The 352,714-nt window shown below is 72.0% G+C and carries 336 protein-coding genes, 1 tRNA gene and 2 riboswitches (2 of these 339 running past the window's edge); of the genes, 231 read left to right on the plus strand and 106 right to left on the minus strand.

What is annotated here, in order from left to right; genetic code table 11:
• Nucleotides 1-817, minus strand: the 5' portion of a protein-coding gene (gene nadA, locus BJ993_RS19765) for a quinolinate synthase NadA (RefSeq protein ID WP_179650757.1). It extends 359 nt beyond the left edge of the window; 817 of the gene's 1,176 nt are visible here — the first part of the coding sequence; the start codon lies at nucleotides 815-817; the stop codon falls past the left edge of the window.
• Between the two features lie 70 nt (nucleotides 818-887).
• On the minus strand, nucleotides 888-1,751 hold the full coding sequence (locus BJ993_RS19770) for a GNAT family N-acetyltransferase (protein WP_308645643.1): 864 nt from the start codon (nucleotides 1,749-1,751) through the stop codon (nucleotides 888-890).
• A 121-nt stretch (nucleotides 1,752-1,872) separates the two neighbouring features.
• On the opposite strand from BJ993_RS19770, the gene BJ993_RS19775 reads away from it, so the two are divergent.
• The 5 genes from BJ993_RS19775 to erpA all read left to right on the plus strand — a co-directional run bounded on the left by BJ993_RS19775 (nucleotide 1,873) and on the right by erpA (nucleotide 7,228).
• The gene (locus BJ993_RS19775; RefSeq protein WP_179650759.1) at nucleotides 1,873-3,906 is read left to right on the plus strand and encodes a phosphocholine-specific phospholipase C; all 2,034 of its coding nucleotides are present in this window, start codon (nucleotides 1,873-1,875) and stop codon (nucleotides 3,904-3,906) included.
• A gap of 96 nt (nucleotides 3,907-4,002) precedes the next feature.
• The gene (locus tag BJ993_RS19780) at nucleotides 4,003-5,088 is read left to right on the plus strand and encodes a glycerate kinase family protein (RefSeq protein ID WP_179650761.1); all 1,086 of its coding nucleotides are present in this window, start codon (nucleotides 4,003-4,005) and stop codon (nucleotides 5,086-5,088) included.
• 67 nt (nucleotides 5,089-5,155) lie between these two features.
• Complete coding sequence (locus BJ993_RS19785) at nucleotides 5,156-5,626, plus strand: DUF4334 domain-containing protein (protein WP_218864759.1); 471 nt, start codon at nucleotides 5,156-5,158, stop codon at nucleotides 5,624-5,626.
• Nucleotides 5,623-6,741, plus strand: a complete 1,119-nt coding sequence (locus tag BJ993_RS19790) for an NAD(P)-dependent alcohol dehydrogenase (protein WP_179650763.1) — start codon at nucleotides 5,623-5,625, stop codon at nucleotides 6,739-6,741. The genes BJ993_RS19785 and BJ993_RS19790 overlap by 4 nt, the downstream gene beginning before the upstream one ends.
• 70 nt (nucleotides 6,742-6,811) lie before the next feature.
• Nucleotides 6,812-7,228, plus strand: a complete 417-nt coding sequence (erpA, locus tag BJ993_RS19795) for an iron-sulfur cluster insertion protein ErpA (RefSeq protein ID WP_242530602.1) — start codon at nucleotides 6,812-6,814, stop codon at nucleotides 7,226-7,228.
• A 76-nt stretch (nucleotides 7,229-7,304) separates the two neighbouring features.
• Here erpA and BJ993_RS19800 read toward each other — a convergent pair whose 3' ends face one another.
• Nucleotides 7,305-7,517: a hypothetical protein gene (locus tag BJ993_RS19800; RefSeq protein ID WP_036542221.1), complete on the minus strand. Its 213-nt coding sequence runs from the start codon at nucleotides 7,515-7,517 to the stop codon at nucleotides 7,305-7,307.
• 83 nt (nucleotides 7,518-7,600) lie between these two features.
• Here BJ993_RS19800 and BJ993_RS19805 point away from each other — a divergent pair, with 83 nt between their 5' ends.
• A complete protein-coding gene (locus BJ993_RS19805; protein WP_373366956.1) occupies nucleotides 7,601-8,590 on the plus strand; it encodes a carbohydrate kinase family protein in 990 nt (329 codons plus the stop codon).
• Between the two features lie 9 nt (nucleotides 8,591-8,599).
• On the opposite strand, the gene BJ993_RS19810 is transcribed toward BJ993_RS19805, so the two are convergent.
• The gene (locus BJ993_RS19810; RefSeq protein WP_179650767.1) at nucleotides 8,600-8,833 is read right to left on the minus strand and encodes a sulfurtransferase TusA family protein; all 234 of its coding nucleotides are present in this window, start codon (nucleotides 8,831-8,833) and stop codon (nucleotides 8,600-8,602) included.
• The gene (locus BJ993_RS19815) at nucleotides 8,830-9,948 is read right to left on the minus strand and encodes a cysteine desulfurase family protein (protein ID WP_179650769.1); all 1,119 of its coding nucleotides are present in this window, start codon (nucleotides 9,946-9,948) and stop codon (nucleotides 8,830-8,832) included. Before BJ993_RS19815 ends, BJ993_RS19810 begins: the two co-directional genes overlap by 4 nt.
• A gap of 138 nt (nucleotides 9,949-10,086) precedes the next feature.
• Here BJ993_RS19815 and ctaC point away from each other — a divergent pair, with 138 nt between their 5' ends.
• From ctaC to BJ993_RS19835, 4 genes are all read left to right on the plus strand, one after another.
• Nucleotides 10,087-10,959, plus strand: coding sequence for an aa3-type cytochrome oxidase subunit II (gene ctaC / locus BJ993_RS19820; RefSeq protein ID WP_051931736.1), 873 nt, complete (start codon nucleotides 10,087-10,089; stop codon nucleotides 10,957-10,959).
• A complete protein-coding gene (ctaD, locus tag BJ993_RS19825) occupies nucleotides 10,956-12,647 on the plus strand; it encodes an aa3-type cytochrome oxidase subunit I (protein WP_036542226.1) in 1,692 nt (563 codons plus the stop codon). Before ctaC ends, ctaD begins: the two co-directional genes overlap by 4 nt.
• Nucleotides 12,647-13,063, plus strand: coding sequence for a cytochrome c oxidase subunit 4 (locus BJ993_RS19830; RefSeq protein ID WP_036542229.1), 417 nt, complete (start codon nucleotides 12,647-12,649; stop codon nucleotides 13,061-13,063). Before ctaD ends, BJ993_RS19830 begins: the two co-directional genes overlap by 1 nt.
• A gap of 114 nt (nucleotides 13,064-13,177) precedes the next feature.
• A complete protein-coding gene (locus BJ993_RS19835) occupies nucleotides 13,178-14,383 on the plus strand; it encodes a L,D-transpeptidase (protein ID WP_308645644.1) in 1,206 nt (401 codons plus the stop codon).
• A 227-nt stretch (nucleotides 14,384-14,610) separates the two neighbouring features.
• Here the strand turns inward: BJ993_RS19835 and qcrB are convergent, their stop codons facing one another.
• From qcrB to ctaE, 4 genes are all read right to left on the minus strand, one after another.
• The gene (gene qcrB, locus BJ993_RS19840; RefSeq protein WP_242530604.1) at nucleotides 14,611-16,320 is read right to left on the minus strand and encodes a cytochrome bc1 complex cytochrome b subunit; all 1,710 of its coding nucleotides are present in this window, start codon (nucleotides 16,318-16,320) and stop codon (nucleotides 14,611-14,613) included.
• Nucleotide 16,321: 1 nt separating this feature from the next.
• Nucleotides 16,322-17,422, minus strand: coding sequence for a cytochrome bc1 complex Rieske iron-sulfur subunit (gene qcrA, locus BJ993_RS19845; protein ID WP_036542235.1), 1,101 nt, complete (start codon nucleotides 17,420-17,422; stop codon nucleotides 16,322-16,324).
• Nucleotides 17,419-18,321 carry a cytochrome bc1 complex diheme cytochrome c subunit gene (gene qcrC / locus BJ993_RS19850; RefSeq protein ID WP_242530605.1) on the minus strand — a complete coding sequence of 301 codons (903 nt, stop codon included), beginning with the start codon at nucleotides 18,319-18,321 and terminating at the stop codon, nucleotides 17,419-17,421. Before qcrC ends, qcrA begins: the two co-directional genes overlap by 4 nt.
• A 76-nt stretch (nucleotides 18,322-18,397) precedes the next feature.
• A complete protein-coding gene (ctaE, locus tag BJ993_RS19855) occupies nucleotides 18,398-19,051 on the minus strand; it encodes an aa3-type cytochrome oxidase subunit III (RefSeq protein WP_179650773.1) in 654 nt (217 codons plus the stop codon).
• A 126-nt stretch (nucleotides 19,052-19,177) separates the two neighbouring features.
• On the opposite strand from ctaE, the gene BJ993_RS19860 reads away from it, so the two are divergent.
• The 4 genes from BJ993_RS19860 to BJ993_RS19875 all read left to right on the plus strand — a co-directional run bounded on the left by BJ993_RS19860 (nucleotide 19,178) and on the right by BJ993_RS19875 (nucleotide 24,128).
• Nucleotides 19,178-20,134 (plus strand): cytochrome c oxidase assembly protein, encoded by a 957-nt coding sequence (locus BJ993_RS19860; protein WP_242530606.1) that lies wholly within the window; start codon nucleotides 19,178-19,180, stop codon nucleotides 20,132-20,134.
• A 10-nt stretch (nucleotides 20,135-20,144) separates the two neighbouring features.
• Nucleotides 20,145-20,546, plus strand: coding sequence for an Rv3143 family two-component system response regulator (locus tag BJ993_RS19865; RefSeq protein WP_051931745.1), 402 nt, complete (start codon nucleotides 20,145-20,147; stop codon nucleotides 20,544-20,546).
• 8 nt (nucleotides 20,547-20,554) lie between these two features.
• A complete protein-coding gene (trpD, locus tag BJ993_RS19870) occupies nucleotides 20,555-21,577 on the plus strand; it encodes an anthranilate phosphoribosyltransferase (RefSeq protein WP_036542241.1) in 1,023 nt (340 codons plus the stop codon).
• A gap of 166 nt (nucleotides 21,578-21,743) precedes the next feature.
• Nucleotides 21,744-24,128: a hypothetical protein gene (locus BJ993_RS19875; protein ID WP_179650775.1), complete on the plus strand. Its 2,385-nt coding sequence runs from the start codon at nucleotides 21,744-21,746 to the stop codon at nucleotides 24,126-24,128.
• 21 nt (nucleotides 24,129-24,149) lie between these two features.
• Here BJ993_RS19875 and BJ993_RS19880 read toward each other — a convergent pair whose 3' ends face one another.
• Together BJ993_RS19880 and BJ993_RS19885 are read right to left on the minus strand one after the other, a co-directional pair.
• Nucleotides 24,150-24,428, minus strand: a complete 279-nt coding sequence (locus BJ993_RS19880; RefSeq protein ID WP_036542247.1) for an Lrp/AsnC family transcriptional regulator — start codon at nucleotides 24,426-24,428, stop codon at nucleotides 24,150-24,152.
• The gene (locus BJ993_RS19885; RefSeq protein ID WP_179650777.1) at nucleotides 24,425-26,137 is read right to left on the minus strand and encodes a DEDD exonuclease domain-containing protein; all 1,713 of its coding nucleotides are present in this window, start codon (nucleotides 26,135-26,137) and stop codon (nucleotides 24,425-24,427) included. The genes BJ993_RS19880 and BJ993_RS19885 overlap by 4 nt, the downstream gene beginning before the upstream one ends.
• Before the next feature lie 99 nt (nucleotides 26,138-26,236).
• Here BJ993_RS19885 and BJ993_RS19890 point away from each other — a divergent pair, with 99 nt between their 5' ends.
• The 4 genes from BJ993_RS19890 (at nucleotide 26,237) to BJ993_RS19905 (ending at nucleotide 30,247) form a co-directional block, all read left to right on the plus strand.
• Nucleotides 26,237-26,443, plus strand: a complete 207-nt coding sequence (locus BJ993_RS19890; protein WP_036542250.1) for a hypothetical protein — start codon at nucleotides 26,237-26,239, stop codon at nucleotides 26,441-26,443.
• Nucleotides 26,444-26,612: 169 nt separating this feature from the next.
• Nucleotides 26,613-26,777, plus strand: a riboswitch (cyclic di-AMP (ydaO/yuaA leader).
• Between the two features lie 98 nt (nucleotides 26,778-26,875).
• Nucleotides 26,876-27,799: a C40 family peptidase gene (locus tag BJ993_RS26670; protein ID WP_036543117.1), complete on the plus strand. Its 924-nt coding sequence runs from the start codon at nucleotides 26,876-26,878 to the stop codon at nucleotides 27,797-27,799.
• A complete protein-coding gene (locus BJ993_RS19900; protein WP_179650779.1) occupies nucleotides 27,796-29,007 on the plus strand; it encodes a hypothetical protein in 1,212 nt (403 codons plus the stop codon). The genes BJ993_RS26670 and BJ993_RS19900 overlap by 4 nt, the downstream gene beginning before the upstream one ends.
• A 4-nt stretch (nucleotides 29,008-29,011) precedes the next feature.
• On the plus strand, nucleotides 29,012-30,247 hold the full coding sequence (locus BJ993_RS19905) for a M48 family metallopeptidase (protein WP_179650781.1): 1,236 nt from the start codon (nucleotides 29,012-29,014) through the stop codon (nucleotides 30,245-30,247).
• Here the strand turns inward: BJ993_RS19905 and BJ993_RS19910 are convergent.
• The 10 genes from BJ993_RS19910 to BJ993_RS19955 all read right to left on the minus strand — a co-directional run bounded on the left by BJ993_RS19910 (nucleotide 30,237) and on the right by BJ993_RS19955 (nucleotide 41,346).
• Nucleotides 30,237-30,374 carry a Flp family type IVb pilin gene (locus BJ993_RS19910; RefSeq protein WP_242530610.1) on the minus strand — a complete coding sequence of 46 codons (138 nt, stop codon included), beginning with the start codon at nucleotides 30,372-30,374 and terminating at the stop codon, nucleotides 30,237-30,239. The two genes, BJ993_RS19905 and BJ993_RS19910, sit on opposite strands and share 11 nt — an antisense overlap.
• Nucleotides 30,375-30,478: 104 nt before the next feature.
• Nucleotides 30,479-30,676, minus strand: a complete 198-nt coding sequence (locus BJ993_RS19915; protein WP_051931752.1) for a Flp family type IVb pilin — start codon at nucleotides 30,674-30,676, stop codon at nucleotides 30,479-30,481.
• A gap of 163 nt (nucleotides 30,677-30,839) precedes the next feature.
• A complete protein-coding gene (locus BJ993_RS19920) occupies nucleotides 30,840-31,490 on the minus strand; it encodes a response regulator (protein WP_036542258.1) in 651 nt (216 codons plus the stop codon).
• Nucleotides 31,491-31,498: 8 nt separating this feature from the next.
• Entirely contained in the window at nucleotides 31,499-33,058 is a 1,560-nt protein-coding gene (locus BJ993_RS19925) for a sensor histidine kinase (protein ID WP_179650785.1), read from the minus strand.
• Nucleotides 33,059-33,066: 8 nt separating this feature from the next.
• On the minus strand, nucleotides 33,067-33,963 hold the full coding sequence (locus BJ993_RS19930) for a type II secretion system F family protein (RefSeq protein WP_179650787.1): 897 nt from the start codon (nucleotides 33,961-33,963) through the stop codon (nucleotides 33,067-33,069).
• Between the two features lie 29 nt (nucleotides 33,964-33,992).
• On the minus strand, nucleotides 33,993-35,912 hold the full coding sequence (locus BJ993_RS19935; protein ID WP_179650789.1) for a type II secretion system F family protein: 1,920 nt from the start codon (nucleotides 35,910-35,912) through the stop codon (nucleotides 33,993-33,995).
• Complete coding sequence (locus BJ993_RS19940) at nucleotides 35,912-37,441, minus strand: TadA family conjugal transfer-associated ATPase (RefSeq protein WP_179650791.1); 1,530 nt, start codon at nucleotides 37,439-37,441, stop codon at nucleotides 35,912-35,914. Before BJ993_RS19940 ends, BJ993_RS19935 begins: the two co-directional genes overlap by 1 nt.
• Entirely contained in the window at nucleotides 37,438-38,631 is a 1,194-nt protein-coding gene (locus BJ993_RS19945; protein ID WP_179650793.1) for a CpaE/TadZ family protein, read from the minus strand. Before BJ993_RS19945 ends, BJ993_RS19940 begins: the two co-directional genes overlap by 4 nt.
• Before the next feature lie 10 nt (nucleotides 38,632-38,641).
• The gene (gene cpaB, locus BJ993_RS19950; RefSeq protein ID WP_179650795.1) at nucleotides 38,642-39,358 is read right to left on the minus strand and encodes a Flp pilus assembly protein CpaB; all 717 of its coding nucleotides are present in this window, start codon (nucleotides 39,356-39,358) and stop codon (nucleotides 38,642-38,644) included.
• 200 nt (nucleotides 39,359-39,558) lie between these two features.
• Nucleotides 39,559-41,346 (minus strand): AMP-dependent synthetase/ligase, encoded by a 1,788-nt coding sequence (locus BJ993_RS19955; RefSeq protein ID WP_179650797.1) that lies wholly within the window; start codon nucleotides 41,344-41,346, stop codon nucleotides 39,559-39,561.
• A gap of 89 nt (nucleotides 41,347-41,435) precedes the next feature.
• On the opposite strand from BJ993_RS19955, the gene BJ993_RS19960 reads away from it, so the two are divergent.
• From BJ993_RS19960 to BJ993_RS19980, 5 genes are read left to right on the plus strand one after another with little or no spacing between them, the layout of a single operon-like run.
• A complete protein-coding gene (locus tag BJ993_RS19960) occupies nucleotides 41,436-41,894 on the plus strand; it encodes an SRPBCC family protein (protein WP_036542273.1) in 459 nt (152 codons plus the stop codon).
• A gap of 20 nt (nucleotides 41,895-41,914) precedes the next feature.
• Nucleotides 41,915-43,114 (plus strand): ArsA family ATPase, encoded by a 1,200-nt coding sequence (locus BJ993_RS19965; RefSeq protein WP_179650799.1) that lies wholly within the window; start codon nucleotides 41,915-41,917, stop codon nucleotides 43,112-43,114.
• The gene (locus tag BJ993_RS19970; protein WP_036542279.1) at nucleotides 43,111-43,539 is read left to right on the plus strand and encodes a hypothetical protein; all 429 of its coding nucleotides are present in this window, start codon (nucleotides 43,111-43,113) and stop codon (nucleotides 43,537-43,539) included. Before BJ993_RS19965 ends, BJ993_RS19970 begins: the two co-directional genes overlap by 4 nt.
• A complete protein-coding gene (locus BJ993_RS19975) occupies nucleotides 43,536-44,483 on the plus strand; it encodes an ROK family glucokinase (protein WP_036542281.1) in 948 nt (315 codons plus the stop codon). Before BJ993_RS19970 ends, BJ993_RS19975 begins: the two co-directional genes overlap by 4 nt.
• Nucleotides 44,484-44,508: 25 nt before the next feature.
• Nucleotides 44,509-45,420 (plus strand): ROK family protein, encoded by a 912-nt coding sequence (locus tag BJ993_RS19980; RefSeq protein WP_179650801.1) that lies wholly within the window; start codon nucleotides 44,509-44,511, stop codon nucleotides 45,418-45,420.
• A gap of 166 nt (nucleotides 45,421-45,586) precedes the next feature.
• Here the strand turns inward: BJ993_RS19980 and BJ993_RS19985 are convergent, their stop codons facing one another.
• A complete protein-coding gene (locus BJ993_RS19985; protein ID WP_179650803.1) occupies nucleotides 45,587-45,997 on the minus strand; it encodes a hypothetical protein in 411 nt (136 codons plus the stop codon).
• Between the two features lie 29 nt (nucleotides 45,998-46,026).
• Nucleotides 46,027-46,803 (minus strand): alpha/beta hydrolase, encoded by a 777-nt coding sequence (locus tag BJ993_RS19990; RefSeq protein WP_179650805.1) that lies wholly within the window; start codon nucleotides 46,801-46,803, stop codon nucleotides 46,027-46,029.
• 137 nt (nucleotides 46,804-46,940) lie between these two features.
• Here BJ993_RS19990 and BJ993_RS19995 point away from each other — a divergent pair, with 137 nt between their 5' ends.
• Genes BJ993_RS19995 through BJ993_RS20010 form a run of 4 tightly spaced genes read left to right on the plus strand, consistent with a single transcriptional unit; the run spans nucleotide 46,941 to nucleotide 49,969 of the window.
• The gene (locus BJ993_RS19995; RefSeq protein ID WP_036543143.1) at nucleotides 46,941-47,654 is read left to right on the plus strand and encodes a lysophospholipid acyltransferase family protein; all 714 of its coding nucleotides are present in this window, start codon (nucleotides 46,941-46,943) and stop codon (nucleotides 47,652-47,654) included.
• Nucleotides 47,651-48,784: a MacS family sensor histidine kinase gene (gene macS, locus BJ993_RS20000; RefSeq protein WP_036543146.1), complete on the plus strand. Its 1,134-nt coding sequence runs from the start codon at nucleotides 47,651-47,653 to the stop codon at nucleotides 48,782-48,784. Before BJ993_RS19995 ends, macS begins: the two co-directional genes overlap by 4 nt.
• A complete protein-coding gene (locus BJ993_RS20005) occupies nucleotides 48,781-49,284 on the plus strand; it encodes a flavin reductase family protein (protein WP_179650809.1) in 504 nt (167 codons plus the stop codon). The genes macS and BJ993_RS20005 overlap by 4 nt, the downstream gene beginning before the upstream one ends.
• Nucleotides 49,285-49,312: 28 nt before the next feature.
• Nucleotides 49,313-49,969, plus strand: coding sequence for a response regulator (locus BJ993_RS20010; RefSeq protein WP_036542291.1), 657 nt, complete (start codon nucleotides 49,313-49,315; stop codon nucleotides 49,967-49,969).
• Nucleotides 49,970-49,984: 15 nt separating this feature from the next.
• Here BJ993_RS20010 and BJ993_RS20015 read toward each other — a convergent pair whose 3' ends face one another.
• Complete coding sequence (locus BJ993_RS20015; protein WP_051931764.1) at nucleotides 49,985-51,202, minus strand: oxygenase MpaB family protein; 1,218 nt, start codon at nucleotides 51,200-51,202, stop codon at nucleotides 49,985-49,987.
• 59 nt (nucleotides 51,203-51,261) lie between these two features.
• Between BJ993_RS20015 and BJ993_RS20020 the strand changes: the two genes are divergently transcribed.
• Together BJ993_RS20020 and BJ993_RS20025 are read left to right on the plus strand one after the other, a co-directional pair.
• Nucleotides 51,262-51,882, plus strand: a complete 621-nt coding sequence (locus BJ993_RS20020) for a TetR/AcrR family transcriptional regulator (protein WP_051931767.1) — start codon at nucleotides 51,262-51,264, stop codon at nucleotides 51,880-51,882.
• 13 nt (nucleotides 51,883-51,895) lie between these two features.
• Nucleotides 51,896-52,786 (plus strand): hypothetical protein, encoded by an 891-nt coding sequence (locus BJ993_RS20025; protein WP_179650811.1) that lies wholly within the window; start codon nucleotides 51,896-51,898, stop codon nucleotides 52,784-52,786.
• Nucleotides 52,787-52,796: 10 nt separating this feature from the next.
• Here BJ993_RS20025 and BJ993_RS20030 read toward each other — a convergent pair whose 3' ends face one another.
• The 7 genes from BJ993_RS20030 to BJ993_RS20060 are packed head-to-tail and all read right to left on the minus strand — an operon-like array spanning nucleotide 52,797 to nucleotide 59,960.
• Nucleotides 52,797-53,405, minus strand: coding sequence for a maleylpyruvate isomerase N-terminal domain-containing protein (locus BJ993_RS20030; protein WP_179650813.1), 609 nt, complete (start codon nucleotides 53,403-53,405; stop codon nucleotides 52,797-52,799).
• On the minus strand, nucleotides 53,402-54,220 hold the full coding sequence (locus BJ993_RS20035; RefSeq protein WP_179650815.1) for a DUF1028 domain-containing protein: 819 nt from the start codon (nucleotides 54,218-54,220) through the stop codon (nucleotides 53,402-53,404). Before BJ993_RS20035 ends, BJ993_RS20030 begins: the two co-directional genes overlap by 4 nt.
• Nucleotides 54,221-54,246: 26 nt before the next feature.
• Nucleotides 54,247-55,287, minus strand: a complete 1,041-nt coding sequence (locus tag BJ993_RS20040; RefSeq protein WP_036542301.1) for a LacI family DNA-binding transcriptional regulator — start codon at nucleotides 55,285-55,287, stop codon at nucleotides 54,247-54,249.
• Between the two features lie 10 nt (nucleotides 55,288-55,297).
• Nucleotides 55,298-56,764: a glycoside hydrolase family 1 protein gene (locus tag BJ993_RS20045; protein WP_051931769.1), complete on the minus strand. Its 1,467-nt coding sequence runs from the start codon at nucleotides 56,762-56,764 to the stop codon at nucleotides 55,298-55,300.
• Nucleotides 56,761-57,585, minus strand: coding sequence for a carbohydrate ABC transporter permease (locus tag BJ993_RS20050; RefSeq protein ID WP_036542304.1), 825 nt, complete (start codon nucleotides 57,583-57,585; stop codon nucleotides 56,761-56,763). Before BJ993_RS20050 ends, BJ993_RS20045 begins: the two co-directional genes overlap by 4 nt.
• Complete coding sequence (locus BJ993_RS20055) at nucleotides 57,582-58,607, minus strand: carbohydrate ABC transporter permease (RefSeq protein ID WP_036542307.1); 1,026 nt, start codon at nucleotides 58,605-58,607, stop codon at nucleotides 57,582-57,584. The genes BJ993_RS20050 and BJ993_RS20055 overlap by 4 nt, the downstream gene beginning before the upstream one ends.
• A gap of 45 nt (nucleotides 58,608-58,652) precedes the next feature.
• A complete protein-coding gene (locus tag BJ993_RS20060; RefSeq protein WP_308645645.1) occupies nucleotides 58,653-59,960 on the minus strand; it encodes an ABC transporter substrate-binding protein in 1,308 nt (435 codons plus the stop codon).
• Between the two features lie 252 nt (nucleotides 59,961-60,212).
• Between BJ993_RS20060 and BJ993_RS20065 the strand changes: the two genes are divergently transcribed.
• Both BJ993_RS20065 and BJ993_RS20070 read left to right on the plus strand, forming a co-directional pair.
• A complete protein-coding gene (locus BJ993_RS20065; protein ID WP_179650817.1) occupies nucleotides 60,213-61,322 on the plus strand; it encodes an ABC transporter ATP-binding protein in 1,110 nt (369 codons plus the stop codon).
• A 10-nt stretch (nucleotides 61,323-61,332) separates the two neighbouring features.
• Entirely contained in the window at nucleotides 61,333-62,361 is a 1,029-nt protein-coding gene (locus tag BJ993_RS20070) for a 6-phosphofructokinase (RefSeq protein ID WP_179650819.1), read from the plus strand.
• On the opposite strand, the gene BJ993_RS20075 is transcribed toward BJ993_RS20070, so the two are convergent.
• Complete coding sequence (locus BJ993_RS20075) at nucleotides 62,318-63,145, minus strand: endonuclease/exonuclease/phosphatase family protein (protein ID WP_179650821.1); 828 nt, start codon at nucleotides 63,143-63,145, stop codon at nucleotides 62,318-62,320. The two genes, BJ993_RS20070 and BJ993_RS20075, sit on opposite strands and share 44 nt — an antisense overlap.
• Nucleotides 63,146-63,232: 87 nt before the next feature.
• Here BJ993_RS20075 and BJ993_RS20080 point away from each other — a divergent pair, with 87 nt between their 5' ends.
• The 3 genes from BJ993_RS20080 (at nucleotide 63,233) to BJ993_RS20090 (ending at nucleotide 66,819) form a co-directional block, all read left to right on the plus strand.
• On the plus strand, nucleotides 63,233-63,868 hold the full coding sequence (locus tag BJ993_RS20080; RefSeq protein ID WP_051931771.1) for a nucleotidyltransferase family protein: 636 nt from the start codon (nucleotides 63,233-63,235) through the stop codon (nucleotides 63,866-63,868).
• Between the two features lie 42 nt (nucleotides 63,869-63,910).
• On the plus strand, nucleotides 63,911-65,416 hold the full coding sequence (locus BJ993_RS20085) for an APC family permease (RefSeq protein WP_036542321.1): 1,506 nt from the start codon (nucleotides 63,911-63,913) through the stop codon (nucleotides 65,414-65,416).
• A 65-nt stretch (nucleotides 65,417-65,481) separates the two neighbouring features.
• Nucleotides 65,482-66,819, plus strand: coding sequence for a class II 3-deoxy-7-phosphoheptulonate synthase (locus tag BJ993_RS20090; RefSeq protein ID WP_036543165.1), 1,338 nt, complete (start codon nucleotides 65,482-65,484; stop codon nucleotides 66,817-66,819).
• 14 nt (nucleotides 66,820-66,833) lie between these two features.
• On the opposite strand, the gene BJ993_RS20095 is transcribed toward BJ993_RS20090, so the two are convergent.
• From BJ993_RS20095 to pknB, 4 genes are all read right to left on the minus strand, one after another.
• Nucleotides 66,834-67,883: an NADase-type glycan-binding domain-containing protein gene (locus BJ993_RS20095; protein WP_179650823.1), complete on the minus strand. Its 1,050-nt coding sequence runs from the start codon at nucleotides 67,881-67,883 to the stop codon at nucleotides 66,834-66,836.
• Between the two features lie 65 nt (nucleotides 67,884-67,948).
• A complete protein-coding gene (locus tag BJ993_RS20100) occupies nucleotides 67,949-68,434 on the minus strand; it encodes an SRPBCC family protein (RefSeq protein WP_051931775.1) in 486 nt (161 codons plus the stop codon).
• A gap of 69 nt (nucleotides 68,435-68,503) precedes the next feature.
• Complete coding sequence (locus BJ993_RS20105; RefSeq protein WP_179650825.1) at nucleotides 68,504-69,412, minus strand: DMT family transporter; 909 nt, start codon at nucleotides 69,410-69,412, stop codon at nucleotides 68,504-68,506.
• Nucleotides 69,413-69,429: 17 nt separating this feature from the next.
• The gene (pknB, locus tag BJ993_RS20110; protein WP_308645646.1) at nucleotides 69,430-71,535 is read right to left on the minus strand and encodes a Stk1 family PASTA domain-containing Ser/Thr kinase; all 2,106 of its coding nucleotides are present in this window, start codon (nucleotides 71,533-71,535) and stop codon (nucleotides 69,430-69,432) included.
• Nucleotides 71,536-71,670: 135 nt separating this feature from the next.
• Between pknB and BJ993_RS20115 the strand changes: the two genes are divergently transcribed.
• Genes BJ993_RS20115 through BJ993_RS20130 form a run of 4 tightly spaced genes read left to right on the plus strand, consistent with a single transcriptional unit; the run spans nucleotide 71,671 to nucleotide 73,878 of the window.
• On the plus strand, nucleotides 71,671-72,051 hold the full coding sequence (locus BJ993_RS20115; RefSeq protein WP_051931777.1) for an Rv2175c family DNA-binding protein: 381 nt from the start codon (nucleotides 71,671-71,673) through the stop codon (nucleotides 72,049-72,051).
• A 7-nt stretch (nucleotides 72,052-72,058) separates the two neighbouring features.
• Nucleotides 72,059-72,583: a guanyl-specific ribonuclease gene (locus tag BJ993_RS25425; protein ID WP_308645647.1), complete on the plus strand. Its 525-nt coding sequence runs from the start codon at nucleotides 72,059-72,061 to the stop codon at nucleotides 72,581-72,583.
• Entirely contained in the window at nucleotides 72,580-72,993 is a 414-nt protein-coding gene (locus BJ993_RS20125; RefSeq protein ID WP_179650827.1) for a barstar family protein, read from the plus strand. The genes BJ993_RS25425 and BJ993_RS20125 overlap by 4 nt, the downstream gene beginning before the upstream one ends.
• Before the next feature lie 54 nt (nucleotides 72,994-73,047).
• Nucleotides 73,048-73,878 (plus strand): methyltransferase domain-containing protein, encoded by an 831-nt coding sequence (locus tag BJ993_RS20130; RefSeq protein WP_179650829.1) that lies wholly within the window; start codon nucleotides 73,048-73,050, stop codon nucleotides 73,876-73,878.
• A gap of 37 nt (nucleotides 73,879-73,915) precedes the next feature.
• Here BJ993_RS20130 and BJ993_RS20135 read toward each other — a convergent pair whose 3' ends face one another.
• A complete protein-coding gene (locus BJ993_RS20135) occupies nucleotides 73,916-75,004 on the minus strand; it encodes a polyprenyl synthetase family protein (protein ID WP_308645648.1) in 1,089 nt (362 codons plus the stop codon).
• A gap of 76 nt (nucleotides 75,005-75,080) precedes the next feature.
• On the opposite strand from BJ993_RS20135, the gene metF reads away from it, so the two are divergent.
• Complete coding sequence (metF, locus tag BJ993_RS20140; RefSeq protein ID WP_036542330.1) at nucleotides 75,081-75,971, plus strand: methylenetetrahydrofolate reductase [NAD(P)H]; 891 nt, start codon at nucleotides 75,081-75,083, stop codon at nucleotides 75,969-75,971.
• A 12-nt stretch (nucleotides 75,972-75,983) separates the two neighbouring features.
• On the opposite strand, the gene BJ993_RS20145 is transcribed toward metF, so the two are convergent.
• Nucleotides 75,984-77,300 (minus strand): phytoene desaturase family protein, encoded by a 1,317-nt coding sequence (locus BJ993_RS20145; protein ID WP_036542341.1) that lies wholly within the window; start codon nucleotides 77,298-77,300, stop codon nucleotides 75,984-75,986.
• A gap of 2 nt (nucleotides 77,301-77,302) precedes the next feature.
• A complete protein-coding gene (locus BJ993_RS20150; RefSeq protein ID WP_036542344.1) occupies nucleotides 77,303-77,776 on the minus strand; it encodes a YbaK/EbsC family protein in 474 nt (157 codons plus the stop codon).
• Nucleotides 77,777-77,828: 52 nt separating this feature from the next.
• Here BJ993_RS20150 and BJ993_RS20155 point away from each other — a divergent pair, with 52 nt between their 5' ends.
• The 5 genes from BJ993_RS20155 (at nucleotide 77,829) to BJ993_RS20175 (ending at nucleotide 81,357) form a co-directional block, all read left to right on the plus strand.
• On the plus strand, nucleotides 77,829-78,281 hold the full coding sequence (locus tag BJ993_RS20155; RefSeq protein ID WP_036542347.1) for a hypothetical protein: 453 nt from the start codon (nucleotides 77,829-77,831) through the stop codon (nucleotides 78,279-78,281).
• 43 nt (nucleotides 78,282-78,324) lie between these two features.
• Entirely contained in the window at nucleotides 78,325-78,804 is a 480-nt protein-coding gene (locus BJ993_RS20160) for an SAV_6107 family HEPN domain-containing protein (protein WP_179650833.1), read from the plus strand.
• Between the two features lie 30 nt (nucleotides 78,805-78,834).
• Nucleotides 78,835-79,548 carry a methyltransferase domain-containing protein gene (locus BJ993_RS20165; protein ID WP_179650835.1) on the plus strand — a complete coding sequence of 238 codons (714 nt, stop codon included), beginning with the start codon at nucleotides 78,835-78,837 and terminating at the stop codon, nucleotides 79,546-79,548.
• A gap of 21 nt (nucleotides 79,549-79,569) precedes the next feature.
• Nucleotides 79,570-80,835 carry a DNA polymerase IV gene (gene dinB, locus BJ993_RS20170; RefSeq protein ID WP_218864761.1) on the plus strand — a complete coding sequence of 422 codons (1,266 nt, stop codon included), beginning with the start codon at nucleotides 79,570-79,572 and terminating at the stop codon, nucleotides 80,833-80,835.
• Between the two features lie 93 nt (nucleotides 80,836-80,928).
• Complete coding sequence (locus BJ993_RS20175) at nucleotides 80,929-81,357, plus strand: SCO2097 family morphological protein (RefSeq protein ID WP_036542353.1); 429 nt, start codon at nucleotides 80,929-80,931, stop codon at nucleotides 81,355-81,357.
• Between the two features lie 163 nt (nucleotides 81,358-81,520).
• Here BJ993_RS20175 and BJ993_RS20180 read toward each other — a convergent pair whose 3' ends face one another.
• Genes BJ993_RS20180 through BJ993_RS20190 form a run of 3 tightly spaced genes read right to left on the minus strand, consistent with a single transcriptional unit; the run spans nucleotide 81,521 to nucleotide 86,179 of the window.
• Nucleotides 81,521-83,896, minus strand: a complete 2,376-nt coding sequence (locus tag BJ993_RS20180) for a transglutaminase TgpA family protein (RefSeq protein ID WP_179650837.1) — start codon at nucleotides 83,894-83,896, stop codon at nucleotides 81,521-81,523.
• Nucleotides 83,893-85,122 (minus strand): DUF58 domain-containing protein, encoded by a 1,230-nt coding sequence (locus BJ993_RS20185; RefSeq protein ID WP_257026937.1) that lies wholly within the window; start codon nucleotides 85,120-85,122, stop codon nucleotides 83,893-83,895. The genes BJ993_RS20180 and BJ993_RS20185 overlap by 4 nt, the downstream gene beginning before the upstream one ends.
• A gap of 13 nt (nucleotides 85,123-85,135) precedes the next feature.
• The gene (locus tag BJ993_RS20190) at nucleotides 85,136-86,179 is read right to left on the minus strand and encodes an AAA family ATPase (protein ID WP_179652520.1); all 1,044 of its coding nucleotides are present in this window, start codon (nucleotides 86,177-86,179) and stop codon (nucleotides 85,136-85,138) included.
• 352 nt (nucleotides 86,180-86,531) lie between these two features.
• Between BJ993_RS20190 and mraZ the strand changes: the two genes are divergently transcribed.
• The 25 genes from mraZ (at nucleotide 86,532) to BJ993_RS20315 (ending at nucleotide 113,197) form a co-directional block, all read left to right on the plus strand.
• Entirely contained in the window at nucleotides 86,532-86,954 is a 423-nt protein-coding gene (gene mraZ / locus BJ993_RS20195; RefSeq protein WP_036542364.1) for a division/cell wall cluster transcriptional repressor MraZ, read from the plus strand.
• 319 nt (nucleotides 86,955-87,273) lie between these two features.
• The gene (locus tag BJ993_RS20200; RefSeq protein WP_179650839.1) at nucleotides 87,274-87,447 is read left to right on the plus strand and encodes a hypothetical protein; all 174 of its coding nucleotides are present in this window, start codon (nucleotides 87,274-87,276) and stop codon (nucleotides 87,445-87,447) included.
• A gap of 7 nt (nucleotides 87,448-87,454) precedes the next feature.
• Nucleotides 87,455-88,459, plus strand: a complete 1,005-nt coding sequence (rsmH, locus tag BJ993_RS20205; RefSeq protein ID WP_179650840.1) for a 16S rRNA (cytosine(1402)-N(4))-methyltransferase RsmH — start codon at nucleotides 87,455-87,457, stop codon at nucleotides 88,457-88,459.
• On the plus strand, nucleotides 88,456-89,031 hold the full coding sequence (gene ftsL, locus BJ993_RS20210) for a cell division protein FtsL (protein WP_179650842.1): 576 nt from the start codon (nucleotides 88,456-88,458) through the stop codon (nucleotides 89,029-89,031). Before rsmH ends, ftsL begins: the two co-directional genes overlap by 4 nt.
• Nucleotides 89,032-89,095: 64 nt before the next feature.
• Entirely contained in the window at nucleotides 89,096-90,907 is a 1,812-nt protein-coding gene (locus BJ993_RS20215; protein WP_242530618.1) for a peptidoglycan D,D-transpeptidase FtsI family protein, read from the plus strand.
• Nucleotides 90,904-92,394, plus strand: a complete 1,491-nt coding sequence (locus tag BJ993_RS20220) for a UDP-N-acetylmuramoyl-L-alanyl-D-glutamate--2,6-diaminopimelate ligase (RefSeq protein ID WP_487353557.1) — start codon at nucleotides 90,904-90,906, stop codon at nucleotides 92,392-92,394. The genes BJ993_RS20215 and BJ993_RS20220 overlap by 4 nt, the downstream gene beginning before the upstream one ends.
• Nucleotides 92,391-93,755 (plus strand): UDP-N-acetylmuramoyl-tripeptide--D-alanyl-D-alanine ligase, encoded by a 1,365-nt coding sequence (locus BJ993_RS20225; RefSeq protein ID WP_179650846.1) that lies wholly within the window; start codon nucleotides 92,391-92,393, stop codon nucleotides 93,753-93,755. The genes BJ993_RS20220 and BJ993_RS20225 overlap by 4 nt, the downstream gene beginning before the upstream one ends.
• Nucleotides 93,752-94,822 carry a phospho-N-acetylmuramoyl-pentapeptide-transferase gene (gene mraY, locus BJ993_RS20230; RefSeq protein ID WP_036542376.1) on the plus strand — a complete coding sequence of 357 codons (1,071 nt, stop codon included), beginning with the start codon at nucleotides 93,752-93,754 and terminating at the stop codon, nucleotides 94,820-94,822. Before BJ993_RS20225 ends, mraY begins: the two co-directional genes overlap by 4 nt.
• Entirely contained in the window at nucleotides 94,804-96,297 is a 1,494-nt protein-coding gene (gene murD, locus BJ993_RS20235) for a UDP-N-acetylmuramoyl-L-alanine--D-glutamate ligase (protein ID WP_308645650.1), read from the plus strand. Before mraY ends, murD begins: the two co-directional genes overlap by 19 nt.
• Nucleotides 96,298-96,381: 84 nt before the next feature.
• Nucleotides 96,382-97,596 carry a putative lipid II flippase FtsW gene (gene ftsW / locus BJ993_RS20240; RefSeq protein WP_179652521.1) on the plus strand — a complete coding sequence of 405 codons (1,215 nt, stop codon included), beginning with the start codon at nucleotides 96,382-96,384 and terminating at the stop codon, nucleotides 97,594-97,596.
• A 10-nt stretch (nucleotides 97,597-97,606) separates the two neighbouring features.
• Nucleotides 97,607-98,692 (plus strand): undecaprenyldiphospho-muramoylpentapeptide beta-N-acetylglucosaminyltransferase, encoded by a 1,086-nt coding sequence (murG, locus tag BJ993_RS20245; RefSeq protein ID WP_036542383.1) that lies wholly within the window; start codon nucleotides 97,607-97,609, stop codon nucleotides 98,690-98,692.
• Entirely contained in the window at nucleotides 98,689-100,071 is a 1,383-nt protein-coding gene (murC, locus tag BJ993_RS20250; RefSeq protein WP_179650847.1) for a UDP-N-acetylmuramate--L-alanine ligase, read from the plus strand. The genes murG and murC overlap by 4 nt, the downstream gene beginning before the upstream one ends.
• Nucleotides 100,064-100,822: a cell division protein FtsQ/DivIB gene (locus BJ993_RS20255; RefSeq protein WP_179650849.1), complete on the plus strand. Its 759-nt coding sequence runs from the start codon at nucleotides 100,064-100,066 to the stop codon at nucleotides 100,820-100,822. The genes murC and BJ993_RS20255 overlap by 8 nt, the downstream gene beginning before the upstream one ends.
• 305 nt (nucleotides 100,823-101,127) lie before the next feature.
• Complete coding sequence (gene ftsZ / locus BJ993_RS20260) at nucleotides 101,128-102,315, plus strand: cell division protein FtsZ (RefSeq protein WP_036542392.1); 1,188 nt, start codon at nucleotides 101,128-101,130, stop codon at nucleotides 102,313-102,315.
• Between the two features lie 15 nt (nucleotides 102,316-102,330).
• Nucleotides 102,331-103,026, plus strand: coding sequence for a peptidoglycan editing factor PgeF (gene pgeF / locus BJ993_RS20265; RefSeq protein WP_179650851.1), 696 nt, complete (start codon nucleotides 102,331-102,333; stop codon nucleotides 103,024-103,026).
• Nucleotides 103,023-103,724 (plus strand): YggS family pyridoxal phosphate-dependent enzyme, encoded by a 702-nt coding sequence (locus tag BJ993_RS20270; protein ID WP_179650853.1) that lies wholly within the window; start codon nucleotides 103,023-103,025, stop codon nucleotides 103,722-103,724. The genes pgeF and BJ993_RS20270 overlap by 4 nt, the downstream gene beginning before the upstream one ends.
• Nucleotides 103,725-103,785: 61 nt before the next feature.
• Nucleotides 103,786-104,283, plus strand: coding sequence for a cell division protein SepF (locus BJ993_RS20275; protein WP_036542400.1), 498 nt, complete (start codon nucleotides 103,786-103,788; stop codon nucleotides 104,281-104,283).
• A 452-nt stretch (nucleotides 104,284-104,735) separates the two neighbouring features.
• Entirely contained in the window at nucleotides 104,736-105,029 is a 294-nt protein-coding gene (locus tag BJ993_RS20280; RefSeq protein WP_036542403.1) for a YggT family protein, read from the plus strand.
• A gap of 141 nt (nucleotides 105,030-105,170) precedes the next feature.
• Nucleotides 105,171-105,965 (plus strand): DivIVA domain-containing protein, encoded by a 795-nt coding sequence (locus BJ993_RS20285; protein WP_036542406.1) that lies wholly within the window; start codon nucleotides 105,171-105,173, stop codon nucleotides 105,963-105,965.
• A gap of 168 nt (nucleotides 105,966-106,133) precedes the next feature.
• Nucleotides 106,134-107,027, plus strand: coding sequence for a TraR/DksA family transcriptional regulator (locus BJ993_RS20290; protein WP_179650855.1), 894 nt, complete (start codon nucleotides 106,134-106,136; stop codon nucleotides 107,025-107,027).
• Nucleotides 107,000-107,569: a signal peptidase II gene (gene lspA / locus BJ993_RS20295; RefSeq protein ID WP_179650857.1), complete on the plus strand. Its 570-nt coding sequence runs from the start codon at nucleotides 107,000-107,002 to the stop codon at nucleotides 107,567-107,569. Before BJ993_RS20290 ends, lspA begins: the two co-directional genes overlap by 28 nt.
• Nucleotides 107,566-108,501, plus strand: a complete 936-nt coding sequence (locus BJ993_RS20300) for an RluA family pseudouridine synthase (protein ID WP_036542411.1) — start codon at nucleotides 107,566-107,568, stop codon at nucleotides 108,499-108,501. Before lspA ends, BJ993_RS20300 begins: the two co-directional genes overlap by 4 nt.
• Nucleotides 108,501-108,965 carry a GNAT family N-acetyltransferase gene (locus tag BJ993_RS20305; protein WP_179650859.1) on the plus strand — a complete coding sequence of 155 codons (465 nt, stop codon included), beginning with the start codon at nucleotides 108,501-108,503 and terminating at the stop codon, nucleotides 108,963-108,965. The genes BJ993_RS20300 and BJ993_RS20305 overlap by 1 nt, the downstream gene beginning before the upstream one ends.
• A gap of 102 nt (nucleotides 108,966-109,067) precedes the next feature.
• Entirely contained in the window at nucleotides 109,068-112,637 is a 3,570-nt protein-coding gene (dnaE, locus tag BJ993_RS20310) for a DNA polymerase III subunit alpha (RefSeq protein WP_179650861.1), read from the plus strand.
• Nucleotides 112,634-113,197: a hypothetical protein gene (locus BJ993_RS20315; RefSeq protein WP_179650863.1), complete on the plus strand. Its 564-nt coding sequence runs from the start codon at nucleotides 112,634-112,636 to the stop codon at nucleotides 113,195-113,197. Before dnaE ends, BJ993_RS20315 begins: the two co-directional genes overlap by 4 nt.
• On the opposite strand, the gene ybaK is transcribed toward BJ993_RS20315, so the two are convergent.
• Genes ybaK through BJ993_RS20330 form a run of 3 tightly spaced genes read right to left on the minus strand, consistent with a single transcriptional unit; the run spans nucleotide 113,139 to nucleotide 114,800 of the window.
• On the minus strand, nucleotides 113,139-113,627 hold the full coding sequence (gene ybaK, locus BJ993_RS20320) for a Cys-tRNA(Pro) deacylase (protein ID WP_179650865.1): 489 nt from the start codon (nucleotides 113,625-113,627) through the stop codon (nucleotides 113,139-113,141). The genes BJ993_RS20315 and ybaK overlap by 59 nt on opposite strands.
• Nucleotides 113,627-114,292 (minus strand): LON peptidase substrate-binding domain-containing protein, encoded by a 666-nt coding sequence (locus tag BJ993_RS20325; protein ID WP_179650866.1) that lies wholly within the window; start codon nucleotides 114,290-114,292, stop codon nucleotides 113,627-113,629. The genes ybaK and BJ993_RS20325 overlap by 1 nt, the downstream gene beginning before the upstream one ends.
• A 25-nt stretch (nucleotides 114,293-114,317) precedes the next feature.
• On the minus strand, nucleotides 114,318-114,800 hold the full coding sequence (locus BJ993_RS20330) for an SRPBCC family protein (protein WP_036542427.1): 483 nt from the start codon (nucleotides 114,798-114,800) through the stop codon (nucleotides 114,318-114,320).
• 98 nt (nucleotides 114,801-114,898) lie between these two features.
• Between BJ993_RS20330 and BJ993_RS20335 the strand changes: the two genes are divergently transcribed.
• The 13 genes from BJ993_RS20335 to BJ993_RS20395 all read left to right on the plus strand — a co-directional run bounded on the left by BJ993_RS20335 (nucleotide 114,899) and on the right by BJ993_RS20395 (nucleotide 126,396).
• Nucleotides 114,899-115,555, plus strand: a complete 657-nt coding sequence (locus BJ993_RS20335; protein ID WP_179650868.1) for a TetR/AcrR family transcriptional regulator — start codon at nucleotides 114,899-114,901, stop codon at nucleotides 115,553-115,555.
• Between the two features lie 10 nt (nucleotides 115,556-115,565).
• Nucleotides 115,566-116,870, plus strand: coding sequence for a histidinol dehydrogenase (hisD, locus tag BJ993_RS20340; protein WP_179650870.1), 1,305 nt, complete (start codon nucleotides 115,566-115,568; stop codon nucleotides 116,868-116,870).
• Nucleotides 116,867-117,970 (plus strand): histidinol-phosphate transaminase, encoded by a 1,104-nt coding sequence (locus tag BJ993_RS20345; protein ID WP_179650872.1) that lies wholly within the window; start codon nucleotides 116,867-116,869, stop codon nucleotides 117,968-117,970. The genes hisD and BJ993_RS20345 overlap by 4 nt, the downstream gene beginning before the upstream one ends.
• Entirely contained in the window at nucleotides 117,967-118,578 is a 612-nt protein-coding gene (hisB, locus tag BJ993_RS20350) for an imidazoleglycerol-phosphate dehydratase HisB (protein ID WP_036542437.1), read from the plus strand. The genes BJ993_RS20345 and hisB overlap by 4 nt, the downstream gene beginning before the upstream one ends.
• Nucleotides 118,579-118,582: 4 nt before the next feature.
• Nucleotides 118,583-119,248: an imidazole glycerol phosphate synthase subunit HisH gene (hisH, locus tag BJ993_RS20355; RefSeq protein WP_036542440.1), complete on the plus strand. Its 666-nt coding sequence runs from the start codon at nucleotides 118,583-118,585 to the stop codon at nucleotides 119,246-119,248.
• Nucleotides 119,245-119,982, plus strand: a complete 738-nt coding sequence (gene priA, locus BJ993_RS20360; RefSeq protein ID WP_036542443.1) for a bifunctional 1-(5-phosphoribosyl)-5-((5-phosphoribosylamino)methylideneamino)imidazole-4-carboxamide isomerase/phosphoribosylanthranilate isomerase PriA — start codon at nucleotides 119,245-119,247, stop codon at nucleotides 119,980-119,982. The genes hisH and priA overlap by 4 nt, the downstream gene beginning before the upstream one ends.
• On the plus strand, nucleotides 119,979-120,755 hold the full coding sequence (hisF, locus tag BJ993_RS20365) for an imidazole glycerol phosphate synthase subunit HisF (protein WP_036542446.1): 777 nt from the start codon (nucleotides 119,979-119,981) through the stop codon (nucleotides 120,753-120,755). Before priA ends, hisF begins: the two co-directional genes overlap by 4 nt.
• 385 nt (nucleotides 120,756-121,140) lie before the next feature.
• Nucleotides 121,141-122,925 carry an ABC transporter ATP-binding protein gene (locus tag BJ993_RS20370; RefSeq protein ID WP_308645651.1) on the plus strand — a complete coding sequence of 595 codons (1,785 nt, stop codon included), beginning with the start codon at nucleotides 121,141-121,143 and terminating at the stop codon, nucleotides 122,923-122,925.
• Nucleotides 122,922-124,742 carry an ABC transporter ATP-binding protein gene (locus BJ993_RS20375; RefSeq protein ID WP_179650876.1) on the plus strand — a complete coding sequence of 607 codons (1,821 nt, stop codon included), beginning with the start codon at nucleotides 122,922-122,924 and terminating at the stop codon, nucleotides 124,740-124,742. The genes BJ993_RS20370 and BJ993_RS20375 overlap by 4 nt, the downstream gene beginning before the upstream one ends.
• Nucleotides 124,739-125,080, plus strand: coding sequence for a phosphoribosyl-AMP cyclohydrolase (gene hisI, locus BJ993_RS20380; RefSeq protein WP_179650878.1), 342 nt, complete (start codon nucleotides 124,739-124,741; stop codon nucleotides 125,078-125,080). Before BJ993_RS20375 ends, hisI begins: the two co-directional genes overlap by 4 nt.
• On the plus strand, nucleotides 125,073-125,693 hold the full coding sequence (locus tag BJ993_RS20385; RefSeq protein ID WP_179650879.1) for a Trp biosynthesis-associated membrane protein: 621 nt from the start codon (nucleotides 125,073-125,075) through the stop codon (nucleotides 125,691-125,693). The genes hisI and BJ993_RS20385 overlap by 8 nt, the downstream gene beginning before the upstream one ends.
• Before the next feature lie 49 nt (nucleotides 125,694-125,742).
• Nucleotides 125,743-125,943: an HGxxPAAW family protein gene (locus BJ993_RS20390; RefSeq protein WP_036542456.1), complete on the plus strand. Its 201-nt coding sequence runs from the start codon at nucleotides 125,743-125,745 to the stop codon at nucleotides 125,941-125,943.
• Between the two features lie 15 nt (nucleotides 125,944-125,958).
• On the plus strand, nucleotides 125,959-126,396 hold the full coding sequence (locus BJ993_RS20395; protein ID WP_179650881.1) for a DUF2752 domain-containing protein: 438 nt from the start codon (nucleotides 125,959-125,961) through the stop codon (nucleotides 126,394-126,396).
• A gap of 81 nt (nucleotides 126,397-126,477) precedes the next feature.
• Here BJ993_RS20395 and BJ993_RS20400 read toward each other — a convergent pair whose 3' ends face one another.
• Entirely contained in the window at nucleotides 126,478-127,050 is a 573-nt protein-coding gene (locus tag BJ993_RS20400) for a DUF805 domain-containing protein (protein WP_207010451.1), read from the minus strand.
• Nucleotides 127,051-127,198: 148 nt separating this feature from the next.
• Between BJ993_RS20400 and trpC the strand changes: the two genes are divergently transcribed.
• From trpC to pyk, 17 genes are all read left to right on the plus strand, one after another.
• A complete protein-coding gene (trpC, locus tag BJ993_RS20405; RefSeq protein WP_179650883.1) occupies nucleotides 127,199-128,002 on the plus strand; it encodes an indole-3-glycerol phosphate synthase TrpC in 804 nt (267 codons plus the stop codon).
• Nucleotides 127,999-129,225, plus strand: a complete 1,227-nt coding sequence (gene trpB, locus BJ993_RS20410) for a tryptophan synthase subunit beta (protein ID WP_036542462.1) — start codon at nucleotides 127,999-128,001, stop codon at nucleotides 129,223-129,225. The genes trpC and trpB overlap by 4 nt, the downstream gene beginning before the upstream one ends.
• The gene (gene trpA, locus BJ993_RS20415) at nucleotides 129,222-130,034 is read left to right on the plus strand and encodes a tryptophan synthase subunit alpha (protein WP_179650885.1); all 813 of its coding nucleotides are present in this window, start codon (nucleotides 129,222-129,224) and stop codon (nucleotides 130,032-130,034) included. Before trpB ends, trpA begins: the two co-directional genes overlap by 4 nt.
• Nucleotides 130,027-130,626: an SCO family protein gene (locus tag BJ993_RS20420; protein WP_308645652.1), complete on the plus strand. Its 600-nt coding sequence runs from the start codon at nucleotides 130,027-130,029 to the stop codon at nucleotides 130,624-130,626. The genes trpA and BJ993_RS20420 overlap by 8 nt, the downstream gene beginning before the upstream one ends.
• Nucleotides 130,627-130,629: 3 nt before the next feature.
• Complete coding sequence (gene lgt / locus BJ993_RS20425; RefSeq protein ID WP_308645653.1) at nucleotides 130,630-131,583, plus strand: prolipoprotein diacylglyceryl transferase; 954 nt, start codon at nucleotides 130,630-130,632, stop codon at nucleotides 131,581-131,583.
• A gap of 89 nt (nucleotides 131,584-131,672) precedes the next feature.
• Complete coding sequence (gene pstC / locus BJ993_RS20430; RefSeq protein ID WP_179650887.1) at nucleotides 131,673-132,713, plus strand: phosphate ABC transporter permease subunit PstC; 1,041 nt, start codon at nucleotides 131,673-131,675, stop codon at nucleotides 132,711-132,713.
• Nucleotides 132,710-133,825 carry a phosphate ABC transporter permease PstA gene (gene pstA, locus BJ993_RS20435; RefSeq protein WP_308645654.1) on the plus strand — a complete coding sequence of 372 codons (1,116 nt, stop codon included), beginning with the start codon at nucleotides 132,710-132,712 and terminating at the stop codon, nucleotides 133,823-133,825. The genes pstC and pstA overlap by 4 nt, the downstream gene beginning before the upstream one ends.
• On the plus strand, nucleotides 133,822-135,480 hold the full coding sequence (locus BJ993_RS20440; RefSeq protein ID WP_179650889.1) for a substrate-binding domain-containing protein: 1,659 nt from the start codon (nucleotides 133,822-133,824) through the stop codon (nucleotides 135,478-135,480). Before pstA ends, BJ993_RS20440 begins: the two co-directional genes overlap by 4 nt.
• Nucleotides 135,480-138,311 carry a hypothetical protein gene (locus BJ993_RS20445; RefSeq protein ID WP_179650891.1) on the plus strand — a complete coding sequence of 944 codons (2,832 nt, stop codon included), beginning with the start codon at nucleotides 135,480-135,482 and terminating at the stop codon, nucleotides 138,309-138,311. The genes BJ993_RS20440 and BJ993_RS20445 overlap by 1 nt, the downstream gene beginning before the upstream one ends.
• Nucleotides 138,308-139,219 carry a sortase gene (locus tag BJ993_RS20450; RefSeq protein WP_179650893.1) on the plus strand — a complete coding sequence of 304 codons (912 nt, stop codon included), beginning with the start codon at nucleotides 138,308-138,310 and terminating at the stop codon, nucleotides 139,217-139,219. The genes BJ993_RS20445 and BJ993_RS20450 overlap by 4 nt, the downstream gene beginning before the upstream one ends.
• An 80-nt stretch (nucleotides 139,220-139,299) precedes the next feature.
• Nucleotides 139,300-140,595, plus strand: coding sequence for a substrate-binding domain-containing protein (locus BJ993_RS20455; protein WP_179650895.1), 1,296 nt, complete (start codon nucleotides 139,300-139,302; stop codon nucleotides 140,593-140,595).
• A 26-nt stretch (nucleotides 140,596-140,621) separates the two neighbouring features.
• Complete coding sequence (locus BJ993_RS20460) at nucleotides 140,622-141,236, plus strand: hypothetical protein (RefSeq protein ID WP_179650897.1); 615 nt, start codon at nucleotides 140,622-140,624, stop codon at nucleotides 141,234-141,236.
• A gap of 35 nt (nucleotides 141,237-141,271) precedes the next feature.
• Nucleotides 141,272-142,477 (plus strand): Ig-like domain-containing protein, encoded by a 1,206-nt coding sequence (locus tag BJ993_RS20465; RefSeq protein ID WP_179650899.1) that lies wholly within the window; start codon nucleotides 141,272-141,274, stop codon nucleotides 142,475-142,477.
• 77 nt (nucleotides 142,478-142,554) lie between these two features.
• Complete coding sequence (locus BJ993_RS20470) at nucleotides 142,555-143,412, plus strand: phosphate ABC transporter ATP-binding protein (protein WP_179650901.1); 858 nt, start codon at nucleotides 142,555-142,557, stop codon at nucleotides 143,410-143,412.
• Nucleotides 143,413-143,615: 203 nt separating this feature from the next.
• Entirely contained in the window at nucleotides 143,616-148,172 is a 4,557-nt protein-coding gene (gene gltB / locus BJ993_RS20475; RefSeq protein ID WP_179650903.1) for a glutamate synthase large subunit, read from the plus strand.
• Nucleotides 148,165-149,634: a glutamate synthase subunit beta gene (locus BJ993_RS20480; protein ID WP_036542472.1), complete on the plus strand. Its 1,470-nt coding sequence runs from the start codon at nucleotides 148,165-148,167 to the stop codon at nucleotides 149,632-149,634. Before gltB ends, BJ993_RS20480 begins: the two co-directional genes overlap by 8 nt.
• A 91-nt stretch (nucleotides 149,635-149,725) precedes the next feature.
• Complete coding sequence (pyk, locus tag BJ993_RS20485) at nucleotides 149,726-151,192, plus strand: pyruvate kinase (protein WP_036542475.1); 1,467 nt, start codon at nucleotides 149,726-149,728, stop codon at nucleotides 151,190-151,192.
• 5 nt (nucleotides 151,193-151,197) lie between these two features.
• Here pyk and BJ993_RS20490 read toward each other — a convergent pair whose 3' ends face one another.
• Nucleotides 151,198-151,977: a transcriptional regulator gene (locus tag BJ993_RS20490; protein WP_179650905.1), complete on the minus strand. Its 780-nt coding sequence runs from the start codon at nucleotides 151,975-151,977 to the stop codon at nucleotides 151,198-151,200.
• 44 nt (nucleotides 151,978-152,021) lie between these two features.
• Nucleotides 152,022-152,104: transfer RNA gene (locus tag BJ993_RS20495), tRNA-Leu, on the minus strand.
• A 70-nt stretch (nucleotides 152,105-152,174) separates the two neighbouring features.
• Between BJ993_RS20495 and BJ993_RS20500 the strand changes: the two genes are divergently transcribed.
• The 6 genes from BJ993_RS20500 to BJ993_RS20525 all read left to right on the plus strand — a co-directional run bounded on the left by BJ993_RS20500 (nucleotide 152,175) and on the right by BJ993_RS20525 (nucleotide 157,924).
• A complete protein-coding gene (locus BJ993_RS20500) occupies nucleotides 152,175-152,783 on the plus strand; it encodes an ANTAR domain-containing response regulator (RefSeq protein ID WP_036542478.1) in 609 nt (202 codons plus the stop codon).
• A 166-nt stretch (nucleotides 152,784-152,949) separates the two neighbouring features.
• Nucleotides 152,950-154,068: a branched-chain amino acid ABC transporter substrate-binding protein gene (locus tag BJ993_RS20505; protein ID WP_036542479.1), complete on the plus strand. Its 1,119-nt coding sequence runs from the start codon at nucleotides 152,950-152,952 to the stop codon at nucleotides 154,066-154,068.
• A 135-nt stretch (nucleotides 154,069-154,203) separates the two neighbouring features.
• Nucleotides 154,204-155,169, plus strand: coding sequence for a branched-chain amino acid ABC transporter permease (locus BJ993_RS20510; protein WP_051931798.1), 966 nt, complete (start codon nucleotides 154,204-154,206; stop codon nucleotides 155,167-155,169).
• The gene (locus BJ993_RS20515; RefSeq protein ID WP_179650907.1) at nucleotides 155,166-156,377 is read left to right on the plus strand and encodes a branched-chain amino acid ABC transporter permease; all 1,212 of its coding nucleotides are present in this window, start codon (nucleotides 155,166-155,168) and stop codon (nucleotides 156,375-156,377) included. Before BJ993_RS20510 ends, BJ993_RS20515 begins: the two co-directional genes overlap by 4 nt.
• Nucleotides 156,370-157,215, plus strand: coding sequence for an ABC transporter ATP-binding protein (locus BJ993_RS20520; RefSeq protein WP_242530626.1), 846 nt, complete (start codon nucleotides 156,370-156,372; stop codon nucleotides 157,213-157,215). Before BJ993_RS20515 ends, BJ993_RS20520 begins: the two co-directional genes overlap by 8 nt.
• Nucleotides 157,199-157,924 (plus strand): ABC transporter ATP-binding protein, encoded by a 726-nt coding sequence (locus tag BJ993_RS20525; RefSeq protein ID WP_207010472.1) that lies wholly within the window; start codon nucleotides 157,199-157,201, stop codon nucleotides 157,922-157,924. The genes BJ993_RS20520 and BJ993_RS20525 overlap by 17 nt, the downstream gene beginning before the upstream one ends.
• A 66-nt stretch (nucleotides 157,925-157,990) precedes the next feature.
• Here the strand turns inward: BJ993_RS20525 and BJ993_RS20530 are convergent, their stop codons facing one another.
• Genes BJ993_RS20530 through BJ993_RS20540 form a run of 3 tightly spaced genes read right to left on the minus strand, consistent with a single transcriptional unit; the run spans nucleotide 157,991 to nucleotide 160,346 of the window.
• Nucleotides 157,991-158,758 carry an amino acid ABC transporter ATP-binding protein gene (locus BJ993_RS20530; RefSeq protein WP_051931800.1) on the minus strand — a complete coding sequence of 256 codons (768 nt, stop codon included), beginning with the start codon at nucleotides 158,756-158,758 and terminating at the stop codon, nucleotides 157,991-157,993.
• Complete coding sequence (locus BJ993_RS20535) at nucleotides 158,755-159,561, minus strand: amino acid ABC transporter permease (protein ID WP_036542490.1); 807 nt, start codon at nucleotides 159,559-159,561, stop codon at nucleotides 158,755-158,757. The genes BJ993_RS20530 and BJ993_RS20535 overlap by 4 nt, the downstream gene beginning before the upstream one ends.
• Nucleotides 159,558-160,346: an ABC transporter substrate-binding protein gene (locus BJ993_RS20540; RefSeq protein WP_036542494.1), complete on the minus strand. Its 789-nt coding sequence runs from the start codon at nucleotides 160,344-160,346 to the stop codon at nucleotides 159,558-159,560. The genes BJ993_RS20535 and BJ993_RS20540 overlap by 4 nt, the downstream gene beginning before the upstream one ends.
• A gap of 202 nt (nucleotides 160,347-160,548) precedes the next feature.
• On the opposite strand from BJ993_RS20540, the gene BJ993_RS20545 reads away from it, so the two are divergent.
• Complete coding sequence (locus BJ993_RS20545) at nucleotides 160,549-161,133, plus strand: GNAT family N-acetyltransferase (RefSeq protein ID WP_179650909.1); 585 nt, start codon at nucleotides 160,549-160,551, stop codon at nucleotides 161,131-161,133.
• A 15-nt stretch (nucleotides 161,134-161,148) separates the two neighbouring features.
• On the opposite strand, the gene BJ993_RS20550 is transcribed toward BJ993_RS20545, so the two are convergent.
• Complete coding sequence (locus tag BJ993_RS20550) at nucleotides 161,149-161,574, minus strand: hotdog fold thioesterase (protein ID WP_036542496.1); 426 nt, start codon at nucleotides 161,572-161,574, stop codon at nucleotides 161,149-161,151.
• A 41-nt stretch (nucleotides 161,575-161,615) separates the two neighbouring features.
• Between BJ993_RS20550 and polA the strand changes: the two genes are divergently transcribed.
• Complete coding sequence (gene polA / locus BJ993_RS20555; protein ID WP_308645655.1) at nucleotides 161,616-164,321, plus strand: DNA polymerase I; 2,706 nt, start codon at nucleotides 161,616-161,618, stop codon at nucleotides 164,319-164,321.
• On the opposite strand, the gene BJ993_RS20560 is transcribed toward polA, so the two are convergent.
• Entirely contained in the window at nucleotides 164,318-165,568 is a 1,251-nt protein-coding gene (locus BJ993_RS20560) for a lipopolysaccharide biosynthesis protein (protein WP_242530628.1), read from the minus strand. The two genes, polA and BJ993_RS20560, sit on opposite strands and share 4 nt — an antisense overlap.
• 97 nt (nucleotides 165,569-165,665) lie before the next feature.
• On the opposite strand from BJ993_RS20560, the gene BJ993_RS20565 reads away from it, so the two are divergent.
• The 7 genes from BJ993_RS20565 (at nucleotide 165,666) to pgfA (ending at nucleotide 176,516) form a co-directional block, all read left to right on the plus strand.
• Nucleotides 165,666-169,685, plus strand: coding sequence for an alpha-(1->3)-arabinofuranosyltransferase domain-containing protein (locus tag BJ993_RS20565; RefSeq protein WP_179650911.1), 4,020 nt, complete (start codon nucleotides 165,666-165,668; stop codon nucleotides 169,683-169,685).
• Nucleotides 169,682-171,454, plus strand: coding sequence for a hypothetical protein (locus tag BJ993_RS20570; protein ID WP_179650913.1), 1,773 nt, complete (start codon nucleotides 169,682-169,684; stop codon nucleotides 171,452-171,454). Before BJ993_RS20565 ends, BJ993_RS20570 begins: the two co-directional genes overlap by 4 nt.
• A gap of 10 nt (nucleotides 171,455-171,464) precedes the next feature.
• Nucleotides 171,465-173,159: an MmpA family trehalose lipid delivery protein gene (locus tag BJ993_RS20575; protein ID WP_179650915.1), complete on the plus strand. Its 1,695-nt coding sequence runs from the start codon at nucleotides 171,465-171,467 to the stop codon at nucleotides 173,157-173,159.
• Between the two features lie 53 nt (nucleotides 173,160-173,212).
• Nucleotides 173,213-173,344, plus strand: a complete 132-nt coding sequence (locus BJ993_RS26120; protein WP_257026939.1) for a hypothetical protein — start codon at nucleotides 173,213-173,215, stop codon at nucleotides 173,342-173,344.
• 98 nt (nucleotides 173,345-173,442) lie between these two features.
• Nucleotides 173,443-174,282: a glycosyltransferase gene (locus BJ993_RS20580; protein ID WP_179650917.1), complete on the plus strand. Its 840-nt coding sequence runs from the start codon at nucleotides 173,443-173,445 to the stop codon at nucleotides 174,280-174,282.
• The gene (locus BJ993_RS20585; RefSeq protein WP_179650919.1) at nucleotides 174,279-175,511 is read left to right on the plus strand and encodes a glycosyltransferase family 4 protein; all 1,233 of its coding nucleotides are present in this window, start codon (nucleotides 174,279-174,281) and stop codon (nucleotides 175,509-175,511) included. The genes BJ993_RS20580 and BJ993_RS20585 overlap by 4 nt, the downstream gene beginning before the upstream one ends.
• Nucleotides 175,512-175,523: 12 nt before the next feature.
• Entirely contained in the window at nucleotides 175,524-176,516 is a 993-nt protein-coding gene (gene pgfA / locus BJ993_RS20590; protein ID WP_179650921.1) for a cell envelope lipid trafficking protein PgfA, read from the plus strand.
• Between the two features lie 24 nt (nucleotides 176,517-176,540).
• Here the strand turns inward: pgfA and BJ993_RS20595 are convergent, their stop codons facing one another.
• From BJ993_RS20595 to BJ993_RS20610, 4 genes are all read right to left on the minus strand, one after another.
• Nucleotides 176,541-177,542, minus strand: a complete 1,002-nt coding sequence (locus tag BJ993_RS20595) for a hypothetical protein (protein WP_179650923.1) — start codon at nucleotides 177,540-177,542, stop codon at nucleotides 176,541-176,543.
• Nucleotides 177,539-178,237, minus strand: a complete 699-nt coding sequence (locus tag BJ993_RS20600; RefSeq protein WP_036542512.1) for a class I SAM-dependent methyltransferase — start codon at nucleotides 178,235-178,237, stop codon at nucleotides 177,539-177,541. The genes BJ993_RS20595 and BJ993_RS20600 overlap by 4 nt, the downstream gene beginning before the upstream one ends.
• Before the next feature lie 30 nt (nucleotides 178,238-178,267).
• Nucleotides 178,268-181,153, minus strand: a complete 2,886-nt coding sequence (locus BJ993_RS20605; protein WP_179650925.1) for a thrombospondin type 3 repeat-containing protein — start codon at nucleotides 181,151-181,153, stop codon at nucleotides 178,268-178,270.
• A gap of 110 nt (nucleotides 181,154-181,263) precedes the next feature.
• Nucleotides 181,264-182,091: a class I SAM-dependent methyltransferase gene (locus BJ993_RS20610; RefSeq protein ID WP_308645656.1), complete on the minus strand. Its 828-nt coding sequence runs from the start codon at nucleotides 182,089-182,091 to the stop codon at nucleotides 181,264-181,266.
• Nucleotides 182,092-182,237: 146 nt separating this feature from the next.
• On the opposite strand from BJ993_RS20610, the gene rpsA reads away from it, so the two are divergent.
• Entirely contained in the window at nucleotides 182,238-183,716 is a 1,479-nt protein-coding gene (rpsA, locus tag BJ993_RS20615) for a 30S ribosomal protein S1 (protein WP_036542519.1), read from the plus strand.
• Nucleotides 183,717-184,041: 325 nt separating this feature from the next.
• A complete protein-coding gene (locus BJ993_RS20620; protein ID WP_036542521.1) occupies nucleotides 184,042-184,986 on the plus strand; it encodes a helix-turn-helix domain-containing protein in 945 nt (314 codons plus the stop codon).
• A 17-nt stretch (nucleotides 184,987-185,003) separates the two neighbouring features.
• On the opposite strand, the gene BJ993_RS20625 is transcribed toward BJ993_RS20620, so the two are convergent.
• Nucleotides 185,004-185,231, minus strand: a complete 228-nt coding sequence (locus BJ993_RS20625; RefSeq protein WP_179650929.1) for a hypothetical protein — start codon at nucleotides 185,229-185,231, stop codon at nucleotides 185,004-185,006.
• Nucleotides 185,232-185,393: 162 nt separating this feature from the next.
• Here BJ993_RS20625 and BJ993_RS20630 point away from each other — a divergent pair, with 162 nt between their 5' ends.
• Nucleotides 185,394-185,729 carry a hypothetical protein gene (locus tag BJ993_RS20630; protein WP_036542527.1) on the plus strand — a complete coding sequence of 112 codons (336 nt, stop codon included), beginning with the start codon at nucleotides 185,394-185,396 and terminating at the stop codon, nucleotides 185,727-185,729.
• Between the two features lie 80 nt (nucleotides 185,730-185,809).
• On the opposite strand, the gene BJ993_RS20635 is transcribed toward BJ993_RS20630, so the two are convergent.
• The 4 genes from BJ993_RS20635 to BJ993_RS20650 all read right to left on the minus strand — a co-directional run bounded on the left by BJ993_RS20635 (nucleotide 185,810) and on the right by BJ993_RS20650 (nucleotide 189,886).
• Nucleotides 185,810-186,217, minus strand: coding sequence for a hypothetical protein (locus tag BJ993_RS20635; protein WP_179650931.1), 408 nt, complete (start codon nucleotides 186,215-186,217; stop codon nucleotides 185,810-185,812).
• A 19-nt stretch (nucleotides 186,218-186,236) separates the two neighbouring features.
• Complete coding sequence (locus tag BJ993_RS20640) at nucleotides 186,237-187,781, minus strand: HEAT repeat domain-containing protein (RefSeq protein WP_257027629.1); 1,545 nt, start codon at nucleotides 187,779-187,781, stop codon at nucleotides 186,237-186,239.
• 368 nt (nucleotides 187,782-188,149) lie between these two features.
• Nucleotides 188,150-188,506 carry a hypothetical protein gene (locus BJ993_RS20645; RefSeq protein WP_179650935.1) on the minus strand — a complete coding sequence of 119 codons (357 nt, stop codon included), beginning with the start codon at nucleotides 188,504-188,506 and terminating at the stop codon, nucleotides 188,150-188,152.
• 69 nt (nucleotides 188,507-188,575) lie between these two features.
• Nucleotides 188,576-189,886, minus strand: a complete 1,311-nt coding sequence (locus BJ993_RS20650; protein WP_179650937.1) for an HNH endonuclease signature motif containing protein — start codon at nucleotides 189,884-189,886, stop codon at nucleotides 188,576-188,578.
• 153 nt (nucleotides 189,887-190,039) lie between these two features.
• Here BJ993_RS20650 and BJ993_RS20655 point away from each other — a divergent pair, with 153 nt between their 5' ends.
• Complete coding sequence (locus BJ993_RS20655) at nucleotides 190,040-190,360, plus strand: hypothetical protein (RefSeq protein ID WP_179650939.1); 321 nt, start codon at nucleotides 190,040-190,042, stop codon at nucleotides 190,358-190,360.
• Between the two features lies 1 nt (nucleotide 190,361).
• Here the strand turns inward: BJ993_RS20655 and BJ993_RS20660 are convergent, their stop codons facing one another.
• The 3 genes from BJ993_RS20660 to BJ993_RS20670 are packed head-to-tail and all read right to left on the minus strand — an operon-like array spanning nucleotide 190,362 to nucleotide 193,464.
• Nucleotides 190,362-191,867, minus strand: a complete 1,506-nt coding sequence (locus tag BJ993_RS20660) for a cryptochrome/photolyase family protein (RefSeq protein WP_179650941.1) — start codon at nucleotides 191,865-191,867, stop codon at nucleotides 190,362-190,364.
• A 20-nt stretch (nucleotides 191,868-191,887) separates the two neighbouring features.
• Nucleotides 191,888-192,592, minus strand: coding sequence for a GNAT family N-acetyltransferase (locus tag BJ993_RS20665; protein ID WP_179652537.1), 705 nt, complete (start codon nucleotides 192,590-192,592; stop codon nucleotides 191,888-191,890).
• Nucleotides 192,593-192,630: 38 nt separating this feature from the next.
• Nucleotides 192,631-193,464 (minus strand): hypothetical protein, encoded by an 834-nt coding sequence (locus BJ993_RS20670; protein WP_179650943.1) that lies wholly within the window; start codon nucleotides 193,462-193,464, stop codon nucleotides 192,631-192,633.
• A gap of 213 nt (nucleotides 193,465-193,677) precedes the next feature.
• On the opposite strand from BJ993_RS20670, the gene BJ993_RS26675 reads away from it, so the two are divergent.
• Entirely contained in the window at nucleotides 193,678-195,477 is a 1,800-nt protein-coding gene (locus BJ993_RS26675; RefSeq protein WP_179650945.1) for a M1 family metallopeptidase, read from the plus strand.
• A gap of 2 nt (nucleotides 195,478-195,479) precedes the next feature.
• Here the strand turns inward: BJ993_RS26675 and BJ993_RS20680 are convergent, their stop codons facing one another.
• On the minus strand, nucleotides 195,480-195,962 hold the full coding sequence (locus BJ993_RS20680) for a nuclear transport factor 2 family protein (RefSeq protein ID WP_036542555.1): 483 nt from the start codon (nucleotides 195,960-195,962) through the stop codon (nucleotides 195,480-195,482).
• Between the two features lie 68 nt (nucleotides 195,963-196,030).
• Between BJ993_RS20680 and BJ993_RS20685 the strand changes: the two genes are divergently transcribed.
• Together BJ993_RS20685 and BJ993_RS20690 are read left to right on the plus strand one after the other, a co-directional pair.
• On the plus strand, nucleotides 196,031-196,384 hold the full coding sequence (locus BJ993_RS20685) for a TraR/DksA family transcriptional regulator (RefSeq protein ID WP_179650947.1): 354 nt from the start codon (nucleotides 196,031-196,033) through the stop codon (nucleotides 196,382-196,384).
• A 49-nt stretch (nucleotides 196,385-196,433) separates the two neighbouring features.
• Entirely contained in the window at nucleotides 196,434-199,163 is a 2,730-nt protein-coding gene (locus BJ993_RS20690; protein WP_179650949.1) for an IPT/TIG domain-containing protein, read from the plus strand.
• Nucleotides 199,164-199,178: 15 nt separating this feature from the next.
• On the opposite strand, the gene BJ993_RS20695 is transcribed toward BJ993_RS20690, so the two are convergent.
• The 7 genes from BJ993_RS20695 to BJ993_RS20725 form a co-directional block, all read right to left on the minus strand.
• Entirely contained in the window at nucleotides 199,179-200,888 is a 1,710-nt protein-coding gene (locus BJ993_RS20695) for a DEAD/DEAH box helicase (protein WP_308645657.1), read from the minus strand.
• Between the two features lie 3 nt (nucleotides 200,889-200,891).
• Nucleotides 200,892-201,431 carry a GNAT family N-acetyltransferase gene (locus BJ993_RS20700; protein ID WP_179650951.1) on the minus strand — a complete coding sequence of 180 codons (540 nt, stop codon included), beginning with the start codon at nucleotides 201,429-201,431 and terminating at the stop codon, nucleotides 200,892-200,894.
• Nucleotides 201,432-201,440: 9 nt separating this feature from the next.
• Nucleotides 201,441-202,598: an FAD-dependent monooxygenase gene (locus BJ993_RS20705; protein ID WP_179650953.1), complete on the minus strand. Its 1,158-nt coding sequence runs from the start codon at nucleotides 202,596-202,598 to the stop codon at nucleotides 201,441-201,443.
• 30 nt (nucleotides 202,599-202,628) lie between these two features.
• Complete coding sequence (locus BJ993_RS20710; protein WP_179650954.1) at nucleotides 202,629-203,084, minus strand: VOC family protein; 456 nt, start codon at nucleotides 203,082-203,084, stop codon at nucleotides 202,629-202,631.
• Between the two features lie 96 nt (nucleotides 203,085-203,180).
• The gene (locus BJ993_RS20715) at nucleotides 203,181-203,813 is read right to left on the minus strand and encodes a hypothetical protein (protein WP_179650956.1); all 633 of its coding nucleotides are present in this window, start codon (nucleotides 203,811-203,813) and stop codon (nucleotides 203,181-203,183) included.
• Nucleotides 203,814-203,891: 78 nt separating this feature from the next.
• Entirely contained in the window at nucleotides 203,892-205,166 is a 1,275-nt protein-coding gene (locus BJ993_RS20720) for an HNH endonuclease signature motif containing protein (protein WP_179650958.1), read from the minus strand.
• A gap of 401 nt (nucleotides 205,167-205,567) precedes the next feature.
• Nucleotides 205,568-205,843, minus strand: coding sequence for a hypothetical protein (locus tag BJ993_RS20725; protein WP_179650960.1), 276 nt, complete (start codon nucleotides 205,841-205,843; stop codon nucleotides 205,568-205,570).
• 140 nt (nucleotides 205,844-205,983) lie between these two features.
• Between BJ993_RS20725 and BJ993_RS20730 the strand changes: the two genes are divergently transcribed.
• Nucleotides 205,984-208,992, plus strand: coding sequence for a PQQ-dependent sugar dehydrogenase (locus BJ993_RS20730; RefSeq protein ID WP_179650962.1), 3,009 nt, complete (start codon nucleotides 205,984-205,986; stop codon nucleotides 208,990-208,992).
• Here BJ993_RS20730 and BJ993_RS20735 read toward each other — a convergent pair.
• Entirely contained in the window at nucleotides 208,989-209,657 is a 669-nt protein-coding gene (locus BJ993_RS20735) for a suppressor of fused domain protein (RefSeq protein WP_207010524.1), read from the minus strand. The two genes, BJ993_RS20730 and BJ993_RS20735, sit on opposite strands and share 4 nt — an antisense overlap.
• Before the next feature lie 25 nt (nucleotides 209,658-209,682).
• Entirely contained in the window at nucleotides 209,683-210,939 is a 1,257-nt protein-coding gene (locus tag BJ993_RS20740; RefSeq protein ID WP_179650964.1) for a class I adenylate-forming enzyme family protein, read from the minus strand.
• 41 nt (nucleotides 210,940-210,980) lie between these two features.
• Between BJ993_RS20740 and BJ993_RS20745 the strand changes: the two genes are divergently transcribed.
• Both BJ993_RS20745 and coaE read left to right on the plus strand, forming a co-directional pair.
• Complete coding sequence (locus tag BJ993_RS20745) at nucleotides 210,981-211,532, plus strand: DUF937 domain-containing protein (RefSeq protein ID WP_179650966.1); 552 nt, start codon at nucleotides 210,981-210,983, stop codon at nucleotides 211,530-211,532.
• Nucleotides 211,529-212,122: a dephospho-CoA kinase gene (gene coaE / locus BJ993_RS20750; RefSeq protein WP_179650968.1), complete on the plus strand. Its 594-nt coding sequence runs from the start codon at nucleotides 211,529-211,531 to the stop codon at nucleotides 212,120-212,122. The genes BJ993_RS20745 and coaE overlap by 4 nt, the downstream gene beginning before the upstream one ends.
• Here coaE and BJ993_RS20755 read toward each other — a convergent pair whose 3' ends face one another.
• From BJ993_RS20755 to BJ993_RS20765, 3 genes are all read right to left on the minus strand, one after another.
• Nucleotides 212,123-213,100 (minus strand): sigma-70 family RNA polymerase sigma factor, encoded by a 978-nt coding sequence (locus BJ993_RS20755; RefSeq protein WP_036542599.1) that lies wholly within the window; start codon nucleotides 213,098-213,100, stop codon nucleotides 212,123-212,125.
• A 153-nt stretch (nucleotides 213,101-213,253) separates the two neighbouring features.
• Nucleotides 213,254-215,443: a S9 family peptidase gene (locus BJ993_RS20760; protein WP_179650970.1), complete on the minus strand. Its 2,190-nt coding sequence runs from the start codon at nucleotides 215,441-215,443 to the stop codon at nucleotides 213,254-213,256.
• 10 nt (nucleotides 215,444-215,453) lie between these two features.
• A complete protein-coding gene (locus BJ993_RS20765; RefSeq protein ID WP_179650972.1) occupies nucleotides 215,454-216,818 on the minus strand; it encodes a DNA polymerase IV in 1,365 nt (454 codons plus the stop codon).
• A gap of 132 nt (nucleotides 216,819-216,950) precedes the next feature.
• On the opposite strand from BJ993_RS20765, the gene BJ993_RS20770 reads away from it, so the two are divergent.
• Nucleotides 216,951-217,970 (plus strand): DUF4192 domain-containing protein, encoded by a 1,020-nt coding sequence (locus BJ993_RS20770; protein ID WP_179650974.1) that lies wholly within the window; start codon nucleotides 216,951-216,953, stop codon nucleotides 217,968-217,970.
• 9 nt (nucleotides 217,971-217,979) lie between these two features.
• Nucleotides 217,980-219,440, plus strand: coding sequence for a glutamate-cysteine ligase family protein (locus BJ993_RS20775; RefSeq protein ID WP_036542609.1), 1,461 nt, complete (start codon nucleotides 217,980-217,982; stop codon nucleotides 219,438-219,440).
• 19 nt (nucleotides 219,441-219,459) lie between these two features.
• Here BJ993_RS20775 and BJ993_RS20780 read toward each other — a convergent pair whose 3' ends face one another.
• Nucleotides 219,460-219,897, minus strand: coding sequence for a hypothetical protein (locus BJ993_RS20780; protein WP_179650976.1), 438 nt, complete (start codon nucleotides 219,895-219,897; stop codon nucleotides 219,460-219,462).
• 81 nt (nucleotides 219,898-219,978) lie between these two features.
• Between BJ993_RS20780 and BJ993_RS20785 the strand changes: the two genes are divergently transcribed.
• The gene (locus BJ993_RS20785) at nucleotides 219,979-220,794 is read left to right on the plus strand and encodes a sulfurtransferase (protein WP_179650978.1); all 816 of its coding nucleotides are present in this window, start codon (nucleotides 219,979-219,981) and stop codon (nucleotides 220,792-220,794) included.
• Nucleotides 220,795-220,822: 28 nt separating this feature from the next.
• Here the strand turns inward: BJ993_RS20785 and BJ993_RS20790 are convergent, their stop codons facing one another.
• The 5 genes from BJ993_RS20790 to BJ993_RS20810 all read right to left on the minus strand — a co-directional run bounded on the left by BJ993_RS20790 (nucleotide 220,823) and on the right by BJ993_RS20810 (nucleotide 227,007).
• On the minus strand, nucleotides 220,823-222,865 hold the full coding sequence (locus BJ993_RS20790; protein WP_179650980.1) for an SDR family oxidoreductase: 2,043 nt from the start codon (nucleotides 222,863-222,865) through the stop codon (nucleotides 220,823-220,825).
• A 105-nt stretch (nucleotides 222,866-222,970) separates the two neighbouring features.
• Nucleotides 222,971-223,993: a septation protein SepH gene (gene sepH / locus BJ993_RS20795; RefSeq protein WP_179650982.1), complete on the minus strand. Its 1,023-nt coding sequence runs from the start codon at nucleotides 223,991-223,993 to the stop codon at nucleotides 222,971-222,973.
• 134 nt (nucleotides 223,994-224,127) lie between these two features.
• On the minus strand, nucleotides 224,128-224,517 hold the full coding sequence (locus BJ993_RS20800) for a YchJ family protein (protein WP_179650984.1): 390 nt from the start codon (nucleotides 224,515-224,517) through the stop codon (nucleotides 224,128-224,130).
• Nucleotides 224,514-225,821 carry a D-arabinono-1,4-lactone oxidase gene (locus BJ993_RS20805; protein WP_179650986.1) on the minus strand — a complete coding sequence of 436 codons (1,308 nt, stop codon included), beginning with the start codon at nucleotides 225,819-225,821 and terminating at the stop codon, nucleotides 224,514-224,516. The genes BJ993_RS20800 and BJ993_RS20805 overlap by 4 nt, the downstream gene beginning before the upstream one ends.
• The gene (locus tag BJ993_RS20810; protein ID WP_179650987.1) at nucleotides 225,802-227,007 is read right to left on the minus strand and encodes an MFS transporter; all 1,206 of its coding nucleotides are present in this window, start codon (nucleotides 227,005-227,007) and stop codon (nucleotides 225,802-225,804) included. Before BJ993_RS20810 ends, BJ993_RS20805 begins: the two co-directional genes overlap by 20 nt.
• Before the next feature lie 32 nt (nucleotides 227,008-227,039).
• Between BJ993_RS20810 and BJ993_RS20815 the strand changes: the two genes are divergently transcribed.
• The 3 genes from BJ993_RS20815 to BJ993_RS20825 all read left to right on the plus strand — a co-directional run bounded on the left by BJ993_RS20815 (nucleotide 227,040) and on the right by BJ993_RS20825 (nucleotide 229,346).
• A complete protein-coding gene (locus BJ993_RS20815; protein WP_179650988.1) occupies nucleotides 227,040-228,125 on the plus strand; it encodes a ferrochelatase in 1,086 nt (361 codons plus the stop codon).
• Nucleotides 228,122-228,919, plus strand: coding sequence for an inositol monophosphatase family protein (locus BJ993_RS20820; RefSeq protein WP_036542627.1), 798 nt, complete (start codon nucleotides 228,122-228,124; stop codon nucleotides 228,917-228,919). The genes BJ993_RS20815 and BJ993_RS20820 overlap by 4 nt, the downstream gene beginning before the upstream one ends.
• Before the next feature lie 136 nt (nucleotides 228,920-229,055).
• On the plus strand, nucleotides 229,056-229,346 hold the full coding sequence (locus BJ993_RS20825) for a DUF4193 domain-containing protein (RefSeq protein WP_036542629.1): 291 nt from the start codon (nucleotides 229,056-229,058) through the stop codon (nucleotides 229,344-229,346).
• 36 nt (nucleotides 229,347-229,382) lie between these two features.
• On the opposite strand, the gene BJ993_RS20830 is transcribed toward BJ993_RS20825, so the two are convergent.
• Together BJ993_RS20830 and BJ993_RS20835 are read right to left on the minus strand one after the other, a co-directional pair.
• On the minus strand, nucleotides 229,383-229,670 hold the full coding sequence (locus tag BJ993_RS20830) for a DUF4235 domain-containing protein (protein WP_036542631.1): 288 nt from the start codon (nucleotides 229,668-229,670) through the stop codon (nucleotides 229,383-229,385).
• Between the two features lie 30 nt (nucleotides 229,671-229,700).
• Entirely contained in the window at nucleotides 229,701-230,177 is a 477-nt protein-coding gene (locus tag BJ993_RS20835; protein WP_179650989.1) for a DUF3093 domain-containing protein, read from the minus strand.
• A 51-nt stretch (nucleotides 230,178-230,228) separates the two neighbouring features.
• On the opposite strand from BJ993_RS20835, the gene dut reads away from it, so the two are divergent.
• From dut to BJ993_RS20855, 4 genes are read left to right on the plus strand one after another with little or no spacing between them, the layout of a single operon-like run.
• On the plus strand, nucleotides 230,229-230,684 hold the full coding sequence (gene dut, locus BJ993_RS20840; RefSeq protein WP_036542634.1) for a dUTP diphosphatase: 456 nt from the start codon (nucleotides 230,229-230,231) through the stop codon (nucleotides 230,682-230,684).
• A gap of 35 nt (nucleotides 230,685-230,719) precedes the next feature.
• Entirely contained in the window at nucleotides 230,720-231,367 is a 648-nt protein-coding gene (locus tag BJ993_RS20845; protein ID WP_036542635.1) for a DUF3710 domain-containing protein, read from the plus strand.
• A gap of 12 nt (nucleotides 231,368-231,379) precedes the next feature.
• Nucleotides 231,380-231,739, plus strand: a complete 360-nt coding sequence (locus BJ993_RS20850; RefSeq protein ID WP_036542636.1) for an OB-fold nucleic acid binding domain-containing protein — start codon at nucleotides 231,380-231,382, stop codon at nucleotides 231,737-231,739.
• Nucleotides 231,736-232,494, plus strand: coding sequence for a DUF3159 domain-containing protein (locus tag BJ993_RS20855; protein WP_242530633.1), 759 nt, complete (start codon nucleotides 231,736-231,738; stop codon nucleotides 232,492-232,494). Before BJ993_RS20850 ends, BJ993_RS20855 begins: the two co-directional genes overlap by 4 nt.
• 3 nt (nucleotides 232,495-232,497) lie before the next feature.
• Here BJ993_RS20855 and BJ993_RS20860 read toward each other — a convergent pair whose 3' ends face one another.
• Together BJ993_RS20860 and BJ993_RS20865 are read right to left on the minus strand one after the other, a co-directional pair.
• Nucleotides 232,498-233,172 (minus strand): potassium channel family protein, encoded by a 675-nt coding sequence (locus BJ993_RS20860; protein WP_036542638.1) that lies wholly within the window; start codon nucleotides 233,170-233,172, stop codon nucleotides 232,498-232,500.
• 27 nt (nucleotides 233,173-233,199) lie between these two features.
• Nucleotides 233,200-233,865 (minus strand): potassium channel family protein, encoded by a 666-nt coding sequence (locus BJ993_RS20865; protein WP_036542640.1) that lies wholly within the window; start codon nucleotides 233,863-233,865, stop codon nucleotides 233,200-233,202.
• Nucleotides 233,866-233,929: 64 nt separating this feature from the next.
• Here BJ993_RS20865 and BJ993_RS20870 point away from each other — a divergent pair, with 64 nt between their 5' ends.
• From BJ993_RS20870 to BJ993_RS20885, 4 genes are read left to right on the plus strand one after another with little or no spacing between them, the layout of a single operon-like run.
• A complete protein-coding gene (locus tag BJ993_RS20870) occupies nucleotides 233,930-235,975 on the plus strand; it encodes an APC family permease (protein ID WP_179650990.1) in 2,046 nt (681 codons plus the stop codon).
• Complete coding sequence (locus BJ993_RS20875) at nucleotides 235,972-237,108, plus strand: class I SAM-dependent RNA methyltransferase (protein ID WP_179650991.1); 1,137 nt, start codon at nucleotides 235,972-235,974, stop codon at nucleotides 237,106-237,108. The genes BJ993_RS20870 and BJ993_RS20875 overlap by 4 nt, the downstream gene beginning before the upstream one ends.
• Nucleotides 237,109-237,168: 60 nt before the next feature.
• A complete protein-coding gene (locus BJ993_RS20880; RefSeq protein WP_179650993.1) occupies nucleotides 237,169-237,885 on the plus strand; it encodes an excisionase family DNA-binding protein in 717 nt (238 codons plus the stop codon).
• Nucleotides 237,861-238,619: a hypothetical protein gene (locus BJ993_RS20885; RefSeq protein ID WP_179650995.1), complete on the plus strand. Its 759-nt coding sequence runs from the start codon at nucleotides 237,861-237,863 to the stop codon at nucleotides 238,617-238,619. Before BJ993_RS20880 ends, BJ993_RS20885 begins: the two co-directional genes overlap by 25 nt.
• A 14-nt stretch (nucleotides 238,620-238,633) precedes the next feature.
• Here BJ993_RS20885 and BJ993_RS20890 read toward each other — a convergent pair whose 3' ends face one another.
• On the minus strand, nucleotides 238,634-239,209 hold the full coding sequence (locus BJ993_RS20890) for a dihydrofolate reductase family protein (RefSeq protein WP_036542650.1): 576 nt from the start codon (nucleotides 239,207-239,209) through the stop codon (nucleotides 238,634-238,636).
• Between the two features lie 155 nt (nucleotides 239,210-239,364).
• Here BJ993_RS20890 and BJ993_RS20895 point away from each other — a divergent pair, with 155 nt between their 5' ends.
• The 18 genes from BJ993_RS20895 (at nucleotide 239,365) to BJ993_RS20980 (ending at nucleotide 263,415) form a co-directional block, all read left to right on the plus strand.
• Nucleotides 239,365-241,275, plus strand: coding sequence for an ABC transporter ATP-binding protein (locus BJ993_RS20895; RefSeq protein WP_373366970.1), 1,911 nt, complete (start codon nucleotides 239,365-239,367; stop codon nucleotides 241,273-241,275).
• Between the two features lie 133 nt (nucleotides 241,276-241,408).
• A complete protein-coding gene (locus BJ993_RS20900) occupies nucleotides 241,409-244,228 on the plus strand; it encodes an aconitate hydratase (RefSeq protein ID WP_179650999.1) in 2,820 nt (939 codons plus the stop codon).
• Between the two features lie 77 nt (nucleotides 244,229-244,305).
• Entirely contained in the window at nucleotides 244,306-245,106 is an 801-nt protein-coding gene (locus BJ993_RS20905) for a nucleotidyltransferase domain-containing protein (protein WP_179651001.1), read from the plus strand.
• 77 nt (nucleotides 245,107-245,183) lie between these two features.
• Nucleotides 245,184-246,467, plus strand: coding sequence for a beta-propeller domain-containing protein (locus BJ993_RS20910; RefSeq protein WP_179651003.1), 1,284 nt, complete (start codon nucleotides 245,184-245,186; stop codon nucleotides 246,465-246,467).
• Nucleotides 246,460-247,023: a SigE family RNA polymerase sigma factor gene (locus BJ993_RS20915; protein WP_179651005.1), complete on the plus strand. Its 564-nt coding sequence runs from the start codon at nucleotides 246,460-246,462 to the stop codon at nucleotides 247,021-247,023. Before BJ993_RS20910 ends, BJ993_RS20915 begins: the two co-directional genes overlap by 8 nt.
• Before the next feature lie 9 nt (nucleotides 247,024-247,032).
• The gene (locus BJ993_RS20920) at nucleotides 247,033-247,332 is read left to right on the plus strand and encodes a thiamine-binding protein (protein ID WP_036542661.1); all 300 of its coding nucleotides are present in this window, start codon (nucleotides 247,033-247,035) and stop codon (nucleotides 247,330-247,332) included.
• Nucleotides 247,329-248,057: a thioredoxin-like domain-containing protein gene (locus BJ993_RS26680; protein WP_179651007.1), complete on the plus strand. Its 729-nt coding sequence runs from the start codon at nucleotides 247,329-247,331 to the stop codon at nucleotides 248,055-248,057. The genes BJ993_RS20920 and BJ993_RS26680 overlap by 4 nt, the downstream gene beginning before the upstream one ends.
• Nucleotides 248,058-248,102: 45 nt before the next feature.
• On the plus strand, nucleotides 248,103-251,330 hold the full coding sequence (locus tag BJ993_RS20930; protein WP_179651009.1) for an ATP-binding protein: 3,228 nt from the start codon (nucleotides 248,103-248,105) through the stop codon (nucleotides 251,328-251,330).
• Nucleotides 251,331-251,385: 55 nt separating this feature from the next.
• Entirely contained in the window at nucleotides 251,386-252,060 is a 675-nt protein-coding gene (locus BJ993_RS20935) for a nuclear transport factor 2-like protein (RefSeq protein WP_179651011.1), read from the plus strand.
• Nucleotides 252,057-253,148 (plus strand): class I SAM-dependent methyltransferase, encoded by a 1,092-nt coding sequence (locus tag BJ993_RS20940; protein WP_179651013.1) that lies wholly within the window; start codon nucleotides 252,057-252,059, stop codon nucleotides 253,146-253,148. The genes BJ993_RS20935 and BJ993_RS20940 overlap by 4 nt, the downstream gene beginning before the upstream one ends.
• A 50-nt stretch (nucleotides 253,149-253,198) precedes the next feature.
• On the plus strand, nucleotides 253,199-253,627 hold the full coding sequence (locus tag BJ993_RS20945) for an NUDIX hydrolase (protein ID WP_179651015.1): 429 nt from the start codon (nucleotides 253,199-253,201) through the stop codon (nucleotides 253,625-253,627).
• Nucleotides 253,624-254,559 (plus strand): SMP-30/gluconolactonase/LRE family protein, encoded by a 936-nt coding sequence (locus BJ993_RS20950; protein ID WP_036542669.1) that lies wholly within the window; start codon nucleotides 253,624-253,626, stop codon nucleotides 254,557-254,559. Before BJ993_RS20945 ends, BJ993_RS20950 begins: the two co-directional genes overlap by 4 nt.
• An 18-nt stretch (nucleotides 254,560-254,577) precedes the next feature.
• Nucleotides 254,578-256,488: a 1-deoxy-D-xylulose-5-phosphate synthase gene (gene dxs / locus BJ993_RS20955; RefSeq protein ID WP_036542673.1), complete on the plus strand. Its 1,911-nt coding sequence runs from the start codon at nucleotides 254,578-254,580 to the stop codon at nucleotides 256,486-256,488.
• A gap of 16 nt (nucleotides 256,489-256,504) precedes the next feature.
• The gene (locus BJ993_RS20960) at nucleotides 256,505-257,791 is read left to right on the plus strand and encodes a gluzincin family metallopeptidase (RefSeq protein WP_179651017.1); all 1,287 of its coding nucleotides are present in this window, start codon (nucleotides 256,505-256,507) and stop codon (nucleotides 257,789-257,791) included.
• A gap of 53 nt (nucleotides 257,792-257,844) precedes the next feature.
• Complete coding sequence (locus BJ993_RS20965; RefSeq protein ID WP_179651019.1) at nucleotides 257,845-259,344, plus strand: amino acid permease; 1,500 nt, start codon at nucleotides 257,845-257,847, stop codon at nucleotides 259,342-259,344.
• Complete coding sequence (locus BJ993_RS20970; protein WP_051931829.1) at nucleotides 259,341-260,291, plus strand: PAC2 family protein; 951 nt, start codon at nucleotides 259,341-259,343, stop codon at nucleotides 260,289-260,291. The genes BJ993_RS20965 and BJ993_RS20970 overlap by 4 nt, the downstream gene beginning before the upstream one ends.
• Nucleotides 260,288-261,163 carry an acyl-CoA thioesterase gene (locus BJ993_RS20975; protein WP_308645658.1) on the plus strand — a complete coding sequence of 292 codons (876 nt, stop codon included), beginning with the start codon at nucleotides 260,288-260,290 and terminating at the stop codon, nucleotides 261,161-261,163. Before BJ993_RS20970 ends, BJ993_RS20975 begins: the two co-directional genes overlap by 4 nt.
• A 158-nt stretch (nucleotides 261,164-261,321) precedes the next feature.
• Complete coding sequence (locus BJ993_RS20980) at nucleotides 261,322-263,415, plus strand: elongation factor G-like protein EF-G2 (RefSeq protein ID WP_179651021.1); 2,094 nt, start codon at nucleotides 261,322-261,324, stop codon at nucleotides 263,413-263,415.
• Between the two features lie 16 nt (nucleotides 263,416-263,431).
• Here BJ993_RS20980 and BJ993_RS20985 read toward each other — a convergent pair whose 3' ends face one another.
• Nucleotides 263,432-264,277, minus strand: coding sequence for a MaoC family dehydratase (locus BJ993_RS20985; RefSeq protein ID WP_179651023.1), 846 nt, complete (start codon nucleotides 264,275-264,277; stop codon nucleotides 263,432-263,434).
• Nucleotide 264,278: 1 nt separating this feature from the next.
• Nucleotides 264,279-265,613, minus strand: coding sequence for a 3-oxoacyl-ACP reductase (locus BJ993_RS20990; protein ID WP_179651025.1), 1,335 nt, complete (start codon nucleotides 265,611-265,613; stop codon nucleotides 264,279-264,281).
• Nucleotides 265,614-265,710: 97 nt separating this feature from the next.
• On the opposite strand from BJ993_RS20990, the gene BJ993_RS20995 reads away from it, so the two are divergent.
• Complete coding sequence (locus tag BJ993_RS20995; RefSeq protein WP_179651027.1) at nucleotides 265,711-266,991, plus strand: acetyl-CoA C-acetyltransferase; 1,281 nt, start codon at nucleotides 265,711-265,713, stop codon at nucleotides 266,989-266,991.
• A gap of 97 nt (nucleotides 266,992-267,088) precedes the next feature.
• Here BJ993_RS20995 and BJ993_RS21000 read toward each other — a convergent pair whose 3' ends face one another.
• Genes BJ993_RS21000 through BJ993_RS21015 form a run of 4 tightly spaced genes read right to left on the minus strand, consistent with a single transcriptional unit; the run spans nucleotide 267,089 to nucleotide 270,902 of the window.
• Complete coding sequence (locus tag BJ993_RS21000; RefSeq protein WP_179651030.1) at nucleotides 267,089-267,961, minus strand: hypothetical protein; 873 nt, start codon at nucleotides 267,959-267,961, stop codon at nucleotides 267,089-267,091.
• A 37-nt stretch (nucleotides 267,962-267,998) separates the two neighbouring features.
• Nucleotides 267,999-268,697 carry a TetR/AcrR family transcriptional regulator gene (locus BJ993_RS21005; RefSeq protein ID WP_179651032.1) on the minus strand — a complete coding sequence of 233 codons (699 nt, stop codon included), beginning with the start codon at nucleotides 268,695-268,697 and terminating at the stop codon, nucleotides 267,999-268,001.
• A gap of 59 nt (nucleotides 268,698-268,756) precedes the next feature.
• Nucleotides 268,757-270,277, minus strand: coding sequence for an ATP-dependent DNA ligase (locus tag BJ993_RS21010; protein ID WP_179651034.1), 1,521 nt, complete (start codon nucleotides 270,275-270,277; stop codon nucleotides 268,757-268,759).
• Nucleotides 270,278-270,293: 16 nt separating this feature from the next.
• A complete protein-coding gene (locus tag BJ993_RS21015; protein WP_036542703.1) occupies nucleotides 270,294-270,902 on the minus strand; it encodes a TetR/AcrR family transcriptional regulator in 609 nt (202 codons plus the stop codon).
• Nucleotides 270,903-270,989: 87 nt separating this feature from the next.
• Between BJ993_RS21015 and BJ993_RS21020 the strand changes: the two genes are divergently transcribed.
• The 16 genes from BJ993_RS21020 to BJ993_RS21095 all read left to right on the plus strand — a co-directional run bounded on the left by BJ993_RS21020 (nucleotide 270,990) and on the right by BJ993_RS21095 (nucleotide 288,028).
• Nucleotides 270,990-271,928 carry a DNA-3-methyladenine glycosylase family protein gene (locus tag BJ993_RS21020; RefSeq protein ID WP_179651036.1) on the plus strand — a complete coding sequence of 313 codons (939 nt, stop codon included), beginning with the start codon at nucleotides 270,990-270,992 and terminating at the stop codon, nucleotides 271,926-271,928.
• 82 nt (nucleotides 271,929-272,010) lie between these two features.
• Nucleotides 272,011-272,970 carry an SCP2 sterol-binding domain-containing protein gene (locus BJ993_RS21025; RefSeq protein ID WP_179651038.1) on the plus strand — a complete coding sequence of 320 codons (960 nt, stop codon included), beginning with the start codon at nucleotides 272,011-272,013 and terminating at the stop codon, nucleotides 272,968-272,970.
• Complete coding sequence (locus tag BJ993_RS21030; RefSeq protein WP_036542710.1) at nucleotides 272,970-273,794, plus strand: MlaE family ABC transporter permease; 825 nt, start codon at nucleotides 272,970-272,972, stop codon at nucleotides 273,792-273,794. Before BJ993_RS21025 ends, BJ993_RS21030 begins: the two co-directional genes overlap by 1 nt.
• Nucleotides 273,794-274,663, plus strand: coding sequence for an MlaE family ABC transporter permease (locus BJ993_RS21035; protein WP_036542713.1), 870 nt, complete (start codon nucleotides 273,794-273,796; stop codon nucleotides 274,661-274,663). The genes BJ993_RS21030 and BJ993_RS21035 overlap by 1 nt, the downstream gene beginning before the upstream one ends.
• A 9-nt stretch (nucleotides 274,664-274,672) precedes the next feature.
• On the plus strand, nucleotides 274,673-275,716 hold the full coding sequence (locus BJ993_RS21040) for an MCE family protein (RefSeq protein WP_179651040.1): 1,044 nt from the start codon (nucleotides 274,673-274,675) through the stop codon (nucleotides 275,714-275,716).
• Nucleotides 275,713-276,729 (plus strand): MCE family protein, encoded by a 1,017-nt coding sequence (locus tag BJ993_RS21045; protein ID WP_179651042.1) that lies wholly within the window; start codon nucleotides 275,713-275,715, stop codon nucleotides 276,727-276,729. Before BJ993_RS21040 ends, BJ993_RS21045 begins: the two co-directional genes overlap by 4 nt.
• Nucleotides 276,726-277,703: an MCE family protein gene (locus tag BJ993_RS21050; protein ID WP_179651044.1), complete on the plus strand. Its 978-nt coding sequence runs from the start codon at nucleotides 276,726-276,728 to the stop codon at nucleotides 277,701-277,703. The genes BJ993_RS21045 and BJ993_RS21050 overlap by 4 nt, the downstream gene beginning before the upstream one ends.
• Nucleotides 277,703-278,731, plus strand: a complete 1,029-nt coding sequence (locus tag BJ993_RS21055) for an MCE family protein (RefSeq protein WP_179651046.1) — start codon at nucleotides 277,703-277,705, stop codon at nucleotides 278,729-278,731. The genes BJ993_RS21050 and BJ993_RS21055 overlap by 1 nt, the downstream gene beginning before the upstream one ends.
• 17 nt (nucleotides 278,732-278,748) lie before the next feature.
• Nucleotides 278,749-279,969 (plus strand): MCE family protein, encoded by a 1,221-nt coding sequence (locus tag BJ993_RS21060; protein ID WP_179651048.1) that lies wholly within the window; start codon nucleotides 278,749-278,751, stop codon nucleotides 279,967-279,969.
• 1 nt (nucleotide 279,970) lies between these two features.
• Entirely contained in the window at nucleotides 279,971-281,059 is a 1,089-nt protein-coding gene (locus BJ993_RS21065; RefSeq protein ID WP_179651049.1) for an MlaD family protein, read from the plus strand.
• Nucleotides 281,060-281,130: 71 nt separating this feature from the next.
• On the plus strand, nucleotides 281,131-281,691 hold the full coding sequence (locus BJ993_RS21070) for a hypothetical protein (protein WP_036542725.1): 561 nt from the start codon (nucleotides 281,131-281,133) through the stop codon (nucleotides 281,689-281,691).
• Between the two features lie 30 nt (nucleotides 281,692-281,721).
• A complete protein-coding gene (locus tag BJ993_RS21075) occupies nucleotides 281,722-282,984 on the plus strand; it encodes a phospholipase D-like domain-containing protein (protein ID WP_242530634.1) in 1,263 nt (420 codons plus the stop codon).
• 15 nt (nucleotides 282,985-282,999) lie between these two features.
• Nucleotides 283,000-283,887 (plus strand): SDR family oxidoreductase, encoded by an 888-nt coding sequence (locus BJ993_RS21080; protein ID WP_179651052.1) that lies wholly within the window; start codon nucleotides 283,000-283,002, stop codon nucleotides 283,885-283,887.
• Nucleotides 283,884-284,444, plus strand: a complete 561-nt coding sequence (locus BJ993_RS21085; RefSeq protein WP_179651054.1) for a carboxymuconolactone decarboxylase family protein — start codon at nucleotides 283,884-283,886, stop codon at nucleotides 284,442-284,444. Before BJ993_RS21080 ends, BJ993_RS21085 begins: the two co-directional genes overlap by 4 nt.
• Before the next feature lie 34 nt (nucleotides 284,445-284,478).
• Nucleotides 284,479-286,608, plus strand: a complete 2,130-nt coding sequence (gene uvrB, locus BJ993_RS21090; RefSeq protein ID WP_257026947.1) for an excinuclease ABC subunit UvrB — start codon at nucleotides 284,479-284,481, stop codon at nucleotides 286,606-286,608.
• Between the two features lie 106 nt (nucleotides 286,609-286,714).
• Complete coding sequence (locus BJ993_RS21095) at nucleotides 286,715-288,028, plus strand: MFS transporter (RefSeq protein WP_308645659.1); 1,314 nt, start codon at nucleotides 286,715-286,717, stop codon at nucleotides 288,026-288,028.
• On the opposite strand, the gene BJ993_RS21100 is transcribed toward BJ993_RS21095, so the two are convergent.
• On the minus strand, nucleotides 288,000-288,695 hold the full coding sequence (locus BJ993_RS21100; RefSeq protein WP_242530637.1) for a potassium channel family protein: 696 nt from the start codon (nucleotides 288,693-288,695) through the stop codon (nucleotides 288,000-288,002). The two genes, BJ993_RS21095 and BJ993_RS21100, sit on opposite strands and share 29 nt — an antisense overlap.
• A gap of 254 nt (nucleotides 288,696-288,949) precedes the next feature.
• Between BJ993_RS21100 and BJ993_RS21105 the strand changes: the two genes are divergently transcribed.
• The 15 genes from BJ993_RS21105 to BJ993_RS21175 are packed head-to-tail and all read left to right on the plus strand — an operon-like array spanning nucleotide 288,950 to nucleotide 302,537.
• A complete protein-coding gene (locus BJ993_RS21105; protein WP_051931936.1) occupies nucleotides 288,950-289,672 on the plus strand; it encodes an MlaE family ABC transporter permease in 723 nt (240 codons plus the stop codon).
• The gene (locus BJ993_RS21110; protein WP_179651056.1) at nucleotides 289,672-290,511 is read left to right on the plus strand and encodes an MlaE family ABC transporter permease; all 840 of its coding nucleotides are present in this window, start codon (nucleotides 289,672-289,674) and stop codon (nucleotides 290,509-290,511) included. The genes BJ993_RS21105 and BJ993_RS21110 overlap by 1 nt, the downstream gene beginning before the upstream one ends.
• Before the next feature lie 7 nt (nucleotides 290,512-290,518).
• Complete coding sequence (locus tag BJ993_RS21115; RefSeq protein WP_036542743.1) at nucleotides 290,519-291,838, plus strand: MCE family protein; 1,320 nt, start codon at nucleotides 290,519-290,521, stop codon at nucleotides 291,836-291,838.
• The gene (locus tag BJ993_RS21120; RefSeq protein ID WP_179651058.1) at nucleotides 291,835-292,941 is read left to right on the plus strand and encodes an MCE family protein; all 1,107 of its coding nucleotides are present in this window, start codon (nucleotides 291,835-291,837) and stop codon (nucleotides 292,939-292,941) included. The genes BJ993_RS21115 and BJ993_RS21120 overlap by 4 nt, the downstream gene beginning before the upstream one ends.
• The gene (locus BJ993_RS21125) at nucleotides 292,941-293,921 is read left to right on the plus strand and encodes an MCE family protein (RefSeq protein WP_036542750.1); all 981 of its coding nucleotides are present in this window, start codon (nucleotides 292,941-292,943) and stop codon (nucleotides 293,919-293,921) included. The genes BJ993_RS21120 and BJ993_RS21125 overlap by 1 nt, the downstream gene beginning before the upstream one ends.
• Before the next feature lie 5 nt (nucleotides 293,922-293,926).
• Nucleotides 293,927-295,171 carry an MCE family protein gene (locus BJ993_RS21130; RefSeq protein ID WP_179651060.1) on the plus strand — a complete coding sequence of 415 codons (1,245 nt, stop codon included), beginning with the start codon at nucleotides 293,927-293,929 and terminating at the stop codon, nucleotides 295,169-295,171.
• Nucleotides 295,168-296,514, plus strand: coding sequence for an MCE family protein (locus BJ993_RS21135; RefSeq protein ID WP_308645660.1), 1,347 nt, complete (start codon nucleotides 295,168-295,170; stop codon nucleotides 296,512-296,514). Before BJ993_RS21130 ends, BJ993_RS21135 begins: the two co-directional genes overlap by 4 nt.
• Nucleotides 296,511-297,782 (plus strand): MCE family protein, encoded by a 1,272-nt coding sequence (locus BJ993_RS21140; protein WP_036542756.1) that lies wholly within the window; start codon nucleotides 296,511-296,513, stop codon nucleotides 297,780-297,782. The genes BJ993_RS21135 and BJ993_RS21140 overlap by 4 nt, the downstream gene beginning before the upstream one ends.
• On the plus strand, nucleotides 297,779-298,360 hold the full coding sequence (locus tag BJ993_RS21145; protein ID WP_051931839.1) for an Rv1363c family protein: 582 nt from the start codon (nucleotides 297,779-297,781) through the stop codon (nucleotides 298,358-298,360). The genes BJ993_RS21140 and BJ993_RS21145 overlap by 4 nt, the downstream gene beginning before the upstream one ends.
• Before the next feature lie 17 nt (nucleotides 298,361-298,377).
• Nucleotides 298,378-299,193: a hypothetical protein gene (locus BJ993_RS21150; protein ID WP_179651062.1), complete on the plus strand. Its 816-nt coding sequence runs from the start codon at nucleotides 298,378-298,380 to the stop codon at nucleotides 299,191-299,193.
• Between the two features lie 19 nt (nucleotides 299,194-299,212).
• The gene (locus BJ993_RS21155) at nucleotides 299,213-300,205 is read left to right on the plus strand and encodes an NAD(P)/FAD-dependent oxidoreductase (RefSeq protein WP_179651064.1); all 993 of its coding nucleotides are present in this window, start codon (nucleotides 299,213-299,215) and stop codon (nucleotides 300,203-300,205) included.
• 1 nt (nucleotide 300,206) lies between these two features.
• On the plus strand, nucleotides 300,207-300,674 hold the full coding sequence (locus BJ993_RS21160; protein WP_179651066.1) for a pyridoxamine 5'-phosphate oxidase family protein: 468 nt from the start codon (nucleotides 300,207-300,209) through the stop codon (nucleotides 300,672-300,674).
• A gap of 11 nt (nucleotides 300,675-300,685) precedes the next feature.
• Complete coding sequence (locus tag BJ993_RS21165; RefSeq protein WP_036542766.1) at nucleotides 300,686-300,880, plus strand: ferredoxin; 195 nt, start codon at nucleotides 300,686-300,688, stop codon at nucleotides 300,878-300,880.
• 2 nt (nucleotides 300,881-300,882) lie between these two features.
• Complete coding sequence (locus tag BJ993_RS21170; RefSeq protein WP_179651068.1) at nucleotides 300,883-301,788, plus strand: 3-oxoacyl-ACP reductase; 906 nt, start codon at nucleotides 300,883-300,885, stop codon at nucleotides 301,786-301,788.
• A complete protein-coding gene (locus tag BJ993_RS21175) occupies nucleotides 301,785-302,537 on the plus strand; it encodes a glucose 1-dehydrogenase (protein WP_036542772.1) in 753 nt (250 codons plus the stop codon). Before BJ993_RS21170 ends, BJ993_RS21175 begins: the two co-directional genes overlap by 4 nt.
• A 77-nt stretch (nucleotides 302,538-302,614) precedes the next feature.
• On the opposite strand, the gene BJ993_RS21180 is transcribed toward BJ993_RS21175, so the two are convergent.
• Complete coding sequence (locus tag BJ993_RS21180; RefSeq protein WP_036542775.1) at nucleotides 302,615-303,226, minus strand: TetR family transcriptional regulator; 612 nt, start codon at nucleotides 303,224-303,226, stop codon at nucleotides 302,615-302,617.
• A 151-nt stretch (nucleotides 303,227-303,377) separates the two neighbouring features.
• Between BJ993_RS21180 and BJ993_RS21185 the strand changes: the two genes are divergently transcribed.
• The 3 genes from BJ993_RS21185 to BJ993_RS21195 are packed head-to-tail and all read left to right on the plus strand — an operon-like array spanning nucleotide 303,378 to nucleotide 306,555.
• Nucleotides 303,378-304,661 carry a glycosyltransferase family 4 protein gene (locus BJ993_RS21185; protein WP_036542777.1) on the plus strand — a complete coding sequence of 428 codons (1,284 nt, stop codon included), beginning with the start codon at nucleotides 303,378-303,380 and terminating at the stop codon, nucleotides 304,659-304,661.
• A gap of 2 nt (nucleotides 304,662-304,663) precedes the next feature.
• Entirely contained in the window at nucleotides 304,664-305,413 is a 750-nt protein-coding gene (locus BJ993_RS21190) for a class I SAM-dependent methyltransferase (protein WP_036542780.1), read from the plus strand.
• Nucleotides 305,410-306,555, plus strand: a complete 1,146-nt coding sequence (locus BJ993_RS21195; RefSeq protein WP_179651070.1) for a prenyltransferase — start codon at nucleotides 305,410-305,412, stop codon at nucleotides 306,553-306,555. The genes BJ993_RS21190 and BJ993_RS21195 overlap by 4 nt, the downstream gene beginning before the upstream one ends.
• Here BJ993_RS21195 and BJ993_RS21200 read toward each other — a convergent pair.
• Nucleotides 306,526-307,203, minus strand: a complete 678-nt coding sequence (locus BJ993_RS21200; RefSeq protein WP_308645661.1) for a class I SAM-dependent methyltransferase — start codon at nucleotides 307,201-307,203, stop codon at nucleotides 306,526-306,528. The genes BJ993_RS21195 and BJ993_RS21200 overlap by 30 nt on opposite strands.
• Nucleotides 307,204-307,295: 92 nt before the next feature.
• Between BJ993_RS21200 and BJ993_RS21205 the strand changes: the two genes are divergently transcribed.
• Nucleotides 307,296-309,335: an acyl-CoA dehydrogenase family protein gene (locus BJ993_RS21205; protein WP_179651072.1), complete on the plus strand. Its 2,040-nt coding sequence runs from the start codon at nucleotides 307,296-307,298 to the stop codon at nucleotides 309,333-309,335.
• Between the two features lie 36 nt (nucleotides 309,336-309,371).
• Here BJ993_RS21205 and BJ993_RS21210 read toward each other — a convergent pair whose 3' ends face one another.
• Entirely contained in the window at nucleotides 309,372-310,673 is a 1,302-nt protein-coding gene (locus BJ993_RS21210; protein ID WP_179651074.1) for an alpha/beta hydrolase, read from the minus strand.
• 66 nt (nucleotides 310,674-310,739) lie between these two features.
• On the opposite strand from BJ993_RS21210, the gene BJ993_RS21215 reads away from it, so the two are divergent.
• Together BJ993_RS21215 and BJ993_RS21220 are read left to right on the plus strand one after the other, a co-directional pair.
• Nucleotides 310,740-312,140, plus strand: a complete 1,401-nt coding sequence (locus BJ993_RS21215; protein ID WP_179651076.1) for a WS/DGAT/MGAT family O-acyltransferase — start codon at nucleotides 310,740-310,742, stop codon at nucleotides 312,138-312,140.
• A gap of 74 nt (nucleotides 312,141-312,214) precedes the next feature.
• Nucleotides 312,215-313,324, plus strand: a complete 1,110-nt coding sequence (locus tag BJ993_RS21220) for a DUF475 domain-containing protein (RefSeq protein ID WP_036542789.1) — start codon at nucleotides 312,215-312,217, stop codon at nucleotides 313,322-313,324.
• An 85-nt stretch (nucleotides 313,325-313,409) separates the two neighbouring features.
• Here the strand turns inward: BJ993_RS21220 and BJ993_RS21225 are convergent, their stop codons facing one another.
• The gene (locus BJ993_RS21225; protein WP_179651078.1) at nucleotides 313,410-314,336 is read right to left on the minus strand and encodes an alpha/beta fold hydrolase; all 927 of its coding nucleotides are present in this window, start codon (nucleotides 314,334-314,336) and stop codon (nucleotides 313,410-313,412) included.
• Between the two features lie 34 nt (nucleotides 314,337-314,370).
• Here BJ993_RS21225 and BJ993_RS21230 point away from each other — a divergent pair, with 34 nt between their 5' ends.
• Genes BJ993_RS21230 through BJ993_RS21250 form a run of 5 tightly spaced genes read left to right on the plus strand, consistent with a single transcriptional unit; the run spans nucleotide 314,371 to nucleotide 319,034 of the window.
• Nucleotides 314,371-316,539: an acyl-CoA dehydrogenase family protein gene (locus tag BJ993_RS21230; RefSeq protein WP_308645662.1), complete on the plus strand. Its 2,169-nt coding sequence runs from the start codon at nucleotides 314,371-314,373 to the stop codon at nucleotides 316,537-316,539.
• Entirely contained in the window at nucleotides 316,536-317,075 is a 540-nt protein-coding gene (locus BJ993_RS21235) for an FAS1-like dehydratase domain-containing protein (protein WP_179651082.1), read from the plus strand. The genes BJ993_RS21230 and BJ993_RS21235 overlap by 4 nt, the downstream gene beginning before the upstream one ends.
• Nucleotides 317,072-317,458, plus strand: coding sequence for a Zn-ribbon domain-containing OB-fold protein (locus BJ993_RS21240; protein ID WP_179651084.1), 387 nt, complete (start codon nucleotides 317,072-317,074; stop codon nucleotides 317,456-317,458). The genes BJ993_RS21235 and BJ993_RS21240 overlap by 4 nt, the downstream gene beginning before the upstream one ends.
• Nucleotides 317,458-317,865, plus strand: coding sequence for a MaoC family dehydratase (locus BJ993_RS21245; RefSeq protein WP_179651086.1), 408 nt, complete (start codon nucleotides 317,458-317,460; stop codon nucleotides 317,863-317,865). The genes BJ993_RS21240 and BJ993_RS21245 overlap by 1 nt, the downstream gene beginning before the upstream one ends.
• On the plus strand, nucleotides 317,862-319,034 hold the full coding sequence (locus BJ993_RS21250) for a lipid-transfer protein (RefSeq protein WP_036542805.1): 1,173 nt from the start codon (nucleotides 317,862-317,864) through the stop codon (nucleotides 319,032-319,034). Before BJ993_RS21245 ends, BJ993_RS21250 begins: the two co-directional genes overlap by 4 nt.
• Nucleotides 319,035-319,046: 12 nt before the next feature.
• Here BJ993_RS21250 and BJ993_RS21255 read toward each other — a convergent pair whose 3' ends face one another.
• Together BJ993_RS21255 and BJ993_RS21260 are read right to left on the minus strand one after the other, a co-directional pair.
• Nucleotides 319,047-319,541 carry a cupin domain-containing protein gene (locus tag BJ993_RS21255; RefSeq protein ID WP_179651088.1) on the minus strand — a complete coding sequence of 165 codons (495 nt, stop codon included), beginning with the start codon at nucleotides 319,539-319,541 and terminating at the stop codon, nucleotides 319,047-319,049.
• Between the two features lie 32 nt (nucleotides 319,542-319,573).
• Nucleotides 319,574-319,717: a hypothetical protein gene (locus tag BJ993_RS21260; RefSeq protein WP_179651089.1), complete on the minus strand. Its 144-nt coding sequence runs from the start codon at nucleotides 319,715-319,717 to the stop codon at nucleotides 319,574-319,576.
• An 83-nt stretch (nucleotides 319,718-319,800) separates the two neighbouring features.
• Nucleotides 319,801-319,957, plus strand: a riboswitch (FMN riboswitch).
• A gap of 138 nt (nucleotides 319,958-320,095) precedes the next feature.
• Between BJ993_RS21260 and ribD the strand changes: the two genes are divergently transcribed.
• The 13 genes from ribD (at nucleotide 320,096) to BJ993_RS21325 (ending at nucleotide 331,136) form a co-directional block, all read left to right on the plus strand.
• The gene (gene ribD, locus BJ993_RS21265; RefSeq protein ID WP_179652555.1) at nucleotides 320,096-321,109 is read left to right on the plus strand and encodes a bifunctional diaminohydroxyphosphoribosylaminopyrimidine deaminase/5-amino-6-(5-phosphoribosylamino)uracil reductase RibD; all 1,014 of its coding nucleotides are present in this window, start codon (nucleotides 320,096-320,098) and stop codon (nucleotides 321,107-321,109) included.
• Nucleotides 321,110-321,111: 2 nt separating this feature from the next.
• On the plus strand, nucleotides 321,112-321,732 hold the full coding sequence (locus BJ993_RS21270) for a riboflavin synthase (protein WP_036542813.1): 621 nt from the start codon (nucleotides 321,112-321,114) through the stop codon (nucleotides 321,730-321,732).
• A complete protein-coding gene (locus BJ993_RS21275; protein WP_036542816.1) occupies nucleotides 321,729-322,985 on the plus strand; it encodes a bifunctional 3,4-dihydroxy-2-butanone-4-phosphate synthase/GTP cyclohydrolase II in 1,257 nt (418 codons plus the stop codon). The genes BJ993_RS21270 and BJ993_RS21275 overlap by 4 nt, the downstream gene beginning before the upstream one ends.
• Nucleotide 322,986: 1 nt before the next feature.
• The gene (ribH, locus tag BJ993_RS21280) at nucleotides 322,987-323,475 is read left to right on the plus strand and encodes a 6,7-dimethyl-8-ribityllumazine synthase (RefSeq protein WP_036542819.1); all 489 of its coding nucleotides are present in this window, start codon (nucleotides 322,987-322,989) and stop codon (nucleotides 323,473-323,475) included.
• Between the two features lie 59 nt (nucleotides 323,476-323,534).
• On the plus strand, nucleotides 323,535-323,798 hold the full coding sequence (locus tag BJ993_RS21285) for a phosphoribosyl-ATP diphosphatase (RefSeq protein ID WP_036542821.1): 264 nt from the start codon (nucleotides 323,535-323,537) through the stop codon (nucleotides 323,796-323,798).
• 11 nt (nucleotides 323,799-323,809) lie between these two features.
• Complete coding sequence (gene hisG / locus BJ993_RS21290; protein ID WP_036542823.1) at nucleotides 323,810-324,652, plus strand: ATP phosphoribosyltransferase; 843 nt, start codon at nucleotides 323,810-323,812, stop codon at nucleotides 324,650-324,652.
• Nucleotides 324,653-324,657: 5 nt separating this feature from the next.
• Complete coding sequence (locus BJ993_RS21295) at nucleotides 324,658-325,116, plus strand: PH domain-containing protein (protein WP_179651090.1); 459 nt, start codon at nucleotides 324,658-324,660, stop codon at nucleotides 325,114-325,116.
• 165 nt (nucleotides 325,117-325,281) lie between these two features.
• Nucleotides 325,282-325,857, plus strand: coding sequence for a TerD family protein (locus BJ993_RS21300; RefSeq protein WP_036542827.1), 576 nt, complete (start codon nucleotides 325,282-325,284; stop codon nucleotides 325,855-325,857).
• 83 nt (nucleotides 325,858-325,940) lie between these two features.
• Nucleotides 325,941-326,693, plus strand: coding sequence for a TerD family protein (locus BJ993_RS21305; protein ID WP_218864767.1), 753 nt, complete (start codon nucleotides 325,941-325,943; stop codon nucleotides 326,691-326,693).
• 64 nt (nucleotides 326,694-326,757) lie between these two features.
• Nucleotides 326,758-327,915, plus strand: coding sequence for an HpcH/HpaI aldolase/citrate lyase family protein (locus tag BJ993_RS21310; protein WP_179651091.1), 1,158 nt, complete (start codon nucleotides 326,758-326,760; stop codon nucleotides 327,913-327,915).
• The gene (locus tag BJ993_RS21315) at nucleotides 327,912-329,192 is read left to right on the plus strand and encodes a phosphoribosyltransferase domain-containing protein (RefSeq protein ID WP_179651092.1); all 1,281 of its coding nucleotides are present in this window, start codon (nucleotides 327,912-327,914) and stop codon (nucleotides 329,190-329,192) included. The genes BJ993_RS21310 and BJ993_RS21315 overlap by 4 nt, the downstream gene beginning before the upstream one ends.
• Nucleotides 329,189-330,304 (plus strand): cysteine protease StiP family protein, encoded by a 1,116-nt coding sequence (locus BJ993_RS21320; protein WP_179651093.1) that lies wholly within the window; start codon nucleotides 329,189-329,191, stop codon nucleotides 330,302-330,304. The genes BJ993_RS21315 and BJ993_RS21320 overlap by 4 nt, the downstream gene beginning before the upstream one ends.
• A 1-nt stretch (nucleotide 330,305) precedes the next feature.
• Nucleotides 330,306-331,136, plus strand: coding sequence for a hypothetical protein (locus BJ993_RS21325; RefSeq protein WP_179651094.1), 831 nt, complete (start codon nucleotides 330,306-330,308; stop codon nucleotides 331,134-331,136).
• A 26-nt stretch (nucleotides 331,137-331,162) separates the two neighbouring features.
• Here the strand turns inward: BJ993_RS21325 and BJ993_RS21330 are convergent, their stop codons facing one another.
• The 4 genes from BJ993_RS21330 to BJ993_RS21345 are packed head-to-tail and all read right to left on the minus strand — an operon-like array spanning nucleotide 331,163 to nucleotide 335,188.
• Nucleotides 331,163-332,434, minus strand: coding sequence for a hypothetical protein (locus BJ993_RS21330; RefSeq protein ID WP_179651095.1), 1,272 nt, complete (start codon nucleotides 332,432-332,434; stop codon nucleotides 331,163-331,165).
• Between the two features lie 60 nt (nucleotides 332,435-332,494).
• Nucleotides 332,495-333,385 carry an aldose 1-epimerase family protein gene (locus BJ993_RS21335; protein WP_179651096.1) on the minus strand — a complete coding sequence of 297 codons (891 nt, stop codon included), beginning with the start codon at nucleotides 333,383-333,385 and terminating at the stop codon, nucleotides 332,495-332,497.
• A gap of 23 nt (nucleotides 333,386-333,408) precedes the next feature.
• Nucleotides 333,409-333,966 (minus strand): uridine kinase family protein, encoded by a 558-nt coding sequence (locus BJ993_RS21340; protein ID WP_242530641.1) that lies wholly within the window; start codon nucleotides 333,964-333,966, stop codon nucleotides 333,409-333,411.
• Nucleotides 333,944-335,188, minus strand: a complete 1,245-nt coding sequence (locus BJ993_RS21345; protein WP_179651097.1) for an alanine racemase — start codon at nucleotides 335,186-335,188, stop codon at nucleotides 333,944-333,946. Before BJ993_RS21345 ends, BJ993_RS21340 begins: the two co-directional genes overlap by 23 nt.
• Before the next feature lie 26 nt (nucleotides 335,189-335,214).
• Here BJ993_RS21345 and BJ993_RS21350 point away from each other — a divergent pair, with 26 nt between their 5' ends.
• From BJ993_RS21350 to argH, 19 genes are all read left to right on the plus strand, one after another.
• On the plus strand, nucleotides 335,215-335,805 hold the full coding sequence (locus BJ993_RS21350; protein ID WP_179651099.1) for an SseB family protein: 591 nt from the start codon (nucleotides 335,215-335,217) through the stop codon (nucleotides 335,803-335,805).
• 302 nt (nucleotides 335,806-336,107) lie between these two features.
• On the plus strand, nucleotides 336,108-336,728 hold the full coding sequence (gene infC, locus BJ993_RS21355; RefSeq protein ID WP_373366957.1) for a translation initiation factor IF-3: 621 nt from the start codon (nucleotides 336,108-336,110) through the stop codon (nucleotides 336,726-336,728).
• A 33-nt stretch (nucleotides 336,729-336,761) separates the two neighbouring features.
• Complete coding sequence (gene rpmI / locus BJ993_RS21360) at nucleotides 336,762-336,956, plus strand: 50S ribosomal protein L35 (RefSeq protein WP_028654205.1); 195 nt, start codon at nucleotides 336,762-336,764, stop codon at nucleotides 336,954-336,956.
• A 40-nt stretch (nucleotides 336,957-336,996) separates the two neighbouring features.
• Complete coding sequence (rplT, locus tag BJ993_RS21365) at nucleotides 336,997-337,383, plus strand: 50S ribosomal protein L20 (RefSeq protein ID WP_036542847.1); 387 nt, start codon at nucleotides 336,997-336,999, stop codon at nucleotides 337,381-337,383.
• 12 nt (nucleotides 337,384-337,395) lie between these two features.
• Nucleotides 337,396-338,178 carry a TrmH family RNA methyltransferase gene (locus tag BJ993_RS21370; RefSeq protein ID WP_179651101.1) on the plus strand — a complete coding sequence of 261 codons (783 nt, stop codon included), beginning with the start codon at nucleotides 337,396-337,398 and terminating at the stop codon, nucleotides 338,176-338,178.
• Nucleotides 338,175-339,218 carry a sensor histidine kinase gene (locus BJ993_RS21375; RefSeq protein ID WP_308645663.1) on the plus strand — a complete coding sequence of 348 codons (1,044 nt, stop codon included), beginning with the start codon at nucleotides 338,175-338,177 and terminating at the stop codon, nucleotides 339,216-339,218. The genes BJ993_RS21370 and BJ993_RS21375 overlap by 4 nt, the downstream gene beginning before the upstream one ends.
• 4 nt (nucleotides 339,219-339,222) lie before the next feature.
• Complete coding sequence (locus BJ993_RS21380; protein ID WP_179651103.1) at nucleotides 339,223-339,834, plus strand: DinB family protein; 612 nt, start codon at nucleotides 339,223-339,225, stop codon at nucleotides 339,832-339,834.
• A gap of 59 nt (nucleotides 339,835-339,893) precedes the next feature.
• Entirely contained in the window at nucleotides 339,894-341,018 is a 1,125-nt protein-coding gene (gene pheS, locus BJ993_RS21385; protein ID WP_036542855.1) for a phenylalanine--tRNA ligase subunit alpha, read from the plus strand.
• The gene (gene pheT / locus BJ993_RS21390; protein ID WP_179651105.1) at nucleotides 341,015-343,492 is read left to right on the plus strand and encodes a phenylalanine--tRNA ligase subunit beta; all 2,478 of its coding nucleotides are present in this window, start codon (nucleotides 341,015-341,017) and stop codon (nucleotides 343,490-343,492) included. Before pheS ends, pheT begins: the two co-directional genes overlap by 4 nt.
• Before the next feature lie 50 nt (nucleotides 343,493-343,542).
• The gene (argC, locus tag BJ993_RS21395; RefSeq protein WP_179651107.1) at nucleotides 343,543-344,598 is read left to right on the plus strand and encodes an N-acetyl-gamma-glutamyl-phosphate reductase; all 1,056 of its coding nucleotides are present in this window, start codon (nucleotides 343,543-343,545) and stop codon (nucleotides 344,596-344,598) included.
• Nucleotides 344,595-345,008 carry an ACT domain-containing protein gene (locus BJ993_RS21400; RefSeq protein ID WP_036542865.1) on the plus strand — a complete coding sequence of 138 codons (414 nt, stop codon included), beginning with the start codon at nucleotides 344,595-344,597 and terminating at the stop codon, nucleotides 345,006-345,008. The genes argC and BJ993_RS21400 overlap by 4 nt, the downstream gene beginning before the upstream one ends.
• A gap of 23 nt (nucleotides 345,009-345,031) precedes the next feature.
• Complete coding sequence (argJ, locus tag BJ993_RS21405; RefSeq protein ID WP_179651110.1) at nucleotides 345,032-346,189, plus strand: bifunctional glutamate N-acetyltransferase/amino-acid acetyltransferase ArgJ; 1,158 nt, start codon at nucleotides 345,032-345,034, stop codon at nucleotides 346,187-346,189.
• Nucleotides 346,186-347,121, plus strand: coding sequence for an acetylglutamate kinase (argB, locus tag BJ993_RS21410; protein ID WP_179651112.1), 936 nt, complete (start codon nucleotides 346,186-346,188; stop codon nucleotides 347,119-347,121). Before argJ ends, argB begins: the two co-directional genes overlap by 4 nt.
• Nucleotides 347,118-348,323: an acetylornithine transaminase gene (locus BJ993_RS21415; RefSeq protein WP_308645664.1), complete on the plus strand. Its 1,206-nt coding sequence runs from the start codon at nucleotides 347,118-347,120 to the stop codon at nucleotides 348,321-348,323. Before argB ends, BJ993_RS21415 begins: the two co-directional genes overlap by 4 nt.
• Nucleotides 348,320-349,246 carry an ornithine carbamoyltransferase gene (gene argF / locus BJ993_RS21420; protein ID WP_179651114.1) on the plus strand — a complete coding sequence of 309 codons (927 nt, stop codon included), beginning with the start codon at nucleotides 348,320-348,322 and terminating at the stop codon, nucleotides 349,244-349,246. The genes BJ993_RS21415 and argF overlap by 4 nt, the downstream gene beginning before the upstream one ends.
• A 2-nt stretch (nucleotides 349,247-349,248) precedes the next feature.
• The gene (locus BJ993_RS21425; protein WP_036542876.1) at nucleotides 349,249-349,764 is read left to right on the plus strand and encodes an arginine repressor; all 516 of its coding nucleotides are present in this window, start codon (nucleotides 349,249-349,251) and stop codon (nucleotides 349,762-349,764) included.
• Nucleotides 349,761-351,191, plus strand: coding sequence for an argininosuccinate synthase (gene argG, locus BJ993_RS21430; RefSeq protein ID WP_179651116.1), 1,431 nt, complete (start codon nucleotides 349,761-349,763; stop codon nucleotides 351,189-351,191). The genes BJ993_RS21425 and argG overlap by 4 nt, the downstream gene beginning before the upstream one ends.
• The gene (locus tag BJ993_RS21435) at nucleotides 351,191-351,676 is read left to right on the plus strand and encodes an NUDIX hydrolase (RefSeq protein ID WP_257026950.1); all 486 of its coding nucleotides are present in this window, start codon (nucleotides 351,191-351,193) and stop codon (nucleotides 351,674-351,676) included. Before argG ends, BJ993_RS21435 begins: the two co-directional genes overlap by 1 nt.
• Nucleotides 351,673-352,714 carry the 5' portion of an argininosuccinate lyase gene (argH, locus tag BJ993_RS21440; RefSeq protein WP_179651120.1) on the plus strand. It continues 383 nt past the right edge of the window, so the window shows 1,042 of its 1,425 coding nt (coding positions 1-1,042); the start codon lies at nucleotides 351,673-351,675; its stop codon lies beyond the right edge, outside the window. The genes BJ993_RS21435 and argH overlap by 4 nt, the downstream gene beginning before the upstream one ends.

The raw sequence follows: 352,714 nt of genomic DNA on the forward strand, positions 1-352,714 counted from the left end.
GGACGAGGACGTTGAGGTCCGACACCTTCGCGCGCAGCTCGTCGATGACGTCCGCGGAGAAGCGGCCGTGCACCGAGCAGTGGCCCTTCCACAGGATGATCCGGGCCTTGGCGAGCTCCTCGGGGCTGACCCCGCCGTCGGGCTTGTGGGGATTCCACACGACGCACTCGTCGAGGGAGTAGCCGAGCTTGAGCACGGCGGTGTTGCGGCCGAGGTGCTGGTCGGGCAGGAACAGGACCTTGGTGTCCTCGCCCTTCTGCTGGAACGCCCAGTCGAGGGCCACCTCGGCGTTGGACGACGTGCACACGACGCCGCCGTTGCGGCCACAGAACGCCTTGATCGCGGCGCTGGAGTTCATGTACGTCACGGGTACGACGACGTCCTGGACCCCGGCGGCCGCGAGCGCCTCCCACGCCTTCTCGACCTGCGCGATGCGGGCCATGTCGGCCATCGAGCAGCCGGCGGCCAGGTCGGGCAGGACGACCTTCTGGTCGGGCCCGGTCAGGATGTCCGCGGACTCGGCCATGAAGTGCACGCCGCAGAACACGATGAACTCCGCGTCCGGGCGGGCCGCGGCGTCGCGGGCCAGCTTGAAGGAGTCGCCGGTGACGTCGGCGAACTGGATGACCTCGTCGCGCTGGTAGTGGTGACCGAGCACGAACAGCCGGTCGCCGAGCTTCTCCCTGGCGGCCCAGGCTCGGGCGACCAGGTCCGGGTCGGAGGCCGGCGGCAGGTCGCCGGGGCACTCGACACCCCGCTCCGAGAGCGGGTCGGAGCCACGGCCGAGCGGCAGCAGCGGGAGGTCAACGGTGGTCATGGCCCCATCCTAGTTTGGGGCGGGGGAGTCCCCGTGATCGCCGTCCGTTCGCGGTCGGCCGCGCGAGCGGCTACAGCAGCGCCCCGTCGTGCAGGTACGGCGCCGGGGGCGCCATGCCGCGCACACCGAGGTAGCCGCGGGTGCCGAGCTCGAGCCGGGCGGCGAGGCCCACGTCGACCGCCCAGGCGTTGGCCGCCGTGACGTGGGCGGCCTGGAACGACTCCCCGGAGCGGGCCAGGCACTCCCACAGGAGCCGGCGCGCGGTCTGCTCGTCACGCGCGGCCAGCACCGCCAGGCGGCTCTCGCTGGCGTACGCGTAGCCGCTGTGGTCGTCGGCGACCAGCAGCGTGCCGTCCGCGGCGAGTGCGGTGTGGTCGGGGCCGTGCGGTCCGCCGCGCAGCGTGCGGTCCAGGTCGTCCATCCAGCCGAGGTCGTCCCCGCTGCCCTCGCGCAGCCCGGTGACGACGGGCAGGGCGCGCCGGTCGACGGTCCCGGTGAGGCGCAGCTGGGGGTGCAGCGCGAAGCCGGCCGCGTGGTAGCGACGCGCAGCCAGCGGGTCGGCCGACGCGGACAGCATCGCCCGCGGGCAGCCGTCGGCGTGCCGCTGGGCGGCATCGAGCAGGCGCGCCCCGATGCCTCCGCCCTGCAGGCCGGGTCGCACGGCGAAGGTCACCAGGCACCAGACCCGCTCGCGCCTGATGCTGGTGACGATGCCGACCACCGTCCCGGCGTCCTCGGCGACCCAGCAGCCGCGACCGTCCGTGGCCACGAGGCGCTCGGTGCGGGCGATCCAGGCCTCCGAGCGACTCGGCGGGCGGCGAACCGGCTCGGGCTCGGCGGCCGCGCGCAGCCGCACGTCGAGTGCGTGGAAGGCGTCGGCGCTGATCTCCTCGGCAGCGGGCACGTCGGCGGGCGTCATCGGTCGGACCAGCACGTTCCCGACCCTAGTGATTCATGCGCCGGACGCCTCGTCCTCCTCCGGGGTTCCGTCGGCGCTGCCAGCGTGGGCCGACGCCCCGGTCCCGGGAGCGGACCCTCCTCGGAAAGGTGCCGTCATGGCAGAGTTCGACCGCCGTCGCTTCCTCCAGATCACCGGAGCGTCCTCGCTCGCCGGCCTCACTGCGAGCCTGCTGGGCAGCGTCGAGCGGGCCGCGGCCGTGGCGCCCGCGCGTCGTACCGGCACGATCCGCGACATCGAGCACGTCGTCGTGCTCATGCAGGAGAACCGCTCGTTCGACCACTACCTCGGTGCCCTGCGCGGGGTGCGCGGGTTCGGCGACCCGCACCCCGTCCAGCTGCCGTCCGGCAAGTCCGTGTGGCACCAGCCGAAGGGCGGCGGCGCGGGCGACCTGCTGCCCTTCCACCCGGACGTCGACGACCTCGGCGGCGCCTACCTGCAGGGTCTGCCGCACTCGTGGCCCGACGGCCAGCGGGCGGTCAACTCCGGGCACTACGACCAGTGGGTGCCGGCCAAGGGCGCGGCGACGATGGCCTACCTCGAGCGCCAGGACGCGCTCTTCCACTACGCCCTGGCCGACGCGTTCACGGTCTGCGACGCCTACCACTGCTCGTTCATCGGCAACACCGACCCGAACCGCTACTACCTGTGGACCGGCTGGACCGGCAACGACGGCAGGGGTGGCGGCCCGGTCCTCTACAACGACGAGGTCGGCTACGACTGGACGACCTACCCCGAGCGCCTCGAGGAGGCGGGGGTGTCGTGGAAGGTCTACCAGGACGAGGGCACCGGCCTCGACGCCGCCGGCTCCTGGGGCTGGACCTCGGACCCGTTCATCGGCAACTACGGCGACACCTCGCTGCTGTACTTCAACAGCTTCCGCAACGCCCGGCCCGGCGACGCCCTCCACGAGAAGGCCCGGGTCGGCACCCGCAACCGTGACGGCGAGGACTACTTCGCCCGCCTCGCCGCCGACGTCGCCGCCGACCGGCTGCCGCAGGTGTCGTGGATCTCGGCGCCCGAGGCGTTCTCGGAGCACTCGAACTGGCCGACCAACTTCGGCGCCTGGTACATCTCGAGGGTCCTCGACACCCTCACCTCCAACCCCGAGGTGTGGGCGAGGACCGCCCTGTTCATCACGTACGACGAGAACGACGGCTTCTTCGACCACCTGGTCCCGCCGCTGGCGAGCGGACCGTCCGTCCCCGGCGCGTCGACGGTCTCGACGGAGAACGAGCACTACGCCGGCGGCGACCCGCGGGCGAACCCCGGCCCCTACGGCATGGGTCCCCGCGTCCCGATGTTCGTCGTCTCCCCGTGGAGCACCGGGGGCTGGGTGTGCTCGGAGACCTTCGACCACACGTCCGTGCTGCGCTTCCTCGAGGAGCGCTTCGGCGTCCGCGAGCCGCAGATCACGCCCTGGCGTCGTACCGTGGCCGGCGACCTGACGTCCGCCTTCGACTTCTCCCGCCGGCAGACGGCCGTGCCGTCGCTGCCGTCGACGGCCGCGATGGCACCGACGGACCGCAGGCGTCACGCGACCTACTTCCCGGCCACCCCGGCGACCGGCACGATGCCGACGCAGGAGCCGGGGACCCGGCCCGCCCGGCCGATCGGCTACTCGCTCGACGTCGTCGAGAAGGGGTCCGCGCCGCTGCGGCTGCAGGTCGTCAACGACGGGGCGCTCGGCGTCCACCTGCAGGCCCGGCTGCTCCAGCCCACCGGTGTGCCGCACAGCTACACGGTGGAGGCGGGCAAGCGGCTCGACGTCGACCTGCCGGTCACGGGCGGCTACGACGTCCACCTGCACGGCCCCAACGGCTTCTTCCGCCGCTACGCCGGTGACACCGCCGCCGAGCGCGTGCTGGTCGCCCTCGAGCCGCTGGCGCGCGGGGCGGGCGTCGGTCCGGGCAAGGTGCGCCTGGTCGTCGAGGGCGATGCCGACGTGGTCGCCACGGACGCCTACGCCGGCGAGCTCAGGCTCCGCGGCGGCCGCGCCGAGATCGACACCCGCGACTCGGGCGGCTGGTACGACGTCACGGTCACCATCCCCGGGACGTCCTTCGTGCGCACCCTCGCCGGCCACCTCGAGTCGGGACGTCCGAGCACCAGCGACCCGCAGCTCGGCTGAGCCGGGGCTCGGCTGAGCCGGGGCTCGGCCGGCCCGGAGCCGGCGCCCGCGTGGCGGTCCCGGCACCCGGGCCGGGTTCTCCGACATGATGGCGCCATGCGCGTGCTCGTGGCCCCCGACAAGTTCGCGGGCACCCTCACCGCGGTCGAGGCCGCGGAGGCGATCGCCGCGGGCTGGCGCCGTCAGGCGCCGGACGACGAGGTCGTGCTCGCGCCGATGTCCGACGGTGGACCGGGCTTCGTCGACGTCCTCCACGCGAGCCTGGGCGGCGAGCTGCTGGCCGTGGTCGCCGAGGCGCCGCAGGGCCACGAGGTGCCCGCGACCATCCTCATGGTCGGCGACACGGCGTACGTCGAGAGCGCCCAGGCCTGCGGCGTCCACCTGACCGGCGGCAAGCTGGGCGAGTTCGGTACGACGGTCGGCGTGGGCCGGCTGCTGCTGGAGGCCGTCAACGCCGGCGCGACCCGGGTGGTCGTCGGCCTCGGCGGCTCCGGCACCAACGACGGGGGAGCCGGCCTGCTCGCGGCGCTCGGCGCCGACGCCGACGTGTCCCTCGACGTCGGCGGCATCTTCCTCGACGGCGTCACCACGGCCGACCTGAGCATCGCGCGCGGCATGGTCGACGGGATCGAGATCATCGCCGCGACCGACGTCGACAACCCGCTCACCGGCCTGTTCGGTGCCAGCAAGACCTTCGGCGCGCAGAAGGGCCTCGACGAGGAGATGCAGGTCCTGATGGACGGCTTCCTCGAGCAGTGGGCCGCGGCGACCGACCGGCGCCTCGCCCTCGAGCCGGGCGCGGGGGCTGCCGGTGGCGTCGGCTTCGCGCTGCTGCTCCTCGGCGGGCACCGGGTCTCCGGGATCGGGCTCGTTGCGGACGCCGTCGGTCTCGCCGCGCGGGCCCGCGAGGCGGACCTGGTGATCACCGGCGAGGGGGCGTTCGACTTCAGCAGCCGGGCCGGCAAGGTGCCGGCCGGGGTCGCCGCGGTCGCCGCGGAGGCGCTGCGGCCCTGTGTCGCGCTCGCCGGACAGGTCCTCGTCGGGTCGCGGGAGATGCGAGCCCTGGGCATGGATGCGGCGTACTCGCTGGTCGATGCGGTGGGGGAGGAGCGGGCCTTCCGTGACCCCGAGGGGGCGCTGACCGAGCTCGCGGCGCGGGTCGCCCGGACCTGGTCCGGCTGAGCTCACTTCCGCCTCACTTCTGCCCGGACCCGTGTCCCGAGACTGGAACATGTTCTAGATTGGCGGCGTGAGCGACATCAGGCAGCGCTTCGACGCGCTGCGGCAGGCCGACCCCGCCGATCCCGCCGAGCTCGACGCCCTCTGGGCCGACCTGGCGACCGCGGAGGTCGAGGAGATCCTCGGGCCGTGGCGGGGTGGCGACTTCGCCACCGGCCACGTCGCGAGCGCCGTCCTCGAGAAGGTGCGCTGGCACGGGAAGCGGTTCGACAGCCCGCTGGCGGCCGTGCCGCTCGTGTGCCGCGCCGACGACGGCCGGCTGTACTCCAACAAGGAGGCCGGCGGTGGTGGTGAGGCCTCGCTGTGGCCGGTCGGCTTCCGGGGCGAGGTCACCGCGACCATGGTCTACGACCGGCTGCCCGTCCTCGACCACTTCAAGAAGGTCGACGACGACACCCTGATGGGGATCATGAACGGCAAGCTCGAGGCGGCCTTCGGCGTGAAGGACCTCTACTACTTCTGGCTGGAGCGTGACTCGTGAGGACCACTGCCTATCTCGTCGAGGAGCCCGGCGGCGACTTCGTGCTCGCCGAGGTCGAGCTCGAGGAGCCCCGTGACGACGAGGTCCTGGTGCGGGTCGTCGCGACCGGCCTGTGCCACACCGACCTCACCGTGCCGACCATGCTTCCCCAGGAGATGCTGCCGACGGTCGTCGGCCACGAGGGCACCGGTGTCGTCGAGAAGGTCGGCGCCGCGGTGAGCGGCATCGAGGTCGGGGACCACGTCGTGATGAGCTTCCGGTCCTGCCGGGCGTGCGGCCCGTGCACCGCCGGCGACGTCGGCTACTGCGAGCAGTCGCTGCTGCTCAACTACATGGGCATGCGGGCCGACGGCTCCACGACCATGAGGCGCGCGTCGGCCGACGGCGACGGCCAGACCGTCTTCGGCAACTTCTTCGGCCAGTCCAGCTTCGCCCGCCACGCGATCGCGTACGCCGACAACTGCGTCGTCGTCGACAAGCGGCTCGACCTGACCCGGCTGGCCCCGTTCGCCTGCGGCTTCCAGACCGGCGCCGGCACCGTCCTCAACGTGCTCGACCCGAAGCCGGACGAGCCGATCGTGGTCTTCGGCGCCGGGGCGGTCGGGCTCGCCGCCGTCGCGGTGGCCCGGGGGCTGGGCGTGGAGACGGTCGTCGTCGTCGACCCGGTCGCCTCCCGGCGTGCCGTCGCCGAGGAGTACGGCGCCACGGCCCTCGACCCGACCGAGGCGGACGCCGCCCCGGTGGAGGAGCGGGTCAAGGCGCTGACCGGCGGAGGTGCGGCGTACGCGATCGACACGACGGCCATCGCCTCGGTCGTCCTGCAGGCGCAGCGGGCCCTGCGCTCGCGCGGCCTGCTCGTCGCCCTGGGCCTCGGGGCGCCGGAGTACACCATCGACGCGATCGACCTGCTGCAGTCGGGCAAGGTGGTCCGCTCGTCCATCGAGGGGGAGGCGGACCCGCTGGTGACGATCCCGCAGCTGATCGGGCTGCGCGAGGCCGGCAGGTTCGACGTCGACCACCTCGTCACGACGTACCCCTTCGAGAAGATCGCCGACGCCGTCGCCGACTCGAGGTCCGGCAGCGTGGTCAAGCCCGTTCTCGTCTGGGGGGAATAACCACGTCTGTGCGACCATTGGGTAGTCGAACACCCAATCGACCCCAGAACTGACACACCCTGGAGTGAGCATGAGTGACAGCTGCTGCGGAGGCGGCCACAGCCACGAGGCCCCCGGCGCGACCACGACGGTCGCGGCGCCGGTCGACTTCGAGCGCCGTGAGGACCAGATCAACCTGAGCCCGGTGGCGGCCACCAAGGTCAAGAGCCTGCTCGAGCAGGAGGGTCGCGACGACCTCTCGCTGCGGATCTCGGTGCAGCCCGGCGGCTGCTCGGGTCTGCGCTACCAGCTCTTCTTCGACGAGCGCACCCTCGACGGTGACGTCGTCACCGACTTCGACGGCGTGGGCGTCGTCGTCGACCGGATGAGCGTCCCCTACCTCAACGGGGCCGTGATCGACTTCGTCGACACCATCGAGAAGCAGGGCTTCACGATCGACAACCCGAACGCCACGGGTTCGTGCGCCTGCGGCGACTCGTTCCACTGAGCCACGCCAACGCGAAAGCCCCCGCCCCGGTTCGTCCGGGGGCGGGGGCTTTCGCGTTGGCGTACTTGTTGGCGTACTAGTCGAGGTGCAGGTGCAGCGCGTTGGCCAGGCGCTGCGCGGCCTCGGAGATCTGGATCTCCCGCTTGCCGGTCTCGCGGGGCTGCTCGTCGAAGTGGAGGCTGGGGGCGGGGCGGGTGGCCTTCACCGCGGCGTGCTCGAGGCGACGGCTGACCGCCTCGCAGTCGGCGTGCAGGTCGCGGGGTGCGGCGATCTCCTCGTAGGGCGTCATGTCTCGACGCTAGGCGTTACCGAGGGGTAGACCCAGTGGTACCGGCCAGTACGACTGCAACGGCTCGGTTAATGTTCCGTGTCGTGACTGCACCCACGGGCTCCCTCCTCATCGCCGGCTCGATCGCGACCGACCACCTGATGACCTTCGGTGGCAAGTTCGCCGACTCCCTCGTCGTCGACCAGCTCGACAAGCTCTCGGTCTCCTTCCTGGTGAACGACCTCGAGATCCGCAGGGGAGGCGTGGCCCCGAACATGTGCTTCGGCCTGGCCCGGCTCGGCCTCCGGCCGGTGCTCGTGGGTGCCGCGGGCGAGGACTTCACCGACTACCGCTCCTGGCTCGAGCGCCACGGCGTCGACTGCGACTCGGTCCACATCTCCGAGAGCAAGCACACCGCCCGCTTCGTCTGCACCACCGACACCACGATGGCGCAGTTCGCGTCCTTCTACCCCGGCGCGATGAGCGAGGCGAGCCTGATCGAGCTCGCCCCGATCGTGGAGCGCGTCGGTGCGCCGACCTACGTCCTGATCGGCGCGGACGACCCGGCCGCGATGAAGCGGCACACCGAGGAGTGCCGCCAGCGCGGCTACCCGTTCATCGCCGACTGCTCCCAGCAGCTCGCCTTCGCCGAGGGCGACCTGATCCGCGACCTCATCGACGGCGCCGCGATCCTGTTCTCCAACGAGTACGAGTCGCACGTCATCGAGAAGAAGACCGGCTGGAGCGCCGAGGAGGTCCTCGCCAAGGTCGGGATCCAGGTCACCACCCTCGGCAAGGACGGCGTCCGGGTCACCTCCCAGGACGGCACCTCGTTCGAGATCCCGGCCGCGCAGGGCGTCGAGGCCGTCGAGCCGACCGGCGTCGGCGACGCCTTCCGGGCCGGCTTCCTCGCCGCGCTCTCCTGGGGCACCTCGCTCGAGCGGGCCGCGCAGGTCGGCTGCGTCCTGGCGGCGTACGTCGTCGAGACGGTGGGCACCCAGGAGTACGACTTCACGGTCGAGCAGTTCGTCGAGCGCGTGCGGGTGTCGTACGGCGACGAGGCCGCCGCCGAGGTCCAGAAGAACCTGGTCTGAGCGGCTCGCTCAGCCCAGGCGCCTGACCACGTAGCGCGGCGCACCGTCGTCGGTGAGCTCCTCGCCGACGTACTCCTGCCCGCGCAGGCGACACCACGCCGGCACGTCGTGGCGGGCGGCCGGGTCGCGGGCGACGACCGCGAGCAGGCCGCCCACCGGCACGTCCGGCAGGGCCTTCGCCAGCTCGATGATCGGCCGCGGGCAGGGCAGGTCGCGGCAGTCGATCTCGACGTCGGCGCTCACAGTCCGGCCCTCTCGCGGATCGTGGCCACCGCGTCCGCCAGCGCGGAGCAGAAGCCGTCGACCTGCTCGTCGGTCGTGTCGCGTGCCAGCGAGACCCGCACGTTGCCGTGGGTGAGCGCGCCCATCGCGGCGAGGACGTGGCTGGGCTCCAGCGTGGACGCCGTGCACGCCGACCCGCTGGCGACGCCGTAGCCGCGACGGGCCAGCTCGCCCACGATCTCGTCGCCGCCGGCGTAGAGCACCGAGAAGGTCACCAGGTGGGGGAGCCGGGCCGTCGGGTGGCCGACGACCTCCACGTCCGGCAGGGCAGCCGCCGCGGACCGGATCCGCTCGACCTGGGCGAACTGCCGCGCAGCCACCTCCGCGCGCTCGGCCAGCACGGCCTGGAGCGCGGCCGCGGCCGCCAGCGCGGCCGGGACGTCGGGGAAGCCGCCCATGTCGTCGAGCCCGTCGTCGCCGGGGAAGGGGTTCGTCCAGCGGGTGCCCCTGCGCACGGCCAGGACCCCGACGCCCGCCGGACCGCCCCACTTGTGCGCGGACGCCGTCAGTGCGTCCCACCGGGTGGGCAGGTCGACGTGCCCGAGGGCGGCCGCCGCGTCCACCAGCAGGGGTACGACGCCCGGCAGGTCGACCTCGTCGACGGGCTGCAGTGTCCCGACCTCCTGGTTGGCGGCCTGCAGCGCCACGGCGCCGACCCCGTGGGCCCCCGCGGCGGCGGCGAGGGCGGCCAGGTCCACGACGCCGTACGCGTCGACCGGGACCGACGCGTGGACGGGGGAGTCGCGCCACTGGGCGGCATGCAGCACGGCGGAGTGCTCGACCGCACTGTGGACGATCCCGTCCCGACCCGTGGCCGCCGTCAGGCCCAGCAGGCCGCGGTGGACGGCGTCGGTCCCGGAGGCGGTGAAGCCGACCTCGTCCGGGCGCACGCCGAGGCACTCGGCGACGACCGCCCGGGCGTTGTCGAGGAGCAGCCGTGCGTCGCGTCCGGCCCCATGGAGGCGGCGCGGGTCGGCGTACCCGCGATCGAGGGCGGCGAGCAGGGTGTCGCGCGCGGCGGGGTGCAGCCGGGTCGAGGACGCGCTGTCGAGGTAGACCTCGGGTGTGCTGCTCACAACCCGACCATAGAACCACGCCCGGGCAAGCGCGGGACGAGGCCGCGATGGTCCGAAACCACCCACCCGGCGCGGCGATCGGGGTCGCACTCCGCTAGTGTTCGCAATTGTTCTGACCCTCGAGAGGAAGGCTCGTTCGTGGGCTGGTGGCACCCCGAGCGTTCACGGGCGCAGCGACGATTCCGTCGTGCGATCCCGATCGCCGGATTCGTCGTACTCGCGACCGCGTTGTCTGGTTGCTCCACCGACTCCCAGTGGGAGCGGGTCGGCATGCCCGAGATCGTCACCGTGCAGGGTGAGCACATCCTGCAGCTGTGGCAGGGCGCGTGGATCGCGGCCCTGGTCACCGGTGTGATCACGTGGGCGCTGATCATCGGTGTCCCGATCTGGTTCCGTCGTCGCAGCGACGACGAGGTGCCGGTCCAGACGCGCTACAACCTGCCGATCGAGATCTTCTACACGATCTTCCCGGTCATCATGGTGATCGCGTTCTTCTCGCACACGGTGCGGGTCCAGAACGTCGCGTTGGAGATGGTGGACGACCCCGACGTCGTGGTGGAGGTCGTCGGCCAGAAGTGGTCGTGGACGTTCAACTACCCCGACACCGAGGCCGCCGGCGGCAAGAACGTCTTCGTCTCCGGCACCGGTGAGGACATCCCGCAGCTGGTGATCCCGGTCGACAAGACGATCGAGTTCGACCTCTACAGCCCCGACGTGATCCACAACTTCGGCATCCCGGCCTTCGCGATGCGCATGGACGTGGTCCCGGGCAACGACAACGCGTACCAGGTCACCCCGACCGAGACCGGCGTCTTCGACGGCAAGTGCTACGAGCTCTGTGGCGCCTACCACTCGCGGATGCTGTTCACGGTCAAGGTCGTGACCGAGGCCGAGTACGAGGCGTACCTCGAGAAGCTCGCCGCCGACCCCGACCACGTCTCCGACGAGCCGGTCAAGGGTGGCGTCTACTCCGAGAACCTCATCAACCACGACGAGGAGGGCCACGAGTGACGGCCACGCTCGCCCGCAACGCTGACCTGACCGAGCGCAAGCCGCTCGGCAAGCAGCTCGTGCGGATCATGACGACGACCGATCACAAGCTGATCGGCAACCTCTACTTCGGCACCGCCATGGCCTGGTTCATCGCCGGCGGCATCATGGCGCTGCTCATCCGGTCCGAGCTGGCCTACCCGGGCAGCCAGATCGTCAACGAGGAGCTGTACAACCAGCTCTTCACCATGCACGGCACGATCATGCTGCTGCTGTTCGCGACGCCGCTGTTCTTCGGCTTCGGCAACGCGATCATGCCGCTGCAGATCGGTGCGCCCGACGTCGCGTTCCCGCGCCTGAACATGTTCAGCTACTGGCTGTACCTGTTCGGTGGGCTCATCGCCGGCGCCGGCTTCCTCACCCCGCAGGGTGCGGCCTCGTTCGGCTGGTTCGCCTACACGCCGCTGTCCGACTCGGTCAACAGCCCCGGCGTGGGTGGCGACCTGTGGATCATGGGCTTGTGGATGGGTGGTCTCGGCACCATCCTCGGCGCGGTCAACTTCATCACCACGATCATCTGCATGCGTGCGCCCGGCATGACCATGTTCCGGATGCCGATCTTCGTCTGGACCGTGCTGATCACCGCGATCCTCGTGCTGATCGCGTTCCCGATCCTGGCCGGCGCGCTGCTCTCGCTCGAGGCGGACCGCCAGCTCGGCGCCCACGTGTTCGACACCTCGCACGGTGGCGCGATCCTGTGGCAGCACCTGTTCTGGTTCTTCGGGCACCCCGAGGTCTACATCATCGCGCTGCCGTTCTTCGGCATCATCTCCGAGATCCTGCCGGTCTTCAGCCGCAAGCCGATCTTCGGCTACATCGGCCTGGTCGGCGCGACCCTCGGCATCGCGATCCTGTCGGTCGCCGTGTGGGCCCACCACATGTTCGTCACCGGAGCGGTCAACCTCGCGTTCTTCTCCGGCATGACCTTCCTCATCGCCGTCCCGACCGGCGTGAAGTTCTTCAACTGGATCGGGACGATGTGGGGCGGGTCAGTACGCATGGACACCCCCATGCTCTGGTCGATCGGCTTCCTCACCACCTTCCTCTTCGGTGGCCTGACCGGCATCATCCTGGCCAGCCCGCCGCTCGACTTCCACGTCTCCGACTCCTACTTCGTGGTGGCGCACTTCCACTACACGGTGTTCGGCACGGTCGTGTTCGCGATGTTCGCCGGCTTCTACTTCTGGTGGCCCAAGCTCACCGGACGGATGCTCGACGAGCGCCTCGGCAAGATCCACTTCTGGCTGCTGTTCATCGGCTTCCACACCACCTTCCTCATCCAGCACTGGCTGGGCATCGAGGGCATGCCGCGTCGCTACGCCGACTACCTGCCGGGTGACAACTGGGAGTTCATGAACCAGGTCTCGACGATCGGCGCCTTCGTGCTGGCCTCGTCGCTCCTGCCGTTCTTCTACAACGTCTACGTCTCCCGCAAGGGCCCGCTGGTCAACACCGACGACCCGTGGGGCTGGGGTCGGTCGCTGGAGTGGGCGACGAGCTGCCCGCCGCCGCGCCACAACTTCCACTCGATCCCGCGGATCCGCTCGGAGTCCCCGGCGTTCGACCTCCACCACCCGGAGATCGCCGCGATCGAGATGTACGACGACGAGCCGGCCGTCGCGCTGGACAAGAAGGGAGCTGACGCCTGATGAAGATCGAGGCATGGATCTTCGGCGTGACCACGGTCTTCCTGGTCCTGGTCAGCCCCGCCTACTGGTTCATCACCGACGCCGGCGACTCCGGCGCCGACTGGACCGGCACCTCGGCGCTGGTCATGACCACGCTGCTGTGCGCGATGGTCACGCTCTACCTCGGCTTCCACGCCGGCCGGATGGACGCCCGTCCGGAGGACCGCAAGGACGGCGAGATCGCGGAGGGTGCCGGCGAGCTCGGCTTCTTCCCGCCGTACTCCTGGTGGCCGCTGTGGTGCGCCGCCACCCTGGGCATCATCGTCTTCGCGACGGCGGTGCTCGCCTGGTGGCTGATGATCATCGGCTTCGTGCTCGGCGCCCTCGCCGTCAGCGGCTGGATCTTCGAGTACTACCGCGGCGACTACGCCCACTGATCGACCGGGGCCCGGCCCCGACCTTGCACTGTTGGCGGTGTCACACATCAGGTGTGACACCGCCAACGTGCTTTTGAAACCGGTTTCCGAGGGAGCGCCAGTTACGATTTGGCGGTGTTCACGACCCTTCGCCGCTCCCGCCCCGTGCGCGGCCTCGCTGTGCTCTCGGTCCTGGCGGTGGCGGCGTCCGGCTGCGACGGCTCCGGCTTCACGCCCGGGGGCGGGGGAGACGACAGCCCCGAGACCACCGCTGCGGCCGTCGTCGAGGCCAAGCTCACGACCAACGTCAAGCCCGGCGCCACTGCCGTCCCGGTCAGCACCGTCCTGCGGGTCTCCGCGGTCGACGGCACGCTGAGCTCGGTCACCGTCTCGTCCAAGGCGGGCAAGATCACCGGCAGGATCGTCGACGGCACCCGCTGGGTGGCCAGTGAGCGGCTCGAGCCGGGCGCCCGCTACCGCATCCGCGCGGTGGCGGAGAACAGCGACGGCTCGACGGTCGAGAGCATCACCCCCTTCGCGACCCAGGCCCTCGGCCTCGACCAGCAGACCTACCCGTCCGTCGCGCCCCTGCAGGGCGAGACCGTGGGCGTCGGCATGCCGGTCATCGTCACCTTCGACCTGCCCGTCACCGACAAGGCGGCCTTCGAGAAGCACATGACCGTCACGGCGACGCCGAAGCAGGCCGGCTCCTGGCGGTGGGTGAGCTCGACGGAGGCGCACTGGCGCCCCAGGACGTACTGGAAGGCGGGCTCCAAGGTCAGCGTCGACGTCGACATCAACGGTGTCTCCGCCGGCGGAGGCATCTACGGCCAGGAGGACCGCGACGTCGACTTCGAGGTCGGCGACGCCCACATCTACAAGGTCAACGCCAGGACCCACCAGATGAAGGTCTTCGAGAACGGCAAGCTGCTGCGCACGCTGCCGATCACCACCGGCAAGCCCGGCTTCACCACCCGCTCGGGCGTGAAGGTGATCATGGAGAAGTTCGAGACCCGCCGGATGAACTCCGAGACGGTGGGCATCCCCGCCGGATCGTCCGAGGCCTACGACATCGACGACGTGCGCTGGGCGATGCGCCTGACCAACTCCGGCGAGTTCATCCACGCCGCCCCGTGGTCGGTCGGGTCCCAGGGCTACGCCAACGTCTCCCACGGGTGCACCGGCATGAGCACCGAGAACGCCGGCTGGCTCTACTCCATCTCGCGCCGCGGCGACGTCGTCGAGTACGTCGGCACGGACCGCCCGATGGAGCCCGACAACGGCTACGGCGACTGGAACATCTCCTGGGCCAGCTACCAGGCGGACTCCGCGCTTGGCTGATCCCCCTGCCGCTCAGGCCGCAGGAGGGCCCCACAGCGCCGCTGACGTCACGTCAGCGGCGCTGAGTGCTCTCCGGGGTCGCCGAGCGGCCCTCTGCAAGCCTCTCCGCCCTTCCCCGGCACGGGAACGCATCGAGGCCCTCCCGGGCCCGTCAGCGGCCGAACAGGTGCCGGAAATGCCCGAAGGGCGCCGCTCCCGGTGGGGGAGCGGCGCCCTTCGGCGGTGAATCAGTGGCCCTCGGTGGGACCGTGCCGGTTCGGGCCGGCGGCGATCTGCGACTCCAGCTCGTGCAGCTCGTGCTCGGCGTGGTGTTGGGCGTCGTGCAGCTCCTCGGCCGTGGGCTTCTGCACGTTGTCGGCGAAGAACGCCGCCTGCAGCCTGGCCCGCAGCTTGCGGAGGCGCACCTGGCGGCCCGCCAGGCCCGACGCCTCGATCTCCTCGACCGTCTCCGGCGTCGGGTCGTCGTCCCGGGCCGTGAGCGTGTACGCCTTGGCCGCGGGGAGCGGCAGGTGCTTCTCGGCGTACGCACCCTCGGGGGAGCGGACCAGCACGCCCGACTCGTAGCCGTGGAGCAGCTTCTCCTCATCGTGGCGCTGCAGCGAGATGCACCAGCGCTTGGTGATGATGAAGGCGATGACCGGGCCGATGAAGACCGCTCCGCGCATGAAGTACGTGATCTGGTTGATGCTCAGGTGCATCTTGATCGCGATGATGTCGTTGCCGCCCGCGGCCCAGGACAGGCCGTAGAAGGTCATCAGCGCGACCATGATCGCGGTCCGCGTCGGGGCGTTGCGCGGGCGCTGCAGCAGGTGGTGCTCCCGCTTGTCGCCGGTGATCCACGACTCCAGGAACGGCAGCGCGATCAGGACCATCAGCATCAGCGGCGGCATCACGAGGATCGGCAGCATGACGTTCCACGAGATCGTCACGCCGAAGATGTGCGTCTCCCACGCGGGGATGATGCGCAGCAGGCCGTCGGGCCAGCCCATGTACCAGTCGGGCTGCGAGCCCGCGGTCACCTTCGACGGGTCGTAGGGGCCGAACTTCCAGACCGGGTTCAGCGAGAACAGGCCACCCAGCAGGGTGATCACGCCGAACACGATGAAGAAGAAGCCGCCGGCCTTGGCGGCGTACACGGGGAGCATCGGGTAGCCGACGACGTTCTCCTCGGTGCGGCCGGGACCAGGCCACTGCGTGTGCTTGTGGTAGACGAGCAGCAGCATGTGGGCGGCGACCAGGCCGAGCAGGATGCCCGGGATCAGCAGGATGTGCATGACGTAGAACCGCGGGATGATCGAGTCACCCGGGAACTCGCCTCCGAAGAGGAAGAACGACATGTAGCTGCCGACGACGGGGGAGGCCTTCATGAAGCCGTCCGCCGCCCGGACGCCGGTGCCCGAGAGCAGGTCGTCGGGGAGCGAGTAGCCGGTGAAGCCCTCGATCGTGCCGAGGAGCAGCAGCAGGCAGCCGATCACCCAGTTGAGCTCGCGCGGCTTGCGGAACGCGCCCGTGAAGTAGACGCGGAGCATGTGGATCATCATCGAGGCGATGAAGATCATCGCCGCCCAGTGGTGCATCTGCCGCATGAGCAGACCGCCGCGGACGTCGAACGAGATGTGCAGCGCGGAGTTCATCGCCGACGACATGTGCACGCCGCGCAGCGGGTCGTAGGCGCCGTCGTACTGGACCTCGGTCATGCTCGGGTCGAACCAGAGCGTCAGGAAGACGCCGGTCAGCAGCAGGACGACGAAGCTCCACAGCGCGATCTCGCCGAGCATGAAGGACCAGTGGTCCGGGAAGACCTTGCGCAGGTTCTTCTTCATCGCGGTGCCGAGGCCGAGGCGCTCGTCCGCCCAGGTGGCGATCGCTCCCGCGGCCTTCGGGCCCTTGCCGGCGGGGGCCGGCGTGGTGCCGTTGGTCGTGGCGACCTTGCTCATGTCACCAACGGTCATAGTAGTCACGCTCCCAGAAGCTCGGGCCGACCGGCTCGTCGAAGTCACTCTGTGCGACCAGGTAGCCCTCGTCGTCGATCGCGATCGGCAGCTGCGGCAGCGGCCGGCCGGCGGGGCCGAACACCACCTTGCCGGAGTCGGCGAGGTCGAAGGTGGACTGGTGGCAGGGGCAGAGCAGGTGGTGCGTCGTCCGCTCGTTCAGCGAGATCGGGCAACCCACGTGGGTGCAGATCTTGGAGTAGGCCACGATGCCCTGGACGTCCCAGTTCTCGCGGCTGTTGCCCTTGGCGTCCTTGCCCGGCTTGATGTCGTTGGGATCCATCCGGAGGAGGACCAGCGACGCCTTGGACTTGTGGACCTGGAGGTTGACGCCCTCGACCTCGATCGGGTCGATGTCGTAGCGCTCTGGGTTGTGGAGGGCGTCGGGCTGGCAGTTGACCAGGTCGCCGATCTCCAGGTCGGAGGCGAGGATCGGCGTCCAGATGCCGTCGCGCACGATGCGCATCGGCTTGTCCGCGGTGCCCTCGCCCCAGATCGTGTGGTACAGCTTCTTGCCCGGCAGCGGACCGAGGTCGCGCAGCAGGACGACGGCCGGGAGGCCGAGGAGGCCGACCGCGCCGAGCAGCGAGTTGCGGATCAGGGGCCGGCGCGCGATGCCCGACTCCTCGATGCCGACGGTCAGCGCGTTGACGGTGGCCTCGCGGTCCTCGTCGCTCGAGCGGGCCGGGTGGCGCAGCTCGGAGATCTCGTGGTCGCCCATGAGCTTGCGTGCCCAGTGGATGACCCCGACGCCGATCAGCAGGAGGGCCAGGCCGAGGGTCGCGCCCAGCGCCATCGTCGAGGCGCCGAAACCGGCGACGACGTGCCAGTTGTCACCGATGTCGAGGGTGAAGTACGAGACAAGGAACAGGATGACGCAGACGGCCGAGAGGCCGAACAGCGCCGCGACCTGGCGCTCGGCGCGCTTCTCCTTGGCCGGGTCGACGTCGGTCGGTCGCCACTGGTGCTCGGGCAGGCCCGGGTCGGCGATCGGGCCGACGGTCGCCAGCTCTCCGCCGTGCTCGTCGTTGTTGTGTGCGTCGCTCACGCTGCCGCCTCGTCCTTCTTCTTGCTCGAGCGGGTGGTGTGGGCCGCGATCCAGACCGCGAAGCCGACGAGGACGCCGATGCCGCCGAGCCACGCGATGATGCCCTCGCTCACGGGGCCGAGGCCGCCGAGGGTGAAGCCGCTGTAGCTCGGGGCGTCGTCGAGGGTCTCGAGGTAGGCGATGACGGCCTTCTTGTCCTCGGGCGGGATGTTGCCGTCGGAGAAGGTGTCCATCGACTGCGGGCCGGTCAGCATCGCCTCGTAGATGTGCTTCGAGTCGACGCCGCGGATCTTGGGGGCGAAGCCGCCGCGCGGCATGGCGCCGCCGGAGCCCTCGAAGTTGTGGCACGCGGTGCAGTTGGCCAGGAAGATCTGGCCGCCGCGGACCACGAGGAGCTCGCGGTCGGCGTCGTCCTGCTTGCCGTCGCCGTTGAGGTCGCCGGGGTTCTCGGTGTCGTAGAGGTCACCGTCCGGGATGGCCGGACCGGTGCCGAGCGAGGCGACGTACGCCGCCAGCGCGGCGATCTCCTCGTCGTTGTAGACGACCTCCTTGCGGGGCGCCTGGGCGCCCGGCTGGGCCATCGGCATGCGTCCGGTGCCGACCTGGAAGTCGACGGCGGCGGCACCGACGTCGGTCAGGGCCGGACCGTACTGGGAGCCGCCCTGGGTCAGGACGCCCTCACCGTTCTGGCCGTGGCAGAAGGCGCAGCCGACGAGGAAGAGCTCGCGGCCCTCCTTGACCAGCTCCTCCTGGTCGGCGTTCGAGTCGGCCTGGGCCGGCGCGAAGGCGGCGTACAGGCCACCGGTCAGCAGCAGGCCGAGCACCAGCACCACCAGGCCGGCGAGCGGGCCGCGGCGGTGTCGTGACAGACGTCCGGCGGATCGGTTCAGGAGTCGCACAATCAGTCCTTGAGGTCCAGGCATGCGTGGTTCGGAGCGGCGGGGTGGATCGGATGGGTCATCGCGGTCGCGAACCTCACTTGATCAGGTAGATCGTCGCGAACAGGCCGATCCAGACCACGTCGACGAAGTGCCAGTAGTACGAGACGACGATCGCGCTGACCGCCTGCTCGTGGGTGAACCGGCGGGCGACGTAGGTGCGGCCGAGCACGAAGAGGAAGGCGATCAGACCGCCGGTCACGTGGATCCCGTGGAAGCCGGTCGTGAGGTAGAACATCGTGCCGTAGCCGTCGTGCGGGATCGTGACGCCCTCGTGGATCAGCTCGGCGTACTCCAGCGCCTGGCCGCCGACGAAGATGGCGCCCATGACGTAGGTCAGGATGAACCACTCGCGCAGGCCCCACTTGCCGACCTGCAGCAGCGTGCCGGTCCGTCCGACCTGCCCGCGCTCGGCCGCGAAGACGCCGAACTGGCAGGTGAAGGACGACAGCACGAGGATCGTGGTGTTGATGCTCGCGAACGGCACGTTGAGCAGGTCGGTGTTCTCCGCCCACATCTCCGGCGAGACCGACCGGATCGTGAAGTACGACGCGAAGAGCGCCGCGAAGAACATGAGCTCGCTGGACAGCCAGATGATGGTTCCGACCGCCACCATGCTGGGTCGGTCGTGCTGGCCGTGCAGGCGCGAGGCAGGAAGAGATGCCGAAGCTGAGATCGCCACGGGCGCCATTATGGCGGTAACCGTCGGTGACGGCATCCCGACCCCCCGTTATGGGCGGTCACCACCGCCCGCCTACGCTCGATCGGGTTGCAAAACGCGCCCGGAGCCGGGTGTGGCAGGTCGAGGAGGTGGCTGGTGGGACTGGTGATGACCGTCGCCGCGGCCGCCGAGGACCTGCCGCGGTTCGACGCGGGGGCGCTCGTGTCCCAGTGGGGGCTCGCGCCGCTGCCGCTCGTGGTGACGGTCTGGGCGACCGGTCTCTACGTCCTCGGGGTGGTCACGCTGCACCGCCGCGGCGACTCGTGGCCGGTCGGGCGGTCCATCGCCTGGGGCATCGGCATGCTGGCGTTCTACGTCGCGACCTCGTCGGGCCTCGCGGCCTACGACACGGTCCTGATCAGCGTCCACATGGTCCAGCACATGGTGCTGTCGATGGTCGTGCCGCTCTCGCTCGCGCTCGGCGCGCCGGTGACGCTGGCCCTGCGCACGCTGCCCCGTCGGCCGCGCGGCTGGCTGCTCGCCGTACTCCACTCGCGGCTGGCCAAGGTGCTGGGCTTCCCGCCGCTGGCCTTCGGCCTCTACGTGATCTCGCCCTGGGCGCTCTACTTCTCCGGCTGGTACGAGGCGTCGCTGCGCTCGACCTACGTGCACGAGATGATGCACGTGCACCTCGTGGTGGTCGGCGCGCTCTTCTTCTGGCCGATCGTCGGGGCGGACCCGCTGCCCGGCCGGGTGCCGCACCTGTTCCGGCTGCTCCTCACCGTGATGACGCTGCCGTTCCACGCGTTCCTCGGAATCACGATCATGGGCCAGAAGACGCTGCTCGGCGGCGACTGGTACCCCTCCCTGCACGACGGGCCGATGGCCGCCTGGCTCCCGGACCCCCTCGAGGACCAGCACCTCGCCGGCGGCATCCTGTGGGCGGCCGGCGACCTGGTCGGCCTGTCCTTCTTCTTCGTGCTGTTCGCGCAGTGGGTGCGCGCCTCGATGAAGGAGGCCGAGCGCGAGGACCGGCGCCTGGACCGGCTCGAACGCCAGGAACGGCTCGCCGCGGCGCAGACCCGGCCACCGGGCAGCGCCGAGGCCGAGTAGCATCGCGCGGGTGAGCTCTCCGAAGTCTCTGAAGGTGCTCGTCTACAGCGACGACGTGCACACCCGCGAGCAGGTCATCCTGGCGCTGGGCCGTCGCCCGCACCCGGACCTGCCGGAGCTGGAGTACGTCGAGGTGGCGACCGAGCCGGTGGTGATCCAGCACATGGACGCCGGGTACCTCGCCCTGGCGATCCTCGACGGCGAGGCCGTCCCCGCGGGTGGCATGGGGATCGCCAAGCAGCTCAAGGACGAGATCTACGACTGCCCGCCGCTGCTGGTGCTCACCGGCCGGCCGCAGGACGCGTGGCTGGCGACCTGGTCGCGCGCCGACGCCGCGGTGCCGCACCCGATCGACCCGATCCAGCTGGCCGAGGCGGTCGTGTCGCTGCTGCGCGCCCGCGTGCCTGCCTGAGCGCCGCGATGACGTGGCCCGACGTCCTCGGCACACTCGTCGCCGGGGAGGACCTGACGCCTGCCCAGGCGACCTGGGCGATGGGGGAGATCCTCGCCGGCGAGGCCACCCCCGCGCAGATCGCCGGCTTCGTCGTCGCGCTGCGGGCCAAGGGCGAGACGATCGACGAGCTCACCGGTCTCGTCGACGCGATGTACGGCGTGATGACGCCGATCTCGGTGCCGGGCCGGCTCCTCGACGTCGTCGGCACGGGCGGTGACCGGTCCTTCTCCGTCAACATCTCGACGATGTCCGCGATCGTCGCGGCGGGCGCCGGCGCCCGCGTGGTCAAGCACGGCAACCGGTCCGCGTCCTCGCAGGCCGGCACCGCCGACGTGCTCGAGGCGCTCGGTGTCCGGCTCGACCTGCCGGCCGACCGGGTGGCCGAGGTCGCGACCGAGGCCGGCATCACCTTCTGCTTCGCGGCGGCCTTCCACCCGGCCATGCGGCACGCCGCCGTCCCGCGCCGCGAGCTCGGCATCGGCACCGCCTTCAACGTGCTGGGCCCCCTGGCCAACCCGACGAAGCCGGCCGCACAGGCCATCGGCTGCGCCGACCCGAGGCTCGCCCCCGTCATGGCCGGTGTCTTCGCCGCCCGCGGCGTCGACGCCTGGGTCTTCCGCGGCGACGACGGCCTCGACGAGCTGACGACCACCACGACGTCCTCGCTGTGGGTCGTCCACGAGGGCACCGTGACCACCGCGAAGGTCGACCCCGCGGCCTACGGCCTCGCCCCGGCGACCGCCGAGGACCTGAGGGGCGGCGACGCACAGCACAACGCCGGCGTCGTACGACGGTTGCTGGAGGGGGCGCCGGGCCCGGTGCGCGAGGCGGTCCTGCTCAACGCCGGCGCCGCGCTGGCCGTGTACGACGCCCCGGGCGGCGCCGTCGACGAGGCGCTGGCCGCGGGCATCCACCGCGCGGCCGAGGCGATCGACTCGGGAGCCGCTCAGGCGACGCTCGAGCGCTGGATCGCCGCCGCCTCGGCCTGATCCAGGCCTCCGGTCCGCGGCAGCCGCCTAGTCCCAAGTGACCAGAGGGAAGCGACCAATTCCGGTCCCGCGCTCGCCCGCGCTCGGCTAGCGTGCGAGTGCCGGCCCCGGGAGGACGTCCGACTGACGGGCGCGTGGTCGGCGTTCCGGGACCTTGGAGGGGATCGTGTCGATGCGTCGTGCCTGCCTGTCTGCGCTCATCTCGGCGGTGGGAGCATCCGCACTGGTGGCGCTGCCGCCGGCCGCCCCGGCCCGTGCCGACGTCGACACCTCGGCGGCTGCCCTCGCGCTCGACCTGCCCGCCGGCGTGACCGTGACCTCGCTGGCCGGCGCTCCCGCCAGCCGTGCGATCGCGGACACCGGTGTCGACCAGACCGTCGACTTCAACGACTTCCCGTCGCGCGGCTCGAGCTACCTGATGTTGTCGACCGGTGACGCCTCGAAGGTGTTCGAGGGCGTTCCGACGTCCCAGCTGAGCACCGACTTCGGTGATGACGGCGCGCCTGATGCGTCGAGCATCACGATCAAGGTCGCCGCTGGCACGCCCGGCGCGGGATGCCTCTTCGTCGACTTCGCCCTCGGCACCGAGGAGCCGACCGGCTACACGGCATCGACCCCGGACGACGCGCTCTCGATCGTCAAGGACGGCACCAACTACGCGTTGAACGCGGGCGACGGCTACTTCAGCCAGGACGACCCGGACACCACGGCGTCGCCTGACTGGCCGGAGTCCGGCAAGCCGCCGTACGAGGTCAACCAGGTCGACTACTGGCACCGCCCGGGCGACCCCCTGGACCCGATCCCCGGGACCGCCGAGGACCCGCGGCTCCCTGCCGTCACCGGGCTGAACCACGTGACGAGCCTGGACACGGCGCGCGTGCCACTGGACGTCAGCAGCGACCAGGAGGTCGTGGTCACGGTGACGGACGCGCCGACCGGGGCGAACGGCGACCTCGACTCGGTCGCCTTCGTCGACGACGTGCGTCTGGCGTCGAGCTGCGGCAACGGGATCGGCGTGGAGCCGAAGCCCGAGAACCAGGAGTCGCCCACCGCCTGCTGCGGCGTGATCCGCGGTGTCCGCGGCGTCGGCAACGCCCTCGTCTACGACCCGATCCCCTCGACCCCCGCGGTCGAGATGTACGACGCCCCGGGCGTCGAGGCGAACGGGTGGAGGTCGCCGTCCAACAAGCCGGTCGAGCTCCGCTTCCGCTGGTACCGGACCGCCTCGGGCTATCGCAACAACGGAAGCATGCGCGCGTGGACCGCGATCCCGAACGCGGACCGGCAGAGCTACGTGCCGACCTCGGTCGACAAGGGCAAGGTCCTCATCGTGCTGGTCACCGGCCTGGTCGACGGACGTCGTGCGGAGACCTTCCCGTCCACCAACGACGCCGCGACCTGGTACGTGACCCTGCAGATCGACCTCGGCACCTTCGTCGAGGGCGAGGCGCCCGTCATCAGCGGACCTGCGGACGGCTCGGCCGCGGTCGGGGAGACGCTGACGGCGCAGATCGGGGACACCGTCCCGCGACAGGACACCTACGACTGGCAGTGGTACGCCAAGGCGCCGGGCGCGTCCGGTCTCGGGTCCTCGATCTCGGGGGCGAACGGCCAGTCCATCACGCTCGGCGAGGCCCAGGCGGGCAAGGTGCTCACGGTCAGGGCAACCGCGAAGCGCGACCAGTTCGCCGACAAGACCTGGACCAGCCCCGAGTACGGCCCCATCGAGGCCCTGACGTGGGGAGCGACCGGGACGCCGTCGATCGTGGACGACGGCAGCCCGCAGGTCAACGACGTCGTGACCGTCGACCCCGGCGCCTGGGAGCCCACGCCCACGTCGTACAGCTATCAGTGGCGCCGCAACGGGCTGCCGATCAGCGGGGCCGTGTCCGGCAACTACACGCTGAAGGCTGCCGACGCCGGTGCGTCGATCACGGTCGACGTCTCGGGCGTGCGCACCGGATATGCCCAGGTGCCGAAGACCTCGGCCCCCATCACGCCCCAGGGCGCGACCATGGCGGGAGCCGTGCCGACCATCACCGGTACCCCGAAGGTGGGCGTGCGCCTGACCGGGGCCGTGAGCGGCTGGTCGCCCGTCGGGTCCTCCCTCACCTACCAGTGGTACGTGGGTGAGACCCAGGTCCAGAGCGGGACGAGCCGCTACTTCACGCCGCCGGCGAGCGCCGTCGGGCTACCCGTCACGCTGCGCGTGACCGGCACCAGGACGGGCTACGAGCCGCTGACCGTGCCGAGCGCGCCGACCGCTCCCGTGGCCAAGGGCGCGCTGGCGGTGGGCACCGTCCGGATGTCCGGGATCCTGCGCGTCGGCAACACCCTGCGCGCGTCGACTCCCTACTGGGGTCCGTCGCCGGTGAGCTTCAAGTACCGCTGGAAGATCGGCAGCGCCTACGTCGCGGCCCCGGCCGGCACCCGGTCCTACCTGAAGTTGCCCGCACGGGCCCGAGGCAAGCGCATCACCCTGGTCGTGACCGCGAGCAAGGCCGGCTACGGCTCGGTGACCAAGTCGGTCGTCAGCGCCGCCGTGCGCTGAGCCGGGCGTCGTCGCGCCGGGTCAGTCGAGGCCCAGCGAGAACGTCGCCTCGAGGTCGTGGCGCGAGTAGGCCCGGTAGGCGATGTGGGTCTCGGTGTCGACGACGCCGTCGACCTTGTTGAGGCGGTCGGAGACCACCGCGGCGATGTCGTCGTGGTTGCGGACGCGCACGAGCGCGATCAGGTCGATCTGGCCCGTGACGGAATAGACCTCGCTCACGCCGTCCAGCGCGGCGATGGCGGCGGCCACCTCGGGGATCCGCGCGGTCTCGGCCTGGACGAACACGATGGCGGTGATCATGGGGCCAGCGTAGTGAGCGCCACGTGGCGCGCGGCACCCTGGACCGGGCAGGTCCACTCGCCGACGACGTCCACCAGGCGCACGCCCGGCGCCTCGAGCCAACGCAGGATCCGCTCGGTCTCCTCCGCCGTGGCGGCGGGCGTCGGTCCGAGGGCGGGGAGCACCGTCTCGGCGGTGAGCCGCAGCGAGTCGACCCAGGTGAGCGCGTCGGCGCCGGACGGGATGACGCCGGCCGCTGCCAGTCGGCCGTGCCGCACGACGTGCACCGCCCAGCGGCCGTCGTCCTCGCGTCGCGCTGCGACGACCTCCGGACAGCCGGTCAGCGCGGCGAGTCGCTGCGTCCGGGCCGAGCCGCGGATGAAGTCGGCGAGCCGGTCGCGGTGGTGGGCCGCCTCCTCGAAGCGCTCCTGCTCGGCCAGCGCCGACATCCGGGCCTGCACGAGGTCGACCACGTCGTCGGGGCGGCGCAGGAGGGTGTCCTGCAGCTGGCGGACCACGGCGCCGTACGACTTCTCGTCGACGCTGCCGTCGCAGGGCGCCAGGCAACGGTCCATCTCGGCGAGCGCGCAGGGGGAGCGCGAGGGCTTCCTGCCGAACCGCTCGTTGCACTGACGGATCGGGAAGACCTCGTGCAGCGCGGCGAGCGAGCTCTCGGCGCTCGCGCGGGAGGAGAACGGCCCCACGTAGTCGGCGTCGTCGTCGAGCACCCGCTTGACGAGCGACAGCCGGGGCCACGGCTCGCGGGTGAGCTTGAGCCAGGTGACCTTCTCCGGGTGCCGCGAGCGACGGTTGTACGGCGGCTTGTGCTCCGCGATCAGCCGCAGCTCGCGCACCTCAGCCTCGAGCGGGGTCGCGCACTCGATCCCGGTCACGGAGGCCGCAAGCTGGACCATCTGCCCGATGCGGGTGCGCTTCTCCGAGGCCGTGAAGTAGGAGCGGACCCGGCGGCGCAGGTCGCGCGAGGTGCCGACGTAGAGGACCCGCTCGCGCTCGTCCCGGAAGAGGTAGACGCCCGGGGCGTGGGGGAGGGTGTCGGCGAGGTGGCGCTTGCGTCGCGACGCCGAGGCGACGCGCGCGTTGTAGCCCTGCAGCTCCTCGAGGGTGTGCACCCCGAGCCCACCGAGCCGCTCCATCAGCCCGTGCAGCACGTCGACGGTGGCGCGGGCGTCCTCGAGCGCTCGGTGGTTGGGCGTCGTCGACGCACGGAACACGCGCGCGAGCGACGACAGCTTGTGGTTGGGCGCCTCGTCGCGGCTGACGACGTGGCGGGCGAGCTTGACCGTGTCGAGGACCTCGAAGTCCGGCCACACCAGGTCCTGCTCCTGCGCGAAGTGGCGCAGGAAGCCGACGTCGAAACGGGCGTTGTGCGCGACCAGCACGCTGCCCGCGGCGAACTCGAGGAACGCCGGCAGGGCCGAGCGGATCGACGGCGCGTCGGCGACCATGCGGTTGGTGATGCCCGTCAGCACGGCGATGAACGCCGGGATCGCGGTGTGCGGGTTGACGAGGGTCTGGAACTCGCCGAGCACCTCGCCGCCGCGGACCTTGACGGCGCCGATCTCGGTGATCCGGTCACCGTCGCCGACCGATCCGCCGGTCGTCTCCAGGTCGACGACGCAGAAGGTGACGTCGCGCAGCGCTCGCCCGAGCTCGTCGAACGAGCGCTGCTCCTCCCACCGCGGGGCGGGGAGTGCAGCCGTCGAGGTCATGCCGATGACGGTAGGCGGTGGCACCGACGCAATCGCGCAGGCATCCCGGTCGCGGGTCGATTCCGGGGTTGTGTCGGCCCCTCCTGCCACGCTCGCCCCATGACGACGAGGATCGACTGCGACACCTGCGTGGTGCGGGGTCTCGCGTGCCATGACTGCGTGGTGACCGTGCTGCTGGGGCCGCCACCGGAGCTGATGATCGACGACGACGAGCTGCGCGCGCTCGACGTCCTGGCCGAGGGCGGCCTGGTGCCGCCGCTGCGGCTGGTCCGGCCGGTGTCGGCGCCGGAGGTGGAGTCCGCGTGACTCCCCATGTGGCTCGTGGTGCTGGTGGGGCCGTTGGGGCTGGTGTGAGCCGTGTCTCCCGTCTTCCCTCCCCAACACGCTCGGCAGGGTTTGGCCTCGGTGCGGGCCACGATTAGGCTGCTCGCTCAGGTGTCCGTGGAAGTGGGTCGACCGATCCGCGCGGGCACCGCGCTGAGTCCGGGGTCGTTCGCGGCACCGGAGCCGGGGAACCAACCACATCTGGGGTGAATCCCGCACGAGGGGCGACCTCGCCAGCCCGACCGGGCTGCGGGGGAGCAGGGAGTGCGGGTAGGGCGAGTCGTGTCCGAATCCGTCAGCTCACCCGGTAGGCGTACGACACCAAGAGGGGACCGCCAGCACGTGCTGAACGGCCGCAAACGCACCACCGCTTCGCTTGCCGCACTGGCCCTGACGGGGACGATCGCCCTGTCGGTGAGTGCCCCGACCAACCCGGCGCAGGCCGAGCCCGACATCGAGACGGTGCGCGACCGCGTCGACCGGCTGCTCCACCAGGCCGAGCAGGCCTCGGAGCGCTACAACGACGCGCGCCTCGAGCTCGCCGAGCTCAACCGCGACCTCGACTCGCTCGAGGCCGACCAGTCGCGCCAGGGCGACGTCCTCGACGGCGTCCGCGCCGACGTACGGGACGCGACCATCCAGCGCTACCAGAACGGCGGCCTCGGTGCGACCGGCGAGCTGCTCGCCTCCGACTCCGCCGGCTTCCTCGACGAGCTCGCGACCCTCTCGACCGTCGACGGCATCCAGGACTCGCTCCTGTCGGACTACGACAACGAGCTCGAGGCCTACAGCATCCGGCGCGACCAGACCGAGGAGCGCCGTGCCGACGTCAAGGCCCTGAAGAAGGACCTGGCGAAGGAGAAGAAGAGCGCCGACGACAAGCTCGCCGAGGCCAAGTCCCTCCTCTCGAAGCTCGAGGAGGAGGAGCGCGCCGAGATCCTGTCCCGCGGTGGCTACCGTGCCCCCGCGGCCGGCTCGATCCCCGCGTCCGGCCGTGCGAAGGCCGCCATCGCCTACGCGCTGGCCCAGGTCGGCGACGCCTACGTCTACGGTGCGGCGGGCCCCAACGCGTTCGACTGCTCGGGCCTGACGATGATGGCCTGGGCCCAGGCCGGCGTCAGCCTGCCGCACTCCTCGCGGGCGCAGATGGGCTCCGGCACGCCGGTGTCGCGCAGCGACCTGCAGCCCGGTGACCTGGTCTTCTACTACAGCCCGGTCAGCCACGTCGCCCTCTACCTCGGCAACGGCATGATCGTGCACGCGGCCAACCCCGGCGCGGGCGTGAAGGTGTCGAGCGTCGACGAGATGCCGTACGCCGGAGCGGTCCGGCCTGGGTGACCCACCGGGTCCTCTCACCCGTCCTGGCGGGCGCGCTGCTGGTCGCAGCCCTGCTCGCCGGCGGGTGCTCGGGCGACGAGTACGTCGCCCCGCCTCCCGTGGAGCGCAGCGACGTCGCCGATCCGGCCGTCGCCGCAGCGACCGTGGCGGCCCTGCAGGACGACCTCGACGACCCGACCGCCGCGGGCGAACTCGGCACTGACGGCCCCGCCGCCGACCTGCTCACGGCGATCGCCCGCAATGTCGCGGCGATGCGGCTGACCGACGTCACGCTGGCCTATGTCACCGAGACCGGCACGACCGCAGGCGACGACGCCTGGGACGGCCTGGTCGCGGTCACCTGGCGTGTCGCCGGCTTCGACCGCGCCTCCGCCCGTGCCGAGGTCCCGGTGTCCTTCGCCGACGGCGGCCGCACGATCGCCGCCATCGGTGCCGACGCGAAGCGGCTCCCGTTGTGGCTGACCGGCCCCGTCGTCGTACGACGGGTCCCGGGGGCGCTCGTCGTGGTCGCCGGCGAGGCCACCGACATCGAGCTCCTGGCCCGCCGCACCCGTCGTGCCGTCGCGGCGACCCGGCCGTTGCTCGGGCGTGGTGACGGCCTCGTCGTCGAGGTGCCGGCCGACAGCCAGCAGCTGCGCCGGGCGCTCGGTGCCGACCGCGGTGCCTACGACGCGATCGCCGCGGTGACGGCCCCGGTCGACGGCTCGACGGCGCCGCGCAGCCCGGTGCACGTCTTCATCAACCGGTCCGTGTACGACGGCCTCGACCCGGTCGCCGCGCAGGTGGTCATGACCCACGAGGCCGTCCACGCCGTGACGGGCGCAGCGCTCGTGCGGGGCGCGCCGCTGTGGCTGGTCGAGGGATTCGCCGACTACGTCGCCCTGCGGGACGTCGCGCTGCCGGTGGCGCGGACGGCGGCCCAGGTCATCCGCCAGGTCCGGCGTGACGGCCTGCCCGACGCGCTGCCAGCCGACAGCGACTTCGACCCGGGGGCGAGCCACCTCGGCACGCTCTACGAGGCGGCGTGGCAGGTGGCGGTGACGCTGGCCGAGCACGGCGGTGAGGACGCCCTGGTGGCGTTCTACCGCGACGTCCTCGACGGGACGGCCCTCGACGCGGCGCTGCGCCGCCACTTCGCGTGGAGCGAGGCCGACCTCACGGCGGCATGGCGCTCCCGGCTGGCCGCCCTTGCGGGCGTGCCAGAGTAGGGGAGTGGACACGGCACCAGCGGCCCGGAGGATCGCGCTCGGCACCGTCGTCATCGGGCTCGCGGCCTTCGTGCTCATCGCCGCCTCGCGGGTGCCGTGGGAGCCCTTTCCCGGCGGCATGCCCAAGCCGGTGAGCGACACGTCGGTGTTCACCTTCTCCGAGATCGAGCGGGCCGAGCACTACGCCCGGTGGGCGCGGACGTGGAGCTGGTCGTCGCTCGCGGTGTCGCTCGCGGTCGCGTGCTGGCTGGGCTTCAGCCGCCGCGGTCGGGAGTGGGCCGAGCGGGTGCCGGGCTGGTGGTGGGTCCGGATCGTCCTCGTCGTGGCGGCGCTGACCGTCGTGGGCCGGGTGGTGACCCTGCCGTTCGGGATCGCCCAGCGCACGCTGGCCCTCGACGAGGGGCTTGCGGCCGGCTCCTGGGCGGACTGGACCATCGACGTCGTCAAGGGCGAGCTGGTCTCCGTCGTGACGACCTCGCTGGCGGTGGTGGCGCTCGTGGGCTGCGTGCGTCGCTGGCCGCGCGCCTGGCCGGCCGTCGCCGGGGGCGTCGCCGCGGTCCTGGTGGTGCTGGGCTCGTTCGTCTACCCGGTGCTGGTCGAGCCGGTGTTCAACCACTTCGAGTCGCTGCCGGACGGGCCGCTGCGCACGGAGGTGCTGGCGCTGGCGAACCGTGAGGGGGTCGCAGTCGACGACGTGCTGGTCGCCGACGCGTCACGCCGTACGACGACCCTGAACGCCTATGTGTCGGGCTTCGGCCACACCCGGCGCGTGGTGCTCTACGACAACCTCGTCGACGGCACTCCACGCGACGAGGTGCTCTCGGTGGTGGCGCACGAGCTGGCCCACGCGAAGCACGGCGACGTGGTGACCGGAACCGCACTCGGGGCTGCCGGCGCGCTGCTGGGCGTGGGCCTGCTGGGCCTCGTGATGGTCGGCGACGGCCGCCGTGACCTGCGCAGCGCCGGTGCGGTGCCCTGCCTGCTCGCCGTGGTCGCGCTCGCGACGCTGGCCACGGCGCCGATTCAGAACGGGATCAGCCGGAAGCTCGAGGCCCGGGCAGACGAGACGGCGCTGGAGCAGACGAACGACCCGCAGGCCTTCGTCGCACTCCAGCGCCGTCTGGCGCTGCGCTCCCACGCCGACCCCACACCCCCGGCATGGTCGCAGTTCTGGTTCGGCTCCCACCCGACCGTCCTGCAAAGGATCGGCATGGCCCGGGCGACCCCGGTCAGGGAGTGAAGTCCACGTCGAACAACGCGGCGACCTGGGGTCCGAAGGCGAGGAGGCCGGCGACGATCGCGAGCGCGATCATCGCCACGAGCAAGGCGTACTCGACGGCGGAGGCGCCGCGGTCAGCACCCGTCATCGTCGTCGCCCCCATGTCGTCGTCGGTTCGCAATGGTCTGGATGTGCAGGTGGCCGCGGACCTCGCGGTCCGCGGCCACCAGCAGTGGTTCGTTGCGCTCGTGCTCAGGCGCCGTCGGGGTTCGCGACCTCGTCGGCCGCGCCGTTGAACAGGTCGCTGAGGTTGCCGCCCAGCAGGAACACCGCGCCGATGATCAGCATGGCGATGAGGGCGACGAGCAGGCCGTACTCGACGGCCGTGGCGCCGCGCTCGTCCATCTTGGCGAGGCGGGCGTTGAGCAGGATCTGGAGGTACTTGACCATCGGGGTTCTCCTAGTGCACTGGTGTTCTGTGTCCCCGGGGAGTGCTCCCCGATGACGAGAACTCTGCCGGAACCCGAGGCCCGTCGAATCGGGAGTTCGTCTTCTCGCTCGTAGTCAGTTCTGACTACGGGACCCCCTGTGAACGGAGCGCCGCGACAGAGCCTCAGCGCGCCGCGGCCTGCACGGTGGACAGCAGCCCGATCCGCATGGCCGTGACCAGTGCCTGGGCGCGATTGGCGGCCCCCAGCTTCTGGTAGATCCGGGCGATGTGCGACTTGGTGGTCGACTCCGAGAGGTACAGCTTCTGCCCGATCGCCGCGGCGTTCAGGCCTTCCGCGAGGAGGAGCAGGACGTCGTGCTCGCGCTCGGTCAGGGCGGTCGACTCCGCCGACTGGCGGCGCATCATGGCCCCCACCAGGCCGGCGCACACGAAGGCCTTGGGGGAGACCGCTGCGTGCCGCGCCGCCTTGATGACCTCGGTGGACGGAGCGTCCTTGCCGACGAAGCCCGAGGCGCCGGCCTGCATGGCGGCGAAGATCTGCTCGTCGCCGGAGTGCATCGTCAGCACGATCAGGCCGACCTTGTCGTTCTCCTTGCGCAGGGTCCGTACGACGTCGAGGCCGGTCCCGTCCTGCATCTGGAGGTCGGTGACGACGACGTCCGGCTTGACCTCGTGGTAGCGCTGGATGCCCTCGGCCACCGAGCCGGCCGTGGCGATGACCTGGAGGTCGGGCTCGAGGTCGAGGACGGCCCCCAGACCGTTCCGGATCAGCTCGTGGTCGTCGATCAGCAGCACCGTGATCTTGTCGCTCATGGCATCTCCTAGGGAGCCGGGACGGCCGGATGTGACCCGACCGAGTGACGGGGGATCTTCAGGGACACCGACACCGTCAGGCCCCTGCTGGCATTGTCGCGAACCACGAGTTCCGCACCGACCAGTCTCGCACGTTCGCGCATGATCTTCAGGCCGTGCGAGTCGCTGCGCGCGCTCTGCAGGCCCACGCCGTCGTCGGTCACCGTGATGATCGCCTCGGGGGCGTACACCTGGCACCGGACGTCGATCGACGTCGCCCTCGCGTGCTTGACGGCGTTGTTCATGGCTTCCTGCGCGATCCGGAAGAGCTCGGCCTCCACCTCGGGGCGCAGGCGCTGCGGTTGCTCGTCGAGGCGCACCCGGATCGGTATCCCGGAGGACTCCGACAGGTGCCGGGCGACATTGCTGATCGCGGCCCCCAGGCTCTCGGCCTCGCCGATGGACGTACGAAGGTTCATCACCGACCGCCGTACCTCGGAGACGACGACCGATACCCGTTCGCGCAGCATGCCGAGGACCTTCGCCTGCTGCTCGTCCGCGGGGCGCGCGGCGAGCGCGTCGACCAGGTAGCCGAGCGAGGCGATGTCCTGGGCGACGCCGTCGTGCATCTCGCGGGCCAGGCGGTTGCGCTCGTCAGCCGTGGCAGCGTCGCGGAACTGGGCGAACAGCAGGGCGGCGTCGAGCTTGACCGCGTTGTCGCCCAGGCTGCTGGCGACCTCCGTGAGCGAGACCGCGCTCGGCTCGCTGTCGACCGGGCGCAGTCCGGCGACGATGGCCTGGTCGCTGACGCGGAAGGCGAAGCCGTGGCCGATCTCGACGGTCGCGCGCCGGTCCTTCGCCCCGTGGCGCACGTCGCCGGCCAGGGTCTCGCAGGCAGCGAGGTCCCCGGGGTCGAGGTCGCTGGTGGACGCGACGGGCGTCAGCGCCTCCCCGCGCGGCACGTAGAGGACAAGGCCCCGGTTGGGGATCCGGTCGCTGACCTCGCTGAGCAGCTCGCCACCGAGTGCACCCACGTCGAGGCCCGAGCTCAGGCTGCCGGCCAGCGCGAGCAGCTGCTTGAGGTGCTCCTGCGCGTCCCGGTACGGCGCCAGGGGGTCCGGTTGGCGGTCCGAGGAGAAGGTGACGCTGGCGATCAGGCTGAGGCCCAGGCCGGTCATCACCCAGGTGAAGATCGCGACCGCCTGCTCCGAGGTGACCCGCTCCCACCACATCAGGGCGAGGGCGACGACTGCGATCAGCTCGACGAGGACCGTGCGCATCATCGTGCGGGTGCCTGCGATCGCCGTCGCGTACAGCGGCGGTACGACGAGTGCAGCGAGGATCGCCGGCCCGTAGTTCATGCTGATCGCGCAGATGATGCCGATCGTCGCGGCCTCGGTCGTCGGGCTGAGGGACAGTTCGAGCTCGCGTCGGGTCGCGGTGATCCCCTGGTACACCCAGACGGCCGCGATGAGCAGCAACGCCACGACGCCCTCACTCTGGCGCAACCAGAGGATCGGGCCGCCGATGGCGAGCAGCGCGAACAGCCGGGCGGCAGCGACCACCGCGAAGGTCTGGCTACTCGGCATGGCCTGCGTTACCCCGTCTGGCTGAAGGCATCCATGGCGTTGAGCACCGCCGGCGCCATCACCACGATGAACAGGCACGGAAGGATGAAGAGGATCAGCGGCATCATGATCTTGACCGGGACCTTCTGCGCCTTCTCCTCGGCGTACTGCCGCCGCTTCAGCCGGATCTCCGCCGACTGGACGCGCAGCACCTGACCGATGGCGATGCCGAAGGCATCGGCCTGGACCATGGCCCCTGCGAATGTCTTGAGGTCGTCCACGTTGCTCCGCTCGCCGAGCGCTCGCAGGGCCTCCGAGCGCCCCATGCCGAGCTGCATCTCCCGCAGGACGCGGGAGAACTCCTCCGCCAGGGGTCCGTCGGTGTTGCGGGCCACCTGCTGGAGCGCCGCGTCGAAGCCGAGCCCGGCCTCGACGCTGATCGTCAGGAGGTCGACCGCGTCGGCGAGGGTGCGCTTGATCTTGTCCGCGCGGTGCTGGGCGAGGTTGTAGACGTAGAGGTCCGGCCCGAAGAAGCCGATGAGCACTCCGGCGATCACCACGATCAGGATCCAGGTCAGCGGGAGCCCGATCAGGACGGCGTACACGAGCAGGATCCCCGGCAGCGCGGCTGCGGCGATGACCTTCAGCGCGATGATCCGGTCGACGGTCCAGTCGCGGGGGTTGCCGGCGAGGTCGAGGCGGTGGCGCAGGCGCTCGGCCGCGTCCGCGCCACTGATGCGGCGACCGATGCCCACGGCACGGTGCTGCAGCGGTTCGATCACCCTCTCCCCGAACGACCGGTTGGCGTCCTCGGCGAGGTCGCGGGCGGAGTCGCCGTGCTGTTCGAGGGCACGCAGGGCGCGAGCGAGGCCGTCGGAGTTCTCGTCGCGGGCCAGCGCGGCGTTGATGGCCACCGCGGCAGCCACCAGGAGCAGAAAGGCTAGGAAGAGAAGCATCAGACGTCGACCTTCACGATCCGCGACATTGCGAACACCCCGATGGACAACCACACCACGCCGAACACCGAGACCGCAATGCCGCGCGCGTCGGCGTACAGCGGGCGGAGGAAGTCCGGGTTGGTCGTGATGAGGAACAGGGCGAACAGCGGCGGCAGGCCGCAGAGGATCACAGCGGACAGCCGCCCCTCGGCGGACAGCGTGCGGACCTGACGCCGAAGGTACGCGCGCTCACGCATGGTCGATGCCACGGTGGTGAGCAGCTCGGCGAGGTTGCCGCCGACCTGGCGCTGGATCCGGATGGCCATGACCGACCACGCGAAGTCCTTGCTCTGGAAGCGCTCGGCGACGCCGTCGAAGGCGTCCTCGAGTGGCATGCCGATCCGCGCCTCGACGAGCACTCGCTTGAACTCGGACGCGATCGGCTCCGGACCTTCACGGACCACCGTGTCGACGGCCTGTGCGAGCGAGAGCCCTGCGCTCAGCGCTCCGGAGATCAGCTGGAGCACCTCCGGAAGGGCGTCGTCGAACGCGCGTCGCCGTCGGGCGGCCTTCAGGCGGAGGTAGAACGGTGGAAGGGCGGCACCGATGGCCACGAAGATGAGGCCCACGACGATGCTGCCGCGACCGACGAGCAGCCCGAGGATCCCAGCCGCGATCACGACGCCGACGTGGAGGAGCAGCCACTCGGACGGCTTGAAGGCGCTGCCCGCGGCGGTCAGGCGCCGGGTCAGGTTGTCGTTGAGGCCCCGGTTGCGCTCCAGGACGCCGGCCGCGGCCGCCTTGGCCTGTTCGAGGACCGGCTCGGAGGGCGACTTCTCCGGCTTGTCCAGCCTGCTGACCTGGGTGCTGTAGGCCTCGACGCGCTCGGCGATGCTCATCGGTCCCGGCCGCCCGGGGACGAGGAGCATCGCGACGGCCACGAGACCGACGCCGAGGACGCCGACGCCGGCGTAGAGCAGCCACTCGGGGGCATCCCAGCCGCCGGGCCGCTCCAGCTGTGCCGTCGGATCGGACGGCGCTGGACCGTCGCTGCCCGACGCCGCCTGGATCGGTGCGAGTGCGCGCGCGATGACCGGCTCGTCGCTGGTGGGGAGGACGACCTCCACCGTCGCCTGGGTCGCATCGAAGCCACTCGGCAGGGGGGCGGTCACCAACACCTGGCTGGCCAGCACGTCCGCCTCGGCGCGGAAGTCCTCAGCGAGGGCAGCACCGCTGCTCTCGATGACGCGGCCGTTGCCCGCCTTCGCCATGGCCGACAGGGGCTCCAGGGCCTTGCCGGACTGGCCGAGGCTCACGACATCGACGAGCGTCCTCGTGACGGTGACGACATCGGTGACGTCGTCGATGGCCGCCGAGCTGCCGGTGTCCGCGCCGTCGGACAGCACCAGGATCGTGCGCTGGCCCTCGGTGCCGGCGGCGTCGATGGCCGCGACCACACCGTCGTACAGCAGCGTGTCCTTCGCCAGTCGCAGGCCGTCGACCACGGTGCGCGCGGCGTCGCGGTCGGTCGTCGGCTCGAGCGCGACGGCCACGTCGTTGTCGAAGGTCACGATGCCGACCTCGACGTCGGCCGGGACGGTGTCGAGGTACGTCGCAGCAGCCTCCTTGGCCGCGGCGAAGCGTCCCTGGCGGGCCATCGACTGACTGGTGTCGATCGCGAGGACCGTCGTGCGCTTGACGTCGGTGCCACTGCTCGCGGTGACCGCCGTCGCGGCGAGGTCCTCGCCGTCGAGTGTCGCCTCCACGCCGGACAGGTCGACCTGGGCGCCTTCGGGCAAGTTGACGAGGACTCGCAGTCCTTCGCCGGTCGACTCGACGTGCGCGATCGTGCCGTCCTCCGCCGAGGCCGCGCCCATCGGAAGCGTGAGCGCGGCAAAGGTGGCCGCGAGGAGGAGGAGGGGCCGTCGGGCGGCCATCAGATCCGCTCCGTCCGGAAGATCGTCGGGTCGACCGCGACGTTGGCGTAGGCGAGCTTCTCCAGGAACTTCGGACGGAGCCCGGTCGTGCGCAGCCGGCCGAGGATCCGGCCGTTCTCGTCGAACCCGGCGCTGTTGTCGAAGACGAAGACGTCCTGGAGGGTGATGATGTCGCCCTCCATCCGCTCCACCTCGGTGATGTGCGTGATGCGTCGTGACCCGTCCTTGAACCGGGTCTGGTGCACGATCAGGTCGACGGCAGAGGCGACCTGCTCCCGGATGGCGCGGATCGGCAGGTCCATGCCGGCCATCAGCACCATCGTCTCCATGCGGGCGAGCGTGTCGCGCGGGCCGTTGGAGTGCAGGGTGCAGATGGAGCCGTCGTGGCCGGTGTTCATCGCCTGCAGCATGTCGAGCGCGGAGGCGTCGCGGACCTCGCCGACGACGATGCGGTCGGGCCGCATGCGCAGGCTGTTGCGCACGAGGTCGCGGATCGTGACCGCGCCCTTGCCCTCGATGTTGGCCGGACGCGACTCGAGCCGGACGACGTGGTCCTGCTTGAGCTGCAGCTCGGCAGCGTCCTCGATCGTGACGATCCGCTCGTCGCTGGGGATGAACGACGACAGGACGTTCAGCGTCGTCGTCTTCCCCGCGCCGGTACCGCCGGACACGATCACGTTGAGGCGGCCACGGACGCAGGCGTCGAGGAAGTCCGCGGTCTGCGGGGTGAGGGACCCGAAGTTGATCAGGTCCTGCACGGTCAGCGGGTCGGTGGAGAACTTCCGGATCGTGAGCGCCGAGCCGTCGATCGCGAGCGGCGGCACGATGGCGTTGACGCGGCTGCCGTCGGGGAGGCGGGCGTCGACCATCGGCGACGACTCGTCGACCCGGCGTCCGATGCGCGACACGATCTTGTCGATGGTGCGTCGAAGGTGCGACTCGTCGGCGAAGTGCGCGTCCGCCTTCATCAGTCGGCCGTCACGCTCCAGCCAGACGTCGTCGTGCCCGTTGACCATGACCTCCGAGACCTCGGGATCGCGCAGGAACGGGTCGATCGGGCCGTAGCCGAGGATGTCGTCGGTGATCTCCTGGGTGACACGGGCGCGGTCGGCCGCGCTGAGCGGCCGGTCCTGTGCCCCGAGCACCTCGGAGAGCACGCTCCGCACGGTCTGGTCCAGCTCATCCTGGTCCATCTCCGCGTCGTACAGGTGGGGGCCGAGCTGCTTGAGCAGCTCGGCGTGGACACTCGCCTTGAGGTCCTCGATGCGGTCGATCTCCTGACCCGCGAGGGTACGACGGGAGGCCGGGCGACCTTCGGCGCCGGCTGCCGCGGCGCGGGCGGAGAGGGGCCCGGTGCTCGCCGCCGGGCCCGTGCCGGGCTGTGCCTTGTCGAGGCTCGGCGGCGCGGGGGCGTCCGGTGACGGCGAGGAGACGACCGTCGTCTCCTCCACCGCGTCGGCGGCGTGCTTGCCCTGTTGCGTCGCAGCCTCGGCGCGGGCTGCGGCGAGGCGCTCGGACAGGCTGCTCATGAGTTCCTCCCGCGCCGGAAGAGGCCGCGTGAGCGGGTGGGTTCGGGGGCCCCGGCGTGTGCGGCGGAGCCCGGAGCGACCACCGGCTCGCCGGTGACGGCCGACGCGAGGTGGAAGTAGGCCTGGCTCGCCGCGTGGTGCGGCTTGTGGGACACGATCGGCGTGCCCGAGTTGGTCGAGGCGGCGATGTCGACGGCCGTCGCGACCTGGGAGGAGACCGGCATGCCGAGGATGCTCTCCACCTTCTCCACGCTGATGCCGACCTCGTCGTCGGCGCGGTTGAGGAGGAGGTGGCGATGGCCGCGCGCGATGCTCAGCATGTCCATGGTCTCGAGCGCGACCTTGACGTTCTTCAGGGTCGGCACGTCGAGCGTCGCCACGATCACGCACTCGTCGGTCTCGTCGAGGGCGGTCAGCGTCGCGTCGTCGAAGGACGGCGAGGTGTCGACGACGATGTAGTCGAAGCCGTCGCGCAGTGCTCGGAGGATCCTCGAGATCAGCAGGGGAGTGATCCGCTCCCGGACGTCGGGGTGCGCCGGTGCTGCCAGCACGGTGAGCGAGTCCTCGTGCCGGGTGAGCAGGCCCTCGAGCATGGCCAGGTCGACCGAGTCCTCGGAGCCGACGGCCTGCTCGATCGAGTGGGTCGGGAAGAGCTGCATGGTGATCGCGACGTCGCCGAAGGCGAGGTCGAGGTCGACGAGGCAGACCTTCCGGGCACCGCGGTCGGTGAGCGCCAGGGCCAGGTTGACCGAGGACGTCGTCTTGCCGACACCGCCCTTGGGCGAGAACACCGTGACGACCCGTCCGAGCTGGCGCACACCGCCGGGGCCGCGCAGCGCCTGGTAGAGCTGGTGGGCGCGTTCGACCGCGCGGGTCAGCGCCTTGTCGTCGTTGCCGGCGACCACGACGTCGCGCACGCCGGCATGCATCGAACGCGCGAGGACGTCGGTGTCGAAGTGCTCGCGGACCAGGACGACGCTGACGGTGGGTCGCTTGATCCGGAGGTCCTCGGCACACTCCAGCGCGGTGGCCAGGCCGACGCCCGGGCCGAGCACGACGACGTACTCGTCAGCGTGCTGGTCGAGCCAGGCGTGCATCCGGTCGATCGAGGCGACCGAGTGGGACCCCGTCGGCATCTGGCCGAGCAGGGGAGCGATGGAGGCGGAATCCGCCTCGACGATGACGGGCATCTCGCTCAGCTCACTTGAAGAGGTTGTCGTTGTTGACGCCGTCGTCCCGCTTGACGTCGCTGCCGTCGTTCAGCAGTCCGATCGACAGGTCTCCGGCCTTCTCCGCGAAGCGGACCTTCTCGGCCTCGCGCTGGCTGACGGCGACCGTGATCAGGCGCCGGATCTCGTCGTCCGCGTTCTCGGTGGTGGTGTCCTCACCCTTGAGCGAGGTCTTCACGCCGTCCGCGAGGACCGTCACCCGCTCGAGCAGCACGCGGCTGTCGATCGGCGACGAGCTGCCCTTCGGGCGGGTGAGGATGATCGCCACCTGCGCACCGGCCCGGATGAACTCACCCACGCGGGCGTCGTCCTCGACCTCGATCGAGATGGCGAGCTTGCCCTCCGGGATCGGCAGCACCGCGGCGGCCTTCACGTCCTCGACGGCACCGAACTTGGCGGGGATCAGCTGCTCGCCGGCGTAGATGGTGGTGAGTGCGACCTTGTCGCGCAGCGGGTCCGAGTCCTCACTGGCTCCCTCGAGGAGCTGGGCCTTCGCGATGTGCGTCAGCTGGACCTTCCCGTTCTCGAGGGCGTCGTCCAGGCTCTCGCCCGGCTTGATCTCCTGCGAGGCGGTCAGCACCTCGACGGTGTCGTACTTGTCCGCGGCACGCGTGTCGGCGCCGCGCGCGTAGACGAACACCAAGGCAACGCCGAGCGCGGCGATCACCGCTGCGACGACGAGCAACAACCTGCGACGATCCACTTTCAGAGCCCTCCCGCTCCCCATGTGATGAGGCAACTGCTCCCCGGATGCAGCGCAGGCTGAGGCTAGCGAGACGAAGGCCACAGAGGGAGGGAAAAAGGCCGGAGCAGGCGATTGATGCCCGATCGAGATCTGGGACATGGCCCGTTGGGACTATGGACCCAGGACGGGAGGGACTTGCCCCGTCACTCGTACAGCGCGGCGATCTCCTCGCGGCTCTCCCGCATCACCACGTTGCGCTTCAGCTTGAGGCTCGGCGTCACCTGCCCGCCCTCCTCGGTCCAGTCGGTCGGGAGGATCGTGAACTTGCGGATCGACTCCGCCTTCGACACCGCCTTGTTGGCCTCGTCGATCGCCGCCTGGACCTCGGCCCGGAGGTCCTCGTCGTCGACGAGGTCGGCCACCTTGCCGGACTTGCCGTGCTGCTCGGCCCAGGCGGGGAAGGCCTCCTCGTCGATGGTGACGAGGGCGCCGATGAAGGGCTGGCCGTCACCGACCACCAGGCACTGGCTGACCAGCGCCGAGGCGCGCACCCGGTCCTCGAGGACCGCCGGGGCGACGTTCTTGCCGCCGGCCGTCACGAGGATCTCCTTCTTGCGCCCCGTGATCCGGACGAACCCCTCGTCGTCGACCTCGCCGACGTCGCCCGTGTGGAACCAGCCGTCCTGCAGCGCCTCGGCGGTCGCCTCCGGGTTGTTCCAGTAGCCCGTGAAGACCTGGCCGCCCTTGAAGAGGAGCTCGCCGTCGTCCGCGATCCGTACGGCGGTCCCGGGGATCGGGCGCCCGACGGTGCCGACCTTCTGGGCCTCGGGGAGGTTCACGGTGAGGGCGGCGGTGGTCTCCGTCAGGCCGTAGCCCTCCAGGACGGTGACCCCGATCCCGCGGTAGAAGTGGCCGAGCCGGTCGCCCAGCGGCGCGCCACCGGACACGGCGAACTCGCACCGGCCGCCCAGCGCGCCGCGGAGCCGGCCGTAGACCAGCCGCGAGAAGAGGGCGTGCTGCGCCCGCACGCGGACCGGCACCCGGCCGGCGTCCAGGGCGCGGGAGTACGCGATGGCTGCCTCGGCGGCGCGGTCGAAGATCTTGCCCTTGCCGTCGGCGGTCGCGCGCTGGGAGGCGGTGTTGAAGACCTTCTCGAAGACCCGGGGCACGGCGAGGATGAACGTGGGCCGGAAGGTCGCCAGCTGGGGGAGGAGGTTCTTGATGTCGGCGCTGTGCCCGAGGCGGGTGCGGGCCTTGATGCAGCCGACCTGGATGATCCGCGCGAACACGTGGGCGAGTGGCAGGAAGAGCAGCGTCGAGGCGCCGTCGGTGTCGAAGAGCCGCTCCAGCTCGGCCACCGCGACGCACAGCTCGTTCTGGAAGTTGTCATGGGAGAGCATGCAGCCCTTGGGCCGCCCGGTCGTGCCGGAGGTGTAGATCAGGGTCGCCAGGTCGGCGGGCCCGGCCGTCGTACGGCGGGCCTCGAGGTCGGCGTCGTCGACGCCCGTGCCGAGCCTGCGGATCTCCTCGACCGCCCCGCTGTCGATCGACCAGACGTGCGCCAGCTCCGGGAGGTCGCCGCGCACGGACCCGACGCGCGCGAGGTGCGTGGCGTCCTCGACGACGATCGCCCGGGCGCCCGAGTCGGACAGGATCCAGTGGATCTGCTCCTCCGATGACGACTCGTAGATCGGCACGGTTGCGGCTCCCGCAAACCAGATGGCGTAGTCGAGCAGGGTCCACTCGTAGCGGGTGCGCGAGATCAGGGCGACCCGGTCACCGGGCTCGATCCCCGCCGCCATCAGGCCCTTCGCGACCGCGGACACCTCGGCGAGGAAGGTCGCACAGGTGACGTCCGCCCAGCCGCCCTCGCCGTCCGGTCGGCTGAACTGGACCGCGTCCGGCGCCTCCGCGGCATTGCGGACGACGTCGTCGGTGAGGTTGCCGCTCGTGGGCACGGTCACGGTCTGCGGGGTCGAGTACTCGCGCACGATCGCAGGCTACCGCTCGTCGTACCGGCGAGTTCTGCGTCACGTCGGCCGCGCCCCCGGCCAGGCAGGCGGTCCGGTAGCCTTCCGGCATGGCCGAACAGACGTCTTCGTCGATCGTTGTCGACGCCCCCGCCGCGGACGTGATGGCCGTCATCGCGGACTTCCCGGCCTACCCCTCGTGGGCCAAGGGCGTCACGGTCGCCGACGTGCGCTCGTCGTACGACGCCGCCGACCCCAAGCAGGCCGGCCGCGCGCGCGAGGTGTTCTTCGCCCTCGACGTCTCGCCGATCAAGGACGAGTACACCCTCGCCTACGACTGGAGCGGTGACGACCAGGTCACCTGGACGCTCGTCGAGGGCAAGATGCTCAAGGCCCTCGAGGGCGCCTACGTCCTGCGTGCGACCGGTCCGACGACCACCGAGGTGACCTACCGCCTCGCCCTCGACGTCTCCATCCCGCTGATCGGCATGCTGAAGCGCAAGGGCGAGAAGATCCTGATCGACACCGCGCTCAAGGGGCTGAAGAAGCGCGTCGAGTCCGGCGCCTGAGCGCGGACACGGACCAGCCTGTGCGGATCGTTCTCTTCACCGGCAAGGGCGGCGTCGGCAAGTCGACCGTCGCCGCCGGCACGGCTGCGCTCGCGGCTGCGCGCGGCCTGCGCACGCTCGTCATCTCGACGGACGCGGCGCACTCCCTGGCCGATGCGTACGGCGCCGCCGCAACCGGGGCCCGGCACGGGGGAGCCGAGCCCACCGAGGTGGCGCCCGGCCTCTTCCTGCAGCAGGTCGACGCCCAGCTGCGCTTCGAGCAGTCGTGGGCCGACATCCAGCGCTACCTGCTCTCCGTCCTCGACGCGGCGGGGATGGACCCGGTCGCCGCGGAGGAGATGACCGTCATCCCCGGCGCGGAGGAGGTGCTGGCCCTCCTCGAGCTGCGCCAGCACGCCCGCTCCGGGAAGTGGGACGTGATCGTCGTCGACTGCGCGCCGACGGCCGAGACCCTGCGCCTGCTGGCCCTGCCGGAGGCACTCGGCTGGTACATCGAGCGGTTGCTCCCCATCCAGCGCCGGCTGGTCAAGGCGCTGCGTCCGGTGCTCAACCGCGCCGCCGGCGTACCGATGCCCGGCGACGCCGTCTTCGACGCGATCACCCGGCTGCACGCCGAGCTGGACGACGTCCACGAGCTGCTCTCGGGACCGGACGCCAGCGTCCGCCTGGTGCTGACCCCCGAGCGGGTCGTCCTCGCCGAGGCTCGCCGGGCGTTCACCAGCCTTTGCCTGTTCGGCTACCGCGTCGACGGTGTGGTCGCCAACCGGATCTTCCCCGCCGACGACGCCGACCGGTGGCGGGCGGCCTGGGTCGAGGCGCAGGCGGGCGTGCTCGCCGAGGTCGCCCAGTCGTTCAACGGGCTCCCGGTCTTCACCTCGGAGTACCAGCCGAGCGAGCCGGTCGGGGTCGCGGCCCTCGCCGACCTCGCCACCACCCTGTACGGCGACGCCGACCCGCTCGCCGCGCCCGTCGGCGACGGCCCCTTCCGGGTGACCCGGACCGACAGCGGCGGAGCGGTCGTGCACCTCGCACTCCCGTTCGTCACCCGCTCGGAGGTCGACCTCGCCCGCAACGGCGACGAGCTGGTGATGACCGTCGGCTCCTACCGCCGCCTGCTGACGCTCCCGCCGGGCCTGGCCCGGTTGCGGGTCGCGGGCGCGCGCGTCGACGACGGCGAGCTGCGGGTCCGGTTCGCCGAGCCCGTCCTGGAGGCACGATGAGCGACGACCAGCAGCCCGGACCCGAGCACCCGCACCACGACGTCGGCAGCGTGGGCGAGGAGGCGATGAAGCTCTTCGGCGCGCTCGCCGACCTGGCGAAGCAGCAGACCGGTGACGCCGCGGGCGGCCTGGGCGACCTCGCCGGCCAGGCGGCCGCGATGGCGCACGAGGTCAACGAGCACATCGCGACCGGCAGCGCCGAGTGCCGCTACTGCCCGGTGTGCCGGGTGGTGCACGCCGTCCGGCAGACCTCGCCCGAGGTGAAGGCCCACCTCGCCGTTGCTGCGTCGTCGCTGTTGCAGGCCGCGGCCGGTCTCATGGAGACGCTCCCGGCAGCGCAGGGGACCCCGGGTCAGGCTCGCGGACCGGAGGTCGAGAAGATCGACCTCGACGCCGACGAACCGGAAGCCGGAGACACACCGTGAGCAGTGCACTGACCTGTGGCATCGACATCGGCGGCACCAAGATCGCCGGTGCCGTCGTCGACGGCGAGGGCACCATCGTCGCCGAGGCGCGGGTCGAGTCGCCCGCGACCGATCCGTCCGCGATGGAGACCGCTGCCGCAGGGCTGGTGGCCGAGTTCGCCGCGGCGCACGGCATCGCCGCCGTCGGCGTCGGGGCCGCGGGCTATGTCGCCTCCGACCGGTCCACGGTGCTCTTCGCGCCCAACATCGCGTGGCGCAACGAGCCGCTGGGCGCCGACCTCGCCCGGCTCACCGGGCTGCCGGTCGTCGTCGAGAACGATGCCAACGCCGCTGCCTGGGGCGAGTTCCGGTACGGCGCCGGGCGCGACGTCGACGACCAGCTGATGGTCACGGTCGGCACCGGCGTGGGTGGCGGCATCGTCGTCGACGGCGCCCTGCTGCGCGGCGCGCACGGTGTCGGCGCCGAGATCGGCCACCTCAACGTCGTACCCGACGGGCGGCTGTGCGGCTGCGGCAACCGCGGCTGCCTCGAGCAGTACGGCAGCGGCACCGCGCTCGTGCGCTCGGCCCGTGAGGCGGTCGCCGCCAGCTCGCTGCTGGCCCGCGACCTGGTCGACCGCGCCGGCGGTGACCCCGCGGCCATCACCGGCCCGATGATCACGGCGGCCGCCCAGGAGGGCGACCGCTTCGCGATCGAGCAGTTCGAGCAGCTCGGCCACTGGCTCGGCCACGGCATCGCGTCGCTGGTCGCGGTGCTCGATCCGGCCGTGATCGTCATCGGCGGCGGCGTCAGCGAGGCGGGCGACCTGCTGGTGGCTCCGCTCCGGGCCACCTTCGAGCACGAGCTGAGCGGCCGCGGCTACCGCCCGACTCCGGAGATCCGCCTGGCCGAGCTCGGCAACCGCGCGGGCGTCATCGGCGCCGCCGACCTGGCCCGCATCTGACGGTCGCGACCGCGACGACCCCGCCATGGCCCCGGATCACTGGATCGGCGTCGACGTCGGCGGCACCAAGGTGCTCGCCGTGCGGATCGCGGCGTCCGGCGACGTCGAGCAGGTCGCGACCCGGCCGATGCCGGGGCGCGCCGCGCCGGAGTCGGCCGTCGAGCAGGCGATCGCCGACGCCGCGGCTGACGTCTCCCTGGCCCGGCCGCCCGTCGCCCTCGGGATCTCCGCCGCCGGGCTGGTCGACGCCGCGGGCGAGAACTACCTCTTCGGCGCCCACCTGCCGTGGCGGGACGCCCCCGTGCGCAAGCGACTCGAGGAGCTCACCGGCCTTCCCGTCGTGCTCGACAACGACGCCAACTGCGCGGCCTGGGCCGAGCTCACCGCCGGTGCCGCGCGCGGCTTCGACTCCGCGGTGATGGTCACCATCGGGACCGGCATCGGAGGCGCCCTCGTGCTCGGCGGACGACTGGTCCGCGGCGCCCACGGCCTCGCGGGCGAGTTCGGCCACATGCAGGCCGTCCCCGGCGGACTGGCCTGCGAGTGCGGCCTCCACGGCTGCTGGGAGCAGTACTGCAGCGGGCGCGCCCTCGAGCGGGTCACCCGGGTCGCGCTCGGGCGCCACCTCGACGGCCCCGAGGTCACCGCGATGGCGCTCGCCGGCAACGAGGTCGCCCGCCAGGCCTTCGCCTCGATCGGCCTCTGGCTCGGCGTCGGTACGGCGGCCCTGGTGTCGGCCTTCGACCCCCAGGTCGTCGTGGTCGGCGGTGGGGTCTCGGCGGTGGGCGACCTGCTGCTGGCCCCGGCCCGCGCGGGCCTGCGCGAGTCGTTGCAGGGCACGGACCACCGACCGGTGCCGGAGATCGTGCCGGCGTCGCTGGGCCCGGAGGCGGGCGCCATCGGGGCGGCGCTGCTGGCCCGCGACGGGCGCCCCTGAGCCACTCCTGTCACGCGGTCGGTCGGCGTGGCCGAGCGCGTGGTCGACCGGTCCTCGGCGCGGCCGCTTGGCCGTTCCCCTGGGTCGCCGGCGACGACCGTCATACGAAGCGAGCGTCATCGGGCGCGGTTCGTATGACGTCCCGCGCCTGAGGCGGCGCCCCGCTTCAGAGCACCGCGCCGTCGTCCCAGGGGTCGGGCGGGTCGCTCGGCATCCGCATCACGAGATAGCCGAAGCCGACCAGGAAGGCGCCGACGAGGGCCCAGCCGATCAGCTGCGGCATCCCCAACCCGGTGACCACGAAGAACAGCAGCACCGCGGGGGAGCCGAAGACGCCGACCCAGGCGAGCAGCCGGTCGGGGGCCGGGCGCGGCAGCGGCGGGGGAGCCGGCGGCACGAAGGACTCCTCGGCGTCGTACCGCAGCTCGTCGGGCTCCTCGTCGCGCAGGCGCGCGGGGAGCTCCGGCTCGGGGGTCGGCTCGGGGGTCGGCTCGGCCTCCGGTTCCAGCACCCGCTCGCCGTAGTTGTCGACGATGGCCTGCCAGGCGGCGTCCTCGTCAGGCTGCTCCCGCTGCACGTCGCCAGCCTACGCCGGGACCGGGCACCTCAGGAGGTGGTCACCCGGGCGATGAACGCGGCGGACTCCTCGAAGATCGTCGGGGCGTCGTTGTCGAGCGTCGCGACGTGGTAGCTCTCCGGCAGCTCGACCCGCGTGACGTCCGTCGAGGAGACGCCGTCGAGGATGATCGGCTCGGACTTCCCGTCGACGACGTGGTCCTCGGGGGAGCGGAGGTAGAGCAGCGGGGCCTTGATCCGCGGCAGGTCCGCGATCAGCGCCGGCCAGCTGCCGATGAAGGAGTGGATCGCCTTCAGCGGGGTGCGGCTGTAGCCCGACTCGTCGACGCCCGGCTTCTTGATGTCGTTGGCGATCGCCGGGAACGACGGCACGAGGTGCTTGAGGACCGGCAGCAGCTTCACGTCGAGCCGCTTCGTGGCGAGGGCCGGGTTGACGACCATGACGCCCGCGACCTGGTCGCCCCGGTCGGCGGCGAGGCGCAGCACGAGGGCCCCGCCCATCGACAGGCCGCCCACGACGACCTCGTCGTGCTCGGCGCGCAGAGCGTCGAAGGCCGTCGCGATCTCGCCGTACCAGTCGGCGAAGCGGTGGGTGTTGAGGTCCTGCCAGGTCGTGCCGTGCCCCGGGAGGCGGGGTACGACGACGCCGTACCCGAGCGCGCCGAGGTGCTCCCCCCACGGCCGCATCGACGCGGGCGAGCCGGTGAAGCCGTGGCTCAGCAGGACGCCGATCCGGCGGCCGCCGGTCAGCTCGGGGCGGGCGGCGACGGTCAGGGGCTCGGTCTGCGGCGCGGGGCTCGTGGACATGGCGCGATTGTGCCGCACGCCGGGTGTCCCTGCGGACACTGCCGGATACGTCCCGGACACGTGGAGGGACTACGCTGCGACGCAGGCGGTGCTCGATCGGGCGGGCGCCAGGTTGCAACGGGAAAGGTGCGGTCAGGGTGTTCTACTGGTTCCTGAAGTTCGTCGCACTCGGGCCGCTCCTGAAGGTCGTCTTCAGGCCGCGCGCCGAAGGTGTCGAGAACGTCCCGGCGACGGGTCCGGCGATCCTCGCCAGCAACCACCTCTCCTACGCCGACTGGCTGTTCATGCCGCTGGTGATCCCGCGGATGGTGCGCTTCGTCGCGAAGGCCGAGTACTTCACCTCGCCCGGCATCAAGGGCTGGCTGCAGAAGAACTTCTTCAGCGGCACGGGCAACATCCCGATCGACCGCACCAGCGGCGACGCCGCGTCCGGCGCGCTCGTGTCCGCGAAGCGGGTCCTGGCCGAGGGCGAGCTCTTCGGCATCTACCCCGAGGGCACCCGCTCCCACGACGGCCGCCTCTACCGCGGCAAGACCGGCATCGCGCGGCTGACCCTCGAGACCGGCGTCCCGGTCATCCCGGTCGCCGTCGTCGGCACCGACGTGGTGGCGCCCCCGGGCAAGAAGTTCGGCCGGATCACCCGCCCGACGGTGCGCTTCGGCAAGCCGATGGACTTCTCGCGCTACGCCGGCATGGAGAACGACCGCTTCATCCTGCGCTCGATCACCGACGAGATCATGTACGAGATCATGCGGCTCTCCCAGCAGGAGTACGTCGACATGTACGCCAGCCGCGCGAAGGCCGAGTCGAAGAAGGCCGACCACGGCGACGAGCGGAAGATCGCCTCCTGACCCCCACCCGTGCGGCCCTCGCGGTCGAGGACCGCATGTTCCGCGCACTCGCGGTCCTGCGGGTCGTGGTGCTCGCCTACGCGGTGGTCATCAACGCCTACCGCAACAACTACGACCGCCCGGTCCTCGGCTGGACCTGCGTCGCGGTGATGGTCGTGGCGACCATCGTCTCGATCCCCGTGTACGCCGCCCCCGAGCGCCGCGGCCCGGTGCTGCTGGGCGTCGACCTCGCCCTCGCGGTCGCGCTGCTGCTGGCGACGCCCGTCGCCAAGGGCCCGTGGTTCCACGCGACCATCCCGAGCTACTGGATCGTCGGCGCGCTCCTGGCGTGGGGGATCCGCTGGGGCTGGCGGGGCGGCACGGTCGCGGCGGTCGTCCTCGGCGCGGTCGACCTGCTCAGCCGGTCACAGGTCGCCCAGAAGGACTGGGGCAACGTCTTCCTGCTGCTGCTCGGTGGCTCGATGGTCGGCTTCGTCTGCGAGTCGCTCAAGGCGATGGCCGCCGAGCGGGACGAGGCGCAGCGCGAGGCCGCTGCCGCCGCCGAGCGGGCGCGCCTGGCGCGGGTCGTCCACGACGGCGTGCTCCAGGTCCTCGCCCTGGTCCAGCGCCGCGGCGGCGAGCTGGGCGGCGAGGCCGCCGAGCTCGGCCGGCTGGCCGGTCAGCAGGAGCAGGCGCTGCGCACGCTGATCCGTTCCCAGGACGCCGTCGCGGCGACCGGCCGGGCCTCCGAGCGGGCCGACCTGGCCGCCGCGCTGGGGCGGCTGGGCACACGTCCCGCGACGGAGGTCGCGTTGCCCGCGGGAGCGGTCGAGCTGCCCTCGCCCGTCGTCGACGAGCTCGTGGCCGTCGTACGGGCGTGCCTGGACAACGTCGACCGCCACGTCGGCGAGGGCGCCCCGGCCTGGGTGCTGGTCGAGGACCTGGGCGACCGGGTCGAGGTGTCGGTGCGCGACGACGGCCCGGGGATCCCTGCCGGTCGGCTGGAGGCGGCCTCGCGGGAGGGCAGGATGGGCGTGGCCGAGTCGATCCGCGGCCGGGTCCGCGACCTCGGCGGCACGGCCGAGCTCGAGTCCGGCGGCTACGGCACGGAGTGGACCTTCAGCATCCCCCGAGGACAGGCGGCACCGTGACCATCCACAGCACGCACCCGTTCGCCGACGACCGCCCCGACCCGGTACGACGCCTGCGTGGCCGGCTGGGCGGAGCGGTCACGCTCTGGACGGCCGGCGAGGGGTCCGGCCGCGCCGGGCTGACCGTCACGTCGCTCATGGTCGCGCTCGGCGAGGAGGCGCGGCTGCTCGCGCTGCTCGACCCGGACTCCGACCTGCTGGAGGCGCTCCGCGACACCGGGACCGCCGTCGTTCAGCTGCTGTCGTGGCCGGACCGCCAGCTGGCGGAGGCGTTCGCGGGCACCGCGCCCGCTCCCGGTGGCCCGTTCCGGCAGTCGGAGTTCCTCAGCACCCCGCACGGGCCCCGGCTCGCGTCGGCGGTGACCTGGGCCGACGTCCGCCTCGACGGCGAGCGCGAGGTCGGCTGGTCGGTGGAGGTGTCGGTGGTGGTGGAGCACGCGGAGGTCGGCGAGGACGAGGACCCGCTGCTCCACCGGCGCGGCCGGTTCCACCGGCTCTGAGGGGTGAGCGGGCGCTAGGGTCCTGACCATGACGGACCGGATCCGGGTGATGGTCGTCGACGACCACCCGATGTGGCGTGACGCCGTGGAGCGCGACCTGCAGGCCGACGGCTTCGAGGTCGTGGCGGTCGCCGCCACCGGCACCGAGGCGATCAACCGCTTCCGGGCGACCCGGCCGCAGGTCGTCGTCCTCGACCTGCAGATCCCGGAGCCCAGCGGTGTCGAGGTGACCGCGACGGTCCTGGCCGACGACCCGTCCTCGCGGGTGCTGATCCTGTCGGCGTCGGGGGAGCAGGACGACGTGCTGGCGGCGGTGAAGGCCGGCGCGACCGGCTACCTGGTGAAGTCGGCGTCGCGCGAGGAGCTGCTCGCCGCCGTACGCCGGGTCGCCGCGGGGGACAGCGTGTTCACGCCCGGGCTGGCGGCGCTGGTCCTCGGGGAGTTCCGGCGGATGAACGAGCCGGAGGTGCCGCCGGGGGAGAGGCTCACCGACCGCGAGACCGAGATCCTCAAGATGGTCGCGAAGGGCATGTCGTACAAGCAGATCGCCGAGCGGCTGGTGCTCTCGCACCGCACGGTGCAGAACCACGTGCAGAACACGCTGCGCAAGCTGCAGATGCACAACCGCGTCCAGCTGACCCGCTACGCCATCGAGCAGGGCCTCGACAGCGACGACGAGGACTGACGCCCTGACGCGGGCTCAGTCGCCCCGGGCGGGGTGCGGGCGCCCGCCGGACGGCGACGCGTCGACCAGGTCGTGCTGGACGTTCCAGTCCCGCCGCAGCCGCTGCTCCTGCTCCACCTCGTAGGCCTTGCCCCGGCGGGTGCGCCGCGGCAGCGACGTCGCGCGCAGGTCGCGGCGGTGGTTGACCGCCGACAGGAGCGGGCCGGTCCGGGCGATCACCCCGGTCAGGCGCGTGTGCGGGATGGCGAGGTCGTCGGCGATCTCGTCGCCGAGGAAGAGCCGCTCCAGGGCGTGCACGACCTGCGGCGCGCGCCTCGCGAGGCGACGCGGCAGCACGCCCTCGATCTCGGGCACGAGGAAGTCCCGGTTGATGCTCGCGACCAGCGCGCGGCAGTAGTCGTCGACGACCGGCCGGGTCAGCAGGTAGATCTCCTCGAGCCGCTCCTGCTCGGCCGCGTCGCGCGGGAGCAGCGCCTCGTCGATGCCGAGCAGGTGGCCGAGATAGCGCCAGCGGGCGTAGGCGGCGTCCTCCTCGTGCGGGAGGTACGGCGCCCCGATGCGCCGCATCGCGCGCAGCGGGATCAACGTGAACTCGACGAGGGTGTAGGCGAGATAGGCCTGGCAGATCGGTACGCCCCACGCGGCGCCGTCCCAGTCCGGACGGCGCGCCAGGTCGGCGCGGACCAGGGCGTGGATGACCCGGACCCGGAGCGTGAGCTCGAAGCCGTCGGAGAACCGGTCCAGCCCGCCCGGCTGGTTGACGGCGAGCAGCCAGGAGCCGACCTCGATCGTCCGGGCGCCGGCGTTCTCGACGTACCGGCCGGTCAGCTCCAACGGCCGGGAGGCCGCCGAGTTGGCGTAGCCACTGACCAGGGAGGCGGCGCCGAGCACGATGCCGGAGGCGCGGGAGTAGCGCGAGGTGTACTGGCTGTCGCGGTAGATCCGCTCCGCGTCCAGCCACGCCGGCACGTCGTCGAGCGCCGCGAAGAGCGCCCTGAGCGAGGCCGGAGCGTCGGCGACCGCGTCGATGCCCTCGCGGCAGGCCTGCCGCAGCATCCTCATCGCCCTGCCGTGCCCCACGTCCGGGAAGTCCGCCACGAAGGCGTCCGCGAGCGGGTCGCCCGCCCACATCGCCGCGAGGTAGGTGTCGGTGAAGGCGCCGAACCTGCGGTGCGCCTCGTCGACGCGGCGCAGGCTGGTCGGGACGGCCGTGGGCAGCTGCTCGGTCACCATGGACCGAGGCTAAAGTGAGGAAGTCTCATCTTCCATTCACTTCTTCCACGGGAGGCCGCGTGGTGCAGAAGCAGCGGGCCCGCCCGCGCCAGGACCGAGCGGTCCAGACCCGCCGGCTGCTGCTCGACACGGCCGTGCGGATCCTCGACCAGCGTGGCGCCGCCGGACTGACGACGACGGCCGTCGTCGAGCGGGCCCATGTCAGCAGCGGCACCTTCTACCGCTACTTCAACGACCGCAACGAGCTCGTCGAGGTGCTCCGTGACGAGGCGGTCCGCTCGATCAGCGACGACCTGATGGTGAGCGTGGTCGACGCGCTCGAGATGAGCCTCGACGACGCGCTCCGCCTGGTCGTCGTCACCCTGGTCGACGGGTTCGAGCGGCACCGCGGCGTGATCACCGCGATGGTCGACCAGCTGCCCGCCGGCAACAACGCCAACGTGCTGCCGGAGATCGAGGCCGACCTGCACCGGCTGGCCTCCCTGCTGCCACGCCGGCACCGGCCCGACCTGCCGCCCGAGCAGCTCGAGGGCGTCGTCTACATGCTGATGGGCGTGCTCGTCTCGACCTGCCTGCGGATCGCGCTGGGCCGCCCCGACGGCGTCGACCGCGAGCAGCTGGTCGACCTCACCGTGGCGATGATCGGGGCGGGCATCCGCGACCTTCCCGGCAGCTCCTGACAGGATCAGGGCTGTGGCCGACCTGCTGGAGATCGCCGACGAGCTCTACGCGCTGCCGCTCGCCGAGTTCACACCGGCGCGCGACGCGCGGGCCAAGGAGCTCAAGGGCACGCCGCTCGCCGCCCGGGTCAAGGCGCTGCGCAAGCCCAGCACCGCCGCATGGGTCGTCAACCTGCTGGTACGACGCGAGGCGGCCCAGGTCGACCAGGTGCTCAACGTCGGCGCGGCCCTGCGCGAGGCCCAGCAGGCGATGTCGGCGGGCGAGCTACGGGCCCTGACGAAGCAGCGTCGCCAGGTCACGGCCGCGGTGACCACCCAGGCCCGCCGCCTGGCGGCCGACGAGGGGCTCCGGGTGACCGAGGCCGTCGCCGAGCAGGTCGAGGCGACCCTGACGGCCGCCATGGTCGACGAGGGCTGTGGCCGGGCGGTGCGCAGCGGGCTGCTCGTCTCCGTGCTGTCCACGACCGGCGTGGAGGCGATGGACGAGGCCGACCTCGCCGCGGCCCTCGCCGTGCCGGAGGCGCTGGGGTTCAGTGCGACCCCGCGCGAGGCGCCGGTGCCGGGGCCGCCCGACCTGCACGTCGTACCGGACCCGGACAGGGCGGCGAAGGCGCGCGCCGCCGCCGAGGAGCGGTTGGCCGCGGCGGTCGAGGAGCACGAGGCCGCCCAGGCCACGCACGACGAGGCCGCGGAGGAGATCGCCCGGCTGGAGGCCCAGCAGCTGCAGGTGCAGGCGGGGATCGACGAGCTGCGCCGCAAGCTGGCCGACCTGGAGGACGAGGCCGAGGGGCTCGAGGAGGAGCTGGCCGAGGCCGAGGAGGTCCGCGACGGGGCGGCCGCGGAGCTGCGCACGGCCACGGCCGAGCGCGACGCCGCGCAGCGGGCGCTCGACCGGCTCGGCTGACGCCGGGACCTCAGAGGACCGTGAGCGGTCTCGCGGGAGGGCGGCCGGTGGCGGCCAGCAGCAGGGCGCCCGCGGTGCCACCCTCGATCGCGAGCTCGCCGGCGATGGCGAGCGCCTCCCGGGCCGCTCCCGCAGGGACGTCCAGCGGCGCGCCGATCGCCGCGGCGATGTCGGCCGTGTGCACCGCCAGCTCGAACGTCCGGGTCGGCAGGTAGTCGACCAGTCGCATGCCGCCGACGATCGTGGTCACCCGTTGCTCCGGGTCGAGCCCCCGGACCAGGGCCACGACCCGCGCCGCGGTCGCGGCCACCTCGGCGGCCGGGTCGGTGCCCAGCGCGCGGCCCGCGGCACGCCCGCGCTCCGCCACGTCCGGGCCGTTGGCGAAGACCCGCGCCGCCCGGAAGTACGACGCCGGGGAGTCCGCCACGACGTCGTCGGCCGGGCGGGCGGCGTACTCCTCGACCGTGAGCAGGGCCCGGCTGGTGTGGCCGACGAGCGCGCGGAGGTCCCAGTCGCCGAGTCCGGGCCCGTCCCAGCGGTCGCCGACCTCTGCACAGGTCGCGACGAACCAGTCGGCCGCCTCGGCGAAGGCGGCGCAGCGGTCGGCCCAGTCGGTCATGCGTCGCCCCGCACGACCGCCAGGATCCGCCGGTCGATCCACGCCAGGTCCGGCGCGACCCGCATCTCGTAGTTCTCCGTGCCGACCCAGGTGAGGAAGTCGCGGTGCCCGGCGGCCGCGGCGAACTGGTCCAGCTCGGTGCGCAGGGCGGCGTCGACGACCACCTTCTCGTCCTCGGTGGAGGCGGTCAGGTAGAGCTCGTGGAGGTCGAGCAGCCGCTGCAGCTCGCCGATCGGCGCCTCGTGGTCGTCGACGCGCAGGTCGACCGCGACGTCGTCGAGGCCGCCGTAGCCGGCCTCGTCGCGGACGACGAGGATCGCCGCCGACTGCCGCCCCCGGCGGTCCCCGCCCGCGTCGTCGCCGGCCGAGAGGGCCGCCATCAGGCGGTCCTGCAGGGGAGCGGTGGCGTCGCTCTCCAGCCAGGCGCGCTCCATCTCGTCGACGACCTCCTCGCCGGCGAGGCAGTTGCCCTGGATCGCGTAGCCCTCGCCGGTCCGGCCGCCGGCCCACGGGATGCACTCGGTCCCGGTGTGCGAGGCGGCGTTGCCGTCGAGGTCGACGATGCCCACCTGCCGGTGCGGGTAGCCGGGGTCCTCCTCGATCAGCCGCTGCAGCGCGACCGGCGCCGTGGCGCCCTCGTCGAGGTGGGACAGGGCCAGGCCCTTGTAGGCGACATTGGCGTCGGCCTGGGTCGCGAGCGCGCCGACGCCGGCGACCGCGGCGGGCACGGCCGAGCCGACCGCGAGGAACTTCGAGGCGACGGCGACACCCCACGACTCTCCGTCGGTGGAGCGGGCAACGATCGAGAAGGTCATGCGGGAAGCCTAGGAGCCCCCGGGGGTCAGGCGGAGTCGCGGCGCACCAGGGACGGCGGGAAGATCACGCGGATCGGGCGGGGACCGCGCTGGTCGTCGATCTGCTCGAGGAGCAGCCGGACCGCCTGCTCGGCCATCTCGCCGATCGGGTTGCGGACGGTGGTGAGTGTGGGGGTGGTGCGCTCCGGGACGCCCACGTCGTCGTACCCGACCACGGCGACGTCGTCGGGCACCCTGCGCCCCGCCTCGGCGAGGACCCGGAGCGCTCCGGCAGCCATCAGGTCGGAGGCGGCGACGATGCCGTCGAGGTCGGGCGCGCGCGCCAGGAGCAGCCGGGCCGCGGCCTCGCCGCCGACCTCGGTGAAGTCACCGTGCTCGACGAGGTCGTCGGGGAGCCCGGCGGCGCGCATCGTGGCCCGCCAGCCCTCCAGCCGGTCGATGCCGGCCGCCATGTCACCCGGACCGGCGATGGTCGCGATCCGGTGGCAGCCGCGCTCGACGAGCAGCTCGGTGGCGGCCCTCCCCCCGGCGAGGTTGTCGGTGTCGACGTAGGCGACCTTGTCGGCGCTGGTCCACGGCCGGCCCACGAAGGCGCAGGGCAGCGAGAGCGCCGCGAGGTGGTCGGCGAGCCGATCGTTGCGGTGGTGGGACACCACGATGGCGCCGTCGATGTGGCGGCTCCCGAGGTAGCGCAGCAGCCGACGCTCCTCCTCGCCCGGTCGGGCCAGGAGGAGGACCAGCTGCAGGTCCCGGGTGGCCAGCATCCGGTTGACGCCGCGCAGGGTGTGCACGAAGAAGGGGTCCGAGAACACCCGCTCGTCGGGCTCGGGTACGACGAGCGCGACCGAGTCCGTGCGCCGGGTGACCAAGCTGCGCGCCGCGGGGTTCGGCGTGTAGCCGAGCTCGCTGACCGCGGCCTCGACGGCGGCCAGGGCCGAGGGCGAGACGCGGTTGCCGCCGTTGATCGCCCGCGACGCGGTCGCGCGCGAGACGCCGGCCCGTGCGGCGACCTCGTCCAGCGTCGGCGCCGCGCCCTGGCCGGAGGAGTCGCTCGACGGTCGGTTCACCCGGGGCACGTTAACCGACTTCCGGCAGGCGCCCGGTGCGGGCGACCTCGGCGAGATGGAGCGCGCTCGCCTTGGGGGTCCGCCGCTGCGTCGGGAAGTCGCAGTGGACGATGCCGAAGCGCTGCTCGTAGCCGTAGGCCCACTCGAAGTTGTCGAGCAGCGACCACGCGAAGTAGCCGCGGACGTCGACGCCGGCGGACATCGCGGCGTGCAGCGCCCGCAGGTGGCTGTCGATGTACGCCAGCCGCTCGGGGTCGGTCACGCTGCCGTCGGCTGCGACCTCGTCCGGGTAGGCCGCGCCGTTCTCCGTGATGTAGACCGGCGGCAGGTCGTACTCGCGGTCCAGGCCGACGAGCAGCTCGGTGAGTCCCTCGGGCTGCACCTCCCAGTCGATCCCGGTGACCGGCAGCCCACGCCGGGGGAACACGATGCCCTCCCCGCCCGGGAAGGGGCTGCTGTTCGGCCGGGTCGGGTGGGGGATCAGGGAGCCGAGCAGCTCGGCAGCGGGGCGGGCCCGGCCGGAGGCCGCGTCGCCGTGGTAGTAGTTCACGCCCAGGAAGTCGAGCGGGGCGCTGATCGTGGCCAGGTCGCCGTCGCGGACGAAGTCCTGCCAGGCCTTCCCGCGCCAGGTCATGCCCTCGGTGTGCGCGGCGAGCCCGTCGTCGTACCTGCCGCGGAGGAGGGGGTCGAGGAAGACGCGGTTCCACAGCTGGTCGACCCGTTCGGCAGCCGCGACGTCGGCGGGCTCGCTGGCGTCGTACGGCTCGGCGACGGTGAGGTTGAGCGTGATGCCCAGCTGGTCCTCCGGCGCGCGCCGGCGCAGCTCGGCGACGGTCCGGCCGTGCGCGAGCAGCAGGTGGTGCGCGGCAACCACGCCGGCGACGCCCTCCTGCCGGCCCGGCGCGTGCTGGCCGCCGGTGTAGCCGAGGAAGGCGCTGCACCACGGCTCGTTGAGGGTCGTCCAGTGGTGCACACGGTCGCCGAGTGCCTCGTGGACGGTGAGGGCGTACTCGGTGAACCGGTCGACGGTGCCGCGGTCCAGCCAGCCGCCGGCGTCCTCCAGCGCCTGCGGCAGGTCCCAGTGGTAGAGGGTCGCCCACGGCAGCAGGCCGTGGCCGAGGAGCTCGTCGACGAGGCGGTCGTAGAAGGCGATGCCGGCCGGGTTGGCAGCGCCGCCGTCGGGACGCACCCGGGGCCAGGCGATCGAGAAGCGGTAGGAGCCCAGGCCGAGCTCGCGCATCAGGGCGACGTCCTCCGGCATCCGGTGGTAGTGGTCGCACGCCACGTCGCCGGTGTCGCCGTTGCGCACGGCGCCGGGCAGGCGGCTGAACGTGTCCCAGATCGACGGCGTGCGTCCGTCGGCGGCCACCGCGCCCTCGATCTGGTACGACGCCGTGGCTGCGCCCCACAGGAAGTCGGCCGGGAACCGACACTCGTCGGTGGGGACGGGGGCCGGGACAGCGAGGGGGGAGGTCATCCCTTGACAGCTCCTTGCATGATGCCGGTCACGAGCTGGCGACCGGCGAGGACGAAGAGCAGGAGCAGGGGGAGCGTGGCCATCCCGGCGCCTGCGAGGACGAGTGCGTAGTCGGTGGTCTGTCCCTGGCCGGTCAGTGCGAGCCGGTCGAGGGCGATCTGGAGGGTCTCGGTCTTCTGCAGCGCGACGAGCGGCCACATGTAGTCGGTCCAGACCTGCATGAAGGTGAAGAGGAACAGGATGGCCATCGCGGGCCGGGCTGCCGGGACCGCGACCGTCCAGAACGTCCGCAGCATGGTGCAGCCGTCCATTCGGGCAGCCTCGATCAGCTCGGTCGGAACGGCGTCGACGAGGTACTGCCTCATGAAGAAGACGCCGAACGCCGTGACCAGGGTGGGCAGTGCGACCGCCGCCAGGGTGTCGAGCAGCCGGTAGTCCCGCATCAGGATGAACAGCGGCACGATCGCGAGCTGGGTCGGCACCGCCATGGTCATCACGACGAAGCCCATCAAAGCGTTGCTGCCGCGGAAGGAGAGCTTGGCGAACGCATAGCCGGCCAGGGTCGAGAAGAACACCACGGCGACCCCGCAGGCGGTCGACACCAGCAGGCTGTTCAGCATCGCCTGCCAGAAGTCCACGGTGTCGAGCACACGGCGTGCGTTCTCGAGGAAGTGGCCGCCGGGCAGCAGGGGCGGCGGGAAGTCGTTGGCGTCGCCCTTGGTGTGCGAGCCGATGACGAAGGACCAGTAGAGGGGCAGCGCCGAGCCCAGCACGAAGGCGCCGAGGAGGCCGTAGACCACGAATCCGGGGCGGTTCCTCATGAGACGCTCCGGCGGGTCAGGAAGCGGGTGACGCCGAAGTTGAGCAGCGCGATCCCGACGATGATGAGGAAGAGGATCCACGCCGCGGCGGACGCCCGGCCGTAGAACTGGTCCTCGATGCCCTTGACGTAGATGTAGAGCGTCGAGGTCATGTACTGGTGGTCGGGCCCGCCCTCGCGGTTCGGCGTGTCGTCGAAGAGCCGGGGCTCGGTGAAGATCTGGAGGCCGCCGATCGTGCTGGTGATGATGACGAAGATCATGGTCGGCCTGATCATCGGCAGGGTGACCGCGAAGAACTGCCGGATCCGGCCCGCGCCGTCGAGGGACGCCGCCTCGTAGAGGTCGCGGGGAACCGCCTGCATCGCCGCGAGGAAGATCAGCGCGTTGTAGCCGGTCCACCGCCAGTTGACCATGCCCGCGATCGCGAAGTGGCTCCACCAGCGGTCGACGTGCCACCGGATGGGCTCGAGGCCGATCTCCCCGAGGAGCTGGTTGATCATCCCGTAGCGGTCGGCGAACAGGCTGCCGAAGATCAGCACCGCCGCGGTCGGTGCCACGACGAAGGGGAGCAGGACGCTCATCCGCCAGAAGGTGCGGCCGCGCAGACGGGTGTCCAGCAGTGCCGCGACGGCGACGGCGAGGACGACCTGCGGTACCGAGGACATCAGGAAGATCGAGAAGGTGTTGACCAGCGACTTGCGGAAGACGGGGTCGGTCAGCACGAAGGAGTAGTTGTCGAGCCCGACGAAGTCGCCCCGGACGTAGTAGGCGCGGTTCCAGTCGAACAGCGACAGGTAGCCGGTGTAGAGCAGCGGGTAGAGCCCCACGATCGCGAACAGCACGAAGAACGGCGAGACGTAGAGGTACGGGCTGAGCTTCACGTCCCAGCGCGACCGGCGCTGGCGGCGGACGAGCCGGCGGTTGCGAGGGGACCCCTCGCCAGCGGAGTCCTGCTCGGGTGGCCGGTCCGCCGGGGACGTCGCGGTGGCGACGTCCCCGGCGGGTGCGGTGGGGTTGGTCATCGGGTACCGATCACTCCGTCGATGGGGTGGGCGCTGCTGTCCGGGTCACTGCAGGGCGGCGACGTCCGACAGGAAGGTGTCCCACGACTCCTTCGGGTCGGTGCCCTGGTCGACGCGGTTGATGGCGTCCTGGAACTTGCCGAGGATGTCGGAGTAGAGCGGGCCGTGGTAGGGCTGGACGTCGATCGCCGCCGCACGGTTGGAGAAGATCTCGCCCGCCGGCGCGTCGTTGAAGTACGGGTCCTTCGCCTTGAGCAGCTCTGCGTCCTCGAGGGCGGCGACCTGCGACGGGAAGTTGCCGAGGCTGGCGAAGATCTTCAGCTGCTGCTCCGGGGCGGTGATCCAGGTGATGAACTCCTGGGCCTCGTCCTGGTGGGTCGAGGACTTCGGGACGGCCAGGTAGGAACCGCCCCAGTTGCCGCCGCCACCCGGGAAGACGTCGGCGATGTCCCACCGGACGCCCTTCGGCGCGGGGTCGCCCGTGTTGTCCTTGATGTTGCTGCGCATCCACCCGGGGCAGGGGATGGTGGCGAAGCCGTCGTTCTTGAAGCCGGCACTCCAGTCGTCACCCCACTGGGCCGCCTTGGTCGACAGCGTGGGGGTGTAGCCCGTCACGGTGTCGTAGACGCCCCGGAGCTCGTCGTTCTCGACGTCGACGGTGTTGTCGGACTGCTCGAACGGGAACGCGACCTGGTTGAGCATCGCCTGCGCGATCGAGCCGGAGGCGTCGTACCAGGCGGTGTCGGGGACGGCCTTCACGAACTTCTCGCCGAGCGCGAAGTAGTCGTCCCAGGTGGTCATCAGCGCGGCGACCTCGGCCCGGTCGGTGGGCAGGCCGGCCTTCGCGAACAGGTCGGCGCGGTAGCAGATGGCCTCCGGTCCGGCGTCGGTCGCGTAGCCGAGCAGGGCACCGTCGGCGGTCGTCGCCGCCTTCTCCTTGAAGTCGAGCCAGCGGCCCTCGACCTCGTCCGACGAGAGGTCGACCCAGCGGTCGGGCGCGGCGACGAGGGCGGGCATGAAGTCGCCCTCGATCGCGACGACGTCCGGCAGGCCGCTGCCGGCCTGCAGGTTGGTGTTGAGCTCGTTCTTCCAGTCGTCCCAGAGCGACACCTTGGTCTGCTGGACCTGGATGTCGGGGTGGTCCGCATTCCACTCCTCGATGAGGGCGTCGTAGCCGAACTCGCCGAAGGTGGTGATGGTGAGCGCCTCACCCTTGCCGAGCTTCTCCTGCTCGGCCGACTTGGTGGGGTCGTCACTCGAGCCGCAAGCGCTCATCGTGAGGACGAGGCTCGCGACGGCCGCCGACGCGATCAGGCGGGTGGACCGGCGGGGGCCGGCGGTGGTGTGGTGCACGGTCTTGCTCCTCGGGGGTGTGCGATGAGGCGGACGTCTGCCGCGAGGCGTCGAGGTTGTGAGAGCGCTTCCATTGCGGGCGGCGCAGACACCATGACATGGGTCACATGTGACGTCAAGGGGCGCCTCGAAATCGCCTGCCGCACGCTGGGTGAGACGTGAAAGCGCTTCCACTGGACGTGGTGCATGCACTGGCCTACTGTGAGCCCGGTCACCGGCGCGGCGCCGGTCGGGACCGCGAGAGGAGCGGACATGGCACAGGTTCGGTTCGACCAGGCGAGCTACGCCTATCCCGGGGCGGCCCGCCCGGCGGTCGACGCCCTCGACCTGACCATCGAGGACGGCGAGTTCATGGTGCTGGTCGGGCCGTCGGGATGCGGGAAGTCGACCTCCCTGCGGATGCTCGCCGGTCTCGAGCCGGTGACCGCCGGCGCGATCCACATCGGCGACCAGGACGTCACCCGGGTCGTTCCGAAGGACCGCGACATCGCGATGGTCTTCCAGACCTATGCGCTCTACCCGCACCTGTCGGTCGCCGACAACATGGCCTTCGCGCTGAAGATCGGCGGTGTCCCCAAGGCCGAGCGCCGCGCCCGCGTGCAGGAGGCCGCCCGCCTGCTCGACCTCGAGGCCGTGCTGGAGCGCAAGCCGCGCGCGCTGTCCGGTGGCCAGCGCCAGCGGGTCGCGATGGGCCGGGCCATCGTCCGGCAGCCGCAGGTGTTCTGCATGGACGAGCCGCTGTCCAACCTCGACGCCAAGCTGCGGGTCTCGACCCGCACGCAGATCGCCGCCCTGCAGCGGCGGCTCGGGGTGACCACGGTGTACGTCACCCACGACCAGGTCGAGGCGATGACGATGGGCGACCGCGTGGCCGTGATGAAGGACGGCGTGCTGCAACAGGTCGACACGCCGCTCGGCCTGTTCGACCGCCCGGCGAATGCGTTCGTCGCAGGCTTCATCGGATCGCCCGCCATGAACCTCCTGTCCGGCAGGACTGCTGGCGACGGCGTCGCCGTCGTCGACGGCGTGGACTTCCCGATCGCGCGATCCGCGGCGGCTCGCGCGACCGGCACGGTCACGCTGGGTGTGCGGCCCGAGGCCTGGCGCGTCGTCGGCCCCGAGGACCCCGGCTTCGCCGTCACCGTGCAGGTCGTCGAGGAGCTCGGCGCCGACTCCTACCTCTACGCCACGCCGCCGGGGGTGGACATCGCGGACCGGCCGGCAGGCGAGCTCGTGCCGCAGATCGTCGTACGCCTCGACCAGCGCACAGGCCTGCGCCGTGGCCAGGAGGTGCGCCTCGCGGTCGACCCCGAGGCCGTGCACGTCTTCGACGGGGAGACCGGCCTGCGGCTCGGGGCGTAGGTTGATGACCATGCGCGTCGGAGTGCTGACCGGTGGTGGCGACTGTCCCGGGCTCAACGCCGTGATCCGGGCCGTCGTCCGCAAGGGCGTCAAGGATCACGGCTTCGAGTTCGTCGGCTTCCGCGACGGGTGGAGGGGGCCGCTCGAGGGCGTCACCATGCCGCTCGGGATCGAGCAGTGCCGCGGCATCCTGCCACGCGGCGGCACGATCCTCGGCTCGTCGCGGACCAACCCGTTCGCGGTCGAGGGCGGTGTCGAGCGGATCCGCGAGAACCTCGCCTCCGCCGGCGTCGACGCCCTCGTCGCGATCGGTGGCGAGGACACGCTGGGGGTCGCGACGAAGCTCGCCGACCTCGGCGTCAAGGTCGTCGGTGTCCCGAAGACGATCGACAACGACCTCTCCGGCACCGACTTCACTTTCGGCTTCGACACCGCCGTCAACATCGCCACGGAGGCGATCGACCGGCTCCACACCACCGCTGAGTCGCACCACCGCGTGCTCGTCGTCGAGGTGATGGGCCGCCACGCCGGCTGGATCGCGCTCCACGCCGGCATCGCCGGGGGCGCCAGCGCCGTGCTGATCCCCGAGATCCCGTTCGACATCGAGGCCGTCTGCGCGCACGTCGAGACCCGCTTCCGCAGCGAGTACGCCCCGATCATCGTCGTCTCCGAGGGCGCGGTCCCCGCCGACGGCAGCGGGATGACGCTCGTCAGCGGCGAGAAGGACGCCTTCGGCCACGTCCGCCTCGGCGGCATCGGTGACCGGCTCGCCCACGAGATCGAGCAGCGCACCGGCAAGGAGGCGCGCGCCGTCGTCCTCGGGCACATCCAGCGCGGTGGCACGCCGACCGCGTTCGACCGCTGGCTGGCGACCCGGTTCGGGTTGCAGGCGATCGACGCCGTCGCCGAGGGGGAGTACGGCGTCATGGTGGCGCTGCGTGGCACCGACATCGTGCGGGTGCCGCTCATCGAGGGCACCGGCGAGCTGAAGGTCGTCAGCCCCCGCGAGTACGCCGAGGCGCAGGTCTTCTTCGGCTGACCTCCCGCTGCCCGGGGTCCTGGGGAGCGAGGTCGACGTCGACCACCAGCGCGCGGTGGTCCGACAGCGCCATCTGCCGAGCGGTCGACCGCGCCGGGAGCGCCGGGTCAGCGAGCACGTGGTCCAGCTGCTCGACCGGGGCGTCGGCGGGGAAGGTCGGGTGTGCCGCGAGCGCCCGCAGGCCGGAGACCCGCTCGGCCCGTCCGAGGTCCATGTTGAGGTCGCCGGTCAGCAGCAGCGGCCGCCGCGCGCCGGACAGCGCGCGGACCAGGTGGGCGAGCTGGCGGCCGTTCCACCAGCGCACGAAGGACAGGTGGGTCGTCGCCACCGTCACCTCGCCGTCGGGTGTGCGCATCGACCCGGCGACGGCGACGCGCGGCTCGTCCCGGACGAGGGTCGGGCGGACCTGCCCGGGGAAGCGCACCGGCACCCGCGTCGGCAGCACAGGCAGCCGGACGACCTCCCAGCCGGCCACCTCGTAGCGGCTCAGCAGCGCGATCCCGTACGCCGCGTCCTCCGGCTGCTCCCGGCCGGTGGCGGCCGTCCACGTCGCGCCGGGACTGCCCGCCAGGGCGGCGACGAACCGGTGGTCCACGGCTCCCATCGCCTCGGCGGCGACGGCGGTGAGGTCGGCGCGCCCGGAACGGTGCTGGTTGCGGTCGACCTCCTGCAGCGCCAGCACGTCCGGCTCGAGGGCACGGATCGCCTCGGCCAGCACCCGGGTGTCGACGGCGTGGTCGTGGAGCGTGCGGCCGTTGAGGATGTTGAACGAGACCAGCCTCATGCCCGGACCAGTACCCCGAACCGCCGGCTGCATCGGGCGGCATGGGGAGCCGGCGCCGGGGTACCTCCCGGCCCGAGGTGATGGCGGATGGTGCACGACGACGCCTCGTCCGGCGCAGCGCGTCCGGCCGGCGTGGCAGGCCAGGACGCGCTGCGCGCGGCCCTGAAGCTGGTGGCGGTGGCGCTCAAGGAGGGCGGGCTGCCGTTCGCCCTGGCCGGCAGCTACGGCATCTGGGCGCGCGGCGGCCCCGAGCCGGACCACGACGTCGACTTCATGGTCGCCGAGGAGGACGCGCTGCGGGCGCGTGACCTGCTCGCCGAGCGCGACCTGGTCGTCGTGCAGCCTCCGGAGGACTGGCTGTTCAAGGTCTTCGTCGACGACGCGATGGTGGACGTGATCCACCGGGTGGGCGGCGAGCCGCTCGACCGCTCCCGCTTCGACGAGGCCGAGGTGATGGAGGTCGAGTCGGTGCAGATGCCGGTGCTGCCCGCCACGGTGCTGATGGCCGACAAGCTCGGCGCCATGGAGGAGCACGCGTGCAACCTGACGCCCGTGATCCCGGCCGCCCGCGCGATCCGCGAGCAGGTCGACTGGGCGGAGGTGCAGCGTCGTACCGAGGGCAACCCGTTCGCCGAGGCCTGCCTCGTCCTGCTCCGGCGACTCGATGTCGCCGCGCCCCACCGGCCAAATGCTTCACATCCCGCCGGTGCTGCGCAAGGGTGAGTGCCTGGGGGACGACTTCCGACTCGGGGAGGGGACAGGCCCATGACCACTGACACCGCACCACCGGGACCGGCGGGCAAGCAGCACGACCAACCAGAGCTCAAGCGGGTCCTCGGCCCGGGGCTCCTGCTGCTGTTCATCGTCGGCGACATCCTCGGCGCCGGCGTGTACGCCGTCACCGGCCGCCTCGCGGGGCAGGTCGGCGGCATCGCGTGGCTGCCGTTCCTGGTCGCCTTCGCGGTCGCGACGCTGACCGCGTTCTCCTACCTGGAGCTGGTGACGAAGTATCCCCAGGCCGCGGGAGCGGCGCTCTACGCCCACAAGGCGTTCGGGGTCCACTTCATCACCTTCCTCGTGGCGTTCACCGTGATCTGCTCCGGCATCACCAGCGCCTCGACCTCGGCCAACCTGCTCGCCAACAACCTGCTGATCGGGCTCGACGAGATCTGGTCGGGCGTGCCGACGACGCCCGGCTGGGCGATGTTCGTCGCGCTGGCCTTCATGGGCCTGCTCGCACTGATCAACCTGCGCGGCGTCGGGGAGAGCGTGAAGTTCAACGTCGTGCTCACCCTGGTCGAGATGACGGCCCTGGCGATCGTCATCGCGATCGGCTTCTCGGTGATGGCGAAGGGCGACGGCGACTTCGACCGGATCACCGTCTTCGAGAACCCCTCCGACAAGGGGATCTTCATGGCGGTCACGATCGCCACCGCCATCGCGTTCTTCTCGATGGTCGGCTTCGAGGACTCGGTCAACATGGTCGAGGAGACGAAGGAGCCCGAGCGGATCTTCCCGCGGATGATGCTGACCGGCCTGGGGATCGCCGTCCTGATCTACATGCTCGTCGCGATCTCGGTCGTCATCGTGATCCCGCCCGGCGACATCGCCAACCCGACCAACAAGGAAGCCGGCATCCTGATCGACGTCGTGAAGCTCGGCGCGCCGGACCTGCCGATCGACAAGATCTTCCCGTTCCTGACGGTGTTCGCCGTCGCCAACACCGCGCTGATCAACATGCTCATGGCCAGCCGCCTGCTCTACGGCATGGCCCGCCAGGGCGTGCTCCCGCCGGCGCTCGGCAAGGTGCTGCACGGCCGCCGGACGCCGTACGCCGCCATCGCGTTCACGACCGTGCTGGCGATGGCGCTCATCGTCGCCGTCGTCCAGCTGCGCGACTCGACCCTCGGCGACGCCGAGGAGGGCACCGAGGTCTCGGTCGTCAGTGCGCTCTCCGGCACGACCGGACTGCTGCTGCTCGCGGTCTTCTCGATCGTCAACGTCGCATGCCTGATCCTGCGCCGCGAGCCCGACAGCGGCCACTTCAAGGCACCGACGGTGGTCCCGGTGCTCGGCGCCCTGCTCTGCCTCTACCTGCTCGGCCCGTGGGCGCGGCTCGCGCCCGACCGGATCCAGTACGCCATCGCCGGGATCATGCTGCTGCTCGGCGTCGTGCTCTGGGGCCTCACCCGGGCGTTCTACAAGCCCGAGGGCGGCCACTTCCTCGACATCGAGCACATGGACGTCGACCCCTCGGACGACCCCAGGTAGCGCAGCGGCGTCCACGGGTGCCCGCCGAGTCGGCGGGCACCCGTGCCGCGCCGTACCCTTGGGGGGTGAGCACCCTCCCGTCCCTCGAGCAGTTGCACGCCATCGGCGCGAAGCAGCAGCCGACGTACGACGACCCGGCGGCCCTGGCCGCTGTCGTCGACCGGCTGCGGACGCTTCCCCCGCTGGTCTTTGCGGGCGAGTGCGACGAGCTGAAGGCCAAGATCGCGGCGGCCAGCCGGGGCGAGGCCTTCCTGCTCCAGGGCGGCGACTGCGCCGAGACGTTCGTCGACGCGACGGCCGACAACACCCGCAACAAGCTGCGCGTGCTGCTGCAGATGGCGGTCGTGCTGACCTACGCCGCGTCCGTGCCGGTCATCAAGGTCGGCCGCCTCGCCGGCCAGTACGCCAAGCCGCGCTCCTCCGACAGCGAGACCCGCGACGGGGTGACCCTGCCGGCCTACCGCGGCGACGCGGTCAACGGCTTCGACTTCACCCCGGAGTCGCGCCGCCACGACCCGCAGCGCCTGCTCGACGTCTACCACGCGTCGGCGTCGACGCTGAACCTCGTGCGCGCCTTCACCACCGGTGGCTACGCCGACCTGCGCCAGGTGCACACCTGGAACTCGGAGTTCGTGCGCAACAGCCCCGTCGGCCAGCACTACGAGGCGATGGCCGCCGAGATCGACCGCGCGCTCACCTTCATGAAGGCCATCGGCGCCGACCCGGACGAGTTCCACCGCGTCGACTTCTACTCCTCGCACGAGGCGCTGCTGCTGGAGTACGAGCACGCGATGACGCGCATCGACTCGCGCACCGAGAAGCCGTACAACGTCTCGGGCCACATGGTCTGGATCGGCGAGCGCACCCGTCAGCTCGACGGCGCGCACGTCGAGTACTTCAGCCACATCAGCAACCCGATCGGCTGCAAGCTCGGCCCGACGGCCACCGCCGACGACGCGCTGGCGCTGGCGGCCAAGCTCAACCCGACCAACGAGCCGGGCCGGCTGACCTTCATCACCCGCTTCGGTGCGGGCAGGATCCGCGACGGCCTCCCGCCGCTGGTCGAGAAGGTCACCGCCGAGGGCGTCGACGTCGCGTGGGTCTCCGACGCGATGCACGGCAACACCTTCGAGGCGTCCAACGGCTACAAGACCCGCCGCTTCGAGGACGTCCTCGACGAGGTGATCGGCTTCTTCGAGGTGCACCGCGCGCTCGGCACCGTCCCCGCGGGCATCCTGGTCGAGAACACCGGCGACGACGTCACCGAGATCATCGGCGGCGGCGAGCAGCTCGACGAGCTGGGCCTGGCGCACCGCTACGAGTCGGTCGTCGACCCCCGCCTCAACCGCGTGCAGTCGCTCGAGCTGGCCTTCCAGGTCGCGGAGAACCTCCGGAAGAAGTGAGCGCCGCCTGAGCCCTAGGCAGGTGCTCCGAGGAACCGGATCTCGCTGATCGCGGTGTAGTCACGTCCGTTGGCGCCCCGGCCGGGCTGCGTGACGGTGAGCAGGTGCACCCGGATGGTGCGGGTCGCGACCGGGCCGATGTCGGCCATCTGGAGCGCCTGGCGGTCCGCGAGCTCCTGCGTGATGCGCGTGCCGTCGTCGAACTCCCACTGCACGGCCCGGATCCGGCGGTTGGCGCGGTACCAGTTGTCCGGCCCGTCGACCTTCGCGTAGCCGTTGATCATGCCGACCTCGGTGATGACGACGTCCTGGCCGAGGTCGAAGGTGAGCGTCTCGCCGGTGCCGTCACCGGGCATCCGCCACGACGTGCGGGGCTTGCCGTCCCACATGTTCTCGGGCACGAAGCGCACCGGTCGGTTGGACCGGTCGCGGCTCGGCGGCGCGACCGCGGGCACCTCGGCGGTGACGCCGGTCGTGAGGTCGACGACGTCGGCGGGGTCGGGCTGGGCCACCGGGCCGCCGGTCCCGGAGCTGTCCGGCTGGTCCGGCTCCGTCGCGTCGTCGCCGGCGGGGCCGTCGGTCGTCCGCTCACTGCCGGCGCGGTCGCCGGCCTTGTCGTCGTCGCCCGAGCTGACCAGCAGGTAGCCCCCGACGCCCGCGACCAGCGCGAGCAGCACGAACGCGACCAGCCACGGCAGCCATGCGGGGGCGGGACGCCGGCCGGGGTCGCCCTGCGGGCGGGTCGGCGGGCTGACCGGCGGGAGGGACGTGGTGGCGCCGCCGGGGGAGCGCGCGACCGTCGGGTACGGGTCGGCGGCCGGAGCGGCGGGCGGCGGCGCGTCCGCGAAGAGGGGGTAGCGCGGTGACGGCGGGAGCTGCCCGACGGGCGGCGGGACGACGGCCGTCGGCGGGGCCGGGGCACGCTCGGTCACCGGGGCCGTGGGCACGTCGGGAGCGGGCACCGCCTCGGGGTGTCGGCCGGGCACCGGCTTGCCGCAGTTGGTGCAGAACCGCCCGACCCCGAGCTCGTGCCCGCAGCTGGTGCAGTACGTCGGGGTGGTCATCGCGGGCTCACCGTACCCCGACCGCGCCGCGGCGTGCGGCACCCCGGCGCCCTCGGGGTCCGGGCTCACCCGGCGGCGGTCGCGCGGCGGCAGGCCTCCGCCTCGATGTCCTCCAGGTCGTGCTCCAGCACCTTGCGGCTGTGGTCGTAGCTGAACCCGCCGAAGACCGCCCACATCGCGCGCGACATCGCCGAGCGGTGGCTCATCTCCACGGTGGTGGTCATCGCGAGGCGGGTGCTGTGCCGGTCCGGGCCGGCCGGCGTGAGCCGGTAGGCCGTGCGGATGACGTCGTCACCGACCTCGGCCTCGACGACCGTGCGCACGGGCGCCTCGGCCTCGACGACGTGCAGCTGCTCGGGACCGTGGTGACCGAACAGCGTCCGCTTCTCGCGCCAGGCCGTGCCGACGCCGTACGCGCCCTCGGTCAGGACCTCGGTGTCGCTGACGCTGCGCAGCACCTGGTCGGCGTGCGCGACGTCGGTGATGACATCCCAGACCTGCTCCGGCGGCGCCGGGATCGTGGTGTGGACGTGGATGATGTGACCGGCCATGGCGACTCCTCAGGAACACCCCCAGACCTCCATGGTGCGCCCGTCGGGCGCAGAAGGCCAGAGGTGCCGTCACACGGCGAGGTGGGTGACCTCGGCCTCGATCCTGCGCCGCGGGAGCGCCTCGACCACGAGCATGGCGGCGAGCACCATCAGGCCGCCGACGACCATCCGCGCGGTGACCGACTCGCCGCCCAGGAGGACGGCGAAGGACGCGGCCCACACCGGCTCCATGCTCATGATGATCGCGCTGCGCGTCGGTGGCAGGTGGGCCTGCGCCCACGTCTGCGCCAGGATCGCCGCCGCGCCGGCGACGAGCGCCATGTAGACCAGCGAGGCCCAGTCCGCTCCGCGGTCCGGCAGGACGACGCCCGGCGCGCCGCCCACCAGCGCGGCGACCATGCAGATCACCGCGATGACGAGCACCTGCAGGATCGACATGCCGAGCGCGTCGGCCGGTGTGGACCAGGCGCCGAGCCCGACGATGTGGGCGGCGTACAGCAGGGCGCCGACCAGGGTGATCGCCTCGCCGTAGCCGATCGAGAGGCCGTCGAGGGTCAGCACGCCCAGCCCGGCGGTCGCCAGCAGCACCGCCGCCCAGGTGGCGCCGGTGATCCGGGTGCGCAGGATCGCGGCGGCGAACAGCGGTGTCGCGACGACGTACAGGCCCGTGATGAAGCCGGACACGCTGGCCGGGGTGTGCGCGAGCCCTGCGGTCTGCAGGATCTGCGCGACGCCGTACAGGCAGCCCAGGACGAGCGCGTGGCGCCGCACCTGCGGGGAGAGCCGGGCGATCGCGCGGGGTGCGACGGCCAGCATCGCCGCACCGGCGACCAGGAAGCGGACGCCGAGGAAGTCGACGGTGGGCACCCGCTCGAGCAGGTCCTTGATGAGGAAGAACGTCGATCCCCAGCAGGCGGTCATCGCGAGCAGGGTCAGCGTCGCGAGCAGGCTGGTACGGCGCTCGCCGTGGTCGGTCATGCGGGTCTCGGCTGCGGCTAGACGACGTACAGGGTGATCGTGCTGCCCTTGCGGGCGCGGGTCCCCGAGCCGGGGCTGGTGTCCCAGGCGACGTTGCCGGAGAGGTAGATCGTCGCCCGCTCCTTCTTCACCTTGAACCCAAGGTCCTCGAGCTTCTCGACGGCGTCGTCGGTCGACAGGTAGCGGACCGAGGGCACGGTGACCAGCTCGGGGCCCTTCGACACGACGAGCCCGATCTCGTCGCCCTTGTAGACGACGCCCGACTTCGGCGTGTGGCTGATGACCCGACCCTCGGGGATGTCGTCGCTGTACTCGGTGTCGGTGACCTTGACCTGCAGGCCCTTCGCCTCGAGGGACTTCTCGAGCTTCTCGGCGTCCTTGCCGACCCAGTCGCCGACCTTGATGGGCTGCTTGCCCTTGCTGACGACGACGGCGACGGCCGTGTCGACGGGCAGCGCCTTCGACTCCTTGGAGCCGAACGCGGGGCTGCTGCGGACGATCTGGCCCTTCGGCACCGTCTCGGAGTAGCGCGGGACCTGGCGTCCGAGGACCATCTTCACCTCGGCCAGCCTGTCCTCGGCCTCCTCGACGGTCAGGCCGGCGAGGTCGGGGACGTCGTAGACCTCGGGGCCCTTCGAGACGGTGAGGGTGACCTCGTCGCCGGGCAGGATCCGGTCGCCCGGCCCGGGGTCGGTCGACACGACGACGCCCGGCTCGACGCTGTCGGAGTAGACCTGCTCGACCTCGGCGCCGAGCCCGGCGTCGTCCAGCTTGGTCTCCGCCGCCGCCTGCTCGAGACCGACCACGCCGGGGGTCGAGGTGTAGCGGCCCCAGCCGAACCAGTAGCCGCCGGCGGCCAGGCCGCCCACGAGGAGCACCAGGACCAGCGCGAGTACGAGGCCGCGGCGGCTGCGCTCGCGCACCGGGCGACCGCCCTCCGCCGGCACCGGCCGCGAGGGCGCCGGGCGCGACGGCGGGGGAGGCGAGGCGGGCGCGGCGATGACCGAGGTCCGCTCGCCGCCGAAGTCGGGCTCCCGCGGCTGCCGCCGGGGCTCCGGCAGCAGGTCGGGCGTGCCCTCCCACAGCGAGCTCACCGGCTCGGGCGTGGTGTCCGACCCGACCTCGTCGGCGCCGGTCGGTCGTGCCGGCGGCAGCAGGTCGTCGACCAGCTCGGGGTCGGAGCGGACGCCGTCGTGCAACGCGTGGACGACCCGGCGCACGTGGTGCAGCAGCACGGTCGCGTCCGAGGGGCGCAGGCTCGGGTCGCGCGTCGTGGCACGCGCGACGAGCGCGTCCACGTAGTCGGGGATGCCCGGCACGACCGACGACGGCGCCGGGACGTCGTGGTGCACGTGGCGGTAGGCGACCGCGATCGGCGTCTCGCCGGTGTGCGGCTTGGTGCCGGTCAGCAGCTCGAAGAGGAGCACGCCGACGGCGTACACGTCGGCGCGGGCGTCGGCCCGCTGCTCGACGACCAGCTCGGGGGCGAGATAGGAGACGGTGCCGATGAGGACGCCGTTGGTGGCGGTGTGCTGGGTCTCCGCGCTGACCGCCTTGGCCAGTCCGAAGTCCGCGACCTTGATCCGCCCGTCGTCGGCGATCAGGACGTTCTCCGGCTTGACGTCGCGGTGGATCAGCCCGGCCCGGTGCGCGGCGCCGAGCGCGGAGAGCACGGGGTCGAGGATCGCCAGCGCCCGCTCGGGCGACATCGGCGCTTCCTTGGTGATCGTGTCGCGCAGGGTGTGGCCGGGGACGTACTCCATGACCAGGTACGTCGTGCCGTCGCCGCTCTCGTCACGTCCCTGGTCGTAGACCGCCACCACGTTGGGGTGCGACAGCCCGGCCGCCGACTTGGCCTCCCGGACGAAGCGGCGGGCGAACGAGTCGTCCTGGGTGGTCGCGTCGCCGAGCCCGGGGTGCATGACCTTGACCGCGACGGTCCGGTCGAGGCGGGTGTCGACGGCCTCGTAGACGCTGGCCATGCCGCCGCGCGCGATCCGCGAGCCGATCCGGTAGCGGCCGTCGAGCAGCCGCCCGAACTGGTGGTCCTCGGTGCGCGGGCTGCCCGAGGGGTCGCCGGGGCGCGCGGCGCTCTCGCCGCGGGCACGCTTGTCGTCGTGCACAGCGACCCTCCTGTGCAGGCTCCTCTGGTCCGGCCGGGGAAGTGGCCGGAGCCGCCATCGTACGGCGCACCACCACGCCGGCCCGGTGGCCACGCCGGTGTGATCTTGGTGCCCTTCGTCGTGGAAGATGGCCCCATGAACGACGTACCGCTGGCCGACCAGGACCTCTCCGCCCTCGTCGAGGAGTGGCTGGACTGGGACCAGGCAGCCGAGCTGATCGGGGTGACGCCGGCCAAGGTGCGCACCATGGTGCGCGACCACCAGCTCGCCGCCGCGGTGCCGGGGCAGCCCGGTCAGGGCGTCAAGCAGGGCATCCCGGCGCTGTTCCTCGTCGACGGCGAGCCGGTGAAGGGACTTCCCGGCCTGCTGACCCTGCTCCACGACCAGGGCTTCGACGACCGCGAGTGCATCGCGTGGATCTTCCTCGACGCCGACCTGCCCGGACGTCCGATCGACGCGCTCCACGAGAACCGCGGCGCCGAGGTCAAGCGCCGCGCGCAGGCCCTCGGGTTCTGAGGGTCCGGTGCCGCGCCTCGGGAAGCGGACCACGCAGGTCCTCTCGACCGTCGCCAGCGTGCTGCTGCTGGTCGCCGTGTGGTGGATCCAGTCGCAGGGCGACGACGACGGGGGCTCGCGGGCCCAGGACCGGGCGTCGTCGAGCTCGACGCCCTCGCGGACACCTTCCTCGACTCCTTCCTCCGCTCCTTCCCGGACGGCGGAGTCCACCCCGACCGACGACGGGGCCGAGGGCGGCGCCGACGAGGACGGCATCCCGTACGTCGACCTGGCCGACCTGCCTCCCGAGGCGGCCGACACGGTCGGGCTGATCGACGCGGGCGGCCCGTTCCCGTACCCCGGCAAGGACGGCTCCACCTTCGGCAACTTCGAGGGCGTGCTGCCGGACCGCGAGCGCGGCTACTACGCGGAGTACACCGTCGAGACCCCCGGCCTCGACCACCGTGGCGCCCGGCGGATCATCGCCGGCGACGGGGGAGAGCTCTACTGGACCGAGGACCACTACGAGTCCTTCGAGAGGATCAGGCGATGAGCGGGCTCGCTGCCGTCCTGGCCGGCCGGCACCCCCCGGGCGTGCACCGGTGGGACTCCGCGCTGGACGTGGCCGACGTGAGGCACGCCGTCGAGCACGCCGGCTGGGCGTTCGGGTACGTCGACGGCGCGGGCCTCGACACGGTCGCCGATGTGCTGCGGGGGATCGGCGAGGCGCTCGCCTTCCCCGACCACTACGGGCACAACCTCGACGCGCTCAACGACTGCCTGCGCGACCTCGCCGCGCCGACGGTCCTGCTCTGGGACGCGTGGGGCGGCGTCGCGCACGCCGAGCCGCGTCGGTTCGCCGTGCTCGTCGACCTGCTCGGGACCCGTGCGGACGGTGACCCGCCCGTGGAGGTCCTCCTGCGCGGACCGGGGCCGGAGGGCGTCGTACCCCTGCTGGGGTGAGGACCACCCGGTCGGGCCATGGCCAACCCCGCGGCGCGTGGCTAGTTTCGGCTCATGGCCGACACCGATGCGCTGGCCGGGCTGACGGCGACGTCGTTCCACCGCGGCAATGTCGCCGCGGACGCCGCCGCGGACACCGCGGGGCAGGTCTTCGTCCTCGACATGCAGGAGTCCCTGCCGGGCGTCATCCGGCTCCGTGACTGGGCGCTGGCGGCGCTTGCTCCCCAGCCGGGTGAGACGGCCGTCGACGTCGGCAGCGGCACCGGTGCCGAGGTGCGGCGACTGGCCGCCGCGGTGGGGGAGTCGGGGCGGGCGGTCGGCATCGAGCCGCACGCCGGCCTGCGGGCGGTCGCCGAGGAGCGGTCGGCCGGCACCGGCGCCACCTTCGTCGACGCGGAGGCGACGGCCCTGCCCTTCGAGGACGCCAGCGTCGACGTGATCCGCTGCGAGCGGGTCTTCCAGCACCTGACCGACCCAGCGGGCGCGGTGCGCGAGTTCGCCCGGGTGCTGCGGCCGGGCGGACGGGTGGTGGTGATCGACTCCGACTGGGGAACGGCGGTGCAGACGCCCGGCGACCCGGACGTCGTACGACGGCTCGCGGACTTCCGCGACGCGCGCTCGCCGAACCCGCACGCCGGCCGGCACCTGCCGGGGCAGTTCGCCCGGGCCGGCCTGACGGTCGACCCCGACATCGCCGCCACGGCGGTCATCCCGCCGACGGGCGCGCTGCTGGTGCTCGTGGGGAAGACGCTGGAGGAGGCGGTCGGCGCGGGCGCGGTCACGCAGGCCGAGGGCGACGCGCTGCTGGCGGACATCCGGACCGCCCAGGAGGCGGGTGAGGCGTTCATGGCCGTCACCATGTTCGCCGTGCTCGGCCGTCGCTGAGACCGGTCCGGGTCAGCAGGTCCAGCGGGCCGCAGGCTCAGCGGGTGCGTCGGGTCGCCGCGGTGGCGAGCTGCTCCAGCACCTGGCAGGCGCCGGGGTCCCAGCCCTCGTCGGCCTGGCCCGCCCGCAGCGCGCCGACCGCCTGCGTCGCCAGGTCGTCGATCATGGTCTCGACCCGGGCCCGCGCGCCGCTGCCGTCGATGATCGCGCGCAGCTCCTCGATCTCCGCCTCGGTGAGCGCGGTGCCGAGGGCCGCGTCGAGCCGGGCCGCGTCGGCCGGTGCGGCGGCGTCGAGCGCCAGCGCCACCAGGACCGTGCGCTTGCCCTCGACGAGGTCGTCGCCGGCCGGCTTCCCGGTCGTCGCCGGGTCGCCGAAGACGCCGAGCAGGTCGTCGCGCAGCTGGAAGGCCTCGCCGAGCGGGAGCCCGAAGGAGGTCAGCCGCTCGAGCGTCGCCGCGCCCGCGCCGGCGAGGGCCGCGCCGACGTGGAGCGGGCGCTCGATGGAGTACTTGGCCGACTTGTAGCGCAGCACCGTCGTGGCCTGGTCGACCGACGCGCGCCCGCGCGCCTGCACGGAGACGTCGAGGAACTGCCCGGCGATGACCTCCGAGCGGCACAGGTCGAAGACGTCGAGGGCGGGTCCGACCCGGTCCCAGCCCAGCCCGCAGCGGCGGACCAGCTCGTCGGCCCACGACAGCAGCAGGTCGCCGAGGAGGATGGCGGCCGCGGCGCCGTACTGCACCGGGTCGCCGCGCCAGCCGTCGGCGCGGTGCTCGGCCTCGAAGCCGCGGTGGGTGGCGGCGCGGCCGCGGCGGGTGTCGGAGGCGTCCATCAGGTCGTCGTGGACGAGGGCACTGGCGTGCAGCAGCTCCAGCGCGGCCGACGCCCGCAGCACCGCGGCGGCGTCGTCACCGGTGGGCACGCCCGCGACGGCGGCGTACCCCCACTGGCAGAAGGCCGCGCGGAAGCGCTTGCCGCCCGAGACCGTGGCGCGGGCCTCGGTCAGCAGGCGCGCGGCGTCGGCGCCGAGCGGTGCCAGCCGGACGGTCTGCTCGGCGAGGAAGGTGTCGAGCGCGGCCTGGACCTCCGCCCGGAACGAGGTCGGGTCCCACCGCTGCTCAGTCACCCGCACAGAGTAGTGAGGCGTCACACCTGACGAGATGCCCGGGTCCGGGCCGCTCCGCCCACCTAGACTCCGGCCCATGACGACTGGTGCAGGGCGTTCGCTCGGGGAGCTGATCCGCGAGGGTGGCCGCTCGTTCTCGTTCGAGTTCTTCCCCCCGAAGGACGAGGCGGGCGAGGCCCAGCTGTGGGACGCGATCCGGGCGCTCGAGCCCTACCAGCCGACCTTCGTCTCGGTCACCTACGGCGCCGGCGGCAGCACCCGCGACAAGACGGTCGCGATCACGGGCCGCATCGCCCGGGAGACCTCACTGATCCCGTTGGCCCACCTGACCTGCGTCGGCCACACCCGCGAGGAGCTCGAGGGCATCCTCGACGCCTACGACGCCGAGGGCGTCGCCCACGTGCTCGCCCTGCGCGGCGACCCGCACGAGGGCCCGCGCGCCGACTGGACGCCCACCGAGGGCGGCCTCAACTACGCGATCGAGCTGGTCGAGCTGGCCCGTGCCCGCGGCAGCTTCCGGGTCGGCGTCGCCGCCTTCCCCGAGGGCCACCCCTCGGCCGAGTCGCTCGACCACGACGCCGACGTGCTGGTCGCCAAGGCCAGGGCCGGCGCCGAGTTCGCCGTCACGCAGATGTTCTTCCGCGCGTCCGACTACTTCGGCCTCGTCGAGCGGGTCCGTGAGCGCGGCGTCGACATCCCGATCCTGCCGGGCATCATGCCGATCCTGAACCTCAGCGCCATCCGCCGCCAGGGCGAGCTGATCGGCACGAGCGTGCCCGACGAGATCGTCGAGCGGATCAGTGCGTACGACGGCGACCCGGCCGCCGTCCGGGCCGAGGGCATCCGGATCGCGGCCGAGCTGTGCGACGAGCTGCTCGCGGGCGGCGCGCCCGGGCTGCACTTCTACACGCTGAACCGGTCGAAGGCGACGCTCGAGATCTTCGAGGCGCTGCAGATCACCGTCTGACCGCGGGAGGGGTCAGGCCGGTCCGACGAGGCCCGCGACCAGCGCCGCCGACTGCGTCACGAACGGCACCCCCGCGCCGGGTGCGCCGTGGGCGCCGGCGAGGTAGACGCCGGCGACCGGCGTCTCCGGGCCGATCCGCGCGCGGACCGTGCCACGGCCCTGCCACAGCACGCCCATCGGCGAGCCCCGCCACCGCTGCACGAGGTCGCGCGGGCTCAGGTCGATGCGGGTGACGATGTTGTCGCGCACGTCAAGGCCGTGCCGGGCCAGTGCCGCGACCATGTCCTCGGCGATCTTGCCGCGGCCGTGCAGGGTCCACGCGGTGCCGCCGTCCGGGGCGGCGACACCGGGTCGGACGACGATCATCGGCTCGGCGTTGAAGACGATCTCGTGCGTCAGCGGGGGCACGTCGCCGGCGAGGCCCAGGTGCGAGACGACCGGCGGGATGGCCGGCATCGTCCGCTCGACGTACGACGCCAGGGCCGGCAGGCGTCGCGGGTCGACCGCGACCACGACGACATCGGCGTCGGCGTCGCCCTCGCTGGTGCGGACCGCCACCGCACGGCCGTCCTGCACGACGATGTCGGTGACCTCCACGCCGGTGCGCACGGCGACCTCGCGCAGTGCGAGCCGCGACTCCAGCAGCTCGACGATCCGGCCCATCCCGCCGGGGACCTGCCAACCGCCGAAGGTCTGCTCCAGGTAGGAGCCCACGCCGACCCACGAGGGGACGTTGCGCAGGTCGTGGCCCTCGGCGGTCGCGAGGTGGCCGGCGACCAGGGCGAGGCGCTCGTCGCGGAAGTCGTGCCGCAGCCGCTTGAACAGCGTCTCGCGGATGTTGAAGAGGTCGTCGAGCTCCTTCGGCAGGCTGCGCCGGTCGGCGGGCCGGGCGGGTGCCTCGACGTAGTTGCGCCGCAGCACGTCCCACACGGCGGCGTAGATGTCGACGTGGCGGGCCCAGACCTCGCCGAGGCCCGCGCCGAGCTCCTCGAACGCCGCGATCTGGTCGGCCCGCGAGCCGCCCGGCAGCCGCACCGACGTACGGTCGGCGAAGCGGTGCTCGCGCAGCACTGGCAGCGGCTCGAGCTCGAGGCCGAGGTCCTTCTCCAGCGGGCGCCCGGACTTGCGGAACAGGTCGCGCAGCGCGGCAGGGACGAGCGTGCTCGCCGGGCCGCCGTCCCACCGGTAGCCCTCCTGCTCGACGGGCGCCAGCGCGCCGCCGAGCTGGTGCGACGCCTCCAGCAGTGCGACCTCGTGGCCCTGCTTGCCCAGCCGGGCCGCGGCGGCCAGGCCGCCGAGGCCGCCGCCGACGACGACGATGCGTGCCACGGCTACTCCACCTCGATCGGCGTGGCGCCGGTCAGGGCGAGCAGCTCGTCGTACGACGTCGAGAAGACCGCCGCCGGGTGCCCGGCCGCGGCCCAGACGACGTCGTGACGGGCCAGCCAGCCGTCGAGGTAGGTCGGCAGGGGCGCCGGGTGGGCGATGGGGGACACGCCGCCGATGACCTGTCCGGTGTGCTGGCGGACGAAGTCGGGGCTGGCGCGGCGCAGCGGGCCGCGCCCGATCCGCTCGGCGGCCAGCGCCGTGTCGACCCGGTGGTCGCCCGACGTGAGGATGAGGACCGGGGATCCGTCGGCGTCGAAGAGCAGACTGTTGGCGATCGCCCCGACGGCGCAGCCGAGTGCCTCGGCGGCCAGTGCGGCGGTGTGGACCGAGTCGGGCAGAATGACGATCTCGCCCCGGCCGCCGCGGTGCTGGTGCTCCGCGCGGAAGTGGGCGATCGAGGGATGCTCGGCCGACATGGGGGAGACCCTATCGAGGTCGGGTCCGTGCACGTCGATGCAGGAGGAACCGATGACCAAGCGACCACCGGCGGTCGAAGTCGCGTGCTGGCTGCTGTGGTCCCTGGTGGCCGCAGGCCTCGCCGTGTGCGTGATGGTGGTGGTCAAGCGGGACGACCTCGGGGCGGTCTGGTCGCCCATGCAGGTCGGCGACAGCACCGTCCAGCCGGTCGAGTTCGTGCCGGTCATCCTCGTGCTGTACGCCGTCACGGCGCTCCTGGCAGCGACGCTGATCGCCCTCTTCCGCACCGGCCACAACTGGGCGCGCCACGCGCTGGCCGCGCTCGTGGTGGGTGTCTTCCTCGTGACGGTCGCGACGGTGCGCACCGACCCGCCCCGGCTCGTCGACTGGGCGGCGATCGCCGGCGCGGTGATCTGCTCGGTGACCCTGGTCTTCCTGTGGCACCCGCAGAGCCGTGCCTACGTGCGGGGCCTCGGGCCCCTGGACGGCTCGCCGGACGCTTGACGTTGCGTCGGAGGGCGGGTGTACCTTCGAATCGTTCGAACACATGTTCGAACGACACTCGAAGGAGATCACCGTGGCCCCGTCGTTCCCGATCGGTCCGGACACCCTGCCCGCGACCACGCACAACTACCTGCTCCGCTCCGCCGAGTCGCTGAGCGAGGCCGTCGCCGCCGGCGACGTCGCGACGCGCTACGCCTGTGCCCACGTGGCGGCCCTGCGGGCCGCGGCCGCGCTGCTCTCGGCCCGCGCGCGGCCGGCCGGCCCCCGGCGCCGGGCGCAGAAGAACGCCTGGGTCCTGCTGGCGGAGGTGGCTCCGGAGATGGGGGAGTGGGCGACCTTCTTCGCGGCAGGAGCGGCCAAGCGAGCCGCGGCCGAGGCCGGCTCGACCCGTGCGGTCTCCGAGCGCGAGGCCGACGACCTGGTCCGTGACGCCGACCGGTTCCTCGCGCTCGTCGAGCAGTCCCTCGGCCTGGCCCCGCACGCCGCGATCAGCGTGCAGGTCCTCGGCCGGGCGGCGGGCTGACCCTCGAGGGCGGCGACTAGTGTTCAGCGCATGGCCTCTCGCGAGCAGCGCGGTTCGGTGCGGACAGCCGTCGTCTGGGACGCCCTCGAGGCCGCCCTCGCCGGCGGCCCGCGGGACGTGGTGGACCTCGGCGGCGGGACCGGCGGGTTCGCCGTACGGCTGGCCGAGTCCGGGCACCGGGTGCGCGTCGTCGACCCGAGTCCCGACGCCCTCGCCGCGCTCGCCCGCCGCGCGCAGGAGGTCGACCTCGAGGTCACGGGCCTCCAGGGAGACGTCACGGACCTGGTCGACGTCGTCGGTGCGGGCTCGGCCGACGTGGTGCTCTGCCACGGGGTCCTCGAGGTCGTCGACCCGGCGCTCGCCCTCGCGCGGATCGGCGAGGTCCTGCGGCCCGGCGGCCTGCTCAGCCTCGTCGTCGGCCAGCGACACGCCGCGGTGCTGGCCCGGGCGATGGCCGGCCACTTCCAGCAGGCGCGCGGCCTGCTCGACGACCAGGAGCCGGTGGACGGCCGCACGGGCCGGCGGTTCACGGCCGGCGAGCTCGAGGCCCTGCTCACCACGGCCGGGTTCGTCCCCACCACGGTCCACGGGGTCCGGGTCTTCGCCGACCTCGTCCCGGCCGCCCTCGTCGACCTCGAGCCCGGCGCGGCCGCGGCCCTCGTCGACCTGGAGCGGGCGGTGGCGGCCCGCGAGGAGTACCTCCCGCTCGCGACCCAGCTGCACGTCCTCGCCACGCGTTCCTGACGCCGGGGCCGGGGCCGACCCATGACCGGCCCACCCCCCTGCCCGATCCTGCACGTCGACATGGACGCGTTCTACGCGTCGGTGATGATCCGCGACCGCCCCGAGCTGCACGACGTCCCGGTCGTGGTCGGCGGTGGGCACCGCGGCGTCGTGCTGTCGGCCAACTACCCGGCCCGGCGCTTCGGCGTACGCTCCGGGATGTCCGGCGTCGAGGCCCACCGGCTGTGCCCCGACGCGGTCACCCTGCCGCCCGACTTCACCCTCCTGACGCCCGTCTCGAAGGCGATCATGGAGACCTTCCGGACGGTCACCCCGGTGGTCGAGGTGACCTCGCTCGACGAGGCCTTCCTCGACGTGCGCGGCGCCGGCCGGCTGTTCGGCTCGCCCGAGGCGATCGCCGAGCGACTGCGCTCCCGCATCCGCGCCGAGCACGGCATCACCTGCTCGGTCGGCATCGCCGCCACGGTGTCCGTCGCCAAGCTCGGCAGCCGCCTCGCGAAGCCCGACGGCGTGCGTGTCATCCCGCCCGACCGCTTCGTCGCCGAGGTGCACCCCCTCGACGTCGGTGTCCTGTACGGCGTCGGCGAGGCCACCCGGCAGCGGCTGCACCGCCTCGGCCTGGTCACCGTGGGAGACGTCGCCGCGATCGAGCCCGACCAGCTGCGCCGGATGCTCGGCGGCCACCTCGGCGCACACCTGCACACGCTGGTCTGGGGCACCGACCGCTCCGAGCTGCGCCCGGGCGGTGCCGGCGTGTTCGGGTTCGGGGAGGGCGAGCCCGAGGGGAGCATGGGCTCGCAGCACACGCTGGCCGTCGACCTGACCGACCGCGCCCGCCTGCACCGCGAGCTGCTCCGCCTCGCCTCCCGCGTCACGGCCCGGGTCCGTGGTGCCGGCCGGGTCGGTCGCACCGTCGCCCTGACCGTGCGGTTCAGCGACTTCACGACCGTCAACCGCTCGCGCACCCTGGCCGAGCCGACCGACGTCACCCAGGAGGTCTACGACACGGCCGTGGCCCTGCTGGACGCGCTGCTCGACGCGTTGGCGCCCCGGCGGCCCTCCGTGCGACTCCTCGGCGTCCGGGTCGAGGGGCTGCGGCGCGTCCGCGACGGCGACTCCCGGCAGCTGGCGCTGGGCGAGCGCGACCCCGGCTGGCCCGACGCCGACCGCGCCGTCGACCAGGCCGCGGACCGGTTCGGCTCCTCGGCGGTGCGGCGAGCGAGCCTCCTCGCGGCCGCCGACTCAGCCCCGCGGCCACCCGGATGGCCTGTTCAGGCCATCCGCTGATCACCGGATGGCCACAATTTCGAGGGACGGCCTACCCCCTGCGGATTCGCCTGCCTACACTTGGAGAACAGTCCACGTTCGTCGGAGGAAACGGTGCCACTCTCAGAAGAGGAGCTTCGCCTGCTCGAGCAGATGGAGCGCGCCCTCAGCGAGGAGGACCCGAAGTTCGCCTCGACCCTTCGCGGGACGACCCAGCGCCTGGCGGCCCGCCGCCGCGCGATCCTCGCCGGCGTCGCCTTCGCCGCCGGTGTCGCGGTGATGATGGGCGGCGCGGTCAGCGGCTACTGGCCCGTCGGCGTCGCCGGGTTCGTCGTGATGCTGGGCTCCGCCACCGTGCTGCTGTCCGCGCTGCGCGGCCAGCGTGCCGGCGGCGCGGAGCCCCACGTCGCTGCCCACCCGTCCGGGTTCGGCGTCATCGACGGAGGCCGCGGGCGTCGTACCCGTGGCGGGCGGTCGTCCTCCGGGTTCATGGACACCCTCCAGGCGCGTTGGCGCCGCCGCCGCGAGCGCGGCGGCTTCTGAGCCGGTCGTCGAGGAGGTCGCGCAGCGACCGTCACGAGACGCCCGACGTGCACCGGCGCTCCTGTGTGCATGACGAGCTGCACCACGTCCGCGGGTTTCGAGACGCGTCCCTCAGTCCCTCGCTGTGCTCGGGTCTGAGCCGACGCTCCTCAACCTTCGGCCTTCACCTGCGCGTTCGCAGGCTCACGCGCAGAGGCCTCCACACCGAGCGCGGGAGCCACTGGGCGCGCCGGCGGGCGCGCGGGGTGACGCCGGCCGTGAGGGACGCGACGACCAGCGCGGCGTCGGCCTCGGTCGCGGACCGCTCGGCCACGGCCACCGCGGCGGGGGAGCCGGGCCGGGCGTAGCGGGTCCGTTCGACGGCGTCGACCAGTCGCTCGAGGGCGTCGGCCGCCTGCGGCGCGACGTCCGGTCCGGTGCGTGGGCGCTCGAGGGGCTCCGCGTCGGGATCGGCGAGGTGGTCGACCAGGACGGTGCCGATCTCCCGCGGCGATCGGCCGTCGGGCCACGGCAGGTCGAGGTCGAGGGACGTCGCGCGCAGCTCGGCCCAGAGCTCGTCGGGGCCGCCGCCGAGCCGGGACCGCCGTGCGGTCTTCCGGACCGAGCGCGGCCCGAGGACCAGCCCGGCCACCAGGAGCACCAGCACGAGCAGGCCGCCGCCGACGGCGAGGTTGCGGCCGGTGTGGCTCGCGCCGCCGGCGGAGTCGTCGGCGGTGGCGCCGGGGGGCTCGGTGGGCTTCGAGGCGGCGGTGTTCGGCGCGACCGTCGCGGTGCCGCCGCTGGACGCGGACTGGCTGGTGGCGGCGTCGGTGTTCTCGGGGCCGGAGCCCGGCGCGGAGACGTCGCTGTAGTCGGGCACCGACTCGACGCGGCCCGACGGCGTCGGCTCGAAGCGGACCCAGCCGGCGCCGGCGAAGTAGAGCTCGGGCCAAGCGTGCAGGTCGTGGCTGCTGTACTCGAAGACGCCGTCGCCGATCGGGTCGGGCTCGAGGAAGCCGACCGCGACCCGCGCCGGGATGCCGAGGATCCGCGCCATCACCGCCATGGCCGACGCGAACTGCTCGCAGTAGCCGACCCGTCCGCTGGGCGCGAGGAAGTCCTCCAGCGTGCCATTGCCCGTGCCGTTCGGCGCGGCGCGCAGGTCGTAGGTGAAGCCACCGGTCTCGCGGAAGAAGCGCTGCAGGATGACGGCGCGCTCGTAGTCGTTGGTCGCGGGGGCGGTCACGCTGCGCGCGAGGTCGCGCACCAGCGTGGGGACCCCGGAAGGGAGCTCGAGGAGCTCGTCGGGAACGGACCCGCCGGCAGGGTCGCGGAAGTAGCGTCCGTCCGTGCCGTAGTCGGGCTCGAGGGCCGTCATCGTGTAGTCCATGCCGCGGGTGTCGAGGTCGTCGTCGGCGGCCAGGAAGTCCATCGTGGTGGGATCGAAGCGCCAGTCGCCCTCGGCCTGGACCGCGGCGGCCGGGAACTGGGTCGGCAGCCAGGTCGAGTCGAGGTGGTCGTTGATCTGCACGCGGTAGTCGTACTGCGTCCGTGGCACCGACGAGGCCAGCCCGGCCGGCTCGGGCAGGGCACCGCTCGCGGTGTTCTCCTGGGCGACGTCGCGGTCGCCGCTGCTCCACTCCACGCCGGTGAAGCGGTTGAGCACCGAGATGCGGAGGTACGACGGGTCGGGGTCGTCGGTGTGGACCTGCACCATCGGCACGTCCTCACCGCGCTCGAGGTCGCGGCGCATGTCGGCGATCGGCTTGCGGATCCGGATGTCGCCGCTCCCGTCGCCTCCACCGAGGTCGAAGAAGTCGGTCCCGAGGACGGGGACGAAGGCCGGGATGACGAGGGCGAGCACGGTGGCGGTCACGCCGATCCGGCCGGCACCGGCGCGGGCGGCCTCCCGAACCGGGTTGCCGTGCCCCCACGGCGAGGCGTCGTCCGGGCCGAGGGAGCGCCCCCAGCGCTGGAGCGACTCGCGGGCGTCGAGGTGCAGCAGGAGGAGGAACCCGGTGGCGGCGAGCACGAAGCTGCCCCATCCGGGGCCCTGGTCGAGCAGGCCGCTGGGCACCGAGTAGATCGCCAGCAGGGCCAGGCCCGCGCCGGGCACGCGCCGGAACGTGCACGCGACGGCGTCGACGATGACGACGAAGGCCACGCCGCAGACGAGCAGCAGTGGCCACAGCGGGGGCACGCGGGGACTGATCGGCGCGCTGTAGGTGCGCGCCGAGTCGACGGCGGTCGACAGGGCGTTCCCGACCTCGGCGAGCGTGCCGCCGGACGGGACCGGTGATCCGGTGATCTGCCATGCCACGACGAGCGCGGCGGCGAGGACCTGGACGCCGATCGTCACCAGGCGCGGAGCCGCTCGCCACCGCAGCACGGCGCCGAGGAGGACGACGACGGCCCCGGCCGCCGCGACCCGGCCGAGATAGGAGCCCGGCTCGGTCACGAAGCCCTGCCACGCGGTCAGCGCGACCCACGTGGTCAGCAGGGCGACGGTGCCGAGCAGGAGCGTGGAGGGGAGGGAGGACGGGTTCCGCGGAGCGTTCACGGCCGCATCCCTCCCCGCGACGGGGCACGTCCGAGGTCCCGCCACGCGGCGTCGAGCCGGTCGCGCGGGCCGACCCCCGCCGCGCGCCAGCCGATCGCGAGCAGGGGTGCCGCTGCCGCTGCCGGACCGTTGCTCGTCCGCGCGGCCGACCACTGCTCCACGTCCAGCGCGACGGCGAGCGCGGCACCCGCGTCGTGGCGGATCCGGCGCAGGGCCTTGGTGTCGCCGGCGACGTGGGCGCCCAGGACCGCGACGACGACACCGCCACGGGCCTGGTCGCCCGACCAGCCGGTGTCGAGGGTGGGCGCCGCGGTCAGGTCCAGGACCGCGAGCGCCCGCAGCGCCTGCTCCGACCCGTCGGCGGCCGCCCCGGTCGCGGTGGCCAGCTGGACGGCGTACCCGTGCTTCTCGAGGTGGACGACGACCGACGCCGCCGCGACGACGGCCGACTCGAAGCTCGAGGCGGGTCCCTGGCCGCGGTGCGCGTACTGGCGGTTGTCGATCAGCACCGTGGCGTGGGCCTCCCAGGGCTGCTCCTCGCGGCGGACCATCAGGTCGCCGATGCGGGCCGAGCTGCGCCAGTGGACGCGCCGCAGGTCGTCGCCGCGGCGGTACTCGCGCACGCTCACGTCCTCCGCCGATCCCGACGCGAAGGCCTGCGGCCGGTGCTCACCGGCGCCCTGCCAGCCGCCGGACAGCGGGATCGCCGGGAGCGGCAGGACGCGGGGCGTCACGACGAGCTCGGCGGTACCGCCGATCTGGCGGCGCCGCTCGACGAGGCCGAAGGGATCGGTGATCCGCACCGTCAGGGGGCCGACCTCGAAGCGGCCGCGGATGTCGGAGCGGACCGGGTAGTGGACGGTGCGCTCCCACTGCTGGCCGAGGCCCTGGAGGACGAACCGGGGGCGGCTGCCGAGGGCGTAGGGGAGGGTGTCCTCGACGAGGAGAGGTCCGTCCGCGCGGCGCCGGTCGCTGGAGATCGCCAGGTCGATGCGCGCCGACTCGCCGGCACGGAGCAGGCGCGGCCACACCGTGCGGGACACCGTCGGGTCGTGGCGACGACGGCTGACCACCAGCGCGGCGACCAGCGGCAGGGCCACCACCAGGACGCCGACCCGGGTCAGCGACTCCTGCCCGAACACGACGGCACACGCGATCGCCGTGACGCCGGCGGCGACGAAGGCCCGGCCGCGGAGGGTCAGCGACGAGAGCGCGGAACGCAGCATGGGGGAGGGGTGGTCAGGCGGACGGTTCGGGCACGGGGACCTGGGCCGCGATGCCCTCGAGGATCGACGCCGCACCGCGGCCGCCGACGGCGGCCTCCGCGCTGGGCAGCAGGCGGTGGGCCAGGACCATCCCGAGCAGGGCGCGTACGTCGTCCGGCAGCACGAAGTCGCGACGGTGGAGCGCCGCGCGGGCCTTGGCCGCGCGCACCAGGTGGAGCGTCGCGCGGGGCGAGGCGCCCAGCAGCAGCTCGGGGTTGTTGCGCGTCGCGGCCGTGAGCGAGACGGCGTAGCGCTGCACGGCGTCGGACACGTGGACCTGCGAGACGATGGTGCACAGCTTGCGGACCTCGGCGCTGTTGGTGACCGGCTCGAGGTCGTCCAGCGGGTTGACGGTGCCGTGGTTGGACAGCATCGCGATCTCGGCCGCCGGCACCGGGTAGCCGATCGACACCCGGGCCATGAAGCGGTCGCGCTGCGCCTCGGGCAGGGGATAGGTGCCCTCCATCTCGACGGGGTTCTGGGTCGCGATCACCATGAAGGGCGACTCGAGCTGGTAGGTCACGTTGTCGACGGTGACCTGGCGCTCGCCCATGCACTCGAGGAGCGCCGACTGGGTCTTCGGCGAGGCGCGGTTGATCTCGTCGCCGATCACGACGTTCGCGAAGACACCGCCGGGGCGGAACTCGAACGCGCGGGTCGACTGGTTGAAGACCGAGACCCCGGTGATGTCGGACGGCAGCAGGTCCGGGGTGAACTGCACCCGGCGCACCGTCGAGTCGATGCTGCGGGCCAGCGCCTTCGCCAGCATCGTCTTGCCGACGCCGGGGACGTCCTCGATCAGCAGGTGCCCCTCGGCGAGCAGGACGACGATCGCGGCGCCCACCACCTCGCTCTTGCCCTCGATGACCTTCTCGACGTTCGCGCGGATCTGCGCGGCGACCCTGGCCACGGTGTCGACGTCGGCGACGGCCGGCGGGGTGGCCGGCGGGGTGGCCGGCGGGGTGGCCGGCGAGGTCGCCGGGGCGACGGGCGCGGGCTGGCCCTGCGGCGGGCTCATCGGTGGGCTGGTCGGCGTCTCCACGGCAACTCCTCGTCGTGCTCTCCCTCGGTGGACCAACCCTACGGCTCGGGTGGCTGCTGCGCGCCGGACCCAGCGGATCCACCCACGCGCTCCCTCTGACGTCCCCGGACGCTCCCCGGTTCTCCACTTCTCCCCACTTTTCCCTCCACTTCGCTCCACCCCGCTCCTCCACCCCACTCCACGGCGCTGACCTGCGGGTTTTCGGCGCGCAGGGGAGCAACACGCCCCGGAAAGGGGAGCGTCGGTGGTTGACGGTGGGGGAAAGTGGAGTACTGTGGGGGAAAGTGGAGGAACGGCGGAGTCCGGTGGGACGGCTGGGGGTGGCCCGATGCTCTTCATGGGCACCTACACCCCGAAGCTCGACGACAAGGGCCGTCTCTTCCTCCCGGCGAAGTTCAGGGATCGACTGGCGGAGGGCCTCGTGGTCACACAGGGACAGGACAAGTGCCTGGTCGTGTGGCCGACCGATGTCTTCGCCGAGGAGGCCGAGCGGCAGGCCGCGCGGCCGATGACCAACCGCGCCGCCCGGCGCTACGCACGGGTGCTGTTCGCCGGCGGCGACGAGAGCACGCCCGACAAGCAGGGCCGGATCGGCATCCCGGCCCACCTCCGGGAGTACGCGGGCCTCGAGCGCGACGTGGTCGTGATCGGTGTCCGGGACCGGCTGGAGATCTGGAACCCGACCGCATGGCGCGAGTTCCAGCTCGAGGCGCTGGAGGAGTTCGCCGACCTCGACGAGGACGACGACTGAGCCCGAGCACCACCCACCAGCAGCGCCACCCACCAGCAGCGCCAGCACCACCACTGACAACACAACAGCGGATCCGCAGGACGAGGTCTCAGCCCGCTCCCGCTCCCGACACCCCGAAGTCGGACCACCTGGGGCACCTTCCCCGGCACCAGGCGGTCACCACGACCACGGGGCCACCCGGCCTTCTGGGGCACCTTCCCCGGCACCAGACGGCACCCGAACACCACCGGGCACGGGAGCGGGCAGGGACCTGGCTCTGCGGATCCGCTCGATTTCCAGCAGCTCCAGAAGTGCCACACAGGGTCGAAGGGTCGAAGCCATGAGCGTGATGCGGACGCACGCACCGGAGGTCTCCGGTCAGCGGTCCCAGCCACGCGTGCGCGAGCAGGCACGCGAGGTGCTGCTCCTCATGTCCTTCTCCGCGGCCGTCTCCGTCGGCTGTGCGCTGCTGCTGGTCCTCGCCCACCTGCTCTCCGGGCCCACGGGGCGCTGAGGCCACCATGGGCAGCCCGCGCCACGTCCCCGTCCTGCTGGACCGGGTCGTCTCCCTCCTCGCGCCCGCGCTCGAGCGCGACGGCCTCGCCGACGGCGAGCGGACGGTGCTCGTCGACTGCACCCTCGGCCTCGGCGGCCACACCGAGGCCGTGCTCGAGCGGTGCCCGCACGCCCGGGTCATCGGCATCGACCGCGACCCGCAGGCGCTGGCCATGAGCCGCGAGCGGCTGGTGTCGTACGGCGACCGCTTCACCGGCGTGCTCGCGGTGTACGACGAGATCGCCGACGTCATCGAGGACCAGGGCCTCGACCACGTCGACGGTGTGCTCTTCGACCTCGGCGTCTCGTCGATGCAGCTCGACCTGCCGGAGCGCGGCTTCGCCTACGCGGTGGACGCCCCGCTCGACATGCGGATGGGCAGCACCGGCCCCACCGCGGCCGACGTCCTCAACACCTACAGCGCGGCCGAGCTGGCCCGGGTCCTCAAGGAGTACGGCGAGGAGAAGATGGCGCGCCGGATCGCCGACGCCGTCGTCCGGGAGCGGGCGGTCGAGCCGTTCACGACCTCCGGGCGCCTCGTCGCCCTCCTGTACGACGTCATCCCCGCCCCCGCCCGTCGCACCGGCGGCCATCCGGCCAAGCGCACCTTCCAGGCCCTGCGCATGGAGGTCAACGACGAGCTCGGCGTGCTGCGCCGCGCGATGCCGCCCGCGGTCGACGCGATCGGGGTCGGGGGCCGCGTGGTCGTCGAGTCCTACCACTCGCTCGAGGACCGTCTGGTGAAGCGCGTCTTCGCCGACGCGACCCGGCTCGACGTCCCCGACGACCTGCCCTTCGTGCCCGAGGGCGCCGAGCCGTCGTACCGGCTCGTGACGCGGGGGTCCGAGCAGGCCAACGCGGAGGAGATCGAGGAGAACCCCCGCGCCGCGTCCGTCCGCCTCCGCGCGATCGAGCGCATCCGTCCGTCCAGCAAGTCCAGCACCACTCGTGGCAAGGGAGCCCGCCGATGAGCAGCACCGCACCGCAGATCCGCCGCCTGCAGTCCGTTGCGCCGCGGATCGCGCAGGCCGCCCTGGAGCGGGCCCGGCTCACGGTCGTGCCGCGCACGCGACGCACGCGCGCCCCGCGGGTGCCCTTCGTCGCCTTCGTCAGCGTGATCCTGCTGGCGGGCGTGGTCGGGCTGCTGCTGTTCAACACCTCCATGCAGCAGGCCTCCTTCAAGGCGACTGCCCTGGAGAACCAGGCCACGGACCTCGGCGCGCAGCAGGAGGCGCTCGAGATGGACATCCAGGCGCTGCGCGAGCCGCAGCGCCTGGCCCGGCTGGCCCAGGACATGGGCATGGTGATCCCGTCGACGCCGGCCGGCGTCCTCGACCTGTCGACGGGCCGGATCACGGGCAAGCCGGTGCCGGCCTCCGGCGGCGACGCCATCCCGCTGCACATGCCGGGCCCGAAGAAGCCGGCGGAGTTGCAGCGGCCGGCCGACGTCGAGGTCAACCCGGCGAAGGTCGACGCGGCGAGGACGGACGCCGGCACCAAGCCGAAGAACACGACCGACGGCGCGCCCACCGGAGATCGGTGAGCGTTCGGCCTAGGGTCGGACCGACCGAGGGCGACGGGCCCTGCCACCGATCAGGACGAGAGCGTTGAGCCGACCCAGCACCCTCCGCACCCGCCGCGGGACCGGTCCCCGGCGAGGCTCCCCGAAGCTGCGCATGCAGGTCGGGTTCCTGCTCATCGCCATCGTGCTCTCGGTCTTCGCCGGGCGCCTGGTCCAGCTCCAGGGCCTCGACCCGGACTCCTACGCGCAGATGGCTGCCGCGGAGGGGTCGGACCACGTGGTGCTGCCGGCGTCGCGCGGCGAGATCCTCGACCGCAACGGCGAGCCCCTGGCCGAGACGGTCGACGGGCGGATGATCATCGCCGACCCGGCGGTCACCGCGAAGGTGGCGCCCCAGCTGGCGACCGTCCTGGCCAAGCGGCTCGGCATCGACTACTTCCAGACCCTGGAGCGCCTGCGCGTCGAGGACAGCCGGTTCCAGTACGTCGCCCGGCAGGTCCCGGCGAGCAAGGCCGAGAAGGTCGTCGCCGACATCCGCAAGGAGTTCGAGGACGAGGACGGCCGCCCGTTCGCCGGCCTCACCACCGAGCGCGACCCGCTGCGGATCTACCCCAACGACGACGTCGCGGCCAACCTGCTCGGCTTCCTCGGCACGCCGAAGGACGACGGCTCGGCGCAGGCGCTCGCCGGCCTCGAGGCATCGTTCAACAAGTACCTCTCGGGCAAGGACGGCGAGGCCACCTACGAGGTGGGCGCCGGCAACCAGATCCCGCTCGGCGACAACACCGTCACGCCCGCGGTCGACGGCCGCAACCTGCACCTGACGATCGACCGCGACCTGCAGTTCTACGCCCAGCGGGTCCTGCAGCAGACGGTCACCCGCGCGGCCGGCAAGTCCGGGATCGCCGTGATCATGGACAGCCGCACCGGTGACCTGCTGGCGCTGGCCGACTACCCGACGTACGACGCCTCGGACCCCTACCGCTACGACGACTCCCTCTACAAGTCGTCCGCGCTGACCGACGTCTACGAGCCCGGCTCCGTCGAGAAGGTGCTCACCGTCAGCTCGCTGGTCGACGCGGGGCTGGCCTTCAAGGAGCAGAAGTTCCGGGTGCCGGGCCAGCTCCACCGCCAAGACCGGCCGATCGGCGACTACTGGGAGCACGGCATGCTCCGGCTCACGCTCGCCGGCATCATCGCCAAGTCCTCCAACGTCGGCACCGTGCTCGCGGCCGACCAGTTCCACAACGGCCAGCTGCGCCGCTACCTCACCGCCTACGGCCTCGGCCAGCGCACCGACGTCGGCCTCGGCGGCGAGACGAAGGGCCTCCTGCCGCAGGGCGCCGCGTGGACCTCGCAGGTCGGCGACCGCATCGCCTTCGGGCAGTCGCTGTCGGTCAACGCCGTCCAGATGGCCGCGGCCGTCAACACGATCGCCAACGGCGGCGTGCGGATCGCCCCGTCGCTGGTGCAGGGCGAGGCGACGACCGACAAGGGCCAGAAGGTCGGCAGCGACGTCGCGTCGACCACGCGGGTGATCAGCGCCGACGCCGCCCACGAGACGATGCTCATGATGGAGCGGGTGCTCGACCCGGAGGAGGGCGTCGCGCCGGGCGCGGCCGTCCCCGGCTACCGCGTCGCCGGCAAGACCGGCACGGCCCAGCGGGTCGGCGAGAACGGCGGCTACGACGGCAGCACCACGGTCTCCTTCGCGGGATTCGCCCCGGCCGACGACCCGCGGTTCACGATCTACGTCGTCGTGCACAGCCCGCGACCGGGCAGTGGTGGTGGCAGCACCGCCGGTCCGGCATTCTCGAAGCTGATGAGCTACACATTGCGCCGCTACGGCGTCCCGCCGACGGGCGGCAAGCCGAACCAGACCCCGGTCGAGTGGTGAGCCAGCCGACCCGGCCCGCACACCCGAACCTGACGTCGCTCGACGACGTCGCCCGGGCGCTGGGCCTTGCCCCGGACTTCCCCGGCACCCAGGTGCAGGGAGTCACCCTCGACTCACGTCGCGTCCAGACCGGCGACCTGTACGCCGCCCTGCCCGGCTCCCGCGCCCACGGCGCGGGGTTCACCGGGCAGGCCGCCGCGGCGGGTGCGGCTGCCGTGCTGACCGACCCCACCGGACTCGCCGACGCCTCCGGCCACGGTCTGCCCGTGCTGGTCGTGGACGATCCCCGCGCGGTGCTCGGCGACGTCGCCGCTCTGGTCTACGGCCACCCCGCCGCTGCGCTGCGCACGATCGGCGTCACCGGCACCCAGGGCAAGACCACCGTCACCCGGCTCCTCGACGGTGGCCTGCTCGCGAGCGGGGTGCGCAGCGCCGTCGTGGGCACCGTCGGGACGCGGATCGCCGGCGAGGAGGTGAAGACCGCGCTGACCACGCCCGAGGCCCCGGACCTGCACGGGCTCTTCGCCCGGATGCGGGAGCTCGACGTGACCGCCTGCGCCATGGAGGTCTCGAGCCACGCGCTCGTCATGGGTCGCGTCGACGGCGTGCGCTTCGACGTCGCCGTGTTCACCAACCTCGGCCGCGACCACCTCGACTTCCACGCCGACGTCGAGGACTACTTCGCCGCCAAGGCGTCGCTCTTCACGCCCGAGCACGCCGCCCTCGGCCTGGTCTGCGTCGACGACGAGCACGGCCGGCGCCTCGTCGACGAGGCCACGATCCCGGTCCGGACCTACGGCCTGGCCGGTCCGGCCGACTGGACCGTGGCCGACGTCGAGCTCGGCGCCGACGGGTCGCGGTTCACCGTGCACGGGCCGGACGGTGTGCGGGTCGCGGGCGTCGTACCCCTGCCGGGGGACTTCAACGTCGCGAACGCCCTGGCCGCGATCGCGGCGGCGGCCGAGGCAGGCTTCGACCCGCAGGCGGTCGCGGACGGCATCGCGGCCTCGGGCGGCGTGCCCGGGCGCCTGGAGCGGGTGCCCACCGGGCGCGACCTGACCGTCGTCGTCGACTACGCCCACAAGCCCGACGCCGTCGAGGCGGTGCTGCGCACGCTGCGGCCGGTCACGAGGGGCCGGCTGGTCATCGTGATCGGCGCCGGGGGAGACCGCGACACCGGCAAGCGGCCGGTGATGGGCGAGATCGCCGCCCGGCTGGCCGACCTGGTGATCGTCACCGACGACAACCCGCGTTCCGAGGACCCCGCCGCGATCCGGGCCGAGGTGCTGGCCGGCACCAGCGGCGGACAGGCCGAGGTCGTCGAGGTCGGCGACCGTCGTACCGCCATCGAGCGGGCCATCGACGGCGCCGGCCCGGGCGACGTCGTCGTCGTGGCCGGCAAGGGGCACGAGACCGGCCAGGAGGTCGCCGGCGTGGTCCACCCGTTCGACGACCGCGAGGTCGTGCGCGAGGTGCTCGCCCGATGATCCCGCTGCGCCTCTCCGAGATCGCCGGCGTCGTCGGCGGTGAGCTGCACGGCGAGGACCTGCTCGTCGCCGGTCCCGCCTACGTCGACAGCCGCACCCCCGTCCCCGACGGGCTCTTCGTCGCGCTGGTCGGCGAGCGCTCCGACGGCCACGAGTACGCCGCCACCGCGCACGCGGTCCTCGGCAGCCGCCCCACCGGCCGCCCCACCGTCGTGGTCGAGGACCCGGTCGTGGCACTCGGCCTCCTGGCCCGCCACGTGGTCGACCGCCTCGACGTCACGGTCCACGCGATGACCGGCTCGCAGGGCAAGACCGGCACGAAGGACTACCTGGCGGCGGTGCTGCGCACCCTCGCGGGGGAGGACGCCGTCGTCTCGACCACCGGCAACAACAACAACGAGCTGGGCGTCCCGCTCACCGTGCTGCGCGCCGACACCTCGACCCGGCACCTGGTGGTCGAGATGGGCGCCCGCGGGATCGGCCACATCGCCTACCTGTGCGGCATCGCGCCTCCCTCGATCGCGGCCGTCCTCAACGTCGGCACCGCCCACGTGGGGGAGTTCGGCGGCCGCGAGCAGATCGCGCAGGCGAAGGGCGAGATCGTGGAGGCGCTCGGTGCGGACGGCACGGCCGTCCTCAACGCGGACGACCCGCTGGTCGCCGCGATGGCGCCGCGCACGCAGGCGCAGGTGCTCACCTTCGGCGAGACCGGTCGGCTGCGCTGGCGCGAGGCCAGCCTGGACGGGCTCGGCCGGCCGTCCTTCACCCTCGACCTCGACGGCGAGCTGTGCACCGTCCAGCTCCTCCAGACCGGGCTGCACCAGATCAAGAACGCCGCCGCCGCGGCGGCGATGGCGATCGCCGCCGGCTTCACGCTGCCCTCCGTGGCCCAGGCGCTCGGCCAGGCGCAGGCCGCGTCGCGCTGGCGGATGGAGGTCACCGAGCGCTCCGACGGCATGGTCGTCGTCAACGACGCCTACAACGCCAATCCCGACTCCATGACGGCCGCCCTGGAGGCGGTCCACGCGATCGCGGCCGCGACCCCCGGCCGTCGTACCGTCGCGGTGCTGGGGGAGATGAAGGAGCTCGGTGCCGAGCACGACGCGGGCCACCGCGCGGTCGGCACGGTCGCGGCCGGGCTCGGGATCGACGTGGTCGTCGTGGTCGGCGACGCCGCCCGCGGCATCGCCGAGACCGCGGCCGACGGGGTGGGTGAGGTGATCGTCACGGCGGGCCGTGAGGAAGCTGCGGCCTGGGTGCGGCAGAATGCCGGACCGGAGGACGTCGTCCTCGTCAAGGCGTCCCGCGGCGCCGCCTTGGAATGGGTAGCAGAGCAGGTCCTGGAGGAGACGACGCCATGAGAGCCATCCTGCTCGGGGGCGGCATCGCGTTGCTGATCTCCCTGCTCGGCACCCGCGTGGTGATCAACCTCTTCACCCAGTGGGGCTACGGCCAGGAGATCCGCGACGACGGCCCGACCAGCCACCACACCAAGCGGGGCACGCCCACGATGGGCGGCGTCGTCATCATCCTGGCCGCCGTCATCGGCTACTTCGCGGCGAAGCTGATCACGCTGACCTCGCCGAGCGCGTCCGCGCTCCTGCTGCTCTTCCTGTTCGTCGGCATGGGCCTGGTCGGCTTCCTCGACGACTTCATCAAGATCTCCAAGCAGCGCAGCCTCGGCCTGCGCAGCAAGGCCAAGATGGCGGGCCAGACCGTCATCGCGCTGGTCTTCGGCTGGCTGGCCCTCTCGCCGATGCTGGAGGACGAGAACGGCCGCACGCCCGCGAGCGAGAAGGTCTCCTTCCTGCGCGAGCTCGACTGGTTCGTGCTGCCGACGATCCTCGCGATCCTGCTGATCTGGCTCTTCGTCGCCGGGTTCAGCAACGCGGTCAACCTCACCGACGGGCTCGACGGCCTCGCGGCCGGCGCCTCGGTGATGGTGTTCGGCGCGTACACGCTCGTGAACATCTGGCAGAACAACCAGTTCTGCCAGGACGACCCGAGCGCCACCTGCTACAACGTCCGGGACCCGCTCGACCTGGCGATCATCGCGGCGGCGATCACCGGCGCCTGCTTCGGCTTCCTGTGGTGGAACGCGTCGCCGGCCAAGATCTTCATGGGCGACACCGGTTCGCTCGCGCTGGGCAGCGCGCTCGCCGGCTTCGCGATCCTCACCCGCACCGAGCTGCTGCTCGTGGTCCTCGGTGGCCTGTTCGTCCTCGAGACGGTGTCGGTGATGATGCAGGTCGGCTTCTTCAAGCTGACCAAGGGCAAGCGGATCTTCCGGATGGCGCCGATCCACCACCACTTCGAGATGCTCGGCTGGGAGCAGGTCACCGTCGTGATCCGGTTCTGGATCATCACCGGCCTGTTCGTCGCCACCGGCCTCGGCATCTTCTACGCCGAGTGGGTGTCGCGACTGTGAGCCGGCCCGACCCGACCACCCTGGGCCGCAAGGACTCGTGGGCCGGCGTCCGCGCGGTCGTCGCCGGCTTCGGCACGAGCGGCGCGGCCGCCGTCGACAACCTGCTCCACCTCGGCGCCGACGTGCACGCCGTCGCCGAGTCGGTCAGCCCGAAGATCCTCGAGCGGGTCGAGCTGCTCGAGGTCCTCGGCGCCCGGATTGACGTCCACGAGGGCGCCACCTCGATCCTGCCCGACGACGTCGACGTGCTGGTGGTCTCGCCCGGCTTCCGTCCGGACGCGCCGATCATCACCGCCGCCCGCGACCGCGGCGTCCCCGTCTGGGGCGAGGTCGAGCTGGCCTGGCGGCTGCGCGACCCCGACCACCCGGCACCCTGGCTGTGCATCACCGGCACCAACGGCAAGACCACCACCGTCCAGATGCTCGACAGCATCCTGCGCGCGGCCGGGCTGCGCAGCGTCGCCGCCGGCAATGTCGGCCTGCCGCTGACCGAGGCCGTGATGGACCCCGAGCCCTACGACGTGATCGCCGTCGAGCTCTCCAGCTTCCAGCTGCACTACACCGACACGATGGCCGCCGAGAGCGCCGTGGTCCTCAACGTCGCCGAGGACCACCTGGACTGGTACGACGGCCCGTCGGCCATGGACGACTACGCCCGTGACAAGGGGCGGATCTACCAGGGCGTCGAGCGGGCGTGCGTCTACAACGTCGCCGACCCCGCGACCGAGCAGCTGGTCCGGGACGCCGACGTGGTCGAGGGCGCCCGCGCGATCGGGTTCACCCTCGGCGTGCCCGCCCCCGGCATGGTGGGCGTCGTCGACGACATCCTGGTCGACCGTGCCTTCATCGAGGAGCGGTCCACGAGCGCGGCCGAGCTCTGCACCCTCGAGGACCTCGCCTCCCGCGCGCCGCACTTCGTCACCAACGCCCTCGCCGCGGCCGCGCTCGCGCGGGCCCACGGCGTCAGCCAGGCCGCCGTCCGCGACGGGCTGCGCGCCTTCCAGCCCGACGGCCACCGGATCGCCGTCGTCGCCGAGCACTCCGGCATCACCTGGGTCGACGACTCCAAGGCGACCAACCCCCACGCCGCCGCCTCGTCGCTGGCCGCGTTCGCGCCGGTCGTCTGGGTGGCCGGGGGACTGGCCAAGGGCGCGAGCTTCGACGACTTGGTCCGGTCGGTCGGCGACCGCCTGCGCGCCGTCGTACTCATCGGCCGCGACCGCGACGTGATCCGGCAGGCCCTTTCGCGACACGCTCCCGATGTGCCGGTGATCGACGTGGACAGCCCCGAGACTGGGGACGTAGTCGGTGACGACCGGATGAGGCGCGTCGTCGCGGCAGCGGCCGAGGTCGCCCGAACGGGTGACACCGTGCTGCTGGCCCCGGGATGCGCGTCGATGGACCAGTTCTCCGACTACGCCGCCCGCGGCGACGCGTTCGCCGAGGCGGTCCGGGACTACATCGGCGAGAGCTAGCAGGCTCCAGGGGCAGGAGGGGGACGGGCCATCACCACGGCGAACCCGGAGAACCTCCGCTCCCAGCTCCGCCAGCGGCTCTCGCTGCGTCCCTCCCTCCGCGCGTCCGTACGACGCCCCGGCTGGACGGCCGCGCTCAAGGACGCCCTCGACCGTCCGCTCACGACCTACTACCTGCTCCTGGGCGCGACCGCGCTGCTGCTCACCATCGGCCTGATCATGGTGCTGAGCGCGTCGAGCGTGTACTCCTACCGCGAGACCGGCGACTCGTACACCGTGGTGCGCCGCCAGGTGATGTGGGTGCTCATCGGCGTCCCGTGCGCCTTCCTCGCCTCGCGGGTCTCGGTGCGCTGGGTGCGCGGCCTGACCTACCCCGCCTTCTCCATCTCCCTGCTGCTGCTCGCGCTCACGGCGAAGGTCGGCGTCGAGGTCAACGGCAACAAGAACTGGCTCGACCTCGGCCCGGTCCAGATCCAGCCGTCCGAGATCGCCAAGCTCTCCCTCATCATCTGGGCCAGCCACATCTACGCCAACAAGGAGCGCCGCCTCGGCAACCTGCACCAGATGCTGGTGCCGGTGGTGCCGGGCATGGTGCTGGCGACGTCGATGGTCGTCATCGGCCGCGACCTCGGCACGGCGCTGGTCTTCTTCGCGCTGCTGGTCGCGATGCTCTGGGTCGTCGGCGCGCCGGGCAAGCTCTTCGCCCTCGCGTTCTCGGGCGTCAGCGTGCTGGCCCTCGGCCTGGCGGCGACCGACGGCGAGCGCCTCGCCCGCATCTACAACTTCGCCGACCCGTTCAAGGACTACCACGGCACCGGCTGGCAGCCGGCCCACGGCCTCTACGCCATGGCGAGCGGCGGCGTGTTCGGCGAGGGCATCGGCGCCAGCCAGCAGAAGTGGGGCCAGCTGCCCGAGGCCCACACCGACTTCATCTTCGCCGTGCTCGGCGAGGAGCTGGGCCTGGTCGGCACGCTGCTCGTGATCTCGCTCTTCCTCGTCCTCGCCTACGCCGGCATCCGCGTCGCGCGCGAGACCAAGGAGCCGTTCGTCCGCTACTGCACGTTCGGCATCGTGGTCTGGCTGCTGTGCCAGATGATCATCAACGTCGGCATGGTGCTCGCCCTGCTCCCCGTGATCGGCATCCCGCTGCCCCTCGTCTCCTACGGTGGGTCCAGCCTGCTGCCGACGCTGGCCGCGCTCGGCCTCGTGATCGGCTTCGCCCGCCGCGAGCCGGCCGCCGCGCGGGCGCTGGCCCAGCGCCGGCGGGCCCGTTCGGCCGGGCTCTCCGCCCGCAGGTAGGTTCTGCCGCGTGAGGATTCTTCTGGCCGGTGGGGGAACGGCGGGGCACACCTCGCCACTGCTCGCGACGGCGGACGCGCTGCGTCGCCTCGACCCGGAGGCGGAGATCACCTGTCTCGGGACCCCGCGCGGGCTGGAGAACAAGGTCGTCCCCGAGGCCGGCTACCCGCTGCGCCTCGTGCCCCCGGTGCCCTTGCCGCGCAAGCCCGGCAAGGACCTCGCCCTGGTGCCGAAGCGGCTGCGCGCCGCGGTGAAGGCCGCGCTCGACGTCATCGACGACGTCCGCCCCGACGTCGTGGTCGGCTACGGCGGCTACGTCTCCATGCCGGCGTACGTCGCCGCCCGGCGCCGCAAGCTGCCCCTGGTCGTGCACGAGCAGAACGCCCTGCCCGGCATCGCCAACAAGTTCGGCGCTCGCGTCGCCACCCGGGTCGCGGTCAGCTTCCCGGACACCCCGCTCAGGAAGGCCGAGTACGTCGGCCTGCCGATCCGGCGCATGATCGCGACCCTCGACCGGCCGGCCCTGCGGGCCGAGGCCCGCGCCTTCTTCGGCCTCGACCCCGAGCTGCCGACCCTCGTCGTCACCGGAGGCTCGCAGGGCGCGCGGCGGCTCAACCAGGCGATCAGCGGCGCCGCGGCAGCCCTCGGCTCGGGCGGGGTGCAGGTGCTGCACGTGATCGGTCCCAACGGCGCGAGCGACCCGAGCTGGTCCGAGCCCGCGCCGACCGGTGTGCCCTACGTGGTGCTGCCGTTCGTCGAGCGGATGGACCTCGCCCTCGCCGCCGCCGACCTGATGGTCTGCCGCGCCGGTGCGTCCAGCGTGGTCGAGGCCTCCGCCAGCGGCGTCCCCGCGATCTTCGTCCCGCTCCCGATCGGCAACGGCGAGCAGGCGCTCAACGCGAAGCCGGTCGTCGAGGCCGGGGGAGCCCTGCTGGTCGAGGACGCCGCGTTCAGTGCCGACTACGTCGCCGACACCGTGCCGGCGCTGGCCACCGACCGCGACCGGCTCGCCGCGATGGGTGCCGCGGCCGCGAACCTCGTGCCCCGCGACGCCGACGACAAGCTGGCCCGGATCATCCAGGACGTCGCCCGGTGAAGATCCCGGTCCCCGACGAGATCCTGCCCGCCGACCGGCTCGGCCGCGTCCACCTCGTCGGCATCGGCGGCGCCGGCCTGTCCGCGATCGCCCGGCTGATGCACCAGGCGGGCGTCGTTGTCAGCGGCAGCGACGCCAACGACTCCGCCGTCGTGCAAGCCCTGCGCGCCGAGGGCATCACCGTCCACGTCGGCCACGACGCGGCCCACCTCGAGGGCGTCGACACGGTCGTGGCCACCACCGCCGCCCGCGAGGACAACCCCGAGATCGTGGAGGCCACGGCGCGCGGCCTGCGCCTGTGGCCGCGCTCCGCGGGCCTGCAGTCGGTGCTGATCGGCAAGCGGGTTGTCGCCATCGCCGGGACCCACGGAAAGACCACCACGACCGCGATGCTCACCGTCGCGCTGCAGGAGGCGGGCCTCGACCCGACCTTCGCGATCGGCGCCGAGGTCGAGAGCCTCGGCACCAACGCCCGGCTGGGCGGGGGCGAGGTCGCGGTCGTCGAGGCCGACGAGTCCGACGGCGCCTTCCTCGTCTACACCCCCGAGGTCGCCGCGATCACCAACGTCGACGCCGACCACCTCGACCACTGGGGCACCGAGGAGGCCTACGAGGCTGCCTTCGCCGAGTTCGCCCGCCGTGCGCGGGTCACCGTGGCCGAGCGGGCCGACCTGGCCGACGTCACGGCGTCCTTCGCCGAGGGCGCCCAGGTCCGCGGCCACGACCTCGTCGTCGAGGGCGGGCGCACGCGCTTCCGCGTCGAGGCGCGCGGCGAGGACCTCGGCGAGGTCGAGCTCGCCGTCCCCGGCCGCCACTACGCCGTCGACGCCCTGCTCGCCCTCGCGGTCGGCCTCGAGCTCGGCGCCGAGCCCGCCGCGCTGATCCGCGGGCTCGCCCGCCACCGTGGCGCCAAGCGCCGGATGGAGCTGGTCGGATCGGCCGGCGAGGCCGACCGTGCCATCCGCGTCTACGACTCCTACGCCCACCACCCCAGCGAGATCCGCGGCGACCTCGAGGCGGCCCGCTCGATGGTCACCGGCGACCAGCGCCTCCTCGTCTGCTTCCAGCCGCACCTCGTCTCGCGCACCAGGATCTTCGGGGCCGCGATGGGCCGCGAGCTCGCCGCCGCCGACGAGGTCGTCGTGATGGACGTGTACGTCGCCCGCGAGGACCCCGACCCGGAGGTCACCGGAGCGCTGGTGGCCGCCGCCGTGCCGCTGCCCGCGGAGCGGGTCCGCTTCGTGGCGGACCGTGCCGACGTCGTACCCACGCTGGTGGGGCTGGCCCGGCCCGGCGACCTCGTGCTGACCCTCGGGGCGGGCGATGTCACGACGATCGCGCCCCAGGTCCTGGCAGCCCTCGGAGCGGCGGGTGGCTAGCCTCCGGCGCCGTCCCGCTCCGACCGGCCACGAGAAGGCCCAGGACCGGGCGCGCAAGGCGTTCGCGCGCCGGCAGCGGGCGCGGCGCTGGCTCACGCTGCGCAAGGTGCTCGCCGGTGCCCTGGCCGTGCTGCTGGTCGGGCTCGGCGTCTACGCCCTCTGGTTCTCCTCCTGGCTGCGCACCGAGGGTGTCGACCTGGTGGGCAACGACCTGCTGACCGACAAGCAGGTGCTGGCCGCGGCCGAGGTCCCGACCGGCGGGCCGCTCGTCAACGTCGACCTCGAGGCGATCGAGAAGCGCGTGAAGTCGCTCGCGGCCGTGAAGAAGGTCGACGTGTCACGCAAGTGGCCGCACGACATCCGCATCGAGATCACCGAGCGCTCGCCGATCGCGGTCCTCGACCTCGGCGACCGGGTCGTCGCGATCGACGCTGACGGCACCTCCTTCCCCACGCCCGCACGGGCGCGCGAGGGCCTGCCCCGCATCCGGGTCGGCAGCGGCGCGGACAGGAACGCCCTGCGCGAGGGCGCCGCCGTCGTCTCCTCCCTCGACGGCGACGTCGCCTCGATGGTGAGCTATGTCGAGGTCCGCACGGTCGACGAGATCCTCCTGCACCTGCGCGACGACCGGCTCGTGAAGTGGGGGAGCGCGGACCAGTCCGACGACAAGGCCGCCGTGCTGCTGCAGCTGCTCAAGCGCAAGGCGGGCACGTACGACGTCTCGGTGCCTGGGGCGCCGACGACGAAGTGAGGTCCGGCGCTGCATGAATCCCCGGTCGACCGGGGATTCCTGCACTTGTCGGGGGTTGCAACGGCCGACAAGCGCATGAACCGGCCGACAAGTCCGGCCGTTGGCTGCATCTGCGGCGTGTCTCCGCGATGGCGGAGCCCGGCGTCCCTACTGTCTTCATCACGACGAGGTTGACATAACTATAACCCTCAGGCTGAGGGTAAGGGTTGTCGACACGCCGGCTGGCCACGGGGAAGCGGTCCGGCCGCCGACGTCGGTGAACGGACACACATTCATTTCGGACACACCTGAGAGGTGGAGCCGCCGTGGCAGCTGCACAGAACTACCTGGCCATCATCAAGGTCGTCGGCATCGGTGGTGGCGGCGTCAACGCCGTCAACCGCATGATCGAGGTCGGCCTCAAGGGCGTCGAGTTCATCGCGATCAACACCGACGCCCAGGCGCTGCTGATGAGCGACGCCGACGTCAAGCTCGACATCGGCCGCGAGCTCACCCGCGGCCTCGGCGCGGGCGCCAACCCCGACGTGGGCGGCAAGGCCGCGGAGGACCACGCGGAGGAGATCGAGGAGGTGCTCAAGGGCGCCGACATGGTCTTCGTGACCGCGGGCGAGGGTGGCGGCACCGGAACGGGCGGCGCCCCCGTCGTCGCCCGGATCGCCCGTTCGCTCGGCGCGCTGACCATCGGTGTGGTGACCCGTCCGTTCACCTTCGAGGGCGCCCGCCGCAAGAAGTCCGCCGACGAGGGCATCGAGCGTCTCCGCGAGGAGGTCGACACCCTCATCGTCATCCCGAACGACCGGCTGCTGCAGATCTCCGACCGCAACGTGTCGATGCTCGACGCGTTCAAGCAGGCCGACCAGGTGCTGCTCCAGGGTGTCTCCGGCATCACCGACCTGATCACCACCCCCGGCCTCATCAACGTCGACTTCGCCGACGTCAAGGCCGTCATGAGCAACGCGGGCTCCGCGCTCATGGGCATCGGCTCGGCGCGCGGTGAGGACCGTGCCCTCCAGGCCGCCGAGATGGCGATCAGCAGCCCACTGCTCGAGGCCTCGATCGACGGCGCCCACGGCGTCCTGCTCTCGATCGCCGGCGGCTCGGACCTCGGCATCTTCGAGATCAACGAGGCCGCCGCGATGGTCGCCGACGCGGTCCACGCCGACGCCAACATCATCTTCGGCACGATCATCGACGACGCGCTCGGCGACGAGGTCCGGGTGACCGTCATCGCCGCCGGCTTCGACGGTGGCCTGCCGAAGCGTCGCGAGGAGACGGCCATCCGTCGTCCGCAGCAGTCCGCGACGCCGGCCGCCCGCCCCGCGTCCCCGTCCACGCCGTCCGGTCAGTCGGCTCCGGCGACGCCGGCGCGTCAGGCACCGGCCGAGCCCACGCCGGCCCCGGCCGAGCCGCAGCCGGTCGGCGCGCGCACCAACCCGGCGCCGATCCAGTTCGACGACGGCGACGACCTGGACGTGCCCGACTTCCTGAAGTGAGAGCCGAAGGGCACCGTGTTCGCCTTCCGTGAGAGCCACGACCTCGACCCGGATCCCGCCGACGGCGGGGCCCGGGTCGAGGTCGCGTTCACGGACGCCAGCCTCGACCTGCAGGAGGGCGACCGGATCGAGGACGTCCTCGACGAGCTCGGCGGCCTGCTCGACGTGGCGGTCGCCCGGGCCAGCCAGGTCCACGGCGACGACGTCGTGACCGTCGACGCGGACGACCACGGCCGGGTCCCGGTCGCCGACGGGCTCGTGACCGCCCGGCGTCGTACCGCTCTGATGGTGCGGGTCGCCGACTGCGTCCCGGTCCTCCTGGCCGATGCCGCGGCGGGCGTCGTCGGCGCCGCCCACGCCGGCCGGCGCGGGGTGGAGCTCGACGTGGTCACCCGCACCGTCGAGCGGATGCGGGCGCTCGGCGCCGCCGACATCCAGGCCTGGATCGGTCCGCACATCTGCGGTGGCTGCTACGAGGTGCCCGAGGAGATGCGTACCGAGGTCGCGGCCCTCGTGCCCGAGACGTACGCCGAGACCACGTGGGGCACCCCGTCGCTCGACCTCGGCGCCGGCGTCGCCGCCCAGCTCGCGGCCGCCGACGTGGCCGTCACCGTCGTCGGGGGCTGCACGCTCGAGGACGACCGCTTCCACTCCTACCGCCGCGACGGCCAGGAGTCCGGCCGGCTCGCGGGACTGGTGTGGCTGTCATGAGCGCACGCCTCGAGGAGCTCCGCACCAACCTCGCCGCCGTCCACGACCGGATCGCCCGGGCCGCCGAGTCCGCCGGGCGCGACCCGGCCGACGTGGACCTCGTCGTGGTCACCAAGTTCTTCCCGGCCTCCGACGTGCGGCTGCTCGCCGACCTCGGTGTCTCCGACGTCGGCGAGAACCGCCACCAGGAGGCCGAGGCCAAGGCCGCCGAGTGCGCCGACCTGCCCCTGCGGTGGCACTTCATCGGCGGCCTGCAGTCCAACAAGGCCGCCGCCGTCGCCCGGTACGCCGACGTCGTCGAGTCCGTCGACCGCGCGAGCCTGGTCGGCCGGCTCGACCGCGGTGCGGCCGAGACCGCGCGCGAGGTCGAGGTGCTGGTCCAGGTCAGCCTCGACCCGCCCGGGCGCGACAACCGCGCGGGCGTCGTACCGGAGGGCCTGGCGGCGCTCGCCGCCCAGGTCGACGCGTCCCCGCACCTCGCCCTGCGCGGCCTGATGGCCGTGGCACCGCTCGGGGACGACCCCGTCGAGGCCTTCGGCCGGCTCGCCGCGATCAGGGCCGAATTCCTCGAGCAGCACCCCTCGGCGACCCGCCTCTCGGCCGGCATGAGCGGCGATCTCGAGGCGGCCGTCTCGGCAGGCGCGACACACGTTCGCATTGGCTCCGCGGTCCTCGGTTCGAGGCCTGGAGTCCAGTAATGTCCACAACACCACCACAGGCTCCCGAGACCCGGGGCCAGGGAACACGGAGGCAACAGTCATGAGCGGTGCGATGCGCAGGATCGGTGAGTACCTCGGCCTGCTGGAGGACACCGGCTATGACGAGTACGACGACGAGGTCGCCGAGCGCGCCCCTGCCCGGGAGGCCCGCGAGCCTCGCCAGGCCCGTCCCGTGCGCGCCGTGCCGTCCAGCCCCGTCGCCGACCTCGACGAGCGTCGCCGCCCGGTCGCGGTCGCCCCGCAGCCCGAGGTGGCCGAGCTGTCCCGGATCACCACGCTGCACCCGACGACCTACAACGACGCGCGCGCCGTGGGGGAGCAGTACCGCGACGGCATCCCGGTGATCATGAACCTCACCGAGATGGACGACACCGACGCCAAGCGTCTCGTCGACTTCGCCGCCGGCCTGATCTTCGCCACCCGCGGCAGCATCGAGCGGGTCACCAACAAGGTGTTCCTGCTGTCCCCGCCCAATGTCACCGTGGCGGCCGAGGACAAGCAGCGCATCGCCGACCGCGACTTCTTCAACCAGAGCTGATTGGTCTGGCCGAGCGTGTCGCCGGTCGTGCTCGCCGCACGGTCCTCGCTCCGCTCGGACCGCGGGCTTCGCACGACGCGCCTTCGGCGCGGGGCGCCACGCTGCCGGCCGCGCAGTTGACCTGCGTAGCTGGCCGCGTCCGCCTGGCGGCAAGCCGACACGCGCCTGTTGGGCCGAGCGTGTCGCCGACGCTGGCGCACCGCACGGTTTTCGCTCCGCTCGGACCGCGGGCTTCGCACGACGCGCCTTCGGCGCGGGGCGCCACGCTGCCGGCCGCGCAGTTGACCTGCGTAGCTGGCCGCGTCCGTCTGGCGGCAAGCCGACACGCACCTGGGCTGGGTCCGCCTGGCGGCAAGCCGACACTGCAGGGTCGAGCAGGAGCTCCAGCGTGGCTGGGGCCGGAGCCGGGCTCCGCTCTCGCTCGATAGAACCCACCCGATAGATTTGAGGTCGTGAGCATCGCCGGCTGGATCATCGAGGGCATCCTCTTCGCCTTCATCGCGTTCCTGTGGGTGCGCTTCATCACCGACTGGGTGCAGGTCTTCGCCCGCGCCTGGGAGCCGCGGGGCGTGATCCTGGTGTTCCTGGAGCTCTGCTACTCCGCGACGGACCCGCCGATCATGGCGCTGCGCAAGGTCATCAAGCCGATCCGGATCGGCAACTTCGCGCTGGACCTCAGCTTCTTGCTGGTGCTGATCCTCGCGTACGTGCTGCTGACCGTGAACCGCAACACACTGCTTGCCTGAGCGCCCTGTTCGACGGCATTTTGCACCGGTGACACGCACTGTCCGCGTGTCGTGCAACGGCGGGTGATGCGGCCTTCTCGGCAGCAGGCGCTAAGGTTCGTTGAGACAGTTTGTCCTTGTACTTCGAAGATAGGTGAGGTCATGCCGCTGACGCCTGAGGACGTGAGCAACAAGCGCTTTACGCCGGTCCGGCTGCGCGAGGGCTACGACATGGGCGAGGTCGACCAGTTCCTGGATGAGGTGGAGGCCGAGCTCGCCCGCCTGACGCAGGAGAACGACGACCTCCGTGCGAAGCTGGCGGCCGCCCAGGCCGGTGGCTCCTCGACGGCGGCGTTCGACGTCCCGACGCAGCTGGCGCCCGTTCCCGAGCCGACCCCCGAGCCGCCGGCCCCCGTCGAGGTGCCCGCTCCGGTCGAGCCCGTGGCCGCCGCTCCCGTCGCTGCGGCTCCCGTCGCCGCTCCGGTCGCCGGTGGTGTCGAGACGATCCGCGTCGAGACGGTCCCCGAGGCGTCCAACGCCGCGGCCCGCCTCCTCGAGATCGCGACCCGCAACGCCGACGAGCTCGTCGAGGACGCCAAGAACGAGGCCGACAAGATCGTCGGCGAGGCGCGCACCAAGTCCGAGCGCCTCGAGTCCGAGGCGAAGGTCAAGGCCGACCGCCTCGAGTCCGACGCCCGCACCCGCGCGGAGATGCTCGACAGCGAGACCGCCGAGCGTCGTACCCAGCTCTTCGGTGACCTCGAGAAGGAGCGCGACAAGCTCTCGGCCGAGGTCGAGACGCTGCGCTCGTTCGAGCGTGAGTACCGCTCGCGCCTCAAGAGCTACTTCACCCAGCAGCTCGAGTCGCTGCAGACGCCGGGCGACACCCTGGCGCCGGTCGAGGAGGCCCCGGCCCCCAAGCGCCTGCGCTCCATCCTCGGCGAGGAAGAGGGCTGAGCCTGCGGCTCATCCCCAGCTGAACGACCGAGACCGGCCGGCCCGCACTGCGCGGGCCGGCCGGTCTCGCTTTCGGTGTGGCTCCTTGGACCCTCTGGCGTGAGCCGCTACCCTCCCCAGCACGCCTGCAGACCACCGTCACAGGCTGCCCTTCCTGAGGAGTCCGTCATGGCCCGCACCGCGAAGAAGAGTTTGGCCGGCCAGGCCGCATCGGCCGCCCGGAAGATCATCCGGCCACGCAAGGCCGCCGCCGCGGCGAAGACGGCTCCCGAACCGGTCAAGAAGGCCGCGCCCGCCCCGGCGAAGAAGGCGGCCCCCGCGAAGAAGGCCGCGCCGGCCAAGAAGGCCGCGCCCGCTCCGGCGAAGAAGGCGGCGCCCGCCAAGAAGGCCGCGCCCGCCAAGAAGGCCGCGCCCGCCAAGAAGGCCGCGCCCGCGGCGGCCAAGAAGGCCGCGCCCGCGAAGAAGGCCGCGCCCGCTCCGGCGAAGAAGGCGGCGCCGGCGAAGAAGGCCGCGCCCGCGAAGAAGGCCGCACCCGCTCCGGCCAAGAAGACCGCGCCGGCGAAGAAGGCCGCACCCGTCAGCAAGACGCCCGCACCAGCGAAGAAGGCAGCACCCGTGAAGAAGGCGGCACCCGCCAAGAAGGCAGCACCCGCGAAGAAGGCGGCTCCGTCCGCCCTCGTCGTCCTCGACCACGAGGAGGCTTGGTCGAAGGAGGAGATCGCCGAGGTCCTCGCCGAGCTCCACGAGCAGCGCGCCCGCGCCGCCGAGATCGTGGAGGAGCAGGAGGCCGACCTGACCGGCCTGCTTCGCGACTCCGGTGACGGCGCCGGCCAGGACCAGGCGGACCTCGGGGCGACCAGCTTCGAGCGCGACCACGAGCTGACGGTGCTCAACCACGAGCGCGAGAAGCTGGCCCAGATCGACCGTGCCCTGGCCCGCATCGACGACGGCACCTACGGCGTGTGCGAGTCGTGCGGCAACCCGATCGGCAAGATGCGGCTCATGGCGTTCCCGCGTGCCACACTGTGCATGACATGCAAGCAGCGCGAGGAACGCCGGTAGACGACCGCGACGACGGGACCGAACCGACACGGAGCCCCCTGCTGGCCGCTCCCCGGACCTGGCTGCTCTTCGCGGCCGTCGGTGGCGTCATGCTCGTCGTCGACCAGGTCACCAAGGCGCTCGCGGTCGACCGCCTCGCGGGCGAGCCGGATGTCGAGATCGTCGGTGAGCTGCTCCAGCTGCACCTGACCTACAACCCGGGTGCGGCGTTCAGCCTCGGTACCCGCTTCACCGTCGCGCTGTCGGTCCTGGCGAGCGTGGCCACGGTCGTCGTGCTGTGGCTGAGCCGTCGGGTGCAGAACAAGTGGTGGGCGGTCGCGCTCGGCCTGATGTTCGCCGGCATCGACGGCAACCTGATGGACCGGCTGTTCCGTGATCCCGCGCCCTTCCGTGGCCACGTGGTCGACTTCCTGATGCTGCCGAACTGGCCGGTCTTCAACGTCGCCGACATGTGCATCAACGTCGGCGTCGCGATGATCCTGGTCCAGGTGCTGCGCGGCGTCGCGATGGACGGCACCCGCGTCGCGAAGGAATCCGCATGAGCACGGTCGACCACCGCAGCCTGCCCGTCCCCGACAGCCTCGAGGGGGAGCGGGTCGACGTCGTGCTGGCCCAGCTCTTCGGCGTCTCGCGCACCCGGGCGGCCGAGCTGGTGGCCGACGGCCGGGTGCAGCTCGACGGATCGGCCGTGGGCGGCAAGAGCGAGCGGGTGCTGGCCGGCTCCGTGCTCGACGTCGAGATCCCCGCCGAGGCGGACCCGCTCGAGGTCGTCCCCGAGATCGTCGAGGGGATCAAGATCATCCACGACGACGACGCCATCGTGGTGATCGACAAGCCGGTCGGCGTCGCCGTCCACCCGTCGCCGGGCTGGCGCGGGCCGACCGTCGTGGGCCACCTCGCCGGCGCCGGCTTCCGCATCTCCACCTCCGGGGCCAAGGAGCGCGAGGGCATCGTCCAGCGCCTCGACGTCGGCACCTCGGGCGTCATGGTGATCGCCAAGTCCGAGCACGCCTACTCGGTGCTCAAGAACGCCTTCCGCCAGCGCACCGTCGACAAGACCTACCACGCGCTCGTCCAGGGCCACCCCGACCCGCTCGAGGGCACGATCGACGCCCCGATCGGGCGGCACCCGAAGTTCGACTACAAGTTCGCGGTCATGGACGACGGCCGCCACAGCGTCACGCACTACGAGACGCTCGAGGCGCACCGCTTCGCCAGCCTGCTGGAGGTCCACCTCGAGACCGGCCGGACCCACCAGATCCGGGTCCACATGAGCGCGCTCAAGCACCCCTGCGTCGGCGACATCACCTACGGCGCGGACCCGGTGCTCGCCCGCAGGGTGGGCCTCGAGCGCCAGTGGCTGCACGCCGTGAAGCTGGGCTTCGAGCACCCCGACGGCGGCTACGTCGAGTACGAGTCGTCGTACCCCGACGACCTCGCGCGGGCGCTCGAGATCATCCGCGACTCCCACTGATGGAGCCGGACCTGCTCCTGCGCCCGGCCATCCCGGCGGACGCCGGAGCGGTAGCCGGCGTGCACCTGCGGGCCCGCGCGGCCGCTCCCATGCCGGCCGCGGTCCACAGCGACGCCGAGGTCCGGGCGTGGCTCGCCGCCCGCCTGGACGGCAGCGGGGACGAGGTGTGGGTCGCGGAGGTGGCCGGCGAGGTGGTCGGGTACGCCCGGTTCACGCGCACCTGGCTCGACGACCTGTACGTCGACCCGGGGCACGCCGGAAGGGGCGTCGGCTCCGCGCTGCTGGACCTCGTCAAGGCCCGGCACCCGGCCGGCTTCGGGCTGTGGGTCTTCGAGTCCAACACGCCCGCACAGGCCTTCTACGCCGCCCACGGGCTCGTCGAGGAGGAGCGCACCGACGGCTCCGGCAACGAGGAGCGGGCGCCCGACGTACGGATGTCCTGGCACCCCCCGGACCCGCTGTGAGTGTCGGACCTCCCTGCCACCATTCCTCGGGTCGGGTCGCGTAGGCTGATCCCCTTCCCCGACGTCCCGTCCACCATCTCTCTCGAGGAGTCACCACACCCGATGGCAGCCGGTTCCGGGGAAGCGGACTTCGTCCACCTGCACGTCCACACCGAGTACTCCATGCTCGACGGGGCGTCGTTGCTCGACGGACTGTTCACGCGCGTCAACGACCTCGGCATGACGTCGATCGCCATGACCGACCACGGCAACCTGCACGGTGCCTACGACTTCTACTCCAAGGCCAAGAAGTACGGCGTCAAGCCGATCATCGGCATCGAGGCCTACCTGACCCCGGGCACTCCCCGCGGCGAGCGACGGCGGGTGCGCTGGGGCAAGGGCGATGCCGCCGAGGAGGGCGGCGACGACGTCGCCGGCGGCGGCGCGTACACCCACATGACGATGTGGGCGCAGAGCACCGAGGGCATGCACAACCTGTTCCGGCTCTCGTCCCGGTCCAGCCTCGAGGGCTACTACTTCAAGCCCCGGATGGACAAGGAGATCCTCGCCGAGCACAGCAAGGGCCTCATCGTCAGCACCGGCTGTCCCAGCGGCGCGATCCAGACCCGGCTCCGGCTCGGCCAGTGGGACGAGGCCGTGCGCGAGGCGGCCGAGCTGCAGGACATCTTCGGCAAGGAGAACGTCTTCCTCGAGCTGATGGACCACGGCATCTCGATCGAGAAGCGGGTCCGCGACGACCTGCTGCGCCTGGGCCGCGAGATGAACATCCCGCCGATCGCCACCAACGACTCGCACTACAACAACCCCGAGGACGCCGACGCCCACGACGCCCTCATCTGCGTGGCGTCCGGCAAGCGGCTCTCCGACACCAACCGGCTCAAGTTCGACGGCGGCGGCTACTACATCAAGTCCGCGGCCGAGATGCGCGAGCTGTGGGCCGACCGGTTCGGCATGCCCGAGGCCTGTGACAACACGGTCGCGATCGCAGAGCGCTGCTCGGTGGAGTTCAACGAGAACACCGGCGGCTACATGGCCAAGGCCGACATCCCCGCGGGCGAGACCGAGGAGTCCTGGTTCCGCAAGGAGGTCTGGCGCGGCATCGAGTCCCGCTACCCGGGCGACCGGTTGACCCAGGAGGTCAAGGACCGCGTCGAGATGGAGCTCGCGGTCGTCGCCCAGAAGGGCTACTGCGGCTACTTCCTCGTGGTCGCCGACTTCATCAACTGGTCCAAGGACAACGGCATCCGGGTCGGGCCGGGCCGTGGCTCCGGTGCGGGCTCGATCGCGGCGTACGCGCTGCGGATCACCGACCTGTGCCCGCTGGAGCACGGCCTCTACTTCGAGCGCTTCCTCAACCCCGAGCGGCCCTCGATGCCCGACTTCGACATCGACTTCGACGACGCCCGTCGCGGCGAGGTCATCCAGTACGTCTCCGACAAGTACGGCGCCGACCGGGTCTGCCAGATCGCCACCTTCGGCCGGCTGAAGTCCAAGGCCGCGATCAAGGACGCCGCCCGGGTGCTCGACCACGGGTTCGCGATCGGCGACAAGATCACCAAGGCGATGCCGCCCGACGTGATGGGCAAGGGCGTCCCGCTCAAGGAGATCTTCAACCCGGAGCACAAGCGCTACAACGACGGCGGCGAGTTCCGAGCGCTCTACGAGCAGGACGCCGACGTCCGCACGATCTACCAGACGGCGCTCGGCCTCGAGGGGCAGATCCGCAACTGGGGCGTGCACGCGGCCGGCGTGATCATGTCCAGCGAGCCCCTGCTGGACATCGTGCCGATCATGGCCCGCCCGCAGGACGGCGCCGTGATCACCCAGTTCGACTACCCGATGTGCGAGGCGCTCGGGCTGGTCAAGATGGACTTCCTCGGCCTGTCCAACCTGCGCATCCTCGAGGACGCGCTGGCCAACATCAAGGCCAACAAGGGTGAGGACGTCGTCCTCGAGGAGCTGCCGTTCGACGACCGGGCGACCTATGAGCTGATGGGCCGCGGTGACACCCTCGGCGTGTTCCAGCTCGATGGTGGGGGCATGCGTGCGCTGCTGCGCTCGATGCTGCCGGACAAGTTCGCCGACATCACGGCCGTCAGTGCGCTCTACCGGCCCGGCCCGATGGGCGCCGACTCGCACAACAAGTACGCCCACCGCAAGAACGGCCGGCAGCCGATCGAGCCGATCCACCCGGCGCTCGCCGATGCCCTGGAGCCGGTCCTGGGGGAGACCTACGGCCTGATCGTCTACCAGGAGCAGGTGATGGCGATCGCCCAGGTCCTGGCGGGCTACTCGCTGGGCGCTGCAGACAACATGCGCCGGGTCATGGGCAAGAAGAAGAAGGCCGAGCTCGATGCGCAGTTCGAGGGCTTCGAGGCCGGCATGCTCGAGCGCGGCTATCCCAAGGACGCGATCAAGACGCTGTGGGACATCCTCGTCCCGTTCGCCGACTACGCCTTCAACAAGTCGCACTCGGCGGCGTACGGCGTCATCACCTACTGGACCGCCTACCTCAAGGCCAACTACCCGACCGAGTACATGGCCGCCCTCCTGACGTCCGTCAAGGACGACAAGGACAAGATGGCGATCTACCTCAACGAGTGCCGACGGATGAAGATCCAGGTGCTGCCGCCCGACGTCAACGAGTCGGCGCACAACTTCACCGCCGTCGGTCCCGACATCCGCTTCGGCCTCACCGCCATCCGCAACGTCGGGTCCAATGTCGTCGACGGCATCGTGGCGGCCCGCACCGAGGAGGGCCGGTTCGCGGACTTCAACGACTTCCTCTCCAAGGTCCCGGCCCAGGTCTGCAACAAGCGGGTCATCGACTCGCTGATCAAGGCCGGCGCCTTCGACGACATGAAGCACAAGCGGCGTGCGCTGGTGGCGATCCACGAGACCGCCGTCGACCAGTACGTCGACATCAAGCGCAACGAGGCCATCGGCCAGGACTCGCTCTTCGCTGGGCTCGGCGACGACGACGGGGGCGATGGTGGCTTCGGCGTGAGCGTCGCGATCCCGGACATCGACGACTGGGACAAGATGACCCTGCTCGGCCACGAGCGGGAGATGCTGGGGCTCTACGTCTCCGACCACCCGCTGCTCGGTCTCGAGCACGTGCTGTCCAACGGCACGGACTGCACCATCGGCCAGCTGATGACCGACGAGGACCGTGCGCACAACTCGACGGTCACGGTGGCGGGCCTGATCACGTCGATCCAGCGCAAGATCACCAAGAACGGCGACCCCTGGGCCACGGTCACCCTCGAGGACCTCGAGGGCGCGATCGACGTCCTCCTGTTCCCGAGCAGCTACCGGCTCGCGGCGCCGTACCTCACCGAGGACGCGATCGTGCGGGTCCGCGGCCAGCTCGACACCGAGCGGGAGCCCTCGCAGCTGCGGGGCCAGGAGGTGACCGTCCCCGACCTGGAGAACACCGCCGACGGGCCCGTGGTGATCAGCCTTCCGTCGACGCGGTGCACCGGGCCGGTGGTGCAGCAGCTGAAGGACGTCCTGGTGACCCACGCCGGCCTGACCGAGGTCCGGCTGCAGCTGCTGAGCCGCGACTCCACCAAGGTCATGCGTCTGGGGGACAATCTCCGGGTGACTCCCTCCTCCGCGCTTTTCGCCGACCTCAAGCAGCTCCTCGGGCCGGGGTGCCTCGCCGGATGAGGCCGCAGGAGGCGCTCCGGGCGATCGTGGTCCCGGTGGTGCTGGGCGTCGCGCTCGGTGCTGCCGGCGGCTGGCTGTGGTGGACGTGGTGGGGCCCTGCCCCCGAAGGCAAGGTCTACGACACGGCCGCGGGCCCGACCTGGTACCCGGACCCGTTCGACCCCGGCATCACCCGTGACTTCAGCGGTACGGCGGACTTCGTGGTCATCGCCTTCGGCCTGGCCCTGCTGCTCGGCGTCGTCGCCGGCTGGTTCGCGCGCGACCGGGCGCTGGCCGGGCTCGCCGCGGTGGCCGTGGCGAGCGTGGTGGCGGGCGCGCTGATGACCGTCATTGGCTTGGTGCAGAGTCCGTCGGACCCGCAGGACAAGGTCGACGAGGTGAAGATCGGGACCGAGCTCCCCGGGCACCTCGAGGTCAGCGGCTGGACGCCCTATCTCGCCTGGCCGGTCGGCAGCCTGCTCGGCTACCTGGTCGTGATGCTCGCGCTGAACTCCCGCACGCCTAGCGGCGAATGGGAGCGACCCGGGCAGCCGTCATCCGAACCAGCTCTGCAGGACTGAGCTCGACCTCCATCCCGCGCCGTCCGGCCGAGACGAAGACCGTCTCGTGGTCGAGCGCGGTGTCGTCGACGACCGTCGGGTGCGTCCGGCGCTGGCCGATCGGCGAGATCCCGCCGACGACGTACCCGGTGGCGCGCTCAGCCGCCCTGGGGTCGGCCATCGCGGCCTTGCGGCCGTCGAGGGCCCGGGCGAGCGCCTTGAGGTCGAGCTGGCCGGCGACCGGCACGACGCCGACCACCAGTGCGCCGTCGAGGTCGGCGAAGAGCGTCTTGAACACGCGTCCCGGGTCGACCCCCATCGCCTCGGCGGCCTCGAGCCCGTAGGAGTCGGCGCGCGGGTCATGGGCGTACTCGTGGACGGTGAACGCCACGCCGGCAGCCGTGAGCGCCACCGTGGCCTGCGTGCCGCCGGCCGCCTTCCTGCGGGCCATCAGTTGGGACTCCACCGCGTCCGCGCCACCTCGGTGGCGGGCAGCGAGGTGATCACGTTCATCGCACGCAGCTCGGCGCGGAGCAGGTCGGTGACCAGCAGCAGCCGATCGGTGGGGTCGGCGGCCTCGAGCAGCTCCTGGCGCTCGCCGAGGGGGAGGGGGGTGCAGGCGGCGAGGGTCCAGGACAGGTAGGCGGGGTCGCGGGGGAGCTCGCCCTCGAGCGGGTCCCCGGCGATCTCGCGGACCATCGCGCGGTAGGCGGTGAAGGTCGCCCGGGCCCGCTCCACCACCTCGACGGGTACGACGACCTCGGGCTCGTTCAGCACCCGCACCTCACCCACCGGGAAGGTCTCGGTGGTGCGCAGCCGGTCGAGCTGGATCCGGTCGCGGCCGACCGCCACGATGTCGAAAGTGCCGTCGGGATTGCTCTCCACGTCGGTCAGCTGGAGGCGCACGCCGACCCGGAACAGCGACTGCGCGCCGTGGTCGCCGACCTCGTAGCCCTCACGGATCGCGACCGACCCGAACACCCGCTCGGCGGGATCATCGATCCGCAGCAGATGGTGGACCAGCGCCCGGTAGCGGTCCTCGAAGACGTGGAGCGGGAGGCTGACCCCGGGGTAGATCACCGCGTTGAGCGGGAACATGGGCAGCTCGTCGGACACGCCTCCGACCCTAGTGCCCGCCCGGCTACTGCTCGCGCTCCGCCGCGGCGCGGATGCTGGCGAGCGTCTCGCGCATCCCGGCGCGCAGGGTGTCGGTCAGCGTCTCCATGCCGCCGAGGTAGGCGTCGGTCAGCTGCCGGGACAGCTCGGAGATGCCGTCGGGCGCGTCCCGCCGCTGGTGCAGGACGGTGCCGCCGTCGGCGGTGGGCTCGAGCTCGAACGACCAGACCGCCCAGTTCTCCTCGATCCGGAAGGCCAGCGCCCGGCCGGGCTCGTGGCGCACCACCTCCCCGTGGGTGATCCAGGCCAGCTCACCCTGCACGTTGCGGTTGGTGAACCGGGTGCCCACGGCACAGGCCGTGGCGTCGCCGGCCAGCCGGGTCGAGTCGACCTGGGGGCTCCACTCGGCCATCCGGGTGGGGTCGCCAACGAGCGCCCAGACCGTCTCGGGGGAGGCGGCGATCGGCTCGTGGTCCTGCAGGGTCGGGACGTCGCTGCTGGTGGTCATGAGGGGCCTCCTGTCGGTAAGCGACCGATCGGTCGTCTATTGCCGCACCGTAGCCGCGCCGAGACAATGCGTCCAGTCGGTCGGGTATCTTGGTCGTCATGACTTCGACGGTCGACGGCCGGCGCGAGCGGGGCGATCGCACCCGCCGCCACGCCGCGCGCACGGCAGCCCGGCTCGCGACCGTGCAGGGCCTCGACTCGATCACCCTCGGCGCACTCGCCGAGGCGACCGGGGCCAGCAAGAGCGGGCTGCTGACCGTCTTCGGCAACCGTGAGGAGATCCTCGTCGCCGCGGTGGCCGAGGCCCGCACCCTGTACGTCGAGCACGTGATCGCGCCCGCGTGGACCGAGCCCTCGGGCACCCCCCGGTTGCGCGCGCTGCTCGACCACTGGGTGGGCTACCTGCGCGACGAGGTCTTCCCGGGCGGGTGCTTCGTGGCGACCACGTCGGCCGAGTTCGGCCACCGCGAGGGGCGCGTGGCGGACGCGGTCCGCGAGCTCAAGCGGGAGTGGATCGGCGTCCTGGAGCGCGAGCTGTCCGTGGCCGGCGTACCGGACCCCGCGGAGGCGGCGTTCCGCATCGACGCCTACCTCGTCGCCGCCAACACGCGCCGGGAGCTGTTCGGCGACGACGCCGCCCTCGACACCGGCCGCCGACTCGCCCTCGCCGTCCTCCCGCCAGTCCTCTCGCCGGTCGTCCCGCCAGTCGTCCCGGCAGGCGTCGCCGAGGCGGGGGAGGCACCGGCGGAACCGTAGAATCGGGGACATGTCCCTCATCCGCCGCATCGACCTGCGCGACGCCGACTCCTCGGTCGACTACCGCGCAGCAGTGCCCCGTGCCGACTTCGACATCGAAGCCGCGGTGCCGGCGGTGCATGCGATCTGCGAGGAGGTCCGCACCCGCGGGCTGGACGCGATCGTGGAGTTCGGCGAGAAGTTCGACGGCGTGCGCGTCGACGACATCCGGGTCGCCCCGGAGGTGATGCAGGCTGCCCTCGACAACCTCGACCCCGACATCCGCGCGGGCCTGGAGGAGTCGATCCGGCGCCTGCGGGCGACCTGCGCCAACGAGGTCGAGCAGGACGCGGTCACCGACCTCGGTCCCGGCGCCCGGGTGACCCACCGCAAGGTCCCGGTCGGGCGGGTCGGCCTCTACGTCCCCGGCGGCCTGGCGCCGCTGGTGTCCAGCGTGCTGATGAACGTCGTCCCGGCGCAGACCGCGGGCGTCGAGTCCATCGCCCTCGCGAGCCCGCCGCAGAAGGAGTTCGGGGGCTCGGTGCACCCGACGATCCTGGCGGCGTGCGCGCTGCTCGGCGTCGAGGAGGTGTACGCCGTCGGCGGCGCCCAGGCGATCGCGATGTTCGCCTACGGGGTCGGCCCCTGCCAGCGCGTCGACCTGGTCACCGGGCCCGGCAACATCTGGGTGGTCACCGCCAAGCGGATCCTCAAGGGCCAGATCGGCATCGACTCCGAGGCCGGTCCGACCGAGATCGCCATCCTCGCCGACGACACGGGCAACGCCGCCTACGTCGCGGCCGACCTGATCAGCCAGGCCGAGCACGACCCGCTGGCCGCCTCCGTCCTGGTGACGACGTCGGAGCGGCTCGCCGCGGACGTGGAGCACGAGCTCGAGCAGCAGGTCGCCGCCACCAAGCACACCGACCGGATCACGACCTCCCTCGGCGGGCGGCAGTCCGGCATCGTGCTCGTCCGCGACCTCGAGCAGGGCCTCGACGTGGTCAACGCCTACGCCGCCGAGCACCTCGAGATCCACACCGAGGACGCCGCCGACTGGGCCGCCCGCGTGCGCAACGCCGGCGCCATCTTCGTCGGCCCCTACGCCCCGGTCAGCCTCGGCGACTACTGCGCGGGGTCCAACCACGTGCTTCCGACCGCCGGTTGCGCGTGCCACTCCTCGGGCCTCTCGGTCCGCGCGTTCACCAAGTCGGTGCACGTCATCGACTACTCCGCCGCGGCGCTCGACGAGGTGGCCGGCCACGTCGTGACACTGGCCGAGGCCGAGGACCTGCCCGGACACGGCGCCGCCATCACCGTTCGGGTGGCTCGATGACCGAGCCGACCCCCTGGCCCCCGCTGCGCGAGGAGCTGCGCGGGATCGAGCCGTACGGCGCCCCGCAGCTCGACGTGCCGGTGCAGCTCAACGTCAACGAGAACCCCTACGGGCCCTCCCCGGCGTGCGTCGCCGACATCGCGACGGCCGCGGCCGAGGCGGCGGTGACGCTCAACCGCTACCCGGACCGCGAGTTCGTCGCGCTGCGCCAGTCGCTGGCCTGGTACCTCTCGCGCGACACCCTCGCCGGGATCCTCCCGGAGCAGGTCTGGGCGGCCAACGGCTCCAACGAGATCATGCTGCAGCTGCTGCAGGCCTTCGGCGGACCCGGCCGGACGGCGGTGAGCTTCGCGCCGACGTACTCGATGTACCCGGAGTACGCCCGCGACACGAACACCCGCTGGGTGGCCGGTCGTCGCGCCGACGACTTCTCGCTCGACCTCGACGCCGCGCGCGACCTGGTCAAGACCGAGCAGCCGAGCGTGATCCTGCTGCCGAGCCCCAACAACCCGACCGGCACGGCATTGCCGCCCGAGGCCGTCGGCGAGCTGTGCGAGGCCGCCGGTGACGGGCTGGTCGTCGTCGACGAGGCCTATGGCGAGTTCCGCCGTGAGGGGGTCCCGAGCGCGCTCGAGCTGCTGCCGTCGTACCGCAACCTCGTGGTGACCCGGACGATGAGCAAGGCGTTCGCCGGTGCCGGCCTGCGGCTGGGCTACCTCGCCGCGGCGCCGGAGATCTGCGACGCGATCCGCGTCGTGCGCCTGCCCTACCACCTCTCGGCGGTCACCCAGGCGGTCGCGCTGGCGGCGCTGCGCCACGCGCCCGAGCTCCTCGGCAAGGTCGACGAGCTGCGCGCGGAGCGCGATGCGCTCGTGACCTGGCTGCGCGCCGAGGGGTACGACGTCGCCGACTCGGACGCGAATTTCGTGTTGTTCGGGCGATTCGCCGACCGTCATGCTGTCTGGCAGGGTCTCCTCGACCGGGGAGTCCTGATCCGGGAGACCGGGCCCGAGGGGTGGCTGCGGGTCTCCGTCGGCACCCCCGACGAGATGGCGGCCTTCCGGGCCGCACTGACTGATGTGGATGGAGAGCGCGCATGAGTGCCAGGACTGCCCGCGTCGAGCGGCAGACGAGCGAGTCCAAGGTCCTCGTCGAGGTGGACATCGACGGCACCGGCCGTCACGACATCTCCACGGGCGTCGGCTTCTACGACCACATGCTCACCGCGTTCGCGCGCCACGCGCTGGTCGACCTGACCGTGCAGACCGAGGGCGACGTCCACATCGACGCGCACCACACGACCGAGGACACCGCCATCGCGCTCGGCCAGGCGCTGCGCGAGGCGCTCGGTGACAAGAAGGGGATCCGCCGCTTCGGCGACGCGACCGTCCCGCTCGACGAGGCGCTCGTGCACGCCGTCGTCGACGTGTCCGGCCGTCCCTACTGCGTGCACACCGGCGAGCCCGAGGGCCAGCAGTACGTCCAGCTCGGCGGCTCCGGCGTCTCCTACCTCGGCTCGCTGACCCAGCACGTCTTCGAGTCGATCGCCTTCCACGGCCACTTCGCGCTGCACGTGCGCGTGCTCGCGGGGCGCGAGCCGCACCACATCGTCGAGACGCAGTTCAAGGCGTTCGCGCGCGCCTTCCGCGACGCGGTCGCCCTCGACCCGCGCGAGACCGGCATCCCCTCCACGAAGGGCGCCCTGTAACCCGATGAGCGACCGCAAGCCGTCCGTCGTCGTCCTCGACTACGGCTCCGGCAACCTGCGCTCCGCCGTGCGCGCCGTCGAGCGCGCGGGTGCGGAGGTGACGCTGACCGGCGACCTCGAGGCCGCCATGGAGGCCGACGGCCTGCTGGTGCCCGGTGTCGGCGCCTACGAGGCGTGCATGCGCGGCCTGCGCGCGATCCGCGGCGAGCGGATCATCGCTCGGCGGCTGTCCGGCGGCCGCCCCGTCCTGGGCATCTGCGTGGGCATGCAGATCCTCTTCGAGCGCGGCATCGAGCACGGCGTCGAGACCGAGGGCTGCGACGAGTGGCCCGGCGTCGTCGAGCGCCTGCAGGCGCCGATCGTGCCGCACATGGGCTGGAACACCGTCGAGGTGCCCGAGGGCACCCGGCTGTTCGCGGGCATCGAGGACGAGCGCTTCTACTTCGTGCACTCCTACGGCGTGCGCGACTGGACGCTGGTCACCAACGACCGCACGCCCGACAGCCACCAGCCGCTCGTCACCTGGGCGGAGACGGGATCTGTCGAGGGGGCGGGCGACCGCTTCGTCGCCGCCGTCGAGAACGGACCACTCTGCGCCACGCAGTTCCACCCGGAGAAGTCGGGGGACGCGGGCGCGCAACTGCTGAGGAATTGGGTGAAGTCGCTGTGACCTCCTACCTGGAGCTGCTGCCCGCCGTCGACATCAAGGGCGGCCAGGCCGTCCAGCTGGTGCAGGGCGTGGACGGCTCGGAGAAGCGCTTCGGCGACCCGATCGAGGCCGCGCTGCGCTGGCAGGAGGCCGGCGCCGAGTGGCTGCACCTGGTCGACCTCGACGCGGCGTTCGGCCACGGCCAGAACCGCGAGCTGCAGGCCGAGATCGTCGGTCGGCTCGACATCAAGGTCGAGATGAGCGGCGGCATCCGTGACGACGAGTCGCTCGAGGCCGCGATGGCGACCGGCTGCCGCCGGGTCAACATCGGCACCGCCGCGCTCGAGCAGCCCGAGTGGTGCGCCAAGGCGATCGCGACGTACGGCGACCGCGTGGCCGTCGGCCTCGACGTCCGCGGCCGCACGCTGGCCGCCCGCGGGTGGACCCAGGAGGGCGGCGACCTCTACGAGACGCTGGCCCGCCTCGACGCCGAGGGCTGTGCGCGCTATGTCGTCACCGACGTCAACAAGGACGGCATGCTGCAGGGCCCGAACCTCCAGCTGCTGCAGGACGTCTGCGCCGCCACCGACCGCCCGGTCGTGGCCTCCGGCGGCGTCACCACGCTCGACGACATCCGTGCGCTGATGGAGCTCGTCCCCGTCGGGGTCGAGGGCGCCATCGCCGGGACCGCCCTCTACACCGGCCAGTTCACCCTCGAGGACGCGCTGGCGCTCACCAAGGGCGGCCTCGTATGACCTTGGCCGTCCGGGTGATCCCGTGCCTGGACGTCGACGCCGGCCGCGTGGTCAAGGGCGTCAACTTCCAGGACCTCCGTGACGCCGGCGACCCGGTCGAGCTCGCCAAGCTGTACGACGCCGAGGGCGCCGACGAGCTGACCTTCCTCGACATCTCCGCCTCCCACGAGGGCCGGGCCACCACGATGGAGATCGTCTCCGCGACGGCCGAGCAGGTCTTCATCCCGCTCACCGTCGGCGGGGGAGTCTCCTCGGTCGAGGACGTCGACCGCCTGCTCCGCGCCGGCGCCGACAAGGTGGCGGTCAACACGGCCGCCATCAAGCGGCCCGAGCTGATCGCCGAGATCGCCCAGCGCTTCGGCAACCAGGTGCTGGTGCTCTCGGTCGACGCCCGGCGGGTGCCGGCCGGCTCCGAGGTGCGCACCGACTCCGGGTTCGAGGTCACCACCCACGGCGGGCGCCAGTCCGCCGGCATCGACGCCATCGAGTGGGCCGTGCGCGCGGCCGAGCTGGGCGCGGGGGAGATCCTGCTCAACGCGATGGACGCCGACGGGACCACCGACGGCTTCGACCTCGAGCTGATCCGCAAGGTCCGTGCCGAGGTCTCGATCCCGGTGATCGCCTCCGGCGGCGCCGGTGCGGTCGAGCACTTCCCGCCAGCCGTGGAGGCCGGCGCCGACGCGGTCCTCGCCGCGACGGTCTTCCACTTCGGGACGCTGCGGATCGCGGACGTGAAGGAGTCGCTCGCCGGAGCAGGCGTGCCCGTCCGCTGAGGCGGTGACCGGGCCCGTCGGGTGGATGCGAGCCTCAGGGACCTGTTCCATCGGCACCGTGGCCGGCGAGCTCCCCGAGCGTGCCGGTCGGTGTCTCCCGGGCCGGCGGCGTACGAAGGTCAGGTGCTGCTGCCTCGGGACCTGCGCACGCGCTCATCGACAGTCCGAGCGCGACGCAGAGGATCCCGAGGCGGGTACCGATGGGGTCCACGGTGCCCTTCCTCTCGTCGTTGGTGACGTCGAGGGTCGCCGTTGCGAGAGGTGGCCGCAACCGCCGCCGGGGCCGCCTGTGGACAAGCTGCGGCGTCCGTCCTCGTCGGCGGTGCGGAATAGGCTCCACCGGGCCCGGGTTGGGCTGAGGTTCACGAGTGGAGAGCAGGGATCAGTGGCAACGGCAGGGAGCACCCCCAGCACCGGTACGACGTCCGCGGGGTTCGGTGTCCTCTGGGTGGCCATCAAGCGCGAGCCCTGGATCTTCACCCTCTCCACGGTCGGGAGCGTGCTCTTCGGGGCGCTGACCGTCGCCGACGCGTGGGTGCTGGGCTGGTCGACCGACCACGTCGTGCTGCCGGCCTTCAAGAACGGCGAGATCGGCGGTGGCCTGCTCTGGGCCGTGCTGGGACTCTTCGTCGGGGTGGCCATCCTGCGTGCGGTCGGCATCGTCGCGCGCCGCCTGGGCGCGGGTGTCATGCAGTACCGCATGCAGGCGCACAGCCGCCGCGCCGTCACCCGGCAGTACCTCCGACTCCCGATGGAGTGGCACCAGCGGCACCCGACCGGCGAGCTGCTGTCCAACGCCAACTCCGACGTCGAGGCCGCCTGGGGACCGATCGCGCCGCTCCCGATGGCAGTCGGCACGGTCGCGATGATGGTGATCGCGGTCGTGCAGATGCTGCTGACCGACCTGGCGCTCGCGACGGTCGGACTGCTGGTCTTCCCGGTGGTCATCGGCACCAATGTCGTCTACCAGCGCCTCGCCCAGGGCTGGGCCACCCGCGCCCAGCAGCTGCGCGCCGAGCTGTCCGAGATCGCGCACGAGTCCTTCGACGGCGCGCTCGTCGTGAAGACCCTCGGCCGTGAGCCCGAGGAGACCGAGAGGTTCCGGGCGAAGGCCGTCGAGCTGCGCGAGGCCAACATCAGGGTCGGCCGGATCCGCGCCGCCTTCGACCCCACGCTCGCCGCGCTGCCCAACCTCGCGGTCCTCGTGGTCCTCGTGCTCGGGGTGCACCGCGTCATGTCCGGTGCCACCGTGGCCGGCGACGTCGTGACGGTGACCTACCTGCTCACGGTCGTCGCGTTCCCGATCCGCTCGATCGGCTGGCTCCTCGGCGACTTCCCGCGCAGCGTCGTCGGCTACCGCCGCGTGGCCGCGGTGCTGCGCGCCTCCGGCGCCATGGAGTACGGCGACCAGGTGCTCGCCGCCCACGAGGGCGGCGCGCGGCTCGAGGTGGCCGGTGCGGAGTTCGGCTACACCCCGGACCGCCCGCTCCTGCGCGACCTGAGCTTCGACGTCGCGCCGGGCCGCACGGTCGCCCTCGTCGGCGCGACCGCGTCCGGCAAGAGCACCCTGACCACGCTGGTGGCACGGCTGGTCGACGTCGACGGCGGCGCGATCCGGGTCGACGGCACGGACGTGCGCGACCTTCGGCGCGGCGCGCTGGCGGAGGCGCTGGCCGTCGTACCGCAGACGGCGTTCCTGTTCGACGACACCGTCCGGGGCAACGTGACGCTGGGCCTCGACGTCCCCGACGCCGACGTGTGGGAGGCGCTGCGCACGGCACAGGCCGACGGGTTCGTCGCGGCCCTGCCCGACGGGCTCGACACGCGGCTGGGGGAGCGCGGCACCACCCTGTCGGGCGGCCAGCGGCAGCGGCTCTCGCTCGCCCGGGCCCTGGTCCGGCGACCCCGCCTGCTGGTCCTCGACGACGCCACCTCCGCCGTCGACCCCGAGGTGGAGGCGCGGATCCTCGGCGCGCTCGGCTCCACCGACACCACGCTCGTCGTCGTCGCCTACCGCAAGGCCACGATCGGCCTCGCCGACGAGGTGCTCTACCTCGTCGACGGTGCCATCGCCGACCGCGGCCCGCACGACGAGCTCGTCGCACGCAACGCCGACTACGCGCGCCTGGTCAACGCCTACGAGACCGACGAGCAGGAGGTGCCGGCATGAGCACCGCGCTGCACACCGGCGAGGACATCGGCGCCTGGGAGACCATCCGCCGCGGCGTGCGCCACTCGCCCGAGCTGGTCGAGGGCATCGGTCGCACGCTGCTGCTGGCCGTGCTCGCCTCCGTCGGCCAGGTCATCGTGCCGATCGCGATCCAGCAGACGGTCGACAAGGGCCTGCGCGGTCCGGACGGCCCCGACGTCACCTTCACCACCTGGCTCGCCCTCGCGGCCGGTGCGGCGATCGTGGTGACCAGCTGGGCGTCGTACGCCATGACGGCGCGCCTGTTCTCCACGGCCGAGCGCGGGCTGGCGACGCTGCGGGTGAAGGCTTTCCGCCACGTGCACGACCTCCCGCTGCTCACGCAGAACACCGAGCGCCGCGGCGCCCTCGTCTCGCGGGTCACGAGCGACGTCGACCAGGTGAGCCAGTTCCTCGTCTTCGGCGGCCTGCTCTTCGTGGTGAGCGTCGGCCAGATGCTCGTCGCCACCCTCGTGATGCTCTTCTACAGCTGGCAGCTCGCCCTCGTCGTGTGGCTCTGCTTCGCGCCGCTCTTCCTGAGCCTGCGCTACTTCCAGCGCAAGCTCGCCGCCGCCTACGGGACCGTACGACGCCAGGTCGGCGTGCTGCTCTCCGCGGTGTCCGAGCCCGTGGTCGGCGCGACGGTGGTGAAGTCCTACGCGATCGAGGACCGCACCCAGGAGCGCATCGACCTGGCGATCGACACGCACAAGGCGGCGAGCACGCGGGCCCAGGGGTTCACGGCGTTCTCGTTCAGCCTCGGCGGGATCTCGGCCGGCTTCGCCAACGCGGGTGTGCTCATCGTCGGCATCTGGCTGGGCCAGGGCTTCGCGTGGGGGGAGGGGATCACCGCGGGCGAGGTGCTCGCCTTCGCCTTCCTGGTCACCCTCTTCGTCGGCCCGGTGCAGATGGGCACCCAGATCCTCACCGACGCCCAGAACGCCATCGCCGGCTGGCGTCGGGTGATCGGCATCCTCGACACCCCCGCCGACCTCGTCGACCCCGGCCGGGACGGGCAGACGCTGCCGAAGGGCGCGATCGACGTCCGGTTCGAGGGCGTCGGGTTCGCCTACCCGGGCGGCTCGGAGGTCCTCAGCGACATCGACCTGGCGATTCCCGCCGGCCAGCGGGTCGCCGTCGTCGGTGAGACCGGCTCGGGCAAGTCGACGATCGCCAAGCTGCTGACCCGGCTGATGGACCCGAGCCGCGGACGCGTCCTGCTCGACGGCGTCGACCTCCGCGAGATCAGCGAGGCGGCGCTGCGCAGCAGCGTGGTCCTGGTGCCGCAGGAGGGCTTCCTCTTCGACGACACCCTGGCCGCCAACGTCCGCTACGGCCGCCTCGGCGCCACCGCCGAGGAGATCCAGCAGGCGGCCGACTCCATCGGCCTCGGTGACTGGCTCGCCGGGCTGCCCGACGGCGTGGAGACGCGGGTGGGCCAGCGCGGCGAGTCGCTGTCGGCGGGGGAGCGCCAGCTCGTCGCGCTGCTCCGGGCCCAGCTCGCCGACCCCGACCTGCTCGTGCTCGACGAGGCGACCAGCGCCGTCGACCCCGAGCTCGAGACCCGGATCGCGCGGGCCCTGGAGAGCCTGATGACCGGCCGCACCTCGGTCACCATCGCGCACCGCCTCTCGACCGCCGAGGCGGCGGACGTGGTGGTCGTGGTCGACCGCGGCCGGATCGTGCAGCACGGCCCGCACCGCGAGCTGGTGCAGCAGGCGGACACGCCGTACGCACGGCTCCACGCGTCGTGGGTCGCGCAGCGCGGCACCACCCCTGACCGGATAATGGAGCCGTGACCTCCCTCGACCCCGCCATCGCCGACCGGCTCAAGCTGACCGACGACGGGCTGCTGCCCGCCGTCGTGCAGCAGCACGACACCGGCGAGGTGCTGATGCTCGCGTGGATGGACACCGAGGCGCTGCACCGCACGCTGACGACCGGGCGGGCGACCTACTGGAGCCGCTCCCGCAACGAGTATTGGGTCAAGGGCGAGACGTCCGGCAATCCCCAGCACGTCCACGAGGTCCGGCTCGACTGCGACGGCGACACCCTCCTCGTCAAGGTCGACCAGGTCGGCGTCGCGTGCCACACCGGTGCCCGGACCTGCTTCGACGACGGGCTGCTCAGTGGCTGAGCGCCCGGCGCCGGCCGGCCGTCGTACCTTCGGGCCGACGGTGCTCCTCGGCATCGCGGGCAGCGGGTTCGCCGCCGTCGCCGGGCACAAGGAGATGCTGACCGTCCCGGAGTCGACGCTGACGGCTGCGGGCGGGCTCGCCCGGACGGTCCAGGACCGGTCCGTGGAGTTCCCGCTCGCCGGCGCGCTGGCCCTGGTGGCGCTGGCCGCCTGGGGAGTCCTGCTGGTCACCCGCGGCGTCGTGCGCCGGATCGTCGCCGTCCTCGCGCTCGTCGCGGCGGCCGGCATCGGGGTCGTCGTCGTGGTCGGCGGCTTCGTCCAGGACGACTCCGCCGCCGGCGACCTCGCGATCCGGCTGGGCCTCAACGCCTCCGCCGTCGAGGTCGAGCGCACCCCGTGGCTGTGGATCGCCCTGCTGACCTCGCTCGTGGCCTTCCTGGCCGCCGGTGCCGCCGTCCGGATAGTCCCGGAGTGGCCCGAGATGGGCACCCGGTACGACGCCCCGGGCGCCGCCGCCGACGCCTCGCCCCCGCCCGCCGGCGCCCCGGAGGACCGCTCCAACCTCGACCTGTGGAAGTCACTGGACGAGGGCAGCGACCCGACGGAGAGCTGACCCCCTAGAATCCTCCTGACCGACCCGCTTGAACGAGGAGTTCCCACCCATGGCCGACAACCACGGCAACACCCCCGCCGCCTGGACTGCAGTGCTGGTCTCGCTGGTCGGCTTCGTGGTCGGCGCCATCGGAATGTCCGTCTCGCCGCTGAACTGGCCGCTCTTCTGGATCGGCGCGGTCATCGCGGTCGCGGCCGGCCCGCTGTTCCTCGTCCTCGTGAAGATGGGCCTGCACGAGTCGAGCCACTGAGGCTCGGCCGAGGTCATGACCCTCACGGCACCCTCCACGCCCGCCACCGGGGTCTCCCGGTGGCGCCGGATGGTGCCACCCGCCGCGGTGGCCGGCGGCCTCGCGGCCGCCACGCTGGCGCTGCACCTGCGTGACCCCCACGACCAGAACAGCTGGGGGATCTGCCCGACGGCAGCGATGGGCTTCTCCTGCCCGGGCTGTGGCGGCCTGCGTGCCGTCAACGACCTCGGCAACCTGCAGATCGGCGCCGCGGCGTCGAGCAATTTGCTCTTCGTGCTGTCGCTGCCGTTCATCGCCTACGCCTTCTACCGCTGGGCGCACGGCCGCTGGACCGGGACCCCGTGGAGTCCGTCCGACCGCTCGCTCAACAGGTCGGCGATCATCCTGGGCGTGGCGATGCTCGTCTTCACGGTGCTGCGCAACCTGCCCGCCGGCGCCTGGCTCGCGCCCTGACGAGCGGCCGGCCCGCACCTGACATGCAACGACGCCCCGGACCAACGGTCCGGGGCGTCGTGACGTCCTGAGCGGCAGTGACTACTGGCCGTAGGGGTTGCCGTAGCCGCCCCCGCCGAAGTTCTGCCCACCGCCGACGCGGTCGTACTTCGCACCCTCGGGCTTCGAGGGCAGGCACATCATCACCAGCTGGATGATGCCGCCACAGCCCGGGATGAAGCCGAGCAGGTACATCCAGCCGCTGAAGCCGCCGTCGTGCAGGCGCCGCACGCCGATGGCGATGCTCGGCACGATGGTCGCGAGGAAGTACACCAGGAACAGCAGGCCGAAGATCAGCGTCAGCGCCGTGGACTCGGCCGCGAGCCCGATGAAGAGCAGGACGTAGAGCACCACGCCGATCAGACCGACGCCGAGCGCGTACCACCAGTACTCGCTGCGGCTGGCGCGACCGTCGAAGCGTGCGTACTTCTTGAACGCCCGCTGGACCGCGGCGCCGAACCCGATGCCGTAGTAGGGCAGGTCGAGGGTGCCGGGGTCACCGGAGGTGGGGCCACCGAAGGGCGCACCGCCGCCGTAGGGCGGCTGCTGGCCGTAGGGGTTGCCACCGTAGGGAGGCTGGTTGCCGGGCGGGGGCGGCGGAGATCCGTAGCTCACGCTGATCCTTCTGGGTCGGGCCCGGCCGAAATCCGGGCGGTCGCAGCAGCCTAACCGCGTCGGCGCCCCGGAAACCATCGGCTGGCCGGAGGTCCACAAGTCCAGCCACTGTGCGGTGCGTTCCCTGCCGCGTGGAACACTGACAGCGATGGGAACTGTGCTTGACGAGATCGTCGCCGGTGTTCGCGAGGACCTCGCGCTCCGGCAGGCGAGTGTGCCCGAGGCCGACCTGCGTGCCGCCCTCGCCGACGCTCCGGCGCCGCGCGACCCGATGCCGCACTTCCGCGGCGCGGGCTCGAGCGTGATCGCCGAGGTGAAGCGGAAGAGCCCGAGCAAGGGCGAGCTGGCCGACATCCCCGATCCCGCCGCGCTGGCGAAGGAGTACGCCGCCGGCGGCGCCGCCGCGATCAGCGTGCTCACCGAGCAGCGGCGCTTCGGCGGGAGCCTGGACGACCTGCGCGCCGTGCGGGCCGCGGTCGAGGTGCCCGTGCTGCGCAAGGACTTCATCGTCACCGAGTACCAGCTGCTCGAGGCCCGGGCGGCGGGTGCCGACCTGGCGCTGCTGATGGCCTCGTGCCTGCCGGACGACCGGCTGGACCGGTTGCACGACCTCGCCCGCGAGCTCGGGCTGACGGTGCTGCTGGAGGTGCACGACGAGGCCGAGACGGAGCGCGCGATCGAGATCGGCGCCGAGCTGATCGGTGTCAACGCGCGCAACCTGAAGACGCTCGAGGTCGACGCCGGGACCTTCGGCCGCCTCGCGCCGCTGGTGCCGGCCGACCGGGTCCTGGTCGCCGAGTCCGGCATCACCGGGCAGGCCGACGTGCAGCGCTTCGTCGACGAGGGCGCCCGTGCGGTGCTGGTCGGTGAGGCGCTGGTCAGGGACGGAGCACCGAGGGACGCCGTGGCCGCGATGACCGGCCTGCAACGGAGGAGTGGAGAGCAGCGATGACTGGCGCAGGGAGCACGTACGACGCCGACGCGCTCGGCTGGTTCGGAGGCGCGGGCGCCTTCGGCGGCCGATTCATGCCCGAGGCCCTCATGGCCGCGTTGGACGAGCTCGACATCGCCTGGCAGAAGGCGATGGTCGACCCGACGTTCACCGCGGAGTTCGAGGACCTGCTGCAGAACTACGCCGGCGTCCCGAGCATGCTCTACGACGCGAAGCGGCTCTCCGAGCACGCCGGCGCGCGCATCCTGCTCAAGCGTGAGGACCTCAACCACACCGGCGCGCACAAGATCCGCAACGTGCTCGGCCAGGCGCTGCTGACCAAGCGGATGGGCAAGACGCGCGTCATCGCCGAGACCGGCGCCGGCCAGCACGGCGTGGCCTCGGCGACGGCGGCGGCGTACCTCGGGCTCGACTGCACCGTCTACATGGGCGAGGTCGACACCGAGCGCCAGGCCCTCAACGTCGCGCGGATGCAGCTGCTCGGCGCCGAGGTGATCCCGGTCAGGAGCGGCTCGCGGACCCTGAAGGACGCGATCAACGAGGCCCTGCGCGACTGGGTCGCCAGCGTGGACCACACCGCCTACCTCTTCGGCACGGCCGCGGGCCCGCACCCGTTCCCGAGCCTCGTGCTCAGCTTCGTGCGCGGCATCGGCGACGAGGCGCGCCAGCAGTGCCTCGACCTCACCGGCGCCCTGCCCGACGCCATCGCGGCGTGTGTGGGCGGCGGCTCCAACGCCATCGGGCTGTTCGCGGGCTTCGTCGACGACCCGGAGGTCGCGATCTACGGCTTCGAGGCAGGCGGCGACGGCGTCGAGACCGGTCGCCACGCCGCGACGATCTTCGCCGGCTCGATCGGGGTGCTCCACGGGGCGCGCACCTTCGTGCTCCAGGACGACGACGGCCAGACGGTCGAGTCGCACTCGATCTCCGCCGGCCTGGACTATCCCGGCGTCGGCCCGCAGCACGCCGCGCTCGCGGCGGGCGGCCGGGCGTCGTACCTCCCGGTGACCGACGCCGAGGCGATGGACGCGATGGCCCTGCTGGCGCGCACCGAGGGCATCATCCCGGCGATCGAGAGCGCCCACGCGATCGCGGGCGCGCTGAAGGTCGCGAAGGACCGGCCGGGCCAGACCCTGCTGGTCAACCTCTCGGGCCGCGGCGACAAGGACATGGGCACCGCCATGGAGTGGTTCCACCTCGGTGAGGCGGGGGAGAAGAAGTGACCAGCACGAGCACCGCGTTCGCGAAGGCGCGGGCCGAGGGTCGCGCTGCCCTCGTCGGCTACCTGCCCGCGGGCTTCCCCGACGTCGACGGCAGCATCGCCGCGCTCAAGGCCATGGTCGACGCCGGCTGCGACGTCATCGAGATCGGCCTGCCCTACAGCGACCCGGTGATGGACGGCCCGACGATCCAGGCCGCCGCGCAGCAGGCGCTCGAGGCGGGGGTGCGCACCACCGACGTGCTGCGCACGGTCGAGGCGGTCGCGGCGACCGGTGTGCCGACGCTCGTGATGACCTACTGGAACCCCATCGAGAGGTACGGCGTCGAGCGGTTCGCCCAGGACCTGGCGGACGCCGGGGGAGCGGGCCTGATCACGCCCGACCTCACGCCCGACTTCGCTCCCGAGTGGATCGCGGCCGCCGACGCGCGCGACCTCGACAAGGTCTTCCTCGTCGCGCCGTCGTCGACCGACGAGCGGATCGCCCTGACCACGGCCGCCTCGCGCGGCTTCGTCTACGCGACCGGGATCATGGGCGTCACCGGCACGACGCAGGCCACGGCCGCCGGGGTGGCGCCGCTGATCGAGCGCACCAAGGCGCTGAGCCCGAACGGCGGGGCCGACCTTCCCGTGAGCGTCGGGGTCGGGGTGAGCACCGGTGCGCAGGCGGCCGCCCTGGCGGCGTACGCCGACGGCGTGATCGTCGGCTCGGCGTTCGTCCGGACCCTGCTGGACCACCCGGACGACCGGGCGGCGGGCCTCGCGGCGCTGAAGTCCCTGACCGAGGAGCTGGCGGGGGGCGTTCGTGCGTAGGCTCGCAGTGCTGTGCGCACTGCTCGGCCTGGTGATGGCCGCCTGCGGCACGGCCGACGAGAAGGCCGAGTTCACCGGCACCCGGCTGGAGCAGCCCTACCAGGCGCCGGACATCGCGCTGACCGACACCGACGGGAAGCCGTACTCGCTCGCGGCCAGCACCGACAAGCCGCTCACCCTGGTCTTCTTCGGCTACACCAACTGCCCGGACTTCTGCCCGCTGGTGCTCAACAACATCGCGGCCGGGCTCAACCAGCTCGACGCCGCCGACCGCAAGAAGGTCGACGTCGTGCTGGTCACGACGGACCCCGAGCGCGACGACGAGAAGACCATGCGCGCCTATCTCGACCGCTACGACAAGTCGTTCATCGGCCTGACCGGCGACCTCGACACGATCATCGAGCTCGGCGAGCCGATCCACGTCTACGTCAACGACGGCAAGAAGCTGCCGACCGGGGGCTACGACCTCGGCGGCCACTCGACCTTCACCCTGGCCATCGACAGCCACGACGAGGCCGTCGTCCTGTGGAACCAGGAGACCTCGGCCGCCGAGTTCGCGGCGGACATCCACACCCTGCTCACCGAGGACTGACCCGTGCTGCCCCAGCTGATCACCGCCACGATCCCGAGCCCGGCCAACGGCGTGTGGCACATCGGGCCGTTCCCGCTGCGCGGCTACGCGCTGTGCATCATCCTCGGCATCGTCGTCGCCATCTGGATCGGCGAGAAGCGCTGGCAGGCGCGCGGGGGCACGCTGGGCGAGGTCCAGGACGTCGCTCTCTGGGCCGTGCCCTTCGGCCTCGTCGGCGCACGGCTCTACCACGTCGCGACCGACTGGGAGAAGTACTTCGGCTCCGACGGCTCGCCCGTCGACGCGCTCTACGTCTGGCACGGCGGCCTCGGCATCTGGGGCGGCGTCGGCCTGGGGGCCGTGGGCGCCTGGATCGGCGCCCGCCGCAAGGGGATCCGGCTGCTGCCGATGCTGGACGCGCTCGCGCCCGGCGTCCTGGTGGCGCAGGCGATCGGCCGCTGGGGCAACTGGTTCAACCAGGAGCTCTACGGCCGCCCGACCGACCTGCCGTGGGGCCTGGAGATCGACCAGGACCACTGGCAGTGCCTGGTCGACGGCGTGCAGACCTCCGGCAAGTACTGCGGCACCGCCTTCGGCGGACCGTACGCGGACGGCACGGTCTTCCATCCGACCTACCTCTACGAGTGCCTCTGGAACCTCGCCGCCTTCGCGCTGATCATCTGGCTCGAGCGTCGCTACCGCCTCGGGCACGGCCGGGTGATGGCCGTCTACGTCATGGCCTACACGCTGGGCCGGGGCTGGATCGAGTACATCCGCGTGGACAACGTGCAGCTCGAGGACGTCCTCGGCCTGCGCTTCAACGTGTGGACCTCGATCGTGCTCTTCGTCCTCGCGGCGGCGTACTTCGTGTGGTCGCTGCGCAACCGGCCCGGCCGGGAGGAGGACGTGTACGTCGACGGGCGGGCCACCACGCCGGACGAGGTGGCGGAGGACACACGTCCAGCATCTGATCTGTAGTTTCCAAATTAATTCAGCCGAACCAGTAGACTTAATGCAGTTGCTGGTTCGGCCATCGGGGGCCGCCTACGGGTAGGGGTGCCCCCGGTATGTCGCGTGTTGCTGTCCCGACGCCACCTGCGTCGTCCTACGAGGACCCGGGTGAGGACGTCCCACGGCCGATCGCCGTGCGGTACTCCGTGCAGGACCGGGTGTTCCTGCAGGTCGTGCGGGTGCTCGCCTTCACCGTCCTGGTCATCACCTCGGGCATCGGCATCTTCCTGGGGATCCAGTCCGTGCCGACGCTGCAGCACTACGGCCTTTCGTTCTTCACCGAGTACCGCTGGCTGCCCAGCCAGGACATCGTCGGCATCGCCGCGGTCGTGCTCGGCACGATCCAGGTCGCGGTCATCGCGCTGCTCATCGCCTTCCCGCTCTCGCTGCTGACCGCGCTCTACATCACCGACTGGGCCCCGGGCTGGGCCCGGCCGCTGCTCGTGCGTGCGGTGGACCTGATGGCCGCCGTGCCCGGCATCGTGTTCGGCCTGTGGGTGCTGATCGTCGTCCAGCCGCACGCCACGCTGGTGACCCACTGGATCAGCAAGCACTTCGGCTGGATCCCGTTCTTCAAGGTCCGCACCGACGTCGACTACCCGATCTGGAACCAGGCGCCGGGCTACCCGTCGTACGCGGGGTCGGCGGCGATCGCCGCGCTCGCCGTGGCGATGATGATCTACCCGATGGCGACCTCCGTGATGCGCGAGGTCTTCTCGGAGGCGCCGGCAGGCGAGAAGGAGGCGGCGCTCGCGCTGGGTGCCACCCGGTGGGCGATGGTGCGCACGGTGGTCCTGCCGTTCGGCCGCGGTGGGGTCATCGGCGGGACGATGCTGGCACTGGGCCGCGCGCTCGGCGAGACGATCTCCGTGGTGATGGTCATCTCGCAGGCCTTCGAGATCAAGCCGAACGTGCTGGAGTCCGGTACGGCGACCATCTCGGCGCTGATCGCGTCCGGGTTCAAGGAGGCCACGCCGGCGCAGCTCTCGGCCCTGCTGACCGCGGGCTTCCTGCTGTTCGTGATGACGCTCGTGGTCAACAGCCTGGCCGCGGTCGTCGTGGCCCGCTCGCGCGGAGGCGGGGTGACCGAGCTGTGACCGCCGTCGAGACCCGGCCCGAGGCCCGTGCCGAGGACCGCCCGCAGCCGCAGCCCGAGGCGGTGCCCGCTCCCGAGACGCTCCGTCGCGCCGGGCACCGCACCCGGGAGGACACGCTGACCCTGGTCGGCGCGCTGGTCGGCGCGACCGCGACGACCTGGGTCGGCTACACGCAGGTGCTGCCGTTCTCGGGCGCCGTCGGCTTCGCCGTGATCTGGTACGCCGTCTTCGTCGCCTTCTACGCCGGCCTGACGGCGCTCACCCAGCCCCGCCGCATCGTCGTGGACCGCGTCGTCGCGTCGGTCGTGATGGCCGCTCCGGCGCTGGTCGGCCTCGCCCTGCTCAGCACGGTGGTCTCCACGGTGTGGAAGGGCCTGCCGGCCCTGACGCACTGGAACTTCTTCTTCGACGACATGGCCGGGGTGCACGCCGATGCGCCCTTCACGACGGGCGGTATCGCCCATGCGCTGGTCGGCACCGTCATCGAGGTCTGCATCGCCGTGTCCATCGCCATGCCGCTCGGCGTCGCGACGGCGGTCTACATCTCCGAGGTCGGCGGCCGGGGCGCGGTCCTCGTGCGCACCGTCGTGGAGGCGATGACCGCGCTGCCCTCGATCGTGGCGGGCCTGTTCATCTACACCGTCTGGATCGTCAACCTGGGCATGGAGACGAGCGGCCTCGCGGCTTCGCTCGCGCTCGCGGTGATGGCGCTGCCGATCATGGCCCGCGCGAGCGAGGTCGTCCTGCGCGTCGTGCCGAACGGCCTGCGCGAGGCGTCGTACGCCCTCGGCGCCGGGCGCTGGCAGACCGTGTGGAAGGTGGTCCTGCCGACCGCGCGCCCGGGCCTGGCGACCGCGCTCATCCTCGGCGTGGCCCGCGCGGTCGGCGAGACCTCGCCGCTGCTGCTGACCTCCGGCGCCTCGACCTTCTTCAACGCCAACCCGACCCACAACCCGATGAACTCGCTCCCGCTGTTCGTCTACGCCTCGGTGAGCACCGGAAGCCCGGAGATGGAGCAGCGCGCGTACGCCGGCGCGACCGTCCTGCTCGCCGTGGTGCTCTCGCTGTTCCTGCTCGCCCGCCTGGCGGCCAGGGGAAGGAAGAACCGATGATCGCCACGCGCACCCGGATGCGGGTCGTCCGCACCGTCGCGCTCCTGCTCGCCGGCTACCTCGCCGTCGCGGCCGGTCCCGGCGCGGCCAGCGCCGCCGCGCCGTCGTACGCGCTGATCCAGGGCTCCGGCTCCTCGTGGGCGGCCAACGCGGTCAACCAGTGGGTGGCCGACGTCGACGCCAAGGGACTCAAGGTCGTCTACACCGCCAACGGCGCGGCCCAGGGCCGCAAGGACTACGCCAACAAGTCCACGGACTTCGGCGTGACCGACTCGCCCTACCGGGGGAAGGACCCGACGACGGGCGCGACGGACTCCTCGCTCGGCCGTTCGTTCGCCTACCTGCCGGTCGTGGCCGGCGGTACGGCCTTCCCCTACAACATCGAGGTCGGCGGCAAGAAGATCCGCAACCTGCGCCTGTCGGGAGACACCCTGGCGAAGATCTTCACCAACAAGATCAGCAACTGGAACGACCCCGCGATCACCAGCGACAACAACGGCCGGGCGCTGCCGTCGATCCCGATCATCCCCGTGGTGCGCGCCGACGGCGCGGGTGTCACCAACCAGTTCAGCACGTGGATGACCAGCCAGCACGCGGGTCTCTGGAAGGACTGCAACGGCGGCAAGGCAGCCCCGACGGACTACTTCCCGCTCAACTGCGGCGAGGCCCGCGGTCCCCAGCGCGCGCAGACCGGCTCGGACGGCGTCATGAACTTCATCAAGGCCAAGGGCTCGGTCGGCGCCATCGCGATGGAGGAGTACTCCTACCCGCTGATGGCCGGCTACCCGGTCGCGAAACTGCTCAACAAGGCCGGCTACTTCACCCTGCCGACGCAGTACAACGTCGCGGTCGCGCTGACCAAGGCGGAGATCAACGACAACCCGAGCGACCCGAACTACCTGACCCAGAAGCTCGACAAGGTCTACGTCAACCCGGACAAGCGGACCTACCCGCTGTCGTCGTACGTGTACGCGATCATCCCGACCGCCGCCGACGACTCCCGGATGACGACGGCGAAGCGCCAGACGATCGTCGACTTCCTCAAGCACTCGATCTGCGAGGGCCAGTCGGAGATCGGCCCGATCGGCTACTCGCCGCTGCCGATCAACCTGGTCCAGGCGAGCTTCACCCAGGTCAACAAGCTGAAGAAGGCCGACCCCAAGGTGTCCTTCGACGCCTCGATCATCCAGAACGTCAAGAACTGCCACAACCCGACGTTCGTCGCCGGCCACCCCGAGCAGAACCTGCTCGCGAAGATCGCGCCCTTCCCGGCCGACTGTGACCGGCCCGGCAAGGGCCCGTGCGCCGACGGCGTGGGCTCCTACAACGACAACCCGAACGGGACCGGCGGCCCCAAGGGCGGTACGACGGACACCGGCTCCGACACGCCCGGTGCCGCGACGACCGACACCGACGGCGACGGCATCCCCGACGCCCCGGCGGGTGCCGGCGACGTCCCGGTGGCCGGCGGCGGCGCCGACGGCACCGGCGCCGGGACCACGAGCGACGACGTGCAGGTCGTCGCGACCACCCTCGACCCCGACGCGGGGTCCGGCCCGCCGTCGGTCCTGGCCGCGCTCGTGATCGGCCTGTTCGCCGGCGTGCTCATCGTGCCGCCCGTGGTGGCGCAGGTGGTCGGCCGGAGGCGGTCGTGATGGCCGGCCGGGCGACAGGCCGGGTGACAGGCGGGGGCACGGCACGACGCCGGGCCGAGCGGCTCCTCTTCGCGCTCGCGTTCGTGCTCGGCGGCCTGGCGGTCGTGCTCCCCGGCGGACAGGCGCCCGCCGGTGCTGCCGAGGGCGTGACGAAGTCGGTGACCGCCGTCCGGGCCTTCCTCGACGCCGACGGCAAGGAGACGGTCGCCTCCACCAACAAGGTGCGGCTCAACGTCTCGCAGACCACCAACCTGCGCGGACGCCAGGAGATCAAGGTCCGCTGGGAGGGGGCGCACCCGACCGGCGCCGTCGTGCCCGACCCGAACTCGTCCGACGGCCGCAACCAGGAGTACCCCTTCGTCCTCCTGCAGTGCCGCGGCGTCGACACCGACGGTGCCACCCCCAAGGGGCAGGTGAGGCTCTCGCCGGAGACCTGCTGGACCCAGACGGCGCCCGAGCGCTACCTCGCGGCCGCCTCGAGCACGCCGTCGTGGCGCTTCGACGCCTGGGCGAAGGCCGAGGACCGCGAGGCGATCGTCGGCCCGCCCGCCACCCTGCCGAAGGCGTGCTCGTCGGTGTCCCAGCTGACCACCGAGCACTGGCTGCCCTTCAAGGCCGCCGGCGGCACGACCTACTACGGCGGACCGGACCCGGGCGTCGGCTGCATGCCGCTGCCGCCGGAGTCCGACTCGGCCGAGGCCGGCGGCCTGCCGAGCAACACGACCTACGGCATCACCGGCTCCGACGGCAAGGGCTCCGCCGACTTCGCGGTGTGGACCAAGGCGGAGAACGCCTCGCTCGGGTGCTCGGCCAAGGTCGCCTGCGCCCTCGTCGCGGTGCCCGTCGTCGGCGTCAGCTGCGACGCGTTCGGCACCACGCTGCCGGAGGGCACCCAGCTGACGACCAAGGCCGGGGTGCCGCTGACCGACGCCCAGCTGGCGAGCGGCGATGCCACCTGCCGTCGTACCGGCTCGTACGCGGCGGGGGAGCCGGCGTCGAGCCGGACCTCCGACCAGGCCGTGCGCGGCAACCTGTGGTGGACGCCGTCGAACTGGCGCAACCGGATCACGGTCCCGCTCGAGTTCGCGCAGACCGCCGAGGTCTGCCCGGTGGAGTCGGTCGAGAAGCCGCTCGAGCTGATGGGCTCGGTGGTGCTCAACGAGCTGACCGCCTCGTGGCGCCCGAAGTTCTGCACCACCGACTCGCTGTACTCGTTCACCCACGTGCAGCAGGCCGAGTCGCTCGCGCGCAGCCTCGTCCAGTCCGGCGAGATCAAGGGCGCGTTCAGCACCGCTCCACAGCCGGGCGGCTACCAGCGCCCGGTGGCCCAGGCCCCCATCGCCTTCGGCGGGTTCGCCATCGCGTTCTCGATCGACAACGGGGACAAGCGGCGCCGTGAGCAGCTGAACCTCAACGCCCGGCTGGTCGCGAAGCTGCTCAGCGCGTCGTACCCGGCGGTGGCGTTCGTGCGCAACGGGCACGAGGGGCTGGGCGACAACCCGCTCAACATCACCCTCGACCCGGAGTTCCGCGCGCTCAACCCCGGCATCGACGAGCGATCGACGCTGCAGGCGGGCGCGGCGCTGCAGGTGTTCTCGTCGAACTCCGACCTCGTGTGGGCGCTGACCCGCTGGATCGACGCCGACCCCGAGGCGCGTGCCTGGCTCGACGGCACGCCCGACCCCTGGGGGATGAAGGTGAACCCGGCGTACAAGGGCCTCGACCTGCCGGTCGACAACTGGCCGCTGCTCGACGAGTTCGTGGCGCCGCAGTGGTACATCGACGACAACGCCTGCTACCGGAAGAGCCCGACGCCCTACCTGCAGCTGGTCGCGAACCCGCTGTCCGGCCTCGGTGCCGTCGGCCTCAACCTGCAGTTCGCCAGCTCGGCCGCAGCCACCGTCTGCCGCTACGACGGGTACGACGCCACGACGCTGCCGCTGCGCACGGAGGGCCGGCAGGCCGTCGGCTACCGCTTCGTCCTCGGGCTCGTCTCGCTCCCGGCGGCGCGTCGCTACAACCTCCGCACCGCGGCCCTGCAGTCGAGCTCCGAGGTGGCCGCCGGCAAGCGGTTCTCGGACGCCTCCGGGCGGACGTTCGTCGAGCCCGACACCAAGGGCCTCACGGCCGCGGCCGGCCTGCTGGAGGCCGACGACGAGGCGGGCACCTGGGTCGTCGCCGACGACGCGCTCGGCACGGCGAAGGGCAAGGCGGCCTATCCGGGGGCGATGCCGGTGTACGCCGTCTTCCCGACGAGCGGCGAGGACACCGCCACGGCGACCAAGCTGGCGAAGTTCCTCTGCTACGCCGGCGGCGCCGGCCAGACGCCCGGCCAGGCCAACGGTTCGCTGCCCGCGGGCTACCTGCCGCTCACGGCCGACAACGGCTTCGCCACGCAGCAGGCCTACCTGGCCAACGCGGTCAACGCCGTGCGCGCGCAGAAGGGCGCCGTCCCGGCGCTCGAGGTGACGGGGAAGGCGCCCACCCTCGCGAAGGCGTGCGACTTCTCCACCGCCGCTGCGCCGGTCCAGGAGTCACCGCCGAAGGCGGGGGCCGCAGGCGACGTGCCGGCCGCACCGGTCGTGGCCGATGACGCGCCGCCGGCTGAGAAGCCCGCCGCCGCCCCGGCTGCGCCGGTGGTCGAGGCCGAGACCGTGCTCACGGCCGGCGAGCAGTCCTCGCTCGGCCGGGTCGGCCTGCCCACGCTGGTGCTCATGGCGGCGCTGAGCGCGATCGCCGGGTCCGTGCTGCGCTGGCTCGACCTGCTGCAGGGACTGGTCTCCAGCGTCGTCGCCAGCGCCCGCCGGCCCGCACCCCGGAGGCGGGCATGAGCGACCCCACCCGCACCCTGGTCCACGACGGCGAGGTCGACGCCTCGCCGCCGCCCGGGCGCGCCGAGGAGCACATCCGGATCGCGGGAGGCCGCGCGATGCTCGCGCTGTCCCTGCTGCTCGGGTGGTTCCTCCTGTACCTGCTGGTTCTGAGCGACTTCGAGCAGAACCATGCACAGAACGTGCTCTACGGCGAGCTACGCACCCAGCTCGCCGAGGGCACGGCACCGACGGGCGCACCGGTGCGAGCCGGTGCGCCCGTCGCCCTGCTCGACATCCCCTCCCTCGACGTCGACTCGCTGGTCGTCGTGGAGGGCACGCGGTCCCGCCAGCTGCAGGACGGTCCGGGCCACCGCCCGGGCACCGTGCTGCCGGGACAGCAGGGCGTGAGTGTCGTGGCAGGCCGCTCGACGTCGTACGGCAGGCCGTTCGCGGACCTGCCCGACATCGAGCGTGGTGCCGAGGTCGTCGTGACGACCGCCCAGGGACGCTTCGAGTACGTCGTCTCCGGGATCCGGGTCGACGGCGACCCGATGCCCGCGCCCCCGGGGGACGGGGCGAGCCGGCTGATCCTGGTGACCTCCTCCGGCTCGGGCTCGCGCCTGGCGCGGCTCCAACCCTCCCACACCGTGTACGTCGACGCCGAGCTCCGCTCCGGCGCGGCCGCTGCCGGTCCGCGCTCGTCGGCGGACCCGGAGCCGACGCTGCTGGAGCCGCACGTCGACCGGCTCACCCTGGCCGAGCTCGCGCTCGCGCTGCAGGTGCTGCTGGGTGCCCTCGCCGCCTTCGTGTGGGCGTGGAGCCGCTGGTCGCGCAGGGCGGCGTGGATCGCGGGCGCGCCCGCGGTCGTGGCCGCGCTGTGGCTGGTCTCGTCGATCGGAGCCCGCCTCCTGCCTGCCCTCATCTGATCCCGGTCCGCGAGGCCCCGGGTCACCGGGGCCTCGCCCGCTCGTTAAATCGACTGAACCACTAGAGATAGGTAAGTTTCATGATCCGCAGGACGTCTGCTTCCGCAGCGGTGCTCGGCCTGGCGACCGTCGCCGGGCTCGCCTTCACCCTCACCCCCGCCCAGGCCGACCCGGCCCCCCAGCCCGACGACGTCGTGGCGACGGGCTCGGACATCATCCAGAACTCGTTCAACTTCCTCGCCGACGGCTACCACGAGCTGCCCGGCTACAACACGGCCGGCAACCGCTACCGGTTCATCAACTTCGACTCCTCGGGCGACGCCCAGGGCCGCAGCGCCTTCACCGACCCGCGCCTGCTGCCGACGATCACCGGCAACGGCACCGTCGGCGACGCCGACACCAAGTACGTCAAGCAGTCCGACATCAAGCTGCTCAACCCGACGATCGCGCTGCGCGCCGGCCAGGACCTCGTCGTCCGGCCCAGCGGCGGTGGCGGCGGCGGTCGCGACGCGATCATCAACGACGACCAGGGCTGGATCGACGTGGGCCGCAGCCCCGACGCGCTCAACGACACCCACCAGAACCTGATCCAGTCGAAGCAGGGCACCAAGCTCTACCGCGTCCAGATCGCCACCGACCGGCAGCTGATCGCGACGGCCACGACGACGAACGCGCCCGCGACCCTCTCGGCCGAGACGATCCTCAAGATCTACAAGGGCGACATCACCACGTGGGGCCAGGTGCCCGGTTACTCCGGCCCTGCTGCAGGCGAGACGATCATCCCGCTGATCCTGCCGACCGACGCGGGCATGTGGAACACCTTCGTCAAGAACGTCGGCCAGCAGAACCCCGGCGTCTCGGTCACCAGCGACGTGCTGCGCAGCAACCCGAACAAGATCCAGGTCCAGCAGAACGACCCGACCGCGATCACCAACCTGCCGGACGCGCAGCGCAAGAACGCGATCGTGCCGTTCCCGCGCGGGCGCTACCGCACGCTCAACACGGGCTACTACACGCAGACCTTCGACGGTCAGAAGACGAACAACTACAACACCGAGACCGGCCACCGCACCCCTGCGGACGCCAGCGGCATCAAGCTCCTCGACGGTGACAGCACCTCCGACGTGCTGGACAAGACGGCGCCGTACGGCGGCAACTTCGCCTACAACGCGCTGATCCGCGAGTCGGACCTGACGTCCAACGAGCCGTGGCAGCCGGGCAGCACGCTCAACTGGGTCCAGGCGCTGTTCTACAACCCGGACGGCCCGCTGCCCTTCGTGCGCACGCCTGCCGGCCAGGCCCTGCTCGAGGCGGCCGGCGTCACGCCGGACTACCACGTGTTCGGCACCAACAACGCAGAGATCCCGGTCGACTGAGCCCGCCGGGCCAGGAACCAACCGTCATGGGAACCAGGGTGCTCACCATCAGCGGCGCCGGCACGAGGACGCGCCTCGCGCTCGGCCTCGCGGTCGTCGCCGTCGTCGTCGCGAGCGTGCTCGTGTGGCGGCTCGGGTCGACCGAGGAGGCGCCGTACACGGACCCGGCGTCGACGGGCGGACTGACGCTCTGCTCGGCCGACGGCAAGGCCGTCACGGAGGGCCGGACGGGGGACAGGCCGTTCGCGGACCTGGTGCTGGGGGACACCCCGCTGCCCGACGACGCCGACCCGGCCGGTGCGGTGGCGACGCTGTACGCCTACCAGCCGCGGGAGGGCATCGCGCCCGGTGAGTTCAGCGGGTCGCCGATCACGGCCGCGGTCGCGTTCGCCGACCCGTCCCGTCCGGCCACCCGTGTCACGGCCGACGCCTGGTCCCTGGGGGACTTCGTCACGGCCTTCCCGGCGAGCCTCCAGGGCTACGTCCAGCTGCGGCTGGTGCTCGGGACGCCGCAGCTCGGGACGCTCGCCGACGGCTACGACACGGCGGACATCAAGGTCGACGGCGACCGGTGGGAGCTGGTGCGCGGCGGTTCCGCCTCGTGCCGCGACGCCGCGTCCGCCGTCGCCGACGGTTCCTGACCCGACCGGTCGACCACAGACTTCGAGGAGAAGAGATGAAGATCAGCAAGCAGAAGAGGTGGGGTGCCGCCGTCGGGCTCGCGCTCGTCGCCTCCACCGTCGGCGGCCTCGCCGTCGCGGCGCCGGAGTTCTCCGGTGATCCCACCTCGCTCGCCTGGTACACCGGCGACGAGGCGACGATCGACGACCCGGCGCGCACGGCCGTCGGCCTCCAGCTGTACGACGCCAGCGGCGTCGAGGTGACCTCGGGCTCCGTCACCGCGGCGCTCCCGGCGTTCGCTGCGGCGGGCGGCACGGTGCGGGCGAACGACACCCACGCCTCGCTCTTCGTGCACGCCGCCCAGTCGGGCACGGCGGCGGGCGCGTGGCCCGGCGTCCAGGCGACCGGGACCGACCGGTTCACGGGCGAGGGCGCGGTCACCGCACCTGCTCCGCTCGCGGGCCGGCCCTACGTCCACACCGCGGGGGGCTACACCCTCGCCGACGCCGTCGCCGCCTTCGACGGGGCCGGCCAGGGCTCGTTCAGCGGTGTCTACGAGCTCCGGCTGCGCACCAGCTCGGCGACCAAGGGCGTGACCGACAGCTACGCGTCGGCCTACGTCAAGGTGACCGGCGACCAGTGGGCCGTCGTCTCCGGGCCGGAGACGAACACGCCCGCCGTCACCCAGACCGCGGCCACGGCGCCGGGCTCGTCCTACTACGGCAAGGCGTTCACCGTCACGGCCACGGTGACGGGCGCCGGCTCCAGCGGCGGCACGGTCGCGGTCAAGTACGGCAGCACGGTGCTGGCGTCCAAGGCGCTCGACGCCGACGGCGTCATCGCCATCCCGGTGAGCGGCGTCAAGCTGGCTCCGGGCGTGCGCGCGCTGACCATCGCCTACGGCGGGGTGGCCGGCCAGACCGAGCCGAGCCAGGCGACGCGCTCGATCACGATCGTGAAGGCCAAGTCGGCGACGGTCGGCAAGCTGGCCGCGACGACGATCAGCCGGACGTCGTACCCGAAGATCACGGCGCGGGTCACCGCGACCGGGGTCCCGGCCGCGACCTTCACCGGCACGTTCACCGTGTACGACGGCTCGCGGGCCGTCAAGAAGGTCACCCTCACGGCCGCCAACCTCGGCAAGCTCACCATCACCTTGCCGAAGCTGGCCCGCGGGACGCACTACATCTCGGTCGTCTACAGCGGGAACAGCAAGGTCGCGAAGAGCACCAGCCCGAAGTACAAGCTGGTCGTCAGGTAGTCAGCAGGACCCCCGGTCGGGTGCCGGGGGAGCGCAGGCTCCCTCGGCACCCGGCCTCCCACGAAGGAGCAGCGCCGATGTCCGATTCCACCCTGGTGATCCCCGCCGTCCTCGACGAGGTCGCGCCACCCCCGCCCGCGCCGCCGTCGCCGCTGGTGCAGCCCGGCCGGCTGGAGGCCGACGCCGTGTCCGCCTGGTTCGGCCAGCGCAAGGTGCTCGACCGGGTGTCGATCGACATCCCGGCCGGCCAGGTCACCGCGCTGATCGGCCCGTCGGGCTGTGGCAAGTCGACCTTCCTGCGCATCCTCAACCGGATGCACGAGCTGGTGCCCGGCGCGGCGCTGGCGGGGGAGGTGCGCCTCGACGGCGTCGACATCTACGACCCCGAGCGCCGGCTCACCGACGCCCGGCGCGCGATCGGGATGGTCTTCCAGAAGCCCAACCCCTTCCCGGCGATGTCCATCCAGGACAACGTCCTGGCCGGGCTGAGCCTGGTCGGCTCGAAGCTGAGGAAGTCCGAGCGCCAGGACCTGGTCGAGGAGTCCCTCACGCGTGCCGGCCTGTGGGCCGAGGTCCGCGACCGGCTCCGGCAGCCCGGCTCCGCGCTGTCCGGGGGCCAGCAGCAGCGCCTCTGCATCGCCCGCTCGCTGGCCGTGCGGCCGCGGGTGCTGCTGATGGACGAGCCGTGCTCGGCCCTCGACCCGACGTCGACCCGGGTCGTCGAGGAGACGATCCGCGAGATCGGGTCCCAGGTCACGATCGTGATCGTGACCCACAACATGCAGCAGGCGGCCCGCGTCTCGGACCGTTGCGCCTTCTTCCTCGCCGCCCACGGCACGCCCGGGGTGATCGTCGAGCAGGGTCCGACGGACGTGATCTTCGACAACCCGCAGGACTCCCGCACGGCGGACTACGTCAACGGACGGTTCGGCTGAGGGTGGTCGGGGCGTCCGAGGCGTGAACGGAGGGTGCCTCCGCGCAGCGGTGCCATGTCACAAAGTGGTAACCTGAGCGCTCCGCCGCGTGGGCCAGTGCTGTCCCTTGCGCCCCACCTTCTGTGGACCCCCGTCGCGATGGCTTCGATCTTCGCTGCCGGACGGCCCCAGACGTAGCCGACGGGAGAACCTTGGTGCCCTCCATGCACTCGTTCCCACCGCCGCAGGGTCTCTACGACCCGCGCCACGAGAAGGACGCCTGTGGCGTTGCCTTCGTCGCGACGCTGACCGGAGAAGCCAGCCACGACATCGTGGCCAAGGCGCTCACGGCCCTTCGCAACCTTGACCACCGCGGCGCCGCCGGCGCCGAGGCCAACTCCGGCGACGGTGCCGGCATCCTGCTGCAGGTGCCGGACGCGTTCCTTCGCGCCGTCGCGGCCGACAACGGCATCACGCTGCCGGCCGCCGGCACGTACGCCGTCGGCACGGCCTTCGTGCCCGGCGACGACGGGCAGGTCGCCAAGACCCGCGCCCGGATCGAGGAGATCGCCGCCGAGGAGGGCCTCGTCGTCCTCGGCTGGCGCGACGTCCCGGTCAACCCCGGCATCCTCGGCACGATGGCGCTCAGCGTCATGCCGACCTTCACGCAGCTCTTCGTGCAGGCGCCCGGTGGGGCATTGAACGGCATGGACCTCGAGCGCCTCGCGTTCTGCCTGCGCAAGCGGGCCGAGCGGGAGACCGACGTCTACTTCCCGTCGCTCTCGTCGCGCACCCTGGCCTACAAGGGCATGCTGACGACCGACCAGCTCGACAACTTCTTCCCCGACCTGCGCGACGAGCGGATGGCCTCGGCGATCGGTGTCGTGCACTCGCGGTTCTCGACGAACACCTTCCCGAGCTGGCCGCTGTCGCACCCGTTCCGCTTCATCGCGCACAACGGCGAGATCAACACCGTCATGGGCAACCGCAACTGGATGCGGGCCCGTGAGGCGCTGCTCGACTCCGACACCATCCCCGGTGACCTCGAGCGGCTCTTCCCGATCTGCACCCCGGGCGCCTCGGACTCGGCGTCCTTCGACGAGGTCCTCGAGCTCCTCCACATGGGTGGTCGCAGCCTGCCGCACGCGGTGCTGATGATGATCCCGGAGGCGTGGGAGAACCACACCGAGATGGACGCGCAGCGGCGCGACTTCTACCGCTTCCACTCCACGATGATGGAGCCCTGGGACGGACCGGCGTGCGTCGTGTTCACCGACGGCACCCAGATCGGCGCGGTCCTCGACCGCAACGGCCTGCGTCCCTCGCGCTTCTGGGTCACCGACGACGGCCTCGTCGTCCTGGCCTCGGAGGTCGGCGTGCTCGACCTCGACCCCGCGAAGGTGGTCCGCAAGGGCCGCCTGCAGCCGGGCCGCATGTTCCTGGTCGACACCGAGGAGCACCGCATCGTCGAGGACGACGAGATCAAGTCGCAGCTCGCCGCGGAGCACCCCTACGGCGAGTGGCTGCACGCCGGGATGATCCAGCTCGACGACATCGAGGAGCGGGAGCACATCGTGCACACCCACGCCTCGGTCACCCGTCGCCAGCAGATCTTCGGCTACACCGAGGAGGAGCTGCGCGTCATCCTCACGCCGATGGCCAACACCGGTGGCGAGGCGCTCGGCTCGATGGGCACCGACACGCCGATCGCGGCGCTGAGCGACAAGCCGCGGCTGCTGTTCGACTACTTCAGCCAGCTGTTCGCGCAGGTCACCAACCCGCCGCTGGACGCCATCCGCGAGGAGCTCGTCACCTCGCTCTACGGCTCCATCGGCCCGGAGGCCAACCTGCTGCAGCCCACCGCGGCTTCGTGCCGGCAGATCTCGCTGCCGTTCCCGGTCATCTCCAACGACGACCTGGCCAAGATCCGCCACATCAACCGCGAGGGCGACCACCCGGGCTTCATCACCCACGTCTCCCGCGGCCTGTACGACGTCCACGGCGGCGGCGAGGCGATGGCGGCCCGGCTCGACGAGATCTGCCAGGAGGTGTCGGAGGCGATCGCCGGCGGCGCCCGGATCATCGTCCTGTCCGACCGGCACTCCACCGCGGACCTCGCGCCCATCCCGTCGCTGCTGCTGACGGGTGCGGTGCACCACCACCTGGTCCGCGAGAAGACCCGCACCCAGGTCGGCCTCCTCGTCGAGGCCGGTGACGTCCGCGAGGTCCACCACGTGGCGCTGCTGGTCGGCTACGGCGCGGCCGCGGTCAACCCGTACCTCGCCATGGAGACCGTCGAGGACCTCGCGCGCGAGGGCTACTACGTCAAGACCGAGCCCGAGCAGGCCGTCAAGAACCTGATCAAGGGTCTCGGCAAGGGCGTCGTGAAGGTCATGTCCAAGATCGGCGTGAGCACCGTGGCGTCGTACACGGGCGCGCAGATCTTCGAGTGCGTCGGCCTCTCGCAGGCGGTCGTGGACAAGTACTTCACGGGCACCACCTCCAAGCTGGGTGGCGTCGAGCTCGACGTCATCGCGACCGAGGTGGCGGCGCGGCACGCGAAGGCGTACCCGCCGGCCGGCATCGCGCCCGCGCACCGCGAGCTCGAGATCGGTGGCGAGTACCAGTGGCGTCGCGAGGGCGAGCCGCACCTCTTCAACCCGGAGACGGTGTTCCGCCTGCAGCACTCCACCCGGACCGGTCGCTACGACATCTTCAAGCAGTACACCGCTGCGGTCGACGACCAGTCCGAGAAGCTCATGACGCTGCGCGGGCTGTTCAAGTTCAAGGACGCCGGTGCGTTCGGCCGGACCCCGATCTCCATCGACGAGGTCGAGCCGGTCAGCGAGATCGTGAAGCGGTTCTCGACCGGCGCCATGTCCTACGGCTCCATCTCGCGCGAGGCGCACGAGACCCTGGCGATCGCCATGAACCGGCTGGGCGCGAAGTCCAACACCGGTGAGGGCGGCGAGGACGCCGACCGGCTCTACGACCCGGAGCGGCGCTCGTCGATCAAGCAGGTCGCCTCGGGCCGCTTCGGCGTCACGAGCGAGTACCTCACCAACGCCGACGACATCCAGATCAAGATGGCGCAGGGCGCGAAGCCCGGTGAGGGCGGCCAGCTGCCCGGCAACAAGGTGTACCCGTGGGTCGCGAAGACCCGGCACTCCACGCCGGGCGTGGGCCTGATCAGCCCGCCGCCGCACCACGACATCTACTCGATCGAGGACCTGGCGCAGCTGATCCACGACCTCAAGAACGCCAACCCGTCGGCCCGCGTCCACGTGAAGCTGGTCTCCGAGGTCGGCGTCGGCACGGTCGCCGCCGGTGTGTCGAAGGCGCACGCGGACGTCGTCCTCGTCTCCGGCCACGACGGCGGCACGGGCGCGTCCCCGCTCACCTCGCTCAAGCACGCGGGTGGTCCCTGGGAGCTCGGCCTCGCCGAGACCCAGCAGACGCTGCTGCTCAACGGCCTGCGCGACCGGATCGTCGTGCAGACCGACGGCCAGCTCAAGACCGGTCGTGACGTCGTCATCGCGGCGCTGCTCGGTGCCGAGGAGTTCGGCTTCGCGACCGCTCCGCTGGTGGTCTCGGGCTGCATCCTGATGCGGGTCTGCCACCTCGACACCTGCCCCGTGGGCGTCGCGACCCAGAACCCGACCCTGCGCTCGCGGTTCAGCGGCAAGGCCGAGTACGTCGTCAACTTCTTCGAGTTCATCGCCGAGGAGGTCCGCGAGCTGCTGGCGCAGCTGGGCTTCCGGTCGATCGAGGAGGCCGTCGGCCAGGTCGAGGCGCTCGACACGGTCGACGCCGAGCGGCACTGGAAGGCGCAGGGCCTGGATCTCGCGCCGATCCTGCACAAGGTCGAGGTCGCCGAGACGCACTTCCCCGACCAGGACGTCTACAACACCAAGGGCCAGGAGCACGGCCTGGAGAAGTCGCTGGACGTCACCGAGATCCTCCCGCTCGCGGCCGCGGCCATCGAGTCGGGCGAGCCGGTGTGCGCCCAGCTGCAGATCCGCAACGTCAACCGGACCGTCGGCACGATCCTGGGCCACGAGGTCACCAAGAAGTACGGCGGTGCGGGCCTGCCCGACGGCACGATCGACCTGACCTTCGTCGGGTCGGCCGGGCAGTCGCTCGGTGCGTTCGTGCCGAAGGGCATCACGCTGCGGCTCGAGGGCGACGCCAACGACTACGTCGGCAAGGGCCTCTCGGGTGGCCGGATCGCGATCCGTCCGGACCGCAGCGCGACCTTCCGCGCCGACGAGCACATCATCGCGGGCAACACGATCGCCTACGGCGCGACCTCGGGTGAGATCTTCATCCGCGGCGGCGTCGGCGAGCGCTGCTGCGTCCGCAACTCCGGTGCCACCGTCGTCACCGAGGGCGTGGGCGACCACGGCTGCGAGTACATGACCGGCGGCCGGGTCGTCGTCCTCGGCAAGACCGGGCGCAACTTCGCGGCCGGCATGTCGGGCGGCATCGCCTGGGTGCTCGACCTCAAGGACTTCCGGGTCAACGGCGAGCTCGTCGACCTGCGTCCGGTCAGCGAGCAGTACGCCGCGGAGCTGCAGGACATCGTGCGCAAGCACTTCGAGGAGACCGGCTCCGCGGTCGCCGAGGCGCTGCTGGCCGACTGGGAGGCCGCACTGCCGCGGTTCACCGAGGTCATGCCGCGCGACTACGCGAAGGTCCTGGCGGTCCAGGCCGAGGCACGCGCCGAGGGCCTGGACGAAGACCAGACCGCGAACAAGGTGATGGAGGTGCTCCATGGCTGACCCCAAGGGCTTCCTGAAGAACACGCGTGAGGTTGCCACCCGTCGTCCCGTCGAGGAGCGGGTCAACGACTGGAACGAGGTCTACCCGGGCGGGATCGGCCGCGCGCTGCTGCCGATCATCAACGTCCAGGCCAGCCGTTGCATGGACTGCGGCATCCCGTTCTGCCACTCGGGCTGCCCGCTGGGCAACATCATCCCGGAGTGGAACGACCTGGTCTGGCGCGACGACTGGGAGGGCGCGATCGAGCGCCTGCACGCGACGAACAACTTCCCGGAGTTCACCGGTCGCCTCTGTCCGGCGCCCTGCGAGACCGCGTGCGTGCTCGGCATCAACCAGCCGGCCGTGACGATCAAGAACATCGAGGTCTCGATCATCGACAAGGCCTTCGAGTCCGGCTTCGTGCGGCCGCAGCCGCCGGAGTGGCTCTCGGGCAAGACCGTCGCCGTCATCGGCTCCGGTCCGGCCGGCCTCGCCGTCGCCCAGCAGCTCACCCGCGCCGGCCACACCGTGGCCGTCTACGAGCGGGCCGACAAGCCCGGCGGGCTGCTGCGCTACGGCATCCCCGAGTTCAAGATGGAGAAGAAGCACCTCGACAAGCGCCTCGAGCAGATGATGCGCGAGGGCACGGTGTTCCGCTCCGGCGTCACCGTCGGCGAGGGCAAGCTCACCGGCCAGGCGCTCCGGGACCGGTACGACGCCGTGGTGATCGCCACCGGCTCGACCGTCCCGCGCGACCTGCCCGTCCCCGGTCGGGAGCTCAAGGGCATCCACCAGGCGATGGAGTTCCTCCCGCAGGCCAACCGCGTCGCGGTGGGCGAGGAGGTGGAGGGCCAGATCCGGGCCGACGGCAAGCACGTCGTCATCATCGGTGGCGGTGACACCGGCGCCGACTGCCTCGGCACCTCGATCCGCCAGGGTGCGGCCTCGATCACGCAGCTCGAGATCATGCCCCAGCCGACGGAGGACCGTCCGAACGGACAGCCGTGGCCGACGTACCCGATGATCTTCCGGGTCTCCTCGGCGCACGAGGAGGGTGGCGACCGGGTCTACTCGGTCTCGACCCAGGAGTTCCTCGGCGACGAGGACGGCAACGTCCGGGCGCTGCGCCTGGTCGAGGTCTCCTTCGAGGGCGGCAAGCTGGTCGAGCACGAGGGCACGGAGCGGGAGATCCCGGCCGACCTCGTCCTCTTCGCGATGGGCTTCGTGGGCCCGGAGCAGCCCGGCTTCATCGAGCAGCTCGGCGTCGAGCTCGACGAGCGCGGCAACGTCAAGCGCGACAACGACTACGCGACCAGCGTCGAGGGCGTCTTCGTCGCCGGCGACGCGGGTCGTGGCCAGTCGCTCATCGTGTGGGCGATCGCGGAGGGCCGTGCGGCCGCCGCCGGCGTGGACAAGTTCCTCACCGGCAGCACCCAGCTGCCCGCCCCGATCCCGCCGACGGCGCGCCCGCTGGTGGTCTGAGCGACAACTCGTTCGAGACGACGCAAACTTCGCCTGAAGTTTGCGTCGTTTCGACTTTTTCTACCCATGGGTCACCGTTAGGGTTTGGAACGTGCGAAGAGCCAAGATCGTGTGCACCCTCGGCCCTGCGACCAGCTCCGAGCGGAGGATCCGCGAGCTGGTGTACGCCGGCATGGACGTCGCGCGCCTGAACATGAGCCATGGCTCGCACGAGGACCACGCCGAGGTCTACCGGCTGGTGCGCGAGGCGTCCGACGCGAGCGGCCACGGCGTGGGAATCCTGGCCGACCTCCAGGGCCCGAAGATCCGCCTCGAGCGGTTCTCCGGCGGCCCGGTCACGCTCAAGCGGGGCCAGCGCTGGACGATCACCACCCGCGACGTCGACGGCAACGCCGAGATCAGCGGGACGACGTACAAGGGGCTGCCGGGCGACGTCTCGCCGGGCGACCCGCTGCTGATCGACGACGGCAAGGTGCGGCTCCGTGTGGTCGAGGTGGTCGACGGCACCGACGTCGTCACCGAGGTGCTCGTCGGGGGCAAGGTCAGCAACAACAAGGGCATCAACCTGCCCGGTGTGGCCGTCTCGGTGCCGGCCCTCTCCGAGAAGGACATCGCCGACCTCCGCTTCGCGCTGCGCCTCGGCGTCGATTTCATCGCGCTGAGCTTCGTGCGCAACGCCAAGGACGCCGAGGACGTGCGGGTGATCATGCGCGAGGAGGGGGTCGTGCTCCCCGTCATCGCGAAGATCGAGAAGCCGCAGGCCATCGAGAACCTCGACGAGGTCGTGGCTGCCTTCGACGCCTTCATGGTCGCCCGCGGCGACCTCGGCGTGGAGTGCCCGCTGGAGGAGGTGCCCTTCCTGCAGAAGAAGATCATCGTGGCCGCGCGGCGCAACGCGAAGCCGGTGATCGTGGCCACCCAGATGCTCGAGTCGATGATCACCAGCCCCGCACCGACCCGGGCCGAGGCCAGCGACGTCGCGAACGCGGTGCTCGACGGCGCCGACGCCGTGATGCTGTCGGGGGAGACCGGCGTGGGGGAGCACCCCATCCACACGGTCGAGACGATGGCGCGGATCATCACCGCCACCGAGGCGCACGCCCTCGTCGACGACACCTTCAGCCGGTTCGGCCGGATCGAGTGGGACCCCCACACCCGCTCCGGCGTGATCACCAAGGCGGCCGAGGAGGTCGCCCAGCGCGTGGGCGCCAAGTACGTCGTCGCCTTCACCCAGTCCGGTGACTCGGCCCGCCGGCTGGCCCGGCTGCGCAGCCCGATCCCGGTCCTCGCCTTCACCCCGGAGGCCCGTGCCCGGTCCCAGCTCGCCGTGACCTGGGGCGTCGAGGCGTTCAAGACCGGCACCGTCGAGCACACCGACGAGATGGTGCGCCAGGTCGACGAGGAGCTGCTGAAGATCGGCCGGGTCCAGGAGGGCGACCTCGTGGTCATCGTCGCCGGCAGCCCGCCCGGCATCCCCGGCTCGACCAACGCGCTGCGGATCCACCGGATGGGTGACGCGATCAACGAGGTGGCGCCGGCGTACCGACGGCGCAGCTGAGCCGCTCAGGACTTCCGGCCGATCAACGCATCGAGGCGTTCGACCGCCTCGCGCCGCGACACGCTGATGATCCGGACGTTCGACTGCCGCCACGGGATCTCAACGAGGTCGAGCGCCCAGCAGCAGAGCTCCCGGATGTCCCGTGAGGCGTTGCAGAACTGCCATCGCGGATAGCGGTAGACCTTCGGCGCACCGGCGACGATCCGCCGCGTCCAGTTGTCGACGCGACACCCGTCGGAGTGGAACAGGCCACGGAGGAACGGACCCGGGTGGTCTTCGACGATCGCGCGTTGCCAGTCGTCGAGGACGATGGGTCGGTCGTGCTTGCGACCCGGCCCGTGCTGGGGGAACAGGCAGGGCCAGTGCCGCCACCCGACGGTTGTGATGATGCACCCGGGAGCGCGACGTGTGTGTGGGCGGCCGCCCGGCTTGACGGCCGCCATCAGCGCGGCGATCCCGATGTTGTCCGCGGTGTACTTCTCGTCGTTGACGACGTGCAGGTTGTAGACATTCCGGCGGCCGCGGGTGATGTGCCCGTCGCCGAGGTACCAGCCCAACAGCTCGGCGTAGGCCGGGGTGTCGAGCGTTGCGCCGTCGCACTGGGGACAGGGGACCGAGGTGTGCGCCTGGCCACGCGCCTGACCGCGTCGTTGGTAGAGGCGCCGCCAACGACGGATCGTCTTGATGGCGACCCCGTGCTTCGCCGCGTTGTCCGCGTCCGGCATGCCGGCATCGGAGTCACGCAGCGCGCTGGCGACCAGCTCTGCTGATCTCACATGGGGCATGCGTCAGTCTCGGACGAAGACCCGACAGATCAGTCGTGCGTGGGTGCCGAGTGTGGGATTCGAACCCACATGCCCTTTCGGACAACGCTTTTTGAGAGCGCCGCGTATACCGTTCCGCCAACCCGGCCGGGTAGCGCAGCAACGGTAGCCGAGACGGCTCCCGCCCTCCGAACCGGGCGGGCCGATAACCTTCTCCCGTGACCGAGACCGCGCAGCCGACCCCCCGCACCGTGGTGATCGCGGAGGACGAGACCCTGATCCGGATGGACCTCGCCGAGATGCTCGTCGAGGAGGGGTACGACGTCGTGGGCCAGGCCGCCGACGGGCAGAAGGCGATCGAGCTCGCCGAGGAGCTGCGCCCCGACCTGGTGATCCTCGACGTGAAGATGCCCGTGCTGGACGGGATCGCGGCCGCCGAGGCGATCGCCGGGAAGCGGATCGCACCCGTGGTGATGCTGACGGCCTTCTCGCAGCGCGACCTGGTCGAGCGGGCCCGGGAGGCCGGCGCGATGTCGTACCTCGTCAAGCCGTTCTCGCAGACCGACCTGGTGCCGGCGATCGAGATGGCGGTCAGCCGCTTCGCCGAGATCGCCCAGCTCGAGAGCGAGGTCGCCGACCTGACCGAGCGCCTGGAGACCCGCAAGGCGGTCGACCGGGCCAAGGGCATCCTTCAGGAGCAGCTGTCGCTGACCGAGCCGGAGGCCTTCCGATGGATCCAGAAGACGGCGATGGACCTGCGGATGTCCATGCGCGAGGTTGCCGAGGGCGTGGTCACGCACGGTGTCCCCGGCGGGTCGGGCTCGTAAAAAATTCGTGTGACCCGGCTCTCAGGTAACAGATTCGTCAGGATTCGGCTCCCGAGCCGCCGAGTTGCTTCCACCTGCACGTGAGCCGGTGTAGGTTCCCGCGGCAGGACACGTCCGAGGGCAGCGACCGCTGCCCTTCGGCTCGAGTAGGAAGCGGGACACAGTCTTGAGGCTCAACAAGGTATTCGGAGCCAGCGTCGCGACGCTGGCGCTCAGCCTTTCCATGGTCGCGTGCGGCTCCGACGACGGAGACGGCGGCAGCGACGCTGACGGCGGCGACTTCTGCGGCAAGAACCTCGCGTTCCTCGGCGCGCTCACCGGTGACGCCGGTGCTCTCGGCCAGAACATGGTCAACGGCATCGAGCTGGCGCTGAAGGAGTACAACGCCGACAACGCCGACTGCAAGATCAACCTGAAGAAGTTCGACTCGCAGGGCAGCCCGGACAAGGCGCCGGCGCTCGCGACCCAGATCATCAACGACGACACCATCTTCGGCCTCGTCGGCCCGGGCTTCTCGGGTGAGTCGCTCGCGACCGGCAAGACCTTCTTCGAGGCCGGCCTCCCGTCGATCTCGCCGTCGGCGACCAACGTCACGATCACCGACCAGGGCTGGACCACCTGGCACCGCGTCATCGGCAACGACGACGCGCAGGGCACGGCCGACGCCAAGTACCTCACCGAGACGGCCGGCGCCAAGAAGGTCTTCGTCGTCGACGACGGTCAGGACTACTCGAAGGGCCTTGCCGGCAAGGTCAAGGACTCCCTCGGCGACGCGCTGGTCGACTCCGACCAGATCTCGGTCGGCGACACCAACATGTCCGCGATCGTCCAGGCCGTGAAGTCCTCGGGCGCCGACGCCGTGTTCTACGGCGGCTACTACACCGAAGCCGGCCTGCTCGCCAAGCAGCTGCGCCAGGGTGGCTTCAAGGGCACGTTCATGTCCGGTGACGGCTCGGAGGACCCGAACTTCGTGAAGGTCGCCGGCGCCGACGGTGCCGAGGGTGCGGTCCTGTCCGCTCCCGCCGCTCCGGCCCCGGCCGACTTCGGTGCCACCGGCCTCTACGCCACGCAGGCCTACGACGCGACGAACATCTTCCTCGCCGCGATCAAGGACGGCGTGTCGGACGCCCAGGAGCTCAACGAGTTCATCGGCTCCTACGAGGGTGACGGCGTCAGTGGCCCCATCGCCTTCGACGACAAGGGCGACATCAAGGAGTCCAAGATCTACGCCTACTTCGTGAAGAACGGCGCCCTCGACGTCGAGAACCCCGAGGCGATCGAGTGACCCGGTCCCTGTAGGGACTGACCTGTACTGCGGCCGGGGGACCACCCCCGGCCGCAGTCGATCACAAAGGCGGAGGAAACCCCCTTGGACTTCGGCAACCTTTTCGGGAGCCCCGAAAACTTCCTGAGCTACACCATGGGTGGGCTCGTGTTCGGCGCCATCTACGCGCTCGTCGCGCTCGGCTACACGATGGTGTACGGCGTCCTGCAGCTCATCAACTTCGCGCACTCCGAAGTCTTCATGTACGGCACCTTCGCCGTGGCGTGGGTCTTCATCCTCCTGCACGGGACCGAGAGTGCGAGCTGGAGCCTCGGTGAGGCCGTTCCTGTCCTGCTCGTGGCGCTGATAGCGGCCATGGCGCTGTCGGCCGGGGTCGCGCTCGCGCTCGAACGGTTCGCCTACCGGCCGCTGATGAAGAAGAACGCACCCAAGCTCATCGCCCTGATCTCGGCGATCGGTGCGTCCTTCGCGCTGGCCGAGGCCATGGGCCTGCGCGACCGCTTCGCCGAGGTCTTCGGGCTCGACGACAACCTCGCCGACTACGTCGCGCCGGGCAAGGCCCGTGACGTGTACTCGAGCCCCGTCACCATCCGCGAGCACGACCTGTTCACGATCGGCGGCTACACGCTCTCCGACGTCGACCTGGTCATCATCCTCGCGGCGCTGCTGATGATGGTCGCGCTCGACCAGTTCGTACGTCGTACCCGCTTCGGCCGGGGCATCCGCGCCGTCGCCCAGGACCCCGAGTCCGCCGCGCTCATGGGCGTGAACCCGACCCGCGTGGTCCAGCTGACCTTCCTCATCGGCGGCCTGATGGCCGGTGCGGCGGCCACGCTCTACATGATGAAGGTCGGCGTGACCCGCCAGAACGCCGGCTTCATCCTCGGCGTCAAGGCATTCACCGCAGCCGTCATGGGCGGCATCGGCAACCTGCGCGGCGCGTTGCTCGGTGGGCTCATCCTCGGCGTGATGGAGAACTGGGGCTCGGCCCTCTTCGGTCAGAACTGGAAGGACGTCGTGGCGTTCGTGCTCCTCGTCCTGATCCTCCTCGTGCGGCCGTCCGGGCTGCTCGGTGAGTCCCTGGGGAAGGCACGCGCATGACGAACCCGGTCAGCAACGCCCTGCGCTCCGTCGGCGACGCCTGGGACGGCGTCCTCGAGGGCTACAAGCGGCAGAACATCGTCGTGAGGATCGCCGTCCTCGTCCTGATCGCCCTCTTCTTCTACGGCCTGCCGATCCTGCGGCCGCCGCTGATCACGACCAACGAGATCGACTTCGGTGGCGTGATGTTCCAGGTGGCGGCGTTCGCGCTGGTCGCGGTGGGCCTCAACATCGTCATCGGCTATGCCGGCCTGCTCGACCTCGGGTACGTCGGCTTCTACGCCACCGGCGCCTACACCACCGGTGTCCTGACCTCGCAGCACGGCTCCTGGCCGTTCTTCCTGGCGCTCCCGGTGGCGATCGCGGTCACCATGGTGACGGGCGTGATCCTCGGTGCACCGACGCTGAGGGTCCGCGGCGACTACCTCGCCATCGTGACGCTCGGCTTCGGTGAGATCATCCGGATCTGCGTCAAGAACATCGAGTGGCTGGGTGCGTCCGCGGGCATCAAGGACATCCCGCACCCGAACACGATCGGCCCGAAGGCCGAGCCGCCGTTCGAGCCGGGTGGCCTGTTCGAGATCCCGCGTGTCGAGTGGGACGGGCTGGTCCCGCACCTCGACAAGGACCACCCGGTCCACTTCCTCGTGTTCGGTGCCACCAACGCGATCCCGTACTACTGGCTCATCCTGACCGCCCTCGTGCTCGTCCTGGTGGGCGACCGGCTGGTCAAGAACAGCCGGGTCGGACGCGCCTGGGAGGCGACCCGCGAGGACGAGGACGCGGCCGAGCTGATGGGTGTGCCGACGTTCAAGTTCAAGCTGATGGCGTTCGCGCTGGGTGCCGCGATCGGCGGCCTCTCCGGCTCGTTCTACGCCAGTGGCCAGGGCGGCTACATCAGCCCCGACAGCTTCCCCCTGCTGCTCTCGATGCTGTTCGTCGCAGCGGTCATCGTGGGTGGCTCGGGCAACCGCTGGGGTGCGATCGCCGGTGGCGCGCTGGTCGCGTACCTGCCCGAGCGCTTCCGCGAGTTCGCCGACTACCGCCTGCTCTTCTTCGGCCTGGCCCTGACCGTGCTCGCGGTCTGGCGTCCGGAGGGCCTGCTGCCACCGCGGCGTACCCGCCGGGCGAAGGCGGCTGCCGCCGAGATCGAGGCGCTGGAGGAAGGCGAGCTGGACGACGAGCTGGAGGAGACGCGCAATGTCTGAGTCCCCGATGTACGGCAGCGGCGGGTCCCCGTCGCTCGACAAGGGCGCCCCGGCCCCCGCGCCGGGCAAGGCGCTGCTCGAGGTCGACCACGTCACCTTGAAGTTCGGTGGCCTCACCGCGCTCAACGACGTCAGCTTCGAGATCCGCGAAGGCGAGATCCTCGGCCTGATCGGACCCAACGGGGCCGGGAAGACGACCTGCTTCAACGTGATGACCGGTGTCTACCGGCCCACGTCGGGCGAGGCGCGCTTCGACGGCAACTCGCTGTCGAAGCTGAAGCGGCACAAGATCACCAAGCTCGGCCTGGCCCGGACGTTCCAGAACATCCGGCTGTTCAAGTCGATGACGGTGCTCGAGAACGTCATGGTCGGCACCGACGCGCACAGCAAGGTGGGCTTCTGGGACGCCCTGCTGCGCACGCCGCGCCACCGCAAGACGGAAGCCGCCTCGCTGGCGCGGGCCAAGGAGCTGCTCGACCTGGTCGGCATCAGGGCCCGCCACGACGAGCTCGCCGCCAACCTGTCGTACGGCGACCAGCGGCGTCTCGAGATCGCCCGGGCGATGGGCACGAACCCCAAGCTGCTCTGCCTCGACGAGCCCGCCGCCGGCTTCAACCCCGCCGAGAAGGTGAAGCTCATGGAGCTGATCCGCAAGGTGCGCGACGCCGGCTACACCGTGCTCCTCATCGAGCACGACATGCGGCTCGTCATGGGGGTCACCGACCGGATCGTCGTGCTCGAGTTCGGCCAGAAGATCGCCGAGGGGACCCCTGCGGAGATCCGCGACAACCCGGCGGTCATCGCCGCCTACCTGGGAGTGGATGAAGATGCTTCTTGAGGTCGACGACCTCCAGGTCAACTACGGCCACATCGAGGCGATCCGGGGCATCTCGTTCTCGGTGCCCGAGGGCACGGTGACCTCGCTCGTCGGCGCCAACGGCGCCGGCAAGACCACGACGCTGAAGACGGTGTCGGGCCTGCGCAAGGTCCGCGGCGGGGCCGTGCGGTTCCAGGGTGAGGACATCACCCACCTGCCGCCGTACGAGCGCGTCAAGCGGGGGATCAGCCAGTCGCCGGAGGGCCGGGGCTGCTTCCCGGGCATGACGGTGCTGGAGAACCTCGACATGGGTGCGTTCCTCCGCAAGGACCGCAAGACCGCGGCCTACCGCGACGACCTCGACCGGGTCTTCACGCTGTTCCCGCGGCTCAAGGAGCGCGAGAAGCAGGCAGCGGGCAGCATGTCCGGTGGTGAGCAGCAGATGCTCGCCATCGGCCGGGCGCTCATGTCCAACCCGAAGCTGCTGCTGCTCGACGAGCCGTCGATGGGCCTGGCGCCCAAGCTGATCCAGCAGATCTTCACGATCATCACGGAGATCAACAACCAGGGCACCACCGTGCTGCTGGTGGAGCAGAACGCCGCCCAGGCGCTGAAGCGCTCGCACGACGCGCACATCCTGGAGACGGGTGAGATCGTCCGCTCCGGCAAGGGGGAGGACCTCGCGGTCGACCCGGCCGTCAAGGCGGCCTACCTCGGCGGCGACGTCTGAGCTCCACGCACCACAACGACGCAGGGCCCCGCCATCCGGCGGGGCCCTTCGTCGTCGTACGGCGGTCTAGAGCACCTTCGAGAGGAACGCCTGGGTCCGCTCGTGCTGCGGGTTCGACAGTACGTCGGCGGGCCGGCCCTCCTCGACGACGACGCCGCCGTCCATGAAGACCAGCTTGTCGCCGACCTCGCGGGCGAAGCCCATCTCGTGGGTCACGACCATCATCGTCATGCCCTCGGTGGCGAGCTCCTTCATGACCGCGAGCACGTCACCGACGAGCTCGGGGTCGAGCGCGCTGGTGGGCTCGTCGAACAGCATCATGTCGGGGTTCATCGACAGGGCGCGGGCGATCGCCACGCGCTGCTGCTGGCCCCCGGACAGGTGGGCGGGATAGGCCGCCTCCTTCTCCGACAGGCCGACCCGCGCCAGGTTGTGCCGCGCGATCTCCACGGCCTCGTCCTTGCCGCGGCCGCGGACGGTCCGCTGGGCGAGGGTGAGGTTCTTCAGGACCGACAGGTGCGGGAACAGGTTGAACTGCTGGAACACCATGCCGATCCGCGAGCGCACCTCGTCGAGGTCGGTCTCGGGGTCGCAGATGTCGACACCCTCGATCAGCACCTCCCCGGACGTGGGCTCCTCGAGCCGGTTGACGCAGCGCAGCAGCGTCGACTTGCCCGAGCCGGACGGCCCGATCACGCAGACGACCTGGCCGGGGTCGACGAAGAAGTCGACGCCCTTCAGGACCTCGTTGTGGCCGAACGACTTGTGCAGGCCCCGGACCGCGATGGCGGCGACCGGCTCGCCGGTCTTGTCGAGCGTGGTGGCGTCGTTCATCGGGTCGCCTTCCTCTGCCGGCGCTCCTGCCAGGCCACGAGCTGGGTGAGCGGGATGGTGATCACCAGGTACAGCAGCGCGGCCTGGATGAGGCTGGTGGCGGTCTGGGCCGAGCCGCCGGACGAGGTGAAGTCGCGCGCCACCGTCGTGAGCTCGCGTCCGTCGATCGTGGAGCCGATCACCGAGAGTAGAGCGGTGTCCTTGATCAACAGGACGAACTCGTTGGTCAGCGGCGGGATGACGATCCGGAAGGCCTGCGGCAGGACCACCCGGAACGTCGTGCTCATCGTCCCCATCCCGAGCGAGCGTGCCGCCTCGGTCTGTCCCTTGGGTACGGCCTGGATTCCTGCGCGCAGGGTCTCGGCCATGTAGGCGCTGGCGACCATGATCAGGGCGAGGAGCCCGGCTCCGACGACGCCCCCCGGCGGGCTCCAGCCGATCGCGATCGGGAGGCCGAAGCCCATGAAGATGATCACGAGCAGTGCCGGGAGCCCGCGGAAGAACTCGACGTACGCCGTCGCGAGCCACCGCAGGGTCGCGATCGGGGACAGACGCATCAGCGAGAGCACCACGGCGAACGCGAGCCCGCCTGCGAAGGCGATCGCCGTGTACTTGACCGTGTTGACGGCCCCGATCGTGATCAGGTCGCCCCAGTTGCTCTGGTCACCGGAGACGCCGCCCGGGTTCCAGAAGTTGGCGCGGAAGTTCGGCCAGTCGATCAGCAGCAGGAGCGCGACGACGACCGCCAGGACGCTGAGATTGACGCCCCAGACGACGAGCCGCCGCTTGGTCGAGCGCTTCACTCGACCTCGAAGTACTTGTTGTAGATCTCGTCGTAGGTGCCGTCCTTGTGCATCTCCTCCAGCGCACCGTTGACGTCCTCGACGAGCTGGCTGTTGCCCTTCTTGATGGCGAGGCCGTACTGCTCGTCGGTGTCGTAGGTCTCGACGACCTTGAACTTGCCGTCCTTGGTGTGGTCGAGGTTGACCGGCAGGTCCTGGAGCAGGGCGTCGACCTGGCCGGCCTTGATCGCCTGGAACATCTCGGCGTCGCTCGGGAAGGTGACGATCTCGGCGCCGTCGGCGTTCTCCTCGGTGTACGTCTTGCCGGTGGTGCCCTGCTGGACGCCGACCTTCACGCCGTCGAGGTCGCCGATGGCCGCGATGTCGCTGTCGGCCGGGACGAGCAGCGACTGCTTGGAGTCGTAGTAGCCCTCGGAGAAGTCGATGTTCTTCTTGCGGTCGTCGGTGATCGTCATCGCGGAGGCCGCGAGGTCGCACTGGCCGGCGTTCAGCGCCTGGCCGCTCTGCAGCGCGTCGAACGAGCTGTCCTGGTAGGAGAGCTTGAGATCGAGCCGCTCGGCGATCTCGTTGACGATGTCGACGTCGAAGCCCTTGAAGCCGAGGTCGCTGGACTTGTCGAAGTCCTCGAACGGCGGGTACGGGACGTCGGAGCAGACCGTCAGCGTGCCCTCCTTGATGACGTTGGCGCCGGTCGACGTCTTTCCGCTGTCGTCCGAGCCGCAGGAGGACAGGGCGAGTGCCGCGAGGGTGGCCACGGCCAGGGCCGGGAGTCGCTTCATGTTCATGGGCGCGACTCTAGGTGTTGGCCACGTCACGTTGCGAGGCGGCCGCGGCGATTCATCGTCTCGTATTCGAGATGTTACGAAGGAGGCGACGGCACCCCCTGTCGCGCGTCCCGGCCGCCGCGTAGTCTTGGCCGGCAGGTCCGGGGGGATGGCGGGCCAGTCTCGGGTTTTTTGGTCTTGGGTGAGGAAGGCAGGGACCCACATGAGCCGCTACTCGCTGACCACGCGCGTTGCCACGCGGGAGGACGCACCGGTCCTCGCGGAGCTGTGGAGCGACGCCGTCCGGCGCGCCGACCGCTCCGAGCAGTCCGCCGACCTCGAGCTGGTCGTCAAGGGGGCGGCCGCCTCGCCGGAGCAGCGCGTCGTCGTCGTCGAGTACGACGGCCAGCTGGCCGGCGCCGTCTACCTCCGGGTCACGACGCTCTCGCCGCTCAACCTCGAGCCGTGCGTCCAGGCGATCCACCCGCGCGTCTTCGACCAGTTCCGCCGCCACGGCGTCGGCCACACGCTGATGGAGGCGGCGACCTCCTTCGCCGAGGAGAACGGCATCCTCCACGTGGTCACCGCGGTCCCGCACTCCTCGCGTGACGCCAACCGCTTCATGGCGCGGCTCGGCCTCGCACCGGTCGTGATGTACCGGATCGCGCCGACCACCCTGCTGCGCAGCCGGGTCTCCCCGCAGCGCTCCGCGCTCGGCGCCGACAACGGCCGCACCAAGGTGCTGGCCGCGCGCCGCTCGCTGCGCCGCGCCCGCGCGGAGCGCCTCGCGACGCTCCCCGAGGTCTAGGCCGGCCCCCTGGGCTCAGCCCTTCGGGGTCGGGTCGCGCTCGATGAGCGCGCAGGTGATCCGGGAGGTGCACACCCGCCGGCCGTCCTCGTCGGTGATCGCGATCTCGAAGCTCGCCATCGTCCGGCCCAGGTGCAGCGGCGTGGCCACGCCGGTCACCAGCCCCTTGGTCGCGGAGCGGTGGTGGGTGGCGTTGATGTCCGTGCCGACGGCGAACCGGCCCTCCGGCGCGTTGAGCGCGGCGGCGACGGACCCCAGCGTCTCGGCCAGCACGACCGACGCGCCGCCGTGGAGGAGACCGTAGGGCTGGGTGTTGCCCTCGACCGGCATCGTCGCGACGACCCGCTCGGGAGTGATCTCGACGAGCTCGACGCCCATCCGCTCGTTGAGGGCGCCCATGTTGGCGCGGAGGAAGTCGGCGATCTCGGCGTTGCTCGTCATGGGCTGGAACGATAGTCGGCGGGCATCGGTAGAGTCGCCGGGTGCCCGAGACTGTGCCCGGTTCCCAGCGCCCGCGACTCCTCCTGCTCGACGGCCACTCGCTGGCCTACCGCGCCTTCTTCGCCCTCCCGGTCGAGAACTTCTCGACCGCCACGGGACAGAACACCAACGCCGTCTACGGGTTCACCTCGATGCTGGTCAACGTGCTGCGCGACGAGCAGCCGACCCACGTCGCGGTCGCGTTCGACGTCTCCCGGCAGACCTTCCGCACGGAGGAGTACGCCGAGTACAAGGCCAAGCGCAACAAGACGCCGGGCGAGTTCAGCAGTCAGCTGCCGCTGATCGAGCGGATGCTGACCAGCTTCTCCATCCCGTTCCTCAAGCTCGAGGGCTACGAGGCCGACGACATCATCGCGACCCTCGTGACCCAGGCGCTGGCCGACGAGACCAGCGGCCTGGAGGTGCTGATCCTCACCGGTGACCGCGACTCGCTGCAGCTGGTGACCGAGCGCTCGACCGTGCTCTACCCGATGCGCGGCGTCTCCGACCTGGCCCGGATGACGCCGGCCGCCGTCGAGGAGAAGTACGGCGTCCCGCCGCACCGCTACCCCGAGCTGGCCGCCATCGTGGGCGAGCAGAGCGACAACCTGCCCGGCGTCCCCGGGGTCGGTGCCGGCTTCGCCGCGAAGTGGATCAACACCTACGACGGGCTCGACAACGTCATCGCGCAGGCCGACAAGATCACCGGCAAGAAGGGCGACGCGTTCCGCGAGCACCTCGGCGACGTGATCCGCAACCGCCGCCTCAACGCCCTGGTGCGCGACCTGCCCCTGGGGGTGGCGATCGACGACTTCGCGCGCACCGACTGGGACCGCACGGCCGCGCTCGAGCTGCTCGACGAGCTGGAGATCCGGGGCGAGCTGCGGACCCGGATCCTCGACGTGGTCGCGCCCGCCGAGGACGTCGCCGTCGAGGCGGGCGTCGAGCTCGAGGGCACGACCCTGGCGCCCGACGCGGTCGCCGGCTGGCTCGACGCCGCTGGCAAGGAGACGGTCGGCGTCAGCGTGCGCGGCTCGTGGGGGAGCGGCACCGGCCGGGTGACCGGCCTCGCGCTGGCCCTGCGTGACGGACGGGCGGCGTACGTCGACGTCGAGACCATGAGCCTCGCCGACGACCAGGCGCTGGCTGCCTGGCTCGGCGACGCGGAGCGCCCGAAGGTGCTGCACAACGTGAAGGGGCAGCTGCTGGCGCTGGCCGCCCAGGGCTGGCCGCTGGAGGGCGTGGTCGAGGACTCCGCGCTGTCCGCCTACCTCGTCGCGCCCGACCAGCGCTCCTACGACCTGGCCGACCTCAGCCTGCGCTACCTCCACCGCGAGCTCGCCCAGGCCGGCGACGAGGACCAGGGCATGCTCTTCGCGGAGGACGAGGCCGACGACGGCGTGGCCCGCAGCGCGATGGTGCAGGCCCGTGCGGCCCTCGACCTGTCGGCCGAGCTGGCCGACCAGGTGGAGAAGGCCGGCGGCCGTCGGCTGCTGACCGAGGTGGAGATGCCGCTGGTCGGCGTGCTCGCCGGCATGGAGCAGACCGGCATCGCCGTCGACATCGAGCACCTCGAGGGCCTCGAGGCGCACTTCGGCGAGGAGGTGCGCAAGGAGGCCGAGGAGGCGTACGCCGTCATCGGCAAGGAGATCAACCTCGGCTCGCCCAAGCAGCTCCAGGTCGTGCTCTTCGAGGAGCTCGGCATGCCGAAGACCAAGCGCACCAAGACCGGCTACACGACCGACGCCGACGCGCTGCAGGGCCTGTTCAAGCAGACCGAGCACCCGTTCCTGCTCCACCTGCTGCGCCACCGCGAGGTCATCCGGCTGCGGCAGACCATCGAGGGCCTGCTCAAGACCGTCCAGCCCGACGGCCGTATCCACACGACCTTCCACCAGACGATCGCGGCCACCGGCCGCCTGTCGAGCACCGACCCCAACCTGCAGAACATCCCGGTCCGCACCGAGGAGGGTCGCCGGATCCGGGAGAGCTTCGTCGTGGGCAGCGGGTACGCGTCGCTGATGACGGCCGACTACAGCCAGATCGAGATGCGCATCATGGCGCACCTCTCGGAGGACGAGCAGCTGATCGAGGCCTTCCGGTCGGGGCGCGACTTCCACGCCGAGACCGCGTCGCGGGTCTTCGAGGTGGCGCCCGAGGACGTCACGCCCGAGATGCGGGCCAAGATCAAGGCGATGAACTACGGCCTCGCCTACGGCCTGTCCGCCTTCGGCCTCTCCCAGCAGCTCGGCATCGAGCCGCGCGAGGCCAGCGCGTTGATGGACGACTACTTCGAGACCTTCGGCGGCATCCGCGACTACCTCACGGGCATCGTCGACGAGGCCCGTCGCACCGGGTTCACCGAGACCATCATGGGTCGGCGCCGCTACCTGCCCGACCTCACCAGCGACAACCGGATGCGCCGCGAGGCGGCCGAGCGGATGGCCCTCAACGCCCCGATCCAGGGCTCGGCGGCCGACCTGATCAAGGTCGCCATGCTGCGCACCAAGGCCGCCCTCGACGAGGCCGGACTGCGCTCACGGATGCTGCTCCAGGTCCACGACGAGCTCGTGTTCGAGGTCGCCGAGGGCGAGGCCGAGGCGCTCGAGGCGCTCGTGCGCGCGGAGATGGCCGGCGCGGCCGACCTGACGGTCCCGCTCGACGTTTCCGTCGGCACCGGCCGCAGCTGGCACGAAGCCGCCCACTAGGGCGTCGCGGGGGCCAGTCGGCGGTGGCGGAAGGCCTGCAGCACGATCAGCAGGACCACCACGAAGGCGTCGACCGCGGCCACGGTCAGCGCGAGGCCCAGCACGGAGTCGGCCATCGCGCCGGCGACGACCAGCACCACGACACCCGCCGCGATGAGGTACTTCGTGGCGCGGCCGCGCTTCGCGAGGCCGGCGTACACGAGCAGCTGGAGGACGGACAGCAGGCCGCCGAGGACGGCGAAGAGCCACAGCTGGTCCTGCACGCCCGAGTAGTCGTCGCCGCCGATGAAGACGAGTGCGAGCCCCGACAGGACGTACGTCGCGGCGGTGCAGGCCGCGCCGAGGCCGGCCAGCAGGCTCAGGCCCTTGAGCACCGCCTCGCGGCTCTCCCCGTCGGTCGACATCGAGGGGAACAGGATCACCACGGCGAACTGGGGCAGGAAGAGCACCGCCTTCGTGACGATCAGCCCTCCGGCGTACAAGCCCGCGTCGTGCTCGTCGAGCACGCTGCGGGCGACGACGACGTCGAGGTTGGAGAGGGCGAGGAAGGCGAGCAGGGCGACCGCGCTGCCGAGCGTCTCCTTGAGCACGTCGCGGCGCACCGCGACGTCGTGGTGCTCGATGTCGTCGCCGGGCCGGTGGCGCAGCGCCCAGGTGCCGACGGCGACCGGCAGCCAGGAGGCGATCAGCACGCCGAGCATGGCGCTGGTCTCGGTCGCCGACACGAGCAGGAAGCCGCCGCCGAGCAGGACCCGCGGGACGCCGACGGTCAGGTAGACGAGGCTGAGCGGCAGCCAGCGGCGCTCGCCCTGCAGCACCCCCGCCTGGCCGCCCATCACGGTGACGGGGACGACGCAGAGCCCGAGCAGGATCGCCGGAGCCAGTCCGTCGAGGCGCAGCAGCTGCCACACGGCCGGCGCGGCGGCGAGCGCCAGCAGGCCGAGGATGAGCGCGGCGCGCCAGGTGGTGAGCAGCACGGTGCGCTCGATCGCGGCGACGTCGTCGGGCTCGGCCGAGATCCGGCGTGCGGCGGTGGCCTGCAACCCGAGCTGGACGACCGACAGCACCATGAGCAGCGCCATCATGCTGGCCACGGCGCCGTACTGGCTCGGCCCGAGCATGCGGGCGGCGACCATCTGGAAGGCGTAGGTGCCGATGTTCATGACCGCCATCGCGAGGGCGATCCCGGCCGTGCTGCGCAACAGCCGCATGACGCGCGACTGCGTGGCCTCGACGGAAGTCGTCACGCCTGCAGGGTAGGCGGAGGGGCGGTAATCCGGAGATTCGACCCACGCCCCAATACAGTGACGCACGCCACGGGGAGGTGGCGACGGGAGTGGTGGGATGAGCGAGACGGACGCGCAGCGCGGCACGGCACGGGGCATCGCCCTGACGCTGTATGCCGTCGTGGCCGTGCTCATGCTGCTCCAGCAGCCCGGCGCGACCACCTACGACACCCGGGCCGAGCTGACCCAGCGCCCCGGCGACTTCCTCGCGGGCGCGTTCACGCTGTGGCACCCGGAGTCGAACTTCGGCGAGTTCCAGAACCAGGCCTACGGCTACCTCTTCCCGCAGGGGACGTGGTTCGTGCTGATGGACCTGCTGCACGTGCCGGACTGGGTGGGCCAGCGGCTGTGGTCGGCGCTGATCCTCGTCCTCGCCTGCGAGGGCGCGCGCCGGGTGGCCCGGGCGGTCGGCCTGGGCGAGCTCGCGGCCGTGCTCGCGGGCGCGGTCTTCGCGTTCTCGCCGCGCCTGCTCGGCACCGTCGGTGTGCAGACGGCCGAGTCGCTGCCAGGGGCGGTGATGCCGTGGCTGGTGCTCGCCGTCGTCCTACACCTCCGCGGCCGGCTCGGCGCTCCCGCGGCCGCGCTGCTGAGCGGTGCCGCCGTCGTGTGCATGGGCGGCGTCAACGCGGTCGAGACCGCGGGCTCGCTGCCGCTCGCCGCGATCCTGGTCGTCTGGGGCGTGCACCGGGGACTCGCCGGGTGGCGCTTCGCCGCGGGTTGGGCGGCGGCCGTCGGCGCCGCCTGCCTGTGGTGGGCGGTCCCGCTGCTCCTGCTGGCGCGCTACGCCCCGCCGTTCTACGAGTACGTCGAGAGCGCGGGCGACACGACCGCGCTGGTGGGCTGGTCGGAGTCGGTGCGCGGTGACTCCTCGTGGCTCGGCTACCTGCTCTCGGGCGACCAGCCCTGGTGGCCGGCCGCCTTCCACCTCGCCAACGAGCCGCTACTGGTGGTCGTGGCGGCTGCCGTCGCCGCGATCGGGCTGGCCGGCCTCGTACTCGTCGAGAGCGACCTGCGCCGCCCGCTCCTGCTCGCCGCGCTGCTGGGCCTGGGCTGCCTGACCGTCGCGCACGGCGGTGTCGCGGGCTCGCCGCTGGCCGACCCGGTCCGCACGCTGCTCGACGGCCCGCTCCAGATCTTCCGCAACGTGCACAAGATCGACCCGGTGGTGCGGCTGCCGGTGGCGATCGGGTTCGCGACGGCAGCGCAGCGCGGTGTGGCGCTGCTGGTCGCGCGCCGGCCCCGTCTCGCCGGCGCGCACCGCGCCCTGCTGGTGGTGCCGCTCCTGCTGGTGGCCGTGCTCGGCCAGCCGCTGCTGCTGAACCAGACCCGCACACCCGGGTGGGAAGCGATCGACGCGCCCTGGCAGCAGGCCCGGAGCTTCCTCGCCGAGCAGGACGCGGGCCGGGTGCTCGTCGTACCCGGCTCCAGCTTCGCCCAGCAGGACTGGGGCTGGACCATCGACGAGCCGCTCGCCATCCTCGGCGGGACCGACGTGGTCTCGCGCACCCAGGTGCCGCTCGTTCCGGGTGAGACCATCCGCTACCTCTCCGCGCTCGACCAGACCATCGCGACGGGTCGGGCCACCGAGGCGCTCGCCGACGAGCTGGCCCGGGTGGGCATCACCCATGTGGTGCTGCGCCGCGACCTGCTCCGCGCCCAGACCCGCTCGCCGCATCCCGGCGGCGCGGCCGTGTCGCTCGCGCGGGCGGGCCTGGAGCGCCTCGCGGGATTCGGTACGACGAGCGGCGGCGCGGCGGCGGTCGAGGTGTTCGGGGTGCCGCACCGCCAGGACCTCCTCCAGGCGACCGATGCCGACGACGTGGTCACCGTCCGCGGGACGCCGGAGAGCGTGCTCGCGCTGCAGGGGACCGGCGTGCTCGCCCCGGGCCGGGCGACGGTGCTCGAGGGTGAGCCGGGCTGGGACGCGGCCGCGGACGTGGTGACCGACGGCGACCAGCGCCGCGAGCGCGCCTTCGGCAACAACGACGAGCCGCTGTCGGTGCTGATGGGGCCGCGCGACGACTACCGCGTCGAGCGCGCGGTCCACGACTTCCCCGCCGGTCCGTCACAGGCCCCCGTCGTCGCCGGGTACGACGACGGGCTGGCCGGCGTCTCGGCGTCGAGCGCGCAGGGCTACGCCGACAACTACGGCCCGGTGATGGTCGAGTCGGGCCCGCAGGCGGCCGTCGACGGCGACATCGACACCCGGTGGGTCAGCTCGGGGATCGGACGTGCCGACCGCCAGTGGCTGCGCCTCGACCTCGACGGTGAGCAGGCGGTCCACGAGGTCACGGTCACCCCGGTGGCCGACGACCGGTTCGTCGTACCCATCCGGGAGATCGAGGTCGTCGCGGGGGAGCAGCGGGTCCGCGCGCGGGTCGGTGCGGACGGGGTCCCTGTCCGCGTCCGCCTCGACGGCAGCCCGGTCGACCGGGTGGAGGTCCGCGTCGTGGAGGCGGCGACCGACGCGCGGGCGGCCCGGGTCGGCCTGCGCGAGGTGCGCCTCGACGACCGCACCCCGACGCGCACCTTCGTCCTCCCCGGCACCGTTCCCGACGGTGCGGGACTGGTGTTCTCGGCCGTCCCGGGCCGCCGTGCCTGCACGATCACGCTCGGGCGCCCCGACTGCGACGTGGCGCGGATCCGCGGCGCGGAGGAGCGCGGCGGGATGGACCGCAGCTTCACGACCGACGGCGGCGCAGCCGTGCGGATCAGCGGCCACGTCGTCGCCCGCAGCACGCCGGAGGCGGCGCGGCTGCTGGAGCCGCTCGACCCCGACCTGACGGTGGGCGCGACGTCGGCCTTCGGCCAGGACCCCAAGGTCTCGAGCCGGTTCGCGCACGACGGCGAGCCCTCGACGGCGTGGGTCTCCGACGACTCCGACCTCTACCCGACCCTCATCTTCGAGTGGCGGCGCCCGCGCACGATCCGCGCGCTCACGGTCGCCCGGGCGGGCCTGCCCGGGGAGCCGCGAACGGCGGTCGTGACCGGCGACGACGGCGAGCCGCAGCGGATCGAGCTCGGCACCGGCGCGGAGCAGGAGCTGGAGGAGCGGATCCGGACCCGCCGGCTGACCATCCGCTTCGAGAAGGAGCCGGGCTTCGGCCACGTCGTCGTTCCCGACGTGTCCCTCGTCGGCGCCAATGTCGTCCGCCCCTTCTTCGCCGACACCCCGACCGGCGCGATCTGCGGGTTCGGCCCCGAGATCGAGCTGGACGGTCGCGTGGTCAGGACCAGGGTGACGGGCACGATGGCCGACATCGCCAACGGCAGCCCGATGACCCTCGAGGCCTGCGGCGACGTCGACCTCGCGGCGGGAGCGCACCGGCTGGCCGTCGTACCCAATGCGGAGATGGAGGTGCTCGACCTGGCCGTCGTGCCGGACGACACCGCTGCCGCGGCGGACGCCGCGGGCCGCCGCGTCGAGGTGACGCGGTGGGGGAGCACCCACCGCTCGGCGCAGGTCGCGGCCGGCCCCGACGCCGTCCTCCACCTGCCCGAGAACTTCAACGAGGGCTGGGTCGCCGAGGTCGACGGCCGGCGCCTGCAGGCGATCCGGGTCGACGGCTGGCAGCAGGGCTGGCTCCTGCCGGCCGGCGGCGCGGTCGACGTCGAGCTGCGCTACACCCCCGAGCGCGTGTACGACGTCGCCCTGCCTGCCGGGCTGGCGGTCAGCGGCGGCGTCCTGGTCGCCGGGGTGGTCGCGCTGGTCCTCGTGCTGTGGCGCCGGCGCTCCTCACCCGCACCGGAGCCTGCGCCGTGGCCGGACGCGGAGCCCTGGCGCCTGCCGGCGTGGCTGGCGACCCTCGGCGCCGCGGTCCTGCTGCTCGGCCCGGTGGCCGCCCTGGGACTGCTTGCGGGGAGCCTGCTGGTCGGGGGTCTGGTCCGCCGCCCGGTGGCGCTCGGCGTCGCGGCGGGCGTGCTGGTGCTGGCCTCGGGCGTCCTCGACGCGTGGACCAGCGCCCGGGTCGTTGCCGACCTCGCCGACCTGTCCGCCGCCGCGGCCGTCGGCCTCGTCGCCGGCCTGGTCCTCGGCGCGCCACGGCGCCCCCGCCACCGGGCGGAGGTGGGCTCGTGACCGGCCGGAGGTTCACCGCCTGGCGCGGCGCGCAGGGACTCGCCGCGCTCGGCATCGTCGCCGTGACGGCGCTCGTGCGCGGCTGGCTGCTGGCCGGCTCCTACTTCAACCAGGACGACTTCTACATGACCGGCCGGGCCGCCGAGTCCGACCTGACGTGGGACTACCTCGTCCGCGACTTCGCCGGCCACGTCAACCCGCTGCAGCAGCTCACGCTGTGGGTGGTGGCCCACGGGGCGCCGTACCAGTGGCCGGTGCTCGCCGTCGGCATCCTGCTCGTCAACCTGCTCGCCGTGGTGCTCGCGTGGCTGATCCTGAGCCGGCTGCTGCCGGACCGGTGGTCGCGGGTGGTGCTGCTCGCGGTCTTCGCGTGGACCCCGCTGACACTCGTCTCCACGCTGTGGTGGAGCGCGTCGATGTTCCTGTGGCCGCACGTCACCTGCTCACTGGCGGCCGTGTGGCTGCTCGTGCGGTGGAAGCAGGAGGGCGCGCCGGTCCGCCACGTGCTGGCGATCCTGCTGGTGACCGCGGTCGGCCTGCTCTGGCACGAGCGCTCCGTCCTGATCCCGCCGCTGGTCTTCGGCGTCGCGGTCGCCCTGGCCGACCGGGCGACCGGCTGGCGCCGGGTGAGGGCGGCGCTGCGCGACCACGCCTGGCTCTGGGGCGGCATGGTCGCGCTCGTCGGCGGCTTCCTCGTGGCGCACTCCCGACTGACCCAGGTCGAGGGCGGCGGCGGTACGCCGAGGCAGCTGCTCGGCGTCACGTGGTCATTCCTGGGTCGCAGCGCCGTCCCCGGCCTCGCCGGCGGTCCGTGGACCGGAGAGATCGACGGCGGCGCCGTCCGGCCGGCGACGTGGGTGACGGTCGTGAGCCTGCTGCTCGCCGCCGTCGTGCTCGCGCTGCTCCTGCGCGGCGGCGGTCCTGCCCGGCGGTGGGCGCTCGCCGTGCTCCTCGGCTACGTCGCCGCCGACACCGCGCTGCTGCTGAGCGGCCGCGCCGCGTTCGGCGCGGTCATCGGCCTCGACCCGCGCTACTCCTCCGACATCCCGCACGCGGCGGTGGTCTGCGCGGCGCTGGCGTTGCGCGGCGGCCCGCCGGGCCTCGGCCTGGTCCGGCTGGCGACCGTCCGGGCCCGCGTCGTGGGGGCCGGGTGCGTGGTGGCGGCGTACGCGCTCGCGGCGGGCTTCGGCACCGCACTGCTGGTGCCGCACTTCCAGAACAAGGCCGACCGTGCGTTCGTCGAGGCCTTCCGGGCCGACCTCGCGGCCGATCCCACCCAGGTGGTCTTCGACGAGCTCGCGCCTGCGGAGCTCGTCCTGCCGCTCGTCGGCGACGACTCGCGCTACTCCCACATCTTCGGCCCGCTGCCCGAGCACCCGGCGTTCGACGAGCCGAGCCCGCGGCTGCGCGTCGTCGGTCCCGACGGCCACCTGCGGCCGGTCACCTTCGACGGCACGGTCGACGCCGTGCCCGGGCGTGACGGCGACTGCGGCCACGAGGTGACCTCGGCGGCCACCTCCGTGCGCTTCGCGCTGCCGGTCGAGGGCCGGCTCGTCATGCGGGTGCAGTACTACAGCGACGCCGAATCGACCGTCACCGTCGCGGCGGGCGACTGGTCGGAGCGGTTCCTCGCGCGCCGGGGGCCCAACGAGGCCTGGCTGGTGCTGCCCGACCTGCCCGGCTCGGTCCCGTCGGTGGCGATGTGGAGCGACGGGACGGTGCCGGTGTGCGTCACCGACGTCGCCGTGGGCCTGCCGGAGCGACCATGAGGGGCGAACCATGAGGAAGCAGCTGCCCGACCTCGCCGTGACCGGTGCCGTCGCTCTCGTCGTGCTCGGCCCGCTCTTGCTCGGCAGCGGCTTCTGGCTGGTCGGCGACATGGTCTTCGTGCCCGACCAGCCGTGGAAGCCCGCTTGGCTGGGCCTCGACGGGGCGCTCCCGCGCGCGGTGCCCATGGACGCGCTCGTCTCGCTGGCGTCGTATGTCATCCCGGGGGCGCTGGTGCAGAAGGCGCTGCTCCTCGGGGGCTTCCTCGCCGGCGGGCTGGGTGTGGCGCGCCTGGTGCGCGAGCAGGCGTGGTTCGCCCGGGCCGCGGCCATCACGCTGTTCTGCTGGAACCCGTGGGTGCACGAGCGACTGCTGATCGGCCAGTGGGCGATCCTGCTGGGCTACCTGCTCCTGCCCTGGGTCGCGCTCGCCGCCCTGCGCCTGCGCCGCGACCCACGTGACCCCGGCAACCTGGCGCCGGCCGCCATCGTGCTGGTCCTGTCGGGCGTGTGCAGCCCCTCGAGCGGGGTGATGGCGGTGGGCGTGCTCGCGGTGCTCGGCCTCACCCGTGACCGCCGGGGCTGGTGGCGCGTCGCCCTGGTGGCCGTGGTCGCGAACCTGCCCTGGCTGGTGCCCGCGCTCACGGCCGACGCGGTCCGGGTGTCCACCGACGGGGTGTTCGCCGGCTTCGCGGCTCGCGCCGAGTCGGGCGCGGGCACGCTCGCCAGCCTGCTGTCGCTCGGCGGGATCTGGAAGACGTCGATCCTCGCGGGGGAGCGGACCAGCGCCGTGCTGGTGCTGCTGTCCTGCCTGCTGTCGATCGCCGCCCTCGGCGGCCTGTGGCGGGGCGCGCCCGACCGGGTGCGCTGGCTGGGCCTGGGGGGAGCCGCGCTGGTGCTCGCGCTGCTGCCGACCGTGGGCCCCGGCGCAGCCCTGCTCGAGGGCCTCGGCTCGGCCGTGCCCGGAGTCGCGCTGCTGCGCGACTCCCACCGCTTCCTCGCCCCGCTGGGCCTGGTGCTGGCGGTTGGCGTCGCCCATGCGGTCACGCTGGTCCGCGCCCAGGTACGGCCCGGTCGGGGTGCGCTCTGGAGCGGTGTGGCGCTCCTCGTGGTGGCGCCCGTCCTGCTGCTGCCGAGCCTGGCCTGGGGCGGTGGGGGCGAGATCCAGCGGTCGTCGTACCCGCGGGCGTGGGCGGACGTCGCCGACATCGTCGGCCCGGACGACGTGACCGTCGTGCTGCCGTGGGCGGGGTCCTATCGCGGCTTCGACTGGAACCACCGCCGCGCCGTCCTCGACCCGGCGCCCCGGTTCCTGCCCGGCACGGTGCTGGTCGACGACAGCGTGCGGCTCACCGACATCGTCGTGCCGCCCGAGGACCCGCGGGTGGTCGCCGTCTCGCGGGCCCTCGACCAGGCGGACCCGGCTGCCGCGCTGCGCGAGCAGGGCGTGCGCTGGGTGCTGGTCGAGGAGGGCATGGGCGCGGTCGACACGCCCGACGCCCCGGTGCGCTACGACGCCGGCGGGCTCACCCTGCTCGACCTCGCCGCCGACGGGCCGGTGGCGACGGGGGAGACGGACGTGCGGCCCGGGATGGCCCGATGGCAGGAGATCCTCGTGGCTTTCGGTCACGGTTTGGCGTTTCTTTTGCTTTTGGTTGCCGTGACATGGATACTCCGACCAGGGAGTAACGGGCGTCACACCACATGATGGACATGGGGGGAAGTGGCGCTCTGTGCTGGTCTTTGGGAGGGGACCTGCGCATGAACATCATCATTTCGACCATCGTCGGCGCGCTCGCCTCGACGGTTGTCCTGGTCGCTGGCGTCAACGCCGCGAACAACGACCACAAGCCCGTCAGCAACGACAAGCTGTACAGCTACTCGGACCAGTAGCCCGTCTGGTCGGCCGTCGTCCCTCGTGACGGCGGGCGGCTTCGTCATACGTCCTTCTGGGAGGGGGGACGTCTGAGCAGACGGCTTGGGAGGGTCCGATGCTGCAGATCGTCATTCCGGCGTTCAACGAGGAGCGCCGCCTGCCGCGCACCTTGCGTGAGCTGCGCCGGTACGCCGCCGCGCACCGCGGCGTGCTCGGCCACGTCGAGGTGATCGTGGTCGACAACGCCAGCAGCGACGCCACCGCCGAGGTGGCTCGTGCGGCGAGCACGGCCGCGCTGCCCGTGCGCGTGGTGCGCTGCACCCGTCGCGGCAAGGGCGCCGCGGTGCGGGCCGGCCTGCTGGCCACCGACGCCGACCTGGTGTGCTTCATGGACGCCGACGGCGCGACCGGGCTGGACGCCCTGGAGGTCGCGTGGCGCCGGGTGCTGCTGGGCGCCGAGGTCGTCATCGGCTCGCGCGCGCTCGCCGGGAGCGAGACCGAGGAGCGGCACTGCCGCACCAGGTCGCGGGGTGCCGCGGTCTACCGCCGGCTCGCCGGCCGGCTCGTGCCCGGGATCGCCGACACGCAGTGCGGCTTCAAGGTCTTCCGCGGCGACCTCGTCCGCGAGGCCGTGCGCGACCTCGACACGGCCGGCTTCTCCTTCGACGTCGAGCTCCTCGTCCGCCTGCGGGCGGCGGGCGCGCGGATCGAGGAGATCCCGGTCAGCTGGGTCGACGTGCCCGGCTCCACCTTCGTCCCCGTGCGCCACGGCGCGGGTGCCTTCGCCGAGCTGGCGCGGATCGCGTGGTCGACCCGCGGCCTGCAGACGTCGGGCCCCGGCAGGGTGGCGGTCAGCACCACGCGGTCCCCCATGCCGCTCCCCGCTGTCGCTGCCCTGCCGGCCGTCGTCGCCGTCCCCGTGCTGGCCTCGATCACCCCGCGGAGCCACCGGTGACGGCGGGCACGCTGACCGGCCGGCGCCTCGTCGTCGTCAACTGGCGCGACCTCGACCACCGGCAGGCCGGTGGTGCGGAGATCTACGCGTGGCAGTTCGCGCGGGCGCTGCGCGAGGCGGGCGCCGACGTACGCTTCCTGACCGCGCGCGACGCCGGGCAGTCCGCTGCCGAGGACCGCGAGGGCATCGCCGTCGTGCGCGGGGGGAGCCGCAGCGGCTTCATCCCGTTCGCGCTCGGCTGGCTGCTGCGCCACCGCGACGAGGTGGACGCGGTCATCGACCCGTCCTGCGGGCTGCCGTCGTTCTCGCCGCTCGTGCTGCGCCGCTCGACGCCCGTGCTGCTCGTCGTGCACCACGTGCACCAGGCGCAGTTCACCGCCCACCTGCCGGCCCCGGCCGCCGCGCTCGCGCGCTGGCTGGAGCGGGTGCTGATGCGGCGCGTCTACCGCCGCCGGACGGTCGCCGCGGTCTCCGCGTCGACCGCGGCCGAGATGCGCGAGCAGCTGGGCTGGACCGGCGACATCCGGATCCTGGCCAACGGCGCCGACCTCCCGTCGTACGACGCCGGGCGGGCCGTCGCGAAGGACGCCGACCGGATCGCCGTGCTGGGCCGGCTGGTGACCCACAAGCGCGTCGACCTCGCCCTCGAGGCGGTCGCCCGGGCCCAGCACAGCGCCGAGCTCGCCGGGCGGGAGCTGCACGTCGATGTTGTCGGCCAGGGCCCGGACCGGGACCGGCTGGAGGCGCGCGCCGCCGACCTCGGCATCGCCGACCGGGTCACCTTCCACGGCTACCTCAGCGAGGCCGGCAAGCACGCCGTCCTGGCGCGTGCGTCGGTGCACGTGTGCGCCTCCGACGCGGAGGGCTGGGGGCAGGCCGTCATCGACGCGGCCGCCCGTGGCGTGCCGACCGTCGCCCGCGACGTCCCCGGGCTGCGCGACTCCATCCTGCCGGGCGAGTCCGGCTGGCTGGTCCCCGACGACGCCGACCACCGGGTCGTCGTCGACCGCCTCGCGGCCGCCCTCGGTGACGCGCTCGTCACCACCCCGGACCCGTCCACGCGGGTCCGCCGAGCGGCTGCCTGCCTGGCGTGGGCGGCCCGCTTCGACTGGTCGCGGATGCGTGCGGACGCTCGCGACCTCACCACCGAAATGATCACCGAGATGCTCACCGGCGGCGCCACGTCGTCCGGTCTCCACCACCCACGCGACGCTCGCGTGGCCGTCTGAGAGGTGCTGTCCATGCGCAGCAAGATTGCGGCCGTTGCCATCGGGCTCGGCGTGTTCATGATCGTCGCGGCCGGTCTGGTCCGGTTCTACGCGTACCCGACCCTGGCCACCGTCCCGCCGGACTACGAGGGCACCACCCTGCTCGAGGCGAAGGGGGCTCAGGTCCTCAACTTCGAGACCTACCAGGCCGAGACGCACGACCTGGACATCAGCTCGTACACCGTCGCCTACGAGGAGCCCAAGGCTCCGGACGGTGTCGTCAGCTGGGTCAACTCGACGACGGTGAAGCGTGAGGACGGCTCGGTCTTCCAGCAGACGCGGGAGCGGGCGCCCTTCGACGCGGTCAGCGGCGCGGCGTCGGACTGCGACGGCTGCGAGTCGTGGACCGAGGTCAAGGACGACGACCAGACCACCGAGGAGCCGACCGCTCGCGAGGGCCAGGTCTACAAGTTCCCGTTCGGCACGGAGAAGAAGGACTACGGCGTCTGGGACGGCACCGTCGGCAAGTCGGTGCCCGCGAAGTTCGAGGGCACCGAGAAGATCGACGGCCTCGAGGTCTACAAGTTCGTCCAGACCATCGAGCCCACCATGGTCGAGACCCGCGAGGTCCCGGGCTCGATGTTCGGCTCCTCGGAGCCGGGCGTCCAGGCGGAGATGTGGTACGGCATGACCCGCACGTTCTTCGTCGAGCCGCAGACCGGCTCGCCGGTCGACCGTGTCGAGGAGCGCCTGCAGGAGCTGCGCTTCGAGGGCCAGAGCGTGCCGGTCTTCAACGCCACCGTGCAGTACACCGACCAGCAGGTCGACGACCTGGTCAACGGCACCAAGGACGAGACCGGCGCCAAGACCAACGCGATGCTGCTGGGCGGCCTGCACTTCCTGTTCCCGCTGCTCCTCGTGCTGGTCGGCCTCGCCCTGCTGGCCGGTGGCCTGGTCGCGGGTGGCAAGGCCCGGGCCCGCCGCCACGCGGGCGCCGACGAGAAGAAGACGCTGGTCAACGCCTGACAGCGCCCCCAGGGACTCCTCTTTTCACAGGAGGGAGACGACGGCCTCGAGCAGCTGCTCGAGGCCGTTGTCGTTCCACGACGACGCCCGCCCGCGCAGGGTGAGGGTCGTCGTGCCGTCGTGCCCGACGGCCCCGAGGGACAGCCCGGTGCCGCCTGCGGTCACCGGGTGGAAGGACAGGGCCCGTACGCCGGGGGCGGTGACCTCGCCCAGGTGCGAGACCAGCAGCGTGGAGCCGAGCCGCGGGGCGAGCGCCCTGAGGCCGGCGGCCGCGGCGCGGGCCAGCAGCGGGTTGCCCCCGCCGGCGGGCGGGGTCTGCACCGGCGCGCTGGCGAGCGCCGCCGCGATGCCCTCGGCGTCGAGCTGCTCGACGTCGGTGAGCCGGAGCAGGACGCTGCGGTCGGCCACGGGCGCCCCGGCGCCGGTGGGCTGGTCGCGCACGGCGCCGACGGCGATCGCCACGTGGGTCGCCGACCGGCCCCAGGCACGCTCGTGCGCGACGACCGCGCGGGTCGCCGCGTCGACGAGGGCCGCTGTTCGGTGCGTCCCGGGCAGGGTGCGCTCGACGAGGACGTCGCCGGTGCCGGTCACGCGCCCCGGGGGTGGGGTCACCCGGGCCGGCGGGTGCAGCAGGGCCTCCCGCAGCCGCCGGGTCGTGGTGCGCGCGGCGCCACCGGTCGTCGTACGGGCTCCGACGCCGCGGGCGCCGGAGCGCACCGGCCCGGCGCCGAGCCGCTCGAGCAGGGTGAGCAGGCCGAGGCCGTCGACGGCGCTGTGGTGGGCGGACAGCACGAGGTGGCGACCGGACACGCCCACGAGCAGTGGCGCCGGGTCGGCGTCGACGAGTTCGCGCTGGAGCGCCCCGAGGTCCTCGCGGACGCGCAGCGGCGGGGGAGCGGGCCACTCCTGCGCCGCGGTGATCGCCGCGAGCCGGTCGCCGACGTCGGCGCGGTCGGGCGGCTCGGCCAGCCGCGCCGTCAGCAGGATCCGCCAGCCGATGCCCGGATCGGCCACCCACCCGGTCACGGCTTGTGGGCCACCACGACCAGGCTGACGCCCGGCAGCCGCTTGAGGGGGAGGACCCGCTCCATCCCGACCGCGGCGCGCAGGCCGGCGTTGAGGACGGGGTTGACCGCCTCCATCTCGCTCTCGGGCGCGTCCTTGTTGCGTCGCCGGGCCCGCACGACCGGCCGGAGCAGGACGTTCCACGACCAGAGGTCGTCGATCACCAGGCCGGCGCCGCGCACCAGGTCGGCGAGCTGGTCGCGCTCGTAGCGTCGGACGTGGCCCAGGGCCACGTCGTGCCCGCTCCACAGCGCCATGCCCGCCGGTACGGCGACCAGCACCCGGCCGCCGGGACGCAGCACCCGCGCCGTCTCCGCAGCGACGGCCACGTCGTCGTCGATGTGCTCCCAGGCGTCGGTCGACATGACGAGGTCGACGGACGCGTCGGCGACGGGCAGCGCCCGTCCGTCGCCCTGCACGACCGGGATGCCGCGTGACGCGGCGATGTCCGCGCCGGTGGAGGTGTACTCCACCCCGATCGCCTGCCAGCCCATCTCGCGCAGGACGACGGTGTTGCCGCCCATCCCGCACCCGACGTCGACCGCACGACCGGCGGGCCAGTCACGGACGGTGCGACGGACGAGGGCGCGACGGGCGGCGTACCACCAGTGCTTGCGCTCGAGGGCAGCCGAACGTGCGATCTCCTCCGCATCCACGCGGCCACCCTAGTTGGCGCTCAGCGCGAATCAGGCGGCCCAGGTCGGGTCGGCCTTGATCCGGATCTCGCGCCCGTCGTTGGCGCCACCCCAGTCGGTGTCGGCGCGGGTCGGGTCCGAGCGGTGCTTGCTGTAGCGCCAGTTCGCGCTGCCCGTGACCTCGACCTTGTCGCCGAGGCCGTCGCCGTCGGTGTCCTTCTTGGTCGGGTTCGACTTGCGCGTGGTCAGCAGGTACCAGCCGCCGTACTTCTTGGTGCGCTTCACCCGCTGGTTGATCTTCGTGCCGACGACCTCCTGGCGGTCGCTCAGCCCGTCGCGGTCGGTGTCCTTGGCGCACGGGTTGGTCCGCACGACGCCGATCGACCTGCCGTTGACCGGCTTGCCGCGGTTGGTGAAGACGACCTGCTTGACGTTGATGCCCTTGACCTCGGGCCCGTCGACGAGGCCGTCGCCGTCGGTGTCCTTGCGCAACGGGTTGGTGTGCCCGGTGCTGCACCCGGTCGGGCCGTTCAGCTCACGGGTGTCGGTGAGGCCGTCGCCGTCGGAGTCCGCCTTCAGCGGGTCCGTGCCGGCGGCCTTCTCCGCGCCGTCGTTCAGCCCGTCGTTGTCGGAGTCCGCGTCGGTCGGGATCGTCCCGTCGGTCACCTCGACGCCGTCCTCGACGCCGTCGTCGTCGGTGTCCGTGTCGTTCGGGTCCGTCTGGTGGGTGTTGACCTCGGCGCCGTCGGTCAGGCCGTCGTCGTCGGAGTCCGCGTCGTCGGGGTCGGTCCCGTTGGTGATCTCCTCGTCGTTGGTGAGGCCGTCACCGTCCCGGTCGTTGCTCGGTACGTCGTCCGCGGGCGCGTCCACCGGGTTCGTCCCGTTCGCGACCTCGGCGCCGTCGGTCACGCCGCCGTCGTCGGTGTCGGGGTCGAGCGGGTCGGTGCCGTGGGTGTGGACCTCGGCGCCGTCGGAGAGACCGTCGTTGTCCGAGTCGCTGTCGTCGGGGTCGGTGCCGGCGGTCGCCTCGTCGGCGTCGCTCAGGCCGTCGCCGTCCGCGTCGCCCGTCGCCGCGACGTCGTCGGCCGGGTCGTCGACCGGGTTGGTGCCGTTGTCGACCTCGGCGCCGTCGTTCACGCCGCCGCCGTCGGTGTCGGCCACGTTCGGGTCGGTGCCGGTCGTGTTGACCTCGGTCCCGTCGGAGAGGCCGTCGTCGTCGGAGTCCGGGTCGGCCGGGTCGGTCTGGTGCACGGCCTCCTCGGCGTCGGTGAGCCCGTCGCCGTCGCCGTCGGTCGACGGCAGGTCGTCGGCGGGGTCGTCGACCGGGTTGGTGCCGTTGTCGACCTCGGCGCCGTCGGTGGCGCCGCCGTCGTCGGTGTCGGGGTCGAGCGGGTCGGTGCCGTGGGTGTTGACCTCGGCGCCGTCAGCGAGCCCGTCCTGGTCGGTGTCGGCCGCGGTCGGGTCCGTGTGGTGGGTGGTGACCTCGGCGCCGTCGGTCAGGCCGTCGTCGTCGGTGTCGGGGTCGTCCGGGTCGGTGCCGGCGGTCGCCTCGTCGGCGTCGCTGAGCCCGTCGAGGTCGCGGTCGTCGTCATCGAGACCGTTGAGCGGGTCGGTGCCGTTGGTGACCTCGGTGCCGTCGTTGACCCCGCCGTCGTCGGTGTCGGCGTCGGTCGGGCTGGTGCCGGTGCCGGTGTCGGGGCCGCCGGCGTCGGTGTCGAGCTCGTCGCCGTCGGTCAGGCCGTCGTCGTCGGTGTCCGCGTCGGCGGGGTCGGTGGTCCAGGTGTGGACCTCGTCGCCGTCGGAGATCCCGTCGTCGTCGCTGTCGGTGTCGTTGATGTCCGTGCCGTACGTCGCCTCGTCGGCGTCGCTCAGGCCGTCACCGTCGGTGTCGGTGGCCACGACGGGCGTGCACTCCACCCCGCCGTTCGGTGCGGCGGCCGCGACGTCGCCGGCGCCGACGGCCAGGTCGACGTCGGCGAGGGTCGCGAGGGCCGTGGTGACCTGGAGGCTGACCCCGACGACGGCGTCCTGCGAGCCTGCGCCGTTGGCGGCCGCGGAGGAGTCGGTGAAGGTGCCGACGCCGACCGAGAGGTCCACGGAGGTGCCGAGGATGCCGAGGTCGACCGGGATGGCGACGGGGGAGGTGGCGGTCGAGGGGATCGACGCGACCTGGGAGCCGCCCACGCTCACGACGACCGTGTAGTTGCTGCGACTCGCGGTGCCCGTCGTGCCGTCGGACTCCGCGGTCGTCACCACGTCGTCGGAGACGTGGATGGTGACCACGCCGCCGAGCAGGGAGATGTCGCCGACCGTCGTGGTCACCGTGGAGACCACGTCGTCGCCGCCGGTGCCGTCGGGGACCAGCGCGGTCTCGGAGACCGAGTCGACCGCGCCGACCTGGGCGACGGAGCCGATGCCGGCGAGGTTCACGAGCGTGAGGCCGGCGGTGCTCGCCTCCGCCCTGCCCAGCAGGCGCGCTCCGCCCGCGAGCGCCGGGCAGGCCGCGTCGCCGGCGTAGTGGGCCTCCACCTGGCCGTGGACGACGGTCGCTGCCGCGATCGGCGCGAGCGGGACGGCGAGCAGGTCCTGGCCCGTCGAGGGCGCGTCCGGCGCGGCGACCGCGCCGATGCTGTCGACCGTGATCGGCAGGCCGCCGAGCAGGTCGGCGTCCACGTTGGCCGCCTGGGCGGTCACGTCGTTGCCGCCGCGGCTGCTGTCGACGTCGGTGTGGCTGTGCCCGACGGGCACCTGGGCGAGGCTGCCCAGGAGGCCGAGGTCGGCTCCGACGTACACGAGGTCGCCGTGGGCGGTCCCGGTGTAGGTGGCCGGCAGCGGCGCTGCCGTCGCGGAGGTGGCCGGGACGGCGAGGACGAAGGTCCCCGCTGTCGCCAGCGTGGTCAGTGACAGCGCCGCTCGGCGCAGGTGTGCTCCCGACATGCGGCCAATATGGGCGCCCCGTGCGGGGCGGGAACACCGGCGGCGGCGCGCTTTGGCCGAACGGCGGCAAAGACCCCCCGGACGGAAGCAGGCCGGCTGGCCGGGGTGGACTAGTCCACCCGGGACCAAAGGTCCGATCCGAAGATGGCGGTACCGGGTGTGAGAACACCGCGCTCGCGCGACCAGCCGCCCCACAGCCGCTCGTGGTCGGCCGGCCACTCGGGCTCGAGCAGGGTGGTCAGCCGGAACCCGTGGCCGGCCAGCAGCGCGACCCAGTCGCCGAGGGTGCGGTGGTGCTCGACGTACGACGTCGTGCCGGTCTCGTCGTCGACCTCGACATAGGGCGTGCGGTCCCAGTAGGACTGCGACGCCGTGAGGCCCTCGGTCGTCGGGTCGTCGGGGAACATCCAGCGCGTCGGGTGGGTGATCGAGAAGGCGTAGCGGCCGCCCGGGCGCAGCACCCGCGCCGTCTCGGCCACTGCCCGGTCGATGTCGGCGACGAACTGCAGCGCCCCGAAGGAGGAGAAGACGATGTCGAAGCTGTCGTCGGCGAAGGGGAGGTGGGTCGCCGTACCCCGGACGCTGGGGACCGCGACGCCGCTCATCTCGTCGATCCGCCGCGAGTGCTGCAGCTGGCGGTGGGAGAGGTCGAGGCCGAAGGCCCGCCCGCCCCGGCTGCGGATCCAGCGCGAGCACTGCCCGGCGCCGGAGCCGACCTCCAGCACGTCGCGGTCGCGGACGTCGCCGAGGATGCCGGCCTCCGCCTCGGTCAGGCCCTCGGGGCCCCACAGGAAGCCGACGTCGCCGAGGAACTCGCCGTGGGTCGCCTGGTACTCATCGGCGTAGCGGTCCCAGTCGGCGCTGTTGGCGCTGCGTGACTCCTTCTCGTCGGCGTCGCGTCGATGGGCGGTCACCGGGCGTTGCGGCCACTCCTGCACGGGGGAGAGCGTAGTGCCGCCAGTTGGACCGGCGTACGCCGGGACGGGTACTCTGGAATGTCTGTGTCCACACAGGACGCTGACCCGTGCCCCGATCGGGACCCGGCTCCAACCTACATCTGCCCATCCAAGGACTGTCCTTCTCTATGACCAGCACCCTCTCGACCCCGCTCTCGAGCCACTACGACGACAACGCGCCCCAGGTCGCGGTCAACGACATCGGCTCGGAGGCGGACTTCCTGGCCGCCATCGACCAGACCATCAAGTACTTCAACGACGGCGACATCGTCGACGGCACCATCGTCAAGGTGGACCGTGACGAGGTCCTGCTCGACATCGGCTACAAGACCGAGGGCGTCATCCCCTCGCGCGAGCTGTCGATCAAGCACGACGTCGACCCGTCCGAGGTCGTCCAGGTGGGCGACAAGGTCGAGGCTCTCGTCCTCCAGAAGGAGGACAAGGAGGGTCGCCTGATCCTGTCCAAGAAGCGCGCCCAGTACGAGCGCGCCTGGGGCACGATCGAGGAGATCAAGGAGGCGGACGGCGTCGTCGAGGGCACCGTCATCGAGGTCGTCAAGGGCGGCCTCATCATCGACATCGGCCTCCGGGGCTTCCTCCCCGCGTCGCTCGTCGAGATGCGCCGGGTCCGCGACCTGCAGCCGTACGTCGGCCAGACGCTCGAGGCGAAGATCATCGAGCTCGACAAGAACCGCAACAACGTGGTCCTGTCGCGCCGCGCCTGGCTCGAGCAGACGCAGTCCGAGGTTCGCCACGGCTTCCTCACCCAGCTCCAGAAGGGCCAGATTCGCAAGGGTGTCGTGTCCTCGATCGTCAACTTCGGTGCGTTCGTGGACCTCGGCGGCGTCGACGGTCTCGTCCACGTCTCGGAGCTGTCCTGGAAGCACATCGACCACCCGTCCGAGGTCGTCACCGTCGGTGACGAGGTCACCGTCGAGGTCCTCGACGTGGACATGGACCGCGAGCGTGTCTCCCTGTCGCTGAAGGCGACGCAGGAGGACCCGTGGCAGCACTTCGCGCGGACCCACCAGATCGGCCAGATCGTCCCCGGCAAGGTCACCAAGCTCGTTCCCTTCGGCTCGTTCGTGCGGGTCGAGGAGGGCATCGAGGGCCTGGTCCACATCTCCGAGCTGGCCGAGCGCCACGTCGAGATCCCGGAGCAGGTCGTTCAGGTCAACGACGACGTCATGGTCAAGATCATCGACATCGACCTCGAGCGTCGTCGGATCTCGCTGTCCCTCAAGCAGGCCAACGAGACGACCGCCGCGGTGGACGTCGAGGAGTTCGACCCCACGCTGTACGGCATGGAGGCGACCTACGACGAGCAGGGCAACTACGTCTACCCCGAGGGCTTCGACCCGGAGACCGGTGAGTGGCTCGAGGGCTACGACGAGCAGCGTGCGAAGTGGGAGGAGCAGTACGCCAAGGCGCACGCCCGCTGGGAGGCCCACGTCAAGCAGCAGGCCGAGGCCAAGCAGGCCGAGATCGAGGCCGGCGAGGCCAGCTCGTACTCCTCCGCTCCGGCCGAGGACACCAGCGGCGGCGGCTCGCTCGCTTCCGACGAGGCGCTGCAGGCGCTCCGCGAGAAGCTCACCGGTGGCAACTGATCTGCTGATCAGCCGCTAGCAAGCAGCACAGAAGCCCCGACCATCCGGTCGGGGCTTCTGGCTTTTTCGGGGGGTGGGGATCGGACGGTGGTCGAGGTGCGAGTTAGCGAGCCTCGACACCTCAGTCGAACCAGGCGGCACGGCGCGGGGTGCTCATGCCGTCGTGGCGGACCCAGGAGACGAGGACGCCGAGGGCCGCGATCAGGATCAGGAGGATGAGTGCGGTGGTCATGGCAGAAATCATGCTCTTGTCGGAATCCTGCCACCAGTGGCAGAAAAGCCGTGCTGCGTTGATTTCCTGCCATTGGGGTGCGACAGTGGGCGGGTGAGCCTCACCAACGTCGCGGTGATCGCCTTCGACGGCGTCGCCCCCTTCGAGCTCGGCATCCTCTGCGAGGCGTTCGGCATCGACCGGACCGAGGACGGCGTCCCGCCGATCGACTTCGCGGTGTGCGCCGAGGACGACCGCCCGCTGCAGACCTCGATGGGCTTCACCATGCAGGCCCAGCACGGCCTGGACCGGGTCGCCGAGGCCGACCTGGTCGGCATCCCCGCCATCAAGGAGGTCGAGGCCTCCCCGGCGGTGATCGCCGCCATCCAGGCTGCCTACGAGCGCGGCGCCCGTCTGATGTCGGTGTGCAGCGGCTCGTTCATCCTCGGCCAGGCCGGCCTCCTCGACGGCCGCGAGTGCACGACGCACTGGATGCACACCGAGCGCCTGCAGGCGCAGTTCCCGCTCGCGAAGGTGATCCCCGAGGTCCTCTACGTCGACGCCGGTCAGGTCGTCACCGGCGCCGGCAGCGCCGCCGGCCTCGACGCCGCGCTCCACATCTGGCGCCAGGAGCACGGCGCCGCCGTCGCCAACACCGTGGCGCGCCGGGCCGTCGTACCTCCCTATCGCGACGGTGGCCAGGCGCAGTACATCGCCCGCGCCGTCCCCGACTGCGACGCCGACACCCTCGGCCCGCTGCTCACCTGGATCTCGCAGAACCTCAACGAGGACCACGGCGTCGAGGCCCTCGCCAAGCGCGCCCTCATGTCCCCGCGCACCTTCGCCCGCCGCTTCCGCGACGAGACCGGTACGACGCCCCACACCTGGATCACCCGCCAGCGCGTCGCCGCCGCCGAGGAGCTGCTCGAGCGCACCGACCAGCCGGTCGAGTGGATCGCCTCCGAGGTCGGCTTCGGCAACGCAGCGACGCTGCGGCACCACTTCGTGCGGGTGCGTGGGGTGAGTCCGCAGAACTACCGGCGGCAGTTCGCCTGCTGAGCCTCGGCTCCTGAGGGTTACGCCGGGTCGGCTGGGGCGGAGCTCACCTGTCTCGAGCGCCGCCGGTCACCCAGAGCTCCGCCCGCAACGACGGCGGCGAGAACGACGAGACTGCTGGCCAGGCTCGTGCGGTCGGTCGGGGTGTCGTCGATTCCGACGAGGTCGAGCACGAGGGCAACCAGCACGATCGCAGCCAATGTCGCTAGTGCGCGCCACATCAGGCGGTGCAGCGACGAAGAGCTCATCGGACCACTCACCCTCGAACTGTCTCACAGGCGAGCCGATGTGGTAGCCCGATGCTTCCGTTGCGGGCGCGCCCGGCCTCCGGACGCTGAAAAGGTCTATGCCCGCCCGCCGGCACTAATGCGCGGAGCGCCGCAGAGTCGAGCGTTAATAGGGTCGGAGGTATGACCGATATCGACCTGTTAGTCGATGGCGAGCGAGTCGACCTGATCGACACCATTCGCTTGCTCCAGAGAGATCCGTATCCGGGCGGCCATCGCTATCGACTAATCCTCAGCGGACGAGCTCTAACCGTTTACAACCGGTTCGAAGCCCAGAACTCCGTGTCGGAACGACCGCTCGATCCGGCCGCCATCTTCTTCGCCATCGAGAGCATCGCCGCGGGGATGTCCGGTGAGGGCCAGATTCCGCCCCGCTTCATCTTGAACACGGTCGATGAGGTCATTCGTGATGGTGATCAAGTGTCTGTCCAGGGGGTGTGCTCTCTACCGATCCATTGACCGCGCACCGGCAGGATTGCCCCGTCAGCGGCATGGGTCGGGCGCTCCCGTCCCGACAGCGGCATGGTCGTGCAGATCGCTCACCGAGGGGACGTATCGATCTCGCCCTTCCAAAGGCAGAACCTCACGGCCCGCTCCTCGAACGTGAGAGTCACGCCGACCACCTCGTTTACCTCGTTGAACACCGGCGTTGCGGACGTGAGCAGCGACCCAGCAAGGCCGACGAACGGTACCTCGTGTGTTGAGTCCCGCATGACCCAGCGTCCGTGGAAGTCGACCCGATATGGGTCCATCCACCGGTCATCGCCCGACTGGGACACCGACCACTCGAGGGTCCAATCGCTGGCCCCGTCGAAGTGCGCACCTCGTCCACCCTCGAACCACATGTGGACCGAACCGACGTCCGGGTTCACAGGTGAGCCGTCGTCTGCGTACCAAGCGAGCCGCTCGACAACACGCAGCCGCCGACTGATCACCTCATCGAGCACGCTTGCACCGTGCCCACGATCAGGTGCGCCGAAAGCGACGGAACCATCTACCCCTCATCGGTGGCACAGGCGCTGGCCCGTGCTCCCCGGTGCTGCGTTCCGACTCGTCTTTAGCGATGTTGATGCCGGCGTGGAAGGCCAGAACGCGCTGCTGCTCCCGGTCAAGGCCCGCCCGGTCCAACCAGCTCGCCAGGCGCGCTCTCTGGACCTCCGATAACCGGTCCCAGGTGATTGCGGCACTCACGTCGAGCCAGTTCCTCAGCCCTGCGCGGCCGAGTCCTGCCAAGTGGGGGTCCTCGTCGGCGGCGGCGCGAAGGTCCGCCTCGACGCGGTGCCACCCGCCGGCAGCCCGAGCGAGGCGCCAACCTGCACGTCGGCTCGACGGAAGGCCGGACGCCCAAGCCGGCTCTGCGACGGTCGAGGGTGCACCCAGCCGGCCCAGGGCTCGCGCCGCGGCAGAGCTAACTCGTGCGCTCGGGTCTACCAAGGCCGGTGTCAGCAGTTCGACTGCGTCGGTCGGGGCAGCGCACGTTTCCACCGCGACGACGGCGGCTGCCCGGACCCGCCCGTTGGGGTGCTGGAGCCGCCTCGTTACTGCTTCGAGATCCTGCGCGTCGCCGGTGCTGCTCAGTCCGTCCAGGCACGCGGCAACCACCCGCGGGGATGCATCCGTGTTTGCCAAGGCGCGCCGGTAGAAGCCGGCAACGTCCCAGTCCCGGCGGCGTGCCCGCCAACGTGCCTGCTCCCGTACCCGAGGTGCCCTATCAAGCAACAGGTTCCTCAGCGTGTCGTCGCCGAGGCTGGCATCGGGAACGCGGGTCAGCGCGACGATGCGCGCCTCGACGCTCCTCGCGTCCAGCAGAGCCGCGAGCACCGCAGGGTCCGGTGCATGCATGAGCCACTCAGCGCAGGCCGACCGAATCCACTGGTCAGAGTCGGCTTGGGCCGCCAGCACCAGCTGCTCGGTCGCGAACAAGTCGTACTTATGCCCGTACTGGAACGCCCAGCGTCGTACTCGACGGCGTTCGCTGTGCGCGAGCTGCGACACCAAGACACGGGCGGGGACCTCGCCGATAAGCGCAGCCCACACCTTGTCGAGCGCCGCCCCGCCCTGGAGCCTGTCGGCTCCTGCGAGGAGGACGTCCATCACTTCCTCGGCTGTCTCAACCCGAATGTGCTGTCGGATCGCCTCCCAAGCCTGATCTCGGACCTGAGGGACGTGGTCCATCAGGCGCACCGCCAACGCAGGTGCGGCAACTGCGCTGGGCACCGCACCCAGAGCCCGCACGGCACGCTCCCGAAACCGACCGTCCACATGAAGACTCGTGACGGCAGCGACGAAGCCTGATGATTCACCCAAGGGCGCGTCGGTCCATCCCCGAACGCCACTTATCGGGGTGCCATCCGTGTAGGTGAACGCCCGGGCACCCTGGTCGAGGAGCAGCCAGGCGCGTCCGTCCAAGCGGGCCAGCGCCGCGAGACCAGCAGCCCAAGCCGCAGCGTCTGCTCCATTGGCCGCGTCGGCGAGTTGCCGCGCGAGCGTCCTGGCCTCCGGGAGGGTCATCACGGGCCCATCCTGTCCTGCCCGGCACCCGAAGTCGCACAGGTTTCCACGTCCGACACGATCGGTACGGCGTCCCAGCCGGCCGCGCTGGCGCGGCATCCTGCACAAGCGGCACTGATGGGCGAGCACTCTGTGCAGGAAGCGGCTCGCACAAAATCTGCTCTCCCGACCCGACGGCGGCATGGTCGGGGGCTCCGTCCGGACAGCGGCATGGTCGGGCGCTCCGCCCCGACAGCGGCATGGTCGGGCGCTCCGCCCCGACAGCGGCATGGTCGGGCGCTCCGCCCCGACAGCGGCATGGTCGGGCGCTCCGCCCCGACAGCGGCATGGTCGGGCGCTCCGCCCCGACAGCGGCATGAGCGGACAGTTCAGGACCGCAAGACTTCGTCATGGATCCGCACCTCGGGAAGCACCTGCACGCGTGTTCGACCCGCCCAGCCAGTGGATCCGTACTCCACAACGACCTCCCGGACCGCGTCTTGGCGAAGTACCGTCAGAAGCGTCGCCATCTCGCGAAAGAGGTCGGACACGATGCTGCCGCCGCGTTGGTGCCGGATCCGAACGCTGTCGTCGGTGAGGTCCCAGGTGATGCGCAGCTCCTCAGAGTCAGCGATCGGCACGATCAGCTCCTGGACGAAGTCATCGCCGGAGGACTCCTCTACTTGCGGCATGACGCCGAGCGCAGCCAGCCACGCCTGTTCGTCCGTCACCTGAAGGTTGGGCATCTCCGCACCCTAAGGGACCGATCCGGAGCCATCCGCTCATCGGCATGAGCGGGCACAACGCCTCGCGGATCAAGCGGCGAGGTCGCAGACGATGACGACGCGGCCGAAGCGGTCGGGGCGTGGTGGAGTCCGGTCCCGCCGGGTGGCGGTGACTTTGCGTGTTCCGGTCTGGTCGACCAAGTAGTGGGCCCCGTGTGGGTCTCGCCAGATGACGATCCCGGGGAAGGGTTGTCGGACCTCCCAGCCGGCGTGGGTCTTGATCCGGTGGTGGGTGCGGGTGAGGGGGCCGAGGTTGTCGGTGGAGGTCGGTCCGCCCTCGGCGTAGGGGATCTGGTGGTCGAGGTCGACCTGCCGACTGAGGTTGGCGGCGAAGGGGAAGGTGTCGCCGGGGTGGATCAGGTGCACCGCTTCGCGGAGCCGGTGCGGGATCTCGTAGGCGTCGACGGATGCGCCCTGGTTGAGATTGATGACCGGCTGGACCTTGACCTGGCTAGCGAAGTGGTCGACCAGGTGGCGGACGTACTGGACCGTCAGGGGGCCGTGGCCCTCCATCCGGGCGATGGCGGAGTCGGGGGTGCAGTGCAGCCGGATGAGGACCTTCGGCTTCACCGGACCCACCGTCAGATCGACGTGGGCCTCAGGGTTGGTCAGCAGCGCGAACGCCGCCAGGCGCCGTTCGGTCTTGGTGGCATCGGGCATCTGGTCCTTCAGCCCGTCGGCGGTGGCGTCGAGGCCAGCCTCGGAGCCGAGGATCACGGCGGCGTGGTCGCGGATCGTCATCGTCATGATGCCGTGCTTGTCGACGCGGGAGCGACGGATGAAGGTGTCCTTCGCTGCCGCCTCCTCCTTCGCCTTCGTGAGCTCGGGGGACGCTGCGGCGACCTTGCCCTCGACCACGGCTTCGAACCGGGACCAGGCCAACCGGCCGTCCGCGATCTCCACGACCTCACCGTCGACCCAGGCGGCCTCCTCCGCCGACAGTTCGCGGGTCGCGTCGGCGACATGCCTTGCATGCGTCGAGCGCACCTGACCTGCCTGCACGCCGGCCCACAGCTTCGGGAGCCGGTGAACCAGGTCGACCGCGTCGGCGATCAGCTTCTTCGCGCCGTACGGGCTGGTCTGGATCCGGGCGCCGAACGTCGCGGCGGCGTGCTCGGTGATCTTCGGTGTACCCAAGGCTCCTGCGGGCTTGGCCCGTTCCCGACCGCGCTTGTCCGTGGCCGGCAGCGCGTCCGGTGAGTGCAGGACCGCCCACTGGTAGGCGGCTTCGAGGATGTCGCGCTCGGCGTCGAGTCGGGCCGCGTGGCGCTGCTCGGCGAAGGACAGCACAGCGTCGGCGGACATGTCCGCGAGCTGGTGGTGTCGGTGCCGAGTGGCCATACGTGTATTGGATCACGGAGTACCGACACAAAGGGCCCGCCGACCACAGACTTTCCACAGCCGCGACGGGCCGGGGAAAGCGCCTCGAAGGTCAGGATCCGCTGTACGTTGTGCGGTGCCGCGCCGCGGCTCACGCCCTGACAGGAGACCCCCATGTCCCAGCCCGCCCGGCCCTTCACCCGGCAGTCCACCGTCCTCGAGCTGTCCTCGACGCTGCCCGGGCGCGCCTTCAAGGCTCTGATCGTTCGCCAACTGCCTCCGACGGCCACTGAGAAGGAGCGGCAGGAGCTGGAGGACCTGACCGTCGGGCTTCCGCTGGAGACCCTGGTCGAGCTGTCCGAGGGCAAGCTCACCTGGGCGGTCGCGGACTCCGTCATCGACCTGGCCAACCGCAAGCCGCACCGGCTGATCCCTCGTGGGATCGGCGCGGGCGCCGGAGCCGTGAAGAAGGTCGCGCGCACCGTTCGCCGCTGACTCACGGCGCCCGGTTGCCGCGCCTCTCCTCCTGCTCGACCAGGGCGGGCAGGTCGCGGAGCCGGTCCAGGCCGCCGACTGCGCGAGCCATCCGCTGGTTCGCAGCGAAGCGCTCGCGATGGCGGTCGAGGAACCACCAGTAGCCCGCGGTGAACGGGCAGGCGTCGTCGCCCACGCGGACCTTCGGGTCGAACCGGCACGAGCCGCAGTGGTCGCTCATCCGGTCGATGTAGGCGCCGCCCGAGGTGTACGGCTTGGTGGCCAGGACGCCCCCGTCGGCGTGCTGGGACATGCCCACGACGTTCGGGACCATGACCCAGTCGTAGCCGTCGACGAAGGCGCGGTGGAACCAGTCGGTGACCTGCCGCGGGGACCAGCCGCGTTGCATGGCGTACGAGCCGAGCACCATCAGCCGCGGGATGTGGTGGACCCAGCCGTGCTCGGCGACGCCGTCGAGGGCGTGGGCGAGGCAGCGTGCGTCGGTCGCCGAGGAGTCGAGCTCGGCGAACCATGCCGGCAGCCGCTGGTCGGCCCGCAGCTCGTTGTGGCGCCGGTAGGGCTCGCCGAGGTGCCAGTACAGGTGCCACACGTAGTCACGCCACCCGAGCACCTGGCGCACGAAGCCCTCGACTGACGAGATCGGCACGTCGCCGGACCGGTAGGCCTCCTCGGCGCGCTGGACCACCTCCAGTGGGTCGAGCAGGCCGAGGTTGAGCGGCGCCGAGACGAGGGAGTGGGCCATCCAGGTGTCGCCCTCGAGGATGGCATCCTCATGCGCGCCGAAGTGGGCGAGCCGCTCGGTGACGAAGTGGTCGAGCGCGGCCAGCGCCTGGCGCCGGGTCGCGGCGAACCGCCGGGGCCCGTCCCGGCCGATGAAGGAGACGGCGCCGTCGCGCTCCCACCGGTCGAGGTCCTCGCGCACCTCCTCGTCGATCTCGTCCTCCTCCGGCCACCACGGATCCGGTGCGCCGAGGGTGGTGGCGCCGCGCGGCGGTGGTTCACGGTTGTCGTGGTCGTAGTTCCAGCGCCCACCCTCGGGCCCGCCCTCGCCGTCGAGCAGCACGCCGTGGGCCACGCGTGCTCGTCGGTAGAAGTCCTCCATCACGAGTCGCTTCTGCCCGCGGCCCGCGGCCCATCGGGAGAAGTCGGCGCGGTCGGTCGCGAAGCCCCGCGGGTCGAGCAGGCGCAGGTCGAGCTCGGTCGCGAGCCGGTGGGCGAGTCCGAGCGCCGCGTACGACGTCGGGTGGACCACCTCGATCGGTCCGTCGTGGCGCTCGGCGGCCTCGCGGACGGCGTCGGCGTACCCGCCGTCGGTCCGCACGTACGTCACCCGCTCGCCGAGCTCGCGAGCCCGGTGCCGCATCGCCGAGAGCACGAGGTGGGCCTTGGCGCGGTGGAACCGGCGCCGCGCGAGGACCGCGCGGGACTCGACGAGGAGGAGCGGACCCCGGTGGTCGTGGACGAAGTGCGGTCCGAGCTGGTCGCCGAACAGCCAGCGCAGGGTCATCACGCGAGCGTAGGGCACACTCACGGTCTCGACGGAGAGCGGCGCGGGGGCGTCCGGTACCCGTGGAAGACCACCTCGCGTCGTACGACGAAGCCCAGCCGCTCGTAGAGCCGGATCGCGCCGGCGTTGCTCGCGGCGACGTGGAGGAAGGGCTGGTCGCCGCGCTCGATGATCCGGGCGGCGACGTCGCGGACGAGCAGCTCGGCCAGGCCGCGGCCGCGCGCCTCGGGAGCGGTGCAGACCGCGCTGACCTCGGTGAGGCCCGGCACGCGCAGGCGTTCGCCGGCCATCGCGACCAGTCGGCCGGAGTCGTCGCGGACGCCGGCGTACCGGCCCATCTCGAAGGTCCGCTCCCAGAACGGTCCGGGTCGGGCCTGCTCGACCAGGGCGAGCATGGCGGGGACGTCGTCGGCGGTGAGCTCCTCGACGGCAGGGTCGTGGACCGCGGAGGCCAGTGAGGACGAGCCGACCATCTGGAGGCCGTCCAGGCGGAAGGCCGGCTCCCACGACGCCGGCGGAGTGACCGGCAGGCTGAACAGGTCGGCGAACCTCCCGGGCCCGAGCAGCGCCGCGAGGTCGTCCCAGTCCTGCTGGCCCGGGTCCGGGGGGACGGCCGAGAAGGTCGCCACCGCACGGTCGTACGACGCCGCGCGGCCGACCCGTCGGGCGAGGTGGGCGTGCGGGCCCGCCAGGGCGGCGGCGACCGGGGCATCGAGGACGTCCATCACGGCGTCATCCTGCCGGAGCGGACGACCCCGGGAGGTCAGGTGGTCGGCTCGCTCGCCTCGACGAGCGCCGCGGTCGCCAGCACGGTCCACTCCCGGTGCAGCGCGAGCCGCTCGACGGGATCGTCGACGAGTGGCGCGCCGAACGCGCCGGACCGGTCCTGCTGGGCGCACAGGAAGGTGACGGCGTCGCGAACGAGGCGCGGCGGCAGGTGGGGGAGACGGACCAGGCCACGCACCGCGACGGTGAACCAGGCCAGGTCGTAGTCCTCGACAGCGGTCCGACAGCCGGCGACGAGCTCGCACCCGGCGCGCTCGGCGTCCTCGGTCGCGAGCGGAGGTACGCCGCGGCGGCCCACGAGGTCGGCGACGAGCAGCCGCGAGCGGTCGCGGTCCGTGGCGTCGGCAGGCCGCTGGCGCAGGCCCGTCGGTGGCTCGGGGGCGGGCGACTCCTCGGCGAGGGCGGTCACCGCGACCAGGACGTCGTCGACGACATCGAGCCGGTGGGCCAGGTCAGCGGTCGCGACGGCGACATCGCGGGACGCCCCGCGCACGAGCTCCGCGTAGCCGGGATGCACCGCAGCCGCGGAGAGCAGCGCGCCGGCGGCCTCGTCGTCGCCCGCGGCGGCGTGGCCGCGCGCGGCCCACGAGAGCGAGCGCAGGTCGCCGGCGCCGTGGGCGGCCAGCCACCTGGCGGAGCCGTCCAGCACCGTCTCCGGTACGACGACGGGGCGGTCGTCGAGCGGCGCGGGCCCCGGGCGTGGGACCGTCCGGAACAGCAGGTCCTCGAGCGCCCCGACGATCGTCGTGTGGTAGGCCGTCGCCCACGATCCCCAGTCCGCGTCGGTCTCCGTGAGCCGGCGCGGGATCACGCCCGGCGGGCCCTCGAGGCGGCCAGGCGCGAGACGGGCATCTCCATGTTGACGAGCTCGCTGGACGACAGGAACTCGATCGCACGGCGAGCGGCGAGGTTGCGGGACTCGGGCATGCTGTTCACCTCCTCTCGGCCCTTGCAGCGGTGCTTGTCAGGAGGAGGCGCGGGCCACGGTTCCTGATACAGGAAGCTCGCCGACTAGGTTGGTCCGGTGCCCAGGTCATTCATCGCCGACCCCCACTCCCGTTCGCGTCCCAACGAGGTCGTGGTCCGCCACATCTCGCTCGACCTCGACGTCGACTTCTCGGCCCGCCGGGTGGGCGGCACCGCCGCCTTCGACCTCGAGCACCGCGACGCCGACGCCACGCAGCTGGTGCTCGACACCTGGCAGCTCGACGTCTCCGCGGTCCGTGGCGCGGACGGGGCCGACCTGCCCTTCGAGCTCGGTGCGCCCAACCCGGTCCTGGGCAGCGCGCTGACCATCGAGGTCGGCGCCGCCGACCGCGTCGTCGTCCACTACGCCACCAGCCCCGAGGCGCGGGCGATGCAGTGGCTCGAGCCGGAGCAGACCGCGTCCGGCAAGCCGTTCCTCTTCACCCAGGCGCAGCCGATCCTCGCCCGGACCTGGATCCCGTGCCAGGACAGCCCGGCGGTCCGGGTCACCTACGACGCCACCGTCCGGGTGCCGGCGGACCTGCTGGCCCTGATGAGCGCGGAGAACCCGGTCGAGCGCACCGACGGGACCTACCGCTTCTCGATGCCGCAGCCCGTGCCGTCGTACCTCATCGCGCTGGCGGTCGGCGACCTCGAGTTCCGTGAGCTCGGCGGCCGCAGCGGCGTGTACGCCGAGCCGTCGGTCGTCGACGGCGCAGCCTGGGAGTTCGCCGACACCGAGGCGATGATCGAGGCCGCCGAGCGGCTCTACGGCCCCTACCGCTGGGGCCGCTACGACATCCTCGTGCTGCCGCCGAGCTTCCCGTACGGCGGCATGGAGAACCCCCGCCTCACGTTCGCGACGCCGACGATCCTCGCCGGTGACCGGTCACTGGTGACCCTGATCGCGCACGAGCTGGCGCACTCGTGGTCGGGCAACCTGGTCACGAACTCGACGTGGAACGACATCTGGCTCAACGAGGGCTTCACCGTCTACTTCGAGACCCGCATCGACGAGGAGCTGTACGGCGGCCCGTACACCGACATGCTGCTGCGACTCGGTCGCCAGGACCTCGAGCGGGCGGTCACCGACGAGCAGCCGCGCGACACCTGGCTCGAGCTCGACATGGCCGGCCGCGACCCGGACGACGGGCCCACGAAGATCCCCTACGAGAAGGGCTCGCTGTTCCTGCGGCTCATCGAGGCGAAGGTCGGCCGCGCGCGCTTCGACGCGTTCCTGCGCTCCTACTTCGACACCTTCGCCTTCGAGTCGATGGACACCGCGACCTTCCTCGCCCACCTGCGGGCCGAGCTGCTGGGGCCGGCGGGCATCAGCGACGAGAACCTGCAGCTGGAGGCGTGGGTGCACGGCCCTGGCGTCCCGTCGAACGCACCGGTGTTCGCCTCCGACGCCTTCGACCGGGTGGACGAGCAGGTCGCCGCGCTCCTCGGTGGACCGGTCGACGGGGGAGTCGTCGCCGCGCTCGACACCGACGGCTGGGTGAGCCAGCAGTGGGTGCACTTCGTGCGGGCGCTGCCCGTCGACAGCCCGGCCGCGACGCTCGCGGCCGTCGACGAGGCCTTCGGGTTCAGCGGCAGCGGCAACATCGAGATCGCCACCGCGTGGCTCGAGCTGGCCGCCGAGTCCGGCTACGTGTTCGAGGCCCCCGCCGTCGACCGGGCGCTCGCCGACTTCCTCACCCGGCACGGTCGCGCGCTCTACATCCGGCGCGTGTACGAGAAGCTCGCCGGCAGCGAGCGCGGCCTGGCGCGGGCGCGGGAGATCTACGCGACCGCCCGGCCCTCGTACCACTCGGTGTCGCAGGCGGTCATCGACCGCATCGTCGGCAAGCCCTGAGGCTAGTGCTCGAGTGAGGGGTCCCAGCGGTTGGCGATGAGCTTGAAGCTGGGGGTGTCGTCGAGCGAGGTCAGTGCCTCGTAGATGCGCTCGTACTGCGTCGACGCGATCCGCCAGGCGCCGTCGGCGTCGCGGCGGTAGGTGTCGCGGTAGTAGCCGGCCCCGCGGATCTGGACCTTGAAGTCGGGGACGATGACGGTGTCCTCGAACGCCCACGACCCGGAGGCGGTGTCGCCGTCGACCTCGATCTCGGGGTGGTTGGCGATGTGGACGGTGATGGTCCCGCCGCTGAGGTTCTTCTCCATGAAGGCCACGACGTCGGCACGGTTGTCGTAGTGCAGCGGCTCGCCCATCGCCTGGGTGCCGTAGCGGGCGGTGACGTCCTCGGCGAGGCAGTCGCCGAACTCCTCCCACTGCTTGAGGTCGAGCGTGCGGAAGTAGCGGTGCTTGAGGCGCTTGATCTCCTCGATCGCGGCAAGGTCCATGGACGCAGCCTAGAACGCGTTCTAGTTCTGGTCGAGGGAATGTCCCACTCGACTGGCACCATGACGGGATGGACCGGGTGCGGGAGCTGCTGGAGGCCGAGCGTGACGAGGCCGTACGACGCCTCGCCGGCCTGACCGGCCAGTTCGACGAGGTCGTCGCCGCGTCCCGCGACACCAACGCCGACGACGAGCACGACCCCGAGGGCGCGACGATCGCCTTCGAGCGCTCCCAGCTGGCGGCGCTCGGCGCCCAGGTCAGGGAGCGACTGGCCGAGGTCGACGCGGCCCTCGAGCGGCTGGCGGCGGGGACCTACGGCGTGTGCGAGGTGTGCGGCCAGCCGATCGCCGAGGGCCGGCTCGAGGTGCGCCCCACCGCACGGACCTGTGTCGGGTGTATCAGCGCTCGCGCACCGCGCTCCTGACAGTGAGGGCCCCGTAGACGACGGGACCCCACCCCTCCCAGGAGTCGTCATGTCAGAAATCCTCCATCGCCGGAAGCCGCTCGACCTGATCCCGCTCGAGCTCGCCGAGAGGCCGCTGCGCCTCAAGGAGTGGCTGGACAAGCACCTCCACACCATCGTCGGGCCGTCCATCTCCGGGATCTCGCCCGGGTCCGGCCCCCGCGGCACCATCCTCACGATCACCGGTGGGCCGTTCTCCACCACCCGGTGGGAGAACGACGTGAAGGTCGGCGGTGCTGCCGCCTTCGTCCTCGCGGCGACGGCGACCGAGCTGAAGGTGCTGGTGCCGCCCGACGCCGACACCGGCCCGGTCGAGGTCACGGTCGCCGCAGGGACGGCGACCTCGGCCGCGCCCTTCACGATCACCGGCTACCCGGTGCCGGGCGACGACACCACCGACGGCCCGCCCGTCGTCACCACGGGCGTGACGCCGACGCCCGGCGCGGGCGACGTACCGGCCAAGGGCACGATCAAGGTGCTGGTCGTGATGCTCCAGCCCAACGACACCGCGCCCGCCAACCCGGCGGCGACCCGCAGTGCCGTCGACACCAAGTGGGGCACGGTGCGGACCTTCTACGACCAGGCGAGCTATGGCCAGACGGTGGTCACCACGGCGCTGACCAACTTCGCGACCCTCGACGGCACGCTCAACGACTTCGTCGACAGCTCGCCGAGCGTCCAGAACTTCCGGTCCAACCAGCTCGGCCGGATCGCCGCGATCGGTGCGCGAGCCGCCGTCGACCAGGGGCTGAACCTCAACGACTACCAGATGATCGCGTTCGTGACGTTCACCAACGGCACCTTCGTGCGGGCCTGGGGAGGCGGGGCGCAGAGCACCTTCTCCTACGACAACGGGCTGCCCGCCGGCGACCCGAACCGGATCTCGATCAACCTGACGACCAACAACGCGATCAACACGCTGTTCATCAACGACCAGGCCGACTGGGGGCGCTTCGCGCACGAGTTCGGGCACAACATCGTGTCCGCGCCGACGAGCACCGGCGACGGCACGGGCACGCTGGGGGAGGACGTGTACGGCTCCGACCTCGTCGATCCCGGCGCGGCCACGGCGTCGGCCTTCGAGATGATGGGCAACCACGACAGCCACCCGCTGTTCTCCGGCTACCACCTCGACAAGCTCGGCTACTACAAGCCGGCCAACGTCCGCGAGCTGGTCTGGGACCACAACGCCAACGCCTTCACCATCGACGTGGTCGCGCACGGCCTCACCGAGGACAACGACCCGAACCGCGTGCACCTGGTCAAGATCAAGGTCTCCGACGCGCTCTCGTACTACGTCCAGGTGCGCCAGCGCCCCGGCACCACGGCCCAGGTGTACGACGACAACATCCCCTTCGGGGCATCGGCCAACCAGGGTGGCGTCGTGGTGACGCGCGCCATCGCGGGCGTGATGAACAACAACCAGCAGACCCGGTTCATCACCTTGATGCACGGCCCCGACGTCCTGCTCAAGGACCAGTTCGCCGAGGACCCCGCCCGCGCCCTGAAGATCACCGTGCTCGACGACAACGTCCAGGCCCGGCCGCTGGTGTGCCGGGTGCGCGTCGAGTGGGCGCAGAACATCTCCGACGACCCGAACGGCTCCTTCGACCTGAAGGTGGAGCCCTGGGGATCGGACTACACCTCGCCCGACATCTGGGTCGACCGCGACCCGTTCGGGTCGTTCGACAACGCCCTCGACAGTCAGGGCCGGCCGCTCGGCAACGGCGACAAGCCGCGGGTCAACAAGGTCAACAAGTTCGTGTCTCGGGTGCACGTCTCGGGCGCGACCGGTGCCACCAACGTCAAGGTGACGCAGTACGCCGTCTCGCCGCCCGGTGTGGGCGACAACGGCAACTGGTCGCCGATCGGCATCACCACGGTCCCGTCGATCTCCGCCAACGGCTCGGCCGACGTCACCTGCAACTGGGTGCCGGTCGTGGGCAAGCACACCTGCCTGAAGGCCTACGCCTCCGCCCAGCTGGGGGAGATCAGCGGGCACAACAACTCCGCGCAGGAGAATGTCGCCGACTTCATCACCGGCGGCGGCAGCCCGTGCGAGCCGGTGCTGGTGCGTACGGCGATCCGCAACCCGGTCGACGAGCGTCGGGCCGTGCAGGTCTCCCTCACCGGGGTGCCGGAGGGGTGGATGGCGCAGGTTCCCTTCGCCTGGGTCTGGCTCGACGGCCTGGCCGAGAAGGAGATCGACGTGGCGATCTGGCCGACCGACGACCTGGCGGCGTACGAGATCGGCAACCTGCGCCGCGACGACGAGAAGCGCGACGACCACCGCAAGTACGTCGGCCTCGCGCCGGTGCGGGTCCGGGGCCAGGTGGAGCGCACCTACCCGGTCAGCGTGATGCCGAGCGGTGACGGTGCGGCGTCGCGGTTCTACCCGATCGGCGGCGTGTTCTACCGCGTGCACGTGCGACGCCGGGCCGAGATCAAGATGGAGGTCGGGCACGACAAGGAGCTCGGCGAGTTCGGGTACGCCGTGCACGGCTGGGTCCGGCCCGCGGTGGGCGACCAGCGGATCGTCATCGACGTGAGCGAGCCGGGTGGTCGTGACGTGCTGAACCTGGTGACGCTGACCCAGCCGGACGGCTCCTTCGAGGTGAGCTTCGACCTGAGGGACGCCGTCGACCGGTTCGGGCCGGGCGCCTACGCGGTGCAGTCGTTCATCTTCGACGCCGACGAGCTCGACGACGCGGAGTCGAACGTGATCCAGCTGTCCGTCTGACGAGGCTGAGCGGCCCTACTCCTCGGTCAGGGCTGTCGACGGAAGCCAGTCCGCGCCGAGGAGGAGGGCGAGGTCGGCAAGGCCGGTGGTGTCGCTTCCGACGGTGTCGGAAGCCGCGGCGATCCGCTCCACCATCACCTTGCCGACCTGCTCCTCGACCGTGCCCTCGGCGTAGGCGATGTGCCACGGCGAGACCTGGTGGTCGCGGTGGGTGCGACCGGTGACCTGCCGTCCGGCGATGCCCGAGAAGCGGGCCTGGTGGAAGACACCGACCCGCGGCTCGGTGCTCGCGCGGCGGCCGTCGGCGAGCGTCTCGCCCGCGTGCAGGCTGATCGAGGCGACGGTGGTGAAGACGCACACCTTCGCCTCGCCGGTCTGGAAGCGCAGCCGCTCGGCCTCGGCGTCGAACCGGTCGCGACCGTAGATCGTGGCCACCTCGATCCCGGAGTCGCGCAGCCGGTCGGCGATCGGGTCGGCCGCCGTCGCGACGAACTCGACCGAGCACGCCACCTGCCGCTCGGCCTGGACCTGCTGCGCGATCCAGTCGACCGTGGAGTCGACGCGGATCAGCCCCGCCTTCTGGCGGAAGCGCAGCAGGGCGGCCCGGCCCTTCGCGACGTTGCGGCCGCGGCGCGCGATGTCCATCTCGCGGCAGAACTCTCCCCACTCGGCCTCGTACGCCGCCCGCTCGGCGGGGGTCAGGGTCACGGGCATGCCGGAGATCGGCACGGGGCCCCACGGGGCGGCGCGGTGCAGCATGGCCGGTGGACGCTCGTCGGCGAGCCAGCCGCGCACCAGCTTGAGGTCGGCGGCACGCTGCGCCGCGTCGGCGGTCCAGGTGGCGCCGTACCGGCCCTGCTCGACGCCGACGCCGTGACGCTCGAGGGCAGCCGCGAAGGCGGCGCCCGGCTGGGTCGCAGACGCCCACTCCTTCATCGGCTCGCCCAGCACCTGCGCGTACGCCGGCGCGAGGTACGGGAGCTCCAGCGGCGTGTGGCCGGGCGTCGCGGTCGTCGCGATGACGAAGGGTGCCTTGTCGTGCGGCTTGCCGTGCCCGGAGATCCGCGCCCAGAGCTTCCACCGCTTCGTCGTCGTACGACGCAGGGCGTGGGCCTCGTCGGCGATGATCACGTCCCAGGTGTGGTCCTTCACCTTCTCCAGACGGTCCCAGGTGATGACCACCCACTCGAGGCCGCCGTCGCCGAGCGCGGTGATGGTGCGGCACCAGTGGCCGATCGTGATCGCGGCCGGCCGGTCGGCGACGACGAGGACCCGTCGCGCGCCCCGGAGGTCGCCGACGGCGATCGCGCCGAGGACCGCGGAGATCGTCTTGCCGACACCGGGCTCGTCGGCCAGCAGGAACATCCGTCCGCCCGCCTCCGCCCGCGCCGCGATGGCGTCGGCCGCCTCGAACTGGATCCGCCGGGGCTCGAGGGGGTCCGTCGGCTCAGGGACGGGCGCCGGGTCGCCGGGGTTGAGGGTGTTCTCGATGAACCTGCCGAGCGTGTGCGGCCCCGGCGCGTAGGGCGCCAGGTGCGCGGGGAGCGCCCGGCCGGCGTACAGGTGCGTCCGGACCGCCGGGTGCCAGCTGGCGCCGTCGACCTGGGTGCCGTAGGGGACGTCGAGCACCCACAGGCGCTCGCCCGGACCGGTGAACGGGAGCGGTCGCTCGGACGGGCGCGACCCGCTGCGGCGCCGGCCGCGGGAGCGTCGCGGAGCGGCCACTCCTCAGAGCCCCTTCTCTAGCAGGGTGAACTCGAGGTCGTCGCGGCGGGGGACACCGAACCGCTCGTCGCCGTACGGGAAGGGGGAGCGGCGGCCGGTGTCGGTGTAGCCGCGCCGCTCGTAGAACGCGATCAGGTCGGTGCGCTGGCGGATCACGGTCATCTCCATGACGCTGCACCCCCAGCGGGTGCGGGCCAGCTCCTCGGCGTACGCCATCACCTGCCCGCCGATCCCGCCGCCCTGGCGGGCCGGGTCGACGGCGAACATGCCGAAGTAGCAGCGCGCCCCGCGGCGCTGCACGTGGCAGCAGGCCGCCAGTGCGCCTCGGCCAGCTCCAGGGTGCTCGGCGAGCACCACCACGCTGTCGGGGGCCGCGATCGAGCCGCGGACGGCGTCCGGGTCGGTCCGCTGGCCGTCGAGGAGGTCGGCCTCGGTGGTCCAGCCGACCCGGCTGGCATCGCCGCGGTAGGCGGACTCGACCAGCGCCACGATCGCGTCGACGTCGTCGGTGGTGGCGGCGCGGAACGTGGGGAGCCCGGTCATGGGGGGATCCTAGGGATACTCCGGGAGCTCGGGCCCGTTGACGGCGCGCTCGACCAAGGCGGTCATCGCCTCCATGTCGAGGTCCTCCGGAGCGGGGCCGGAGCCGGTGAGCATGTCCACGTGCATCCGGCCGATCTCCTGGTTGGCGTCGACGTAGTCACGCATCCGCTCCCGGTAGGCCGCGAACCCGGCCTCGGCGTCCCAACCCGCGGCGGCCAGCTCGCCGGCGAGGAGGTAGGCGCCGACCAGCGCGAGCCCGGTGCCCGCGCCGGACATGGGCGACGCGCTGAAGGCGGCGTCGCCCAGCAGGCCGACGCGGCCGCGCGACCAGTCGTCCATCACGACCTGGGCGACCTGGTCGAGGTAGAAGTCCGGGGAGTCGTCGACGTGGGCGAGGATGCGCGGCGTCTCCCAACCGAAGCCGGTCATCTGCTCGCGCAGGAGCTGCTTCTGGGCCGCGACGTCGCGGTGGTCGATCGCGAAGTCGGCGGCCGGGAAGGACAGCATCGCGATCGCCCTGGACGGGTCGGGGACGGGACGCAGGCCGGCCCACCGCCCGGCCTCCTGGTGGTCGTACATCCAGCCGTCGAGCCCGAACTCGTTCGGCACCGTGAAGAAAGCCAACACCAGCCCGAGGTGGCGGACGAACTCCTCCCGCGGCCCGAACACCATCTCGCGCAGCGCCGAGTGCAGGCCGTCGGCGCCGATCACGAGCTCGAAGCGACGCCGGACGCCGCTGGCGAGGACGACGTCGACGCCGTCCTCGTCCTGGGTGAGCCCGGCGATGCGGTCGCCGAAGAGGTACTCGGCGTGCGGGCTCGTGTCGTCGTACAGGATCTGCGCGAGGTCGCCGCGCAGGATCTCGATCTCGGACACGTAGCCGTCGCCGCCGTCGTCCTCGGCGCGGAAGGTCTCCAGCACGTTGCCGTCGGCGTCGACCGAGTACGCGCCCTGCGTGTTCGTGCACGCCGCCCGCACGGTCGCGTCGAGGCCCATCCGGCGGATGACCTCCTTGGCCACGCCGCGCGCGTCCACCGCCTGTCCGCCCGGCCGCAGCCCCGGCGCCTGCTCCACCACGGTCACGTTCGCGCCCCGGCGGTGCAGCCAGTGGGCCAGCGCCGGGCCCGCGATGCTCGCGCCCGACACCAGCACGTTGATCTCAGTCATGCCGGATACGACACCCGGTCGCGTGGTTTCTCATCGGTCCCCGGTCTGCTGGACCCGTTCGGCGACCGCGACGACGATCCCGTCCGGGCCGCGCACGTAGGCCATCAGCCAGCTGCCCTCGTACTCACCGATCCCGCCGACCAGCCCGTACCCGTCCTCCGCGAGCCTCGCGACCAGCTCCCGGAGGCCACTGACCTCGAAGCACACGTTGCGCAGCCCGAGCTCGTTCGCCATCGCGGCGGGGGAGCCCGCGGTGTGCTCCGGTCGGACGTACGCCGCCAGCTCGATCGCCGTCCCGCCGCCGACGGGCCGCAGCATCACCACCTCCACCCGCGAGTCCGGGATGCCGCTCACGGTGTCGAGGAACTCGCCCTCCACGAACGTGCGGCCCTCGACCTCCAGTCCGAGGCTGGTGAAGAAGGCCGTCGCGGCGTCGAGGTCGCTGACGGTGATGCCGACGTGGTCGAACTGCTGGAGCTGGAACATGGGAGCCATCCTTCATCGGTGGGGTGCTGAAGGGGAGACGGAGCGGTCGGCGGGTTCTCGACATCGGTCGGGCTGCGGGCTGGCAGCGCCAGCTGTTCAGTCCGCCGAAACGTAGCCCTTGACCGTCACGGTCGCGTCCGAGACCTCGCTCCCGAAGGTGCCGTCGATCCGAACCTCCAAGCGGGGCTCCGGATCGCACGACGCGCTGATCACCTCGATCTGGCCGGTGGCCTGCTCCTCGGCGGAGGAGAGCTCGACCTCTTTGCCCACCTCGGTGATGAAGCCGACAAGGAACGTCTTCTCGTTGCCCCATTCCTCGACATGAGGAAGGTCGAGCGTCTCCCTGCCGGTGGTGTCCGCGGCCTCGATCAGCATCGCGGGCTCCGTGGGTACGGTCGGTCCACCCGGGCCGCGGTTGAAGTCCCATCCGGAGGTAGCGCTGACGATCTGCGCGTCGGGCTGGTCGTCCTCGCTCGGCCGGCAGGTCACCGTGAAGTCCGTGAACTCGACCTTCATGCCGCCTGCCGCGGTTGCGACGATGCCGGTCTCCTGTGGCTTGTCGTCCTTGCCCGCTCCCGCCGCGTCGTCCGCGGTGTCGCTGCAGGACGTGACGAGAGCGGTGATGGCTGCGAGAGCGGCGACGGGCCGTGCGATGGTCATCCGCCGACCGTAGGTGGTTGCCCATCGTCGCGCGGGGATTCGGATGGTTCGCGGCGAAAAGGCGGGCACGGGCCCATGGCGCGCGGGCCCTGTCGGCTCGTCGGCAGGTGCGAGCGCACGGTCCGGGTCGGGCAGCCCCGACTCGTGTCAGGCGGTGAGGTCGCAGACGATGACGTCGCGGGTGTAGTGGTCGGGGCGTGGTGGAGTCCGGTCCCGCCGGGTGGCGGTGACTCGTCGTGTTCCGGTCTGGTCGACCAGGTAGTGGGCCCCGTGTGGGTCTCGCCAGATGACGATCCCGGGGAAGGGTTGTCGGACCTCCCAGCCGGCGTGGGTCTTGATCCGGTGGTGAGTCCTCGTCAACGGCCCCAGGTTGTCGGTCGAGGTGGTGCCGCCCTCGGCGTAGGGGATCTGGTGGTCCAGGTCGACCTTGCGGGACAGGTTCGCGGCGAAGGGGAAGGTGTCGCCGGGGTGGATGAGGTGCACGGCCTCGCGGAGCCGGTGCGGGATCTCGTAGGCGTCGACGGCGGCGCCCTGGTTGAGGTCGATGACCGGCTGGACCTTGACGCAGCTCGCGTAGTGGGCGACGAGGTGGCGGACGTACTCGATCGTGAGCGGGCCGTGGCCCTCCATCCGTGCGATGGCGGAGTCGGGGGTGCAGTGCAGGACGATCTCGACCTTGGGCTTCACCGGCCCCACGCTCAGGTCGACGTGGGCCTGAGGGTTGGTCAGGAGAGCGAGGGCGGCGACGCGGCGCTCGTTCTTGGTGGCGTCGGGCATCTGGTCCTCGAGCCCTTTGGCCACGGCTGTGACGCCGGCGTTGGAGCCGAGGATGAGGGCCGCGTCGGTGTGGAACGTCAGGGTGGCCTTGCCGTGCTTGTTGATCCGTGAGACCCGGACGTAGTTGTCCTTCGCAGCAGCCTCTTCCTTGGCTCGGGCGAGCTCGGGGGACGCGGCGGCGACCTTGCCCTCCACGATGGCTTCGAACCGGGTCCAGGCCAGCCGGCCGTCGGCGATCTCGACGACCTCGGCGTCCACCCACCCGGCCTCCTCAGCCGACAGCTCACGCGTCGCGTCGGCGACATGACGCGCATGCGTGGACCGCACTTTCCCGGCTTGGACGCCGGCCCAGAGCTTGGGGAGGCGGTGGACGAGGTCGACCGCGTCCGCAATGAGCCTCTTCGCGCCGTACGGTGACGTCTGGATGCGGGCGCCGAAGGTCGCCGCGGCGTGCTCGGTGATCCGCGGCGTACCCACGGCACCAGCAGGCTTGGCCCGCTCACGTCCGCGACGGTCCGACGCCGGCAGGGCGTCGGGCGAGTGCAGGACTGCCCATTGGTAGGCGGCTTCGAGGATCGCTCGTTCCGCAGTCAGCCGTGCTGCGTGTTGGTTCTCGGCGAACGACAGCACAGCGTCGGCGGACATGTCCGCGAGCTGGTGGTGTCTGTCCCGAGTGGCCATACGTGTATTGGATCACGGAGGACCGACACAACCGGTTGGCGCGGGACTTGCCTGTGCACAACGGCGCGCCCGCCGGGCGTTGTGGACGACCAGTGGCGCAAGGAGTCACTCGCGGAGCTGCCGGACCGCACCCGACAACCGGAACCCAGCCCCGCTCCCACCGCCCTCGTCGCTGCGCTTGAAGACCCGACCGTGGACAAACCGCAGGGCACAGCGGGTGCACCGGAGCCAGAGGTCTCGTGACGGTCGCTGCGCGACCTCCTCGACCACCGGGTCGCTGCGCGACCTCCTCGACCACCGGCGACCTCCTCGACCACCCCTCGACCACCGGAGCGGCTGCGCGCGCGGACCTCAACCCCGTCAGGTCAGTGGAACAGCCCGCGGTGCCGGGCGATCTCCCGCCGGGCCGCCGCGATCTGCCGCCGCTCGATCCGCTCGTCCTGTCGTGCCCGCACCGCCGAGGGAGCCTCGCGCAGGGCCGCCAGCGCCGGGAGCCAGAAGCCCGACAGCAGGGCGACGGCGAGGGGGAGCAGCCACCAGCCGCGCTCGTCGCGCGTCACGATGACGATGACCATGAGCAGGGCGACGAGGCCCCACCTGGACTGGTGGAGGCGGGTGCTGACGGTGTCCCAGGGCCTCACCCCTCCATCGTGCCCCCGTCGAGGGTGGCTCGTGGTTGGTTTCGAGGAGTCGGGACCGGACGGTCAGAGGTGCCGGGACCAAGGTCCCCCGGAGAGCCAACCGCGCCCGGCCGCGGGGAGACCGGTGCGAGCGTGGGCGGGTGCTCTCGCGTGTGAGGGGCGCGGTCGTCGCGCTCGTGCTCTGCCTGCCGCTGGCGTGCGTCCTCGCCACCGGACCGGCCCATGCCGTCACGCCGTCGCTCACCGTCACGCCGACGGCGCCCGTCGTCGGCGACACCGTGCAGGTGACGACCACCCTGCCGACCCGGGTACGACGCCCGGTGCAGCTGCAGCGGGCCAGCGGAGGCCGGTGGGTGACCCTCACCCGCGCCTGGAGTACGACGACCGGCCGGGCCACCTTCCGGAGCAGGCTCACCGAGTCCCGGACCTCGCTGCGGGTCCTCGCGCCGTCGTACCGCACCGGCGGACGACGACTCCCGGCGGTCGCCACCCGGAGCACCACGGTCACGGCCGCGACCGAGACGGTCACGCTGGCCACCCGGATCGTCGCCGGGAAGGCGGAGGCGCGGATCACCGCGTCGCACCTGCTCGCCGGACGGCCGGTCCAGCTGCAGGCCCGCACGGCCACCGGCTGGACCGCGGTCGCCGCCGGCACGGCCACCACCTCGCGCCTCGTCGTCCTCACCGCGGCGCTCGCCACAACGCAGGGCAGGGACCTGCGGGCCGTCCTCCCCGCCCACGCCGGCCGGGCCACCGTCGTCTCCCCGGTGCAACAGCCGCCCACCCTCGCGGTCACCACCACGCCCGACGGTGACGACGTCCGCATCGACGCCGCGACCACCGGGACGGTGCGCGAGGTCCGCTTCTTCGCCGACGGGGTGCTGCTCGCGAAGGACTCCACGGCGCCGTACACGACGACGTGGACGCCGCGGGTGGGCCGGCACGACGTGGTCGCCCGGGCGATCGGTCCGCTCGACAGCGTGCTCAGCCCCGCGACCGACGTCGTGACCGCGGCGGCGCCGGTCACCGCCGACAGCGGGGTGGCGGAGGGGTACGCGATCGAGGTGGTGCAGGACGGCTTCGAGCTGCCGACGAGTGCGGCGGCCCTGCCCACGGGTGGCGTGCTCGTCACCGAGAAGGCCGGCGTGGTCAGGGCCGTCGAGCCGGGGGAGGACGGCTGGTCGCTCCCGCGCGAGGTCCTCGACCTGCGCGACGAGGTGCACGACGGCGGGGACGCGGGCCTGATCGGCATCGCTGCCGACCCGGGCTTCGCCGACAACGGGTTCGTCTACCTCTCCTACGTCCGCGACGACGGTGAGGAGGGTGACGAGGGCGCCGGCGTGCGGCGCACGCAGCAGGTCGTCCGCTACACGTGGGACGACGACGTCCTCGACCCCGACAGCCGCCACGTCGTGCTCGGCGGGGTCACCGGTCCCGCCTGCTCGGCGGACGACGGGATCCGCACGCCCGGCTGCCTCCCGCTCCTCGGCGAGGCCCACACCATCGGCGACCTCGGGTTCGACGGCGAGGGCAACCTGCTCGTCGGCGTCGGCGACGGGTCCCTCTACTACACCGCCGACGGCCTGGCCGGTCGCCCCGAGACACTGCGCGCGCAGGACCCGGACGTGCTCGCCGGCAAGGTGCTCCGCGTCGACCCGGCCACCGGGGAGGGCGTCCCCGGCAACCCGTGGTACGACGGCGACGGCACCACGAACGCCTCCCGGGTCCTCGCGCTCGGGCTCCGCAACCCGTTCCGGTTCACCGTCCACGACGGCCACCTCGTCATCGGCGACGTCGGCGAGGGCGCGAGCGAGGAGGTCGACGTCGTCGAGCTCCACGACCTCACTCCGGCGGGCGGTCCGGCGAACTTCGGCTGGCCGTGCCGGGAGGGGGACGCGGACACCGCGCTCGGCGACGTGACGGACGACGAGAGCCCCTGGCACGCGTGCGCGGCGATCCGCGACGAGCCGGCGACCCGCGGGCCGTCGTACTCCTATCCGCACACGGGCGCCGGTGGCTCGATCTCCGGCGGCGTCTTCCTCGACTCGGAGGCCTACCCGGCGGCGATGCGCGGCCGGTACCTCTTCGGCGACTACGCGCAGGGCTTCCTCCGCACGGCCGAGGTGGCGCACGGCGGCGCGGTCTCCGACCCGGCCCTGCTCGCCGATGCGAGCGCCGCCGCCGGACCGGTCAAGCTCCTCACCGGCCCGGACGGACTGGTGTGGACCGTGTCGATCACCACCGGCGCGCTGCGGCGGATCCGCTGGACCGGCGCCCAGCAGGCCGACCAGTGCCCGGTGGGCACCTTCCGTCGTACCTTCCACGACCTCGACGGCCCGGACTCGCCCTTCGACGACGAGGTCCCCGAGGGTCCGTACAGCTGGCTGCTCCCGTACGCCGCCGTCCAGCTCCCGCCGCAGCCGCTGGCCGCCCCGACCTGCGAGCCCGGGATCCGGCTCGCGACGGACGGCTCGCCCTGGCTGCCGGACGAGCAGGAGGACACGAGGGCCCATCCCGGCGACCGGTTCGGCACCGCGTGGCGCGGCCGCGTCGACCTGGACGCCGGCACCTGGCGGTTCACGGTCGAGGGCAGCGAGTGGGTGCGGCTGTGGGTCGACGACCAGGTGGTGCACGACTTCTGGTCCAACCCGTTCTGGCAGCTCCAGCACCGCCAGCACGACGTCGTGCTCGGCCCCGGACAGCACGTCGTCCGGGCCGAGCTGGTGCACGGCGACGAGACCGACGCCGAGGCCGAGGTGACCTGGACCCGCGTGGGCGGACCACCCGTGGTCGAGCTGCGCGCGCCCGTCAACGGCGTGGTCGCCGTCGACGGCACGGTCCCGTGGGAGATCGAGGTCGCCGACCCCGACGGCGACCTGCCCGCCGAGCTCGCGGCCCGGACCCGCCTCGAGGTCGACTTCCTCCACTACACGGGCAACGGCACCGACGGGGGCTTCCACGCCCACCCGTCGTCCCGCATCGACGGCCAGCTCACCGGCACGCTGCCGGTCAGCGACGTCCACGCACCCGGCGCCGGCGTGGTGCGCCTCCGGGCCAGCGTCACCGACGCCAGCGGAGCCCGCTCGGTCAGTGCGCCGGTCTACGTCTGCTTCCCCGGCGGCGCGGTCGGACCGTGCGCTGAGCGCTAGACGTAGGTCTTCGTCCGCGCGAGGTCGGTGACGAGGTTCGGGTTGTCGTCCGCCGCGATCCGCTCGGCGAGCTCGCGCGCCCGGTCCGGGCCGCCCTCGGCCATCCAGTCGAACTCGCCCTGCGTCACGCCCACCAGCTGCAGGAAGTCGACGCGCCCGTGCACCGTGTCGATCCCCGGCACCTCGGTGTCCGGTACGACGAGGTAGCTGGTGAGCTGCGTGTCGCTGCCCACCCGCAGCGGGTTCGCGCCGCCGCCGACGAACTGCCACGGCTCGAACCAGCGCCTCGACGTCGCTGTGTAGCGCGCGAGCGCGCCGAGCGAGCCGGCTGCCCAGTGGCAGTCGTCCGGGTCGTCGGCGCGCAGCTTGATGGTCAGCTCGTAGCCCCAGCCGCTGTGCTCGGCGCCGAAGGACTCCTCGTCGACGTACAGATTCGAGATGCCGTAGGTGACCAGGTGCTGGTAGCCGCCCGGGCTCGGGAAGAAGCTGACCCCGTCGAGGTGCTCAGGCCCGCCGAACATCGCGCGGACCGGCATCAGCGTCGCGAGGTGCGCCGGCTCGACGCCCGGGTAGAGGGCGGCGAAGGCCTCGTCGATCGCGTCCCAGCCCGGCGACCAGTCGTCCTGGGCGGCGGCGCGGGCGAGGTACTCCTCCTTGGTCATCATGCGCCCGATCATCACAGGCAGGTGGTCACCGCTCGCCCAGTTCGCGTCGCAGCACCTTCCCCGTCAGCGTCCGCGGCAGCGCGTCCAGGAACTGCCACGTCTTCGGCCGCTTCGGCGGGGCCAGGTGCTCGCGTGCGTACGCCGCCAGCTCCGCCTCGCTCGCCGTGCCGACCACCGCGGCGCAGACCCGCTGGCCCCAGGCGGGGTCCGGGACGCCGTACACGGCGACCTCGGTGACGCCGGGGCACTCCTCGAGGACCTGCTCGACCTCGGTCGGGTAGACGTTGACGCCGCCGCTGATGACCAGGTCGACCCGGCGGCCGTCGAGGAAGACGTAGCCGTCGTCGTCGATCCGGCCGAGGTCGCCGACGGTGAACGCCGGACCGTCGGGAGTCTCGCGCCACGCCTCGGCGGTCTTGTCCGGCGCGCCGTAGTAGGTGAACCGGGCGAAGCCGGGGACCACGCACCACAGCGTTCCGTCGGGATCGACCGTCATCGTGCGGCCGGGACGGGCGCGCCCGACGGTGCCCGGCCGCTCGAGCCACTCCTCGCTGCGGCAGGCCGTGAACTGGCCCTCGGTCGAGCCGTAGAACTCCCACGTCGAGCCGGCCGGGAAGAGCTCGACGATCCGCCGCTTCACGTCGGTCGGGCACGGGGCGCCGGCGTGCGCCACGAGCCGGAAGGACGACAGGTCCGGGACACCGACGGCCTCCCAGTGGCTGATCAGCCGCTGCAGGTGCGTCGGGACGCAGAACATCGTGGTCGGCCGCTCCCGCTCGATCGCCTCCGTCACCGCCGCCGGCTCGAAGGGTCCGGGGATGACGACCCGGCCGCCGGCGAGCCGGGTGCCGAGCGCGAAGCGCAGGGGAGCGGAGTGGTAGAGCGGGCTCAGCACGAGGTTGACGTCGTCGGGACCGAAGCCCCACAACTCACGCTCCTCGGCCCACAGTGCCTCGGCGTCCGCCGGCGACAGCAGCCCCGAGAAGACACCCTTCGGGACCCCGGTGGTGCCGCTCGTGCAGTGCATCGGCCGGCCCAGCGGCAGCCCCGGCGGCGGGAGTACGGCGAGCAGGTCGGTCAGCTGGGCCTCCGACGTCACGACCACGGTGGGGTCGAGGCCGGCCAGGACCCGGGTCCGCTCGGTCTCGGTGAGCCGCGGGTCGAGGGGGATCGGGAACACGCCGGCGGTGAGCAGGCGGTGCACCGCGTCGACGTACGCGTGGGAGCCGGGCACCAGCAGGGCGACCCGGTCGCCGGCGGCTAGGGTGACGACGTCGTTCATCGAGCGGCATCATCGCAGGCACCACCTCCGAAAGGCGCGCCATGTCCGACGTCGACGACCTCCTCGGCCAGCTCCCGTTCGACCAGATCGCCGACGAGCTGGGCGTCACGCCCGACCAGGCCCGCGCGGCCTCGGCCCAGGCCCTGCCCGCCCTGCTGCACGGACTGGCCGCGAACGCCGACGACGAGGCCGGCGCCGCCTCCATCGGTGAGGCGCTCGGTCAGCACGCGCCCCTGCAGGGGACCGCCGACCTCGGCCGGGTCGACACCGCCGACGGCGCGAAGATCGTCGGCCACGTCTTCGGCGACAACGCCGACGCGGTCGTCGACCAGCTCGCCGGCACGCAGCAGGCCGCCGGCCTCTCGCCCGACCTGACCCGCAAGCTGCTCTCGATCCTCGCCCCGATCGTGCTGTCCTACCTCGCCGGCAAGCTCACCGGAAAGCTCGGCGGGAAGGCGGGCGGCATCGGGGCCACCGTGCTGCAGGAGATCCTCAAGGGCAGCCTCGGCGGTGGCTCCGCCGACAAGGGCGGCTCCGCGGGCGACATCCTCGGCGACCTGCTGGGCGGCCTGCTCGGCCGCGGCCGCCGGTGAGGGTCGGCCTGACCGGGGGCATCGCCTCCGGCAAGAGCACCGTCTCCTCGATCCTGCGCGAGCTCGGCGCGGTCGTCATCGACGCCGACCAGCTCGCCCGTGAGGTCGTCGCCAAGGGAACGCCCGGCCTCGCCGAGGTGGTCGAGGCGTTCGGCCCCGACATCCTCACCGAGGACGGCCACCTCGACCGGCCGAAGATGGGCGGCATCGTCTTCAACGACGAGCCCCTGCGCCGCAAGCTCGAGGCGATCGTGCACCCCCGGGTCTTCGAGCTGTACGCCGCCCTGGAGGCGAGCGCACCGGTCGGCGGGATCGTCGTCCACGACATCCCGCTGCTCGTGGAGTCGGGCCGTGCCGAGGAGTTCGACGCCGTGGTCGTCGTCGACGTGCCCGACGAGGTGCAGGTCGAGCGGATGGCGCGCGACCGGGGCATGAGCGAGGAGGACGCCCGCGCCCGGATCGCCGCCCAGGCGACCCGGGAGCAGCGGCGCGCCGTGGCGACGTACGTCATCGACAACACCGGGACGCGCGAAGACCTCCGCCACCAGGTGACGGAGGTCTTCGCGGAGCTGCGGAACGCGGCGGTCTGATCAGGCGGCCGAGCCGGAGGCCAGGTCCGGGTCGCCGAGGCGGCGCAGCTTCTGCAGCGCCTCCCGCTCGAGCTGGCGCACCCGCTCGGCCGAGATGCCGTGCTTGACGCCGATGTCGGCGAGCTTGTGCTGGCGGCCGTCGGTGAGGCCGTAGCGCGAGCGGATGATGTCGGCCGCGCGCGGGTCGAGCTGGTCGACCAGGCTGTTGAGCCGGTCGCGGGCCTCCACGTCGAGCACGGTCAGGTCCGGGCCGGGCGCGGTCTCCTGCGCCATGAGGTCGCCGAGCGAGGTGTCGCCGTCCTCGTCGACCGGGGTGTCGAGGCTGACGTGCTCGCGGCCCCAGGCCATCAGGTCGAGCACCCGCTCCACCTCGATGCCGAGCTCGGCGGCGATCTCCTCCGGCTCCGGGTCACGGCCCAGCTGGCGCTCGAGGGTACGACGCGCGCCGCCGACCTGGTTGAGCTCCTCGACGACGTGCACGGGCAGGCGCACGACGCGGGCCTGCTGCGCGATGCCGCGCGTGATGGCCTGGCGCACCCACCACGTGGCGTAGGTGGAGAACTTGTAGCCCTTCGCGTAGTCGAACTTCTCGACCGCGCGGATCAGGCCGGTGTTGCCCTCCTGGATCAGGTCCAGCATGGGCATCTGGGCCCGGCCGTACTTGCGGGCGATCGACACGACCAGCCGCAGGTTGGCGTTGATGAACTCCGTGACGGCCTTGCGGCCCTCCTCGGCGATCCACTCGAGCTCCTCGCGGGTCGCCTGCTTCGGGGCGCCGCCCTTCTTGCGACCCACCCGACCCTCGGCGAGGAGGTGCTCGGCCAGCAGGCCGGCCTCGATGGTCTTGGCGAGCTCGACCTCGCGGGCTGCGTCCAGCAGGGGGGTCCGCGCGATCTCGTCGAGGTAGAGGCCGACGCTGTCGCGTCCCTCGATCTCCCGACCGGTGTTGCGCGTCCTGTTCGCAGTTGCCGTGGCCATTGCGTCCCTCCTTCAGCACGGATGTCGGACATCCGTACGGGTGTTCCAACACCAGGGGTCGGTCCCGGATTCCCGGGTCTTGGTGTTGCTCTATCCGCAATGACGTCCGGCAGTCCCCGTTAGTTGCCCGAAAAGGGGAATCTCAGGCAGTTCTCAAGAAAGGATCTCTGCGTCGGCCAGGCCGAGCCGGTCGAGGATCCACGCCAGGCTGAACGCACGGTCCTCCCAGGCGCGGTAGCGCCCGGACACCCCGCCGTGCCCCGCCGCCATCTCGGTGCGCAGCAGCACGTCCGCGTGCGGCGCCCGGTCGCGCAGGCGGGCGACCCACTTGGCGGGCTCGACGTAGAGGACCCGGGTGTCGTTGAGCGACGTCTCGGCCAGGATCGGCGGGTAGGGGAGGTCGGCGACGTTCTCGTAGGGGGCGTAGCCGGCGATCCGCTCGTAGGCCACCGGGTCGGCGGACGGGTTGCCCCACTCGTCGTACTCGGGGACGGTCAGGGGGAGCGTGGCGTCGAGCATCGTGGTGAGGGTGTCGACGAACGGTACGCCGGCGACGAACCCGCCGAACGCCTCCGGCGCCTGGTTGGCGACGGCCCCGATGAGCAGGCCGCCGGCGCTGGCGCCCTCGCCGACGATGCGCTCGGGCGTGGTCCAGCCGGTCTCGACGAGGTGGCGCGCGGCCGCGATGAAGTCGTCGAAGGTGTGCTGCTTGTGCTCGAGCTTGCCGTCGTCGTACCAGCGGCGGCCCATCTCTCCGCCGCCGCGGATGTGCGCGATGGCGAAGGCGGCGCCCCGGTCCAGGGTCGAGAGCCGGGCGACGGAGAAGTAGGGGTCCATCGAGGCCTCGTAGGCGCCGTAGCCGTAGAGGTGGACGGGCACCGGTTCGGTGCCCGACTCGCCGCGCACGCCCTTGCGCACGACCAGCGAGATCGGGACCTCGACGCCGCCGGTGGACGGCGCCCAGAGGCGGTGCTCCTCGTAGTCGTCGGGGTCGTAGCCGCCGAGGACCGGGGCCTGCTTGCGCAGCACGAGCTCGCCGGTGCGCAGGTCGTGGTCGTAGACCGCCGACGGGCGGGCGAGGCTGCCCATGCCGACCCGGATGGTCGGCTGCTCCCACGCCGGGTTGTTGCCGGCGCCGACGGTCGCGAGCTCGCCGGGGAACTCCACGAACCGGTCCGCGGCGATCGGCGCCGCGGGATCGTCGGAGAGGGTGAGCACCCGGACCTGGCTGCTGCCGTTGCTGCGCTGCTGCACCACGAGGTGGTCGGCGAAGGCGTCGACGTCCTCGAGCCGGACGGCGGGATCGTGGGGGAGGAGTGGCACCCATCCGGAGGCCGGGGTGGGGACGGCGGGGGCGAGGCCGAGCTCGAACTCGGGGCCGTTCGCGTTGTGCAGCACGAGGAAGTGGTCCTGGCCGCCGATGACCGCGTGCTCCAGCGAGTACTCGACGCCGTCGGTGCGAGCGGCGAACAGCTGCGGCTGCGCGTGCGGGTCGGTGGCGTCGAGGACGTGGAACTCGGAGGTGGTCTTCGAGCTCGCCGCGACCACGACGTAGCGGCGGCTGCGGGTGCGGCCGACCCCGACGAAGTAGCGGCCATCGGGCTCGTGGAAGACCAGCTCGTCGTCGGCCTGGGCGGTGCCGAGCCGGTGCCGCCAGACCTTGTCGGGACGCCAGGCCTCGTCGACGGTCGTGTAGTAGAAGTGGTCGGCCGCGCCGGACTCCGGCGCCGCGCCCCAGGTGACGCCGCCCATCACGTCGGTGAGCACGTCCTCGTGCAGCTCGCGGGTCGCGAGGTCGAGCACGCGGACGGTGTAGCGCTCGTCGCCGACGACGTCGGTCGCGTAGGCGAGCAGCCGGTCGTCGGGGCTCACCGAGGAGCCGCCGAGGGAGAAGAACTCGTGGCCCTCGGCCAGCTCGTCGAGGTCGAGCAGCGTCTCCTCGCCGGGCAGCGCGGGCTGGTCCGGCCTCGCGTCGGCCGCAGGCTGCGGGGGAGTCCAGTCGTCCGGGTCGGTCACCGGGACGCGGCACGTGGCGCCGTACTGGCGGCCCTCGAAGGAGCGCCCGTAGTACCAGTACCCGCGCACGCGGGTCGGCACGGAGAGGTCGGTCTCGAGGGTGCGGGCCTTGATCTCGTCGAAGATCCGGCCGCGGAGGTCGGCGAGGTGGGCCGTGCGCGCCTGGGTCCAGGCGTTCTCGGCCTCGAGGTAGGCGATCACCTCGGGGTCGTCCTTCGCCCGCAGCCACTCGTACTCGTCGGTGCGGGTGTGGCCGTGCAGCGTCGTGGTGACGGGGCGCTGGTCGGCACGGGGCGGGACGGACGGTGCGGACGGTGCATCGGACATGCGCCGAACGCTACTGCTCCGCTGGTTGCCCGTCGTCCTGCGGGGCGGGCGGGTGCCAACGGTGGAGGGCGGGGTCGTCCGCCGGGAAGGAGCGCACCGGACCAGGCGGGGTCTCGGCGGTCTCGAAGCGGACGGTGACCACGCCGCGGCCGGAGCCCCAGACCCAGCCCCGGCCGTGCTCGTCGTGGACCACGTCCATCCCCGGCGCCCAGGTCGCGCCGCGAGGACGCGCGCCGGCCTCCTCGGGCTGCTCGGCCGGCGGCGCGGCGGTCGGCTCCTCCTCCGCTCCCTCGTCCTCGTCGAGGGCGGCGAAGAGGTCCTCCTGCACCCAGTCCGCGAGGCCGGAGACCCCGACGCCGAGCAGGCGGACGCCGCCGGAGGTGTCGAGGTCCGCGAGCAGGGTGCGGGCCAGCCGGGCGATGGTCGCGGCGTCCTCGGTCGGCGCCGGGAGCGTGGCCGAGCGGCTCAGCGTCGTGAAGTCGTACATCCGCACCTTGAGCGACACGGTCCGCCCGGACAGCCCGCTCGCCCGCATCCGTCGAGCGACCTCGCCGGCCTGACGGACGACGATCGCCTCCATCTGCCGCCGGTCGGTGAGGTCGTGCTCGTAGGTGCCCTCGACGCTGACCGACTTCGTCTCCCGGTCCGGTACGACGGCGCGGTCGTCCTCGGCGCGCGCCAGCTGGTGCAGCCCGTGGCCCAGCGACCGGCCCACCTGTCGCACCAGCTCGTCCTCCTCGACCTGCGCCAGCTCCCGGACCGTGTGGATGCCGGCCCGCTTGAGCCGCTCGACCGTCGCGGGTCCGACGCCCGGGATCACCGACACGTGCATGGGGTGCAGCAGCGCGACCTCGGTCCCGGGCTCGACGACGACCAGGCCGTCGGGCTTGCGCAGGTCGCTGGCGATCTTCGCCAGGAACTTCGAGCTGGCGATCCCCACCGAGGCGGTCAGCCCGCCGGTCACCTCGCGGACCTTCGTCCGGAGGTCCTCCGCGAACGCCGTCACGGTCGCCACCTCCAGGTCGGGCAGGTCGGCCTGCTCGAGGTCGACGAAGGCCTCGTCGAGCGACAGCGGCTCGACCAGAGGCGAGACCGAGCGGAGCAGTCCCATGACCGCCGCGCTGGTCGACCGGTAGGCCTCGAAGCGGCCGGACAGGTAGGCCGCGTGCGGGCACCGGGCGCGCGCCTCCCGCGTGGACATCGCCGAGCGGACGCCGAACCTCCGCGCCTCGTAGGACGCGGTCGAGACCACGCCGCGGCCGCCGGTGCCGCCGACGACGACCGGCTTGCCGCGCAGGGAGGGCTTGTCCCGCTGCTCGACGGCCGCGAAGAACGCGTCCAGGTCGAGGTGGAGGATCGAGGCCCGGTCGCGCACGGCGCAACGCTAGTCGGCTCCACCCCCAGAACCGTCCCCTGACCCTCCCCAGGGCACCGCCGCGAGGGTGCCCTGCACAGGCGGCCGCGCGGACCGGCGTGCGTGTCGGGCCTGCCGGCGAGGTTTCCGGTCATGACGACCACACCCGACGCACCCCTGCACCTGACCGCCCGCAGCCCCGAGGACCTCCTGGCCATGGCGCCGGTGGTCCTCGGGTTCTGGCCCGACGACTCCGTCGTGATGATGACCTTCGGGGCGCTGCGCCCCTTCCACGCCCGGCTGCCGCTGCCGCCGGCCGACGAGCTCGACGCGTGCGGGCTCCTCGAGGTGGAGGAGTGCCTGCTCGGCCCTGCCGAGCGCCACGGCGTGCAGGCCGTGGTGCTGCTGTACTTCACCGACGACCCGGGCCGGGCCGGCCTCGTCCACGCCGCGCTGCGTGAGGGCTGCCGGGCCCGCGGGATCGGGGTGGTGGTCGCGATCGTGGCCGACGGCGCCGACTACTCCGTGGTCGGTGCGGACGGCGCGCTCGGGCCGCGGACGTCGTACGACGTGACGGCGCACCCGTTCGTCGTGCAGGCCCTCGTGGAGGGCCGGATCGCCCACCGGACCCGCGCCGACATGGTCGCCTCCCTCGAGACGGAGCCGGCCCTGGCGGCGCCGGTCCTCGAGCAGCTCCACGAGGGCGGGTGGGAGGACACGGACCCACCGCTCGGTGCCCGGGCGGTCCGGCGCCACGGCAACTGGGTGGAGGCCACCGTGCGGCTGGCCACCGAGACCGGCGAGCTGCCGGGAGCGAGGCGCCTCGCCCGGTTGCTCTGGGCGCTGCAGGTGCCCCGGATCCGTGACGCGGCCTGGTCGGCGCTCGACCGCGCGACGGCGCCCCGCCACGTGTGGCTCTGGACGGAGGTCCTGCGCCGGACGCCCGACGACCTGGCCGCGGCGCCCGGCGTCCTGCTCGGGCTGGCCGCGTGGCAGGCCGGCGACGGCGCCCTGGCCTGGGCGGCGGTCGACCGGTGCCGCCGGGCCGACCCCGACTGCCGGCTGGCCGACTTCCTCGCGACCCTGCTGGAGGAGGCGGTGCCACCGGACGCGTGGACCGGCACCGTCGACTGGGCGTCCGGGCTCCCGCCGGCGGCGGGGGACCCCCGCTAGTGTCGGTGCATGGGTGATGACGTCGCCGCACAGGAGTTCACACCTGCCGACCGGACCCGCTACCGGGAGAAGGTCCGGCGCTGCCTCGACGTGTTCGAGCGGATGCTGCGCGAGTCCGCCTTCGACACCGACGACCCGTGGACCGGCATCGAGGTCGAGCTCAACCTCGTCGACGAGGCGGGCGACCCCGCCCTGCGCAACGACGAGGTGCTCGACGCGATCGCCGACCCCGGCTTCCAGACCGAGCTCGGCCAGTTCAACATCGAGCTCAACCTCCCGCCGGGCCCGCTCGCCGACGGTGGCCTGACAGCCTGCGAGGAGCGGCTGCGCACCAGCCTCAACGCGGCCGAGGAGCGGGCCGCGGCGATCGGTGCCCACCAGGTCATGATCGGCATCCTGCCGACGCTCGCGCCGGAGCACCTCACGGCCGAGGCGATCAGCGCCAACCCGCGCTACCGGCTGCTCAGCGAGCAGATCCTCGGTGCGCGCGGCGAGGACATCATGATCGACATCCACGGCGTCGAGCGGCTGCAGACCACCGTCGACACGATCATGCCGGAGGCGGCGTGCACCAGCACGCAGTTCCACGTCCAGGTGAGCCCGGAGCGTTTCGCGTCGTACTGGAACGCCTCCCAGGCCATCGCCGGCGTGCAGATCGCGGTCGGCGCCAATGCGCCGTACCTCCTCGGCAAGCACCTGTGGGCGGAGACGCGGATCCCGTTGTTCGAGCAGGCGACCGACACCCGCGCCGAGGAGCTCAAGGCGCAGGGGGTGCGCCCGCGGGTGTGGTTCGGCGAGCGGTGGATCACGTCGGTGTTCGACCTGTTCGAGGAGAACGTCCGCTACTTCCCGGCGCTGCTCCCGGTGATCGACGAGGAGGACCCGCTGACGGTCCTGGAGGCCGGCGGGACGCCGAACCTCTCCGAGCTGCGCCTCCACAACGGCACGATCTACCGCTGGAACCGGCCGGTCTACGACATCAGCGGCGGGCTGCCGCACCTGCGCGTCGAGAACCGGATCCTCGCCGCGGGGCCGACGGTGGTCGACACGGTGGCCAACGCCGCCTTCTACTTCGGCCTGGTCCGGGCGCTCGCCGAGAACGAGCGGCCGCTGTGGTCGCAGATGTCCTTCAGCGCAGCGGAGGAGAACTTCCACACCGCGGCCGAGCACGGCATCGACGCCGAGGTCTACTGGCCCGGCGTCGGCCGGGTGCGGGCCACCGAGCTGGTCCTGCGTCGGCTGCTGCCGCTCGCCCACGAGGGCCTGGCCGCGTGGGGCGTCAGCGCCGAGGAGGCCCACCGCTATCTCGACCTCATCGAGCAGCGCTGCCTGGCCGGCACCAACGGTGCGGACTGGTTCGCGCGGCAGATGCAGCAGCGTCGCGACGAGGACCGGTACGACGCCCTGCGCGCCGTGCTCGGCGACTACCGCGCCCGGATGCACGACAACCAGCCGGTCCACACCTGGTAACGGCCCCGGTCGGACCCGATCAGGCCTGGGGATCGGGCCGGACCCGTGCCCACACCTGCCCGGCGCCGGAGCGGGGGTCGCGCCACGAGCGCCGGGTGATGACGACGAGGTCGAGGCGCACCCCGAGCTCGCCCGACGCGGCGGTGACGGCAGCCGCCCACGCCAGGTCCTCCTCGTCGTGCCCGTCCGGCATCCGGGTCAGCCACACCAGCGGCACCCTGCCCTCCGCGAGGTGGTGGCGCGCCATCGTCTCCACGACCTCGGTCCGCAGGGCGAGGTCGAAGCGGTCGTCGGGCCCCAGCTCGAGCCGGCGGACCTCGCCGCGCGGGATGCCGACGTGGAGCACGGCGGGATGGGTCCGGCGGCGCTCGGCGAGGGCGTGGTCGCGGACCGCTCCCCGCAGCACCCGCCGGAGCAGGGAGGGGAGCGGCTCCTGGATGCCGGGACCGGTCGCCATGCGGGTGAGCCTGCCCGATCCGCCCGCGTCGTGCGGACGTCCTCCACAGCCTCGGTCCGGCCGGCCGGATAGGTTGCGGTCATGACCTCGCCCCTCATCGGTGTCGACGAGCTGGCCGCACGACTCGGGGAGGTCACGGTCCTCGACGTGCGCTACCGGATGGGCGGCCCGCCCGGCCCCGACGAGTACGCCGCCGGCCACGTCCCCGGAGCCGTGTTCGTCGACCTGGACACCGCGCTCGCGGCGCCACCCGGGCCGCGGGGCCGGCACCCCCTGCCGGACGAGGAGGCGTTCGTCCGGGCCATGCGCGCCGCCGGCGTGCGCGACGACGGTCCGGTCGTCGTCTACGACGACTGGTCGGGCCACGCGGCCGCCCGCTGCTGGTGGCTGCTGCGCTTCCACGGGCACCGCGACGTCCGCGTCCTCGACGGCAGCTGGGCGGCCTGGCAGGCGGCCGGCCTGCCGGTCGAGCAGGGCGCGCCCGCCCCGGCGCCGGCGCCCGGGGACTTCACGGCACGACCCGGCGCGATGCCGGCCGTCGACGCCACGACGGTCGCCGCGACGCAGGTCGTGATCGACGCGCGGGCGCCCGAGCGCTTCCGCGGCGAGGTCGAGCCGATCGACCCGGTGGCGGGCCACATCCCGGGCGCGGTCAACGTCCCCACGGCTCGCAACCTCGGCCCGGACGGCCGGTTCCTGCCGGCCGCCGGGCTGGCGGACGCCTACGCGGCGGTCGGCGCCGTCCCCGCAGCCGACGTCGCGGTCTACTGCGGGTCCGGCGTCACCGCCGCCCACGACGTCCTCGCGCTCGAGGTCGCCGGGGTGGCGGCGGCGCTCTACCCGGGCAGCTGGAGCGAGTGGGTCGCCGACCCGGCCCGCCCGGTGGAGACGGGCTGACGGTCCGGCTGGGCGCCCTGGCGCCGACCTACCAGTGCACGCCGCGGAAGAGCTGGGCGAGCAGCATCTGCTCGGTCTCCCGGCGGTTCTCGGCCGGCGCCTCCTCGGCGGCGGCCGCAGCCTGCGAGGCCGGCTTCTGGCCCTTCGCCGCGGCGGAGTCGGGGAACACCTGGTAGGCCAGGTTGAGCACCCGGAACGCGGCCCGCGGCGCGATCGTGTGGGCCAGCTCGCCCGCCGTACCGAGGGCCGTGTTGATCTCGTGCGGCTTGTCCACGAGCGCCTTGATGACCGTGTCGGCGGCCTGCGCGGGCGAGATCGTGGGGAACTTGTCGTAGATCTTCGTGGGCGCGATCATCGGCGTCCGCACCAGCGGCATGTGCACGTTGGTGAAGGTGATGCCGTGGCCCACGACCTCGGAGGAGACCACGTTGCTCCACGCGTCGAGCGCCGCCTTGGAGGCGACGTAGGCGGAGAAGCGCGGCGGGTTGGTCTGCACGCCGATCGAGGAGATGTTGACGATGTGGCCGGAGCGCTGCGCGTGCAGCTGCGGCATCAGGCCCATCACCAGGCGGATCGCGCCGAAGTAGTTGAGCTGCATGGTGCGCTCGAAGTCGTGGAAGCGGTCCTGCGACAGCTTGAGCGAGCGGCGGATCGAGCGGCCGGCGTTGTTGATCACGTAGTCGACGCTGGGCAGCTCGGCGACGAGCTGCTCGCAGAGCCGGTCGATCGCCTCGAGGTCGGAGAGGTCGCACGGGAACACGTAGGCCTGCCCGCCGCGCCCCTCGATGACCGCCTTGGTCTCCTCGAGCTTCTCCTTGCCGCGCGCGACGAGGACGGGGATGCCGCCGGCCTGGGCGACCTTGAGGGCCACCACCTTGCCGATGCCCGAGGAGGCACCCGTGATCACGACGGTCTTGTCCTTGAGCGCGGCGCGCGCCTTGGGGTCGCGCCCGACGGTGTCGTCGAGGTTCTCCTCCCAGTAGGACCACAGGGTCCGGACGTAGGTCTCCAGCGGCGGCACGGAGATCCCGGAGCCGGCGAGCGCCTTCTCCGTGATCCGCGAGTCGAAGACCGACGGGAAGGACGTGTGCGCGAGCGCCTCGGCGGGCAGCCCGAGGCGGCCGAGGGTCTGGTCGAGGAGCAGCTGCGCCGGTGCGGTGCGGATCACGGCCGTCATCAGGTTCAGCGGCCGCAGCGAGCGCGGGACCAGCGACAGCGGGCCGGCCGTCACGTTGCGGCTCACCGGCGTCGCGAACCGGGGCGCACCGGCGGCGGCACAGAAGGCGTTGACCATGTCGACGACCGGCTGCGGCTCCGGGTTGACCAGGTGGAAGGCCTCGCCGTCGCGGTCGGGCAGGTGGCCGAGGTGGTCCATCGCCTTGGCGACGTAGTCGACCGGCACCACGTTGGTGTCGCCCAGGTCGACGCCGACGAGCGGCAGCCACGACGGCAGGTTGTCGCGCAGCCGCTTGATCAGCGGGAAGAGGTAGTAGGGACCGTCGATCTTGTCCATGGCGCCGGTCTCGGAGTGGCCCACCACGATCGCCGGGCGGTAGACGCGCCACGGGACGACCGACTCGTCGCGGACGATCTTCTCCGACTCGTACTTCGTGCGGTGGTACGGCGACGGGAGCGGCTGGCCCTCCTCGAACATCGTCTCGTCGAACCGGCCGTGGTAGTCACCGGCCGCCGCGACGGACGAGACCTGGTGGAAGCAGCCGGCGTCCAGCGCCTCCGCCAGCGCGAGCGCGTTGCGGGTGCCGTCGATGTTCATCGCGTCGTTGGTCGCGTCGTCGGCGGTGATGTCGTAGATCGCGGCCAGGTGGAAGAAGTGGTCGATCGACCCGGCGTGCTCCGCGACCCACTCCGGGTCCACGCCCAGTCCGGGCTGGCCCAGGTCGCCGACGACCGGCTGGACCCGGTCCGAGCCCCACTGGCGGATCAGCGCCTCCATCCGGCCGAGCGAGGACGCGCGGCACAGGACGTGGATCGGACCCTCGCGGTGGTCGATGAGCTCGGCGATGAGGAAGCGCCCGATGAAGCCGGTGGCGCCGGTGACGAAGTAGGCCATGTGACGAACGCTACGCGCTTTTGGGCAGGCGCGTACTGGTCAGTTACTTGTTGGTCCGAGGGGTGGTCGAGCCGCTGGTCGACGCTCGACCCGGCCCGACCGACGTCACTGGTCGCCGCCGCCGAACATGATCTCGTCCCAGCTCGGGACGGACGCCCGACCGCGCTTCTTCTGCACCGGCCGGCGGTGCTTGGCCCGCTCGGCGTCGGCTGCGCGGGCGGCCTCGGCGGCCGGCTCGTCGGCCGTCGCCCGGATCGGCTCGTCGTGCGCCTCGGGGGCCTCGGGCACCGCGAGGTCGAGCGCCTGGTCGACGTCGTACGCCGCTGCCTCGTAGCCCGACTCCAGCGACGGGCCGGCCGGCGCGCCGAGCGGCAGCTCGTCGTCGACGGCCTCGCCGCCCAGCGGCAGCTCCTCGGCGGGCACGGCGGCGAGCCGGCGCTCGCGGGCCTGCTGCAGGTCGTCGCGGGCGGGCGCGACCGGCTCGGGCAGCACGTCGCCGACCAGCCAGCGCGCGTCGTCGTTGTCGGAGAGCGCGTAGTTGCCCGGGGCGTCGTAGGTGAACCGGGCGGTGCCGTTGCGCCCGGCCGAGAGATAGGTGCCGGTCAGCACCCAGCGCCCGGTCTCGCGCCGGTAGGCGTCCCACACGACGTCGACGGCGGGGTCGGCGCCGACGCTGCGGAGGTGGGCGGCGACCGCGTCGCCGAGCACGCGCGCCTGGGTCGGCGACGCCGGACCCTCGCCCGGAGCACGGCGCAGGGAGGCCTTGAGGGCGCGCTCGGCCACGTGCTCGCGCTCGGCGAGGACGGGCGCGACATAGGGCATGATCGCGTCCACGGTGGTCCCGGCGGCCTCGGCCACGGCCTCGGCGGACTCGCCGGCCCGGATGCGGGTCTGGATCTCGCGCGGACGGATGCTGCTGCTCATCTTGGTCTCCAACGGGCCGACACGGGTGGTCTCGCTGCGCACGGCGGCACGCAGGTCGGGCGTGATGTCGAGGGTGAACTCGGCGCCCTGGTCGTCCACCAGGAGCAGGCGGCGGCGGTCCGGGGTCGCACCGGTGAGGGTGAGCGGCGCGGCGCCGGGCTTCGCGGCGTCGTCCGCCGCACCCGCGTCGTCCTGCTCGGTCACTCGTCGTCCTCGGTGGTGTGCTGCCTGCTCCGGTTCCGCCGAGCCTACGCCCGCGGCCGGTCCGGATCCGGCTGGCCGCGCGGCGTGTGGGCGATCTGTCGACAATTTGCCCGGCTCGGGGCCGAGCGCGGCGGTCAGCTCCACGTCGCCCTCCCACGCACGTACTGCCAGCCCTCGCCGTCGCGCCGGAACCGGCTCACCTCGTGCAGGGTGCGCTCCCGGCCGTCCTCGACGAAGGACGCCCGGAACTCGACCGTCCCGCGCCGGTCGTCCGGCCCGCCGTCCGCGGCCGCCAGCACCTCGAGCCCGGTCCACCGCACCCCGTCGTCGAGTTCGAGGGACTCCGGGCGGGTCGCCGGGTGCCACGTCGCCAGCAGGTACGACGCCAGGCCGGCCACGAACGCGGAGTAGCGCGAGCGCATCAGCTCCTCGGCGGTCGCCGGCGTCGCGGCCCCGCGGTGGAACGGGCCGCAGCACGCGTCGTACCCACGACCGGAGCCGCAGGGACACTCGGCCCGGGTCACGCGCCGAGCACCCGGTCCAGGTAGGGGTTGGTGAGGACCCGGTCGGGGTCGAGGCGATCGCGCAGCGCGGTGAACTCGCCGAAGCGGGGGTAGCGGTCGGCGAGGTCGCCGGCCTCGAGGTGGTGCAGCTTGCCCCAGTGCGGTCGTCCGTCGTGGTCGCGCATGATCGCCTCCATCAGCGCGAAGTAGGCGGAGTGGTCGGCGCCGCGGTGGGTGTGGAAGGCCAGGTAGAAGGAGTCGCGGCCGAACGAGGTCGACATCGCGACGTCGTCGGCGGGCGCGACGCGGATCTCGACCGGGAAGGACACGGCGAGGCCGGAGCGCTCGAAGGCGGTGCGGCACTCCCGCAGCGCGTCGAGGCCCGCGGCGCGCGGGACGGCGTACTCCATCTCCCGGAAGACGACCCGGCGATCGGTCGTGAAGACCCGGTGGGCGACGTCGGTGTAGGTGCGCGGGCCGAGCAGGCGCGAGGCGAACCGGTTGGCGGCCGGGATCGCGCGGGGGACCCGGTTGAGCAGCGCCGTCTGCGCGCCGAAGACCGTGTTGGACAGGAGGTCGTCGTCGAGCCACGCCCGCCAGCGGGCGAGCGGCTCCGCGGCCGTCAGGTCGGTGCCGACCCGGGTGTTGCGCTTGGTGAGCATCCGGTCGGAGTGCGGGAACCAGTACATGTCGACGTGGTCGTGCGCCGCGGTCAGGTCGTCGAAGGCCGCCATCGCGTCGTCCCACGACATCGGCTGCTCCTCCGCGCGCAGCAGGAAGAGCGGCTCGACGGCGAAGGTCAGCGTGGTGAGCACGCCGAGCGCGCCGAGGCCGACCCGCCCGAGGTCGAGCAGGTCGGCGTTCTCGGCGGTCGAGGCACGCAGCACTTCGCCGGCGCCGGTGACCAGCTCGAAGCCGACCACCTGCGCGGCGAGCCCGGCGGCCCGCCCGCCCGTGCCGTGGGTGCCGGTCGAGACGGCGCCCGCCAGGGTCTGCTCGGCGATGTCGCCCATGTTGTGCAGGCTCAGCCCGAGCTGCTCGAGCTCGGCGTTGAACACCTTGAGCTGGGTTCCGGCGAGGGCCGTCACGGTCATCGCGTCGCGGTCGACGGCGACGATCCCGCGCATCCGGTCGGGCAGCAGGTGGACGTGCTGCGGGGCGGCGATGCCGGTGAAGCTGTGCCCGGTGCCGGCCGCCTTCACGGTCCGGCCGGCGGCGCGGGCGCGGGTGACGACGTCGGCGACCTCGGCCGCGTCGGCGGGGGAGACCGGCTGCAGGCCGCTCGCCGACTCCAGCCCGGACCAGTTACGCCAGCTGCTGCTCATGGTCCGGGAGGTTAGCCGGGAGCCGGGTGGCCACCGCGCCCAGGAGTGCGAGCAGCCCACCGGCGGCGCAGACGACGTACGCCGGCGAGGCGCCGTGCGCGTCGATGACGACGCCGGCGACGGCGGCGCCGGGGGCGAGGCCGGCCGCCAGCCCGGTCTGGATGAAGGCCATGCCCTCGGTCAGCCGGGCCGCGGGCAGCACCTGCTCGGCCAGCGACATCGCGGCGATCAGGGTGGGGGAGATGGCGAGGCCGCCGACCAGCAGGACCGCACCCATGACCGGCAGCGACGGGACGAAGGGCAGCGGCGCCATCGCCACGACCATCCCGAGCGCTCCCCAACGGAGCCGGACCAGCGGACCGCGCCGCCAGGAGATCGCGCCCGAGACGAGGCCGGCGAGCAGGCTGCCGAGCGCCCAGATCGCGAGCAGGAAGCCGGAGGCGGCCTTGTGGCCCTCCTCCTCGGCGAAGGCGACCGTGACCACCTCCGCGGCGCCGAAGAGCACGCCGAGGGCGGCGGCGACGACCGTCAACGGCGCGATCGCCGCCCACGGGATCGGGGGCCGGGCACCGGTCGCCGCCTCGCGCGGGTGGACCGGCGGCTCGGTGCCGCGCTGCCCGGCGAAGACATAGGTCCCGACCGTGCCCGCGACCAGCGCGGCGGCCAGGCCGGCGGCCGGGTGCACGCCGGTGGCGAGCATCGTGACCGCGATCGGGCCGACGAGGAAGACGGTCTCGTCGGCGACGGCCTCGAACGAGAAGGCGGTGTGCAGCCGCTCGGGCTGGTCAGCGAGCGTGTGGGACCACCGGGCCCGCACGCAGGTCCCGACCGAGGGGAGCGAGGCTCCCGCGACCGCCGCCAGCACGTACGTCGACCAGCGCGGCCAGTCCCACTCGAGCGAGCCCATCGCCAGCGCGAGGCCGACGCCCCACACCGTGATGACGACGGCCAGCACCCGGCCCTGGCCGAGGCGGTCGATGAGCCGGCCCTGCGGGATGGCGAAGACCGCGTTGGCGATCAGCGCGACCGCCGACACCGAGCCGGCGAAGCCGTAGGAGCCGGTCTCGTGCTCGGCCAGCAGCACGATGCCGAGGCCCACCATCGAGATCGGGAGGCGTGCGACGAGGCCGGTCAGGCTGAACAGCGTGGTGGCCGGGGTGAAGATCTGGCGATAGGTCTGCAACATTGCGCCGTCATCCTGCTCCCTACGATGGGCCCGTGCCGAATCCGGATCCGTACGACGCCCTGCTCCTGCTCTCCTTCGGTGGTCCCGAGAAGCCCGAGGACGTGGTCCCGTTCCTCGAGAACGTCACCCGCGGCCGCGGGATCCCGCGCGAGCGCCTCGAGGAGGTCGGCCAGCACTACTTCCTCTTCGGGGGGAAGTCGCCGATCAACGACCAGAACAAGGCGCTGATCGCGGCCCTCGAGGCCGAGCTCGCCGCCGCCGGGATCGACCTGCCGGTGTACTGGGGCAACCGCAACTGGGAGCCCTACCTGCCGGACACGGTCGCGCAGCTGGCCGCGGACGGCCGGCGGCGCGTGCTGTGCATCGCCACGTCGGCGTACTCCTCCTGGTCGAGCTGCCGGCAGTACTGGGACAACATCGACGACGCGCTCGCCGCGCTCCCCGGCGACGTCGAGCCACCCCGCATCGACAAGGTCCGCGCCTACTTCAACCACCCGGGCTTCGTCGCCGCCAACACCGACGGCGTGCTCGCGGCCCTGGCCGACCTGCCCGACGGTGTGCGCGACCAGGCCCGCCTGGTCTTCGTCACCCACTCCATCCCGACTGCGATGAGCGACAGCAGCGGCCCTCCGGCGCGACGGGCGGAGGGCAGCGCGTACGTCGGCCAGCACCTCGACGTCGCGGCCACGGTCGCCGCGGCCGTCCGGGAGGCGACCGGGGTCGAGCGGGAGCACGAGCTGGTCTACTGCTCGCGGTCCGGCTCCCCGCGCACGCCGTGGCTGGAGCCCGACGTCAACGACCGGCTCGAGGAGCTGGCGGCCGAGGGGGTGCCCGCGGTCGTGCTGGTGCCCGTCGGGTTCGTCTCCGACCACATGGAGGTCGTCTACGACCTCGACACCGAGGCGCTCGCGACGGCCGCGAAGCTCGGCATCGAGGCCCGGCGGGCCGCCTCGGCCGGGGTGCACCCCGCGTTCGTCACGGCGCTGCGCGAGCTGGTCGAGGAGCGCGCGGCGGTCGAGCGGGGCGAGGACGTCGCGCGGCCGGCGCTGGGAGTCCGCGGCCCGTCCCACGACCGCTGCCCGGTCGGCTGCTGCCTCGGGGAGCGGGCAGACGCGTGAGCCGGCCGTCTCCCGAGGACCTGCTGCAGCTCGCCCTCGCGACGGCCGACGAGGCCGCCGCGCTGGTCCGCCGGCACGCCGCCGGCACGATCGAGGTGGCCGCGACGAAGTCCAGTGACATCGACGTCGTCACCGCCGCCGACAGGGCGTCCGAGGAGCTGATCCGCGCCCGCATCCTCGCCGCCCGGCCGGACGACGCCTTCCTCGGCGAGGAGGGCGACGACATCGAGGGCAGCTCGGGCGTGCGCTGGATCGTCGACCCGATCGACGGCACCGTGAACTTTCTCTACGGCATCCCCGAGTACGCCGTCTCCATCGCCGCCGAGCTCGACGGCGAGGTCGTCGCCGGCGTCGTCGCCGACGTCGCCAAGCAGGAGGTGTACGCCGGCTGCCGCGGGGGAGTGCCGACCCGCGACGGCGTCCCGCTGGCCGTGCGCGGACCGGCCCCGCTGGCCCACCGGCTGGTCGCCACGGGGTTCAGCTACTCCAGCGACATGCGGGCGATCCAGGCGGCCGCGGTCGCCCGGCTGCTGCCCGAGGTGCGCGACATCCGTCGCTCCGGGTCCTGCGCGATCGACCTGTGCCGGGTGGCCTCCGGCACCCTCGACGGGTACGTCGAGGAGGGGGTCAACCTCTGGGACCACGCCGCCGCGGGGCTGATCGCCCGGCTGGCCGGCGCGCGCCTCGAGCTGGCCACCGGAGCGGGTGGCCGGACGGCCGTCGTGTGTGGCCCGGATCACGGCTTCGAGGAGCTCCTGTCCGCCGTACGGACAGCAGGCCTGGTGCGGGAATAGCCGGCCTTTTCGAACTGTTCAGGCGACTCGCACCAACCCGGGTGTCGCAACCCGTCGCCCATGGTGCACAATCTGCCGCGCCGTACCGCACACAGGACCGTGCCGGACGCGGCTCACTGAGGGGAGAGGACACGTCATGGCGACTGACTACGACGCACCGCGCAAGAACGAGGACGAGCAGTCCGAGGAGAGCATCGAAGAGCTCAAGGCTCGCCGCCACGACAAGAACTCGGGCAAGGTCGACGAGGACGAGACGGAGGCCGCCGAGTCGTTCGAGCTGCCCGGCGCCGACCTCTCGCACGAGGAGCTCGCCGTCGAGGTGAAGCCCAAGCAGGATGACGAGTTCACCTGCATGAGCTGCTTCCTCGTGCACCACCGGAGCCAGCTCGCTGACTCCAAGAAGATGATCTGCTTCGACTGCGCCTGACCCGGTCCACCGGACCGGGTCGGCGCAGGACGTCGCTCAGACGTCCTTGCGCAACCCCGGCGGCAGCTCACCGGTCGACTTGAGGTAGTAGCCCGCCGCCCTCCGCTGGGCGAACATCTTCGCCAGCGCGACGAACGTGCCGCTGGCCGCCGCCCAGGCGACCGCCTCCCAGAAGTCGACGTCCGGGTCCGCCGGGTTGGCCGGGGGCTGCTTGCCGGTCGCGGCCTTCCAGCCGCCGTCGAGAGCCTTCTTCGCCACCGCTGCCGAGCCGAGGGCCGACACGAGCGAGAACGCCGACCAGACCTTGGAGCTGTCCTTTGCCATGGGACCGACCCTATCGGGCCCGCGTCGTCGCTACTCCTGCGTACCGCGTGCCGCGTTGATCGCGCCCGCCAGCGCCTGCGGGTGCCGCGAGCTCACCAGCCAGTACGGCGCCGGGTCGGCCGGGTCGGTGATCTCGACCTTGACCGACTGCTTCAGGTAGGGCCGCAGCACGAGGAACGCCCGGGCGTCCGCACCCGGGCCCGAGACGTGCCGGGTGGCGTCGTCGTCCAGCGCCTCGGCCGGGCCGAGGTGGACGACCTCGATCCGGGCCCGCCCGGCGCGGAACCAGCCGTCGGCCACGACGAGCCGCGCGTCGCCGTACGACCGCAGGAAGAGGGCGAGCAGGGCCAGCAGGATGCCGGTGATGATCCACGGCAGCAGCGGCGCCTTGGCGTCGAGCGCGACGACCATGGCCAGCCAGAAGGTCGCGATGAACATGGTGCCCTGGGCCCACCAGCGCAACGGGACGCGCAGGCGCTCGGTGTAGGCCGGTGCACTCGATGTCACGCGGAGGATGATCCCATCCGCACCCGAGACGTCGTGATCTAGGGTCTCCCCGTGCCGACCGACCTCGAGATCGCCGTCCAGCAGCTCGACCCCGACCTGCCGCTCCCGGCCTACGCCCACCCGGGCGACGCGGGCGCGGACCTGGTGTCCACCGTCGACGTGACCCTCGCCCCCGGCGAGCGGGCCCTGGTGCCGACCGGGATCGCCATCGCGCTTCCCGACGGGTACGTCGCCCTGGTGCATCCGCGCTCCGGCCTGGCCGCGCGCCACGGGTTGTCGATCGTGAACACCCCGGGCACCGTGGACGCGGGCTACCGTGGAGAGATCAAGGTGCTGCTCATCAACCACGACCCGGCCGAGACGATCGCGCTCCGGCGCGGCGACCGGATCGCGCAGCTGGTGATCCAGCGCTACGAGCGGGCCGCGTTCGTGGCGGTCGACACCCTTCCGGACAGCGTCCGTGGGGGCGGCGGCTACGGTTCTACCGGTGGGTTCGGAGGAACCTGACGATCGGCTCGCCAGAGCCCGAGGAGGAGAGCAACGTGAGGTTGCGGCGCAAGGGGGTCACCACGGACGAGTCCGTGGTGGACGACACGACCGACGAGGCACCCACCCGTCCGGCCGCCGAGGCGGCCACCGGTCCCTACGACGTCGACGAGCTGCCCGACGACGGACTGGCCCGGCTGGACCTGGGATCGCTGCTGGTCGCGCCGCTGCCGGACCGCGAGCTGCGGGTCCAGGTGGACGAGAAGTCCGGCGAGGTCCGGGCGGTGCTGCTGGCGACCGACGCCGGCGCCCTCGAGCTGCGCGCCTTCGCGGCGCCCCGCAACGGTGACCTCTGGAGCGACATCCGTCCGCAGATCGCCGCCGACGCCGCCCGCCGCGGCGGCACGGCGACCGAGCGCGAGGGCAAGTTCGGCACCGAGCTGGTCTGCGAGGTGCGGATGACCCGCCCCGACGGCCAGACCGGCACCCAGACCTCGCGCGTGATCGGTGTCAACGGCCCGCGCTGGCTGCTGCGGGCCACCTTCCTGGGGGAGCCGGCCCGCGAGCCGGAGGCCGCCCAGGAGTGGGAGGCCGCGATCGAGCAGCTGGCCGTGCGCCGCGGCGCGCATGCGATGCCGGTGGGCGAGCAGCTCCCGCTGTCGCTGCCCGACGGCGCGCAGTCGAAGGCCGTCCCCGCGAGCTGAGCAGAGGGCTCCATGGGCACCAAGAGCCGCCTCCGGCGGACCATCAGCAAGTGGGCGAACAACGACGAGGCCGACGCCCGCGACCTGCGCAGGACGTTCACCCGCGAGGGCGTCGTCTGCATCGGTGACGCGCCCGACCGCGCCCCGGTGCGGCTGCGCGGCACCCTGCGCACGGTGACCCTGCGTCCCCGCGGCGGCGTACCGGCCCTGGAGGCGGAGCTGTACGACGGCACGGGCACGGTCACCGTGATCTGGCTCGGCCGGCGGCGCATCGCCGGCATCGGCCCGGGGCGTGCGATCGAGGTCAGCGGGCGGATCGGCACCCACGAGGCGACCCGCATCCTCTACAACCCCCGCTACGAGCTGCTGTGAGCGGCGTGGACGAGTCCGGCGAGCACCACCACGAGCACACCCTCTCCCGCACCGCCGGCCAGGAGATCGGTGTCGCCACCGTCGAGGCGCTGGTGCGCCACCAGCTGGCCGCGGCCCTGGGCGGGCGGCGCGGGATGGTCGAGGCGGCGGTGCCCGGCCTCATCTTCACGGCCGTGTGGCTGCCGACCGACAACCTGCGCTGGGCGCTGATCGCCAGCCTCGGCGTCGCCGGCGTCGCCCTGGTGCTGCGCCTGGCCCAGCGCAGCTCGGTCCAGTACGTCTTCAACGCGATCTTCGGCATCGGCATCGGGTGGGTCTTCGTCCAGTGGGCCGAGAGCTCCGGAGCCACCGAGGACGAGAAGAAGCTGGCCTTCTTCCTCCCCGGGATCCTGATCAGCCTCGCCTACACGGTGGTGCTGGGCGGGTCCTGCCTCGTCGGCTGGCCCGCGCTCGGGTTCATGCTCGGCGCCGTCGCCGAGGACCCCGTCGGGTGGCACGACAACCCGCAGGTCGTCCAGCTGTGCAACCGTCTGACCTGGGTGATGCTGCTGCCGGGCGCGATCGGGGTGCTGATCCAGGGGCCGATCTGGCTGATGGGCGATCGCGGGACGATCAGCGCCGACCTCGCGGTGACCCTGATCTTCGCGCTGCGCACGGTCCTCGGGTGGATCCTGCGGATCGCGTCCTGGTCGGCGATGATCTGGCTGCTCGCGCGCAACGCGACGCCGCTGGAGCCGGAGCCCGACGCGGCCTGAGCCCTACTTGCTCGGGTGCGAGCCCGGTGCGAGCAGGCGCTCGAGCTCGTCCTCGGCCTCCGCTGGTACGACGAACAGCAGCTCGTCGCCCGACTCGACCGGCTGCTCCGGGGTCGGCACGTAGACCTGGCCGTCGCGCAGGATGGACACGAGCGCGCAGTTCTCCGGCAGCGGGATCAGGCCGGACGCCTTGCCGACGTAGGGGGAGTCGGCCGGCAGCACCATCTCGACCAGGTTGGCGTTGCCCTTGCGGAAGGTGAACAGCCGCACGAGGTCGCCGACGCTCACGGCCTCCTCGACCAGCGCCGACATGATGCGCGGGGTCGACACGTTGACGTCGACGCCCCACGCCTCGGTGAACAGCCACTCGTTGTTGGGGTGGTTGACGCGGCCGACCGTCCGCGGCACGCCGAACTCGGTCTTGGCGAGCAGCGAGGTCACCAGGTTGGCCTTGTCGTCACCGGTCGCGGCGATCACGACGTCGCACTTGTCGAGCCGGGCCTCCTCGAGGGACGAGAGCTCGCAGGAGTCGGCCAGCAGCCACTCCGCGTCGGGGACCCGCTCGGGACGGATCGAGCTGGGGGACTTGTCGATGAGCAGGACCTCGTGGCCGTTCTCGATCAGCTCGCGGGCGATCGAGCGACCCACGGCGCCGGCTCCGGCGATGGCGACACGCATCTGGGTGGTCTCCTCGGTCTGCTCGGGTCAGTCGGAGTGCTCGGGGCCGCGCCCGAGCACCTCGTAGGCGAGATCGGCGATCTGCTCGCGGGTCACCAGGTGGAGCATGTCGCCCTCCTGGATGACGCTGTCGCGGTCGGGCAGCATGCCCTCGCCCAGCCGGTCGATCCACGCGACCCGGCAGCGGCCCTGCTCCTGCAGCTGGCCCACGCTCGCGCCCACCCACACCTCGGGGGCGGGGATGTGGTCGACCCGGATGGTGCCGGACGGGTCGCGGAAGTCCGGCTCGGCGCCGGCCGGGAGGATCCGGCGCAGCACCTGGTCGGCCGTCCACTTGACCGTCGCGACCGTGGTGATGCCGAGCCGCTGGTAGACCTCGGCGCGGCCGGGGTCGTAGATCCGGGCGACGACCTGCTGGATCCCGAAGGTCTCACGGGCCACGCGCGCGGCGATGATGTTGGAGTTGTCGCCGCTGGACACGGCGGCGAACGCGTCGGCGCGCCGGATGCCGGCCTTCTCCAGGACCTCCTGGTCGAAGCCCATGCCGGGGATCTTGTCCCCGTTGAAGCCCGGACCGAGCCGCCGGAAGGCGTCGGGCTCGGTGTCGATGATCGACACGGTGTGGTTGCGGTCCTCGAGGCTGCGCGCCAAGGTCGATCCGACCCGGCCGCATCCCATGATCACGACGTGCACGACGAGAACGCTATAGCACCGTGAATCGTCGCGGCGGGTCCCCGATGCCCTACCGTTGTCGCTCGTGGGTGTCGGTGACGTCTCGAAGCGGATCCTCCTCGGGCGCAAGCTTCGCAGCGCACAGCTGGGGGAGACGCTGCTCCCCAAGCGGATTGCGCTTCCAGTGTTCGCCAGCGACGCGCTCTCGTCCGTGGCCTATGCGCCGGACGAGGTCTTCATCATGCTCGGCATCGCCGGGGCGAGCGCCTACGCGTGGTCCTGGAAGATCGGCCTCGCCGTCGCGCTGGTGATGTTCACGGTCGTCGCGTCGTACCGGCAGACCGTCCACGCCTATCCCTCGGGCGGCGGCGACTACGAGGTCGCGACCGTCAACCTCGGCCGGACCGCGGGCGTCACCGTCGCCAGCGCGCTGCTGGTGGACTACGTGCTCACGGTGGCGGTGTCGATCTCCAATGCCGCGCAGTACGCCGCGAGCGCGATCCCCGACCTGATCGGGCACGAGGTCCTCGTCGCCACGATCGCGGTGGTGCTGCTGACCGCGATGAACCTGCGGGGCGTGCGCGAGTCGGGCTCCTTCTTCGCGGTGCCGACGTACCTCTTCATGGTCGCGATCCTCGGCATGTGCGCCTACGGCTTCGTGCTCATGCTGAACGGCAGCCTGCCCGACGCGGAGAGCGCCGAGCTCCACATCCGGCCGGAGGAGGGCTGGGAGGGCCCGCTGAACCAGATCGCCCTGGTCTTCCTCCTCGCCCGCGCGTTCTCGTCGGGCTGTGCCGCGCTCACCGGCGTCGAGGCCATCTCGAACGGCGTCCCGGCGTTCAAGCGCCCCAAGAGCAAGAACGCCGCCACGACGCTGCTGCTGCTCGGACTGATCGCGGTCAGCATGATGATGAGCATCATCGTCCTCGCCAACCAGATGGCGATCCGGTTCGTCGACCCGCACAAGCTGGAGCAGCTGCGGACCGCGGGCGGGGACGCGGTCGCCGACGACTACCAGCAGCACCCGGTCATCTCCCAGATCGCCAACGGCGTCTTCCAGGACTTCTCGCCGGGCTTCTACTTCGTCATCACGGTCACCGGCATCATCCTCGTCCTGGCCGCCAACACGGCCTTCAACGGCTTCCCGGTCCTCGGCTCGATCCTCGCCCGTGACGGGTTCGCGCCGCGGGCGCTCGGGTCGCGCGGCGACCGGCTCGCCTACAGCAACGGCATCGTGTTCCTCGCCGTGATGGCGATCGTGCTGATCATCCTGTTCGACGCCCAGACCACGAAGCTGATCCAGCTCTACATCGTCGGCGTCTTCGTCTCCTTCAACCTCAGCCAGCTCGGCATGATCCGGCACTGGAGCCGGCACCTGGCGACCGAGAAGGACCCGGGTGAGCGACGCCGCATGCAGCGTGCGCGGGCGATCAACACCTTCGGGCTCGGCCTGACCTCCGTCGTGCTGGTGATCGTGCTGATCACCAAGTTCCTCGCCGGCGCGTGGATCACGATCCTCGCGATGGGCTTCTTCTTCCTGCTGATGCAGGCGATCAAGAAGCACTACGACCGGGTCTCGGAGGAGCTCGCCGCCGACGAGACGGACAAGGCGCTGCCGACCCGGGTGCACGCGATCGTGCTGGTCTCCAAGCTGCACAAGCCGACCCTGCGCGCGCTCGCCTTCGCGAAGGCGACCCGGCCGAACGCGCTGGAGGGCGTCTACGTCTCGGTCGACGACAAGGAGACGGCCAAGCTGCTGGAGGAGTGGGACGACCGCAACACCGGCATCCCGCTCAAGGTGCTCCACTCGCCGTACCGCGAGATCATCCGGCCGATCGTCGAGTACGCCACGGCGATCCGCCAGGCCAACCCGCGCGGCGTCGTCGCGGTCTACATCCCCGAGTACGTCGTCGGCCGCTGGTGGGAGCAGCTGCTCCACAACCAGACCGCCCTGCGGCTCAAGGGCCGCCTGCTCTTCACGCCGGGCGTCATGGTCACCTCGGTGCCCTACCAGCTGCGGTCCTCCGAGCTCGCCGTCGAGCGCGAGGAGCGCGAGGAGCACCGGGTGCGGCCCGGCGACCTGCGCCGGGGCCGGGTCGAGGACGAGCGCGACCGGCAGATCACCCGGTGAGCCGCCAGTCCGGCCGACGTCCCCGCGCCCGGAAGGCTCGAGGCGCGTCGGCGGTCGGGCGCCGCTTCGAGGCTGAGGTCGGACCGGTCGCCCACGGCGGCCACTTCGTCGCCCGCGTGCCCGCCGGCGCCGACGGCGAGGAGCGGGTCGTCTTCGTGCGGCACGCGCTGCCCGGCGAGCGGGTGGTCCTGGAGGTCACCGACGGCACCGACGGCGACCGCTTCTGGCGCGCCGACGCCGTCGAGGTCCTCACTCCGTCGCCGGACCGCGTCACCGCGCCCTGCCCGTACGCCGGCCCGGGGCTCTGCGGCGGCTGCGACTTCCAGCACGTCGACCTCGCCGCCCAGTGCCGGCTGAAGGCCGACGTCGTCCGCGAGCAGCTGCGTCGCGTCGCCAGGCTCGATGTCGAGGTGGTCGTCGAGGCCGTGCCCGGCGACGAGGCCGGCCTGCACTGGCGCACCCGCCAGCGCTACGTCCCGCTCGCCGATGGCCGCCGGGGGATGCGCAAGCACCGCTCGCACGAGGTGGTCGAGGTCGACGAGTGCCTGCTGGAGGCGCCCGCCGGACCGTCGTACGACGTGGAGGGGCGGGCCTTCGAGGTCGCCGACGGTGGCTTCTGGCAGGTCCACCCGGGGGCGCCGTCCGCGCTGGTCCGTGCCGTGCTCGAGGCCCTGCGCCCCCAGCCGGGGGAGTCGGTCCTCGACCTGTACGCCGGCGTCGGTCTCTTCAGCCGCTTCCTGCTGGAGGCCGTCGGCCCGGAGGGCCGGGTCGCGGCCGTGGAGGCCGACCCCGCCGCGTCAGCCCTGTCGGCGACGAACTGCCCGGGCCTGCTGGCCCGGCCGGGTGATGTCGCCGAGGTGCTCGCCGGCGGCCTGCCCGGGGCGTGGGACACCGCGGACCTGGTGGTGCTGGACCCGCCCCGCGCCGGCGCGAAACGCGCCGTCGTGGAGCAGGTCGTCGCCCGCTCTCCCCGAGCCGTCGCCTATGTCGCCTGCGACCCCGGTGCGTTGGCCCGCGACGTGGCGATCTTCGCCGAGCACGGCTACCGGCTGGCCTCGCTGCGTGCGTTCGACCTGTTCCCGATGACCCACCACGTCGAGTGCGTGGCGTTGCTGGAGCGGCAGCCGGCCTAATCGTTGTCCTTTCGGCAAATCTACCGATTCCGGTATGGTTGTCGAAAGGAGGTGGTGGTCGTGGAGGTCAACGTGGCGGAGGCGGCGCGCCGGCTCGGGGTCAACGACTCGCGGGTGCGGCAGCTCCTTCGTGCAGGCGAGCTGCGCGGACGCCGCCTCGGCAACTCCTGGCTCATCCCGGCCGAGGAGGTGGCGCGCCGGGAGCGGAGCGAGCGGCGTCCCGGCCGTCCCCTCGCGCCGAAGCGTGCATGGGCCGTGCTCGACCTCCTCGATGGTGGGCGGGCTGCATGGCTCTCGGACCCCGCGCGGTCGCAGGTACGCCGCTATCTCGCCGACCTCCAGGTCCCCGGCCCCGACGGATGGTGGGCGGCGCTCCGGGGACGGAGCCGTGTCCTGGACGTCGTGGCCCACCCGGCGGCCATCGACCGGCTGCGCCGCGTCGACGGCCTCCAGCAGGCCGGGCCCGCTGCGGTGGTCGGACGGGGGTTCGACGTCGTCGATCTCGCCGATCCGGTCCCGGAGCTCTACGTCGCCGCCGAGGTGTGGCCCGACCTCGCCCGCTCGCTCGCGCTGCGCGAGGGCGCTGAACCGAACCTGCGGATCCGGATTCCCCGCGAGGTCTGGCCGTTCGCCGACGCAGGCTCATCCGGTGGAGTCGTGAGCGACGCCGTGCTGGCGGCGGACCTCCTCGAGTCGGACGAGCCTCGTGCGGTCGCTGCCGGCGTGGCTCGTCTCGACGAGCTGCTGGATGCGTGGCTCCGCGAACGGGCCCGCTGATGGCCCTGGTGGTCGAGCTGCCTGTGCTGCCGTCGCCGGTCGACGAGCTGTGGCACACGCTCCTCGACCTCGGCGACCGCCTGGACGTCCCGTGGGCGCTGATCGGCGGACAGATGGTGCTGCTGCACGCCATCGAGAACGGGCAGGTCCCTCCCCAGGTCAGCCAGGACGGCGACGTGATCGCCGACGTCCGCGCCGTGCCCGGCGCCCTGACCCATGTCGTCACCAGCCTCGAGGGCATGGGATTCGCGTTGCAGGGGATCAGCGCCGACGGACTCGCCCACCGCTACACCCGGCCCGCCGAGCCGCGGCCGGTCGTCATCGACGTACTCGCGCCCGAGGGGTTGGGGCAGCGGGCGGACCTCACCACCACTCCGCCGGGGCGAACCATCGAGGTGCCCGGCGGAACGCAGGCGCTCGGCCGGACCGAGCGGATCACCGTCGTGCACGAGGGGCGACGGGGCACCATCCCCAGGCCCACCCTGCTGGCCGCCATCGTCGGGAAGGCGGCAGCGACGGCCCTGCCCGGGCCGGACCGTCACTACCGGGACCTCGCACTGCTCTGTGCGCTGGTCGAGGACCCGTTCGACCTCGGTGACCAGATGACACGCAAGGATCGGCAGCGGCTGCGGCTCGCGCGCAGCCTGCTGGACGACGTCCACCCTGCGTGGCTGCTGGTGCCGGGCGCGATCAGGAGTGCCGGCCAGATCGCCTACGGCGTCCTGCACGGCTGAGTCGAGCCGCAGGCTCAGCGCACCACCGAGTAGCAGAGCTTCTGCACCCCGTTGGCGTACGCCTCGGACTCGACCAGCTCCAGCTTCTGGCGGTCCTTGTCGGTCTCGCTCCACATCCGCTTGCCGGCGCCGAGGACCCACGGGAAGACCAGCAGGTGGTAGCGGTCGAGCAGGCCGGCGTCGGCGAGGCCGCGGGCGAGGCTGGCGGAGCCGTGGATCGAGATCGGGGCACCGTCGGTCTCCTTGAGGGCGGCGACGTCGTCGAAGGAGCGCAGGATGGTCGTCTCACCCCAGTTGTCGACGAGGTCGTCCTCCTTGAGGGTGGTCGACACGACGTACTTGGGCATCGCGTTGTACTTCGGGAACTCCTCGGTCATCTTCGGCCAGACCGGCGCGAAGGCCTGGTAGCTGACCCGGCCGAGCATCAGGGCACCGGCCTCCTCCTGCTCGCGTCCCTTGAGCTCGTAGACCTCCTCACGGAAGTCGATGCCCTGGAAGGTCCAGCCGCCGTTGCGGTAGTCGGGCTCGGGGGCGGGGGCCTGGACGACGCCGTCGACGGAGACGAAGGCGGTGTAGATCAGGGTGCGCATGGTGACCTCCTGGGCCGGTTCGGGGGCGCTTCTCATCCTCTCCACGAACACTCCTGGACCGATACGACAACCCGCCACGACTTTTCTTCGCGGCCGGATCGGATCCTCGGCTTGTCCTCAACTCGACTTGAGGTTCTAACGTCTCTTGCATGAGCATGGAGTCGATCGCCTGGAACCAGGTCTACCGGGGGATGCACGGACCGGAGGTCGACCGCGGTTTCAGCACGGCGACCGCCCGGCGGATCCTCACCTTCGCCCGCCCGCACCGCCGCAAGCTGATCGGGTTCGTGGTCCTCAGCGTCGTGACGTCCGCGCTCGCCGTCGCCACGCCCGTGCTCGCCGGCCGGGTCGTCGACGCGATCGTCGAGGGCGACCGCGAGGGACTCGTGACCGGTCTGGCCCTGGCCATCGCCGGCCTCGCCGTCGCGGACGCCGCCTTCGGGCTGCTCGGCCGCTGGCTCTCGTCGCGGATCGGCGAGGGCCTGATCCTCGACCTGCGGACGGCGGTCTTCGACCACGTGCAGCGGATGCCGGTGGCGTTCTTCAGCCGCACCCGCACCGGGGCGCTGGTCAGCCGGCTCAACAACGACGTGATCGGCGCCCAGCGGGCGTTCAGCACGACGCTCTCGGGCGTCGTCGGCAACCTCGTCACCCTGACCCTGACCCTCGTCGTGATGCTCGGCATCTCGTGGCAGGTCACCCTGCTGGCGCTCGTGCTGCTGCCCGTCTTCGTGGTCCCGGCCCGCCGGATGGGCCGGCGCCTGGCCGGCATCCAGCGCGAGGCGGCCGACCACAACGCCGCGATGGGCAACCAGATGACCGAGCGCTTCTCGGCGCCCGGCGCCACGCTGGTCAAGCTGTTCGGCCGTCCCGAGCAGGAGTCCGCGGAGTTCGCCGCCCGCGCCGAGCGCGTCGCGCAGATCGGCGTGCGCACCGCCATGGTGCAGACCACCTTCGTCACCGCGCTCACGCTGGTCTCCGCGCTCGCCGTCGCCGTCGTGTACGGCGTCGGGGGGCTCGCCGCGATCCGGGGCAGCCTCGACGCGGGTGACGTCGTCGCCCTCTCGCTGCTGCTGACCCGGCTCTACGCGCCGCTGACCTCCCTGGCCAGCGCGCGCGTCGACGTGATGAGCGCGCTGGTCAGCTTCGACCGGGTCTTCGAGGTGCTCGACCTGGAGCCGCTGATCAAGGACAAGCCGGATGCCGGCGACCTGCCCGACGGTCCGGTCTCCGTGGAGCTCGACGACGTCCGCTTCGCCTACCCGTCGGCCGACAAGGTCTCGCTGGCCTCCCTCGAGTCCGTCGCGGTGCTCGACGCGCGTGGGGGAGAGGAGGTCCTCCACGGGATCTCGCTGCGGGCCGAGCCCGGCCAGGTCGTCGCGCTGGTCGGCTCCTCGGGCGCCGGCAAGTCGACGATCGCCCAGCTCGTCTCCCGCCTGTACGACGTCGACGCGGGCGTCGTACGCCTGGCGGGCACCGACGTGCGGGACCTGAGCGCCGCGGCGATCCGCGACGCGGTCGGCATGGTGACCCAGGACGGCCACCTCTTCCACGACTCGATCCGCGGCAACCTGCTCTTCGCCCGCCCGGGCGCGAGCGAGGAGGAGCTGTGGGACGCGGTGACCCGGGCCCGGCTCGCGGACCTGGTCCGGTCCCTGCCCGACGGGCTCGACACGGTCGTGGGGGAGCGCGGCTACCGGCTCTCCGGTGGGGAACGGCAGCGACTGACGATCGCGCGGCTGCTGCTGAAGCAGCCGCGGGTGGTCATCCTCGACGAGGCGACCGCATCCCTGGACTCCACCTCGGAGGCGGCGGTCCAGGCGGCGCTGGCCGAGGCGCTGAGCGGGCGGACCGCCCTGGTGATCGCCCACCGGCTCTCCACGATCCGGGCGGCGGACCTGATCGTCGTGGTCGAGGGCGGCCGCATCGTCGAGCGTGGCACCCACGCCGAGCTGGTCACGGCGGGTGGCCGCTACGAGGAGCTCTACCGGACCCAGTTCGCCGAGGACACGCCGTACGCGATCGTGGACGGGCGTGGAGATCTGCCTTCAGGTCGTGTATCTTGATATCAAGAGATATCGGGACTCCCGAGCCCCGCAGAACTTAGGTCAGCCTCACTATCCGTACGCCGGGCCCCGGCGGCAGGATGCGGGGTGGAGACCTATCCGACACCGATCAGTCGACGAAGACGGAGACGCGATGGCCAGCAAGAACAGCTTCGGCGCGAAGAGCACCCTGGACGTGGACGGCAAGTCCTACGAGATCTTCCGCCTCGACGCGGTCAAGGGTGAGGGCCTCGACGTCGAGAGCCTGCCCTTCTCCCTCAAGGTGCTCCTCGAGAACCTGCTCCGCACCGAGGACGGCGCGGACATCACGGCGGAGGACATCAAGGCCCTCGCCGGCTGGGACGAGACCGCCCAGCCCGACAAGGAGATCCAGTTCACGCCGGCGCGCGTGATCATGCAGGACTTCACCGGCGTCCCCTGTGTCGTCGACCTCGCCACCATGCGCGAGGCGATGGCCGAGCTCGGCGGCGACGCGACCAAGATCAACCCGCTCGCGCCGGCCGAGATGGTCATCGACCACTCCGTCATGGCCGACGTCTTCGGCTCGCCCGAGGCGTTCCAGCGCAACGTCGAGATCGAGTACGAGCGCAACCGCGAGCGCTACCAGTTCCTGCGCTGGGGCCAGGGCGCCTTCGACGACTTCAAGGTCGTCCCCCCGGGCACCGGCATCGTCCACCAGGTCAACATCGAGCACCTCGCCCGCACGGTCTTCACCCGTGAGGTCGACGGCGAGCTGCTGGCCTACCCCGACACCTGCGTCGGCACCGACTCCCACACCACCATGGTCAACGGCATCGGCGTCGTCGGCTGGGGCGTCGGCGGCATCGAGGCCGAGGCCGCCATGCTCGGCCAGCCGGTCTCCATGCTGATCCCGCGCGTCGTCGGCTTCAAGCTGTCCGGCGAGCTGCCCGAGGGCTCCACCGCCACCGACCTCGTGCTCACCATCACCGAGATGGTCCGCAAGCACGGCGTCGTCGGCAAGTTCGTCGAGTTCTACGGCCCGGGCGTCTCGGCGCTGCCGCTGGCCAACCGCGCGACCATCGGCAACATGTCGCCGGAGTTCGGCTCCACGATCGCGGTCTTCCCGATCGACGAGGAGACCACCAACTACCTGCGCCTGACCGGCCGGTCCGAGGAGCAGATCGCGCTCGTCGAGACCTACGCCAAGCAGCAGGGCCTCTGGCTCGACCCGGCCGCCGAGCCGCGCTACTCCGAGAAGCTCGAGCTCGACCTCGCGACCGTCGTCCCGTCGATCGCCGGCCCGAAGCGTCCGCAGGACCGCGTCCTGGTCTCCGAGGCCAAGGAGGCCTTCCGTGGCGCGCTGGTCGACTACGCCGGCGAGGCGCAGGACGCCCAGGGCTACGACGAGGCCGTCGAGGAGTCCTTCCCGGCGTCCGACGCCCCGTCGCACGACCCCAACCAGGCCAACGGCGCCCCGGCCCCGAGCAACCACCTGTCGGCCGCGCCCGCCGACGGTGGCCGGGCCTCCACGCCCGTCGAGGTCACGCTCGAGGACGGCACGACCTTCACGCTGGACCACGGTGCGGTGACGATCGCCTCGATCACCTCCTGCACCAACACGTCCAACCCGTCGGTCATGATCGGCGCCGCGCTGCTCGCCAAGAAGGCCGTCGAGAAGGGCCTGACCCGCAAGCCGTGGGTCAAGACCACCCTCGCGCCCGGCTCGCAGGTCGTGTCGGACTACTACGACAAGGCCGGCCTGACGCCGTACCTCGACAAGCTGGGCTTCAACCTGGTCGGCTACGGCTGCGTCACCTGCATCGGCAACTCCGGCCCGCTCATCCCCGAGGTCTCCGCCGCGGTCAACGAGAACGACCTCGCCGTCGTCTCGGTGCTCTCCGGCAACCGCAACTTCGAGGGCCGGATCAGCCCGGACATCAAGATGAACTACCTGGCCTCCCCGCCGCTGGTCGTCGCCTACGCGCTCGCCGGCTCGATGGACGTCGACCTGTTCAACGACGCGCTGGGCCAGGACGCTGACGGCAACGACGTCTTCCTCAAGGACATCTGGCCCTCGCCGGCCGAGGTCGAGGAGACCATCGCGGGTGCGATCAACTCCGAGATGTTCGCCGAGTCCTACGCCGACGTCTTCAAGGGCGACGAGCGCTGGCGCTCGCTGCCCACCCCGGAGGGCAACACCTTCACGTGGGACGAGGCGTCGACCTACGTCCGCAAGGCGCCGTACTTCGACGGCATGCCCGACGAGCCGGCCCCGGTCACCGACATCGACGGTGCCCGCGTCCTGCTCAAGCTCGGCGACTCGGTCACCACCGACCACATCTCGCCGGCCGGCTCGATCAAGGCCGACTCGCCCGCGGGCAAGTACCTCACGGAGAACGGCGTCAGCCCGCGCGACTTCAACTCCTACGGCTCGCGCCGTGGCAACCACGAGGTCATGATCCGCGGCACGTTCGCCAACATCCGCCTGCGCAACCAGATCGCGCCGGGCACCGAGGGCGGCTTCACCCGTGACTTCACCGTCGCGGACGGCCCCGTCACCACCGTGTACGACGCCTCGGTCAACTACCAGGCCGCCGGCATCCCGCTGGTCGTCCTGGCCGGCAAGGAGTACGGCTCCGGCTCGTCGCGCGACTGGGCGGCCAAGGGCACCTCGCTGCTGGGCGTGAAGGCGGTCATCGCCGAGAGCTACGAGCGGATCCACCGCTCCAACCTCATCGGCATGGGCGTCATCCCGCTGCAGTACCCCGAGGGCCAGAACGCCGAGTCGCTCGGCCTGACCGGCGAGGAGACGTTCTCCATCGCGGGCATCACCGAGCTCAACGACGGCACCACGCCGTCGACGGTGAAGGTCACCACCGACACCGGTGTGGAGTTCGACGCGGTCGTCCGCATCGACACCCCCGGCGAGGCGAACTACTACCGCAACGGCGGCATCATGCAGTACGTCCTGCGCAACCTGCTGCGCGGCTGACACCCGCTCGAACCGACGGCCCGTCGCTCCCGGAAAGGAGCGGCGGGCCGTTCGGCGTCTGCCGTACCGTGCCGCCCATGCGCTCCGTGCCCGCCGACTTCGACCCCGCCGTGGTCGCCGCGATCGACGCGCGCCTGGCCTCGGTCGCGGTCGAGCACGGGGTGCGCATCCCGTGGGCCATCGAGAGCGGCAGCCGGGCGTGGGGCTTCGCCTCGCCCGACAGCGACTACGACTGCCGCTTCTTCTTCGTGCGGCCGCGTGCGTCGTACTCCTCCCTCTGGCCTGCGCGCGACGTGATCGAGACCCCGCTCGAGGGCCTGCTCGACGCCAACGGCTGGGACGTGGCCAAGGCGGTGCGGCTCGCCACGGCCGGCAATGCCACGGTGGGCGAGTGGCTCCGCTCGCCCCACGTGTACGACGGCGACGCGGCCTTCCGCGACGCGCTGCTCGGCCTCGTGGCCCGTGTCAGCGACACCTCCCGGGTCCGGCGGCACTACCTCCACGTCGGCCGCGCGCAGTGGACCCGCGCGCACGACGACGCCGGCCAGGTCCGCCTCAAGAAGGTCTTCTACGCCATCCGCCCGGCGGTGACCCTGCGCTGGCTGGACGACCATGACGGCGTCCCGCCGATGAACCTCGACGAGCTGCTCGCGCAGGCGGACGTGCCGGCCGACGTACGCGACGAGCTGGAGGCCCTGCGCGCCCTCAAGGCCCGCACCCGCGAGCTCGGCAGCGCGTCGGTGCCGCCCGCGATCGCGCGCTGGGTGCTGGCGGTCTTCGCAGCGGAGCCGGACCGGTCCTCGCCGCCCAGCCCGCAGCTGCGGGCCGAGGCGGAGGCGGGGTTCGCCGAGCTAGTCCACCGGTGGGCTGCCCGCTGAGAAACTTCCGGGGCCGACCCCTCCCCGTGAGCGCCTCACGACGTGTGTCGTGGTGAGATCACCCCTCGGAGGACACCATGAGCACCCTGCACGACCAGCTCGCCGACCTGGCCGACGCTGCCCCGACGGGTGGGCCCGTCCCCGGGCTGTGGCAGCAAGGAGTACGACGCCAGCGACGCCGCCGGAACGCGCGGCTCGGCGCCGTGGCGGCTGCCGTGGTGGTCGTGGCCGCACTGGCGGGCCTGCTGCGGACGACGGCGCCTGAGGAGCCCGAGCCGGTCCAGGTTCCCTTCGGCGAGCTGCACCTGCCGCGGATGGTGTACCCGCCCGACCCGTGGGCGGAGAGCACGACGACGCCCGGGCCGCTGGCCGCCATCGGCACGGCCTCGAAGTTCGAGCCGACCGGCATCCGCGGGCATGTCGAGAGCTTCGCGGCCTTCGGCGTCTCTGCCGTCGACGGTTCCGCGGTGTTCCTCGACCTGCCCTGGACGGGGGAGGACGGGTTCGGTCCGGGCGGTCCGGTGCTGTCCCCGGACGGCACCAAGGTCGCTTGGGTCCGCTACACCGGGGGGACCGAGCCCGTCGTGAACGGCTTCGCCGTCCTCGACACCATGACGGGCCGGGCCCGGAGGCTCAGCGACCCCGACAATCCGGTCATCAAGGGCATGGACGTGTCCGGGCTGACCTTCAGCGGTGACTCGCGGTACCTCGAGGTGTCGTACTCGCTGACGGGCAGCGACGCCGATCGCGCGCACTCCCTGGTGCTGTGGGACGTGGCGACCGGGGCGCGCCGGGTGGCCGAACCCGCGGGGAGGTACTGGTTGCCGAACATGGGGAGCGCGCCGGCGGGCACGGTGTGGTCGCGGGGCGACCGGACCTTCACCTTCGACCCCGTCACGGGCCGGACGACGTCGGAGCGCAGCGGCTTCAAGGTGGTCCAGGCGTCGTACGGCCCGGAGCGGAGCTTCGCGGCGATCGCCTTCGGGGAGACCGATCAAGCGGACTGGCGGTTGTTCGTCGGGGCCAGCCCCAGGGATGTGCGCCAGGTGAGGCTCGACATGGTGCCCGAGCAGCTGTTGGGCTGGCGCGACGCGACGCACGTGGTGATCCGGGACCTCCCGACGGGCCGCGCTGTCGAGGTCGATCTGGCCACGCTCGTGTCCACCGATCTCCGCCTGGACGTCAGCGAGGACCTGTTCGACCTGCCGTCCTACGCCGCCGACCTCTGGGCGAACCCGCTCGTCGACGGCGTCCGCCCGCCCGACGCCAGCGATCCGCGGACGCCGTGGTGGTTCGCCGGCCCCGGCATTGCGCTGCTGGCCGCGGCGGCGTTCGTGACCTGGTGGAGGCGGCGTGTCTGACCGCGACGAGCTCCAGGCCTCGTTCGAGGCGTACGTCGCCGCGCGGCGCGGAGCGCTGCTTCGCACGGCGTACCTCCTGACGGGAGACAGCCACGCGGCCGAGGACCTGGTCCAGAACGCGCTGCTCAACGTGGTCGCGAAGTGGCACCGGATCGTCGACGACCCCGACCCCTACGTCCGCACCGTCCTCGCCCGCGAGAGCGTCAACCGGTGGCGCCGCAGGCGCTGGCGCGAGGTGCACACCGACGTCCTCCCGGACCGGGCCGTGCGGGACGACGACCGGCACGACGAGCGCCTGGTGCTGCGCGCGGCGCTCGCCCGGCTCGCGCCACGACAGCGGGCCGTCATCGTGCTGCGCTACTACGAGGACCTCACCGAGGCGCAGACTGCCGCGGCGCTCGGGATCTCGGTCGGCACGGTGAAGTCGCAGGCCCGCGACGCCCTGACCCGGCTGCGGACGCAGGCGCCGGAGCTCGCGGACGGCGAGGACGCCGGCGTCGACGGCCATCCGCTCCCGACCCGGCAGCCTGTCCCGGGTGACCTGAGCGGTCTCTAAGGTGGGGCCATGCTCGTCGCCTTCAGCATCAGCCCCTCGACCGCCGACGACACCGGTGGGGTGTCCGAGGCGGTCGCCGCCGCCGTCCGCGTGGTCCGCGAGTCCGGGCTGCCCAACGAGACCAACGCGATGTTCACCAACATCGAGGGGGAGTGGGACGAGGTGATGGCTGTCGTGAAGCGTGCCGTCGACGTCGTCGCCGCGGTCTCGCCGCGGGTCGGGCTCGTGCTGAAGGCCGACATCCGGCCGGGGTTCACCGGCGAGCTCAGCGCGAAGGTCGAGCGGGTGGAGAAGGCGCTGGAGCAGTGACCCAGCCGCCTCCGCCGCCGCCGTACGGCACGCCGCCGGCGTACCCCCCGATTGCCCCACCGCCCGCCTGGTTCCCCGCACCCCCGCCGCCGCGGCGCAGCCGCGTGCTGCCCGTCGTGCTCGCGGTCGTGGCGGCGATCGCGCTGGTGGCGGCGGCTGTGCTCGTCCCGCTGCTGCTGTCCGGGGACGACGACGGGGCGACGGCCGGTGACTCGGACGACGAGGACACCTCGTCGGTCGACACCAGCGACCTCGCGGCGGTCCGTACCTACGACGACCTGACCTACCAGCACCTGCCGCTCGGCGAGGACCACGACTACCCGCAGTCCCCGGCCGTCGGCGGTGACCACGCCCCGGTCTGGATCGAGTGCGGTGCCTACGACGAGCCGCTGCCCGAGGTCGGCGCGGTCCACGACCTGGAGCACGGCAGCACGTGGATCACCTACCGGCCCGACGACGTCGACGACGACGGCGTCGACCGGCTCGAGGAGCAGCTGCCCGCCAACGGGCTGCTGTCGCCGTACCCGGACCAGGCGGCGCCGGTCGTGATCACCGTCTGGGGCCGCCAGCTGGACCTGACCGGCCCGGAGGACCCGAGGATCGCCCTCTTCATCGCCGAGTACGGCGCCGGGAGCACCGCGCCCGAGCCGTACGCCTCCTGCAACGGGGGCGTCGACCCGGCCGAGCTCGCCGACCTCACCGGCCGGGCCGACCCCGTCGCCTGACGAGGGCGCTGACGGGCGGGCGGGTCCGCGGGTAGCCTGCTGGCCATGGCGACCGCGGGGGAGCCGCTGCTCCTCGGCCGCGACGCCGTGAGCGCGCGCCTCTCGGAGAGGCTCGCCCGGGCCGCACGCGGCGCGGGCGGCCTGGTGTGGGTCAGCGGCGAAGCGGGCATCGGCAAGACCCGGATCCTCGGTGAGGCGCGTCGGCTGGCCGACGGCCTCGGGTTCCGGATGCTGCACGGTGCCGGCTGGGAGGACCCCGGCACCCCACCCTTCTGGCTGTGGGTCCAGGTGCTGCGCGACGCCTTCGGCGACACCGCGGGCGACCGCGACTGGGGGCCTCGTGCCGCCGAGGCCCTGGCGCTCCTCCCCGGCACGGCGGTCGCGGCCGCCCCTGCGGCGGACCGGTTCGCGCTGTTCGACGCGGTGGCCGCGGTACTGGAGCGCGTGGCGGAGGAGGGCCCGCTCCTCGTCGTCCTCGACGACGTGCACTGGACCGACGCCGGGTCGCTGCGCCTGCTGGGCTTCGTCGAGCGCACCCTCGCCCACCGGCCCGTCCTGTGCGTCGCCGGCTGGCGCGACCACGAGGCGGCGCCGGACCCGGTGGTCGCCGAGCTCGCCGCCGAGCTCGCCACGCGGGCCGACCGGATCGAGCTGACGGGCCTCGACGCCGAGGCCGTCGGCGACCTGGTGCGTGCCGAGGCCGGGCTGGCGCTCGACGGCGACGAGGCGCGGCGGGTGTGCGAGCGCTCGGGCGGCAACCCGCTCTTCGTCGCCGAGCTCGCCCGGCTCGCGGCAGACCGGGGGACCGGCGCGATCCTCGCCGAGGTGCCCGGGTCGGCCACCGCCGTGATCCGCCGTCGGCTCGGCCGCGTCTCGCAGGCATGCCACGAGCTCCTCGTCGCCGCCGCCGTCGCCGGCAACGCCAGCACCGTCGACGTGGTGCAGCACCTGACCGGTCGGTCCCCGCAGGAGGTGGCGGCGCTGGTCGACGAGGCGGTCGCCGCCGGGCTCGCGAGGGACGTCCCCGGGCGGGTCGAGCTGCCGCACGCCCTCGTGCGAGCCGCAGTGGCGGGGTCGGTCCCGGCCGGCCGGGTCCGCGAGCTGCACCGCGACGTGGCCGAGCTGCTCGACGGCCGCCTGGCCGGCGATCCGACGGTGGCGGCGGAGGTCGCCGGGCACCTGCACCGCGCGATCCCGCTGGTCGACGCCGCCGACGCGGTCGCGATGAGCCGCCGGGCGGCCGACGCCGCCATGGCCCGGCAGGCCTGGGAGGAGGCGGCCGAGCACCTCACGGCCGCGCTGGGAGCCTCCCCGCCCGCCAGCGAGGTACGACGCCAGGTGCTCCTCGAGCGCGGCCGGGCCGTGCTGGCCCACGAGGACCTCGAGGCCGCCCGCGGCGACTTCGTCGAGGCCGCGCGGCTGGCCCGGGCGTGCGGCGACGGCGACGCGCTCGCCGAGGCCGCCCTCGGTTTCGCCGCCGGCCTGGGTGGCTTCGAGGTGCGCCTGTGGGACCAGGCCCAGCTCGACCTGCTGGAGGAGGCGCTCGCCCTGCTGGGCGAGCGCGAGGTGGTCGCGCGCGCCGACGTGATGGCCCGGTTGTCGGTGGCCGTGTCCTTCACCGGCTCCGAGGAGCGCCGTGCCCGACTGGGGGAGGACGCGGTGGCGCTCGCCCGGCGCCTGGACGACCCGCGCGCCACCGCCCACGCGTTGGCCGCGCGCTGCGACACGATCTCCGGGCCGGCGTACTCGGAACGGCGGGAGGCCGATGCCGGCGAGGTCGTGGCCCTGGCCCGCCGGGCGGGCGACCGGCCACTGGAGCTGCTCGGGCTGCGCCTGCGGATCGTGGCGCGCCTCGAGCAGGGGCTGCTGCAGGCGGCGCGGCAGGACATGGTGGCCTTCGAGGTGGCGACCAGGACGCTGCGCCAGCCGCTCTACAGCTGGTACGTCCCGCTCTTCCGCGGCTTCCTGGCCCATGCCGAGGGCGACATCGCCGAGCTGCTGCGCTGTGCCGGGGAGGCCGAGCGGATCGGGCGGCAGGCCGGCAGCCACAACGCCCTCATCCTGGCCGCCGTGCAGCGCAGCTGGGCGGCGATCGAGCAGTGCCGTCCGGGCGACATCCTCGCCGAGCTCTCGGGCCTCATCACCGCCTTCGCGGAGACGGCCCCCGGCGGGATGGAGGTCCTCGGCCTGTTCCCCGGCCAGCCCGCTGCCGTCCGCACCACGGCGTTGCGCAGCCTGCCCGAGGCGGTGGCGTCGATGAGTGACGACTCCGAGCTGTTGTCCAACCTGTGCCTGGTCGCCCTCGCGGGCCGTGACGCCGGCGACCCGCCGTCGGCCGCGGCGACGCTCCGGGCGGCCCTGGAGCCGTGGTCCCGGCGCTTCGCCGTCGACGGGATCGGGGCCGGGGCGATCGGTCCCGTGGCGCGCTTCGTCGGCGAGCTGCTCCTGCTCGAGGGGGACCTCGACCGAGCGGAGGCCGCCCTGGTGCAGGCCGAGCGCGACGCGGCATCGGCCGGCGCCGTGCTCGCCGGCGTCCACGCCCGCCGCAGCCGCGCCGACGTGCTGCTCGCCCGGCGCGGACCGGGCGACGTCGAGGCGGCCGCCGCGCTGCTGGCCGACGCCCGGGCCTCGTACGACGCCCTCGGGCTGGACGCCCGCGCCGCGCTCGCCGCCGAGGCGGCAGCCGGGCTGGGAGCGCCCGGCGCGCCCGAGCCGGATGCCGCCACCGGCTCCTTCCGCCGCGCCGGCGGCGTCTGGCAGGTCTCCTTCAACGGGTCCGCGGCGGTCGTGCGCCACGTGAAGGGCATGTCCGACCTCGCGGTCCTGCTCGGGCGGCCCGGCCAGGAGGTGCACGCCCTCGACCTCGCCGGTGCACCGGGCGGCGCGGTGCCGGAGGGCGACACCGGGCCGGTCCTCGACGAGGCGGCCCGGGCGTCGTACAAGCGCAGGCTGGGGGAGCTGGAGGAGGAGATCGACGCCGCCGCCCTCGACGGCGACGCGGAGCGCCAGGTCCGCGCGGAGGAGGAACGGTCCTTCCTGGTCGCCGAGCTGGGGGCGGCCTACGGGCTGGGCGGCCGGGCGCGCCGGACGGGTGCCGCGGCCGAGCGCGCCCGGAGCGCGGTCACCTGGCGGATCCGCGACGCGATCCGCCGGATCGAGGACGTCGACCCGGCGCTGGCCGGCCACCTGCGCCGCTCCGTCCGGACCGGCACCTTCTGCTGCTACGACCCCGAGCGCCCGACCGCCTGGGAGTGCGGCGACCTTCCGGTGTGAGGGAGTTCCTCACGCCTCCGGGGTGTCAGCTCCCTTCCACACCCAGGAGACCGTCATGTCGTTCATCCAGGTCCAGGACCTCCGCACCGACCGCTTCGCCGAGATCGACGAGCTCGCCGCCCAGTGGCGCGCCGACACCGCCGGGCGGCGCACCCTCCTCCACGAGCAGGTGTACGTCGACCGCAACGACCCGCAGCACTTCGTGATCATCAACGGCTTCGACTCCTACGAGTCGGCCATGGTCAACTCCCATCTCCCGGAGACCGACGCGCTGGCCAGCCGGCTCGGGCCGATGGTCTCCGAGCTGTCGTACGCCGACCTCGAGCCGGTCGCCACCCATGACACCCGCCTCGAGCTGGCCGAGGCCTTCCGGTCGGCCGTGGCCGCCTCCGACGCCTCCGGGCCGGCCTGGGCCGACGACGTCGAGTTCGTCGGCATGTTCCCCCACGCGATCGTGCGGGCGAGCGGACCCGACGGCCTCACCCGGCTGCTGGCCGAGGACGCGCCCGCGCGCACGTTCGACGTCTGGGACGTGCAGCCCACGCCGACCGGCTTCGCCGCGGAGTACTCGTGGCGCACGACCGGCGCGAGGTCGTACCTCTCGGTGGGGACGGTGCTCGCGACCGTCACCGACGGGCGGATCAGCCGGGTCCTGTGCACCTGCGCCGGCTCGTGGGACGCCGCCGCCGAGGCGGAGATCATGGGCGTCACCGCCGGTGCGTCGTCGTGAGCACCCTGCTCACCGAGGAGGTCGCGGCCGAGGCCGGTGCCCTCACGGAACGGATCTTCGAGCAGGTGCTGGCCTCGATGGAGATCGCCACCGTGTGGCTCGGCCACCGCCTCGGCCTGTACGACGCCCTGGTCGAGTCCGCCACGTCCGCCGAGGTCGCCGCCCGCACGGGCGTGATCGAGCGTTACGTGCGGGAGTGGCTCGAGCAGCAGGCGATCGCCGGGCTGGTGGCCGTCGACGACGCCTCGGCGCCGCCGGACCAGCGGCGCTTCGGCCTCTCGCGCGCGCAGCGGCTGGCGCTGGCCGACGCCGAGAGCCCCTTCTACGCCGGTGCGCTCGCCCTGCTGGGCGGTGGCTGCGGCGCCGCCCTTCCCCAGGTGCTCGACGCCTGGCGCCACGGCACCGGGCTCTCCTTCGGTGCCTACGGCGACGACGTCCGCGACGGGCAGGGCCTGTTCAACAAGGCCGACTTCGAGCAGCGCCTGGTCCAGGAGTGGCTGCCCGCGGTGCCCGACGTGGACGCCCTGCTGCGCCGGACGGGGGCGCGCGCCCTCGACCTCGGCTGTGGGGTCGGCTGGTCGAGCATCGCCCTCGCCCGCGGCTACGCCGGGCTGACCGTCGACGGCGTGGACCTCGACGAGGCGTCGGTCATGGACGCGCGCGCCAACGCGCTCGTCGCAGGGGTCGGCGACCGCGCCCGCTTCGAGGTCGTCGCGTCGGACGCCGACCACGGTGGGGGCCGCTACGACGTCGCCCTCTTCCTGGAGAGCCTGCACGACATGGCGCACCCCGTGCCGGCGCTGCGGGCCGTGCGGCGGGCGCTCCGGCCGGGTGGCCGGGTGTTCGTCATGGACGAGGGGGCCGCCGACGAGTTCGCGCCCGACGGGTCCCCGGTCGAGCGCCTGCTCGGCGCGGCCAGCGTGCTCCACTGCCTGCCAGTGGGGCTGGCCGAGGCGGACTCGGCCGGCACCGGCGCGCTCTTCCGGCCGTCCACCCTGCGCGAGTACGCCGCGGCCGCGGGCTACTCCGCGGTCCGGGACGCGCCGATCCAGCACGACTTCATGAGGTTCTACGTCCTGGAGGCGTGATCGGGGACAGGCCGGGGCGGGCCGCTGCACCGGGTCGCTACGGTGGCTCCGTGCAACGGTTCGCCTCGGTCCTCCTGGTCGACCCCCGCGGCTGGCTCCTGCTGCAGGAGCGCGACGAGCACCCGGTCATCGACCCCGAGTGCTGGGGCTTCGTCGGCGGTCACGTCGACGAGGGCGAGCACCCCGACGACGCGGCGTACCGCGAGCTCAGCGAGGAGACCGGTCTCGAGGTCTCCCCGCCCGGGCTCCCGCTGTGGCGGGAGTTCACGGTCTTCCACGAGGCCTACGGCACCGACGACTCCGTCCGCGTGTACGTCGCCCCGACGACCGTCCGCGACGAGGACATCGTGCTCGGGGAGGGCCGGCGGATCGTCTTCGTCGCGCCGGAGGCCGTGCTCGGGCTGCCGCTGACCACCGCGGCTGCGAAGATCCTCCCGGCGTTCCTCGCCTCCGACCGCTACCAGGAGCTGGTGTCATGACGTTCTCCGCCTTCATCGTCCCGGGCCAGGGAGCCGAGGACGTCGTCGTCGCCACCTCCGGGCCGGACGAGGGCGCCGTGTTCACAGGCACCGAGGACGGCGCGATCTTCCGGATCTCGCACGACGGGGCGAAGGTCGACCGGGTCGCCCACACCGGCGGCAGGCCGCTCGGCATCGAGTTCGCCCCCGACGGCCGGCTGCTGGTCTGCGACGCCCACCGCGGCCTGCTGTGGGTCGACCCCGCCGCGGGCCACATCGACGTGATCACCGACGACGTCGCCGGCCTGCCGATGAAGTTCTGCAACAACGGCGCAATCGGCTCCGACGGCACCCTGTGGTGGTCGGACTCGTCGACCCGGTACGGCATCGAGAAGTGGAAGCACGACTTCGTCCGCAACACCCGCACCGGACGGCTGCTGCGCCGTACCCCCGACGGCACCGTCAGCACCGTCCTCGAGGGCCTCGCCTTCGCCAACGGCGTCACCCTGTCGGCCGCGGAGGACTTCGTCTGCGTCGCCGAGACCGCGGCCCGCACGGTGGTGCGGTACTGGACCAGCGGCCCGAAGGCGGGCACCCGCGACCTGCTCGCGTCCGACCTGCCGGGCTACCCCGACAACATCGCCCGCGGCACCGACGGGCTGATCTGGGTCAGCATCGCGAGCCCGACCGACCCCGTGGTCGAGCGGCTCCAGCAGGGCCCGATGGCGCTGCGCCGGCTGGCGACCTCGCTGCCCGACGCGCTCCAGCCCAAGCCCAAGGAGACCGTCCGCGCGGTCGCCTACGACGAGCGCGGGACCCTCGTGCACGACGTGGACGTCCGGCCGGGCGACCACGGGGCGTCGTACCACATGGTGACGGGGGTGCGGGAGCACGACGGTCGGCTGTGGATGGGGAGCCTCCACGAGCCCGCGATCGCCGTCTACGACCTCTGACGGCCTAAAGTGGACCCCATGCCTGTCCTCGACCAGATCGCCCACCCGCGTGACCTGCGGGGCCTGTCCGAGGACGAGCTGACCCAGCTGGCGGCCGAGATCCGCGACCTGATGATCCGCACGGTCGCGACCAACTCGGGCCACCTCGGCCCCAACCTCGGCGTCGTCGAGCTGACCCTGGCCATCCACCGCGTGTTCGACTCGCCGCGGGACAGGATCGTCTTCGACACCGGCCACCAGTCCTACGTGCACAAGCTCGTGACCGGCCGGGCCGCCGACTTCGGGTCGCTGCGCCGCGAGGGCGGCCTGAGCGGCTACCCGAGCCAGGCCGAGTCCGAGCACGACATCGTCGAGAACTCCCACGCCTCCACCGCGCTGAGCTATGCCGACGGCCTCGCCAAGGCCTACGCGATCCGCGGCGAGGACCGGCACACGGTGGCCGTGATCGGCGACGGCGCCCTCACCGGCGGCATGGCCTGGGAGGCGCTCAACAACATCGCGATCCAGCACGACAGCCGCCTGGTCATCGTGGTCAACGACAACGGCCGGTCCTACACGCCGACGATCGGCGGCCTGGCGACCGCACTGACCAGCCTGCGCACCAACCCGCGCTACGAGACCGTCCTCGACATCGTCAAGCGCCGCCTCAACGCGGTGCCCGGCGTCGGCGCGGCGGCCTACGACGCCCTCCACGCCATGAAGAAGGGCCTCAAGGACGCGTTGGCCCCGCAGGGCCTGTTCGAGGACCTCGGCCTGAAGTACGTCGGCCCGGTCGACGGCCACGACCGTGCGGCCATGGAGCAGGCGCTCGCCCAGGCCAAGCGCTTCGGCGGGCCGGTCATCGTCCACGCCATCACCCGCAAGGGCTTCGGCTACGACCCGGCCGAGCGGCACGAGGCGGACCAGTTCCACGCCCCGGGGCCGTTCGACGTCCAGACCGGCGCGGAGAAGCCCAAGGGCCTGATCTGGACCGACCACTTCGCCGAGCACATCGTGCAGATCGGCGAGCGCCGTCCCGACGTCATCGGCATCACCGCGGCGATGATGCACCCGGTCGGCCTCGACAAGTTCCAGCAGCGCTTCCCCGAGCGCACCTTCGACGTCGGCATCGCCGAGCAGCACGCCGCGACCTCCGCGGCCGGCCTCGCCCTGGGCGGGCTGCACCCGGTGTTCGCCGTCTACGCGACCTTCCTCAACCGCGCCTTCGACCAGGTCCTGATGGACGTCGCGCTGCACAAGTGCGGCGTCACCTTCGTGCTCGACCGCTCCGGGGTCACCGGCGACGACGGCGCCAGCCACAACGGCATGTGGGACATGTCGATCCTCCAGGTGGTGCCCGGCCTCCGGCTCGCCGCGCCGCGCGACGTGACCCGGATGCGGGAGCTGCTCGACGAGGCCGTCGAGGTCTCCGACGCCCCGACCGTCGTCCGGTTCCCGAAGGGCCCGCCGCCCGACGACATCGAGGCGATCGGCAAGGCCGGCGGCTGCGACGTACTGGTGCGCGACGGCGCCCGCGACGTGCTGGTCGTGTCCGTGGGCGCGATGGCGCCGATCGCCGTCGACGTGGCAGCCCGGCTGCGCGACCAGGGCATCGGCGTCACCGTGGTCGACCCGCGCTGGGTCAAGCCGGTCGACCCCGCCCTGCTCGAGCTCGCCCGCACCCACCGCCGTGTGGTGACCATCGAGGACAACGGCGTCGTCGGGGGAGTGGGATCCGTCCTGCTCCAGTCCCTCGCCGAGGCCGGCATTCACACCCCGGTGCGGCTGCACGGCATCCCGCAGGAGTTCCTCGACCACGCCAAGCGGGCCGCGATCCTGGAGCAGATCGGGCTGTCCCCGGCTGCGATCGCGCTGCAGGCCGTCCACGACATCACCGCGGAGCCGGCGCCGACCGACCGGGCGCTCCTCGACGTCGACGGGAGCCGGTGAGCTGAGCGATCTGGGGGTGAGGGGGACCCTCGTCGCGCTGACCTGCGCGGCCCTCCTGCCGCTGGCGGCCTGCTCCGACGACCTGCCGCCACCGACCTACTCGGGCGGCGGGTACGACGACGTGGCCACGCTCATCCAGCGCACGCTCAACCAGCGCGCGGCCGCGCTGACGGCCGACGACGCCACCCGCTTCCGACGCACCCTCGACCGCACCGACGCGGGACTGCTCGACAGCGAGCAGGTCTACTTCGACAACATCGCCCAGCTGCCCGTCGGCCGGCTGCGGATCCGGGTCGTCGAGGACACCATCACCCCGATCGAGGGCACCGACCTCGACGGCGGGACGGAGTACTGGGCCGAGGTGGTCGTCGCCCTGCGCCTCGACGGGTACGACGCCGCGCCGGTCCAGACCCGCGACCGCTACCGCTTCGTCCCCACTGCCGACGGCTCCCGCCTCCTCGTGGGCTCCACGACCGACTACGGCTGGGAGGAGGAGCACCCGGGCAACGCCCAGCCGTGGGACCTCGGCGCGATCCACGTCGAGCAGGCCACCGGCGTGCTCGGGATCTTCGACGACTGGACCGACGACGACGCGGACGAGGTGCTCGACGCCGCGAGCACCGGCCGCTCCGAGGTGCGGGCGGTCGTGGGCTCCGACGACGACAAGGTCAGCGGCGTCGTCGTCTACTTCCTGCAGGACCCGACCTTCCTCGACGGCCTCGCCGGGCAGACGGTCGGCGACCCCGACCGGGCCGACGGGCTCACGATCGCCGTGCCGGTGGACTCCCTGGCGCCGGGGAAGGGCGTGGCGTCGTACCGGATCTTCGTGAACCCGCGGGTGCTCGACGAGCCGGACACCGTCGTCGGACGGCTGGTGCGCCACGAGCTCACCCATGCGGTGCTCGGCCCCCGCGGCCGCGGCGCGCCGCTGTGGCTCAACGAGGGCATCGCCGAGTACGTCTCCGTGCGGCCGATGGCGCCCGGCAAGCGGCGCCTGCCCGCGCGCGCCCTCGACATCGGCGAGACGGTCACCGGCCTTCCCGGCGAGGCGGAGTTCGCGGGCGGCGACGCCGAGGCGTGGTACGCCGTGTCCTGGTGGGTGTGCGAGTACGTCGCCTCCACCTACGGCGAGGAGGTGCTGCTGGCGCTGCTCGACCGGCTGGCCGGCGGCGCCGACCAGGAGAAGGTGCTGCAGGACGTCCTCGGGCTCAGCGGCGCCCAGCTCGCGCAGCGCGGCGTGGCGCTCATGACGACGACCTACGGCGACGGTGCCGACGGCGGCTACGGCGGCTACGGCGGGTAACGTCCGGCGGGCGGGTGCTCGGGGTGCCCGCCGCTGAGCAACGAGGAGGACCCGTGAGTCTCTTCCGGACCAAGTCCGTCGAACAGTCCATCGCCGACACCGACGAGCCGGACCACCGGCTCCGCAAGGACCTGTCCGCGCTGGACCTGACCGTGTTCGGGGTCGGTGTCATCATCGGCGCCGGCATCTTCGTCCTCACCGGGACCGTGGCCGCGAGCAACGCCGGCCCGGCGCTGGCGCTGAGCTTCGTGATCGCCGCGGTCGCCTGCGGGCTGGCCGCGCTCTGCTACGCCGAGCTCGCCTCGACGGTGCCGGTCGCCGGCAGCGCCTACACGTTCAGCTACGCCACGCTCGGCGAGCTGGTCGCCTGGATCATCGGCTGGGACCTCGTCCTCGAGTTCACCGTCGGCGCGGCGGCGCTCTCGACCGGCTTCTCGGCGTACCTGCAGCAGGTCCTCGAGATCGTCGACGTCACCCTGCCCTCGCAGATCAGCTCCGCCGCCACCGGCGTGATCGACCTGCCCGCCGTGGTGATCGCGCTGCTCGTGACCTGGATGCTGATCCGCGGCACGAAGTTCTCCAGCCGCTTCAACCAGGTCGTGGTCGCGCTCAAGCTGGTCGTCGTCGCAGCCGTGATCGTCGTCGGCGTCGCCCACATCGACACCGGCAACTGGGTGCCCTTCATCCCGGACGCCCAGCCCGCGCCCGAGTCCAGCGGCGGCTTCGCCGACGTCCCGCTGATCACCACCCTGCTCGGCCTGGAGCCCGCGGTCTTCGGCCTCGCCGGCGTCATCTCGGGCGCCGCGATCGTGTTCTTCGCGTTCATCGGCTTCGACATCGTCGCGACCACCGCGGAGGAGACCAAGAACCCGCAGCGCGACGTCCCGATCGGGATCCTCGGCTCGCTGGCCATCGTGACCGTCCTGTACGCCGCCGTCAGCCTCGTCGTCACCGGCCTGCGCAGCTACCGGGACATCGACCCCGACAGCGCCGCGCCGCTGGCCGACGCCTTCGAGGACGCCGGGGTCGGCTGGATGCCCGACCTGATCTCGGTCGGCGCCTGCATCGGGCTCGTCGTGGTCGCGATGATCCTGATGCTCGGCCAGTCGCGGGTCGCCTTCGCGATGGCCCGTGACGGACTGCTGCCGCGGCCGCTGGCCAAGGTGCACCCGACCTACGGGACGCCGTACCGGATCACGGTCCTGACCGGGATCGCCGTCGCCGCCCTCGCCGGCTTCGTCGACCTCAGCACGCTGGCGCACCTGGTCAACATCGGCACCCTGTTCGCCTTCCTCCTGGTGAGCATCGGTGTGGTCGTCCTGCGCCGCACCCGGCCGGACCTGCCCCGCGGCTTCCGCACCCCGCTCGCGCCCGTGGTGGCGACGATCTCGGTGCTGATGTGCGGCTACCTGATGCTCAACCTGACCGGTGACACGTGGATCCGGTTCCTCGTGTGGATGGCGGTCGGCGTCATCGTCTACTTCGTGTACGGCAGAGGTCACAGCCGCCTGGGCCACCGGGAGGAGGCCGCGGGGAATAGTCTTTCCACGTGACTTCGCCGACCCGCCTCGTCCACATCGTCGACGAGGTGCCCGAGCTGGCCGAGGTCGAGGGCCTGCCGATGGTCGTCGCGCTGGACGGCTTCCTCGACGCAGGCAACGCGGGTGCGCTCGCCTGCCGGCACCTCGTCCGCACCGGCGCCTCCTCGCCCGACGGCGGTGGCGTCGTCGTCGCGACCTTCGACGTGGACCAGCTCCACGACTACCGCGCCCGGCGACCCCCGATGACCTTCGCCCGCGACCACTACGAGGGCTACGAGGCCCCGCGGCTCGTCGTCCGCCTGCTGCACGACGCCGGCGGGACGCCGTACCTCCTGCTGCACGGGCCGGAGCCCGACATCCGTTGGGAGGCCTTCTGCCGCGCCGTGCTGGAGGTCGTCGAGCGGTTCGGGGTGACCCTGGTGGTCTCGGTCGGCTCGGTGCCGATGGCGGTCCCGCACACGCGGCCGATCGCGATCACCCACCACGCCAACAACGCCGACCTGCTCACCGGCACCAGCCCGTGGCGCGGCGAGCTGCGGGTCCCGAGCAGCGCGCAGGCACTGCTCGAGGTGCGCCTCGGCGAGTGGGGGCATGACGCGCAGGGCTTCGTCGCGCACGTGCCGCACTACCTGGCGCAGCTCGACTACCCGCGCGCCGCGCAGGGCCTGCTGGAGCAGGTCGAGCTCGCCGCCCGCCTCACGATCGAGCTCACCGAGCTCGGTGAGCTGGCCGAGGAGCGCGAGGAGGAGATCGCCCGCTACCTCTCGGCCAACGACGAGGTGCAGGAGGTCGTGACCGCGCTCGAGCAGCAATACGACACCTTCGCCCGCGCCGAGGCGGAGGGCAGCAGCCTCCTCGCCGAGGACGAGCCGCTGCCGACCGGCGAGGAGATCGGCCGGCAGTTCGAGCAGTTCCTGGCCGGGCTCGAGGGCCCCGACGAGACCGGAGGACCGGCGTGAGCGACAGCGCGTCGAGGGTGATGGGGGAGGCGACGCAGAAGCTGGTCGCGCTCCTCGACCTGGAGAAGCTCGACACCGACCTCTTCCGGGGCCAGCAGCCGGAGACCATCCGGCAGCGCGTGTACGGCGGCCAGGTGGCCGCCCAGGCGCTGATCGCCGCCTCCCGCACGGTCGACGAGGGCTTCCACGTGCACTCGCTGCACTCGTACTTCCTGCTACCCGGCGACTACAACGTCCCGATCATCTACGACGTCGAGCGGATCCGCGACGGCAAGTCCTTCGCCACCCGGCGGGTGCTCGCGCGCCAGCACGGCCGCCCGATCTACTACCAGTCGCTCAACTTCCAGCGCCAGGAGGAGGGGCTGGAGCACGAGGACGTCATGCCCGAGGTCAAGCCGCCCGAGGAGGGCCTCGACCTCATGCAGCTGATGGCCGAGCGCGGCACCGACGACGGGCTCAGCAAGGAGTGGGCGGCCCTCGACGTGCGCTGGCTCGGCAGCTCAGCGTACGGGCTGGACCCCGACCCGATGCACCCGGCGAAGGCACAGGTGTGGATCCGCGTCGACGGCCGGCTCAGCGACGACCCGATGGAGCACCTGGCGACCTTCACCTACGCCAGCGACGTGTCCCTGCTCGGCGCGACCCTCGCGGCGCACCCCGAGCACGGCCCGCAGAAGGTCCAGATGGCCTCGCTCGACCACACCATCTGGTTCCACCGGCCGTTCCGCGCCGACGAGTGGTGGCTCTACGACCAGTGGTCGCCCTCGGCGAGCGGTGGTCGCGGGCTCGCGCTCGGCCGCGTCTTCACCCAGGACGGCACCCTCGTCGCCACGGTCGCGCAGGAAGGGCTGATCCGGCCAAGGACGCAGTAGCCCGCGAGGAACGAGCGGGCTGCGTGGGCGTCCGCAGATTGAGCAAGCGACGCGACTGAGGAACGAAGTCGCGCCGGCGCGTCGAAATCGATTCGCTCTCGCGTCGTGGCTGGTCGTTGCCCCTTGTCTCCCGCGCGCAGCAGGAGTTACGTGGGGCCATGGCGGACAAGCACGCAGAGAGGCGGGGCGAGCACGACCTCGCGGCGCCCGGGCCCGACCGGATCCGCAACGTGGTCCTGGTCGGGCCCTCCCAGTCGGGCAAGACCTCCCTCGTGGAGGCACTCCTCGCCCATGCACGGGTGATCACGCGGGCGGGCAGCACCGCCGACGGCACCACGGTCTGTGACACCGAGGACGCCGAGAAGAGCCACGGGCGGTCGATCTCGCTCGCGGTGGCGCCGCTGGTGCACCGCGGGGTGAAGGTCAACCTGGTCGACACCCCCGGGTACGTCGACTTCGTCGGCGACCTGCGCGCCGGCCTCCGGGCCGCGGACTGCGCCCTGTTCGTCGTCGCCGCCAACGAGGAGGTCGACGAGGCGACCCGGACCCTGTGGCGCGAGTGCGCCGAGGTGGGGATGCCGCGGGCGGTCGTGGTCTCCAAGCTCGACCATCCCCGCGCCGACGTGGACGCCGTCGTCGCCCAGGCTCGGGCCGCGCTCGACGGCAAGGTGCTGCCCGTCTACGTCGCCGGACCCGACGGGGTGAGCGGCCTGACGGGGCTGATCACGGGCGGGGACGGCACCGACGACCCGCGCCGCGGCGAGCTGATCGAGGCGATCATCGAGGAGTCCGAGGACGAGGACCTGATGGACCGCTACGTCGGCGGTGAGGAGATCGACGCCACCGTGCTGGTCAAGGACCTGGAGACGGCGGTCGCCCGGGCCAGCTTCCACCCCGTGATCCCGGTGTGCGGGGCGACCGGCGTCGGGCTCGCCGAGCTGCTCGACCTCTGCGTCGACGGGTTCCCCTCACCGTTGGAGCACACCTCGCCCGACGTCTTCACCCCGGCCGGCGCCTCGGTGGGCGTCGTGGCGTGCGACCCCGGCGGGCCGCTGGTCGCCGAGGTGGTCAAGACCGCCGGAGACCCGTATGTCGGGCGGATCAGCCTGGTCCGGGTCTTCTCCGGCACCCTCGACCCGGACACCCCCGTACACGTCTCGGGCCACTTCTCGTCCTTCTTCGCCGACGGCGCCGGCCACGAGGACCACGACGAGGACGAGCGGATCGGCGCGCTCGGGCACCCGTTCGGGGCCACCCAGGTGCCCGCCGCGCGGGTGGTGGCCGGCGACCTCGGGACTGTGGCGCGGCTGTCCCGCGCGGAGACCGGCGACACGCTCTCGGCCGTCGACCGCCCGCTGGTGCTCAAGCCGTGGTCGATGCCCGACCCGCTGCTGCCCGTCGCGATCGAGGCCGCCACCCGTTCCGACGAGGACAAGCTGTCGCAGGCGCTGGCGCGCCTCGCCGCCGAGGACCCGAGCCTGCGGGTGGAGCACAACGCGGAGACCGGCCAGCTGGTGCTGTGGGTGATGGGCGAGGCGCACGCCGACGTCGTACTCGAGCGGCTCGCGGCGCGGCACGGGGTGTCCGTCGAGCAGCGGGAGCTGCTCGTGCCCCTCCGCGAGTGCCTCGCCGGGCCGGGGCGCGGGCACGGGCGCCACGTGAAGCAGTCCGGCGGCCACGGGCAGTACGCGATCTGCGACCTCGAGGTGGAGCCGCTCCCCGAGGGCAGCGGCTTCGAGTTCGTCGACAAGGTCGTCGGCGGCGCGGTCCCGCGCAGCTACATCCCCAGCGTGGAGAAGGGGGTGCGCGGCCAGCTGGAGCGGGGCCTGCGCAACGGCTACCCCGTGGTCGACCTGCGGGTCACCCTGGTCGACGGCAAGGCGCACAGCGTGGACTCCTCCGACATGGCCTTCCAGAGTGCCGGTGCGCTCGCCCTGCGCGAGGCGGCGGAGGTCGCCGGCGTCGCGATGCTGGAGCCGTACGACGAGGTCCGGGTGCTGGTGCCCGACGACCTCGTCGGCCCGGTGATGAGCGACCTGTCCGCGCGGCGGGGCCGGCTGCTCGGCAACGACAACGTCGAGGGCGGCCGGACGCTGGTGACCGCGCACGTCCCGCAGCGCGAGCTGGTCCGGTACGCCGTCGACCTCCGCGCCGCGACCCGGGGTGCGGGCACGTTCACGCGCACCTTCGCCCACTACGAGGCGATGCCCGAGGAGCAGGCGCGGCAGGTGACGCCGCGCCTGCACCACTAGGCGTTTGACGCGATGGTCAGAGTGCGGTGGTCCGACCCAGCAGGTGGGGCGCGCCGCTCTTCGGGTTGACCAGCGTGAAGTCGTAGCCGGTCGCCGTCCTCTCGGCACCGAACTGCGCCTTGCCGGGCAGGAAGATCGGCTTCTTGAACGCGACCTCGACCTTGACCGCGTCGGGGAGCCGGTTCTCCAGCGCCGCGATGCAGCGGGCCTTGCTCCACATGCCGTGGGCGATGTGGCGCGGGAAGCCCAGCGCCTTCGCGGTCAGCGGGTAGAGGTGGATCGGGTTCCGGTCGCCGGAGACGGCGCCGTAGGTGCGGCCCAGGTTGTCGGGCAGCGACCAGACCGGTCCCTTGGCGTCGACGGACGCCAGGGACATCCCCGGGTCGCCGTTCTCCTTGTCGCCCTTGCCCACGCGCAGGTACGTCGACACGGACTCCCACACGACCTCGTCACCGACGGTGCCGGTGACGTTCATGTCCCAGGCCCGGCCCTTGGTGCTGGCGCGCAGGTTGTCGGCCACGAGCCTCAGCGACACCGTCTCGCCGATGGCGACCGGGCGGTGCTGGACGATCGTGTTCTCCAGGTGCACCGAGCCGATGGCCGGGAACGGGAACGTGGCGTCGGTCATCAGCTGCATGTGCAGCGGGAAGGCCAGCATGTGCAGGTAGGGGACCGGCGCGACGTCGCGGGTCGGGAAGCCGCAGACGGCGGCGTACCGGTCGACGGCGGCACGCTCGACCACGACGTCGTTGCGCTCGAGGACGAGGTCCGGGAGCGCACCGCCGGTCTTCTTGATGCCCGGCAGCTGGTTCACGCCGGGGACCGCGGGGAGTGCGGCCTTGAGCATCACGGGGAGCGCCATGTCAGGCACCCAGCATCATCTGGCCGCAGACCCGCACGACGTTGCCGTTGACGGCGGTCGAGGCGGGGGAGGCGTACCAGGCGATGGTCTCGGCGACGTCGACGGGCAGGCCGCCCTGGGCCATCGCGTTGAGGCGCTGGCCGACCTCGCGGGTCGCGAACGGCACGGCGGCCGTCATCTGGGTGATGATGAAGCCGGGCGCGACGGCGTTGATGGTGATGCCGTCCTTCAGCTTGTCGCTCAGCGAGTCGACGAAGCCGATGACGCCGGCCTTGGAGGCGGCGTAGCTGGTCTGGCCCAGGTTGCCGGCGATGCCCGCGATCGAGGCGACGCCGATGATCCGGCCGTTGTCGTTGATGACGCCCTGCTCGAGCAGCTCGGCGGTGATCCGCTCCGGCGCCTCGAGGTTGATCTGGAGGACCTTGCCGAAGCGCTCCGGCGTCTGGTTCGCCAGCTTCTTGTCCATCGTCACCCCCGCGTTGTGCACGACGATGTCGACGCCGCCGTGCTTCTCCTTGAGGTGGTGGGCGATGCGCTGCGGCGCGTCGGCCGCGGTGATGTCGAGGGTGAGCCAGTCGCCGTCGAGCTCGTTCATGACCTTGACCAGGTCGTCGGCGGCCTGCGGGACGTCGAGGCCGACGACCTTGGCGCCGTCACGGTGCAGCACCCGGGCGATCTCCTCGCCGATGCCGCGGCTGGCGCCGGTGACGAAGGCGACCTTGCCGGCCAGCGGCTGGGTCCAGTCGGCGAGCGCCGAGCCGTGCTTCTCGTCGTGCGCGCCGATCCGGACGACCTGGCCCGAGACGTACGCCGACTTGGGGCTCAGCAGGAAGCCGAGCGTCGAGAGGACCGAGTCCTCGTAGCCGTCGGCGACGTAGACCAGCTGGACGGTGCCGCCCTTGCCGATCTCCTTGCCGAGGCTGCGGGTGAAGCCCTCGAGCGCGCGCTGGGCGATCTGCTCGCTGCCCTCGACGAGCGCCGGCGGCGTACCGATGACGACGACCCGGGCGCAGCTCTTCAGGCTGCGCAGCACCGGGGTGAAGAAGGCTTGGAGCTCGACGAGCTCCTCCACCGTGCTGATGCCGGTGGCGTCGAAGACGAGGCCCTTGTACTTCTCGCCCTCGGCCTGGGCGCCGACCGAGGCGATCCCGAGCACGTCGAGCAGACCGGGCAGGGACTCGGCGAGGCGACCACGGCCGCCGACGAGGACGGTGCCGTTGACCAGCGGGTCGCCGGCCTTGTAGCGGTCCAGCTTGGTCGGGTTCGGCAGTCCGAGGTTCTTGACGAGGAGCTTGCCGATCGGGGAGCTCACGAAGACCTGGTACTTGTCAGTCATGTGCACCATGTAACTAGATGTGTAACTCTGAGTCCACATTTCGTGATCTCGCCCTCAAAGGGTTCTCCCGAGGGCCACGCTGAGTGAGGATTGCTCCATGACTGAGACTGTTCGCCGCGCCGCCGTACTCGGCGGTAACCGCATCCCGTTCGCGCGCTCCAACGGCGCGTACGCCACCGCCTCCAACCAGGAGATGCTGACCGCTGCCCTCGACGGCCTCGTGGCGCGCTTCGGACTGGAGGGTGAACGTCTCGGTGAGGTCGCCGGTGGCGCCGTCCTCAAGCACAGCCGCGACTTCAACCTGGTCCGCGAGTCGGTGCTCAGCACCCGTCTCGCCCCCGAGACGCCGGCCGTCGACCTGCAGCAGGCCTGCGGCACCGGCCTCCAGGCGATCAACTACATCGCCAACAAGATCAAGCTCGGTCAGATCGACTCCGGCATCGGCGGCGGCGTGGACACCACCTCCGACGCGCCCATCGCGATCTCGGAGAAGCTGCGCAAGAAGCTGATCCAGCTCAACAACGCCCGGAGCACCAAGGACCGCCTCGCGATCCTGGCGACCATCCGCCCCGGCGACATCGGCCTGGCGATCCCGTCCAACGGCGAGCCGCGCACCAAGCTCTCCATGGGCGAGCACCAGGCGCTGACCGCCCTCGAGTGGCAGATCACCCGCGAGGCCCAGGACGAGCTGGCCGTCACCTCCCACCACAACCTCGCGGCGTCGTACGACGAGGGCTGGCAGGACGACCTGATCACGCCCTTCCGCGGCCTCGAGCGCGACAACAACCTCCGCGCCGACTCCTCGCTGGAGAAGCTCGCCAAGCTCAAGCCGGTCTTCGGCAAGGGCGAGGCCGCCACGATGACCGCGGCCAACTCGACCCCGCTGACCGACGGCGCCTCCGCCGTCCTGCTCGGCTCCGAGGAGTGGGCCGCCGAGCACGGCCTCGAGGTCCTCGCCTACTTCGTCGACTCCGAGGTCGCGGCGGTCGACTTCGTCAACGGTGCCGAGGGCCTGCTCATGGCTCCCGCGTATGCCGTCCCGCGGATGCTGGAGCGCAACGGCCTCACCCTGCAGGACTTCGACTTCTACGAGATCCACGAGGCGTTCGCCTCGCAGGTGCTCTCGACGCTCGCCGCGTGGGAGAGCCCGGTGTTCTGCAAGGAGCGCCTCGGCCTCGACGCGCCGCTGGGGTCGATCGACCGCAGCAAGCTCAACGTCAAGGGCTCCTCGCTCGCCGCGGGCCACCCGTTCTCGGCCACCGGTGGCCGGATCGTGGCCAACACGGCCAAGCTGCTCAAGGCCAACGGCGGCGGCCGGGCGCTGATCTCGGTCTGCGCGGCCGGTGGCCAGGGCGTCGTCGCGATCATGGAGCGCTGACAGGCTCCCGGTCGTCGAGGAGGTCGCGCAGCGACCGTCACGAGACGCAGCAACGGCCCGCCCGGAGTGATCCGGGCGGGCCGTTGGCCTTCAAGGGTCAGTCCGCGTCGAGGTCGACCTGGATGATGTCCTGCCAGGCGGCCGGGCGTGCGTCCCGCAGTGCTCGGCCGATCTCCTCGGCCGACAGGCCGGAGCCGGCCACCGAGGCGGAGAGCTCGGTGTCGCCATGCAGCGCCGCCACCGTGGCGTTGATGTCGGACCTGTCGATCGTGAAGCCCTCGTGCGCGGTGCAGCCCTGGTCCTCGTCGCAGACCTCGTCGGGGTCCCGGAGAGCGGCGAACACGGAGAGGGTGTGGTCGCCCGACTCGTAGCTGAGCACGTAGCCGTCCGCCGGCTCGCGGGGGTGCTCCGGGCTCACCGACCGTTCAGCGCGCTCGTAGCCGTCGACCTCGGGGAGCCAGGGCTGGATGCCGACGCTGGCCAGTTCGGCACCGATCTCGGCGGCGACCAGCGCCCGCTCCCGGTCGTGGCGCACCGCCGTCCCCGGGACCAGCACGCTGAGGGTGAGCATGACGACGCCGAGCCCGGCAACGGTCCGAAAGCCGCCGGTCACCTCGTCGTCCCGCAGCACCTCCCCGAGAGCGACGGCCGTGAGCGCCGCGGCCGGGAGACCGGACAGGAGCGTCAGCTCCGTCGGGTCCGTGTGCGGCCCGAGGACCCACGCGACCACCAGTGCGATCGGCCAGAAGGACACCGCGACCGTCAGGCCGCTGACCGCTCCGCCGCGCCGCTCCTCGGGGCGCAGGGCCATGCCGACGAGCGCGGCGACGAGGACACCCGCCACGACGGCGATCACCACCCCGCGGGGGCTGGTCGCGGCGAGGGCGTGGCGGAGCGGGAGGAGCAGGGCGAGGCTGCCGCAGAGGGCGAGGACCTGGTGCTCGGTGCGACGCGGGGCGTGGGCGGGCATGACGGGCATCGTGCGCGATGCCCGTGGTCCTGAAACGTCAGGCGTTGGTGCGGGTGGGGGAGACCAGCGCGAGGGCCGAGGTGACCATGTAGTCGCGCACCTGGGCGGCGGAGATCTCGCCGACCGTGGGGATGCCGGGCGCGATCTCGCTGACGAGGATGCCGAGCCGGGCCAGCTGCAGTGCGCCGAGGCCGGAGGCGTAGAGGGCGTTGGCGAGCAGGACGGGGTCGTCGCTGAGCGCGAAGGCACCCTTCTCGACCCCGCCGGCCAGGGTCTCGGACAGCACGGTGAGGCAGGACGTGATGCCCCGGCCGAGCCGGAACAACGGGCCCTCCGCGATCTCGTCGAGCAGCTCGTCCCCGGGGCGCACCATGAGCGCCTGCGCGCAGTCGACGAAGGCCGGGTGCGCGACGCCGTAGTCGACGAAGGCGCCGACGATCGCGGCCAGCTGCTCGCGCGGCACGTCGGTGCCCGCAGCAGCCGCGGCCATCGCGTCGTGGAGCTCCTCGAGGTAGCCGACGAGGGTGAGCGCGAAGAGCTCCTCCTTGCCGGTGAAGTGCCGGTAGACGATCGCCCGGTTGATCCCGACGGCCGTGGCGACCTCCTCGATCTGCACGTCGCGGACACCCTTGGAGTCGAAGATCTCCCGGGTTGCCGCGATGATCTCGGCCTGCCGGGCACGCCGACGCGCGGCCGCGGCCTTGCGGCGCCCGTCGGTCGCCGGTGCGTTCGTCATGGGCTGAGTGTACGGCTCGTGCAACTCGGTGTTGCAACATCTGTGACGAGATCGGCGGGTCAGCCGCCGGCCAGGGATCGCACCGTCTCGATCGTGTCCGCCTCGTCGGCGCCCTTGTCGTCGCGGTAGCGCACCACCCGTGCGAACCGCAGCGCCAGCCCACCGGGGTAGCGCGTCGAGCGCTGCAGGCCGTCGAAGGCGATCTCCACCACCTGCTCGGGCCGCACGGTCACGACCCAGCCGTCGTCGGCGACCTCCAGCTCGCGGAAGCGCGCGGTCTGCCAGGCGAGCATCTCGTCGGTCATGCCCTTGAACGTCTTGCCCAGCATCACGAAGCCGGTGGGCGAGGACGGGTCGCGGGCGCCCAGGTGGATGTTCGACAGCCAGCCGCGGCGCCGGCCGGAGCCGTGCTCGACGGCGAGCACGACCAGGTCGAGGGTGTGTACCGGCTTCACCTTCACCCAGGCTGCGCCGCGTCGCCCGGCGTCGTAGGGGGCGGCGGCGTCCTTGACGACGACGCCCTCGTGGCCGTCCGCCAGCGCCTGGGTCGCGAACGACTTCGCGGCGGCACGGTCGGTGCCGACCCAGCGGCGTACCCGGTGGGCCTCGGGGACCAGGCCCTCCAGCGCCGCCCACCGCTCGTGCGCCGGCCGGTCGAGGAGGTCGGCGCCGTCGAGGTGCAGCAGGTCGAAGAAGTACGGCGTCACCGCGGCCAGGTCGGCGCCCTGCGTGGCGGTCCGGGAGGCGGTCTCCTGGAAGGGCCGCGGCCGGCCGTCGGCGTCGAGCCACAGTGCCTCGCCGTCGAGCACCACGTCGCGCGCGGGAAGTGCGCGCACGACGTCGACGACCTCCGGCAGTCGCTGGGTGATGTCGTCGAGGCTGCGGGTCGCGATGACCACGTCGTCGCCGCTGCGGTGGACCTGGATCCGGATCCCGTCGAGCTTCGCGTCCACGCCGCACGTGCCGTCGGCGCCTCCCGCCTTGTCCATCGCGGCGGCCACGTCGGGCGCGGAGGAGGCGAGCATGGGGAGCACCGGGCGCCCGACGGTCAGGCCGACCCGGGTCAGGGCGTCGGCGCCCTCGAAGGCCGCGTCGACGACGTACGTCGTGCCGCCGGCCAGCATCGCCGCGCGTCGTACGACGGCCAGCGGCACCTCGGCCGCCAGGGCGAGCGCCTCCGTCGTGACCGCCTCGAGCGCCCCCTGCCGGACCTCGCCGACCGCGACCGAGCGCAGCCAGGCCTGCTCGGGGGCGGTGGCCTGCCCGAACAGCGACGCGGCCAGGCCGGCCCGGGCGCCGGCCGACCCGGGACCGGAGAGCTCGGCCATCGCGGCGAAGGCCGCGTCGACGGCCACCACCTCGAGCGTGGCGTCCGTCGCCGGCTCCGGCAGCTCGCGCAGGCTCCGCCAGCCCAGGCCGGTGCGCCGCTGCCGCAACCGGCCGCTGAGGTAGTGGGCGACGAGGGAGCGCTCGCCGGGGTCGGCGGCGAGGAGCAGGTCGGCGATCAGGCGGACCTTCTCCTTGCGGGACCGCGTGGCGCCCACGGCGCCGGACGTGTCGACCAGGGCTCGCAGCAGCATGGAAGGCCCCGGGGACTCAGTGGCTCGCTTCGAGCACCGCTGCGCTGACCGCGCCGTCGATGACCTGCTCGTAGACCTCGTCGAGGTCGAGCAGGCCGGCGCTGGTGCCGGACAGGTCGCCGAAGTAGCCGGCGACCTCGAGCGACACGAAGCCGTGGAGGGAGGCGAAGAGTGCCATCGCCGTCTGCAGCAGGCGCTCCTCGGGCAGCCCGGCCGAGCGGACCATCACCGCGAGGGCCTCGATCGCCTCGAGCGCGGCGGCGTAGAAGCCCTCGCGGTCGATGGGCGGGCGGGTGAGGGCGGCGTACCGCTGCGGGTGCGTGCGCGCGAAGACCCGCAGCTCCCGGCTCAGCGCGCGCAGCCCGTCGAGGCCGGCGTGGCCCATCGCGGCCGCCCGGACGTGCTCGCCGAGCATCCGCATCGCGCGGACCTGCACGAGCGCGCGGAGGTCCTCGAGGTTGGCGACGTGGTTGTAGAGCGAGGAGACCCGTGCCTCGAGCTCGGCGGCGAGCGAGGTCATCGTGAGGGCGTCGTACCCGTCGCGGTCGACGAGCGCCTCGGCGGCCTGCAGCACGGCCTCCTGGTCGAGGCGGCCGCGCCGTCCACGCGTGGATTCGATGGTCAACTGCCCTCCGGGAGCCTGAGTGCGGTGAAAGGGATTCGTTCCTGCGCGAGAGAGCCTAGTCCAAAGCGGACGACTAGGCTGCGCCGAATGAACGTGCCGGACGCCGAGCGGGTGTGGCGCCCGGGACGGCCGGTGCCGGTCGCGGCGATCCTGCGCCAGCAGCGGCGCGGCGGGGGAGACCCGACCCACCGGCTCGACGTCGAGGGCCGCCACTGGCGCGCCAGCCGTACGCCGGAGGGGCCGGTCACGCTCGCCGTCGCGGCCCAGGACGGGGCGGGCGACGTCCACGCCCAGGCGTGGGGGCCCGGCGCCGCCTGGGCGCTCGACCAGCTCCCGGCGCTGCTCGGCGACCTCGACGACTGGAGCGACTTCGAACCACGCCACCCGGTCCTCGCCGAGGCGCGTCGGCGCCATCCGCACCTGCGCCTGGGCCGCACCGACCGGGTGCTGGAGGCGATCGTGCCGGCGATCATCGAGCAGAAGGTCACCGGCCAGGAGGCCTTCGCCGGCTTCCGCGCCCTCGTCCGCCGCCACGGCGTGCCGGCCCCCGGGCCGGGTGCCGGGCTCCGGCTGATGGTGCAGCCCGACGCCGCCACCCTGCGCGCGATCCCGTCCTGGGAGTGGCTCGCGCTGCACATCGACCCGGCCCGCTCCCGGGCGGTGGTCACCGCTGCGCGCCACGCCGATGCACTCGAGCGAATCGTCGGCGTGACCGGATCTGAGAGCGATCGCAGGATGCGCAGCCTGCCCGGTGTGGGCGTGTGGACGAGCGCCGAGGTGCGGCAGCGGGCGCTGGGGGACCCGGACGCCGTCTCCTTCGGCGACTACCACGTGGCCAAGGACGTGGGCTGGGCGCTGGAGGGGGAGCCCTTCGACGACGCCCGGCTGGCGTCGTACCTCCAGCCGTGGCGGGGTCAGCGCGGGCGTGTCCCGTTCCTCGTGGCGGCCGCCGGGTTGTACCGTCCGCGGCGCGGTCCACGCATGTCGCCGCGTGGTCATCTGACGACACGTGACCAAATCGCGTGATATCTGTTACACCGAGCAACAGGCAGACGTTCAGGGCAGGACCGCAGGCTCCCAGGCAGCGGTGAACGGACAGGGGTGACGCATGGCGACGGTGAGTTGGGCTGCCCTCGGGCACGCCACTCGCGAGGACGTCGCGGCATTTCTCCGCGACACCGCACCGGTCGCCCTGGTCGAGTCCATCCGCGCCGCGAGCGATGCCGAGCTCGTCGCCGCCACCCATGACGCGGCACCGGGCTCGCCCGTTGTCGAGGGCGTGATGAGTCGGATCGGTGAGATCGCCGTCCCGGCCCTGCTGGCGCAGGCCGAGGGTCGGGTGCGGTGGGAGTCCACCGAGCGCCCGGGTGAGGCGACCACGCTGCGCCTCCACGGCGGGGTCGCCGAGGTCGAGGCCGCCGCCGGTGCGGGCGCGGACGTCGTCGTACACGGGAGCGACCTGCAGCTGCTGCGGCTGGTCGCCGGCCAGCTCGACGTCGCCGTCGCCTATCTCGGCAACCAGATCGGCATCACGGGCGCGAGCAGCGTCGCGCTGTCCCTGGCCTCCCTCTTCACCGTCGACGGCACGCCTCCGGTCACCGGAGTGCCCATCGACGTCCGTGACATCGACCCGGTCGACATCGCCCGGGTCCTCCACGGCGTCCCCGCCGACCACCTCCGGTCGGTCATGGCGTCGGACTTCAGGCCGGTCATCCTCGAGGAGATCTTCGGGCGGATGCCGGGCTTCGTGAACGGCCGAAAGGCAGCAGGCGTCCAGATCACGGTCGGCTTCAGGCTGACCGGGCGCCCCGACGGAGAGGTGGACCGTTACGTGCTCCGACTCAGAGACGGTCGGGCGACCGTTCTCGCCGGTGCGGCGGCAGATGCCGTCGGCCGCGAGGACCGCCATGCGACCGTGACGTGCGAGGCGGCCGACTTCCTGCGGTTGGTGACCGGGCACCTCAGCGCGGTGTCCGGCGTGCTGCGCGGCCAGCTCAAGGTGCGCGGCGACAAGGCCGCCGCCCTCCGGCTGAACGCCGCGTTCGACATCCCGACAGCGGTCGCCTGATGAGCGCGGTGGTGGCCTCGGGGCGCTCCGTCGTCGACAACCTGACCGGACGGTTCAAGGCCGGCGTCGTGACGACCGGCGAGCTGGTGAAGCTCGCGGTCGAGTCGATCCAGTGGGGCTTCTCCGACATCGTCGCCCGCCGCTTCTCGTGGAGCGAGTTCCTCCTGCAGTGCTGGTTCATGACCCGGGTCGCGCTGCTCCCGACGATCCTCGTCTCGATCCCGTTCGGCATCATCACCTCGGTCCAGATCGGTGCGGCGGCCAACCAGATCGGCGCACAGTCCTTCATCGGGGCGGTCAACGGCATCGGCGTGCTGCGCCAGGGCGCACCGCTGGTGACCTCGCTGATGATCGCCGGCGCGGTCGGGGCGGCCATCTGCTCCGACCTCGGTGCGCGGACCGTGCGTGAGGAGATCGACGCCCTCAAGGTCATGGGCATCTCGCCCATCCAGCGCCTGGTCGCGCCGCGCATCCTCGCCGCGCTGCTGGTGTCGGTGCTCCTGACCGTGATCGTCGCGATGACCGCGATGACGACCGCCTTCATCATCGTGGTCGGCCAGGGACAGATCTCGTCCGGCACCTACCTCGACTCCTTCGTCGGGCTCGCCCAGCCGGCCGACTTCGTCCTCGCCGAGTTCAAGGCCTTCATCTTCGGCTTCGTCGCCACCATCGTGGCCGCCCACAAGGGCCTCACGGCCCGCGGCGGCCCGAAGGGCGTGGCCGACGGCGTCAACCAGGCCGTGGTCCTCAGCGTGATCCTGCTCGCGGTGATCAACGTCGGCCTGACCCAGGCCTACGTGATGCTCTTCCCCGGAGGTGCCTGATGTCTGAGGTCCAGCTCGGGCGCAGCTTCGGCTCGCGCGTGTCCGACGCCCTGGTCGGCTTCACCGACGGGGTGATGAAGAGCCTGGCGACGCTCGGCGACTTCGTCACCTTCGCCATCAAGGTCTTCCGCGAGGTGCCGGCGACGATCGCGCTCTACCCCAAGGAGACGCTGCGCCAGATCAAGGACATCGCCTGGGGCAGCGGCGCGCTGCTCGTCGGCGGTGGCACGGTCGGCGTCATGATCCTGCTGTCGGTCGCGGCCGGTACGTCGATCGGCATCGAGGGCTTCAACGGCCTGGAGATCGTGGGCCTCGCCCCGCTCACCGGCTTCATCTCGGCCAGTGCCAACACCCGCGAGCTCGCACCGCTGATCGCGGCCCTCGCGCTCGGCGCCCAGGTCGGATGCCGCTTCACCGCCCAGATCGGCTCCATGAAGCTGCACGAGGAGGTCGACGCGCTCGAGGTGATGGCGGTCAGCGCGATGCGCTACGTCGTCACGACCCGCGTGATCGCCTGCATGGTCGCGATCCTGCCGCTCTACATGATCGGCCTGATCGGCTCCTACATCGCCTCGCAGGCCTCGGTCGTCATCCTGTTCGGCCAGTCACCAGGCCAGTACGACCACTACTTCTCCACCTTCATCCAGGGGCGCGACATCGTCTTCTCGATCATCAAGATCCTGATCTTCTCGCTCGCCGTGGCCCTGATCCACAGCTGGTACGGCATGCGCGTCTCGGGCGGCCCCCAGGCGGTCGGAGAGGCCACCGGCACGGGGATCCGGGCCAGCATCGTGTCCATCGTCGTGCTCGACATGGTCCTCACCCTGCTGTTCTGGGGTGGCGACCCGGGCTTCCGGATCTCGGGTTGAGGTGACGACATGGCACGCGTAGTCACCCGCAACCAGCTCGCCCGGCGCGGACTGATCACCCTCGTGGCGATCGCCGTCATCGGCGCCTTCGTCACCCTGCGCAGCAACGGGACGTTCGGCTCGCAGCCGCACGTCACCGCTGACGTGGCCAACGCCGGCGGCGCGCTCCGCGCCGGCTCCGACGTCAAGATGAACGGCGTCATCGTCGGCAAGGTCTCCGAGATCCGCCGCTCCGACGACGGCCGGGGCGTCACCGTCGAGATGGCGATGTCCGAGGACGACATGGACTCGGTGCCCGGGAACGTCGTGGCCCGGATCCTGCCGGCCACCGTCTTCGGCACGACCTTCGTCGACCTCGTCGTCCACGGCAGCCCCAGCGGCGAGATCAAGGCCGGGGACCAGATCAAGGCCGACGCCTCGCAGGAGACTCTCGAGCTCCAGCAGGCGCTCGACGACATCGACCGCCTGGTGAAGGCGCTCGGCCCGGCCGAGCTGGCGTCCGCGATCGGCTCGGCCGCCGAGGCGCTCGACGGCCGAGGCAACCAGATCGGTACGACGGTCAAGACCCTCAACTCCTACCTCGACCGCCTCAACCCGCGGATGCCGCAGGTGCGCGCCGACCTCCAGGCCCTCGCGTCGACGACGCGGCTGGTCAACGAGATCGCGCCCGACCTGCTCGACGCGACCGACGACGTGCTGGTCACGATGAACACCATCGTCACCCAGGAGGCGGCGTTCACCGCGCTCATCAGCGGTGGTACGACGCTCGCCCGGACCTCGAGCGCGTTCCTCGCCAAGAACCAGAAGAACCTGGTGCGCTTCATCAACGGCTCGGCCGTGCTGCTCGACGCGGTCCACGACAACCGCCAGGCCGGCATCACCGACGCGATCGCCATCAACATCGCCCTCGGCACGACGCTGCCCGAGGCCGTCCGAGAAGGATTCGTGAAGACCGACGGCACGATCAAGCTGTCCTCCCCGCCGTACTACACCAGCAAGCCGAGGTTCCGCTCGTCCGCGGTCGGCTTCGGAGCACTGGGGGCCGAGCGATGACCGGAATCCGCACGATCGCGGTCAAGTTCGCCGCGTTCGCCGTCGTCAGCGGGCTGCTGATGATCTTGCTCGTCAACACGATGAACAACGGCATCAGCGGCGGGACCCGCGAGTTCTCGGCCGAGTTCGCCGACGTCAGCGGCCTGCGCAAGGGCGACGACGTCAAGGCCGCCGGCGTGCGCGTCGGCCAGGTCAAGGACATCAAGGCCTCCGACGAGGGCGCGATCATCAAGATCGAGCTGGTCGAGGACCAGGCGCTGCTCGACAACACCAAGCTCGTCATGCGCTACCAGAACCTGCTCGGCCAGCGCTACATCGGCCTGGTGCAGCCCACCGAGCGTGGCAAGGAGATCGAGGAGGGTGGGACGGTGCCGATGGCCCAGACCGACCCGGGCTTCGACCTCACCGAGCTGCTCAACGGCTTCCGGCCGCTGTTCCGGGTGCTGCAGCCGGGCGACGTCAACACGCTGGCCACCTCGCTGATCAAGGTGCTCCAGGGTGAGGACGGCAACGTCCAGCAGCTGCTCGCGCAGACCGGCCAGCTCACGAACTTCCTCGCGGACCGCGACGGCGTCATCGGTGAGGTGATGACCAACCTCAAGCCGGTGCTCGACAACCTCGCCGGCCAGGGCGACGAGCTCACCACGACGGTGCGCGAGCTGCGGGCCCTGATGACCGGCCTGGCCCGCGACCGGAAGTCGATCGGTGCCTCGATCGACGGCGTCAGCCGACTGGTCGGCGCGACGAGCTCCCTGCTGAAGGAGGTGAAGGTGCCGCTGGTCCGGGCGACCGACCGGCTCGTCACCGTCGCCGACATGCTGGAGCGCTCCCGCGGCGACCTGAAGGACGCGATCCCGGCCTTCTCGACCGTCTTCGAGTCGCTGGGTCGTGCGACGTCGTACGAGAACGCGCTCAACGTGTACGTCTGCTCGCTGTCGATCGCCATCGGCGCCAACAGCAGCGGCATCAACCCGGCCGGCAACAACGGCCCCTGGCGGCAGGTGTGCCGATGAAGCCCATGAACGAGCGCGATCCGCTGCGGATCGGCGTCATCACCCTGATCGTGATCGGCCTCATCGGCGCCTCCGTCGTGCTGCTGAGCGTCGCGAACTTCGGGACGAAGACCTACACCGCCGTGCTCGAGCACACCGCCGGCCTGCGCAAGGGCGAGGACGTGCAGGTGCACGGGGTCAACTCCGGCAAGGTGACCGGCATCGAGCTCCAGGACGACCACGTCCTGGTCACCTTCGCCCTCGACTCGGACATCGAGCTGGGGGAGCGGACCACCGCCACCGTCAAGGTCGCCACCCTCCTCGGCAGCCACTACCTGGAGGTCGACCCGAAGGGCTCGGGCGGCCTGGCCGACGACCGGATCCCGCTGGAGCGGACCGCCGTCCCCTACAACCTCCAGGACGTCATCGAGGAGGGGTCCCAGGCGCTCGACGAGCTCGACCCCGACCTCCTCGCCCAGGCGCTGACGGCGATGGCCGGCACGCTCGGGGCGAGCGAGAAGGAGATCGGGCCGGCGCTCGAGGGCGTCGCCCGGCTCTCCGAGGTCATCTCGAAGCGGTCCGACCAGGTCGGCGACCTGCTGGAGTCGACGCGCAAGGTCACCGACCAGCTCTCCGACAGCAGCCAGGACATCGTCGGGCTGATGAAGCAGGCCAACCTCGTCGTCAGCGAGATCACCGCCCGCAAGGAGGCGATCCACCGGCTCCTGGTCGAGACGACCGAGCTCGCGAAGGCGCTGACCGCGGTCGTGAAGTCGACCGACGGCAAGCTGAAGCCGGCGCTGACCGACCTCAACGCCGTGATCAGGACACTCAACGGACAGAGCAAGCAGCTGACCCACCTGCTCGAGGTCATGGCGCCGGCCGTCCGGTACGTCGCCAACGCCACCGGCAGCGGTCCGTTCATCCCGCTCTACCTCAAGCCGCCGGCGATCCCCGCCGACGACTCGACCTGCAAGCTGCAGGGGGCATGCTGATGCGCACCAGGCACATCCTCCGTTCGATCGGCGCCCTCGTCGCCGTCGCCGCGATCCTGCTGACCTCCGGGTGCAGCGTTGTCGGTGGTGGGGACAAGATCACCGTGAAGGCCTACCTGGCCGACTCGGCCGGCCTGTTCGTCGGCAACGACGTGGGCATCCTCGGCGTGACCGTCGGCGAGATCACGGCCATCGAGCCCGAGGGCGACAAGGTCCTCGTCACGATGGAGATCGACGGCGACCAGCCGGTCCCGGCCGACGCCGGCGCCGTCGTGGTCGCCCGCTCGGTGGCCACCGACCGCTATGTCGAGCTGACGCCGGTGTTCCACGAGGGCGACAAGAAGATGGCGGACGACACCACCATCCCGCTGGAGAAGACCCAGACGCCGGTCGACTTCGACCAGGTGCTGGCCTCGCTCAACGAGTTCGCCACCGGCATCGGCGGCAACAAGAAGACGACCAAGGCCGTCCAGCGCTTCATCGACGCCGGCACGCGAGCCCTCCAGGGTCGCGGTCCGCTGCTGAACCAGACGATCCACTCGCTGGCCGACGGCGTCGACGGCATCGCCTCGCAGCGCGAGGACGTCGCGGCCACGCTCAAGTCGCTCGACGTACTGCTGACGACGATCGCCAGCAACGAGTCGACGGCGCGCGCGTTCATCCAGCAGGTGTCGCGGGCCTCGAAGCTCCTCGCCGACGAGCGGGAGAACTTCCGGCAGGCGTTGCGCTCGCTCGACTCGGCGGTCACCACCGTCGCGAAGTTCGCCGTCGACAACCGCCAGGCGATCGTCGACAACGTCAACGGCTCCACCAGGCTCATGAAGACGGTGCTCTCCAAGCAGGAGCGCCTGGCCGAGATCCTGCGGGTCATGCCCGTGGCGCTGCAGAACCTGCGGATGATCCAGGGCGACCGGCTCCCGGTCCGGATCAACCCGCTGATCCTCGACCCGCTGGGCGGAGTGCTGCAGACGGTGTGCAACCAGCTGCCGCTCAACCTGTGCCAGTTCCTCACCGGACCGGTCGGGTGATGACGATGAGGACGACGATGCGAACCAAGACCGCACGCGCCTGCGCCGCCGCCGTGCTCGCCCTCTGGGTCGGCACGATGAGCGCCTGCGGGACGACGATGCGCGACCTGCCGATCCCGGGCACCGGCGTCTCCGGCGACACCATCGAGGTGAAGGCCCAGTTCGACGAGGCGCTCAACCTCGCCGTCGGCGCGCCGGTGAAGGTCAACGGCGTCGACATGGGCAAGGTCAAGGAGATCACCGTCAGCGACTTCGTCGCGGAGGCGACGCTGACGCTCAAGGCCGACGCCGAGCTGCGCGACGGGGCCAAGGCGCGGCTGCGCTACACGACCCCCCTCGGTGAGCTCTTCGTCGACGTCACCAACCCCGCCGACGGGAAGCTCCTGGGCGACGACGCCACGCTGGAGCGCAAGGACACCGAGACGGCGCCGACCGTCGAGGACGCCCTCGCGCAGGCGTCGCTGCTCATCAACGGAGGTGGCCTCGAGCAGCTGCAGACGGTCACCGAGGAGCTCAACACCGCCCTCAACGGCAACGAGGGCGACTACCGCACGCTCCTCGACCGGGCGTCGGTCTTCCTGACCCAGGCCAACGCGACCAGCCAGAGCATCGACGCCGTGCTGACCTCGCTCAACTCGCTGTCCAAGACGCTCAACTCGCGCGAGGACACGATCAACCGGGCAGTCCGCGAGATCGCGCCCGCGGCGAAGGTGCTGCGGGAGAAGACCCCGCAGTTCACCGAGCTGCTGGCCGAGGTCGAGAAGTTCACCGGTGCCGCCAACGACACCGTCGCGGCGACCCGCTCCCAGCTGCTGACGCTGCTCAAGGAGATCGAGCCGGTGCTGGCCGAGTTCGCCAAGAACAACGGCTCGTTCGACACCTCGCTGCAGCGGATCATCAAGGCGTCCGGCGCCGCCGACAACATCATCGCGACCGACTACCTCAACATCTCGCTCCAGCTGCACCTGGACGGGATCGACGCAGGCGGGGTGGTCGGCGGGACGCTGGCCAACATCCTGAAGCTCCTCGGCATCGACACCTCGGCGCCCGGCCTCGGCAACCTGCTCGACAACCTCGGACTGGGCGGCCTGCTCGGCCTCGGCAAGCCGGCGAGCACGTCCGGCAAGTCCGGCAAGTCCGGTTCCTCGGGCGGCTCGTCCGGTGGATCGTCGGGCGGCAGCAGCGATCCGCTGGGCCTGGGCTCGCTCCTGAACGGCCTGCTCGGCGGGGGGAACTGACATGAAGATCCTGGGCAACAAGCTCTACCTGAGCCTGATCGGCATCATCCTGGTGCTGGTGTTCGCCGTCGCCTACGTGTTCGCCGCCGTCCTCGACCAGCCGCTCACCTCACGGCCGGTCGAGGTGAAGGTCGAGCTCGCGCAGACCGGCGGCCTGTTCGAGGGGTCCGCGGTGACCTACCGCGGCATCAAGGTCGGCAAGGTGCGGTCGATCGTGCCCGACGCCGAGACCGGCGTCGTGGCGACGATCGCGGTCACGTCCGGCACCGAGATCCCCAAGGACTCCATCGCGAAGGTCCGCAGCCTCTCGCCCGTCGGCGAGCAGTACCTCGACTTCCAGCCGAAGAAGGACGGCGGTCCCTTCCTGGCCAGCGGCGACGTCGTACCTGCGGAGTCGACGGACCTGCCGAAGAGCCTCAGCTCGACGGTCGTCGCGGTCAACAACGTGCTGCGCCAGATCGACGACAAGAAGCTCCGCACGGTGCTGAGCGAGCTCAGCACGGGCCTCAAGGGCACGGGCGACGACCTCGGCCAGATCCTCGACCAGGGCACGGCGATCCTGGAGACCCTGGACGCCGTGTGGCCCGAGACGGACCGCGTGATCAGCAGCTCCGGCACGGTGCTGGGCATCGCCACCGACAACGCCGACTCGCTGCGCCAGCTGGCGCGCTCGTCCAAGCAGTTCGCGCAGTTCCTGCGTGAGTACGACCCGGAGCTACGGCGGATGCTCAAGCGTGGCCCCGGCCAGATCAACGAGCTGGTCAAGCTGATCAAGGACGCCAACGAGGTGCTGCCCGGCTTCCTGGCCACGGGCGTCAGCTTCACCGACGTGTTCCGCTCCTACGAGCCGCACCTGCGGGCGCTGCTGCAGAACTACGGACCGGGCCTGCGCTCGGTGCTGGCCAAGGTCAAGGGCGGCGAGCTGCGCATCCAGATCATCACCAAGTCCGACCCGCGCTGCAACTACGGCACCTCGCGCCTCGACCCGCGGGTCAACGAGCGCCGGGCCCTGCAGAAGGACGGACGGTGCTCGGCATCGTTCGCCACCCTGCAGCGTGGCGCTGCCAACGCTCCGGGGCCGGTACGGTGAGCGCAGGGAGGGCCAGCCTGGACAAGCCGGGTGTCGAGCCTGCGAGCACGGAGGGGTCGGGAGCAAGCACGGTGAGCAGCGCGAGCACGAACAGCACGAAGGGTGCCGGACCGGGCAACCTGGTCATCGCCCTCGCTGCGGCACTGGTCGTGGCGCTCGCCGCCTGCGCGTGGCTGCTCGTCGACCGCCAGTCCGGCGACGACGGTGCCGACGCGCGCAGCCAGGTCCGTGAGCTCCAGGCCGAGAAGGCCGCCAACAAGGATGCGATCACCGCCGCGAGCGCCTTCGTGACCAAGGCGACCAGCTACTCCTACGAGGACGGCAAGCACGACTTCGCGTGGATCGACGAGCTGCAGAACAAGGAGGTCCGCGAGCGCCTCGAGAAGAACGTCGCCGACCTCAAGAAGGCCATCGAGGTCAGCAAGACCTCGGCCAAGGGCCAGGTGGTCGAGGCCGCCGGGCGCGTCGTGAGCGCCGAGCAGGTCGAGGTGCTCGCCTACTACAGCCAGGCGATCACCGACGACAGCGGCGAGGTGAGCGTCCAGGACGGCAGCATCCTGATGACGATGAAGCTGATCGGCGCCGACTGGAAGGTCGACTCGCTGCAGTTCCTCAGCCAGGTCGGCTCCTGACCGCTGGGCCGTCCCACTACTGTGACGCCTGTGGCGCACCGTGAACCCGACCCGCTCGCCGGGCTGAGGACCGTCCTGCGCCGGACGCTGATCACGCTGGTCGGCGTACCGTTCCTCGTCGCGATCGCGATGTCGCTGGTCGACTCCTACCGTCGTCGCGGCAAGCGGCCCAAGCCCTTCCCGACCCGGGAGCCGCGGGCCGTCACCGTCGGCGACGGGGAGATGACGACCTACACCTACGGTCGTGACCTGTACGACGACATGCTGGCGGCCATCGACGGCGCCGAGCACCAGATCCTCTTCGAGACCTACATCTGGAAGGGCGACGCGACCGGCGAGCGCTTCAAGCGCGCGCTGATCGCGGCGGCCGAGCGCGGCGTCGACGTCTACTGCATCTACGACGCCTTCGCGAACCTCGTGGTCTCGCCGGCGTTCCAGCGGTTCCCCTCGAGCGTCAAGGTCCTGCGCTACCCGGTCTACACGGCGGGCTGGCGCTTCTTCGACCTGCGCCGCTACGGCCGCGACCACCGCAAGATCCTCGTCGTCGACGACAACGTGGGCTTCGTCGGCGGCTACAACATCGGCTCGGCCTACGAGACCGAGTGGCGCGACACCCACGTCCGGATCACCGGCCCGGCCGTGTGGGACCTCAAGCGGGCGTTCGCCGACTTCTGGAACCTGAACCGTCGCCGGCGGCTGCGCGGCTCGGAGCGGCCCCTGCTGCTCGAGACGGCGTCGACGTGGGAGCCCCGCGTGCGCGTGCAGCGCAACGTGCCGCGGCTGTGGATGTTCCCGATCCGGGCGATGTACATCGAGGCGATCAACCGGGCCAGCCGCAACGTGTGGCTGACCCAGGCCTACTTCCTGCCCGACGAGGACTTCATCGACGCGGTGAAGGACGCGGCCCGGCGCGGCGTCGACGTACGCCTCCTGCTGCCGCTGAAGTCCAACCACATCGTCGCCGACTGGATCTCGCGGGGCTACTTCAGCCAGCTCCTCGACGCCGGCGTGCGGATCCTGCGCTACCGCGACGCGATGGTGCACGCCAAGACCGCCACCGTCGACGGGACGTGGGCCACCGTCGGCACGGCCAACATCGACCGGCTCAGCCTCCAGGGCAACTTCGAGATCAACATCGAGGTCATCGACGAGTCGTTCGCCAAGGAGCTCGAGGCGATCTTCGAGGTCGACCAGTCCCACTGCCTCGAGCTCACCAGCGGGGAGTGGGAGGCGCGGGACATGCACCGCAAGTTCACCGAGCTGGTCCTGGCGCCGCTCCGCCCGCTCCTCTAGCTCCCAGGAGGACCCATGTGGTTCCGAGCCCCCGTCCGCGACCTCGCCGGCAAGCAGGTCCTGGTCACCGGTGCGGCCAGCGGGATCGGCCGTGCCGTGGCGGAGTACGCCGCCGCACGCGGCGCGGTCCTGCACCTGACCGACCTGCAGGGCGAGCTGCTCACGGAGGTCGCCGAGGCGATCCGGGCCGGCGGGGGAGAGGTGGCCACGGCCGAGGCGGCCGACGTCTCCGACCATGCGCAGGTCCGGGACCTGGCGCGAGGGGTGACCGAGCGGTCGGGGCCGATGGACGTCGTGCTCAACGTCGCCGGCATCGCGGTGTGGGGCACGGTGCGCAGCCTCGAGCCGGAGCACTGGCAGCGACTGGTCGACGTCAACCTGATGGGTCCGATCCACGTGATCGAGGAGTTCCTCCCGCCGATGATCGACGGCGGGCGCGGCGGCCAGCTGGTCAATGTGTCGTCGGCCGCCGGCATCATCGCGATGCCGTGGCACGCGGCCTACAGCGCCACGAAGTTCGGCCTCCGCGGTGTGTCGGAGGTGCTCCGCTACGACCTGCGCAAGCACCGGATCGGGGTCAGCCTGGTCTGCCCGGGCGGTGTCGACACCGGCCTGGTCGAGACGATCCGGATCGCCGGCATCGACCAGCAGAGCAGGTCCTTCGTCCGCGCCCGGCGCCAGTTCCAGAAGCGGGCGGTGTCGCCGCAGCAGGCCGCCGAGTCGATCTGGAGGGGCGCGCTGCGCAACCGCTACTGGGTGTACACCTCGCCGGACATCCGGCTCGTGCACTGGTTGCAGCGCTACTTCCCGCCCGGCTACGCGGTGGCGATGCGGGTGTTCAACTACGGGGCCAACCGGGTGCTCCCGGCCGTCGAGCAGGCCCGGCGCTCGGACCTGGCATGAGCACGCCGGACACCCCGCCGGCGCAGCCGCGCATCCAGCCGGGCGGCTGGCGCGAGGTCGGCCTGTTCGTCGCTCTGTTCGCCCGCGTCGCCGGCCGGGTGCAGGGGACCGAGCCGCCGGCGGTGTTCCTCACCCTCGGGCGGCACCGCCGCCTGTTCTGGGGGTGGCTGCACTTCGCCGGCCGACTGATGCCCGGCGGACGACTGTCCCGACGGGAGTCGGAGCTGGTGATCCTGCGCGTCGCGAGTCGCCGCGGGTCGTCGTACGAGCTGACCCAGCACCGGCGGCTGGGGCGCCGCGCCGGGCTGTCCGTGGACGAGATCGCAGCGATCGAGGCGGGGGCGGTCGAGGGAGCCTTCAGCGACCGCGAGGTGCTGCTGCTCCGCGCCGCCGACGAGCTGCTGGCCGAGGGCGACCTGACCGATGCGCTGTGGAGCGAGCTCGGCGGGCAGTTCGACGACCGCGAGCGGATCGAGATCGTGATGCTCGTCGGGCACTACGCGATGCTCGCCACGGCGCTGCACGCCCTGCGGGTCCAGCCCGACCGGCCACGGTAGGCCCGCTGTCGGTGGCCGCCCGTACGCTGGATCCATGCGTCCGGTCACCGATCTCGAGCGTCGTGTCGCCCCCTTCCACGTGAAGTCGGACTACACGCCATCGGGCGACCAACCGGCCGCCATCAAGGAGATCACGAAGCGGCTCAACGACGGCGTCCAAGACGTGGTCCTGCTCGGCGCGACCGGCACGGGCAAGACGGCGACCGTGGCGTGGGTGGCCGAGCAGGTGCAGCGTCCGATGCTCGTGCTGCAGCCCAACAAGACCCTGGCGGCCCAGTTCGCCAACGAGCTGCGCCAGCTGTTTCCGGACAACGCGGTCGAGTACTTCGTGTCCTACTACGACTACTACCAGCCCGAGGCCTACGTCCCGCAGACGGACACCTACATCGAGAAGGACTCCTCGATCAACGAGGAGGTGGAGCGGCTGCGGCACTCGGCGACCAACAGCCTGCTCACCCGCCGCGACGTGATCGTGGTGTCCACGGTGTCCTGCATCTACGGCCTCGGCACGCCGCAGGAGTACGTCGACCGGATGGTCCGCCTGCGCGTCGGCGAGGAGCACGACCGCGACTCGGTGCTGCGCCGCCTCGTCGAGATCCAGTACACCCGCAACGACCTCGCCTTCACCCGCGGCACCTTCCGGGTGCGCGGCGACACCCTCGAGATCTTCCCGGTCTACGAGGAGCTCGCGGTGCGCATCGAGTTCTTCGGCGACGAGATCGAGCGGCTGATGACCCTCCACCCGGTCACCGGCGAGGTGCTGACCGAGGACCAGGAGCTCTACGTCTTCCCGGCCAGCCACTACATCGCCGGCCCGGAGCGCATGGAGCGCGCGATCCGCGGCATCGAGGCCGAGCTGGCCGAGCAGCTCGCCACCTTCGAGCGGCAGGGCAAGATGCTCGAGGCCCAGCGGTTGCGGATGCGCACGACGTACGACGTCGAGATGATGCGCCAGGTCGGCTCCTGCTCCGGCATCGAGAACTACTCGATGCACATGGACGGCCGTAGCCGGGGGAGCGCGCCGAACACGCTGCTCGACTACTTCCCCGAGGACTTCGTGCTCGTCGTCGACGAGTCCCACGTCGCCGTCCCGCAGATCGGCGGCATGTACGAGGGCGACATGTCCCGCAAGCGCAACCTCGTCGAGCACGGCTTCCGGCTCCCGAGCGCGATGGACAACCGGCCGCTGCGCTGGGAGGAGTTCCTCGACCGGATCGGCCAGACCGTCTACCTCTCGGCGACGCCGGGCGACTACGAGCTCGACAAGGTGCAGGGCGACGTCGTCGAGCAGATCATCCGCCCGACCGGGCTCGTCGACCCCCAGGTCGTGGTGAAGCCGACCAAGGGCCAGATCGACGACCTCATCCACGAGATCCGCACCCGCGCCGAGAAGGAGGAGCGGGTCCTGGTCACGACGCTGACCAAGAAGATGTCCGAGGACCTCACCGACTACCTCCTCGACGCCGGCATCCGCACCCGCTACCTCCACTCCGAGGTCGACACCCTCAAGCGGATCGAGCTGCTGCGCGACCTGCGCCTCGGCCTCTACGACGTCCTGGTCGGCATCAACCTGCTCCGTGAGGGCCTCGACCTGCCCGAGGTGTCCCTCGTGTCGATCCTCGACGCCGACAAGGAGGGCTTCCTCCGCTCGGACAAGTCGCTGATCCAGACGATCGGTCGCGCGGCCCGCAACGTGTCCGGCGAGGTGCACATGTACGCCGACCGGGTCACCCCGTCGATGGAGGCGGCCATCGACGAGACCAACCGCCGCCGGGAGCGGCAGGTCGCCTACAACGAGGCCAACGGCATCGACCCGCAGCCGCTGCGCAAGAAGATCGCCGACATCACCGAGATGCTCGCCCGCGAGGACGAGACGACCCAGGAGCTGCTCCAGACCTGGGCCGACGTCGGCCAGAAGGGGCGCGCCGGCGGGGTGAAGCCGAAGAAGTCGCCGACCCCGCAGCTGCGCTCGACCGACATCGGCGGGCACGCCGCCGAGCTGGCCGGCCTGCCGAGCTCCGACCTCGCCCAGCTGATCCAGGACCTCACCGACCAGATGAAGGCCGCCGCGGCCGAGCTGCAGTTCGAGCTGGCGGCGCGGCTGCGCGACGAGATCGGCGAACTCAAGAAGGAGCTGCGCCAGATGATGGAGGCGACGAAGTGAGGAGGGAGTGCCGAGCGAGGAACGAGCTCGAAGCACTCCCGACGAGCGCGGGAGCCGCGCGAGCCCCGGCGAGCGGCGGCGACGGCGTAGTCGATAATCTCGGCTGGTGAGTCAACCGGGGACGCCGCGTCGCTACCTGGTCTGGGGCGTCGGCCTCGTCGTCTACGCCCTCGCGGTCTTCCACCGCAGCAGCCTCGCCGTCGCCGGTCTCGCGGCGACCGAGCGGTTCGACATCTCCGCCAGCCAGCTGGCGTCGTTCACGATGCTGCAGCTGCTGGTCTACGCGTCGATGCAGATCCCGGTCGGCCTCATGGTCGACCGCTACGGTTCGCGGACCGTGCTGACGGCCGCGGTCGCCGTGGTGAGCACCGGTCAGGCGGCGTTCGCCTTCGCCGGCGACTACCCGACGGCGCTGGTGGCCCGGGCGCTCGTCGGCGTCGGCGACGCGATGACCTTCATCTGCGTCCTGCGCCTGGTGACGTCCTGGTTCCCGGCGCGGCAGGTGCCGCTGGTCAGCCAGCTGACGGGCAACCTGGGCCAGCTCGGCGCCCTGGGCGCGGCCGCGCCGATGACCTGGGCGCTGGGGCAGTTCGGCTGGACGCGCGCCTACCTCGCGGGCGCTGTCGCCGGCCTGGTGATGCTCGTCGTGCTGCGCCTGGTCCTGCACGACTCGCCGACCCAGGCCCACCTGCGCGGGGTCCCGATGTCCGCACGGGCGCTGGCGCGCAGCCTCGCCGCCTCCTGGGAGCAGCCGGGCACCCGGCTCGGCCTCTGGATCCACTTCTCGACGCCGTTCAGCCCGGCCCTGCTCGGCCTGCTGTGGGGCTTCCCGTTCCTGGTCAGCGCCGAGCACCGCTCCGAGGCGACCGCCGGTGCCCTGATCTCGCTGCTGTTCCTGACCAACCTGTTCTACGGGCCGTTCTTCGGCTGGCTGGTCGGCCGCCACCCGTGGCACCGCTCGACGCTCGGGCTCGTGATCATCGGCGCGATGGCGTCGGTGTGGGCGAGCGTGCTGCTGTGGCCGGGCGACGCCCCGCTGTGGCTGCTGGTCCTCCTCATCCTGGTCACGGGTGCGGGCGGGCCGGGCTCGATGGTGGGCTTCGACGTGGCGCGCACCAGCAACCCCGACCACCGCACGGCGAGCGCGAGCGGCATCATCAACGTCGGCGGGTTCACGTCCTCGCTGCTGGTGATCGTGGGCGTGGGGATCGTCCTCGACGCGCTGTCGCCGGGCTCGGACGGCAGCTACCCGCCCGAGGCGTTCCGCTGGGCGATGGCCGTGCAGTACGTCCTGTGGGGGCTCGGGACGGTGCAGATCCGCCGCTACCGGCGGCGGATCCGCTCGCTCACCACCCGGGAGCAGGTCGCCGCCGGCAGCTCGATGGTCGAGATCAGTCCCGGGCCGCGCCCGAGCGCGTGAGTCCGACGAGGCGGGCGACCACCAGCGCGACGTAGAAGACGCCGGCCACCTGCTCGAGCATCACCAACGAGCGCGCCTGGGCGACGACGGGGTAGATGTCGGACAGGCCGACGCTGGTCAGCGTCGTGAACGACAGGTAGAGCAGCTCGAACCACGGCAGGTCGGTGCTGGCGTCCGGGCTGCTCCAGCCCACGAACGAGCCGGGCCAGATGACCTGCGCGGCGGCGTACAGGTAGGCGAAGCCCCAGGCGACGACGGTGAAGGCCGCGCCCGTGGCGAAGAGCTCGTCGCGGGTGACCTTCTCGTCGTGGAAGAGATAGCGGATCAGCGCGTAGGAGACGAAGAAGTAGAAGGGGACGTGGAACGCAGCCGAGGCGACGACGACCCAGCCGAGGTCCGGCTCGACCGCCTCGGCGACCGCGAGCACCACCGCGGGCGCGCCCAGCAGCAGGGCGACCCAGGTGAGGACCTCGGTGCGGCGTACGGCCCACACGGCGGCCAGCACGACCAGCATCTGGACCACACCGACGACCGCGCGACCGAAGGTCGAGCCGTCGAGACCCGGGTAGGCGAGCACCAGCACGAGCTGGGCCACGAGCAGGACGGCGGAGGGGTGCCTCGCCACCGCGCGCACCGGCGCCGGCAGGCGGGAGATCGGCGTCGTCACAGGAGGATCCTAGGGAGCACCCTGTGAATGCCGTCGCCTCCCGTGACCCGACCCGCCGGCGGGCAGTTGTGCTCCCTGGAGGGTGACCACATGTGGCTCCAGTCACACGGTGTCGCGTTGGTCACAACAAGAACGTGTTCTAATATTGCCCGGCGACGTGCTCAGGGAAGCGCGTCGGGCAGGCACGGGAGAGGAGCGCGGGCGTGGCGTTCAACGCCGTTTCGGTCGTTCGCGGCCCCGGTGAGATCGCGCTGATGGTCGTCGAGGTGACCAAGCGGATCTTCACCCGCCCGTTCCAGTTCCGGGAGTTCCTCGAGCAGGCCTGGTTCGTCACCAGCGTCACGCTGATGCCGACCATCATGGTCTCGATCCCCTTCGGGGCGGTCATCTCGCTGCAGGTCGGCAACCTGACCGGGCAGCTGGGCGCCCAGTCGTTCGCCGGTGCGACCGCGGTGCTCGCCACGGTGCGCGAGGCGGCCCCCATGGCCGCGGCGATGATCATCGCCGGCGCCGCGGGGTCCGCGATCTGCTCCGACCTCGGCGCGCGCAAGATCCGCGAGGAGATCGACGCGATGGAGGTGCTGGGCATCGACCCACTCGAGCGCCTGGTGGCTCCCCGGGTCGTCGCGACCATGTTCGTCGCGCTGATGATCAACGGCATCGTCATCGGGACCGGTATCGGAGGCGGCTACTTCTTCACCGTCATCGTCCAGGGCGGCTCGGCCGGTGCCTTCCTGTCGTCCTTCACCGCGCTCGCCTCGCTGCCCGACCTCTACATCGCCATGGTGAAGGCGGTCATCTTCGGGTGGCTGGCCGCGATCATCGGCGCCTACAAGGGCCTCGGCGCCGGCGGCGGCCCGAGCGGCGTCGGCCGCGCCGTCAACGAGTCGGTGATCATCGCGTTCATGGCGCTGTTCTTCCTCAACGCCGTGATCACCGCCATCTACTTCCAGATCGCTCCGCCGGTGGGTCTCTGATGGCCGTCGCAGGGGAGATCGTGGGCGGCGCGGTCAAGAGCAGCCGTTCCGGCCTCGAGGGGTACGGCGACCAGCTGCTCTTCTACGCCAAGGCGCTCGTCTGGGCGCCGCGGGCCATCCGCCGCTACCCGCGCGAGATCAGCAACACCCTCGCCGAGGTCGCGTTCGGGGCCGGGGGCCTGAGCCTGATCGCCGGCTCCGTCGGCGTGATCGCGTTCATGGCCTTCTTCGCCGGCACCGAGGTCGGCATCCAGGGCTACGCCTCGCTGAGCCAGATCGGCGTCGCGAAGTTCAGCGCCTTCATCTCGGCCTACTTCAACACCCGCGAGGTCGCCCCGCTGGTCTCGTCGATCGCGCTGGCCGCGACCGTCGGCTGCGGCTACACCGCCCGCCTGGGTGCGATGCGGATCTCCGAGGAGATCGACGCGCTCGAGGTGATGGGCATCCCGTCGCTGCCCTTCCTCGTCACGACCCGGATGATCGCGGCCTTCGTCGCGGTGATCCCGCTCTACATCGTGGCCCTGTGCGCGTCGTACCTCTCGCCGCGGCTCATCGTCACCTTGATCTACGGGCAGTCGCCGGGCACCTACGACCACTACTTCCTGCAGTTCCTGCCGCCCATCGACATGGTGTGGTCCTTCTTCAAGCTGCTCTTCCTCGCGGTCGCGGTGATCCTCATCCACTGCTACTACGGCTACACCGCCTCCGGTGGCCCGGCCGGCGTGGGTCGCGCGGTCGGCAAGGCGATCCGGACCAGCATCGTGACCATCGTCGTCGCCGACTTCTTCCTCAGCTTCGCCATCTGGGGCTCGACGACCACGGTCCGGATCACGGGGTGAGGGCCTGATGCTGGTCAACATCCACCACGACAGCGCCCGGGAGCACAATCGACTCCTGGTGGCCGGGATCGGCTTCCTCACCGCGATCGCGCTGCTCATCTGGCTGTCGATCGCGATCTACAACAAGGCGTTCGACAGCACCACGACGATCACGGTCAAGGCCGACCGGGCCGGTCTGCAGCTCGCCAAGTTCGGCGACGTCCGGATCCACGGGGTGCTGGTCGGCCGGGTCGAGAAGATCGACCAGGACGGCGAGCAGGCGGAGATCACCCTCGCCCTCGAGCCGGACGCGGCGAAGAAGATCCCCGCCGACGTCGACGTGCAGATCCTGCCGACCACCCTGTTCGGCCAGAAGTTCGTCGCGCTCGTGCGCCCCGACGGCGGCGGCTCCTCGACCTCGCTCAAGGACGGCGACGTCATCCCCGCCGACCGGGTCGAGACCAATGTCGAGCTCAGCCAGGTGCTCGCCGACCTCTTCCCGCTGCTGCGCGCCGTCCGCCCGGCCGACCTCAACCTGACGCTCAACGCGCTGGCGACCGCGCTCGAGGGCCGGGGCAGCGAGATCGGCGAGACGATGGACCAGCTGGGGGAGTACCTCGGCGCCATCGAGGACCACCTGCCCACGCTGCGCGAGGACCTGATCGCGCTGGCCGACGTCGCCGACGCCTACGACCTCGCCGCGCCGGACCTGCTCGACATGCTCGACAACGTCACCGTCACCAGCAAGACGGTCACCGAGAAGGCGAAGGACCTCGACACCTTCTTCTCCGACCTCACCGGTCTGGCGAGGACGGGCACGCGGATCCTCACCACCAACGAGCAGAACCTGGTCCGGATGGGCGAGGTCACCGAGCCGGTCATGGCCCTCCTGGCGGAGTACTCGCCGGAGTTCCCGTGCCTGATCCGCGGCGCGGCCAACTACGCACCGATCCTGTCGAAGACCTTCGAGGGCAACTGGGTGAAGCAGTACATCGAGCTCGGCACCCCGCAGTACCGCGCCTACGACGAGCGCGACCTGCCCGAGTACGGCGAGGTCGGCCACGGTCCGTGGTGCCTGGGCCTGCCGAAGTTCACCGTCCCGGCTCCCGCCACGCCGCTGGACCAGGGCTCCGACATCGACGAGAAGGGCGGCTACCTGCCCTTCCCGATCCCCGGCGTCGAGAACCCCAACGTGAGCCTCGACAGCGGGTACGCCGGCAGCGAGGCCGACCAGAAGGTGGTGAACGCGGTGCTGGCGAGCAAGGCCGGGGGCGAGCCGTCGTCGTACGGCGCCCTGGGGTCGCTGCTCTACGGGCCCGTCGTGCGTGAGGGGCGGGCGGCCGGATGAGCAACACGTCCGCGAGCCACCTCCTCAACCGCCGCAACGCCGCGACCACGTCGGCCGCGATCAAGCTCGGCATCTTCACCGCGGTCTCGATCCTCGTCACCGGCACGCTGGCGGTGATCATGGGCAACATCGGCTTCGGTGACCGCAACGAGTTCAAGGCGGTCTTCACCAACGCGACCATGCTCGAGAAGGGCGACGACGTCCGCGTCGCGGGCGTCAACGTCGGCGAGGTCAGCAAGGTCGAGCACTACAAGCGCTCGATGGCGCTGGTGACCTTCAAGGTCGACGCCGGCGTGCACATGACGACCGCCTCGCGCGCGGAGATCCGGTTCCTCAACCTCGTCGGCGACCGCTACATGGCGCTGGAGGAGGGCACCGGCGCCGACGGCGCCGATCCGCTGCACGACGGCGACACGATCAAGGTCGAGAACACCAAGCCGGCCCTCGACCTGACCGTCCTCTTCGACGGCTTCAAGCCGCTGTTCGCCGCGCTCACCCCCGACCAGGTCAACGAGCTGAGCATGAACCTCGTCCAGGTGCTGCAGGGCGAGGGCGGCACGGTGAAGAGCCTGCTGGCCCACACCGCCTCCCTGACGACGACCCTCGCGGACCGCGACGCGCTCATCGGCGAGGTCATCACGAACCTGTCGTCGACGCTGAAGACGGTCGACGACCGCCACCAGCAGCTCAGCACGCTGGTCGTCGAGCTCAAGGACTGGATGACCGACCTCGCCAAGGACCGCGACACGATCGGGTCCTCGCTCGACAACATCTCGCAGCTGACCGTGACGGTCGCCGACCTCCTGCGTCGGGGCCGGCCGCTGCTCAAGGAGGACATCGCGGCGCTGCGGAGCCTCTCGAAGCTGCTCAACCGGCCCGAGAACCGCAAGAACCTCTCGCAGCTGCTCGACCGGATGCCCGAGACCATGACCGACCAGACCCGCACGGGCACCTACGGCTCCTGGTACCAGTACTACGTCTGTGGTGTCTCCGCGTCCATCCGACTGCCGATCGTGGGGGAGCAGGCGCTGTTGAAGCGGATCTTCGGCTACCTGTCCGAGTTCTCGTTCAAGTCCACCGCTCCCCGGTGCCAGGACCATTGATGGCCAACACGAGCGACGCCCGCATCCTGCGCCTCGGCGTGATCACCCTGGTGGTCATGGCCGTGGTCTCCGCCGCCACCTTCAACCTGGGCAAGTTCCCGGGCTTCCGCGGTACGACGTACTACGCCGAGTTCTCCGACGCCAGCGGCATCCACAAGGGCAATATCGTCCAGGTCGGCGGCATCCGCGTCGGCCGGGTCTCCGACGTGACGCTGTCCGGTGACCGGGTCAAGGTGAAGTTCGAGCTCGACGGCGACGTCGACTTCGGCAAGGAGAGCACCGCCTCGATCGAGGTGCTCAACCTCCTCGGCGAGAAGTTCCTCGACGTCCAGCCGGCCGGAGGAGGCCAGCTCGCGTCGGGGGGCACCATCCCGCTCGAGCGCACGGAGGCGGCGTACGACATCGTCGGGGTGTTCAGCGACCTGACGACCACGACCGAGGAGATCGACACCGAGCAGCTCTCCCAGGCGCTCGACACGGTGGCGGACACCCTCGACGTGTCCGCGCCGGAGATCCAGGCGTCCTTCGACGGCATCGCGCGGCTCTCCCAGAGCGTGGCCTCCCGCGACGCCGAGATCCAGACGCTCTTCGACAGCTCGCAGCAGGTGAGCAAGGTGCTGGCCGACCGCAGCGGCGACATCGTCTCGCTGATGAAGAACAGCGACCTCGTCTTCAAGGAGCTCACCAAGCGCAAGGCGGCAGTGCACGACCTGCTCGTCAACGCCCGCAGCCTCGCCGTCGAGCTGCGCGGCCTGGTGAAGGACAACGAGAAGCAGATCGGACCCGCGCTGGCCGAGGTCGACGGGCTGGTGTCCTTCCTGGTGTCGAAGAAGAAGAAGCTCAAGGAGACGCTCGCCGCGCTCGGGCCCTACGTCTCCATCCTCAGCAACATCATCGGAACCGGTCCCTGGTTCGACGCCTACGCGTCCAACCTGCTGGCCCTGCCGTCCGGTGAGTTCGTTCCCGGGTTCCCGGAGTGATGGCGATGGTGACCACGATCCTCAAGCGCATCGACCGGCGGGTGCTCGCGCTCCTCGCCGTCGTCCTGCTCGTCGCCGTGTCGCTCAACCTGCTGCGCTCGCCGGCGGAGATGAAGACGGTGACCGCCCACTTCCCGCGCGCGGTCAGCGTGTTCGAGGGCACCGACGTCCGGGTGCTCGGAGTCAACGTCGGCAAGGTCACCGCGGTGATCCCGGAGGGCAACTCCGTGCGCGTCGAGATGGAGTACGACGCCCAGTACCGCATCCCGGAGGACGCGAAGGCGGTCATCGTCACCCCGACGCTCGTCGCCGACCGCTTCGTGCAGCTGACGCCGGTCTTCGAGGACGGCGACGCGGTGCTGGCCGACGGCGCCGACATCGCCTTGCCCGAGACAGCCGTGCCGGTGGAGCTGGACCGGATCTACAGCAGCCTGCAGAGCCTCACCCAGGCCCTCGGCCCCAACGGCGTCAACAAGGACGGCACGCTCGACCACCTGCTCGAGGCGGGGGAGAAGGCCTTCGACGGCCAGGGCTCCCGCGGCAACAAGATGATCGAGGACCTCGCCCAGGCGGCCGAGACCTTCGGCAACGGGGCCGGGCCGCTCTTCGAGACCGTGACCCAGCTGGCGAAGTTCACCGACACGCTGGCGAAGAACGACAAGCTGGTCCGGGCCTTCATGCAGGACCTCACCGGCGTCTCGGCCATGCTGGCCGAGGAGAGCGACGAGCTCGAGCAGGCAGTCGCCGCGGTCGCCAAGGCGGTCGGTGGCGTGAAGGGCTTCGTCAACGACAACCGCGACGCCTTCGTGACCGACGTCCGCAAGCTGACCGACGTCATGAACACGATCGTCTCGGAGAAGGACAACATCGAGACGGCGGTGAAGATCGCCCCCACCGCCATGGCCAACCTCCAGATGGGCTTCGACCACGTGGCCGACGGCCAGAACAGCCGGGTCGCGATCGGTGGCTACGTGTGGGACGCCGACGGCATCGTCTGCGCGATCATCCAGCAGCACCCGACCATGCCGAAGGCGCTCAAGGACACCGCGTGCGACCTGGTCGAGAAGGTCATGGAGCCGATCCTGGCCAAGCTCCCGTGGCTGCCGCCGGAGTACAAGTCCTACCTGCCGAAGGCCAAGACCGCCGGGGCGGACACCAGCCAGGGCATCCGGCGACCGGAGAGCACGCCGGTGACCTACGCGAGCGGTGACGGCGCGACCGTCGAGGATCTCCTGGGAGGTACGTCGTGACCCGCCCCGCCGCGCGCAGCTGGCGCGCGAAGACGCTCGCGGCCCTCGCCGGGCTGGTCGTGCTGACCGGCTGCAGCAGCTTCGACGGCGCCTACGACCTTCCCCTGCCCGGGCACGAGGTGGACGCCGACGACGCCTTCGAGGTGACCGTCTACTTCAAGGACGTGCTCAACGTCGTACCGCGCTCGCCGGTGATGGTCGACGACGTCACCGTCGGCGAGGTCTCCGAGGTGGAGCGGGCCGGCTGGAACGCCAAGGTCAAGCTGCTCATCCGCAAGGACGTCGAGCTGCCCGACAACGCGATCGCCGACATCCGGCAGGTCTCCCTCCTCGGTGAGAAGTACGTCGCCCTGGAGGAGCCGACCGAGCAGGAGCCGACCGGCCGGCTGGCCGAGGGCGACACCATCGAGCTGGCGGCCACCGGACGCAACCCGGAGGTCGAGGAGGTGCTCGGCGCGCTGTCCTTCCTGCTGAGCGGCGGCGGTGTGGCCCAGCTCGGCACCATCACGCAGGAGGCCAACCAGGTGATGTCGGGCCGCGAGGGCCGGCTGCGCAACCTGCTGTCGTCGCTGGACTCCGTGGTCGGCACGCTGGACCAGCAGAAGGTCCAGATCATCAGCGCGCTCGAGTCGATGAACAACCTCACCGCGACGCTCAACGCGGAGAAGGACACCATCGGCGACGCGCTCGACGCGACGGGCCCCGCGATCAAGGTGCTCGCCGACCAGCACGACGAGCTGATCGAGATGCTCAAGGCGCTCGACCAGCTCGGCAAGGTCGGCACCCGCGTCATCAACGCCAGCAAGGAGGACGTGCTCAAGATCCTCGAGGAGCTGAGCCCGATCCTGCGCAAGCTGCGCGAGGCCGACGAGCAGCTGGCGCCCGGTCTCAACCTGCTGGTCAGCTTCCCGTTCCCGCAGGCCGCCAACAAGATCGTGCAGGGTGACTACGCCGACACGATCGCGCGCGCCGACCTCAACTTCGCCAACGTCTTCCACTCCCTCGGCATCCCGGACCTGCAGCTGCCCGACCTCGTCGAGGTGGTCAACCAGGTGACGCGCTGCCTCAAGAGCGGCAGCCTCACCAGCTCGGCGTGCGCGAAGGTGCTCAGCGACCTCGACCTGCTCAAGCAGCTCAAGGCGGAGTGCCGGACCCAGGCGCTCAAGGGCAGCCCGGTCTGCAAGCTGCTCAACTCCCTGCCGGACCTCGACCTCGGCAAGCTGCTGCAGGGCGGCCTGCTCGGGCCCAACGGGATGCTGTCGGGCCTGACCAGCGGGCTCGTCCAGCCGGGGCTCACCCGGCAGGGCGGATCGACCGACGAGCTGCTCGGAGGCACGGCATGAGCCAGGGCGTACGCATCCGGCTGATGGCCTTCGTCGTCCTCAGCGCCGTCGGCATCACCTACATCACCGCGAGCTATCTCGGCATCGTCGACCGGGTGACCGGCCGCAACATCACGGTGACCGCGAGCCTGCCCGGCTCGGGCGGCCTGTTCGAGGGCAGCGAGGTGACCTACCGCGGCGTGAAGGTCGGCAAGGTCACGAAGATGGACGCGACCGAGGACGGCGTCGACCTGACCCTGGACCTCGAGCACGGCACGAAGCTGCCGCTCGACGCCGAGATCTTCGTGCACAACCTCTCCGCGGTCGGCGAGCAGTACCTCGACTTCCAGCCGAAGAGCACCGACGGCCCGTACGCCGCCGACGGCGCCCGCTACGAGGGCAACGAGAAGTCGCTGCCCGTCGACGAGGGCGACCTGCTCGTCGACCTCAGCCGGTTCGTCGACTCCGTCGACAAGGAGAGCCTGCAGAAGGTCGTCAAGGAGCTCGGGCTGATGTTCGGCGACACGGGCCGCGACCTGCAGCGCCTGCTCGACGGCGGCTCGGCCTTCATCGAGGAGGCGAACGCCCACACCGAGGAGACGATCGCGCTCCTGGACAACAGCCTCACCGTGCTCCGCACGCAGCGCGGCCAGAAGGAGAACATCCGCAAGTTCGCCGCCGACCTCAACACGGTCACCACGATGCTGCGCGGGCAGAACGGCAACCTCAAGTCGGTGCTGAGCGACACGCCCGGCGCCGCCCGCGCCCTCGACCGGCTGCTGAAGGACCTCGAGCCCACCCTGCCGGTCCTCCTCGGCGACCTCGTCACCGTCGGCCAGATCATGGTGAGCGAGCTGCCGGGCCTCGAGCAGCTGCTGGTGACCTATCCCGCCCTGATCGCCGGCGGCCCGACCGGCAGCACCGCGGACGGCTGGGGCCACGTGACGCTGCAGTATGACTACAGCGTGCCGCCCTGCACGGCCGGCTACGTGCCGCCGGAGGACTGGCGCTCGACGCAGGACCTCACCGACCGCGAGCCCGCCGACGTCAGCTGCACGTCCGGGCCGCCGTACAACATGCGTGGTGCCAAGTACGCTCCGGGCATGCGCGGTGGATCGGCGTCGCCGGGACGCGTCTACAGTGGCGTCTACGACACGGAGACCGGCATCGTCCCCGGGCTCGTCGACGGGGAGGGCACGCAGGTGCGGTTGAACAGGCCCGAGGACTACTCGGTGCTGGGAGGGGATGCGTGGAAGTGGCTGCTGATCGGTCCGGTCGCGAGCAAGTGACCCCGACGTCTCCCGACAGCTCCAGCCGGGTCCGCCTCAACATCACCCTGTACGCCGCCACGGTCGTGCTGGCCTGCGCGGCCATCTTCCTCGGCTTCGTGCTGTGGCAGGACAAGGACGACGAGGCGACGCCCCAGCTCGGCGCCGACGTGGGGCGTGGCGTGGTCACCGAGGTCGGCGAGGCGCCCGACGACGTGCAGGCGCGCGTCGCCGCCCAGCTGGACTCGGCCAGCGAGATGGCCGCGGCGATGACGAACCTCGACTACCGCGATCCCGACAAGGCGATCACGACGGTGCAGGCGCTCGCGTCGGGCGACTTCCTCAAGCAGTACAACTCCGCGACCTCGGACCTCAAGAAGCTCGCCGCCCAGGCGAAGTCGACGATGACCGGCAAGGTCGTCTGGACCGGCCTGGTCTCCGGTGACAAGGACTCGGCGACCGTGATCGTGGCGACGACCGGCACGGTCTCCAACAAGCAGACGGACTTCAAGGAGCGGGAGAACAACTACCGCATCCAGATCGAGCTGGTCCTCGACAAGGGCAAGTGGCTGACCCGCGACCTCCAGTTCGTGACGTAGGGCGAGGACGGATTTCGATGAGTGGTTCCACCCCCCGGCGCCCCGCCAGCTCGCGCGGCGGCGTCCAGCGTCCCCGCAAGATCGCGGGCCAGCGCGACACCGCGCGTCCCGACGAGGCGGTCGAGCCTGCCGCGACCTCGACGAAGGCCCCGACCGCGAAGACCCCGACCGCGAAGGCTCCGAGGACCGCGGGCGTGTCGCTCGCGAAGGCCGCCGGCACGCCCCCGCCCGCGCCCCGCCCGGGCGTGCTCGCCCGGCAGAAGACCACCCGCGTCCTCATCGCCACCCTGATCCTGGTGGCCCTGGCGCTGGGCAGCGAGACCGTGCTCTTCGTGCTCGACAAGATCGGCGACGACGACCCGCCGGCGGCGCGCGAGGCGAGCGGCGTCGCCGGTGTCGAGGTGCCCGAGGGCCGGCCGGTGGTCGCGGCCGACATCGACGTCAAGGAAGGTGTCGACGCGGCGGCCAAGGCGGCCAAGGACATCGTCGCCGTCGACTTCCAGAAGTACGACGCCGAGGTCGACGAGGCCGCCGACCTGATGACGACCACGTTCGAGTCGAGCTACCGCAAGACGGCGGAGGCGATCAAGCAGGACTTCATCGCCAACAAGACCGTCGTGGTCGCGAGCGTCGTCGCGCAGGGTGTGGTCCGGGCCAATCGCACCCGGCTGCAGGCCCTGGTCTTCCTCGACCAGAACGTGCAGCGCACGCGCGAGGGCAAGGCCGAGGTCGTGTCCACGCCGTTCAAGGTGCTGGTCACCATGGTCCACACCGACCAGGGCTGGCTCGTCGACGGTCTCGACACGAACACGGCGCAAGACAAAACAAACTAGAACACGTTACAGTTCGGGTGTGGACCACCCCGTGAGCTGTGACGTCGCCATCGTCGGCGCCGGACCTGCCGGACTGTTCGCGACGTACTACGCCGGCTTCCGCGGCCTGCGCGTCGCCCTGGTCGACTCGCTGCCGGAGCTCGGCGGCCAGGTCACCGCAATGTACCCCGAGAAGGCGATCCTCGACGTCGCCGGATTCCCGGACGTCAAGGGGCGCGACCTCGTCGACGGCCTCGTCGCGCAGGCGCTGACGGCCGAACCGGTCCAGCTGCTCGGCCGGACCGCCTCGGGACTGAAGGTCGACGAGGAGACGGGCGTGGAGCTCACCCTCGACGACGGCACCCTGGTCAAGGCCAAGGCCCTCATCGTCACGGCGGGCATCGGCAAGTTCAGCCCCCGCCCGCTGCCGGCCGCCGAGGGCTGGATCGGTCGGGGCGTCGAGTTCTTCGTCCCGAGCTTCGACCCGTACGCCGACAAGGACGTCGTCATCGTCGGCGGTGGCGACAGCGCCTTCGACTGGGCCCACCACCTCGAGCCGATCGCGCGCTCGGTGACCCTGGTCCACCGGCGCGACGCGTTCCGCGCCCACCAGCGGACCGTCGAGCAGGTCCAGGCCTCGTCGGTCGACATCGTCACCCGTGCCGAGGTGACCGCGCTCCGCGACGCCGACGGCGGCGACCGGGGCGCGCTGGCCGAGGTGGAGATCACCGTCGACGGCGAGCCGACCGTGCGTCCAGTCCAGGCCGTCGTCGCGGCGCTCGGCTTCGTCGCCGACCTCGGTCCGCTCCAGCAGTGGGGCCTAGAGACCCAGCGCCGCCACATCGTGGTCGACACCGCGATGCGCACCAGCCTGCCGCGGGTCTTCGCCGCCGGCGACATCACCGAGTACGACGGCAAGGTGCGCCTGATCGCGGTCGGCTTCGGCGAGGCCGCGACCGCCGTCAACAACGCCGCCGTGGTGATCGACCCCTCGGCCCACGTCTTCCCCGGACACTCCTCGGAAGGGAGCTGACATGAGCAGCGGACGCGACCAGGTCAAGCTGACCGACGCGGAGGTCGAGCAGCTCCTGAAGGAGAACATGAAGGTGCAGGTCGCCGCCAACGGCCGCGACGGGTTCCCGCACCTGACCACGCTCTTCTACGTCGTCATGGACGGGAAGATCGCGTTCTGGACGTACGGCCGGAGCCAGAAGATCCTCAACCTCGAGCGCGACCCGCGGGTGAGCGCGCTCGTGGAGGACGGCGTCGACTACTTCGAGCTGCGCGGCGTCTCCATCGAGGGACGGGCGGAGATCGTCCGCGACCACGACGCGATCCTGGAGATCGGCAAGGCGGTCTCGACCCGCATCTTCAACGTCGAGTCGTTCGAGGCGCTCGGCGACTTCGGGATGCAGACCGTCGAGAAGCAGGCGACCAAGCGGGTGGGCGTGATCATCCATCCCGAGCGGGTCGCGTCCTGGGACCACCGGAAGATGACCTGAGAGGCAACACGATGAAGATCAAGGTCGACTTCGACCTCTGCGAGTCGAACGGGCTGTGCGAGGCCATGGCCCCCGAGGTGTTCGAGCTGGACGACGACGACTTCCTCCAGCTGCACACCGAGGAGACCACCGACGAGAACATCGAGAACGTCCGGCGTGCGGTCGCCGCGTGCCCCCGGGCCGCGATCACGCTGGTGGAGGAGTGAGCATGGCTGCAGGGACCTCGCTCGAGGGCAAGGTCGCGATCGTCACGGGCGCCGGTGCCGGTCTCGGCCGCGCCGAGGCGGTCGCGCTGGCCCGGGCCGGCGCACGGGTGGTCGTCAACGACCTCCCCGGCGCCGGGGACGAGGCGGTCGAGGAGATCCGTGCCTTCGGGGGAGAAGCAGTCGTCGTACCGGGTGACGTGAGCCGGCGCGAGACCGCCGACGCCATGGTCGCCGCGGCCGTCGAGCAGCTCGGCGGCCTCGACATCGTCGTCAACAACGCCGGCATGACGCGTGACCGGATGCTCTTCAACCTGTCCGACGAGGAGTGGGACGCGGTCATCGCGGTCCACCTGCGCGGCCACTTCCTGCTCTCGCGCAATGCCGCGTCGTACTGGCGCGAGCAGTCGAAGCAGAGCGAGACCGGCACGGTCTACGGCAGCATCGTCAACACCGCGTCGGAGGCCTTCCTCGGCGGCTCGCCGGGCCAGGCCAACTACGCCGCTGCGAAGGCCGGCATCGCCGCACTGACCCTGTCGACGGCGCGTGGCCTGTCGAAGATCGGCGTGCGTGCCAACGCGATCTGCCCGCGGGCCCGGACCGCGATGACGGCTGCCGTCTTCGGTGAGGACCAGTCCGGCGAGGCCGTCGACCCGTACTCCGCCGACCACGTCGCGCCGCTCGTCGCCTATCTCGCCTCGCCGGCCGCCGAGCGGATCACCGGCCAGGTCTTCGTCGTGTACGGCGGCATGGTGGCCCTCGTCGCGGCGCCGGTCGTGGAGCAGCGCTTCGACGCCTCCGGGGACCTGTGGACCGGCGACGACCTCGACAAGCAGCTCGGCGGCTTCTTCGCCGACCGGGACCCGCACGTCGGCTTCGCCGCCGACTCGATCATGAGGCTGACCGTATGAGACTCGAGAACAAGGTCGCCATCGTGACCGGTGGCGCGCAGGGCCAGGGCGCCGCGATCGCCCGCGCCTATGTCGCCGAGGGCGCGAAGGTCGTCATCGCCGACGTGGCGAAGGACGAGGGCCAGGCGCTGGCCGACGAGCTGGGTGCGAACGCCCACTTCGCCCACCACGACGTGAGCGACGAGGCCTCCTGGACGGCGCTGGTCGAGGACACCAACAACCGCTTCGGCCCCGTCAACGTGCTCGCCAACAACGCCGGCATCCTCCGCTTCGGCGACATCGAGCGGATGCCCGCCGCCGAGGTCGAGCTGGTCTGGCGCGTCAACCAGCTGGGCGTCTTCCTCGGGATGCAGGCCGTCAGCCGCACCATGCGCAAGAACGGCGGCGGCTCGATCATCAACGCCTCGTCGGTCGAGGGGCTCGCCGGCATGCCGTCGTGCACCGCGTACGCCGCCACCAAGTGGGCGATCCGCGGGATGACCAAGTGCGCGGCGATGGAGCTCGGGCCGAAGGGCATCCGCGTGAACTCGGTGCACCCCGGCATGATCGACACCCCGATGACGCGGGTGCACGGTGGCGACGCCGCGATGGAGTACGGCGCCAGCAAGGTCCCGCTGCGCCGGGTCGGCCTGCCCGAGGACATCGCCCCGGTCTACGTGTTCCTGGCGAGCGACGAGTCGTCGTACATCAACGGTGCCGAGATCGCGGTCGACGGCGGCGTGACGAGCACGCACGCCTTCGGCGCATAGCGGGAATGGAGCGGCAGCGCGGCGGGAGCCGGCGCCCGGCAGCTTGCTGCCGCCCTTTCGGCGTAGACGCGCTCGCTTCAGTCCCGCAAGATGAGATGCACCGCGGTCTCCATGTGGGCCGCGGTCTCCGCCGCCGTGGAGCGGCCGGTCACCCACGCCACCAGGGCGGACAGCCACACGTCGCCGAGGACGCGGGCGATCGCCACGTCCTGGTCGGTCAGCGCGCCCTCGGCGGGCTCCCCACCGTGCATGGCGTGCGTGACGATCGAGGTCATCGCCATGCCGACGACGTGGATCTCGTTGGAGACGCTGCTGTCGGCGAACATGAAGGCGCGGGTCAGCGCCTCGGTCAGCTTGGGGTCGCCCTGCATGCCGCGGGCCATCCGCTTGAGCACGTAGAGCACCCGGTCGGCCTGGGTGTCGCCGGGGATCTCGCGCTCGTTGAGCCGCACCGCGGCCTCGTCGAACTGGCGGCCCAAGGCGCTGACCAGCAGGTGGATCTTCGACGGGAAGTAGCGGTAGAGCGTGCCGAGGGCGACGTCGGCCTGCTCGGCGACGGCGCGCATCTGCACGGCGTCGAAGCCGCCGGACTTCGCCAGCTCGTAGGTGGCGTCGAGGATCCGCTTGCGGCGCTCCCGCTGCGCTGCCGATCCGAGGTCCTCGGACGTGGACGGGTTCGCGATGCTCACGGAATGTCCCCCTGGGGTGAAGATGACGAGGCGGTCTGTTGAGGACCCAGTCGATAGGCTACCGGCAGGTAGCGCATAATTTGGAACACGTTCCACCACGATTTTGTTACATCCCTGCTCCCCGGGAGCACGACTTGGGGAGAAGTACCTGATGCGAATTGCAATGCTGTCCTACCGCAGCAAGCCCCACGTGGGCGGGCAGGGGATCTACATCCGCCGCCTGACCCGCGAGCTCGTGGCGCTGGGGCACACGGTCGAGGTGTTCTCCGGCCAGCCCTATCCCGAGCTCGACGAGGGCGTCACGCTGACCAAGGTCCCGAGCCTGGACCTCTACAAGCCCGGCGACGAGTTCCGGAACCCGCGTCCCCGCGAGTTCCGCGACCTGGTGGACGTGGAGGAGTGGCTGACGATGCGCAGCGGCGCCTTCCCGGAGCCGCTCACCTTCAGCCGGCGCGTGGTCAAGCTCCTGAAGGCGCGTCGCGACGACTTCGACATCGTCTTCGACAACCAGACCCTCGCCACCCCGCTGCTCGGCGTCGAGGACCCGGCGATCGGCCTGCCGCTGGCGGCGACGATCCACCACCCGATCACGATGGACCGCCGCATCGAGCTGGCGTCGGCCGTGTGGGCCAAGCGCAAGCACGGCTCGAGGTGGCGTTTCGAGCTGCCGAAGATCGGCGTGTGGCGCTGGTACTCCTTCCTGGGCCAGCAGAAGCGCACCGCCCCGCAGCTGCGCCGGGTGATCGTCCCGTCGGAGTCGTCGAAGCGCGACGTCGTACGCGAGTTCAAGGTCGACCCGGCCCGCATCGAGACGATCCTGCTCGGCGTCGACGACCGCTTCGTGCCGCCGACCGAGCCGCGCGTGGCCGGTCGCATCCTCGCGATGGCCAGCGCCGACGCGCCGCTCAAGGGCATCTCGGTGCTCCTCGAGGCCTTCGCGAAGCTCGTCGTCGAGCGCGACCTCGAGCTGGTGCTGGTCACCAAGCCCAAGGAGGGCGGGGTCACCGAGAAGCTCATCGACAAGCTCGGCATCGCCGACCGGGTCTCCTTCGCCAGCGGCCTGACCGACGACGAGCTCGTTGCCCTGATGGGCTCCGCGGAGCTGGCCTGCGTGCCGTCGCTCTACGAGGGCTTCTCGCTCCCGACCGCGGAGCTGATGGCCTGCGAGACCCCGCTCGTGGTGTCCCGGGCCGGCGCGATCCCCGAGGTCGTCGGCCCCGACGGCCTGTGCGCCGACGTGGTGGAGCCCGGTGACGTGGGCGCCCTGACCGCGGCCGTCGCCGCGCTGCTCGACGACCCCACTCGCCGTGCCGAGATGGGCGCCGCGGGACGCCGCCGCGTGAAGGAGCTGTTCAGCTGGAGCGCCGTCGCGGCGAGCACCGCGGCCGTGCTGGAGGACGTCATCGCCGAGTACGCGGCCGAGAAGGAGAACTGAAAGTGCTGACCGTTGACTTCGACCGCCTGGGCCTCAAGGCCGGGGACCGCGTGCTCGACATGGGTGCCGGTGCCGGTCGCCACAGCTTCGAGATGTACCGCCGCGGCGCGGACGTGATCGCGTTCGACATCGACGCCGAGGAGCTCGAGGGCGTCCGCAACCTGTTCGTCGCGATGAAGGAGGCCGGGGAGGTGCCCGAGGGCGCCGAGGCGGACGTCAAGCAGGGTGACGCGCTCGCCCTGCCCTTCGCCGACGGCGAGTTCGACCGGATCGTCTGCTCGGAGGTGCTCGAGCACATCCACGACGACGTCGCCGCGATCCGCGAGCTGATCCGCGTGCTGCGCCCCGGCGGCACGCTCGCCGTGACGGTGCCCCGCTGGCTGCCGGAGGTCGTCAACTGGCGCCTGTCGGCCGACTACCACAACGCCGAGGGCGGCCACATCCGCATCTACACCGACCACGAGCTCATCGACAAGGTCACTAAGGGCGGTCGCTCCAACGACGGCACGCCCGGCGACGCCATGCTCTTCGAGGGCAAGAGCTACACCCACGGCCTGCACACGCCGTACTGGTGGATCAAGTGCGCCGTCGGGGTCGACAACGACAACCACCCGCTCGCGAAGGCCTACCACAAGCTCCTGGTGTGGGAGATCATGAAGCAGCCCAAGGCCCTCCAGGTCGCCGGCAAGGTGCTCGACCCGACGATCGGCAAGAGCATGGTCCTGTACTTCCGGAAGCCGGAGGCCGCATGACCCGGGACACCACGCCCGAGGTCCCGCTCAGCCGCCTGCCGTACGTCGAGGGCGTGCTCTCGGCGCAGGAGGTCGCCGACACGGCGGCCGCCATCGCGGCGATGCAGGAGCCGTGGGGCGCCGTACCGTGGACGACGGGCGAGCACGTCGACATCTGGAACCACGTCGAGGCCGCGATGGCGATGCTCGTCGGCGGCCAGGTCGAGGCCGCCGAGCGCGCCTACGCCTGGGTCCCGACGATGCAGCGTGCCGACGGCTCGTGGCCGATGAAGATCGTCGGCGGCGAGCCGGACGACGAGCGCGGCGAGGTCAACATGTCGGCGTACTTCGCCGTCGGCCTGTGGCACCACTGGCTGGTGCGCCGCGACATCAGGTTCGTCGAGCGCTACTGGCCCTCGGTCCGCGCCGGCCTCGACTTCGTGGTGTCCCTGCAGGAGCCCTTCGGCGGGATCCGGTGGACGCCGGTCGACGACTTCTGCCTGCTGACCGGCAACTCGTCGATCTACCACTCACTGCGTGCGGGCGTCGCGCTGGCCGACCTGATGGACGACCCGCAGCCCGAGTGGGAGCTCGCCGGCGGCCGCCTGGGCCACGCCGTCCGCTCGCACGCCGACCTGTTCGCGGACAAGTCGACGTACTCGATGGACTGGTACTACCCGGTCCTCGGCGGCCCCGTCCGCGGCGACGCCGCGCGGGAGCTGCTCGAGCGGCGCTGGGACCGGTTCGTCGTGCCGGGGCTCGGCATCCACTGCGTCGACACCAATCCCTGGGTGACCGGCGCGGAGACCTGTGAGCTGGCGATGGCGCTCGACGTCATCAGCGACCAGCGGCGCGCGCTGGCCCTGCTCAGCGACATGCAGCACCTGCGCGAGGACGACGGTCGCTACTGGACCGGATGGGTGTACGACGACCCGGCCCGGCCCGCCCCCGACGACGAGCCCCGCAACGTGCACTGGCCCCACGAGCACACGACGTACACCGCGGCCGCCGTGGTGCTCGCCGTCGATGCGCTGGGGGAGACCTACGGCCACGCGACCCCGGGGTCCGGGATCATGCGCGGCACCTCCCTCGCCCCGCACTTCGACGAGATCGCGCTGGAGTGCGACTGCCCGTCAAGCGAGCGGGTCTCCGGCCGCGCCTGAGGTGCGCTGCAGCACGCGCAGCGAGCCGACCGCCTCCACCTCGGTGAAGGCGCCGCTCGCGAGCGCGGGCAGGTAGATCAGCTCGTACGGCGGGCGGCCGCCGTCGGCCGGGTCCGGGAAGACGTCGTGGATGGCGAGATAGCCGCCCGCGTCGACCCAGTGAGCCCAGCCGGCGAAGTCGTCACGCGCCGGCTGCTCGCCGTGGCCGCCGTCGATGAACAGCAGCGACAGCGGCGTGCGCCAGTGCGCCGCCACCGACGTCGACTGGCCGACGATCGCGATCACGTGGTCCTCGAGCCCGGCCCGGGCGATATTCCTGCGGAACTCGCCGAGGGTGTCCATCAGGCCGAGTTCGGGGTCGACGACGCTGGCGTCGTGGTGCTCCCAGCCGGCCTGGTTCTCCTCGGAGCCGCGGTGGTGGTCGACGGTGAAGACGACGGCCGTCGTACCGGTGGCGGCGGTGACCTGCTGCGCGGCCGCGCCGAGGTAGATGCCCGACTTGCCGCAGTAGGTGCCGACCTCGAGGGCGGGACCGTGCGGGAGGCGCTCGAGGGCGACCCGGTGGAGGAGCGCGCCCTCGTCCTCGGGCATGAAGCCCTTGGCGTCGCGGGCGTGTTCCAGCAGGTCGGACGGCATGGTGTCGGTCACCCGCACACTCTAGTAGAGTTAGAACGCGTTCTAGTTTCTCGCTCCGCTGGTTGAGGTGCGAGCGCAGCGAGCCTCGAGACCCCAGGAGTGCCATGTCCCTCGGTATCAGTGACGACCAGGTCGAGCTCGCCGACAGCCTGCGCAAGTGGGCCGCCAGCATCGGGCCGGTCGAGGCCGTGCGCGCGGCCGAGGGCGACGCGGGCGCCGACTTCGCGGCCGTGTGGGCGGCCGTCGAGGAGATGGGTGTCGCGGCGATCGCCGCCCCGGAGTCGGCCGGCGGTGGGGGCGGCACCGTCCTCGACCAGGCGGTCGCGCTCGAGGCGTGCGCCCACGAGCTGGTCCCCGGTGGCCTGCTCGGCGCGGCGATCGGCGGCGTGCTCACCGGCCGACCGGGCCGCCACGGCGTGCAGGTCCACCCCGGTGGTGCGGTCTGGGACGGCGGTACGGCGACCGAGCTGCTGCTGCTCGACGACGGGGAGGTCGCGGCCGAGGTCGGCGTCGACCTCAGCGCCCGGCACGCGCGCGTGTCGGGTGGCACGCCGGCCGCCGCGGCGGACGAGCGACGACGCCTGCTCGCGGTGACCCTCGCTGCGGCCGAAGCCGCCGGCGTGGCCCGCTGGTGCCTCGAGACCGCCGTCGACTACGCGAAGGTGCGCGAGCAGTTCGGGCAGAGGATCGGTGCCTTCCAGGCCATCAAGCACCTCTGTGCGCAGATGCTCGAGACCGCCGAGTCGGTGACCGCGGCCGCGTGGGACGCCGCGGCCGCCGCCACGGCGCTGGACGAGGGCGCAGGCGACGACGCCCAGTGGGCCTTCGCCGCCGACGTCGCCCAGGCCACGTGCTTCGACGGCGCCGTCGAGGTCGCCAAGTCCTGCATCCAGGTGCTCGGCGGCATCGGGTTCACCTACGAGCACGACGCCCACCTCTACCTGCGCCGGGCGCTGACCCTGCGCGCGCTCGTCGGCTCCTCCGACGCCGCGGCCGAGCGGATCACCGCCGCCGCCGTCTCCGGTGTACGACGCCAGGTCGACGTCGACCTCGAGGGCCGCGACGCCGCGGTCCGACCCGAGGCCCGGGCCACCGCGGAGCGGATCGGGTCGCTGGAGCCGGCGGACCAGCGCGCGGCGCTGGTCGATGCGGGCTACCTGACACCGCACTGGCCGGCGCCCTACGGGCTCGGCGCCGATCCGACCCTGCAGATCGTGATCGACCAGGAGCTGGGCCGGGCCGGCGTCGTACGGCCGGACCTGGTGATCGCCGGCTGGGCGGTCCCGACGATCCTGTCCCACGGCACGGACGCCCAGCGCGAGCGCTTCGTGCGCCCGTCACTGCTCGGCGAGCTGACCTGGTGCCAGCTGTTCTCGGAGCCCGGCTCCGGGTCCGACCTCGCGTCGCTGCGCACCCGTGCGACCCGGGTCGAGGGGGGTTGGTCGCTGACCGGCCAGAAGGTGTGGACGTCGGTGGCCGAGCGGGCGGACTGGGGCATCTGCCTGGCCCGCACGGACCCGGACGCGCCGCAGCACAAGGGCATCACCTACTTCCTGGTCGACATGCGCTCGGCCGGCATCGAGGTCCGCCCGCTGCGGGAGATCACCGGCGAGGCGCTCTTCAACGAGGTCTTCCTCGACGAGGTGTTCGTGCCCGACGAGTGCGTCGTGGCCGAGCCCGGCGACGGCTGGCGGCTGGCCCGCACCACGCTCGCCAACGAGCGGGTCGCGATGGCGAGCGCCCGGCTCACCAAGAGCGTCGAGCGGGCCGTCGAGCTGGCCGCGTCGCGCGACCTCGGCGCCGTCGCCCGGGTCCAGGTCGGCCACCAGGTCGCGCTGGCGACGGTCTGCGCCCTGCTCGGCGTGCGGACCACCCTGCGCGCCCTCGGCGGCCACGGCCCCGGCGCGGAGTCGAGCGTGGCGAAGCTGCTCGGCGTCCGCAGCCGTCAGGACTCCTCCGAGCTGGTCGTGAGGCTGCAGGGTGACGAGCTCGCCCTGCTCGGCGCGATCGGCAAGGAGTCGGGCGACCCGCTCGCCGCCGACGTGTGGGAGCAGCTCAACACCCGGTGCCTCTCGATCGCCGGCGGCACCACGCAGATCCTGCGCAATGTGGCGGGGGAGCGGATCCTGGGCCTGCCGCGCTAGTCAAGTGAGCTCCGCGGGAGCCTGCTGCTCCCGGCGCTACGGCTGGCCGGCAGCGCGGCGAGAGGCACTCTCCGGCAGCTTGCTGCCTCCACCGGTGCCGGAGACGCGCTCGGCCCGATGGCGGAGCCAGTGCCAGGTCAGGAACCGGTCGGTCGCGCGCACGAGGTGCTGCGAGCGGATCGACGGGAACACGTCGAACGCGTGCTGGGCGCCCGGCAGCTCGGCGTACACGACCGTCCGCTTGGACGTGGCGCGCAGCGCCTGCGCGAACGCGCGCGCCTGCCCGGGGTCGACGAGCGTGTCGCGGGAGCCGTGGACGACGAAGAAGTCCGGGTCGTCCGGCGTCACCCGCAGCAGGGGAGAGGCCGCCTCGAACAGCTCCGGGTCGTCGGCGAACCGGCGCTTCGCGATCCGGGGCGCGAGGAACTTGTCGCGCATCAGCTCGGCCGACCGCAACCCGGTCGCGCCGGCCCAGTCGTAGACCCCGTAGTAGGGCACGGCCGCCTGGACCGCGGTGTCGGCGTCCTCGAACCCGGGCTGGAACTCGGGGGCGTTGGGCGTCACGGCCGCCAGGGCGGTGAGGTGCCCGCCGGCGGAGCCGCCGGTGATCGCGATGTACGACGGGTCGCCGCCGTAGTCGGCGATGTTCTCCCGGATCCACGCGATCGCCGCCTTGACGTCGATGATCTGCGCCGGCCACGGGTCGCGCGGGGCGAGCCGGTAGTTGATGGCCACGCACACCCAGCCCTTGGCGGCCATGTGCTGCATCAGCGGGAGACCCTGCTGGTCCTTGTTGCCGATCGTCCAGCCACCGCCGTGGACCTGCAGCAGGACGGGTGCGCCGCTGCCGGGGGTGACCTCCGAGGTGTAGACGTCGAGCAGGCCGCGCCGGCCGTGCGGCGCGAACCGGATGTTGCGGTGCACCTCGACGCCGGCCCTGCGGGCGGCCCGGCCGAAGGCGAACGGGTTGGCGATGCTCCGCCACGGCGTGGCCAGGTCCGCCGGGGTCGGCTTGGCGTCCAGCTGCTCCACGTAGTCGACGCCGAGCCCCTCGACCAGCGCGTCCTCCGCGTCGCGGACGGCCTCGCGGCTCTGCTTGACGAGGTAGGCCAGGCCGGCGGCCGAGGCGCCGGCGAGCGCCAGGCCCCGCCAGTCCCGGCGCGAGGCGCGCAGGTGTGCTGCGGCATCGGCGGCGGTCAGCCCCAGCACGTGGGGGGCGAGCTCACCGGTGAGCCAGCCGGCGAAGAAGGCCGGGATGCCGGCGCGGAAGCCGGGGAGGGGACGGATGGCGTTGGCTGTCAACGCGGCGGTGATCGCCTGGCGCCGTACGAATCCCATGACCCGAGGGTATCCGGATCGTTGTGGGAAACTGATACCCGTTCTAGTTTCTATGGGGGTCACGGAATGGACCGGCTGTCGGGGCTCGACGCGAGCTTCCTCTACCTCGAGACGCCCGCGCAGCTGATGCACGTGTGCGCGGTGATGGTGCTCGACCCGGCGACGATGACGTCGCCGTACACGTTCGCAGCGCTCCAGGACAGGATCGGCGAGGCCGTCCGCGACGTCCCCGGCTTCACGCGCAAGATCCGCGGCGTCCCGCTCGGCCTGGACCACCCGGTCTGGGTGCGCGACCGCAACTTCGACATCGAGCGCCACGTGCACCGGCTCGCGGTCCCCACCCCGGGCGGGTACGCCGAGCTGATGGACCTGTGCGCCCACCTGGCCTCGCTCCCGCTCGACCGCTCGCGGCCGCTGTGGGAGATGTGGGTGATCGAGGGCTACCGCGACGCCGACGGCGACGAGAAGGTCGTCGTCTTCGCCAAGATGCACCACGCCACCGTCGACGGCGTCTCCGGCGCCAACCTGATCTCCCACCTGTGCTCGATCGAGCCGGACGCCGCGCCGCTGGCGCCCGTCGAGCAGCGCCACCCCCGCGACCCGGGCCGCGGCGAGCTGCTCGGCCGTGCCGTCATCGGTACGGCGACCCGGCCGGTCACCCTCGTCAAGGTGCTCAAGCCGTCGGCCGAGCTGGTCACCAAGAGCATCGGCCGCGCCCGCCGCGGCACGGCGATGGCCGCCCCGTTCTCCGCGCCGCGGACCTCGTTCAACGGCACGATCACCTCGCACCGCTCGATTGCCATGGCGGACCTCGACCTCGACGAGATCCGGCGGATCAAGAAGGCGACCGGGACCACGGTCAACGACGTCGTCCTCGCGATCGCCGGAGGGGCGCTGCGGGCCTACCTTGCCGAGCGCGACGAGCTGCCGTCGTCCTCCCTGCTCGCCACCGTGCCGGTGAGCGTGCGCGACTCCTCGCGCCGCTCGGGCGGCGCCAACAAGGTGTCGGCGCTGTTCACCAAGCTCGGCACCGACATCGACGACCCGCTCGAGCGGCTGCACATGCTCGCCGAGCGCAACCAGAACGCCAAGGAGCACCACAACGCGATCAGCGCCGACGCGCTGCAGGACTGGGCGGAGTTCGCCGCGCCGCGGACCTTCGGCCTCGCGGTGCGGACCTACGCCAACCTGCGCCTCGCCGAGCGGCACCCGGTCGTGCACAACCTCGTCATCTCCAACGTGCCCGGCCCGCCGATCCCGCTCTACTTCATGGGGGCGCGCATCGAGGCGCTCTGCCCGCTCGGGCCGGTCTTCCACGGCGCCGGGCTGAACATCACGGTGATGTCCAACGCCGGCCAGATGCACGTCGGCGCCATCGCCTGCCGGGAGTCGATGCCGGACACCGACGCCCTGGTCCGGCACTTCCCGGCCGAGCTCGAGCGGCTCAGCGAGGCCGTCGGCGACTGAACGGGTCGTGAACGCTCCGGGCCGGTCCGCTGCTGAATGGTTGAGGTCGGCCCTGCCCGGATAGGCTGCGCGCCATGATCTTGAGGACCTTCGGGTGGTCGTTCCTGTTCACTGTCGTCGGTGTACTGGGAGCGCTGTGGTACGGCGGTGCCGAGGGCGCCTTCATCGCGGCGATCCTGATCGTCCTCGAGGTGTCGCTGTCCTTCGACAACGCCGTGGTGAACGCCAAGGTGCTCGAGCGGATGTCGGAGTTCTGGCGCCACGTCTTCCTGACGGTCGGCGTCGTGATCGCCGTGTTCGGCATGCGCCTGGTGTTCCCCTTCGTGGTCGTCGCGGTCGCGGCGAGCCTGTCGCCGGTCGAGGTCATCGACCTGGCGCTGGAGAAGGGTGACCCGGACACGCCCGGCACCTACGGCTACATCCTCGCCCACGCGCACCACACGATCGCCGCCTTCGGCGGCATGTTCCTGATGATGATCTTCCTCAACTGGGTCTTCGAGGAGAAGGACATCCTCTGGCTGCGCTTCATCGAGAAGCCGCTGGAGAAGGCCGGCAAGATCGACGCGCTCTCGGTGATCATCGCCATCGCCGCCCTGTTCGGCTCGGCCAAGGCCTTCGCGGGTGAGCACGAGGCGGCGGTCCTGACGGCCGGCCTGCTCGGCATGCTGTCCTATCTCGTGGTCAACGGCCTGGCGACGGCGTTCGAGCACGAGGAGGAGGTCCTCGAGGAGCGCTTCGACGAGGACACCAAGGCGCACGGCGGGCAGGTGACGCTGGCGGTCGGCAAGGCGGCGTTCTTCCTCTTCCTCTACCTCGAGGTCCTCGACGCGAGCTTCAGCTTCGACGGCGTGATCGGCGCGTTCGCCATCACGACCGACCCGATCATCATCGCGATCGGCCTCGGCGTGGGCGCTCTCTACGTGCGGTCGCTGACGATCTACCTGGTCCGCAAGGGCACGCTCTCGGACTACGTCTACCTCGAGCACGGCGCGCACTGGGCCATCGGTGCCCTCGCGGTGCTGCTGATGGTGTCGATCGGCCACGAGATCCCCGAGGTCGTCACCGGCCTGATCGGTGTCGCGTTCATCGGCGCCGCGTTCATCATGAGCATCGCCCGCAACCGCCGCGAGGGCGACGCGGACGACAACGACACCGACGAGGAGCCGCAGGAGGCCCTCGCCTGAGCGCAGCCCGTCCGCGGGCGAGGGGCGTGACGTCGTACGACGTCGCGCCCCTTCTGCGTTTCCCGAGGGTCGTTCAGGTGGTCGCTCAGGCGGGCGCCGACGGGCGCTGCCGGAAGTCGCGGCGGCGCGCGTTGACCGTCGCCGCGGCCTCGACGAGCTTCGGCACGAACTTCTCCGACGCCAGCACGCAGCCGGCGTGCCCGTCGTCGACCTCGTGGATCGTCGCGCCCGGGATGGAGCGGGCGAGCGCGATCTGCCGCGAGGTCGGGATCACCCGGTCGCGCATCATCACCACGACGGCCGTCGGCACGTCGATCCGCCCGATCCACGGGCGGGAGTGGTGGCGGCCGAGCGCGGCCACCGCTTGCCCGACGGCCCAGGGACTGGTGGAGCGGAACTCCCGCAGCGCCCACTCGTGCATGTCGGACACCTCGATGTCGACGCCGCGCGCTGCCAGCCGTGCGGCCTTCAGGGCCGTCCGTGAGCGCGACACGCCCCGCAGCGCCACCATGGTGGAGCCCATCCCCAGGAAGAAGCCGCGCTCGGCGGGGGTCAGCTGGAAGCGGTCCGTGGTCGCGGCGAGCACGAGTCCCCGCACGATCCCCGGGTGCTGGCGCCAGACCCGCTGGGCGATGATCGAGCCCATCGAGTAGCCGGCGACGACCACGTCGCGCAGGTCGAGCACCTCGACGAGGGCCGCGACGTCGTCGGCGCAGTCGGCGAGCGAGAACTCCTCGCTGCGGATGCCCTGCCCGTGCCAGCGCTGGTCGAGGGTCACCACGCGGAACCGCCGCGACAGCGGCCGGATCGTCGGGAACCAGGTGAGCAGGCCGGTCGTCCCCAGCGCGTGCAGCAGCACGATGGTGGGGGAGTCGGGGCTCGGGCCGGGCGTGTCGGTCACCCAAGTCGCACCGCCGCGTCCCGGCAGCTCGACCATCCGGCCTGCCGGGATCGGGGTCCACGGCAGGTAGACCCGGTTGCGCGCGACATCCGCGAGTGAGACGACACCCATGCGCGTCAGACTAGAACACGTTACAGTTTGTGTCGTGGATGCTGAGGCGATCAATGAGGCGAGGGAGGCGGTCCGCGCCGTCGCCGGCGAGGTGCTCGAGCGCGAGGCCGACGCCCGCGACTGGGCGGCCTGGGCCGCTGCCGGCCTGACCGCGCTGCCGGTCCCCGAGGAGTACGGCGGGGAGGGGCTCGGCCTGTCCGAGGTGGCCGTGCTGCTGCGCGAGGCCGGGTGCAGGGCCGTGCAGGTGCCCGCGTGGGAGACCCTGTGCTGCGGCGCGCTGACCCTGGCGTCGTACGGCACGGACGCGCAGCGCAAGGACCTGCTGCCGGGCATCGCGACCGGAGAGGTCGTCGTGACGCCGGCGCTCCGCGGCCCCGCCGTGTACGACGCCGGCCGGGTCTCCGGCCGCAAGCTGGCCGTGACGCACGCGGACCTCGCCGACCGGCTCCTGGTCGCGGCGACCGAGGGCGACCGCGACGTCGTCGTCCTCGTCGATCCCCGGGGCGCGGGCGTGGAGCTGCTGGAGGCCCATGCCTCGAGCGGGCGCCAGCACACCGTCGTCCTCGACGGCGCGCCGGCCGAGCTGCTCGAGGACGGTGCCGCCACCCGGTTGCACGACCTCGCCCGCGCCGGCCTGGCCGCGAGCGCCGCCGGTGTCCTCGCCGGTGCGCGCGACCTGACCGCCGACTACGTCAAGGGTCGCCAGCAGTTCGGCCGGGCGCTCGCGGAGTTCCAGGCCGTGTCCCTGCAGATGGCCGACGTCTACGTCACCTCGCGCACCCTCGACCTCGCCGCCGACAACGCGGTGTGGCGCGTCGCCGAGGGCCTGCCGGCCGCCGACGACCTCGCTGTGGCGGGCTACTGGGCCAGCCAGGTGGCGCCCTACGCCTTCCGCACCTGCCACCATCTGCACGGCGGCATGGGCGTGGACATCACGTACCCCCTCGTCGCGCTGACGACGTGGGGCACCGACCTCGCCCACGCCCTCGACACCACCGCGGCGCAGGTCCCGGTCGAGGCTCCCGCGGCGAAGAACCTCGAGCTGACCGAGGAGCAGCGCGCGCTCAAGGCCCGCCTGCGCGACTACTTCGGCGGCGTCGCCGCCGACTTCGAGGGCCTCCACGACCCCGACCCGGTCGAGGGCGCGTGGAACCGGCACGGGCCGACCTACGAGCGGATGATCCGGCGCCTCGGCACCGACGGCTGGATGGGCGTCGGCTGGCCGGAGGAGTACGGCGGCCACGGGCTCGGCGAGGTCGAGCAGACGATCTTCGCCAACGAGGCGCAGTACGCCGACGTGCACCTGCCGTCCGTCACCCTGCAGACCGTCGGCCCGACGCTGATCAAGTACGGCACCCAGAAGCAGAAGGACCTCTTCCTCGAGCGCATCCTCAAGGGCGACGTGCACTTCGCGATCGGCTACAGCGAGCCCGACGCCGGCACCGACCTCGCCTCCCTGCGGACCACCGCGCGCCGCGACGGCGACCACTACGTCGTCAACGGCCAGAAGATGTGGACGACCGGCGGCCACCAGGCCGACTACCTGTGGCTCGCGGTGCGCACCGACCCGGACGCCCCGAAGCACAAGGGCATCTCGATCCTGATCGTCGACACCAGCGACCCCGGCTACAGCTGGACGCCGATCATCACGGCCGACGGCTCGCACCACGTGAACGCGACGTACTTCAACGACGTCCGGGTCCCGGTCGACATGCTCGTCGGCGAGGAGAACCAGGGCTGGAAGCTGATCACCACCCAGCTCAACCACGAGCGGGTCATGCTCGGCCCCGCCGGCCGGATCGAGGGCCTGCGTGACCGCGTCGTTCGCTGGGCGGACGCTGCCGGCGTCCGTGACGAGCCCGACGTGCGCGACCTGCTGGGCAAGACCACGGCGGTCTTCCGGATCAACGAGCTGCTGAACTGGGAGGTCGCGCGGGCGGCGGCGGCCGGCGAGATCAAGGTCGCCGACGCCTCGTCCTCGAAGGTCTTCGCCTCCGACCAGGTCCAGCACCTGCTCGCCGACCTGATCACCCTCGTGCACCGCCACGGCGACGCGGGTGAGCCGGCGACCAAGGACCTGCTCGACTACCTCGACGCCCAGGCCAAGCGGAACCTCGTGCTCACCTTCGGTGGCGGGGTCCAGGAGGTCCAGCGCGAGCTGATCTCGATGTTCGGCCTCGGTCTGCCGCGGGTGCCGCGATGAGCGCCCCGTCGCAGGAGCTCGTGGACCCGGCGGTCCACGAGAAGGTGATGGCCGAGGCCGAGCGGATCAAGGCGTGGGGCGAGGCCGCCGAGCGGTTCGCCCGCGACGAGGTCAACCAGTCGACGATCAACAACTGGCTCGAGGCGATGGGCGTCGACAACCCCCGCTTCAGGGCGGGCGAGGCGCCGCCGTCGATGGCGCAGGTCTGGACGATGTACGGCCTGGGCGGCAGGCCGTCCGAGGACGACCCCCTGCACTCGATGATGCGCGCGCTGACCGACGCCGGGTTCACGGCCGTCCTCGGCACCAACTGCGAGCAGTCCTACGAGCGCTACCTGCGGGTGGGCGAGCAGCTGCGCGTCACCACGGCGCTGGACTCGGTCGTCGGCCCGAAGGCGACGGGCATGGGCGTCGGCTACTTCGTGACGTCGCGCAACACCTGGTACGTCGAGCACGAGGACGGCACCTCGGAGAAGGTCGCCACCATGCTCTTCCGCGTTCTCAAGTTCATCCCGCGCGCGAAGGCCGAGGCATGAGCGGGCCGGTGCGGCCGGTCGTCAACCGGGACAACGCCTACTTCTTCGAGGGTACGGCGAACGGCGAGCTGCGCATCCAGAGGTGCAACGCGTGCGGCGTGCTCCGGCACCCGCCCGGTCCGGCCTGCCCGGACTGCGGCGCCTTCGACCGCGGCTACGTGGTCGCCGGCGGCCGGGGCACCGTGTTCTCCTACCTGGTCCACCACGCCCCGCAGGTGCCCGGCAAGGAGCTGCCGCTGGTCATCGCGCTGCTCGACCTCGACGAGGGCGTGCGGATGGTGGCCGAGGTGACCGGTCCCGTCGAGATCGGCGACCGGCTGCAGGTGGGCTGGAACGTGATCGACGACGAGCTGACCCTCCCGATCTGGACGAAGGTGGACTGATGGGCACGACGCTCACCGTGGGGGACCGGCTGCCCGAGTGGAGCCTCCCGATCACGCCGACCCTCGTGGTCTCGACCGCGATCGCGACCCGCGACTTCCAGGACGTCCACCACGACCGCGACATCGCGCAGGCGGCGGGTTCGAAGGACATCTTCGTCAACATCCTCACCTCGACCGCGCTGTGCGAGCGCTATGTCACCGACTGGGCCGGACCCGACGTGCAGATCAAGGGCATCGCGATCCGGCTCGGCGCGCCGGCGTACCCCTACGACACGTTCACCTTCACCGGTGAGGTCACCGAGGTCGCCGACGGCGAGGCGACGATCAAGGTCGTCGGCGCGGTCTCGCTCGGCGACCACGTCATCGGCACGGTGACGGTGCTCGACCCGAGGGGGCAGGCGGCATGAGCGAGCGCACCCTCTCCGGCAAGGCGGCCATCGCGGGCATCGGGGCGACCGAGTTCTCCAAGGACTCCGGGCGCTCCGAGCTCCAGCTCTCGGTCGAGGCCGTCCGGCACGCGCTGGCCGACTGCGGCCTCACGCCGGCCGACGTCGACGGCCTGGTCACGTTCACGATGGACACCTCCTCCGAGATCGCGGTGGCCCGTGAGCTCGGCATCCCCGAGCTGCGCTTCTTCAGCCGGATCAACTACGGCGGCGGCGCTGCCTGCGCGACCGTCCAGCAGGCCGCGATGGCCGTCGCCACCGGGGTCGCCGACGTGGTCGTCGCCTACCGCGGCTTCAACGAGCGCTCCGGCGACCGCTTCGGCCAGGTGTCGAAGTGGGCGGCCGCGCAGGTCAACACCAATGGCCTCGACAACGCGTGGACCTACCCGCTCGGGCTGTCCACGCCGGCCGCCACGGTCGCGATGCAGGCCCGCCGCTACATGCACGAGTACGGCGCGACCTCGGAGGACTTCGGCCGGGTGGCGGTCGCCGACCGCCGGCACGCCGCCACCAACCCGGCCGCGTTCTTCCACGGCAGGCCGATCACGCTGGAGGACCACCAGGCCTCGCGCATGATCGCCGACCCGTTGCGCCTGCTCGACTGCTGCCAGGAGTCCGACGGAGCGGTCGCGCTCGTCGTCGTCTCGGCGGAGCGGGCGAGGGACCTCGCGCAGAAGCCGGCGTACATCACCGCGGCCGCGCAGGGCTCGGCGCGCGACCAGTTCGTGATGACGTCGTACTACCGCGACGACATCGGCATCCCCGAGATCGGGGTCGTGGGCCGCGAGCTGTGGAAGCAGTCCGGCCTCACGCCCGCCGACCTGCCGATGGCGATCCTCTACGACCACTTCACGCCCTACGTGCTGATGCAGCTCGAGGAGCTCGGCTTCTGCGGCCGCGGCGAGGCGAAGGACTTCGTCCGCGACGGAGCCCTCGAGGTCGGCGGACGGCTCCCGATCAACACCCACGGCGGCCAGCTCGGCGAGGCCTACATCCACGGCATGAACGGCATCGCCGAGGGCGTGCGCCAGGTGCGCGGCACCTCGGTCAACCCCGTGGCCGACGTGGAGAACGTCCTGGTCACGGCCGGCACGGGCGTGCCGACGAGCGGACTGATCCTCAGCGCCTGAGCTGCCGGGGCGCTACTCCTCGACCCAGGTGTTGTCGTGCGCGCGCATGAACGCGTCGTACTCCTCGGGCGTCCACTCCTCGCCGCGCGCGAGCCGGTCCAGGCCCTCGAAGTAGGCCTCGCGCGGGGCGCCGGGGGAGAAGTGCAGCAGCATCGACGCCGGCGCCCCCGACTCGTTGCGGAACCCGTGCACGCCGCCGGCCGGCACGTGCAGGAAGTCGCCCGACCGCGCGCTCACCCAGCCGTTGCCGTCATGGATCCGGACCTCGCCCTCGAGGACGTAGAAGGACTCGGTGATGGTGCGGTGGAAGTGGGGGCCCGGGCCGCTCACGGCCTCCGAGAACTCCCAGCGGTAGAGGCCGAACAGGCCACCGGTCGCCTCGCCCCGGGCGAGGTGGTGGACCCTGTTCCCGTTGGGGTAGACGAGGTCGGGGGCGGCGTCACGGGGGCGGACCCAGGCCGAGGCCTCACCGCCGGCTCCGTCGTACAGGGGTGGGGGATACGACATGGGGCCAACCTACGCGCGGCGGTCGCTCCGGCTCACTCGGATTTCGACCCGGCGCCGAAGCCGATGCCCAGCGCGATGCCCAGCAGCACGCCGAGCACGAGCAGCACGAACTGGTCGGTGGTGAACCACAGCAGCACGCCTGTCAGGCACCCCATGCCGAGCCACGTCCAGTTCATGCTCCGAACCTAGCCCCGGTGTCCCAGTGACCGGGCCCACATCGGTAAACCGGCGTGCTTGTGCCACCATGGACACCAAGAGCTCGCGTGCTCTGGGGTCGGTGAAACTCCGAGCCGGCGGTGATTGAGCGAAGCCCTGTGCCTCGCTCACAAGTCCGCGACCCGATCACAGCCAGTGGTCGGTTGACCAGGTGCGAATCCTGGACCGACGGTCAAAGTCCGGATGGGAAGTGCACGCACGAGCGTCCGACGGACGAGCCGGCCTCACGCCAGCCGTCCGCCCGACGTCCTGCAAGCCCCGGAGTCCGCAGCACCACGGACGACGAGAGGCCAGCAGTGACCAGCACATCGGGGGGATTCGCCCGCGAGTACGACGCCATGCGGCGTGCGCTCGCCCTCGCCGCGAGCCCGGGCGTCCCGCTCCACCCGAACCCCCGGGTCGGCTGCGTGCTGCTCGCCGACGACGGCACCGTCGTGGGCGAGGGCTTCCACCACGGCGCGGGCACGCCGCACGCCGAGGTCGAGGCGCTCCGGGTGGCCGGCGAGCGCGCCCGTGGTGCGACCGCGATCGTGACGCTGGAGCCGTGCAACCACACCGGCCGGACCGGCCCGTGCGCGCAGGCCCTCATCGCCGCCGGGGTACGACGGGTGGTGATCGCCCAGCGTGACCCGAACCCGCTCGCGTCCGGCGGCATGGAGACCCTGCTCGAGGCGGGCCTCGAGGTCGAGGCCGGCCTGCTCACCGACGAGGCGGAGGAGGTCAACCGGGCGTGGACCTTCGCGCACCGCAACGGCCGCCCGTTCGTCACCTGGAAGTTCGCCACCACGCTCGACGGCCGCAGCGCGGCGTCGGACGGCAGCTCCCGCTGGGTCTCCTCGCTGCCGGCCCGTCGTGACACCCACCTCCTCCGTGGGCTCTGCGACACGATGATGGTCGGCACCGGCACGGTCGAGGCCGACGACCCGCAGCTGACCGTCCGTGACGACGACGACCGGCCCCTGGCGAACCAGCCGCTGCGCGTCGTCATGGGCGACCGCGACCTGCCGGCCGAGCGCCGGATCTTCGACGACGCGGCCCCGACCGTGCACCTGCGCACCCACGACCCGGTCGAGGCGCTGCGCACCCTCTACGCCGACCACGACCGCCACCACGTCTTCCTCGAGGGCGGGCCGACGCTCGCGGCGGCCTTCCTCAAGGCCGGTGTCGTCGACGAGGTCGTCGCCTACGTCGCCCCGCTGCTGCTGGGCTCGGGCAGGTCGGCCGTCGGCCGGCTCGGAATCCGGTCGATCGACAAGGCGTTGCGCCTCGAGATCACCGACACCACCGTCGTCGGGGAGGGCACGGACGCCAACGTCCGTCTGCTCCTCCGGCCCACTCGCAAGGAGAGCTGACCGTGTTCACGGGAATCGTCGAGGAGTTCGGCACCATCGAGGCGATCGAGGACCAGGGGGACGCGATCCGCCTGACCATCGCCTCGGACATCACCCTGTCCGACGCCGGGCTCGGCGACTCGATCGCCGTCAACGGCTGCTGCCTCACCGTCGCCGAGCGGACCGACAGCACCTGGACGGCCGACGTGATGGCGGAGAGCCTCGCGAAGACCAGCCTCGGCGACCTCGCCGTCGGCGACCGGGTCAACCTCGAGCGTGCGGTCACCGCCGAGAAGCGGCTCGGCGGGCACATCGTCCAGGGCCACGTCGACGGCGTCGGCGAGGTCGTCAGTCGCACCCCCAGCGAGCACTGGGAGGTCGTCGAGATCTCGCTGCCCGCCGGGATGGGCCGCTACCTCGTCGACAAGGGCTCGATCACCGTCGACGGCACCTCCCTGACCGTCGTCGAGGCGAAGGACGACACCTTCACGGTCAGCCTGATCCCCGAGACCCTCGCCCGCACCACCCTCGGCTTCCGGGCCCCCGGCGACCGGGTGAACCTCGAGGTCGACGTCATCGCCAAGCACGTGGAGAAGCTCGTCCGCGCCTACACCGGCGCCGGCACCAAGGAGAACAACGCATGAGTGAGTCCAGCAGCCCCAGTGGCAAGGTCCGCCTCGACGACGTCGAGCGCGCGATCGCCGACATCGCCGCCGGCAGGGCGGTCGTGGTCGTCGACGACGAGGACCGCGAGAACGAGGGCGACATCATCTTCGCCGCCAGCAAGGCGACGCCGGAGCTGATGGCGTGGACGATCCGCTACTCCAGCGGCGTGATCTGCGCGCCGATGCCGGGCGCCATGCTCGACCGGCTGGAGATCCCGCTCATGACGCCGCACAACAAGGACGCCTACCGGACGGCGTACACGATCTCGGTCGACGCCCGCGACGGTACGACGACCGGCATCTCCGCCGCCGACCGCGCCCGCACCGTGCGCACCCTCGCCGACTCGGCCACCGAGCCGTGGGAGCTCACGCGCCCGGGCCACGTGTTCCCGCTGCGCTACCGCGAGGGCGGCGTCCTGGTCCGCCGTGGCCACACCGAGGCCGCCGTCGACCTGTGCCGACTCGCCGGGCTCACCCCGGCCGGCGTGCTGGTGGAGGTCGTCAACGACGACGGCACGATGAAGCGGGCGCCCGAGCTGCGCGCGTTCGCCGACGAGCACGGCCTCGCGATGATCTCCATCGAGGACCTGGTCCGCTACCGGCGGCGCGTCGAGCGCCACGTCGTCCGCGAGGCCGAGACCCGGCTGCCCACCAGCCACGGCGACTTCACCGCCATCGGCTACACGATCACCGTCGACGGCAGCGAGCACGTCGCCCTCGTGTACGGCGACCCGGCGACCCTGACCGAGGACGGCCCGGTGCTCACCCGGGTGCACTCGGAGTGCCTGACCGGCGACGTCTTCGGCTCCAGCCGCTGCGACTGCGGTCCCCAGCTCAACGAGGCGATGGACCGCATCGTCGAGGAGGGCCGCGGCGTCGTCGTCTACCTGCGGGGCCACGAGGGCCGGGGGATCGGCCTGGTCGCGAAGCTGCAGGCCTACCAGCTGCAGGACGGCGGCCGCGACACCGTCGACGCCAACCTCGACCTCGGCCTGCCGGCCGACGCACGGCACTACGGTGCCGCGACCCAGATCCTCAAGGACCTGGGCGTCGACGAGGTCCGGCTGCTGACCAACAACCCCGACAAGGTGTCCTCACTGGAGGACTACGGCATCAAGGTCGCCGAGCGCGTCCCCTTGACGCCGCACCCCAACGACCACAACCTTGCCTACCTGCTGACCAAGCGCGACCGCATGGGGCACGACCTGCCCGACCTCGAAGGAGCCAACTGACATGGCCGGACACGGCGCCCCCGACATCGCCCCGATCGACTGCCACGACCTCCGGGTCGCGGTCGTCGCCGCCAGCTGGCACAGCGTGGTGATGGACGGCCTCATCGCCGGCGCCCAGCGGGCGTTCGCCGACCACAAGCTCGAGGCGCCCGTGGTCGTTCGGGTCCCGGGCGTCTTCGAGCTGCCCGTCACCGCCGGAGCCCTCGCGCCGTCGTACGACGCCGTGATCGCGCTGGGCGTCGTCATCCGGGGCGGGACGCCCCACTTCGACTACGTCTGCAACGCCGCGACGGACGGGCTCACCCGCGTCTCGCTCGACCACCACACCCCGGTCGGCTTCGGAGTCCTCACCTGCGACAACGAGCAGCAGGCGCTGGACCGCGCCGGCCTCGAGGGATCGAACGAGGACAAGGGCTACGAGGCGGCCTCCGCCGCGCTGCAGACCGCGGCCACGCTGAAGAAGATCCGCTCGCGCGGCTTCGTGGGCTGAGCCCTCGGGGGTGAGACCGGCGCAGGTCGGCCTGCGGCCACGCCGTAGGCTGACCTCCCGTGAAGACGTTCGACGAGCTGTTCGCAGAGCTCAGCGAGAAGGCACAGACGCGGCCCGAGGGGTCCGGCACCGTCCGGGCGCTCGACGCCGGCGTCCATGCGATCGGCAAGAAGCTGATCGAGGAGGCCGCTGAGTCCTGGATGGCCGCCGAGCACGAGGGCAAGGAAGCCACCGCGCTGGAGATCAGCCAGCTGCTGTACCACGCCCAGGTCCTCATGATCGCGAGCGGACTCTCGCTCGAGGACGTCTACACCCACCTCTGAGGAACATCTCCATGCTGAAGATCGCCGTCCCCAACAAGGGCGCCCTGTCCGAGGCCGCCTCGGGCATGCTGCGGGAGGCGGGCTACGCCCAGCGCTCCGAGTCCAAGCAGCTGACCAAGATCGACCCCGACAACGAGGTCGAGTTCTTCTACCTCCGCCCCCGCGACATCGCGCTGTACGTCGGCGAGGGCACCCTCGACGCGGGCATCACCGGCCGCGACCTGCTGCTCGACTCCCACGCCACGGCGGCCGAGTCGCTGCAGCTCGGCTTCGGCCGGTCCAAGTTCCGCTTCGCCGCCCGCCCCGGCACCGCCGAGACGGTCGAGGACCTCAAGGGCCTGCGGATCGCGACGTCGTACGACGGCGTGGTGAAGCGCTACCTCGCCGAGCGTGGCGTCGAGGCGTCCGTCGTCCGGCTCGACGGCGCGGTCGAGACCAGCATCCAGCTCGGTGTCGCCGACGTGATCGCGGACGTCGTGGAGACGGGCAGCACCCTGCGCAACGCGGGGCTCGAGGTCTTCGGCGACGTCATCCTCGAGTCCGAGGCCGTGATGATCACCCGTGAGGGTGCGGACGAGTCCGCGCTCGAGGTCTTCACCCGCCGGCTGCAGGGCGTCCTCGTCGCCCGCGCCTACGTGATGATGGACTACGACATCCGCGCCGAGAAGGTCGAGCAGGCGATCGGGCTGACGCCCGGCATCGAGAGCCCGACGGTCAGCCCGCTCCATCGGGAGGGCTGGGTCGCGGTCCGCTCGATGGTGCCGCGAGCCACCGCCCAGCGGGTCATGGACGAGCTCTTCGCGCTCGGCGCCCGGGCGATCCTCACCACCGACATCCACGCCTGCCGGCTCTAGGTCCGATGAGCCAGCAGCCCGTCGTACCCCCTGCACTGCCGCACACCTGGCGACCCTTCGGGCCGCGGATGGCGGCGGTCGTCTTCGGCGTCGTGCTCGTCGGCGCCTTCGTGTGGCTGTGGGTCAACTTCGACGACGACACCCGGGCGTCGGTCAACGTCTACGAGCGGGGCACGGTGATCGGCCTGGTCCTGCTCGGCCTGGCACTGCTGAACGGACTGGCCCGTTCCCGGGTCGTGGCGCGCGAGGACGGCCTGACGATCGTCAACGGCTACCGCAAGCGGGAGCTGGCGTGGAGCGAGGTCGGACGCGTCCGGATGCCCCAGGGGGCGCCGTGGCCGCACCTCGACATGGGTGAGGACGAGCGGGTCTCGCTGCTCGGGATCCACGCGTCCGACGGCCAGCGCGCGGCGGACGCGATCCGCGAGCTGCGCGCGGTGGTCGCGGCACACACCACGGCCTGAGGCCGGATCGGGCCGCGCGGACCGTCGCAGCGTTCGCCCCACGACCACGTCCCGTTCGCCGTTCGTTGGTTCTTCGACTGTTTGGTGCGTTCGATGGTGGGCAGTTGTGCCGTTGTCTAGAGTCAGACCTACCCCGATCCCTGCTGCGAAAAGGACCAAGCACCAATGGCTGTTTCCCTCACCAAGGGTGGCAATGTCTCCCTCACCAAGGAGGCCCCGGGCCTCTCGGCCGTCGACGTGGGCCTCGGTTGGGACGCGAACTCGTTCTCCGGTGGCGAGTTCGACCTCGACGCGTCCGCCATCATGCTCAAGGCGGACGGCAAGGCCCTCTCCGACTCGCACTTCATCTTCTTCAACAACCTGAAGAGCCCCGACGGCTCGCTCGAGCACACCGGTGACAACACCACCGGTGAGGGCGACGGCGACGACGAGCTCCTCAAGGTCAACCTCGGGGTCGTCCCGCCGGACGTCGACAAGATCGTCTTCCCCGTGTCGATCTACGACGCCGACGCCCGCGGCCAGAACTTCGGCATGGTGCGCAACGCCTACATCCGCGTGATGAACCAGGCCGGCGGCGCCGAGATCGCCCGCTACGACCTCAGCGAGGACGCCTCGACCGAGACCGCCATGGTCTTCGGCGAGCTCTACCGCAACGGCGCCGAGTGGAAGTTCCGCGCGGTCGGCCAGGGCTACGCGTCGGGTCTGCGCGGCATCGCGCAGGACTTCGGCGTCAACGTCTGACACACCCTTCGACGGCGTGCCGGTCCGGGAGAACCGGACCGGCGCGCCGAGGCACCACCCCCCCGTACCCCAGGAGCAGCACGATGGTCGACTACGTCAAGAGGCCCAAGCCGACGCCCGCCTCGGCACCCCCGCCGCCGCCTCCGCCGGCGCCCGCCTCGGCGACTCCTCCGCCCCCTCCGCCGCCGCCCCCGGGCGTGCCCGCCGGTGGTGGCGTGAACCTCTCGAAGGTGTCGCTGACCAAGTCGAGCCCGACCGTGTCCCTGACCAAGGGCGGCGGCGGCGCCAGCGGCCAGCTCCGCATCAACCTCAACTGGTCGCAGGGCGGCAAGCCCGCCGGCGGCTTCCTCAAGCGGGCGATGGGTGGCGGCGGCAGCGTCGACCTCGACCTCGGCTGCCTGTGGGAGACCATGGACGGCGACAAGGGCGTCGTCCAGGCCCTCGGCAACGCGTTCGGTGCGCTCGACCGGCCGCCGTACGTCTTCCTCGACGGTGACGACCGCTCGGGCACCGCCACGGGCGGCGAGAACCTCATCGTCAACCTCGACCGCCTCGCCCAGATCCGCCGGGTCCTGGTGTTCGCCTACATCTACGAGGGCGTGCCGAACTGGGCGGCCGCGGACGGCGTGGTCACCATGTACCCCGTCGGCGCCGCCCCGATCGAGATCCGTCTCGACGAGGCCGCCAACGACAAGCGCTTCTGTGCGATCGCGATGCTCACCAACACGGGGGGCGACCTGCGCATCGACCGCGAGGTCCGCTACATCTCGGGCACCCAGCGCAATGTCGACGAGGCCTACGGCTGGGGCATGAACTGGACGGCCGCCCGCAAGTGAAGCGGCCGGAGGGGTGAAGCACTTCGCTTACCTCGCAGACGACGTTCGGGATCGTCTGTTCGAGGTGGCACCCGAGGACGTCACTCCCGACAGCGACCGGCAGCGCATCGCGCTCGCGCTCGGCGCGACGCTGTACATGCCCGGGACGCGGCCCGACCTGGTCGGTGACTCGCTGCGCGTCGCCTCGGTGGGTGCCACCTCGGTCGTGTGGTGCCTCGAGGACGCCATCGAGCACGATGCCGTCGAGCGTGCCGAGCGCGGCGTGGTCGAGGCGCTGGAGTCGATCCGGTCCATGCCGGCCCACCGCCGCTCGCGGATGCCGCTGGTCTTCGTCCGGGTCCGCGACGCCGACCAGATCCGTCGGGTCGCCGCGGCCGCCGGCGGTGCGCTGACCGGGCTGACCGGGTTCAGCCTCGCCAAGTCGGCCGTCGACCGGGTCGAGCCGATGCTGGCGGCGACCCGCGAGGTCTCCGCCGGGCTGCACCGGCCGATGTACGCGATGCCGATCCTGGAGAGCCCGGAGATCGCCTACGTCGAGTCGCGGCGACCGGCCCTGGCCCAGCTCGCGGAGCTGTTCGCGGCGTACGACGAGCACGTCCTGTGCGTGCGGGTCGGTGGGACCGACCTGTCGGGGATCTTCGGTCTCCGGCGTGACCGGGACACGACGATCTGGGACGTCGCCGTCGTGCGCGACGCGCTCTCCGACATCCTCAACCAGTTCACCCGCAACGGCGACCACGTCGTGACCGGCCCCGTCTGGGAGCACATCCCGGGCCCGCGCTTCCTCAAGCCGCAGCTGCGCACGACCCCCTTCGCGGAGCACCACGCGACGTCGCTGCGGCGCCAGCTGATCAACAACGACGTCGACGGCCTGATGCGCGAGATCAACCTCGACAAGACCAACGGCATGTACGGCAAGACCGTCATCCACCCCTCGCACATCTCGGTGGTCAACAGCCTGCTCGCCGTCCACGTCGACGAGTACGACGACGCGGTGGCGATCGACCAGCTGCGGGAGCGTGGCGGGGTGGCGGCCTCGCGCCACGGCCGGATGAACGAGGTCGGGCCGCACGGGCGCTGGGCGGACCAGATGCTCGCCCGGGCCGCCGTCTACGGCGTGCTCGCCGACGACGCCTCCCTCGTCGACCTGCTCGCGATCGGCCAGCGGGTCACCGCCGACGAGTTCAACCTCGGCGACGCGCCCGTCCGGGTGGTCTCGTGACGCTGACCCGGCCGGCGTCGCCGTCGGCGGACGTCCGCGCGCTCCTGGGACTGGACATCCGGTCCGGCGGAGCGGTCGCGTTCGACGACCTCGCCGGGCTGGCGCTGCGCGACAACCCGCGACGCGCGCACCTGATCGTCTCCCGCATCCTCGGCAAGCACATCCCGGTGCCGGGCGCGACCGTGCTCGACGGCGGCCACCGGCTCGGGGACCTGGTGGCGGCAGAGCTCGCCGCGCAGGGGCCGGCGGGCGACGTCGACGACGCGCTGGTGATCGGCTACTGCGAGACCGCGACCGGACTGGGCCACGCGGTCGCGCAGCGGCTGGGCATGTCCTACCTCCACTCGACCCGCGAGCCGGTGGCCGACCTGCCCGTGGCCGTGAGCTTCGAGGAGGAGCACTCCCATGCGGTGGCGCACCACCTGCAGCCCGGGCCCTCCGTCCGGCTCGCGGGGGCCGGTCCGCTCGTCCTCGTCGACGACGAGCTGACGACCGGCCGCACGGCGCTGAACACCATCGAGGCGCTCCACGCCCGCTTCCCGCGCCCGGCCTATGTCGTCGCCGCGCTGATCGACGCCCGGACCCCCGCCCAGCGGAAGGCCTTCGACCAGCGCGCCGCGGAGATCGGGGTCGACGTGCGGGTCGCGTCGCTCGCGGCGATCGCGGTCGACGTACCGGACGACGTGCTGGACCGCGCGGCGCGCGCCCGTGCCGAGCTGGCCCCCGGCGCGCCGTCGCCGGCAGGTGCCCCCGCCCCCGTCCACGTGTACGACGACAGGTGGCCCGCGGACCAGCCGACGGGTGCTCGCAACGGCCTCACCGCGGGGGAGACCGCGCGCCTCGACGACGCCGCTGCGGGGGTCGCCCGGTGGCTGGGCCCGGAGCTGTCGGGTCGGGTGCTCGTGGTCGGGACGGAGGAGCTGATGTTCCTGCCGACCCTGGTCGCGGCGCACCTCGCCGACCAGCACCCGGCGCTCGACGTGGTCACGCAGTCGACGACGCGGTCGCCGGTGCACGCCGCCGACCAGCCTGGCTACGCCGTGCGCCGCACCCTCGAGTTCGCCGCGCCGACCGAGCCCGGTCGGCCGGCCCGCCTCCACAACGTCGTGGACCCCTCGGCCGCCGTCCCCGACGGCGCCGCCTGGTCGGACCTGCGCCACGACCACGTCGTCGTGGTCGTGGACACGCCGGCCGACGCGGCGGCTCCGCTGGCCGAGGCGTTGCGCCCGTTCGCCGACGTCGTGCACGTCGTCACCGTCACCGGAGGACCCCGATGACCGCCACTGCCGCCGCCCTGTTCGGCTCCTATCCCGCCGCCGACGTCACCTGGCTGCTGACCGACCTGTCCGGGGTCGACCTCGAGCGCAGCACCGAGCACCGGGAGGCCGCCATCCAGGGCGGCACCCACTACTCGGAGATGCTGCCGGTCGAGTTCCAGCCCGACGCCGCCTACCTCGAGCTCTTCCACGAGGCGCTCGAGCTGAGCGCCGACCGGGTCGCCACGGCCGTCGGTGTCGTGGGAGAGCTGCTGTGGGAGCGGCACGCAGCGCGCGGCCACCAGCCGGTGCTGGTCTCGCTCGCGCGGGCCGGCACGCCGATTGGCGTCCTGCTGCGGCGCTACTACGAGGCCACCCGCGGGATCGCCGTCCCGCACTACACGATCTCGATCATCCGCGGCCGAGGCATCGACGAGGTGGCACTCGCCCACGTGCTCGAGCGCCACCCGGCCGGCGCGGTGGCCTTCGTCGACGGCTGGACCGGCAAGGGCGCGATCCAGCGCGAGCTCGACGCGGCAGTGACGGACTGGGTCGCCGCGCACCCGGAGCACGCCGGCCTCGACGGCGAGCTCGCCGTGCTGGCCGACCCGGGTGGCTGCACCGCGATCCACGGCACCCGCGACGACTTCCTGATCCCGTCCGCCTGCCTCAACTCGACCGTCTCCGGCCTGGTCTCGCGCACCGTCTACCGCGACGACCTGATCGGCGAGGGCATGTTCCACGGCGCGAAGTTCTACGCCGAGTGGGCCGAGGACGACGTGTCCAACCACTTCGTCGACACGATCGCCTCCCGCTTCGACGCCGTCCGCGCCGACGTCGACGCCGGGCTCGAGGTGCCGCCGGCCGACCGTGCCGTCACCTGGGCCGGCCACCGGGCCGTCGAAGCGATCGCGCGCGAGTTCGGCATCAGCGACATCAACCTCGCCAAGCCGGGCGTGGGGGAGACGACCCGGGTCCTGCTGCGCCGCGTGCCGTGGCAGGTCCTCGTCCGCCCCGACCGCCTGCCGGACCTGCGGCACGTGATCGCGCTCGCGGAGGCCCGCGACGTGCCCGTCGTACCAACGCCCGACCTGCCGTACTCCTGCATCGGCCTCATCCGCCAGGTGGCCTGACGTGTCCGGTTCCTTCCTCGTGGCGTTCGACCTCGACCGCACGCTGATCTACTCCGCCGGCTCCGCGGGCCCGGACGCGCCCGCCGACGCCCGCGTCGTCGAGGTGTACGACGGCGCGCCCCTCTCACGCATGACGCAGCGCTCGTGGTCGCTGCTCGGCGACCTCATGCGCCGCGACGTGGTCGTCCCCGTGACGACCCGCAGCGTCGCCCAGTACCAGCGCGTCGGCCTGCCCGCGGTCCCGCGCCACGCCATCACCACCAACGGCGGCACGCTGCTGGTCGACGGCGTCGCAGACCCGGAGTGGCGCGACGAGTCCTTCGCGCTCGCCGCCCGGTCGGCGCCGCTGGCGGAGATGAACGCCGTGCTCGCCGCGGTCGCCGACGAGCCGTGGGTCAAGCTGGTCCGCGACGTCGAGGACCTGTTCTGCTACCTGGTCGCCCACAGCCGCGAGGTCATCCCCGAGGCGTGGGTCGCCGAGCTGGAGACGCTCGCGGAGCAGGGCGGCTGGAAGGTCTCGGTGCAGGGGCGCAAGGTCTACCTCGTCCCCGAGGGGCTCGGCAAGGGCAGCGCCGTCGAGCGACTGGTCCGGCGGCTCCCGGACGGCGCGTCGACGGTGACCCTCGCCAGCGGCGACAGCCTGCTCGACGCAGGCATGCTCGAGGTCGCCCACCACGCGCTGCGGCCCGCGCACGGCGAGCTGCACGACGCCGGCTGGGCAGCCGACCACGTCCGGGTCACCACGACCACGGGCATCCTTGCCGGCGAGGAGATCCTCGCCTGGGCTCTGGAGCACGTGACCTCCGCGGTCAGTGCCCCCGTGCCGTCCTGATCATCGCGTCCAGGCCGGCCTCGGGGTCAGTGCCCCCGTGCCGTCCTGATCATCGCGTCCAGGCCGGCCTCGACCGCGTCCGCCTCGGCGATCACGGCGCCCCAGTCGGGCCGGGTCGCGCCGACCTTCTCACGCAGCTGCTCGGTGCGCCGGGCGAGGGCGTCGAGGGTCGGGCCGTAGCGGTGCGGGTCCGACCCGGGCAGCGCCGAGACGAACCGGCGCGCGTCGACCAGGCGGCGGCGCAGCCGCTCGAGCAGCACCTGCGGGTCGTCGGCCAGCGAGTCGAGGCGCTGCAGCCGGTCGGTCGCGGCGCGCAGGTCCTCGTTGGCGTCGTTGATGGCCGTGCGGACCGAGGCGAGGAGAGCCGTACCGGCCGGGACGTCGAGCGGGCGCTGCGCGACCAGCCGGTCGAGCTCGACCAGGCCGTCCTCCACCTGCTTGAGGGCGGCCGCCACCCGCTCGGGCGCGCCGTCGACGTCGCGCCAGGCGTCCACGGTGTAGCGGCGGCGCAGCTGGCTCATCACCTCGGGGAGCCGGGCCTGCTGGGTGAGGATCGCGTCGCGCCGGGTGCGCACCGACAGGTGGCCGGTCCGGATCCGCTCGGCCCGATCAGGGAGGTCGGTCGCCAGCCTGCGCGCCTCGCCGGCGGCGGCGACCGCTCCGGTCGCGGCGGTGTGGGCGTCGACCCACCGGCGCTCCTCGGCAGCCGCGCGGGCCGTGCCGATGAGGGTGGAGGCCCGCACCAGGGCGTCACTCGCGGCGCCGTCGCGCAGGCCCTGGTTGGACGCTGCTGCCAGCGCGAGGCTGGCCTCGGTCCGCGTCGTGTCGGCCCGCTCGATGAGCCCCGGGGTGTCCTCGCGGATGGCCGCGGCGGCCGCGAGTGCGTCGGCGTGCGTCGCACGGAAGCGCTCGACCTCGGGCAGGAGCTCGCGCAGCCGCGCCGCAGCCGCGCCGAACCCGGCCGCGATCCGGCGGGCCTCGTCCTCCTCGTGGTCCACCCGGGCGTCGTACGCCGCGTCGAGCTCGTAGAACTGCAGCGCCGGGATGCCGGTCTCCACCGAGATCCGGTCCCACTCCTGCGAGAGCGGTGTCGTGAAGCCGATGCGCTCGGCCCCGGCCCGCGCGGCCGCCGCCGCGGCGTCGATCTCGCTCAGCTCGTTGAGGTCGACCTCGAGCGACTCGAGGTGGGACATCGCCTGCGCCGCGTCGGCCTGGGCGGCGCGGGCCTGCTGCTGGGCGAGGTCCCGGGAACGACGCCACCAGCGGACACCGCTGCCCCCGGCATCGCTCGTCGCCATCGTCGTCCGTCCCGTCCCGTCAGTGCGGCTGATCGCGGTCCAACGTTATCGACCGCACGGTCACAGCGAACGGATGCCCCACGACGCGGAGAATGATGCCCCCGGGTCGAGGACGACGAGGTCCTCGCCGGAGTTGAAGGCGTCCGGGGGAGCGGTCATCGGCTCCACGGCGACGCTCACCCGCGGGGTCGGGGTGTCGTCGCCGGTGTAGACCTGCAGCCAGCGGTGGTGCGCGTCGACCCAGAGCTCGGTGCCGGTGCCGTCGGTCCCGTTCCGGAGCCGGACCGACGCGACGCCGTCGGCGTCGCGCTGCAGGTCGGTCACGGCGTGGTTGAGCACCGTGCTGCCCAGCGGATCGCTGACGATCCCCTCGAAGGAGGCCCGCCCGGTCGGCAGCAGCCGCTCCTCGTCGACGGTCAGGTAGGTCGCCGCCGGGAGCTCCAGCTCCCACCCGTCGCAGGGTCCCGGGCCCGCCAGCAGGTAGGGGTGCGCGCCCGAGGCGTACGGCGCCGCGGAGTCCGAGCGGTTGGTGGCGGCCTGGGTCACGGTCAGTCCGCCGGCGCCCACCTCCCACGTGGTCCGCAGGTCGAGCGCCCACGGATAGCCGGTCTGGGCCGGCAGGAAGTAGCGCAGCTCGACGAGGGCCGGGTCGTGCCGGAACACCGACCACGACGCCCAGCGGACCAGCCCGTGGGAGGCGTTGCCCCGCTTCGGCTCGGTCAGCGCGAGCTGGTGCGTGGTCCCGCCGAACTCGTAGCGGCCGTCACGGATCCGGTTCGGCCACGGCACCAGCAGCTGGCCGCGACCGGCGGCCGGCATCGCGTCCTCGGCGAACCCGTCGACGAGCTCGCGCCCGTCGTGACGCAACCGGCGCAGCACGCCGGTCTGGGTGACGACGGCTCGGTAGCCGTGGGACGCGATGACGTACTGCTCGCCGGTCGGCCTGATCACGTGCCCAACCCTAGGGACGTTCCCTAGGTCCTGATGACGATGTCGGCCCGCGACCGCGTGTCGTCCCGCTCGTGCAGGGCGGCCTCGTCGGCCAGCCAGTCGGCCCAGTGCGGTCGCTGGTCCTCGCCGTCGCGCGCCAGCCACCGCGCCAACCGGGTCTCCCGGTCGGCCTCGACCCACACGAGCAGCGTCACCAGGTCGTCGTACGCCGCTGCCGCGGAGCCGACACCCTCGAGCACCAGCAACGGGACCGGGTGCACCGTCCGCGTCTCGGCCCACCGGTCGTCGTACCAGTCCCAGCGTCGCCAGGTCCCGGGGCGGTCCGCCGCGAGCGGACGCAGCAGCGCCTCGACCGAGGCGCCGAGCCCGGGCAGCCCGCGCCAGCCCTCGAGCATCTCGTCGGTCCCGAGGACCACCGCGTCGGGCGCCAGCGCGGCGAGCTCGCGCGCCAGGGTGGTCTTGCCGGACCCGGCGAGCCCGTCGATGCAGATCAGGCGCCCGGTGCCGAGCGTCGGGGGAGCGGCGAGCGCGCGCGCCAGCACCGTGGCCGCGCGGGACTCAGAAGGCGAGTCCGTGCCCACGGTAGGTCGGGACCTCCTCGACGAACCGGTCGCCCCGGGCGAGCAGCACGGTGCGGCCGTGCTCGAAGGGCTCGCCCGACTTCGCGTGCCGGAACCACACGAGGTCGCCGATCGCGAGGATGCCGGCGTTGGTGCCGACGAGCGGGGTCTGGACCTCGCCCGCGCCCTCGAGGCCGGTCAGGTGCAGTCCGGCCGGCGCCCACGGCGTCGGCGCCCGGTCGGCATTGGTCGGGCCGGAGGCGATCAGCCCGCCGCCGTGCACGGTGGCCACGTCCGCCGCCGGACGCCGGGTGACGGGCAGCCCGAAGAAGGCGGCCGGGCGCGGGGTGAACGACCGGTAGTGGTCGAAGAGCGTGGGGCCGAGGAGTCCGGAGCCCGCCGTCACCTCGGTCACGACCGGGTCGGCGGCGGAGGACTCGATCGAGCCGGAGCCGCCCGCGTTCCAGAAGGCCAGCCCGGTGAAGTCGCCATGGCCGGCGAGCGCGTCGAGCGCATCCGCGATCGCCGTACGACGGAACTCGAGCTGCCGCACCGACAGCTCCTTGATCTTGCGGACCACTGCTGACTTCGCCCGCTGGGTCGGCACGTCGTCGGGGACGCCGGCGACCTGGCCCTCGTAGGTCATCGCCCCGACCAGCTGGAAGCCCGGACGGTCGATGACGTGGCGGGCCAGCTCGGTGACGGAACCGACGTCGAAGAGCGGCGAGCGGCGCGGACCGACCTGCTGGCCGCCCCACCGCAGACCGGCGTCGATGTCGATCGCTACCCGCACCGGCACGGCGGTGGACGCCCTGAGCGCGTCCACCGCGTCGAGGTGCGCGACGTCGTCGACCATGATCGCGATCCGCGACGCCGCCCTGGGCGAGGCGACCAGCGCTGCCAGCGCGGCGCGGTCGACGCTCGGGTAGGCGACGACCACGTCGTCGCTCACGTCGTTGTCGACGAGCCACAGGGCCTCGGCGAGCGTGTAGGCGAGCACGCCGGCGAACCCCGGCGTCGCGAGCGCCCGGCTGACCAGCGCGGGCACGCGCAGCGACTTCGAGGCCACCCGGATCGGGGTCCCGCCCGCGCGCTGGACGAGGTCGGCGGCGTTGGCGTCGAAGGCGTCGAGGTCGACGACGAAGACCGGGGTGGACAGGGGCTCGGGCCAGGCCTGGACGGCCTCACCCAGTCTCCGCCAGAGGCGGTTGCGGGCGACGAACGAGTGGTGCACGACCGTCATGCTTCCACGGATGCGAGAATCCGCCGGTGAGCGAACCGCGGAATCCCGACGCCGGCGAACGTCCCGACGCCAAGCGCCTCCAGGGATCCGCCTACGTCGATGACGACGGCTCGGCCGATGCCGCGCTCGCCGCCGCGCTCAAGGGGTACGACGCCGGCACCACGTCGTACCCGGAGGTGCTCGGCATGCTCGCCGGCGCCCGCCTGCTGGTGCCCGTGGTGGCCCTGCTGGGCGAGGTCGAGACCGGCCCCGACGGTTGGGCGCGCGACAAGTCGAGCGACATGGCGGCCGTGCTGCTGACCGGTGCCGACGGCCGGCTGGCGCTGCTGGCCTTCTCCGACCTCGCGGCGCTCGCCGCCTGGGACCCGGCGGCGCGCCCAGTGCCGGTGGCGGCCCACCTGGCCGCCGCGACGGCGGTCCAGGAGGGCGCGCACGCGCTGGTCGTGGACGTGGCCGGCCCGCACCGCTTCGTGCTCGCCGACGACGACCTCCACCGGGTGGCCGCGGGCTGGCGCCCGGTGCGGCTCGAGGACGGCGCCTGGGCCTGGCTGGGCGCGGCAGGGGACGCCGAGGGCGAGGGTGCCGCGGATTCGCCCGCCGGGGAACAACTCGGGTAGCATCTGGCATTGACCGATCCGTCATGCCCGCGCGAGTGGGGATGGCAGATCCACAAGCGGGGACCAGCACCATCGTCTCCCACCCGCAGCGGCCGCCAGGTCGTCGGGTCCGGTCCATGGAGAGCCCCGCCCGGGCGCACGACTTCCGGGATCCACGGGGCTCGTGACTGGCTTCCGCTTGCACCAGCGGGAGCCTCTTCTCATTTGTAGCGCTGAAGGACTCCCGACCGAACGAGTTTGGAGGACACATCAGCACCGAGCTGCGTATCAACGAGCGGATCCGGGTTCCCGAGGTCCGGCTCGTGGGACCCAACGGCGAGACCGTCGGCATCGTCCCCACCGACCAGGCCCTCAAGCTTGCCCAGGAGGCCGACCTGGACCTGGTGGAGGTGGCGCCCATGGCCCGCCCGCCCGTCTGCAAGCTCATGGACTACGGGAAGTTCAAGTACGAGAACGCCCAGAAGGCCCGTGAGGCACGACGCAATCAGACCAACGTCATCATCAAGGAGATGAAGCTCCGGCCGAAGATCGACGCGCACGACTACGAGACCAAGAAGGGTCACGTCGTTCGCTTCCTCAAGGCCGGCGACAAGGTCAAGATCACCATCATGTTCCGCGGCCGCGAGCAGCACCGCCCCGAGCTGGGCTACCGGCTGCTGCAGAAGCTGGCCGAGGACGTCCAGGAGCTGGGCTTCATCGAGTCCAACCCCAAGCAGGACGGCCGCAACATGATCATGGTGCTGGGCCCGCACAAGAAGAAGGCCGAGGCCAAGGCCGAGGTCAAGGCCGCCAAGGTGGAGGCCGCTGCCGAGCGCGACGCCGAGAAGGCCGCCGAGCACGCCGAGCGCACCGCGGTCCAGCCCTCGAGCACCAAGAAGGCCAAGCGGGCGAACGAGGCACTCGACCCCGACATCGACCTGTAAGACGAAGTACGACGAGACAGAGCGGACACACAGATGCCCAAGAACAAGACGCACTCCGGGGCCAGCAAGCGGTTCAAGGTGACCGGCAGCGGCAAGATCCTTCGCGAGAAGGCCGGCAAGCGCCACAACCTCGAGAAGAAGGCCTCCAAGGTCACCCGTCGCCTCACCGGCACGGTCGAGGTCGCCAAGAACGACGTCCCGCGCGCGAAGAAGATGCTCGGTCTCTGACCGGCTCCACGCACCAGAGCACCGAAACAAGGAGTAAGAGATGGCACGCGTCAAGCGCGCAGTGAACGCTCAGAAGAAGCGTCGTACCACCCTCGAGCGGGCCAGCGGCTACCGCGGCCAGCGCTCGCGTCTGTACCGCAAGGCCAAGGAGCAGGTCACCCACTCCCTGGTCTACAGCTACAACGACCGCAAGAAGAACAAGGGCAACTTCCGCCGCCTGTGGATCCAGCGGATCAACGCGGCCGCCCGCGCGGAGGGCATGACCTACAACCGCTTCATCCAGGGCCTGAACCTGGCGGGCATCGAGGTCGACCGCAAGATCCTCGCCGACCTCGCCGTCAACGAGCCGGCCGCCTTCTCGGCCCTCGTGGCGCAGGCCAAGGCCGCGCTGCCCGAGGACGTCAACGCGCCCAAGGTCTCTGCCTGATCGCGTCCTGACATGACCGCGCCCCTGACCGCCGGCAACGCCAGGGTCAAGGAAGCACGGAAGTTGCACCGCCGCCCGGAACGCTCCGGGCGGCGGTGTTTCCTTGCTGACGGACCCAAGGCTGTCGAAGGTGCCCTCGCCGAGCCCGGACGCGTCCGGGAGGTCTTCGCGACCCCGGCCGCGGCCGTCGAGTACGCCGCCCTGCTCGGCGCCACCCCCGTCACGCTGGTCGACGAGCGCGCCATGAGCGGTCTCAGCGACAGCGTGAGCCCCGCGGGCCTCGTGGCGGTCTGCGACTTCCTCGACGTCGCGCTTCCCGAGGCGCTCGACGGACGCCTGGTCGCCCTCTGCGCCGACGTGCGCGACCCCGGCAACGCCGGCACCGTGATCCGCACCGCCGACGCCGCAGGTGCCGCGGGCGTCGTCCTCGCGGGCGACGCCGTCGACCTCTACAACCCCAAGACGATCCGGGCCTCGGTCGGCAGCGCCTTCCACCTGCCGATCGCCGTCGAGCGCGACCCGGCCGCCGCCGTGCGCGCCGCGCAGGCCGCCGGCCTCACCGTCCTCGCCGCCGACGGCGGGGGAGAGGTGGACCTCTTCGCGGCCGACGACCTCCTCACCCGCCCCACCGCGTGGCTCTTCGGCAACGAGGCGTGGGGCCTGCCCCACGAGCTCGCGGCCCTCGCCGACCATCGCGTGAGCATCCCGATCCTCGGCCGTGCCGAGTCCCTCAATCTCGCCACGGCCGCGGCGGTCTGTCTCTATGCCAGTGCCCGCGCCATGATGGCGGGGTGACGGACCCCCTCGACCTCCTGCCCGACGGCGTCGTCGTCGCCGATGCCGAGGGCCGGGTGACCGCGATCAACGCGGTCGCGGCCGAGATGCTGGACGTCGGCCCGGCCGGGTCGGCCGTCGGCCGCCCGCTGGACGAGGTGCTCGCCCTCACCGACCACGATGCGCAGGCGTGGACCGCCGCCAATGCGCCGTACGACGGGCTGCCGACCCGCAAGGCCGTGCCCGAGCAGGCCTGGCTGCTCCCCGACGGCACCGAGGTCCTCGTCACCGCTCGCCTGCATCGCGACGTGCGCATCGGACCGGTGCAGGCCGTGGCCATCTCGCTGCGATCGGGCCGGGGCCGGGCCCGGCTCGACCGGGACCGATCGGACCTGGTGGCGACCCTCGCGCACGAGCTCCGCTCCCCGCTCACCGGGGTGAAGGGCTTCGTCAACGCCCTCCTCGCGCGGTGGGACAAGCTCAGCGACGAGCAGAAGCGGCTGATGCTCACCACCGCCAGCGCCGACGCCGACCGGCTCAGCCGGCTGATCGCCGAGCTCCTCGACGTCGCGCGGATCGACACCGGCAGGCTCCAGCTGCACCGGCGCCCCACCGACCTCGCGCTCAAGGTGACGCGCGTGCACGACTCGATCACGCAGGCGACGTCCACACCCGTCGAGCTCGACATCGCCGACGGCATCCCGCCGGTCGATGCCGACCCCGACAAGGTGATGCAGGTCCTGACCAACCTCGTCGAGAACGCCGTGCGCCACGGCGAGGGCACCGTGCGCGTGCGCGTCGCGCCGTGGGCCGACGACCCGTCGTACGTCGCGGTGACCGTCACCGACGAGGGCGAGGGCATCCCCGTCGAGCTGCGGAAGCGGGTGTTCACGAAGTTCTGGACCGCGAGCCGTGGCGGCGGATCGGGCCTGGGCCTCTACATCGTCAGCGGGCTCGTGAAGGCACACGGCGGGGTCGTCACCGTCGACGACCGGCCGGGCGGGGGCGCGCGGGTCACCACCGCGTGGCCGGTCGCCGCTGGTGCGGCATCGGCACAATGACGACATGACCGACCTGCCGCAGCCCGCCGACGACCTGCGGACCTACCTGGCCCGCGCGCGCGAGGCCATCCTCTGGAAGCTCGACGGGCTGGGGGAGCGGGCGGTGCGGTTGCCGCGCACGCCGACGGGCACCAGCCTGCTCGGCATCGTGCTGCACTGCGCCAACGTCGAGATCGGCTACTTCGCCCCCACCTTCGGGCGGACCTTCCCGGAGCGCGACCACCCGGCGGTCGTGCCCGAGGACGCCTACGACACCGACCCGCAGGCCGACTGGACCGTCCCCGCCGAGATCTCCACGGCCGAGCTCGTCGCCTTCTACGGCCGGGTCGCCGCCTTCACCGACGCGGCCTTCGACGAGCTCCCACTCGACGCCAGGGGCCGGGTGCCGTGGTGGCCGGAGGGCCGTGCCGAGGCGAGCCTGCACCAGGTCGCGGTGCACGTGCTGGCCGACCTGCACCGCCACGCGGGGCACGCCGACATCCTCCGGGAGGGCATCGACGGCGCCGCCGGGCTGACCCCCGCCGTCCCCAACCTCCCCGACGCCGCCGGGTGGCCGTCGTACGTCGCCCGGGTCACCACGATCGCCGAGCAGTTCCCGGCTGACGACGCCGGCTGAGGACGCCAGCCGATACCGGTTCGCGGGCAGGGGCCCCTGCTTCCTAGACTTGCCGCACGATGTCTGGCCCTAACACTGACTACGACCCCGTGGAGGTCGCCGCCGTGAGCCCTGCCGAGGTGGAGGCCGCGCGCGACGCCGCACTGGCCGCGATCGCCGCCGCCGCCGACCTGGAGCAGCTCAAGGCGGTGCGCACCGAGCACGCCGGTGACCGCTCTCCGCTGGCGCTGGCCAACCGCGAGATCGGCGCGCTGCCGCCGCAGGCCCGCAAGGAGGCCGGCCAGCGGGTCGGCCAGGCCCGGGGTGCCGTCAACCAGGCGCTCGCCGCCCGCCAGGTCGAGCTCGAGGCCGAGAACGAGGCGCGGATCCTGGTCGAGGAGGCCGTGGACGTCACGCTGCCCACGGACCGCGACCCGGTCGGTGCGCGCCACCCGCTCACCACGGGCTCCGAGCTGATCGCGGACATCTTCGTCGCCATGGGCTGGGAGGTCGCCGAGGGTCCGGTCATCGAGGCCGAGTGGCTCAACTTCGACGCGCTCAACCTCGGCCCGGACCACCCGGCCCGCACCATGCAGGACACCTTCTGGACCGACCCCGCGGACGACCACCTCGTCCTGCGCACGCACACCAGCCCGGTCCAGGCGCGCACCATGCTGACCCGCGGTGTCAGCGAAGGGGCCCCGATCTACGTCGTGTGCCCCGGTCGCGTCTTCCGCACCGACGAGTACGACGCCACGCACTCGCCGATGTTCCACCAGGTCGAGGGCCTCGCCATCGACGAGGGCATCTCGATGGCCCACCTCAAGGGCACGCTCGACCACTTCGCGAGCCAGATGTTCGGCGAGGGCATCACGACGCGCTTCCGGCCGTCGTACTTCCCGTTCACCGAGCCGTCGGCCGAGGTCGACCTGGTCTGCTTCGTCTGCCGGGGCACCGGGCTCAACGACGCCGGCTCCGACCCGTGCCGCACCTGTCGCGGCGAGGGCTGGATCGAGTGGGGTGGCTGCGGCATCGTCAACCCGCGCGTCCTCCAGGCCTGTGGCGTCGACTCGACGCGCTACTCCGGCTTCGCGTTCGGCATGGGCATCGACCGGACCCTGATGTTCCGGCACGGCCTCGAGGACCTGCGCACCCTCTTCGAGGGCGACGTGCGCTTCACGACTGCATTCGGGAGTGAACTGTGAAGGCCCCAGTCTCGTGGATCCGCGAGCTCGTCGACCTGCCGGCCGACGTCACGACGGAGGTCCTCACCGACCGGCTGACCGCGCTCGGGCTCAAGCTCGAGGCGATCGAGGCGGCCGACATCACCGGTCCGCTGGTGATCGGCCGCGTCCTGACGCAGGACAAGGAGCCGCAGAAGAACGGCAAGGTCATCAACTGGTGCACCGTCGACGTCGGTGACGCCAACGGCACCGGCGAGCCGCAGGGCATCGTCTGCGGTGCCCACAACTTCGGGCCGGGCGACCTCGTGGTCGTCGTGCTGCCCGGCGGCGTGCTGCCGGGCGGCTTCGCGATCTCCGAGCGCAAGACCTACGGCCACCTCTCGGCCGGCATGATCTGCTCCGCGCGCGAGCTCGGCCTCGGCGACGACCACGACGGCATCATCGTGCTGCCGGCCGACGCCGGCCAGCCCGGCGACGACGTGTTCGCCCTGCTCGGCCTCGACGACGAGGTGATCGAGTTCGAGATCAACCCCGACCGCGCCTACGCGCTCTCGCTGCGCGGCGTCGCGCGCGAGGCCGCGCTCGGCTTCGACGTCCCGTTCGTCGACCCCGCCGACCGGCCCGTGCCGGAGGTCGACGGCAAGGCGTGGCAGGTCGACGTCGAGGACCCGGCCGGCTGCCCGGTCTTCGCCGCGCGCCTGGTCAGCGGCTTCGACCCGAGCCGGCCGACGCCGGAATTCATGAAGCGCCGCGTCGAGCAGGCCGGCATGCGGTCGATCTCGCTCGCCGTCGACATCACCAACTACGTCATGCTCGAGCTCGGCCAGCCGATCCACGGGTACGACGCCGACAAGGTCTCCGGGGCGCTGGGCGTCCGCCGCGCCCGGGAGGGCGAGAAGCTCACCACGCTCGACGACGTGGTGCGCGAGCTCAGCCCCGAGGACCTCGTCATCACCGACGACTCCGGCCCGATCGGCCTCGCCGGCGTGATGGGTGGTGCCACCACCGAGATGTCGGAGACGACGACCCGCGTGCTCGTCGAGGCCGCGCACTGGGACGCCGTGTCGATGTTCCGCACGGGCAAGCGCCACAAGCTGACCTCCGAGGCCGGCAAGCGCAACGAGCGCGGCGTCGACCCGCTGCTGCCCGGGGTCGCGGCCGACCGCGTGGTCGAGCTGATGGTCGAGCACGGCGGCGCCACCGCCGAGCCCGGGTTCACCCTGGTCGGCACGGCGCCCGGGCGCCCGACGATCACCATCGAGCCGGACCTGCCGGCCCGGCTCAGCGGCATCGACATCTCCGCGATGACGACGGTCGAGAACCTCCGCGCGATCGGCGCCGCCGTCGCCGAGGACGAGTCGGGTGCCCTGGAGGTCGTGCCGCCGACCTGGCGCCCCGACGTCAACGACCCCTACGACCTCGTCGAGGAGGTCGTCCGGATCGTCGGCTACGACCAGGTCCCGAGCGTCCTCCCGCGCCGGGCGACCGGGCGCGGCCTGACCCGCCCGCAGCGCCTGCGTCGCCGGATCGGCCGCACGCTCGCCGGTGCGGGGTGTGTCGAGGTCGTCAGCTTCCCGTTCGTCGGGCCGGCCACCTTCGACCGCCTGGGCCTGCCGGCGGACGACCCGCTGCGCACCACGGTGGGGCTCGCCAACCCGCTGTCGAGCGAGGAGCCGTCGTACACGACGACGCTGCTGCCCGGCCTCCTCGAGGCTGCCGGTCGCAACATCAGCCGCGGCGCCCCGGGCGTCGCGATCTTCGAGACCGGCACCGTCGCGTTCCCGTCGGACAACGGCCCGGCGCCGATCTACGGCGTGCACACGCGGCCCTCCGAGGCCGAGCTCGGCAAGCTCCTCGAGGCCCTGCCCGTGCAGCCGCTGCACCTGGCCGTCGTCCTCGCCGGCGAGCGCCTGCGCTCCGGCTGGTGGGGGGCCGGCGTCGAGGCCGGCTGGAGCGACGCGCTGGCCGTGGTCCGCCGCCTCGCCGACGAGCTCGGCGTCGCGATCGAGGTCAGCAGCGCCGCCCGGATGCCGTGGCACCCCGGCCGCTGTGCCGTGATCTCCGTCGACGAGGTCGTGATCGGCCACGCCGGCGAGCTGCACCCGAGCGTGTGCAAGGCGTTCGGCCTGCCCGCGCGCAGCGCCGCGGTCGAGGTCGACCTCGACGCCCTGATGGCGGCTGCGGTCGACGTCGTGCCCGGCCCGGTCTTCTCGACGATGCCGCTCGCGAAGGAGGACGTCGCCCTCGTCGTCGACGACGCCGTCACCGTCGCGGCGGTGGAGGCCGCGCTGCGTGAGGGGGCGGGGGAGCTGCTGGAGTCGGTGCGGCTGTTCGACGTCTACCGGGGTGAGCAGGTCGGTGAGGGCCGGAAGTCGCTGGCCTTCGCCCTCCGGTTCCGGGCCCCGGACCGCACGCTGACCGAGGCCGAGACGGGCGCTGCGCGCGACGCCGCGGTCGCCGCGGCCGCCGAGCGGGTGGGCGCCGTCCAGCGCTGAGTCCGACCGGTGAGCCGGTTGCACAAGAACATGCAGCATCCTGTATGTTCATGCACATGAGCAAGGTTCGGGTCGCGGTCGCCGGTGCCAGTGGGTACGCCGGCGGCGAGGTGTTGCGGCTGCTGCTGGGCCACCCCGGCGTCGAGATCGGCGCCCTGACGGCGGCGAGCAACGCCGGCGAGCGCCTCGGCGCCCTCCAGCCGCACCTCGTGCCGCTGGCCGACCGGGTGCTGGAGCCGACGACGGCCGACGTCCTCGCCGGGCACGACGTGGTGTTCCTCGGCCTGCCGCACGGGCAGTCGGGAGCGCTCGCCGCCGAGCTCACGGAGCGCGACGCCGACGTCGTGGTCGTCGACTGCGGCGCCGACTTCCGGCTCGAGGACGACGCCGCATGGGAGCGGTTCTACGGCAGCGCCCACGCCGGCACCTGGCCCTACGGCCTGCCCGAGCTCCCCGGCAACCGGGAGGCCCTGCGGGGGACCCGCCGGGTCGCCGTACCCGGCTGCTACCCGACCGTCTCGTCGCTGGCCCTGGCCCCCGCGGTCGCCGCGGGCATCGTCGTCCCCGACGTCGTGGTCGTCGCCGCCTCGGGGACGAGCGGTGCGGGCAAGGCCGCCAAGACCCACCTGCTCGGCAGCGAGGTCATGGGCAACACGAGCGCCTACGGCGTCGGGGGAGTCCACCGCCACACGCCCGAGATCACCCAGAACCTCGGCCGGCTCGCCGCCGACGGCCCGGAGTCGGTCAAGGTCAGCTTCACGCCGCTGCTGGTGCCGATGTCGCGGGGCATCCTCGCGACGTGCTCGGCCCCGCTGGCCGGCGACGTCACCGCCGAGGAGGCGTACGACGTCTACGTGAAGGCCTACGCCGACGAGCCCTTCGTCCACGTGCTGCCCCCGGGCCAGTGGCCGCAGACGCAGGCGGTCCTCGGCTCGAACGCCGTGCACCTGCAGGTCACCGTCGACGCGGCGGCCGGCCGGCTGGTCGCCGTCGGAGCGGTCGACAATCTCGCCAAGGGCACCGCCGGCGCCGCCGTGCAGTGCATGAACCTCGCCCTCGGTCTCGACGAGACCACCGGCCTGACGACGGTAGGACTGGCACCATGAGCACCCCCGCGGCCGAGCAGCCCCTCTCCCTCTCGCGCTACCCGGAGACCCTCGCGGTCGTCCGGCTGCCCGCCGGCGCGGAGATCCCGACGTGGGCCGAGTCCTCGTCGGTCTTCTCCATCACCGCGACCGCGACCGAGACGTCCCTGGTCTGCGCCGGGCGGAGCGTCCCGAAGAAGGCGCGCCACGAGAAGCCGCTCACGGCGTTCGCCGTCGACGGCACCCTCGACCTGACCGTGCCGGGCATCCTGGTCCGGCTGCTGAACCCACTGGCCGACGACGACATCAACGTCTTCGTCATCTCCACCTTCGACACCGACTGGATCCTGGTGCCGACCGCGGCCGCGGACCGGGCCGAGGAGGCGTGGCGACGATCGGGGCACACCGTCGCCCCCGCCGTCCCCGTCTAGCCCTCCGCAAAGGAACCACCACCATGAGCGTCACCCACCCCGCCGGCTTCGTCGCCGCCGGCGCCGCGATCGGCCTGAAGGCCAGCGGCAACAAGGACTTCGCCCTCGTCGTCAACCAGGGTCCCACCTTCGACTCCGCGACCGTCTTCACCAGCAATCGGTGCAAGGCCAACCCGGTGCTATGGAGCGAGCAGGTCGTCAAGGACGGCGTCGTGCGCGCCGTCATCCTCAACTCCGGTGGCGCCAACTGCTACACCGGTCCCGAGGGCTTCCTGACCACCCACCAGGTGGCCGAGGAGGTCGGCAAGGCCCTCGACATCGGCGCCGGCGACGTCGTGGTCTGCTCGACCGGGCTGATCGGCCTGGCCAACGACCGGCAGCAGCTGCTCGACGGTGTCCACACCCTGCACGCGCAGCTGTCCGCCGACGGCGGCAACGACGCGGCCGAGGCGATCATGACGACCGACACCGTCAGCAAGCAGGTGGTCGTCGAGGGTCCCGACGGCGCCTGGTCGATCGGCGGCATGGCCAAGGGGGCCGGCATGCTGGCCCCGGCGCTGGCCACGATGCTCGTCGTCATCACCACCGACGCCGTCGTGCCCGCCGCGCAGCTTGACGCCTCGCTGCGGGCCGCGACCCGGGTCAGCTTCGACCGGCTCGACTCCGACGGCTGCCAGTCGACCAACGACACCGTGACCCTGATGGCGAGCGGCGCGTCGGGGGTGACGCCGACGGCCGAGGAGTTCACCGCGGCGCTGACCGACCTGTGCACCCAGCTCGCCCGCCAGCTGCTCGCCGACGCCGAGGGCGCGGACCACGAGATCGCGATCACCACCCTGAACGCCGCCACCGAGGACGACGCCGTCGAGGTCGGCCGGAGCGTGGCGCGGAGCAACCTCTTCAAGGCCGCCGTGTTCGGCAAGGACCCCAACTGGGGCCGGGTCCTGGCCTCGGTCGGTACGACGAGCGCCGCCTTCGACCCCGCCGACCTCGACGTCGCGATGAACGGCGTCTGGGTGTGCCGCAACAGCACCCCCGCCGAGGACCCGTCCCTCGTCGACCTGAGCCCCCGGGCCGTGACGGTCACCATCGACCTCAAGGCCGGCGACGCGGAGGCCACGGTGTGGACGAACGACCTCACCCACGCCTACGTCCACGAGAACAGCGCCTACAGCTCATGAGCGAGGACAAGATGAGCGAGCCCGGCAAGCCGGACCCCTACAAGGCGGCGACCCTCGCGGGCGCCCTGCCGTGGCTGAAGGCCTACCACGGCAAGGTCGTGGTGGTGAAGTACGGCGGCAACGCCATGACCGACGACACGCTCAAGCGGGCCTTCGCCGAGGACATCGCCTTCCTCCGCTTCGCCGGCTTCCGGCCCGTCGTCGTCCACGGCGGCGGCCCCCAGATCTCCCAGATGCTCGACCGGCTCGGCATCGAGTCGGAGTTCCGCGGCGGCCTGCGGGTGACCACGCCGGAGGCCATGGACGTCGTCCGGATGGTGCTGGTCGGCCAGGTCCAGCGCGAGCTCGTCGGGCTGATCAACGAGCACGGCCCGCTGGCCGTCGGCCTCTCGGGCGAGGACGCCCACCTGTTCACCGCCGAGCAGACCGGCACCGTCGTCGACGGTGAGGAGGTCGACCTCGGCCTGGTGGGGGAGGTCGCCCAGGTCCGCCCCGAGTCGGTGCTCGACCTGATCGAGGCCGGCCGCGTGCCGGTCGTGTCCAGCGTCGCGCCCGATGCGGACGGCGTCGTACACAACGTCAATGCGGACTCCGCCGCCGCGTCGCTCGCGATCGCGCTGGGTGCCGAGAAGCTGCTCGTGCTGACCGACGTCGAGGGCCTGTACCTCGACTGGCCGGACCCCGAGGAGGTCATCGGCGAGATCAGCCCGGAGGCGCTGGAGGAGATCCTGCCGACGCTCGCGAGCGGCATGATCCCCAAGATGAGCGCCTGCCTGCAGGCCGTGCGCGGCGGGGTCGGCCGCGCGACGGTCGTCGACGGCCGGCAGGAGCACGCGGTGCTGCTGGAACTGTTCACCGACGAGGGCGTCGGCACCCAGGTGCTGCCCGGCGTGACCACCAAGACCCGCAAGGCCCGGGAGATCGTCCAGTGACCGCGACCGATGCCGGCAACGCCGCATGGACCGAGCGCTACACCGGCGCGCTGATGAACACCTTCGGCCCGCCGAAGCTCGTGCTCACGCGCGGCGAGGGCGCGCACGTCTGGGACGCCGACGGCCGTGAGTACGTCGACCTGCTCGGCGGCATCGCCGTCAACGCCCTCGGCCACGCCCACCCGCGGCTGGTCGAGGCCGTGACGACCCAGCTGCGGACGCTCGGCCACATCTCGAACTTCTTCGCCAGCGAGCCGCAGATCGCGCTCGCGGAGCGGCTGGTCGGGCTGCTCGGCACCGAGGCCCGGGTGTTCTTCACCAACTCTGGCGCGGAGGCCAACGAGGCGGCCTTCAAGCTGACCCGGCGCACCGGCCGGACGCGGATCGTCGCCACCACGGGCTCCTTCCACGGCCGGACGATGGGCGCGCTCGCGCTCACCTCGAAGCAGGCCTACCGCGAGCCCTTCGAGCCGCTGCCCGGCGACGTCACGTTCGTCGAGTACGGCGACGTGGCGGCCCTCGAGGCCGCGGTCGACGACACGACGGCAGCCGTGCTCATCGAGCCGGTCCAGGGCGAGGCCGGGGTGATCGTGCCGCCGCGCGACTACCTCCCCGCTGCGCAGCGGATCGCCCACGACCACGGCGCGCTGCTGTGGCTCGACGAGATCCAGACCGGCATCGGCCGGACCGGCGCGTGGTTCGCGCACCAGCACCCGGACCTGGTCTCGGCGCCCGTCGTACCGGACATCGTGACGCTGGCCAAGGGCCTCGCCGGCGGCATCCCGATCGGTGCCTGCCTCGCCACCCACGGTTCCGGGAAGCTCTTCGACCCGGGCAACCACGGCACGACCTTCGGCGGCAACCCGGTCGCCGCCGCGGCCGCGCTGGCGGTCCTCGACGTGATCGGCGAGGACGGCTTCCTGGCCCGGGTCACCGAGGCGGGGGAGCGGCTCATGGCCGTCGCGGCCGCCGACCGGCGCGTCGTCGAGACCCGCGGCGCCGGCCTGCTCGTCGGCCTGACGCTGGCCGAGCCGAAGGCCGCCGAGGTCGTCACGGCCGCCCAGGACGCGGGCTTCATCGTCAACGGCGCGACCCCCGAGCGGGTGCGGATGGCGCCGCCGCTGGTGCTGACGGACGCCGACATCGACGCCTTCGGCGCCGCGTGGCCGGGCATCCTCGCCAGCGCGGGGGTGCAGGGATGACCCGCTCCTTCCTCCGCGACGACGACCTGACCCCGGCCGAGCAGGCCGAGGTCCTCGCGCTCGCGGCGAAGCTCAAGGCCGAGCCCTACGACCACAAGCCACTGGCCGGCCCGCGCACCGTCGCGATGGTCTTCGACAAGGCGACACTGCGCACGCAGGCGTCCTTCGCGGCCGGGATCGCCGAGCTCGGCGGCAACCCGATGCTCGTCGACGGGTCGCTCGCGGGCATCGGCAAGCGCGAGTCCGTCGCCGACGTCGCCCGGGTGCTGGGTCGCCAGGCCTCGCAGATCGTCTGGCGCACCTACGCGCAGACCAACCTCGACGAGATGGCCGCGATGTCGGGTGTGCCGGTCATCAACGCCCTCACCGACGAGTTCCACCCGTGCCAGCTGCTGGCCGACCTGCTGACCGTCCAGGAGCACAAGGGCTCGCTCGCCGGCCTCACCGTCGCCTTCCTCGGCGACGCCGCCTGCAACATGGGCAACTCCTGGGCCCTCGCGGGCGCCACCGCGGGGATGCACGTCAGGTTCGGGTGCCCCGAGGGCTATGCGCCCGACCCGGAGGTCCTCGTGCGGGCTGCTGGCCTCGACGCCGGTGGCACGGTCGACGTCTTCGACGACCCCGTGGCCGCCGTGGATGGCGTCGACGTGGTGGTCACCGACACGTGGGTCTCGATGGGCAAGGAGGACGAGGCGGCCGCCCGGCGCGAGGTCTTCGGCCCGTACGCCGTCACGGCCGACCTGGTCGCCCACGCGAAGCCCGACGCGATCGTGATGCACTGCCTGCCCGCCTACCGCGGCTCCGAGATCGCGGCCGACGTGATCGACGGTCCGCAGAGCGTCGTGTGGGACGAGGCCGAGAACCGCCGGCACGCCCAGAAGGCCGTCATGGCCTGGCTCCAGGCGCACGCGGAGCAGGTCTGACCATGAGCGAGCACGCCCTGACCCCGCTGACGAAGAACGCCCGCCAGGCGATGATCGTCGAGCTGCTGGAGAGCCGCGACGTGCGCTCGCAGCCCGAGCTCGCCGACCTCCTCGGCCAGCGTGGCGTCCACGTCACGCAGGCCACGCTGAGCCGCGACCTCGTCGAGCTCGACGCGGTCAAGGTGCGCTCGGCGAACGGGGCGCTCGTGTACGCCGTACCCGCCGAGGGCGGGGACCGGACACCGGTCGGCGGCGAGAGCCCGGCCTCGCAGCACCGCCTCGCCCGCCTGTGCTCGGAGCTGCTCGTCAGTGCCGAGTCCAGCGCCAACCTGGTCGTGCTCCGCACCCCGCCCGGAGCGGCGCAGTTCCTGGCCAGCGCGATCGACAAGGTCGAGATCTCCGACGTCCTCGGCACCATCGCCGGCGACGACACCGTGCTCGTCATCGGGCGCGACCCCGCCGGGGGAGACGCCCTGGCCCACCGATTCACCTCCCTTGCCGAAAGGAACGAAAGTTGAGCAAGGTCCTGACCTCCCTTCCCGTGGGAGAGCGCGTCGGCATCGCCTTCTCGGGCGGCCTCGACACCTCCGTCGCGGTGGCGTGGATGCGCGACAAGGGTGCGATCCCGTGCACCTACACGGCCGACATCGGCCAGCCCGACGAGCCCGACATCGCCGGCGTCCCCGTCCGGGCGAAGCAGTACGGCGCCGAGATCGCCCGAGCCGTCGACATCAAGCCGCAGCTCGTCGAGGAGGGCCTCGCCGCGCTCGCGTGCGGTGCGTTCCACATCCGCTCCGGCGCGAAGGCGTACTTCAACACCACGCCGCTGGGCCGCGCCGTCACCGGCACCCTGCTGGTGCGGGCGATGCAGGCCGACGGCGTCAACATCTGGGGCGACGGGTCGACGTACAAGGGCAACGACATCGAGCGGTTCTACCGCTACGGCCTGATGGCCAACCCCGAGCTGCGGATCTACAAGCCCTGGCTCGACGAGCAGTTCGTCCGCGAGCTCGGCGGCCGCCACGAGATGAGCGAGTGGCTCGTCGAGCACGGCCTGCCCTACCGCGACTCGACCGAGAAGGCGTACTCCACCGACGCCAACATCTGGGGCGCCACCCACGAGGCGAAGATGCTCGAGCACCTCGACGTCTCGCTGGAGATCGTCGAGCCGATCATGGGCGTGAAGTTCTGGGACCCGAGCGTCGAGATCGAGACCGAGGACGTCACGATCGCCTTCGAGGCCGGTCGCCCGGTCGCCATCAACGGCCAGCGGTACGACGACGCGGTGGCCCTCGTGCTGGAGGCGAACGCCATCGGCGGCCGCCACGGCCTGGGCATGTCGGACCAGATCGAGAACCGCATCATCGAGGCCAAGTCGCGCGGCATCTACGAGGCGCCCGGCATGGCGCTCCTCTTCGCCGCCTACGAGCGCCTGCTCAACGCGATCCACAACGAGGACACCCTCGCCAACTACCACCTCGAGGGCCGCAAGCTCGGCCGGCTGCTCTACGAGGGGCGCTGGCTCGACCCGCAGGCGCTGATGCTGCGGGAGTCCATCCAGCGCTGGATCGCCTCGCTGGTCACCGGCACGGTCACCCTGCGGCTGCGCCGCGGCGACGACTACACGATCCTCCGGACCGAGGGCCCCCACTTCTCGTACCACCCGGAGAAGCTGTCGATGGAGCGCGTCGAGAACGCCGCCTTCGGTCCCACCGACCGGATCGGCCAGCTCACCATGCGCAACCTCGACATCGCCGACTCGCGCGCCAAGCTCGAGCTGTACGCCGGCCAGCCGCTCGACCAGGGCACGGTGCTCGTCGAGAACGGCACCCTCTTCGGCGAGCTCCCGGCGGGCGGCTACGACCAGATCACCGCCAACCCCGACGGCGGCGACGAGGGCGAGGCGATCCTCGAGGACGTGGCGATGGAGATCGGCACCGACTGATGTCCACGGGCCTTCCGGGCGAACCGACCCGGCGTACCGTCGCACGGGTGCTGCCGGTCAGCAGCGAGGGCAGGGTCCTGCTCCTGCTCGGCTGTGACCCGGCGGTGCCCGACGTCCGGTACTGGTTCACCATCGGCGGCGCCGCCGACGACGGCGAGTCGCTCGCCGTCGCCGGCGTGCGGGAGCTGCGCGAGGAGACCGGCATCGCCGTGGATCCCTCGGCCCTCGGGGAGCCGTTCGGCACCTTCGAGGTCGGCTTCTCCTGGAACGGCCGCGCCTACGTCAACGACTCGACCCTCTTCGCCGTCGCGCTCGAGGAGACACCCGTGAGCTTCGACGGCCTCGACCACCTGGAGTCGCAGTCGATCTTCGAGGCCCGCTGGTGGACCCCCGAGGAGCTCGACGACGACGGACGCGCGGCAGACCCGCGCCTGATCGACCACATGCGGGCGGCGATCGCGCACGTCCGGGGAGGAGTGCAATGAGCAACGAGCTCAGCGGGACCAACGAGGGCAAGCTCTGGGGCGGCCGGTTCGAGGGCGGCCCCTCGCCGGAGCTGGAGGCGCTGTCGCGCTCGACCCACTTCGACTGGCGGCTCGCCCTCTACGACCTCGCCGGCTCCCACGCCCATGCCAAGGCACTGGGCGCAGCCGGGCTGCTGACGGGGGAGGAGGAGCTCGAGCTGCACCGCGGGCTCGACGTCCTCGCGGAGCGGTACACCTCCGGACAGCTGTGGGCGGCGGACTCCGACGAGGACGTCCACGGCGCCCTCGAGCGGATGCTGATCGAGGAGGTCGGCCCGGAGGTCGGCGGCAAGCTGCGCGCCGGGCGGTCCCGCAACGACCAGATCGCGACCCTCTTCCGCTGCTACCTGCTCGACCACGAACGGGTCGTCAGCGGCCTCGTCCTCGACCTGGTCCAGGCGCTCGCCGACCAGGCCGAGGCCAACCTGGGCGCGATCATGCCCGGGCGCACGCACCTCCAGCACGCCCAGCCGGTGCTGCTGTCGCACCACCTGCTGGCCCACGCGTGGGCCCTGCTGCGCGACGTGGACCGGTTGCGGGACTGGCACGCGCGGGTGGTCAGCGACTCGCCGTACGGCAGCGGGGCGCTCGCCGGCCAGAGCCTGGGTCTCGACCCGGAGCTGGTCGCGCGCGAGCTGGGCTTCACCGGCTCGACGGCCAACTCGATCGACGGCACCGCCTCGCGCGACTTCGTCGCGGAGTTCGCCTTCGTCGCCGCGCAGATCGGTGTCGACGTCAGCAGGATCGCCGAGGAGATCATCCTGTGGGCGACGAAGGAGTTCGACTTCGTGACGCTGCACGACTCGTGGTCCACCGGGTCGTCGATCATGCCGCAGAAGAAGAACCCGGACATCTCCGAGCTCGCCCGGGGCAAGGCCGGGCGCCTGGTCGGCAACCTGACCGGGCTGCTCACCACGCTCAAGGCCCTGCCGCTCGCGTACAACCGTGACCTCCAGGAGGACAAGGAACCGGTCTTCGACTCCATCGACACCCTCGAGG

The sequence above is a fragment of the Nocardioides aromaticivorans genome, from assembly GCF_013408525.1.
Lineage (GTDB): Bacteria > Actinomycetota > Actinomycetes > Propionibacteriales > Nocardioidaceae > Nocardioides > Nocardioides aromaticivorans.

Excerpts from the sequence above, each read along its gene's own strand:
- BJ993_RS19775 (WP_179650759.1), top strand. The coding sequence starts at position 1,873 with ATGGCAGAGTTCGACCGCCGTCGCTTCCTCCAGATCACCGGAGCGTCC.
- BJ993_RS19780 (WP_179650761.1), top strand. The coding sequence starts at position 4,003 with ATGCGCGTGCTCGTGGCCCCCGACAAGTTCGCGGGCACCCTCACCGCG.
- erpA (WP_242530602.1), top strand. The coding sequence starts at position 6,812 with ATGAGTGACAGCTGCTGCGGAGGCGGCCACAGCCACGAGGCCCCCGGC.
- BJ993_RS19800 (WP_036542221.1), bottom strand. The coding sequence starts at position 7,517 with ATGACGCCCTACGAGGAGATCGCCGCACCCCGCGACCTGCACGCCGAC.
- BJ993_RS19830 (WP_036542229.1), top strand. The coding sequence starts at position 12,647 with ATGAAGATCGAGGCATGGATCTTCGGCGTGACCACGGTCTTCCTGGTC.
- qcrB (WP_242530604.1), bottom strand. The coding sequence starts at position 16,320 with ATGAGCAAGGTCGCCACGACCAACGGCACCACGCCGGCCCCCGCCGGC.
- ctaE (WP_179650773.1), bottom strand. The coding sequence starts at position 19,051 with ATGGCGCCCGTGGCGATCTCAGCTTCGGCATCTCTTCCTGCCTCGCGC.
- trpD (WP_036542241.1), top strand. The coding sequence starts at position 20,555 with ATGACGTGGCCCGACGTCCTCGGCACACTCGTCGCCGGGGAGGACCTG.
- BJ993_RS19880 (WP_036542247.1), bottom strand. The coding sequence starts at position 24,428 with ATGATCACCGCCATCGTGTTCGTCCAGGCCGAGACCGCGCGGATCCCC.
- BJ993_RS19885 (WP_179650777.1), bottom strand. The coding sequence starts at position 26,137 with ATGACCTCGACGGCTGCACTCCCCGCCCCGCGGTGGGAGGAGCAGCGC.
- BJ993_RS19890 (WP_036542250.1), top strand. The coding sequence starts at position 26,237 with ATGACGACGAGGATCGACTGCGACACCTGCGTGGTGCGGGGTCTCGCG.
- BJ993_RS19910 (WP_242530610.1), bottom strand. The coding sequence starts at position 30,374 with ATGACGGGTGCTGACCGCGGCGCCTCCGCCGTCGAGTACGCCTTGCTC.
- BJ993_RS19915 (WP_051931752.1), bottom strand. The coding sequence starts at position 30,676 with ATGGTCAAGTACCTCCAGATCCTGCTCAACGCCCGCCTCGCCAAGATG.
- BJ993_RS19920 (WP_036542258.1), bottom strand. The coding sequence starts at position 31,490 with ATGAGCGACAAGATCACGGTGCTGCTGATCGACGACCACGAGCTGATC.
- BJ993_RS19925 (WP_179650785.1), bottom strand. The coding sequence starts at position 33,058 with ATGCCGAGTAGCCAGACCTTCGCGGTGGTCGCTGCCGCCCGGCTGTTC.
- BJ993_RS19935 (WP_179650789.1), bottom strand. The coding sequence starts at position 35,912 with ATGGCCGCCCGACGGCCCCTCCTCCTCCTCGCGGCCACCTTTGCCGCG.
- BJ993_RS19940 (WP_179650791.1), bottom strand. The coding sequence starts at position 37,441 with ATGAGCAGCCTGTCCGAGCGCCTCGCCGCAGCCCGCGCCGAGGCTGCG.
- BJ993_RS19945 (WP_179650793.1), bottom strand. The coding sequence starts at position 38,631 with ATGCCCGTCATCGTCGAGGCGGATTCCGCCTCCATCGCTCCCCTGCTC.
- BJ993_RS19960 (WP_036542273.1), top strand. The coding sequence starts at position 41,436 with ATGGCCGAACAGACGTCTTCGTCGATCGTTGTCGACGCCCCCGCCGCG.
- BJ993_RS19970 (WP_036542279.1), top strand. The coding sequence starts at position 43,111 with ATGAGCGACGACCAGCAGCCCGGACCCGAGCACCCGCACCACGACGTC.
- BJ993_RS19980 (WP_179650801.1), top strand. The coding sequence starts at position 44,509 with ATGGCCCCGGATCACTGGATCGGCGTCGACGTCGGCGGCACCAAGGTG.
- BJ993_RS19990 (WP_179650805.1), bottom strand. The coding sequence starts at position 46,803 with ATGTCCACGAGCCCCGCGCCGCAGACCGAGCCCCTGACCGTCGCCGCC.
- BJ993_RS20010 (WP_036542291.1), top strand. The coding sequence starts at position 49,313 with ATGACGGACCGGATCCGGGTGATGGTCGTCGACGACCACCCGATGTGG.
- BJ993_RS20015 (WP_051931764.1), bottom strand. The coding sequence starts at position 51,202 with ATGGTGACCGAGCAGCTGCCCACGGCCGTCCCGACCAGCCTGCGCCGC.
- BJ993_RS20030 (WP_179650813.1), bottom strand. The coding sequence starts at position 53,405 with ATGACCGACTGGGCCGACCGCTGCGCCGCCTTCGCCGAGGCGGCCGAC.
- BJ993_RS20035 (WP_179650815.1), bottom strand. The coding sequence starts at position 54,220 with ATGACCTTCTCGATCGTTGCCCGCTCCACCGACGGAGAGTCGTGGGGT.
- BJ993_RS20045 (WP_051931769.1), bottom strand. The coding sequence starts at position 56,764 with ATGACCTCCCCCCTCGCTGTCCCGGCCCCCGTCCCCACCGACGAGTGT.
- BJ993_RS20050 (WP_036542304.1), bottom strand. The coding sequence starts at position 57,585 with ATGAGGAACCGCCCCGGATTCGTGGTCTACGGCCTCCTCGGCGCCTTC.
- BJ993_RS20055 (WP_036542307.1), bottom strand. The coding sequence starts at position 58,607 with ATGACCAACCCCACCGCACCCGCCGGGGACGTCGCCACCGCGACGTCC.
- BJ993_RS20065 (WP_179650817.1), top strand. The coding sequence starts at position 60,213 with ATGGCACAGGTTCGGTTCGACCAGGCGAGCTACGCCTATCCCGGGGCG.
- BJ993_RS20070 (WP_179650819.1), top strand. The coding sequence starts at position 61,333 with ATGCGCGTCGGAGTGCTGACCGGTGGTGGCGACTGTCCCGGGCTCAAC.
- BJ993_RS20075 (WP_179650821.1), bottom strand. The coding sequence starts at position 63,145 with ATGAGGCTGGTCTCGTTCAACATCCTCAACGGCCGCACGCTCCACGAC.
- BJ993_RS20080 (WP_051931771.1), top strand. The coding sequence starts at position 63,233 with ATGGTGCACGACGACGCCTCGTCCGGCGCAGCGCGTCCGGCCGGCGTG.
- BJ993_RS20085 (WP_036542321.1), top strand. The coding sequence starts at position 63,911 with ATGACCACTGACACCGCACCACCGGGACCGGCGGGCAAGCAGCACGAC.
- BJ993_RS20095 (WP_179650823.1), bottom strand. The coding sequence starts at position 67,883 with ATGACCACCCCGACGTACTGCACCAGCTGCGGGCACGAGCTCGGGGTC.
- BJ993_RS20100 (WP_051931775.1), bottom strand. The coding sequence starts at position 68,434 with ATGGCCGGTCACATCATCCACGTCCACACCACGATCCCGGCGCCGCCG.
- BJ993_RS20105 (WP_179650825.1), bottom strand. The coding sequence starts at position 69,412 with ATGACCGACCACGGCGAGCGCCGTACCAGCCTGCTCGCGACGCTGACC.
- BJ993_RS20115 (WP_051931777.1), top strand. The coding sequence starts at position 71,671 with ATGAACGACGTACCGCTGGCCGACCAGGACCTCTCCGCCCTCGTCGAG.
- BJ993_RS20125 (WP_179650827.1), top strand. The coding sequence starts at position 72,580 with ATGAGCGGGCTCGCTGCCGTCCTGGCCGGCCGGCACCCCCCGGGCGTG.
- BJ993_RS20130 (WP_179650829.1), top strand. The coding sequence starts at position 73,048 with ATGGCCGACACCGATGCGCTGGCCGGGCTGACGGCGACGTCGTTCCAC.
- metF (WP_036542330.1), top strand. The coding sequence starts at position 75,081 with ATGACGACTGGTGCAGGGCGTTCGCTCGGGGAGCTGATCCGCGAGGGT.
- BJ993_RS20150 (WP_036542344.1), bottom strand. The coding sequence starts at position 77,776 with ATGTCGGCCGAGCATCCCTCGATCGCCCACTTCCGCGCGGAGCACCAG.
- BJ993_RS20155 (WP_036542347.1), top strand. The coding sequence starts at position 77,829 with ATGACCAAGCGACCACCGGCGGTCGAAGTCGCGTGCTGGCTGCTGTGG.
- BJ993_RS20160 (WP_179650833.1), top strand. The coding sequence starts at position 78,325 with ATGTTCGAACGACACTCGAAGGAGATCACCGTGGCCCCGTCGTTCCCG.
- BJ993_RS20165 (WP_179650835.1), top strand. The coding sequence starts at position 78,835 with ATGGCCTCTCGCGAGCAGCGCGGTTCGGTGCGGACAGCCGTCGTCTGG.
- dinB (WP_218864761.1), top strand. The coding sequence starts at position 79,570 with ATGACCGGCCCACCCCCCTGCCCGATCCTGCACGTCGACATGGACGCG.
- BJ993_RS20185 (WP_257026937.1), bottom strand. The coding sequence starts at position 85,122 with ATGCTGCGTTCCGCGCTCTCGTCGCTGACCCTCCGCGGCCGGGCCTTC.
- BJ993_RS20190 (WP_179652520.1), bottom strand. The coding sequence starts at position 86,179 with ATGAGCCCGCCGCAGGGCCAGCCCGCGCCCGTCGCCCCGGCGACCTCG.
- mraZ (WP_036542364.1), top strand. The coding sequence starts at position 86,532 with ATGCTCTTCATGGGCACCTACACCCCGAAGCTCGACGACAAGGGCCGT.
- BJ993_RS20200 (WP_179650839.1), top strand. The coding sequence starts at position 87,274 with ATGAGCGTGATGCGGACGCACGCACCGGAGGTCTCCGGTCAGCGGTCC.
- rsmH (WP_179650840.1), top strand. The coding sequence starts at position 87,455 with ATGGGCAGCCCGCGCCACGTCCCCGTCCTGCTGGACCGGGTCGTCTCC.
- ftsL (WP_179650842.1), top strand. The coding sequence starts at position 88,456 with ATGAGCAGCACCGCACCGCAGATCCGCCGCCTGCAGTCCGTTGCGCCG.
- BJ993_RS20225 (WP_179650846.1), top strand. The coding sequence starts at position 92,391 with ATGATCCCGCTGCGCCTCTCCGAGATCGCCGGCGTCGTCGGCGGTGAG.
- mraY (WP_036542376.1), top strand. The coding sequence starts at position 93,752 with ATGAGAGCCATCCTGCTCGGGGGCGGCATCGCGTTGCTGATCTCCCTG.
- BJ993_RS20270 (WP_179650853.1), top strand. The coding sequence starts at position 103,023 with ATGAGCGCACGCCTCGAGGAGCTCCGCACCAACCTCGCCGCCGTCCAC.
- BJ993_RS20275 (WP_036542400.1), top strand. The coding sequence starts at position 103,786 with ATGAGCGGTGCGATGCGCAGGATCGGTGAGTACCTCGGCCTGCTGGAG.
- BJ993_RS20285 (WP_036542406.1), top strand. The coding sequence starts at position 105,171 with ATGCCGCTGACGCCTGAGGACGTGAGCAACAAGCGCTTTACGCCGGTC.
- BJ993_RS20290 (WP_179650855.1), top strand. The coding sequence starts at position 106,134 with ATGGCCCGCACCGCGAAGAAGAGTTTGGCCGGCCAGGCCGCATCGGCC.
- lspA (WP_179650857.1), top strand. The coding sequence starts at position 107,000 with ATGCAAGCAGCGCGAGGAACGCCGGTAGACGACCGCGACGACGGGACC.
- BJ993_RS20300 (WP_036542411.1), top strand. The coding sequence starts at position 107,566 with ATGAGCACGGTCGACCACCGCAGCCTGCCCGTCCCCGACAGCCTCGAG.
- BJ993_RS20305 (WP_179650859.1), top strand. The coding sequence starts at position 108,501 with ATGGAGCCGGACCTGCTCCTGCGCCCGGCCATCCCGGCGGACGCCGGA.
- dnaE (WP_179650861.1), top strand. The coding sequence starts at position 109,068 with ATGGCAGCCGGTTCCGGGGAAGCGGACTTCGTCCACCTGCACGTCCAC.
- BJ993_RS20315 (WP_179650863.1), top strand. The coding sequence starts at position 112,634 with ATGAGGCCGCAGGAGGCGCTCCGGGCGATCGTGGTCCCGGTGGTGCTG.
- ybaK (WP_179650865.1), bottom strand. The coding sequence starts at position 113,627 with ATGGCCCGCAGGAAGGCGGCCGGCGGCACGCAGGCCACGGTGGCGCTC.
- BJ993_RS20330 (WP_036542427.1), bottom strand. The coding sequence starts at position 114,800 with ATGACCACCAGCAGCGACGTCCCGACCCTGCAGGACCACGAGCCGATC.
- BJ993_RS20335 (WP_179650868.1), top strand. The coding sequence starts at position 114,899 with ATGACTTCGACGGTCGACGGCCGGCGCGAGCGGGGCGATCGCACCCGC.
- hisD (WP_179650870.1), top strand. The coding sequence starts at position 115,566 with ATGTCCCTCATCCGCCGCATCGACCTGCGCGACGCCGACTCCTCGGTC.
- BJ993_RS20345 (WP_179650872.1), top strand. The coding sequence starts at position 116,867 with ATGACCGAGCCGACCCCCTGGCCCCCGCTGCGCGAGGAGCTGCGCGGG.
- hisB (WP_036542437.1), top strand. The coding sequence starts at position 117,967 with ATGAGTGCCAGGACTGCCCGCGTCGAGCGGCAGACGAGCGAGTCCAAG.
- hisH (WP_036542440.1), top strand. The coding sequence starts at position 118,583 with ATGAGCGACCGCAAGCCGTCCGTCGTCGTCCTCGACTACGGCTCCGGC.
- hisF (WP_036542446.1), top strand. The coding sequence starts at position 119,979 with ATGACCTTGGCCGTCCGGGTGATCCCGTGCCTGGACGTCGACGCCGGC.
- BJ993_RS20375 (WP_179650876.1), top strand. The coding sequence starts at position 122,922 with ATGAGCACCGCGCTGCACACCGGCGAGGACATCGGCGCCTGGGAGACC.
- BJ993_RS20390 (WP_036542456.1), top strand. The coding sequence starts at position 125,743 with ATGGCCGACAACCACGGCAACACCCCCGCCGCCTGGACTGCAGTGCTG.
- BJ993_RS20395 (WP_179650881.1), top strand. The coding sequence starts at position 125,959 with ATGACCCTCACGGCACCCTCCACGCCCGCCACCGGGGTCTCCCGGTGG.
- trpC (WP_179650883.1), top strand. The coding sequence starts at position 127,199 with ATGGGAACTGTGCTTGACGAGATCGTCGCCGGTGTTCGCGAGGACCTC.
- trpB (WP_036542462.1), top strand. The coding sequence starts at position 127,999 with ATGACTGGCGCAGGGAGCACGTACGACGCCGACGCGCTCGGCTGGTTC.
- pstC (WP_179650887.1), top strand. The coding sequence starts at position 131,673 with ATGTCGCGTGTTGCTGTCCCGACGCCACCTGCGTCGTCCTACGAGGAC.
- BJ993_RS20440 (WP_179650889.1), top strand. The coding sequence starts at position 133,822 with ATGATCGCCACGCGCACCCGGATGCGGGTCGTCCGCACCGTCGCGCTC.
- BJ993_RS20445 (WP_179650891.1), top strand. The coding sequence starts at position 135,480 with ATGGCCGGCCGGGCGACAGGCCGGGTGACAGGCGGGGGCACGGCACGA.
- BJ993_RS20450 (WP_179650893.1), top strand. The coding sequence starts at position 138,308 with ATGAGCGACCCCACCCGCACCCTGGTCCACGACGGCGAGGTCGACGCC.
- BJ993_RS20455 (WP_179650895.1), top strand. The coding sequence starts at position 139,300 with ATGATCCGCAGGACGTCTGCTTCCGCAGCGGTGCTCGGCCTGGCGACC.
- BJ993_RS20460 (WP_179650897.1), top strand. The coding sequence starts at position 140,622 with ATGGGAACCAGGGTGCTCACCATCAGCGGCGCCGGCACGAGGACGCGC.
- BJ993_RS20465 (WP_179650899.1), top strand. The coding sequence starts at position 141,272 with ATGAAGATCAGCAAGCAGAAGAGGTGGGGTGCCGCCGTCGGGCTCGCG.
- BJ993_RS20470 (WP_179650901.1), top strand. The coding sequence starts at position 142,555 with ATGTCCGATTCCACCCTGGTGATCCCCGCCGTCCTCGACGAGGTCGCG.
- gltB (WP_179650903.1), top strand. The coding sequence starts at position 143,616 with ATGCACTCGTTCCCACCGCCGCAGGGTCTCTACGACCCGCGCCACGAG.
- BJ993_RS20480 (WP_036542472.1), top strand. The coding sequence starts at position 148,165 with ATGGCTGACCCCAAGGGCTTCCTGAAGAACACGCGTGAGGTTGCCACC.
- BJ993_RS20490 (WP_179650905.1), bottom strand. The coding sequence starts at position 151,977 with ATGCCCCATGTGAGATCAGCAGAGCTGGTCGCCAGCGCGCTGCGTGAC.
- BJ993_RS20510 (WP_051931798.1), top strand. The coding sequence starts at position 154,204 with ATGGGTGGGCTCGTGTTCGGCGCCATCTACGCGCTCGTCGCGCTCGGC.
- BJ993_RS20515 (WP_179650907.1), top strand. The coding sequence starts at position 155,166 with ATGACGAACCCGGTCAGCAACGCCCTGCGCTCCGTCGGCGACGCCTGG.
- BJ993_RS20520 (WP_242530626.1), top strand. The coding sequence starts at position 156,370 with ATGTCTGAGTCCCCGATGTACGGCAGCGGCGGGTCCCCGTCGCTCGAC.
- BJ993_RS20525 (WP_207010472.1), top strand. The coding sequence starts at position 157,199 with ATGAAGATGCTTCTTGAGGTCGACGACCTCCAGGTCAACTACGGCCAC.
- BJ993_RS20530 (WP_051931800.1), bottom strand. The coding sequence starts at position 158,758 with ATGAACGACGCCACCACGCTCGACAAGACCGGCGAGCCGGTCGCCGCC.
- BJ993_RS20540 (WP_036542494.1), bottom strand. The coding sequence starts at position 160,346 with ATGAACATGAAGCGACTCCCGGCCCTGGCCGTGGCCACCCTCGCGGCA.
- BJ993_RS20545 (WP_179650909.1), top strand. The coding sequence starts at position 160,549 with ATGAGCCGCTACTCGCTGACCACGCGCGTTGCCACGCGGGAGGACGCA.
- BJ993_RS20550 (WP_036542496.1), bottom strand. The coding sequence starts at position 161,574 with ATGACGAGCAACGCCGAGATCGCCGACTTCCTCCGCGCCAACATGGGC.
- BJ993_RS20565 (WP_179650911.1), top strand. The coding sequence starts at position 165,666 with ATGAGCGAGACGGACGCGCAGCGCGGCACGGCACGGGGCATCGCCCTG.
- BJ993_RS20575 (WP_179650915.1), top strand. The coding sequence starts at position 171,465 with ATGAGGAAGCAGCTGCCCGACCTCGCCGTGACCGGTGCCGTCGCTCTC.
- BJ993_RS26120 (WP_257026939.1), top strand. The coding sequence starts at position 173,213 with ATGAACATCATCATTTCGACCATCGTCGGCGCGCTCGCCTCGACGGTT.
- BJ993_RS20580 (WP_179650917.1), top strand. The coding sequence starts at position 173,443 with ATGCTGCAGATCGTCATTCCGGCGTTCAACGAGGAGCGCCGCCTGCCG.
- pgfA (WP_179650921.1), top strand. The coding sequence starts at position 175,524 with ATGCGCAGCAAGATTGCGGCCGTTGCCATCGGGCTCGGCGTGTTCATG.
- BJ993_RS20605 (WP_179650925.1), bottom strand. The coding sequence starts at position 181,153 with ATGTCGGGAGCACACCTGCGCCGAGCGGCGCTGTCACTGACCACGCTG.
- rpsA (WP_036542519.1), top strand. The coding sequence starts at position 182,238 with ATGACCAGCACCCTCTCGACCCCGCTCTCGAGCCACTACGACGACAAC.
- BJ993_RS20625 (WP_179650929.1), bottom strand. The coding sequence starts at position 185,231 with ATGAGCTCTTCGTCGCTGCACCGCCTGATGTGGCGCGCACTAGCGACA.
- BJ993_RS20630 (WP_036542527.1), top strand. The coding sequence starts at position 185,394 with ATGACCGATATCGACCTGTTAGTCGATGGCGAGCGAGTCGACCTGATC.
- BJ993_RS20640 (WP_257027629.1), bottom strand. The coding sequence starts at position 187,781 with ATGACCCTCCCGGAGGCCAGGACGCTCGCGCGGCAACTCGCCGACGCG.
- BJ993_RS20645 (WP_179650935.1), bottom strand. The coding sequence starts at position 188,506 with ATGCCCAACCTTCAGGTGACGGACGAACAGGCGTGGCTGGCTGCGCTC.
- BJ993_RS20650 (WP_179650937.1), bottom strand. The coding sequence starts at position 189,886 with ATGGCCACTCGGCACCGACACCACCAGCTCGCGGACATGTCCGCCGAC.
- BJ993_RS20655 (WP_179650939.1), top strand. The coding sequence starts at position 190,040 with ATGTCCCAGCCCGCCCGGCCCTTCACCCGGCAGTCCACCGTCCTCGAG.
- BJ993_RS20660 (WP_179650941.1), bottom strand. The coding sequence starts at position 191,867 with ATGACCCTGCGCTGGCTGTTCGGCGACCAGCTCGGACCGCACTTCGTC.
- BJ993_RS20665 (WP_179652537.1), bottom strand. The coding sequence starts at position 192,592 with ATGGACGTCCTCGATGCCCCGGTCGCCGCCGCCCTGGCGGGCCCGCAC.
- BJ993_RS20680 (WP_036542555.1), bottom strand. The coding sequence starts at position 195,962 with ATGGACCTTGCCGCGATCGAGGAGATCAAGCGCCTCAAGCACCGCTAC.
- BJ993_RS20685 (WP_179650947.1), top strand. The coding sequence starts at position 196,031 with ATGGACCGGGTGCGGGAGCTGCTGGAGGCCGAGCGTGACGAGGCCGTA.
- BJ993_RS20690 (WP_179650949.1), top strand. The coding sequence starts at position 196,434 with ATGTCAGAAATCCTCCATCGCCGGAAGCCGCTCGACCTGATCCCGCTC.
- BJ993_RS20700 (WP_179650951.1), bottom strand. The coding sequence starts at position 201,431 with ATGACCGGGCTCCCCACGTTCCGCGCCGCCACCACCGACGACGTCGAC.
- BJ993_RS20705 (WP_179650953.1), bottom strand. The coding sequence starts at position 202,598 with ATGACTGAGATCAACGTGCTGGTGTCGGGCGCGAGCATCGCGGGCCCG.
- BJ993_RS20710 (WP_179650954.1), bottom strand. The coding sequence starts at position 203,084 with ATGTTCCAGCTCCAGCAGTTCGACCACGTCGGCATCACCGTCAGCGAC.
- BJ993_RS20720 (WP_179650958.1), bottom strand. The coding sequence starts at position 205,166 with ATGTCCGCCGACGCTGTGCTGTCGTTCGCCGAGAACCAACACGCAGCA.
- BJ993_RS20735 (WP_207010524.1), bottom strand. The coding sequence starts at position 209,657 with ATGATGACCAAGGAGGAGTACCTCGCCCGCGCCGCCGCCCAGGACGAC.
- BJ993_RS20740 (WP_179650964.1), bottom strand. The coding sequence starts at position 210,939 with ATGAACGACGTCGTCACCCTAGCCGCCGGCGACCGGGTCGCCCTGCTG.
- BJ993_RS20745 (WP_179650966.1), top strand. The coding sequence starts at position 210,981 with ATGTCCGACGTCGACGACCTCCTCGGCCAGCTCCCGTTCGACCAGATC.
- BJ993_RS20755 (WP_036542599.1), bottom strand. The coding sequence starts at position 213,100 with ATGGCCACGGCAACTGCGAACAGGACGCGCAACACCGGTCGGGAGATC.
- BJ993_RS20760 (WP_179650970.1), bottom strand. The coding sequence starts at position 215,443 with ATGTCCGATGCACCGTCCGCACCGTCCGTCCCGCCCCGTGCCGACCAG.
- BJ993_RS20770 (WP_179650974.1), top strand. The coding sequence starts at position 216,951 with ATGACGACCACACCCGACGCACCCCTGCACCTGACCGCCCGCAGCCCC.
- BJ993_RS20775 (WP_036542609.1), top strand. The coding sequence starts at position 217,980 with ATGGGTGATGACGTCGCCGCACAGGAGTTCACACCTGCCGACCGGACC.
- BJ993_RS20780 (WP_179650976.1), bottom strand. The coding sequence starts at position 219,897 with ATGGCGACCGGTCCCGGCATCCAGGAGCCGCTCCCCTCCCTGCTCCGG.
- BJ993_RS20785 (WP_179650978.1), top strand. The coding sequence starts at position 219,979 with ATGACCTCGCCCCTCATCGGTGTCGACGAGCTGGCCGCACGACTCGGG.
- BJ993_RS20790 (WP_179650980.1), bottom strand. The coding sequence starts at position 222,865 with ATGGCCTACTTCGTCACCGGCGCCACCGGCTTCATCGGGCGCTTCCTC.
- BJ993_RS20805 (WP_179650986.1), bottom strand. The coding sequence starts at position 225,821 with ATGAGCAGCAGCTGGCGTAACTGGTCCGGGCTGGAGTCGGCGAGCGGC.
- BJ993_RS20810 (WP_179650987.1), bottom strand. The coding sequence starts at position 227,007 with ATGTTGCAGACCTATCGCCAGATCTTCACCCCGGCCACCACGCTGTTC.
- BJ993_RS20825 (WP_036542629.1), top strand. The coding sequence starts at position 229,056 with ATGGCGACTGACTACGACGCACCGCGCAAGAACGAGGACGAGCAGTCC.
- BJ993_RS20830 (WP_036542631.1), bottom strand. The coding sequence starts at position 229,670 with ATGGCAAAGGACAGCTCCAAGGTCTGGTCGGCGTTCTCGCTCGTGTCG.
- BJ993_RS20850 (WP_036542636.1), top strand. The coding sequence starts at position 231,380 with ATGGGCACCAAGAGCCGCCTCCGGCGGACCATCAGCAAGTGGGCGAAC.
- BJ993_RS20860 (WP_036542638.1), bottom strand. The coding sequence starts at position 233,172 with ATGCGTGTCGCCATCGCCGGAGCCGGCGCCGTGGGTCGCTCGATCGCC.
- BJ993_RS20890 (WP_036542650.1), bottom strand. The coding sequence starts at position 239,209 with ATGCGCACCCTGATCTACACCGCCTTCGTCTCCGTCGACGGCGTCGTC.
- BJ993_RS20895 (WP_373366970.1), top strand. The coding sequence starts at position 239,365 with ATGGAGTCGATCGCCTGGAACCAGGTCTACCGGGGGATGCACGGACCG.
- BJ993_RS20900 (WP_179650999.1), top strand. The coding sequence starts at position 241,409 with ATGGCCAGCAAGAACAGCTTCGGCGCGAAGAGCACCCTGGACGTGGAC.
- BJ993_RS20905 (WP_179651001.1), top strand. The coding sequence starts at position 244,306 with ATGCGCTCCGTGCCCGCCGACTTCGACCCCGCCGTGGTCGCCGCGATC.
- BJ993_RS20910 (WP_179651003.1), top strand. The coding sequence starts at position 245,184 with ATGAGCACCCTGCACGACCAGCTCGCCGACCTGGCCGACGCTGCCCCG.
- BJ993_RS20920 (WP_036542661.1), top strand. The coding sequence starts at position 247,033 with ATGCTCGTCGCCTTCAGCATCAGCCCCTCGACCGCCGACGACACCGGT.
- BJ993_RS20930 (WP_179651009.1), top strand. The coding sequence starts at position 248,103 with ATGGCGACCGCGGGGGAGCCGCTGCTCCTCGGCCGCGACGCCGTGAGC.
- BJ993_RS20935 (WP_179651011.1), top strand. The coding sequence starts at position 251,386 with ATGTCGTTCATCCAGGTCCAGGACCTCCGCACCGACCGCTTCGCCGAG.
- BJ993_RS20950 (WP_036542669.1), top strand. The coding sequence starts at position 253,624 with ATGACGTTCTCCGCCTTCATCGTCCCGGGCCAGGGAGCCGAGGACGTC.
- dxs (WP_036542673.1), top strand. The coding sequence starts at position 254,578 with ATGCCTGTCCTCGACCAGATCGCCCACCCGCGTGACCTGCGGGGCCTG.
- BJ993_RS20980 (WP_179651021.1), top strand. The coding sequence starts at position 261,322 with ATGGCGGACAAGCACGCAGAGAGGCGGGGCGAGCACGACCTCGCGGCG.
- BJ993_RS20985 (WP_179651023.1), bottom strand. The coding sequence starts at position 264,277 with ATGGCGCTCCCCGTGATGCTCAAGGCCGCACTCCCCGCGGTCCCCGGC.
- BJ993_RS20990 (WP_179651025.1), bottom strand. The coding sequence starts at position 265,613 with ATGACTGACAAGTACCAGGTCTTCGTGAGCTCCCCGATCGGCAAGCTC.
- BJ993_RS20995 (WP_179651027.1), top strand. The coding sequence starts at position 265,711 with ATGACTGAGACTGTTCGCCGCGCCGCCGTACTCGGCGGTAACCGCATC.
- BJ993_RS21000 (WP_179651030.1), bottom strand. The coding sequence starts at position 267,961 with ATGCCCGCCCACGCCCCGCGTCGCACCGAGCACCAGGTCCTCGCCCTC.
- BJ993_RS21005 (WP_179651032.1), bottom strand. The coding sequence starts at position 268,697 with ATGACGAACGCACCGGCGACCGACGGGCGCCGCAAGGCCGCGGCCGCG.
- BJ993_RS21010 (WP_179651034.1), bottom strand. The coding sequence starts at position 270,277 with ATGCTGCTGCGAGCCCTGGTCGACACGTCCGGCGCCGTGGGCGCCACG.
- BJ993_RS21020 (WP_179651036.1), top strand. The coding sequence starts at position 270,990 with ATGAACGTGCCGGACGCCGAGCGGGTGTGGCGCCCGGGACGGCCGGTG.
- BJ993_RS21025 (WP_179651038.1), top strand. The coding sequence starts at position 272,011 with ATGGCGACGGTGAGTTGGGCTGCCCTCGGGCACGCCACTCGCGAGGAC.
- BJ993_RS21030 (WP_036542710.1), top strand. The coding sequence starts at position 272,970 with ATGAGCGCGGTGGTGGCCTCGGGGCGCTCCGTCGTCGACAACCTGACC.
- BJ993_RS21035 (WP_036542713.1), top strand. The coding sequence starts at position 273,794 with ATGTCTGAGGTCCAGCTCGGGCGCAGCTTCGGCTCGCGCGTGTCCGAC.
- BJ993_RS21040 (WP_179651040.1), top strand. The coding sequence starts at position 274,673 with ATGGCACGCGTAGTCACCCGCAACCAGCTCGCCCGGCGCGGACTGATC.
- BJ993_RS21045 (WP_179651042.1), top strand. The coding sequence starts at position 275,713 with ATGACCGGAATCCGCACGATCGCGGTCAAGTTCGCCGCGTTCGCCGTC.
- BJ993_RS21050 (WP_179651044.1), top strand. The coding sequence starts at position 276,726 with ATGAAGCCCATGAACGAGCGCGATCCGCTGCGGATCGGCGTCATCACC.
- BJ993_RS21055 (WP_179651046.1), top strand. The coding sequence starts at position 277,703 with ATGCGCACCAGGCACATCCTCCGTTCGATCGGCGCCCTCGTCGCCGTC.
- BJ993_RS21060 (WP_179651048.1), top strand. The coding sequence starts at position 278,749 with ATGCGAACCAAGACCGCACGCGCCTGCGCCGCCGCCGTGCTCGCCCTC.
- BJ993_RS21065 (WP_179651049.1), top strand. The coding sequence starts at position 279,971 with ATGAAGATCCTGGGCAACAAGCTCTACCTGAGCCTGATCGGCATCATC.
- BJ993_RS21080 (WP_179651052.1), top strand. The coding sequence starts at position 283,000 with ATGTGGTTCCGAGCCCCCGTCCGCGACCTCGCCGGCAAGCAGGTCCTG.
- BJ993_RS21085 (WP_179651054.1), top strand. The coding sequence starts at position 283,884 with ATGAGCACGCCGGACACCCCGCCGGCGCAGCCGCGCATCCAGCCGGGC.
- uvrB (WP_257026947.1), top strand. The coding sequence starts at position 284,479 with ATGCGTCCGGTCACCGATCTCGAGCGTCGTGTCGCCCCCTTCCACGTG.
- BJ993_RS21105 (WP_051931936.1), top strand. The coding sequence starts at position 288,950 with ATGGTCGTCGAGGTGACCAAGCGGATCTTCACCCGCCCGTTCCAGTTC.
- BJ993_RS21110 (WP_179651056.1), top strand. The coding sequence starts at position 289,672 with ATGGCCGTCGCAGGGGAGATCGTGGGCGGCGCGGTCAAGAGCAGCCGT.
- BJ993_RS21115 (WP_036542743.1), top strand. The coding sequence starts at position 290,519 with ATGCTGGTCAACATCCACCACGACAGCGCCCGGGAGCACAATCGACTC.
- BJ993_RS21120 (WP_179651058.1), top strand. The coding sequence starts at position 291,835 with ATGAGCAACACGTCCGCGAGCCACCTCCTCAACCGCCGCAACGCCGCG.
- BJ993_RS21125 (WP_036542750.1), top strand. The coding sequence starts at position 292,941 with ATGGCCAACACGAGCGACGCCCGCATCCTGCGCCTCGGCGTGATCACC.
- BJ993_RS21130 (WP_179651060.1), top strand. The coding sequence starts at position 293,927 with ATGGTGACCACGATCCTCAAGCGCATCGACCGGCGGGTGCTCGCGCTC.
- BJ993_RS21140 (WP_036542756.1), top strand. The coding sequence starts at position 296,511 with ATGAGCCAGGGCGTACGCATCCGGCTGATGGCCTTCGTCGTCCTCAGC.
- BJ993_RS21150 (WP_179651062.1), top strand. The coding sequence starts at position 298,378 with ATGAGTGGTTCCACCCCCCGGCGCCCCGCCAGCTCGCGCGGCGGCGTC.
- BJ993_RS21160 (WP_179651066.1), top strand. The coding sequence starts at position 300,207 with ATGAGCAGCGGACGCGACCAGGTCAAGCTGACCGACGCGGAGGTCGAG.
- BJ993_RS21165 (WP_036542766.1), top strand. The coding sequence starts at position 300,686 with ATGAAGATCAAGGTCGACTTCGACCTCTGCGAGTCGAACGGGCTGTGC.
- BJ993_RS21170 (WP_179651068.1), top strand. The coding sequence starts at position 300,883 with ATGGCTGCAGGGACCTCGCTCGAGGGCAAGGTCGCGATCGTCACGGGC.
- BJ993_RS21175 (WP_036542772.1), top strand. The coding sequence starts at position 301,785 with ATGAGACTCGAGAACAAGGTCGCCATCGTGACCGGTGGCGCGCAGGGC.
- BJ993_RS21185 (WP_036542777.1), top strand. The coding sequence starts at position 303,378 with ATGCGAATTGCAATGCTGTCCTACCGCAGCAAGCCCCACGTGGGCGGG.
- BJ993_RS21195 (WP_179651070.1), top strand. The coding sequence starts at position 305,410 with ATGACCCGGGACACCACGCCCGAGGTCCCGCTCAGCCGCCTGCCGTAC.
- BJ993_RS21205 (WP_179651072.1), top strand. The coding sequence starts at position 307,296 with ATGTCCCTCGGTATCAGTGACGACCAGGTCGAGCTCGCCGACAGCCTG.
- BJ993_RS21210 (WP_179651074.1), bottom strand. The coding sequence starts at position 310,673 with ATGGGATTCGTACGGCGCCAGGCGATCACCGCCGCGTTGACAGCCAAC.
- BJ993_RS21215 (WP_179651076.1), top strand. The coding sequence starts at position 310,740 with ATGGACCGGCTGTCGGGGCTCGACGCGAGCTTCCTCTACCTCGAGACG.
- BJ993_RS21220 (WP_036542789.1), top strand. The coding sequence starts at position 312,215 with ATGATCTTGAGGACCTTCGGGTGGTCGTTCCTGTTCACTGTCGTCGGT.
- BJ993_RS21225 (WP_179651078.1), bottom strand. The coding sequence starts at position 314,336 with ATGGGTGTCGTCTCACTCGCGGATGTCGCGCGCAACCGGGTCTACCTG.
- BJ993_RS21235 (WP_179651082.1), top strand. The coding sequence starts at position 316,536 with ATGAGCGCCCCGTCGCAGGAGCTCGTGGACCCGGCGGTCCACGAGAAG.
- BJ993_RS21240 (WP_179651084.1), top strand. The coding sequence starts at position 317,072 with ATGAGCGGGCCGGTGCGGCCGGTCGTCAACCGGGACAACGCCTACTTC.
- BJ993_RS21245 (WP_179651086.1), top strand. The coding sequence starts at position 317,458 with ATGGGCACGACGCTCACCGTGGGGGACCGGCTGCCCGAGTGGAGCCTC.
- BJ993_RS21250 (WP_036542805.1), top strand. The coding sequence starts at position 317,862 with ATGAGCGAGCGCACCCTCTCCGGCAAGGCGGCCATCGCGGGCATCGGG.
- BJ993_RS21255 (WP_179651088.1), bottom strand. The coding sequence starts at position 319,541 with ATGTCGTATCCCCCACCCCTGTACGACGGAGCCGGCGGTGAGGCCTCG.
- BJ993_RS21260 (WP_179651089.1), bottom strand. The coding sequence starts at position 319,717 with ATGAACTGGACGTGGCTCGGCATGGGGTGCCTGACAGGCGTGCTGCTG.
- ribD (WP_179652555.1), top strand. The coding sequence starts at position 320,096 with ATGCGGCGTGCGCTCGCCCTCGCCGCGAGCCCGGGCGTCCCGCTCCAC.
- BJ993_RS21275 (WP_036542816.1), top strand. The coding sequence starts at position 321,729 with ATGAGTGAGTCCAGCAGCCCCAGTGGCAAGGTCCGCCTCGACGACGTC.
- ribH (WP_036542819.1), top strand. The coding sequence starts at position 322,987 with ATGGCCGGACACGGCGCCCCCGACATCGCCCCGATCGACTGCCACGAC.
- hisG (WP_036542823.1), top strand. The coding sequence starts at position 323,810 with ATGCTGAAGATCGCCGTCCCCAACAAGGGCGCCCTGTCCGAGGCCGCC.
- BJ993_RS21295 (WP_179651090.1), top strand. The coding sequence starts at position 324,658 with ATGAGCCAGCAGCCCGTCGTACCCCCTGCACTGCCGCACACCTGGCGA.
- BJ993_RS21300 (WP_036542827.1), top strand. The coding sequence starts at position 325,282 with ATGGCTGTTTCCCTCACCAAGGGTGGCAATGTCTCCCTCACCAAGGAG.
- BJ993_RS21305 (WP_218864767.1), top strand. The coding sequence starts at position 325,941 with ATGGTCGACTACGTCAAGAGGCCCAAGCCGACGCCCGCCTCGGCACCC.
- BJ993_RS21320 (WP_179651093.1), top strand. The coding sequence starts at position 329,189 with ATGACCGCCACTGCCGCCGCCCTGTTCGGCTCCTATCCCGCCGCCGAC.
- BJ993_RS21330 (WP_179651095.1), bottom strand. The coding sequence starts at position 332,434 with ATGGCGACGAGCGATGCCGGGGGCAGCGGTGTCCGCTGGTGGCGTCGT.
- BJ993_RS21345 (WP_179651097.1), bottom strand. The coding sequence starts at position 335,188 with ATGACGGTCGTGCACCACTCGTTCGTCGCCCGCAACCGCCTCTGGCGG.
- rpmI (WP_028654205.1), top strand. The coding sequence starts at position 336,762 with ATGCCCAAGAACAAGACGCACTCCGGGGCCAGCAAGCGGTTCAAGGTG.
- rplT (WP_036542847.1), top strand. The coding sequence starts at position 336,997 with ATGGCACGCGTCAAGCGCGCAGTGAACGCTCAGAAGAAGCGTCGTACC.
- BJ993_RS21370 (WP_179651101.1), top strand. The coding sequence starts at position 337,396 with ATGACCGCGCCCCTGACCGCCGGCAACGCCAGGGTCAAGGAAGCACGG.
- BJ993_RS21380 (WP_179651103.1), top strand. The coding sequence starts at position 339,223 with ATGACCGACCTGCCGCAGCCCGCCGACGACCTGCGGACCTACCTGGCC.
- pheS (WP_036542855.1), top strand. The coding sequence starts at position 339,894 with ATGTCTGGCCCTAACACTGACTACGACCCCGTGGAGGTCGCCGCCGTG.
- argC (WP_179651107.1), top strand. The coding sequence starts at position 343,543 with ATGCACATGAGCAAGGTTCGGGTCGCGGTCGCCGGTGCCAGTGGGTAC.
- BJ993_RS21400 (WP_036542865.1), top strand. The coding sequence starts at position 344,595 with ATGAGCACCCCCGCGGCCGAGCAGCCCCTCTCCCTCTCGCGCTACCCG.
- argJ (WP_179651110.1), top strand. The coding sequence starts at position 345,032 with ATGAGCGTCACCCACCCCGCCGGCTTCGTCGCCGCCGGCGCCGCGATC.
- argB (WP_179651112.1), top strand. The coding sequence starts at position 346,186 with ATGAGCGAGGACAAGATGAGCGAGCCCGGCAAGCCGGACCCCTACAAG.
- argF (WP_179651114.1), top strand. The coding sequence starts at position 348,320 with ATGACCCGCTCCTTCCTCCGCGACGACGACCTGACCCCGGCCGAGCAG.
- BJ993_RS21425 (WP_036542876.1), top strand. The coding sequence starts at position 349,249 with ATGAGCGAGCACGCCCTGACCCCGCTGACGAAGAACGCCCGCCAGGCG.
- BJ993_RS21435 (WP_257026950.1), top strand. The coding sequence starts at position 351,191 with ATGTCCACGGGCCTTCCGGGCGAACCGACCCGGCGTACCGTCGCACGG.